Origin of the sequence: Novipirellula artificiosorum, assembly GCF_007860135.1 — a bacterium.
In the GTDB taxonomy this organism is placed as follows: domain Bacteria; phylum Planctomycetota; class Planctomycetia; order Pirellulales; family Pirellulaceae; genus Novipirellula_A; species Novipirellula_A artificiosorum.
On sequence record NZ_SJPV01000001.1, the window covers coordinates 296,939 to 752,235 of the forward strand.

Here is a 455,297-nt window from a genome sequence, read left to right on the forward strand (position 1 = left end):
AAATCATCCCGTCAACTCGGCGCCAAGTTGGCTCGATCGAGTCTCACCGCCCCCATCTCGACCAAAAGTGAACCGCTGGCCGTTGACGCTGCGCACAGCCTCCACACCTTCCGCGAATGTTTACTTTACCTCTCCCTCTGGGCTCACTGTACCCCACATCCTAATCCGGTGATATCTTTTTGGCTCCTGGTCCGAATGTGTTCCATGCGTTGGACAGGTCGTGGCAGCGTTGCATTCCGATCCACAAGGTCCTCGTCGCTTGTCCGATTTTTGCGAAGGTGTAAGCTTGCTGAGGCTCTTGCGCACCTAGGTTTTTTGGCTCATCCGGCGGAAGCGTGCGCAGGAGGTTTTCGAGGCATCTCTCCGGTGTCCCATCATTGCTGGCAGGAGCTATTTTCACTTGTTATCGTGCAGTTGCCGGTAGAATCGTGCAGTTGCCGGTAGAAACGGAGTCGAGCTCTGCAGAGGTGCAACTTGACAAGGGATATCCCGGTCGACGGTGCGCCAAGGGTGCTACCGGTTCCCTGCGGACGACCGACCGTCGGGGACTCTTTTCTAAGAGATCATTGGACACCGGAGCCATACCTCCAAAAAACCTTGAGTCTGGGTTCCGCGCGCTTCGGTCGGATGAGCCGGATTTTTGACCGAGGAGTCCGACAGCCACCGCACCCATGAACCGCACCTCCGTGCAACAGGCTTTCCCATGTTCGCAGCACCAGCGCGAACCGCAAGGCAGCAATCATTCGCAGCGGTTTGTCGAAAGTCCAGAGCGAAATCTCGTCACCTACCCCGCAGATGTATTAGACACCACCCGAGATGCGCGGTACAACGAGCGCTGCGCGGGCAGGGGTAGTTGGACACCGAAACACTGTGTTCGTCACAACTTAAAAACCGGACGACCTCCGCGCAGCGAGGGGGAGGGCCGGCATGGAAACAGTGCTGGAATCGCCGGAAGTCTTGACGACTTTTGCTACAGCCCCAACCCTATCGTTTAATCGGGACAAGGCACTGGGGACTCGCCCAGCCCGAGTCAAACTAGGCAAGCCTGAAAGCCTTTGCGGCCCAACTGACCTCCGTTCGATCCTCGCTAGCGCCGTGGCCGATCCTAACAGCAAGAGACTTGCTCCAATCGTCTCTTTGGCTTGAAGCCACTATTTCAATCACCCTGCTGGTGGGAAACGTGTTGTGCCGGAAGTTTCGCCCAAGAATCTCACTTCGCCCAAAGCTCTGACGCGTCGTAAGAATCAAACCGCGACCATCAATCGCAGACCGATTTTGGGGATTTGGCGACTCGGAAGAGCCATCCATCAAAGTGACTTTTCCGAATTGACGCTGGCCCAGCCAGCCGACGCGTTGGGCAGCCCCCGCTGGGATTACGTGTTGCGGCGCGGCGAAGGCGGCAACGAGATGGAAAGTCTGAGGCAGATTCGGCAGTTCACCACCTGCGCCACTCAAGTCTTCCACCCCAACTTGGTCGCCGTCTTGGATGCATCCGACAGCGGATCGTCTCCCTTTTTGGTGATGCCAAGGCTGGAAGGAACGACGATGCAACACCATCTCGACCATCAACCGCCCAAAGCGTTACCGGTAGGATTGTGGCTCGTTCGTCAAGTCAGCCAGGCTCTCGAGGCGATGCATGTCGCCGGTTGGGTGCACGGCGATGTCAAACCAGAAAATGTCATGGTCGGATCCACCGGGCACGTGACGCTGATCGACCTGGGGTTTGCCGAACGAATCCATTCGGCTCCGAATCGGCTGTTCCGAGGAACGCCTGAATACGCAGCCCCAGAATCCGTATCGGGGCAATCGGTGACGCTCCCCGCATCTGATATCTTTTCGCTCGGACGGATGCTGTGGCGATGGATGACGAAAGTCAACGTTCCGAACGAGTTGCAGCTATCCCCGGTCGCGGAGTTGGTGGAGAAAATGATTGCGGAATCCCCAAACGATCGCCCCACTGCGGCACACATCAGTCGCGAACTGTTACGACTGGAGATCGAAAGCCTGGGATGCCACATCGAACCCGATCGACGGTCACGGCGCGCAGCGTAGCTTTACGCTAACAGGTGTAGCATTACTCTAAGAACTGAGTCGTAAAGCAATCGGCCGCCGAGACCTTTTCCGAGTCGACCACGCCCAGATCGACCATTTGCTTGACAAGCGTTGTCCAGCGTTCCGCGGACATCTGACCGACCGATTCCATGGGCAGCTCGTTCGGTAACGCCAACGCCTTGAGCTCGGCACTGCCGTATTCCAATGCCTCGGCAGTCATGCCGTGCTGGTTTGCTTCCAAGATCGCTGCATTTCCCCTTGTCGGATCCTCCAAGTAGTGAATCCAGCCACGACGAGTCGCTTGCACAAACGCTCGCACTTGATCTGGGGCGCTACGAATCAGATCGCCACGGGTGATCAGCACGCTCGAATAGGGGTTCCACCCCAACTCACTCAGCATCAATTTGCGTACCTTCACGCCTTGTTGCTCGGCAAGCATCGGCTCGGCAAAGGAATACGCTTGGATGGCGATGTTCCGATCGGTCACCAAAGCCGACACGCTGCCGTGATACGGAACCTCGCTCACATGATCGAGCAAGCCTTTGGAACGCATGAAATCGAGGAAAACCCGGCCGGTCTGCCGCTGCAGCGTCTTGCCCGCCAAGTCGGCGAACGTTTTCACGCCACTATCCTCACGAACCAGAATGCAGCGGGGATGATTCTGCATGGCCGCCAAAACGGCGACCACATCGGCCCCCTGAGCTCGAAACAGAACGACATCATCTGCGTTTGCCATCGCGAACTCGACGCGACCGAGCAGCAATTCCGGTGCCACCGGCGTTGCCCGACCGCCACTGCGGATGTCCACTTCCCATCCTGCGTCCGCATAAGTGCCATCGGCCTGCGCTTGGTACAGACCGCCATGTTCCGACTCGGGGTACCAATTCAGCTGGACCGATACTTGGGATGACAAACCTTCGGGGGCCGAAGTCACCTTGGGACCACCACAGCCAACGGCAGCGAGTAAAAAAGCCAAGGCCAGAACCAAGAAACCGCGTTGCTTTCTATCCATGTCACACATCATTCATCGAGCGGAAGCAGCAAACAAAATCCCAACGAAACCAGTCCCTACCGACCACGGTTGACACCGTAACGGCGCAAAACGGTGAAGGCGTTGCCTCCCCCGACTGCGATGACCGCGCCAACTACCGATTACGATAGCCGGTTGTCCAGCGGCGGAGAACCGTGACGGAAACCAAACGAACCGTGCCGAACAGGAACAATCCCAATATGGCTGAAGCAAAAATGGCTGCGATCAGCGCATCGGTCCGCTGAAATGCTTGCCAACCGGTCATCAGCGTCCCCAATCCGTTGTAGCTCGAACCGTTGCCAACAAAAAACTCCGCGACGATCGCTCCAATCACCGCCAATCCGCTGCTCGTCTTCATCCCCACCACCAAGAACGGAACGGCGGAGGGGAACTGTAGCCCAAACAAACGCTTGGTTCTTCCAGCACCGTAAAGTCGAAACAAGTCGCTCAGGTCATGCTGGACCGACAACAAGCCTTCGGTCACGCTGTTGACGATCGGAAAGAAACAGATGATGACCGTCACAAGTACCACCGTGCGAAACTGATACCCGCTCCATGTAATCAACAGCGGGGCGATCGCGACAATCGGAACCGTTTGCAAAAAAACCACATAGGGGAAAAACGCCTTGCGGATCCGATTGGATTGGCTAAACGCGATCGCCATGAGGCAGCCCATCGCAATGGCGGCCCCCAAACCTGCCATCGCAGCGATCGCGGTGACCACGGTCCCTTGCAAAAGAGCGACTCGTTCACCGATGGCCGCAGCAACAACTTGTCTCGGCGAGGGCAACAAAATGGGCGGCAATTCGAAACACCAAATGATGGCTTCCCAAAGCAACAAGCCAACCGCCGCGACACCGACCACCCAGCCCATCTCCCAAGCGGTCTTTTTCCACCCCGCCGGATCGGCGCAAACAACCTTCATGCGTGCTCTCGCAACAGATCGCTCAACTTGCCGTAGATTTCGCCAAACGCCACTTGTCGCCTCAACGATTCGTTTCTCGGCCACGGCAGCGCATTGTCGACCGAGTGTTCGACGCGTCCCTTTCGCATCACGTGGATGGAATGAGCCATCAAGCTGGCTTCACCGATATTGTGAGTCACCATCAACATCGTGAACGCCCGTTGGGCCCACAACGACAACACGAGCTGTCCAAGCTGGTTGCGCAGCATTTCATCGAGTGCTGCAAACGGTTCGTCCATCAGCAGCACACTCGGCCGGGTGACCAGTGCTCGCGCCAACGAGACACGCATTTTCATCCCACCGGATAACTGATGAGGCAAGCGGTCATGGCTGTCGGCCAAGTCGACGCAGCGAAGCACGTCCATCGCCGCATCGCGTCGCTCCACTGCCGACACGCGATGGATCAATTCCAGTGGCAACATCACATTTTCGATTGTCGTTCGCCAAGGCAACAACGACGGCTGTTGGAAGACAAACGCAACCTCTCCGTCGCTGCCCACCGCAGGCGGTTCCAAGTGAACGCTGCCCGACGTGGGGCGTTGTAGCCCCGCGATCAATCGCAGCAGCGTCGTCTTCCCACAACCGCTCGGGCCGATCAGCGCCGTGACCTCGCCGGCGGGAAACTCGATGCTCACATCGTCCACGGCTCGCACACCGCCGCCGAAATCAAGCGAAACATGATCGCAGCGGATCGCGGCAGCTGTCGACGCGATACTCAATCCACCATCGCCTGCTCGGCAGCCTCGGCCAACACTTCGCCTTGTTTCAATTCGAATCGTCGACCCTCGCTTTCCAAAACAACGTATTTGGCGTTCACATCGATCACTTTGCCTTTCACCTTCCCAATTTCGAACTCGTCACCGACCCGCAGTTTCAAAGTCTTGCCGCGAGTCCGGACGTTCATCCAAGCTCGCCAATCTTCGCGACCACGCACCAAACCCGTCAGCACGGTTTGCGTCGCATCGTCAAACTGGTATTCCGGTTCGGGTTCGGGCTCCGGCGGTGGATCCACCACTTTGACCGTCACTTTTTGCTCCGTGGTTCGATTGGGATAGCCACTGTCCACCACGCGGACCAAGACATCAAACTCTCGTTTCTCATCCGACTTGACGGTCAACGTCCCTGTCCGCTCGTCAAGCTTGACCGACTCGATCGGCTGCTCGACGAACTCGAAACTCAGCCGATGCTGCTCCGGATCTTTGAAGGTCAAGGGCAGTGTTGTCTCTTTGCCGATGATCGCTTCGACCGTGCTGTTGCCCGTAAATTCCGGAGCTTTGTTTGGCGGCTCGAAGAAGTTGCGATTCAAAATGCGATTTTGATAGACCGTCAAGTCCGGATCCACTCGCCACGATTGATCCGGAATCGGCTTTGATTCGTCGGACGCTGCCATTAAGGCCAAAGCATCGATGCTCATCTTCAAATCGAGTTGGCCTGGCTTGTCACGAGCCGGGCTGATCGACAACTTGCTGATTCGCTGCAAATAATCCTTCGAGTAGAAGGCGTGCAGCATCTTGACCAATTTCGTCAGATCCGTTCGTCCGTCGACGCTGTACGACAATCGGCGATACAGGTCGCCCACCGGCATCGTTCCGCTCGGATTGACTCTCGGGTCACTCAACTCGCTCTGATGCAACATGTCGAGTAACCAGCTCTGGTAATCGCTGCGAGCTCGTTCAGGGTTTCCCGGCAACGAACGCGACAGGTATTCACCCATTTGCCGGTCCGCATAGGCACCTTGCAGCAGCCGTTCTTCGATTTGAAGCTGCTCATTGCGCAAGGTCTCAATCCGGTTCGAACGCGTACGCACCGCCGTGCGGTACTTCGTGAACCCCCACTGCAACGCGACCAACACAAACAACCCGCCAACGGCGATCGATAAGATTCGTTCTCGCTGAGTCATGCTTGCACCTCCTCGGAAACCGATTCCGACTCGGTCTCGGATGGCGTCTCGGAGGATGCCTCGGTTGCTGGATCGGTTGCTGGATCGGTTGCTGGCTCCATGAGGGGCTCGGAGGCCGCTTCGGTTGGCGGCTCCGATGAAACCTCTGGTGACGGCATTACGGAATCGATCGACTCGGCCGGTGCCGTTTCGGCAGCCTCTTCCGCTGGATTCGGATCCTCTGTGCTCGGCAGCTCCTGCTTTTCGTTCGCCGCTTGAATCCCCTCGTACCGCAAGCGGTGAGCATAATCGGGTGGCATCGAGATCTTTTCGGTAAAGACCCACCGATAGGCATTTCGCCCCTCCTGCTCGCTAGCCCCTTCACCGACAACGCTATGATCGTCGTCTCGGATCGCTTCTTCGAGTTTTTCGATCACGCTCTGGTCGCTCGCCGATCCTGTCAACGTCACGGTACTAACCCCGGTGCGTAAGTCACTCGATGCAACGACCGATTTCAGCATCACTTCATGGGACGGAGGCAGCTTGGCCGCGATCTTTTGTAACTCGTCCAACCAATTTGCATCCGCATCTAAGAATTCATCGACCTTTTCGGTACGAGCGACGCTCCGGATCGCTGCATCGACCTGTTCTTTCATCCCTGCGTTCGCTTGACTGAGCTGCTCGATCTCGCTGTCAAGGCTGCGGAGCTGACGATAGCCGAGGTAGCCCATCAACAGCGCGGCTGCGACGGGGATCCCAATGATGGCTGCGGTTCGCCAACGACTGGGTTTCTCTTCGAGCCGTTGTCGTGGATTCAAAAAATCAATCAGCCGTTCGGGGCAGACTTCGTCGCATGCCAACAATCCGACCAACGGTGCTAACCGACCGACGTGTTCAGGCAGCCGATCTGCGGTTTTGCGATCCACATCGACCAAATCGAACGGATTGACCATTTCCACCGGCGCCCCGGTCGCTTCGGCCAACTGATCCACCTCTCGCTTGTGAACCGACTCACGTCCCCACAGCACGACTTGTTTCGGCGTCCCGCTCGCGCCGCAGGCCATTAAACTGCGTCGGAGCTCACCGACCAGCGCCCGCGGTCGCGCGGTTTCACTTGCGGCGATACGAACCGTCCGCACAAAAATCACGTTGCCGTCTCGCACGACGATGATTTCGGCATCGTCATTCAATAGATCCACCAAGACCGTGTCGCCCTCGCCCACGTTTCGCTTCGCACGACTCAGAAACAAGGCGGCAGCGGCAAGTGGCCGCAGTGCAATTCGCTTAACCTGCAATTCCGCGTCGCTGCAGACCTCCTTGATCTCTGCGAGCTTGTCCGGAGCCACCGCAGCGGCAATCGCTTTGACTCCTTGTTCACTACGAGAAGTGATCAAGTAATCGATCGACGCACTGTCGCCAGCGGAGGCAAAATTGCGAATGGCTTGGAAGCGGACAATATCGGGCAATTCCTCGTCCGGAACGGGCGGCAACTGCAATTCGCGCAGTTCGGCCTTACCACGCCCGATCGCAACCAACGCTTCGTTCTTTTCAAGACCCTGTTCCGAGACGAACGTACGAAGCGTCTTGAAGACGTCCGTCGATTCAAGCGGCAGGACGGCCGCGTGGGTTACGGTGACCTGTGTCCCACTGCAGTTCCCCACAACGATTCGCAGTTCCGCTTCATCCCAGTCGATTGCTAGTTTCTTTGGCATGTTGTTTCAATTTCAAAAGTTGTCATCAAGCATCGCACGTTGCCCCAGTACCGTCAGTTCGAAACCGCGGCCGAGATGGCTGAGGTCTTTCCATGAAACCACCTTCGGATTCACGGTCGTAGCATCAATAATAACTTCGCTGCGGCTCGATATCCCGGATTCTTCGAAATATCCGATCAATTGGGCCCGATAGACATCCCCACCACCGGTCAGCAGGGGGATTAGCATCCGCATTTGGTCGATCGTCAGAATCCCTTCAACCAATGGCCAGGTTGCAAACTCGCGGTTGGGATCGTCGGAATCGGTCTGGCGAGCTTCCAAGATCGCCTGAACCGTCTCTTCTTCCAACGTCGGAATCCCGTAAAGCAGCTCAGCAGGGCATTCATTTAAATTGATTCGTCCGGGCAAGGCTTCCACGTCTTGGGTTGCAATCACGTCCATCAAAATCGGCAAGTAAATTGCCATCGAAATCGGGTCTTCGAAGAAGGGCGAGGCGAAGGTTTGCGCATTGTCACCATTGCCGATCGTCACGGTTGCACCGACAACGTCCAAAACTTGGTTGATCGGATTTCCAGCGCCACCGCTGAGATCGATTTGGTCCATCACGTCCACCGACCACGGTTGCGGCGATCCGGAATCCTCGCCATCCCCCCCGGCCGCATCGGCCATCGCTTCGACCATGGACTTGCCAGCGATACGGTAAGCCACGATGAAACTGGCGTAGGATTCGTCGCCAATTGCATCCAACAACTCATCGTAAAGCGTCTCCATGTCTTCCTGGCTCACATTGACGCGTGGCAACCCGTCACGCGTCTTGTTCCCTTCGGCACCGTACACCGTCAAATACGACGCCCACCCGAGTGCGCCGGGCGTTTCCACGCCGACCCCAAACCGCTGTTGCTCATCCGCGTCAAGCACCCCGTTTCGATTCGAATCGGCGCCAAACAGAAGCGTCGGTGTCACACCCCGAACCAGCAACAATTCCTCGACACTTTGCAGCGATCCGTTGCTGGGCGAATAGGGCGTTGTCAACGTCGTGTAGTATTCCGCTTCGGCGCCGTACGGCCGAACGTCTTCGTCCTCGTCAAGCCAATCCAAAATGGCATCCGCAACATCTTCGGTCATCCCCGGCAGTGCCATCAACAACGAAACGGCGATATTGTCGGTGTCCAACTCGTCACTGGAAAGCGTGTCCTCGTCGGCGCCAGTCAGCGCCAGCGCGGGCATCAGCAAATCCGAGTTCTGCTCGAGCACGATCAACGTGTTGATGTTCAGCCGTGCCGATTCGTTTTGCAACCCGAACCGAATGCCACCGTACATCCCCGTTTCCGTCAACCCAGGCGCGATCACCGAAAAGTTCGAGGGGCTGACGTTGTCGGCCCCTAGCGAGACGTTGATCGCTTGAAACATGGAAGGGTTGTTGTAAACACCGCCATAATCGAGCCGCATCGCGGGCGGCTGCGACAGCATCAACCGGATGGAGTCGATACCGGATTCCACATTGACGCGTGCTTGGACTCGGTCGCCGGCCAAGTAGGCGGCATCGTCATAGGCAATCATCAGTTCAGTGAACGAATAAACCGCCATCGTAGCGATCGCGATCACAACCAAGACGAGCACAAGAAAGAAGCCGCCCCGTTTTCGTGCTACGCTCATAGCCCCACCCCCGTCAAATCTTCTTCGCTCTCTTCGATCGGTCGAGCCATCGGCAGCCGAACAATGTGAGTAAAAACACGCGTCGTATCGACGCTCGACAAATCGCTCGTGTCGGTCAGTGCTGCGGTCGGATCGATCATCGTCATTTGCACCTGCACCGCCATCGGCAATTCACCGTATTCATCGCTGTTCCACTCGATCAACCACATCATTCCGTCCCAGTAGGCAAACTCAATCGATGTAATCTCGGGTGCCAACAGCTCACCGGTTTGATTCAACATTGACATCGAACCACTGTTGATCGCTTCCAACGTGGCGAAGCGGTCGAGGGAACGACGGACCAAACCACCACCGGTCGATTCGGTTGGCGCGGCGGTCGGATCGTTGCTCATGTTATCGAGCGGATCGATCACACCTGCGATGGTGCCAGCCTGCTGCACAAAGTAGGTGACCGTTTTGAGATCGCTGGGGACGTCTTGGAGGTTCCCGACGGTGGCATCCATCATCACCGTGTATTCTTCGAGCCGTGGCAATCGACTTAAGTCGACTTGGATTTGATACTGGTTGCCGATCAAACCCGGCGTCTGCAGCACCGATGCGCCTGACTGCAAATCGGTCAGCCCCGCATCGGCAACCGGCGTGACCTCTTCTTCTTCCTCAAAACCTGTATCGATTCCCGCAGCCGACAGATCTTCCTCGGAGGACGCCCCCCCCGGCTCAGCTCCGCCGACTTCTTGAGTCGCAGTCGATGCGAGCAAGGTTTCGAGTGCCGCCGTATCAATCGGTTTTGGATGCACCGCGGCCCGCAAATCGTCTTCGATCATCTGCATCACCGCAGCCGCCAATTGGACTTGCCGAATGTCCATGTCTTGGACCGTTAACGTGCGAGCGTAGAACTGGATTGCCCCACCCACCAAAATGATCAACACGACCGACAACGATAACGTCAACAGCACTTCAATCAGCGTAAACGCATCGCGGCGGATCATATCCCGCCTCCTTCGCTCGTGTCTGCCTCGGCCGCTGCCGCTGCCTCTTCCGCAGCAGCCTTCTCGGCAGCCTCGGCCTCTTCAAGTCCTAAAGCCGGATCGATCATCCACCGTGTTAACGCATAGGTCACCGAGGCTGCCCCACTCTCCGATGGGTTTGCTTCCACGGTCACACGGACCACCAACAACCCATCCATTGGCGCCGGCAGGACCTCGACCGAGTAGGCGAAGGGTGTGAGGGATCCGGAATCGGTCGATGCGATCGGCGTACTGGGAACGCTCTGTGGCGACACGTCCTGCAACAGCATCTCGCTGAGTTTGGTTTGACACAAAATCCGAGCCACTGCCAAATCACGCGACTCCATCGCGGCATCAATCCCGGTATCCGAAATCGTACTCAGTACCGCTAGCGATCCCCCCAAAATGGCCAACGCGAGCAGAATTTCCAGCAGAGAAAAGCCTCGTTTGCAGCGAGCGCCCACGCGACAATCCCGTTTCCTGCGGAAAACGGCTCTACCGACAACGGCCAATAACCAATCCCTCATGGTGCCGTCACCTCGGTGACCGTCACATCACCGGTAATGCCTCGCACGCGAACGACGATCCGCCCCGCGCTGGGATGCAGCAACGTGATGGCGGCCGTGCTGGTCGTCCCGTCAGGATAAAACAAAATGGGGTTCAGGGTCATATTAGCGGCATCGGCATCTGGCGAGGCCAGTGCTTGCTGCTCCATGCCGATGGACCGCGTCGAGGTAAGGACTGCAATCGATTCGATCGTAACATCCTCGGGCAATTCAATCGTCTTGTCTGCTTCAATTTCCAAAGGCATCGCCACCACGGTCGACTGGTCGGCCCCCATCAGCAATCCAGCCTGCGAATTCGAACCCGCGACTGATTCAATGGCGTCGGATGCCGAAGCATAGGGTTTGGCTGTCAGCGTTGCACCGCCCACTTCGCCTTGGACCATCATCACGCGCCCCTCGCGCATCGAATCGACTCGCAATCGGGTCATTTCGACTCGAAGCTGCTCCGCGGCACGAACCAAGCCACGATCGCCGAGCACCGTACCGATGTGGGGAATCGCCACCGACGCAATCGCCGCAAGAATGGCGAGCGTGAGCAGAAGTTCAAGCAACGTGAAGGCTGTGCGACGAGACAAGGTAGATTTCGCGATCAAGACCCTTCAACGACGATGTCATCATCCGTGTTGACCTGGCCATCAATGCCGCCGCTGCGGATCTCGTAGGTGTTGCCGTTGACCGAATAGACGAGTGGGTTCTCCCAAGCATCGTTGGGAACTTCGTTGATGATCGGAGCGATCCATTTGTCCTTCTTTGCGGAATCACTCGGCCCGTCACGCAACGCTTCGAGCGTTTCGGGGAGCGAGTTCATCCGAATTTGGTACATCTGAATACTGTTTTTGAGTGAATTGAGCTGGGTTTTGGTCGCATTCACGTTCGCTTCCTTTGACGCCCCGCCGATGTTCACCATCACAATCCCGCCAATCACGACCAAGATCGACAGCACCAAGAGCAGTTCGAGTAGGGTAAAACCGACGCTTCGACGCCACAAATTGCGATGGCGCCGTGATCGGATCCGTGGACTCGGCGAGAAAGAAACGTTGCGGCTGCGGCGCTGCGATAGCGAGGGGCAAATGGGCTGCATTGCAAATCTTGACGGGAAAGGGAAGGAAGCGGGTGGCCAAAATCGAGACTACAGTATAGTAACCTCGACGAGGCCGAAAAGTTCCGACAAAACGGCCACCTGCGTACAATCGAGTTTGGCCGGTGGAACCATGCCGTGTCGGAAGGGACCTCTTTTTTGGTCCATCAAGGCAAGCGGATTGCCCTCAAGATGCGTAGAATAGGCAAAAGTGCTCAAAACCCGCATCTTTGCTCACGAATTGACGCGTTGAACAGTAGAATTGGGCCAAGCGGTAAATATGCTGGGTGAATTGACTCTGGTCAGCCCTGCATTGGGGCGTTCCCCGGCTTTTCCTTCGTTCCTCTTATTTCCTGATCGAAAACCCATGGTTGCACGCGACGATTCGGTCATCCGCGGCAGTTTAATTGCCAGTTTGATTTTTTTGGTCCTTTCTCTTGCCTTGAACGCATTCCTTTGGATGACCGTTGACCGGCAATCCCAGGATGTCAGCTTGGCAAAAGAAAGCCTGTCCTCGGCTCAATCTCAATTGAGGACCAAAGAGGACCAGGTCAGTTTGATGAAGGCGATGATGAGTGGTGGAGTCACCGACGAAGAATTCGCCCTACTTGCCGAAAGTGCCAGCGGCGACCCCGAAATGGAAGCGATCGAGCAGCAGTATGTCCAGAACATGTCGCTATTTAGCGCCGATTACGAAGAACGAAGCTACGCGAAACTGCCTGAGTTTTTGATGAACGCGATTCGTTCGCGGAATGACCAATTTCGTGAAGCAACCGAAAGCGTTCAACGGATCCGGGCTCAAGCCGAAAGCGACGTGGACAATGCCCGCAAGGCCCAAGCGGTTGCCGAGCAAAAAGCAGCCGATTTGCAGAAAAAGCTTGATGCGGAAAACCAGTTGTTCACGGAAGACCGCGAACGAATCAACAAGGAAAAAGAAGACACGCGCGATAGCCTGACTCGTATGGACCAAGAATACAACGCTTATCGCAAGACAAAGACCGACGAGATCACGAAGCTGTCGCGAAAGAAGGACTTGCTACAAAACACGATCGATAACCAGAAGCTCGAACTCAACAAGATGCAGAGCCCTCAATTCGAAAGCACTCAGGGTCGCATCCGTTTTGTGCGGAACGATCTGGTAACGATCAACCTTGGATCCGCTGATCAGCTGCGACCGAACGTCACCTTTGGTGTGATCGCAGGGGACGAAACCCGGCTGAAAGATGCCAAAGTCAAAGCCACCATTCAAGTGACGCGAATTTTGGATGACCACTTAGCGGAAGCCCGCGTGGTCGCTCGCCCGGCGATCGAATACCCGATCATCCCCGGGGACCAGATCTATTCACCCTTCTGGGCTCCAGGCCGCAAAGTTAAAATTGCGATCGCTGGCGATATCGACATCGATAATGACAAACGCCCGGATACCGAATCGATCAAAGGCATGATCCAAGCCGCCGGCGCCGAAGTGGTCGCCGAGGTGGCTGCCAACGGCGATGTCAAAGGAAAATTGGACGCGAGTGTTCGATTCTTGGTGCTCGATGATCAAGCGGAAAGCGAAACCGGCGACGAGATCGATGCGGACAAATTGAAGGCGATTGGAGCGATCAAAGCGCGTGCCCGCGAGCTTGGCGTGACGATCATTCCGGCTTGGAAGTTGCAAGCCTACCTGAAAACGATCAACGATTCGTTGACCACGCCGCTCGGATCCGCCACCCGTGGTGAAGATTTCGCGCCGCAATCGAACATCGGGACCAACCAGCGTTATCCGACGGCGCTGCCGGAAATCTACACCCGTCAAGTTGAGGGCATGCAACAAGGCAACGAGATCCTCTCGCCCTAGTGCCCCGGGCTCTCGATGCTTCGCGGTTTCCTGGCTATGATTGGGGCGATCGGTTGAAGGGACACGCACCTCAACCGAGATTCCTCCGCTTGAAGCAGGCACCTCCCCATGACGCTCCCCACCGTTCGATCTGCGTTACTCGCCCTCTTGTTTTCAGCCACCCTGAGCACCGTCGCGACGACGCAAGCGATTGAGCCTTGGGATGAAAACCCATGGCATTGGTCACAGCATGGCCAACCGGTCATGCTGCTTGGCGGCAGCGACGATGACAGTTTGTTTCAATGGCCCGAGCAGACGTTGGTCAAGCAACTTGATCGGATCGCGGCTGCCGGTGGCAATCTGATTCGCAATACGATGAGTGACCGCAGCGACAAAGGCTTTGAACTCTATCCGTTTCGAAAGCTCGCGAACGGCATGTACGACCTGACTCAGTGGAACGACGAGTACTGGGAACGGTTCGAGCGGATGCTCGCTGAAACAAAGCGTCGCAGCATCTTTGTCCAGATCGAAGTATGGGACCGCTTCGACTACACGGATTCAGGAAAAAACTCTCGCGGCTCTTCGCATTGGCAAGACCACCCCTACAACCCTGCCAACAACGTCAATTACAGCTTCGAAGAAAGTGGTTTCGAGAAACGCTATCCGGATCATCCGGGCCAAAACAAGCAACCGTTCTTTTTCACGACGCCAAAACAACGCAACAACAAGGTCGTGCTCGCCGTTCAACAGGCGTTCGTGAACAAGATGCTCGATCACGCGTTGCCCTACGAACATGTCCTTTACTGCATTGACAACGAAACCAACGGGGAAGCCGCCTGGGCAGAGTACTGGGCCGAGTTCATGCACCGCCGTGCTTCCGCAGAGGGCAAACAAATCATGGTCACCGAAATGTGGGACGATTGGGATTTGACGGCCAAGCGACATCGACAAACGTTTGACCGCAGCGACCTGTATGCTTACGTCGATGTCTCGCAGAACAACCACAACAAAGGACAAAAGCACTGGGATAATTTCCTATTCGTGCGAAACTACCTGACAAGCAAACCACGTCCGATGAACACCACGAAAACGTACGGAGCGGACGGCAACAAGTTCAAGCATACCGATCAAGACGCGATTGAACGGTTTTGGAGGCATTTGCTTGCCGGTGCGGCATCGATTCGTTTTCACCGACCTGATTCTGGTCTCGGAATCAACGACAAAGCGGTTGCATGTATCCAAGCAGCCCGAGCGGTCGAATCACTCGTGCCGTTTTGGAGCGTCGATCCGGCAAACGAGTTGCTGACCGACCGATCGGAGAACGAAGCCTACCTTGCCACCAACGCCGATCGCAGCATCGCGGTCGTCTACTTCCCTGCATCCGACGAGGACCGATCGGTACAACTTGACACCCAAACCGAATCAACGAGCGTAGAAATTCGTTGGATCGGAATCGATCGGGATGGCAAACAATACGATCCGACGATCGAATCGGCAGCGTCAAGCCGATTGAAGCTTGTGCCGCCAATCGCCGGCAATATGGTTGCCGTTGTCCGACAACGCTAGCGATCGCGATTTGGCAAGACCTCTTAAAACGATCAAGAAAATCCCTACATCAGTTATCAGCGAAATTCGTGTTATTGCAACACCATCCTAGCGACCAACGGGAACGGGCTAACGGAATTCGAGCGGTAGCTCGCTTCGCTTGCGGTCGCACCGCACTACGAGAGAAACAATGAAACGAACCCTTTTAGCTACCTTCATTCTGGCCGTGGTCTCGAGCGTCATGGCAGCGGACTACACGGTTGCCCCGCAAGTCCGTGGAGAGATTCGCCCTCCGGATCAGCAGTGGCAGCGGAAGATTGAATCGCTTGCCCCCAAAAAGCCAACGGCGCAACCCGAGGGTCCCCGCAAAGTTCTCGTGTTCTCACTGTCAACCGGCTACAAGCATCAGGTCGCACCTCATGTTTCCGCAATCATTAAGATTTTAGGGATCAAGACCGGTGCCTTCGAAGTGACATCGAGTGACGATGTTGAAGTGTTTACCGAGGAACGTCTAGAAGGTTTTGATGCGATTGTCCTCAACAACGTTTGCCCAACGGGGCCAGGACGGGATCTGTTCGTCGACGTGCTCAACGACCCCGATCGGGCCCGCGAGTTGGAAGCGAACCTGTTGAAATGTGTCGAGAAGGGGACGGGCTTGGTGGCGATTCACGGTTCCATCGCCTTTCAAAACAACTCGACCGCAGTCAGCGACATGCTGGGTGGCAGCTTTGACTTTCACCCGAAACGCCAAGGAGTGACGTTGGATCTGGTGGAACCTTCTCATCCCTTGGTTGCAGCCTTTGAAGGGAAGGGCTTCCTCCACGAGGACGAACCGTACCTGTTCAAGAACGCCTACAAACAAAAGAACTTTCGTCCGTTATTGGAAATGGATGTTTCCAAACTGGATGAAAAGACCCGAAGTAATCCATCGGTGGTGAGCGATGTTCGCTATGTGGCTTGGGTCAAGAGGCATGGCAAAGGGCGTGTGTTTTACTGCGGCCCCTCGCATCAGCCGGAAAGTTATGAAACGACCGCCATGCTTCGCTTCCTGCTCGACGGCATCCAATACGCGCTCGGCGACCTGCGCTGTGACGATTCCCCCACAACGAACAGGAATCCGATTGCTGAAAAGGCAAAGTAGGCAAGCCATTCTCAGGGGATACTCCATCGGATCGATGGGAAGGCGCCACTTTGTGAGCGGCAGGGCGTTAGCGTGAAAAACGATCAGTTCCGCCCTGTTTTTGAGCCGACGGCTCATCTCCCCGTCGCACTGGCCCCTTGTGTATCGAAACGAGGTGGAATCCAGACCCACATGGCGATGACGAGCGAGGCAAATAGCGAGTAAAACAGCGTAAAGACCCAAGGCTGCGCATCAAAAAACATCGCATCGTGCAGCCAGTTGGCGATGAAATCGCCCTGCAAAGCGGGGCCGCCCGCCGCGAGACGCATTTGTTGCTCCCAAGTCGTCAACGGGCAGGTGATGCCGGCCCAGGCCTCCAACACGACAACCAAGATCATCGATACGTGGAGACAACGGAACCATCGGTTTCGCACCCATTCCCAATTCCGCCATCCGCCCAAGATCGTCACCGGCACGGCAAGAACCACAAACGTGACGTAAGCAAAATGGATCGCAACAATCAGTTCGGTTAGGATTTGGTAGATCATCTCGCAAGCCCTTGGGTCAGTTTCTTGGCAGCACACTAAGTAAGACGATTCACGGGGCCCCATGGTTTTTTGGAATCAACCGAATTCCTCACACCCATCAAATTTTTCGATTGCCCAAACCATTCGGTACAGAGCGTTTTGATCAAGGAAACGGTTCTCGGATGGCGCGTCCACTGCCGAAATGCTCTAGGGTAGGCAGCTGGAAATTGGCGGCGTTCGCCCACTGCTGCTGGTGATTGACCGACAATACCGCTACGATTTGAAGCTCCCGATCCCTACTCTTCTCTTCTCTTCTCTTCTTTTCAGCGAGATACCCGATGCAAGCCAAAGACGCGATTCGTTCCGCGATGAATTTGAGCAACCTTGTCTACAAGAGCTACCTCAGTGATTTCGAAGATGCGGAGTTGATGTGTCGCCCTGGTCCGGGCTGCAATCATATGGCTTGGCAAACGGGCCATCTGATTGCTTCCGAGGTTTCCCTGCTGTCAACCGTTTTCCCGAAGGATGCGGTTGAGCTACCCCAAGGTTTTGCCGAAGCCCACAGCAAAGAAACCGCCGAGTCCGACGATCCAGCCGCGTTCTTAACGAAACAGGAATACATGTCGTTAATGGAAACGGTTCGCGAACAAACACTTGCGGTATTGGACCGTGCAACCGACGAAGAGTTATCGGCCGCTTCGCCCGAAGCGTTTCGCACGTGGTGCCCGACCGTTGGTGACATGTTTGTCCTGATCGGATCCCACCCCCTGATGCATGCTGGTCAAATCGTCCCAATACGCCGCCAGCTTGGAAAGCCAGTCCTGTTCTAAGATACTCATGATTGAAAATGATGCGGTCATCCTCGGGATGTTGATGGGGATCTTGGGGTTCGTGTTTTGGACGAGCCACCATGAGTCTCGGTTTTGGAGATCGTTCTACTCGGTCTTTCCGATGCTGCTATTGTGCTACTTCTTGCCATCACTCTTAACGCTCTCTGGCATCGTCGACCCGGCAAACTCCCAACTCTACTTTGTCGCCACTCGATTTCTGTTGCCCGCCAGTTTGGTGCTGTTGACGCTCAGTATCGATTTACGTGAAATCGTAAAGCTTGGTCCCAAGGCGATTGTCATGTTTCTGACCGGTACGATCGGAGTCGTCTTGGGAGGGCCAATGGCCATTCTGATCGTCGGAACGTTTGCACCAGAGTGGGTGGGAGGCAGCGATGCTTCGGCGGTTTGGCGAGGTCTTTCGACCGTTGCCGGCAGCTGGATCGGAGGGGGTGCGAATCAAGTTGCGATGAAGGAGATCTTCAAGCCTTCCGATGAATTGTTTAGCGTGATGGTGGCGGTGGATGTGATCGTCGCCGAAGTTTGGATGGCCTTCTTGTTGCTCGGAATCGGCAAATCAAAGTGGATCGACCGGATGCTGAAAGCCGATGCATCGGCGGTCGATCGTTTGACCGAGAAGATGGAAGCATTTTCGCGTTCGACCCTGCGGGTGACGACGACTGTTGACCTGTTCCGGATCCTCGCGTTCGCCTTCGGAGTGACGGCGATCAGCCATCTGCTCGCCGATTCGATCGCCGGATGGGTCACAGCCAACGCACCGACGCTGGACCGTTTCAGCTTGGACTCCAGCTTCTTTTGGTTGATCCTTTTGGCAACGACCGGCGGCGTGCTTTTGTCATTCACGCGGGTGCGGAACCTCGAAGGCGCCGGAGCCTCCCGAATCGGATCGGTGTTTATCTATTTCCTGGTGGCGACGATTGGATTGCAAATGGATATCGCTGCCATCTTCACAAGGCCAGAACTATTTGCCGTCGGCGCGGTATGGATGCTGCTTCACGTCGGTTTGCTGTTTGTCGTTGCATGGTGGATTCGCGCACCTTACTTCTTCTTGGCGGTTGGCAGCAAAGCGAACATTGGCGGTGCGGCGAGTGCACCGGTTGTTGCGGCCGCTTTCCATCCGTCACTCGCGCCGGTGGGTGTCTTGTTGGCAGTCGTTGGATATGCCTTGGGCACCTATGCGGCGTACTTGTGCGCGCTCATGATGCAAGTGGCTGCACCCTCATGATCGGTGTCATTGGGCGATCACGATAAAACCACCCACTTTCCCAAACCGACGGTTGACGATCGCGGAACCATCGGTGGCAACACGAAGCAGCTCCCTCACCTGCCAACCGGTTGCCCGCAGATCAGCCGCCAGTTCCTTTCGACTGAAGCGGTGCATGAACATCTTGTCGAGACCACGATAGGCGTAGACGCTGTCTCCAAACTCATGGTCTGAGTTGAACCATAATCGTGCTCGGCTTGCGACCATCGCTCGGATTCCCCCGGGTTCATACAGCGCCGCCCAGCGGTTGTGGACATGCAGCACGAACTTTCCGCCCGGGCGGACAATGCGTCGGAGACTGCGGAGCATTTCACGGCGGTTTGATCCTCCTTGAATCATCCCCAGCGTGCTGAACATACAAACCGCATGATCAATGGATTGATCAGCGAAACCGTCGATTTGGACCAGGTTGGCCCGCACCGGATGGATTCGGTCGATCAGGCTCTGCTGCTGAGCCTTGGTGACAAGGATTTCCAGCATGCGGTGGCTAAGATCGACACCGATGACGGTGTAGCCACGTGCGGCCAAGGGGAGCGCCGTCCGGCCGCTGCCGCATCCGAGATCGATAATCGACGCATTCTGACCCGATTTCCGAGTCGGAAATTCGGCTGCGACGATTTGTTGATCCAGCCGGCAGAGGGGAGTATCTGCCACAAACGCGTCGTAATGGTCGGCGATCGTCCGCTCATTGACGTAATCCCACGTTCCAGAGGAAACACCGACCGGTCGACGCCATTCAGGCGGCGAAGCTGACTTCGGGGGCTGGTTCAATTGGGGCCTGCGTTTCTATAATCCGCGAATTGAATCGCAACAAGGGTTGGGTTCTTTGATCAGTCAGTTTTATTCGGACGCCGGATCTGCGACATGGCCGGCCTACAATCACCGTGAGGAGAAAGAGGAACAATGGCTATACGAGTTGCAATTAATGGTTTCGGTCGAATCGGACGTATGGTTTTTCGATCGTCGGTCCTTCGTGACGACATCGAGGTGGTAGCAATCAACGACTTGTTGGACGTCGATTACCAAGCTTACATGCTGAAGTACGACAGCGTCCACGGCCGCTTCAAGGGCGACGTCTCGACGAAGGGCGGAAACTTGGTCGTCAATGGCAAAGAAATCCGCATCACAGCAGAGACCGACCCTGCTAAGTTGGCATGGGGCGACGTCGGAGCCGACATCGTTGTCGAATCGACCGGCTTCTTCCTGACACAGGACTCGGCCAAAGGTCACCTTGATGCAGGTGCTAAGAAAGTCGTGATGTCTGCGCCTCCGAAAGATGACACTCCGATGTTCGTGATGGGCGTCAACTGCGAAAGCTATGCTGGACAAAAGTTCGTCTCCAACGCGTCCTGCACGACCAACTGTCTTGCCCCCCTCGCGAAAGTGCTCAACGACAACTTTGGCATCAAGCGTGGTTTGATGACCACGGTGCACGCGGCCACCGCGACACAGAAGACCGTCGACGGACCTTCGAAAAAGGATTGGCGTGGCGGACGCGGTATCCTGGAGAACATTATTCCCTCGAGCACCGGCGCAGCGAAGGCCGTCGGCAAGGTCATTCCTGAACTCAACGGCAAGCTGACCGGGATGGCTTTCCGCGTACCGACTTCGGACGTTTCCGTGGTCGACTTGACCGCAGAATTGGAAAAAGAAGCGAGCTATGAAGACATTTGTAAAGCGATGAAGGCCGCTTCGGAAGGCAAGATGAAGGGCATTCTTGGCTACACCGACGAGAGCGTCGTTTCGACCGACTTCCGTGGCGAGTCTCGTACGTCGGTGTTCGATTCGAACGCGGGAATTCAGCTTGACAAAACGTTTGTCAAAGTGGTTTCTTGGTACGACAACGAATGGGGTTACTCTTGCAAAGTGCTCGATCTTGTCGCCAAAATTGCGGACTAGAACGAGTGATCAGATGTATCACATCAAAGGCTCGGCGGGAACGTCGAGCCTTTTTGGTTTGGTAGCCGCAGCATACGATGGACGAAAGGCAGTAACCAGACTCTTGACCAGCTCAAGCCCAGCAGCAACGCCGTCGTTCGATCGGTTTGGTTGTCGCTCCCCGACCAAGCCACAACGTGGGGCTTGGCACCACATTTCAGAACCAAAGCGAATGAAGTCCTATGGTAAACCTATTTGATTCGATTGATTGGGCCGATATCTTTCGGGTAGAACCCGGAATCGGTTTGGCCATCATTTCAAAAGAGGGAAACATCCTTTATTCCAACGGCGCGATTCTGGCACTCTTTGGGGTTCCCAGTCGTGACCCACAAACTCAATCAGCGCCACGGAATTTGGGCGACATCTTCCACCCCGATTTCGCCCGCGAGCGGATGGAATGGATCAAACAAGTCTTGGAAGAAGGCCGACCGCTTCGAGCAAGGCATATCTATCAAGGCCAACAAATTGTCTCGACCATCTACCCGGTTGGCGAATCGATGGTTCAGAAGTTCCGGGGCACCGTAGAGCAGCCACAAGCCGCTGGCGACGAACCGGCCACGGAAGTCGATTCGGAACATCCCCCAGAAGGGACCGCCGCGGTGCATTACGCTTTGTTTATCTCCAGACGCGATGGACAAGAAGACTCCAGCGAAATTAACACGGTGTCGAGCCAGTACATTGACCTCGGCTGCTTGTCCTCACTGAGCAAGCGAGAGCTCGAAATTTTCATCCTGTTGGGGCATGGCAACAGCGTTCCGGAGGTTGCCAGAATGCTTCACCGCAGCCCGAGAACCGTTGAACGACACAAGACGGAAATTGGGCGAAAGCTCGGTTACTCGTCGCTTGCCGAGATCGCCAGAGCCGTCGGGCACGTAGGACTGACCTACGATCATCTTCAACTGGAACGATTGAAGGCACTGGCCGATCCCGAGTCGAACTAGTGGACCGTCAGCAGTAGATTTTACGGTAGTGGATTTCGCCAGTAATCCGTCACTCAAATGTTCTGAGGGACTTCTGGCGAAGTCCACTACGTCCCAACTCGCAGTTTTAACCTTGACGGTCCACTAGGCTGGCGAACTCTTCAAGCGATCTTTGCCCAATGAATAGCGAAGGGTCTCCGCAAGATCGTTAAAGCGAAACCGGTAGCCCGATTGCTGCAATTTGACGGGAACCACCCGAGTGCTGGCCAGCAACAAGGCGTCCGCCATTTCGCCGAGGGCGATACGAAGCCCGAATGCCGGAGCGGGAAGCAACGCCGGACGGTGCATCACGGAACCAAGCACCTTTGCGAAGTCTCGGTTCTGAACCGGTGTCGGCGAAACAAAATTAACAGGGCCGCTGAGTGAGTCCGTCTGGATGGCGTGGTAGATCCCGCCAAGAACATCGTCCATCGCGATCCAACTCCACCATTGATGACCACTGCCGAGTGATCCACCGGCTAGCTTCGCCGGCAACAACATCTTGGCTAACGCACCACCTTGGCGAGACAAGATCAGACCAAACCGGGCATGGACGACTCGAATCCCTGCATCGACCGCGGGACGGCAAGCCCGCTCCCACTGATCGGCGACGTCCGCGAGAAAGCCCTCCCCATGAGCCGAATGCTCATCAAGAACCTGATCCTGCCGGTCGCCGTAAACGCCTGTTGCCGACGCGCACACCAAAACTCGGGGTTTCTTGGGCAATCTCGCGAGCGATTCACAGAGTTGGCGAGTCTTCAACACCCGACTCTCTCGAATCTCTCGCTTCACCACATCGCTCCACCGTCGGCTGGCAATCGAGGCCCCGGCCAGGTGAACGACCGCATCAACGCCATTGAGCCGACTGGCCTGTTGATCGCTTTGCCAAGCTGCGATGCGATCCTCACTCGGCGAACTTCGCACGATCCGCTGCGTCTCGTGCCCGAACAGACTCAGCAAGCCAAGCAGTTGCGAACCGACCAGCCCATGGCTGCCCGAGATGGCAACCCGCATCGCTTCGCTTGAATAAGCACTGAACAATTCCAAGTCATCGCGAGTGATCCGATGGCGGTACGCGAACATCGATTCGATTTTCTTCAACGCGAAACCACCGCCAAACCATCGGCCAAGCTGCCCGCCGGGCAATCGATAATGGATCGAGTCGGTCAACACGGACTTCGAATCGTTCCCACCGTCGGCATCAAATTGGTGCGAATGGCTCCAGCTCGCAAACGGCCCCGATCGCTGAGTGTCATCAAACCGGTTTGGCGGGTCGTAAAGCGTGTGCTCTGCGACCCAGCGAAGCGGCACACCAAGCAATCGCATCTTGAGGACAACACGACTTCCTACGTCCAAACCCGCGCTACCCTTCTCTACCGATACCGACTCCCAAGGAGGCGTCAATCGCTGCAACGCCCCCGGCCGTTCGTGGTAGGCGAACGCCTGCTGCTTGGAAACGCCAAGCTGAGTCGACGCGCGGTAATGTTGAGAGCCAGCCATCAGCGTCGTAACCTAAACCTCCAACTCAGCGAGCCGGACATCCCCCGCCATGGACCGGAGCTTCTCCATCGCGCGGCGCTCGAGTTGACGAACCCGTTCCTTGCTGATCCCCAAACGATCTGCTAACGATTGAAGCGTATGGACCTTGCGGTGAGACCCGAGCGAGAAGCGAGCTCGGATGATCAGCTTTTCCCGACGATCCAGGTCCTCAAGCATCGCAGCCAAGCGTGACCGCAGTTCGTGCCAACGACCTTCGCTAATGGAGGAACCCCGATCTTCGTCGCTTAGGTCTAAGTTCATGTCTTGCAGTCCACCGATTACCTTCTGACGCTCTTGTTGGTTAAACACAATCGTCCGGTAAGAATTGCGGCGGACGACCTGCGTTGCATAGGTGCTGAACCGAAAGCCTCGATCATAGTCGAATTTCTCCACGGCACGCATCAGTGCCACGATACCATCACTCAGCAATTCATCAAACTGATTGTTGGCGTTAACGAATTTCTTAACGATCGAAAAGACCAACCGTAAGTTCGCCTCGACAATTCGATCCCGATGCCAGTGAGCCATGGCGATCAAACGATCCACCAGCGCCAAACGGGCTCGAGAGGGCCGACTCGGATTGAGAAGACGACGGTGAGCCGCAGCTTGGTGCAGCAGAAAATTCATTCGCTGAAACAACAGGGACTCCTGCTCGGGCGTGAGCAAAGACGCCTCGCATAGTCGCCCGAGGTGGATGGGAAGATCTGCCCCGCTGCGAGTCGCCGTACGGACCCCGACCTCTTTTTGACGCGGCGCCAATTGGAGCGGCGCCGCAAAAATTTCTCTACCAATCTCGGTCTGCGAAAACTCGCTGTTGCTGATGAAGCCAATCTCCTGTCGGAGTTGCATCTTGGTGGCTCGCTTTAAGTCTTCTTTGGAAAGCGATCCATAATCACGAGCCAGCGAGTCGGCTTCGGAACTTGCGGAAACCAATTCGTCCATCTTCATCCATGAAGGCATCCGAGCGGGCAGTGTCGACGCACTGGAATCTTCGAGCACGGACTCGTCACCCTTAGGCTCGCTAGTCAGGGAATCGAGAGTCGCAACGCGGGAGGAGAGGGAAGCTTTCGTCATCGGTATCGCTCTTCGTGTTGATGAAACGAGGGAGGCATTTAGATCAAAACAAGCATTTGAACGTTTTGGACGTCCATATCGTCCATGTCGTTCATGTCGTTATACCGCTCCCGCCTGTTAAAGGCAACCTGCATTATCGACTGCATCGCAAAAAAGTTTTCGATTGGAACCTCCGACACGTTTTCTCTAAAAACATCCGATTTTTTCGATGTTTTTCTACGTTGCTTGAGTTGGCGGGATTAGCCGCTGGACTACAATTCGGCGTCCTCAGCGAAACGATTCAAGACATTTGCAGACCTCGATCGTGGCAACATCGCTCGATTTTGAGACGCAATTCGTCTTTAAATCCGTTCATTTCGTTCACATTTTGCCTTCTCCAGACACGAAAAAAGCCCGTGGCAGCTCGACTTCCCCATTTTTCGCCGAAGCAGATCGCCAATTCGATGCAAGTCAGCGAATCGTCGGTCAAGCGATGGTGTGATCGCGGCGTCATTCCGACCGTTCGCACGATTGGCGGTCACCGTCGGATCACGCTCGATGGATTACAGCAATTTCTGAGAGAGACCGGCCAGACCTTGGTTCATCCCGAAGCGATCGGATTGCCTTCGTTGTGCCAATGTCGCCGGACCGAGATTCCAGGAGCAAAGGATCCAGAGCAGCGTTCGTTTCGTAGTGCCTTGGCCGAGGGCGATGAGCAGACGTGCCGGGCGGTGCTCCGTGCCCGAGTCGCCGGGGGTGCGTCCCGTAGTGAAGCGGCCGAGGATTTGATCGCCGACGCCATGCATGGACTTGGCGAAGCTTGGGATTGCAAAGAAATCGACATTTATCAAGAGCGGAGAGCCTGTGACATTTGCCAGCGATTGATGATGGAGATGCGCAATGAGATTGGTCCCGTGTCCGCGGACGCTCCCGTGGCCGTCGGCGGTTCCCCCGAGGACGATCACTATCAACTTCCAACTGCGATGGTCGAGCTGGCGCTGCGAGAAATTGGCTGGAACGCCATCAACCTGGGAAGCAATTTGCCACTGGATAGTTTTCGACAAGCCGCCCATGATCAGAATGCGAAGCTGGTTTGGCTGAGCGTCTCGGCACTTGAAGATCCAGCCCGGTTCATTGTGGCCGAAAACCGCTTGGCGGGCTCGCTGGGCGAACAGGTTTCGCTGTTTGTTGGAGGACGGGTGATTGACGAGTCGCTGCGTTCGAAACTTCGTTACACCGCATGCTGTGGGAGTGTGCGCGAGCTGGTCCAATTGGCAGGAATGACACAGGCTGGAATTCGCCGCTAGAATAGCGGGAATGTGCGAACAAGACCCCAGTCAAGAACCTAGCGATCAAGCACCAGCAATCGACGATGGGATTCCCACGAATGCGTCGGCCCCTGCTGCCGTCATTGCGGAGATCGTGCCCGCGGTTCAACCCACTCGGACGCAGAAACTTTATGCGAAGGCGGTGTTCTACCCAACGTTGGCTTGGAATTACACGCTTGGTCGCATCCTGGGTGTCCGCCGCTGGTGGGACTATATCGATGCGCATGTGATCGTCGGCGCCTATCCTTTCGCTGGCGACGTTCCGGGACTTGCTGCCGAAGGAGTGAAGGCGGTGGTCAATACGTGCGAAGAGTATCCGGGGCCCTTGGCTGCCTACGAAGCGTTCGGCATCTCGCAGTTCTGGATGCCGACAACGGATTTCACCCACCCGAGTCTCGAAAACGTCAAGCTTGCCGTTGAATTTGTCGAAGAACACACCCACGTGGACGAAACGGTCTACATTCACTGCAAAGCAGGACGGGCTCGCAGCGCAACGGTTGCACTGTGTTGGCTGATGAAGTACCGCGGATTGTCGATCGAACAAGCCCAAGAAAAGCTGCTTCTAGCGCGCCCTCATATCAACCCACACTTGGGCGATCGTCCGGTCGTGAAGCAATTCGCTCAACAATTGGCACAAGAATCAAATGGACGGTGACGGGACCACGGGCGGCGGGATCTTGGGCGGCGGAGTCGACTCAACCGACACCGGGCCGGATCCTGCGACGATGGCGTTGCTTCGCTTGTCGATGCTTCCAGGGCTTGGTCCTCGCACGTTGACCGCACTACTGGAACGATTCGATACCGCAGAACAAGTTCTTTCTGCGGGTGAATCGGATTTGGCCATGGTCCATGGTGTGGGTGCGAAGCTGATCCACACGATCCGTACGGCATCACACCATGTGGACGTCGAGACGCTTGTGACGTGGTGTCACGAAAATGAAGTTACCATCGTTCGCCAGGGGCAAGCGGGATTTCCTCGTTCGCTCGAGCAGATGGTCGACACGCCACCGATTCTGTTCGTTCGGGGCGGGATGGTGCCTCAAGACACGTTAGCGATTTCCATTGTCGGCACACGCCACGGATCCGTGTATGGCCTCAAACAAGCGGAACGATTCGGGTATGCGTTAGCGAAGGCTGGCGTCACGGTGATCAGCGGCATGGCACGAGGGATCGATGCAGCGGCACATCAGGGAGCGCTCCACGCAGCAGGACGCACGATTGCGGTGCTGGGCAGTGGGCTTGGACAAATCTACCCACCCGAGCACAAAACACTTGCCGATTCGATCGCTTCGTCCGGAGCGGTGATCAGCGAGTATGGCCCCGATGCCAAGCCTCGTGCAGGGATGTTCCCACAGCGAAATCGGTTAATCGCCGCGATGGGGGTCGCAACGCTGGTGATTGAAGCGCCCGACCGCAGCGGGGCGTTGATCACCGCTCGATTGGCATGTGAAATGAATCGCGATGTTCTGGCGCTTCCTGGACCTGTCACCAGCCGAACGTCACGCGGGTGCAACCAGTTGATTCGCGACGGGGCTCGTTTGGTCCAGACCGTCGACGATGTCTTGGAGGAACTCGGTCCGATGTTCGAACCCGTGGAATCCGGGGACGGGCTCACCATTCGCAGCGGATCGGAATTGCGGCTGAACGAGCTTGAACGAGACGTGCTCAATGCGATCGACCAAACGAGTACCCCCATCGACCAGGTGATCGCCAAAACACAATTGCCCGCATACCGTGTGATCGCGACCATCAGCGTGCTGGAAATGCGGTCGTTGATTCGCCGGCTCAGCGGCCAATACGTGACCCGAATCTAATCGGCAATCCGCTCTACTGTCCAACCAGCTTTCGGAACGCGGCAGTCAGCTTTCGAGTGATTGGGCCTGGCGTTCCATCACCGATCGTGCGATCGTCGATCTTGACCGCAGGAATCACTTCCGCAGCACTTCCGGTCAAGAAGCATTCATCCGCGACGTAGACATCGTAGCGAGTGATCGCGATTTCACGAACCTCGATCTTTTCTTGTGCGGCAAGTTCCAGCACCACGTCACGCGTGATGCCTTCCAAAATTCCGGCGTCCACCGGGGGCGTGATCAGCACACCGTCTCGGACAAGGAACAGATTGTCGCCGGTGCATTCGGCAACCTCACCTTTGTGGTTCAGCATCAACGCTTCGACGCACCCCGCCTTCAAGCCCTCGATCTTCGCCATGATGTTGTTGAGGTAATTCAACGACTTGATCCGCGGACTGAGGGCGGCCGGGTGATTGCGAATCGTCGAAGCAGTCACCAACTCAAGCCCATCCTGATAGAACTCTTCCGGGTACAACTTGATCGTGTCCGCAATGATAATGATTTGCGGGTGGCTGCAGCGAAAGGGGTCAAGTCCTAGCGGTCCGGCCCCCCGCGTGACGACCAGGCGAATGTAGCCGTTTTCCAAATCGTTCTTGGCAACCGTTGCGTTAACATCCAGGATCATTTGGTCCATGGAGATTGGAATCGTTAAGGCGATCGCTTGAGCAGAGTCCCACAACCGTTTCAGGTGCTCACGTAACCGAAAGACCTTTCCTCCGTAGATTCGCATCCCTTCGAAGACGCCGTCGCCGTACAGCAAGCCGTGATCGAAAACGCTGACCTTCGCGTCATCGCGACCAAAGTACTCACCGTTGATATAGATTTGTTGACTCATCTTTGATCTTTCCAGCAATTCGGGTGGGTGGTCCATGCTCAGTCAATGTCTTGTGCCGTGACCGCCTGGACCACGTCAGCATCGAAATAGTTTATTGCCATTGCAGCGTCCACCACAATGGACTGGGCAGCAATTCCACTGCTTCGAGAGCTGAGCAGAAAAGCGGCGGTGTTGGCGACTTCATCGGTCGTCACGGCGCGGCGACGGGGGATCACTTTTTCGGCAAACAGGTACGAATCGACGTACCCGGGAATTCCCGCCGACGCACTCGTCTTCAATAATCCAGCGGACACGGAATTGAATCGCACCTCACTGAACCGGCTGAACGATTTTGTCAAAAACGCCAACGACGATTCAAGCGCGGCCTTGATGGGCGCCATGAATCCATAACTCTCACTTGCCATCCGCGTGGTGCTGATCCCGATCGTGACCACCGAAGCCTGCTCCGAAAAACGGTCTTTCAAGGCGTTACAAACGCTGATCAAGGAGTAGGCAGAAATGTCAACCGCTTGTAGGAATTGCCGGCGCGTCGTTTCATGAAACGGTCGAATGCCTTCGGGATAATCTGCGAACGCGATCGAGTGCACCAAACCGTCAAGCACAACCTGCTCCGCTGCAAGGTGTCGGGCAAGCGAGTCAATCTGAGCTTGGTCGGCAACATCACACACGATCACGGGCTGGTCTTTCAGCAGTTTTTCTAAGCTTTCCTTTCTCGCTTCACTCCGCACACTGTAGATCACCGCCGCTCCGGCTTGGCGAAGCACCAGTGCGATCCGATAGGCAACACTTTTCTTGTTGGCCACGCCCATCACCAAGATGGTCTTCCCGCGTAGACCCAAAAAATCATGGACCGGTTCGCTTGAATTCGCTGCGTTCATTCTGCGGTACCTGAATCAGCGACGTTGGAATCGGCGACGGCGGGATTTGCGATCGAGCAGGCGAAATCGAGGCGAGTGGCCAGCTTGCCGCCAACGGTCATCTTGCCGGTTAGGAAAAATGCATTGCTGACTCGGTCCTTTAAAACGGCATGAACTTCGACCGTTTCACCGGGCCTGACCATTCGTTTGAATTTGACGTTGTCCATTCGAGTCGCCACCGGCACCGCATGCTCATGCTCGCCGCCTAATGCGGAACCGGCCAACAGAATCGCTCCGGCCTGCAAACAGCATTCGCACTGGATCACACCAGGCACAAGGGGATGGCCCGGGAAGTGCCCTTGGACAAAAAACTCCTCTTCGCGGAACGTTTTTCGGCAAATGATTTCCGAGTCGGTTTGCGAAACAATCTCGTCCAATAGCCGCATGGGACTACGGTGCGGGATACTCTGTTCAATTTTCTCGACAGTCATCTTTGGGGCGCTCGCGGATTTCGACCTGTTTGGCCGGCATTCGACGCGAAAACGCGGTGTTTCGTCAACCCGGCAACCAACTCGACGATCGAGTACGAGAACGAGTACCGGCGGAACGCCTGAGGACGAGTAAGAACGGAAAGGCCATAACTTGCGATGTTTGAAAGTCAACGTGGCGCTGCCCAGCCAACGAGCACCTGGCGAGTTTGAGACTCGTCAGACGCCCCTCCATCAGACGCCCCTCAACCCGTGGACAAATTGTCCAGCGGAATGACCGCGAGCCCGAGATGGTTGTCGCTCGGCTTTCGTTTTCCTCTGTTTTCGCGACAAAAGATTGGCCCCGACCAATTTGAGACAAAAACATTTCAGCCCCCGCTTGGTCGCTGTTTTTTTGCTTTTTCTCGCGTCGATGCATAGCATGCTGTGCTGCCTCGATTGCATCTTTTGGTGTTTTTTTGCCCCGGCGCTGACACGATTTCGCCCCCGCCTGCGTCTAAGGGACGAAACGAACAGGTCACGATCTCTCTTCGTAGTACTTAGAAGTACCGTTCGCGGGGCCGTGCGCCATCACTGCGAGATGGAAGCTCCAGCCACGCACGTGAGCGGATTCGCCCAGACCCTCAGGGTGTGACCAGCGTCATCGGCACGGAGCCAAGCAGTTAACAGGCGAACGATTACGGCACGACAAAAAAGGAAAACAGATGGTTTCCCTCAACTCTCATTATACCGACGAATTCTTTCACGACACCCTAGATCCGTCCAATCGAACCCGTGATGGAAACGGTTTGCATGCCAGCGAAGAATTGGCCGACACGCTCGGTACTTATTTGAAGCAAATGGGCCGCACTCCGCTGCTCAGCGCCGAACAAGAGCTAACGTTAGCAACGGAACTGGAAGCGGCACGTGCATGTTTCCGATCCGAGTTGTTGCGAGTTCGTTTTGTTGCCGAAGAGTCCGTAGCGATTTTGCGTGACATTCTCGACGGCAACGCCAGAGCGGATCGAACGCTGAACTTTTCGGTTTCCGATCAGCAAGCGAAAAAAGGAGTACTGGGACGGCTTGAACCCAATTTGCGCACACTTGAATCGCTGCTGGAGTTGAACCGGCAAGATTTTGAAACCATCCGAGACGACAACGCGTCGATTGGTGTCCGTCGTGATGCACGTCGGCGCTACCTTCGGCGTCGTGAATCGATCGTCGCACTGATCGAAGAACTTGGTTTGCGCCTTCCGCTGTTGGAACAGCATTTCGTCTCCCTCGTTCAGATGTGCGAGCACGCGACCCAACTCCGCAGCCGGCGAGAGAGGATGTCGGCCGAAGAGGCGAAGCAATACGATCAAATCATGCGTCGGACCCAGCACTCTTGCCGGGGCCTCGATCAGCGTCTGGATCAACTTCAACGCTCTCATGCCGCCTACACCGATGCGAAGCAACAACTTGTCGAGGGCAATCTTCGACTGGTGGTTTCGATCGCCAAAAAATATCGTGGCCGCGGCCTGTCCTTTTTGGATCTGATCCAAGAGGGCAATTCGGGATTGATGCGTGCGGTGGAGAAATTTGAGCCGGAGAAGGGATTCAAGTTATCAACGTACGCGACCTGGTGGATTCGACAGGCGATTGGTCGCGCGGTAGCCGAGCAGAGCCGTACGATCCGGATTCCCGTCCATGTCGTCGGCGAAATGAATGAGCTGCAACGGACGATCAGCGAACTCTATCAGCAGCTCAATCATCGCCCCACTCACCGAGAAGTTGCTGATTCCGCTGGCCTGAGCGATGAGCGTTTATCGGTACTCGAACGCTCTTTAGGCGCAAGCTACAGTTTGGACCAATCATCCGACTCCGAAGCCCCTGCGAATTTGCGGGACATGATTCCCGAGCCATGCGACACACCGGTTGGCACCAGCGTCGACGCATCAAGCCTGCAACATCGGCTCGAGGGCATGATGAAGAAACTCGACGAGCGTGAACGCCTCATCGTTCGGATGCGTTTCGGTTTTGACGACTACTCGTCGCGAACGCTTGCGGAGGTCGCCAGTGTATTCAAGATCAGCCGAGAACGCGTACGTCAAATTGAGCGTCGCGCGATACGAAAGCTGCAGCAGGCCGAAGGCGCCGATGCACTCGAAGGCTTTCTTGATTAGGCGACTTACACTCTTAATACGATTTTTCCGGACAACTGTCCGTCGCCGCCCAGCGTCGAGGCTTCTTGCAACCGATGGGATTCGGCGGCTTCGTCCAGCGACAGCGTCTTGGAAATATTGGCGGTCAACTTGTTGGCGGCCATCCATCGATTGAGATCCTCCGCAGCCGCTCGCAGTTCGGTGTGAGTTGCTTTGAACATCGCGAATCCGTGCAGCGAGCATTCCTTGACATAAAAGGGGCCAACCGGAAATTCAGGACGCGCTTCGCGTCCTGCCATGATCACCATCCGACCTCGGGGCGCAAGCATTTCCACTGCGGCATCAAAATCGGGTTGCCGACGAGTTTCCCAAAACACGTTCACCCCCTTGGGGACCTCTCGCCTGACCGCCTCCTGAATCGATTCCTGCTTGTAGTTGATGACGACATCCGCACCGAGCATTCGAGCGATGTGGCATTTCTCGTCGCTCCCTGCCGTCGTGATCACTCTGGCGCCAGCGATTCTCGCGATTTGAACAACCATCGATCCCACCCCGCCGGTACCACCAATCACAAGGATGGTTTCACCCGCTTGCAAATCAGCTTCGCGGAACAGCCCCAAGTGTGCGGTCACGCCAACCAGCGAGGACGCCGCTGCATCATCATACGAGACGTTATCGGGCAACGGGTAGCACCAAGCCGCGTCAACGGCAATTCGCTCGGCAAACGTTCCCTGTCGACCGAGCAAGCCTTGGTTGGTGCACCAAACGCGATCGCCAACGGAGACGCCGGTCACTCGGTTGCCGACCTGTTCGACCACGCCCGCGGCGTCGCAGCCGATGATGTACGGTTTCGGACTGTCAAAGCTGATCACACCGCTGCGGATGTAAGTATCGATCGGATTGACCGCAACGGCATGGACGCGAATCAACACGTCGTGTCCGTTCAATTCAGGCTCCGGCAATTCGCCAAATTGAATCACCGCGGGATCGCCCGTCGATTCGATAAAAGCTGCCTTCATCTGCTGCACCCGCGTCGAAAGAAAAAAGAAACCTGCATCCACCTCAAGAAGCTCGGATGCCTTGATTCTAATCGGTTGGGCCACCTTCGTCGCGAGTGGCTGGTTCCGCTTGCTCGACAGCCTTGGCTGCCTTCTTGGCTGCTCGCTTGGCCAGATGATCAGCGGCCATCTGCTCGATCGACCGCACCTGGTCAGGGCACGTTTTCCCATAGCTCTTTTCGTACAAGGACTCAATGTACTCGGGCAACGGCAGTTTCCAAGGTTGTTGTTTGTGGTTCGCGTAGGACCCAAACTTTTTCGGATTCAGCCCCAACTCACGAGCCATTTGGACATGGGCGTGCGACAGATTAAACTTCTTACGAGCGTCAATCCACGGCAAGAACTTATGCGGAATTCGATTTTTCTTAGCCATACCTACCCCTGATCACGTTGGTCGCTGTCCCGGTGACGAGGACATCACCTCGCTGCAAGGTCGACATCAGAATAACGAAGCCATTGCGGTTGAAGAAGCACCGGCAACCCTTGTTGTCTATCCGAGCAATGTCACGACGAGTATCCTGATCTTCGGGTGTGATTCAACGTTGTATTTTGCCAAGATCCTACTCGGACGTCGTGGCCACCGAAGGGGCCATTGGACCAACTCATAGGAACAAAACGACATGTTTAAACCTTCTTTCGCGAACCTGGCTATCATCGCGGCGATCGCGATGTGTCGATGCGGCGGGCTGGTGGATGCCCATGCAGCCGAGCGTCCCAATATCATTTTCCTCTTCGCCGACGATCTTGGCTGGGGGGACTTAAGCTGTTATGGCCAAGATCGCGTCAAGACGCCGAACCTGGATCGATTGGCTCAGCAAGGCACTCTGTTTACGAACTTTTATGTTGCTGGCTCCGTCTGCTCGCCGAGTCGAACCGGGATCATGACAGGACAGTATCCCGCTCGGCATCGAGTGTTTGGGCATTTCGCCGCCGAGGCTTCGAATGCGAAACGCGAGATGCCCAATGCACTCGATCCAGACATCATGACCTTAACCGATCTGTTGAAGGACGCCGGATACCGGACTGCTCATTTTGGTAAGTGGCACCTGGGGAACGTGTCACCTGAGGAGTACGGGGTGGGTGCGTTTCGGACGGAATCCCATACGAACATCCCGGATCGAGGGCGACTTGATATTTGGAACCCTCCGAATCGCCCCAAGTGCACCGCCGATATCCTCGACGCAGCTTTGGAGTTTATGGATTCGCAACAGGCAACTTCCGAGCCGTTTTTCCTGAATGCCTGGTTCTCGGATCCTCACGCGACGTTGAACCCATCGCTCGAACAGCTCGAACGCGTCAAGCAGTTTGCGCCCAAGGGGGTCGATTTTTACGGTGTCGCTCAAGTCTTCTACGCTTGCGTCGTGGAAATGGACCGACAAATTGGCCGGTTTCTCGACGAGCTCGATGCTCGCGGGCTCAGCGAGAACACACTCGTGATCTTTTCAAGCGACAATGGCCCCGAAGACTTCCAAATCGGCAACTCGGCTCATAGCGGCGTGGGTTGTACGGGACCGTTTCGCGGGCGGAAACGAAGCATCTACGAAGGTGGCATTCGTACGCCATTCTTGCTTCGTTGGCCCGGCAAGGTACCCCCTGGGAAAGTCAACGACACCTCGATCGTCAACGGTATCGATTTGCTGCCCACCCTTGCTGCAATTGCCGAAGCCGATATTCCAGCATCCCTCGAACTTGACGGCGAAAACATGCTCGATGTCTGGTTGGGAAAAGATCGGCAACGCAGTCGCCCCCTTTTTTGGGAGTGGCGCTATCGCGTGTTTGGTCACCCCTACAACCAACCACCGCGGCTGGCGGTTCGCGAGGGTGACTTCAAGCTGCTGATCAACCCTGACCAAAGTCGCGTCGAGCTCTACAACTTGAGACGAGATCCCGGCGAAAGAGACAATATCGCGTCCGAGCACAGGGAAAAGGTCAACCAGTTGCAAGCCATGCTACTGAATTGGAACGAAAGCCTGCCTAAGTCTCCGGTCGAACCGGTCGCCGGAAAAGCAAACTGGCGTTGGCCCCAGTAGGCGGTTCCCCTTTTTTTGAGGTAGCCAGCCGATTAAGGGCGAGCCCTCGACCGAGTGTCTCTCGAAATGCTGCCCCGAGCACAGGACCCAGCTGGGCGACGCCAATCCCGGGATCCGCGGGACAGGATCCCGGGATTGGGAAATTTATCCGGTCTGCACACGCCCACGGCCCGCGGACTATAATGAAGGCCCTTTCGCCAACATTGTCTCCAACTTGGATCTCGAATTTCCAATGAAACGATACGCCATTGCTCCATTGTTGATCATCGCTTCTTTGATCCCTTGCATCAGCTCTGCTCAATTCGAAGGAATGAAGTACCGGATTCCTTCGGATGCAAATAGCTTGGTGCTGATCAATGCCGAAAAGCTGTTCGGATCACCGGTTGCGGATCGAGAACGTTGGGCTGCTCGACGCAAAGCCGCGTTTGAATCGGGAATCTCCGCATTGCCACCCGATGCCACCGAGGTGTTGATGGCAGGGCGTCTTGACCATGAATTTGGCGAGACCGTGTGGGAAATGTCGATGGTGAAATTGCAGGGAGAGCGCAATGTCTCCTCGGTGGCTCAGCGATTCGGCGGCACCATGGATACGATTGACGGCCGATCTGCGGTCCGATTACCGGATGATCATTATGTCGTTCAAATCATGAGCAATCTGCTGGGGTCGTACACGCCTGCGAATCGCCAAGACGTTACGCGCTGGTTGAAGTCGACCAATACCACCTCGGGATCTCCGCTACCGGAATATCTAGAGCAAGCATTCGTATATGCTTCCAAAGTTGGTACTCCGATCGTGATGGCGTTGGACTTGGAAGGCGTCGTTTCGCCCGCCAAAATCAAGGCAGGGTTTGGTCAATTCGAATCCTTGAAAGCTTCGGGAATTTCACCCGATGCATTCGCAAAATTGATGCAAGGTGCCAAAGGGGTTACCTTGGGGATCACCGCCGGAGACGACACCCTTGGCGCGATTCGCGTCGATTTCTCCCAGTCACCGGAGATCCTTGGCAAGGTTGGAAAAGACTTGCTGATCGAGGTTTTGCAAAAGCAAGGCGTCATGATTGAGGATGTTCACGATTGGAGTCCTTCGATCAATGGAAACACCTTTTTGCTTCGCGGCAAGCTTTCCAGCAATGGAGCTCGCCGTGTAATGAGCGTTTTGGCGCTGCCTCCGACCCTCGCCGATTCGATGAACGAAGCGATGTCCCCTGGATCGGATCCCGAAGGGACTGCAAAACGAATCGCGTCACAACAGTATTTCCAGTCGATCACGACGCTTCTAGACGACTTGCATGAGAAGCCAAAACGTGACCACGCACAAACGTTCGGCCAAGCCGCGGTTTGGTATGATCGCTACGCTCGCAAAATCGACCAACTACCGATTCTCAACGTGGACGAGCAATTGCTCGATTTTGGTTTTCAATGTTCGACGGCCCTCCGCAATGCCGAAATGGCGATGAAGGGCGTGGGAATGCGTTCGTCCGTTCGAACGGCCAGCAACAATCCGTCCGTAGGCGCATCCGTCTCGAGCTATGGAGGCGGCTACCGCGGCGGCTACGGATATGGCGGCGGCTATTACGGTCCATCCGCGCCGGTGGTCGGCGTCAATTCGTTCAATGCAACCATGATGGAAAAAGGACGCTCCGATGCGATCATTCGTGGCCAAGAGCGGACCGCAGGAGCAGCATCGGTTCAGCAGATTTGGCAGGCTATTGACCAAGCAACCGCTTCGATCCGCCGCGATATGGTCCAAAAGTACAGCGCGGATTTCTAGCAAAACCCGTTGCGTGATGGAGCACAAGGTTGGGTTCATAGGGCGTGTGGCAGTCAACCTGCCACAGCCGCCCGACCACCTTTCCATATTTCTTGCGAACCTGCGACACTCGAAAAGGGTCTAGTGGACCGTCAAGGTTAGAACTGCGAGTTGGGACGTTGTGGACTTCGCCAGAAGTCCCTAAGAACATTTGAGTTACAGATTTCTGGCGAAATCCACTACCCTAAAATTTGCTTCCTTAGAAGAATCTGTGGGTGAATTTTGACTCTGGCAGCGCGCCAAGGTTGTGATAGAGCCCTGTTTCGTAAGCTTCTTGGGTGCGAAAACCTTAGGATTTTCTGGTAATCCGTTTTCGCTTGTTGTTAAAACCTTCTCCAACGCCGGATGACAACGTCCCTCCGGCTCGAAACCAGTTCAGTAGCAACTCGCGTTTCTTGCGGAGCGTCGTTGCTAAATCCTTCATCGGATCGATTTTGCTTCTCATCGCGCGAGTACACCAAGCATCAAGAAACTTACCTGCCGATGCATGACGTGAAAACGGTCCAGGATACGAATCGCGTGAGGGCCCTTCTTGGCAATCACTTTCAAGTACGCCTGCCACATGTCACTGCAAACAATTGGATGTCTGCTCTCCTTCCTATTGAGGATTTCCCAGTCAAACGGGAGGCAGGCTCTGCTGCGGAGCAACCTACCGAGAGATAACTGGGCCAGGAAGGGAAGAGTTTCCGCTGGGAAAGGGTCGAACGAGCGTGTCTTTCCGGGGTTTCTTTTTGGGCTTCGAGATGGAATGACGCTGAACACCTTCTTTCTGCCCTGAAATGCCTTAAAAAACCGGGGGATCGGAATGAAGATGGCAAAAAGCTACCGACCCATTGCGTGGGAGAGCCAAATGGTTTGGATGAGCCCCTTCCGCCCCTCGACTCGAACTCATTTTTCTTCCAATGGCGCCATTCAAGGCGACAGAACTCACCCAAATCGGATATCTTTTTTGAATGGATGTATCAACAGAATTAACGGATCGGCTGCTCCGTCTACTCAGCACGCCACAATACCGACCCAGCAAACCGAAGCAAATTGCCACGCAATTGAAGCTCGACGCGGACGAAACCAAAGAGCTACGGCGAGTGGTCAAGCAATTGGTTCTCGAAGGCCGCGTCGTTTACGGCTCCAATCACCTCGTCGTTCCCGCGGGTGCCTTCACTGGCGAGCCCGACCTCGTGCGAGGCACTTTCCGGCGTGCGATGGGGGGTGGTTTCGGTTTCGTGCGTCCCGGCGACCATGAAAACGAGAACGAGGTTGCCGAACATCTGTTCGTGCCGCCGGGATCGACACTCGGCGCCCTTGAAGGCGATTTGGTGGAAGTGCGTGTGCGTCCAAGCCGGAAAGGGGGCGAGGAAGCGGTCGTCGTTGAGATCCTTCAACGAGCTCGGAGACAATTCACTGGCACGTTTCGAATGTCTGGGGGCAAGCCTGCGGTCCTGCTCGATGGCACTCCCTACCACCAACCGGTTTCGGTTGGCGATGTTCGCGGTTTACCCATTTCCGACGAGGATAAGGTCTTCGTCGAAATGGTCGAGTTTCCAGACGACCGTGGAAACGGTGGCGAAGCCGTGATCTTGGAGCGGCTTGGAAGCGGCAATAATCCTGAGATCGATACGCTGCTGATCATGCGTCAGTACGGATTGCCGGATACGTTCCCCGAAAAGGTGCTCAACGAAGCACGCCAACAAGCCGACGCGTTCAACGACACATCGGTTCCCGAGCATCGCAAAGACTTAACCGGTTTACTGACGATCACGATCGACCCGTTCGATGCTCGTGACTTTGATGATGCGATTTCGCTGCAGCGGGAAACCGATCGGTGGCGGCTTTGGGTCCATATTGCCGACGTCAGCAGCTTCCTTCCGGTTGGCAGTGAACTCGATGAGGAGGCCAAGAACCGGGCGACGAGCGTTTACCTGCCCGATCGTGTGGTGCCGATGATTCCTGAAATCATCAGCAACCACTTGGCGAGCTTACAGCCCGACCAGATCCGGCTTGTGAAAACGGTCGAGATCGAAATGCTCGACGATTTGACGATCACGCATACCGAAGTTCACAATGCCGCGATCCGCAGCGACAAGCGACTCAACTACGAGCAGGTGGACCAATTCTTGGCCGATCCCCAACGGCATGTCGAATCGTGGGGCGCCCCCATTTGCGATTTGCTTTCGCGTATGCATACGCTTGCGATGAAGATGCGAAAGGCAAGGTTCAAAGCTGGATCGTTATCGCTCGACATGCCTGACACGAAATTGATTTTTGACAAGGCCGGCAAAGTGAAAGGGGCCTACCTCGTCGACAACACCGAAAGCCATCAGCTGATTGAAGAATTCATGTTGGCCGGGAATCAAGCCGTTGCGACCTGGCTTGATGATTTGGAATTGAACTTCTTACATCGCATTCATGAGGCCCCACAACGACGCAAGCTGCGAGCATTGCAGATCTTTGTACGCGATCTTGGACTCGATGTCGGATCGGTGGAAAGCCGTTTTGAAATTCAAAAAGTGCTCGATCTCGTTGCCGGCACACCGCTCGAACAAGCGGTCAATTTCGCTGTACTTAAATCGATGAACAAAGCCGTCTATGGTCCGCAGCGTGAAGGGCACTATGCACTCGACATGCAACACTATTGTCACTTTACCAGCCCGATTCGTCGCTACCCCGACTTGACCGTTCATCGATTGGTTCAAAAACTGCTGGAAGGCAAGAAGACGCCCGACGATCCCTTCCCGATGCTATTGAAGCTTGGCCATCACTGCAGCGACATGGAGCGAAACGCCCAACAGGCAGAACGGGAATTGATTGAATTGAAGCTTCTTCACTTCTTGAAGAAGAAGGTGGGTGAATCACTCGAAGCGGTCATCAGCCGGGTGTTTGCCGACGGTATCGATGCCCGATGCATCAAGCTTCCCGTCGATGGCTTCTTGCCGGTCACGTCGTTACCGCAAGACAACTATCGCTTTGAGCGAACCAGCCAGCAATTGGTCGGTTTCAAAGAAGGAAATCGTTTCCGTCTAGGCGACCAACTGACCGTTCGCATCGCGAAAGTGGATTTGCAGGAACGCCAACTCTTTGTCGATTTGGTGAAAAACCATTCTTCGAGACAAGACGCAGCCGTGAAGAAATCGGCAAAGTCAACCAGCTCAAAGTACAAAACCAAACGCAAGAAGGATCGTCGCGAAAGCAAGAAACGTCGCAAGCGGTAAGCACGCTTGATGCTGACTCGGCAACACGATCACATCGTTCCAACATGGCGATTTATCGCACCAGCCACGGTACTCGGATCGACGCAGACTCGATTCGACGGCTTGTAGCATGGCCTCATAAGAAGGGAAGATTCGCTGCTGGAATTCCTAGCGCCGCGGCGTTAGGATAACACTTCGCTAGTGGGACAACATCTGAAAAGCATGACGAGGTACATCCAACGATGCAGACAAACCCGGGGATCTATTTTTTGAGTCTTTTGTTGACTGCCGTCGCTTCGCTCGGACTGGCTGGCGAACCGACCTGGGTGCGGAGAAGCAGCAACACCGGCGACCTTGCCGCGCCGAATGCGGGCAGCCAGCAAACGTGCTGTGTGGTCGCCGATCTGGATGGTGACGGCATGGACGATTTCGTGGTAGGCGAACGGACCAAGACACCCTCCATCGTTTGGTACAAGAATCGCGGCCAGAGCTGGGACAAGTTCGTGATCGACGATCAGCCCCGGAAGCCGGAAGCGGGCGGTGTCTGCTTTGACATCGACGGCGACGGCGACCAAGACTTGGTATTCGGGCAGGATTCGAGCGGCTCGGAAATCTGGTGGTGGGAGAATCCGTGCCCTGATTTCACGAAGCCATGGCTGCGGCGATTGATCAAGCAAGACGGCGCTCGGCAATACCACGACCAAACCGCAGGCGACTTCGACGGCGACGGAAAAATCGAATTCGTGACTTGGAACCAGCGGGCCAAGCAGTTGTTAATGTTCGAGGTGCCCGAGGATCCTCGATCCGCTGGGCCGTGGCCCAGCACCGTGATTTTTCAGTGGGACCAAGGCCCGCCGGCGGAAGGCTTCCCATCGATCCCGGTCGACATCGACTCGGATGGACAGATCGACATTGTCGGTGGCGGACGGTGGTTCAAGTACCAGGGTGGTGGCAAATTCGATCCGCACGTGATCGACGACAAAATGCGGTTCACTCAGTGTGCCGCCGGGCAATTGGTTGCAGGGGGCCGCCCTGAGGTCGTCTTTTCGCCGGGTGACGCAGACGGCGACGCCAAATGGTACGAATGGAAGGACGGTAAATGGGTGGCCCATTCACTCGGGTTCGTGATTCACGGTCATACCTGTGAAGTCCGCGACGTGAACGGCGATGGCAACCCTGATATCTTCATCGGCGAGATGGGCAGCCCCGGCGCGGGGGACAAGGCCAAGGCCTTCGTCTGGTACGGTGATAGCCAAGGCGAATTCCGCAAGACGATCGTCAGCGAAGGCCAAGGCATCCACGAAGGCCTGCTCTCCGACTTGGACGGCGACGGCGATCTCGACATTCTGATGAAGCCGTACCATCACAACTCGCCACGAATCGATATCCTGCTGAACACGCCGTAAGCCGGCGATGAACTTAGCCAGCAGCGTCACCAAACTCGTGCATTTTGATGTTTTTCGCAGGCCGGGACGTGGCCTGGCAAAGCCAAATTGACGCGACGCGACAAACTTCGCGACCTCATCCAGTCGCTGGTTTCTGCGCGACGCACCGATCCGCCACGAACGAATCGTAGCCTGGACCGACTTGGTGATCGAAAAAGTGCTCTGCCGACGTCGGCAGGTCGCGGAAAGTACCGCAAATCACGGTGTTCTAAACAAGTGAGAGTGCTGGGACTCGAACCCAGGACCAACGGATTAAAAGTCCGTTGCTCTACCGACTGAGCTACACTCTCATGATGTGATTAACGCCTTGGTGGTGACCGAAAAAAACAAACCCGAAGCAACACCGTTGTTGCCCGGGTTGAAATTTTTTGGCCGATCGATACCTATGGAGTATCACCAACCAAGCGGAGCGGACAGGATTCGAACCTGCGGAACCAATTTCTCGGTTCACCGATTTAGCAAACCGGCGCTTTCGACCACTCAGCCACCGCTCCTTCTTTTCCCTGATGCATGTCCCGCGAACGGGCATGACTTGTTTTCGGTTGCTACTCCAGTCGAGCAAGGCAGATTGTGCTGAATTCTCTCCAGAAACGCAACCCACAGTGAAACCTTTTTCATCATCACCCGATTTATGACGTTTGACGCTAGAATGTCCTCGTGACGGGCGTTGAAAAGCCGTGCTTCACCCCTCTTGCGGGAACGTAGTCTGTTTGACCGTTTTTGTGCCGTCCGAGTTCGTGCTACGAGCCCCCAAATCGCCTATGTTTTGCCAAATTACCCGAAAAGCGATGGCAACCGAGTTTGTCATCATGCTGCCCGATGGCGCTAAATCCATGGATGCAGCCGTGCAAGCTGCCGATCTGGTCGAATCGATTGAACGTGATCTCAGCGTCTACCGGCCGGACAGCGAGGTCTCCAAAATCAATCGACTGGCGGCCCAACAGCCCGTCAGAGTCTCGAAACCGACGTTTTCGCTATTGGAGCGAGCCGTCGGGCTGAGCGAACAGACCGAGGGTGCCTTCGATATCACGACCGGCCCGCTGATCGATGCATGGGGGTTCACCAAGCGAAGTGGCCGAAAACCAACGGCGGCGGAGGTTAAGCAGGCGCTCACGCGAGTCGGGTACCAACGGCTGGTACTCGATCGTGAGACATCCTCAGTTCGCTTCGCGACGGCAGGAATGGCGATTAACCTGGGGGCCATCGGAAAAGGCGATGCCCTCGACCGGATGGCACTTGAACTGCAAAGCCATGGGGTCACCGACTTCTTGATCCACGGTGGCAATAGCAGCGTGGTTGCGGTTGGGGACCAAGATCCGGGCAGCTCGAAGGGATGGGCGGTAGGTCTCGCTCATCCGACGAAGCCCCAGCGCCGGCTCGCGGGGCTATGGCTAAAAAACGCGGCGATCGCAACGAGCGGTTCTGGCAAGCAGTTTTTTCATCACCGAGGCCGGCGCTATGGCCATGTGATCGACCCCCGCACCGGATATCCGGCAGGTGATTTGATGTCCTTGACGCTGGCCATGGGCAGCGCGACGGACGTTGACGCCGTCGCGACAGCCTTGTTCGTGGCCGGATCCCAACAGGTTCGCCAGCGATACCAAGAGGACGGGTTCTCGCTGGCCATCATGACTCGTGCTCTGGGGCAGCAAGACTCCGTCGAAGTTGAAACGCTTGGCGATTTTGATTGGATCGAGACCCCTCAAGCCGACGAAACGGGCACTAAAGATGCGAAATCAAGCGAAAATTCTATCTTTCAGCTACCTTCCTAATTGTGCTAGGGTCACACATTCCTACAGCGTTCGCACAGCCCCGTTTCCCCTCTTCCCTCCCTGAATTCCGGATTCATGTTAGGCGAATATCGTGTCAGCCGATGCACGCGGCATTGTCATGCGTTAAACCGCCCGCTCCGCGAGGGGGAATGGTTCTACTCGGTCGTTTTGGAATCGGGTGACGATTTCCTGCGCCAAGATTATTCGGCAGAAAGCTGGCAGGGACCACCCGAAGGAACCGTGGGGTGGTGGAAGAACCGAATGCCCCGAGCAGACGACAAGAAGCTGGTTTTGGCACCACCGGAAGTCCTGATCGACTTGCTACGCCAAATGGGCAACTTTCCCGACAAAATCAAAACACGCTATTTGTTATCGCTGATGTTGATGCGAAAACGACTGCTTCGGCCTTGCCAGTCGATGCAGGAGCCCTCCACCGAAGTGGGCATTGATCCCTCGTCAAGTGATGAACCCTCAAGCGATGAACCCTCAAGTGATGAACCTTCGAGTGATCCGTGCATGCGAATCGAAGTGATTGCCGACGGATCGACCATGGACGTGGTGCGTGCCGAGATCACGCGAGACGAAGCGGAAGCATTGCGAGAGGAGTTGAATGCGTTGCTCTACTGCGAAGCGGAACCCCTTGCAGACGATATCGAACCTAATTAGCCGAACGAATTCCCAAGATCACCACCAACGACAAATTGGCAGGAGGCCAAACGCGGATGCGATCATTGCTGTGGATTGGACTCATCGCCGTTTGCTTTGTCTCCGGTGGAGCCACTTGTTCAAAACGTGACGTCCCGATGCCGTTTCCGCCACCGCCCGCCGTGCTGACGGAAATCCCCTCGGCGGAGGAGTTGGCAACCGTGGTCAATCGCACCGCATCGATCCAAAAATTGTCGACCAACACGGCCACCGTGGAAGTGCTGACGATGCCGAGTATCCCGCGGTTGAGCGCCACAGTGAATCTCGAACGCGAGAAGCGTTTTCGGATGCGCGCATCCGTGCCAATCATGCTAGGCGTTGGGATGGATATGGGCAGCAATGATGAATTGTTCTGGTTCGAAGTCCCCGACGGCATGTCCAAAGTCTTGTACTACGCTCGACATGACCAATATCGTCAACAACTCAACCGTGCGATTTTGCCGGTCGATCCAACTTGGCTCATGGACGCGCTCGGTTTGGCTCAACTCGACCCTGCCAGCGTCGTCGCCGGGCCGGTCTTACGTGACGATGGCAAACTGGAAACTCGATCGATCCTCCAAATGCCCGATGGAATCTACCAGAAAGTCTGCTTCTTCGAGAAATCAGCGGGATACGTGACAGACCAATTCCTGTATGCGCCCGATTTACGACTGATTGCAAAAAGCTCGGCAACAAACCACAGATACTATGATCAGCAGCAGTGCGTGCTTCCGCATCAAGTGGAAATCCATCTCACTCCGGCATTCGGCGAGCCTTTGGCGATGAAGATCGAAATTGGCTCGTACACCATCAATCAATTCTTGACCGATGACCCGCAATTGTTCGTGATGCCACAAAACGCTGCTCAAGCAGTTGACTTAACAACGCTCTCGGCTGGCGTCGCTCCGCAAACGCATGCGACTGAGTACACGGCCGACAACGTCACCGCGATGCCGATGCGTGGGACGCTAAGATAAAAGAAACCGACATTGCCGCGAGTGGCAATGTCGGTTGATAGCTTTCTAGCTGTGATCGACTCGCAGCGCGAGCCTACATCCCCGAAGGCGATGCAACCGGGCCGGCATCGTCGTCGCTGGTCGCAACAGGGATCGCGATTGCTGCTGCGATACCACCCAGCAAGCCAAGGCCTCCAAGGCCGCCGCCACTTCCGCCTGCTGCTCCGCCGCCGCCTCCACCGCTTCCACCACCGCCACCGGCAGCAAAGCCGTGGCCTGAGAAACCGCTTCCGTGAAAGCCCGTGGATACAAAACCGGTCGTCTCGGGCCCAAGGGGTGCCGCGATGGCATCGGTTGGCTGGATCGATCCAGCACCAAACGGATCAACCACTCCGGGAATCATACTCGGTGGAACAAGCGTCACAGGAAGCATTTCCACGACGTCGTTTTTTACCACCGAAACCAGCTGCGTTGTGGGATCGAGGTGAGCGGAGGTTTCGGAAGGATCGAGAACATCAAATGCGAAGGTTGCGTAGCCGGCGGGACCCGCTGCCACGATACCATGGGTTCCCGACCGAACGCCTTTGAATTGAAACTCACCCTTTGCGTTGGTGTACGTCTTGCCCACCGCCAAGCCTTTTTGCATTAACACGACTTCGGTGCCGGCAAGCGAAACCGCCGTATCTTCTTGACGAAGAATGGAAACCAGTTGACCGCGGAGAACGCCGTGATCATCCAACTGGACACGGTAACGAAACGCGACCGAGTCAGCGTCCAGGTGCGATTCGACTTCACCGAGTTGCGTGGGCTCTAACTTAGAAAATCGAGAGACAAACTGATCCATCCACGGTGCCAATTTCTTGACGTTCACTGTTGCCAACGTCATGCGGACAGGATCCCCAAGAGCATCGTCGCTAACGGCGGAACGCACAAAGATGATGGTCGACCCATAGACGTCCGAATTCGATGCAACCACCGCGTAGGGTCCGCTTTGCATGTCGGTCAAACGGACCAGACCTTGAGCATCGGTCTTAAATTTCCTGGCAACGCCACTCCGATCCACCACGGTGACCGATGCCCCTGCGAGCGCAAGCCGGCTCTCGCCTTGTGGCACGTCGAGTTGCAATGGTACCTCACCACTTCGCTGCATCGAAACCGTATTGTCCGCCGGCAATCGCGTGTTCGATTCCGCCATGGCGTTCTGTCCGGTGACGGCTACCAGTATCGCAGCGATAGCTGATACCGTCGTTTTGATTCGTTGACTCACGTTCATTCTGCTCCCCATGTCATTTCGCTGTCCTATCACAGCACCCACCGGTGGCGGGACCTGTGTTGGTTGATCACTGTAGATTGCCACTTGCGAAAAGTATCTTCACAAAGATGGACAAGTCGCTTCGAAAACGTACGACATAACAAACACAATGCAAGAAAAATACGCAAAACGCGCCCCCTGTTTAGAAGGCAGAATCGCTATCACCGCTACGAAGCGGCCGTTGCCTAGCTGGCCCAAGCCTTGCATCGGCACCACAGCAGCGCAAGCGTTCGTCGAAACCAACGCGTTCGATCCTGATTTGGGCCAGGGTGAGAAACCTTCGTCAAAATCAGCATTGCTAGCAATCCGATGATTTCCTCAAGCTTCTTTGGCGAATCCCCCGTGGAGCATGTTTTTGTCGTGTTTTGCCCAAGGCTTGCCGCGTTACTGCGAAAAGATCCTTGACCGAGAGGGGTCCAATGTGGTACTCGCGAAGGAGTCACCCAACGGACCGTGAGCATGCCAGACGAAAAGACGAACAACAAGGAACCAGCGAAGCCAGCGAAAAGTCGCGACAACTTGACGTGGGCGTTGATGGCTGCTGCCGCGACGGCAGCGGCGGTCGGATTCGCGGGGCTGTTCTCGCTATGGTTACGCGGCGGGCCACCGAATGATCTCGAAACGATCCAGGTTGCCGCGAGAGAATATGTCGCTGGGCGAACCGTCTTAGCCGGCGAGTTAGCCAAGACCGTTGAGTTTCCCTCTTCCGAAAACGCCCCCCCCGCGGATGCCGAACCGTCAAGCGACGCCTCTCAGGCAGCCGAAGAAGAAATCGCGGATCTGCGGAAGCTAAGAGACTTCTTCGTTGGGGCGGGACTGGTAGCGCGAGCTCAGCAAACGGACGAACCGAGAAAACGCCGCGAATTGCTATTTGAGGCGGTGCCTCTGCTTGAAAAGGCGTCGAAGTCGGGATTTCCAGTAGGCCGCGAGGTGGAAGGCTCGCGTTTTCTGGGCGAGTCACTTTTCGAACTGGGACGATTTGACGAGGCGGCCATTCATCTCGAACAAGTGGTTCTCCGGGCCCCCACACTGAGACGGGCTCTGGTCCCCCTTTTGGCCACAGCTTATTTAAAGACGACCGAGCCCTCCGCGGCCAAAGCCTTGGCCATCATGAATCGCTATTTGGCCGACGAATCGCTCCGCGAAGAACCCCGCCGGATCGGTGAACGCATTCGGATCGATGCACTCACGCGGCTCGGGCAATATGACGAAGCAGAAAACGCGGTGGCCGAGGCGCTGGAGCAGCTGCCACCGGCGGAAAGCCCGAATCCAACGAAGCATGCAGATGCTCGAGAACAATTCTTACTTGCGAGAGCCATCGTGGCGGTGGAAAAAGCGATCGGCCGTCATGGCAAAGCGCCGATCGACGAATTGGAGGATCGCAGCGCCGTGATTGCGGAATTGACGCAAACCCTGTCGGATTTGAATGATCTACAGCGTGAAACGTCACCGCGCACCTCCGCCCGTGCGCGGATCTGGGCAGCCCGCGCGTTGGCTTGCCAGGGGATGCCCGATCGAGCACTCGCTCAATTGACGATGGTTCGCCAGCAGCGCCCCTTTGCAGCCGAAGCCATTGTCGGCAGCTTGGAGGAAGTCGAGTTATTGGCCAAGCAGGGTCGAGGGACGGAGATGCTGCAAACGACTCGTTTCATGATGCGGGAATTGGGAGACAAAGGCGGCTTTGATCCGGCGCTTGTTTCCTTCGAAGCCTTCCAACGACGGTTCATTGTGGCGCTCGAAAAATTGCGAGATCACGAGGCCTATGCGTCCGCCATCGACATCACGCGGAATATGACCCCCGTCTTCTCGCCCAGCGAAGCGTTGATGCAAGAGGGGATCACCTATCGCGAGTGGGCGGCTAGCACGATTCGGGATGGAACCAACGTCGGTGGCGACGTGTTGCGAACTGCTTCCGAAATCGCGCGCTCGCGATTCCGCGCAGCCGGTGACGCGTTTTCGCGGGCTGCAGAAATTGATTTTGACACCGACCGCTACTTGTCGACGCAATGGGCAGCGATTGATGCCTATCAACAGGGGCGACACTTTGAACGAAGCATTCGCCTGCTGCGGCCGTATCTACGTTATGAAGAACGCCGTCGCCAACCGCGTGGCTTGGTCGCGTTTGGACGAGCATTGCTGGCTGACAACAAACCCAACGAAGCGATTGATTCGCTTGAAACCTGCATTGCGGAATTCCCCCGCGATCCGCTCCGCTACGACGCCCGATTGCTGCTTGCAATGGCTCATTCAGAAATCGGTGACTTGGAAAAGTCGCGGAGCTACTTGATGGACAACTTGCAAGACGGCGAATTGACTCCTCAAAGCCCCGCGTGGCGTGATTCGCTCTTTACACTTGCGGAAATGCTCTACCGAAAAGGCTATGAAAACCATCTTGCCGCTCAGCGTGTCGGTGCCGAAGAGCGAATCGAAAAGCTGAAAGAAAACCAACCCATCCTGGAAGACGCGATTCGCCGCCTCGACGAAGCTGCCGAACGGTATTGGCCGCTGCCGCGAGCGGAGTCGGCAACCTATTTGGCCGCTCGTAGCCATCTGTTGGCCGCAGAATGGCCACGACTCGAATCACAATCAGAAGATGTCCTGGATGCCGCCCGCCGAACTTTGCGAACCAAAGTGGACAACGAATTGCAAGCCGCGCTCGATGGCTTTTCACGGTTAAAAGAAAGTTTGTTGGTTTGCGAGGACGAAGAACGCCTTTCCGATGATTCCAGATCCATGCTGCGCAACTGTTTCATGTCCGAAGCCGACACACTCAAAGAACTCGGGCGTTTGGACGATGCCTCGGTGGCCTACCGAGCCGTTTCCCTTCGCTACATGAATGAACCCACGGCGCTCGAGGCGATCCTCGGCCAAGCCTGTTGCGTGCGGGAGCTCGGTCGTGACCGTGAAGCCGCTCTGCTTGTTCGTCAAGCCGATGTCGTCCTGCAACGAATCCCACCCAAATTCGACGACGACTTCCAAAAGACCACCCGCTATGATCGCGAAGGCTGGCAACAGCTTCTGGCCTGGATGAACGCAGGGATTCAAGATCCTGGTGGCATCCCAGGACAAACCTAAGCCGACATGATCACCTTGAGATAACGATGGAGTAACCGCCATGGATGGAAAGCAATTAGCATCGTTGGTCGATGAGCGCCACAAGATTTTGTGCGACCTCGTCCAACTCAGCCAATCACAGCTTGAAGCGATCGACGCAGGACGAATGAATGAACTGATGCATTTGCTTTCCGCAAAACAACCCCCTCTTGCGAAGCTCGCCAGCGTTTCCCAGCAACTCCACATCGCGATCGGCGATGACCCCGAAATGCGAATGTGGTCTTCGCCACAGCGAAGAAGCGAATGCCGGAAAAAAAATGAACAATGTGAGCAAATGCTAGCCGAATTGATGGAGATGGAATCGTCGTGCGAAACGAAGCTTGTGACCAGCCGTGCGGAAATCGAACAGCGAATTCAACGCAGCGATGGTGTCAAACGGGCCAATCAGAGTTACCGACAATCCGACATCCAACCGAGTTGCGGGGGGCAACTCGATTTGTCGAGTCAATAGAAAAAGGATCGGTCTAGACATCGCGTCGACGGCTTCACTACAAGACAATCCGAATACAAACGCCTGGTCAAAAATTGACGAGGAAACGATAACGCAACCGAGGGAACGAAAGATGAATGTGAACTTCTTTGAATGGCTACGGGACGGTGTCCGGCAATCGGTGTTGCTGGGCGTCAGCGATGCGATTGAACAAATCGGGACTCCAGCGGACAGCGATAACCTACATCCGAATGTCGCCGCGCTGCTGGCCGGAGAAACCGATCAACCCAAATCGACTCGATCCAAGAGCGCCGGTGGGCGGAAACGCCTGGGAAAGTCGCTGAAGGACATGAACTCCACCGCAACGACGTGATCAGCACTCGACCTGCTGAGAAACGCTCGATAAACGACCGTGTTGTGGCTGGCGTTTCCAGCCACTCGCGGATGCCGAAGGTGCATCAACTCACCAAGCGATCCTTCGATCGTCATACAAGGCGATTCAGGTTAGACGAACTGGTGCCGTAGACCGACGCCACTCGTCAGTTGAAATTCTTCAGGGCGAGGGTACAATCGATTCTCCGAAAGGGAGGGAAACTTGCCCAGGGACTCCCTGCGGGCGTAACTCAGTTGGCAGAGTGACAGCTTCCCAAGCTGTTTGTCGCGAGTTCGAATCTCGTCGCCCGCTTCTTGTTTCGGGAATCGCTACACCCGAGACTACACCCTACGCATAAAACTTGGAAGAATCAGGCAACAGACGCTAACGCCAAACAAGTAGCCTTGGCATGGAACACCCAACACAAGGCCTGACCCCGGGAAGCGTGACCCTCGGCCGTGACACGTCGCTCCTCGCGTGCATACTCCAGTTTGCGGTTTCTCGACGCATAGACTTCTTCAGGATGGTGTTTTACTTGCCGCTGTTGGACGATTCGCTTTGCGAAAATCTCGCGGAGCGCAGCCACAGCCCGCTTTAAACGCTTCATTAAATCGGCTGAGGCTTTGGAAACCCGAGTCGAGTGCGACATTTAAGATCGTGTCGTCCGTGGTGACCAGCAGCCGTTGTGCGTGCGAGATGCGGTGCTGGATAATGAATGCCGTCATCGTGGTGCCAAACGTCTTGCGGAACAAAGTCATCGCGTAGTTGGCGTGGATGTCCAAGGCTTCGGCAATCGATTGAGACGTTAACGGCTGTTGATAGTTTCGCGCGATGTAACAGGCGATTTGATCGGCCCGAGTCAACGCGGCCATCGACGTAAGCACTACCCCTTCGGTCATGCCGTGAGCAAATCGTAACAGCCGAGCCTGGACTTCCAAACGTGCGGCACGTTCCAGCACTCGGTCGTCGGTCTTCAGGTCCTGCTCCCAGCGCCGGAATGACATTTCGTCCCAGTTGTTGTGAATGAGATCGACCATGAGTTCCCCTTGCAGGATGCGATTCACAAAACTCAAATCGAGTCCCGCCCGCAGAAATTCGCTCAACGGAAGCGTTACGACGAAATAGGGTGCCTCTCCTTCAACCTCCACGATTTGATGCGGAATCGCGGCCCAGAAAATGCCGAGTCTCCCGGCTTCGATCGTGGTTCGCTGGCCGCCCAGCAGGTAAGTCAGAGAACCGGCCGTGAGCAGGTTCAGTTCGATCTCGTTGTGCCGGTCTGGACGGGACATCCGCGTCGGCGTCCACCGTTCGCAGGCGAAACCATACGGTGAGAAGTCAGGGCGTTGGGTGTCGAATCGCTTCATTGCCTTAGAATATCGTGAATATTGCCACGATGGCAGGGAGACTTGCGGTGCTTTTGTGGATAATCTGGCCCGAGACTTAGCGCGTGACCCGCTGCTGAACCACAACCTATCGAACTCACGGCAAACAGATGGAACGGCAAACGATATGAAATTCCCATCCACCTCAACCATCCTGCTAACCCTTGGTGGACTGCTGGGCCTGCTTTCCGGCGCAGCTGGCGACGAAACTAATCCGGCAAACGTCACTGCCTTTCCGGGCGCGGAGGGATACGGGGCGGTGACGCCTGGAGGCCGCGGCGGCGAGGTGATTGCAGTGACCAATACCAACGGCAGTGGACCCGGCAGTCTTCAAGCGGCCTGCAATGCCCAAGGGCCGCGAATTGTGGTCTTCAAAGTGTCGGGAACCATCGATGGAGATGTGAAAATCAAGAATGATTTCATCACGATTGCCGGCCAGACCGCTCCTGGTGATGGGATCACGATTAAAGGCAATCTCGCCATCGACGCCAATGATGTTGTGATTCGATATATCAGAGTCAGGACCGACCACGATGGCGACGCGCTTGGCGGTCGGTACCGAAAAAACATCATTGTGGACCATGTGTCAGCCAGTTGGAGCAGCGATGAAGTGTTCTCGCTGTACCACAATGAAAACGTCACGATTCAATGGTGCATGATCACCGAAGCCTGCGCGAAGGCAGACGGGTCGCATCGTTTCGGCGGCATCTGGGGAAACCAACACGCCACTTATCACCACAACTTGATTGCACACAATGACAGTCGCAATCCGCGCTGGGCATCGGGTTGTGGGTACAATGACTACCGAAACAACTTGTTGTACAACTGGGGTTATCAAAGCTGCTACGGTGGCGAAGCACATCAAAAAGGCGATCGGCGAAAACCACCTATCGAGTTCTCCGCCATCAACATGATCGCCAACTACTACAAGCCTGGTCCCGCCACGCGAAGCGACGTGAAGGACTGCATCGCGAGTCCTTCGTCCAGAGGCGATGGCGATTACGGTGATTGGCACGTGGCCGATAACTATGTTGATGGTTTTCCTGAAGTCACCGCTGACAACTGGTCGGGCGTAAAAGGCAAGAGCTTTACAAAGCTGGCCTCGCCGTGGCAGGCATTGCCCATTCATCAACAATCCGCCCAGGCTGCGTACACAACTGTCCTCGAGCAATCTGGATGCTCGTTGCCCAAGCGGGATTCGATTGACACTCGCATCATTGAAGAAGTCCGCAACGGCACCGCGACTCATGGCAACAACGGCATCATCACCACGCCGGAGGACGTCGGCGGCTGGCCGGAACTGCGTTCTGCGGAAGCGCCGCTGGATTCAGACGGTGATGGCATGCCCGACGACTGGGAAACGGAATTCGGCTTGGATGCGAACCAGGCAGAGGACAACTCATCCGACAAAGACGGAGACGGATTTACCAACGTCGAGGAATACCTTAACGGGACCGATCCGACTGAGTTCATCGACTACACTAAGTCCGAAAACAACATCAATTCGTTGGAGAACTCAGATGCGAAGTAGAGACGTGGCGCAAGCTACCAGCTTGCGTTATCTGGCGGCGACGATACCGGCAAGCAGGAGGCCTACGCCACTCTTCAATGCACTTTTCGTCGCACTGGCATTGATAGGACTGGCATCGATCGCACTGGCCGATTCGAGCACGCTGAGCGCATCGGACCAACCACGCGTGATTGTCACTAGCGACGGTGAGATCGACGACGAGTGTTCGTTGGTCCGGTTCCTGCTGTACGCGAACGAGTTCGTCGTCGAGGGGATCATCACATCCAGTTCGCAGTATCATGCTCACGGCCACAATTGGGCCGGAGACGACTGGGCGCAACCCTACCTGGAGGCGTATGCCAAAGTCTATCCGAACCTTGTGAAACATGATCCTCGCTACCCGAAACCTGAATTGCTTCAGTCTCGAACGCTGCTCGGGAACGTGAAGTCGGAAGGGGAAATGGACGAGGTCACCCCGGGTTCGCAGAGGATCGTTGAGGTCTTGCTGGATAGTCCGGACACGCGACCTGTTTGGCTTCAAGCCTGGGGTGGGACGAACACGATCGCACGAGCATTAAAGACAATCGAAGAGCAGCATCCGGAAAAAATGGCTGAGGTGGCGAAGAAGATCCGCTTCTATTTCATCTGGGAACAGGACGAGACTTACCAAACTTACATCCGTCCGAACTGGGGCAAGTTCGACATCCCGACGATCATTTCCGACCAGTTCCTCGCCTTCGCGTACGAGAACCAGAGGCAGGCCGTTCCTCAGGAAGTGCAGCATTACTTCTCTGCGTCGTGGATGAACCAACACCTCCGTGACCGTGGTCCGCTGGTCGCCTTGTACAAGGCACACGATGACGGACGTTTTCGGTCCGAAGGGGACTCGCCCGCGTTCCTGCACGTCATTCCGAACGGATTGCGCAGTGAAGAATCACCGGATTGGGGCGGCTGGGGCGGACGTTTTGTCAAAGTCCGCAGCAACACGTGGCTCGACCCCGTGGCCGAGCCTGGCTACGAATATCCCGCGGGCCGCTGGTATACCGGTTCAGCCTGGGGCCGCCAGCGCGTGAAGCAAGAGATCCCCAACGACGAAGTCTTGACCGCCTACTTGAGGCCCCAGTGGCGGTGGATTGATGCGATCCAAAACGACTTTGCAGCCAGGGCTGACTGGTGCGTGAAGGAATTCAAAGACGCCAATCATTCCCCCGTCGTCAGTATTGACGGCGCACTAAGTCGGGAAGTGACACCTGGTGAAGCCGTGAAGCTCTCCGCCTCAGCAACGGATCCTGATGGAGACAGGCTGACGTTCCGCTGGTGGCAATACAGCGAAGCTGACTCTGCAAAGGCGACCGTCACCATCGCCGGAATTGATTCGGCTAACGACGCCAGCTTTGTTGTGCCAGATGAACCGGGCAAACAGGTTCACATCATTCTCGAAGTGACAGACAACGGCACGCCGTCACTCGTCGGCTATCAACGCGTTGTCTGCAATATCAAAGGAAACTGAAATGAGATTGGAACATCTGCGGCAAGTCGTTTTCGCATCGCTTGCCTTTACCCTGTTGCTTGGCATGCCTTGCCAGGTCCGTGCTGATGGGTTTTCGGTCTCGTGCGAGGAGTCTCAGGTCACGATTGAATACGACGGCAACCTTGTCACCAAGTATCACTATCGAGACACAGATGCGAGGAAACCCTTTTTTTGGCCCGTGATCGGTCCCAAGGGTAAGTCGATGACGAGAGCGTTTCCGATGGAAACCGTCGATGGTGAGCAACATGACCATCCACACCATCGTGGTGTTTGGTTCGGTCACCAAGGCGTCGGAGGCGCTGATACCTGGCTCGAAGCGGCCTCAAAGAATTTCAAAGGCGAAAAGCAAGCAGAATTCTTGGCGAGCCTGGGCAGAATCGCACACACCGCGTTTACGGAAATCTCGGCCAGCCAAGATCACGCCGTCATTCGTTCAACGAATGATTACCTGGATTCTACTGGAAAGCAACTCATGGCGGACGAGCGATCGATGGTACTTCATTTTTCCAACGGCCAACTCGTACTCGATTTTGATATTACGCTGCTTGGTAAGTACGGTGATGTCGAGTTAAAGGACATGAAAGACGCCGGGGTAAACGTTCGCGTACCGACGTCCATGTCGCTTACCGATGGCAAGGGGAATATCATCAACAGCGTCGGAGATCGCGACGGTGATACGTGGTCAAAAGCGGCTGATTGGGTCGACTACCACGGCCCCGTAGGCGGCGAAAATGTTGGCGTCGCGTTTCTGAATCATCCTTCAAGCTTCCGTCATCCGACTCGCTGGCATGTTCGTGACTACGGCTTGTTCACGGCCAATGCGTTTGGACCGCACAGCCTCGACGAAAGTGCTGAATCCGGCACGTTCACGCTAAAGGACGGCGAGAAAGTCCAACTACGCCATCGCATTATCTTTCACGAGGGTGACGAAAAGGCAGCCAAAATCGCAGAAGCCTATAAAGCTTACGCCACAGGGCGATAGATCAATGAAATACGCACACCTGACGCTTTTTGCGATCGCTTGCTTTGTCGCGCAGTTTGCGTCCGCGCAGTCAGTTGATGTGCGGCCTCATCGCGTGGCCGAACCACTCCACCTAAGCGAAGTGAAGTGGACGGACGGATTCTGGAAACAGCGTCTGGACACGTGCCGCGTCAAAACTGTCCCGGCGATGTGGGAGATCATGCGGGGGACAAAGTATAAGCCGTATCTGGAACACTTCCGCATCGCTGCTGGTTTGTCGGAAGGCACCTACCATGGCGCGTCCTTTAACGATGGCGATTTCTATAAATGGTTGGAAGCAGTCTGCGCACTGCAGGCAACTGCACCAGATCCTCAATGGGATGTGCGGCTCGACGAAATCATCGAGGTCATCGGGAAGGCACAACGCGCCGATGGATACATCCATACGCCGGTGCTGGTCGCCAATCGCAACGGAGACATGACAGTCAAGCCGTTCGGCGATCGCTTCAACTTCGAGATGTACAACATGGGTCATCTGCTGACGGTCGCTTGTGTGCATCATGAGGTGACCGGCAAGGGCAACCTGCTGAATATCGCTTGCAAGGCAGCCGATTTTCTGGATGACGCGTATCGTAATCCGACGCCCGAACAGGCGGGACACGCGATCTGCCCATCGCACTACATGGGCCTGCTGGACCTGTATCGAGCGACAGGCGAAACCCGCTATCTCAACCTCGTCCAGCGGTTGATTCAGATGCGAGACCAAATTATTGATGGCGGAGATGACAATCAGGACCGGCTGCCATTCGTGCGGCAGAATGAAGCGGTTGGTCATGCGGTCCGGGGGACGTATCTGTACGCCGGAATCGCTGACCTATATGCCGAAACCGGCGACGAACAATTGCTGAAACCACTGATGGCAATCTGGAACAACCTGGTCGAGAAAAAACTGTATATCACCGGGGGTTGCGGTGCGCTGTACGATGGTGCTTCGCCGGACGGCTCGAAAGATCAAGGGTCAATCACGCGAGTTCACCAGGCCTTCGGACGCAACTATCAGCTCCCGAATACGACCGCTCACAACGAAACGTGTGCCAATATCGGCAACACGCTCTGGAACTGGAGGATGTTTGTGATCAGCGGCGACGCCAAGTACATCGATGTGATGGAAATTGCGTTTTACAATTCAGTGCTTTCGGGAGTGAGCCTGGAGGGGACGGATTTCTTCTACACCAACCCGCTGCGAGTTTCGCAAACCGCTCCCGTGGACCTGCGTTGGTCTCGAACGCGAGTTCCCTACGTGACGTCCTTCTGTTGTCCGCCCAATGTCGCGCGCACCATCGCGCAGGTCAGCGGTTATGCCTACGGAAAGTCAGACAACACGATCTGGGTCAATCTGTACGGAAGTAACACGCTCGATACCCAGTTGCATCGTGGAAGCCGTGTACGCCTGGAACAACGGACCGAATATCCGTGGAACGGCAAGGTTCAAATCACCATCACCGAGTGTGACGCCGATCCGATCGAACTCAAGCTGCGGATTCCCGGCTGGGCAAAGTCAGCAACGCTCAAAGTCGACGGCGAGCCTTTCGCAACGGAGTTGGTTCCGGGCACTTACGCTTCCCTCGAACGCACGTGGCAACGGGGAACGGTGATCGAGATGAATCTGCCGATGCCGGTGCAACTGATCGAGTCGCATCCTTTGGCTGAGGAAACTCGCAATCACCTGGCGGTCAAACGAGGCCCGATCGTTTATTGCCTGGAGTCTGTCGATTTGCCCGAGGGAACATCGCTGGCAGACGTGCGAATTCCTGCCGAAGTAAAATTGCAACCTCGGTTTGACGCGGACTGGCTCGATGGTGTCAGCTTGCTCGAAGGAAGCTTCCTGTCAAGCAAGGCCGGAAGCTGGCAGAACCAACTTTACCGCGAATTCAATCGACCTGAGACGTCAACGATTCGAGCAACGCTTGTCCCTTACTATGCATGGTCGAATCGAGGCGCATCCGAGATGTCGGTCTGGCTACCACTCGAATGAATGGACGTGAAATGATGAATCGATTCGCTCGCATCATAGAACTTGCGATGTGCATTCTTGTCGCAGGCGGAACAATGCCGTGGCGTAAGCTTCCAGCTTGCGATGAACCACAAGCAAAAGCACAGTCGCAAGTAGAAACACAGTCGCAAGCTGGAAGCTTACGCCACCGTGTGGTGGTCTCAACCGATATTGGCGGTACGGATCCCGACGACTTTCAGTCGCTGGTGCATTTGCTTGTTTATGCCGATGTGCTTGATATCGAGGGACTGATTTCATCGCCGTATGGCGAAGGCCGCAAGCAAGACATACTGGATGTGATCGATTGCTACGACAAAGACTACGCAAAGCTGAAAAACTATTCTGATAAGTACCCGATGCCTGACGCGTTGCGAGCGATCACGAAACAGGGCGAAATCGAAGTCGCTCCTTATGCTGGCGTTCGATCATCCACCGAAGGTTCGCGGTGGCTGATTGAGTGTGCGGGGCGCGACGATTCGCGACCGCTACACGTCTTGGTCTGGGGCGGCATCGAAGATCTCGCCCAGGCATTGCACGACGCTCCGGACATTCTGCCGAAGCTGCGTGTCTATTACATCGGCGGCCCCAACAAGAAATGGGGACCCAATGCATACCAGTCTATTGCGACACGCTATCCGAAGCTCTGGATCATCGAGTCCAATGCAACTTATCGCGGTTGGTTCACCGGAGGCAATCAGGCCGGCACATGGGGCAACAAAGAGTTTGTGAAACAACATATCGTTGGCCATGGAGCACTCGGGGACTTTTTCAACTCAAAAATGAACACCATCAAGATGGGCGATACGCCGTCGGTGGGCTGGCTACTGCATGGGATGCCAGATGATCCGTCACAACCTGGTTGGGGAGGCCAGTTCGTCCGCGCCTGGACGCGCCCGTACTCGCGATTCGAGCGACTCACGACACCGGAGGATCAGATGGAAGTGTTTGGGGTTCTCGAACTGGTGCTGCCCCTGGGCGATCACGTGCCGGATAAGCCAGAGGCGCAGCTGATGGTTGAGAATCTGGCGATTCCCGGCCACATGCCGGGTGACGGCACGGTGAGATTTCGCTTCTGTCCGAAAGCTGCAAAAACCTATCAGTTCAGACTCAGCAGCAATGTCCCATCGCTGGATGGAAAAACTGGTGGAGTCAAGTCCGTCGCTCCCGAAGCCAAGGCTGCCCAGAATGCAGATCCGAGCTTTCCCAATTGGTGGACCGATCATCCTGCTCCTGAGTTCGCCGAGAGCGAGCACCATGGCGCGAAGTCAGTAAACCGCTGGCGCGAAGATTACCTAGGCGACTTTGCCAATCGTATGTCTCAATGCAAATAAGTGGCGTACGCTCCCAGCTTGCGAACCCAGCCGCCGAACTTAACGATCGCAAGCTGGAAGCTTACGCCACAGAAAAGGAAATGAATCGAATGCACAACCAATGCCTCTACGCTGCTGTGTTGCTCACGATGGTGAATAGTCCCGTTGTCGCACAGGACAACGAGCCAAAACAGAATGGTGAAAACGATAAACCACGCATCATCGTAACCACGGATCTCGGTGCCGATCCCGATGATGAACAATCGATGGTACGTCTGTTGGTCAGTGCCAACGAGTTCGATATCGAAGGCTTGATCGTCTCGACCGGTTGCTGGAAGAAGACGCAAACTGACACTCAAATGCTCGACAAGCTTGTGGACGCTTACGGCAAGTGTGTCGGTAATCTCAGCGTGCATGCCACAGGCTTTCCGTCGGTTGACTATTTGAAATCCATTTCGGTCATGGGTCAAAAAAACTTCGGCATGAGCGACGTTGGCGACGGAAAAGACAGCCCGGGTTCGGACTTGATCATTACCTCAGTCGACAAAGACGATCCGCGTCCTGTGTGGGTTGGTGCATGGGGCGGAGCCAACAATGCCGCCCAAGCGATCTGGAAAGTCCGCGCGAAGCGTTCAACGGACGAGCTATCAAAGTTTCTTTCCAAGCTGCGCGTGTTTGACATCCTTGGTCAAGACGATGCCGGTGCCTGGATCGCGAAGAACTTTCCCGAGGTGCTCTACATTCGCGCCACCGGAGTCTACGGCTGGCAGCCACCGAAGAACGGCGACTATCAACGCAGCGACATTCAAAGCCATGGCCCTTTGGGAGCTGTCTATCCGGATACAAAATGGGCGACCGAAGGCGACACACCTGCGTTTATGCATGTCTATCCCAACGGCCTGAACGATCCCGACCAGATTGACCAGGGCGGATGGGGCGGGCGTTTCGATTTGACGAAGAAAAGCGGCATTCGAAGCATGAAGCCTGTCACGAACGAGGGCGAGTTCGACCCGTACTTTATGTTTGGAAACTCGGCGGAAGGTGCGTCAGCAATTAAACGCTGGAGCACCGGCTATGACAACGACTTCGCAGCCCGCATGGACTGGAGCATTACCAGCAAGTACGAAGATGCCAACCATCATCCTGTCGCGGTTGTCAACGGCGACACTTCGCGACAGGTTCTGCATGTTTCCGCAGCACCTGGTTCGATGGTTGATCTCAGCGCAGTTGGCTCCAGCGATCCGGACGAAGACTCACTTAATTACTTATGGACGTTCTATCAGGAACCAAGTTCATTCAAGGACGACGTGGAAATCCAGGACAATTCCTCTGCTGCTGCCAAGGTGATGATTCCGTCAAACGCGGGTGGCAAGAGTTTGCACATCATTCTTGAACTTCACGACGATGGCAAACCCAATCTTTATGCGTATCGTCGAGTGATTATCCATGTGAAGTAACTCTATCGTGGCGAAAGCTTCCACCCTATCAAGCTGCGAACCATTGATGCATATCCAAATGAACCAAAGAACTTCCAGATACTTCAACTCGTTGAGCGGATTCCTTGTGTCATTGCTTGTCTTTTTCGATGCCGGAAAGTTGGCGGCACAGGAACAGCAGCAACCTGATGACAACCGCCTGCGTGTCATCGTGACTTCCGACTTCCCACCGTTTCCTGTAACCAACAGTGACCCGGATGACGTGCAGTCGATGGTTCGGTTCCTGTTGTACTCCAATGAATTTGATGTCGAGGGACTGATCGCGTCAGCAGGTACGTACGGCATGGTAGCGGAAAAGAAGAACATTCTGGCAGTACTCGATGAATACGACAAAGTCGACGAGAACCTGAGAAAGCATGATCCAAAGTATCCTACTGCTGACGCCATGGACCTCTGTGTGCGATTTACCCTCCGAAGGCAATCGCGGGCCCTGGAGTCATCGAAGGGGATTCGCCGGCATTCCTTTACTTAGTGAGTGCAAATCGCGGCATCAACAACCCGGAAGATCCAACACAACCGAGTTGGGGCGGACAGTACGTTCGCCAGGGATCGACCAGACACTACGTCGATGGCCAAGGCGGTTTGAGTATCTCGAAGTGGAAGCAGGACTTCCAGAAGGAGTTTGCTCAGCGCGCCGATTGGTGCATTGCTCCATAGCTGTGTTGGAAAGGACGCTTTTGGAAAGTTAGCCATCGATGCTTAAACCGTACGACGAAGTAAACCATCCTCCCGTACCAAAACTCGGACACGCCGACCGTCCGCTATACCTCGATCGCGACTCCGAATTTCGCTACGACTACAACGCAATCAGCTACGAACGCCGCAGCGGACATACGTATCACGGCACTTGGGCCGAGTCGGTATTGGAAAAAGATTATCCACGCTGGCGCGACAAGAATAGAGGATCGACACCTTAGTATTTCGTGAATGCTCGCCGATTTCGCGGGAGACTGCTTGCACGAATCGTGAGAGAATTTGCTGTATAAAAGACCTATAACAAGTGGTTTCAAGACCCTGAGCCGTCGGCTCACGAGAACAGACTGTCCCGGTTTTTAGATCACTTCTACTTCGGCCCATTGGGCTCCAACCCAAGCGAGAAACAATGACCCCTTCAGCAACCTTGCAGAACCCGAAGAAAGCCATGACTCACGTAACCCCAAAAACCGTTCGGGCGGTCGCGATGACTGCACCCGGTAAGACCGAGATGCGAACCTATCCGTATCCGACCATGGATCACGATTCTGCGATCTTGAAAGTCGAAATGTCGGGCATCTGTGGAACCGATCGGCACATTTTCAAAGGTGAGGCCACGGAACTTCGAGGCAAGTCGATCTATCCTTATGTCGGAGGTCACGAAGTCATTGGAACCATTGTAGAGATTGGGGACAACGCTGCGCGGACCATGGACTACGACGGCCAACTGCTTGTTCCCGGTGATCGGGTGGCCATTGCCGTGGAGGTGAACTGCGGTGACTGCTGGTATTGCAGAAATCACTACAACAACTGCACATGTGAGAATCAAATCCAGGCCTATGGGCTTCACCCGAACTGCGACACGAAACCGTACCTGCGTGGTGGGTTTGCGGAGTACATGTACATTCGGCCGCGAACTCATTTGTTCAAAGTGCCTGAAGACATGCCGACCGACGTCGCCGTCTTCGTCGAAGAAATGGCAGTGGCCTTTCACGCTCTGGCCCGCGCGAGCGTGCCGTTCGCTCCGGTCAACGAAGGTTTCGGCCCGGGGATGTCCGTAGCCGTGCTGGGCAATGGTCCGCTGGGTATTCTTCACGGCATCATGGCCCGGATTCAAGGAGGCGGGTTGGCGGTTGCGACGGACTTGTCTGATCTGCGACTCGGCGTTGCGAAGAATCTGTATGCCGACGTCACGATCAATGCGTCCAAAGTAGACATGGAAGAGCGCATCGATCGGGTCAAGGAAATGACCGAGGGAGTTGGTCCTGATTTGGTGATCGAGTCGGCCGGTGAACCGGAAGCCTTTCTTGAAGCATTGAGGATGGTCCGCAAAGGAGGGACAGTCATCGAAGTGGGCAACTGGGTCGATCTTGGCAAGACGGTTCCGCTCGATGTCATGCGACACATCAACTCGAAGAACCTGCACATCCACTCGGTCTTTCACTGCGGAACCAACTGGCGCCCCGTGTTGAAGGTCTTGCAACAACAGGCGAATCGTTATAACTTTCCTTCAATGATTACGCACCGCATGAGTCTCGATGAGTTGGTAGACGGATTCGGCACGGTGACGAAGTTCGATGAATGCGTCAAAATTGAGGTCGTGCCGCACAAGGCGTGAGAGGTAGGAAACCAAACGACTGCAGGTGCTCCATGAAACGAACCCGACTACTCAACAGCGAACTCAGCTACGAGATCAGCCGAATTGGACATACGGCGTCGCTCACGTTGTGCGACGCCGGTTTGCCGATTCCTTCTGGAGTCAAACGGATCGATTTGGCGATCGAACGCGGATATCCTTCGTTTCTCAAGACGCTCGACGCCCTGTTGAGCGAGATGATGGTCGAAGAGATTGTGGTCGCCAGTGAGATTCACGAACACAACTCAAAGACCTTTGAGGGCATGTTGGACGTGTTCAAGCGGCACGACATAAAACCTGTCGTCACATCAATTTCGCATGAAGAGTTTAAGCAACTGACTCGCGAAAGCGAAGTAATGGTTCGTACGGGTGAATGCACTCCGTACGCAAATGTTATCCTGAAGTCCGGCGTGGTGTTTTGATTATCGCGAGCGGCGTAAACTTCCAGCTTGCGTTTCGTTGAATTCCGTAAATGGCAAGCTCGAAGCTTACCCTACTTTTACCTAGCTAAAGTGATGAATCGAACTAAACTCGCCTGCCTGCTAATTCTCTCATTCGCCGGTTGCACCAGCAAAATAACCAGCAATGAGTCGTCGTCCGGCAAAGCGGAAGGACCCAAGAGGATCGCTGTGATCATCTCGACACTGAACAATCCGTGGTTCGTCGTCTTAGGAGAAACGGCTCGCGACCGTGCCGTGGAACTTGGCTATGAAGCCAATATGTTCGATTCGCAAAATGACACGGCTAAAGAGGCGGAGCATTTTGACAACGTCATCGCCGCAGGCTACTCGGCTATCCTGTTTAATCCGACCGATGCAGACGGTTCGATTGCCAACGTCAAACGAGCAACGAAAGCCGGCATTCCAGTCTTTTGCATCGATCGCGAGATTAACTCGAGCGACGCCGCGACCGCTCAGTTGTTGTCGGACAACTACTCGGGGTGCGTCGAACTTGGCAAGTATTTTGTCGAGAAGCTCGGCGAGAAGGGAAAATACGTCGAGCTGTTGGGGTTGGTCGGAGACAACAACACCTGGAACCGTTCCAAAGGCTTTCATAGCGTCGTCGATCGGTACGAAGGACTGGAAATGGTCGCCCAACAAAGCGCGGACTTCGATCGCAATAAGGCACTCGAAGTCATGGAATCAATTCTGCAATCGCACGACGACATCAATGCCGTGTTCTGTGGCAATGATGCGATGGCGATGGGGGCCTACCAGGCATTGCTGGCGGCAGGCAAGGCCGAGGGGGTGAAAGTGTTCGGGTATGACGGATCGGAAGATGTCGTCAAGTCGATTAGCGAAGGCAAGATCGCTGCGACCGTGATGCAGTATCCCAAAGTGATGGCCCAAACATCGGCCGAATACGCGCATGAGTACCTGGCTAACGGCCAACGCGATTTTGAACAGAAAATTCCGGTCAACGTCGATCTGGTTTCGCAAGAGAACATCGATGACTTCGCTGGCTACGGGAAAAAGGAGTAGCCGTGTCGCGAACGAGCATGATCAAATGCGGTTTGTCGTTGATGGTTGTATGCCTCGTCTGCTGGTTCTTTCCACTCTTTCATATCCGACCGTTGGATGGCCGTAGGGCAGAGTCCCGCTATCTAGCCGCAACGCCTCGTCAATCAGGTTCTGCCGATCCAGTCGCTTACGTGCGAGAGTTTTGGGACGGACCACTAAAAGCGGGCGACGTTGGCACCGACATCGCTCAACTCTGGAATGCCTTCGATGCCGACGCAACGGGAGCAAGAAGCCAATATGGTCGACAGGCCGGACTTGGTGGAGCATGGTATTTTTGTGTGCGTGGGCAAGGCAACGTCCAGACGGTAGAGAAGGACCGCGTTGTCCTCACAGTCACGGGCAGTTCACGCAACGTCTGTCTCGAACTTGGAGTCGTTGTCGACAACACGGTTCGTGAAGCGATTGGTGTGAAGGCCAGTGGCTTCGCTAACTCACAAGACTTCAACGCAGTCTCGTCGGAGCTGAATCGCCGCGCCGAACAGAGAGTCATTGCATCCAATCGAGCGATCATGAAAGAAGGCGTGGTCGTCGATTTCGTCGGCTGTGCAAAGATTGGCGGCAAATCAGACCTTGATCCGTTGTGCCTGATTCCGATTCAACTTCAGGCTCGCGCCAGTGAAGAAGGCAACGCTGGATTGAACAAAGAAGCCCCTGCTGGAGCAACTCCATGATCCAGTCCGCGGCAAACAGCCAGGTTGTGTTGGCGGGTCAGGGAATCGTCAAACGTTATCCTGGCGTGTTGGCGTTGAATCAAGTCGACTTTGAAGTGCGAGCCGGAGAAGTTCACGGCTTGATCGGCGAAAACGGCGCTGGAAAATCGACGCTGATGCATATCCTGGCGGGGGCGAATCGCGCTGATGAAGGTGTGATCTTGCTGGACGGAGAACCCGTTCAATTCGCCAATCCACGTGAAGCGTCGGATCGCGGTATCGCGTTGGTGCATCAGGAATTGAATCTTGTTCCGCACCTCTCGGTCGCAGAAAACATCTTTCTTGGTCGCGAGCTTGTCTCCAGGGCCGGACTGATTCGCTCGCGGGATCAGAACGTGCAGTGTCGCCAGTTGCTGGCCGATCTGGATGATACGATCGATCCTGGTACGAAAGTTCATCAGTTGCGAGTCGGGCAGCAACAGGTGGTCGAGATTGCCAAAGCGATCAATTCCAACGCACGCGTGATCTTCATGGACGAGCCGACGTCGGCGATCAGCGATCAGGAAGTCGAATCGTTGTTCCGTCTGATCCGGTCGCTGCGGGATTCCGGTGTTTCCATCGTATACGTGTCCCACAAACTGGAGGAACTGCTGAACATCAGCGACCGGATAACCGTCCTGCGTGATGGCCAACTTGTGGAGACAGTAGAGACCGCCGATGCTGATCGGGATTCGATCGTACGACTAATGGTGGGCCGACAAATCGATGATCTCTACATTCATTCGCCCGCTTTGCCCGACCAACCTGAACGTCTGCGCGTTGAATTGCTGTCGCTGGCACGCAGGCACGCGAGGCGCCCGCTGGTGGACGGCGTATCGTTTTCTGTACGTGGCGGCGAAGTGTTCGGCGTCTTCGGTTTGATGGGGGCTGGACGCACGGAGTTGCTGGAATCGATCTTTGGGCTGCATCCCCGCCTCGTTACTGGAGTCATTGCAATCGATGGCGTGAACAGCCTATTCACATCGCCAGAACAGGCATTGCACGGTGGCCTGGGGCTCGTTCCGGAAGACCGCAAGCACAAGGGGCTCATCCCTGGCATGAGCGTCGAACAGAACATCAGTCTGTCGAATCTGGTGGCTATGGAGACCGCCGGATTGCTGAGCGGCCGGCGCGAACGAGATCACGCCCTGTCGTTCGTCGAGCGATTCTCGATTCGGACCCCCAACATCTCGCAGCCCGTGCGCGCCCTGAGTGGTGGCAATCAGCAGAAGGTTGTTTTGTCGAAAGTGCTTTCCAGGAAGCCAGGAGTGTTGATGCTGGACGAGCCCACGCGCGGCATCGACGTTAGCGCGAAACGAGAAATTTATGGACTGATCGATCGGTTAAAGCAACAGGGAATAGCAATCGTCGTCGTTTCTTCGGAGCTGCCGGAAATGTTGGGTATTGCTGATCGAATCATGGTGATGTGCGAAGGTCGCAAGACCGGCGAATTCGAAAGATCCGCAGCGAATGAAGTGACATTGATGCGAGCCGCAGTACCTCAAACAGTAGTGACTATGGCAGCAGCCGGAGACGAGCCGGTCGAATGAATCCCATCAACCTGGCAACAATCGAACATGCGTGACAAAACACAACTCTGGCAAGATGCACGCCGCTTTCAGTCACTGCTCGTCCTGGTCCTGATGATCGTGGCGATGAGCCTGCTGTCGGATCGCTTTCTGACTCAGACAAACGGCCTAAACATCATGCGGCAGATCTCCGTCAACGTCTGCCTTTCGATTGGCATGACCATGGTGATCTTGTCCGGCGGCATCGACCTGTCAGTGGGATCAGTGCTTGCGTTTTCCGGCGCGATCACTGCGGGGCTGATCAAATCGGCGATGCCGCTGCCCTGGCTGGGAGTGGAACTGCAATTCACAACATGGGGAGCGATCGTCGCCGGATTGACCGTGGGTTTGTGTCTGGGCTGGTTCAACGGACAGTTGATCACTCGGCTGAAGATCCCCCCCTTCGTCGCGACGCTTGGCATGCTTAGCATTGCCCGCGGCATGACGATGCTCTGGACCAGAGGCTTTCCGATTACCGGCCTGGGCGACGGATTCGCGACCCTCGGAACACGATCGGTGCTGGGCGTCCCGACGCCCGTATGGATTGCGGGAAGCCTTGTCGGTGTCTTTGTCTTGTTCACGAAGAAGACGCGTTTAGGTCGCTACATTTATGCTGTCGGCGGGAATGAACAGACCGCCAGATTGTCCGGGCTGAGCGTGAATCGCATCAAAGTCGTCGTTTACACACTCGCCGGCGCATTGTCGGCAGTTGCCGGACTGATCATGACCTCGCGACTGGACTCGGCTCAGCCCAACGCGGGAACCGGATACGAATTGGACAGCATCGCCGCCGTCGTCATTGGAGGGACGTCGCTTTCAGGCGGCCGCGGAACCATCCTCGGTACCGTCATCGGTTGCCTGATCATCGGAGTCTTAAACAGCGGACTGGTCCTGTTAAACGTTTCGCCCTTTTGGCAACAAGTCGTCAAAGGCAGTGTGATCCTGGTTGCAGTGGCCATCGATAGAATGCGCGAGTCCAACGACTGAATCCCTCCGTGCACAGACACGAGGCTAGATTTCCCACTCATGTTTCTGTTGGACCTTGTCAACGAAAGGCTGCCCTTCTACAGAACGGGGCGTGCGTTATCCGAAGGAGGCGCATACCAGATGACGTGAAATGGACTAGCTCTGCCGGCCTGAACGAGATCGTGTTCGGAATCTGAAAAGTGGGAGTTTTTGAAAGTCCGGGCAAGCCAGAACATGCAGGCGGCCGACTTCTGTTTCTTGAAGTCTCCTGCGTCCGCGTAACTGAAAAGAAGGCCCGTCGGAGACGAAAAATAGATGGGGACGTATCCGGTTTGGGACAGCCCCGGCACTTTTGAAAGACCGAAGTCAGATCCAAGCGAGGTCCCCATGCGAAGAGAAACTCAGAAACAAAGGATATTTGCATTTTATCCAACTAGGGCCACAACCTGTTGGCAGATAACGAGATGGTTTGTTTGCAGCTCGACTAGCCCACGCCAAAAAATTTCTAACCGTGTCTTGTCGCCCCGACTTGAAACCAAAACAGCTCGTCGCATCGATTTGCGGCGAGCTGTTTTTCGTTTGCTGTGAACGAGATATGCAAACCACGAAGTTCAGGTTAGTCAGAAACAAGCGAAAAACTCGCCACCAATTTCCCGGGTTGTTCAGCAGAGACCACCAAGCTTCGTGACGCGATTCAATTGCAATTAGCAAAAACGGGATCGGATCGCGTGCTTCGATAGCCCAGCGGACTGGCCAAGCTGGAGCTGTACGCCAATGCCCATGCCAATCCTCACGCTTACCATGCTGGGCGCGTCCAAGGTCCTGGGACCTCCGTGAACGCAACCGTCAGCGGTGAGTAGGCCTCCCTTAATCAAGATGCCGTGGCCTCCGCTAACTTGCGTCGGTTGGACCAGCCGACGCGAGTTTATTGCTCCGTTTCGGCGCGCCGGTCTGTTTCACCGATGCGATTTCCGTGATTCGGCAGCGCGCTCCGCTGGCCGACTCTGATCTTTGACAATTTAGTTGTTGCCATGTTGGAGCCGCTGGGGTTGGCGGTCCCGACGGTTTGACGCCTCTGCAACAAACAAACTAGAACGGATTCCCTACACGGGGCAGTGCTGGTGAAGGCACGGCGGCTCCTTGACGAAAGATCACTCGATGAACTTGCTGCCAATTCGACGGTGGTAGGGGGTCAGCCGTGGCATGCCTCCCCTATTTTCGCCACTGCAACTGGCTTCGGTCGTGCGGCGAGTATACAATCGGGAAAGCGTGAATCGCCTCGGCTCCGCAGCTCGGTTCCGCAACAACCTCCACATTAGAACGCAACATGCGACATGAACTTGGTGTCGAGATAGACCGGCCGAGTTCACGTTCAAGGATCTTCACGGGCGGATACGGGTGACCCAAACGGCCAACGTAACCGGCAAGGGCATCTTCAGGTCATTCCTGTTCCTTTTTGGGTGGATGATGAACAAGTCAAGCTGCGAAGCAGGCCAAAAGGAACTCAACCGTTTGAAGCGATTCTATAAATCGATGTTTCCTGACCGCCACCCCGTTAGCCGAGACACCCACGACCGGCTGAAGCTTCGGCGAAGCCAAGTGACCAGGAAGGTTGCCTTGTCCCTTCTTGCTGGGATCTGGCTTTGCCCGACTCCGCTTGTTCAAGCACAATCGGGTTTGCGTGATTCACTTGAGCGCTTGGACAGAAACCAAAACGGAAAAATTGAACCAGCGGAGATCACGCCGCTGGCACGCCCCTATTTGGAACGGATCACTAAGGCGAGGCGAATGTCGCTTGACCGCCCCAACGAGATCGAAAGCCTGCAAGAGGCGGCACGTATCTACTACGCTTTGCAAAACGGTGTTGCGGGCGCACGTGTGATCCCCTCAGACGACAGCACCGTGCGACCGTTCGGCACCGATTCGGATCAACCGATGGTCCCTGAGTTCGGGTTGGCCGAGATCCGGTATCCTTACACTCAGGATGATATTGACGAGGCCAATCGAACGCTGCGCCGATACGATCGAAATGGTGACGACTACATCGATCGCGAGGAAGCGCGCCGGGGCGAGTGGACGCACCGCGATCCCTTTGAGGAAGACTACGATCATGACAATCGACTGAGCCGTTTGGAGCTCGGCCAACGCTATGCACGGCGGCGATTGTTATCAAGTGACTCGGACGAATTGGTCCAGCGTTCAAGAAGAATCGGTAATGGCATCCCCCCGTCGAAACCAGACCCGCTGGAACGACAAGACGCATCTCAGTGGTGGAAAAAAGGTGGAAACGACTTCTGGTTGACCGCCGCTCTCCTCGGCCGTTTTGATTCGAATAAGAATGGGAAACTGGAGTCACAGGAAGCCACATCGCTAGGCATGCCGACCTCTCAGATCGATATCGACCGCGACGGCGATTTGACTCGCGAAGAATTGCATGCGTTTGTGTCCGTGATGCAAGAGGAAGCGGGCGAGGGATCGGAGGGAATCCCTGGTTGGTTCTATGAGCTCGACAAGAATCGAGATCAACAGGTGTCGATGATGGAGTTTTCAACGGAGTGGAGCGATGAAAAGATCCTGGAGTTCCAGCAAATCGACACCAATGGCGATGGGCTGCTGACGACAGCCGAAGTGGTCCAAGCAAAATCAATCGCCGGTGGAACCTACGAGAACCACACAGCCGAAGTCTTGCCGCCTCGAAGAACGATCATTTCAGAGATCGCCGTGAGCGAAGATTATTTGATTGGCGATTTGAATCTGCGGCTGTCCATCACCCATTCCAATGTATCCTTCTTGGATGCCTATCTGACCGGACCGGATGGCCAGTGGATCGAACTATTTACCGAAGTGGGGGGTGGTGATGACAACTTTGAGGAGACGATTTTCGATGACCAATCCCAGTTCCCCATTATCAAGGCCAGACCGCCTTACAAGGGAACCTTCTTGCCCGAGGGAGTCGTTAAACGACAACCCGGCCTGAGTTATTACACGGGCAAGAGCATTCAGGGTGTCTGGCAGTTGGTCATCCGTGGCACGCGAAGTGAACGGTTTGGCATGTTGCATTCGTGGAGTCTGATTGTCAAACCGCAAGCAGACATGATTGACGGGGTCGCCTTAGCCCCTCTAAACGACGGACCTCAACCCACTACCGGGAGAGCTCCGCAAACAGATGGCGTTCGCGAAACGGTCCAAAAAGAGACGACGAAGGCAACGGAACCGCGGCCGCGGCCGACGAGTGAAAAACCCAAACTCGACTATCAAGCGATTGGACAAAAAATGGAAGCCGCTGTGGCGGCTGGCCAGATGACCCCCGAACAAGTTCGTCAAGCCTGGATCGCGATTAAAGGACGTGCTGGAGAAAAGGAAAAAGGAGAAAAAGAAAAAGGCGTGAAGAAAAAAGAGGACGCGAAGAAAGAGTACGGTCTGAAGAAGGAAGGTGGCAATCGTAAATCGGCGAACTCCGAAAAGGCTCGCTGACAGTGGGGTTGTCGCCAAGCTCCCTCACTTTGAGTGGTCCACACCGAAGCGAACGATCACTGCTGCCAAGGCGTTTCCAAACCAAGAGGGAAAGCCTTGCTGGTTTGCTTGCCCACGCTTGAAGAAAGTGGAGCTCGGTGCCTCGGGCCGGCCCGGGGAGCGAAAGAATTTTGCGTTCAGGTCATCAGAATGGTATCGTACCTGTTCCAAGCAAAACGAATCCGTTCTCTGCCGGGACGCAACCTGCTTCCTACCGACACCTCCCCAAGTGGAACCTCCCCATGTCCCAATCGAAATCGACCTCTCGTCGCACCTTCCTCACTCAGACCGCAGCTGCAACGACTTGCATCGCTGCAGCGTCATCTCGCCGTCTTTTTGCGGCGGCGAATGATCGTCTCAACGTCGCCTTTATCGGTGTCGGTGGCCGTGGTGGCGTGAACTTAAAAACCATCGCGGGCGATGCTTCGGTCAACGTGGTCGCACTCTGTGATGTCAATCGCAAAAACCTGGAAAAGGCAGCACAAAATCATCCGAAAGCTCGAACGTATGAGGACTTTCGACTGCTCTACGATGACACGAACGACTATGACGCAGTGGTCGTCTCAACCAGCGAACACACCCATGCCTATGCAACCATGCCGGCGCTGAAGCTTGGCAAACACGTCTATTGTGAAAAACCACTTACGCACAACGTCTACGAAGCAAGAGCGATCACCAAGGCCGCGGCTGACGCGGGGGTCGTCACTCAAATGGGAACCCAAATCCATGCGGGATCGAACTATCACCGCGTCGTGGAGTTGGTTCAGTCGGGTGCCATCGGTAAGGTCCGTGAAGTGCATACTTGGGTCGGACGCGCATGGGGGCTACAGAGCCCAGCCGACGCGAAAGCCAATGGGGATACCGTGTCGGTTCAGCAGCGACCGACCGAGGCGATGACGCCTCCGGATTTTTTGAATTGGGACCTGTGGCTCGGCCCCGCTCAATATCGCCCATTTCATGAAGTCTATTTCCCGGGACCCAAGTGGTATCGATGGTGGGATTTCGGCAACGGAACGATGAGCGATTTAGGGAGTCACTGGAACGACTTGGCCTATTGGGCAATGAAATTTGACGCTCCGAAAACGATCGAAGCGTTTGGCGACGATCCGCACCCCGAGATCGCCCCCGCATCAATGTCGGCAGTTTATCACTACGACGCTCGTGGCAACTTGCCCGCAGCGAAACACTTTTGGTACCAGGGAACTCATAAGCCCGAAATCTGGAAATCAAAGGGGATCCCACAATGGAACAGTGGCACCTTATTCGTGGGGGACAAGGGAATGTTGTTGTCGGATTATGGCAAGCATCTTTTGCTTCCCGAGGATGAGTTCAAGGACTTTGAACCGCCCACGCCATTCGTCCCTGATTCGCCGGGGCATCACCAACAGTGGATTGATGCTTGTCGCGGTGAAGGTCAGACAGGAAGTCCCTTCAGCTACGCGGGGCCATTAACCGAAGCGAATCATCTCGGCAACGTTGCTTTCCGCGTCGGCCGTGCGATCGACTGGGACGCCGCGTCCATGAAGGTGCCCCATGCCGATGCCGATCGTTTTCTAAGGCGAATCGACCCTCGCGATGGATGGTCGCTCTCGTAGCGAAAGGGGCCGATCCCATCGTCCTGCGCTTCCGCGAGGGATGCCCACGCGGGGTCATCGACACGTTTTGCAGGGAACGATTTCTTTCCTTCCGATCGAAGGAGCCCTATAATTTGATGTAGGCCGTTGTGCGAAGTGGTGTCAGCTGCGTTGGAAGGGCCCCGTCGCTGCGAAGCTTCGTTTCATCCAAGCAGTTCCGAGGGTTTCTACGAAAGGACATTCAACGATGAAGCGATTCCAGAAGATCCTGGTTGCCACCGACACTCGGTTCGACAACCAAGCGATGGTCGACGAGGCGGTACAGCTCGCTCGAGGCAATGGGGCATCGCTAAAAATCGTCGACGTCATGCCCGAACTTCCTTGGACCGTTCGGCTCACCATGAAAGATCACGAACATGTGAGTGAGTTGATGCGGGACGAGAAGCAGCAGATGTTGGAAGCGTTGGCGGTTCCTATCCGCGAAAAGGGAGTGGACGTTGAGGTCAAGGTGCTGCAGGGAAAAACATCGGTAGAAATCATTCGCGAGGTGCTACGGGGGCAGCATGATTTGGTCATTCGCTCGGTCAAAGGTGTTCAGAGCCGCCGGGCAGGGTTCTTCGGCACGACAGGGTTGCGATTGCTTCGGAAGTGTCCGTGTCCCGTTTGGCTAGTCAAGCCGGGGATTACAAAGTTCCATCACATCTTGGGCTGTGTTGACACCTCCAGTGCGGACCCGATTGACGCAGAATTGAATGGCGATGTATTTGACCTAGCTAGATCCATTAGCCAGTATCATTCTGGAACCTTTACGATCATTCACGCTTGGACCGTCTGGAATGCACAGTTTCTCAAGCGTCGCATGGATCCGACTGAATTTGAGAACATGGTGAATGGCCATCGGAATCAAGTCACCGGTCAGCTGGAAAAATTCTTGGCAGGTCACAACACTCCTGTTGGCGCCGACGATGTGCAACTGATTCAAGGCGAGGCTCCCGACGTGATCCCGGAATTTGCTCGTAAGAACCATGTCGATCTGATCGTCATGGGAACGGTCGCTCGATCGGGAGTCTCTGGCATGGTCATGGGCAATACAGCAGAGCAGATCCTCGGCCGCATTGAGTGTTCGGTACTCGCGTTAAAACCGTCAACGTTCGGGTGCCCCATTGTGCTAGACGACTAAGGGCTCTTGGCCCCAGGTAAGCTATCATCCTTTCGAATCGACCGACTCGCCTAGCGGGAAAAATCCCTACTCGCCACTTACGGTGAACTTGGCTGCCGCTATTGAGCTCGAGGGGAGTTTGATGCCTAGATTCGATTGACGAATCGCTTTGCAAGAGAACAATTCCCACTTCTAGTTCCCGGTAAGTCCCTGCAGCGGCCAGCGAGAAATCTCGAGGTCGATGCTGTTTGTCCGAGATTTTCTTCGAAACCTAGCGAGCCAAGGAAGCAAAACATGAATGACACACAGTCCACTCTCAGCCAAGAAGAAATCGCCCAAATTGAAGAGCACAAGTACTTCCTGAGCGAGAAAGCCGGCTACGACGTCGGTTGGGAACACGCCGAACAGGAATGGCGAGAAAACTTCTGCAAGCCGTCAAGCGAAGCAACGGATCCCATTGAAAACGCGACTCAGACAAAGGGTCTGGGGAGATTCTTCAAACGATTACTCTCGAGGGAAGCCGTTTGATAGGGGTGGTAACGCGTCCATGAGCAACAGGCACCAACACAGAGAACCATTAGGGGATCTGTGATTCTCTCGATTGTGAATGCTGCTCGAAGCAATCGAGCCACGATGCGGTGAGGGCATGCGCAATGTTTTTCGGATCTGTGTTGCGAAGCTGCTCCGCGGTTTGTCCCCAATAGAAGCTGATCCAGCCGTCAGTAAAGGCTGATGACTTTTCGATGAACTCGACAAGTTCGTCCTGGCTGCACTTCAGCGGAAACATCTCTTCGACGACCAACGGCTTGCCTTGTTCATAGACCCGCAGCGCTTCGATTGCCTTCGACACTTCACCTTTCTCGGGATAGAAATGGACGGCAATGAAGTCGAGCGGCTTGCCAACTTGCGCTGAATGAAAAAGTGGCTTGCCAGCTCCAAAGACATGAACCCAAGGAATGACCCCGACGGTCACAAGGTGTTCCGTGTCCTGATCACGAATCGCCTCGGTCATTTGACGGACCCAGGACTCTGCGATCTCCTCTCGCGTTCGATCGCCCACGTCCAAAGCGATACGTTGCACGAAGAATTTTCCGCCAAGTTCCCCCAACAACCAATCGGTTTCCGGTGACTCGCCCGGCAAGACCGGTTCATTCATCAGGTCATAGCAAAAGACCGCCGGACTCGGCTGACAGGCCTTGGCAACCGCGCGCCAAAATACCGCTTGCGACTTCCACCGATCGGGTTCACTCAGGGCGTCGTACCAGGCGGGAATGTGTTGTTTGTGGTAGCAAGCGAGCCCTGTGATATCAAGGTAAAGCCCGCTTTGTTCAGCAAGTCGAAGCAGTTTTTTCAATTGATCGATCGCTTGCGGATTCGGCTGGTCTGGCTTGTCCATGAAGACGCCGAATTGAAGATGGATCCGAACGCAGTTCGCGCCGAGCGATCGGATTTCGGAAAAATCTTCGACGACGGTCGACCACTCAACATCCCAATATTCCTCCAACAATCTTCCGTCGGCATCATGATCGTAGTTGACCCCCCAAACCACAAACCGTTCATCTGCTGCACCGCGAACAAAGTACGTTCGATCCTCACTGACACGAATTCGCTCCAACGGCTGGTCCGCCGATGCAACACGAATCACTGCAATCACCGTGGTGAGACAACAAACCAAGACAGGTAGCAAATGGAATCGCACGTGAAAATTCATGATCGCGAGCCCCGACAATGCGAGTAGGTGACGATGCCATTTCAAGCTGCCGCGAGCGAGTGAAATCGATCACTTGAACCCTGGCAGCTTGCACACGGTACCGAGCCGCCGGCGAAACGGTACCGGCGACGATGGGTTCTGCTCTTTGCGCCGTCATTCGTTGTTGAAATGCTGCGATCATATCCCGCAACAAGTGTGTGTCCTGCATGCGACAACCCAAAGTGCAAGTGACCAATATAGAGACGAATCGACCGGCGGAATGCCCTAGACGTTTTCGATTGGAGCCCAAATGACCATCTAGCTCGGTTGCATCGATTTCGTTCGAGTTTTTCCGATTGCTTGCTGCTCTAGCAACGCATGTACACTCGATCCACCTTCTTACAGGAAAGCCTTTTGCCCCATGATCTAGCCGTTCGAGAAAGCGGTATCGACCAGCAATGGCCGCTGTGGCTCCCACGCTGCAACATCAAAAAAAAAATCGCTCTCGCAAAGCCCCCCCCCTTCTGGGCCGGCTCATCGTCTATATTGGGTGGTAAGACAACGTTGAGGAAAGAAAAACACCTACACCAGGAGCCCCCCGCAATGACAAAACCCAATTTCTCCGCGCTAGCAACGTCGCTATTGTTTCTTATTCCGTTGGCACCCTGTCAAGCATCTTTGATTGCACATTGGACCGGCGACAACACCGCGAATGATAGCTCTGGAAACCTGCACCATGGAACGCTATCCGGTGATACCAACTACGTAACAGGTGTCGTCGGCCAAGCCTTTTCCTTCGACGGCAATGGTGACTATGTCAGTGTCAATCCGTCCGCTTCGCTCGAACCGAGCACGATCTCCGTAACCGCGTGGCTGAAGATTCCGGATCAATCCCGCTTGCGCATGGTAGCGGATAGCAGTCATGGTTCGGGGAAGGGCTGGGCACTGCAGATTCGCGACACCGGAAGCGTCTCCTTTGCCTATGGCAATGGAAGCGCGTTTCCAGAAGTCATCTCCGTCGATACGGTTGACGATGATGCGTTTCATCATGTTGCCGCGGTCAAAGACGCGACGACGATGACGATCTATATCGATGGCATGTTTGATCACAGCATTTCCTACGTCGGAACGGCGGCCGCGTCGGGGCTTCCCGTTCGGATCGGATCTTGGCTTGGTGGAGGCCGAGACTTACAAGGTCTCGTTGACGACGTTCGGATCTACGACAACGCCTTATCGGCGAGTGAGGTAAGCAGCTTGGCCTCTGCCGTCCCGGAACCGTGCAGTCTTCTCTTTTTTGCATTCGCGAGCGTAGGAATAGCCATCCGTCAAAGGCGGCAACAGCAGGTAGGGAACGATCGCATTCGTCATTCGTGATCGCAGACGGTCCTAAGATTGCCAACCCAATGGCAGATCGGTTTTTGTCGCTTGCAAGATCGTGCGGATCGCCTTGCGAGTGTCGGAATCCAGGTGTGAATATTCATCGGATGGATTCTGGCCGTTGAGAACCGCCCCAAGCTGGTGATAGACCTGGCTTTTTAGGGGTGCAACCAACGAATCAAATGCGGACGAATAGATCAGGTAGCTGCACGGGTACTCCAACAGACGCGTTTTCAGGTTTAAGTCACGAAGTGACCGACCGGAATCATCCGTTGGACCACGACGAACAAATGCTTCGGAAAAACCGGACGTTCCCTTCACGTTCGATGTGAGCAGGGTCTCGCCAACAAACAACATGCCGTCAACGACCTCCTTGGCCGCTTGCGAAATCACGAGATCCAATTCTTGCGTGGCATCGGCAGGAACAGGTGTTGCTGTGTCAGGATTCCCTAAACCGTAAGCCATTTCATGATCGTACTGGGCACGCCGCACCCGGAAGTTCGCTCGTGACATCGTGTTGTGCATTTGGGTTTGATGTTCCAGAACCATCAGCGCCACAATGTCGCTGTAGGGCGTCAGCCAATCGTCGGTTTGAAACCGTCCCTTTAAGTCCAGTAAATTTTCATCCCCGCGATTCGTCAATTCGCCGCTTTGCACGATCGCGTTGCCCATGTGCTTCATTTCGCCAGCCTCACCGCTGACATACCAACCGCCCCATCGCTCTGCGAACGGGCTGGAATGGTCGGTGACAAACGATGCTTCCTGTGCGTCGATACTGCCATCGTATTTCGGCATCACGCTGCGAACGGTATGCCCCGGAACGCCTTGCGTGAGCGTCGTTGCGTGACAGGACAAACATTCATAGTTGGCACGAAGAATGTAAGCCTTTCGCGGCGTCATGTTGACTCGATAGAACGCAGCACCGAGTTGGGGATCGGTCGTCGACATTTCAATCAGCGAACTGCCTCGAACCCAAGCGACATAGGTATCGTCATTGAAGTAAATCGCTCGAGGACTTCTTGGCGAAATGTGTCGAATCTGCAAACTGGTCTTTGAAAAGACCAACACCTGACTGGCGGGGGAGATATCGAGCGCTGCGAGCAGCGAACGCAAGTATTCCGTACCGCTCTCATATTCGAGTTCGACCGATTTCGCCTTCAGCTTTTCGGCAAGATCGCTGATTGCATTGTCGCCATCGGTCTCGCTGTAGAGAATAGGAGGCTCTTCGATATTGAATTGAGCGACGCAAGGAGAGCAACCGACGAAGACCCAGACAAGAACCACGCAGCCGAACGGATTCGCAGCGCGGTACTTCGTTTCATTTCTTCGTCCACCCATCGGCGGACGTCCCATCAGCAGTTTCATGGTTCTCTTTCACAATCGTCATGGTTTCAGGACGATTGTAATCGATCGTCTTTGGCGAAGTACACCTTAGGTCGCTTGTTCAAGCTGGTTGAGACCCTGCCGACGGACTTGGGCCCAATCGGACCTGCTCGGACCTGCTCGGTCAATCGACGAGTTATCGCGAGCGTGCTCCGCAAGCTCCGTGCCACGGCTATTCGTAGCGTTGCTTGAACTCATCCTGTCGCCGTTTGCGTTCTTCCAGTTCTTCGGGCGATAATTTGTTGATGTACCAGCGATGGTTGTCATCGTTGAGCACTTCCTCAAGCTTCGCAGCCAAAGTCTCCGCCGCCGCCACTTTTTCGGGATCATCCGATTCTTTTCCCTTCTCGATGAGTTCTTCGAGTTCAGGAATCATCTTGCTGTAGAAGTGTTTTGCCACTTCATACGTTCCGTGCCAATGCGTGTAGTCCGGCCCCATCATTGCAGCACCATGTCTCGCGCGACGACCTTCATGGTGCCATATTTCAAACCAAGTCCAGTCCAAATCGTTCGAGAATCCAGCAGGTCGCATCAGCGGTTTTGCAAGATTGTAGAGTTCCACACCTGGCTCGGCGAACTTATCGTGATAAAGATCGATCAGGCTGTCGTATTGGACATAGAAGTTGTCGACCCACTGTTGTTCGTGGCAATTCAAACAGACGTTCTGCATGTTCCCCCGACGAGTTTCCCAATTGATATTGGCTCCGGGGAGCCCCATCTTCTTATCGCTGACTTCCGGGCGGACCGAGATCGCGGGACGATTGTTCCAGCTGATTCGCATACCGACATCGTGCGTTACCGCCATGCCTTCCACGGCCGCCTTGTTCTTCGTTGCCGGACGATCCGGCGTGGCACTCATGTGGCAGGTCGCACACGTTGGTGCTTGATGATAATCCTCACCGACCACCCATTTGGACGAATCCATATTCATCTTATCTTTGAACGCTCGGTAAGCGATGCCATGTTTGGACTCGTAAAAAATCTCGATTTGCGGATGATCGGGACCCATGTGACATTTTCCACAATTGTCTGGATTCCGAGCCTGTTCCGCCGAGAAGGAATGGCGACTATGACACGCCGAGCAGGAACCTTCGGAGCCATCGGGATTGATTCGTCCGATCCCCGTATTGGGCCAAGTCGCCGGATCCAGTTTACCACCCGGCAATACTTTGACTTCCGTACCGTGACAGGTCCAACAACCGTTAACCGCCGCAGCACTGATGCCATTCTGGAAGGACGGCGTCACCATCCCGCGATTACCCTCGACCACTTCAGCCAAGGTATTGTCCAGCGATCCCATGATTCGGCCGGCCTTGGAGTGGTGAGAATCCGCAAACTCACCGCCTTCCTTCGTATGGCAACGCGAGCAATCTTTGGGTGACACGATCGTGGCGATCCATTGGCCTTCGTGGTTGAACGCATCCACTTCACCTTCTTCGGCTGCATGACATTCGTAACACCCAACGTTGGCTCGAAAATGTTTGCTGTTCCCCCACTGTTGATAGATCCCGTGATCCGTGTCTTTGTGACACTTGAGGCAGTCCTTAGTGATCGAAGACATTTCCGGCAAACCCCACGCCTGGGAGTAGGCCAACGACGAAAAGCCAAATCCAAATAGCAAGAAAGTGAAAACAGCGTTCCATCGAGTCGCCCGAATCGTAAATCGCTGGTTCATAGTTGCATCACTCCCTCACTAGGTCGTCCCCGAAGATGGGGTGTTTTCAGTAGGTTGGCCAAAACGCTTTTGATAAGTCACTTCGCCCGCCAGCACTGGGACACTGACACGAACAAAGATGGTGTAGATCAATAGTCCAAACGCCCAAATCCCTAAGCAAATCAGGATCTCGTGTGTCGTCGGAACGTATTCGACAATTTCGCCCAGTGGAGTGGGCACGAAGGCGGGAACGATCAGTCCCATTCCTTTTTCGATCCAAATGCCAACGATCGCCAACACGCAGGCAACATTCAGCCAACGCATTCCGCGGGACGCAGGCAGCATCACCAAAATCGTCGCCAACACATTCATGCCGACCGCGGACCAAATCCAAGGCACAAGGGCATCGCGACCGTGCAGCCCAAAGTACAAGTAGCGGGCCGAGGCGACGTGCGCGGAATCGGTATAGAACTCGGTAAACACCTCGCACACTAACAAGAACAGGTTGATAATCAACGCGACTTGAATGATCCGCCGCAGCGTCAACAATGCGTCATTCGCGACTTGATGCCGGGAAAACCGGCGAACGATTTGCAGCGTCAAGATGATAAACGCAGGCCCCGCGGCAAAGGCACTCGCTAAGAACCGTGGTGCGATGATGGCTGAATTCCAAAACGGCCGGCCACCGAGCCCGACGTACAGAAACGCCGTAACCGTATGGATGCTGATCGCCCACACAATCGCAATAAACACAAACGGGATGTAGAAGATCGGCGAGGGTTTTCGGCCACAGTAGGCACAATAAATCAAGTATCCGCAGATGTGCAAGTTCAACAGTAAATAGCCGTTCAACGCGATCACATCCCACGTCAACATCGAAAGCGGGAAATTGAAACGCCAAAGCAAGTGCATGAAGCGATCTGGGCGTCCCAAGTCAACCGTGACGAACAGCAAGCACATGATGATCACCGAAACCGCCAGTAATTCACCAAAGATCACCACATCGTGTAGATGCAGGTTGCGATAAACGTAAACGGGGATAACCAACATCGCAGCCGCAGCGGCCAAGCCCACCAAATAGGTGAAGTTGGCGATGTAGAGCCCCCAAGACACTTGGTCGGTCATCCCCGTCGTGACCAAACCGTTGACGAGTTGGTAACAATAGGCATTCAAACCCACGAGTGCAAAGACGGTAAGAATCGTCATCCAAAGGTGGTAACGCCAGTCGCCAACAAAGCTGAGACGGAAACAATCCCAGAGGAACGTGAGGTATTTCTTCATACGTCACTTGCCTCCGGTTCTGCGCCCACGGACGGGTCATCGATGGAATCGTGATAGCGACTGCCGCGTTCATCGAAGTAGTAGAAGAATCGTGGGATCGTGCCCACATCCTCTTTCAAGACATAGACACGTTTGTGCTTCAGGATGTAAGCCACTTCGCTGTTGGGATCCAACACGTTACCAAACTTCCGCGATCCCGTCGGGCAGACTTCCAAACAGGCGGGCAGCTTTCCGACGCGAGTGCGCTGCAGACAAAACGTACACTTTTCCATCACGCCTTTGTCGCGAGGTCGGTTCGACAGATAGGCCATCTGCGGATTGATCTCGTCATCCGGAATGCGTGGCTCCGCAAAATTGAATCGCCTGGCCCAGTAAGGACATGCCGCTTCGCAATATCGGCAACCGATGCACCAATCGTAGTCGATCACCGTGATCCCATCGGCTTCTTGCCAGGTTGCTTCGACCGGACAAACCTTCACACATGGCGGATCGGCACATTGGTGGCATTGCACTGGCAGGTACCACTTGTCCGGATTTGGAACGGTCTCGGGGTCGTAGTGATGATTCGCTGTCTCGACGTTGATACTGCCTTTTTCCATCTCCAGCACACGAATGTACTGAATCTCAGGTGCACGCGATTGATTGTTTTCATTGACACACGCGTGGACACATTTTCGGCAACCGATGCAACGGCTGATGTTCAGGCCATAGACAAATTCGACGCCGTCAAGAGGCGGTGGATCTACGATCTCCGCTGCGACATGACGCCGGCGCTGAACCTCATCCGCAATCCGTTGCAAGACCTCTTTTTTGTCTTCGTCTGTCATCTCCTTGTAGTGTTTCTGCAGAAATTCTGCGGGCGTCGGCAGGTCCTCGGGATCGAGATCCTTAAGAGGAGAGATTGCTGCGGCAAAGGCAGCCGCACCTGCAAATGCAGCAGCACCGAGCGTCAAGAATCCGCGACGAGTGGAATCGTTCGCGTCCGTCTCGGTCTTAGCAGAGGTGCTTGCAGAGTCCGGAGTTGCCATCGCTTAGTGTCCTCCCTCGCTCTCGCCGTTCCCGGCCCGATCATCGTTTGATTGCTGAGAGATCATGAGCGGGTTGTGGCTATGATCGTCCGATGCAACGTCCTGTGGGCCCATTCGCAACGTGCTCGGCCCCGGTGCGGGCTGCATCCTTTGGAAGGGCGGATGATGCGGGTCATGGCATTCGATACACTTACGCCGTGTCTGCTCGCCTTGCTCGGCATCCCAGTAACCATTGCTACGACCGTGTGAACCGTGCTGCCAATCCCGGTAGACTGGACCGTGACATTTTGCACACACGAGTTGAGGTTGGTCCCAGGGGATTTCATCACCCAGATCGTCAATGAACGCATCACGGTTTTTGGGGTGGTGACAGTTGAAGCAACGCGTGTTGATCCCATGTTGCAACTTGATGTCCGTGTGCTGCGTTAGCGTCCTTAAGGTTTCAGGTGGTGAGGGCAGAACCTTGTGACATTCGCTGCACTTGAACGTGTAGACCCTTGTCTTGAACAGCGGGGCCATGGCGGGAGAGCGCACCGGGGTCGTATCGGTGACCCAATCCGCAACGGCTGCTGGCTCACCGACCGGACTGCGGAACGCAAGCGGTCCCAAGACAAGAAAGGCAGCGGTGGCCAGTAGAACGCCAGCGACCCACAAAGGTTGTGGTTTTTGCCCCCCGCTCTCTCCGCCGCCTGACATAAGAGCTTTCTTTCCTGATGAAAGAATGACGGCACAATCGTGCGGAGAACTGACTCCGAATCCAGAATCACGATCGACCATCTGCTTCTGTTCTTCATCTGCGGCATTTGTCAAAGCTGAACCGAGCGTGCCGATCGTGGGCTGTGAATAAGATGCCAGCCGATCGTAGCCTACGAAAAGTATCGAATCCCGTTTTGAGAGTGCGACCGATGTGTGATTCCCGAAGGACCGTCGTCGGTCTTTTCCTTGCATTTGCCGTTCTCGCAGCCAAGGCGGACCAGCCAAACTCGATACCACATCCGTCCCTCGCAGCAACGCCATCCGAAGCCAAAGTCAGGGCGCGGCTGCTGTTCGAGACGATCAATGGATCACTGCAAGTCATGCATCGCGACTTCTTTGATGATGAGGACACCTTTGCCATCCCATCGCGATCCCTTGAAGACGTCTTTAGCGAGCTGAAGAAAAGTCATCACGTCGAGATCAGGTGGATGACCGTGAACGCGGATGTGTTGAACGTCGATCATGACGCGAAATCCGAATTCGAGAAAGCAGCCGTCAAGGCGTTGTCAAAAGGCGAACCTGCATTCGAGAAAACCGGCGATGGGATCTATCAATACGCGGGAGCCATTCCCTTGCGGTCGGAATGCTTGAAGTGCCACCTACGACGTCGTACCCGTAACGAGCCGCGCACCTCCGCGTTGACGATCACGATTCCAATCAACGAGTGAGGATCCCGCCGCCCTGGAGCTTGGTTTGACCTGAACTCTCTACATTTCAACCTCAAATCCCTTACGTTGCTCGCGGCGGACGAACGCCTGCGCCTGCGGGTCTTCCAAGATCCGCTCCGTGACGGGATCCCAGTCGATCTTTCGCCCCAGCCTCGCCGCGATTCCCGCCAAGTGGCAGGTCGTCAGCGCCCGGTGATGGCTGTGGACATCGGAGATTGGATCCGTGCGGTCTTGGCAACTGACGATGAAGTTGCGGAAGTGATCGGTCAACTCGCGATCCTTGTAGACCTTCTGGAGCGCACCGGCGGGCAGTGGATCCGACTCGAGATCTTCGACCGGTTTACCCGTCAATCGCCCCCGGTTTACGAACAGACGTCCCTTGGTGCCTTCGAACAAAATTCCATTGTCACGATCATGACGCAGTTCGATCTCTTTGCCATCCACAAACTTCGCTCGAATCAAAAACGCGGTCGCCGTGTTGTACATCGAATCATCCAGCGGATGACCGTCCTTGAAGACGACAGGATGCTCGGCCAAGATTGGGTCAACCGACGTCGGCCCCGTTTCGGTTTTCCCCATCGCCCATGTGGCGATGTCACAATGATGTGCCCCCCAGTCGGTCAATTTCCCACCCGAGTATTCGTACCACCAGCGAAACTCATAGTGACATCGAGACCAACTTTTCGTTTCACCGTTGGCTCCCGCTAAATATCGGTAGGCCACAGCAGGGACGGGGCCCTGCCATCGATTCCAATCCAATGTTTTGGGGGGAGCCACGGCCGGCAGCGGTGGACTGGTTGGGCCGCCACCGATTCCGCATGTGGCCTTGCGAACCTCGCCCAATCGTCCCTCTCGAATGAGTGCCGCGGCACGAATGAAGTTGAGATTGCTGCGCTGCTGCGTCCCGACCTGACAAACTTGCCTTGTCTGCTTGCAAACCTCAGACATCAGCTTGCCTTCTTCGATGGTCAGCGTCATCGGCTTTTCGCAGTAGACATCTTTTCCAGCAAGCATCGCCTCGATTGCGATCTTCGCATGCCAATGATCCGGCGTCGAAACGTGCACAATGTCGATATTCGCATCATCAAGGATTGCTCGGTAGTCGGCGACGACCTGGGGGGCAACACCCGTCCATTCTTTGACAATGCCGTTGGCCAGATTTGCCCGATCGGAGTCGGCATCACAGACCACGGTATAGTCACCCAGCCGTCGCATTTCCGGTGCAGATCCATACGGACTGTCAATACCGGTCGCCCTTTGACACCAGCGGCTTCCCGTGCCGACCGCAGCGATGCGAGGCCGCTCGTTTGCACTGCCAAATCCACTGGCACGATTCGTGCGGCTTGCAATGACCGAAGCTCCAGCCCATGCAAGGGTGCTCTTCAAGACCTCGCGACGAGAGAGGAGGGTCGAGGTTGGCTTTCCCATAAATCCTATTCCTTAGCTTGGTCGAGTTTTCGGAGATGGCAATGTAGGGTTGTTGAGGGGTCAGGAGTCAATTGCCGGAACGGGGCTTTTTGGACAAACGCTACGTTCATTCCTCTCTGGGCGCTGCCGAAGCCCAGCGGATGAACCGCCATTTGGAATTGACGGTTTATTCGATGATTCCGTGCGAGACAACCAAAGCAGGTGTCCGGTGCCATCCAGCAGGAGAGCTTAAAATCCAAGGGCCGTGTTCAAGAGCCCGCCGACTTTCGTCCCTAACGCTCGCTCGATGAACACGCGGTCACCGGGACGAAGTGCATAATCGGATTCCGGCCGAACAATACGACCACCTTCTGCCATTTCAACTTCCATCCGGACCCCACCGATCGACTGGGGCGATGATCGGTACAGCGTAACATCGACGCCGCCAATCTTATTCAAGACTCCGGTCTGCGTCAGCAGCGTGCTGACAAAAACCGACTTGCCCTCGGGCGGCAACGGAAGCACTTTGCAGGCGTCCTCGTTTCCACCGACCTGAAACACGATCGCGTTCTCCGCTTGAGCTTGTCGGACCTTTTGGTAGATCGTCTCGGTCATCGTTTCGTCAAACCCGTTGAATTCGCCCCCGGCGCCGCTGGAAACGTACTTGGTCCCATCGGGCGACAAATTAAACCCAGGCAGGTTCAACGTGGTGCACCCAGCAAACGAGATCACCCACAACGATAGCATCAGGCCAAACTGGGGCTTTTGGATCAAGGGATGGACCATGAGAGGACTTTCGGATTGGGGAGCTGTTAAAGTTTGCCGGTTACGGGAGATATTCGGAGAATCGGCTTTTGACTCCAAAAAACATCAGCAAAAAACCAAAAAGTCGCATAATTCGTTGAAGAACCCTCCCTCCGCTGCCGTTTTCCTGCTTCACGCGAAGCCGCTCGATCGCTATATTGCCCCTCCTTCCCTCAAATCAGAATTAGCCAATAACAGCATAGACCACCCCCGGGTGGCGGAGAAAATCGATGGCACGGCAATGTGAAGCGTGCGGTAAAGGCGTCCAAATGGGCAACCGCATCGAGACCAGAGGTAAAGCGAAGTATCTGGGTGGTGTTGGTACCAAAATCACGGGCTGCACCCGCAGAAAGTTCGTTCCGAATCTGCAAAAAGTCCATGTGACCATGCCCAACGGCCGCAACAAGACCATGCGGGTCTGTGTGCAGTGCATTCGCAGTGGTGCGGTCCGCAAAACGGTCCATACCAAGCCTTTCGACGTCAGTGGCGCCAAGAAGTAGCGACGGCGAGCGATGGCATTATCCACCGATGACGTGCGGCGATTGGCTCGATTGGCTCGATTGGAGCTAAGCGACGAGGAAATTGATGCGATTGGCCCCCAGATCACCAAGATTTTGGGGTTCGTCGAACAGTTGTCGGAATTGGATACCGACGATGTCGAGCCGATGACCACCGCGTTGGATGTCGATAATCGTTGGCGACCGGATCAACCGTTGGCGGGGCTGACCAACGACGAAGCGCTTCAAAACGCCCCTGCCCGCGACGAGGACTGCTTTCTTGTTCCCCCGGTTCTTGGAACCGCCGCCACAAAACACTGAACGGCAGCGACGCGCGCCCGTCGATTGGCGGTGATTGCTCTTCCCGCCCTCCATCGTCCTCACATGCGACGTTCCCGTGCAGCACGGTTTCGAAAGCTTACTGCCCCCGTTGGTCGCGATTGCATTGGCCATCCTGACTCGCCGAGTCCTGTTGCCACTTGCCGCAGGCGCCTTCATCGGCGCAGCGATTTTAACCTCCGCCGACGCGGATGCGAATTGGTTGGATTGCGGGTACCTGTTTGCAGCATCCCTCTGGAAGTCCGTTTGGGATTTCGACCATTTGCAAACACTGGCCTTCACGCTGCTGCTTGGGGCCATGGTGGGGGTGATGGAATTCGGAGGCGGCATCCGGGCGCTGATCCTCATGCTGTCGCGGCGAATTCAATCGCGCTGCGGTGCCCAAGTGATGATCGCGCTGAGTGGGCTGGCCATCTTCTTTGACGACTACGCCAACACGCTGCTGATTGGCGGCACGATGCGATCGACCGTCGACCGTTATGGGATCTCTCGGGCCAAGTTGGCGTACTTGGTCGATTCCACCGCCGCCCCCGTTGCCGGTTTGTCGGTCGTCAGCACCTGGACAGCGATCGAAATCAGCTACATGGCCGACGGGCTGCAGGCTGCTGGAATCACCGATCCATCGGCCGCATTCGCTCTCTTCTTAGAATCCATCCCGTACCGATTCTATCCGGTGCTTGCGATTGTGATGGTGCTGTTGGTGTCCGCAACCGGACGTGATTTCGGCCCGATGCGAGCGATTGAACAGCGCCGTTTTGATGAAGGAAACCGCTTACTGACGGATGCGGCTGCGTCCTCTTCCAATGGGGCCTCACCGCGATTGTGGCTCGCGGCTGTCCTTCCGATCTTGTCCTGTCTGACGGCGATCCTGACGGTTTTGATCCTCACCGGACGCCAATCGGCAACGATCACGGAATCGATGACCGGAATCAGAGCGGCGGTGGAAATCCTCGGTAACGGCAACTCCTACCTTGCATTGATCAGCGGCGGCGCGGTCGGTTTGGCTCTCGCTTTGTGCTCCCATCTGGCACTTGCGGACTGTGGACCACGACGGTTGTTCGAAGGGGTCTACCGAGGTGCGATGCAAATGATGCCGGCGATGTTGATTCTTTGGTTGGCTTGGGCACTTAGCGCCATGACACAACAAGACGCGCTCGACACGGGGGGCTATTTGGCCAGCATCTTGTCCGAGCGTCTTGATCCTCGCCTGCTTCCCAGTGCGGTTTTCTTGATCTCCGGTTTTGTCGCATTCTCAACCGGGACCAGCTGGGGCACGATGGCGATCTTGACTCCGTTGTCGATCACGCTGTCGCTGTCGCTGGACCCCACCAGCGACCCAAGCGGCGCCATTTGCCTGGCAACAGCTGGCTCGGTTTTAGCCGGTGCGATTCTTGGTGATCACTGTTCGCCGATTTCTGACACGACGGTACTGTCGAGCCGAAGTAGCGGATGCGATCACTTGCAACACGTTCAGACACAGATGCCCTACGCGATCGTGGTCGCGATCGTTGCGGTGCTGTGTGGTTGCATGCCCGCCGCGATCGGCGTGTCCCCTTGGTTGTTGCTGACAGCAGGCAGCATCGTGCTAGCAATCATTGTTCGGGTCTGGGGGCAAACACCCGAATTGAAGAAATTACCGCCTGAGTTGTAAGAATCGGTTCCGTCTTCTTGGGTGCAGCCCCACAATCGACGCGATTGCTCCATTTACCCCGCTTTGGCATCGATCTTGCATTGTAGTGCGGGGAAACGTTAACAGGCATGATGGATGCCGCACGCATGTGTTTGATAGGATGCCCAACCAATAGGAAGCCGATGAGACTTGAACGGATTGTGCGACACATTTTGATGTCGCTTGCCAGCTTCATTTTTGTAGTGAGCGCCACAGTCGATGCGTTTTCCCAACCGACTGCACCCGGGGCATCGTTTGAGACCCCCCAGACAGAAATGAAGCCAATTGGATCCCCCAGCTCCGTGGACCGCTACCGTGATCCTTCGTCGAGGACCACTGCGGCGCGACCGGCAAGTTATCAAGAAACGGGTTACCAACCGGACCGATCAGCCGTTCGTCAAACGGTGATGCTGCAGCAAATGGACGGCCCCCCCGTGACCGCGCCGGCGTTGCCGCCCCGTTCCGCCGGGCAGATGCCGCCGAGCGGATTCGCTCCGCCGCCGAGCGGCTATTCCGTCGCACCGCCAAGCCAGTCGGCTCCGCCTCAGCTGCCACCTTCCAATGGCCCGTCCATGAACGCCAGTCCGGCGACGTCACCCCCGATGTATGCGGGGCCTCCGATGTACGCAAACCCGACGAATGCCGCCCCAATGGATCCTCGCGGCTCAGCCTCCTTGCCGCCCCAGTCCACTTCCCTGACTCCGGTGCCATCGATCATGGCACCTTCAGCGAGTGACTACGTGCCACTGAATCCACCGCAACTGCAATCGGAATATGCGACGATGAACAACTGCGGTTGCATTTCCGCACCGAGCAGCTATTCGGTCCAAGATTGTGGACTTGGATGCGGTACGCCCGTCAGTTACACGGTGGCCCCCTACCCGACGGCGACCCCAGCAGCAGCCCCCATGACCACCGCCGTTGCGACTCCACCCACGATGCCAGCGGCGACCGCAGCTTCCGCTGCTCCCGTTGGATCACTTTTTACCTTGGGGCAAGAAGCCAACCCGGTACAGGTTGGCCAAGGTTTATGGGGCCAACCCGTCGCCTACGTCCCAGGCCAGGGCGTTCGCAATTGGATGCGATACTTCTTTCCGTAGTCGCAGGCGTTCGATCCGTTGCTGGTCGACTTCCCCCTGAGGCAATGCAAACTTAAGCCTTGCGTCAGTTTGCCATCGCGACGGCGCAATCTGCCGCGCCGTCGGGGCCGATCAATTGCAAGTTGAATGCCTCTTGCAACTTCGCCATCACGTTGGGAGAAATGAACGCGGGGGCTGCCGGTCCGATGCGGACGCCTTGAACGCCCAGCGAAAGCAACGTCAACAAGACGGCGACCGCTTTCTGTTCGAACCAACTGAGCACGATCGTCAAAGGCAGATCGTTCACCGAACAATCGAATGCATCGGCGAGTGCCACAGCCACCGCAATAGCGCCATAGGCATCGTTGCACTGGCCCATGTCCATCAAGCGGGGCAATCCGAGGTGCTCACCATAATCGAAGCCATTGATCCGATACTTGCCACAACCGAGCGTCAAGATAAAGCTATCCTCGGGCGTCGCACGTGCGTAATCGCTATAGTAGTTCCGTCCTGGCTCGGCTCCATCACAGCCGCCAATGACAAAGAAGTGACTGATGTTTCCACCTTTGACGGCTTCAACGATCTCGGCAGCCTTGTCCAAAATCACGGTGCGGTGAAAACCAACCGTCGACTGTTTTTCGATGTTTTCGGGGCAAGGCTCACATTGCTTTGCACACTCAATCACCATCGAAAAATCATCGTCGGGCACTTTTTTGCCTTCGGGGACTGCCGTGACACGCGTGTGGAAGAGCCGATCCTTGTACGTGTCACGCGGCAACAAGATACAATTGGTTGTCGCCAACACCGCCCCCGGAAAGGCTGCAAATTCTGTTTTCTGTTTTTGCCACGGGCCGCCAAAGTGTCCTGCCAGATTGGGATGGTCACCGAGTTCTGGATACATATGTGCCGGCAACATTTCGCCGTGGGTGTAGACGTTGACGTTGCTGCCTTCGACTTGCTTGAGCAAGCGATGTAGGTCGACCATGTCATGGCCGGTGACAAGGATCCCTGGGCCCGCTTTGGTTCCATGATCGACGGTCGTCGGCCGCGGCTTCCCGTAGGTCTCCACATGCCCCTCATCGAGCATTTTCATGACCTTCAAGTTAATCTCGCCACATTTCAGAACCAATTCCAGCATGCTGTCGACATCAAAATTGACGTTCGTGACGGTCGAAAACAATGCTTCTTCGATGAAGGCATTGACTTCTTCGTCGGTTTTCCCCAGTCGGCGTGCATGATGAGCATAGGATGCCATCCCTTTGAGCCCGTAGAGCAGAATCTGTTGAAGTGATTCGACGTCTTTGTCTTTTCCACATACGCCAGGCCTCTCGCCAATCGAACACCCCACCCCCCGGGATGTCTGTTCGCATTGGTTACACAGAAGTGGCTGTTCGACGGGCATTGCAGTCATAGGGATCATTCCACGATTGGAGTAAGATTGGTTTTTTCAACAACGAACAAGACTATCGCCGCATCCGCTCTGCGACGCCTTGACCTAGATCAAGCGAGAACGTTTTTACTATGAATTTATCCAGCGGCCCGCGTCGCGACGAAGAGGTTATCGAGTCCTGTGCCCTGTTTCGTGGGCTCGACGCCGATCAGCGATCGGTCATGACGTCAATGGCGGTGCGACAGCGGTTCAAACAGGGGGCGCAGATCTTCATGCAAGAGCAACCGTGCCCCGGGATCTACATCGTCGATCACGGGTTGGTGCGGGTGTTCCGGCTGGCGCCGAACGGCCAGCAGCACGTCTTGCACCTGTGCGGTCCCAATCAGACCTTCGCAGAAGTCGCTGCGATCGGCGGTTTTGCGCTGCCTGCTTGTGCCGTGACCACGCAACCGACCGGTTGCGTCATGATCCCGACCGATCGACTGCAACAGGAACTCGCCGAGAACCATGATTTGTGCCGCCAATTGTTGACCGGGATGGCGTTTTGGGTCCGACACTTTGTCCAACTTCTCGAAGACATCGCGTTACGTGACGCAATGGGTCGCGTCACGCGATTGCTTTGCGACACGCCCTGCAATCCCAGCGGACTGCTTCGACTGCCCGGAGCGAAGAAGGATCTTGCGAATCATTTGAATCTGACCAGCGAGACCTTCTCGCGAGTGCTGCGACGACTTTGCGAACAAGGCATCCTCGAATTCAATTCCAACCGCTCGATCAGGGTCATCGACGCGGCTGGGCTGGAGCGCTTGGCACGCGAGTAGTCCTCATCCGCCAAATTCATACAGCCGATTGAGTCCACTGGCCGTCAATGAATCGCCACGTTCCGTTGAGGTTTTCATCCTGTAGAGACTGCGGCAAACGCTCGGCACGAACGTTGTCATACGAAGTCAATTTGGCGAATCGAATCAGTGAGGCGGGAATCCCGACCGCGGTGAAACCGGGATGGCCCGTCGCGGGAAAGGGACCACCGTGGTTCATTGCGGGGCTGACGGCAACGCCCGTGGGCATTTTTTCATTCAGCAGTCGCCCTACTTTTGGCGCCAACTCAAATGCAATCCTTCGATAGGCCTCTTCATCACTGCCATCGGTCGAGGAATAAACACATCCGGTCAGATTGCCTTCCAAGCAGCCAATCGCGGCGATCAGTTGGGAAAGGTCCTCGCATACCAGCATCAGCGACGCATTGCCGAAAGCCTCGGTTTGCAAGTCGGCAGCACGCTTGAGAAAGGTATCACCCTCGACTCGTAGCAGCGTGTTGGCGTAAGAGCATCGATCGACCGCAGGTTCGCCACCACCGGTCAAAAGCTCGGCGCCATACTCACATAGCAGCTTGACACTCTTGGACAAACTATTCGATACCGCAGGCGACAACAGGGTGCCGGTACCGGCTGATTCGAACCGCTGCTTGACGGTCGTGATAAAGCGTTCGGTCGGCTCACCGGCAAGCAGCATCACCATTCCCGGATTGGTGCAAAATTGGCCGGTCCCCATCAACACACTGGTGACGAACTCATCCGCGATCTCCTCTCCGCGCTGCTCTAAAGCCGCCGGAGTGATGACAACCGGGTTGACACTCGACAGTTCTAAATAGATTGGTTTACCCGCCCGATCGGCAGCCGCCTTGAGGGTCAAACCGGCCGAACGTGAACCCGTGTAACCGGTTGCCCCCAGCCGCGGATCGGAGACCAATCGCTCACCATCGGCGTGACGCGTTCGGTAGATCAACTGCACCGTAGCGGGCGGCAACCCCGCTTCGTCAGCCGCTTCGAGGGCAAGTTCCGCAAATCGCCGTGTGGTTTCCGGATGCGAACTGTTGGCCTTACCGATGACGGGGTTTCCCGCCGCAATCGCCGCAGCAAAGTCGCCACCCGAAAGACTGTTAAACGCAAACGGAAAATTATTGGGACCAAAGACGCACACCGGTCCGAGCGATTCGTAAACCGATCGGATTCCCGCCTGGGTATCGATCGTGGCATGGGCCCAATCGCCACGTAAGCAGGCAACGGCTGCCGCTCGCAGCTGATTGCTGGTACGTGGCAACTCAACATCCGCCAAGCGAGGGCTGCGGGCCAAACCCGTCTCGGCAAAGGCCGCCTCGACCAGTGTTTCCTTAGCCGCATCGATTCGATCCGCGTAGCCATTCAAGAAAGCGGCGATACTCGATCGAGGCAGTCGACGCAATTCACGGGCTGCACCCGCTGCGGCATCGAGGGCTTCGTCACAGTCGGCCCATTCACTGACAGGAAACGTTGCTTCAAGCGGCCGATTCTGGTTCGGATCCGTGGCGTGGAAGGTTGTCTGATGGACGGCATCACGCCACTGGCCTGCGACCAAAATCGGACGAAGGGCTGAGCTGGTTGTCGACATGACAAGGGGCCTCATGGAAAGCGAATTCTGAATCAAGACGAAAGACTCTCGCCCTCGAAAACGAGGGGGAAAGTAGTCTATCAGAAAACGCCTGGAGGCATCATCCGCCCGTTCTACGACGAGAACCTGCTCTACTTCGAGTAGAAGTTGTACGCTGGATTGTAGGGATTGAAGTCCGCGTCGGTTAAGCCGACATTCACTTTCAGATCCAAATAGGTGTACTCTTCGAGCACCTCCAAGGGACCGCCTGCTTGCCGAGGCCAATCGTAGGCAACGTAGCGGATCGGAACATTCACCGCGTCGTCCATAAACACTTGGGCTTGATGAAACTCTGCGTTCGGTGTTTTGAGTGGCTGCGTGACATGAAGCACGGTACACGTTCGGTCTTTCACGCGAGCATTTTTGCGAAACTCGCAAGTCACGCCTGGCATTTGACGCGCCTGTTCGCCGCGTTCGATCAACTTCACGATCAAGTTCTCAACGCCAATTTCTGTCATCGGATAACGTTGCCCGCGCATCGCGAGCATGCCATCCGGTGGCACCGAGACCGTAGGCAAGAACCTTCCTTTGAAGCCCCCCTCGTGCGCGACGATGTTTCCGTCGTTTTGGTTCTCAACATAGATCACTTCCCGGCCTTTGATCGACGAAGGCTTCAGGAAGCTCAAGTAGACGCTCAGCGGCTGCACGATCTTTCCATTTTGAACCTTCCGGTTGCGAACCTTGGCAAACATGTATTCATGTCCGCCAAGCGAATTCCCCACTCGTTCGCGTTTGACCAAAATCGCCGTGTAATCCTTGATATCCTCTCGGCAAGTCTCCAATCCATCGCGTGCCATCTCGAGAGCACGGTCCAGCGGATGCATCATTTGCTTAGGGGCAACGCTGGCAGCGTTCGCGACACGATGAACCGGCTCGACAAGTTCCGATTGTTCCGCGAAACCCCGTACCGAGGTGGTCGCCGCTGCAGCGGAACCAAGAAACGTAAAGAAATCTCGACGTCGGAGCTTCATAGCATTTTCCATCATGATCGTTTCGGCGTTGTGAAAAGCCGATCGTGCGAAGTGTTGATTGCACGACGGTCGCCTGGGACAATTCTCAGAGACCGCCTTTTGCATTCCTATCGCCGTTTCGATGCCGCCAACATGACTGGGGCACTACGGAACCGTAGCGGTCACGTAATGACTGCAACCCCAAAGACAAGGGCGACCCGAACAACCCTGACAATCCCCACCGCACGATACACCTCCGCTCGGTCGGGGCACCAGGGCAATTCCGAACAATTGCAAGCGACAAGCGAAGGGGAGTTCTTTTCGGGCCTCGATTTCCGCAAAGGGACCCGCGGTCGCCACGGATGGTCCACCACCCCCTTAACCAGCCGACGCTGGGACCGGAGACACAAAACAATCGGCGAGACGCGTCATGGCTTCATCAAAAGTTTCCGTCTGAGCCACTTGAACCACTTCGATTTGCAACGTGGACCCCGACCCATCGGCTGCCTCTGCGAACTGAACCGTGTCGGCCGAAGCTCGGATCTGCTCGGCACGCTCGAGTGCCGCTTCCTCGTCCACCCCTGGAATGCAAACCAGCAAGGTGTTCGCGTCGTCGGCGCCGATGCGGTCCACGCTCAACAGGGTGGCGCGAACGATTTGCAGCAGCGTACGCATCGATCCTGCCGCCGGCTGTCCGTTGACACGCAGCGCCATGATTTGTGTCGACATCCCAATCGCTTTGGATCGCTCTTGAAGCTCACAGAACGCTCCCGCCAATGCAGCTCGCCCCGGCAATCCCGCAAACGCGCCACGATCCGCCGGTGCTGCGGACGGTTTCGCTCCACCTTTCTTTGGCTTGGACCCACTGGTTTTGGGATGGGATTGCGTCTCGGGCTGAGCGGACATTGCCTTTGCAGCCTCAGCATCCGTCGAGGGTTTCGCTTTCAACTCATCGTCGAAACTCGATTTCGCGTTTTTGGGTTTGTCCTGGGGAACTTCTTCCTCGACCGAACTCGCTTTTGATGAATTCCGTCGCGTTTCCCCATCTTTTTGCATTTCTGCATCGTCTGGCCCCCGATCCTCTACCTCCGGGATCAAAAAGGGCTCGGATGCCTGATCCTCGTCGTCCAAACAAATCCGTTCGGGACAAATGCCGTTCATCCAGTGACCACAATCTCGACCGTGGTCTTTGGAGTGGTAGAGCGCCGCATCCGCTCGTTCAATCCACTGGGCAGCCGATTCACCGTCAATTGTCTCGGCCACGCCAATGCTGGCGGTCACGCGTAGCATCTTGCCTTCGAAGTCGATCGTGTGTTGGCTAATCGCAACGCGTGCCGATTCAACGATCTTTTTGCACTCGTCGACGGTGTAGCCGTCAATAATCGCAGCGAATTCTTCGCCACCAAAACGTGCCACAATGCCATACGATTTCAGCCGGGCGTGGAGCATTTGGGCGACCACTTTCAGCACTTCGTCACCCGCGCGGTGTCCGTAATCATCATTGAACTTCTTGAACTTATCGACGTCCAATAACATCAGCGTTCCAGCGCGACCCGGCCCGAGTGCATGACGACGCGTCAAGTGTTCGTCGAACGCACCGCGATTGGAAACACTGGTCAATGCATCGGTCTGTGCCCGTCGCTCGGCGGATTCTAGCTGCTCGGCTTGAGCGTGAATGCGTTTTTGGGCCGAATGCAACTTCGTTTGCATCGTTTCGTTTGCTTCAATCAAGTCATTGACCGCTTCAATCATCGCATCCGCTGTCAACGATTGGTCACTTGACAACACATCACTCACCGCTTTCACGTTGTGTTGGTGCTCATCAACATCGATCGCCATTTTTTGAGCATAGTCGCGAAGCCGATCGGCAACGATCGAAAGCCGTTCCTGTTCCGCTTTGACCTGCTCGAGTTCGGCCGTAACGCGTGACGTTTGCCCCGCAGCGAACTCGTCCGACGAGAGCAACCAGCCAACGCCGTGCATGACCCAGCCGCAGCAGAGGCCGACAGCAGCACAGCTAAACGCAATCGCGAGATCGAGAAACATGGTGACGTCCGAGGATGGGCAGACAAAGGAAGGAGCTATCGGGATATAGCTCGCAAACGCGTCGAGAGACGAACGCTTGTGCCAGAGCTTCAAGCGTGAACCGTCTTATCACAGGCAGGTTGTTCGGAAGGTTCCGGATAGCACGATTCTGCGGCCAATTCTGCGGCCGATTCTGCGAAAATCGCCCCACAAACACCCCTCGCACCCCAGCCGCCCCATCTTTAACTCATCTTTACATTTTCGGTCTTTGCTAGCAAAACGTTTTGGAACGTGAAGCGAACAACAAGGTCCAAGAAAAGCGTTCAGATTCGCATAGGCAAGATCCAAAAAATGTGTGATATTTGTGTAGGCGTGAAAACGCGATCCATTCCTTCGCTGCCAAGTAGACAAACGCGGGGTGTCCCCTTTTTGGATCATCCAGCGATTGTGTTTCACTGCGAAATACATTTGTTCGGATGCAGCATTCTCTTTGGGACACACCGTAATGGAATCTACCTACCCACAACAAATCGCTACAGCGGCCTATGAGGTGCTGTCACGAAGCTCGGTTGCAGAGCTTCGCAACCTGCGAGTCGACGAGAGTGGTAGCGAATTGAAGTTGAGCGGAAGAGTCCGCAGCTTCTACCACAAGCAACTTGCCCAAGAGAGTGTCCGCAACGTTGCCGGCGGACTGCGCGTGATCAACTCGGTTGACGTCAGCCGCTAAAGGGAATGGCAGCAGCAGAAGGGGCCAGCTTTCGGCCCCTCGCCGGGCCACAGGCCCGCATGACCTAAGGCTTAAATGACCTCGAGGCCCGAATGGGACGGCCAATCGTGGCCTCCCCTCTCTCTAACGTCGCCGGCGAGTGACTTTGCGGTGCATGGGATTGAGCTTCTTCGAAGGGCTTTTCACGGGCTGCTCGACTTGGACGACCGGCTTCATCTCCGGTTCATCAATACCGTCGAGATGATCTCGGTTGAGCAATTTGTTGATCCGCTGCTCGATGCTGGTCAACACGTCCCCTTCGCCGGGGACCACAAACGTGAAGGCGATCCCGTCCCGCCCCATCCGTCCGGTGCGTCCCACTCGGTGCACGTAGTCGTCACAATCTTGAGGCACATCAAAGTTAATGATGTGCGAAATCGTGCTGATGTCGATCCCACGGCCCACCACATCGGTCGCGACGAGGATCCGCAATTTTCGATCACGCAGTTGCTGCAACACCCGGTCGCGTTCGCGTTGTGCGAGATCGCCATGCATGCTGCCGCAATCGTGGTAGGTACGGCTAAGTTGACGGTAAAGCCGATCGGTCCCACGTTTGGTTCGACAAAAGATGATCGCTTGTTCGGGATCTTCTCGCTCAAGCAATTTCTCAAGCAGTTCGACTTTCTTGTTCTGGGCAACCGTGAAGTAATGTTGCTCGATCGTATCGACCGCGATGTCCTTGTCACAACAATCAATGACTTCGGGGCGGTCCATGTAGGATTCCGCCAACTTTCGAACCGACGGAGGCAGGGTGGCCGAAAGCAGTAGCGTTTGGCGATCTTTCGAACAGCGGCGGAGGATGCGTTCAATTTGCGGCCGGAAACCAATGTCGAGCATCCGGTCGGCTTCATCGAGCACGACGCACCAAACGTTTTCGGTGCGCAGCGACCGTCGCTGTAGGTGATCATGCAACCGGCCAGGCGTCCCGACAACGATTTGGACGCCATTTTCGAGAGCGCGGAGCTGACGCTTGATATCCTTGCCGCCTGCCAATACAGCCACTTCGGTTGGCAAACCGTGAGCCAGCATCACCGTTTCGCGGCCCACTTGGTCTGCCAATTCACGCGTCGGCACGATAATGATCGCTTGTGGGTCCCGACATTCTTCGAGCGGATCGAGCTGTTCGAGAATCGGGATCGCGAAGGCGGCCGTTTTCCCTGTTCCGGTACGTGCTTGGCCGATCACGTCGTACCCTTCCAAGGCCAGCGGGATCAATTGGGATTGGATCGGCGTCGGCTCTTCAAAGCCCGCTTTTTTCAGCGCGCGTCGCATCACAGGCGATAGGTCAAGATCGTCAAACGAAGCAATCTCGGTCGTAAAGTTGTCTTCCACCTCAGTTTTCATGAGACACAGTGTATCGGAAGAAAGCCTTTTGCACTACGCGGCTGTTCGGTTGCAGCGCCGGGCTTTTCGCAAATGGCGCCGGGCTTTTCGCAAATGGCGCCGGGCTTTTCGCAAATGGCTTTGGCGATAGACTAGCCAAACAAGCCTGTGAGTGCCTTGGCAGAGCTCCTGGCCTCGCCGAAACCCAAGCTGCGCTGCCATAGATCATAGATAGCGATAGCCTCTCCAAAACAAGAACCGAAGGGCCTTTGACAATGAATGCACCCCTTGCCACCACACCGTTGGACCCGTGGCATCGGTCAGCCGGCGCAAAGATGGTCCCTTTTGCGGGCTACGAGATGCCGATTCAGTATTCTTCGATTGTCGCCGAGCACCAAGCGTGTCGCACCGCGGCGGCTTTGTTCGACGTTTCGCACATGGGGCGGCTACGATTTGACGGCGTTGGCAGTGAAGCGTTGCTCGATTCACTGTTGACTCGCCGCGTCTCGGATCTTGAGGTCGGTCGCGTCCGGTACGGTCTCGTTTGCAACGCCGAAGGAGGCGTGCTGGACGATGTGCTCGTTTCTCACCTGGAAACGCCCTCAGGCCAGCGATACCACATGATGGTGGTCAACGCTTCGAACCACGAAAAGATCAAGCAATGGATCACGCCTCACGTTGCCGACTTTCCTGGTGTGACGATGTCCGACCGAACCGAGTTGACGGCGATGATCGCCGTCCAAGGCCCCAAGGCGATCGCGGTTTGCAAGAAACTGTTTGCCTTTGACCCCAACCGGTTGAAGTACTATCACGCAAAAATCACCGAGCAATTCGGAAAACCGGTCATCCTCAGTCGGACGGGCTACACCGGAGAGGACGGTTTCGAGCTGGTTATTCGCGCCGACGACGCAGCACGGGTTTGGGAAAACCTATTACTGGTCGGGCGAGACGAAGGTTTTGCTGCCGCCGGACTTGGAGCACGCGATACGCTTCGAATGGAAGCAGCGATGCCGCTGTACGGTCACGAACTCGGCGAAACGATTGACCCAATTTCGGCCGGATTGTCGTTCGCGTGTAATTTGGAAGGCCGGCAATTCATTGGCGACGAGGCGTTAAGGACGCTAAAATCAGCCGGACCACCGCAGACAAGGATTGGATTATTGCCCGAGGGCAAGCGGCCAGCCCGGGAGGGCTGCGGCGTGCTCGATTCCACCGGCAACCCGATCGGCGTCGTCACCAGCGGTGGACCGTCGCCAACGCTCGGTCGCCCGATTGCGATGGCTTTGGTGAATACCGCTGATGCAATGGGTGCTGATTTCCAAATCGATATTCGCGGAAAAACGGTCGCGGCGGTCGCGACCCCGCTGCCGTTTTACAAACGCCGTTAAGGGAACGCCGCGTTTCCATTTTTTTGGGTTGTGGGACTCACCAGATGCTCGCCACCCTCATCCGTCTTGATGCTCCTGAACTCACCTCGAATTTTTGCGATAGTAAAGCCATGACACGTGATCCCGCCAAATTGTTGTATGCCGAAACCCATGAATGGGCCGATGTTAGCGAGCAGGATGGCGAAAAAATCGCCACCATCGGGTTGTCCGCCTTCGCGATCGAACAACTCAACGACCTGGTCTACATGGACTTGCCCGAGGTTGGCAAGGCGGTCTCGGCCGGTGAGGAATTTGGCGAAGTTGAATCGGTCAAGGCGGTCAGCCCGCTGTACAGCCCGGTCAGCGGCGAAGTGATCGAGGTCCACACGGATTTGCCAGACACGTTGGACCAACTGAATGACGACCCTTACGATTTCGGTTGGATTGTACGAGTGAAAGTCAACGACGCGTCCAACTTGTCCCAATTGATGGATGCAGCCGCCTACGCAAAACAGTGCTCCGAAGCGGGCTAGGGCGGAATCATCCCTTGGACGGACAACTCCTTCCGCTCGCTTCGGCGGGTCCCGCCGAAAACATGGCGATTGACCAAGCGCTTCTCGAAGCGGTCGACGGGGGAACTGCGCCCGTGCTGAGGTTTTACCGGTGGACCGAACCCACCTTATCGCTTGGTTATTTTCAAAAGGCGTCAAATCGCAACCGACATTCGGCCAGTCAAGCCTTGACGATGGTCCGCCGAGCGACCGGTGGCGGAGCGATCGTTCACGATTCCGAATTGACCTACAGCTTCGCTTGGCCCTTGGAGAAAACATCGACGGGCGCCAGAACCGATTTGTATCGCCAAACACATCGAGCGGTCATCGCAGCCCTGTCCGACTTCGGCATCCCGGCATCCCGCTGGGGCGACCTCTCGTCGGCCGCGACCGAACAAGACCCGTTCCTCTGTTTCATGCGGCGCACCGACGAGGATTTGATCGTCAGCGGCTACAAGGTGGTTGGCAGCGCCCAGCGGACCGGTCGCCGAGCCGTGCTGCAGCATGGCAGCATCTTGTTGGCGGCCAGCCCTCACGCCCCAGAACTGCCCGGCGTCAACAATCTGGCAGGGAAATCCATCGATGCTTTGCAGTTAGCCGATCGAGTGGCAAACCGAATCGCGGAGGTTTTTTCGTTAAATTTTGTTTTTTTTCCGTCCGATGAAGCCATCAAACGCCGCGCGATGGTGATTTCGCAAGAGCGGTTCGACAGCCAAAACTGGAATGAAAAACGGTAGATCGTTTCCTGTCTGGCGACCTTATACTCCTAGAGAGTGGCAAATTCGAGTTTCACCTGAGTGGATCCCCGCTTAAGGGTCCGGTATTGCATTAAAACGCCGATAACGGCATTCTCGTAGCCGCGAAAGCATTTAGAATGGACACACACGTTGGACCGATATTTTTTTTTCCTCGGACCGTCGTTGTTGTTTCTGCGTTCCACTGCATTTATTGAATTTCACATCAGGATGCGTTTTTGTTTGCAGAGAGAGATTTCTTTGTTGAGTCCAGTGGTCCGAGCGAGATGGTTTAAGGGTGGTCTATGCAGGTGAAGCTTAAGGTGTTGACGGGAAGTCACGCAGGGAAGGAAATCGCTGTGGCCAGCGAGAAGTTTCTGGTTGGCCGAAGCGATTCTTGCCAATTGCGGCCGAAAAGTGAGTCGGTCAGTCGGAAGCATTGCATCATCGTGCTGAAGGATGGTCGAGTTCTGATTCAAGATCTGAAGAGCCGAAACGGGACCTTTGTTAACGAAAAGCGTTTGCCGGTTGGCAAAGCCAAGGTGCTCAAGCCGGGCGATCATCTGAAGATCGGCAAGCTTGAGTTTGAGCTGCAGATCGAACATGGCTTGCATGCGGCCAAGAAACCCGAGGTCAAAGGGGTCAGCGACGCGGCCGAGCGGACCGTCGAAGCAGGGTCCCATGACAGCCGTTTCGAAGAGGTGGACGTCAGTTCGTGGCTCGACGAAGCCGACCAGATCGATCGTGTTCGCAAGGTTTCCGATCCCGAAACGCGACAGTTGAAATTGGATTCGGCCGAAGAAGAGGGGAAAAGCGGTAGCGATAGCACCGAGCTGTCGGTCGGCGATTCCGGCACCGATGAACACAAACGAAAACCCCCCGAGAAGAAGCAGAAACCAGGCAAGCTTCCTGAGGGGATGAAAAAGATGATGAGGGAAAATTCGCGGGATGCCGCCGATGACGCGTTGAAGCGATTTTTCAGCGGCCGTTAACACGCGGCATTCTTTTCGCGAAAGATTGAAATCGTTGGGTTGATGGAAGACTCTACCGCACTGCTGATCGAACGTTACCGCCAAAACGATCCGACTGCGTTTACACAGTTGGTCTCCCGATACCATTCGCTCGTTTTCGGGGTGTGCATGCGCTGCTTGCGTCATCGCCAAGATGCCGAGGATGTGACGCAAGAAACGTTTTCGCGAGTCGCTCGGTACTTGGACCGCTGGGATACCCGACGCCCGATTGAACCTTGGCTGGCAACCATCGCTGGCAACCGCTGCCGCACCTACTTGTCGCGACACCGCTCACCGATCGTTTCGCCGCTGCCGATCGAACCGGCGGGCACCCATGCCGAACATCAAATCGCCGAACAGACGCTGCGAGAGGAAATTGGGTTAGCACTCAGCCAGCAACCCGCCAACCATCGGATGGCGTTTCGCTTGTTCCACGACCAAGCCATGAATTATGCCGAGATCGCTGAGCGACTTGATTGCCCGATCGGCACGGCGAAAACTTGGGTCCATCGGGCACGTACCGGATTGATGCAACAGTTGGTAGCCCGCGAGGTCCTCGCCGGTGCGCCCAAGCATCGATCCAAGGGCGATTCACCCGGCAAGGAACTATCTCGTAGGAATCACCATCATTCGGAGGGGCCAGAATGAATTGCGACGATTTCATGGAACGACTTCAGCAACGTATCGACGACCGATTGTCGATTGATGAAGATGTGCCGCTGCAGCGGCATGCTCAGCGGTGCGATGTTTGTCGTGGACAACTGTTTGCTTGGCAGCAAATCACGCGAGTGTTGCCAGTGGTGATCTCGCCAACCCGACATCCAGTCGTGACGTTCGCACAACGATTGGCCGTGTCGGTCGCGATGATCGCGGCGGCAGTGATGTTCGCGTTCTTCGTCATGACCTCGCCGCCAGAGCCCATCTCCTTTGCCAAAGCGGCGACGAACCCAGCCAAGGCTCAACCGGCACCCCTCGCAGCAAGCGTCAGGGCGGACCGATCAACGGACGCTGTCCGATCGGAGTTCAACCACAGCACCTTAACGAGTGTCTCGGAGCCTCGCGAAGTCCCATCGGCTTCGAGAAACCCTTGGCTCCAAACGGTCCAAAACCGAAATTGGATCGAGCAAACCATGCCGACGGTGCAATCCTTTGGACGGGGGGTCGCGCCGCTTGGCCGATCCCTGTTGCGTGCGGTCACGATCCTAACAACCAGCGGCCAAGGTCAGCCATCGTGATGAGCCGCTCGACCTACTCGCGTTCTCTACGGAGGGGTGAGGGACGACACGTATTCGGCAAAACCGCTGCCGTCCTGTTCCTTGTTTTCTGCGGATTTGCCGCGGCAGCCCAAGCCGAACAGCTGTTCCAACTTCGCAACGGGTTGACGCTGCGCGGTTCCAAGGCAGAAATCCCAGCCCTCAACGCCAATGCGTTTTCAGCCGCAGGAAACGCGGAAATGAAATCCCGCCCGATCTGGGTGATTAACGATGGGCTGACGCGAATCTACCTGCATGGCAAGGGGATGTCGGCGGCCGACCCTGTCGATGTGCGCGACATGGAAGAACCGATCATGATTTGGCAGCCGACGCCTCTTGGCGGCAATGAGATCGCGGTGGTCGGAACGATCTTGGCAACGTCGCCTTTCAACGAATACGGCCGCCGCGTCATGAAGGTACAAAGCGACGATGGCCCACTTACACTGATTCAAGGAATCACGGAGATCAGTGGACGCTACGCTCGAGTCGATTCTCTAAAGGGCGAAGTTTCTTACATTTGGGACACACGGCTTGCGACCAGCTCGATCGATTCGAACACACTCAAGGCCATCTTCAAGCGTCGGCTCGATTGGGACAATCTCGATGAACGACTGAAGGTTGTTCGTTTCTTCATGGCAGCCGAACGCTATGGCGATGCGGTGGACGTCCTTCGCGAATTGATCGATACGTTTCCTGAAACGGAACACATGAATGCACAAATTGTCACCTTAATTGAGTGGCAAGTGTCGCAGTTGCTCGCCGAGGCCCAACGTCGCGCCGAGGCCGGTCAAGAGCCCTTCGCCCTGCAAATCCTTGAAAAGATCCCCGTGAACCAAGTCGGTGGCGGAACGCGTTTGACGATTCAAGATGCCATAGCCAAGATCCGCGGCGCTCGCGAGCAAGCCGAATCCCTTTCCAAGCAGCTCCAAGACCAAGTCACTCAGCTCAACCAGAGTGAAACACTGCAACCGATCGTTGCGGAGATCCAAGCCGGCTTGTCTGCGGCCACACTTCCGCGATTAAGCGATTACGTTCGCTTAGGGACATCCGAAGTCTTGCCCTTAGAGAATCGTGTCGCCTTGGCTGTAAGTGGATGGCTGCTCGGTAGTGGTTCGGGCGAAGACAATTTGTCCGTTGCGATTTCATTGGTGAAGGTCCGCGACCTTGTGGCCGAGTATTTGGCCTGTGAGGTCCCCGATCGTCGCGATGCCATCTTGAACGAACTACGCAACCTCGAGGGTGCACAACCCGAGTACGTTGACCGCATTTTGCCGCGGCTGCTGCCACCGAAGGATTGGCCCGAAGGCTCCGCCGACGAAAGCGTTCCAGGCATGTACTTGATTGGCAACGACCAAGAACAACTCGACCAACCTCCGACGCCTCGCTATGTGATTCAATTGCCACCCGATTACAACCCGCTGCGAGAATACCCCTGCTTGGTTTCGCTGCATCCGCTGCGTGGTAACCCCGTCGATGAGGTGACTTGGTGGGCAGGCGAGTACAGCGAATCGATGAACGCTCGATTTGGGCACGCGTCGCGCAACGGATTCATTGTGGTTGCCCCCCTTTGGACTCGGCCAGGACAACGTGATTTCGATTACACGCCACGCGAACACGAACGAGTCCTGGTCTCGTTGCGACATGCGATGCGCCGAGCCTCGATCGATTCCGATCGCGTTTTCCTTGCCGGGCGAGGGGAAGGAGGCGCGGCTGCGTGGGACATCGCTTATGCCCATCCCGATCTTTGGGCGGGAATGATTTCGATCAGCGGCGAACCGGGCAAGACCATCACGCACTACCATCCCAACGCGCCCTATGTGCCAATGTATTTGGTGATGGGGGAACGCGACAGCAAGCCGACGCCGTTGGTCCGGCTCGGGCCGATCATGGACAATTATGTCGGCTATCGAACGGACGCCATGGTGGTGATGTATCGCGGACGCGGCAGAGAATTCTTTTACGAAGAAGTGCCTCGGATGTTTGAGTGGATGCGTTTACCGGCGCACCGACGTGCGGAAATGCCCGTGGACATCGAAGCGGTCACGATGCGTCAAAGCGACAACTTCTTTTGGTGGCTGGAAATCGGCCCATTTAAGCCGGGGATTTCCATTGATCCCCAGTTGTGGGACCAAGCCGACCGCTTGCTCGCCGTACCGGTTTCCGCCTCCATCGGCAACGGGAATCAGCTGCGGATTATCCAAGTGCCCAGCGACTACTTCACCCTATGGCTGCGCCCGATGCGAGACTTGGATCTGACCCAACCGATCAAGATTCGCTATCGATCTCGATCGATTCCGTTCGATTTCGACGGCTCCTTGAAAGTGATGCTGGAAGATTCCCGCCGACGAGCCGATCGAAAACGTCCCTTCTGGGCGGCCGTTTCCTTCCCCTAGCCCCGTTGTCGGGCCTGAGAGGGAGTTTTGTTGAGCATGGAGGGGCTCGGTTCGCTTACAATGGAGGGGTATCCATCTCCCACCCCTTCGAGGAGCCCCCCAGACGTGAAACGCCGTGATTTTTTAACCGCCCCTGCGCTACTTGCCGGATCGGCTCTCGCTTTGCATGCATCCACCTCCACCGCAGAGGAAGCAGCATCGGCTTCGGACGGTTCGTCCGGCCAGCCATCAAACTCGGCCACGAGAGTCCATCAATCGGTGATGGGATGGTGCTTTGAGCCGATGGACGCCGTGACGCTGGCCCAACACGGGCGACGAATGGGCCTGGAGGCCATCGAAGGGATTGGCGCGGACCATTACGACGCCGTGACCAAGTTGGGGCTGAAGATTTCTTTGACTGCCAGTCACGGTTTCGCGACGGGCCCCGTGGACCCCAGCAACCACCCAGAAGTCCAACAGAAACTTCGTGCAGGAATCGATTTAGCAGCCAAGTATGGGGCTCCGAACGTCATTACCTTTACCGGAATGGCGAAGAAAGGGATCAATGACGCCGCAGCACGTCGCAATTGTTTGGAATGTTGGAAAGGGGTGCTATCCTATGCGGAGGACAAAGGAGTCGGAATCGTGCTTGAGCATTTGAACACTCGCGATGACTCGCATCCCATGAAGGGGCATCCCGGTTATTGGGGAGACGATCTCCATCAATGTGCTGAGTTGGTGACGGCAATGGATTCGCCAAAATTCAAGTTACTGTTTGACATTTATCACGTGCAGATCATGAACGGAGACCTAATCCGTAACATTCGCGACTATCATCCCATCGTGGGGCACTATCACACGGCGGGAAATCCAGGACGAGGCGAACTGAATGAACACCAAGAGATTAACTACCCGGCTGTCATTCGTGCCATTGTCGACACGGGATACCAAGGCTACATCGCCCAAGAATTCCTTCCCACATCCGACAACCCGATGAAATCATTGGAACAAGCCGTTCAGCTCTGCAACGTGTGATTGTGCTCCAAAGACAATGATGCGAGCTGGATTCTTTTACGCCCATGCAACTCTCTGCCCTCGAAACGAACACACTGGACGTCGAAGACTTTCGACGTCTCGGCGTACGGCCGCAGGAGTGTCGATCGCTGGTCATTCGCCAGGCAGCCGCGCGCCGCAGCCGATCGCTCGCAAGGTTACAATTGACTTCGCCGACGCCAAACACCGAGTTGCAGTTGTCACGTATTGCAACCAGTGCCTATCGGTTGCTCGACCCCCGCAAACGCGTCGACTTCCTCCAGCGAGTACGAGTAGGCCGCGTGCTGGCAACGTCGTTTCCTTGGGGGAATCAGGGCCAGTTCCGAGTCGATTCTGCGGACGCAGCGGCAGCCAACGGTGAAGCGACGGAACCCTATTCGTCCCGTGACGAAGAACCGTTTTTCTTTGAAGTCGAGTACACCCAAGCTTATGCGGATAACCTCGAGGATCGCGTAGCATTCTCCAATTGGGTGCAAAGCCTCGATTCAGAGGACTTGATTCTCGCTGCACCTCGCCGGCACCGAATCGCAACGCTGCGGCGTTCAATCCAACATCCACGGATGATTCTTGCGCTCATCGGACTGGTCCTCGTAACCCTGTACGGTGTCTCCCAGCTCGATTTTCGGCCGGAAACGATCGCGATTCGCCGAGTCGAGTCGGAGCCAAGCCTGACCGAGAACGAGACCGAAACGGAAATGGAAACGGATACAGAACCGACGGTATTGTCCCCATCCGCGCAAGGCACGAATCAAACCGAACCCTCGTCCACATCAGGACCAGCTGAGTCCGGACCAGCAGACGAGCAAGTCGCCTCCGTCGACCCGCCTTCTCAGACCGGTCCTTCGCTGCCGAAGAACCCAATGGCAACGTCCGAGGTCACACCCGCCAGCCCCGAAATTGCGGAACAACCGCTGATGGCTCCGCTAGCTCCGAAGACCGCGTCCCCGCCGGCATTGCCTCCGGCTGCGGCAGTGGAGGAAATGGAATCACAGCTTACCGATTCAGCACCGGTCCTTGCCGATACCCAGCTAGCGTTGACCGATGAATCCAAGTTGACTGAGGAATCTGGCTTTTTACCCGATCCGTTCGCGGCCGTTGCCATGAACGAAATCGGGACGGCCCGATCGCCAGATCATGCCGACATCCCTCGAACCGCCGACAAACAACCGGATGCACCCGTAATTGAGGTGGAGCGTGCTGATTTAAAAACGCTGCTGCCCGAACCGTCGGAGTCCGAGCAAAACCGAGCGATCGCACGATGGAAGCTGGCGATCCCACAAATCGGGACCCCCTTGACGCCGTCCCAGATCCCCCGCGTGATCCAACAGATTGAAACTTCGGTCGCGAGCCTTTCGGATGCGGATGTCGATGCCTACGTGGCACATCGATTGATTGCCCAATATGCGTGGCTCATCGAGACGCCCGACCAAGTCAACGCTCGGCTTCAGAGACTTCCCCCATTGTTTGCCGTTTCGATCGATCGCCTCTTAACGCAAGCTTATTTGGCAGCGGAAAACAACGCCGACATGCTGGAGACACAGCAGCATCTGGCTCGAAATGGACTGGTGCTTGCGGAACACCACCTGACGTTCGAACGGTTTGAAGACTGTGAGAATGTGCTGGCGGTCGCCACACGATTGGCAACGACGTCCGCCAATCGTGAACGGATCCTCGATGTGCAGCAGTTGACGCAGGCACTCGAACAAGCTCAACGAATGCAAACGACGGTGAGCCGATTGGATTTGACGAATCCCGATGCCGAATCGCCATCCGATTTAGGAGTCGCAGGCCGCTACTACTGCCTAATGCTGCGACGGTGGGATGAGGGTTTACCTTGGCTGGTGCATGCGTCGGATACACGACTTGCGAATTTGGCTCGCCAGGAAATGGAAATGACCAACGCGAGTACCGCCACCGATTGGAACGAGTTAGCAGATCGTTGGATACTTGCAGCAGATCGATCGGATGGACGTTCCGCGGATTCCCTTCGGTATCATGTCATTGCCTTAAAACGACGAGCGGCTGGATTGTCCAACGGATTTGAAGAAAAGTTAAATCGGGACCGAGAAATCGAGCAAGCCGAATCGGCGCTGCCGTTTTACTTGCGTCAAGCTTCCGATGGCCAATCGCTTGGCCACGAAAGCCCCGCCTCCCAGCCAGCCGCAACCGACGCTTCGGAAATCCCTCTCTTGGAACCGGCAACTGCCGATGAATCGACGCCACTTTCGGGCTCCCCCAACATCGCCGGCGTTCTCGCCGCGGTGGAGCTGGCGAGCTTGAATTGACCGTCAGCGGCGAGAGACCGCAGGCGAGCGAGACGGCAAACGGCAACACGAATTCGGCTCTTTGCGGATCGGAGTTCGAGCGAATCGCGTTAACTTTGCGATGCCGCTGTCCACGGCCCTATACTGAATTCGTAAGCATCAGGACCAGCACGAAATAAGGATCAATCGCGTATGAATCTCGTCACCGCATCCGCTAAACCGAGCACCTTGAGCGAACTAAGGGAAACGGGTTGGAAATCGAAAACCGTCAAACAGGAAATGCGAGATAACTTTGTGCGCATGCTTGGCAGTGGTGAGGAGTTGTTTCCCGGCATTGTCGGCTACGACGATACGGTGATTCCCGAAATCAATTTGGCCATTCTTGCAGGGCATGACATGCTCTTCCTAGGAGAAAAGGGCCAAGCGAAGAGCCGGATGATGCGAATGCTGACCCGATTCCTCGATGAATGGATTCCCTACATTGATCACCCTGATCTGCCGGTCCACGAAGATCCCGAACGCCCGATCACATCAATCGGCAAGCAGATCGTCGAAAAATACTCTGCCGATGAAATCAAGCTGGGTTGGTGGCATCGAGAGGATCGTTATGCCGAGCGACTCAGCCCCGGAACCAAGTTTGCTGACATCATCGGCGAAATTGATCCAGCCAAGTTGACCGGTGGGGTCAGCATGAGCAGTGAGGAAGCGTTGTCTTTTGGATTGATCCCTCGCATGCATCGAGGGATCTTTGCGATGAATGAACTACCGGAACTTGATGACTTGGTGCAAGTCGGCTTGTTCAACATTCTCGAAGAACGCGACGTACAAATCCGCGGTTATCCGATTCAATTTGATATCGACATCGCCATTCTGTTCTCAGCGAATCCAGCAACCTACAACCGCAGCGGCAAGGTGATTCCGCAGCTGAAAGACCGGATCGGAACGATCGTGCAAACGCACTATCCCAGCGAGCGTGACCAGGGGATTGAGATTTTACAGCAGGAAGTCGGCGGCGATCTTGACGGAGCTTATCCGGTGCAGGTTCCCTACTTCATGTACCAAATCGTCGAAGAAATTACCAATCAAGCGAGACACAGTAAATACATCGATCAGGCTTCGGGGGTCTCCGCTCGTTTTTCAATGGCCAATTTTCGTACCATCGTTGCTGCGGCGCGGCAACGTGGCGTAATCCACAACGAGCGTCCCGCGGTGCCGCGAATCAGCGACCTTGGCCATCTCTACGCAAGCTCGCTCGGGAAGTTGGAATTGGACATGATGGGGACGCATCAAATGAGTGAGCGGCAAGTGCTCGACGCCACCATTGCCCAAGCGATCGAGGTGGTCTTCAAAGAGTATGTCGAGGAGCACGGGTTGGCCGAAATCGCGGAGATCTTTCGCAGTGGTGTTCGAGTGGAAGTGGGGGATATGTTGCCGAGCCGTCAATACGCGGATCGGTTGCAAAGTGTTCCGCCTGCTTGGGACAAAGCCTTCGAGTTAAACGCGAGCGAAAGCGAGGCGGTGCGTGCAAGTTGCGTCGAATTCGTCTTGGCCGGACTGTACAGCTTGGATCGAATCAGCCGGTCTCAGCGTCACGGTAAAATCCAGTACGAATTCTAGGAGTCGTCATCATGGCCTATCGACCCGGAGGCATCATTCATGCCTATCAAAAATACGATCCCGCGAAATTCCCGTCGCCAACGCAAACACCGCCTGACTTGGTGTCACCCGCGTTTGAACAGGCGCTGATGTACGGCAATTATCGCGAATTGTCCGAACAGGATTTGGCGAGAGCCATTCGATTGGACCCCAGCCAAATCGCTGGCATGGGGCCGAGTCTCGACATGCTCCGCGCGATGCTCGAAGAACGTAAACGTCGCATCCTCCAAACCTACGAGGTGACCTCGGTCCAGAAAAAGGCTCGCAAGGCATTCCTGCAATCGACGAAAGGCCTGAAACTGCCCAAGGGAATGGAGAAACTGTTCCGACGAGCCATCGTTCAAGAGCAACCTTACCTGCTTGAGTCGCTCTGGTTCCAAACCGGTGATGACAACAGCGATTCGGCTCGTGGATTGTTAAACGCAACCGAGCGGATGGCGGACAAACACAATCTCGAAGAGCTGGCGTCAAAGTACGAGTTCACTGGGCTAACGTCCCTGTCGATCCCCAAGGCCCTTGAAATCAAGGAGGAACTGGAAAAGATTGACGAGCTACTCAAGCAACTCGAAGAAGCCGCCAAAACGGCGCAAATTGGGATCATCGACATGGAGTTGTTGAACGAGTTTGCCGAAGCCGGGGACATGCAGCAGCTTGAAGAGATGCGTCGCCAGGTGGAAAACCTGCTACGCGAACAAGCCGAACGCCAAGGTCTCGAGCGTGACCCCGATCACAAGGGAGCATTCCGGTTAACGCCGAAGGCGTACAAAATTTTCCAAGGGAAACTGCTGGAACGCATCTTTAGCGAATTGGCGCCGTCGCGGACCGGTCGCCACCAAGGTGAGGTCGTCGGCGAAGGAGCGGTTGAGTTGCAGCGCACCCAACCGTACGAGTTTGGCGACAGCGTTGCAAACATTGATCTGCCCCAAACCGTGATCAATGCGTTATTGCGGCAAGGCGATGAGCGACCGATCCGGTTACACGGTGACGACATCGTTGTCCATCAGACGCGAAATCACCCGAAGTGCGCAACCTGTGTAATCATGGACATGAGTGGCTCAATGCGGTACGACGGCCAATATGTGAATGTCAAACGAATGGCATTAGGATTGCAAGGGCTGATCAACTCCGAATACCCCGGTGATTTCTTGCGGTTCATCGAGATGTACACCTTCGCGAAGCTGACACCGCCGGGAGAGATCATCGATTTGATGCCCAAACCGGTTACGATTCACGATCCTTGGGTGCGGCTCAAAGCGGACATGGGTGACCAAGAAACCAGTGAACATGAGATCCACCCTCATTTCACCAACATCCAACACGCGCTTCAGCTTGCTCGCCAAAACTTGGTCAATACCGACACGCCCAACCGACAAATCGTCCTGATCACCGACGGCTTGCCCACCGCTCATTTCGAACAACAGTGGTTGTACATGTTGTATCCCCCCGACCCGATGACCGAGCAGGCGACGATGCGTGAGGGACGTCTGTGTCAAAAAGAGGGAATCACGATCAACCTTTTCTTGATTCCGAGTTGGTCACAGAGCGAGGAGGACATTCGCTTCGCATATCGGTTGGCCGAAACGACCAAGGGACGCGTGTTTTTCACGAGCGGTCGCGACTTGGACCGGTTCGTGTTATGGGACTACGTGCAAAATCGCCGTGATATCATCTCCTGATCCCGTCGGTGGCTCGCATGCCCCCTGAAAACGGCTCTGCGAGCGTTGGGGGCATGATTTCCCTGGAATCGCCCTTGGTACGCGGCGAAAAAAGGGATATTCTTCGTGAAACACGGCACTTCGACCGTGAAACAGGAAAAACTCCAAGGAAGTGGCCGAAATTGCTGGACCACCTTTGGTGGACACCCCTATGATTCGTTTGTACCCGATTTTGTCAGCCACAACGGTCGACAGGGGAAGGGCCGAATACAAAGGTTATGGCAGATTTCTTATCCGATCCTACAATACAAGTTGGGCTTTCCCTCCTGGTCCTAGCTGTCCTGATTGCTGCCGGGTTTTCTCTCGTGTCAAAGTTTCGCGACTACAACGCTAAGGACCGGGAGATCACCTCCACTACGCTAGCAAATTTGCGAGAAATGCACCGACGGGGTGACATCGACGACCAAGAATACCGAACTATAAAAGCGACGACCCATCGACAACTAGCAAACCGAAACGACGAAAACGCTACGAGCTGCCAAACTCCTTCGGCACAAACAAGCTCGGACACGCATTCGGCGTCTTAGGAAGCTAAACATAAGCTCGGTGGAAATCCTTTTCGACTGATCAGCCCCTTCCAATTCCATGTGGGCGTTCATTCGGGAAACCATATTTACTGTTTAATCATTCAACCACATTTGGCTCGAGTCTTTCGAGGAAACGGATGACCTTTCGGGTGACCGTCGCCTTCTGCAGATCTTTCCTTCGAAAGTGATGTGGAAGGTGAAAGTCACCGAGAAGCATTCGAGCCCGTGGCCCTAACCGTTTGACGCGTTATTGTTTTTGCCTAGCCGGTTTGCCGTCGCTGCGAGAGCCCTCGGGTTCATGAAATTCGCATGCTCAGCCAACGGTCATGCTAACAGCAATAACACAACCAGGAGCCGTGTATGCCCTCGAAGGAAACCCCAAGTTCACGCCGTGGAACCTCATCGAGCAAAAAGAACGCATCGTGTTCGTTTTGTCGAAAGAGCTACCGAGACGTTGGACCGCTCGTTGAAGGCCCAGGTGACGTTTACATCTGTGGTGAGTGCATTGAGTTGTGCCAATCGATTCTCGATCAAGAGCAACGTCGCCGTGGACCGAGCAAAGCGTTGTTCAACGAAATCCCCTCGCCGAAACACATCGTGGAGCACCTTGATCAATATGTCATCGGCCAAGACTCTGCCAAGCGTGTCTTAGCCGTTGCGGTTCACAACCATTACAAGCGATTGACGAGCGAGTGGGAAGGCACGTCCGAAGTCGAAATCGAGAAGAGCAACATCCTGCTCGCTGGGCCTACCGGCAGCGGCAAAACGTTGCTCGCTCGCTCGCTTGCCCGCATGCTGAACGTTCCCTTTGCCATTGGTGACGCGACGACGCTGACCGAAGCGGGGTACGTTGGTGAAGATGTTGAAAACCTGTTGTTGAAGTTGCTTCACGCTGCGGACTTCGACGTCGAAGCGGCTCAGCGAGGCATTCTGTACATCGACGAGGTCGACAAGATCGGGAAGACCAGCGCGAACGTTTCGATCACTCGGGACGTTTCGGGTGAAGGGGTCCAGCAAAGCTTGTTGAAAATGCTCGAGGGAACCGTCGCGAATGTTCCTCCGCAAGGTGGACGCAAGCATCCCGAACAGCAGTACATCCAGATCGACACGAGCAATATTTTGTTCATTGTTGGCGGTACGTTTGTCGGGATTGAAGACATCATTCGCAAACGGATGGGACATCGTACCCTTGGCTTCGGTGGCGGAACGACGCAACGTAGCGAGCTGAGCGACAATGAGTTGCTGAGCAACGTGCAAACCGAAGACATCCTTCAATTCGGATTGATTCCTGAATTGGTGGGACGATTGCCAGTGGTGAGCTACTTGCAGCAGCTGGATGAAGACGGCTTGGTCCGTGTGATGAAGGAACCTAAGAATGCCTTAACCAAACAGTTCCAAGCCTTGTTCCAAATGGAAAACTGCGACTTGAAGTTCACCGATGAGGCACTTCACATGGTCGCGGCTCGAGCCCTCGAAAAAGGCGTCGGAGCTCGTGGATTACGTGGAATCCTCGAGGAGGTAATGCTCGATATCATGTACGATCTTCCCGAACAAGAACGGGGCAGTGTCTACACGATTGACGAGACGATCGTGAGTGGTTCACGAAAACTCTTCCAAATGCCAACGACCAAGAGTGCATAGTGCGGTACGACCGCATACGGAGCGAGCTGCCGCTCGGATCCGTCGTTGAATCGCCAAACGCCAGCGTTGCAGCCTGCTTCGCTGGCGTTTTTCGTTCGTCGCACCCCCTTGGAGAGACAATCTCGGACAATTCACGCTGCGACCTGTACTTCTGTGCCGGCTGAGTTAACTTAGGGGACTTCGTGTCTCGTTTCTCCCTTGTTCACCCAACGCACCGCTCGCTCCTCCACTTATGTCTGCTGTTGCCTCTGCTTCGTCACCGGGCCAGACCACCTCACCTCTTCGCGTGGTTCTTAGCCTCGTGGTGATTTTCCATTTGTTGGCGGTGGTCGTGCCACCCTTGTCCTTCCAAGCCAACGGCCGACTGGGGCGTTCGCCGTCGGTCGAGTCGCTGATGAACCTGGTCCGCGGATATGCACAATTCCTGTACCTTGATCGTGGCTATGCGTTTTTTGCGCCCGATCCCGGCCCGAGCCATTTGATTCAAGCGGCGATCAGCGACGCGCAAGGAAACATGACGGAAACCATCATCCCTCGGCTCGAAGATCAATGGCCGCGATTGCGATATCACCGTCACTTCATGCTGGCCGAGTTTCTCCACGAAATCTATCAGCCACCTGGGCCCCCTGCGGAACTGGCTGAAATCAGCCCGATCGAAGCCCGACTTTGGGAACAATCGCGATCCCGGTACGAGCATGTCCGCCGATCGATCGTCCAACATCTCGAATCCGAAAATCCAGGCCAGCGCGTCGTGATTCGAAGACTCGAACATGTGTTACCTGGATTTGTCGAAATGGCAAACGATCCGATCGAACTCAGCGACCCGCGACTCTATCGTGTGCTCGCCGATCAATCACTCCTGTCGGGGGAAACCAATGAGGCAACCGGCATGTTGCCGGAAGCGATCCCCGCGCCGAGAAACCTTGAACCGGACCCGCCCGCGAAACCAAACGACACGCAACCAGCCCCAACGAATAGCAACTCGGACTTGCTTGAATCGTCGTTGCAGGGGGAACGCTGATGACGCATCCGACACCCTCAGGTTTAGGGAACTTGATGCTTGGTTTTAGGACTTGGCTACGAGTCGGTTTCACGGCGTGGGATCGGTTTTGGTTCTCACCTCGCTACCCCCACGTCCTCGGCCTGCTTCGGATCTGCACCGGGCTGATGTTGCTGTATTCCCATTTGCTGCTCGCGACCGAATTATCCAGCTTTCTTGGCGAGGATGCCTGGATCAACAATACAACCGCCATGCAACTTCACGATGGTGCGTTCGGCGTTTCGGACATGGGGCGTAGTTACCTTTGGCATGTCAGCAACCCCTTGTTACTGTGGCTGCATCATGCGCTGACCCTGCTGGTCACCGGAGCGTTTGCTGCGGGCTTGTTGACTCGAATCACCGCTCCGGCCGCTTGGTTTTTGCAATTGATGTATTTGCATCGATTGACGGGAACCTTGTTCGGACTCGACCAGATCATCACTTATTTGACGATGTACTTAGCGCTGACACCTTCGGGCAGTTGCTTCAGCGTGGATGCGTGGCTACGCCATCGGCTTGCGGGGAAATGTTTAACCCATCGTAAGCTCGATTGGCTCTTTCCCGAAGCCGTACCGAGTCTTGCCGCCAATCTGGGGACTCGACTGTTTCAAATCCATCTTTGCGTGATTTATTTCTTCGGTGGCCTCGCAAAGGCTCGCGGTGAGCTTTGGTGGGATGGCACAGCCACTTGGTTTGCCGCTGCGAACTACGAATACCAATCGATGGACATGACATGGATCAGTCGGTACCCATGGCTCTTCTCAGCCTTGACGCACATCACGCTGTTTTGGGAGATCATGTACTTTGCGCTGGTTTGGCCGCGTTTGACTCGCCCGATCGTTCTGGCATTGGCTGTCGCCGTTCACGGTGGAATTGCGATTTGCTTGGGGATGGTCACGTTTGGCACGATGATGATCGCGGCCAATGTGATTTTCGTGGAACCGAAGTGGCTGTTGCCAAAGTCGGATGAGCGCGGACCCGATGCTTCCGGTTCACGCGACTCGAAGCCGGTCGACGCCCGTTTCCTGGCTCGCGAGCAAGATCGCCGTGAACAGCAGATCGAAGCCGAAAAGGAGAAGCTTCAGATTCGAGAAGCGAAACTGCGTGAACGCGTCGGAAAACTAAAGAAGCGAGAACGCAAGGTGCGACGCGCCGTGGAAAAACTGCGTCCCGATGAAATCGGCGACGAAGGACTCAACGAAGACGATTGAACTCGGCGTTATCCGCGGAAGTAGAGGTAGGCGACGAGAATCGCGACCAGCACCGATGACGAGGCAATCACGTCGATCTTGCTCCAACTTCCACGCGATGCGGATCGTTGATCCGCTGTCATCGTTCCAAAGGTCAAACCGCTGATCCGTTCGTAGTCAGGCTGCTTGGTTGCGTAGCTGACCACGACCATCACGATCCCGCTGACCAACAGAATCAACATGCTGTAGTATTGAAAGAACATGTTGTTCATGATCCAAAGGAACGAACCTTCGGCATAGTTAAAATCTTCAAGCAGTTTCACAGGCGTGTCGATTCCCAAACGGATCAACCCCATTGCGAAGCCGACAATGAGCGCCGCCAGACAACCGGGCCCATTGAGTCGTTTCCAGAAAATCCCCATGAAGAAGACGACGAAAATCGGCGGTGCCAGGTAAGCTTGGACGCCCTGTAAGTAATCGTAGAGGCCTCGACCGCCTTGAATCACGGGGATCCACGCCAACCCAATCAAGACCATGACGGCGGTTGCGACACGGCCAATCCAAACCAGCCGTTGTTGTGAAACGCCAGGACGCAATGCGGAGTAAAAATCCATCGTGAACAGCGTCGCCGAGGCGTTGAACACACCGGCAAGCGAACTCATTAAGGCCGCCAATAAACCCGCGACGACGATTCCACGAACTCCCGCCGGCAATACGGTTGCAACCAACAAAGGAAACGCTTTTTGTGCTTCGTCACGAATGACCTTGCCATCTTCACCGATCAGCACCTGCTGAATGCTTTCCGACGCTCCCGTCTTCGCCAGGGCAAAGCAGATCATTCCGGGGATGATAAAAATAAATACGGGAAGCAGTTTCAACATCGCGGCAAAAATCGAACCGCGGCGTGCTTCGGTCTCGCTCGGAGCCCCCAAGGTCCGCTGGACGATGTACTGGTCGGTACACCAGTACCACAGTCCAATCACGGGGGCACAGAACAACATGCTCAACCAAGGATAATTGTCGTTAAAATACCAGGCCATTCGGCCCTCTTCCTTGACCGGTGCCCACGTCGCTTCGACCCCTTCGGGAACGAGCGGCTTCCACAGGTTGAACATTTCCGATCCGCAAACCTCTCGAAGTTCCCCCCATCCTCCCAAGGCTTTCAAGCCAAAATAGGTGACGAGAATCGAACCGAGAATCAGGATCAGCGTTTGCAAGGCTTCGGTATAAGCAACCGCTCGCAAACCGCCGAGCACCGTGTAGGCTCCGGTCAGCAAGATGACCAAGATCGATCCAATCCAAAAACTATCGAGCGGTCCGAGTCGCATTTCCGGCAACAGCACCGAAAACACAATCCCGCCCGCAAAAATACCGACCGCAATTTTGGTGACGACGTAGGCAACAAGCGAAATCAGCGACAACACCCAACGGCACGACGGACTGTAACGCCGCTCCAAGAACTCGGGCATCGTGAACACTTGGGAGCGCATGTAGAACGGAACCAAGACCCAACCGAGCACCAGCAAACACCACGCATGCAGTTCGTAATGCGCCATCGCCACGCCATCGGTCGTTCCAGATCCAGCCAAGCCGACGAGGTGTTCCGAACCGATATTCGATGCAAAGATCGATGCTCCGACGACCCACCAACTGAGGTTTCGACCGGCCAAGAAGTAGTCGTCCGCGGTGTCTTGGTTCTTAGAAATCACCCACCAAGCTAAGCCGAGTAGGAGTCCAAAATACAAGGCAATCATGACCCAGTCGATCGCTTCCATCATTGTCGTGACCTGTTTGTTGGGGTGGGTTGGAGTGAACCAAACCCATGGAGAGTCTGGTTGTAGGGATGCTGGCCGACCGCGATGCCGCCCTAAGTGGTTCTCAGCTGCTGCTTGAAAGATCTTAGCCGTGTATCGGCGTCGATGAATAGACACTCGACTCCCATGATCTCAGCAAAATCTTCGAAATGTTCGCTCGTCAGCGGTTGGCTGAAGACGGTATGGTGCGGGCCACCGGCATAAATCCATGCTGCCGCCGCGGTCTTCAGATCGGGCCGCGGGTCCCACAGGGCGCTGGCCACTGGCAAGTGCGGCAGCGGGTGCTCGGGTTCGACCGCATCGACTTCATTGACAAGCATTCGGAATCGATCGCCCAGATCCAACATCGCTACATTCACCGCTGGCCCCGCCGGTGTCGTGAACACCAACCGAACCGGGTCGGCTTTACCACCGATCCCGAGCGGGTGGATTTCGCAGGACGGTTTGCCGGCTGCGATCGAAGGACAAATTTCAAGCATGTGGGCCCCGAGCACTCGATGCCCGTCAGGATGGAAGTGGTAGGTGTAGTCTTCCATGAACGAAGTTCCGCCGCTCATGCCATCCGCCATGGTTTTCGCCACGCGCACCAAGGCCGACGTCTTCCAATCACCCTCGCCACCAAAACCGTAGCCCTCCGCCATCAAGCGTTGGACCGGCAAACCAGGGAGTTGAGCGAGCCCATGCAGGTCTTCAAACGTGTCGGTAAAAGCGCAGGCACCCACACTTTCAAGAAACCGTCGCAGCCCGATCTCTACCCTGGCCGCATAGCGAAGCGAATCACGTCGGTCGCCACTCGCGTTTAGCGCCGCAGCGACCTCGTACAGAGAATCATATTGCGAGACCAAGGCATCGACATCGCTCTCTGCGACTTCGGCAATCTGCTCAACCAAGTCGCCGACGCCATAGGTGTTCACTTCGATGCCGAACTGCATTTGTGCTTCAACCTTATCGCCTTCGGTCACAGCAACTTGCCGCATGTTGTCACCAAACCGCACAACTTTCAGACTTCGCATCTCTGCCGCACCGATCGCAGCCCGAGTCCATGCCGCCAATCGGTCTCGCACTTCGCCATCTTGCCAGTGTCCTACGACAACTTTACGAGCGATCCCCATTCGTGTGCAAATGAATCCAAATTCTCGGTCTCCATGTGCCGCCTGATTGAGATTCATGAAATCCATGTCAATCGTTTCCCAAGGCAAGTCACGATTGAATTGGGTGTGCAGATGAGCCATCGGTTTGTCGAGGATCTTCAGCCCAGCAATCCACATTTTCGCCGGTGAGAACGTGTGCATCCAACAGATCAAACCGATACAGTCGGCCGAACGGTTGGCCTCTCGGCAAAGCGTCAAAATCGCATCAGGCGTCGTGACGACCGGTTTGAAGACGACCTTGACCGGCAATCGGTTTGAATCGTTCAGCCCCACAACCACTTGCCGGCTGTTGTCAGCGACTTGCTTGAGCGTTTCTTCGCCATAGAGGTGTTGGCTGCCGGTGACAAACCAAATTTCTTTCGTTTTAAAATCCATGGTCTTCCCTTTCGCGTTGATCAAAGCGTCTCGGAACTCGCGCAGAGTTCCGATAGGTATGCGTGTGAAACCGTCTTAGACTTCAGCTAGGCTTTCTTCTGTCCGTAGTAAGCACCGGGACCATGCTTGCGTTGGTAGTGTTTTTCGAGCACATAGGACTCAAGCTCGATTGCTTGGGCGTTGATCTGAGTGGTCCCCAACGCCATTTGAGCAACTGCTTCAAGGGCGACTGCATTTTCAACCGACTTCCTGGCATTGGATCCCCACGTAAAGGGTCCGTGCCCCGCGACCAAAACCGCTGGCGTCGAGTTCGGGTCCAAATCGGCGAATCGATCCAGGATCACCTTCGCCGTATTGACCTCGTAATCCTCTTCGACTTCCACGGACGTCAACGGCCGAGTCACAGGGACAGGTCCGTAGAAGTGATCGGCATGCGTCGTCCCAAAACAAGGAATCTCGCAGCGTGCTTGGGCAAACATCACCGCATGAGAACTGTGCGTGTGCGTGATGCCACCGATATCCTTGAATTGCCGATAAAGCAACAGGTGCGTGGCAGTGTCCGTCGAAGGATTGTAGTCGCCTTCGATCACGTTCCCTTCGAGGTCGACCACGACCATGTAGGAAGGTTCCATTTCATCGTAGGCCACTCCACTTGGCTTGATCACGACCCGCTGCTTATCCCGGTCGATCCCGCTGACGTTGCCCCAAGTCAGTGTCACAAGTCCCTGTTGGACCAGCTCCAAGTTCGCCACGAAGACTTGCTCTTTTAGTTTTTCAAGCATCAACCGCTCTCCTTTGCAACACGCGTCCGAATGGCGATCAAATCTTTCATCACGTTGCTAAGCTTCGCGTCCGAAGTGGACGTGCCGAAGGCATCGTGAAGCTGCATGTAGAGCTTGTATAGTTCGGCATATGTTTTCACCGCCGCTTTGCGAGGGCGATAAATCGTCGTCTTCGTTCCTGTCATCTTCTTCTGCGCTGCAGGAGCATTCTTGTAGGCTCCGCCGACCACAGCGCCAAAAATGGCGGCACCCAAAGCACACGTTTGAGCCGAGCGACTGATCTTCATGGGGCGATTACAAACATCGGCGTAGATCTGCATCACCATCGGATTCTTTTCCGCGATCCCGCCGCAATTGACCACCTCTTTGACTTCGACACCATACTCTTCAAAGCGATTGATGATCGCAAGTGCGCCGAACGCCGTCGCTTCGACCAACGCGCGATAAATCTCCGCTGCGGTGGTGTGTAGCGTTTGCCCGATTAGCATGCCTGACAACAAGGGATCGACCAAAACCGTTCGATTGCCATTGTTCCAATCGAGCGCCAACAGACCACTTTCGCCTGGCTTCAGCTCCTCAGCCGCGGCCGTCAAGGCGACGTGCGCGTCACCGTCCGCAGCATACTTCGCCGGGACCAATTGCTTGACAAACCAATTAAAGATGTCGCCCACTGCCGATTGACCTGCTTCAAGGCCGTACATGCCCGGAATCACGGAGCCAGGAACGATGCCGCAGACTCCAGGGATATCGGCAAGGGGTTGATCGAGCGGCCAAACGGTAACGTCGCACGTGCTGGTGCCCATGATTTTCACCAACGTTCCCGGCTTTACGCCGGCACCGACCGCACCCATGTGCGCATCGAACGCGCCGACGGCAACGGGGACTCCAGCCGACAGGCCAACTTTCTTGGCGATCTGCTCGGTAAGTCCCCCGACGGTTTCGTCACACGTCGAGGAGTTCGCCGTGTAATGCTCGGCGACCTTTGGCAGATCGGCATCGAGTTTCTTGAGAAACGCATTTTTGGGGAGCCCCCCCCAATCATCGTGGAACATTGCCTTGTGACCGGCAGCACAAATGCCGCGAGGCATCGTGTCGGGATTCATGTTGCCCGTTATGTAACCAGGCACAAAGTCGGCAAGTTCCACCCATGCGTACGCGGCATCGAACACCTCGGGTGATGAACGCTTGCAATGCAAAACTTTGGCCCAGTACCATTCACTCGAATAGATGCCACCACATTTCGTCAAATAGCCGTCCTTCGATCGTTCGGCCTTCGCCGTAATCTCGGCCGCCTCCGCCGCGGAGGTGTGGTCTTTCCATAGCCAAGCCTGAGCCGCAAGGTTTTTCTTGTACTTGCCAGACATGGCCAACGGCATGCCGGTCTTGTCCACCGGGATTGGCGTCGAGCCGGTGGTGTCGATCCCGATGCCGACCACGTTCTCTGCCCGGAATCCACTTTGTTTTTGTTTCTTTGCCATCCGAATCGCGCCCGTCACCGACGCTTCGAACCCATCGATGTAGTCCGCGGGGTTCTGCCTTGCCAAATGCGGATCTTTGCGGTCGAGCAGTATCCCTTGGTCGCCGCTTGGGTATTCATACACGCTTGACGCGATCTCGGTTCCGTCGGCGACGTCGACAACGAGCGCCCGCACGCTGTTGGTTCCGTAGTCAACGCCGATCGCAAATTGCTTTTCAACCGATTTACTCATGCTCGTGATTGTCCTTTATGACAGGCGGGAAAAGGGGCAGAAGCAGCAGTCAGAGAACAAGTTAATGCCACCGCATCGCCTTCACAAGTCAACGCATGCGTAATAAAATATCAGGATTGCGCACCACGATACCGAAAAGCTCAACATCCATGGAACAATCCTTTCTCGCGTACCTACGTGGTCGCTGTCGTTCGTTACCTCAGGTTGCTGTTGGAATCGGTGACGACGCTGCGGTCATCACGCCGGATTCCGGGGCCTTGATCGCCTGTACCGATCAGATCATCGATGGTGTCGACTTTGTTTCGGCCGAGCATGCGCTCGCCGACGCAGGCTACAAAGCGATGGCGATCAATCTGAGTGACATCGCAGCGATGGGCGCTGTTGCAAGATCGGCCCTGGTGACCTTGGCACTGCCGAAACAAAAGGCAACGCAAATCGCAGGTCAGGTCTATGAAGGGATTCTTGAAGCGGCTGAAGAGTTCCAGGTGGCGATCGCGGGTGGTGACTTGTCGACCTATGATGGCCCCTTGTCGATCACCATCACGTTACTTGGGCATGTTCCCGTTGGATCGGCTTGGCTTCGCAGTGGCGCCAAAGAACAAGACGCGGTGCTGGTGACCGGCAATGTCGGAGGTAGCATCCTGGGTCGCCATTTGCGGCCGGTCCCACGCGTCGCGTTGGCGGCAGAACTGCGAGAACTCGTCGAGGTGCATGCAGCGATCGACATCAGCGACGGATTGTCGTTGGATCTCGACCGACTCTGCGCCGCCAGCGGGGTGGGGATTGAATTTGATACCGCATCAATCCCGATTCATGATGACGCGATACTGCTTGCCGAGCAAACCGGCCGCAGCCCCTTCGAACACGCATGGAGCGACGGCGAAGATTTTGAGTTGATCTTGACGATGAGTCAAGCCGATGCCGACCTTGCCCTGCAAAGCAGTTGCGGTTACGAGTTGACTCAGATTGGAAAAACGATCGGACGCACCGGATTGTGGAAACGAGAGGGCACCAAACTGGTTCGCTTATCGCCTCAAGGCTACATGCATTAGGGCGTTACTTCGTCTTCCCGATTCTGCAATTCCCATTGTCGCTGCCGCTCTGCAAACCGTTTCTTTTGCTCGTCCGTCAATTCGTTCACGCAACGAGGACAGTGGACGCCGGGGCGAAAATCGGTGTGCTGTTGGGCTTCGCGATCGACCGGCCACCCACATCCGAAACAGAGAACGTGGTCAGCCACTTCTAAACCGTGCGTGACAGCAACACGCTGGTCGAACACGAAGCAGTCGCCGTTCCATTTGGATGCCTGTTTGGGAATCTTCTCTAAGTATTTCAGGATTCCACCACGAAGATGGTAAACCTTTTGGAAGCCGCGCTGCTTGAGCAGCGCTGTGGACTTTTCGCAGCGGATGCCTCCGGTGCAAAACATCGCGACCTTTGCGTGCTTCGACGGGTCCAAGTGCTCGTCAACAAATCGAGGAAACTCACGAAACGAGCCGGTTTGCGGATTAGTTGCTCCAGAAAAGGTTCCGATCGCGACTTCGTAATCATTGCGAGTATCGATCAGCACCACCTCGGGATCGTCGATCAGTTCGTTCCAATCTTCGGCGTCCACGTAGGTTCCAACGGAATCATTGGGATCAATCCCCTCGACACCAAGCGTGACGATTTCTTTCTTCAATCGCACGCGCGAACGACGGAAAGGAATCTCGTCGCAGAAGGACTGTTTGATATCGACGTCGGCCAAGCGTGGATCGCTGCGTAGAAAACCGATGAATGCCTCCATCCCCTCTGGCGACCCCGCCACCGTCCCGTTGATCCCCTCGATCGCCAATAGCAACGTCCCGCGAACACGCGCAGCCACCATCTGCTCAAGGAGAGGCTCCCTGAGCTGTACAAAATCGGGCAATCGAACAAAACGGTAAAGCGCCGCGACCACGATCGCGGCGGGATCCTTGGCTTCGGGCATGGGGCCTCTACACGAGCATCCGCAACGCAGCCATCGCAGCCGCATAATCGGGTTCGTTCGTAACTTCAGGCACAATTTCCTTGTAAGCCACGTTGCCTTCGGCATCCAGCACAAGCACCGCTCGGGTCAATAGCTTCAGCTCTTCGATGGTCAAACCATAGTCTTTGCCAAAGGCGTGGGTTTGGTAATCGCTGGCCGTCCGCATGTCGACGTCCTCGGCACCACAGAAACGAGCTTGCGCGAACGGTAAATCGCGACTCACCGTGACGGCATTGACTTGATCACCGAGTGATCCAAGTTCCTCGTTGAACCGTTTCGTCTGAATCGCACACACACCCGTGTCCAAACTGGGCACCACGCTGACGATCGAGGGCTTGCCCTTCAATTGGTCGAGCGTCAACGTTTGAATCCCGTTTTCAGCGTAATGAAGCGTGAAGGGAGGGGCCTTGGAACCGACCGCTAAATCGTCTCCCTCCAAGGTCATTGGATTTCCCTTGAACGTAATCACTCCGGATCGTCCCATGGTCGCGTCTCCTGGCAAAATGGTTTATAAAAGTGAGTCTCACCCGGTCATTATGGTAGTGACCAGACAACTCGTGAATGGGTGGCTCCTTTTGGGGGCAACCAACCCGCCTTAATCAAAAATCGAATGAAATTCTCAATCGTTCGGACGTTTCGGTGCCGCGCGGCGGTGGTTCTTTCGCTGCTGCTGCTTTCCGCCCACGGGGTGCATGCCGCGGAAAGTCGGTTTGCTCATTCCGACTCCGACACACGGATGCTGCACCATATCGACCTGTACGATGCAGGCAACAGCAAAATCACACCCGATTCCGACAAGCCCTATTCGCCCTTGATGACATGCGGTCGCTGCCATGACTACGAGGCGATCTCGCATGGATGGCACTTCAATGCCTTCTTAGGCGATTCGCCAGACGGCCGTCGCGGGGAACCTTGGATTTGGACCGAGACACGTTCGGGGACCCAGTTGCCACTCTCTTATCGTGACTGGAAAGGCCTCTTTGATCCCGGCGATCTGGGGGTTTCCCCGTGGGACATGACGCACCAATTCGGTGGCCGAATCCCCGGAGGTGGCGTTGCGGCTGGCAAATCCGTCACGGAATCGACCGCTTCAGAGGAACCCGCCTTGCCGGACGAGGCAGCCGAATCCGATGCCGAACCAGCGAGCGCAGACCGCTGGCCATTGAGCGGCGTGCTCGAAGTCGATTGCATGATCTGCCATGCCAGCCCCAGCGTGTACGACTTCAACGCACGAAGGGATGAGATCGAAGATGAGAATTTTGCCTGGGCTGCGACCGCGGGAATGCGACTCGGTGAGGTGGATGGCAGCGTCTCGCGGATCAAAGACGGCTCGGACCCAGCCGACGAATCGGTCCAAAGCAAGCTCCCCAAAGTGACGTACGACGCTCGGAAATTCTCGCCCGATGGCACCGTGTTCATGGATTTGATCCGCAAGCCGTCGAACAATGCGTGTTATCAATGCCACAGCCAACGAACGGTTGATGAGCACGGAATCGAATCTCGCTGGGTTCACGATCAAGATGTCCATCTGCAATCGGGTATGCAGTGCACCGATTGCCATCGCAATGGAATTGACCATGCGATTGTGAGAGGATTCGAAGGGGAAAGCGAACAATCCGCTGACCCTGAAATGCACATCGTGATGGACACGTTGACCTGTGCCGGGTGCCACTTGGGTCCAGACCACGACGATGAGTCGGTGTCGCTGATCGATACGGAGATCGCTGCTCGGAGTGGTCGCTTGGGTTCGCCGATGCCGTTGCATGAAGGTTTGCCGCCGGTTCACTTTGAAAAGCTTTCCTGCACCGCATGCCATTCGGGGCCGATCCCAACGGACGAAGCTAAGCGGATCATGACGAGCTTTGCGCACGGGCTTGGATCGAAAGATCATCGCACGGGTCAAGAGTTACCCGCCATGGTTGCCCCGGTGTTCGCACAAGGTGAAGATGGCAAGATCTCACCCCACCGAGCCATCTGGCCAGCCTTTTGGGGAACGCTCGCCGAAGGTCAGCTGACCCCTGTCGATCCAGCCAAAGTGTACGACATGACTCGCAAAACACTTCGTGTGCGTCGTGGCTTCGTCGAAGAAATTGTGTTGCCCGAACTGAGCAGCAGCGAACGCAAAGAGGTCCTTGGCGAAGAACGAGCCAAAGTGGACGCAACCGAGTTGACGGACGAAGAAAACGAGAAGCTCGCGTCAGCTCAAAAGAAACTTGGCGAAACCACGTTCAATGAGAAGGTTGCTGCGGCGTTGGAAAGCATCGAAGCGGAACTGGGCATCGAGACCGCCGTGTATGTTTCCAGCGGCTTCGTTTATCAAGCCAGTGAGGACGGCAAGTCGATCGTTAAGCTTGCGGACGATGCGATCAAGAACCGTGAAGCGGTCGAGATGGTTTCTTGGCCACTCGCTCATAACGTTCGGCCGGCCGGTTGGTCGCTCGGTGTTGGTGGCTGTTTGGAATGCCATTCGGAAGGTTCCGCCATCTTTGATTCGACCGTCCAATCCGTGGGTCCCGGACCTGACCAATTGGCCGCAGTCCGCATGTCCGAGGTCCGTGGAACCAACCCGAACCAAGTGCTGCTGTGGAACCAGTTGTTTGGGGGTCGCAAGTTATTCAAGTTCATCATCGCCGCATCGATTGGCGTGTTGTCGATCAGTTTGTTGATTGGCATTGGTGCACTTGCGTCGCGACTGTTTAGTCGTAACCAAACCATCGTCTAGAATGCTTTTCAACCGGTTGCGTCGTTCCGCCAATATGGGTCTGTTTTTTAGCGAAGGATACCATGATCAAACTAATCGAACGACTTTGTCTTGTGGGGCTGATCGCCAGCGTCGTAATCTTGACGTTGACGGCGTTACCTTCACTGGGCGGTTCGCATCTGGGCGGCAATGTTTTATTGGTTCACATGATGAGCAGCGGCGTGCTTGTCTTTGTCTTGCCCATGATCGCCGTCCTTTGGTTGGCCCGCGGACGAGCCATCGGCCCTGCGAGGACCGTCGAAACCGTCGGCTTTTGGGCGATGATCTTGATGGGACTGGTCACGATCGCATCGGTGTTCATCATCATGCTGCCGATCACGTCCACCGAGACCATGCACCAATTGGTCAACGTTCACCGCTACGCTGGATTCGCGACCGTGCCTGCAGTCGTGTTGTTTGTGGCTGGCGTTTTGCGATATCGACGCATGCACTCGATTCGGTCCACGACGCCGGGGTGAAGCCAGGTCCGACGGCGAGTTTCAGGATGGCCTTCGGTCACGCGAAGCAGTGCCGCCGATAGCGCTGCGGCGGCTGACGCATAAGTGGTGGGAACCTCCTCAACGTCGCCAGAAATCTTTTCCGCCAACCGGCAGGCTTGAACATCCGCGTCGAATTCGGTTCGGTAGGCAACCCACCGTAAAATCAGCATGGTGAGGACAATCCCCGCAAGGCTGCCAGCAGCCATCGCATAGGGTGCATCACCTGCGATTCGCGTGATCAGCGTGCCGATCCCCCAAGCAGGCAGAATCGACAACATCCGTAGTGGCATGTGGCGACGTCGCAAATGCGCCGCCTCATGGAGCACCACCATGGCAATTTGATCGCGAGGCAGTTCATCCATCAACCGATCGGACAACAACAAAGTTCGAATCGGCGGTACAAAACCTGTAATCAGCGCGTTGAAGGTCGCACCGCCGGTTTGCCAGCGGACGATTCTTATTCGCTGCAGCCTGGCGGCAAACAGTAGCGACCGAACCCAAGCCTCCGTGGTATCGTCAAGCCGGGACGTCTTGAACAAGCGCGACACCAACCATGGCAACCCAGCACAAACGAACAGCAGCGAAACAACCACCATCAACAAGCCAGCTTGAATTTCCGTAAGGGGCAACCGCGAAACTCCATCCGCTAAACCGAGCAAAATCATGATCGGAATCACCAACCAAGCCATGCTGCTGCGGAACGACCGGACCACCGAACCGATGTGCTCTTTGAGCCCACACTCCGCATAGTCCATCAACACACCGTAACGATGTTCGGCCGACCAACTGGCCGAAACCAACATCACGGCGGGAAGCAGCAACACCAGAGACTGTAGAAACAACGACCCCTCAAGCACGGCGATTCCGTCGAGGCCCCGAGCGATGCCAAACCCACCCAAACACATTACCACCACACCGAGGGCAAGCCAGCGAAAAATATCAAGCTGCTTTTCGAGTAAGCGGGCACCGACAAGAGGGTCGATTCGGTCTGCCTGGACCTGGCGGGCCGTCGTTCGAGCGGCGAGATGGCATAGAATCCACCAAGCAGCGATCATCCCCATCGTGGCAGGAATCGCCCGAGAGTAATCCACCGTCGCTGGTGGAAGTGATCCACAACTGAGCGAGATCACGACCAGCAAGAAGGATTGAAGATGCATGCGAGACCTTTGGCAAAAACCGCTGACGTCCGCCTACGTACGGGGCGGATCCCTCAGTGTAGCATCCGATTGGATCCGATCGGTCTTTGTTTGCTGACAACTCGCCCCGCGGCGGATCCGAGGCAACGGATGCTACGGTTCTGACGATTTTCGGGACTGCTGGCCTGCAATTCGTCCTTTGCTCCACCTTCCTTTTGGGGGCTCGTTCTGCGTTACATCTAGGAATGAGGGTTACCGGTAGTGGATCTTGGCAAAGATCCCCGTGTCTTAGGATCTTTAACAAGATCCACTACCCTAAGATTTAGCGGTGGCAAAGCACTCCAGTGCCTTTCCGCGGCAACACTTCGGGGGTGTCGCGGCCTAAAGTCGTCTGCTTGAGCACGGTGGGGCGTGCTTTTTCGGAAGTAATGCAGGCCTGCGAAAGGGCAAAAATGCTCTAGCGATCCGTCGGCAAAAATTGGTACCACACGTCCTCTCGACGCCGTTTACCATCCCAGGGAACAAGAAAAGCTTGCAATCCAAAGCACTGCACGAACGATCAGCCGAAATGACGATTCCCTCGCATACCCGATGGTTTCGTTCTCTTGCGGTATGGATCGTCGTCGTGGGCATCCTGAGCAGCTCGGGGTGCGTGCGGCGACGCATGACCGTTCGCACCAGCCCCCCCGGAGCGACGATTTCCGTGGATAATCAGGTGATTGGCACGAGTCCAGCCGCCACCAGTTTCGTTTATTATGGTGCACGCGACATCCGGGTCGAAAAGGATGGCTATCGCACCGAAACCATTCGCCGTCGGCTCAATCCACCTTGGTACGAGTGGCCGGTCCTCGATTTTGTTTCCGAAACACTCTGGCCAGGCGAACTTCGCGACGAACGAATCATAGATGTCCAATTGGTGCCCAAAACGCTCGAACCGACACCGAACGTACTTGAGCGCGCCGATGCGCTGCGGACTCAGTCGCAAACCGGAATCGTCACCGGCCCTCGTTAGGGCTGATTCATGAACTGGCGATGTCGCGTCGACCACGGAGTCGGGCCCGCCGTCGCCTTGTTGTTGTTTGCAACCGCGCTGCTCGGAGTGGATCGCTTAGCGTTCCGGGATGTCAGCCATTTCTATACGCCGCTCTACGACTACGTGGCCGAGCGTACGGGGCTCGATTGGATACCACTATGGAATCCACTTGATCAAACCGGAATCCCGTTGATGGGGGAAACCACGACCGCGGTTCTCTACCCGGTACGTTGGTTGGTCTTTGCCTTGCCGCTGCCGACGGAGGTTGCTCTGAGCTGGTACGTCGTCGTTCACCTTGGACTTGCCGTATTAGCTGCGCGCTATGCCGCCGGGCGCTGTGGCGTCACATCGACGTCCGCATCCTTAGCGGGGATTCTGTATGCGTTCTGTGGCAGCGTTTTGTATCTCTACACCAACCCACCCTTTCTTGTCGGTGCCGCTTGGGCCCCGGTGGTGCTCTCGACACTGGTGGTGGGCGGATACGACAGCATGCGCAAGCGTGTCCGCATCGCGAGTGTGGCGATGGCGATGATGATCCTTGGTGGCGATCCCCAAACGGCCCTGCATGTTGTGATCACCGCTACCATCGTTGGGGCCGCACGATGGTCTGCAAAACGGACGCTCTGCAACTTTCGCTTGCTGGTGTTACCGATTTTTCTTAGCTGCGTTGTCGCGGCAACCCTTTCGTTTCCTCAAATCGCAGCCTCCCTCTCTTGGAGCCGTCAAAGCCAGCGAGTCGTCGACGACGACACGGGCCACTGGCTTGCTCCACCCGCTGTCGATTCTCGACGCGAACGAGCGTATCGTTTTTCTCTTCCGCCCTGGCACGTGCTAGAACTACTGACGCCCAATGCCTTTGGATCCATGCTGCCACAGAACCACCGACTCAGCACGCTGATTCCCGGTGACGGCCGAACCTGGACCCCTTCGATCTACATGAGCATGCTGGTGGTGATCGCGGCGATCAGTCGGATGTTATCGCGACGAAAGCCTCAAATCGATTTGTGGACGGGAATCGCGTTTGGCGCTTGCGCTGTCTCGATGGGGCATTTTGGAGTGGTTTGGATCCTCCAAAACATGACGGGAAAAATGATGCATGTCGACAGTGCGGCGGGAGGGTTGTATTGGTGGCTCTATCACTTCTTCCCTGGCTACGATTCGCTAAGGTATCCCGCCAAATGGTTGCCGATCATGGCGATCGCGATTTCGATGCTCACCGCTCGATGGGTCGATGCGTTACAACGGACGGATTGGAAATCGATTCGCAACTCGATGGTGGCGGTTGCCGTTGGACTCGGAATGGGGCTCGCAGCGATCATGGTGCTGCGAATCCGTCCTTCGCTGATCACGTCGCATCTGGCCTCGCTGCCGGCGGACGCTTTCTGGGGGCCACTGGACATCGACGCGGGACTGGCGGACGTCAGCCGCTCGCTAAGCCATTCGCTGTTTTTCCTCGGCTGCATCGCTGCCGTATTTTACGTTTGGTCGAAAGAACGATGGAATCGTCGTCAGTTGATTTTCGGTTTGACCGTCATCATCGCGGTCGACTTAGGAGTATTCGGCAGCAGCATCATCGCGAAAGTCAATCGAAGCGAAGAGTCCCTGTTGCTCACCGGTTCGAAGCCGGAGATTCCGGCGAGGACGTTTGCCATGCGAACACGCTCCGCAGCAGGGTGGCCGCGTCATTGGCGTGACACTCCTAGCGAAGATCGGCTGCTCGAAGTCGAAGCCAGCATGCGGGCAGCATCCTTTGGACGCTGGCACTTGGTGGATCGACAACCGGTCTTCAACAACATGACCTCGATTCGCAGCGTCTCGATGGCCCTGTTCTGGAAAGCAGCGAGCAACGTGACCGAGTCGATGAACTCACTTGAACGCGAACAGTTTTGGAACGCTGTGCGAAACTGGTTGCGGATCAACCGTATCATTCATGTTGCGGATGACGACGTTCAGATAGCACGAGATGGCAAAGCGTACTCGATGACCCGTGTGAGCGACTCGGTCAAGCCGCAGCAACGACCATGGACTCCATTTCAATGGTCACCCAGTCGACGGACGCTCAGCGAACGAAACACAACGCTGCAAGATTTCGAATCGTTGCTGCGTTCACTTGTCAGTCAAAACGATGGCCCGCTGCCCGAGACAATCATTGACGTACGGGTCAGCGAACCGGATCGGGCCAGCGTGTTCGTTAGCTGTGACCAAGCTTGCTTGTTGCAGCGGAGCGTCTACCAAGATGGCAACTGGACCGCGACATTGACGAAGCCCGAAGGGGGGCCGTCGAAACGAGTGATCGTCGAGAAGATCGATTTCCTAAAACAAGGGGTCGAGATCCCGCCGGGGCGATGGCTCGTCATGTTCCGCTACTCGCCGTGGTGGCTCTGGCCCTCGGTATCGATTGCACTCGCCGGCTGGTTTGCAATCGCATGCCAACGCTGGGCCCGCTTCTGAGCTAACTGAAATATTGCGTATCCTATGGCGAGCACCGCGATCCAGAAGATCCCGTTGATCGCGATCGTCGCAATCGCGGACCCCATCGAGTCGACATGCGTCGCCACGATATAAACGAGGAAAGCCATCCCGAGCAATGACCACAGCATGACGGCAACGCCGATCGCCATTTGGACAAAGTTCAATGCCGTGCGAAACATCCCAACCCCTGCCGGGACGCTTGCGCCGGTCACTGCATAAGGATTCGGTGACATCGGAATCGTTGTTTTGGGGAAAGGGAACGAAAAGGGGCCCCTCGAATGAACCCAAGGCCGAGCCCACGTCGGCTCGCAGTATGTCTCGAACCCGAATTATTCACGGATCCCGCTGGAGTTCAAGCTTTCGCGACCAAACACCCGTTTTGGGGCCGTTTCCAAAACACCCTCTCCCTAAACGCATTCTCTCCCTATAATCCGGCTTTGGTTCACCGTTCGCCCCCTTAGCCACTTTCCCAAAACCACTCGATGAGCACTGCCACCGCGTCTTCTTCCGTTTCAGCGAATGCTGGCATTAAAGCCCCGATCCGAATTTACAACACGCTGAGCAAGACAAAAGAGGTATTTCAGCCCCTTCATTCGCCCAAAGTGGGCATCTATTTGTGCGGCCCCACGGTTTATGCCGAATCACACATTGGCCACATGGTTGGTCCGGTCATTTTCGATACGGTCAAACGGTACCTGCGATACTGTGGCTACGAGGTGTCGTTAGTCATCAACATCACCGACGTTGACGACAAATTGATCGCAAAAAGTCGTGAGCGGGGGATCCCGATCAGCCAAATTGCCTGCGAGATGACCGCTGACTACTTGTCGAACTTGAAGGAACTGGGAGTCAACCAGATCGATCACTTGCCTCGAGCGACCGATCACATGCCCCAGATCATTCATTTCATCGAAACGCTGATCGAAAAGGGGTATGCCTACGAAGTCGACGGCGACGTCTTTTTTGACGTCATCAAAGATCCAAACTACGGCCAGCTCTCCAACCGCAGCATCGATGCTCAGCAAGGCGAAGGTGGCGAAGCGGCAGCCAAGAAAAAATCGTCTGGCGACTTTGCCCTGTGGAAAAACGCTCGAGCCGGAGAAATCGCTTGGGAAAGCCCTTGGGGCCAAGGTCGCCCTGGATGGCACATTGAATGTTCTGCGATGAGTCACGAGATTCTTGGCGATACGTTCGACATTCACGGCGGTGGACTCGATTTGATGTTTCCGCATCACGAAAACGAACGGGCCCAAAGCAGTTGTTGCCACGGTGCGCCAATGGTCAAATATTGGATGCACAATGGACTGATGCGTGCAGGTGAAAAGGGGAAAGTCGGTGGCAAGAGTGACCGAGAAGCCTCGGTTGACGAGGCGGGCGAAGGCAAGATCAGCCGCAGCAAGGGCGCCGGTGGTTTGGCCGAATTGATTCGTCGGCATACGGGCGAGCGCATTCGGTTCTTTTTGCTTCGGACCCATTATCGATCGACCATCGTTTACGGCGAAGACGGTCTGCAAGAAGCCGGGACGTCACTCGAGGCGTTTTACCGATTTTTTGAGCGTTTCACCGAAATCACGGGTGAATCGTTTTACGATTTGCAACCTGCAAAGAATCGTGTCGACGGCGAATTTGATCCCAAAAAAGACTCGCTCTTGATCGACATTCATGGTGTTCGCGAGCGATTTCTTGCTGCGATGGACGATGACTTCAACACCGGTGCAGCGATTAGTACGCTGTTTGATTCGTTGCGTCTGCTCAATCGCTTTATCGACGAAAAGAAGCTCAACGCCAACAGCGACAAGCAATGCCCCGAAGTCGCGTCCCTTGCGAAAGCCGGCACCGTGATCCGCGAATTGACCAGCGTCTTAGGGATCTTCGTCAAGGCGGCGCCCAAAACGAGCGATGACGATGGTGACGCGGCACTGCTCGATGAAGTCGTCCAATTGCTGATCCATCTACGTAAAGAGGCGCGTGAACGAAAGGATTACGCTACCGGCGACGCCATCCGTGATCGACTCAGTGCTCTTGGGATCGCTCTGCTCGACAAGAAGGAAGGCACCGCTTGGGAACGTAGCTCGTGAGTGCGATCCGCATTCTCGGGATCGACCCTGGATTGAACACAACCGGATATGGCGTGATCGAGATCCAGGGGCCGCTGATCAAACTGTGCGAAGCGGGAATCGTCCGCAGTCGGGCAAAGCAATCGATCGAGAAGCGGTTGTTGGAGATTCATAGCGGCGTCAAGGAAGTGATCGCTGCATTTGAACCCCAACGAATGGCTCTGGAACAGTTATTTTCCCACTATTCGCGGCCACGAACCGCGATTTTGATGGGGCATGCCCGCGGCGTGATCTGTTTGGCCGCAGGTGAGGCGGGGATTCCCGTCGCTCATTACGAACCGACGCGTGTTAAAAAGGTGCTGACCGGAAATGGTCACGCACCGAAGCACCAGATGCAACAAGCTGTAAAACTGCAGCTTTCACTCGCCACGTTTCCTGAGCCCGCGGACGTGGCCGATGCCTTGGCGATTGCGTTGTGCAGCCACCACATCGGTGACAACACACCCCTCGAAGAACTTTTAGAAAACCGTTAGTGCTATGTCCCCCGCTTCGTCCCCCGTTTGAGGTTCACCGATGTTTTGTGTCACCTGTCCTCCGCCAACGCATTGGATTCACCGAGCGGTTCGCCGAAAAACGTCTTTGGTTTGGTTGATGTTGTGTGTGCTGGTGGCCGGCTGCGGCGGCAGCAGAGACGAATCGGCTCCAACCGGAGCGACATCCGATGCCCAATCCGATCTCGGTCCGACCACCCCGCCGACCAATCCCGCGGCGCAATCGCTGACATCCGAAGCGGTCTCCGAGGCTGATGCGACGACTCAAGCTGGCGTGGCGGTAAATCGGGCTGACAGATCGGCGACGCCTCCGGCAGATTCCGCGTTGGAAACGCCGTTTTCGATCGCCAACGAGCAACAGGCTGCCTCCGCTGCGGACCCTGGCGAGCGACCGCTCCGTCCCGATCTCACGCCGCAACAGCTGCTGAAATACCTAGCCGACGCGGATGGTGACATGCAATTGATTGCCAGCGGGCGTGCGGGAATCACCGATCAACAAGAAGCGCTTGCAAAAATGCGCCGGATCGTTCGCTTGAAACTCGAAGCCTCTCGCCGCCTTCGTGACCATTCCGACTCGGACCCCAGCACTCGCGACGAAGGGACCCGCGGCGAACTGCAATCGCTGTCCCATCTTGCGGGACTCGGTGACTTGCAAGCGGCCATTGAACTCGAAAAGTTGGCGGAAACGAACCTAAAATCCGACGACGCGCGTTTGGTCGCCGACAGCCGTATGGTGCTGATTGGGTTTGCCATCGAATCGCTTCAGAATGGCGAAGCAACCGCTCCGCAGCGGATTGCCACTTTGGTGAACGATCTCGCAAGCTCCGGATCTCCTCCGGATGTCTCCGCGATGATGGTGATGGGCCAAGCTCGCCAGGTTTTGGCCCAGTACGGACATCGTGAGGAAGCGAAACAGATTCGTGACGCGATTATTCGACTCTACGGTGATGCCTCGGATCCTCAGATTGCGAAAATGGCGGCACAACTGGCTGGCAACGTCGAGTACGACCAAATCGATCGACTCCTGCAACAAGCCATTGAGGGTGAAGTCGTTGATCCGGAAACTTGGTCGGCTGCGGTACAAAAACTGGTCATCGAGTCGGCGGACTTGCAGACGGTCCAGTACTTGGCGGGTGCGGCATTGCAATTTGAAGGACTCGAGCAAGAGTCGCTTGCGGCGGCAACCTACCAGAAGTTGGCAGAAAACTTCACCGACGGGGACTCGGCAACCGGACGAGAAGCCAATCTGGCGATCGAGGCCAAGCGAGCCCGCGAGGCCGTGATTGGGACTTCGTTTGCAACCGATGCTCCCTCGGTCGACGGATCCAAATTGTCCGTCGACGATCACCGAGGCAAGTTGGTCTTGATGCCATTTTGGGCCATCGGATTTCCAGAATCATTACAGCTGATTCCGTCGCTGCAAGCGATCGCAGACGAATCCCCCGATCAAATTGCGATCGTGGGTGTGAATTTGGACCGAGCCGAGGCTCCCGTGTCGGAATTTGTGGAGCAGAACCAGCTTGAATTTCCATCGTTTCGCGTCGAGTCTTCCGCCACCGCAGAAGTCGCCAATCCGCTGGCGGCGGAATTTGGCATGGTTTCGGCACCTTTCATCGTGGTGCTCGACGAAGAGGGAACCGTTGCCTCAATCGACTACACACTTGACCAAGTTAAAAAAACGATCTTAGAACTGCGGCAATAGCTTCTGCCGGTAACTAAGATGATGGTGACTTCATTCGCAATTCATTTGTAGGTCTGTCATGCAATTCATCGAAATCACAGGAAAGACATTGCTGGATGTCGTCAACGATGGCGAAATCGATTTAAAGGAACTCCACGATTCCGGGGTCAACGGAGACTCGATTCTGAGGATCAATAAGTTCGGTGAGATTGAACTGCGTGGGCGTCATGGATGGACGCTTGTCGGTGGTCTGATCGGCAATTTCGAAGACCGACTGGTCCTACTGACGGGTCTCGACTGGGCGGAGTGAGGCAACTTTTTCGACCCATGCAGCCAATCGCGACGGTGACAACCCAGCGGTGCGTCCCGCTTCGCAAACATCGCCGCGAACCGCGTACCCGTCGGGCTCAATCGTGGGCGTTTCGAGTGAATCCACCATTTCGATTCGGATCGATCCAGCGATCATCCATCGCATCGATGCGCGTCGCGAGATCTTGCTGAGCTGGCCCAGTCGCGCTCGCGAAACGTGATCGAGGGTCGAAGCGCCATCCTTGTGAAACGTATCGATTAGGCAGCGATGAAACCCTAAATCGGCCGCGAGCTGAAAAATCGCTTCGGGAGGCAAGCAGCCTGCTGCGTCATGATCGGCATAGGCCACCGCGACCAATTCGGCCCCCCCACCACCAGTTGACTGGGACAATCGCTGCCTCGCATCAAGCCAAATTCGCTTGAGTTCCTCGGGGCATACGATCCCACTGGGTCCGATTTTGGCGAAATGAAACTGTCTTGGCAGCAAATCAATCGTGTCAACATAGTCAACCGCTTCGCCTAAGGCGGCCGACATTAGAGGGGGCTTTGCGGAAAGATCCCCCGCGTTAGGGGATCGGCCGGCTGCACTGGCGCTCTGTTGCCAGATCGCCGCGTCCACAGCCGCGAGCGGCCCATGATCCGGTTCCTTGAAGTCAATGATCGTCACACCGGCCGCCACTGCGATCGCATACTCCCTCAAATCGCGAACACTGACTAGCAGATCCGTCACAAGATGACTCATTGGCTTTTCAAACGGGAAAACAGAAGCAAGGTTCGTCAAACCGGATAGGCGATCGGCGGCCGAACGGGTAAAGTCGGTCCCGGGGGGCAGATTCCCATTGGACGCTATCGGTCATTCACTATCAAGAATCGAAGTCACGTTTTGCATTACGACTCCATTACCAACCGAAGCGACCTCGATCAGCTCTGTGAGCAGATTGCCGCAAGTTCGATTGTCGGGTTTGATACCGAGTTTGTCTCGGAGGACAGTTATCGGCCCGAGTTATGCCTCGTTCAAGTGGCGTTGCCCGGCCGTTTGGCGATCATCGACCCCTACCGAGTCGATTCGACGGAACCTTTTTGGGACGTCCTCTCTCAACCGGGACGAATCGTCATCGCGCACGCGGCACGCGAAGAAATTCGATTTTGTTATCGTTTTTCGGGAAAGCCGATCGCCGGGCTGTTCGATACCCAACTTGCCGCAGGCTTTGTTGGTATGGAATACCCCGCTTCGCTAGCGACGTTGGTCCAACGTTTGGCGGGCCGTTCATTGCCCAAGGGCGAAACGCGAACAAATTGGCGTCATCGCCCCCTGTCAAAGGACCAATTGACGTATGCTGCCCACGACGTCGTCGATCTGGAGACGATGTACAACAAGCTTGCCGCGATGGTGAACACGTTACAGCGAGAAACTTGGGTCGAAGAAGAAACCGCGAACCTTCAACAGAAGGTCATCGATGCCGAGACCCGCGAAAATTGGCGACGCGTCAGCGGCTCCGCGGGCCTCAATGCTCGTCAATTGGAGATCGTTCGTCAATTGTGGCTATGGCGTGAGGGCCGTGCTCGCGAAACCGATCGAATTCCAAGGCGGGTCATGCGTGACGATTTGATGATTGAACTGGCGAAACGCGGCTCACCCAACATCGAGAAGATTCGAGGGATTCGAGGGCTGGAACGCCGCGGCTATTCGGGCCATTACGAGGCGATTGCCCAAGCGATCCAGGTGGCATTGGAAACACCGGAAGATCAACTTCCACGGCGAGCGCGGGGAAACCGCAAGTCGGTGTCACCCATGCTGAGCCAGTTTTTGTCGACCTCCATCGCCTGCATTAGCCGCCAACACAAACTCGCCCCACCGATCGTCGGCAACGCAGATGATGTCCGCGAACTGCTCGGCTATGAGCTCGAAAGTCGCAAATCAGATTCACTGCCGGCGCTGCTCGAAGGTTGGCGAGGCGATATTGTTGGCAAGCCCTTCCGAAAATTGTTGTCCGGCGAGCTAGCAATTCGAGTGGCTGATGTCGAGGAGACCCAACCACTCGAATTCATTGAGGTGGACTGAAGCGGTCTTAGCGAGCTTCCACATCGCTGCTGTGGCGGCTCACGCGGTCGCTTTGAGGACTCATGTAGTGAGTCGCTTCTTCGGCAACCAATACGGTGTCACCCGAGCGGATTTCCGTGCGGAAGCGATGATGACCCGCTCGATCCGCTTTCGCGACGACCCGCAAACGAACCTCTTGCCCTGCCGCGATCGCGGGGATCGGATCGAACAAAACCTGCCCGGTCAACAATTCACCACTTTGGCCTTCGATTCGATTCGGCTCGATGCCATGGCTGAACTGAGCGATCGCGCGAACCTCGTTTGCTTCTTTGCTGCCTCGGTTGCGTACGACAATCTCATAAGTCACATCGGTACCAATCGGTGCGGGGGCCGGCGGATCGTTGATGGTCAACACGAGGTCTGCAATCGAATCGACTCGCGTTGCCAGTGCAACACCGGTTCGACCGGCAGCGGTACCTTCGCATTCAAACACAAACTTCTGGTCACCGGTAGCATTCATGTTACAGCGGAATTGGTAGTTCCGGCTGGCTTCGGGTGCCAACGCTTTGATCGTCCAGTTCAAGGAACCGGCTTCGGCCGTTGCTTCGTCGATACCACCCAGGTACTTGACTCCCTTGGGAAGCCGTAATGTCGCCGCGATATTTTCGCTGGTTGCCGATCCCGTATTCTGGACTTGCAAGTTGTACAGGGATTCGGTGTTTTGATACCGAAGTTCGGGGCCAGTCAGAATCGCTTCGAGCTTGGCCGCGGAAACACGAATCGTCTTCTCGGCTTCGGCTCGCAGCTCAAGATCACCCGAGGCGAGCCCGTGAATTTTCAAATCGACCAAATCCTGGGCAGTGAGCTCCACTTCAAACTGGGCTTCTTTCCCCGCTGGGATGTCGCCAATTCGTTGCGTCTGTGGAGTCGCCGAATTTGGCGAAAGGGTAAAGACGACGTTGGGTGCCGTTCCATCGCCTGGGTTCAAGACGCGGACGGTGTACGCCTGCGATTGACCATAGACAACTTCTTCGGGACCATCGATCGTTAAATCCAATCGTGGCTCGTGCACCTTGACGGTCGCGATCGAGTGCTGTGGCACGAGGGTCCAATCAACATCCAAATCGTAGGTGCCACTGCGTTGGGCACGGAGTTGAACAAACATCCGTTCAACCGATCCGGCAGGCAACGAATCGATCCTCCAGACCAACCGCTCCCCCGCGTCTTGGGCTTGATTCTCAATGGCGCCTTGCGAAGCATTGTGTCCTTGCACCTCTGCCCAATCGGGAATCAATGCACGAACCAAAAGCCCATTGGCATCGATGGAACCACGGTTTTCAACGCGAATCTCGTATTGGCGATTCTGGCGAATCATGATTTCGCCTGGCCCATGCGTGACCACACGGATGCCCGGTAATTCCGAAGCCACCGCGTTGTGACCTGGCATCAATTCTCGACCACCGGCCCCGTTTCGCATGTCATTGGACAGGTTGGGTTGTTGGAAGTTATCCGTGGCCAAACCACGCGTGTCATGCAGTTCCACGTCCGCAGCCACGGTGCCGTCAACCGATCGTGTCATCGGATGTGCGGCAGGCTTCGCCGGTACCGTTTGAGGGGATACGGGTTGGCCAAACGTTGCCATTTTTCCACGATTCGATCCGATCCCGCTCGGGGTGTTCAACGCTGGAACGGGAGTGGCAACTGGCTGAGCGACGTATTGCTGCGTGTAAGGCTGAGTGGCAGCGTCGGCACTCACTTTTGAAGCAGCCAATCCTGAACCCACTGGCAACGACGATTGCGAGTCGACGATGTTAGGGCGATTCGCAGGCACAAATTCGCCTGGGCCGAAGGCTGCTGGCGGTGGCCCCGCGCGGTGTGAAACCGTCTGCGATGGCGTAAGGGTGTTGGCCGCGTTTGGCAGTGCAGGCATCTCGATCGGTTGGCTCTTCATGTCCGGTGTCTGGTAGTTCGGCGATGAACTCAAACCAGATTTGGGAGTACTCGAATGAGCGAGCTCTGCCGATGGCGTTGGGGTCGGGGTCGGGGTCGGCACCGGTGTAACGGGAACGCTAGGCTTGGACGCGACGGAATCGGCACTGGATCCTGCACCCGCTCCACGGCGATTGCTTGCGACCGAGGTCGAACCGGAACCGCTGAGCGTGCTGGTCGTTGTCGGGGTTGCTAGCGCCGCCGTCTTCGGCGCGGCACGGTCGGCCGGTGCCGTCGCGGAAATCGAAGCCTTGGCGGTCTCGGGGCTCGCGGCGGAAGCCACCTGCTCCGGCGCCGGTTTTGGTTCCAAAACGAGTTTCTTCTGCGTTGCTTCGGCTACCGTTTCGGCGTCAACCGGAGTGCTGATCACACGACGAGCCACCTTGGGAACCAGTTCCGTCGGTGCCGCGGATTCAGCCACACGTCGAGTGCTGGTTGGCGACTTTGTCGAAGCAACTTCCGATAGATCGAGTGCTTCGAGCGAGCGACGCCCGCTGCGACGGCTACTCGTTTCGCTGGACAAACTCGGACGCGACTGTCGCTGAGCGACGGTCGGGACCGGGACCGTCAATGGCGAACTCGATCCGGTTGACCTTGGAACCGCGACGGGGGAATCGCTGCGAGCGATCGACGGCGGAGTTGGGATTCGCGATGTTGATGTCGACGCACCGTTGCTAGCAACTTCATCGAGTGACAAGGGCTGCGGAACTCGGCCGCGAATGATTCGGGTTTGACGCGACGCGGAACCAGGGTCTTGAATGGGCGTACGTGGCTGGGTCGTTGACGAATTGTGGGCCGAATGATAGGGAATTCCGCTCCAATCGACCGATCCACTCTGCGACGAACTGGAAGCCGAACTGCCAAAGCGGATCTCGTTGCTATTGCTTGATGTGCTCGATTCCGATTTTTTCGAACGATTGAACAACACGCCGAACAATCCGCCGCTGTTGTCATGTTGATGGGGTTGCGGCTGAGATGCCGCTCGAGGCTCGGTCTGTTTGGGCTCGCCAAATCCGAACGCTTGCATTAGCGTGCCAGAGCTTCGAGTGCTTCTCGAGTCGAATTGCTTACCGACCACCTGTTGGATGGTCGCTTCATCGCCACGCGAAGAGTTAACCGGCTGCTGACCCACTGCGTGCTGGACGGTGGACGTCGTCCCCGTCGCCCTCGGATCCGACGACACTTGGCCCGTCGAAAGGGTCGACATCAATAAAGCAAATGGAATCGCGACCAAGGTCGAAGCCAAAAGCATTTTGCGGTTACGTCGCATCATGCGTACATCTCACGTTTTGTCGGAAAGAGAACGATACCGTCTGAATCATCGGCAAGTCCGTCTGTTCGCAATGAGTAAAATTTGACGATTGTGCGGGTCATCCCAGGCAAAGATCGCTTAAATCGAGCTCACAACCTCCTCAGAATAAAATCGCAGGGCAATTAGGAAGTTTGGGAAGGACGCGGAGTCTCGCACTAGCCTGCATCGTCAATTCGAAGGCTCTCTTGAAGCAGCAGTTCCGAGAGCGACGATCCCGGCGGCAGGCTATTGATGCCATGATCGGTGAGTCGGTCGAGCTCTTGGTAGCGAATCTCGACCAATTCTCCGAGTTCCGCGAACAGGGACTCAACCTGTTCCACCACCAACCGGTTGGCATCGTCACTTCCAAATGATTCGCCCTGCTTGATGCGATACGTGATCACCCGATTTTCTAGAACCTTTTCTTTGAAACGGCTGTCCAGCACGGGATCACACGAGATCCGTACGTGATCCAATTCATGAAGCACAAGCCGATCGGACCAAAAGGAATCGTTGGCCGGTCGTTCTCGAAACCAAACGGTATGCTCTCTCGTGATCGCAATGTCACGATAGCGGATGGTGATTCGTGCCGCTTTGCCATCCAGATCGGTTTCAAGACGCCAACGATTGTAGCTACGGAATTGGTACCGCAGCGAATACTCGGTCAAACCCACCATCCGGCGGCCTCGGTTGCCCTTGGCTCGCTCAAAGCTCCGCGTCGACGCATCATCCCGTGGGCCAAAGACAAAGCGAACGTTTGCTCGCTCGATCAACTCGGCGATCGAGGGTGGAGGCTCGGGCAACTGGGTGAGCTCAATCGACTCAAACGATGCGTTCTCCACCGACGTCTCGGCAACGGTTACGGTTGAATCCGCAATCATCCCCCCTAGAGACAGCCACATCACAAGGTGCCAAAGAAGAAGTCGGCGCTTCAATTAAGGCTTCCTCGTCAAGGCAGCGATCGACTGGAAGAACGGCCCCCAAGCGTGCGGGTCAACGATCGAGAGGTGGTACTGCTGTTTTGTCGCTTCAAAATCAAATGTCTTCGGCGGCTCGAAGTCTTGGTTTTCCAGCAATTGCTCCGACGGGAATGCATCCAGCGATGATCCCTCGGGTTCCACCTCATCGCCTGCGGTCCAACGAATGGCGTTACTGACCAGTCGACGATAACTCTGGCTGCCCCAATTCCAATGAAAATGACCACCGGTAAATCCAAACGAGCGGCCACCGTCGGGCCGCGAGTAAGCCCAAGCCAGCGTTTGGGGATCGCCCGCAGCCACGCTTTTGCGGACCGTTGGATTCCCACTGTGGGCGCCGTCTTTTCGACGCATGGTGTCCTCGGGCGCTACGGCGGCGAGGACCGGGAAAACGTTTCCATCTTGATTGAAACGCAAATGGAAATACCACTCGTCGTTTGCGGAAAACGGTTCGACGCCGTGCGTGATCGGGTGGTCGGGAAGTTTTGCGAACGGGGCGACCCAGTGAGGGTTGACGCTGTAGTGGATTTCAAAGTGCCCTCCCAACAATTCGACCCAAGCATCGCCTGCTTCGCCCGGCACCATCTCGACGGCATAGTGCAAACAAACCAAGCCGCAGCCTTGCTTGAGCTTTTCACGAAGCTCGGCGAGGTGTGGGATTGCCAAATGGCGTCCGCCTCCATCACAATAAATTACGATCGAATCCGCTTGGTCGATCAACGCGGGATCGCTCGGCCACCCACGAACCACGGTCACTTCGCACCCATCGGTTGCCTCGGTGATGGTTTCTTCCAAGATCTTTAGACCAGCATAGTGCTCGTGAGCTCCGTAACCGTGCGAGGGACGGCCAGCAAGCATCAAGATCTTCTTGGTCTTCGAATCGGATTCGCCAGCCACCAAGATCGAAAGTGGCAGAGCGAGCAGCAGAAAGGGCAGAAATCGTTGCACGGGCATGGGCGAAAAGTGGGTTTGAAGTGTCAGGGGGGGCCGGCGGCTATCGGATTATTGTAGCCGAAACGATGATGTGTCGACGCCTTTGGCCTACTTCATGTTTTCCAACGACGAGGAAAGGGCATGGACCAAGACCACCACATGTGTGGCAATCGCCGCTTCGTTGCCAATCGCGCCAAGCCCTTCCCCCGTTTTTGCTTTGACGCTAACTCGATCGATCGTGATATCGAGCATTTCAGCAATCGACTGACGCATTGCGTCGATATGAGGTGCCATTCGAGGACGTTCCGCCAAAATCACGCAGTCAACGTTGACAAGATCCATCGAATGGTGACGAACGCGACGGATCGCCTCGTGAACAAAATCGCGACTTTCCCGATCCCGGTTTTCGTCGGCATCATCGGGGAACAGACGCCCGATGTCTGCCTCGCAAACGGTGCCCAACAGCGCGTCGGTGATCGCATGCAACAGCACATCGGCGTCACTGTGTCCGATCGCGTGCACTTCGGCCGGAACATCGATCCCGCCAATCCGCAACGGGCCTCCGTTGCCGAGTCGGTGGGAATCATAGCCAAGTCCGATACGGACAGGGGGAATCGGTGCGTTCATGGTTGAATCTGAAATTTGGCATCTATTGTCATTGACGATGCTTCCTACAATAACCGACGGTCCTCTATTCTGTTATGCACCTGCTTCGCTTCACCGCTCGAATTCTGCATGTCTATCATCGAAGTCCGCCAATTGACCAAGTCCTACCGCGTTTACAAAAAGCGAGAGGGGCTTCGAGAGAGTATGCGCGGACTTTTTCGCCGTGAATACAACGAGGTCGAGGCGGTGCGGGGCATCGATTTAGACGTTGAGCAGGGCGAATTTGTGGCTTTTTTGGGGCCCAATGGAGCCGGCAAGACGACGACGCTGAAATTGCTCAGCGGGGTGATCAACCCCACAAGCGGGACTGCGACGGTGATGGGCTTTGTGCCATGGCATCGCAAAAACGAATACCGCCGTCGGTTCGCCTTAGTGATGGGCCAAAAAAACCAGCTTTGGTGGGACCTCCCTGCACAAGAATCCTACCGCTTGCATCAACAAATCTACGGCCTCGATCATGACCAGTTCGACGCGACGTTGGCGGAACTGACCGATCTGTTGGATGTGACCCGACTGCTCAGCCAACCGGTCCGCGAGCTGTCACTCGGCGAACGGATGAAGATGGAATTGATTGCTGCCATGCTTCACAGCCCCGAAGTCCTGTTCTTGGACGAACCAACGATCGGGCTGGACGTGATCGCTCAGCACAACATCCAGAAGTTTCTACGTTACTATCAGGAGAAACGCAAAATCACGATTCTGTTGACCAGCCACTACATGAAAGACGTTGCAGCTCTGTGTAAACGTGTCGTGATTGTTGCAGGCGGCCGCATCGAATACGACGGATCCTTGGCGGGAATCATCGACAAGTTTTCGGGATCCAAAATTATCACGCTACAATTCGCCAATGCGCATCGCCCCTCGCTGGCTGCGTATGGTGAAGTGCTCGATGAAAATTGGCCCAAAGTCCGCGTCCGAGTGAACCGCGCTGACGTTCCCGGAGTTTTGGCGGAAACACTTCGCGACAATCCCATCGAGGATGTCGCGGTAGAAGATCCCCCGCTGGAAGAAGTCATCGCCGACCTGTTCCGCGAATCAAGCGAGCGGGAGGGAACAGAGTAGTTCGGAATCCCATTACAATGAGATCGGTGCGTTCGATTCCGTCTCAAGCGAAGGACGGAGCTGGATTCAATAGGCAAAACAAATCGCTCCCGACTTCGTTCCTTCCCCCAATCCTTTTCCCAAGGGACCCACCCATGACTGACAAGATCCATCGCCGTGATTTTCAGGTAAAAGCGGCTTCTACCTTCGTGCTTTCCGCCGCAACCGCCGCGGCTTCGGCCCGCGCCGCCGGTGCCAACGAGCGCATCCGTCTCGGGTTCATCGGCGTTGCCAATCGTGGATCGCAATTGATGAAGGCCTTTGCAGAGCATTCGGATTGCCAAATCGTTGCACTTTGCGACGTCGATTCACAAACGCTCACGAAGGCGGCCACAAACGTTGCCCAGACGACCTTTCAGACTGACGACTTTCGTAACCTGATTGACCGAGAAGACGTGGACGCCATCGTGATCGCGACTCCCGATCATTGGCACGCGATTCAAGCCATCTCGGCCTGTGCGGCGAGCAAAGACGTTTACGTGGAAAAGCCACTCTCCGCAACGATCCACGAAGGCCGTGCCATGGTCGATGCGGCCCGCAAGTACAAACGCGTGGTACAGGTAGGGACACACCGTCGAAGCAGTCCTTTGTATGCGGAACTGTCCGAGCGAGTACGAGAGGGGCTGCTGGGGAAGGTCTGCGTGTCGCGTGCTTATCGGCTCAGCAATATGGCACCTTCGGGGATCGGCAAGGAACCCACTTCTTCCCCACCCGAGCATTTGAACTGGGACATGTGGTTGGGACCTCGTGCCAAAAGGCCCTATCAAGCCAACATTGCACCTTACAAATTTCGTTGGTGGCAAGACTACAGCTCTCAGATGGGATGCAAAGACGGAATACTTCGTCGGAGATGAAGAAGCCAATGCGAGATTGCACTACCCGTATCGCAGCCCATGGACATTGCCCAGCTAGAATCGCGTTAACCCTATCACCCGCCCGACGTGCCGTGCCCACGTAGCGAGGGATCGGCCACCGAATACCGGTTGATCCAGATCCCAGGTGATCGATGCTCAGGACGGAAAAGGATCGACAAGGAATGCAGATGGAGAAGAAAACCGGCAATCGTAAGGTCCTTCATGCAGCGGACATTCATCTCGACAGCCCGTTGCGGAAGCTTCAAACCTACGAAGACGCTCCTGTCGACCAAATTCGCGGGGCGTCGCGCCGGGCCTTGGAAAATCTTGTGCAATTGGCAATCCACCAATCCGTTGACCTTGTCGTGATTGCTGGGGACCTTTACGACGGTGATTGGCGAGACCAGAACACGGGACTGTTCTTCGTGGCCCAAGCCGCCAAGCTCACGCAAGCGGGGATTCCCATCGTTGTGATTCGCGGCAACCATGATGCCGCGAATCTGATGACGTCATCGTTGCCACTGCCCAAGAATCCCGATGGCAGCGAGATCATGATGGCAGCGGATAAAGTCGACGCCCGCGTCTTCGAGTCGCTGTCGATTGCCGTTCACGGACGATCCTTTCGCAAGCGAGCCGAAACCAAGGACCTGTCAAAGCAATATCCGAAACCCTTTTCCGGTGTCTTCAACCTTGGGCTACTTCACACCAGTTTGACTGGGGCAGAAGGACATGACAACTATTCACCCTGTAAGCCTCAAGAATTGACCGATAAGGAATACGACTACTGGGCACTCGGTCATGTTCATCTTCGTGGCGAACATGGCATCGACGGCGGCCCACCCATCGTTTTCAGCGGCAACATCCAGGGTCGCCACATTCGTGAGTCGGGCGAAAAGGGCTGCGTGATTGTCGAGATTGATTCGCGAGACCGTTGCACCCCGAACTTCCATGCCCTGGACGTGGTGCGATGGGACGTCTGCCAGATCGATGCCCGGACGATCGACCATCCGGATGACGTGATGGACCAATTTGAACAATGGGTCACGAGGCAAATCACAAGCGCGGAAGGACGTTTGATCGTCTCGCGAGTTGCGGTCAGCGGCCCAACCGCCGTCCACAATGCTTTGCATCAGCGCCGTCATCGTATCGAAGCATCCCTGCGTGCGATCGCAGTCGCACACGGCGGAGGACAGGTGTGGCTGGAAAAACTGCGACTCAAGACGTCAACGCCGACCCATGCATTCGCCTTCGGTGATTTGGATGGGCCGCTTGCGAGTGTCGCGCAAGTGGTCAACGATTTTCGCATGGCCGAGGATCGAGTCGAGACCGTGAAGCAAGAGCTTGCATCACTGCTTTCAAAACTGCCGATAGAACTGCACGGCTACGGCGAAGGGTTTTCCTCAGACTCGATGGGCCAAACCGACGAACTGGTCGCTTCCGCTGCGGCGGAACTCCTTGGGCGGTTGCAGGAAAGTGAGTCGACAAGCGAATGAAAATTGAACGACTCGACCTGATTGCCTTTGGACGGTTTACGGACACTTCGATCGATCTAGCGACAGGAAATTGCCAATTCCATCTGATCTACGGCCCAAATGAGTCCGGAAAATCGACAAGCTTGCGTGCAATCACTTCGTTGCTTTACGGAATGCCTCAGCGTGCGGAAGACCATTTCCTTCATCCCACCACCAAAATGCGGATCGGAGCAAGACTCAGCGGCGACGACGGAGGTGTGCTGGAGTGCATCCGGCGGCGAGGACGCAAATCGACGCTGCGCGATGACAAAGATGATCAACCTATCGACGATGCGGTACTTGCGAAAATGCTCGGTGGAATTGACCGAGAAGCGTTCGAGCATCGGTTCGGACTCTCCCACGATGAATTGGTCAAAGGAGGCGAGGCCATTTTGGCCGGCCAGGGGGATTTGGGCGAGATTCTTTTTGCGGCCGGGGCAGGCGTCAGTCAATTGCGCGCGGTCGGCGAGCAGTTGAACACCTTGGCAACAGCACGTTTCGTCGCCGGGGGAAAGAATGGCACGATCAATCAGCTGATCCGAGAGTTGGCGGAAAAGAAAAAAGAGTTAGAGCAAGTCAAGATCCCCCCGTCGGAGTTCAACGAGCTTCGTGAACAGCTTGATGAAGCCTGCGACCGTGCCGAGAAGTTGCAGGCGTCAGCCAAACAGCAGGCGATCAGGCTTGCCAAAATGAGAGCAATCCAAAAAGCGTTGCCACTGGTTCCACAGTGGCATTCGACGAGAGAATCGCTCCACGACTTGGCCGACGCTCCCCATCTCGACGATGCGTTCGTTGATCGACGTCGATCGTTCGAAACCAAACGCGAGGTTTCCGTGGAGCAGGTAACTTCGCTCAACATGCGATTCAAAGAATTAAAGGAACAACTGCAATCGCTCGGGGAAGATCAGGCTATCCTCCTACATGAAGCAGAAATTGAATCGCTTTTCGAACGGCTTGGGGCAAGAGATGAAGCACGAAAACATCGTGTCGATTTAGAACGAAAACGATTGAACATGGACCGGCGAATGGTCGAGGCGCTGGAGGAATTATCCATCGTCATCGACACGACAAACAAGGACGAGGTAACGGGACAGATCGACAAATCGCTCGCTCACCTCCGTATCGTCGATTCGGTGCGAACCAAGCTCAACGCGTTGGCGCAGAAATATGCAATGATCGTTCGCCAACGCGATGATGCCGACGAACAATCTCGATCTGCGATCAAGAAACTGGCCGAGTTCGAACCCTTTCTCGACCAACACGCGACTCCCCCCGACCCAAATGCAATCAGCCAAGTACTCGAGTCGGTCGGCAGTCCCGATGCAGTCCTCTCCGACATCTCGCAACAAAGGGCGGCGGTCAAGAAAATTCAAAAGCGGTGTGAGCAGCTTTGTCGAAAACTCGAGGGCTTCGAGGGTACGTACGCCATGGCAACGAGCTTGCGGTTGCCGAATGAAGCCGCAATCGATTCGGCTGCGAGCCAACTGAAACAGCGGGAACAATCGCTCGCAAGGATGACCGAACAATGGAACCAATTGAGTGCCCAACAGGAACAAGCGGAGGAGCGTTTGCAGTCCGTTCAGTCACTGGTTGCCCTGCCAACACCCGAACAGTTGACCGACGCTCGTGGCCGGCGAGATCAGGCACTGGTTCAGGCGATCGCCGACCAACAAACGGGGCAACTTGACGCCCAGCTTCTGTTCACGCTTCAGCAGGAAACTCGAAAAGCGGATGAACTGGTGGATGCGATGCGAGTGCATCACGAGCAACTGCACCAGCAAGCAAGCATTCAAGCAGAGCTGCGAAGAATCGAGCGGCAGCGAAAGATCTGTCAAGCGAGCAGGGAGTCTGCCAAAACGGCGTTGGATGAAGCTCAGAACGCTTGGCAAACACTTTGGCAAGCCTGCGGCATTGCCGCCGCAGATCCCGATCGAATGGTCCGATGGATCGCCACGCACACACAATTGGTCGAAGCGGTTTTGACGCTTCATGACGAATCGGAGCAACAGCACCAACTCGAAGAGCGATTGGGCGTGTCGACAAAGCGTTTGAAAGCTGCCATCACAGCCGCTGCGGACGATGCAGAGAAACCATGCGATGGCAGCTTATCGGAGAACGTCTCCAGCCCTGAGGATTTTGCATCGCTCTATGATCAAGCGGCCGCTTTACGCAGTCGGTTGCAGGATACGAAAAAGCGGCATGATGACTGGAATCGCCAAAGAGACATGATTCGAAGCGAATTGCCCACTCTACAGACACGGCTTGAATCTCGCCAAAAAGAGCTCGACCAATGGCATGCCGATTGGTCCGATGCCACCTCGGCGCTGTCGCAAGAGGTCGATCGAACCCCCGCAGTCGTGATCGAAAAGATCGCCCAAATCGATGCGATTTCGGCGCAGCAGCGTGAACGCGATATTTTGTCCGTTCGTATTCGTTCCATCCGTGAGGACAACGAAACGTATCGCGGCGACGTTCAACGACTGGTGGACCAGTTAGAAATCCGATTACCCCATGGCTCTGGCGACGTAAGCGACGTGTTCCCGGTTGTCAAGGAACTGTTTCAGCGGATGCAAACGCAGCGATCTGCGGCCCAACAGAAGTCAACGCTGCAAAAGCAGCTCGACTCCGTATCCAAGCAATTGCAGGATGCGACGCAGCAAGCGAGCGAGACCGCAGTCGCGTTGCAAAAACTCTGCGAAGAGGCACGTTGCGATGCGCCGGAGAAGCTTGTCGAGGTCGAACGACGTTCGAAACAGAGACAGCAGTTGGAGGCATCGCGAAAGAGCCTTGAAGAACAATTGAGGATTCTGGCAAATCATGCGTCCATCGATAAATTTGTCTCTGACGTGCAGTCGGAACAGCCAGAATTGGTCGAGTTTGAATTGGAATCGCTGGATGCCAAACTACAAGCGACACGGGACCAACTCACGCAGACGCAGCAGGAAGTCGGAGTGTTACGGCATCGGTTGCAACAAATCGATGGCAGCGCCCGGGCATCGGAGCTGTCGCAATCGATTCAATTGCTGGCCGGCCAAATGGAACACGAAGTAGAAGAGTACGCTCGAGTCAAAATCGCTGCGATGATGTTGCAGCAATCGATTGAACATTATCGCCAAGAGAATCAAGGTCCTGTGCTCGGACGGGCTGCCAAGATCTTCCGGCGACTGACACTGGACGAATACCAAGGTCTAAAGGTCGACACCGACCCTCGCGGGAATCCCATTTTGTGCGGAACGCGTCCCAACAAAGATCAAGTCGAGGTACCGGCAAACGCCATGAGCACAGGAACGGCCGACGCCTTGTACCTATCGCTTCGACTCGCTTCGATCGACCATCAACTCAGCCGAGGCCAAGCACTCCCGTTGATCATCGACGATTGCCTCGTGCAATTGGACGACGACCGTTCCAAAGCCGCTTTGGAAACCTTTGCCGAATTGTCAAATCGCACCCAAGTGATTTTGTTCACACACCATGAACATGTCGTCGAGTTGGCAAAGGCCTCGTTAGCCCCCAGCGTCTTTGAGGTGCACAGACTGTAGCCTCACCATCAGAAAAACTAGCCCCTCCCACGGAATGGGTGATCGTGCCCAGGCTGGCGGTTTTCTCAGGCATGACAGGGCCTTAAAAGAACCGGGGGACGGCATGAAGATGGAAACAGCTACCCACCCATTCCATGGGAGAGCCGAAAAACTAAGAACCTATCCGAAAAGGTTCTAACGCAGCGAGATTGCGTCTTGCAGTGGCTTGAGAACGCTTGTCACCAAATACTCATCAACCAAGTCGCGCCCCAAACTAACCAAACGGTCGTATTCCGCCGCATAGTTCTCATCGGGGCCAAGGCTATCGTAACGCCGAACGGTCAAATAGACACTGATTTGTTCCTCACCGAAGTCACCGGTACGCACTTGGTAAGCGTTGGTACGCGACTCGAAACTGACGCGACACTGTGTCCGGCAATCCTCATCGAGCGAGAATTGAATCGCCGGTTCATGCGAAAGCACTTTTCCGTAGGGAAGATTGGAAAACTGCTTCAATCCTGGCGCAACGCCAACCACGTCTGCAAGCATCTCGTTGTGGTTGCCTCGATAAGCAAAGTCGAATCCAAACATCACGCTGAGGGATTCACAATCGAGCGGAGACACCGACAATTCGTAGGGAACCAATTCCAAAACGGTCCGATTCAGTTCATCCGCTGCGTCCGCCGACGGCGGATTGACCGCTCCGGAATTGACCCGTTTTGATTCCGTGGAAACCCACCGGTAGGCACCAGCCTCCTTTTCTTCCTCGAGGACGAACTCGTTCTTTTCACGGCCATAAAAATTTTGCAGATTGGGATAGCGACGTCGGATTTGTTCAAAAAAGTGAAGAATTGATTCGCGGCCTTTCGGGAGCTCCATTTCGGTGGTGAGGATCATGTTCATATAGAAGTCGTCGCTAAATGCGCCGTATCCGTTCAATTCGTCACCTCGGGTGGGAAGATGCTGGTCAATTTGTCGACCCCCTCATTTTACGCCGCTGCCTCCCTTTTTTGAACCATCGCAGGCTGGAAATCTGATTTGCGGCTAAGTTCGCCCTCTTAGAGCCCTCGTGCAAAGGGTGGGGCTCAGAGTGGCCCAAATCACTCGCCTCTGGGGCCGTTTCCTGGGTCACGATGCGAGCGTGGCCGGCGGGACCGCAATTCGATTGCTGACGAAATCGCTATACTCGTGCTTCGAATGCTTCGTCCCTGTCCAATCGATCAACCCTCCTTTCGAGCCATCCTCATGATTCAACGTCGTCAATTTCTTCAGCGCGGTATCGTCGCGACCGCAGCCGGTGCCAGCTGGATGTGCAAGCCGCAACGAACCGCATTGCTTGCCGATGAACCCAATCAAGACGCATCATCACACCTACCGATCGGCTCCTGCCGAATTGGACTCCAACAGGCGGTTGCAGCTGGCATCGATGGAGTCGAAGTTCGGGTCGGCAACGCTGCTGAACGACTGGAAATCGCAGATCCGAAAACGATCGCCAAGTACAAGGAAGAGATGCAGCAAACAGGTTTGGTCGTTCGTTCGCTGATGATGGGGCTCCTCAACCAGAATCCTCTGGCGACCGACCCGCGTGGCCCCGCTTGGTTAGAGCAAAGCATCACCGCAGCGAAACAACTTGGTGCACCCGTGATTCTGGTCGCTTTTTTTGGCAAGGGCAATCTGCTAGAGGACGATGGACGTGTCAAGCAGGACGATGTGGCTCGGGTCGTCCAACGTCTCAAGGCGGCCGCGCCCCTTGCGAAAGAAGCGGGTGTGATCTTGGCAATCGAAAACTACTTCGACGGCGAACAGAATGAACGTTTGCTCGATCGCATTGATCATGATTCCGTTCAAGTTTACTACGACGTGTACAACACCGGCACAACCAAGGGACATGACGTGCCGGCGGACATTCACCGTTTGCGCGATCGCATCGCTCAATTTCATTTCAAGAACGGCAATCACTTCTTGGATCACGAAAAAGAGAAGTTTGAACCGATTGCTGCTGCAGTCAACGCGATTGGCTTTCAAGGCTGGGCCGTGCTGGAGACGTCGGACCCCACGGGCGACGCCATCGCAGACACGCGACGAAACGCCGACTTCCTGCGTGGGTTGCTGGGCTGATCGCCGCAGCGATCGCAGCGGCGATGGTGCTACAAGTCAATTCCGGTTTGGCCATCCCAGCGGACAAACCCTTCGATCGCCGCGTACTCAGCGAGCCCAAGCGCGTCATACCGACGGGCGGTTTCCGCGTTGCGAGCTTCGGCACGCTGCCAGAACTCACGCATGTCCCATCCGGGGAACAAAGCACGGTCCTTCTGCGATTCATGCTTGAAGATGGCAATCCTTTTGCGTTCAACTTCGACAGGACTCAGGGGCACCGCCATCTCGATCTGCTCCGGTGCCCACTCTTGCCACGCACCCCGATACAACCATACGGCACAAGCTTCATACCAATCATCGCTTTGGCACTCGATACACGCTTGCAAGATCGCGCTGAGGCATGTTCGGTGGGTTCCATGGGGGTCGGACAAATCACCAGCAGCATAGATTTGGTGGGGCTTGATACGACGAAGGAGGTCGAGGGTGATTTGAATGTCCGCGCGGCCCAAAGGCGACTTTTTGACTCGACCGGTTTGGTAGAACGGCAAGTTCAAAAAGTGCAGTTGCTCATCACAAACACCGCAGCATCGGGCACCTTCACGTGCTTCACTACGGCGGATCAATGCCTTGATTCGCTGAATCTCTTCACTGTCAACTTGGCCGGATCGTTTGTGCCGTAGAAACTCGTCGACGTGATCTTCCAGGTGGTCCAATCCCTCAGCTTGAATCCCGAATTCACGACAAAAATCAGCCGCAAACTCAGCAAATCGAAGCGCATCGTTGTCAAACACCGCAATGTTGCCACTGGTTTGATAGGCGATGTGTACCTCATGTCCCTGATCGACCAATCGGATCAGAGTTCCGCCCATCGAAATCACGTCATCGTCTGGATGTGGCGAAAAGACAAGGATCCGTTTAGGAAAAATGTCATCGCGATGCCCAGGTCGGTCGCCCACCTGTTTCGCATGAGCCGGTTTACCGCCAGGCCATCCGACGATCGTGCTTTGAAGATGCCGAAACACCCGCAGGTTGATGTCGTATGCGTTTCCGTGACTGGCCAACAGATCCTGAAATCCCGCTTCGTTGTAATCGGCTTCGGTCAATTTCAAAATCGCCTTACCCGTTTGAAACGCCAACGCGATCACGGCTCGGCGCGTGGTCATTGCGTCCCATGGAATCGGGCCCGTCAGCCAAGGAGTGGCAAACCGAGTCAACCCAGAAGCTGCTGCTTCGTCCAAGAAGACTTCGATACCGTGGTGACCTTGCAAGAACGATGCCGGAACCGCCGACGTCGCTTCCTGCTCCACGGTACTGCAAATGATGGATGCTTTGCCCTCCCCAAAACCGATCAAGAAAATCTGTTTCGCTTCCAAAATGGTTCCAACGCCCATCGTGATCGCGTGACGGGGAACATTCTCGGCCCCAAAAAAATCGCTCGCTGCATCGATTCGAGTCACGCGGTCCAACGTAATCATCCGAGTTCGGCTGACCCGTTCGCTTCCCGGCTCGTTGCAACCGATGTGTCCAATCCGACTGAGTCCCAAAATCTGCAGATCAATGCCACCCGCGTTAACGATCTTTTCTTCGTAGGCGGCACAGAAAGACGCAACCTCGGACTTGTCGATCGAGCCGTCGGGAAAATGCACGTTCGCCGGATCAATATCGACTTGGTCAATCAGGTATTCTCGTAGAAACCGAGCGTTACTTTGCAATTCATCGGGTTGCATCGGAAAGTACTCGTCCAAACTGAACACAATCACGTTCTCGAACGACAAGTCTTCCTGTTGATGCAAGCGAACCAATTCTTCATAAATGCGTGTGGGCGAGGAACCGGTCGCCAAACCCAACACACACATCGTCCCTTCGAGACTCCGCGAGCGGATCAAGTTGGCAATTTCTGCTGCCGCCGCAATGCTGGCGTCGGACGCTTTGGCGAAGATTCTGCACGGGATCTTTTCTCTCGAACAAGGCAGTGCATCGGTTTCGTTCATCAGAAGGATTGGCCTGGGGTGGACAAACAGAGAGGCATGCAGCAGCCATGACGAGGCGCTGCGTCTGCCAAGTATAACGTTTGCTGGCGATGGCAGGTTCACTCATCCCGTAGCGATTCCGTTCGACAACAGGTGAATCGACTCGAGCACGCTGTGGCACATGACCGGCATCATGATGTTCAATTGGAAATTGCCGCCCGAGGCACCACGGATGGTCATCCACGTGTCATGACCCATCACCCTACCAGTAAGGATCGGTCTACTGCGATCCCCCAACGGCGGCCCTATCGGCTAGAATTACGGCCGACCTTCTTCCCTTCCCTACTTTTTTGATGCTGGTGGTGGCCGCATGATGCGTCATACTCGAATACTCTTCATCCTTGTGTTGCTTGTCGGCGGCTTCGCTGCCGCTGGCTTTGCTTTCGCCGCCGAACCTGCTGCCGGTGGTCTGGCCGACCTCGACAACTCCACCGGACTCGATCTACAACCGATCCTGCTGCTGGCCATCGGCATTGTGTCGGTTTTGGCGATGATCATTGGGTTGAAGCTGAATGCATTCTTGGCATTGATTCTGTCGGCGCTACTTGTCAGCCTGCTGATCGGCTTCACGGGGGATCAATCTGCCGGATCGCGAATGGATGCGGTGACCACCGCGTTCGGCGGATCGGCCAAAAACATCGGTATTGTGATCGCGATGGCTGCCATCATTGGCAAGTGCATGCTCGACAGCGGTGCGGCCGATCGAATTGTCCGCAGTTCGATCCGCGTGACGGGCGAAAAGAAGGCGTCGTTCGGCTTGATGATTAGCAGCTTCATCCTGGCGGTTCCTGTCTTCTTTGACACGGTTTTTTACCTGCTCGTCCCCTTGGCCCGCAGTTTGTTTCGGCGCACCAACAAGCATTACTTGCGCTACTTGATGGCGATCGCCACCGGCGGAGCAATCACCCATACACTGGTGCCGCCGACCCCCGGTCCGTTGTTGGTTTCATCGATCCTTGGTGTCGAAATCGGCATGATGATGTTGGTTGGAACCTTGGTGGCAATCCCCGCTGCGATTGTCGGCATCGTTTTCTCCTACGTCGTCGACAACAAGCGGCCGGTGGTGATGCGTCCGCTTGGGGCCAACGAGAATAAGCACAAACCGTTGATGGAAGATCAACTTCCCTCACTGTGGGTCTCGCTGCTGCCCGTGTTGTTGCCCGTCGTACTGATTGGCGCCGGCACGCTCGCGACGACCCTGGCAGATCGCGAAGACCGTGCTGCGTTGACAACGACCGACATCACTCAATACGAGCAACTGGCGTCGATCCTGGCAAACGCCGAACCCAAAACCCCTGCGGCTCGAGTGATCAAAAGTCAGCGACTTGCACCCGAGGAAGTCGAGCGACTGACCTCGCCTGCCACAACCGATGCAGAGAAGAAAGAAGTCGTTCGATTGATGAACGAAGTGTTGTTGGACAAGGAATTCTACGACGAGAACGCGTTCTTGGGCATTCCGCTTTCCGATATTGCGAAGGCAAAAATTTCCGCAAACCAATTGAGGATGAAACCGGTCGACCGGCGCCGCATGAACCGGGCACTCCTCGAAGATGCTTACCCGGATTTGGTCGCCAAGCACGATTGGAATTCGCCCTCACGCAACGTTGCCCAGGCATTGTCGCTATGGAGCAATCCTGACTTTGCATTGATGCTCGCTGCGATTTGCGCGATGTTGACGCTAAAAATCGTGCGATCGTTGTCATGGCGAGACTTGGCAACCGATATCGAAGAAGCGCTGATGAGCGGCGGCGTGATTATCTTGATCACCGCAGCGGGTGGGGCGTTTGGTGCCATGTTGACCGAAACCAACATCAGCGACGCGATTCAAACAGCATTTCGAAACCAAGGTGGCGCTGGTATCGAGCTGCTGTTACTCGGATGGGGAATCTCCGCAGTCCTCAAGATCGCGCAAGGCAGCAGCACGGTTGCGATGATTATTGGCGCCGGCATGATGTCCGCGATTATCGGAGACGCTAAACCGGATTACAACCTCGTCTACATTGCAACTGCGGTGGGGTCCGGGTCACTGATGGGCAGTTGGATGAACGACAGTGGTTTCTGGGTGTTTACCAAAATGGGCGGATTGACGGAGAGCGAATCGCTGCGAAGTTGGACGCCTCTGTTGGCCGTTCTGTCGGTCACCGGTTTGATCGTGACCATCATGCTAAGCCAAGTCCTGCCGATGCGAGGCGGGATGTGAGTCGTGATGCCCAGCGAGGTGAGACAGCCGACGCTACACTGGGGTGTTTGGCAACAAGCGGCTCGGTGCTGATCACCTGCTCGTTGCTATTTTTCAACGCTTCGATCGTGATGGCACTCCTGAATGCCCTTGAACCGTTGTTTCCCGTCTGGGCCCAAAAGCCAGCAACGTTGCAATTCTTGCTGTTTGCCACCCCCGTGGTGATGGTCGTTGCGGAGTGGATGGCGATTGATTTTGCACGCAATCGTTTTTTTCGAAAGCTGCGTTGAGCAACACACCCGAAAACGGTGTCAGCGGACGACACTGAGGAGAAAGCGTCTCTAGTTCAAATCGATCCGACTGCCGCTACGACTGCTTTCTCTCGCAGCGGCAAGGATCGTGGCGGAACGACAGACGTCATCAAGATCGCTCATGTTCCGTACCAAACTGGTGACCGCACGATAAAACTGCGTGAGCAACTGCTGGCCGACAGGCAATTCGGTTTCAAGCGATTCAAGATGACGCCCCGCATCATCGAACCAGACAAGAGTGGAGGGCAAGTCAATGAAGGCGACTCCACGCTGGCAACAGATCTGCATCGCCGAAGGTGGACGGAAACTGACCGCCTCGTGCCAGGTTGGGCGGATGTAACTGCCACAACTGATTTGAGCTGTGACCCCAGGCAGGTCTTCCCGTGGCGCAAACTGCAAACTCATGCACTCATAATCTGCCGGTACCGTGTGATTGAGCCCCGTCGAAACCACGCATTCCGGTTCACGACCGACCACGTATCGAGTCCAATCAATCAGTTCGACCAACTCTTGGTGCAACGGGTTGTTTGGATCGCACGATGTTTTCTGAGATGCCGTCTCTGGCTGAACGCGCCGATGACAAAAAACTAATCGTGGCAGACCCAACCGCGTTGCAATCAACTCCTTCAGCCGAAGTGTGGCCGGCGCAAAACGCTTGGGTAACTCCGTCATGAACGCAATGCCGCTGCGATCAATGGTTTCACGAATTCGATCGGCATCGGCGGGATCAAAGTCCAAATCGCCTGCCCAATAAATCGCCTTGCCGGCCTGACATGCGGCGAGCATCGGGAGCCACCCGAGCCAAGATCGTTGCAAGACCAAAACGGCATCGATGTCACATCGCGACACCAACGCTTGGTAGCCATCGACGGGGTCCGCCTGGAATTCCGCAGCCGCATTCTCTGCCAGTTTTGACACGGTGCTGTAAATCGCACGCACGTCAAACCGATCTTGCAGCATGCGCAACGCTGGCCGATGACGGTTTTGCCAGCCGTCACCCAAACCAATTAAGCCAATTCGAAGCTTCATCAATGACCCATGGATGCTTGGCCATGCGCCGAATCGGTGCCTGGACAGCTGCAATCACCTCGATTGAGCTATCAAAACGCGATTCCATCAGCAAATCCGCATCACGAAACCTGCCAATCGCAAATTATTTTGGGCTTTCCAGACCGCTCCTCAGCGGGGGTGCAGCAATTTGCCGCACGTCTTTTGGCATGCTCCAAATCGTTCCTTCATAACAGCTTAGCGTCCTCGAAGCAGCAAAACACCCAATCTAAGAACAAAAAGCGGAACCTGGTACAAGATCGATTTTTTAAAAATGGGTTCGGCGACCCTTGTGGTCGATCGATCGGCCCATAGAATCCGACCCAACTCATCCGAGCCGCCTAGGCCAAAAACCTTTGCTAGCTAGTGCAGCTTACGACTCGGATGACCCTGTTTCCCAATCGGTTCCAGCGGTGTCGCTGGGAAGATTGGAGTAGTGTCACTCGGCACTTGCCGCTCGGCAACCAACGCTGGAATAACCTGGCTGGTTGGATGAGGACGAGAGTCGTTGAAGGAGCCGCCGGGTGACATGATAGGAAGTCTTTTCTCACATTTTCGCGGTCCTCCATTTTCATTCGGATGCTTGTTTCCCAGCTTTGGGAAACGACGGAACGAACTTTTCGGTGTGGTGCCGATCCCGCGGAGATGCCTCCATTCGTTGATATCTAGGAGTATTGAATGGTTACGCTGCTGTTAGCTGTGGTTTTGTCGGGCGTCACAAGTGAACACCCAATCCAACAGAAATACGCAACTGCTTACCAGGAGTCACTCAGAGAGAACAAGCCGTTGATGGTCGTGGTGGGTGCACCGTGGTGTCCCGCCTGCAACGTCTTGAAGAATTCAACCATCAAGCCGATGGCTCAAACTGGCGAACTCGACGACGTGTGTGTCGCTGTGATCGATAAAGACCAAGATCCTGAGTTGGTCGAACAACTGACCCGGGGCGAAAAAATGTTGCCTCAGATCATTTTGTTCACTAAAACAGGATCGGGCCAATGGAATCGCAGCCGATTAATGGGTTTCCAGCCCAAACAACCCATTCGGAGCCTGATCCAAAAAGCGATCATGGATCGCCAGGGCTAGTGGATCCCTTGTTGAGGGCTTGTTAGGGGGACATCCGAAAGAGGTCCCCGGTCGTTCGCGGCCGAGGTCTTGGGCTTTGGTTGGGCGAAACCCGAAAATTCGAAAGCGTTGGTACGTGACCCCGTTCACAGCCGACGCTTTTTTTTGTTAGATGCGTTATGTTAGGCGGAAATCGGAGTTGATGCGTTCGCGTGCCCTTCGCAGCCCAAAGTCTGAACGCCAACAACGAACTGTCCCCCGTTCCCTCGTCGTCCACCAACAGAGGCATCGACCAGCATGAGTTTCCCCGCGGACCTGGACCATCTTGTGCGAACCGACGAACCGCTTGCGCCACTGGTTTGGCTTGGTATCGGCGGGCCAGCTCGCTACTTTGCTGAACCGGTCGATCGAGTCGAACTGGCACGGATCTACGAAGCGGCTCATTCGGCAGGTTTGGCCGTGCGTGTGCTCGGCGGCGGAAGCAACGTGCTGGTTCGAGAGGCAGGCTTCGATGGGCTGGTGATTTCCTTGTCGGCCGCGGCGACAAGTGAATTGTCGATTGACGAGAACCGATTGACCGCGGGTGCGGGGGCCAAGCTGTCACACGCCGTGATTAAATCGGTCGGCGCAGGACTTGGCGGACTCGAACATCTGGTCGGAATCCCCGGTACCGTCGGCGGTGCCGTGATGGGAAACGCGTCCAACGGCGGCCGCGATATCGGATCGGTCGTCGATACAATCACCGTCGTCGAAAGTGACGGCTGCACGCGGACCCTCAGCCAGCAAGAAGCGGGTTTCTCCCATCGAAAAACATCGCTGCTGGGGCTCGGTGTGCTGGAAACAACCTTCGTTTTAGAGGCCCGTGATGTCTCGGCGCTTACGAAACGGATGCAGAAGCTGTGGATCAGCCGCAATTCGTCTCGACCGAGCGAGCAGCGACGGATTGCGATGCCGTTTGTCGATCCCGATGGAATGCCAGCAAAAGATCTGCTGCAGAGTTGCGGTTTGGCAGGCGTTCGTGAGGGGGATGTGTCGCTTGATGCAGCCCATCCTCACTATTTGATCGCCCACGATGGCGCGACGAGCGACCAGTGTTTGCGGCTGATCGAACGAGTTCGCGAACAAGTCACGCTGCAGACGGGGATTGACTTGCAGTTGAACCTGCAAATCTGGTAAGAGAGACTCGCAGCGCTAAACATCGCGGCGATCAAGGCCGCGAACAACCAAGGAACGTAGTGCGTCTCGCCCGAGAGCAAGACGACCAGAACTCAGGCGACGGCCACTACGGTTTGACGATGGATTGGAAGGGTAACCAACGTGGCGATGGTATCGGATCGTGATCGTCCTCGCCCCATACGGGACTTGCTGAGGCGTTTGATTGTTGCACCGGCGGCGCTATCGTTCATTTGGCCCGTGTTGCTAATCTTGGGTGGCTATCTGGCGTGGGACCGTTGGGGGGCCGAGCGTATCGCCCAACAGTATTACGGCGTCCAACTCGAAAAGATCCACATCACCGATCCGCCCCCCTATGTCCGCACCGATATCACGGGCACCGTTTATCACGACACCGCGCTCGACCAGCTTTCACTGCTCGATGTTCAAGCCACCGCAAAAATTGCATCGGCGTTCGCAACCAATCCGTGGGTCGGTCGGGTGATCAGCGTCCGCAAACTGCCTGGCGGTGCGGTGGATGTCCATCTTGAATACCGAGAACCGGTTGCGATGGTGCTTGTGACGAATCCCGATCCCAATGATTCCCGAATTCTGTTTTCTCCTGTCGATGGCGACGGTGTGCTTTTACCCGACACCGAGTTTGCTCGCGCCGAGACACTTGACTACATCCTGATCGAAGTTCCCGACGTCTTCCCCAAGGGATTTATCGGTGGCCTGTTTGGCGATTCGCGAGTCGAAGCTGCAGCAAAGCTGGCGGGTGTGCTGGCAAAATACCGCCAACAAGCTCAGATTCACAGCATTGGTATCCGTGGTGAACCGCGTCCCAACGAAGTGCCCAAACTTGAATTGACCACCACCGACCATCGGCGGATCTTTTGGGGCAACCCACCCGGCCTTGAACAGCTTGGTGAACCGACCGTGGAGATGAAACTACGGTTTCTGCTTAGCGGCAAGGAGATCCCCAATTCCGATCTGCGACTTGCCACGATGCAAGAAGAGGACGTTCGCTGAGTCGGTGGACTATTCTCGTTTCGCAACCCGCGCAGCAGGTTGGTTCGAGCGCTCTAAGGTCGGCAGCCCGACATGGGACAGGTGCTCATTCGCAGCGAGCCTCGCCTCCGAATCGAGCCGCGGTGTGATGAACGTCCAGTATTGTTGATCATTCAACAACAACATGGCCAACGAACGGGGAGTGTCTTCGACCAAGGGGCGAAGTGCTCGAAGGGTCGCTTTGATCCGTGCCACCTGTTCGGGATCCAAATCGGTCGACAGCAATTGCTGCAGGACGGGAACCACCGGTGTCCCCCAAGACAAGAGTTGTTGCTGAGCCAGCATTCGGCTGGCTCGGCTGGGCGAACGAAGCTCGGCGACGCACTGATCGATGTCCAAAGTCGTCGGCACCGACCGGTCGGCAAGCCGTGTCATCACGGTTTGTTGAGCTTGATTGCTGATCTCCTCCAACGATGACCCGCACAAGACCCGCTCAATCAACTCACCATAGTGCATGTCGAACAGGGCCGAGTTCTGCAACCGAACATGCAACAGTGTCGACCCCGAATAATGTTCCACGATCTGGCCTCGCTCGATCGTCCAAGCGATGCTGCCAAACTCGGGTTGATCGATCAGACTTCGCTCAGCGGTTCGTGGTCGCCACGACTCGATCCGAACATGGGATGCATGCTCAACACTGAGTGTCAGTTGTTGATCCGAGTGCTTGCAGATGTAATGTAGCGATGGCACGCCACGCTCCGCCGTTACCGAGATGCTTTCAAAGTGGTGTTCCGAGCGGATCTCCTCCGCCCCTTTTCGGTGGCGAGGCGCATCCAGTCCTAATCGTCCTTGGATCAGTTGAAACCGCACAACCCCTCCTTCGGAAAACAGCTTATCGTCCTGGGGCGGGCCTTGAAGGGAAGAAAGACGTTCTTCGTCGGGCGGCCTTTGGGCAAAAGACGCCACGTCCAGAATGGACAAATCGAGAACTACGGCTAGCAATAAACGCCACTTCATCCTTGAACCCTCCTGCTCGGAGTGTATTGGTTGTCAGTAGACGTGCGGGCCGAACCAAGTCGGGCGCGGCCCGACAAGTCCATGCTGTCAGTATCGACAAGAGGTCGCATCAAAATGAAGAGCAGTTTTCCCAGCGGCTGAAAACCACCCGTTGCCCTGGCTTGAGGGAACAACTCAAAGGGTGCCGGCGATTGGGTCCAGCTTGCAAAACGAGTTTGAGCATTTGCGAGGCAAAAAAAAGGCTGCTACCGAGATTTTCGGCAGCAGCCTCGTTCCATGCACGCAGAAGCCCCAAGGGTCTAAACGAACGGGTTGTACTCGCCGGGGACCGGAATCGGGTACTTTCCGTCTGCATCAGGCCTTGCCGATGGCGGCACAGGCGAGTCGATCGTGTAATCGTCGATGCCAGGCGCCAGATCACGTCCCTTGGCTAGCAACTCGTCCCAGGTGACTTCTTTCGCCGAGTAGCAGGCTTCCCGACCAAGAATCGCAGTGAAGGTCGACTTCGCGCCATACTCGCCTTCGTTGTAGATGTCACCACGCATCAACGCTTCGATCAAATCATGCTGTTCTTGTTGGTGACCACCGGGGCTGTTGCCCGTGAACTTGTACGGATTCGCTCCTTCAATCCAACCCGATGGATCGGATGTCCCCTTCGATCCATGAGCGAACTCGGACACCTGATTCCAAGCCCCCTTCAAGTGCCGGCCTTGGCTGAACATCTTGCTGCCGTCTTCGAACGTGTATTCGCAGAACGTGTGGTCGAAAATCTGAGACTTCGTTGGATCGCCGTTCTCACGCTGATCTCGACCGCCCATGCCGTTGCACTTGACCGGATAGGCACCCTTGACCCAGCAACCCACGTCCAAGTTATGGATGTGCTGCTCGCAGATCTGGTCGCCGGACAACCAATTGAAGTGATACCAGTTGTTGGTTTGGAATGCCATTTCAGTTTGGTCCGCATTGCGGTTGCGATACCAAATGCCACCCCCATTCCAGTAGACTCGGGTGGCAATCACATCACCGATTGCACCGTCGTGAATCCGTTTGATCGTCTCGACATAACGAGGTTCGTGGCGACGTTGTAGTCCGATTCCGACCATCAAGTCCTTCTTCTTCGACTCTTCGACCGATGCCAACACGCGACGTACTCCAGGAGCATCCGAAGCAACCGGTTTTTCCATGAAGATGTGCTTGCCTTTATTGACCGCATACTCGAATTGCTGCGGTTTGAATCCAGGAGGCGTTGCGATCACGACCAAGTCGCATTCCACATCAATCGCATTCTTGTAAGCATCGAGCCCCGTGAAGATCTTGTCCGGATCTACGGCAACCTTTTCTTTGTGCTTCTTTCCCAACTGCGAGACGGCGTAATCTGCTTTGTTCTGGAAAGCGTCTGCGACGGCAACCAACTTGGTGTTGCCCTTGGTGTTCATGATCTGATCGGCGGCACCATTGCCACGCCCACCACAACCTACCAATACAAACTTGATCTCATCGCTGCCAGCCGCATGCGCGGTACGGGCGACGTTGGTGGCGATGGCGGCACCGGCTGCCACAGCAGTCGATTGTTTTAAAAACGTACGGCGAGAAGCGTTGTTCTGCATGAGGAAAACTCCTAGAGAGGTAACGAAGGTGGGAAGAATAGGAAATCGCCCTATTCGGGGATTTGAATTATAAGCACTATGATACGGTGTGTCTCGTCACCCGTGGGGCAACGGCGGTATTTTTTGACCTTTGGTCACGAAATGGCAAAAGAGAACCGTCTCGCGACAGCAAGCGAGGGTGACCAAGTGCTGTGGAGCTAATGAAGTGGTATTGAATGCGTCCCCATGACAACCCGAGACGAAACGGGCTCCCCTCTCCACGCGTGCTCGCGGGGAGAGAGGTTGGAGTTCAGGCTTTAGCCGCACGAGCGCAACCCGCAGTCGCCTGAAGGCTAAACTCCAGCGCACACCCCCTCATCCCCAACCCTTCTCCCCCAAAAAGAGGTCGTCCGGTTTTTAAGTTTTGATTGAAAAAGACATACAGGATTTACCTCTCCCTCTGGGCTCGTTGTACCGCGCATCTCGGGTGGTGTCTAATACATCTGCGGGGTAGGTGACGAGATTTCGCTCTGGACTTTCGACAAACCGCTGCGAATGATTGCTGCCTTGCGGTTCGCGCTGGTGCTGCGAACATGGGAAAGCCTGTTGCACGGAGGTGCGGTTCATGGGTGAGGTGGCTCTCGGACTCCTCGGTCAAAAAACCGGCTCATCCGACCGAAGCGCGCGGAACCCAGACTCAAGGTTTTTTGGAGGTATGGCTCCGGTGTCCAATGATCTCTTAGAAAAGAGTCCCCGACGGTCGGTCGTCCGCCGGGAACCGGTAGCACCCTTGGCGCACCGTCGACCGGGATATCCCTTGTCAAGTTGCACACTCGAAACCCTCCGTTGAGTAAGTGGATTGAAGTCTTCGTAACCTCCAATACACCCGCAAAACGCTGAGGGTTTTCGAGTTTTTCTCATTTTTCTAAATTAGGCAGTCGCTTGATTGAGGACTAGGTTGTCACCGCTGGGCGCGATCGCAGACGAATAAAGCGAACCCCGTCAGTGACACCGATGCTGCGCATCCGTTCTTTTCACTATTGTTTGGGAGGGGGGAGCGAGACGGGACACTCTGTTAAGACTGTACCCCTTCACGAATCAATTGAATCAGATCATCGGTGTTCATCTTCGCGGCCCGATCGGTACCATCGAGCACGCCTGCAACCAGCTCGCGTTTGTCGGCGTGCAATTGCAAAATCTGCTCTTCGATGGTCCCTTCTGCGACCAAACGATACACCGTCACCGGTTTTTGCTGACCGATCCGATGTGCCCGGTCCGTCGCTTGATCTTCGACAGCTGGATTCCACCAAGGATCGAGGTGGATCACGTAATCCGCTGCGGTCAGATTCAAGCCGGTCCCGCCCGCCTTGAGCGAGATCAGGAACAACTCTCCTTCACCCTCTTGGAATGCATCCACGCGGCGTTGCCGCTCGGCGGCGGGCGTTGACCCATCGAGATACTGGTATTGAATCCCACGTTCGTCGAGCGATTGGCGAACCACACTGAGGTGCTTCACGAACTGGCTAAAGACTAGCGCGCGATGTTCACCCTCTCGCAATTCCTCTACGAGTTCGAGAAGCAGGTCCAACTTGGCGGATCGTTTTTTCCAACCGGGATCGACCAAACGCGGATGGCAAGCCAATTGGCGCAGTCGCGTGAGCCATGCCAAGGTGCGAATGCGTTGCTGGCCCGCTTGTGAATCGTCGACTCCCTCACCACTTAACTCTGCAATCGCGGCGATGCGAACGTCTTCGTAGCGCTTCCGTTCGGCAGGGCTAAGCTCCGCATGCAACGTAATCTCGGTTCGCGCCGGCAACTCCTTCAACACCTTATCTTTCGTGCGGCGTAAAATAAACGGACGGACCAAACGAGCTAAGGATTCACGTTGGTCGCTATCTTTGTGTCGTTCGATCGGATCCGCAAAACGATTGCGGAATCGGTCCCACGATCCAAGCAGCCCTGGACTGAGTGTACGGAATAGACTCCACAATTCCCCGAGGTGATTCTCGAGCGGCGTACCGGATAATCCAATCCGCCAATCAGCATTGATCTGCCGGATCGCACGCGACGTCTTCGTTTGCGAGTTCTTGATAAACTGAGCTTCGTCAAGCACCAACGTGTTCCAATCTCGCGTCGCAAATTTCTTCGCATCCCGCTGGACCAATTGGTAACTGACAATCACCAGGTCGCCGGGACCTACTGAATCGATCAACTTTTGGCGATCCGAGTCGCGGTACAAATACGACGTCAACGAGGGAGCAAACCGTTCGGTTTCCCGCATCCAATTGTCTCCGACGCTCGTAGGTGCAACCACCAAAGCGGGACCGTCGGAAGCGCGATCAAGCAACACGCCTAACGCTTGCACCGTCTTTCCCAAGCCCATGTCATCCGCCAAGACCGCACCGACACCCCATTTGCTGAGTCTTGCCAGCCAACGGTATCCATCCAATTGATAGTCACGCAGCGTCGCATCAAGCCCAGCCGGTTTTTCTGGCGACCAGCCTGCCAATGATTCCAGTCGCTTGATCGATTCGTGCCACCGCGCCGTCGCTTCGATCGGCACATCGTCACCGAGCAACTCTTGCAATGCTGGCACGGCCGCGTCGGGGATCTTCATGGTGTCACGATCGCTGACCACCGTATCACCGAGTTGCTGAAGTCGTTTACGGAATGCTTCACTGATCTTCGCAAACTCTCGGTCGCCAACGCGAACGAGCGATCGATTCTCTCGCACCGCCGACAGCAGATCCGCCAAAGGAATGTCCTGCCCATCAAGGGTGATCGACCCGGTCAATCCAAACCAATCCCGTTTGTCATCGATTTGGACACGCAATGCGGATGGCGTCAATTCACCTCGGACGCGAATCGATTGTCCTTCGGGCCAGATCATTCGAGGCGTGTTCTCACCCCCTTCATACAAACGCCCCAGCACATCCAGGGCCGTTTCATCCGTCTCGACGACCCAGCGATAGGCTCCTTCACTGCCAAGCTCTGCAAGTCCAAATCTTTCAACGACTTCATCCACAGCTTGCTTTTCCTGAACCAGATCGCGCTCGAGCCGGACAGGCCCCCGTTCGGTCAAGCAGGGCACAATCGCAGGCGGCGACCCTGGAACGTGAACTTCACGAAAACGGTCGTCATGAACGGCCAGCGAAATGTACATCCCGGCACCCGGCCGCGGACGAAGTTCGAAAACCAACTCGCCTTGGATCGGTTCAATCGGACCGGCGAGTTGTGCAGGCAAGTCCACGCGAACCAGCGAATCAACCGCCGCACACCCCACGGCTAATCGACCGGCCGATTCCGCATCCAAAACGACTTCTTCCATATCGCTGCGGAGCAGAAACTGAACAATTCGTGTCGCTCTCGAATCTCGCAGCGAACAAATGATCAGCAGGTGTCGTTTTTTGTCCGCAAGGATCACCAACGGCTCCACGGGACTGCTGTGACCAAGAATCACTTCGCACTTGCGCACGTCCAAATCGAAGCCCGATACGTGAACAACCGGACGAAAATGAGTGGCCGAAGCCGCATGGTCTCCTGGCTCCGGTGCTTCCTCTTCGTCCAAATGTCGTTCGACCGGATCCAGTGACAAACTCAGTTCCGCTGAAAAGACATTCACGGGCTTCGGTTCGCCATCCGCCCACGCGACGTTGGGATGGCCCACCAATTTTTGTAACGCTTGAAACTCGGAGTAATGATCTTCGTCAAAACTGTAGGTTCGTGACGCTACCAAGGCGGCGACTTTCCCATCGATCGGAAAAGTCGAGAAATCGCGTTTCAACAGTTCGAAACCACGCACCTCCTTACCCTTGGTCCACCCCTTTTTGTTCTTGCGAGGCTTTTGTTCGTAGGGCGTGATCGAGATCGGCGCATAGTAACGGGAACGCGAGAAGCCAATCCGCCACTGAACCCGCGTTACCTCGTCTTGACTCGTCGCAAGTTGCCGCGACTCGTCGGCCAATTTGAGAATGTTATCAACCAATTGCCGACCGGCGCTGACGCTATCGACCTCTAAATCCCCAAAGAAATCCAGGATATCGCTGATGCTACGGCGACCGAGTTGTTCCTGCAGCCACCAAGCAATGGACAGCGTGTGGGCACATTGATTGTACGTTCTAAACTGAGGGCAGCCGCACGCCGGCGTCGCCTTCAGCGAAACCGTATCGGGTGAGTAATCAATGTCGTCGTCCTCCTCCGACTCTTCGGCGGCGATGTCGATGCCCGCCACAACCGTCGATTGGCGATTGCCCTTCAATTTGAACTGAAACCGCAGCAGCTTTCCTTCGCGACTGAGTGTCGGCGAATCAATCGTCAACATCGCGGCCCGCTTGTCGAACGATTCGTCATGCTCGTCGACCAAACGTTCCACCGCTTCGGCGACCAGCAGACCGAACGCTGCGATTGCATCGTCGGACATCAAATCCATCATTTGTCTTCCACTGTTTCCGAACCCATCGATCGAGAACCCCAAAGCCATTCCTGCTCAGGTCCCCGGTTCCGCGCCAACGCGACATTCTAACCGCCCTGTGTTTAGAATCCATGGTGTCTTTGCCTATTTCTTTTTGCTGCTAGAGTAGGCAGAATCGTGGTGTGAGTGTTTTCTTCTCCTTTTAATGATCCTTCGGGAGCTATTGATGCCAAAGTTGACGATTCAAGGTGTTGGCGAGTTTGATATTGCTGCGGGAAAAAGACTGGTCAAGGCCCTTGTTGAAGACGCGGGAACCGACCAGTTGCATGCTTGTGGCGGAAAATCCCGTTGCACAACCTGCCGAGTCCGGTTCATCGAAGGGGAACCGGAAAGCATCACCGAAGCGGAGAAAGAGACCTTGAAGGCCAAAAGCGTTGACGAAGCCGGCGTCCGCTTGAGCTGCCAAATCGTCTGTGAAGAAGACATGACGGTGGAACTGATCAGCCGATTCGAAGGCAGCGGCCGTAAGGATCAAGGAACCCCGTGCGCCGACGACATCGAACCGCCACCCGCGTGGATCAAAAAGTAGGCGATGGCAAACCGAACCAATCGGCGAGCACGCGGTCCATCCAGCAGTCTCGGTTGCGGTCGATGAATCCAACGTGGCCTCCCTGCTCGGAGATACAAACCCTTGTTGTTACAGGCCAACTTCGAACCGAGGCTTCGAAGCAATCAATTGGAACGACGGGATCGTCGGCGGCCGCGAGGATCAACGTGGGGACGGGATTGGATTCGGCATGGACGGCTGCGCTCGATTCACGGTAGTAGTCAAGTGCCGTTGCAAACCCACTGAGCGGAGCGGTCAATTGATCATCAAGCTCGCGCAGGGAGCGCGGTCGCCGCTTAAGAATTTGTTGCTGAAAATCGGGACGCTGTCTTACACGCGGTGGAACCCGAGACAACAATTGTCGAACGAAGTAGTAGTTGTAGGGCCACATGATCCGCCGTTGCATATTCTCGCTGCAGCGAAGCAGATCGATGGGGGGCGATACCGCGGCGACTCGAACCAGTCGATCAAACCAGTCGGGACGCGAATCGATGCCCTTGCCAATCCGTCCAAGCGAGCGAAGGAGTTGATTGCCACCGAGGGAAACCGCAATCACGCCCAGCGGACTGCCGGGAGCAAGCTCGGCAATTCGGTCCAGGGCGCAAACCAAATCACCGCCCCGACCGGCGTGGGTGAGTTGCATGGAAAGGTCGAACGCAGCACCGCATCCGCGCATATCAAGACGAAAGACACGAAAGCCTTTTGCAGAAAACTGAGACGCCAACCGAATCATGTAGGGTGCGGCATGGCATCCACACAAACCATGGACCAACAACATCGCCGGATCACCGTCCACCCAGCCAGGGGGACCATTCTCATGCAAGACCACAGCATCACCATCGGGTAGTTCCACGACATGCTGCCGCCCCATCAACACGGGTGCACGGTCCGAAACCACCGCCGCAAGCGTTTGCAGGTGCCCACCTCGGTAAAGACGATGTGGAACAAACGGTGGCGGTTTAAAATCGATCCTCATGGATTTGCCTTCAATGCTCTCCACAAAACACCACGTCACTCGACCGTTTGCCAAATTTGAGTACATTTAGACGAATGCAAACCATACGTTCTTTCATCGCCGTCCCACTCTCTCTTCAAGTCGCAGCCAATGCAGCTCGGTTGGTTGAAAAATTGTCCGAGCCCAATGATGGTATCCGCTGGGTGCCAACCGACAACCTGCATTTGACGTTGAAATTTCTTGGGGAAGTGGATAACACCGAAATCCCGGCCGTCTGTGACGTGATTCGCTCGGTGACGTCAAGTTACGAGCCGTTTGAGTTAGATTTTGCTGGCGTGGGCGGACTGCCAAGTCTTGATCGACCACGAGTGCTTTGCGTCCATGTGACCGACCCCACCGGGGCACTTTGTGACATCGTTGCCAAGTTGGAAAAGAAGTTGGCCGAATTGCGGTTCAAGCCAGAACCGCGTGACTACCGACCTCATCTGACCCTGGGCCGAACCAAAGGCGGATCCCGGCGGGCCAGCAATGAGGTGGTCGCGAAGATGAGCCAGTATGCCGAACAGAAGCTCGGCCAAATGGAAGTCGACGCCGTCGAGTTAATCGCCAGCTTCCTCGAGAAGCGAGGGCCAAGCTATCAGGTGATGGATACGGTCGAGCTTGGGACAGCCTGAACCCTTTTCCGATCAGCTCCCACATCCTTTACAAAAATACTCGAGAGCGGCACATCCGCAGCGTCGCGGCCAATTGCTCGATGCTGCCGCCGGCGTAATACTCAAACTTGACTCGAATGCGATCATTGGCAGCGGCATCAAACGGCGACGCAATCGGCAACACCAGACACTGGTTCGGCCACGTGATCGCTTGCTTGCATTGTATGTTGATCGCTAAAACATTCTGCGTCACGAAACGAATGGCGTTGATGGTGCCAGATCGAGTCACCGTGATCGGTTCATCGACATTGTACTGCATCGGAATCGGCTCGTTGTAGTGGATGGTTGCGTAGGGCGTCAGGGCCGCAAACTGCGTCGTCCGAGGCTGATCCAATGAGGGCGTCTGGAACAGGGGCAGCGGCGCATGGTAGCCTGAAAAATCGAAGGATTGATAAATGGGTTGGGCCATCAAAATCGACGCTTCGGGAATGAAGACGGGCAACTTGGTGCCATGCGTTTGCCGGTAACGGCGTTTGAAGGCTGCGATCACTTGTGCCTGCTTTTCCCGCAACAAGCCAACGTGCAACATCTCACAGACCACCACATCCACGGGATGATCGGGAACGAATTCGGTTGCGTCGGCGCAGATCACCGTGACTTGCTTCCTGCAAGCCATTTTGATCAAGGAGACGGCGGGAACAATCGACGAGTTCCGAATTGCGTTCGACGCAGGTGACGTGTGCACCGCGACGCGCCGCGAAAGAGGACAGAATTCCCGTGCCTCCGCCAAGTTCGACGACATGCATTCCAGGACGGACAAGCAAGTCGATCGCCGCCTTGAAAGCACCGACACGCTCCTCGTCTTGGAGCATGTTGTAGTGATAGAGCAGCGGGATGTATTGACCAAGCACTTGGTCGCCGGTCTGGCTAGCGTTATCTGTTCGCAATCGAGTCGAAGGCTCCGCCTGCATCCCGTTTCCCCCTGAAATCTTTGAATCATCGAGATTGTTCGGTTTGGTTCGCATCTCACGAAGAGTAAAGAGACCCGTCGATCGGCTTCAATAGCATTTGGACTACTTTTGATTGGCATCCCTAAGTAAATTGGGCGGACTTGCCTCTTCCGGCATAAAATCTCTTCAAGGAAATGCTCGTAATGTCACGCCCTCGAATCGCGGAAGCGTCCACAAAAATCGTCGCCACGGTCGGTCCTGCATGTAGCAGCACCGAGAAACTGGCCGAATTGATCGAAGCCGGAGTGGATGTCTTTCGCATCAACACCGCTCATGGCGACCGCCTCCAGCATGAAACGGTCGTTGCCAACATCCGCGCAGCGGGCAAGCAAACCGGTTTCGACCCAGCCATCCTGCTTGATCTGGCAGGCCCGAAAATCCGACTCGGACAACTGATCACGGATCCCTTGACCTGTGACATCGGCGAGACGTTCTCCTTCATCCGAGGTGATGCCTCCACGACGGATCACGAACTCACCAGCACCTACGCCAAACTGGTTGACGAGCTGAGTGTCGGCGACCGTGTGATGTTAGCCGACGGCATGGTATCGATGAAGGTCGAAAACGTGACTCACTATCGAGCGGATTGCTGCGTGACCGCCAGCGGTACGGTGCGCAGCCGACAAGGCATCAACTTACCAGGAGTCAGGTTGTCTGTTTCCGCCATGCGCAAAACCGATGTGGACAACGCCATCTGGGGAGCTCAAAACGGAATCGATTTCATCAGTTTGTCGTTTGTGCGAAAACCGGAAGATGTTCAGAGCCTGAAAAATCTGTTGGTCAGTTACGAATCGCAGGCGTTGGTGATTGCCAAGATCGAAAAACCCGAAGCGCTCGAGCACCTTGATGCGATCGTCGACGTGTCCGATGGCATCATGGTCGCCCGAGGTGATTTGGGCGTCGAAATCGATGTGGCAGAAACCCCCGTCGCCCAGAAACGAATCATTTCGGTTTGCAAGCAAAAAATGAAACCGGTGATCGTGGCCACTCAAATGCTCGAGTCGATGCACGACAGCAGTCGGCCCACGCGAGCGGAGGCAAGTGACGTAGCCAACGCAATACTCGACGGTGCCGATGCTTGCATGCTGAGCGGTGAAACGGCCATTGGGCATTATCCGGTGCAATCGGTTGAAATGATGAATCGAATCATGATCTGCACCGAGCGGGAAATGCTGAAGCATCCTACCCCATGCCACCATCCCAACACACGTGTTCATGCCATCACCACGGCCGTCACCGATGCGGCGACCAATATCGCCGAGTCCATCGATGCGAAGCTGATCGTGATCGTGACCAAAAGTGGCGACACCGCATGGGTCAAGAGCCAAAGCCGCAGTCGCGTGCCGACCTTGGGAGTCAGCGATTCCTCGGCGACACTACGTCGCATGAATCTGTTGTGGGGCATCAAGCCGATCCGATCCGATCAGTTTGAGCATACGACAAAGTTCATTGATGAAATTTGCCAATGGGGGCGGGCAAACATGAATTTGAAGGCGGAGGATCAAGTCGTCTTGGTGACCGGCACTGGAGTGATCAAGAAAGCGCACAACATGCTGATTGTCCACACGGTGGAATGAAAGATTCGCTGCCCATCGAAAGCGTGAACTCCAACGAAGATGGAGTTTCCTTGAATGATGCCGGCAATTTTAAGCTACGTTTTGGCAACCTTGAGATCCGTCCTGACGCTGAACTGCGTCGAGAGACGCCTCCAAATTGCCATCACCGTTACGACTGTTCCATGCCGCACCCAGAGTCTTCCGAGCCGACGCCTACCTTGGGGGGGGCATCCCGTGACCGTGATTCGGTGGAAACACCTCCGACCGAGTCAAAATCGAACCGACCCCGTCGATCGTCGCGGCGCTCGAAAAAGGCTCAAGGGAAGGCCGATAAACTTGACGCTGCAACCATCGGCCCTGCCAAAGTCGATCCTTCAAACGCGTCCGCCCTCAGCCACGCCAGCGAAGCGGGCGTGTTCGCAATCGCCGCCGGGCACGCAGATCGCTATGCCCGTGTCGGCGAACTGGGACGCGGCGGATGGGGCATCGTCGACCGGGCCGTGGACCGCCAACTGGACCGTGAAGTTGCGGTTAAGAAAATCGTTGCGACCAATGCCAATTCGCCTCTCGTAACGGATCGATTTCTTCACGAAGCGAAAATCACGAGCCAATTGCAGCATCCGGGAATCGTCCCCGTTCACGAACTCGGCAGCGACGGCGATGGCAACGCCTACTATGTGATGAAGTTGCTCGAAGGCGGAACGTTGCGTCAGCAAATTCGGCAACGACACGCTGCGACGACGGATCGGTCGAAACCGCTGCGATGCTCGGAACTGCAAGACGTCATCGCGCCGTTGCTGGATCGTTATGTCGATATTTGCAACGCGGTTGCCTACGCTCATACTCGCGGCATCCTTCATCGCGATTTGAAACCAGCGAACGTAATGGTGGGCGCGTATGGTGAAACCATCGTTCTCGATTGGGGACTTGCTCAACAAGTCAACACGGATGGACAAAGAACATCGATCACCGAAACCGACGGAACCATCGTCGGCACTCCGGCGTACATGTCACCCGAACAAGCTCGAGGAGATCTCGCAAGACTTGGTAAGCATTCGGACATCTATTCGCTCGGCGTCATGCTCTATGAAATCATCGCCGGTCGGCATCCCCATGCTGGGCTCAGCGTCAACGAAGTGCTAAACCGAGTTCAAAGCGAACAATACGCTCCGATTCGAACGTGTCAACCCGCAACACCCAAACCCTTAGCGGCCATCGTTGACACGGCGATGGCGGCGTCGCCAAACGCTCGCTACGCATCCGCGGAAAGCCTTGCTGAAGATGTTCGCAGATTCCTCGCTGGCGACCGAGTGTCGGTGCATTGTGAATCGCTGATCGACCGGACCGCGCGTTGGTGTCGTCGGAACCGTTCGCTTGCGGCGTCGATTTCAATCTCCGTCTTCGCACTGCTCATCCTATCCACCTTGTTCGGGCTCATCGTTCACCGTGCCCATCTGTCAGAGCGGACAGCGAGACTGGAAGCGCAATCCGCGCATCGAGTTGCGGTCGACCGGTTGATGGAAGCTCGTGACGCTACCGATGCATGGCTGATTGACCTGAGTGGTTCGCTTGAGTTCTATCCCGGAATGCAACCGCTGAGACAGCAACTCCTCAACCAAGCAGCAGAGCAATATGAACGACTGATTGCATCACCCGTGACGTTCACAGGCAACAACTCAAGCGATCGCCATGGATCCGCTCGCGATCATTTGACGACGACGATCGCCATCCATGAAAGAGCGAAGTGCCATTTGCGACTCGGAGACTTGTATCGACTGACCGATCATTCGGCAGCTTCGCAGTCCCACTACACACAGGCTGCTAAGTTACTTCATAATTTGGCGAAAACAGAGTCTTCCCGTACAGCCCTTCGCAGCGTTGCGTTCTCCGCGGCATTCGCACCCTCTTTGACGGAGAAAATCCGTTTGGATCAAATCAATGCCGTGATCGGACAAACCTCCTTGGCCAGTGGAAACGTATGCATCGGTGAATGGGAAGCTTGTCGCGAATGGTTGCACCATCGGTTGAGGACCGCCGAACATCAGCAAGACGCAATCAAATCGGACTTCATCTGCAAAGTCGCCTCGGCAGCAGCGCGGTTGGAACTGGCGATCCATCGAAGAACCCCAGAAAACGCGAACATCAAATCACTTAACACAGCCGTGTATTGGTCGCGTTGGTTGGCAAATCGGCGCGGCCGACCGAGCGACCAACAGCTATCGCGTACTGCACAAACGGAGTGCGCCTCCGTGCTGGAACAACAACTTCTTGACACGCTGGCCAGCGCAGCATGGACCGTCTTGATTGAGGACATCCAAGATTGGCAGGAAACCCATGCCGGGAGAGTCGACGATCTTCAATTCCTTGCTCATAGTCGCCTTCGACGCGCCGCAACATGGATCCGATTGGAACGAAAGGAACAAGCATGTGCCGATTATCGCCAAGCCATCCTCGAACTTGAAGCTGCATGGCAATTGACCGATAGTGATTCCTTTTTCCGAACCAACTTGGCGACGGCCGAAGGGAACCTCGGACGCTTGCTGCTTGACGGCGAACCGAAACAACAGCAAGAAGCGGAGCGTCTGCTTCAAGGCTCACTGAAAACCTATCAGTCGATGCTACAACAGCAAGCAACCGCAGAACTGCTCGGACGTCTAGCACAGACGCACATCGCAATGGCCAAGCTGCAATGGAATACGGTTCCCAGCGAAGCCCTGCAACACCTTGAAGAGGCCACCTTGGCGTATCAGATCCTGAGGGACCATGACCAGTTGAGCGCTCAGGACCAACGTGATTGGGACCAAATCAGCGAATTGGCGGGCTCGCTCAAGTTGAGTGACGCGCAGCGCCGGCTGCTTGAAAACAGGGCGGAAGGTGCACAAACAAGCACTGCCACCGAGACCCCACCCGATGCTTGAGTGGAATTGGGGACCGAGCTCGGCTCCACTTTCCCGCGATTTTCCTTTTTCATTGACGGATGGCCAGTGCTGCATCCGAGTCTAAATGATGACAGCGGGCGGGTCGATGTGGATACGAGCGTGAGTTGAAATGGGCATGATGCCGTCAGCCAATTAAGAAAGGATTCAAGATGGAATGCGATCGGGCAAGTCTCTGTCCCGAATTGCGATTGACCCTTGCATTGCTCACGCTGCTTGTCGGAAGTCGCCTGCTTTCACCGCCAACCTGTTGCGCGCAGATCGGTCTTGGCATCCAGCTACAAACGCCGGTCGCCCCAATAAATCCTGGGATGGAAGACGCGGCTGCAGATCGCGGGGCAGGGCAGGGCAGGGGGACCGCCGAACAAGCACCCAACGCCCCCTCTCCCTTAGCGTTTGATGAACGAATCAACAAACTCTTCGGGGACGTCGACCAGATCGAAGATCTTCCGGCCGCACGTCGAGGCCTAGCAACCTCACCTGCTGCCGACGCGGTTTTCGCCGCCGAAGCGGTCGGACGAAAGACACGAGACATCGGGGACCTATTGCGTCAGTCGAAATCGGCCCACGGCGTCGCCGTTCAAAATCGAACTCCCATCATCACCGACACGCGAGTCCGCGGTCAGCGAGTTGGACAAGTCCTTGCGTCGGGATCGTATTGGGCACCGGCGAGGATGGACCTTGATACGATGATGAACAAACTCGATTCACGGCTGATCGAGGATGTCATTCTCATCAAAGGTCCCTATGCCGCACGCTATGGCCCCGGGTTTCGATTCGTCGATATGGACTTCATCAAATCACCTCGGTTCGAAAATGGCTCGGAGCTGCACGGCTTGACCAGCGTGACCTACAACACCAATGGCCAACAATGGGCCGGTCGGCAATCGGCTTGGGGCGGCAGCCAAGACTACGGTTATTACGTAAGCTACGGACACCAAACCGGCAATGATTACGAAACCGGCGAAGACGATTTCTACTTGCCCACCAGTTACAAGTCCCGAGACATTTTTGCTGCAATCGGCGTTGATTTGACGTGCAACGAACGCTTGGAATTCAATCTTCTGCGATTGGATCAAACCGATGTCGAGTTCCCCGGATTGGTATTCGACTTGAACTTCCTAGTCACCGATGGCTATGAGGTCACCTACACCAACGAAGCACCCGGTTTCGCGGATCTGTTCGTTGCCGAAGTCTGGTACAACCGGACTCGATTTGAGGGCGACACACTTCGAGCGGGGAAAAATTGGCAGATCCCATCACTTCAAGAAACCCTCGAACCGAGTGACCCGGCACTGTTTGACGGCTACGGGATTACCGACGGTGATGCGCTTTCAGGTGGTTACCGCTTGGAAAGCACTTACTTCACCTGCAATGGGCATTTGACGTTTGGCACCGACATGATCGTCTTGAACCAAGAGCTCAATGACATTGAACCCAACGCGCCCGCCGACGACAACAACTTTCCGATCCCACGTAGCCATAGCGTCGACATCGGGTTGTTTGTCGAGGATGTAGAACAGATTAACGAGTGCTTGACCGTGACAGCCGGGGCTCGACTCGATGGGATCTTTACCGATTCCACTGAGTACGTCGACGGTGTACCGGTCGGGATGTCCGAACTCTATGATGCGGAACTCGATCAAGACTTTGTGCTCGGTGCCGCCTACTTAACGGGTGAGTACAAGCTGCGTCCAGGATGGACGGTCGATGCCGGGATGGGGACGGCGCAGCGTCAACCGACGTTGACGGAAATGTACTCGGAAAGCGCCTTCATTGGTTCCTTACAACGAGGGCTAACGTTCTTGCAAGGTGATCCCGAACTGAATCCCGAGCGCTTGTTTCAACTGGATGTTGGCACCCGTTTCGAGGACCGAGATGTCAGTTTTGGACTGCACGGTTACTATTCGTGGATCAAGGACTACATCACTTACGATCTGTTTGATCCGGCGGGAACAGTCGATGGATTCCAGCAAGGAGCCTCGATGGTCAACACCGACCTTGCAACGATTGCTGGATTTGAAACCTACGGTCAATACGCAGCGTCCGACTACGTCACTTTGTTTGGCATCATGAGCTATGTCGAAGGTCGCGACCATCACCGCACGAATCCAGCCCGCCGCAGCGAATTCATTGATCGGAGTGGCAATTTGGACGTCGAAAGTGAGCCGCTTCCCGGCATTTCGCCCCTCGAAACACGTCTGGGGATTTTGTTGCAAGACCCATCCCCAGAAAAGCGATGGGGCATCGAGTTGATGGCACGGATCGTCGACAACCAAGATCGCGTGGCTGCGACGCTTGAAGAAATCGAAACACCCGGATTCACGATCTACACCTTGCGAACGTATCGCCGAATCGATCAGTGGCTCCTCACCGCTGGTGTCGAGAATCTGACCGATAAGTTTTATCGCGAGCACATCGACTATCGTTCCGGATACGGCGTTTACCGGCCAGGGATCGGCTTCTACGTTGGTTGCGAGGTGGCTTACTAAGGGCGACTGTTACGACTTGCAGATTCGATACCATCGCTACCTCGGTTGCGAGCATGCCTTCAAAGCGATGCCGATTCCGCTAAAAACCTGGCTGCAACACCTTGCGTGACCCACTTTTGCGAAGCAGCGAATGGGTTCGCTTGCGAATAGCCACCTTCAACCCACACCACACCGATGACTTCGCTTCAAGACTTCAACTCACCCCTTACAGGCCCTGCACAAGTCGTTCCCTGCTACGACGGCGAGGAAAACGACGCGACGCTACAACAATCAACGGGCGACTTCCTAGCCGAGGCGACGACGCAGGAATCTTGTTTGGTCCAGATCTACCCGCCCGATGTGGTCGATGGGATGGTCTTGATCGAAGAAGACCTTCTGGAAATCGGACGAGATAGCGATGTCGACATCGTCCTGCCTGATAGCAGCGTGTCACGACGTCATGCCGAAATCCGACGTGAAGGAGCGGGCTACTTCGTTCGTGATCTCGGAAGCACCAATGGCACACTCGTCAATGAACATGCGGTCACCGAGAGACGACTCTGTTCAGGCGATACGATTCGGATCGGCAGTTTTTTGTTTAAGTTCTTGTCGGCGGGCAGCATCGAGTCACAGTATCACGAAACGGTCTACGGCGCATTAACACGCGATGCATTAACAGGGACGTTGAACAAACGCTATCTGATTGAATCGATGCAGCGAGAGATCGCTCGCTCAAACCGGCAACAGCTCTCGCTTTGCGTGTTGATGCTTGACATCGATCATTTCAAGAGCGTGAATGACACCTACGGCCATTTAGCGGGTGACGAAGTCCTTCGCGAATTTGGTGGCCGCGTTTCGTCAGTTTGCCGCGAAGATGACATGCTGGCTCGCTACGGCGGCGAAGAGTTCTGTTTGATGCTCTGTGGCACCGATTGCAAAGAAGGCCGAATCATGGCCGAGCGGTGCCGAGCGATCATTGCGGACACTCCGTTTGCCACATCCGTCGGGCCGCTACCGATTACAGCCAGCTTCGGCTTGGCTTGCCTGAACGCGAGTATTTTGACGCCAAACGCTTTGCTTGAGCAAGCGGACCAATGCTTGTATGACGCCAAACGCGGCGGTCGAAATCGGGTGTGTGGTTAAATCGTTATCCTTCCATCCGCAAGGTCACATCACCGCACAGGCCTAACCCTTCCCCATTCGTCGGCTTGAGTTCAAGCACAAGGCGATTGTGTGATTGAAGCACGGCTGCGATCTCGACTTCCAACGGAGGCTCGCTGATCGCCAACGGACTGCCGTTGAGGGTCAAAGAACTCAGCCGGCCGATCCAGTTAGAAATACAGAGCTTCACCGACGTGTTCTCGACGATCCCAGTCGGGCAATTGAACGTTCGAATGTAGAGGGCTTCCCTCGATTTCACCCCTGTTGAGGCAGGTCCAATGGGTTCCGGAACGTTCACGCGAAAAACGTCCGAAGACCCCTGAAACTGTTTCGTCCACGGATAGCGGAGTCGGATCGAATGCATGGGGTCGACAACCGGACAAGGGGCAAGAAAAAACCCTGATTGGAAATCCAAGCAGGGTTTTGTATCACGTTCAAGTTCCGCTAGCGACGGGTAGCGAGCTAAACCGCTTTTTGCTCTGCTCGGGCGAACAAGGCGTCCACGGCCGCTTGACTGAAGCCGTTGGATCCAGCCGTTTCCATACCCGCAAAGCCAAAGTCATCGTGGTCATCATAGCCGCCGAAGAACTGCAGCGCGGTTCCCGCACGGTTCACCACAAACTCTTCTTTGCTGAGCACGGCACTCAACACTTCGCCATTGTCGACAATCGTCATGATCGCTTTATCTCGAGTGCTGTTCAGCAACACTTCGATGTACTCGACACTGTCGAATCCATCCGCCGCCATCAAGAAGATCTGGTTACCCGAACCGTCGAGCGAAACCACACCCCCACGACGACCGCTGTCGGACGATTCGATCAACGCTTCGTTGTTGCGGAGGTAGCTCGATGCCAAAATATCGACACTGCCGAGCGCCCCGGCGGTTCCATAAACGGCAAGGTTGCCGGGAACAACGCTGGTCGCTGCACCGACGGTCACAGGAACCTCATTGGTACCAGCCAAGAAAACGTTGTCGCTCGAAACACCAAAGGTAAGCACATAGGATCCTTCGGGCACTCCGGTAAACTCATAGGCCCCGTTGGCATCGGTCAACGCCGAAGCGACGACCTCACCCGAAGGCTTTCGAAGCTCAACCAGGACGCCCACCAAACCCCTCTCGTCAGCGTCTTGCTCACCATCGCGAACCGGTTCAACCGCACCCAACGACTCCGTCACTTCCTCAAGGTTTTCGATCTGATCGATGAAGATCGAACCCGAAATCGTTGACGTTCCAATCGGAGCATCGTCGTTATCGACAATGATCGCCGTCGACACGGTTGCCGTGCCGAGCGTCGCCCCATCGGTGGGACTGCTGAGCGTCACCCGGAACGTTTCGTTCGGCTCATCGATCGTGTCTTCGAGAATATTGATGGTGATGGTTTTGCTTGTTTCGCCATCGGCAAAGTCCAACGTATCGGACTTCGCGGTGTAGTCGGCACCGGCGGTTGCACTACCATCGCTGGTCGCATAGGAGACCGATACCGCACCGTCGCTGCCGCCGGTACGCGTGACCGTGAACGAAATCGTTGGTCCTGATTCATCCACCGAGCGGGTCGCTGGCGAAATCGTGAATTCACCTGGCGAGGCGGTTACATCATTATCGATGATCGTCGCCGTCGAGACGACTGCGGTTCCAAGGCTGGCTCCGCCCGTCGGATCGCTGATCGTGACGGTAAAGGTCTCGTTCGGCTCATCGATCGCGTCTTCCAGGATCGGCACGGTAAATGATTTCGAGGTTTCACCATCCGCGAACTCCAACGTTCCGCTGGTCGCGGTGTAGTCAGCACCTGCCGTCGCCGTGCCATTGGCCGTTGCATACTTGACGGTGATGACGCCATCGCTACCACCGGTTCGCGTGACGGTGAAGGTCGCAGTCCCCGAATCCTCATCGACGGTACGGTTGGCGGGCGAAATGGACAGTACACCTGCAACCACAGCCGGCTCATCGTTGTCGGTGATCGTCACCGTGGAAACTTGAGTGGCTCCGAGGGTTGCACCGCCCGTCGGATTGCTGATCGTGACGGTAAAGGTCTCGCTGGATTCATCAACCGTATCGTCGAGAATCGGTACGGTGATCATTTTTGAGGTTTCACCCGCAGCGAAATTCAACGTCCCGCTGGTCGCCGTGTAGTCGGCACCCGCCGTCGCCGTTCCATTGGCGGTGGCGAACGCAACCGTAACGATTCCATCGCTGCCAGCCGTTCGATTCACCGTGAAGGTCACCGTCCCGGCATCTTCGTTCACCGTCGTGGCGGCAGGATCAATCGACAGCACTCCGGGAAGCAAAACCGGCTCGTCATTATCGGTGATCGTCACCGTCGAAACTTGAGTAGCTCCGAGGGTCGCACCACCCGTCGGATTGCTGATCGTGACGGTAAAGGTCTCACTGGATTCATCAACCGTATCGTCGAGAATCGGTACGGTGATCATTTTTGAGGTTTCACCCGCAGCGAAATTCAACGTCCCGCTGGTCGCCGTGTAGTCGGCACCCGCCGTCGCCGTTCCATTGGCCGTGGCGTATGCGACCGTGACAATGCCATCGCTGCCAGCGGTTCGATTCACCGTGAAGGTCACCGTCCCGGCATCTTCGTTCACCGTCGTGGCGGCAGGATCAATCGACAGCACTCCCGGAAGCAAAACCGGCTCGTCATTGTCGGCGATCGTGACCGTCGAAGTCGCAACGGCCCCGAGACTCGCCCCATTGGTGGGATTGCTCAAGGTAACCGAAAACGTCTCGTCGCTTTCGTCAACCGAATCGTCGGTGATTGCAACCGTAAAGATCTTGCTTGTTTCACCGTCGGCAAAGTCTAGCGTCGCGGAAGCAGCCGTGTAGTCTTCTCCTGCCGTCGCCGTCCCATTCATCGTCGCGTAACCGACCGATACTGCACCATCACTGCCCGTCGTTCGATTGACCGTGAACTGAACCGTCCCTGCGTCTTCATCCACGGTCACCGTTGCCGGCGCGATGACGAACACACCTGGTACCGGCGTCGGGTTATCGTTGTCAATGATCGTCGCGGTCGACGTCGTCACGGTGCCCAGCGTGGCTCCGTTGGTAGGAGCAGAGAGAGTCAGCGTAAACGTTTCGTCGTTTTCAACAACCGCGTCATCGGTGATCGCCACCATCACGGTCTTGGTCGTTTCACCAGCGGCAAACGTCACCGATTGATTGACCGCAGTGTAATCCTCGCCTGCTGTCGCCGTCCCGTTGGAGGTTGCGTAGGTGACCGAAACCGATCCATCGCTGCCACCGCTGCGGTTGATCGTAAACGTGGCCGTTCCGGCACCTTCATTCACCGAGATTGCAGCATCGGCGAGAGCCAGCGAACCAGGCACCACGACCGGCTCATCGTCATCAACGATCGTTACCGTTGCGACATCCGTTCCAAGCGTGGCTCCACCACCGGGAACACTCAATGTCACGGTGAAGTCTTGATCCGGCTCATCTTCGCTGTCATTGGTAATGTCAATGACGATCGTTTGCGAGGTCACGCCTTCGGCAAACGTCAGCGTCCCGTTCTTCGCGGTGTAGTCGGAACCCGCTGCTGCGGATCCATCGGCGGTTGCGTAGTTGACGGTGACTTCACCATCGCTGCCGGACGTACGATTGACGGTCAAGGTGACGGTGCCCGCATCTTCGTCGATCGACGCGGATGCCGTGGCAAAACCCAAGACGCCAGGCTGTTGAACGCTGCCGATCGGCAACGCGTTGATGATGAACCGCGCGTCTTCGTCAAGAGTCAATCGGTCTTCGGTAACGATCGATCGAGGTTCGCCACCTCCAGCAAGTTCCGGGGTGCTTGCGGGCTCGACAAACGCAGCCGCTCCATCACCACCGGTCACCACGTCCGCATCAAATGCGGCCAGTCCATTGATCGCCGCTGCAATCGCGTTGTAGCTTCGATTCGCGACGGTCGCCGCTTGCGAGTTGTAAGTAACGGTGATCTCTTTGCTGTTGGTATCGTACGCCGCGGTCGGCGCGACATCGCCAGCACCGCCACCGTTGAATAGAATTCTGACACCGTTGAATTCTTCACCCGCCGTTGTTGCAACGACATTGATCTCCGTGCTCGTGCCGAAGGTGGCCGAAGCCGCGACGAGTCCGTCTTGAGAAGTCGATGGATCCAAGAACCCATAGATCAAAATCGCTTCCGCGTCTTCGCCCATGTTGACGCTAAACTCGAGCCCGTTTACCGCTTCTTTGATGAAGATCGGAATGCTGTAGGAATCGAAGGGATCGTTGAGCGTGTTCTCATCCGCACCGGTCACATCGGGAACAATGCTTGTCGAACCCAGCCCACGAATTTCATTGAACAACTGGTCCGGATCGGACGGATTAAAGACCCCTCGTGCACCGGTGTTGGAGTAGAAACTGCGCTGACCAATCGAACGGCTGGCAAAGTCCAGCGAGTAGTCGATGTTATCCGGAGGATCCGGCAACCCATTGGTCACCGCAAATTCACGCGTGGCGTGAGGAACCTGCGCTTGATCCAATGGGAACGTAAAGGTTCCCGATTGAATACGAGGCTTTAAATTGACATTCAGTTGATCCTGGCCGATTTTGTCAGCACCTTTAAAGCGCACCTGAAGCACAAAATCGTCGGCGGTTCCGCCTGGCGTATTCTCTCCTGGGATCTGAATGATCTCGAAATCATCCGCCGTGAACGCCACTCCATCGGCCGTTTCAACTGTCGGCAGCGCTGCCGCGACCGTGCCCGCCGGATCTGCGACAAAGGCGTCCGCAAGAATATCAATATTGTTCGTACTGACAATATCGCCGTCCGCATCAGTGAGTTCAATCCGCAGCAGCAGTGTGCTGTCGGGGAAAGCTGTTTCAAGCTCGCTACCGACGGACAACTGCTGGGCCTCGCTGATCAATGGCACCACAAAACTGCCGGGATCGGTGATTCCGACGCCACCCACCTTGATGTCCGACACAAGCTGGAACACTCCACGTCGATCCGGCACACCGTTGGTTTCGCCATCGCCACGCAAATCGAGGTAAGAAATCTCGAGATCGAAAACTTGCCCTACCGAAACATCGATCACACGAGTCCCGTCGCCGTTGGTCGTGCTCGAGAGGATGTCGCCGTTGGCATCTCCACCGAGCGCTCGAAGTTGCAACTCGATCACGGGGTCGCCGGCGCCTTCGCCGAGACGGTTGAGCTCGTTGATCACCATCAACGCGTCGGACGCGCTCACTTGGCCATCATCGTTCACGTCAACAAAACCGCTGATCTGTTCACCCTGGACCCCAGCACCTGGCTGACTCAGGTAGTTGATCACCATCAACGCATCAAGCGGCGTGACCTGCTGATTCGCATCGACGTCGGTCGGCATCGAGGCATTGTGATAGCTACTGGCCAGAATATCACCAGCGAGCAACTCACGTCGCTCCAACAGCTCACTAATCAGTCGCCGTTTCTGACCGCTTCGGGAAGATTTTTCGATTCGTCGTTTTTCGGCCTGCGGCCATCCAGAGCGACCAAGCAACTGACGCAGATGTCTCATCTGTTTCTCTCAGCAAGATAAAAGTAGAGATTGGGGGGAAGCCTCGGGTCCGAAAACAATCATGACTCTTACAACTGTTTCGGACATTCGTGTTCGATTAGATCGACCTAGGACGACGAGACCGGATTAAGGACGAATTCTGCCCATCTTACCCACACTCGCTGCATTGTCAACGAAATAGGGTGATTACGCCTTCGCCGTGCGTGCAATCGGCATTTAGACATCGGTTTGTGCCGAATGGTTCCAAAGTTTCGGTGCAAACCGATCACGGTTTAATGAATTTAGTTCGCCTTCGTTTTCCAGTAGATCGTCGCAATTCAACGAATCGAACTCTATTGTGGTTAGCCCATTCCCGTTCACAACCGTTTTTCGCAGTAAGTTTCGTGAGAATTCGGGCCGCAAATCCGCTCCAATGGGGGTATCACTCCACTCCGACATCGCTCGGTCCACAGACATTTGGGGGTTTATTGCGGCAAGCGCACCGACCACGTCGCTTTGCAACGCCCCCGCTGCCTCCCCCTCGTTGGGGAGTGTCAATTCGCTTTGTGCCACTTCGAAAGCAGCTCCACCGCTTCCAAAATCGGTCAGCGCATTGATCACGATCAATGCGTCCAAAGCGGATACCGAACCATCCGAATTCACGTCGATGTATTCGCCCGATGCGGGATCACCGCTCAGTTCCCTGGCTCCGCTCGCAGTCAAATCGTTAATCACGACAAGTGCATCGTTGGCAGTCACTTGTCCATCATGATTCACATCGCCAGGCAAAGCCTGATTGTGCCACGGATTGGAAACCTCACCCGCGGCAGAGGCAACGATGGCCGGTCCCCCCACGCCCGCTTGAAGGAGCAGCGTCGGCTGACCGAACTGCAACAGGGGCTCAGGGAGGGTCAACTCGACCCGATAGTCGCCATCAGCCAAATGATCGAATTGCCAGAGTCCAGATGCATCGGTCGTTACCCAACTCGGTTGCCCAAAACGAAACTCGGCAATTCCAATCGACGTGCCCGCATGGCCAAAGGCTCGAATCGATGCAATGCGACCTTGAGGATCGGCGAAACTCAGCGACACGGTCTGGCCCAAAGCGATCGGGCCAGTCGTCGTTCGCCCGATCAACTCACCCGTCGCATCATACGCTTCGAGACGCCCATAGCTGGGCTCGGAACCCGCAACCAACGTCAATTCGACTTCACCGGTCGGTTGGTCTGGCGTGGCGACAAAAACGGTTTTCTCGTTCCAATGGGGCGTCCACTCCAAATACTGAGCGTTATAGGCCTGGAACAGCTTATTGCCGTTGAAGAGCGCCGAGGAACGCACACCCACGGTCGAATCAAGCCCAACACCATGGGTCGACAAAATCACATCGGGTGAGTTGGCGCTGCTAATCTTGCCATCGGGAAGTTGGTCCGCGACGATCGACTGAGAGGAGATCGGGGTCCCATCGCTGTGCTGGATCCGCGCCGTGACACCGCTTAGCAGCGGCTCGTTGGGGCCGCGAACGCCGTCGTCATTATCGTCACGAAATGCGTAACCGAGGAGTCGCCCGGATGAAACGGCTGGGACAAGATTCGACCCAGTCATCGTGTCGCTGGTCACCGAAGACTGCTGATCGACGACGCGCCACTGAATCTGCGAAAACGGCTCGGTGATTGCCAATTCGAGCTGAAACTCGGCCTCTGGGCGGTTCGGGGATGACGCAATCGTCCAAGGACCGTCATCCAAACGGTATTGCAGTTCGCCAATCCGATTGAGCGTGATGTCGCTTTGCGGCCCCTCCGAGTTCTGGTTGCGAAGCGGAACGGCGGACGCCGTACCCGAGAAATGATAGATCAACGTCGCACTGTCAAAGTACCCCACCGCGTCGAGCGCGAGTGGCACGTCGGCAAGATCAAAAATGCCATCGCTATCGCTATCTTGCCAACCCACCATCGCCAGTGTCGACGCAGGACTGATGTGGCTCTGATAAGCAATGCTCAACGGGACCCCACTCCGCATGATGCTGTCTTCCTGAACAAAACCCTCCGTGGGATTGTTCGCCGCGTTCCAGTTTTGAGCATCGTAATAACCGCGCCGATCGGTCCAGGAACCCCCACCGGGGTATTCGTCGCGAGTCCAGAAAATGTGCCCCATTTCGTGCGTGATCGTCGACGCCGGTCGCGACGAGGGGGTCACCATGAACAAACCACCCGCAAAGGCAAACGCGCCGGAGAAGTAACCGCCCGATGCGAACAATCCGTCGGGATCATCTGACGAGTCGATCACAAAAATCGTGAACGCCCAATCGGTCCCCAGCTTGGACCGTTGATCATGATTGAATTGCTGAACCGCCGTCTGAACCGAATCGCTACCGGGATAGCCCAGCGAATCCATCCACTGAGCAACGGCCAATTCGAAACCCTCGCTATTTCGATCAATCAGCTCATAGGGGGTTTCCACCGGATCAGCGGCGTAGGTGTCGTCGACAACGAAATCCAGCGTGTGAACCGTATTGAAGGTGTCGAGCGTGTCCGCCCACCAATTGACCCCTTCGTCGACCTTTGCCAACATCGCATCGATTTCAGCGGCCGACCAATTCTGAGTTTCCGCATCGCTGCTGCCGTCGGACTCAAAGAAGACGGGGGTCACCGCGACGGAGCCGAGTAGAAACTCGCCCGTGTCCATTTCCGTCATCCCAATCGGCGCAGCGGCCAACAAATTCCGCTGCTCAAGCGATTCAAGCCGCAGCTTGCGTTTTTCGGCCGAACGCCGGCGCGGTTGCGAAGATCGAATTCGAAACATGGACGAAATAGCGAGGCCAACAAGAAGAGGGGATGCGACGACGGATTGCTTCCATTATCGGTGAAAATCGTTCTCGTTCACCCCTTAGACGCAAAAAACCGCCTCTCGTTGCAGCGAAATGAACGGAATCTCCGGATTCTATCAGCCGGGGAGATCCCCTTTCCCAAGTTAGCCAACCTTTTCATTCTGGCTCTTCCACGGAATTGGTGGCTAGCGGTTTGTTATCTTCATGCCGATTCCCAGGTTTATCAAGGCATTTCAGCTGACTCGCTAGGCACGAACCCTGAGCAATACTTGCAAACCGGATCACTCTGCGAGGCGTTCAACAAGTCCCTGGTGAAGGAATGATAGTCGTCGTAGCGAAGCGGTGCTTGGGCCAAGTGAAACACATTCGGTGACTGCCAGGACGAGGCCAGCAACCTGCGAAAACGATCTCGTGTCTGCTGGACTGCAATCGCTTCGACGCATTGAAACGCCAACCGACGGTGTAGGGATAATTCAAGATACACCGCGGCCGAGAAGACGAGCGCGCGATAATCGTCTGCATGGCGATCGATCGCCAAAACACCTCGGCGATGCCGCGTGTCAAAATCAAACCAGTCCGGCGACTTCGGAAATGGGTCCACCCGTGCAGAAGCCACTCGTCGCTGATGTCAATCGCGTCTCGCAAGGGCCGCGGATCCAAGGCAGGCTCGGCTGCATGCCAATGGGGGACAACCGCACAAGCAAATCGCGAGTCGACAAGCGGCCGAAGCATCGCAATGATGGTTTCAACGTCATCGAGAAACGGAGCCGCAACATCGTGAAGGATGATCAACAATGGGGAAGTAGCCATTGCCTACCTTATCGACGTTGCCGGTTCCGATAAAAAGGGGTCTCTCGATCTCGTTGGCGTCCCTGCCATCCATCGTGGAACGATTTCTTTCATTCCATGTTTACATCAATCCATGTTTGCGAAAATCTTGTCGAGTACCGACACGGGATCTTCGTCCGATTTTGCTTCAGCGGTATCTTCAGCGATCGTGTCGACGACCGAATCAAGACTCATCACCGCAGCGGAATCAAACACACTGACCTTGCTCACCGGATTCGCGGCAAGGGGTGCCACCGACTCGGTCGCGATCACTGCGTTTGACTGCGAGGTTGCTTCGGCAACCAAAAGGTCACCGACCGCCGTGGCTCCCGATGCAAACACGCCATTGCCGGCTGGGACATAACTTGTCGCAACTTGTTCGCCCTGCGGCGTGAACGTGTTCCGCATCGAGTTTAACTCATTGATCACGCTGAGTGCGTCCGCAGCCGTGACCACCCCGTTGCTGTTGGTATCAGGGAACGGTGGCAAATCGGTGGGCAGCGGGAACTGATCGAGCGGAATCGACGAGACACCGGCTCGGTTCAAGGCATTGATGATTTGCAGGGCATCAATCGGTGTCACTTCGCCACTGTTGTTGACATCATTACGATTCAGCGGGTTGCGGTAGGGATTGCTCGAGACAAAGATCTCAAAGTCCTCGACTTCACCACTGTCTGCAAACCCACGGGATCCCAACGCACCGTCTTCGCTGATCCGGAATCGAGCAAACGTGCTGCCTGGCTTCGCCGTATCGGGGACGGCGATCGACAGGGAATTCCCCGCACCAACGCCCACCAAGGCTCGTCCGCTGCCAACCGAACCGAATCGTTGCACTTCACTCAGTTCGAATAGCCCATTGGCATTCCAATCGAACCATGCATCCAAGTAGAAGACGCCTGGTGCGGGAATGGCCACATTGCTCGTCGCATCGGCTGGCAGGTTAATGTCAACCAAGAACGTCGTCGTGAAACCGGGCCGCAGGGCGTTGCTGACGCGGACGCCATCATCGAGCCGATCGGCATCGGGAAGCTGTGCATCCGCATCCGGAGTCACGCCACGACCAAGGTACAAGTTTTCGATGACATTGTGCTTCGGTCCGTTGTCTGCATCGAGCGAAAGGTAGGGCGCCGGTGCGTCACCGTAGTCCGCACCTCCACCGACGAAGATGACCAATTCGGTCGTCCCCTCATCGGTATTGCTTTGCAGCAGGTTACCGACATCATCGCGAATGATCGGTTGGACCACCGCACCGCTGCCGGTCACCGTGGCAATGCCGTCAATCACCAATCGATCACCGACGACCGAGATGCTGACGCCGTCCAGCCCAAGACTCTCGATCGCATCGGTGTAGAGCTGAGCGACTTCGTCGCGGGTCGCATCAATCGCAATGACCACCGGTACCGTCGCCTGTTGTCCGGCTGACGCAATTTGCTCGAGTGTCGTATTCGTCAAATCGATCGAGTAGTTTGCATCGCCACCAAGGGTCACGCGACCATCGCCTGCGTTGGCAGGGTCAAGCCCAAGACCTGCGCCGCCGATCGCTCGCACCAAGGCCTCTGCGACACTGTCCAGCGTGGGTGTCCCGTTGACGGTCACCGGAATCGCATCGGGATTATCAAGTCCGCCGCTAAGATTCAATTCGAACGTTCGAGACAAGCTGGCACCACGCCGAATCACGAAGGTCTGACCATCGGTCACCGTATCAGCAACCGCAGCACCCTCGTTGGGAACTCGAAGGCCAAAGCCAACGGAGGTGCCAATCGAAGGACCCGTGATTTCCGTTGTAATCGTGATATCCGCAGTCGTGGTCGAAGCCGTCGCGAACGGTGAATCCGCTCGCAGCTCGACGCGATTGTTGACGACCTGTGACGTCAGGTTCAAGCCTGCTGCCACAATCGCGGTGTTGAGCGCTTCGGCAAGTTGCTGAGTTGAATCGGTCGCCAGCACCGGTACTTGAATACTGGGGAAGACATTCTGGATGCCATCGGTATCGAACTCAAACACGGCCGTTGTCAAACCGTCGCTGACCGTAACCGCTTCACCATTGGCCGCACCCACCAGCGCCGTCGTCATGGTCAAATCAATGTTCGTCACCGTGACCGAGAACACATCCGACAACGGCGTTGCCGTTGCGAGCGTGGAATCGCCCAGCAGTTGCACCCGGTTATCTAACGCGATTGCGTTCAAATTCAACCCCGAAGCGTTGATCGAATCGGCCAGTGCCGTGGCCAATTGCGGGACGCTGGCTGTCTCGGGCACACTCACCGCGATCGCGTTGGCTCCGCCCACGTTGCCGTCGGTATCGAGTTCAAACGTTCTTTCGATCGATCCGTCGAATAGGGTAATCGCCTTGCCATCAATCGCCGCACCGAACAGGTCGGGCGAGACAGTGATGTTGATCCCCGTATCGACTTCAAGCGTTGTGAACGAACCGTCCAGCCCGATCACGGTGGTCAATTGTCCGTCCGTGTAAGTGTCGCCGGTTGCGATTCGCAGTACGGCATCGGTTGAATCGAGCAAGCGAACGACATAGACCGAATCGTCTTGCCAAATACCGGCAAGCGGAGTCAAGCGGATCACATTGTTGGAGGGATCGTAACCGAATGCATAGTCTTCGCCTTCGACGAGCGTTTGACCATCGCGGGTGACCAGCAATGCATCGCCCGTCACGCTCGCGTCATCGATCCCCACGCCTGGCGTCGGGTCGGCGCCCGCGATCCCGTCGATCAATTGAATATCGAACGCAGAATAGATATCGCCAAGGACCGTGACCACTTGGCCACCGTCGAGTCCAATATCGGGTGCCCGCGGTGAAATCAGCACTGCTCGTGGGCCCACCTCATCTGCGCGATCTTCGGCACCACGATCCTTAAAGACGCTCTCGCCGATACCCGGAGGTGTTTCGACAAGTGGATCGTCGACTCGCAATTGTCCGTTCACATCCAATCGAGGCGAGATGATTGGACTCGGTGGTAAACCGATCGCAGATCGCACCGTCGATAGTGAGGAGCGATCCTCGAGTGAGTCGATCGAACTATCGATGATCGGCGCTCCGGCACGCGGGGTGAAGACCAATTGCACCGGATCAACGAACAACTCTTGTGCGTCAGCCAGGACCTGAGGATACAAGCCCGTCGACTCCGCTTGACTGTTCTGAGCGTCCGTGGCATTTCGATAGTAAGTCGTGCCGCCAACCACGGTTTGCAAGCTGGTGCTGTCCACCGACAATGCGGTTTGGGTGTTGGCCACGACATTGTTGAGTAACGTGGGGGCGGCACCTTGCTGGACGACCAACCCTTTGCTTCCGGGGATGTAAATGTCAGCTCCGACCGCTGACAAGGCACCGACGGCGTCAATGTCAGCCCCGACAGGACCGCTCGTTGCCGTGCCTTGGCCAAGGTCGGTCAAACGCACAAATGCAAATCGATCTTGAGCATTGAAACCAAACGCATCCAAATCAATCGTTGAATCGATTCCTGCAATCACGCCGACGTTGATGAAGTTGGTTCCATCGCGACTCACCTCAACCGAAACGCCTTCGATCGCACCCGTTTCAAAGACCACCAAATCGGGTCGAGCATCACCGCTGCCGGTTAGGAAGTTATCGGTAAAGCCAACCGTTAACACGCCACCAGTCCCAAGCGAAACCGTCGTGTCACCATCGACCGGTTCGGCACCGTCGACGGAATCGGGCACGCCGAGCGCACGATCCGGGTTATCAAAACCGGACGTCACATTGGCACCCACCGTGAAACTGGCAACCGAGTCGGCAAAGGAGATGTCACCTTTGTCAAACAGTTGGTCACCATAAACTTCTGGGAACGTGGTCGCAGACCGATTGACGGTGCCCCCCACAATCGTATTGTTCAAAATCCGATCAAATGCAACCGGATCACTCAACGTGCCACCATCGGCACTCAACCCGGTAATGCGAATGCCTGCACCCGAATTGAAGGCCAGCACATTGCTTTGCACCACAACGCCGGGCAACAAGTTGTCGGTATTCAGTTCCACAAGGTTGCGAGGATAGGTCACCACCGAGGGACTCGACGTGACACCCTCAACACCCTGAACGTCTGTTTGGGAAGCACGATTGAGATCGATCCCTGCATCGGAATTGAACGCAAAGCGGCTATTCTCGATGAGGATAATGCCTTGGTCGCTACTTTGGCGATTGCTATCCCCCCTCAGATCGAAGAAATTGGTTTCCGCAAACGTTCCATCCTCGCTCGTGATCACCACGTCCCCATAGACGTTGATTTGGCGATCACCGAGCATATTGATCAGATCCGCTTGCGATTGTTGGAAACCCAGGTTCCCGTTCGCACCTGTTGCGGCAATATCTAAAAGCTGCGTGACATCCGTCGACATCAATGCATTGATGATCGCATTGGCGGCTTCGCGTTCGGTTGCCGAAGCCGCAACACGAATCGCCACGTCCGATGTCGGAGCATTCAAACCATCGCTAACACCCGAGTCATTGAACAAATCAAACTCGAAAGTCAAATCGGCACCAAGACCGGAAACGGTAAACGTTGCACCATCGACGATCGCACTGCCCGCTAGCGCGGTGAGGACGTATCCTTCACTTAATCGATCATTGGTATCGAAGGTGCGGAATCGCGATGCGGAGGCGCTTTGTACGTATTCACTCGCGTCACGAATTTCCAACTGGTAGGCCCCCGTCACCGTGGGCTGAGTCGGTTGGGAGGGGGTCGTGAAGTCGCGTGTCCCGTCGGCGATGAAGGTTTCATCCGTAGCAACGGCCCGCGATGCCGTCACGATTTCGCCACGCTCGGCAAAACCGATGATGAAGTCATCCAAGTAAACACCTTCGAAGGCATTGTCACGTGATCCGGCAAGGTTCCCCTCACCGAACCGATCCCCATAGCGTTCATTCGCATTGACGAACGGTCCGAAATCGTTGACCGTGAATGCCGCCAGGCTAATCGATGAACCCGATGCCGGCACGATCGAAGTGTCCCCTCCGGTATATCGATCTGCGATGGCTTGGCTGGTGGCTGCCGCAACCTCAGTTGCCGAAGCGGTGCGACTCACCCGAATCGGGTGTCCCGCCAGTATTTCTTGTCCACTCGTTGGCATCAAGATCGCCGAGGATGAAGTGATCTCGGCGGCTCCGGGCACTTCAATCATGTTGCCATCGGTCGTGACGTCCAGGCTGAGCAAGAATTGGACCGAGGCGGTGTAGGAATCGATTTGCCCGGTCGAAGCCGTCCCATCAATCCGAGGATCGTAGTTGACGTTCCCCAATCCACTAATACCGATGTAGACCACACCGCCATTGGTCAAAGTCGTTTCGACCGTATCGTTGATGGAATCAACCAACTTAGGCAACTCATCGCCGTTGACGTCAAAGAAACGAATCGCCGCACTCAAACTGGGATTGGTGTCCAAATCCACATCGACGGAAATCGTCGTCCCAGGTGCAACTTCCGCGCGAAGCAAGTCGACATCGTCAAGGTTGGTCGCGTTGCCAAGAAGATCAACGGTACCAAGTCGTCCAGCCCCCACAATCGTCGAGTTACCGCCGACGTAGGGCAACACGGTGGCTTCGAATAACAAGTCGTTTCGTAAATCGCTTACCAACGGATCATCGGACGGATCCGAGAAGTAGAATCCACTGACAACGTTAAACTGCGGCAACGGAACTCCAGCAGCCATCGAGAAAGCTTCGGCAACTTCCATTTGCGACAACTGAGCAATCGGCTTTCCGAGTGCGGTCAAATCCACCGAGACCTGATCGACACCCACGGGCCGCCCCCCGTCATTCAGAACGTACTCGACGCCCGCATAATCGACAACATAAACTTCATTCGGATCGGTATACAACAATGCCAATTCCGCACCCGATGGAACCAAACGGGTCATGTCAATCGTGTCAGCGACTAACGTTGCAATGGTCGCTGCACTGAGATCCTCAAGCATGGTTCCTGTCGGTTGTGCCGACAACAGATCGACTGAGATCTGCCCCGCAGCAACGGGTCGCGTGCCATCATTGAGCACATAATCTTGACCATCGACGCGGATCACTCCAACCGCGGTTGCATTGGCCGCATAAACCTTGGAAAGCTCGCGCCCGGACGGTGTGTAGACCGACGGAGCAAAATCGATGGCGAAGACTTCGCCGTTGACAACAATTTGCGAGTTCTCGACCAGCTGATCCGCTGCAACCGTTCGCATCGTGAGCGTGCCGGTCTGCGTGGTTCCCGCGGTCGCATACTCGATCCGCAAACTCAAGCCCGATTGGCCCGCAAATGCACCGAGCGGGACGCGCGCTTGTCGCCAAGTCCCATCCGCATTGTCAAACAATTGCTGAACATCGGTGTCAATGTCATCGTCATAGATGCCGAAGGGCGCTGGATCATCAAATTCGTCGTCAAAGCTGCCCGCCTCTCGTGCTTCGCTATTACTGGCGACAAGATGCTCGACGCCCTCTTGGTCAACCACATAGACGCGAAGGGAATCACGGTCTTCACGGAACACACCCGGATCCGTGGCGTCTTCATCGACCCCGTCATTCTCAAGGAAATAGTTGAAATACAACGTCGGCAAGTCGTTTGACGAGAACTCGGACAAGTCGATCGTGTTACTTTGAACGACCCCTTTGGCTCCGCCGGGGAAGTTATAGGTATTGGTGACGTCCGCGCCGTCTTGACGCGGGTTCACGATGTTGCCGTTGCCATCAAAGATGACCGGTCGTTCTGCGCCGGAGGTGTAATTGCCGCCAAACGCGAACTGCTCGTAGTTGAACGCCAACGAGTTACTGCCCGTGATTCGGTCCGCACCTGGAATGCGCGTGTCGCTGTGGATTTCGTTGAGCCCATGACCGAGATCAAGGCCACGCGTGCCGGTTGTGTGCCAGAGGCTGTAGTCCAACGTGCTGAAGTCCAATCCCAACGCCCCGCCAACTCCGGTGCTGATCGAGGTTCGCCCTCCGGCAAACACCGGCTGCAGCTCACCACGAGTGTTGAAGGCATGGATCGTGCCATTGAATGTGATCCCGAACAACAATTGATTGAGTTCGCCATCTTGGACGCTGTCCGGTCCGGCTCGCAGCCCTGTGAAGTTCAATCCAATCAAATCGGTCGCAGTCGTCACGTAGCTGCCGACGGTGCGGCTGCCGGGTGCCGTCGCCAATTCGCTGCCATTGACAACGTACAAACCGCCCGTATTGGACACGGCGAATAAGCGATCACCCATCAAGTCGATCCCGGTGACAAAGCCACCGTTCGCCAACCCGCCCGCGGTCAAATTGCCCGTTGGCAAACTGCCCGGACTGTTGACAGGGTCCCCAATGAAACCTCCGATGATCTCGACCGATCGAGGATCGGCGACACCGGGGGTCACGGTCGCGCTGACGCTCGGCAAATCACCTGCCGTATTCGCTTGATCGATCACATCGATGATCCGATTGGCGATCACCGCGGACGTGTCGGTCGGGAAGAGCGGAATGCGATAGTTTCCAGCACCCACGCCCGGCTCGCCACTCAACGACAAACTGGACGAGACGCCCACTTGAACCGAGGCCGCTTCGGCTGTTGGAAGCGACATCTGCGTGCCGGCAGCTGAAATTGGGATACCGCGACCACGAATCGTGTCCGCAAGTCGCTTGGCAACCTCTTCTGGCCCAAGGTTGGTCGAAATCACGACCGGAACGTTGCCGGCGGTGACCAACGCCGGATCGGTGACAAACTCAAAGACCTGCGGAGATTGTCCCGGCAAGGTGATCGAAACACGGTCACCAATCGCGACCGAGCCGAAGTCACTGACGATCAGCGTGTAGCCTTGATCAAATTCGAAGGTGACCGTCTCCGAGACGTTCGTGAGTGTGAAACGGTCTCCATCAAACAAACTTGGTGAGGAAATGCCTTGGGCATCGGTTGCGGTTGCCGCCGTGAAGCCCAATTGTCGTCGCTGGGTGCTTTGTGGGGTCGTGTTGATCTGCCCAATTTCCGTCGGGTCCGTTCCCGCCCCGGCATTGGCCAGCAAGAGATCGAAGGCAGTTCCCGTGGCCACTCCGTCTTCTTCGTTAAATCCGTACAGAATATTGGTCGAGTATTCTAAACCTTGCCGTGCAATCGGACGATTCCCAACAAAGAAACCGGTTTCGCTACCTCGGAAGGCCCCAATCGCAATCGCTTCTACCTCGATTCCATCATTGCTCGTCTGATCAAGAACCTGGGGTCCCGGGGCGGCTTCAATCGCCTGGTCGTGGTACGTGATAATCTCGGCCCCAACACTGAGCGGGGCGCTCAGCGTTGCATCCTCGGTACTGATGCGATAGTAGAACCATGCATCATCCGCCGCGGCACGGTCATCAAAACCGCTGTAGGCAAACAGTTCGCCGTTGCCGCGGAAGGCAACATCGCGGATTTCATCCGTAAAGTTACCGACCGTACCATAGCGATTTCCGGTGAACGGATTCACGAGCACCAAGCTGCTGCCGGTGTTGACATACAACATCATATCGTCGAACGCATAATCCAGCAGGGATTCATTGTCGAACAACAACGGGATCGTCGGTTGGCCAGCCGTGCTGCCGTAATAGCCATCAAAGTTCTGGCCCGCAAGACGTTGGACCGAGTCAATCGGTTCGAGTCGTAGCAACGGGTTATCGGTATTGCGATTGAAGAATTGGTCGAGCGGCTGCGGAACTTGTTGTTGGTTCGAGACCGCAACGAAGTAGGTCCCTTGAGCCAGTTCGCTCGAACCGATGAACGGATCGCCCGTGCCAAAAGAACCTCGCGACAGATCGGACGCGTTGGCGTTACCCAAAGGTTGATCGTCCGCCACGTTGCTGTCCGATCCGACCAAAATCAACTGGCCGGCAGCATTGAACACGTACAGTGCCGTGTTGGCACGAGCCAGTCCATCGGAATAGTCCAGGTCGAACGCGGTCGCCAAGTACATGGCCGCGTTGTCGCGAGTGAGATCATCATAATTGATATCGAATTGGTACCAATCGACATCGGTCAAACCGCTCATCACGCCGCCGATTGATTTTGACAAACTGTCACTCGAAAGCGGACCAAACGTGGACGCAGCTGCGTCTTCGGTCGTCGAAAACAGGCCGACCACTTGGGCACTTCCAAGCGTATCGTTCGGCGCATCCACCTCGTATTCATCACCCGCTAACGGGCTGTGAAGTGGACCACCAATGACCTGAACCCCGTTGACCGCATAACGGACATCACTGTAGCGAATTTGCGTACCCGCATGTTCGTCAACCTCCTGCAACCGCAGTTGCAACTGATAGCCACCCGAGGTCAAACCTCGACGCAAAGAACTGAGTTCTTGGTTCTGCGTTTGACCGGACACAACCAACGATCCGTTGGAACCCGATTCCACACTGCTGCTGCGAACACGAACATGATAGAGATTCCGCTGCCCTGCTTCGCCAGGCAAGATCACCCGCATTCCCGCATCTCGCGGGTTGCTCGAGTAAAGGTCTTGATGGTCGGCTGGGGTTAACGTTGGATCATCGGCAGATAGCTGATTCAACGACCTCGCATTGTCTGCATCGAATCGTCCATCGGAGCCAGTCAGACGATTTTTCGTTCCCATCGATTCCGCCAACGAATCATCGGAAAGAACCAACGTGTTCCCGTTGGCATCAATCAATTCCAACACGGTATCAAGCCGCAAATCGGTACGATCAATATCCATCCAAACCAGCGTACCGGCTTCGCCAATGAACGAATAAACGTCGATGTCGCCCGCAGAGCTGACCGAGCCATCAACGATGAATCCGATTCGTCGGTTCTCATCGCCTGATGCTTTGTTCGGCGCAATTTCCCCCAGGTATTGGGATTGTCCAGGAGTCGGGTTGGTATCCGAAACACCAACATTACGAGGCTCATTCTCACTCGTGCTTGCGACATTGCGATCATCGGCCGCTTCACGAATCGTCACACCATCCCACGATCCGCTGCCATCGACGGTAATCGGCAACTGGACATCAAACGGGTCCGCCGGATCACTAGGGATCCATTCCACAAAACTCGTCACCAGGGCGTTATCTTCGCTTGGGTTCAATGTCCAAGTGAACGCCGTGGCAATATCACCGAGTCCATTAGCGGAGGTTGCATTTGGGAAGAGCGGATCGTTCGGCAGGGCAGGCAAACCCGCATCAATATCGCCGGTAATGGATGGAGTCAAGTTCTCAGCGTTGATTGCCGTCAACAAGCGTGCGGCGTCGTCACCGGTCCATCCATTGAACGTGGCATTCGTCTGATTGATGCCGTCATTTTCATAGATGCCTCCATGACTGAACCCAAAACGACTCTGGTTGTCGATGATGTAGGCTCGGAAATCTTGTTCGCCAGCTGAACCGACACGATACAAGATGTCTTGATTGTTGGCGCCGGCCCCATGACTCATGTAGCTGGTGACCTGCATGCTCTGGACAGCACCCGCGTTGATGTCCTGGCCGTCCGACGTGACAAATTCGACGGTGGTGTACAACACAGCACGGTTATCGAGAATGAAAGAAGTCGCGGTCCACTGGAACTCTCGTGTCTCGCCTTGGAACGGCCCCACCAGGAACGTCCCTTCGCTGACCACCGTGTCGTCGTCGACAAGTGTCGCCGCCCGCGTGATGGTGCTGTTGATCAACCGGAACGGAGCGGGGTCCGCAATCGTCCCCGGGTCAACCTCCACATCCACAAACGTGGTTGCCAAAAACGCGTAGTTCTGCTGAACAAACAGATTGCCCGTCGCTTGCTCGATCCCGGTCGCCGAGATCGTATCGACCTCCGTTCCATCGAGGATCGTGGCTTCAAAGAAGCCAACGAGATTCGGGTCAAGGTCATTGTCAATGAGCGTTGCATTGTTTACCTCGGAATCGGTTCGGTCATACTCGGGTCCCAGTGGCAACCCGGGAGGCAGTGGATCGCCAACCCCTTCGCTGGTCAAAACCGTTGTTCGGATTCCGTCTGCGTTTGTATCGAGTGCAGGTAAACCGTCCGGAGTGAATCCGGCTCCAATCGTATCGTCGACCAATGCGGTCAACACGACGGGGAAATCAGGATGGCCCACAATCTGCAAACTGCCGCCGATGCGATCGGCAATGTCTTGAAACTGCTCTTCCGCAGTCGCCAGGCTACCGCCAGCAACGATGCCGGCCGATTCACCTTGGAACTTCACAACCAGGCTGCCCCGCGCATCACTTTCTAGCCGCATGCCGCCATAGATGTGCTGGTTTGGAATCTCGATCGATTCGCGAACGATGTGAACAACGTCCACGTCATCCAAGACGACCTCCGTCGAAACTGACCCTCCACGAACTTCCACACCGTTGAGTCCAAATGCATCGGAGTCATTACTGGGGTCATCCGGATTTGCCTGCGAACGGTTCCCTTGCAACAAGGGGCCGCTATTGCCTACGGAAGAAATCGCATCCAGCGAGCCCGTCGCGCGGCCAGGATCGATCATTTCCTCAAACGAGAAACTATTCACGTCGAACGAGGCCATCGGGCCGAAGCCCCCCAAGAAATCGGTGTTCACAATCACCGGCTGAGATGCCAACACAAACACCGTCCCACTGGCATTGTCACCACGACCGCCACGATCAGGCTCGTTCGGATTGACGAAACCACGACCGTCTGCATTTTGTTCCATTCGGCTGTTGGCCAATCTCAGGTCGCCTTGGTGAACTTCAATCGTGTTGAAGCTCGCGAACCCACCTGGAATTCGAGCGGTTCCACCGCCACCGGCGATCGTCGCATGGTCGATCGAGGCACTTCCGCCGAACCCAACATAAAGACCGGCCCAATCACCCGGCTGCAACTCGGATCGGCTCGAAGATGCATTGGTATCAAAGGTCCCACCCGCACCGTAACGTGCATCCGACAAACTGGTCATCACCACAGGTCGTTCGGTCGTCCCTTCGGCATAGAAATGACTGCCAAGGGTCACGTCAATTCGTGCACCTTGCATCTTCAATACCGTGCCCGGGTCAAGCTTCAATCCTGGATCGGGGCGTGCGGTACGGCTTTGCGTCAGAGTCGGCAACGAGTCGGTGCCCACGATTGCCGAATCAACGAACGTTGTCGCACTGGCGTTGAGCGTCCCCACCAACAAAAACTGTCCTGGTTGTCCACTCGGCCCCACGATTGCCCGATAGAGACGTCGGCTGGTGTAGCTGGAGGAGGCCGGGAGGGTCGGCAATCCGGACAACCGCATGGCGCCTTCGTTGGTCAACTCATAGCTCGTGGTCGGCTGACTCGGATCGCTTTCCCGGCCACTCGAATCCGCAAACGTGACACGATATTGGTATTCGCCCGCTAACACATTCCCCGTCAACAGATCACCATTGGCATCACGATCGCTGACTCGGATCAACAAACTGTTTGGCGCATTGATGCTCTCAATCGGACCACCGGCGTTACCGACGATCTGCAGATTTTCCGTCAACACATGCACGATATCGGTGTCGTCGAACCGAGCATTCACGGTCAAGGGCTGCAACACCCCACCGGTCCGTGTCGCGACGCGGACAAACAGGCCGTTGATCGTATTGTCGACAACGACGTTCCCGTGGATCTGAGGACCCACACGGGAATAGTCGGGAGTGAAATCAGCGCCACTCAACCGTGCTTCGGTAAACCGCGATTCACGGAAGGTGTCGGGCGTGGCTGCCATGGCGGCATCGGCCGATAACCGAACGCTGCTGTTGATAATGGTCGGCCGTGTAATGGCCATATCGATGGGATTGACGACCACTTGGCGACCGTCAACCGAAACTTGGCCACCGCCGTAACGCAAATCCGCGTACTGCAAGTGGTTCAAGAAGACGCCTTCCTCTTCGAGATTCTGACGCGACTGATCCGCCGAATCAAGATCGCCACGGAAATCGATGCCGCCCCAATCGCCTGGTGACGCGCTGTCCGCGGTGGCAGCATCCAGATCGTCGTTGAAACTGGTAAAGATCACGCTGCCGGGGATCTCGTTGCCGTTGATATCAAGCAGCGGTCGTCCGCTGGCGCCGATCAGCGTCGGCGTACCAAGAATTTGCAGAGAGGCATTGCTGGTATCAACCAGTGGCGCGGTGCTGCCGATGCCAACGCGACTGCGTCGCATCTTGAAGACGGCCCCTGCATCCACCACCAAATTCACGCCTTGGGGCACCACCACCGAATCACCGTCGGGCAACGCGATGCCGCGATTGTCTTTGCCGATTTGGTAGGCAAAATTGTCCGTTACGGTGCTCACATCGCCGTCGGTCCCGCCGTTTCCAACAACCCGAATCGTATCACCCGGCCGAGCCGCCGCGATCGCATCGTCAAGATTCAAATAGGGATTCGGCGTCGCCCGGTTCAGATCGGGATTCGGCGCAGCCTTGTCAACATAAAGCGTCGTATTGGGATCGTTAGGAACGAACCAGAAATTGAACAACCCGCCGGCGTCTCCGTCCAAGTCGCCATCGAGCGCATTGCCGGATGTATCGGTGATGCGATCCGCTGCGGATGCCCGGAACGACAGATTCAACTCGTAAGCCCCTTGGCTCAAGCCGCCGAAACCGCTGCCGGGCGTTGCCGGATCATAACTGTTGTTGCCCGATGCGCTGACACCCACCGCGTAGGTTCCGGCCGCCAGGTCCAATTCGATCAACGAATCACTGCTGAAGTAATCGTCGTTCGCAGCCACTTCGGTAAACGTCCCGGTCACCGGATCGAGTTTGTACAATCGCAGCGCCGTATTCAGCAAACTGGAGGTCGGCAATCGCTCGGCCAAGGTTTCGATGCTGATCGCACCTGGCTGACTAAGGGAAAAGCGATAGACGTCGATGTCATTGCTTTCGGGGCGATACATGTATTGCCCGTTGACGATATCCGCCACGCTGGGGAAGGCCGGCTCGTTATCCGTTCCAGGCGCCAACACCGATGCGGTGCTCTGCGTGACCGGTTGTGGTAGATGGTCTGCATAACCGTAGCCAAGCAGCTGCCCGACCGCCAAGAAGGCCCCACGGAAAAACTCACCCCCCAAGGCATCATCATCGGAATCGTCGAAGTCTTGACCATCAAGCACCGCCAAGTCGTCGAATCCATCAAGGTTCCGGTCGCGGGTCGCCACCACAATCGATTCCGGATTCCCGAGAATCACATCGCCATTCGCGTCCGTCAAGGCCGCGGCACTGTTAACCCGCGCGTCGGCTCCATAAAGCTCGCCAACCGCGATCGAGAAGGACGTATCGCTGGTCAATCCACCTGTCGTTTCAACAAACTGAACCCCGAGGTACTCGCTGAACAACGACAACACTTCGCGGACGCGAGCCTTTTGCTGCTCCGTGATCAAGTTGAAGTACGTGCGTGTTTCGTCGAGGCCCGGCTTGGTCGGATCATCGCCTTGCCAACTGCCGACGAAATCATACTGATACTCGGCGATGCCCGGGTCGGAATCCGCGCCGCGCCGAAGCACGTCGAGCGGAATCGTCCGCGAAAGTCGTGAGGGATCGTCGGGACGCAAGTCTCGCGTCCCCGGAACATCCGAGCCGCCCGGCAACTGCAAGTCGTAGTCAACCGTATTGAGGATCTCGCCGCCCAAATGCGCCGATTGAATCCCCGCGTTCGGGTTCGTACTGATGGTCCATTGGCTGTTCAAGTTGAACGCGCCCGAGAAATTATCGGCGACATCGCCGCCCGTTGTGATCGTGTCGGGAACGAGATGAATCGGCTCGCTCGAACCGACCCGAAGCCGCGCCGCCCCGGCGAGGAATGCTCCCGGTTGAGTTGGATCCGGAACTCGCGAAAGCGCGTGGGGGAACTCCAATCGAACCACTTTGGTCGTCGAATTGTACTTGGCTAAGGAGGGAACCAGTTGGACATCATCGGCCGTCGAAACCGAATCTCGCGTGTAGATCAAGCGATAGAAATCTTCGGTCTCGAGCGTCGAGACATTGATATCGCCACCGTCGACGTGCACTTCGATCACGTTCGCTGCGACATTCAATGTACCATCGGCTTGCCGAGCCACAGGCTGGGGAACCACCGCCAACACTTGCGGACCTTGGTTGACGCGAAACTGCCCCGTGACACTAATCCCGTCGTTAAAGTACTCACCTTCCTCATTGCGAAGCCCCGCAACACCCGCTGCGTTGATATCGATTCGGTAGGTATCGTCTGGAAGCGCTTCGGCAAACCGGAACACGACCTCGTGCGACGAATCCCCGAACCCAACGTAACCAGGCTCGATCACCGAATCGCTTGCCCCCGTCATCACCAAGGGCGAATACGTGGGCGCGCGATTTCCCATCAATGTATCGCCATCGCCAAATTCCAGTGTCCCCGTAACCAGCGACGCCGCCTCGAGGTTGCTGTTGATCGCGGTCAAAAATTCATCAACGGTCGTTTCGAATCCTACCGACGAGTTCACCTGGACCTCGACGGTCGACGCGTCGACCAAGACGAGAGGCAAGGCTTGGCCACCATAATTACGCTGCTTGACGACGATCGTCGTCCCCGTGCCGTTTGCACCGGTCCGGGTCGCCGTCAACCGCACGCGAACCTCGCCGCCCGTGCCGAGATCCGTGACCGCTTGAGCCGAATTGGCACCTGTCAACACAACATCGTGGCTGGTGTCGACCGTCAAGCCAACCTTCGTCAGCGATGCGCCCGTGACTTGCTGCACGGTCACATACTGATTCACCGAAGCGGTGGTGTTCACGGCGCTGACCAAGTCCGCAACGTTGGCAGGCCGTCCCGGAGCACGGTTCAGATCCAAAGTGATCACCGGACTCGCACCGGAGACGTCGACCGACGTGACCACCGGCGTGCCGCTGCTGCCGCGATCCGAACTCTTGTAAACAATCGTGGTCCCGTTGCCCGAGATCCCCGTTGAGGTCGCCCGATACTCGACCAGGACCGTTCCGCCAGTCCCCAAGTCGTTCGTCGCACTTGCGGCCTCGAAGAACCCATCGCTTCCGGCACTGGTGATCGTGATCCCCTGCAGCGAATCCAGATCGAGGTCGGCGCTGCCGTCAAACCGGAAGATCAATTCGCGCGGCGAAACGTTCAACTCAGGAACGCTGCTGGGCAACGAATCGGTCACCAACGTCTCAAAATCACGAAACAAATCGCCCTCGTTGCTCTGAACCCCGACCAATTCGGGGCCAGCCAACAATTGGCGTGATTCCAGTGACTCGGACAACAAGCGACGCTCTTGGCGACGACGCTTACTACGCAAGCGGCCGGTTAAGTTGCGAATGCTTTCTTGGATACCGTCTCGAACGCTCGATTTACGGTTGGTCATCAAACAGCCTCGTGTTCAGTGCCATCGGTCAATGGCAAATTGGGATCTTGGGAATCTGCGTGAATGCTTCTGCCTTCGTCAAAAACTGCCTGCAACGCCACCGCACCGTCTTCCTGGGCTGAACCCACGAATCGTCGACAAATCAAAGAAAAAAGTGCGATTTTGGTAACCAGGGCAACTTAAGAAAAAGAGTTGTTTTGGGGATTATGCAAGCAGAGCCTGCTCTGAATTCTAGTTGTGGATTAGCGTCAAGCAACGAAAATCACCTGTACTACAGGGTTTAGGTCGGTTTGAGCCGATTTTATGCACATGATCGTTTCCCCCCGATTCCTGGCGATATTGGACGAACGAACATTCGTGAAAGTTCCGCTATTGCGTGCTGAATCCCTACGTTGCTAACGTCCCCTACAAACCGCACTCGATCCTTTCGCGAGATCCTCCAAAAGAGGGGGGTCACGGAAACCTAGGGACATGCACCGCAATCGCCACCAGCGCCAGGATGACTTGTCGAATGACTGGACAAACCAACACTCTTCGATCGGCTTGCCGACTTCACGTTCGCTTTGCAATCCTCTCAATCGGGGGGCTTTTGCTCGTTGGTTTTTCCGGTTGCCAGTGGGCTGCTGGCGGTCAAAACGCCCAAGGGGCAAGGCTTTACGAGCAGGGCCAATACACCGGCGCGCTTCAGCAATTCCAAAAAGTCATCGAAACCGACCCCCAGAACGCGGACGGCTACTATAACCTGGCGGCAACAACTCATCGCATAGGGAACCAGCGAGGGCAGGCTGAATTATTGGAGCAGGCGGAATCGCTGTACAACCAATGCCTCGATCACGACCCCAATCACGTGGAATGCCACCGCGGCTTGGCCGTGCTGCTGATGGACACCGGGCGGACGGACCGTTCGTTCGCGTTGATGAAGAATTGGGCGAGCCAGAATCCCAACTACGCCGAGCCTCGTATCGAATTGGCCCGACTGTACGAGGAAGCGGGTGACCCCACCACGGCGCTCAAGTACCTGGAGGATTCCGTTCAAATCGATGCCAACAACGCCCGAGCTTGGCTGGCCCTCGGTCGATTGCGTGAGCAATCAGGTGATTTGCCCCAGGCGTTACGTAACTATCAGCATTCGCTGGCGATCAACAACATGCAGCCCGAAGCGGCCGCCCGCGTTGCGGCAATCAACCAACAACTCAACGCGGTTCCGATGCAGCAGCCCGGCGCTGCGGCCAACGGAACCAGCCAAATTGCTGCCCAACCCTCGGTGGGCTTCGATAGCGGGTTTATCCGAAGGTAGGCTTTCGACACCTGGTTTGTGATCACTTGAGCTTAGGGTTGGCCCGGTAAAAAGGGCTTCGGCAGTTGCGAATGCGAGCCTAAGCGAGGAATACGAACACCTTCGAATCGTCGATACTTTCCATCGGTCTCCAAACTTGCACCGATTCGTCAGGCCTCCCATCTCCCGCCTCCGCTCACGTTGCTTTACATTTGGCAATCTTCTTAGCCTCTCGCACTCCCTCAAACGATCATCATCACCATGAAGTCGATGGATAAAATTGTGTCGCTCTGCAAGCGACGTGGGTTCTTGTTTCAATCCAGCGAGATTTACGGTGGCATCCAGGGATTCTGGGACTACGGCCCGCTGGGGGTCGAGTTGAAGCGCAACCTAAAAGATGCATGGTGGCACGACATGATCAGCGGCCACAATGAGCTGGTCGCTCCGGCCGCCGCGCCGGGTCCTTTCGAAATGGTTGGACTCGACTGCACGATCATCATGCACCCCCAAGTCTGGAAGTGCAGCGGTCACTACGACCTCTTCCACGACCACATGGTCGACTGTCGCGAAACAAAGAAACGCTATCGATTTGATCAGGTCCGCGGCCGGTGGGTCGATTATGCCGACCGAGACCAAAAAATCTTTGTCACCACGATGGCCGACATCGAAACGGAACTCGACGAAGTTCGCCGCCGTGCCATGAAGTTCTTTAAACTTCGCAACAAGGATGCCGACAAGCTGAGCATTGCGAACGAGTCGCTCACCATCGACAAACTCGATTCCACTCAAAACGTCTTGGCCCCCGACGCAAAGACACTCGACACGCTGACCGAACCTCGTGAATTCAACTTGATGTTCAAAACCACCTTGGGAGCCCTCGGTGGCGAAGACGACACCACGTTTTTGCGTCCCGAAACCGCCCAAGGGATCTTCGTCAACTTCAAAAACGTTCTCGACAGCAGTCGGGTGCGGATTCCCTTTGGAATCGGCCAAGTGGGCAAGAGTTTCCGCAACGAGATCACGCCGCGGAATTTCACCTTCCGGTCGCGTGAATTTGAACAAATGGAAATTGAGTTCTTCTGTCACCCCGACGAATCACAGGCTTGGTACCGGTATTGGCGAGATCGCCGGTTGGCTTGGTACACCCAACTGGGGCTCTCGGGTGAATCGTTGATCATGCGAGAACATCACCAAGAAGAGCTGGCGCACTACAGCGTTGGAACGGCGGACATTGAATACGCCTTTCCGTTCTTGCCCGAGGGCGAGTATGGCGAGCTTGAGGGAATTGCCCATCGTGGCGATTTCGATCTTCGCAGCCACATGGAAGGAAAATTGAACCCGGCAACGCAGCCGATGGAGGTGGAACTTGGCGAGGACGGCAAACCGAAACATCGTGGCAGTGGTCGCGACCTGTCCTACCGTGACGAAGTGACCAACAACAAGTTCGTGCCCCATGTCGTCGAACCGTCGGCCGGTGCCGATCGTGGCGCGTTGGCATTCCTTTGTGAAGCCTACACCGAAGACGAAGCGCCAGACGAAAAGGGGAACATGCAAACCCGTACGGTCATGAAATTGCACCCCCGACTCGCTCCGATCAAGGCAGCGGTTTTTCCGCTCGTCAAGAAAGACGGAATGCCCGAAGTCGCTCAAGAGATCTACGGAGAACTCAAGCAACACATGAACGTCTTTTACGACGAGAAGGGTGCCGTTGGACGCCGCTATCGTCGTCAAGACGAAGCGGGCACACCCTTCTGCATCACGGTGGATACGGAATCGCTAAGCGACAAAACGGTCACCATCCGAGATCGCGACTCACTCAAGCAGTGGCGAGTCAAAATCGATGAAGTCGTCAGCGATTTAAGAACACGGGTCAACGCCTAAGGCTTGACTCGCGCCACCGTGGAACCGAGCCCGATTCAACCTCTAAACCGAGCCCGGGTCAACATCGCGATGATCGATCATCGCTTTGCGGTAGCCGAACGCTCTCGCTTGCGCTGTTTGAGCAGAATGGCTTCCATCGCCTCCAACTCGGTGTAGTACATGGCACTGGGATCGATGCCCCGTTCTTCGAGCCAATTCAATCGCTCATGCATCGCCGGTCGTTCCGCCCAGCGTGGCAGAACGACAAGCCAGAACGCCGCGATCAACACCGTAACAACAGCCAACGGAATCGCCCGTTGACTCTGCTTGCCCCATGAAGTTGCCGAGACGGTCATCGGTTAGGGCACCATCTCGGTAATCATGTCGGCGAAGATGACTTTGAACATCAACCAGGCCATGAAGAGCGTCAAACAAAGGTTCAAGGTTTGTCCACAGACGTAAAGAATCAGCGGTTTGCCCCCTTTGAAATAGGGCATCAACTGCCTGAAATTGGTTTCCAAACCGATGCTCACAAACGCCAAACAGAAGAACCAACCGCGGAGCGTCTTCGTGGAACCACCAATCACCGCATCGACCAACTCAGGACCACCCACAAGCGTCGTGTAGAGGACCGAGAACAGAACCGACATCGCGACAAAGCCCAACACGAACTTGGGGAACCGGTACCACACTTCCGACAACCCTGGACGCGGTGCCGATGGGTCCCGTTCGACATAGGTCACCCAATAGATGGCGACAAAGAACGCAGTCACCCCAATGAGAATGTTTTGAATCATCTTCACGGTGGCCGCAACTTCCAATCCACGGTCTCCCAAAACGGCCCCAGCCGCAGCAACCGCTCCGGTGGAATCAATCGTTCCGCCTAGCCAGGCGCCGCCGAGCACTTCATCCATGCCAACCGCCTTGATGATCGCGGGCAAAACCACCATCATCACCACCGTGAACGACAAGGACATCCCGATCGCCAAGGACAATTCCTCTTTTTTCGCCTTGCAAGCAGCCGCAGTTGCAATCGCAGCGGAAACACCGCAAACCGACATGTCGGCCGCAATCACCATGTTGAGCGATTTCGAAGACATCTTGAGCACTTTTTGCCCAAAGATGTAGGTGCTGACAAGCACAATGGGCGTGACCACCCAGGCAACAAAGATGCCCGGCACCCCCAATGCTAACAAACGACTCATCAAGACTTCTGCACCCAACAACACCAAGCCCGTCTTGATGTAAAACTCCGTGATCGCAGCCGGTTTCAAGAACGCCGGAGTGCCAATGGTGTTGCTGATGATCAATCCGACCAGCAATGCCCAGAGCGCGTATTCCAAATTGTAAGCCTTGACCACCGCCTGGCCGGCAAGCACATAAGCCAATACCGCCAGTGCAAAGACAACGGGAAACGCCGTCAAGAAGGCAACGGCCGATTTGCCTCGCAGCTGTGTCGCCAACGCGAACAGGAGCCCAATGATCGCATAGGCGCCGAGTGTTCCTGGAATCGTCGTCGACACCGCGCCGTCCGCATCCGTTTTGTAGAACGCATCGACCGGGGTCGATTTCCAACTCCCCGGTTTGGCAACGTATGGCTTCAACGGATTGGAGACCTTCACCGTTTCGTTTGCTGCGACCTGCTCGGCCAAGTCGCTCGGCTTGCTAACCCAAACGGCGGCAAACGAAACCACCAACAGAATCGCGGCACACCAAATCGCCCACCAATCTTCGCTCGTCCGCATGTCGGTCCAAAGACTCGGCCTTTGCGAAGGGGGCGGTACCACGACAACATCCGAAGGGACAGCCGCCGTATCGTTCGGCTGCGAAACTTCGTCTGGCGAATCATAGGGGTTCTTCTGCATGACCATTCACGGCTTTCACCGAGTCAAAAAAGGGGCTGGGCGGATGAAAATGCTGTGGACCTGTCCGAACAGCAAACCGAGAAACGAACTTGCACCCTTCTCCCCCGGAGGTCGTGCAGTTTTTTAGTTGTAACTGCTGAAGTGTTTAGGTATCCAACCACCCCTGCCCGCGCAGCGGGAGGGGTCGAGCGCAGCGAGGGGGAGGGCCGGTATAGAAACAGTGCTGGAATTTCATGTTGTAATCGCAGCCCGTTTTCCCTCTCCCTCGCTTAGGCTCGACCTCTCCCAGAGGGAGAGGTAAATCTTGTAAGTCTTTTTCAATCAACAACTTAAAAACTGCACGACCTCCCCGGCGCAGAACGTCGTGCAGTTTAGCGTCACCCACCCAGAGGGCATTGGTATCGATACAAGTCTCGCTCATGGATTCTCGCTCCCCTCTCCCCGCGCGCTCGCGGGGAGAGGGGTTGGGGGTGAGGGGTTTTCCGCACACCGATTGCGAACCGACTTTTTGGCTCGATCGCGCTGCTGCCACCCCCTCATCCCCAGCCCTTCTCTCCCAAAAAACCGGGGGAGAAGGGAGCCAGAATCTCGGATGAAATGGAATTTTCAAAGTCACTCCAACTTGCTACGCAGGCAGGTTTCCCATCAGGCCACGCCACAGGGAGGGCGAACAGCGTCAAGCACACTTTGTACAGGCAGGTCTGGGCATCGTCCAGACTAGCTGGACTGCCAGACACGAATCACATCGATCGGATAGATGAGCATGATGATGTTCAGCAGCAAGCTGTCCCGAATCCACAAGACGCTGACCGCTTCGAGCGCAACCACCGCCGCCAAACTCCACTGCCACCGCATTCGTGAAGCGGCCACAGCGCCGAGCACACACATCACATAATCGCTAAGCGAATTGAGGATACTGTCGCCAAAGTAATCCAATGAAATGGTCACCTCGCGATAACGCTCGATCATCATCGGCGTGTTTTCAACAATTTCCCAAACCGCTTCGACAAACGCAATCACTATCAACAACGTCGAACCTCGAAGTTTCTTACCCAACGACAAGTGCAGGATCAGCCAGAGAGCCAACCCATGCTCCAAGTGCGATAGCGAATAGGGATCGAACAAGTGCTGAGAATTATGACTGGACCAGATATCCCAGGACCACGGAGAAAGATCACCTGTCTGGCACCACCACACTCGGCCCAGCAAGGACAGCACGAACATCATCAACAATGCAATCGCGATCAACCAGTAACTCCACCCACGATCGGTGCGTTCTCTTTCACGTTCGTTCATTCAACGGGTCTTCGGGGATAGCGACGTGGATGGAAAGTTGGCCATGGTAGGGACGCCATTGTAAGGACAGGGCGAAGCAAAGAACACAAGGATAGGGAAGGATGCGTTTCGATTCATCCTATCGCCTCGCCATCCCGACCGGGGGGCTACGATTCGCTTTTGAATCGAGTAAAATGTCGTTTCCTGCCTCACTTGCCCCCCCTTCCTTCATGATCGTGCAGCATCCGATGCCCCTTCATCGGAAGTCTCCGATTTGCAATGCGGAACCACACCATGAACCGTCTCCTGTTCACCTTCGCCTTGGGTCTTGCCTCCGTCGCCTCGTCGACCACCGCACACGCTCAAAAAGAACTGTATGTTGCTGCCGAAGTCACGGCACTTGGCGATGGATCCCGGCAGACACCGTTTGCAACGCTGGTCGAAGCCCGAGATGCAATCCGACAAGCGCGAACCTCTGGCGATCTGCAAGCCGACGACACCGTCACCGTGTGGATCGGTCCCGGGATTTATCAGCTCGAGAAGTCGTTCGAATTGAGCGCGGTCGATAGCGGCACCGAAAAGGCGTCGATCGTGTATCGCGCAACGAAGACAGGCACCGCTCGAATCCGCGGCGGGATCACACTCGACCCAAACGCTTTCAAGCCAATCACCGATCCGAAGGTGCGGTCGCGACTCGATGAAAGCATCCGAGATCAGATTCGTGTCTGCGACCTGTCCAAGCAACTCCGCGATCCCATTGATCCCCTCAAGACGTCTTATCGCGGCGTCCCTGAGTCACCTTGGCTGTATTGCAACGATCAACCCATGACGCTTGCTCGTTGGCCCAACGTGGATGCCGCGGACGGCGCCTGGGCAACCTTCTCGACAACCCTTGATACGGGACTTGCCGATCCCGATGCGGAAGATCCTGCAAAACGTAAAGCTCGCGGCGGATCCTTCGTGTTTGAGGACCCGCGTCCCCAACGATGGAACTTGGACGCGGGCGTTTGGTTGCTGGGCTATTGGACACACGATTGGAGCGACGAAGTGATTCGCATCGCATCCTACGAACCCGAGAACCATCAGATCACGCTCGCTGCGCCTCACAATTACGGCATCAATGCGGGAACATGGGGAGCTGCCGAACGTCGTTTCTTTGCGCTCAACGCACTGGAAGAACTCGACGCACCCGGCGAATGGTATCTCGATCGCACCAAAAAGCGTTTGTACTTCTACCCAAACGACGACTTGATCCAGTCCAACATCGTTCTAGCAACGTTGACCCGCCCATTGGTTCAAGCATCCAATCTCAAGCACACGAAGTTCGAAGGGTTGGTTTTCGAGTATGCCCACGCCGACGGCATTGTGCTACACAACACCGAGCATGTTGAGATTACCGGCTGCCGCGCCGCCAACTTGGCCAAATCTGGATTTGTCGTCGACGGCAATCACAACACCATCCGATCTTGCGACCTCTACAACCTCGGCACCAGCGGTTTGTCGCTCCGTGGCGGCGACCGCCGATCGTTGACGCCAGCGGAAAATCTGGCGATCAACAATCACATCCATCATTACGGTCTTTTTCAGCGAACCTATGCACCCGGGATCGGGGTGAGCGGTTGTGGCCAAAGCGTCCAACATAACTGCATTCACGACGCGCCCCACAACGCCGTCTTGTACGGTGGTAACGAACATCGATTCGAGTACAACGAGGTCTATCGCGTGGTGATGGAAACCGGCGATGCAGGTGCGTTCTACACGGGCCGCGATTGGACCAGCCAGGGCAACGTGTTACGACACAATTACATCCACGACCTCGGTGGAGGAGACGCAAAACACGTCAATACGATGGGGGTCTACCTCGACGATTGCGACAGCGGCGACACGATCGAAGGCAACGTCTTCTACCGTGCCGGACGAGCGATCATGATCGGTGGCGGACGAAGCAATCCGGTGCTCAACAACCTGGTCATCGATTGCCCGATCGGACTGCACATCGACGCTCGAGGGATGACGTGGAAACAGTGGAACAATCCCTCCTATTCGAGTTGGCACCTGGAAGCGAAAGCCCAGGCCGTTGGTTACACCCAACCGCCCTGGAGCGACCGCTATCCCAAGTTGGCGGCCATCATGAACGATTCGCCTCGCCAACCGCTCTACAACCCAATCCGCCGCAACGTCTTTGTCGATTGCACCAGCCAAGTCTGCAACTTCGATGGCAATGTCAAGAAACTGCTTGATCAGTTTGAGATCGAAAACAATTTGGTGGTACAAACGGCCGGCGAGTCCAGCGGGGTGGTCGCGACGAAGGAGATCCAAGGCTTTACCCATCTGGCCGGCACCGCAGACGATCCCATCGAGCTGGGGTTCAAGAACGAAGACGCCGAGAACTTCTCGCTGACGAACGATGCTCGGCTGCTCAAAGTACTACCCAGCTTCGAGCCAATCCCCTTCGCAAAGATCGGGCTGTACCGGGACCAGTACCGAGAGCAGACGACACCGACTCCCTCGTCCCGATAAGCCACCGCACTATCAGTCACTGAGACAGATCACTGTCCCATAACTTGGCTGCGATCACCGCATCGGATTCGCCAATCGGTGTCGCATTCAATTCGGCTGGCAATGGGCCCACCCTCAAGATCTCGACGATTCGTGAGACCTCCTTGCCGTAGGTATCTATCGGATCATCCACCTTGCCAACCTTCCGCGCGGTAAACCGGGATCGGGAGAGACCGCTCGCAGCCCGATTCGTTGCAACACGCACGATGCGGCTTGAATGCCGCTAATCACAGCGCCTTCCATCGTCGCCGACCAACCGGTTCGCGTCCAATCGCCGGCAAGGAACAGCCAGGGTAGGGCAGGGCAGGGGGGTAACGGACGAATCGCTTCAACCTCGGGTCGGACCGAAAAAACAGCATGTGGATCGGTAACGATACGATGATGCAGTAGCATGCTTTGCGCCGCAGATGGAAAAACCGCATGAAGTTCTTGCAGAATCTGCTCAAGCATCTCGCCTCTTCGTGCGTTGCTCATTGGATGGACACCACTGACCACGACTTGATAGTAGTGTCGAGGCAGCCGTTGGTTGAAGGGTGGACGAAAAATCCACTGGGCTAAACCACCAACCAAGACCGCGTGCGACTGCGACGTGATCTCGCGATCGAACCAAAGATGAACGCCCGTGATTGGCGACGAGGGAACCTCCGAAAACGGACGGCGATTCGCAACGGCTCGGCGCAACGCATGGGGTTCCAGCAACCGATCCACACCGTGCCAGGGGATGGCGCTGATCACCGAATCGGCCGGGATCACTTCACCGCCGCGTGTCTTGACACCCACCCATCCCGAAGGCTCAGCCAACAGCGTCTCGACTGCCACTTGAACTCGAACTTCGACCCCGAGTTGTGCGACCTCGCTAACAAGATCGTGACCCAAGAGTTGCGAAAGGGGACGCTGTGGAATCAGCACGTCGGACGCCCCCCGTGCGGCGGCAAATCCATCGACGAACACTTTCCGGGCGGCAGCCATCGACACATGACCACAGTGATCACCCAACGCACTTGCCAAGAACACATTCCAGAACTTGTCGATCGTTTCGTTCGACTGGCCCTGCGACTCCAACCAACGGCGTGCTGTGAACGGGACGAAGCGATCCTCGGCAGTACGAAGCAATCGCAGCATCGCCCGTCGAACCTCTCTCCTTTGAGCCTTGTTTAAATAACGCAGATGTTGGATCGTGTTTGCCAAATGCAAGGGCGCGGGCAGATAGCGTGAAGGAGCAAAATCGCTGGCAGGAAAATTTGGATGATAAAAACGAAGCCGGTCGTAACGTTTCATTGCACCGGAGATCCCACAGCGATCCAGCAACCCGATCAAGTTCGTGCAGCATCCCATCGCCACGTGCTGGCAATAATCGATCGTTTCGCCGCTGGCCGGATCGGTGAACGACCCAGCACGTCCCCCTATGGATCGTTTCGCTTCAAGCAACGTGATGCGAAAACGGCCGGCATGATGGCGAGCCAAGGTCTCGGCCGCCGATAATCCAGCCAGCCCGGCACCGATGATCACCACGTGATGCCGAAAATCTTGGTCGGTCATCCCCCCGACACCTCGGTCGGTGGAACGGCCAACCGGCGGAAACGCGAAACGAAAAAGTGCTGCGAAACCAAACCCAATCGGTCCCCAGCCGAAAGCTTGATGCGCCGCAGTGCGACCGCCCCCGGATCTTGCTCAATCCGAGACAGCAAGCGGCGATACGTGCGCCACATCATGCTGAACATCGGCCGCCCATCTTCGTGAAGCGAATCCCAAACGTTCCACCCCGAATCAAATAAGCGTTTGGAGCGTGCGATTTCATCTTGAATCAAACACCGAAGTCGGTCGTCACCACGAGGATGGAGCAGATCGTCTTCACACAGCCCATGTTGCTCATAATGTTGACGCGGCAAATAGATTCGACCGCGTTTCGCATCCTCGGCTACATCACGCAGGACATTCGTCATTTGAAACGCTAAACCACAATCGACCGCCGATTCAAGCGGCAGTGGTGAATCGAACTCCCAAATGTGCAAACACGCCAACCCGACCGCAGAAGCAACGAGGTAACAATAATGCTCGAGTTGTTCATAGGTATCGAACCGTGTCTTCTGTTGGTCGGCTAACACACCATCAATGATCTCCAACAAATACCGTGTTGGGATGCCATAGCGATCCGAGGCGTCTCGCAGTGCGGGCAAGATCTCATTTGCTTTTTGTGGCAACACCTTCGTCCACTGCGACCCCTTGGCCTCCGGCAAATCTGGAAGGGCAATCTGATGATGCGGTGAGTCGCTGATCAGATTCAACGCCGTGGTGTGTCGCCACCAAGCGAGCCAGCGCGTCCGCAGCGCCGCCGGTTCCCCGCAATCGCCGACGTCATCGGTCACGCGAGCAAATGCGTAGAGCGCATACATCGCATCGCGTTTGGAGCGTGGCAGCAACCAAAACGATCGATAAAAATTGCTTCCACTGCGGCGGGTCATCCGTCGCGAGTATCGGTAGCTGGCGGCAAGAGAAATTTCCGATTTCATGCCATGATGATACCCGCTGGGCCACAAAAATGCTTGAGCAAGGAATTTGCTCTGGGCGTCACGTCCATTCAACTCCAGATCGCCCGCATCACCAGCCGAAGCTGCGTCCAAGGGCTGACGGTGGGCCGCTTCCGCAGCACATCAAACTCTGCTTTTTCAATCGCAGCAAGGGTTTCTCGCCCCCCACCGATGAACAGTCTTAGATTGCGGGCAAACCATGTCGGCACATGATCCACTAAGGCTTCGCCGGAATCGAAACAAGCGGCCGCTCGCGCACACTCACTTTCCAGCAATCGGCGCAACGCTGGCGAGGTGGTCGACGCAGCCAAATCCGCTTCCGCCACACCGAATCTTGCCATTTGATCCTCGGGCAGATAGACCCGCCCGATCGCAAAATCGCGTCCCACGTCCTGACAGAAGTTCGCCAATTGCAGACCCCTGCAAATCTGGTCGGCCTCATCCCTGCGATCGTCCGCGTCCTCCTGGTCGCAACCGGCCAAACGAAGCACGATCCGGCCAACGGGGTTGGCACTGCGGTTACAGTAATCGAGCAGTTCCTCGCTATTGGCATAACGCGTTTTGCTTTGATCTTGCTGGAAGGCGCTGAGTAAATCGTCAAATGGCTTTTTGGGCAAGTCGAACCTGCGAATCGTGTCACCGAGTGCCGGAAAAATCCCCGCGGGCGGATTCCCGGCAAAGGTTGCGTCGAGCGCCGATTGAAACGCCGTCAATTCCGCAGCCGCAGCCAGCACCGACGGCGACTGATCCGCCAAATCATCCGCGGTTCGGCAAAACGCATAGACGTTGTAGAATGGTTGACGGAGCCACCGAGGCAACAGCACGCTGGCCACGAGAAAGTTCTCGCGGTTGGATCGTGCAATCTGCCGACATCGACGTTCGGATTCGGAAATCGGGTCCGCAGTTAACATCTTTCCTTCACGAAGATCACCTGATGAAAATCATTTTAGCGGCACCACGAGGCTTCTGTGCTGGCGTTCATATGGCGATTGACTCGCTCGATTTGACGCTAAAGAAGTTTGGCTCGCCCGTCTACGTTTACCATGAAATCGTCCACAATCAGTATGTTGTGAACCTGTTTCGCGACAAAGGGGCCGTGTTTGTCGACGCCATCGACGAAGTCCCCGAGGGCAGCGTGCTGCTGTTTTCCGCCCATGGTGTCTCGCCTCAAATCCGCGAAGCGGCAAAACAGCGAAAACTCCATGCGATCGACGCCACCTGTCCTTTGGTCACAAAAGTTCATCTGGAAGCCATCAAATACGCCAAAGCAGGATACACGATCTTGTTGATCGGCCATGAAGGACACGACGAGGTGATCGGCACCATGGGAGAAGCCCCCGAAGCAATCCTGTTGGTCGAAGAGGAGCAAGACGTCGATACGTTGGTCGTGAAAGACGAAACAAAACTGGCGTACCTAACCCAAACGACCCTGAGCGTCGATGATGCGAGTCGGATCATTCGCAAACTGCGGGGACGGTTTCCGACCATCGAAAGCCCCCCCAAAGATGACATTTGCTATGCGACCCAAAACCGCCAAGAAGCCGTCCGCCTGCTGTCGGATCAAGCCGATGTGGTGGTCGTGCTGGGCAGCCAGAACAGCAGCAACAGTCAGCGGCTTCGCGAATTGGCGGCGAACAACAACGGCAAGCCAGCGTATTTGGTAGACGGGCCGCACGATTTGAGCATGGAGCAGTTTGCCGATGCGGAAACGGTTCTGATCACCGCTGGAGCCAGCGCCCCAGAATCGGTCGTTCAAGAAACGATTGATTGGCTGGTCGATCGATTCGGCGCAACCGTCGAGCTGCAACAAATTCGCGAAGAATCCGTGCATTTCCCACTTCCGAAGCCTCTGCGTCCCTTTGCCAAGGAATCGCAAGGGACCTAATCTATTGCGACGAATCTATTGCGACGAACTCGGAGCACTCGGCCAGTGCACCAATCGTCGTCCTTTCCCCCACTTGCTGCCAAAAATGGAGTCCCGCAGTCATGAGCACCAAAGAACAGCGTCGCCAGAAGAAACTGGTCAAGAAAAAAACCAAAGAGGTAGCCAAACGCAAACAGCAGGCTCGCCAAAAGGCGGTCATGCAGTCACTGGCGGGTCAGATGAGGGTAGCCGGTGGAGGCACGCTTGATCGCTGTTTCCTCAGCGAAGATCTGTTTGCCGACAACAACCGGATCGGCAGCGTCTTGATCAGTCGCTTCATGCCCGATGGACGCGTCGCCTGTGCCCGCATCTTGGTCGACGCCTTTTGCTTGGGCGTCAAGAACGTCGATGGATTCGTCACCTTTCCAGCGAACCTGTCGGAATTCATCGAAAGAGTCGAGCAAGCCGAAACGCTCCGACGCTGCCAACCGGCGATGGCAAAAAAGTTCGTGGAAGAAGCGATTGCCTATGCGGCGAAGTTCGGTATCGAACCGCACGCCGATTACCGAAAGGTGGAATCGATTTGGAGCGGCATCGACGCGAGCGAGTGCGATGAAACCTTCCAATTTGGTGACGAAAAGGGAAAGCCGCGGTACATCAGCGGGCCATTCGATTCAAGCGTGTTCCAGCAGCGCATCCTCGACAAACTGCGCACCCATGCAGGGGAGGGCAACTACGAGTTTGTCATGATGGTCGGCGATCACCACGCGTTCTCCACCGCCGAAGAGATGAGTTGGATGGAAGACCCCGAATTGGACGCCGACATCGACGAAGACGTCATCGACGGCCGGGTGATTGAGTCGCGTCCCTAAGCTCCTTCCTGCGGGTCACTTGCGATCGCAATTTGCTTGAACAGCGCGTCGGTTGTTTCGTCGTGACCTTGAACCATGATGGTCCCCGCTTCGGTCCGTTTTCCCTTTCGTGGATTTTCGTTCGCTTCGCGGTCGTCCTGCCAATTGCTGACTTGAACGCCATTGACCCAGGCCGCGAACTTGTCGCCCTGTGCGGCCAAGACGACGGTGGCCCATTGGTCCGGTTCTGCCGCGATCACTCTTGCATCTTGGCGGCGAAAAATACCGCCCGTACCACAATCCGCCGGCGACAACGGCATGTCGTCGATCATTGCGTTGCTGAGCTGACACTCGTAACCCATCATTTGGTCACCGGGAATGCAACGAAAGAAGATCCCCGAATTGATTTCGGGCTGTGGCAATTTGTATTCGGCGAGCAGTACAAAATCATCATACGATGAGTGGGTTTCAATCTGGCCGCTGCCCCCTTGGACATGCATGGCACCCTCATCGGTCACCGTAAACTCGGCATCCATTTCAGGATAACGGGTCCACTGTGAAAGCTGTTCATCCAACAGCGATTGGAATCCCAAAGGACGCAGCCGGACGTCGCGAAAAGCAACACGCCCCTTGTTGTGCTGAAGTCCGATTCGCCCCGCAGGCAATCCCGTTGGATCGGTGTAGTCGGTAACGATGGTCCCATCAAGGGAGACTTGAACTTGGTTGCCTTCGACACGCATCGTCATTCGACGCCATGATCCATAGGATTGTTTCGGAGCATCGTCGCCAACCTTTTCCCGCTCGACCAAACTTGCCGTTGGAAACGGATTCTCGTCATTCGCGATGTTCACTTCATAGCATTCTTGGCCGACGGCTTCGACCTGCAGCGGTGTCCGCAAAAACACCCCGCTATTGGTCTCCTCGTCCGCATTGAACTCGAGCGTGAGTTCAAAGTCTTTCCATGGAATCGAAGTACACATCAAGCAGACATCGCCCCGATCGACCACGATGGATTGGTCTTCGATTCGCCAGTTGGCGTTGCCGGCGATTTCCCACCCGAACAACGTATGGCCATCAAATAGCCGGATCCAACCCTCCCCCGCGTCCGCTGAGTCAAGTCGCGCCGCTAACAACTCGTCGGCTGTCGCCTCGTAAGTTTGCGGCTCGAAAACCAAGTCGGCAAGTTCGGCGGAATCGGATGGAGCTCGTTCGGCTTGATCCACAGAGGAGTCGGATTTTGAACCGCAACCGACACAGTACAGCAGCAAGCACGTCAGTGAACAGGTCGTAAAAAGCTTATTCATATCCATAGCGTTGAAAATAAGTTGCCCATCGCGAACGAATCAGTTCGTCTGCTGCGGGATCGAGTTGGTGTTGATTGGTTTGATACTCTTTATGTTCCGTTTCAACCCATTGACGAATCGTTGGCTCCACGGAATCAAAATCGCTGAGATGCAACGTCTCATAAATCGTCCGTAAACTCTTCACAGGGCTGGCGACTAAGTCCTCGTAGCGTAGGTCGATCAAACGGTCTGGAGCGATCGATTCACGCTGGCAATGAAACGCATCATACATGCGTTCAAAGCACTCGATCACGTAAGGTTCGATTTGTTCGTGGTGCGGTTTCTGCAAACCCTGTACTTCATCGAGGCTTTTCCACAATCGACAGGTCGATGGAAACAAGGAACGCGGGTCACGAGTCATGTGAATGAACTTGGCTTCCGGAAACTCGCGAGCTAAATGAGCGATCCGCCCGGTGTGCGTGGGGCTCTTGATTACCAAAGGACGGCCCGTTGCAACGCTGACATTCAATAGGAATCGACGGAGCGTTTTGAGCCAATCATCGACCGCGGCTTCCTCAACCCCTTCGAAGTTAAGGTAATTCAGATCGACAGGGCCTTCATTGGGAAACGCGATTCGCCGATAGGGGCTCGGCAAACCAAGCGTCAACAGCGCGAACTCGTCCTCTTGGGGGCGATCCCAACCCGCCGCCATATTGTCCATCGGCCGCTTGCCGGGCAGTAACCAACTGGCAAAACGGCGAAAAAACCATTCGGTCGCTAAAAAATGTGACGGTGCAAAGCACTGATAGGTGGAGGGGCTGCTGAGCCGTTCGTCGCGGACCATCAATTCATGCAGCAGCGTCGTTCCGCTCCGCCAATGGCCAATGATAAAAACGGGCGTGCCCTGAAGCTCGGCATCACGTTGGCGGCGTCCAAAAAAAAGCCGCTGGATGCCCGCCAAGACCGTATTGAACAGCGTGGCCATCGAAACGCCCACCGCCAGCGTCCAGCGACTGGGATGAACTCGAAAATGGCCTTCCCGCAGCAGACCCCACCACGCCATCGGACGCATTCCGTGCCAAAATCGAGGCGAATAGAAGGGATATTGGTGGTACGGCCGCGGCGCAGGGACGGTGTCGGATCCGCGCACGGATGCTTCGCCCAACTCAACAGCTGGGTGGCGGGGACGATTCGCTCGATCGTTCGGAGAGAGATCGGTCAAGGCGTCCAATACCTAATAAAATGAGGGAAACAATGGGAACCAAACGGATGCTAACACTGTAATTGTTATACGGTGGCGACGGCAGTCCCAACGCTGCGGTTTATCCGAATCAGCCTGTCCACCTCACCAATCCCCTCAATTTGGCTACAATCCTCCTGCGTTTGTCTCTCATTTCCGTCCTCTCCCCTGTTTTGAACCCTTGAACGCTTCACCCGAGAAACCGCCCACCCCCAAAGAACTGTCGATCGCAGATCTGCAGCGTCATATTCGTGAGATGTACTACCAAAAAGACATCACCCGAGGCGTTGATGGCACGTTCATGTGGTTGATGGAGGAGATCGGCGAGTTGGCTTCGGCGCTGCGTGGGGACGACCGAGAGAACTTGGCCGAGGAATTCGCTGACGTGATCGCCTGGTTGGCGACGATTGCGAATGTCGCGGAAGTGGATCTGAATGCGGCATTGGTGGCAAAATATGGATCCGGTTGCCCCGGATGTAACCGACTGGTCTGCGAATGTCCCAACTCGGAAAAACCGTGATTTTTTGCACCTCTTCCCTGGTCTGCCCTCCGAACAAGTGACCTGTACGGGCCCACGACCTGTACGGGCCCACGACCTGAACGGGCCCGTGACCTGAACGGGCCCGCGACCTTATCGCCGAACCGGCAAGATAGAAAACGTCCTCATGATTCAACCCTTCGCGTCTCGATGGCTATTGTTTGTCTGCGGGATCAGCTTGGCATGCTGTTTTTGCAAGAGTGCGTCCGCGCAAGTTCAATCCACGGACGCAATCACGGTTGGCATCGAAGGCCATTTCCGTGTGGGGTGCTGGACGGGAATCCACGGTGAATCCGACCAGCCGGAGATTCTTCAGGTTGTCACCGAGGACGGTGATGGCGTCACCGTTGCTTATGTCCAACCAACCAGCCGCCCCAAAGGGTCATCATGGTCGTACGCGATTCCCGGCAGCGAAGAGGCCCCGTTGGGGATCGAATTTTCGGACGGTCAACGTATCACGACGCGGTTTCCGACCCTCGGATCTCCATCGCGGGGTCCTTCCCAAGTTCCGCTCGGGATGCCTTGGGTGATCTCGATCGGCGATCCGCTTGGCGTTGATCAAATGGGAGCCAATGCGTTGTTGCGTCGGGATGCAACGATTGCCGTTTCCATTCCAAAGTCTGCTGCGGGGCTGCCGGATTCGGAACTCGGCTACGACGGCGTCGACTTGATCATGATCGGAGGCTCTGGGACGAAACTGTTGGCCGCGATGAGCCCGTCGCAGCGAACCGCAATGGAAACATGGATGGTTCGTGGGGGTCGTGTCTTGTTGATGCTTGGGAAATCGTTACCGGAACTTCAACAAGCCGCACCTTGGCTGTTGGATTTGATTCCGGCGGCGAAAGGAACGATTGAAAACGATTGGACGACTGTCCAGATCGATCCGTCAGCCATCGAAACCTTCACGGCAACACAAACGCCGCTCCAACCCTTTGCCGGAGCGAAGCTGCCCAAAGGTGTCGGCGACAGCATCATTAACGGCCGAACAACACGCCGAGTGAGCACGCCGGTGGCGGCGGAATATGTCGTCGGCCTAGGAAAGATCACCGCCCTGGCTGCGGATTTGGATCAAGCACCGTTTGTCGATTGGCCCCAGCGGCTCGATTTGATCACTCAGCTTACTGGCAAGCGATTGTCTTCGGAGGTGATGCCGACGTCGGCTCTGAATCGCTCTACCGCCTACGACGACTTGGCCGGCCAGATGCGGGCGACCCTCGATCACTTTCCAACACAGCGACGGTTTCGTTTCTCGATCGTTTCCCTGATCTTATTGGGGCTGATTACACTTGTCGGGCCGCTGGACTATTTCGTCGTCAACCGATTACTTGGCAAACCGCTGCTAGGCTGGCTCACGTTCCCCGCAATGGCGATCGGGATTGCAGCCTTCTTGATCCTACAAGCAAACCCAATGACCGAATCCACGACCACAGCCCTCGGTGGTGATGCGATCTCGGATTCGCCCAGGATCCCTGTCAACCGAATCGAATGGGTTGATCTTGATTCGAAAAATCAACTCGGACGTTCTTTTGCCTGGGCATCGATCTATTCGCACGATGCAAATCTTCTCGACATCACGAGCGCAGCGGGCCCTTCGTTGGGCCAATTGTCCAAGAGCGTCTCTGCGATGTTGACGATTCCGTACGGGTTCCCTGGGCGATCCTTCGGAGCGATCCAGGTCACCGGCGAAAACGAACGACTGCCAACCTATCAGGTTTCGCTTGTCTCCGAGGCGGGGACGACCAGCAGTGAGATACGAGGCGTGCCGCTCGCGCCACGCAGCAGCAAGTCGATCGCGAGCCAGATCCGTTTCACGCCGAATATCGCAGACGATCTGGTAATGCATCGCCGTGGAGGAAGTGAATTGCTCGAAGGTGAATTAGAAAACCCGCTGCCAGTCGATTTGCTCAACGGCATCTTGATCTACCGCAACTGGGCTTACTTGCTGCCAACGCGATTCCCCGCCGGCGGGCGAATTGAATCGATCGATTCCCTTCGTCAAAAGAACTTTCGTTGGCAGTTGTCGCGGCAAAAAGCCCTGGAAAGCTCAACCGAGACGCAAGCATGGGACGCTGCGTTGACCGACGACCCCGAACGGATCGCGGAGATACTGATGTTCCATGAAGTGGTCGGCGGCGCTCAATACACGACTCTAAAAGATCAAGTTTTGACTCCGTTAGACCTCAGCCATGTCTTGACGGACGAACGCTGCATCTTGATCGGCCGACTGGCTAGCCCGTTGACGCAGCTAGCGACATCCAATCATGGATCCACCGCGGAGTTGGCCGAGCAAACACTGACTCTTGTGCGGATCATTATCCCAGTGGAAAGCAAGCGGCGATATTAGCGTTTGATGCCTTCCCACCCCTTCCCATTTGAAACAAGCGACAAAAAAACTGGTGATTAAGACAGTTGATTTAACCAAGAAGTACGGTGATGCTTTTGCCATCAAAGGCATTGACTTGGACCTCCAGGCTGGCGACCTATTTGGCTTCATCGGCCCCAATGGTGCCGGCAAGACCACGACCATGCGAATCATCGCAACGCTGCTGGAACCTTCTTGGGGCGAAGCCTATGTATGCGACCACAGCGTCCACACACACCCCAAAGAAATCCGCCGTTTGGTCGGATACATGCCCGACTTTTTCGGTGTCTACGATGATATGACCGTCGTCGAATACCTGGAATTCTTCGCGGCAGCTTACCGAATCAACGGTAAACAGCGTGAGAACCGAGTCAACGAAATGCTGGATGTCGTCGACTTGGATTTCAAACGGGATGCCTTTGCCAATACGCTCTCACGAGGCCAAACGCAGCGACTCGGGCTGGCACGTACGCTGCTTCACGATCCTCAGGTGCTTCTGCTTGATGAGCCGCTATCCGGATTGGACCCACGCGCTCGGATTGAGATGCGAAATCTGCTTCGCAAACTTGGCGAAATGGGAAAGACGATTATCGTCAGCAGCCATATCCTGCCCGAGTTGGCGGACGTCTGTAACAAGGTGGGGATCATTGATCGTGGCGAGCTCAAACAGAACGCGATGGTTACCGAGATCATCAAGATGGTCCGCGAGCATACAGTGCTGGTCATTCAAACCGCCAACCGCGAACAGCTCGACAAAGTGGCACCGTTGCTCGACGGTCACGAGAAAGTGCAAGGAACCGAACCCGGCGATGATTCCATTCGCGTGGTTTTAAAGGCAGGCGTGGAAGAATACAGCGACTTGCCGCGACAGTTGATCGAAAACGGCATCGATCTGCGCCGGTTCAGCGAGGAACAACTCGATTTAGAATCCGCCTTCATGGCGCTGACTCAAGGCACCAGCCGGCGGATGTGAACCCTCAACCGAACGAGGAAACGCCCGCGATCGTGGCGGCGTCTCGGTTCGTTGCTCCCAACGCGATTGCCGTTTGCCTCTGCTCTCTTGCTCGATGGACCGGGTCGAGACGACGGAACGTGGTCGGTGAATCACCATTTCCGCTGGAAATAACCAAAAAAGCGGATGTGACTCCAAGATTTGAGGACAGGATGTTGGGCGTTGGTTCGCAGAACAGTATAATTGCGGACATCCTATCAACCTAAATGGCAACCGTAGCGGATGTCCGTTGGGTGTGAACCACCTTTGTCTTGCATTTTTCTCGAGGGAGATCAAATCCATGGTCCAAGTGAATCGTCGACAGATTTTGGGAGCCGGTGCGGCTGCAGCGACCGTCCTTGGAAGCTCCGCGCAGGCCGTCCCCCTCGACTCCGCGGACGTTCCGCCCCCGCCACAGATTCAACTTGGCAATACTGGGATTACGATGTCGCGTATCGGCCAAGGGACCGGAGTCCACGGCGGCAAGCGACAATCGGACCAAACACGGATGGGATTCGATGACTTGGTTGCGCTGTTCCATCATTCTTACGAACGTGGGATCACCTTCTTCGATCTTGCCGACCTGTACGGAACCCATGTCTATTTTCGCGAGGCGCTGCGGACCATCCCGCGCGAAAAGGTGACGATCATGTCAAAGATGTGGTGGCGCTATGACGGGCCTGAAAACGCAACCAAAGCACCGCATCGTAAGGAGATCGTGCGCAGCACCTTGGAAAGATTCCGCCATGAAATCGATACGGACTATCTTGACATCGTGCTGTTGCACTGCGAAACGACCCGCAACTGGGACGAGCAACTTAAGCCTTACATGGATGAATTGGCCGCCGCAAAAGAGAAAAAACAAGTTCGCGCCGTGGGCGTTTCTTGTCACGACTTCGGCGCGTTGGAGACGGCTGCCGAGTGCCCCTGGGTCGATGTCGTGCTTGCACGCATCAATCGCAAAGGTGGCAAGGCCGCCAAGATGGACGGGACAACCGAGGAAGTATCGGCTCTGCTACAAAAAATGAAAGACAACGGCAAAGCCGTTCTCGGTATGAAAATCTTTGGCGAAGGCACACTTGTCGATCAAAAAGAGGAGTGCATCCAGTTCGCTCAGGGACTCACAGCGATCGACGCGATGACGATCGGGTTCCAAAAGAAAGAGGAAATCGACGAAGTGCTGCAGTTGATCCACAAGTATCCTGCCCAACAAGCTTAACGTCAGGCAAACATAACGTCGGGCAAATGGCGACGACGCGCCGGAAGGCTGCGAGTCATTTCGACTGGCAACCTTCCCGGACAACCCACGACGGGCAACGTCCAGCCGCTAGACGGAGTCGGCTGTCGGATGGACATAGGGCGCGCGATACACCCGCGCCAAACGTTGGTTCGCTTCGACATCGTCGACGACTTTACCTTGCTCGGCATCCCAAGTCAGACTGCGACCGATTCGCATCGACAGGTTCGCCATGATGCAGCAGGCACTGGAAATGTGCCCCTGTTCAATATCCGCGACCGGACGCGTTTTCTGTTGCCGTGCGGCCAGAAAATTCTTCATATGCCGGCGCGTTGCCGGCGCGGCAAAGACTTCCGTTTCCTTGTGCTGAAGGTCCTCGGGATACTGGTCACTCTCGTCCACCCAATCGCCATGGACCGATTCCCCTCCATTCTTGGGGATGAAATCATAATTGCGAACACTGAGCTTCAAGGTTCCTTTGTCCCCATACAGCGTGGCACCCCACGGGTATTCCGGATCAGGGTTGGCGCCCCAATTGCGTTGGTTCCACACGATCTGGGTTTCGCCAAAATCGAACAGCGCCGTCTGAGTGTCGTGCAACCCGCCGCCCGGAACCGGTTGACGAATTAACCTGCCACCGGATGCCGAGATGCTCTTGGGCCACCCCAAGCCAAGGAAGTAACGAACGGTGTCAAAAAAGTGAACACAAAGGTCGCCCGTTTGACCGTTACTGAATTCGATACAATCGCGCCACGATCGCGGATGGATGCCTGGATTGTAATCTCGCCACGAAGCCGGGCCCACGTATTGCTCCCAATCCAGGTTCGATGGCGGCGCTTGGACGGGCGGAAAATCACGACGGCCGCCAAAGTAACTATGAATATCGACATAGGCAATTTTGCCCAGCAGCCCCGACTCGATGAATCGATCCCGTGCTTCGAGCAGATGGGGTGTGCTGCGTCGCTGCAGCCCCACCTGGACCGTCCGATCATACTTACGAGCGGCCGCAACCATGGCTTGGCCTTCGACAACATCGAAACTGATCGGCTTTTGCACGTAAACGTCTGCTCCCGATTTGCAGGCTTCAATCATCGGCAAACAATGCCAATGGTCTGGCGTTCCGACCAACACAATCTCGGGTTTTTGCTGACTTAACAACTCGCGATAGTCACCGAACACCGCTGGCTTCTTGCCGGAGGGTTGACGGCCCGACACCAGCTCGGCTGCCTCATTGACCAATTGTCGATCAACATCGCACAAGCCAACGACATCGACGGGGGCGACTTGCATCAGATGAAACAGGTCGGTTTTTCCGTACCAGCCGGTACCAATCAAACCCACCCGAAGCGGCGTATCCGTAGCAGCAGCAAATGCCTTCGTTTGGATGGCTGCCGCTGTCAGCCCAGCAGCTTTACAAAAATCTCGTCGACGCATGAAGTAGGCTCCGCAAGAATCGGGGAAGGGGGGACGTAGGAGAGCGACGTCCTTCCATTGTAACGGCCGGAGGCAGCGGAATGTGGATCACCCTTCAGCGATTTTCGCCTGAAAACGCCAGCCTCAGCCTGACTTCGCCATGCGCATCACCAACTGCTCAAGCAAAAACCGATCGCGACCCTCAGCGCTGTGAGTTCCCTTCAAACGCAGATCGGCATCGAGCAGCCATGGCAACAACTGTTTTCCACGAGCGCGGCCGAGTCCTCGCAGCTGCTTCTTGGCTTGCTGAATTTCCGACGGGCGGTTGATGCCGGCGGCAGCTAAGGCATCCTCCAACTGGACCGACCGTCCTTCCCGTTCACGATGTTCGACCACCGCGGTCGCCATCCCAAGCCGACGAAGCGACCATGCGATCTGCGGCAATAACGCGATCGGACGCTGGCCACCACTCATCAATTTGTCGAGCTGACGCATCGCTTCGGCGGCATCACCCGAGGCGATCGCGTCGGTGATTTGCCAAACCGTTTTGCCTTGCCATCCCGCTACAACATCGCGAACAAGGGGCTCATCGATCACCTCGCCGGGGCCCCGATAAAGTGCCAGTTTTGCAATCTCGGTCTCCAGCATCCCGATCTCATCACCGATCATTTCGACCAATGCATCCGCGGCGTCCGCAGCCAGCACGGCTTGGTGGCGTTTGGCCACATAGCCACACAAGAACTTTCGGCGGGTCGTCGCTGTGATGCCCAACTTCTTATCGCTCGTCGACGTGCATGCGACCACCAAATGATCACCGGCAATCGCTTTGTAGAGCCGCGTGTTGGAAGCCAACGACGACAAATCCAACAAGAAACGATTCGAAGTCCCCGGTTTCGAGACATACTTTTCGAGTTCGGGGCGATGGTTGGAAACAAACTTGTCGGCATCGCGAACAATGATCGACCGTTTTCCATCGAAATCAAACAACGATGCCGTTGCCAAATCGTCTCGCAAATCCGCCCAGCGAACCACATCCCCATCAAACGATGTCACGTCACCATCGGCGCTTAACGCCGCAAGGACCCACGACCGAAGCGTGGTGTCCGAACCGTAAACGGCCGCAACCGCGGGAAGCTCGGCGGGTGGTTTCGAAAGTAGGTCGAAGGCAGTTTGGATGGCCATAGCAGAAACAACGAACGGCGAAGTGCAGGCGACAAAGACACCAAAAAGACTATCGCGATCCGCGACACCTATCTAGCCCGGTTAGCCAGCGAGTCTCGCCCGGTTAGCCAACGAGTGCGGGTGTTCTGCACGAGCCGCTCTACTTAAACGTCGCTCGGGGGCGTCCCGCGGTTTGTTCGTTCTCCGCTGGCGGAGCAAAACCGCTGATCGGCTGGAATCCGCGAATTCTGGCTCGGGGGGCCAAACCTTGAGCATCAATCGGGCGATCCAGCACATAGGACCCCATATTCCCGGCACCGTCGGTTGCATCAATTCGCAAATACAATTGTCGCGGCAACCTCGGGTCCGCAGGCCAGACATGATCACCCTGATTGCGAAGGCCCGCGGCGATCGTCGTCCAAGGCCCATCCACGCGATCGCTGAAGGACAACGTGATCGGACGAGCCATCAAGTTCGCATCTGCACATTCATAACGAATCACGAGCGAACCGACACGGTCACCTTCGCCATACTGGGCGCCAGTGATTCGAACCTGCGGTGCACTCTTATCGACCACGACAACGATATCGGGGTCCTCACCCGCAAGTGGCCGAGGACTCGCAAGCCCGGTGGAGCTGACGACGACGATACAGAAACCAAACACACCTTCCTCTTTGGTTTCGATATCGAAGGGACTCAGTTTATCAGGGTCTTGACCCCATAGCTTCCAAGTTTGCCCACCATCGGTGCTGCCGTAAAGCTCCACCGAATCGACACCACGACTGCCGACAGCCTCCAATTCATACTCGAGACTAAAACGATTGGAATTGCTGTAGCGTGTCGGAACGCGCTCGGCGAACAGGGTGGGATCAAGCGATTTGGGCGGCGATGACGCAGGGCGATTTGCACCGTAGCGAGTACGGGGATCAGGCGACGGAGAAGATTCCGGTAAACGCGTGGCTGGTGTCACATAAGGCGAACGGGAAACAGGCGGGGCAGGACGAATCGGCCTCGCGTTGTCCAGCGGCCGCATCGCTTCGGCTGCCGATTGAGGCCTCGCCGCCTGCGTGCTCGGCACTGCAGATGCCGTTGGGTTCAGGGAAGGAACCACATACGGAGCGGTCGATGGTTCAGCGGATGCCGATGCATTCGGTATCGCCACCGGAGGCAACGGAGACGCCAACGCATTGGGCGAAAACGATGGCGTTTGATAGCCAGGCGACACTTGCGGTGGATTCAATCCAAAACCGTTGCCAACCTGTTCCGCTGTGGCGGGTGGCGGCAGCTCGACCGCAGAGCTGGATGCCGTGTAGCGGGGAACCGCCGAAAATTGATAACTCGGTGGCGTCGGCGGAACGGTCCCCGGTCGCTGAGCATTCGCCGGGACACGGGAGAAGTCGGCCAGATTCGTACCGCGAAGGCGGCTCAACGGATTAGCAGCCACATGAGGAACATTGTAGTCGGCCGTGCGATAGAGGCTTGTTTCGCTCTCCTCCACGGCGGAGGTTTTGTACCGATCGAGCTTGATCACCGGACTGGTCGACGTGTCATTGGGGTCCGATAAGGCGGGCCGAACATACAAATCGGATCCCGTATGGATTCGATATTGGACCGGGGTCGCGACGATCCCCGCCGAGTTGGTGCTGCCAACTCGGCCGCGTGATCGCTCTACCCGAATCGCGAACGTCGGCATGGCGGTGACCGCCATCCGAGGCCGCTGCAATTGCTTGGTCGCGGTCGCGTGGTTGCCAGCGGAATCGACGGCTCGGACATGCACCGACAATTGTCGCCAATCATGATCGGGAAGGAACGAAAAACGCTCGGCGGTTTCACCCGGTTTGGGTGCCCAATCTTGCCACTGACTGTCGACATCGGTTGCATAATAAACTCGCGTTTCGGTGATCGCGGTCAAATCGCGAATCGACAATCGGCAGGCGATCGTTCCATCGGCCTCGGCGTCTGCCTGCAAATCGATCACTGGCTTGGTCGTGTCGACCAAGACTCTCAGCTGAGCGTCGACCGATCCGCCAACGGCAACGTCGTCATCGGCCGCCTGCGGCAACTCAATGGTTTCGGTTGCGAACCAGAATTCGCCATCGTCCTTGCAAACAAAGGCAAATTCGCGGATGCTACTGGGCTTGGTATCGGCGAGCTGCCACGGCTGGTTAGGTCCTCGACGAACGTACAATCGGACCGAGGTCGTCGTGGACGGTGTGGCGTTGACGTTGAAGGGAATTCGGAACGTTCGGGTGCCAAGCACAACGCTGGGGCTTTTTTTCGGTTCGTCAGCGGTTGCCAAGGATAGCGAAAGTAGCATCAACGCAAGCATTGCCAAGTTGGGCGCGGCGGCAACGGAAATCGCTTTTTTGGCGATACACATTTTGTCGATCAAGCCCCAAACAAAAGAAATACGGAAGTCTGCACTACGTCCTTCTCGGCTTCGACCTGTCCCCAAGCGGATCTTGAAGCTATTACCCCCGCGACAGGAAACCATGACTCAAAGCTCTTATCATTACGACGTTCTTGTCATTGGTGCCGGTCATGCGGGCACCGAAGCGGCTGCCGCGGCCGCTCGTCTTGGTGCCAAAACGGCACTACTGACCTCCAACCTCGACACGGTTGGCCAAATGTCGTGCAACCCCGCAATCGGAGGAGTCGCCAAGGGGCAAATTGTTCGCGAAGTCGATGCCTTGGGCGGATTGATGGGCCATGCGATCGACGCCACCGGCATCCAATTCCGTCTCTTGAATTGTCGCAAAGGCCCGGCCATGCATAGCCCCCGCGCTCAGGCCGACAAGAAGGCCTACCAGGCTTACATCAAACACCAAATCGAACAACAACAGAACTTGGATCTCCGCCAAGAAACGGTGATCGACCTGTTGACTGAAAACGTTGAAGGACAGACTCGCGTTCGCGGCGTTTCGGTCGTCGGCGATGCTTTGTTTGTTGCACCCACCGTCATCCTCACAACCGGAACGTTTCTCAAAGCGATCATGCACACCGGCGAGGCCCAAACCGCCGGGGGCAGGGCAGGGGAGGGAACCACCAGCGGAATCAGCGGCGCGCTGGCTCGACTTGGCTTTGAAGTCGAACGTTTCAAAACGGGGACGCCAGCCCGACTCAATGCCAAGTCGATTGACTATCGCAATCTGGAGCGACAACCGGGCGACGAGAAGCCGCAACCGTTTTCGTTCCTGACGGAATCACTCGACAGCTCCGATCAACTTCCTTGTCACATCGCCCACACCAACCACGCCGTCCATGAATTGATCCGCGCCAACTTAAAACGCGCGCCGATGTACAGCGGCCAAATCAATTCCACCGGCCCGAGGTATTGTCCGTCGATCGAGGATAAGGTTGTTCGCTTCGCCGATAAAACCTCGCACCAGTTGTTCCTCGAACCCGAAGGTCGCAACACCGGCGAAGTGTACGTCAACGGTATCTCGACCAGTCTACCGCGTGATGTTCAGGATCAGATGTTTGCGATGATCGAGGGGCTTCAGCACGCGCAGATCATGCGTTACGGTTACGCCGTCGAGTACGATTTTTGCCCCCCGACACAGCTTTGGGCCTCGATGGAATCAAAGCGAGTCGCAGGCCTCTTCTTGGCTGGACAAATCAACGGGACCACCGGTTATGAAGAGGCCGCCGGTCAGGGGTTGATCGCCGGACTGAACGCCGCGAGAAAAGTCGCTGGCAAAGAAGCCTGGGTCCCCACGCGAGACCAAGCTTACATCGGCGTCCTGGTCGATGATCTGGTCACCGCCGGCACCGACGAACCCTACCGCATGTTCACCAGCCGGGCCGAATACCGGTTGCTGCTTCGTCAAGACAATGCGGACCGCCGGCTGACCGGGGTCGCGGATGAACTCGGCTTGATTGACGCCGCGCGGCGCGAACGCTTCCAAACCAAACTGGATCAAATGGCACGAGCCAATCAATTGCTCAAAGCGGCACGATGCGACAAGATTCCCGGCGATGTATTTCTTCGTCGCAGCGAAGTCGATTGGGATGAAATGTGCCGACGCGTCGAAGGCCTCGGTCGGATTGACGCCGAAGCGGCCCAGCAAGTGCTGTACGACACCAAGTACGAAGGCTACGTCACCCGGCAAAAGATGGAGGTAGAAAAGCAGCATCGTTTGGCCAGCAAACGAATTCCAGCAACGTTCGACTACGACGCCATCGGTCCTTTGCGACACGAAGCACGCGAAAAACTCAATCGAGTCCGGCCGCTCAATCTGGACCAAGCCAAGCGTATCAGTGGTGTCACCCCCGCTGACCTAGCACTGGTCCTCACGCGTCTGGAAGGCAAAAAAAGCAACCTTGATCAGCGGATTACCAAACCTCAGGAATGAAAGTTTGATCCTCAAGAGGTGGACGAAGGTAGCCACCTTCAATGGGACGCGGTGGAAGCTTCGGCGGAGTCGGTGTCAAGTCTTTATAAGGAATCATGCTGAGCAAATGCGTGATACAATTGAGCCGAGCCGTTTTCTTAACATCCGCCTTGACCACGTACCACGGTGCTTGCTTGATGTCCGTGTGAGCGAACATCGTATCTTTCGCCTTGGAATACTCGATCCAGCGAGAACGGGATTCGACGTCCATAGGACTCAGCTTCCAACTCCGCGTTGGATCCTTCATTCGCTTCTGAAACCGCACCTCCTGTTCTTCATCACTTACCGAGAACCAATACTTGATCACGGTAATCCCAGAGCGAACCAACATGCGTTCAAATTCGGGGCATGAGCGAAGAAATTCATGGTATTCCGGGTCCGTGCAAAAACCCATGACGTGTTCGACGCCGGCTCGGTTGTACCAACTGCGGTCCATCAACACGAGTTCACCTGCCGTGGGCAGATGGGCAACGTAACGTTGAAAATACCAACTCGTCTTCTCTCTTTCGGTGGGTCGCCCTAACGCGACCACGCGACAGATTCGCGGGTTCAGACACTGAGTGATTCGCTTGATCACGCCACCCTTTCCGGCAGCATCACGTCCCTCGAAGATCACGACTACCCTCAAACCTTCGTGCTTGATCCACTCTTGCATCTTCACGAGTTCAACATGCAAGTGGGCAAGTTCTCTGTTGTAGGTTTTGTTGTCAATTCGATGTTTCTTCGCCTTCACGTCCCCCGAGCCGTTTACAAACGAACCGGCACCGGTATGTTCGACGTGCTTCTTTTTCTTGTCATTCGATTTCATAAGAGTGCCGTTGGAGTTGGGCAACAACCGGAACCACGCAAATCGACCCGTTGGTTGCATCCCAGAACGAATCGCCAAAGTTACTATTGTACAGATTAAAACGTCAGCTTGCGTGCTGCGAGCAGCGAATCGTGGAGCGGTCAACAGGGGGTGGCTACCGACTCAATCATGAAACGTGACCTGAGTTTCCGATGCGATACCACTTGCGGCACGAACCTGAAGCGTGGCCGCTCCGGACTTCCCAGGAATGCTACGTAAGACGGCGACAGCCTTTCCGTAGAACAGCGGATGCGTCGAGTCGGTAAAAGAATCGGCCCCATCGAATCACCGTTGGCAACGCCGGCAATGGCCCAGTCATGTGGCAAATCAACACGCTGCCAAGCTGAGTCATCGAAGTCGGTTTCAAACGCTCCGTCCTGGTCGCCTTTGGCAAACCGTCAACCAAAATTGAAACCACTGGACCAAGCAACGCTTGGCGACAAACGCAGGGCAAGTCAAAAAAGCCGAGTCAGGGCTTGAAGCGAGAGTGGTTTCATCATGCTGACCGACCGCTGGGATGACAGCAAGGGGTCCGCCATCGTTGTACTCTTTGTCGGATATCGCTACGCTCCAGCTTTCTAGCACAGCAGCTTGGCGAACACACGCAGCAACAGGATGACAACCTCGATGAATTCCGATGCCACAACACAGCGATCGGTATTGATTCGGTTGTCCGTGATGATGTTCTTGCAGTTCTTCGCAATGGGAGCTTGGTATGTCTCCGCCACCGGATTCATGCTTCGCGGAGACATCCAAATGGACGGACTCGTCTTTGCGGTTTACTCGGTTGGGCCGCTCGCGGCGATCTTCTCTCCCTTCTTTGTGGGGCTGATCGCCGACCGCTTCCTTCCCACACAGATCGCGCTGGCGATTCTATTTGTCATCAGTGGTCTGCTGCTGTTGGTCGCACCCTCGATGGCGTCCCCCTTTAGCGTCACGCCCGCTCCGGACCAACATTGGCTTCTGGAACGACTCACGATCCTGTGGCAGTCCTTACGCCATCCGTTTGTGCTCACGCTACTGGTGCATATGCTCTGCTTCATGCCGACGATTGCTTTGACAGCGAGCATATCATTTCAACACTTAGGCAATCGCGAGAAGGAATTTCCGATCGTTCGCGTGTTGGGAACGGTGGGCTGGATCTGCGGCAATGTGGCAATCAGCCTGTTGCCAGGAAAGGACGCATCCGCGTTGCAGTTTGGGTTGGCCGGAGGATCGGCATGCGGGCTTGGGCTTTACTGCTTCACCCTGCCGCATTCGCCTCCACCAAGAGCCGGAAAACGTGTTACGTTTGGTGAGATTATTGGGCTCGACTCATTGAAGTTGTTTCGCAGCCCCGCGTTTGCTCTCTTCATGGTCGCCGCATTCTTGCTGAGCATTCCCCAAGTCGGCTATGCCGCATTCGCTCGATCCTTTGTCGAAGCATCGGGCGTCACTCCGTTTGGAAGCGCGACCTTCGCGCTGGCTTTTGGCCAAGCGAGTGAAATCTTCTTTATGCTCGTGATGCCGCTTTGTTTTGCTCGACTGGGGATCAAATGGATGATGTCGATCGGCATGACCGCGTGGGTCGTCCGCTATGCTTTGTTTGCGATCGCCGCAGAGAGTCACAGTGTCTGGATGATTTTTGGCGGCATCGTGTTACATGGCATCTGCTTTGGATTCTTCTTTGTGACGGGAATGATCTACGTCGATCGAAAAGCCCCTCCCGCAATTCGAAACCAAGCCCAAGGCTTCTTTGTCTTGGTCACTCAGGGACTCGGCATGTTTGTCGGAGCGCAGGTGTTCGGTGGATTGGAGGTTTATGCCATGCGCGATGGTACGATGGATTGGAAAACGCTGTGGATGGCCCCGGCTTTGTTTTCCGCTGCCGTCACCGTCGGATTCATCCTGCTGTTTTGGGACAGGCCCACTCGAAAAACGGAATCCGCGTGACATCGAAAAAGAAGGGTGCGTTCCCCGCGACGATTATTTGATCTCAAACGCGATGTTTGACTGACCGTACTTTTTGCCTTCGATATCTTCCATGGTGAGTTGCAAACGGTATTTGCCCTCCGCCAAGTTCTGAGGCAGGTGCATTTGATAGGCGATGAAGTAATCACGCAGGTAGTTTGCCGAAATCTGTTGGTCGGCTGGCAACAATTGGCTCGCGACCTTTTGGTTTTCGGAGTTCAAGACGTCGTAACTTCCTTGCAGATGGGTTTGAAATCCATTCTCCACTTTCTTGGCGACAAAGTTCTCCACTTCGCAGTACAAAATGACCTGCTGCCCTGGCTGGAACTGCGTGGTTGGGAACGGTTTGGTTTGCCCGTACGCCATGATCTCGGTACAGAATGCCAGCGATCGCACTTCAAGCGAATCCGTCGCGGCGGCGAGGTACTTCGTCGCTTCACGAAGCTGGGGCAATGCAGAACTAAAACGTCGGCTTTGAACGGGATGCCCTTCGGGATCCACCATGGTCCAAAGGCCCAAGAGTTGATGCCTCAGGTATTCCTGTTCCTTGTCGGTCATCCCTTCGATTCTCTCGACGGCCGCATCGGGATTGCCAGCTAACACCATCAAATGCCTCGCGGTAATCAATCGTCGAGCATGCTCGGCATCCGACTCGCCGTCAACGGGCATCGCAATTCGTTTCAGCAACGCTTCATAAAGCGTTTTGTCCGACAACGAATCAATACTCGCAGCGGCTTCCGTTGCCGTCGGTGACTGCATCGACGCGGTCGAGACCATCCGAGGATCGTCCTGGCGGCGCGTGGCCGACACCGGTTTGATCGCCTCGGGTTTGGATTCTAGTTTCGTGTCCGTGATGGTGGTCACAACAACTTCTTCGAGATCCGAGGCAGCGTTCTGTGCGGCGATGGCTTCGGCTGTGTCTTCGGCGAAGACATCCTTGGTGGGTGTTTCTTCGGCTGGCATCGCGAGTCGTTTCAATGGCGCGCTGGCCGGTTCGTTTTTCGCGGGCGGCAGCTGGTGTTCGTGCTTCAGTGACTTGGCGAGGGCTTGATCGAGTGGCGCCGGTTGCGCCGTCGATTCCACATGATGATTCGCTAAGGCGTTCCATTGACGCAGCGCCAGCTCTTTGACCTCCGGTGACATCCCCTCAAGCTGCTCCAACAGTTCCTGTTTCGACATTCCTTCTGCAGCGTCGGCCCTTGCTTCGGCCGCGTTCGCTTGCTTGGTCGATACAGGCAGCTTTTGGGTTCGCGCAAGGGGTGCTTCGTCGGTGTGGGAAACCTGCCGAATCAGCGATTCCTCCTCGGGATCTGTCGCTTCCGCACTACCAAACACCGACCCCGCTCTCGGTTTCGCGGTCGCCAAACGCTGGCGTGGGGCTTCGACGTCGGATAACTCTGCACTTTCGTGCCGGGTTACTTGGAACAAACTACCAATCGTCCGTGGTGAACGACAACCCACAACACCGATGACCACTGAAATCAGCGCCAACGAAATCCGTTTCGAGGGGCGAGAGAGCATCATTGCCTCGCAAATATCCGTAATCAGTTCAAAAACAGGAAGGACAGACAGCGACCGTACAAAATGGCCCCACACCGAGACAACGCCAAAGTGGGCGAAAAAAACCCCTTTGCGAGTGAATCGGTGATCGGCGTGATTCGGTCATCATCGCGCAGTGCGAAGAAACCCCAGCAAACCGCGGGAACCAGCCGCCCAGCAAGCTTCTCGTGCAGGATAATCGCAGCCATCCAGATCAGGACAAGCCGCCCCATCGGATAGCCCCGAATTGGAATCCCAATCGACGTAGCGATCAAAGGACCCGTTGTTATCGCGAGGATGCCAAGAATCCAAGGAAGCGATTGACGATCCCAATTGCGGATCGCGAGATAGTTTCTGCATTGAGGGCAAGAGCCGAACGGAAATGCAAAGCGAAGGAATTCGACTTGGGTTCTGCAAATCGGACACAGCTGCCGTTGATCCTCGCTTGTGGTCGCCGGCGGTGAATACGGATTCATTTTGCGAAGTCCGCTTGCATGGGGTCTGGGTGCCGGTCAACCGGATCACGGCCACGATCACGCGGGGCGGGACGTGTGATCAACCACTTGATAACCGCGAGCATCGTTTTGTTCCGTCTTTCTACGGCCAGCGGCTTGACGACCGAGGACGCTCGCGCGAGATCTATCGTACCAAGCCTGTGCCACCCGAAAAGCCATCGCCCCGCCGCGAGAAAGGGCGAACCACAGAGAACACGGAGAAAGCACAGAGCATCTGCTCTGTGTTCCTCTGTGCCTCTGTGCCTCTGTGTTTCAATTGTCCGCGCAACCCGTTGCCAGAGAGAACGTCCATGTTTACTAAGAGTGATAAAGGGGCCGCGGTTTCTTTATTCGACCTCAAAATGGACTGACGCTAAAGCGACTCCTGTCCTGCCTTGATTCCTTACCGAAACGCGCCCGCCCCCGCAATTGCGAGCAACGGTCCCTTCCATACTCCTCCAGTAAAAACTCGCGCCAATTCAGAGTCAGTAAAACTGAGCACAAACCAGGCGAGGCCGCGTGTTGACAACGCACGCTCGCAATATGCTAACCTGTTAGATCCTAATGAAGGACTCATTATCTTTAGCCGGGTTTTCCTATGAACAAGCGTCTGTTTTTCTGGTCATTGACCTCTGCACTAGCCGGTTTTTTGTTCGGTTTTGACACCGTTGTGATTTCAGGGGCCGAAAAACCGATCCAGGCACTTTGGGAGTTGAGCAGCGTCGAGCATGGTCTGGCCATGAGTATGGCGCTTTGGGGTACGGTGGTCGGCTCGCTGATCGGCGGCTGGCCAACGGACAGATTCGGACGCACCAAGACGCTGTTGTGGATCGGAATCCTTTACGTCGTGTCGGCCGTTTGGTCGGCAATGGCAACGGATGTTTACTCATTCATGATCGCCCGCTTTATCGGTGGTCTCGGCGTAGGCATCTCTACGGTTGCCGCACCCTTGTACATCTCTGAAATTTCTCCACCAGCCATGCGTGGTCGTTTGGCGGGGATGTTTCAATTCAACATCGTGCTCGGCATTCTGATCGCGTTCTTGTCCAATGCGTTGCTCGGCAACGTGGGCGAGAATGCATGGCGATGGATGATGGGCGTCGAGGCCTTTCCCGCGATCGTCTACTCGTTGTTGTGTTTCACGTTGCCCGAGAGTCCTCGTTGGCTGATCGGCCGCGGCGATCGAGAAACGGGATTGGAGGTTCTTCGAACCATCAACTCCGATGCATCCGAAGCCGACGTGCTTGCGTTGGCCGATGAGATTGTCGCAGCGGCGACGTCAAGCGAGAGAGTCACCCATGGATTCTGGTCATGGAAGTTGCGAACGCCCATCATGCTCGCATTTCTGGTTGCGTTTTTTAACCAGCTTTCTGGGATCAATGCGATTCTATACTTTGCGCCTCGGATCTTCGGCTTGACCGGCTTGGATCAACAGGCCGCCTTGCTTCAATCGGTAGGCATCGGGCTGACCAATCTTATCTTTACGTTCGTCGGCTTGTATCTGATCGATCGACTCGGACGAAAAACCCTGCTTTTCATCGGCGCGATTGGATACATCGTCTCACTTGGCTTGTGCTCCTATACCTTTTTTGCGAATGCCTCAGAATTCAAAGTCGCTTCCACTGCGATCGAAGTCGTTGGTGTGATTGAGAAGATCGAGCAATCGCCCACGCCCGATTCCTACGCCGAGGATCTTTCGGAAGCCAAAACTGCATTTGCAGCCTCGGTAACCGATGATTACCGAGGCGAACCGATCACGATTCGTGAGGAAGCCTCCGTGGCTGAGTGGAAGACCATCGCTCAACAAGCGGTCACCGATGCGTCGGAAGCGTCCAACCCGGCGGGGATGATTGTGTTGTTATGCATCTTTGGTTTCATCGCCGCACATGCCGTCGGTCAAGGTGCCGTTATTTGGGTCCTGATTTCAGAAATCTTCCCGAACAAGTATCGCGCCGCAGGCCAATCGCTCGGAAGTTTTACGCATTGGATTTTTGCCGCGATGCTGACACTTGTCTTTCCCTGGATGGTCACCTACTTCGCACCCGGTTACGTGTTCGGCTTTTTCTGCTTCATGATGGTCTTGGAACTGTTCTGGGTGATCTTTTTGGTCCCCGAAACCAAGGGCGTTCCGTTGGAACAAATACAACGCCAACTGGGCGTGGAGTAGCTCGCGGACGTTGGCTGTTCATCCGCTTCCTGTAGCCACGGCTTTCCAGCAGTGGCCGACTACGAAAAAATCCCGAACATTCAAGAGGAATGTCCGGGAATTTTAAAACACGAAAGGATTGTTAGAGACTACTTTTCTGCGGGAATCAAAACGCTGTCGATCACGTGGATGACGCCGTTCTTGCAAACAATGTCTGTCTTCAAAACTTTGGCGTCATTAATCTTGACCCCATCGCTGCTCGCGGTGATATTCACCTTCTGACCTTGAACCGTCTTGGCCTCGTCCAACTTAACAACGTCGGCAGCCATCGCCTTCGCCGCGACGACGTGATAGGTCAAGATCGCAATCAGCTTCTGCTTGTTTTCTGGTTTCAACAGCGTCTCAACCGTTCCCTTCGGAAGCTTTTCAAACGCTTCGTTGGTTGGCGCCAAAACGGTGAACGGCCCGTCACCGCTCAGCGTGTCCACGAGCCCTGCTGCCTTCACAGCGGCCACGAGCGTGCTGAACGCTTCGTTACCTGCAGCAACTTCGACAATCGTCTTTTCCTGAGTCTTCACTGCTTCCTCTGCGACGCAAACTGCGGGAGCCACGACTGCAACAGCAACACCTGCAACTAAACTAAACAAACTTCTCATCTTATTTTCTCTCTCGAAAGTGGGTCGAACGTCTGGGTGACAAGTACGGGATTGCTTGCGAAACGCACAAGCGAAGGAGGATGGGTAAGTGCCCCGTGTCACGTGGCGATCAACGTATTTTTTTGGAATATCTGTTACGCGGAAAGCTTTAGCGTTTCCGATACGCAAACTCTGCTGCCGGCTAGCAGGTGCATTCTTTGCACGACGAGATGTTAGCGGGCCGTCAAGCGGCATTCGCAAAAAAATTTCGCAAGAAACTCAGGGCTCAATCGGCCGCATGACTCCGTGCAGTAGCTGAATCACTAGCCAGCGGAGCGCGGTCACGCTTCGGCCGTCGGTTCGCTAAGATGATTGATCAGTTCAACGAATTGATCTTGAGGAATTCCGAGGGTGGTCGACAACTGCGCCAACTGCTTCTGATGCCCAGGTTGCAAATCGTCACCGGCCGACATCGTGTGGAACGCCAACTTGACCACAAGTGCCTTTCCGTGTGGCGACAGGGTTTCCGCGATCTTACCGACATACGTGTTCAAATCGGCGGCGGACTCGGTGGCCATGGCGATTTCGTTGTCGAGCGTTTCCGCGGGAATCGGAAGCCCCGCGATCTCCATATACTGTTTCTTGATCTCGGCTCGTTCGGCGTCGTCCACAATGTCATCCGCAAGTGCCGCCATCACCATCACGCGAAGCAAATGCTGATTGGTCTGTTGCTGCTCTTGCTCGGGGTCGTACGCCAGGATCTCTTCTGCAAACGTACCACCACAAGAGGAGCACTCGACAAAACGCCCCGCGACGTTCAGTGGGATCAACGGGATGAAGTAAAGGGTAAAGAAGTTCCTCACTTGCTTGAGGCTACCGCTTCGCATCGTCGAACACTGCGGACAATGAAATTGAGTCGCTTCAACCGTCGACGTCAATCCGCGTGAGCCCCAAATGATCATCAGTGGTTTCCCGAAATAGCAGAACCGTAACCAACAGGCAATGCCTCATTGTGTACCTTGGTCCGTGCTGCTGCAAGCTACTGGTTGTCGATCATTTTCAGACGCTTCAGCCATGCTTCGCAAAGGCCCGGCCACAGAGATGCGCCTTCAACATTGCGTGCCAAACCGAGCCCATGACGACCTTCAGCAAACAGGTGCATTTCCACCTGCACTCCTTTGTCAACACATGCCCGGTAATACTGCAAGCTGTTCTCGACGGGCACGGACTGGTCCTCGGCCGTATGGAACAAGAAGGTTGGCGGCGTATCGGCCGTGACTTGAGTTGGATTGTCAAGCGATGCCAATAGACGTGGGTCGGGATCGCTGCCAAGCAAGTTTCGTTGACTGCCGAGGTGCGTATATGGCGTGCCGAGGGAGAGGACACCATAGCAGAGAATACTGAAGTTTGGCCGCGAAGATACTTTTGCGATCGGGTCATCGGATTGGTCGTTGACTTGCGCAAAATGCGTCGAAACGGTCGACGCAAGGTGACCGCCAGCGGAAAAACCAATCACACCGATTTGATTCGGGTTCAAATTCAATTCGTTCGCTCGCGCCCGTAGCGTTTGAATCGCACGCTGGGCATCAAGCATCGGAGCCGGGTGACCATAACCCTCACCCCCATTACCGGCGCCGCGAAGCCGATACGTACAGATCGCGGAACTCATTCCCATCGATCGGAACCACTCGGCAATCTCATCCCCTTCGTGTCCCATCGCGTGCCTCCCGTATCCGCCACCGGGCAAAATGACGACACTCGCGACTGGGGTTTCCGATTCAGCCAACGTAAAAATCAATTCGGGGACATCACCTTTCTCGGTAAATCGAGCCCCTGGAACGCCAGCGGGCCAAAGCGGTTCCGACATTTGGGCCGGCGTGTCGGCAGCGGCAACATGGACGAAGGTCATCGCGAAAACCAATGCAGCAGACGTAAGGAAACAAGACGAAAATAGGTGGGGCAGGGCAGGGCAGGACATTGGAAGCCTCATGATGGGAAAACTGGCAAGCAGATGACCGCCATTGTAGCGGATTGTCTGGGCGGTACGATGGAAGTGAAAAGAAGAGGAAAGTTGTCACCGAACGATTGGCGAATGCTGAAAGCCCCCTTCTCTCGCGTCTCCACACTCTTGCAGCCTAAAACGTGCCTTCTCACTCCTCCAACTCGCTGACCGTGCCTCACCATGCCGCCGGGTTGTCGTGGCGTTTCTCGACTTGGTGGGTCATTCTGCGAACGGCGCTCGAAGAACGCCTCGTTTACCGAGGCGACTTCGCACTCGGTACACTGATGCGATTCCTACCGATCCTTACCCAAATTTTCTTGTGGTTCGCCATCTTTGACGCAATCAATGCTCAACAGGGCAACACCCGCGAATCGAGCACGGCACAGATCGGTGGTTTTGGATTTCGCGACATGGTCGCCTACTACTTGTTGACCATGGTCGCGCGTGCATTTTCGAGCATGCCGGGCTTGGCGTCGGGCATTGCCCAGCAAATTCGTGATGGAGAGATCAAGCGATATTTGATTCAACCGATCGATTTGATCGGATTTCTGTTGCTGACACGCATTGCTCATAAGCTTGCGTATTACGCGATTGCGGTCGGGCCCTTCGCTTTGGTCTTCTTTCTGTGCCGCGATTACTTCGTGACGGGTTGGCCGAGTGCCTCGGTAATGATCGCCTTTGTCGCATCACTCTTGATGAGCTTTTTGATTGGGTTCTTTCTCGAAGCAGCTATTGGGATGATTGGGTTCTGGTTCCTCGAAGTCTCCTCTCTTCTATTCATCTACATGCTGTTCAGTTTCTTTTTGTCCGGTCATATGTTTCCGCTTACGCTACTTCCCGAGGGCATTGGAAGTATCGTCCAATTCCTACCTTTCAAGTACCTCGCCTACTTCCCGGCCGCGGTCTTCTTAGGAAAAATCCCGTCGGAACAACTGCCAATGGAAATGGCGATTCAATTCTCCTGGCTGGTCTTCTTTCTCATCGTCTGCCGCCTTGCCTACGCTCGAGGCGTCCGGCGTTACAGCGGATTTGGGGGCTAAGGCAATGGACGATCCCGCGACAAAAGAAAGTAAACCGGTTGGCCCCAATTACTGGAAAGTCTTCCTGACGTTCGCCAGCAACAGTCTGGTACGGGACATGACGTTCCGTGTCAACTTTTTCTTACAATGCGTCAGCAGCATTGGCTGGACGCTGATGAACGTCGGCTTTTACCTGATCATTTTTCAATACACCGGCTCGATCGGGGAAGACACGGGTTGGGATCGTGACAAATTCTTTGTCTTTCTGGCAACCACCTGGTTTGTCAACTCGTTGGTGCAAGCGTTCTTTATGCCGAACGCGCAAGAGTTTAGCGAATTGATTCGCACGGGAGGGCTCGACTTTGCACTGCTGAAACCCATCGACACTCAATTCTTGATTTCGTTTCGCCGAATCGATTGGAGTGCGTTATCGAACTTCGTTGCCGGCATCGTGATTGCTGCGATTGCGCTCTATTCCTTAGCCACTCGCGAGGTCAATCCGATGATCCCCTCGCTGATTTCTGTGCTGCTGTATTTTGTGTTTGTTGTTTGCGGTGTGCTGATTATGTATAGCCTGATGATCTCACTGAGCGCGACAAGCATTTGGCTGGGAAGGAACCAAACGCTCTACAATTTCTGGTTCTACATTACCAACTTCAGCCGTTATCCGATGGAGATTTACGACCGCGGTTGGGGTAAACCGTTGTACGGGTTCTTCACTTTCGTGATTCCGGTGCTGCTGGTCGTGAATGTACCAGCTCGGCTACTGGCTCGGCCGATCGATCCGCGAACCGACTGGGAATGGATGCTGGTTGGTTGGGCGTTGGTGGCAACCCTCGTAAGCCTCGCGACAAGCCGGTGGATCTTTAAGAAGGCGCTGCTGAGTTACCGGAGTGCCAGCTCGTAGTGGCGGTGAGTTTTTTGAAGCGAGCAAGCGATCGCTCGCTTCGCCTGCGATCACACCGTACTAGGAATCAAGTCCCAGCACATCGAACATGTTGTACATGCCCTTGGGCCGCCCGACCAACCACTTGGCTGCACAGATCGCACCGGAGGCGTAGCAATCACGATTGCTCGCAGCCACGTTCAGTTCGATCTTTTCACCGATCATCCCAAACACGATCGAGTGTTCGCCGGGATTATCACCAACGCGAACCGCATGGTAGCCGATCTCGCTACGAGTCCTTTCACCGGTATGCCCTTCGCGGCCGTGGACGTGCCTCGTATTCGGCCCAAGTTTCTTACCGATCAATTCACCGAACTTTAAAGCAGTCCCACTCGGTGCATCGGTCTTGAAACGATGATGCCGTTCGATGATTTCGACGTCCAAGCCGCCAATCACATCATCGAGTGTTTCGGCCACTTGTTCGGCCAATTTCATGGTCAGATTGACCGCCAAGGACATGCTCGGTGCACACACGACCGGAATCAACTTGGACGCGGCATCGAGCTTTGCCTTTTGTTCATCGCTCAACCCCGTGGTTGCAACGACAAGAGGCGTGGTCGCTTCCACGCATTCCTCGATACAGCGATCAATCGCCTCGGGCAAAGAGAAGTCGATCACCACATCAACCTCTTCCGGCCATTGGCTCAATAGCTCAACGCCAATCGGGGCAAAGCCAGCCACGACGCCAGCATCTTCCCCCAGATGAGGGTTGCTTTGGTGATCGATCGCAGCGACGATCTTCAGCGAGGTGTCTTCGGAGGCGAGGGCAACAACACGACGCCCCATGCGGCCAGCCGCGCCGTGAACGGCGATTTTGATTGGTGTAGTCATACCCGTCAATGTAACGCGGAAACAGGTGGTTGTGCAGATCGGAAGCAAAAATTGTTGGAGTTCAGCCCCGTCGGCTCATCACGATGATGGGGCAATCGGTGCGATCCGCCAGGGCTCGGGTAAAGTCGCCAAACAGTTTCTTCCGTCGACCGACTCGTTGGACCCCCAAAATCAATACATCGGCTTCGTCACAGCGATGTGCGACGGCCGCGATCGCGTCGCTGCTGAGGACAACGTCCACCTGAGATCCTTCACATAAATCTCCGGCCAATCGTTGCAGGTCCCGTTCGGCGCGACGCACCTCGTCCGATGGAGTGCTTGCCGACATCACACGCAAAAACGTGACCTCCAACATCCGCGATCGTTGCATGCTTCCTAGCAGCAACGCCAACAGATGCTCGTGGCCTCCGCGTCCCGCAATCGGAACCAACACTCGTCGCACCTCTGCGAATTTCCAATCCTTTCGCGAACGCAGGATCACCACATTCGCATCCAGCTCTCCTAGCAAGGATTCAAGGTGAGATGCTTGGGCGACATCGTTGATCTTGCTCAACCCTAAGAGTACCGATTCGCAGCGATGAAGCTTTGCCACCCGTGCGATCTCGCGCATCGGATCCGCCGAGATGGTGGTCAGTGACTCGATGTGGACGCCGCAATTTGCCGAAGCGTGCAAAATTTCTCGCATCACCTCCTGGGATCGAACAATCGGCTGGTCATCCAATTGAGGCGTCCAGTCCTGGGGAGGCACGACAATCGTCTGAGTTAACACCCGGCCGATATCGGCCGGCACCAACGCGTCCGCCAGCGAAATCATTGCCAAGGCGTTTTGAGGATTCGCGATCGGGACGAGCACCAGCGGTGTGCGCCCACGAAGCGTGTGCAGTTCGGGGTTGATCGCGGTGTTGGACGCATCCAGAACACTTGCACGCGTCCGAAACAGAGCAATGAACATCACGCCACCCAGACCCAACCAAAAAATCGTGATCATCCCAGCCGAGGGAACCGCGATCCCTTGGAAAACCGCTAAAGCGAGACAGCAAGCACCGCCGAGCACAGGAACCGATGGGTACATCGGGGTCCGAAAGGGGGGTGGTCGACGATGGCTGCGACGGCGAACCAAGAATGCAATCAGGTGTCCGATCGCAAACGTGATCAAGAAGATGAGACTCGACGCTGCACCGGCGGCACTGACATCGGGCAACACGATCAGGATCAACGAAACCAATCCGGCGGTGACTCCGATCGCACGGATCGGAGTTTTGTGAGGGCCGCTCAGGCTTGCAATTTGAGAGGGTAGCGTTCGGTCAACGGCCATCGCTCGAGCGATCCGTGATGCGGCAAACAAGTTGGCTTCCAGTGCCGAAAACATCGACAGCACCGCGGCAACGATAACCAACCAATATCCGCTAGGCCCCATGAAGTTCTCAGCCGCCACCGCAATCACCCCCTCCGGGTTGGCTACGGCTGCTTCGCGGATCGATTGCCCCGGTGGGGTCCCCACTGCGGTAATGACAAGCAGCAGCGGGACATAGATGGCCACCGCGATCAGCAGCGATAGAATCATTGCCCGCGGAATCGTTTTTGTCGGTTCACGCACTTCCCCACCAACGGCCGCGATCAAATCAAACCCTTGAAGTGCGATGAACGTGTAACCCATCGCCTGGACCAGTCCACCAATTCCGGAAGTAAAAAACGGATCAAATGCAGTGGATAGCTCAGCAGGCGACTGCCGCGCCACCGCAACGACGCCTGCCAAGATCAGCAGTCCGAACACAAACACCTTGCCGACGTTGACGAAATGTCCGCCCCCCGCAGAGCGTAGCATCAAGGAAGCAGACAACAGAACAGTTGTGGCAATCGCACCGACGGTCTTGACCGCAGGATGGACGAGCCAGTCGGGAACCTCGCCGCAGCATGCCTGCCAAAGGTCGGTCACCATCACGAGCGAGAAGTGAGAAAACCCGATGGCATACAACACGGCTGCGACAACCGAGGCGAACCAAACGACCCAGCCGACTGCAAAGGCGGCTTCGACCGACATTGCCTTTTTAGCGAACGTATACGTTCCACCCGACTGCGGGAATTTTGAAGCCAACTCTGCCAAACTTAGCGCCGTCAGCAGGGCGATGATACCATTGACAGCGAACGCAACCACAGCGGCCGGACCCGTCGTCGCAAACGCCGTTCCAGCCAAAGCCAGAATACCGCCGCCAACGATCGCGCCCACGCCCACGCCGGTGGCACCAAGAAGCGTCAAATGCCGAGAATGTGAATCCATCAAGTCAACAATTCCCTACGGTCCGTCGTTCAAATCAGGCAGGTTCACCAACATCATCAATCGGGCTGATCGCATGTAGTCGAGATCGACCCGATGGAGTCGTTCGACACGCGTTTCGGGGTCCAGTTCGCTACCGATCCATGACGCATTGATCTCAGTCATAGCACCGAATTGTGCTTGTTCGCTTTCCGGCAATCGCTGGAAGAGAATATCGATGTCCTCGGCCGCAATCGTTTTCTTCAGGGCGTTGTCTGCTGACGTAAGGCTGTTAAAGCTCGCTCGGCGCAGTCTACTGGGAATCCATCTGAGCGTCCAGGATGGAAAATGCTTCTGGTTTTACCTGGAATCAATCAATCCATCCGCTTGCGTTTCCCACCGCGGAAAGACCCTCATCGAAGTCGGCAAGCTCAGAAAACGCTCGGCTTCGCCGCCTTCCTTCGTGCATTGGCTCGTTCAATGATCCGCTCTTTCTCGCGGACGCAAGCGACCGACCAGCAACCGATCTCCTGACGGCTTCGGAAGCAACCGCTACAAATCTGTGACCCGTTGAGCTGACATTGGCCGACACACGGCGAACGTCGTCCAACTTCTTCACTTTTTTCGAACGAAGGGTTCATGACAATCCATCCTACGGATCCAATCCCAAGACAAGCCCCTGCAGCGTGGGCCCCTGCAGCGTGGACTCGTCCAAGTCCAACAGCGATTTGCCTAAATCACGCATTACCAAATCGATTTGATCCACAGAGGCCCTATCAAGAGGCTCCCTCGGATAGACGCCGACGCTTGATTGGCCTGTGGATTCTCGGCTGCTGGAGTGACGAAGACCCTCAGATGATAGGAAAGTGTCAAGTGACGGCTCTGGGGTGGTAGGCAAAGACCAGCCCGTCGCGATCCGTTCTGATTCGGCGTGTGGGTGGATGACCGAATCGTTCAGCCGATTGATAACGATCAATGCATCTTGGGCGGTCAATTCACCGTCACCACTGACATCCAAGTAATTGCCATCGAAATCGTCTAGGGAAGTGAGGGTCGGTAAATCCGTGCCACTTTGAATCTGCAATTGGTTGATGATTGCTAAGGCGTCCGATGCGGTGACTTCGCCATTGTGGTTCACGTCAAGGTAGTCTCGAACGTTTTGCCATGGTGATGCCGACTCGATCATCATCTCCGTTTCCCCTTGCCCAATCACCTGCATGAACGCTCCATTCACCATCCTTGGCGACAACAAAGTCCAAGCGGAATCGATGATTACGGGACGCGACATCGCATGGATCACGGTGGTCACCTGCGGACCCAGCGACACGAGTGTCGCGCGTGAGTCGATCACGATGGATCCCGAGGGCCGCTCGGCAACCACCATCACTTCGAAACCGCGGACGGAATCACCGAAAAAATCCGCCAGGTTCAAATCATCGAAAGTGGGTAGGATCGTCAGCGAATCAAAGCCTTCACCTCCGTCGACCTCAATCATTCCAACCGAGGGCATCTCGGTTGTGTCATCACCGCCGGCAAGGTTCAATCGAACCGGCAGCTGACCGAAGTCATCGGCGGGTACGACCAAATGCTGGTCGCGATCGTCACCCGTCCACTGAAACGCACCATCCGCCTCGGTGAGCGAAAACAGGTAGCCTGAATCCACGTCACGCAGATGCGGCATCCCCTTTGGACCCGACAATTCAATTGTGGCGACCGCGTATTCTTCAACATGCACCTTGACCAAGCCTGTCTCGGCCGCTGCATAAGCGGGGTCCGATTCCCCGCTAACAATTTCAAATCGGACGCCGACTTGTTCGTTCTCTTCAATCAAGAAGTCGGGCACGCCCGCGAAGGAAACCTTTTGAGGGATGTTCCAGTTTTCACTCGTGAAGATCATTTGCGTCTCACTCACGGTGAAATGCCCCTCCGCTTCCGGCACGATTCCAACGACCACTTCCGATGAAGGTTGGACCGTCAAACGCACTTCGACAAAATCGGTCGTCCCCGATTCGCTGACGTTCGTCGTTCCTGCGGACTGGGAAAGACGAAGACCGGCCGATTGGAAATCGTTGTCAATCACATGAATCGTGTCTCCGACCGACTGATGACTGCCCGCGTTCCCTTCGACCATCACCAACGTGTCGTCATCAAACATCGAATCGTCGACAACCGTGAAAGTGAAACCCGCAGTTTGATCACTCGCTGGGATCGTAACGCTTGTCGGAAGCCGTAAAGCGGCGGGATGATCGGCGGACAAATCAACGACCAACGGCTCCGACACGTTGGCATCATTTCGGTGCACGATTCCACGGATCACGGTCGCAGCGGAGGAGGCCATTTGGATGTTATCGACGGCAAAATAGGCCGGTGTGTTCATTCCGAAGGGCCCGCTATCGGAACTGCTGAGCGAAAACATCAAATGGTCCGCAGCAGCGATACTCGACAAATCAATTTCCGTCCACGCATCGACAATGTAATCGAGCGAGTTGTCAGCAAACCGGAAATCCGCAAGATAGAATTCCATCTCACCGATGGATTGATCTGCTTCGTCCATGCCGTGAATCGTCAGCAACATCCAATCAGGATCGTTGCCGGTTTCCCCACCAAACTTCTTTGCGAACTGATCTCCATTGAGCATCGACAGAGCCGCGTAGGTGGTGTTGGTCACCGTCAACGAATCGAACAAAAGGCCATCCGTCGTGTCGGCGTGATGAATCGTTGGCGAGATGCCACCCGTCGTACCGATTGCGTACGTGTCTGACCCGTTCGCTCCGCTGCCTGGCAAGGCACTGTACTGGTTCGCGTACCCAACGGTCGTGGCGTCGGTCGTATTCGAGTAGGCCCACCCTGACCAGGACGCCCATTCCGGATTGTAATCGTTGTTGAAAACCAGCCCGGAGGAAGCAAAAGACCCGGCGCCGTCTGAACCGTTGTAGGCGGTTTCCGGAGTCAATCCCTGGCCGAGTCGTTCCAAATCTGCCAGAGGCGATCCCTCGGATTCGTTGCCTGACGGTGTCAGGAACGTCAGCGTCACGGTGGGCTCATCGTCATCGGCAATCCGCACCTCGGTTGTCGCGACAAGCTCGACGGCGCTTGCGCGGAAGGTGACGCTCTGATCCCCATCGACTTTCCAATCGTCATAGACGCGAACGGGCACTTGGATCGACGCTTGTCCGGCAGGAATCGTGACGGTTGGCGGAACATTCGCGAGCGTGGGGGCGCTGCTCCAAAGCGTCACGTCGATCGCTTCGGTCAACTCCATCTTTTCTCGCGTCACCGTAATCGAAGCGGGATCGGCAACGGCGCCCGGAGCGACGACAACATCGTCGATCGCAAAGTAGGCGGGCGTGTTCATGCCATAGTCGCCATTGTCCGACGAGGTGAGCGAAAACCGTAACTCCGTCGCCGCGCCCAACGACGAAACGTCGACCGTCACCCAATCTTGCACCACGTAATCAAGGCTATTGTCGTCGAAGCGGTAGTCGGCCAAATAGAACTCAACGGTGCCAACGGAGGATCCTTGTTCGTTCAACCCTTCGATCGTGAGCAAGAACCAATCTTGATCATTGCCGGATTCACCTCCGAACTTTTTGGCGAACATGTCACCCTCGATCATCGACAGTGCTGCGTAGGTCGTGTTGGTGACGTCGATCTCGGCAAAGCCGGTGCCGAAACTTGGGTCTCGCGAGATCGCCGGTGGATCGATCCCGTAAACCGAAGCGACCGCATACGTATCCGATCCACCTGTTCCGCTGCCGGGAAACGCGCTGTATTGGTTCAAGTACCCCGCAGTGGTTGTATCGATGGTGTTCGAATAAGACCATCCCGACCAAGAGCCGAAGTCCGGGTTGTAGTCGTTGTTGTAGGTCACCTGACCGGAAACAAACTCCGCTGCACCGTCTGCGCCATTGTAGAACGACGCCTGGCCCAAACGAGCACCAAGATCCTCAAACGAGCTAGTCGGAAACGCGTCCGATTCGGAAAACGAAGGCTTGCTTGGCGACAGTGCTATCGACGCAGTGTCGTTATCAACGACATCAACGGCAATTCCCGCGGGGACGAACCCCGTTGCAGAAACCGTGAACTGGACCACCGTCACACCGTGGTCGATTTCGTCGTCGACTCCTTCAATCGCGAACGTTGCAGAACGGGTCCCCGCAGGCAGGGTCACCGTCGCCGGAGCCGAAGCGATGGAGGGAAGATTGCTTTCAATTTGAACGGTAATCGCATTCCCCGCGTTGATCGCGTCACGAGAAATCGTTGCCGTGACCGACTGGGATTCGTGAACCGATGCGGTGTCCATCGCCAAATGGAGTTCGGGGATGTCATCATCGACGATCGTTAACGTTCGAGTGGTCTGCAGTTCGGCGCCGGCTGCGGCAGTCACCGTGACGACCGTATCGCCCGACGCCGAGGCATTGTCAACGACGCTGATATTGAAATCAACGGACGCCTTCCCAGCCGGGATGGTGACAGAGGAAGGAATCACAACGGATGGGCTACCGGATTGCAGTGAAACCACCTGTGCCACGTCCAAACTCGTCCCTGCACGGGTGACTCGTCCCTGGGTCGCACCGATTCCGGCCTGCTCGTCGACGTAATAATCTGCAAAATCGATGGCCAATCCAGGCTCGACCATCACCACTTCATCGACCGCGAAAAAGGCGGGCGTGTTCATCCCGTAAATACCAACATCCGACGAGGTGAGGGTGAATTGCAGCGAGGTTGCTTGGTTCAGCGATGACACGTCAAGGGTCTGCCAAGTGTCGACCACGTAATCTAAGTTTGAGTCGGCGAAGCGGTAGTCGGCAAGGTAGAACTCCACCGTCCCGACACTCGCATCGGCGTCGTCCTTTCCTTCAATCGTCAACAAGAACCAATCAGCGTCGTTGCCGCTGACGCCGCCGAATTTCTCAGCGAACGAATCACCGTCTCGCATCGATAGTGCAGCGTAGGTGGTGTTGGTAACGTCGATCGAGCTAACGGTCCCTGCATCAGTCGGTAACGTGAGGGTGGGTGGCTGGTAGAAGTCGGATTGATCGACGAATCCCACTGCATAAGTCGATGAACCGTTGGCCCCACTGCCTGTGAAGGCGCTGAAGGGATTCAGGTAGCCGGCGGTGGTGGTGTTGGTCCCGTTGGAATAAGCAAAACCATTCCACGCACCCGAGTCAAGCGATATCGCGTTGTTCAGCGATGCACCGCCCGAGTGAAACTGGCCTACGGTGGTTCGTTCATCATAGGCACCCGTGATGGTCGTCCCGTTGGGGTCGGGCCCGTTCCAATGACCGTTCGGTGTGAGCGATCCGCCGACATCCTCGAAGTCGATCTTTGATGTCGACAGGGGGACTTGATTGATCACACCGACAGCATCAAGATCAAACCCGGCACTGCCAATCGTGGGATACGGATCATAGATCGCGTCCCCACTGGTATCGGTTGTTGAACCGTCACCAACGATATCGATGATCCGCACATGGGTCACCGCCGACACATCCAACCGCGAGGAGGCGTTCTTTAGCAGTTCGAGGTCCAAGGGCGTGCCGAAACCTTGGCGATACTTACCGGCCAAACCATTGATCTGCGTTGGATCCGTGGAATCGTAGGAACCCACGGGTTCGGCGGTTCGAGAATCGTTGGGGAAGCGAAAGAAGTCCACGCCGTTGGAAGAAACCTCAACGAATCCGAGTTCCAGGAACGTGTCGGTCAATGCGTTTTCAAACACGGCAAAATCGGCACCGAGTCCATTGCGGATCGGCTTTTCAAATCGCAAGGTGATTTCTCCTCCGCGACCGAGTGCAACGATCCCCGCACTGGTCCCCTCGGCCTGCCCGAGTGCCTCGCCCGGCGTTTGCCAACTCGCACCCACTTCCGTTCCGGGCCGATAGTCTTCCCAGCCGGTTGCCCAGCCAATGATCGCTGGATCGCTCATCGAAATCGCTGTGCTACCTGGCTGGCCAGCCGCAGGAGCGTAGGGTCCCCCAGCAAGCAACCGACGATCCTCGAGCTGTTCCGTGAGCAGGCGGCGACGAAGGCGATTCGGACGAGATCTACGTGGGAGGTTGTTCATCGTTGTAGGGGGGGTAAAGAAGGATTGTCGTAAATGCCGGATCGCTGCTACCAAGGTTCGGTAACCACTTCCTTGCCAGCTCGGGTGCAAATGGATGCCAGCACTTTCAGGTCCATGCTGTCGGTCAAGAACCTTGCGGAGCCATCGGCAAACAAACCATTCACGCCCTGTGGGTGGAACGAACGCATGTCGTTTTCGAATTTGGGGGCATGGTTGATTTGAAAGGCTTGATCAAACAGGTTCTTACCGTTGATCCACTGGCCATCGGGAAAGGCTGCATCTTCGGAGACCGCGATGGTGGTCGACGAGCCGTCCAAAATGTCACGAAAACCGATCGCTCGATCATGAATCATCACACCGGACGGTGGATCGTTGCGGCTCACGATTCGTTCGCCATAAATGCCCCCATAATCGGTGACGCCTCGGCCCTTAAGCAGATAGTTTGATCTTGGCGTCGAGGGGCAGATGTAAGTGTCGATCACCGATGCCGCGATGTCCACGTTCTTTGGATCGTCATAGGGGACGCCAAAGTCGATGCCTTCCCATACCGATGTCTGCTCGATCTGAGGCAAGACGAATGCGGACCAGGCGAATTCCTTGCCTCTGGGCCACAAGGGACGAGGCTGGACCACTCCCGTGGGAAACTTGTTGAAGGCGGCATGATAGTTGTGTAGCCCAATGCCGATTTGGTGCAGGCGGTTTTGGCATTGCATTCGTCTCGCGGCTTCGCGAGCGGCTTGCACCGCCGGAAGCAAAAGGCCGACCAAGGTTCCAATGATGGCAATCACGACAAGCAATTCCACCAAAGTGAAACCAGCACGGCGTCGGAAGTGACGAAATCGGATCGTGGCAGAACGGATCGCAAGCATTGACTTACCGCCAGAAAAACCAAACGAATGCATGCAGCTCCAACCGATGGCGCAGCAAAACGAACGTGATCCGATCGACGACCAAAGCCCTTTGTGCCGCCAAACCAGAATCGTGATGCTAACCTCACCCAAGAAGGTTTGCGCAGAAGGTGTGACAGCCGGGGTCACCCCTTACACAGCATCCGGTGAGGTCGGTAGGTCTTCTGACTACGTGATGCATGTCATCGATTCCGCCTTCTCATTCCCGAACCCGCCGCAAGGACGTGAACCTGAACAATGGCATGAAAGAGTGAATCGATGGCTTGCTGCAGTCGCCCGAAACCGTTTTCACGACTCCTGACAACACAACAACATCCACTACAGCGGCCGGGCCGTCTCGGATTCTCACCGAAGTTCCCTGTTTCCGCAAAACCAAAGTTCCATTGGTTGCTGCGGCACCGCTCACCGTCCCCAGACTCTATCTTTGCAGACGTTTTGTGTCAAACCTGGGCGATTCAACGAGCGGTTTAACCCAGGAAGGGCTGGAATCGAAGATCAGCCGGCTCCTAAAGGCTTCATTCCAGCCGTCGATTTCGAGTCCGCTATGCGTATCCGGTGATTAGCGACCTCGAGGTCGCGGGCTGGTTTGCATTTCCAACCCCGGATGCGCTATCCGCGATCTGGGGCGAATGGCTGAAATACCTGCGGCATGAAATAGGACCCAAGCCGCCAGTCATATGTTGACGTCCCCAGCAGGAGAGTGATGCTGGATAACTCGCGTTCATCGCGAAAATCCCGACATCAAACCTCTGCCCACCGACCTGGATCCGGAGCCGGGTAGCGGCCATCGGATGCCAATTGCACGGGAGCCTCACTTTCAAACGTCAGCTCGTCAACGTCTTCAGCAAATCGAAAATTGGAATGGAGCACTTCGTCCCACGTGATGGTTCGCCCACAATGGATCGCCGCTCGTCCCATAATCGTTGCCAAGTTCGCATAGATCGAACGCTGCGTCTCATTGTGGGGCTGATCATGACGGATGGCGGTTAACAATGCATCCCATTCGGCGACGTAGGGCGAACGAGGTTCTTCGGGGGCTTCCCATGCGATGCAGTCGTCCCCGATGCGATGATCTTGGTACGTTCGCGTGGTTGCCCGGTGGATGTTCCCCGAAAACTGGCCCGCCTTCTTCGTTCCGTGAACGTAGGTCGCAAAATCGTCCTCGCAACCTCCGATGAACCGGGCGGTAACTAATGCGGTGGCGCCATCCGCGAAACGGTATTCAACGCAATAGGAATCAAAGCATTGCCCGAATTCGTCGTTGTAAGGCGAAACGCCTCCAACGCCACGAGCGGCAACTGGCCACTGATCCTTGAGCCAGCAGCATTCGTCGATCTGATGAATCATAAACTCGCTCAGCAAACCGGCGGATGCCCATTGAAAGTAATAGCGGTTTCGGATTTGGTACTCGACTTCGGATTGTGACGACGGACGCGGGTACAGCTTTCCAACGCCTCCCATCCGAGAGGCGTTTATCAACATCAGGTCCCCCAATTCGCCGTCACGTATTTTCTGGATCAATGCTTGTCGGTTCACGCTATGGCGACACATCAAACCGGTCGCGATCTTCACGTTCTTGTTGCTGGCCTGTTCACCGATCCGTAGCATCCGCTGACAACCGGCCGGATCGGGCGCGAATGATTTTTCCATGAAAACATGGACGCCTTTACTGACCGCATACTCCATGTGCGCGGCGCGACAGTAGGCATAGCCCGTCAACAGCGCAACATCGCCTGGTTTGAGGCAATCGATCGCCTGTTTGTAGGCGTCAAAACCCGCAAATTGCCGTTCCGGAGGGACGTCGATTTGAGTGCCACACTGGCGCTTCAGCGTTTTCTCTGCGAGCGTCATCTTCGCGGCAAATAAATCCGCCATCGCTACCAATTTCACTGGGCCCACGCCAGCAACGGATAACGCATCCACCACCGCGCCGCTGCCCCGCCCGCCGCAGCCAATCAGGGCCAGTTGAATCGTACCGTCTTCCGAGGCGTGGACCCGAGTTGTCGCCGCAGCGGCAAAGGTCGTGGCGATTGCAAGGGTGGAACCAGCCTTGATGGCACTGCGACGAGAGCAGCCAGGCCGAGGGATTTCATCAGTCGTCGATTTTGCAGGTGGGCGTTGTGCATTCATGTCACACTCGTTCGTCGGTAGGAGGGGGAGGAAGGCAACGCAGCGAGCGTTGGGAACCGATCCGGTCACCCTCCCATTCTCGAGGCTGTCGCGTTCCAAGTCAAATCGGTCGACGGCGTGGACCGTTCAGCAGGGTTCCAATGGGCGTATAGCGGACAAACCATTGATAGCTTGCTAACAGGAGGGTGCTGCTGACGAGACAGACGAGCGAGAATTTAAGCCAGGGGGGAACGGGCCATTCCCGTACGAAATACTGCAGGTAGATGATCAGCGGGATATGGACGAGGTAGAGCCAATAGGATGAGTCCGAGATGTAACGCATGGTCTTGCTTGAAGTCGAACAGAATCGACGAAACAGCCCCATCAGCCCAAAACACATCAGCCAGGCGTAACTGACTTCGCACAGGACTTGCAGCGCATGGCCCACTTCTTCGGGCAGACTTCGCGCGGCCAGCGAGGCCGGATAGATGAGGACCATCGCCATGGGAAGCGTGATCCACCACCGTCGACCAACGAATCCTTCTCGGTCATGGCTCTCGAAATACAACGCTCCAAAGCCAAAGAAGATCGCATAGTACGCCAACACCGTGGGAATCGGCAAAATTCCCAGCGAGGTGTCAGGGCCAAACATGTTGCCGGGCTGATTCATCAAGGACTGCGGAATCGCGGTGAGCGGAATCAACCCGAGGTAGCGTAACCGCGAAATCGCAATCCCGCTCGGTAACGTTCCGATGCCAGTGACACGGGCGATGCTGACAACGAAGGCGAACCCGAGGACCAGCCAACAGAGAAACCACAAAAACCAGAGGTGCCCAAGAATGGGAAAGTACAACAAAAAGGCTTTGAGTTGCCCGAGGCCGCTGCCTTGCGCTGGTTCCGTGCCGGCTTGGGATGCGGTGGTCTTGCCAGCAAGCATCATGGAGGCTTCGTCCGATTGATTTCGGTCATCGATCAACTTGGCAATACGGCTCCGCCCTTGGTCCACCTCCGCCTCGGTCACGTCCACTTTTAGCATTCCTGCAACAAATGCGGTCACCGCCCAAGGTGCTTGTAACGAATCGATGCATCGTTCGCCGCGTTGGTTGCGAGCGTTAACATCGGCCCCAGCTTCGATGAGCTGTTTCGTCGTCTGGTAATGGCCAAAGAGAATCGACACGTGCAGAGCGGTTGATCCATCTTCGGTCTTGGCATTCACGTCCCGGCCTTTTTGAATCCACGACTCGATTGCATCGCTATCTCCGCGGCTTGCCGCCAACACGAACCCGTCCGCGTCGACCGGGTCGTTTGTCTTGGAGCCGGTTGCCGCATCTTCCGTCGCGGACTGCGAAACTTGATACCCCACATAGATCGAAACGATCCATATCGTTGGAATGATCGTAAGCAAGCCAATCACCATCGGGACAACGATTCGCTTGAAGCGGTGTGCGAGCAACGCTTGCATGCCTCTTTTGCGCCACAGCATTGCGGTAAAGAACCCGCTAATGAGAAAAAACAGCGGCATCCGAAAACCGTGGATCATGGACAGAATCACGCCAAACGCAGAGCTGGTTCGCGTATCTTGGATGACCCAGGCGCCCTGCCAAGGTAGAAAGGACATGGCTCCGTGCAGTACGATACCCAGCAGCATTGCAACGGCACGAAGCGCGTCCAGGTCATGACGACGGTCGCCGGCCAGAGACGTTGGATCGGTCATTTGTACTTCCTGTGCTGTGCTGCAATCGGTAACCAAGCGGAGTCTCGCGGTTCGCAAAGGGGCGTCCGGCTTCAGTATGGTCGAACCCGTCGGATCGGTCTGTCGCGGTTGTGTTACAACTTCGTAACGTTTTGTATCGTAACTTATTGACTTGACTTGGCCGCGCAGTGGTGGATGTTGAAGTGATGTCTGATTCCATTTTGATCGTGATTCCCGCCCGGTTGGCGTCGACTCGGTTGCCAGAGAAATTGCTTCGTCGTGTCGATGGGAAATCGGTGCTGCAGCACACGTGGGAAGCCGCTTCGCGCGCAACGGTGGCTGAGCAGATCGTGGTTGCGGTGGACGATCCAAAATTGGCCGACGAAGTCCAAGGTTTCGGGGGTCGATTCGTCATGACGAGTGTGGACTGCGCCAGTGGCACGGACCGAATCGCAGAAGTCGCAGCCGAGTTCCCCGATTTTAGCGTCTTTGTCAACGTCCAGGGGGATGAACCCGAGATTGATCCGGCGGCGATCGATCTGGTCGGATCGACGTTGATCAAGAATCCAACGGCTGATATGGCGACCGTTGGAACGCCGATTCGCGAGCAGCGCTCGCTCGATGATGCCGGCTGCGTCAAAATTGTTCTGGCCAGCGGGAAGGCTCTGGCCAGCGGCAACAGGGAACGGTGGCCAGGGCAGGGCAGGGCGATCTACTTCAGCCGTTCGGCCGTGCCCCACCTGCGAGGCGGCGTGACGCCAGAATCACTTGCGGCGGAACCACCGCTTTTTTGGCATCATCTCGGCCTGTACGCCTATCGACGCGATTTTTTGCAATGGTTTTCGCGGCAGCCACCCGGTGTGCTTGAGCAAGCCGAGCGACTCGAACAGTTGCGCGCGATCGAGGCCGGCAAGCAAATCGTGGTCGCTCGAGTCGAATCGGCCGTGCCAGGGATCGACACCGAGGAAGATCTGGATGCGTTTGCGGCGCGGAGCGCTTCGGCAAAAAAAACAACGTAGGGCGGCACGGCCGCAGCAAAGCTGCTTTTTTTGAACGTCCGGACCTACCCGTTTTTCATCGAGTTCATTATCATCCCGTTCCATGACAAAACATATCTTTGTAACCGGCGGCGTTGTAAGTTCTCTCGGAAAAGGACTGACGAGCGCGTCGATCGGAATGCTCTTGGAGCAGCGTGGTTTGCGGGTCCGAATGCAAAAATTGGACCCCTACATTAACGTCGACCCGGGCACGATGAGCCCTTACCAGCATGGTGAGGTTTACGTGCTCGATGACGGCAGCGAAACGGACCTTGACCTGGGCCATTACGAACGGTTCACCTCGGGCAAATTGTCGCGGGATTGCAACTACACGACGGGCCAAATCTATCTTTCTGTGATTGAAAAGGAACGCAAGGGCCAATTCTTGGGCAAAACCGTCCAGGTCATTCCGCACATCACCAACGAAATCAAATCGGTGATTAAGCGGATGGGCGGCGATGATGTGGATGTGGTCATCACCGAAATCGGCGGGACCGTCGGCGACATTGAGAGTTTGCCGTTTCTGGAAGCCATTCGGCAGTTTTCGCTCGATGTTGGCCGCGAGAATTGTCTCTACATGCATCTGACGTTGGTTCCCTACTTGAAAGCGGCCGACGAGCTGAAGACGAAACCCACCCAGCACTCCGTTGGGCAACTTCGCGAGATCGGAATCCAGCCCGACGTGCTGGTTTGTCGTTGTGAGCATTCAATCAGCCGCGACGATCGCGAAAAGATCGCGCTATTCTGTAATGTCCCCGTGGAAGCGGTCATCGAAGAAAAGGACAAGGACTTTTCGATCTATGAAGTACCAATCTCTTTGGTGGACAACAAACTGGATGAGCTGATCGTCAAGAAGCTTGGTTTGCCTGCATCGACACTCGACATCACCCCTTGGACCGACTTGCTGCATCGGTTGCGTAACCCTCGCCATGAGATTTCGATTGCGGTGGTAGGGAAGTATGCCGAGCACAAGGACGCCTACAAGTCGATCTACGAAGCAATCGATCATGCGGGGATGCACCATCAAGCTCAAATTCGTATCGGCCGGATCCAAAGTGCGGACATCGAACGCGAAGGAGCCGAACGATTGCTGAGCGGTTACCATGGCATTTTGGTGCCGGGTGGATTCGGCGAACGTGGCATCGAAGGCAAGGTGCAAGCGATCCGTTTTGCTCGCGAGCGAGGCATTCCGTTTTTTGGAATTTGCCTTGGAATGCAGTGTGCCGTGATCGAATACGGTCGTGGCGTGGTCAAGCTCGAAAACGCCCACTCCAGCGAGTTTGACAAAGACACCCATCATCCCGTGATCTGCCTGCTTGACGAACAGCAAAACGTTACGCAGATGGGTGGCACCATGCGGCTCGGTAGCCAACCGACAAAACTGGATCGACACAGCTTATCGGGAAGAGCTTACGAAGCCGATGAGGTGGCAGAGCGTCATCGGCACCGCTACGAATTCAACAACAAGTATCGCCAACAGTTTGAGGCGAACGGAATGCGGTTTGCCGGAACCAGCCCCGATGGTGGGTTGGTCGAAATTATCGAGGTGCCCGAGCATCCTTGGTTCGTCGCGGTGCAGTTTCATCCGGAATTCAAGAGCAAGCCGCTCAAGGCCCATCCGCTGTTTGCTGGATTTGTTGAAGCAGCGATTCAGCGCCGCATCACGAAGATTGAAAATGAAGAGAAGCAAACGATCAGTCAACGCTGAGTCCAACGTACGAGGTGAGCAAGATGAATGAAGACCAAGATCCAGCCGAAGAACCTAAAATCATTGTCGATAGCGACTGGAAAGAGCAAGTTGCCAAAGAGAAAGAGCAGGCTGCGATGGCGGATGCCGAGCCGTCAAGCAAGTCAGCAGAGACCATCGAGCCTGAGACTCCCGTGACAACGGCGGAGCAGGATTCCAGGGAAGCTCCGAGCTCCGGTGAGGCGCCGCCTCCCGCTTCGTTCGAAGTGCTCGTTTCGATGCTGTTCACGCAAGCCATGATGATGCTCGGTCAAATGCCAGATCCGACCACCGGCAAAGCAAATGTCAATAAACCCTTCGCGAAACACTACATCGATACCCTCGACATGCTCAGTGAAAAGACGAAAGGAAATTTGACGGACAGCGAATCAAAGATGCTCTCCGAAGCACTGCATGCGATGCGAATGATGTACGTCAATGTGAAGAGTGAATGACGTACGTCGAGGTGAAAAGCGAAGGGATCTGAGCCAATCCGCCCGTTGTCAAATTTCGCCTTCCTGACTACCACTATGGTATGCCAACTCAGCCAAGCCGCCGCCGATTCCGTGCCTATCGCCTAAAAGTTCGCGACCGAAACGCGAACCCCAAGCAGCGTGACACGCGTCCCTATCACGGTTCTTCGGGGCCCAGTGCGAAGAAACTGGGGACGCGAGAACGTGGTTTTTGGGAGTTGTTTCGCGAATTTTTTCGGCTCACGGCCAACCACCGTGGCCAGCTCTCCACCGCAATCGTGCTGTTGACCATCGGGATCGGTTTGCGGCTGATCCCCCCCGTTGGAACAAAATTGGCGATTGATTCGGCCCTGACCAATCCGCCGAAGCCGCTTCCCAGCTGGCTGGCCAACGTTGGTTTACCGACCGAGCCCTTTTCGCTACTGATTGCGATCGCCGTTTTGGTAACGGTCGTCACGATCACGGGGACGGTCGTCAGTCTGACCAGTCGTTGGATCGCGACCAAAACGGTCAACCAGGCTCAAGTGGGGATCCGTCGGCGCGTGTTTGAACACGCGGTGAGATTGCCGCTTCAAAACGTTTACGACATGAAAAGCGGTGGCGTGGCCAGCCTGATCCGCGAGGATGCGGGAGGTGTGGCGGACTTGATCTTCAGCATGATCTACAATCCGTGGCGAGCGATTGTCCAATTCGTTGGGTCGCTGGTGATTTTAATGCTGGTCGATTGGCGATTGATGGTGGGAGGACTGCTATTGATGCCGGTGGTTTGGGCGACGCATCGAACCTGGATCAACCGTATTCGTCCACTCTACAAAGACATCCGTACCCAACGGCAACGAATTGATGCAGGAGCCACCGAGACGTTTGGCGGGATTCGTGTGGTTCGCACCTTCGCGCGCAGCCGCAGCGAATCATCACGTTTCGTACGCGAAGGCAGCTATTTGGTACGCCAGCAGCTTTTCACTTGGTGGTGGACGCGAATCATCGAAACGATTTGGGAAGTGATTATCCCGCTGGCATCCACGGTCCTGTTGCTTTACGGCGGTTACCAAATCATCCACCAGCAACTGACGCTGGGCGATTTGATGATGTTCTTGGTTTACTTGACGATGCTACTTGATCCGCTGGCGACGCTCGCTGGCAGCGCGGTGGGTTTCCAAAACAACCTGGCGGGACTCGATCGCGTGCTGGATGTCTTGGACGTTGACGAAGAATTGCCGAGTCGTCCCGGTGCGATCATGCTCGCGAAGACGAACGTGGCAGGAGCCATGTCGATCGAGGGCATGTCGTTTTCCTATCCTGGTTCGGAGACGGTCGTGCTGCACGACATTGATCTCGACGTTGCTGCGGGAGAGACCGTTGCCCTTGTCGGACGAAGTGGCGCGGGCAAGACGACGATGACCAACTTGATCGCTCGGTTCTACGACCCGGATAGCGGCACGATTTCGATCGACGGACGCGATTTGAAAGACATCAAGCTGGGGAGCTACCGTAAAATCCTCGGAATGGTCGAGCAAGATGTCTTCATGTTCGATGGAACCATTCGCGAGAACATCGCGTATGCACGGCGAAATGCCACGCAAGACGAAATCGTTGCGGCTGCCGAAGCGGCTGCAGCCGACGAATTCATCCGTGCGTTACCCTTGGGGTACGATTCGGTGATCGGTGAACGCGGCGTAAAACTTTCGGGCGGCCAACGTCAACGACTCGCCATCGCGCGTGCCATTCTTGCGGACCCAAGAATCCTGATTCTCGATGAAGCGACCAGTAATTTGGATAGCGAATCGGAGCGATTGATTCAAAACAGCCTGGCGGAACTGTTAAAGGATCGCACCGCGTTTGTGATCGCGCATCGGTTGAGCACGATCGTCAACGCCGACAAAATCGTGGTCCTCGAAGACGGCCGGATCACCGATATCGGCACGCATGAGGAATTGCTCGAACGAGCTGGTCACTACCGCGACATGATCCATCTTCAAATGCACGAAGCAGTGCCCAGCTAAAGTGGTGCTCGCTTCGCACGACCAGCGGCGATTTTCTCCAACACGTCGCTCGTCAACATCCATGCGTGGGGTGGCCAAACGACGGTTTGGATTTTGAGCGTGGCTATCGTTGGTAAATCGGCAAGTAGCCGTGGTCGAGCTGCAGCATGATCAAGTTGCATGCCGTCACATAGACCGGATGGATTTGGCCTTCCCAATAACCATCGGGGCGTTGTTCGCTGACGATCCGGTTGTAGAGCCGATCGCGAAACGCATCCCAAAGCTCGTCGCCTTGTCGGTAAACGACTTGGCTGTAATACAGGTACGTGTAGTGCCAATGGCCGAAGGCGCGCGTCGAGTCGCTGATGTCATGCAAGGATTCCTTGGCGTATTCCAGCATTTCGGGGACGTGAGTGCTGTCATAGTCACCCGCGTTGTAGAGGGCCGCCAAAGCCGCGGCCGTGATCGCCGGCCGACTGCTTCCCTTTTGACGACTGCTGTAGCTGATGCCACCGTCGGGATTCTTGCATTCGTAGATGTACTGCTTCGCACGATCGATCACTTCGCTGCCAACGGGGATTCCGGCATTACGGCAACCTCGAAGACCTTGCACTTGCGTGATCGTGGTCGATCCTTCGTCGAAATCGTTCCCTTCGCGAGCCGAAACATAGCCCCAACCGCCCGCCGCCGTTTGAGCACTGCCACTGAATTCAACCGCCTTCGTCAAGACTTCGACGAGTTCTTGGCGCCGATCGAGTAGCCCCTCTTCACCAAGCACCTGGGACAACATCAGCATCGAGAAGCCATGGCCGTAGGTGTAACGCGGGTCGATCTGCGGATCGCCGATCAGCCCATTGTTGCGGCTCTTGCTGATCAAGTAATCGGCTGCATGGGCGATCTCTTTTGCATAAGGCCCTTGGGTGGTGGTGCTGCCATTGGCAATCAGAGCCGTGCCAGCGAGCGCAGCCAAAGCGGTGGGGTAACCAGGTGTGTTCCACTGGCCGCGCGAGGACTGCGTTCGGCTCAGCCAGTTCAGTCCCTTGGTGATCGCCTCCTCCCAACGGGGCTCCCGTGCGGCCCATGCCGAGCGTGCGGACGAAACCGCGGTACCGCCAACCGACAGGATCGTTGCGCTGCGGAGCCAGTCACGACGAGAGAGCTTAGGTTTCATAGGGGTTTGCTTTAGGCAATTGGGGCAGGCTTCGCCGTAACGGACGATAGCCGATCGAGACGATCTTCACACACTGGCTTCATTCTACCGCATTCGACCAATCCGGCGAACATCTTCTTTACAACAACGAGCGATGGATCCCCGTTTTTCGCTGGCAAACGGGACAAAAAAAGGTGCTGCGCTGAGCTTGGATGATTCGACGGATCTCTCCTTCGCAGCATCGGTGGCAAGCTTTTCCGGCACGATCATAGACCCCATGATGGGACTGGTAGCTCCCTTCGCCGTTGATCGCATTGCGGTAGGTGCCGTCGCGGAGCGTGCTGCCTTCGTAGCGAATCGCATCGTCGAGCACTTGGTGTGTTTCCGCGGTGATCCGCTGCCACTGGGCCCGTGAGAGGCGATCACAACGCGTTCGCGGATCGACGCCGGATCGAAACAGGATTTCTGCTGCATAGATATTGCCAACCCCGGCGATTGCCGCTTGATCGAGCAGGGCGACCTTGATGACGCGTTTGCTTTGACACAGCCGCGACCGCAACTCGTCCACCGTGATGATCAGCGCGTCGACGCCAAGCTTGGCATCAATGGTTGTCTCGATTTCCTCAGCGGTCATTAAACGAACCGTACCGAGGCCCCGTCGGTCCCAAAACAGGAGCTGATCGTTTGCCCCACCGCTAAGCGTGATTCGCAGCCGCAAATGCTCGGTCGAGGGTGGATCGGCCAACAGCACAATTCCTGTCATTCGCGGTTCGATGACGATCGTTTGTCCCTGCTCGATGTGGATCATGACCCGTTTTCCGCGGCGGCCAACATCGACGATTCGCTTGCCGCGAAGCCGTCGATCGAAAGCATCGATGCGGGGCGTCAGCAAAATGGGTCTGCGGCTGCAGGGGGGACGCGTTGCCGATTCGATCCGGCTGCCGACAATCGGCAAGATACCGCGTCGCATCGTTTCGACCTCGGGCAGTTCAGGCACTGGGGTTCCTCATTGACCATCGTTTGACGGGGAGCGACAATTCAGTTGCCTGATTACTATTGATCAAAACCGATCGAAGTGGAAGTCAGCAGAGACTTCCGCCGACCGCTTCCTTCACCGAAACTTTCGCGATTTGTCGCGACCCCTGCGAGCCCCCCTCCATGAGTACCGCTGCCGAATCTTCTCACGCATCCGCTTCCGTTCCCGACGATCGCGGACGATTCGGTGATTTTGGCGGACGTTTCGTCCCCGAAACGCTGACTCGGGCCCTCGATCAATTGTCCGAAGAATACGATCGAGCCAAAAAAGACCCGGAATTTCAGCGAGAGCTCGCCGGGCTGCTCAAAACCTTCGTTGGCCGCCCCAATCCGCTGTACCACGCCAAGCGATTGTCGGATTCCGTTGGCGGCGCGCAGATTTGGCTCAAACGTGAAGACCTCAACCACACCGGTGCTCATAAGATCAACAATACCCTCGGGCAAGCTTTGTTGACGCTGCGGATGGGCAAGACTCGGGTCATTGCGGAAACCGGCGCGGGCCAGCATGGTGTGGCGAGCGCTACGGCATGCGCTCATTTCGGGTTGCCGTGTACGGTCTACATGGGCAGCGAAGACATTCGCCGCCAAAAACCAAATGTCTTCAGCATGAAGCTGCTGGGTGCTGAAATTTGTCCCGTCGAAAGTGGGTCAAAAACACTGCGAGATGCCGTCAATGAGGCGATGAGAGACTGGATGGCCTCGGTCGAAAACACGCACTACATTATCGGAAGTGTGATAGGCCCTCATCCGTTTCCCATGATGGTTCGCGATTTTCAAGCGGTAATTGGTCGCGAAACGCGTGAACAGTGTCAGGAGACGTTCGATCGCTTACCCGATTGCGTGGTCGCTTGTGTGGGCGGTGGTAGCAACGCAGCGGGGATGTTTTACCCGTTTGTCGAAGATGACGCGGTGCGGATGGTGGGTGTGGAAGCAGGTGGTCGAGGGAACACACCGGGGGACCATGCATCGCCCTTGTCGTTCGGAAGTCCTGGAGTGCTTCATGGCAGTTATAGCTATGTGATGCAAGATGACGATGGTCAAACTTGCGACGTGCACTCGATGAGTGCGGGATTGGACTACCCCGGCGTGGGGCCAGAGCATAGTTATTGGAAATCGACCGGCCGAGTCGAGTACCTCGAATGTGGTGACGACGGGGCGATGCAAGCATTTGATCGGTTGGCACGTACTGAGGGAATCATTGCGGCGCTCGAATCCAGCCACGCGGTCGCCAAGGGGATCACGCTTGCCGCAGAAATGAAACCGGATCAACATTTGGTTGTTTGTCTGTCGGGCCGAGGCGACAAGGATGCGATGGAAATCGCCCGGCTTCGAGGCGAGTCGTGGTAGAATAGAAGAACACAATTCAATAGACTTCCCTACCTTCGATCCCACCGAGAATGAATCATGACGAAATTGACTTGGCTTTCCCACAGCAGTTGGTTAATTGAAACGGACGTCCACAAGATTTTGCTCGACCCCTTTTTCAAAGATAACCCTGCTGCGACCGTGACGTCAAAGGACTTCAAAAACGTCAGCCACATTCTGATCTCGCATGGCCACTTCGATCATGTCGCGGACGCAGCGTCGATCGCGAAACAGAGTGGAGCGATGATCATCGCGCCGTTTGAGATTGCACAATGGTTCACCGAGACACAACATGTGAAGAGCACCTTCGGCATGAATCTCGGTGGCTCCGCCGAATTCCCGTTTGGCTCGGTAAAGATGATTCCGGCGCTGCACAGCAGCCAATTGCCCGATGGATCCTACGGTGGCAATCCCGCGGGATTCCTACTGTCGGTCGACAGCAAACGGATCTATTTCGCTTGCGACACCGCACTGTTCACAGACATGCGTCTGTACGCCCATCAAGTGGACTTGGCGATTGTGCCGATCGGGGATGTCTACACGATGGGGATCGATGACAGCATCCGAGCGATCAAGTTGATTGAACCGGCTGCGGTGATGCCAACGCACTACAACACGTGGCCACCGATTGAACAGGATGCGGAAGAATGGGCAAGCCGTGTCACCGGAGAAACTTCGGCGACGCCGATCGTGCTACGGGTCAACAGCAGTTTCGTCTTGTAGGCCCGCGTCTATTCTCGAAACAGCCAATGCAAATCAAGTTTGGCATCGGGCAGGCATTGAATTGGATGACTGCAGGGGGTTCTCCTTGGAAGTCACGTCAACGCTAAGGTAGCCCGAATCACTCTTTCTCGCGAACTTGGACCTCATCACCGACCACTCGGACTTCAAAGCAATCGACCTTGGTTCGTGGATTATCGGTCCAGGTGCCGTCGCGGATGCAAAACCGCCATGCGTGCCAAGGGCAGGTGACCGTATTGTCCTCGGGGTCGACGTAGCCCTCGGCCAGCGATGCGCCCATGTGCGGACACAGATCGTCGATCGCATACCACTCTTCTCCGCGGCGGAACACGGCAACCATGCGTCCGTCGTAGGGAACCGCCAAACCTTGGCCGTCTTCAAAATCGCTGACTTTCCCGACCGTTTCAAACTCGCTCATCTTTTTACCTATTCTGTTGCTATCTTATCCTGTTTTTCAGGTGATCCTCTGACCAGCGTGCTCTCGTTCGGTTCCCACCTGACCCTGCTCGACTCACGTCCCTTGCCAGGAACCCCCGTTAGCGACCACACTTTAGCGTCCTGAGACAATTTGCCCCAGCACTCCTCTTTCGAAAGACTTTTCCTCGATGATCCATCATGCCCGTCGACGACTGCTTGAATCTCGTGTTTGGCCGCATGTTCAGACGCCGGCCCAATACGCGGGGGGCGAACGAAACATCGTGGTCAAGGACCACAGCACGCTGCGTGGAAAGATCTGTGTCGGATTTCCCGATGCCTACACGATCGGGATGAGTCATCATGGGCTGCAAGTACTGTATTCCCTGATCAATCGCCGCGAGGACCTGTGTGCCGAACGCGTGTTCATGCCCTGGCCCGATATGGAACAGCAACTTCGCGAGCATGACATTCCGCTCTGCTCCCTCGAGACGTTTACGGCACTGTCCGATTTCGACGTGGTTGGATTGAGCTTGCAGTACGAGATCAGTTCCCCGAACGTGCTCACCATGATTGACCTCGGCGGCATCCCACTTGAATCGGAAGCGCGCACCATGGCCGATCCCTTGTTGCTGGCGGGTGGCCCGTGTTGCCAGAACCCGGAACCGATGGCCGATTATTTCGACGTGATGGTCACCGGAGACGGCGAACCGGCGTTACCGGTGATCTGTGATTTGTGGCTCGATCTGCGTGATCGCTACCGTGGCGAAGACGGCACGTTCGTTAGCGGCGAAGAAGGAAGACAGCAACGCAGCGAAGCCCTCGCGGAAATTGCCAAGGCGTTGCCCTACGCTTACGTACCGCGATTCTATCTCCCTGAATACACCGACAACCGCGTCACGGCATTGGTTCGCACACGCCAGGATGTTCCCGAAACGATTGCCCCAAGTGTGATCAGCGATCTGGATGGAATCCCCATTCCCACGTCGCCGATCGTGCCTTACATCGAATGCGTGCACGATCGAATCGCGGTCGAAATCATGCGAGGTTGCCCACACTTGTGCCGATTTTGCCAAAGCACCGTGATCAAACGCCCTCTGCGAATCCGCGAGGTCGAAACGATCGTCGACGGCGCATTGGAAAGTTACCGGAACACCGGCTTCAACGAGATCAGCATCCTGTCGCTTTCGAGCAGCGACTACCCGCACTTTGAACCGCTCGTCCACCGGCTACATGAAGTCTTCAAGCCACTTGGCGTGAACATTAGCGTTCCAAGTTTGCGTGTCAACGACCAACTACGGAGCTTGCCTCAGTTGATTGGCACCGCTCGCCGAAGTTCACTCACACTTGCACCCGAGGTTGCCCGCGATGACATGCGAGAACAGATTCGCAAGAAGATCAAGAATAGCGACCTGATTGAGGGATGCCGCGCCGCGTTTGAAAACAACTTCGATTCAGTGAAATTGTATTTCATGTGCGGATTGCCTGGAGAACGACCGGTCGATTTGGATGGCATCATAGATTTGGCAGAAGAGATTGCGAAAGTCGGGAAGGAAGTCAAAGGTCGCTTTCCGAAAGTCACCGCCAGCGTGTCAAACTTTGTACCCAAGGCACACACGCCGTACCAATGGAATGGAATGCAAACGCGAGATTATTTCCGTTGGGCGCACAAGTACTTGCGTAGCCGCTGCCGGATCCGAAGTGTCAGCGTCAAGTGTCACAACATCGAAACCAGTCTTCTCGAAGGCGTCCTGAGTCGTGGCGATCGACGAACAGGAAAAGCGATCCGGCTGGCATGGGAACGAGGCGCCAGAATGGATGGTTGGACCGAATACCTCGATCCACAGCGGTGGTGGCAGGCGCTTGAGGATGCGGGGATCGATATCGACCGCCAGGTCCATCAAAACTATGAATTGATGGACAAGCTTCCCTGGGATCACGTCAATGTGAAATTTGGACGCGCGTACCTGGAAAAAGAGCAGGGCAGGGCATCGGTTCAATTGGCTGCCATGGCCGACGCGGTTTGATCGTTTCAACCGCGAAGTGCCGTGGATGCAAGGTTCGTGAGTTGAAAACGATTCTTCGAGATCGTTTTGTCTGTCGATAGCACCTTCCCGATGAATTCAAAGACCTCGCCCGTTCTTTCAACCAGTTTGACTTCGATCGTCAGTTGATCGCCTGGCCGAGCGAAGCCGCGGTAGCGGGCCTGCTTGACTTTGACCAACACGCCGAGCGCGAACTCGTTCGCATGGGGATCGTGTGTGTTGAATGTCGCCATCGGGTTGTACTCGGCGGCGATCAGAATCCCCGCCGACTGGGTCGTCATCTCTTGCATCATCGCCCCTGGCACGATCGGGGCACCAGGGAAGTGACCTGCAAAGAAGAATTCGTCACCTGTCACGCGTTTCTCCGCAACCAGGGTGTTGTCGGTGATCGAAAGGATGCGGTCCACCATCAAGTACGGCGAACGGTGATGCAGGTAGTCTTCGACATGGTCGAATCGGTGTTGGTGGTCAGTCATGGTTTCGACAGAATTTCCGAGGAATCGGTTGACGCGGCCAAGCGGCCCCCTCAAAGAAGCATAGTGGCTAGGCCACCCCACTGAACGCCGGCCCACATCCGTTATCACTCGCCGTGATGTTATTTTGGTAAAACACTAACGACCAACGGGAAGTGGGTATCCATCACTCACAGCGGCAGCTCGCTTCGTTTGCGTCGTGCCGCACTACGGACACTTGCCCGTAATCTGCACATGGTTCCTGCTGCCTCCGAGCGCGGCTACAATCGGCATTTGCGGATGGGGATCCACGGTATCCGATCGCGGATGGCATGCTCGCACCGAGCGGCGTTGGCGAGTTGCCGCTCGCGGTCAACATGGCCGTACGTTTCAAGGAATTCGCCTGATCGCTGATCTGGGGTCCAAGCACTGAACACCATTCTCGAAATCGAGCAGGTCACCAAACGCTACGGTGCCGTCACTGCGTTGAGTGAGGTTTCGCTCCGTGTTGCGTCGGGAGTGACGGGGTTGCTCGGGCCCAATGGGAGCGGCAAAAGCACGCTCATCAAGGCGCTCTTGGGGCTCTTGAAAACACAATCAGGGCACGGCCAGGTACTCGGTTACGCGTGGCCGAAGCAGGTGCGATCGATTCGTGATTCGGTTGGTTTTCTTCCCGAAGACGATTGCTATATCGCCGGGTTGGTCGGCGTCGAATCGGTTGCGTTGATGGCCCGTTTGTCTGGTTTATCGGGAACGGAGGGGCTTCGCCGAGCCCATGAAATCATGGATTTTTGCGATTTTGGTGAAGAGCGTTATCGCGAAGTGGAATCCTACTCGACAGGCATGCGACAGAAACTGAAGTTCGCCCAGTCGTTGGTTCACGATCCCCCGCTGTTGATCTTGGACGAGCCGACAACGGGCCTCGATCCCGATCAACGCGCGGCAATGCTAAGCCGGATCCGAACGCTGGCAAGCCGCCATGGCAAGTCGGTGATCCTATCGACCCACATTTTGCCTGACGTGCGAGCCGTCTGCGACAATGTCATCATCTTGGTCGAGGGGACCGTTCGCGTCGTGGATTCGTTGGCGAATCTCAGCCGACCGGTTGCGCCAACGATTCATATTCACACTCTCGGCAACCACGATGACTTCGTTGCTCGCATCGCCGCTGCGGGCTTTGCCGTCAGCACGGAAAGCGAAGGGGGGATCCGGGTCGAAGGGATTGATGATCGTGAGATGCCTCGTTTGTGGGGCTGGGCCGCGGAAACCCATACGTCCATTCGTGGTCTGGAACCGGCGCTGAATTCGCTCGACAAGATCTTTATGGACGTTGCCTTGGGGCGTTCGGCTTCGACGATTGAATCCGAGCCGCATGCGATTCGTGAGGATGCTGATGCCAGTCAATGATTTGGGGTATCGGGCGTGGAGCGGCAAGCGGGTACCACCGTTTTTGCGTCCCGTCGTCGTCGCCAAAAGCGGTATTGCATTGGTGTGGCGTCGACGGTGGCTGCGAACCATGCTGATGTTGGCGTGGTTGCCCGTGATTTTTCCTGCATTGGGAATCTTTGCATTTGAGTATTCCTCGACGGATCCACAGATGGGCCGCATGATCACGACGCTCGTGCGAGGCCCGTTTCAACAACCGGATCTGGCGCAAATGATCGCGACGGATCGAGATGGAGCGAGGCATGCGGTATGGTCCACCTTGATCCTGGCGTTTTTTCGTTACCCGCAATTGTTTGCGATGGTGCTGCTGATTGGCTTGATTGCGCCCATGCTTGTTTCCTATGACTTACGAACCAAGGCCTACCTGCTCTACTTCTCGCGTCCGCTCTCACCGCTGGAATACATCCTCGGAAAATCGTCAGTCATTTGGTTTTTGTTGATGATGATTGCGACCGTTCCTGCATTGGTGCTGTACTTAGTCGGCGTCCTACTTTCGCCCGACCTTTCGGTGATTGGGCAAACGTGGGACATCCCACTGCGGATCGTTGCGGCATCGGCCGTGTTGATGATTCCGACGACCGCTTTGGCCCTTTGCTACTCGTCGCTGACGGCAGAAAGTCGGTATGCAACCTTTGGATGGTTTGCAACCTGGACAATGGGATTCGTCTCCTATCAAATTTTGACCTTTGCTCCGATGGTGGATGGGCCACCCGAGGGCCGTCGGGCGCCTCGACCGATCGATTGGGAATCACTTGGTATCGATCTGGACCGATACCGTTTGTTGTCCCCCTACCACACCCTCGGCAAAGTACAAGCGTGGGTTTTTGATTTGGATCCAACACCAGGACGCGTGATGCCAGCCATCGTGGTGTTGATGGGGATCACGATCATCGGTTTTTGGATTGTCCGTCGACGTTTGATTCGGAGGTTGAGCGTCTGAGTGATGATTGAGCTGCAAAATACCACCAAGTTGTATGGACGCGTGATTGGCGTCAACGATTTGACGTTGGCATTGCCGGCGGGAGCCTTTGGTCTCGTCGGACCGAACGGTTCGGGAAAGACGACATTGATCAACTTGCTGATCGGCCAATTGCGTCCTACCCTGGGTACCGTGCGCATCTTTGGTGAAGATCCTTGGCGACAGCGCGACTTGATTCGCCGTGTGGGTCTCTGTCCGGCGACGGACATTTTGTATCCGAATGTTTCCGCGTTGGAATGGGTTCAATACTTGGTTCGGCTGCACGGTTTTTCGCTACCAGAAAGCAAACGCTTGGCCGAAATTGCCTTGCACCGTGTCGGCATGACCGCTGCGATGCACCGCGTGATTGGCAGCTACTCTCTGGGCATGCGGCAACGGACGAAGATCGCTCAAGCGATTGCCCACGAACCCGAATTCTTGATCCTGGATGAACCCTACAATGGCCTTGATCCCGTCGGCCGTTATGAAATGACGGAGCTATTGAAAACATGGACCGCTGAGGGGCGCGGGCTGCTGTTTGCCAGCCATGTGTTGCAAGAAATTGAAGCCGTGACGAGTTCGTTCTTGTTGATCTATGGAGGTCGCGTGTTAGCAACCGGGACGGCGAAAGACATCGAGTCGATCCTGGCTGAGACACCTCAAGAGATTCGCGTGATTGGCAGGGACGCTCCGCAGTTGATCCATCGGCTTGCAGAAATGCCCTGGGTCGATTCCTTGCAACTCTTGTCGGAGCGAACGGAATTGAAGGTGGCGCTGCGAGAGCCAGTACACTTCTACGAGCAGGTTGCCGGGTGGATTAGCGAAGATGGGTTAAGGATTGACCGCATCACCACCGCGGATGGGAACCTGGCTGCGATCTTTTCTTCGCTCCTGAAACATCATCGGGGTGAGCTTTCATGAGGGCCAGTCTACCCCTTGATGTGATGTGGTTCGAACTCAGGCGATCGTTCTCGGCGGGCCGCTTGGCGATGTGGTTGGTCTTGGTCGCATTTCCGATTGCCATCATCGCGACGTTGCGCACGTTTGTGCCCATGGATCCGATCGAACGCTGGGGCATCACACTCTATTTTCTCGTTCCCGAAGTTGCCTGCCTGCTGGGGCTGCTGTTGTGGGCAACACCAGCGGTCAGTACCGAACTGGAAGGACAAACGTGGATTTATTTGACGATGCGTCGTTCCGGCCGAACCATGGTGGTGTTCGGTAAGTACTTGACTGCGGTGATGTGGTCGGTGTCGGCTGCAATCGTGTCGATCACGGTTTGCAGTTTGATCCTTAGCCCAAGTGGTGGCTTTCGGATGTGGGCGGTCATGTCAACGTTGTCGGTGCTGTCCTGCTTTTCGCATGCGGCGCTTTACGTCTTGATCGGCGTGTTGTTTTACAAACGAACGATGGTGACCGCGGTGTTCTACACGATCGTGATTGAATACGGAGTCTCCTATATTCCAGCGTTGGTCAACAAGTTGACGATCAATTACCGGTTACGTGGTTTGTTGGCGGATTGGATGAGTTGGGACCAAGCTCGCAGCCGTGCCGAAAGCGTACTGGGTGCCGAATCTCCGTTGACTCACTTGATCGTGCTGTTCGTGATGACGATCCTATTCTTGGCGGTCGCCATTTTCCTGGCAAACCGGACCGAGTTCCCAACACAACAAGAAGGCTGATGACGCTGTGACAATTGAAGTGGTTTGGCCATCTACAAGGGTGGCGGCAATGGGGATTTCCTTGGTTTGCTTGTTCTTCGTGGGGTGTCGTGAATCGGACCCCCCACCGAAGCAAACGCCCGCCGCGGAAACGAAGCCGGATCCGTTGGCGGAGGCTTCCGCGTTGATCCAACAAGGAAAATTGGATCAAGCCGAGCGAATCTTACTGCGACTGCAAGTCCAAGATCCGAACGATTTGGCAACGGGCACGTTGTTGGTGACGCTGCTGAACGAGCGAAACGATTTGGTCACTGCAGCAGGCGTATTGGATGACTTGGCGGAGGCGAATCCGAAGCAAAGCCCAAGATTGCTTGCTCAGGCCGCCGAGTTGATTTTCGAATCGGGTGACGACTTGGCTGCATTCAAGAGGTTTCAAGCGATTTTAGATTCGGACCCGACGTTTGCAGCGGTCCGCAGACGGTTTGCCGCATGCTTAAACCAACGTGGATTTCGCGCCGAGGCAAATCAACAACTTCGCACCTTGGGAGAAACGAGTCCGTTGTCGCTTGCGGAGCTGCGGGCATTGTGTTTTCCTCACCGCGTTTGGTTTGATGTCGCCCAGAAACCCGACATCCACGATGCGCGACAAATTCGCGCGCTCGGTGTCTTGAATGCTGCTCGTGCACTGCGTTCGCAAGGCGATGTGCGTGAGTGTTTGGAACTACTCGATTGCCGTGACGACCTTTGGCAGCGGACTCCTGCCAGCGAGACCCTATATGGTTGGACGCTAGCCAATTCCCAGCAAAACGAGCGGCTTGCTCAATGGCTCGCCCTTTCCAGCACCGAGTGGAAGAACTATTGCGAGTACTGGCTCGCTGTGGCCCAATTGGCGATGCAAGATCAGCCGACTGCCGCAGCGGAGTGCTTTGCTCGAGCCATCATGATCGAGCCGAACAGCTTGGAAGCTCATCAAGGAATGGTTCAAGCACTTGAACTCGCAAACAAACAAGAAGCGGCAGACGCCTTCCGCGAACGAGTGCGATTGGTTCAGCACAATCAGCAATTGATGCGGCGAATTGTAGGGGCAAAACAAATCGAGCAACTCGATTATACCGAAATGGCCAACATTCTCGCACACATGGGACGTCCGCTTGAATCGGTGTTGTGGCAAGAGTTGTTGTTTTCGCGAATCGCACCGATGTCGCAACAAATGCGCACGCTTCAGCAGTACAAAAGCAAGCTGATGGTGGCGAATCCCTCAGGGATCGATGCTTCATCGCTACTCTGTGGAACCGAACTGCACACCCAAACGGAATACGACGATTTGCTTGTTGCGATCCGCGAGAAGGTTGAGGGCGGGATGGCGGCAAACAAGCGTCCGAGTGAAAACGACGGCAAACCCATTGCTAATCCCTTACCACCCGTGTTTGCAAACGTCGCGATGCTAAAGGGAATTCATTTTGCTTACCAAAATGCGACGAAGCCCGTGGAACGTCACTTCCAGATCTTTCAGGCCTACGGTTCCGGTGTTGCCTGTTTGGATTACGATGCGGATGGCCGTGTGGATTTCTACTTTGGACAAGCCGCTACGACGCCGCCCAACGAATTGTCGCCGATTGGCAACGGATTGTTCCGAAACGTTGGCGATCAATTCAAAAATGTGATCGAACCCGCTGCTGCGGACGACCGGCATTACAGTACGGGCGTCACCGCAGGCGATTGGAATCAAGATGGATGGATGGATATCGCGATTGCCAACTTGGGGCCGAACCGATTGCTGATCAATCAAGGCGACGGAACCTTCCAAGTCCAACGAGGAGACGCGTTATGGGACCAGTTCGATTACACCACCAGCCTCGCGATTGCGGATATTACCGGTGATCACCTTCCCGATTTGGTCACGGTGAACTATATCGATGATCAAGCCATTTACTTACCGATCGAATACGATGCGGCCGGCAAGCCCGTACGTTTGCCCGGGCCGCTGCATTTTCGACCGGGACTTGATCGATTGTTTGTTTCACAAGTGGATGGCACCATGCGTAGTGAGTCGTTTGGCAAAGACGAAACGGCGATCGCAAGCTCTGGCTTAGGCTTGCTGATTACCGATATGGATGGATCGGGGAAAAACCAAGTTTTTGTTGCCAACGATCAACGGGCAAACCAATGGTGGATCCCCAAACAGAACGACTCCGATTCGCGTGCGTGGTCGGATGTTGCGGTTGCACGTGGCGTTGCCTATGGCCAAGGCGGAATGCCGATGGCTTGCATGGGCATCGCGACTGCCGATTTTGACCGGAATGGATTGATGGACATGCACATCACCAACTTTGAAAATCAGTGGTCGAACCTCTACATGCAGAGCAGTTCTGGCATGTTCTCGGATCAAGTTGTTACTTATGGTCTCGAAACGCCAACGTTTAAGATGCTGGGTTTTGGGACCCAAGCGATTGACTACGACAACAACACCACGTCGGATATCGTGATCGGCAACGGTCACATCGAAGATTTTCGCGAGCGTGGAATTCGTTTTGATATGCCATCGCAAATTCTGTCGCGCAGCGGACATCAATTCGTGGAGGCCGAGGTTTCAGGGGATGACGAATATTGGAAAGCGGGGCATTTGTCGCGTGGGATGGCACAATGCGATTTCAACCGTGACGGCCGAGTGGACGTGGTCGTTACCGACCTAAAGGAAAACGTCGCGTTGCTTGAAAACCGCACCAAAACGCCCAACCATTTCCTGCAACTCGAGTTGAGGGGCGTCCTTTCGGAACGCGATGCAATTGGCTCACGCGTGACCGTGCGGGCTGCGGAGCAGACCCAGACGACCACGGTGCAAACCGGAGACGGATACCTTTCAAAAAATGAGAGCGTGCTGTTTTTTGGCCTCGGTGACGCTACCTCGATCGAAGAAATCGAAGTGCAATGGCCGAGTGGAACCTCGCAAACCTTCACGGCAGCGCCGATCGATTGCCGACTCTTGATCATCGAGAACGAGCCAAACGTCTGGGTGCAGTAGCCATTTCCCTTCAACACGGACTACTTTGAATCCACCAATCCTTGCAGCGTAAACTGTGATTGCATCAAAGCGTTCGATCGCCGTCCGGCGGGTTGGCTGTCGCTTGGTTTTTGCATGAATTTGGGGAAATGAACGTTGGAAAACATGGCGGTGTTCGGCTTCTTGCCCGCATCGTCCAACGCTTCCTGCATCGTCTGGCCTCGCTTGGTCATCAACATACCTGGCACGTTGGTTTGGCTCGTTGACCACAGCGTCTTGCCATTCCAATCCAACTTGACCGATGACGTGTATTGATTGACGATATACGCCCCGGCTGCAATGTAACTGACCGCCTCTTGCTTGGGCCCGCTGATTGATCCAACGATTTTGATCGGGGACGTTGGGGCGACTTCATACCCTGCTTGGGCCGCCGATTGTTCGAGCCCCGTTCGAGCCACCTGTTGGTGTTCGCTGCGGATGGCCGAAACGTCGATCGCTACCGCGACGCCGGGATGCAGCAGGAACAGACGGGGGTCGTTGAGAGCGGTTTCGAGCATCTGCTCAGCAGCGGGGTGGGGGAATTTCCCTGGTGCTAACAGCCCTCCGTTGCCGGAGTGAATCGCAATGAAGGAGGTGCCCCCAATCGTTTCGATTTGTCCGGCATCACGGTATTCGCAGACTTGAATCTTGCTCCGCAAATCGACCAGCAGTCGTTTGTCGAGCAAAACGAAGTCCTCGTCGGGATAACTCAAAGCTCGCGTGGCGACAGGCCCACCCGGCAACGAGAATTCAAACAACCACTGTCCTGATTCAACATCCATGACGCGGATATCCGAGATCGACGTGAATAGAATTCGTTTTCCGCTTGGGCTCCATGCGACTCGACACCATCCGGTTTGCGTGTTCTGCGGTAGCGCGGTGCTGCCAAAAATCTCAGCCGTTTCGGGATTGAGCACCATCAGTGTTTTCTCATCAAACAGCGCAAGCAGCTTTCGATCAACGGACAACTGCATGGCAAAGTTCCGCTCGCTGAGCCGCGAGTGCCAGAGCGGAGTCCGATGCGCCAAATCCCACAAAACGACGTGTCCTTTATCGCTGATCGTCAGCACACGACGGCTATCGAGTACTTCCGCAGCGAGGACTTCTGCGTCTTCGCGACCACGGTCCCGATCCTTAGCGTACGGAACCCAGCTCGCTGAACGCACGATTCTCTTGCCGTCGAATCGCCACAGTTGCAACTCGGTCTTCTTTTCATACCCACCACGATCATCGCTGCATCCCACCATCAGCACCGACGAGCCATTGTCCAACAATGCAAGCGGACGCATGTGGGCTTCGACCGGGTCGGTATGGATGGCTCGTCCTGAAACAAGATCGACCAATGAGAGACGCGTTTGTGCTTTGGGGACGGCGAACGAAACGGAATAGCCGACCGCTGCCCGTCTGCAGCGAGTATTGATCGCCAGTGGGTGGACATTTTCGTGAAAGCTGGTTTTCTTTAGAAGTGGCGTCCGTTTGGGTTCGAAGTCCAAAGGACCGACCGATTCCGGCACCTGCCATTGCACGCCCGCCAGGGGTACAAACAATTCCGCGCTATCCCAATCGACCGATTGAGGTGTTGCCCACAATGCGTCACCGATTCCATCGACGGTTTGCTCGGCACTCCGATCGCGAGCGGAGCTGGCACTCGAATCCTCCACCATCACAAAGGGGTTTTCGCTTCCCTCTAAGAACTCTTGGTCTGCTTTGCTGAGGCGGCTGACCGGTATTTTGAGGGTCTTGCCAGCGGCATCGCGAATCATCGCATTGCCATCGACGACTTCGACCAGCGTCCCGGTGATCTTGAAACGACCGGTGGAATCGGCCCACTGTCGGGGCGAGTCTTGGGCGATCGCGACCGCTGGCAGCACCACCAGCAGGACCATGGCAAGCGAGGCCCGAAAATCCTTGGCTCTTCCGCAGAATCTGTGGGTCATCGAATACAGGCTGGAGGTTTTGAGAGGCATGGCAGGGCAAATAGAAATGGGGATGCGGATGAGTTTGCATCAACTCAAGTTTGACAGGCTAAAACAAATCACCCGTCATTGTAGAATCGCTTCGATCGTGCATACAAGCGATACGTGAGTCGCATCTTGACGGACTTTTTTACGATCGCGGTTGATGACCATCACTTCTTGTGACGCACAACGGGCTGGGTGACTGCAGCAACCGGCTCAATATGAACGTGAACATCACGGACGCGTGGCATTTCCATTAACAGGTGATCTTTCACATGATGACCAATCCGATGGCCTTGCCCGACCGTCATTTCGCCGTCGACTTGGACATGGATTTCGATAAAAAACTCGAGTCCGCTTTTTCGAATGCGCAGTTTTTCCACTTTTGCGACTCCCATCACATGTTCGGCGATACCGCGCGCCCGGCAAAGCGTTTCCTCATCGGCTTGTTGATCCATCATTTCTCTAGCCGTGCTCATGAAGATACGAATACCGGTGACGATCAAGAGAGCGCATACGCAAAGGGCCGCGATGGGATCGACATACGGTCCAACCGATCCCAGATAGGGGGCGGCCAACAAGGATAGCGCCACGGCTGCCGATCCGAGTGCATCGCTGCGGTGGTCGAGTGCGGTTGCTCGCAGGGCGGACGAATCCAGTTGCCGGGCGACTCGGTGCGTGTACCAATAAATCGCCTCCTTTGCGATCGCGCACGTTGCCGCGATGATTCCGGCGATCACACTCGGTGTTTGCAAATCGCCCGAGAATCGTTTCACCGTCTCGATTCCCAATACGGCGGCACTGAATGCGACCAACAACGCGACGCATAACCCTGCGATCGATTCGGCTTTGGTGTGCCCGTAGGGATGATCGTCATCCTCTTCGAGTTGGGCCACTCGGAGCGCACCACGCACAGCCAGTCCGCTGGCGACGTCACCAATCGAATTGACCGCATCGGCGATCAGAGCCGCCGAACCGGTGAGAATGCCGCCAGTCGCTTTCACGAACACCAAGCCGAAGTTCACGCCCATTCCCCAACCGGCAGCGCGAGTTGCATCCACATAGACTCGCTGGCGAATTGCAAGGGTTGCTTCGTCACGAGGAGGGCTGATCGACAAGGGCAAGAACTCAAGAGAAGACGGAGATGGGTTGTTAGACGCAACCTACCAAGGCGATCCAAGGATCGTCAACCAAGCGTCGGAACTCAGGCTCCACGCGGCGAGATCTTGGTTCGTCTTCGCCCCCTTCGAGGAAGCTCCATCCGCGATACCGACGCCGTCACCTGCTTTTTCCCGTTTCCTGGATCTCTCGCGTCTGCCTTCTTCTTCTGTGACCTATGTTTGGGCACTGTCTAGACCTCCCCATGCATGTGATTGCGAACAACATGACCCACGACAAGGCCACACAAAACGCACCATCCGAACAATCCGGACTGCCGACGATTTGGTTTGCCGCCACGACGCTGCTGGGAGCGTTCCTGGTCTTCCAGGTGCAGCCTGTCATCAGCAAATGTGTTTTGCCGTGGTTTGGCGGTACGCCCGCCGTCTGGACGACCTGCATGCTTTTTTTTCAGGTGTTGCTGTTCTTGGGTTACCTCTACGCTCATCTGCTGAAAACCTATGGTTCCCCGTCGCTTCAAGGCGTCATCCACTTGACCCTGCTCTGCGCCGCGGCACTCTGCCTACCAATTGAACCTTCGGATATTTGGAAGCCGACAGGCTCCGAATCGCCAACCAGTTACTTGCTGTGGATGCTGCTCTGTCACGTCGGATTACCCTACTTTGTACTTTCGAGTACGGGGCCACTGATTCAGGCGTGGCTTAGCTACCAAGATTCGAGCGATCGGGTGTATCGATTGTATGCGCTCTCGAACGCCGGCTCACTGGTCGCTTTGTTGAGTTACCCGTTCTTGGTCGAACCCTTTCTGTCCGTTTCCAATCAATCGGTCGTTTGGTCCTTGACCTTCTGTGGGTTCGTACTCGTTCAAGGTGTCGTTGCGATGCGTCTGTTTCGTGTGGCGTCAAAACGTCCTTCCGCAGCGGAATCCACCTTAGCCGATGATCCGATCGATCCTGCAAGCGTGCAATCCTTGGATCGATTCCTTTGGCTGGCACTGCCTGCACTTGCTTCCATCGTGCTGTTGGTCGTGACCAATCACGTTTGCCAAGATGTTGCGGTGATCCCCTTCTTATGGGTGCTGCCCCTCAGTTTGTACTTGATCAGTTTCATTGTTTGCTTTGATTCGCCGAGTTGGTACAAGCCAAAATGGATCGCAACGTTCACGATGGTTGCGATCATCGCGATCCAAGCCAAAGGTTTGCTTCCGGGTTCCGTGCAATTGATCGCCGAAGCTTCGTGTTACATGATCTTGCTACTGGGTGTGTGTTTGTTGTGTCACGGTGAAGTGGCGAGAATCAAACCCCCAGCAAGGTTTTTAACGCAGTACTACACGTTGTTGTCCGCAGGTGGCGCATTGGGTGGGTTCATTGTCGCGATCGGCTGCCCGATGCTATTCCGCAGTTTTGCGGAATTGCCCCTTTGTTTGTCGATCGTTTCGGCCTTCACGTTCATGATCTTTGTCGCTTGCCGTGGATGGCGGGTGACCCATTATGACTGGTCGGCAGCGAGAAAAGCTAAACTGGCGGTGCTGCTTTTGATGGTCATGCCGCTGCTCAGCGTCGCGTTGGCTAGCCATGACAAGACGATCGCTTCCGATCGTAATTTCTTTGGCGTTTTGCGAGTGATCGAAGACAACCAAGGTATCCGATTGGTGCACGGCAGCACGATTCACGGCATGCAGCGGCATGGTGAAGATGCTGGCGAGCCAACGACCTACTACGGAAACAGCAGCGGCGTCGGTCGCGTGATCCATGCGTTGCAGGAGGAAAAGCCTTCGGTCAAGATGGGAGTGATCGGACTTGGCTGTGGCGTGCTAGCAACCTATGGCCGAAAAGCGGACCACTTTGACATGGTTGAGATCAACCCAGCGGTGCTGCGGATCGCGAACGAGCATTTTAGCTTCATGCGGCACTGTCCCTCGACGATCCGGCATCACTTGGGCGACGGACGTTTGGTAATGGAACGGATGACGGAAGCTCGGTTTGATTTGCTCGTACTCGATGCGTTTAGCAGCGACGCGATTCCCGCTCACTTGTTGACCACCGAAGCGTTGAGTCTTTATCGCAACCGGCTGGCGAGCGATGGGATCTTGGCGATTCATGTCTCCAACAACCATCTGGACCTCGTCCCCCTGGTTCACCGCTTGAGTGCAAACGCTTCATGGGAAAGTCGCGTCGTCCGGGCTGCTGGGGACGAGACGATCGGGACAAAGCACTCGACCTGGATGATCATCGCAGCTCCGAGCCACAAGATTTGGCAACACGATTCGCTCGCCGATGCGGAAACAGCGACTGCGGACCAACTGGATCATGCTCCGCTGTGGACCGACCAGCATCACAATTTGGTGAGCGTGTTGAGATTGTGGTAAGAAAACGACGAATTTGGCTAAAGTTGTCGATAAACCGCACTTGATCGCGGTTTCACGACTCTGCTACTCTCTCGATCGTCCTTGCTTTCGGGGAAATGTCGGTTCGTGAGCGAGAATTGGGCTGGAGTTGCGGCTTAGCGGTGGACGATGAAATCAATGTTTCCGCCCGCTACGCGCTGAAAAAGTCTCTTTTTCGCTGTATGGATTGCATCCTGGGACAAGGATTGCGGCGCTGACGACCGATGCGGAAATGGTCAAAATCGAAGGTTTTCATGGATGAAGGCACTCGAAACGACTCGGTCAATCACCGCGCTTTTGCATCTATCAAACGTACCACGGCGACTCACGTTCCGTTGAGTTACGGTGGTTTGATAGAAGTCACTCGTCCCACATGGGAGCAATCAGATTATGCAGATTTATGGCCCTTTTCGTCTTTCCGCCGCTCAGAATGCAGGTGGAGTGCAACGGTCACAACCTCAGCCGCCTCAACAGCTGACCCCCCAAAAGAACTCCTCCCCGGTCGATCAACTCGACCTGAGTAGTGCCGCTTCGGGGGTCAATCGACTCGACGGAGCGATCGCGGGAGGGGGCGAGATCCGCATCGACCGGGTTGCCGAGATTCGGCGACAGATCGCAGATGGCAGCTACGAGACCCCGGAAAAGCTGGAAGCCGCCCTCGATCGCATGCTCGATCAGTTTGCTTAACACAAGCAGCACGCCCAATTGGAAACGTTTGGGAGGTCGCAGCGACTTCCCGCTGCAAAATGGGCAGTCCCGCTCTGTGAAGTCGCCGTGACATTTTGTTACCGATCGTGATTGCTGTATCCTAGGGGTATCCTAGCCGCAACACTTTGCCCTCGATTCATCCTTCGTGTCCAATTCTCCCTCACTTCCGCCCGTTGCTGTTGCACTCACTCCTCAAGAACGTTTTGAGGAGTACTTGCAAACGCGCGGGCTGAGACAGACAAGTCAGCGAAAGTTCTTGGTGGATGAGATTTTCAGCCACCACGAGCATTTTGATGCGGACGAGTTGATGGAACGGCTGCCACGCAAGGGCGAGAAAAACTATGTCAGTAGCGCAACGGTTTATCGAACCTTGCGAGAATTCGTTGATGCTGGACTCTTAAAAAGCTTCCAGCTCGAAGGACGCACGGTTTATGAACACGATTACGGCTACCCTCAACACGACCATCTGTACTGCACGGTTTGTCGCGAGCTGTTCGAATTCCAAAGCGAAGCCTTAACGAATCTGCGAGACGAGGTAGCCGCCGAGCAGGGGTTCCGAATTTCGGGCCACCGAATGATCATCCATGGCGTCTGCCGTGAATGCAGTAAGAACCGGCGAAAGAAGCGAAAACAGGACCTGGTGTAGCCGCTCGACTTCACGCGTTCGGCTGTATTGCGAGTTCGGCCGTTTCTATACGTCAGCACGCATCAAACCGCTGTGTGCAAGGTCCGTGAACCCCAACACCAACGCGACCCTCATTCGACCGGCGGAGTCGAACCCTGCCCGTCGCGCAGCTGCTTCACGATTGCCGCAAACACCTGTTCATTAGCATCGAAGTCACGGCTTTCCGCTTGGAACTGAATCACAAACCGCTCCCCGGCAAGTCGCGTCACCAGTGTGCGAGCCAAAATAAGCAGATCCAGATAGTAAAACCGCATCTCGACGGCGAGTCCTTCATCAAAAAATGGCTCCACGGGGAGCTTTTCGGACTCCATTTCGCCATAGTCCGCACGGATCACGGCGGCGATTTTGTCGATGATTTCGTCGTCACCATGCGGTCGTTCGTCCTTCAAAATCGAACAAAATCCGCCGCGGGGTAACTGCAGCGTGACTCCTTCGTCTTGGTCGTCGTCATCGACCATCGCCTCCCAATTGTCAGGATAGAGAAAATGGAGACCAAAATGTTCAAAAGTCGCTGGCATCGATCCGAAAGAACTTTCTCAAGTGGGGGTTCTGCGTTGCTATGGGGAGGAAAAACTTGCTAGAAACAATCCATGAAGCCGTTTTTCACCTGTATCATACTCATCCTCGCGGTTCTGGCATCGGCCGGTTGCCGATCGATTCGCCGAATTGGTGAGAGCCGACAATCCATCGCCGCGCGGCGCTTGTCGGGCCAAGGCTTCAGCGCAATGCACAACGATCAGTGGGGCGATGCAGAAACGCTGTTCGCCAGTGCTTTGGAGGTGTCCAGCACGGACGACCGAGCCCATTGGGGGCTTGCCGAATCGCTGTGGCAGCGGAACGAGGCAGATTTAGCGATCCGGCATATGGAACAAGCCGTCCGCTTAAGCGCTGGCGATCCGAAACGAGTGCAGCGACTGGGGCGAATGTACTTGGAGGTCGGACGACTGGAAGAAGCTCAGCAGCAGAGCTTGACTGCATTGGCGACCAATCGCGGATCGGCCGAAGTGTGGGCGCTTCGCGGCGACTGCTTGCGGGCAGCCGGCCAGTTGCCCCGCGCGCTCGCCGCCTATCACCGAGCGCTCGCGATTCAGCCAGACTTTCCCGAAGTGCAGTTGCAAGCGGCGGAGATCTATCATCAAGAAAAACGCTATGGCCGCCTGCTCGCGACACTCGATCGGTTGCAAGACGGGCTCGGACCCGATGCGACGCCCCCCCGAGCCGATGTGTTGCAAGGGATTGCGATGCGACAAGTCGGTCGTTTTGATGAGGCGCAAAAAAGCTTGGTGCGCGCGGTGCAAAAGAACCCCAGCGATGCGACTCCCCACCTCGAACTGGCGTCACTGCTGCTTGAACAGGGGGATACCGAGCAGGCGAAACAGGAGCTGGCGATCGCCCTGAGCGTCGATCCCCACTCGCTGGACAACAACGGATGGGCGGATCACTTCCGACGTCAGCAGGAACGACTTGCCCGAGAACAACAAATCGTGGGGGATGCGGAACAACTTCGCTAGACGTGGTTGTCCAGATGACAGCCCGAAACGAGAGGGTGCGGTTCTAATGACGATTCGGATTAGGCACCTGTGGGTCCATTCACTAGCGGTCAGTTTTTGGATGAATTTGAATTCAATTTCCGGGCGTCTGGCCGATCTATAGCGTACGCTTTCATCGGAACCTACCGCTTATCCAGCAGCTAAGAGTCTCTTGATGTCGCTAACGAATCTTCCGGGTCACACCCCAAGCGGGGTGGCAAATCACTTCGCCGTCTCCGCTGAAATCCCCGCCACGAGTGCCTCCGAGACGTTTGTCGATCGCCGAAGCTCGGCAGAATCATCGCGTGGAGAACGTCGCCAATTTGGTAGCTCACACAAAGGGCTGTCGGAGCCCGGTCGCGAATTAGCCTTAGCAATCGACCAATACAAGGTGGAACATCACCGTCGCTACATCACCTGCGACGAGATGCTCAAGGTGCTGCTGTCACTCGGCTATTCGCGTTGAGCTGCAGACGCCGCCCCACTACTTCGCCAAGGGGCTGGCATCCGGACCTTTGTCCAAATTCTTGCTCTCCATCGCTTTGGGCTGTTTGGTGAGCAGGAATCGATCCAATTCGAATCCGTCTTCACGCATCGAGAACATGATCGTGTGCAGACCTGGTTCTTCCACGTCCAACCAGATTTGGCCCAACACACCTGTGTGAACCTTGGTGGTCCGCTGGCGTGAATCCCACTGCCACAGCCCGTGCTGTCCGGTGAACTGCATCCGAGCACCGGATTCGGGCCATTGGCCATCGATCCCCACATGCAACCCGTTATCCTCAGAGCCGGTACAACAAATCCGCGCCCAAACATAATAGCGGCCGGGCTCCGTGAAGATGACGGGATAATACAGCACGCTGCATTGCCCCGGCACATTCGTAAAACTGACACCGTTGACCAGCCGATCGGCATGAGTCACTCGTGTATCGGGCAAGAGCTCCAAGTACGCTCCGCCGACTGCGCCCGCTGCATGATTGGGATCCGGATCCGGTGTGATACCGGGCGTCGAGTCGATGGTAGTTCGATACCATTTTCGCGCGACCTCGCGATCAACGGCATCATAATCCTCGGCCTCCACCACCAAGATCCCATCGGTTTGTTGATGCACCTTGCGGGCATTGGTTGGATCGTAGTTGAAGGCGAACTCGGGAATAGACGGAGTGGATTCCTTCGCCGCGGGAGTAGCGTCTTTCAGCTTCCCAGGTTCGGCGATCGCGATGCCGGTCCAGCGTCCACGCGAGAATGCAAAGCCATCATCTTCGGCGATCTTCTTGTTGGAAGCGGCATCAAAGACGATGCGAATCTTATTGCCCGCCTGGAGTGTAACGTTTGGGAAAACCTTGACGACTTTTTCATAGTCCTCGCGAGCCACTGGGTTTTGAATCTGGCCGACCTTTTTGTCGTTGACGTACAACTCGTAGGTTGATTCACCATCGGTCTCGGTCATCGTCATCAGCGCGATGTCAAATTCCCCTGGGTTGCCCTCGTATTGCATTTCTGCTGCCGACTTCTTGCCCGGGAATTGTGCCGCGTTAATGGCGATCGCCTTGCGAGCTTTGTCGACATAGTTTGGAACGAATCCGTCGAACGGCCCGAGGTTGAAGTCCTCGATTGCCGAAAAGACGGTGGCACCCTCGAGATTGACCTTTTCCGGTGCTTCTGGCATGCCGAGGTCGTACTTTAAATCCCTCTGTTTCGTTTTCAGTAGCATCACCACATCTTGTTTCACCGAAGCTTGGAGCGTGGTCAACGGCTTTCCATCGATCGTCCCCAACGATTCGGTCTCCCCTGTCTTCGCAATCAACTTCGTCACGCTGAACTTGGCCTGAGGCAAATCCAATTGCGTCTTTCCACCCTGTTTGACAAAGACGACGACGCATCCATCTCCGGCGAGTGCCCAATCACCTGACCGAGTCAGAGTCGGTTGCATCTTCGAGAGCGGAATGTCATTCCCGGTCAAGAAATCGAGTGCAATCTTGCATTGGTCCCAGAACAAATCACGACTGCGCCAATCTTCACAGGTCAAATCCGAGTGTGGATGCTTGTAACCAAAGTACCATTCGGTACCGCAACCGCCTGCCATAAAGGTTCCCCACAACCCATTGATGCGGGCGTTGTCATGACCAGGGTCTTCCTCGTCCGTAACAAGAGCGTGGGTGGCATCCCCGGGTTCATCACAGGCCACGACCCAAGGTTTGCCGGCGGCTTGAGATTGCAAAACCCACTTCTTGACATCGCCGTAGACTTGCGTGAAAGCGGGATTGCTGGTTTGCAGCGACAGCCCTGTCAATTCTGACTTGTCACCTAAGAGCGGACCGTACACGCTGTCTTTTGCACCGGGGAACGTGTGCAGAACCCGCAGGTGATTGTAAGGGTCAATCCGTTTGACATAGGCATTTTGAGCTTGGTGCTGTTCGGTGGATTGCGTGTTTTCTTCACCAAAATTCCAATTCAGTGCCAAGTGGTAGCCGAACCGCGCAACCAGTTCACGGAAGTAGAGTCGGCGTTCTGGGCCGAGATCACCATTGTCCATCAATTTGCAGTTTTCGGCCTCGGACGTCTTGAAGTGCAAGAACATGCCTTTTTGATCGCCGTATTGCAACACACGATCCCATTGGGCGGTTTTGGAAACATCCATTCGCAGCCGCTCGATGCTGGTGGTCCAAGCCTTGTCCGGCGTTTTCTTACCGTGGTTCGCTTCGTAGTCAGCCAAGTCCTTTTTGACAAGGTGCATGAAGATGTTTTCGTCGTCGCCGGCGACATTGAACGTCAAGAACGAAAAGACATTCATCCCTTTGCCGGACAAGTAATTGATCGCACCGAGTAGCCCCTTTCCTTTGTCACGATTCGGTCCCCAAAGCAATCCGTCCGCGTCCGTGTTGTAATCCTTCAAGTGGGGGCTCCATGACTTGCGTCGTTTTCCCACGTTGGGAGTCGCATCGAAATCATCGTAGGCCAATAGATTTTCCGGTGCATCAGCGCCCACCTTCAAGAAGATCTCGCCCGTTTCCGCAAACCGCTGATAACGTTCGCCTACATATTGCAAGCGGCCTTTGGAATAGAGTCCGTTTCCCGGCCCATCCGCCGGGCCAATTTGGAACGTCCCTTTGACGCCGTCCATGAAGCCGCCGCTTTCTCCCACCGGCTGATCAGCCAATGCGACACCGGCACCTTGAAGGAAGGTTGCTTGATAGGACCATGGGCCTGATTCATCGGCCGAGAAATGGACTTGCCATTGGCTGCCCGAATCGGCACCGGAAATCGCCGCGTTGCCATCGGCTGCAAAAAAACCGGGAACCACATATTTCTGTCCGCTCGGTCCGGTAAAGGCAACGTCCAGACGGTAGTCCGTAAAGGGGTTAGGGGTTGCGCGTTCATCGGTCTCGGGGCCGGTGAAGGTCAAGGTCACCTTGTGCCACTTGGCCAGTTTTCCAGAAACCGTGGCCTCGGCACCGATCGAATCGGGCGGTTGCACCACGGATCCGATCAGGACGAGAGCGATTAACCCCAAAACACGTTTACTTGCAGTAGAATACATTGTTGAATCTCTTTGGAAAAAGGGAGCTTGGTTCTCTTAAATCTCATGCCCCACGGAATTGGCAGGTCGCTATTCTAGCAGGGAGATGGGTCATCGTGGGGGTGGTGTCCTCGACTACTTAATCAGCGGTTGCAGCAATTGGCGTCGAGTGACCACGTTTCGCATCTCGCCCTGTTCGTCGACCAGCACGGCGACGTCACTTTTGGCGTCGTAGAGTCGAAGCAGGATACGCAAATGCCGATCGGTGACTCGGCCTCGGATCACCGGTTTGATCTCCAACACGGGGTCAACGGCACAAAGGTCGGCATACCGTAAAAAACCGACGATTCGGCCGCCTCGCTTGACCAACAAAATCGGATGATTACTCCGTCGAGCGCGGTACTTCGCTGTCACCAGATCGACAGGTGCGTCGACGATTGCCAATCGTTGCAGAGGGACCCCAAACGATATCGCTGGCTGGTTGCCGACTTCGAACAGATTCTGCGCCAAAGCCCGTTGGCCTGCTGACAAAATACCCGCGGCGTGTCCATCACGAAGCACTTGATCGAGCTCCCCACGTGCCATCACCAATCGCACTCGGAAAGGCGTTTCCCCCGTGATCATTCGCAATGCATTGCCGAGAAGCCCGAGGATCAACGTGATAGGTGCGAACAAAACGGTGGCCAACAACAGGGCAGGGCGGGTCGCTTTTAACAATCGATAGGGAGCGTGAAAGAAAAGGTACTTCGGCAACAACTCACCAAGCACAAACACGATCGGCGTCAACAAAATGGGGCCAGCAAGTTCGGCGACCGAATGGTGCCCGAACCAGGCAACGGTTGCCATCACGATGGCGAACGAAACCAAGTAGTTTGCGACGTTGTTCCCCACCAACATGGTTGCAACAAAGATCGCCGGATGATTGAGCAGCCAAACGATCGCTCGCGCCATCCGTGAACCGCTCAACCCGTCGAGCACAAGTCGTGTCCGTGAAACACGGTAAAGACCGGTTTCACTGCCGCTGAAAAACGCGCTGAGCATCAAGCCTATCAAAAAGAACACGACAGCAATCATCATTGCGACAACTCCGCCAGCGGTTCGGCGGTGGGGGGCAACCCGACTTCGATCCAAACACCATTCTCGGTTTCTTCGACAACCCGTAACCGATATCGGTCGAGCATCGCTTCGTCGCCAACTCTCGGCAATCGTTCGTTATGGCGCTGGATCAACCCCGCCACCGTGGTCACACCTTCTTCTCGTGTTTCAATCCCTAGATGTTTCGATAACGCCCTGGCACTGACCGATCCAAACACACGGTAATACGCGGGTGCAAGCTCTTGTATCGATGCTTCGCCAAGTGTTTCGTCCTCAAGGTCTCGTCGAGCTGCGAAAACGCGTCTTAGAATGTCGTCCATGGTCACCGCACCCAGTGCTTCACCAAATTCATTCACGACGACCGCGACGCTGCGGTCTTCATCCTTCAATTGGTCAAGCACCTGGGAAATCCGAGCGGACCAAGGAGCATAAATCACCGGCTCCATCGCTCCGGCCATGTCATCCATTTGGCTCGGACGCAACAACCGCAAGGGAATCACGCCCGTGATCGTATCCCCCTCGCAGTCGGTGACCATCATGTAACCGCCGGGGGGGCTTTCGGACGGAAGCGATGTGCCGATTTCACTGACCTTGCAGAGCATCAATTTGCTGCGCAGTCGCATCCATTCGCCGACTCGCGTTTCCGCCATTTCAACCAGTCCTTGAAGCACCAGCCGTTCTCGCTGCAATAAGGCAGCGTCGTCGGTTCCAAGTTCAATGGCTCGTTCGATATCCGCCAAGTCGATTTCGGGTTCGGGGCGAAACGACGGCCACAGCAAGCGACTGGCCGCGAGATTGGTCGTCTTGACCAACGGCAGCACGGGGCTGACGATCGTGACCGCCAAGTTCATGGGAGCGGCAACGACCAGACAGATACGATACGGCGAGAGAACCGCAATGCTCTTGGGCAACATCTCGCTAAGGAAGATAATCACCATCAAACTTCCGAAGCTGAACCCCACGGCGACCGAGGGACCCGCGGTTGGATCCACGCGAAGTTTTCCGCCCAAGATCGATGCGATGGCAAAGTACGTCATGTTGATCAGCAGATTCCAGAACAGAATCGCCGACAGCAACCGATCGGAATCGGACAAAAGCGATATCGCAATTCGGCCAGCGATACCGGAACGTTTCAGTCGCTTACGCTCGCGATGGGGAAGTGAAAAAAAAGCTGCCTCGCTTCCGCTGAACAGGCCACTCAGCAGAATACAGATCATCATGGCCAACAGCCAAATCCATGCGTCCAGCAGCGTGCTCAAGCGGAATCTCCTCCAGCCCCACGATCACGTTCGAGTGATACCTCAAACTCGCTCAATGCAGGAATCATCATGGCAGCCGTCGTAAATCCATAGCCAACCACCAATGGAAAAACAACAAACAGATGATCGGTTTGCAGTAAAAACTGTGTGATGGCGTAAAACGTAATCAAAGGCAACAAAAAGGAAGCGGCAAAGATTGCAGAAGACGGATTGCGCCATCCCAGTGAAGCAAACAGGGCTGCTCCACCACCAAGAATCATGACCAAGAACGGAGCCAACTGCAATTGAAATGCCCCACGAAAGCTGACCATGATCGTCATGCAGATCGCAATCCCAACGCACAAGAAGAAAACCGTTCCCAGACTGGCCAAGGTTGCCGTTCGCCCAGCAACGTAATTCAACCCCGAGTGAATTCCAAGCATGGTGACGAAGACATACAGCATGATCGCTCCAACAAACAGATAGGTCGCATTCTCCACCGTGATCACGCCCGTCGCTGCCATGTAGATCACCAACAACAGGGGCAAAAGGATCATCTCTTTGGCAACATACAGCACGCCTAGCAATTTGCCGAAGACAAACTCGCTTGGCGAGATATCCGTCACCAGCAACAAATCGAGCGCCAAGCCGTCGCGTTCGCCCGTCACCGCGTTGACGGCGAGCGCATTGACCAACACAAGGCTGACAATTCCAAGGATAGCAAGTGGCAACGTTGCCGAAGGAAGGGCGCGGCCAACGCGACCAGCGGGTTCCAACGCCACACCGCTTTGAACTTGCGCGTAAATCGCCGCGGCGATCAACAGGAACAGCAAGGCAAAGGCAACTCGGATGACGACCACTTTTCGACCATAGGCCCAAGTGCAGACTTCACGCCACAAAATAGGATTTTTCCACACCTGTTTTGCAGGACGGACTTTCCAACTCGCCGGCTCGGCAACCTGCGAAACTTCCTCCGACCTCTCAGGTTCAGGGGCTTTCAATCGTACCTCACGCGACGGATTCCAAACCCGGACCTTGGCAACACCAAACGTCAAAACAGCAAGCGACAAGAGCACGGAAACCAAAACGAAAAGGCTGGCGCCAATCGCCGTCTCATTCGATAGACTCGCCAGCGGCGAGGAGGCAGCAAACAGAGTGCGTGGGGCACTCAGCGCCAAGCTAACCGTTTTAGGAAAGACCCCGCTCATGGCGACCAACTCGCCAACGGCAAGCATCATCAACAACAGCAGCACGGTCAACGCAATCGCCTGGAATGTTTTTTCTCGCCATAGCCCGACCACCGTTCCAACCGATCCGGCCAGCACGATGGCTGCCGCCGTGACGACAAAAACGCTGATCACTTGACCAGGAGAAACGCCCCCGAGGAGCGGGAGGACCAGAAACAAGGGCAGGGCACAAACCAACAGCGACAAGGGCCCCAGCAAACTGGCCATCAATTTGCCGATCACGACTTCAAAGCCGCTGAGTCGCGTCATCAGTAAGAGGATCAGGGTCCGTCGGTCTTTTTCCTGAGCGACGCTGCTCGCCGCCCCGACGGCCGCCAAGCTGCTGAGGACCAGCAATTGAAGGGGCGAGAGGACTGCAAACATCCAACCACCGAAACGTGCCGAATCGGAGGTTGTCAGCAACGAACGCGATCCGTCGAGTACCAAATATCCCGTGCACAGTAGTAGAAACAGAACCAAGACATAGAGGCTTCGAGCGAGATAGGTTTTCGGTCGTTTGGGAACGACCATCGCCTCGCGGTTAAAAACGGGTCCGAGCATAGGAATTCAAGCTGATTTTCAATGAAAAGAAGGGGCCGAAGTCTGCCAACACCTTAGCAAACCGTGGGCAAACAGGCAGCTACCCCGCGAACGAGGCAGGGACGGGGATGAACCGATTTATCGGAACAATCGTCCTAAACGGCAAAAAATGTTGCCTGGCATGAACTTTCACTGCCGCAGTGCACTCGCAACGACGTCTCTACGAGCTGCAGCGAACTATGGTTTTGGTGAGAGAGGATCCTATGGATTTTTGGGCAGGATCCCGGATAGAAGCAGCGAATCACTGGGCCAGTCACCATGACAAAAGCAACTCGTTTGAGCGGAATCATCGCATTCTTGAGCGATGAAGATGCTGCAACCGCGATCGAATACGCCGTCATGCTCGCTTTGATCATTGGCGTTTGCGCTGGCTCGGTTTCTTTTCTGGCCACTCAGACCAAAGACAGCTTCGATACGTCCGGAGCCGCCATCAATGGCGCGATCGGCAGCTAATCCCATGAAATGGAAATCGCTCTCATCGATGTCGACGCGGAAATACGTGGTCGCGGACCCGCACGTCCAAGGGGCGATCCTGCGCCGCGTCGTTCTCTATGCGTTGGCGGCTGTGTTGTATTACTGCGTCGTGCTCTTCTTTTCGGTCTACGCATCCGACCGAGATGGCACTCAGGCTGATCGCTGGATTGCATTGCTTGACAACGCGATCACATGGCTTCCTGGACTGTGCGTTCTCGGTCCCATCGCTGCCTACGATTTGCTGAGCACCACCAACCGCTTCGCGGGTCCGGTTTGTCGATTGCGTCGCGAAATGAAGTTGCTGATTGACGACCAAAGCCCGGCTCCCTTGCGGTTTCGCGACAAGGACCATTGGTGTGAGATGGCTGATCTGTTTAACGAGCTTCGTGAGGAAATGCTTGAACTTCGCGAACATGCGAAACAAAACGCAGCCGATCGATCCGCAGCGAGCGCAGAAGACTTGGCGGAAGTGCTGATCTAGGGCATTTTCAGGAAGGACGCCAGGGAAAAGGGGTCAGGAACCCATAGTGCGAAGCACCCTTCGGGCCATTTGGCCATTCGTTCCTGACCCCTTTTCCGATTCAAGCTTCGGCGACTCCATGGAGTCACCGCATCTCACGTCGCTCTTGACGGTTCCTTGTGTCATAATCGGGCAGTCTACCTCGACATGCTTTTCGCGAACCATGGGTCTGTCTGAATGCAGTTGCTTGAAAAATCGTTCCGCAAAGATCGTTGCATCCTTGGGCTGGAAGCAACAGGCCTTGAAGAGGCGATCCACAAAATCACTGCGGAGCTGATCCGGCGAGAGCTGATTGATGAGACACAGCGAGACGGGATCAGCCATCAACTTCTCGAACGGGAACGGACCTCGGCGACGGCAATTGGCCGCGCGGTCGCAGTACCTCACGCTTACAGTGACGTGCTGAAGGAACCCTTGGTTATCTTTGCACGCTTGAATCACCCGATCAACGTCGGAGCCATGGACGGTGTCCCGGTCTCTTACATTTTCATGTTGATCGGCCCCGAAGACGCAGCGAAGCAGCACATCGATACGCTTGCGGCCATTGCTCGATTCATGAGCGACTCGGAAGCGCGATTTGAATTGCGACATGCAAAAGGACCGGCTGGGCTCGCCGAAGCGTTCCGGCACTACCAAACTCGGAACGAACCCGTAACCCTGGTCGGCGAAACGGATCGCTTTCGAGGACTCCGCTGGACCGGGCGTTTTGCTGGTGGAATGATCGATGATCTCCGCCGTCGAGCTCCCCGATACATGTCGGATATTCGCGATGGATTACACACCAAGAGTATCGCATCGACGATGTTTTTGTTCTTCGCTTGCTTGGCACCCACGGTCACGTTTGGGGGAGTCATCGGCGTCGGGACGAACGGCCAGATCGGGGCGGTCGAGACGATTCTTGCCACGGCGATCGGAGGTGCCCTCTATGCGCTCGTCGCCGGACAGCCGCTCAATATCCTCGGGACGACCGGTCCGCTGCTGGTCTTCATCACAACGCTCTATCAGCTCTGCTACCAACTTGAACTGCCGTTCTTACCAACCTATGCCTGTGTCAGTTTGTGGGCAGGCGGCTTGACGATTCTGTTTGCGGTGACAGACGCCAGTTTTCTGATGCGGTTTTTCACGCGGTTTACCGATGAGATCTTTGCAGCCCTGATCTCGATGATCTTTATCTATGAGGCGATCTCGTCGCTGGTCCGGGAATCTCAAGATATCAACGACCTTGAAAACCCATCGCACGCACTGCTGACGTTGCTGCTGGCACTCGGCACCCTGTACCTTGCGATGAACTTACAAGCGTTTCGACGCAGCCGGTTCCTGGTTCCTTGGATGCGAGAATGGCTCGGTGATTTTGGTCCGACGATTGCCTTGGTTGCAATGAGTGTGATTGCGTTTTGGCTAAGCAACGTCAATCTCGCTCGCTTGGACATTCCGGATCAGTTCGCGCCCTCGCTTCACGGTGGCCGCGCTTGGCTGGTGAATCCGATGGACGCGCCACGGTGGGTCTGGTGGGCGTCTGCCATTCCTGGGCTGCTTGGTGCGGTGCTGATCTATCTCGACCAGAACATCACCGCTCGGTTGGTGAATAGCCCAGACCATCGGCTTCGCAAAGGTCCAGCGTACCATTGGGATCTGGGCGTGATCGGAGTGATGGCCGCGGTGTTCAGCCTGTTTGGTCTCCCTTGGCTGGTCGCTGCAACCGTTCGCTCTTTGAATCATGTTCGTAGCCTCGCGGATGTCGAAGAAGTCGTTTTGCCAGGGGGCGAGCGCCGTGACAAAATCATTCATGTTCGCGAAACGCGGATCACTGGATTTGCGATTCACATCGGGATCGGATGTTCGCTGATCGCGCTGTCGCTGTTGAAACTCGTTCCGATGGCGGTGCTCTACGGCATGTTCTTGTTCATGGGCTTGGTCTCGATGCGTGGCAATCAATTCCTCGAGCGTTTAACCTTGTTGCCGATGGAACGTAGTTTGTATCCACAAACGCACTACATTCGCCGGGTCCCGGCATTGACCATTCATCTCTATACCGCGTTGCAACTGGTTTGCCTGGCGGCGTTGTGGATTACCAAGAGCACGGCCATTGCGATCGTCTTTCCCTTGTTCATTGCGTTACTGGTTCCGATCCGGATTCTGGCCAACCGTTTCTTCAAGCCAGAGTACCTCGCGGCCCTTGACGCCGCCGAAACGCCGAGTGAATCGAGTAGCAGTTTGCCGGGCTAACCGAGTGCGTCGATGCCGTGATCGGGCGGCGACTCACCTTTTGCTAAGGGATCGGATAGGATGAAAGGGACTTGATCCGAGACGTCCCGATCGCCCTTTTCCTGAGCAATATCGTCAAGAGTAGATCCATGAACCCTCTATTACTTCTACGAGCTGTTTTCGTCGCGTTTTTCCTTGGGTCGGTTGGCTTCGATCTCGCTGTGTCGAGATCTTTCGCGGAGGAACAAAGCGAAGAGCCAATTGAGATCACGGGGAAGGTCCTGACAGCCAAGGGTGAGGCAGCCGTCGGCGCAACGATCCGCCTCACCATGCGTCAATCCATGCTTGACGAGTCGTGTACTGCGGACGACGAAGGCAACTTTGCGATTGTCGCGAGCGTTCAACGCAAGCTGTTGCCCAGCCTGTGGATCCGATCCGAGAGCTTCGACGGACAACAACTCGGATTTGATTCCCTGCCATCCGATGGCCAGCAGGTCAACACGCAGGGACTGGAGATTCAACTTGGCGATACGAAAACGGGTCGCGTGTCGGTTGTCGACAGCGATGGCAATCCCGTCGAAAACGCTTCCTTTGCGGTTCAGCTTGGGTACCCAACAACGTTGACGGAAATGGCAACCGACGCAACCGGCATGATCACCTTTCGCTACCCCGAAGCGTCCCGAATCGAAGCCATCGTCGCCTGGAAAAAGGACTTCGGATTGGACTATCGCGTCTATCGATTGCCGCGGGCTCAACGTGCAGATGCATTGGCAGATGTGCCAGAGTTTCCGACCGATGAGGGGGAAACACTCTCGCTTGACGGCGCCACGCCGTTTCGTATCCGCGCTGTCGATGATGCGGGACATCCGATTTCGGCAATCCGCTTTTACCCCTGGCTGTTGCAAAAAGATCCCCAAGGCGAACATTTGAATCTGAGCTACTTCGCGGATGAGTTCAGCGAAACAACAGACGAGGATGGCGAGGTTGAATTCCAATGGATGCCCGCTTGGCAAAAGTCTGCGGTAACGGTTTGGCCGATGTCGGAGGAGTTCGTTCACACACGAGGCAGCTATGACCCGATGAGCGGCCAGGGATTGTTAGAAATGAAACTTGACCGCCTCGTCCCCCTGCGCGGCCAGGTGACCAATGGGGAAGGCAACCCGGTTGCGGGGATTACGGTCGCGGTTGCCGGCAAAGGCTATTCAATGGACAGCGTCCGAAGGACGACGACAACCGATGAGCTGGGGAACTACGAGCTGCTTGTTCCACCCGAGATGATCTATTTGGTGGTCGTCAAAGATGATCAATGGGCCTCGAGCCCGCAGGATGGGTTTGCCGTTCGTGCGAACCAGCCGGTCGAAAACAAGAACTTTGAACTGCGTAAAGCGACTCGCGTGTTCGGCAAGCTGACGGAGACAGGAACCGGCGAACCGATCCCAACGCAGCGAATCTATGTGTACCAATATGGCGCCGACCTCCCCTCGCTTGAGGGCGTTGAACTCGCCAACCCGGAAAAGAGCCGCTATTGGGTCCAGCCGATGCAGGTCTATAGCACGATGACCGATGAAAAAGGAGCGTTCGAATTCTCACTGGGTAACGGCAGCTTTGACATCCGTCCGCCGCAACAGGGAAAAGCTGAGAAGTTTGAAATTGACGGTGAACCAGAACTGCAGTGGAACCTAGCAACAGTGCTCCCCCAAGAAGTGGAGCTGACCGGCATCGTTGTCAAGGACGAGGATGAGAAACCGGTGGGTTCCGCAAACCTTGAAGGAGTGCCACAGGACTTTGGAAGCAGCGATTGGCGAGCAACCACAACGGAGAACGGAACGTTCCGCGTGATGCGAAAGAAGGAATCAACCTATGTGCATGTCCGAAACCCCGGCAGAACACTTGCTGCGATTGCGATCGTGAAGCCGGAAGATCGAGAGGTTGAGATTCGGGTCAAACCAACGGGTACGGTCCGCGGGAGACTTTTGTCGCCGGAAACCCAGGAACCTTGGCCGGGTCAAAAGTTGGCCTATGGCATTGATGTCCCTGATGAGGGCAACCGGACTTGGAGCACCCGTTTCGGCGGCAGCGTTGTGACGGACGAAAAAGGGAATTTTGAAATCAAAGGATTGGTCGGCGGATTGGATTATTCGGTGAACCTCGGAACAACGGATGAGGGGAGGTATCACACGTTGCCGAACTTTGCTGTTGAGCCCGGAGAGTCCAAAGACCTGGGTGATGTTCAGGCACCTCCACCGCCGCGACCGTACGTTCCACCCACCTTGGAAGAACGAATCGCGAAAGCGTTTGAAGTCGAGGGGACGCCGACCGAGCGATACGCTAAGGCGCTTCGATCGATCAAGCTGGTCAAGCAACACCTACTGATTGTGTTCGGTAAGCCAGAGGATCCCCGTATTCATCGACTGATGGAAATTCGCTATCAAGACAAGGACTTCTACAGCGTACGCGACGAGTTTCGCTTCATGGCGATTCCAACCGATCAGGAACGATTGGAAACGGCTCGGACGTTGGCGAAACAGATTGGCGAACCGATCATAGGTGACCGAGGTAACTTTTTCCTGGTCTTATTTAATTCCGACGCGGAAAAGGTGGACCAAACCGAGGGAAGCGAGCTTTGCGTGGCCGACGAACTCTCGAAAGAGAAGTTGATCGATTGGTTACGCAGTCATCAGACGGAAATGCCAGACGCTCGCACGGTACTTGACAATGCACTGAAACAGGCAAAGGAGCACGACAAACGAGTGATCGTTCAAGAAACGGCAACGTGGTGTGGACCTTGTCACATGTTGTCGCGATTCCTCGAAGACAACCGCGTTTGGGAAACAGACTATATTCTGGTAAAGATGGATCACCGCTTACCCGGTGCCCGAGACGTGATGAAAGAGATCCGCGATGGAGCTGATGGAGGCATTCCTTGGTACGCGATTCTTGATGCGTCGGGCACGAAGCTTGTTACATCGAATGAACCCGATGACGGACAGAACATCGGTTACCCTTCGAGCAAAACCGGACAAGCCCACTTCGCCAACATGCTTAACCAAACGCGACAACGTATGAGTGAAGAGCAAGTCAAACAGTTGGTCAGCAAATTGTCACGTGACGACAATCCGTAAGGGTGGCTGCTGTTCCGACGAATCACAGAACGACCCCAAGAAACGATCGGTTGTTTTGTCTCATGGGTTCCGTTGGGTTGAAACAAGAAAAATGTGGTTGCGGATGCCATCGGCGGTCTCGATGGCTCGGACAAAGGCGATGTCGCGACCATCGGGGGAATAGACGACCGCTTCGCCACGCGGCGGGCTGTCGGTTGGCTTTGTCGGTTCGCGAGTCAACGGCACGACGCCGCCGCTTTCCACGTCGACCTCGCAAACTCGGTCCCCAATCACACACGCAATCGCTCGACCATCGTTTCGAAACGTGAACGCAGACTGAACGGGTTGGTCACCGTCGGTCAGTTGGCAAAGCGATTCGCCACATGGATCGACGAGCCACAATTGGTTCTTACCCAAGTCGTCTTTCATCAAGAACGCAATCTTGCATCCATCGGGACTGCTTCGTGGCCAATGCCGAACGTCACCCAGGCCGGGATAGCGACGGTTGCCCGTGTAGGTGAGTCGGCGCTGCGTCGTTCCACGGGGCGGGGCAGGGCGGGTCGTCGGTGTGCCACAAACGAGTTCGTCATCGGACAGACCCACATCGTTGGCAACATCAACGACAAACAACTCCGACAACTTAGCGCCCGACGCATCGACGGTATCACCGATAAATGCCAATGCTCGGCTCTGACGCGACCCCTCTTTTCGGAGATAACCATGGGTACCAATCCATGCGTCGCTATAAGCACGGCTGATTTCGTCACTTCCAGACGTGGGTGTGTCGGTTGTCCGTGTGACGAGTACGCTAAACATTGCGCCGTCGTGATTGCGAGGATGCGACTTTGGCACCGAAACCGAACGCGTTGGCAGCGAGACACCGACGTTTCGCTGATTCAACTGCGACAGCTTTCGGTGCTCCGCATGGGCGAGGACATGATCCTCGTACGTGAAACTGACGCAAGCACCGTCACCACTAAAAACATGCAGGTGCGTCCCACCGCGCAGGGCGCCGGGAGTGAACGGAGCGACCAAATCACGGGCGTCAAGATTCTTGGCAGCTTTCGTCGAGGGTTGGACCAAGACACCACGACGATGGCAAGCGGCATACTGCCAGTCCGGCGTCGGATTTTCAGGGCCGTGAATGAAAACGATTTCGTCGCGTACAGGGTTCGCCGTCACCACACCAACGTTGGCACCGCGATTCGCAGCGAAAACGAGTTCGGTTTCTCCGGATTCGACACAGACCCGCTCAATCCGATTCCCATCGAATTGGGCACCCGATCGATCACTGCGAACATCGTAATAAATCCATCTGCCGTCGTGCGACCAGACAGCGGCATTGGTCAAGAGATGATTGGTCGATCCAGATGTGAGTTGTCGCGGATTGGTCATTTTTGCATCGCGCGGCGAGCATGCATTTGATCAAGCGTTTGCTGAAGTTCCTTCGTTAGCCTTGCCGTGAGAGCGGGTTTCGCATCGCTTAAGTCACGCTGCTCGGCAAGGTCATCGTTCAGATCGTACAGTTCACTTCGTTGATCTTCGTCAAAATAGATGATCTTCAAATCTCCTCGACGCATTGCCGATTGAGGACGGGTCTTGCTGACCGCAAAATCATCGACACCAATCGTATCAATCGCCTTGGCAAAACCCGATTCGGGATGATAGTAGGGAAAATGCCAAACCAAGTTGCGGCTGGGTAGCAAGTCCGCGTTCTCAAACAAGGGTCGAAGGTTGATTCCGTCGAGTCCGCGATGTTCCCCGGACGTTCCTCCTGCAATGTCAACGAACGTTGGCAACAGATCATACCCAATCACGGGCGTATCACACTGTGATGCGGCAGCAACTTTGCCTGGCCACCGCACGAGCATCGGAACACGAATGCCGCCCTCGTAGAGATTCCATTTGGAACCGCGGAGCGGGGCGTTGCTGGTGAATTCGGGATGGCCACCGTTGTCCGATAGAAACACAACGAGCGTGTTGCTGCGCTGCCCTGAGTCATCGATGGCTTGTAGCAACCTACCGACATGATGATCAAACGTTTCGAGGAATGCGGCGTACTCAAGCCGCTGGTTCCGCTTGGGGGCATCCGCCGGGATTCGGCTTTCATACTCGTCGACCAACCATCGACATCGATTCTTGACGGGCGTGTGAACGTAGAACGACGACGCAAACAGGAAGTACGGCCGGTGGTGTTTGGATGCGACGAAATCGATGGTTTTTTGCACGAGCGTATCCGCTGCGAACAGCCCCTCCGCGGTTGGCTCGGGATGCTCCTTTTCGGCTTGGGTCCATCCATAGGGATGAGCACCAAAGTCTTCAACCGCCACGTCGAAACCCTGCTTGGAAGGAGCAAACTCGGGATGCCAGGCTTGATAAACACCGTTGTAGTGTTGGCTGACGTGCCATTTCCCGAAAAATGCGGTTTGGTAACCCAACGGCCCAAGCGTTTCAGCGATCGTGGTTTCCGACAATGGCAAGTTCAACGTAAACGGTGGTGATTGCAGTGGATAGTTCTCGCCAAGTTCTTGTTGGCCAGGATTATTCTTGGTCACAAACTCGAAACCAACTCGCGGCACCGCTTTCCCCGTCAAGATACTCGCACGCGCCGCCGAACAGATCGGGGCGGGCGAGTAAGCGTCCGTGAACCGCATGCCCTCTTTAGCCAGACGGTCGATGTTGGGGGTCCGGTGATAGGAATGACCGTAACACCCCAGGTCGGACCAAGCTAAATCATCGGCCAAAATGAAAACGATGTTCGGCTGCGGAGACGCACCAAGACAAAACGACGGCGTGGCAAACAAAGCGAGCCAGAGGAAGGGATAGAATCGTTTCATGGTTGCTCCAAGATCATGGTTGCTTCAAGAATCGAAGACACGGCTCATTGCTACGGAAGCATGGACGACTGGGGAACCGCGCCACGATCCAAAACCGGCAAGCCACGCCAGACACAAAAGACGTTCTCACCCTGTTTCAGATTTTGAAAGGGCCCGGGCCGTGCATGGCCGTTGGGGGCAATGGGACTTCCCCAGTAATCCTCGTCGATGGACGGGTGATCGTTGCTGCCAACCTGATCAGGGTTCAAGGGAACGAACAAGGTCAACTCGTGCGTTTGTGGCTTGTAAGAGACCGAAATCCCCTGCGTCAGCACACTGTGCTGGTCGTTCGCTAGCCCATGGCTTTGCCAAAATGCCTGCCATTGATCAAAGGTCAACTTCGCTTTCTTGCCATCATCGATCGATGCTTCCCCCGTGGAGAGGTGCCCCAAGTCTTGGTCGACCAAAGCGATGAACTCCGCTGGGTTCCAAGGTGACGGCTTGTCACTGGCACTATTGACGATAAAAGCCCGTTGGTCGGCACTGGCATCGTAAACGTTGTGATCCAACCGTTGAGGCCCACTGAGATGCGATGGGTAATTGATGTCCATTATCACACGGTGGTTGACAAACAGGTTGTTGAAGAGCGAGTGGTGATAGGTTCGTGTTCGCGATGTCACTTGGTAAATGTAGGCTCCCTGACCATTGCGGCTTTCCGTGGGACTGTTTGCGAACAGATTGTGGATCACGGTCGATCCCGATGCATCGTGAACATAAAACTGGTTTAGCGTGTTTCCGATCACAATGTTATGGTCGACGAAGGCGGAATCCCAATCCTGGTCGCTCATCTCCAAGAAGATCCCTTTAACGCCGTTGTTGACAATTAGATTTCGAGAGATTCTCGTGCCAGGAAAGCGATTGTCGAGCCAGACACCGTCGTTCAGTGGGTTGTTAGCGATGTAGTTTCGTTCGATCCGTCCGTCACGAATGTCATGGCACTTGATGCCGGCATGTTCGTAACGTTTGTTTCCAATGAAACCGAGTGTATTGTTCCGCATGATCACGTTATCACAAACCACCATCTCGATGCTGCCCGAACCAATCAGCCCGGCCGCGCCATTGTCGACCAAGTAATTGGCTTCGATTCGATTGCTTGTGCCGAGTGAGTCTTGGTCCGTTTCGATTTCGGGGGCGGGTTCATTGCTGCCGCCCTTGAATCCCACATCGATGGCCACCGTGTTGGCGTAGCGAATCATGTTGTTTCGGACGATCCAATGGTGCCCACCGCGAAGGCCCAACGCTCCGGATTGGGCCCAAATGGGCGTGCTCCAAAAATTGGTTGGATAGTTGTTCCCACAATGTTCGAGCACAAACCCTTCGACAACGATGTGCCCGAGTCCGAGCCGATGCGGCGCGAAAATTCGACGTCGAGTCGTGATTTCTACCACGGATTGTGACGGGATCCGGTCGCCGAAATGAACGTAGATGCGACCCGAGTCCGAGTCGAACGTCCAGCTGTCCGCTTGAAGTTCCACCTCATCGAGAAATGGCTTTTGCTCAAAGAGTTCATCGCCGACAATGATTTGGCCACAGTTGTAGACTAGCTTTGGGTCGCCATAGCCAAAACGATCTTTTTCGGGCTTGCCGTTACGATTGTAGGGAGTCGACGCCATCTCGACACGAAAGGGGTTTGCGCTATCGAGGTAGACATCGTCGGTAAACACCGACTCCTCCGGTACGGCAAAGTAAACGCCATCGGCGTGCTCGGTCCACGTTGGCTGCCAGAGGTCCGAACCCTTGATCAAGACACGCCCCCACTGCTCAGCTCGATAGGTGATCGGTTTACCCGGTTGGCCACCGCGTGGTGGTGAGACCCGTTCGCGATAGATTCCCGCGCGGACCAAAACCGTGTCTCCCGGCATCGCCATCTCGGCTGCGCGGCTGATGGTCCGTACCGGCGCAGATGCGGTCCCTTTCGCATCGTCGGAACCGGTCGTTGCAACGACGAAGGTGTTGGCCAAACAGGGCGAGAGCATGGGCACAAACGAGGCGATGCAAAGGCCGATGCACAGCGAGCGAATCATGGCAAACTCAATAAGAAACTGGCTATCTAAGAAACTGGCTATCGGAGGGTACCGTTGCGGGTGTGGCTTCATTTGGGGGCGATGCGTATCGCTTGCCCACCTTGCGAAGACATTTCAACACGAAGCACGGACGAAGCATCGACGGGGGTGCGTACGATTTGGACCTTCGTCCGGGTGTCGATGGACGGATTGTCGACATAACGGTGCGCAACATAGGAGTGGCCGGAGGCAAGAAAATCCAGCGGAACAATTAGCGTGCGTTCCGTGCCGCTATTCATCGCGCCGATAAACCACTGCTCACCCTTGCGCCGAGCGATCAAGGCGTAGCGACCGATCTCGCCCTGCAGCACGCGAGTCTCATCCCAGGTGGTTGGCAACGCATCAAAAAACTCCAATTCCGGTTCATCCGTAATAAACTTCTCGGCTCGATCCTCATCGGCTGCTGCGGGACGGTCGTACCAATACAAATACTGCCACGGACTGTAGATACAGACGGCCTTGGCAAGTTGGTAGGCGTGAGTGGCATTCTTGTCGACGCGGGACGAGAAATAGCAGACCGTGTTGTCCGCAGGCCCACACAGCATGCGGCTGTAGAGAAGCGTCAATGTGTTGCGATTCGTAGGTGAAGTCTCATCGCCCGCGATGCCCTCGGCGGTCATCAGGTTCGGATACGTCCGCTCGAACCCGGTGGGACGATACTCGTCGTGAACATCGACCATCAATTGATGATCCGCTGCTTTGCGAATCGCATCGTGCAACCAGGTGGTCCATTTTTGCGAGCCGACATTCACGAACCCATACTTCACTCCCGCGATACCCCACGATTGGTAGAGCGGCAAGATTTCATCAAGCTGCTTTTCCAACGCCCGTCGGTTGACATACAAAATCACACCGATCTCGTGCTGTTTTGCGTAGGCAATCACTTCTTGTAACGCCAAGGGTCCCGCGGAACGCTTGGGGTCAACGGTCACGGTGGTTGCATCGGACGCATCGTCGTACTCGTGGCCGTACCATCCGGCATCGAAATGGATGTACTGCAAACCTCGCTTGACTGCAAAATCAACCAGGGCCTTGCCGCCATCGGTCGTCAACGTGACCTCTCGAATGACTTTCCCTGGCTTGATCCACGAAGGTTCCGCGATCGCACAGGGTTCATTCAGGTTCAATACAAGACAGTTGTTTTCGATCAACTCACCCGGTCGGCTCGCGACCATCACAAAACGCCATGGTGTCGATAGGGGAAGCTTCGCCTGAACTTGCCCGTCGAGATGACTGACCAATCCAAATGGCGACCCCTTCAACGGTGCGAACTTCATTCGGGCGAAATCGACGAGCCCGGCTTCACCGATCGCAACATACCGGTCCTCATCTGCCTGGATCGTCAGCGGCCGTTCACAGCCCGGTTTGACTTCACTCAGCCGCGCTTCCTCATAGTCGGCTTGCGCACGGTAAGCGACCCATGTCTTGTGATCGGCCGGAAACTGAAACTCACTCCATTCCGCCTCAATCGTTACCTGATCCAAACCCGATTGCTGAGGTAGGGTGTAGCGAAACGCTAACCCCTCATTGAATGCGCGGAAGGTCACTTGAAGGGTACAGGGTCGCTGACCGAGTGCTTGCAGCTGCAAGCTGACTTCGTTGTAGTGATTACGAACCATGCTTCGTTCGCCACAGATCGGCGTCCACGTTTGGTCAAACGATCCGGTATGCACGTCAACAACTCGAACGCCGTCGGCGCCGGACATCCCCTCTACGTCCAGACCGAGTTGGGAATCGGTAAGCACCGGGCGACCCTTCCACGTTGCGCGATAGGTCAGCAGTTTCTTGATGCCTCCATCGGAATTCACGTCGATCTCGGCCACCAGCAGCCCGTCGGGGGATCGCAACTCTATCGCGTTTGCGTTCGCGTGACAGGCGATCACTAGCATCCCCAAAAAAAGGAAGTGTAAGGACGTTTTGGAGAAAGCATCTGAGTTCATGGTGTGACTCCTTCGCTCACCCATTTCGGGGAGCAAAGCAAAGAGGGGAAAGAGGCGGGAAGGGGGGGCTGACAAATCGATGTTAAGACGTGTCGAAAAGATGGGCGCGAGTTCTGGGCCCTCCCCCTCGCTGCGCTCGACCCCTCCCGCAAGCGGGAGGGGTGGTTTACTTCTCCCTTTGGGAGAGGTCGAGCGGAGCGAGGGAGAGGGTTTCTTGGCACCCGATTGACTTGCTCCATACGACCACTTTCGAATCGTTGATACTTTCCATCGGTCTCCAAACTTGCACCGATTCGTCAGGCCAGGGCAGGGGGGGCAAAGCTACAGTATAACCGCCACAAATCGTGACGGAAGCACCACTTTTCACTAAGCAATGCGAGGGAAAAAATGCGTTACGGTAGCCGCTGTTTCACTGTCTCGATCGCAGCATCGATGATGGCGTAGGGATTCTGCGACAAAGTGCTTTGCTCGATATTGTGCATTTCCATGACGCTGCGCAGCTGCTGTAATCGATCGAGCGTTTCCGACGTTGGCTCAACCTTTTCGGCATAGTAGGGCAATGCGGTCGCCCAAATCCCCTCCTCCTGGCCCGATGCGACCGAATCCACCTTGCCCAATGCGAAAACGGGGATCCATGGCATGCCGCCTCCCCCCATACCACCCATACCCATCCCCATGCCCATGCCGCCCTGGAGTGTTCCTTGCTCCGAGCCATCGACGACGGGAACTCGCATCGCTTCGAGTTCGATTTCAATCTGCCGCAGCAACGTTTCGGGCGCCTTTTCCGTCAGTAGATGGAAGACGCGCTGGCTTCGGTCGGTTTCGTTGCGGAAACGGTTGTACTGGTCAGACAACAGCATCGAAGCCAACACAACCCAATCTTGATAGTCTTCATCCGATGCAGCGATTTGCGAAGCAGCAATCAGTTCAAGATCGCTCAAGGGACGCGATTGCCAAATGGCGTAGGGGTTCGATTCCATGACGGCGATGCGGCGTCCCTTTGAATCGTGAATCTCTCTCCAAGCGGCCCACGTGGGCTGGATCCGCTGATGCATGTAGGTTTCCAGCCAGGGATCGCCAACGATCGACTGATTCCGAAGAATCGTCAATGCCAAACCCGCTTCCACGCCATACTCATCCGCCGCGCTGTCCAAGGCCGACTCGCCGTCAAAGGACTGGACAGCCTCTCGCAGATGCTTTGCCAACCCATCGAGGAACTCGTTTCCGGCCGCCGTTTCCCCCTGCTGGCGAATCCAATCGGCTGCTGCAACCGATTTTTCCGGATAGCGTGTTTCCTGCTGCACTCCCTCAAAAAAGTCTTTCAGCAGCCAAAGGCAGGCGATCCGACTCTTTCGGTTACCACCGGCGAGTTCTCGATCGATCGCGACCAATCCCGGTTCTGGAAGATAGTTGGGAAAAACGTCGAGCAAAGACCTCATGTACTCCATCGAGGGTTCCCCCTCAAACGATCGCTGAAACGAACTCGCCGATGACATTCCGCCCAATCGTCGCGCCGTTTCAATCGTCGCCACCGCGTCTTCAAGACGATCGCTGTTCTCTCGCGAGAGTGTTTCGATGGCGACCATGGCTTCGCCCAGCGATTTTGCATCTTGTTCCCGTGTAAGCACCTTCCTCCATGCGTCATGGTCTTTGCCTTGGTAAATCGGGCCTTGGTCAATCGAGTTGCTCGGTGGCGAAATTTGAGTGGTGCCGAGGGCCTGTTGCACCGCCACTTCCGAGATCGTCCCGCGACCAATCGTGACGACATCATCGCTCAAGACTAAAGCGTCTCCCCCGCCCTCGATTTCGACTCGGTACGTTCCCTTCCGAAGCACGGTGCGTGTGTCGGCCTTCTTTTGGACACTCAACGTTTCGACTACCTCGTCGTCTTGCTTGATCAACACCGTCAGCCCATCCTGCTCGCTATGAATCACCAACTCGCCACGGTCGGTTTGGACTTTGATCACCAGCGCCGCCAGCAAGAGTGAGCCCGCGACAATCCCGCCGAACCACCCGCCGAACAGGCCTTTGCCGAATCGTTTGCTTGGGGGCTGTGATGCCTGATCGACGACGGACGGGACGAAGCTGGCCGGTGGACCGTCGTCCCCATCGGGTTTTCGCAATGCTTCACGTAGCACTTGTTTCAATGAGTGTGGATGACTCCGCTCCCTCAAACGCTCTGCCACATGACTGGCGTTTTCGGGACGTTGGTCTCGTTCAAGCGACAACATCTCCCTCACCAACTCGACAATTTCCGGTGGCGTCTCTTCACGAATCGCATCGAGCGGTTTTGGCGGTGTGCTGGTGATCGCCAAGACATGGGAACCGACGCCGCGAGTTCGTGAATGAGGCGGGTGGCCGGCGATCAATCGATACAACGTCGCGCCGAGCGAATAGAGATCCGCTCGCGAATCGACATCGCGGCTGTCCATCAATTGCTCGGGGGCCATGTAGCCCATCGTGCCCATCAAATGCCCGACGGTCGTCAGCCGATCGTCGAGCGTGAGAGGATCGTCGCCGGCGAGCACCAGTCCGAGGTCCAGCAGTTTGATTTGCCCGGATCGCGTCAACATCAGGTTCGAGGGTTTGATGTCGCGATGAACGAGACCAAGCTCATGAACATGAGCCAAGCCGAGCGCCGCTTGGCGAACGATTTCACAAGCGTCGGCAATCGGCAATTGCCCGACACGATGTGCGATTCGCCCGACATCCATTCCGTCCAGGTATTCCATCACCAAATAGTGCCAACCCTCTTGATGTCCTGCATCGGTCGCACGAACCACATTCGGATGTTCAAGCGCTGCGATGGTCGTCATTTCTCGCTCAAAACGATCAAGCCAACCGGGTTGGTTGACGCGTTCACGCGGCAGCAATTTGACCGCAACTTGACGCTTCAATCGTTGGTGTTCGGCCAAATAAACAGTCCCCATCCCACCGATGCCAAGGGTCCGCAGTAACCGATAGGGCCCAAGCGTTTCGCAGGGCAGGGGAGTGGTGAAGGAAAGGTTGCTCTTAGGCCGTTCCATCATACGGTTGAGTGCGACTTGGCAAGCCGATTCGGCCTGGAACGGGTCGGAAACGATTCCCGCTCCGCGATTCTCCGCAAGGTTTTCCAATTGCTCAACGGCCATCCGGCACGCGTCGCAGCGGTCCAGGTGTGAGATGGCGGAATCGAACTGCTCCTTTGGCAGTTGTCCCAACAGGACTCGGCGAAGATCCTCGTTTGCTAAGCAGTTCTGTTTCATGGCAATCATCCTGGGCTCCATACATTATGCGCAGAAAAGTGGGTGTCTCACTGGATAGCGGCACCTTGTGGGCGACTTACCGTCATTTGCTGACTTAATCTCGCACTGAGCGGCAAGGCGTTAGCCGCCGGTTATGCCCATGAAACACCGGCGGCTAGCGCCTCGCCGCTCATGAAGTGGCGTTGTCCAGCTAACAGACACAACGGAGTGATTGGACAGTGGTTGCAGTTCAGGAAGTTGGACGCGTCCGGCTTAGGAATCCCACTCCATGCACATGGTGAATGACGACCACAATTTTTCGCCTGCTCTTAACCCCATGGAATCCCACTCTGATTCCGGCTAGAGCCTGAATTCCAGCAAACCCTCCATTTCTTCTTGTAGACGCTGTAACACCCGAGCTCGCGCCTTGTAGACAGCCCATTTGCTGACCCCCATTTCCTCGGCGACGTCGATCGGTTCACGTCCCTCGATGGTTGTCTCCCAAAACATTTTCCAGGAACGGGGCTCAAAACCGTCGCGAAGCAGCTCGAGCGTTCGCCGGCGAGCGATCGCGGCGTCGGACTGCTGGTGACTCGGCGGCTCGTCACCCTCGGTGATCTCAGGAGATGGAACCTGCTGCATCGCGAGCTGAGCGTCGGTGCCGCCAGCCGCTTCCACCTGCCCTTGATTCCTCGCTCGGTCACGCAATTTGTTTCGCGTGATCGTCCATAACCAGCCACGAAAGGTCGCTTGATCACGCTGGTCATCAAAACGATGGATCGCGTTTGCGACGGCAGCAAAGGTTTCTTGCATCACGTCCGCGGCGTCGGCCGATTGGCAACCACAACGACGTGCCCAGCCGTAGACGATGGGACCGTAAACCTGAGCCAACCGCCGCCAAGCGGCTGGGTCTCCGCCGCGCGCTCGTTCGAGCATGCAAGCCGAGGTGGACGGTTCATGGGAGGAGCCGTGTGATGTCATAAAGGGTATTCTACGGTTGGTCGATGCCGCGATGTTGGAAGTCCCGCGTCGCTCACTCTTCCAAGAACCGCCACAGTGTGATCAGCGCGGCGATGATCGAGGTTGCGACGATCATCTGAAACAAGGAAAACTGCATCGGTTGTGGCGGCGTGTTGCGATCGGACAGGTCATGTTCTGCTAGGCTGGGCCAAGTCCATGACGCCACCATCATCGCCGCAGCGGCGACCATCGACAACACACCGCCATACAGCAACTTCTTCACGGGCGGCATCCACCACCAGCGCAACGAAAAGATTGCCAACACGCAGAGAAAGCTCTGCCCCCACGCTGCCGCTTTCAGAGTTTGGCCTTGACGAATCAGCAGCACCATGCGAACAAGCACGAACAGCCCCCCTGGGAAGACGAACGCAAAGAGGGCCCATCCATCATCGTCATTGTGGAAGAAAATGCCCCAGAGTGCGGTGAGGTAGATTCCGAAAAGGATCGGTAACGCGATCAGGATACGGCTGAGATTTTTCGGTCGGAACCCAACCATCGCTGCAAAGACGACGAAGGTCGTGAAGCCAAAAAAGTAGGGCCATAGAAAGAAGGTCGAATAAACCAGGCTTCCCTGGCTGACCTCTTCTTGAACCAAGGCGATCGGCCGAACCACCTGGTCTTGACAGCCGATCGAATGCGGCAGAAGCATACAACCAACCAACGAGAGAGCGGTGAGCAGATTGGACAGGGCAGTGGGAGAGACCAACGCCAGCCAAAGATTCGGTCGATCGCGTGGCCTTTCCTGCAATGGGGAAGCGGGAGTCGGATTTGAGGAAGTCAATCTTTTTCCGATCGAAGGTGTAAGGCTGCGACGACCGGGCGATGATCCGATGCGACCGGTTCGTCAATCACGTTCACTTCAACCATTTTCCAACGCGTGACCGGTGACGCAAAGATAAAGTCGATTTCAATTTTGGGGTCCGACGATGAAAAGGTAAATCGATCTTCGCGTGGTTTGGCTGCTTCGATCGACGCTTGCGCAAGCAACCGGAGTGTCCGCGAGCCGGGCTGATCGTTGAAGTCGCCAAACAAGAGGTATGGCATCGACACTTGGTCGAGATACTCGCGCAACCGCTGAGCTTGTGCGAAACGAAACCGGTCGTCAGCGACCCAGTCAAAATGGACATTCACCAGCAGCAGCGACTCGCCCGACGGCAAGCTTACTTCCACTGCCAACGCCACTCGCGGTTCATTGCCGATTGGCAGCGTGATCGATTCGGAATGCTTGATGGGGTACTTTGACAAGACCGCCAAGCCATACCGACCTCCTTGGAAATCCATGAAGGAGCCGAATGCAGGATACATCGCCAGTTGCTTTCCAAGTTCGGCGGCTTGATCCACACCGCCGCTGCGCTGCGCACGATCATCGACTTCTTGTAATCCGATGAAGTCGGCTTGCAGATTTTTTAACACCGCCGCCGTGCGGTCGAGATCGACTTTCCCATCGTTTCCCTGGCCATGCTTGATGTTGTAACTAACAATTCGCGTCACTGTCGCATCTTCGTTACCATCCGCGATCGACACGGCAGGGCAGAGGAGCGCCAGAAATGCAACCAAGACGGCAGCGAGATGGGGACCATCGAGAGGGGACTTCATGATTCGGCCAGGGAGCGCGGGTTAAGGTAATTCCGTCGGACGGCTGACCGGGGAAGTGCTGCGCGTCGGCGCAGCCTTGATGGAAGGGTTCACTTGAAAATGCGAGAGGGTGCTTTGCAACAAACTCAGCTGATCCTGAATCCACGGCTGCTCGTATCGCAACTCTTCTGCCATCAACCGTGCCGCTTCGCCCGAGATTTCTTGTGTTGCTTTGGTATCGAGGAACAAGCACCTTGTGCGTCGGGCAAGCACGTCCTCGACCGTTCTCGCCATCTCGTGGCGAACCGCCCAAACCACGTCGACAGCACGAATCGATAGCGACGGGTGCAACGGTTTTGCGAGTTCGGGGGATGCTGCAACAAGCTTCTCCATCGCGGCAAGGTCCGACCCGTAAAACGAGCGTGGCACAGTGTGATCACTTGGTGATCCCGCATGACCGTGAATCGGCAGCGTCTTCGTCGCGCAGGGACCTGCATCGAGGTTCGCATCTTTGATGACCCGGTCCAAGCAATCCTCGGCCATTTTTCGAACCGTTGTCCATTTCCCGCCGGTGATGGTGGTCAGCCCCGATCCGGAGACGCGAATCACATGATCTCGCGAAAGCGACGCCGTGCGTGAGGATTTGTCTCCTTTGACCAGTGGCCGAATGCCGGTAAAGACGCTCAACACATCTGCGGCGGTCGGTGGTTGCTCCAAATAGGCAGCGGACAGTTCGAGTAAGAAATTGATTTCCGATTGCTGGGCGACCGGTTCAAGCGTCACCTCATCGATGGGCGTGTCGGTCGTGCCGACGATCGCATGGTCGTGCCAAGGAATGATGAACAACACTCGACCATCAGGGGTTTTGGGCACCATCATTGCGGTGTCGCCCGAAAAAAACTTGCGAGGCAAGACCAGATGCGCGCCTTGACTGGCTGCGAGCATCGGTTTACATGCTGGATCATCCATTTGCCGGACCGCATCGCAAAACGGACCGGCAGCGTTGACGATCGCCTTCGAGCGGATTTCAAGCGTTTCGCCTGTTTCTTGATCGATCGCTCGGACTCGGTCGATTCGATGGGTTGGATCGTGAAGCAGCCCATCGACGGCAACGTAGTTGAGCAAGCACCCACCATGTTCGTGAGCGGTTTGAACCATGTTGATGAGCAGCCGGGTGTCATCAAATTGACCATCGTGATAGATCACACCACCAGAAACGATTCCGCGTTGCAGCGCCGGAATTTGACGTAAGGATTCCTTGGCCGAGACATTCCTTGCCTTGCCGAAGGTGTCGCTCCAGGCCAACAGGTCATAAAGCTTGAGCCCCACGCCGTAGAAAAACCGTTGCCATAGATTGCGGCACGGAATCAAAAACGGCAAGTCATGCACAAGATGGGGGGCGTTTTTGCGCAGCAGGCTGCGTTCATGAAGCGCATCACGAACGAGGGTGATGTTGCCTTGACGCAGGTAGCGCACGCCGCCGTGTACCAGCTTGGTGGAACGACTCGACGTCCCTTTTCCGAAGTCGGATTGTTCAAGCAGTAGCACATCGAGATTTCGCGTTGCCGCGTCCATGGCAACACCAACGCCGGTTGCGCCACCACCGATGACGATCAGGTCCCAAGGCGTGGTGCGGTTTCGTATTCGATCCAGTAGCGCGTCGCGATTCATCACGTTTTCATTTTGTGAAGCGGGCTATGTCTTATCCGAAGCGGGTGGTTTGCGCGAAGCAGACTGGGTATCCGTTGGTCCATCGTCCCCCAAGTTGGGAACCAGCCGGTTTCTTCTGCCGGAACTCCTCCTCTACACCTCCCATGACCGCGAACGCTCGAGAGCATCGTTCCATCGGCCTCTGCGGTGCTGGGATTCCGTAGCGGACATCGTGGGTTCAAAAACTCGATCGGTTTGCCAGACCTTGGCCAGTTCGGATCGATCGCTCCAGAACCCGCTTGCCAAGCCCGCTAAGTAGGCGGCTCCCAGTGCGGTCGTTTCGATGATTTTGGGTCGAACGACGGGGACCTGCAGGATGTCGGCTTGGAACTGCATCAACAGATTGTTTGCCGCAGCACCGCCATCGACTCGAAGTTGAGCGATCGGCCGAGTTGCATCCTCGATCATCGCATCGGCGACATCCGCGACTTGAAAAGCGATGCCTTCCAGCGCTGCGCGCGCGATATGGGCCCGCGTCGTACCGCGGCTCAGCCCCACGATCGTGCCGCGTGCGTAGGCATCCCAATGGGGCGCACCGAGCCCCGCTAACGCCGGAACGAGATAAACGCCGTCGGTGTCGGCTACGCTTGATGCCAAAGCCTCGATTTCCGACGACGAATCAATGATTCCCAGGCCATCACGCAGCCATTGAACGATCGCACCCGCGATAAAGATGCTGCCTTCCAATGCATATTGACGCTCCGAACCGGTGGTACAGGCAACACTCGTCAACAGTTTGCATCGGGAATGCAGCGGTCGCTCGCCAACATTCATCAACATGAAGCATCCGGTGCCGTAGGTGTTTTTGGCCATCCCCACCTCGGTGCAATTCTGTCCGAACAGCGCCGCTTGCTGGTCGCCGGCTGCACCTCCAATCAAAATCGATCCACCGAGCAAGCTGGCATCCGTTTCCCCATACAGGTGACTCGACGGAAAGATCTCAGGAAGCACGGGCTTGGGGATTTGAAAGAGATCCAAAAGCTCATCGTCCCACTGGCACGATTCGATGTTCATCAACATCGTCCGTGAAGCATTGCTGACATCGATTGCGTGAAGCTTTCCGCCCGTCAAATTCCAGAACAGCCAACTGTCGATGGTTCCGAAGGCCAGCTCTCCGTGTTCCGCTCGCTTTCTCACACCGGGGACGTTTTCAAGCAGCCATTGGAGTTTGGTTGCGCAAAAATAGGAATCAATCAGCAATCCAGTTTTCTGCTGCACCCGAGCGGTATGTCCGGCATCACGCAGCGCGTCGCAATGCGCTGCGGTGCGTCGGTCTTGCCAAACGATCGCAGGGTGAACGGGCTGACCGGTGCTTCGATCCCAGAGCACGGTGGTCTCACGCTGGTTCGCAATGCCAATCGCTGCGACATCCGCCGCCGCGACCCCACAATGGATCATCGCTTCGCGAGCAACGGCCAATTGGGTTTCCCAAATCTCGTTCGGATCGTGCTCGACCCAACCGGATGCAGGGTAATACTGAGTGAACTCGCGTTGGGCGGTGCCACGAATGGATCCTGAACGATCAAACACGATGGCACGAGAACTTGTCGTTCCCTGATCCAAGGATAATAGAACGCTCATGGTAGTCATCCAAGCGAGAAGAGCCAAAGTCAATTGATGTCCAACACTTCCGTGTCGAACAACAATCCTCTCTAGCGGTCTTTCATTTCAACATAGTCACGGCATTGTGGACCAACGTAAATTTGACGCGGTCGATAAATCCTGCTGTCGGTGTCGCGAACCTCTTTCCACTGTGCCATCCATCCCGGCATCCGTCCCATCGCAAACATGACGGTGTACATATTCAAGGGGATGCCGATCGTCCTGAGCAGGATTCCGGAATAGAAGTCAACATTGGGATATAATTTCCGACTCACGAAGTAGTCATCACTCAGAGCGATCTCTTCCAGCTGTTTGGCAACATCAAGAAGCGGATCGGCCCGACCATGTTTGGAGACAATCTTGGTGACTTGATCCCGAAGAATGTTGGCTCGCGGATCATAGCTCTTGTAGACCCCGTGGCCAAAACCGTAAAGCTTTTCTTCTTTGCGTTTGACACGCTCGATCAAGTCCTTAATCTTTTCGCCCGATTCGTGAATTTTCTTTAGTTGCTGCATCACGGCCACATTGGCCCCACCGTGCAGCGGCCCCCACAAAGCGCACACGCCTGCAGCGCACGACGCGAACAGATTGGCACCCGACGAGCCAACCATGCGGACCGTCGCCGTCGAGCAGTTCTGTTCATGATCGGCGTGCAGAATCAAGAACAGCGACAAGGCTCGAACGATCTCATCGGATTGCTCGTGGCGGTTCGACGGCAGCGAGAACATCAGGTGCAAGAAGTTCCGACAGTAGCTGAGCTTGGGATCCGGATACATCAAGGGTTTTCCCATCGATGTCTTGTAGGCATAGGCAGCCACCGTGCGGATTTTCGAGAGCAAGCGAGCGGCCGCGTTTTCAAACCCGACTTCGTCCTCCATCTCCATCACATCGCTGCTGTAGCATGACAACGTGTTGATCATCGATGAGAGAATCGCCATCGGATGGCCACTCGGAGGATATCCAAGGAAGGAATTGCGCATCCCTTCATGAATCATTTGATGTTCGGTCAACAACTCGCGAAAACGTGTAAGATGCTCGTCCGAGGGCAGTTCCCCGTACATCAACAGCAGTGCGGTTTCGATGAACGTCGACTTTTCGGCGAGTTGTTCGATTGGGATGCCTCGATAGCGAAGAATCCCATTCTCGCCGTCGATGTACGTGATCGCCGACTTCACGCTGCCGGTGTTTCGATACCCTTCGTCGACCGTGATCACACCCGTCTCATCGCGAAGCTTTGAAATATCGAAGCCTCGTTCATTCTCCGTTCCAACGACTGCGGGTAGCGAGATCTTTCGGTCACCAAGATCCAGTTCGTACGACTGTGGGGAATGGCTATCATGGTTCATGCGTGTTTCCTCAGCTTCAATGACTCTAAAAACCGCCTTCACTCTTTCTCAACCGTGATCGTACACGATGCGGCGCGTCGGCACAATTTTTAACGATTACTTTTTACGTTTGCTTTTCCGGTGTTCGCATTGCAAGGTGCCCAAAGCCGACACAAAGACGCCTCAATGCGGAGCGAGGGTGCGGTGCGCGGCTGCGAGCGGTATCGAGGTCGCCCGCGGAGCTGGCAGGCAGGGCTTGCAATCGCGGAGACGCAATTTAGGCTACCCAGGGAAAGCTTAGACCCAAGAAAACGACCCAGAAGGCCCCCGCGTGGACGACTACAGCCAGTACGCCGGATTGATCTTTGATTGCGACGGAACCCTTACCGATTCAATGCCGCTGCATTATGAAGCGTGGCTTGAAGCGCTCTCGCCATGCGGCATTTCTTTTTCGAAAGAAAAGTTCTATTCCATGGGGGGGATGCGAAGCGAAAAAATCGTCGAAGTTTTGGCGGCGGAACAATCGATCGAGGCGGACCCGGATCAAGTTACCGCGGTGAAAGAGGCCGCCTTTGCTCGGCGAATCCCCAACATCGAAGCTCGTGAAGACATCTGTCAACTTGCTAAAAAGTACCACGGCAGCATCCCCATCTCGGTCGCCAGCGGTGGTGACAAAGAGGGAATCAAGGCACAGCTTCAGCAGATCGATATGCTGAAGTACTTCGAGGTGATCGTCACAGCAGAGGACACGGCAAAGCACAAACCGGAACCCGATGTGTTCCTCAAGACCGCCGAACTTCTCGGGGTTCCAGCCTCGGGATGTCTGGTTTTCGAGGATTCACCGCTGGGGCTTGAAGCCGCTCGGCGAGCCTCGATGGATTGCATCGACGTTCGTGATGGCAGCTTTCACCGAGCCTCGTAGGACGGTGCTTATCGCAGTGCCTTGTCACTGATGTCCTTACGGCACCAGGCTCCTTCCCAACGGATTTCCTTAACGGCGGTGTACGCTTTCAGTTTTGCGTTGCTAATCGAGTCGCCGATCGCAGTCACGCCCAAGACACGACCACCGGCGTTGACAACACGATCCTGGTCCATGGCCGTACCGGCGTGGAAGACTTTGACATCGGGCAGTGCCGCTGCGCGGTCAAGCCCGCGAATCGTTCGTCCTTTTTCGTAGCTGCCGGGATAGCCTTCGCTCGCCATCACGACACAAATACTCGGCCGCTCGTCCCACTCGAGCGGCTCCAATTCGGCAAGTCGCCCGTCGATCGTCGCTTCGATGATATCGACCAAGTCGGTCTTCAATCGCATCAATAGCGGTTGGCATTCCGGGTCGCCGAAACGGACGTTGAATTCCAAGACCTTCGGGCCGGCCGAAGTCAGCATCATGCCGGCATACAGAACACCCTTGAACGGTCGCCTGGCGCGCTTCATGGCATGGACAACGGGCACCAACACATCGGATTGAACTTTCTCCATCATCGCTTCATCGACGATGGGCGTTGGACAATAGGCTCCCATGCCTCCGGTGTTCGGTCCTGTGTCGCCGTCATGAGCAGGTTTGTGGTCCTGCGCAGCCGGCAAGGTGACGATGGTTTCACCATCGGTGATCGCTAACACACTGGCCTCTTGCCCAAACAACCGCTCCTCAATAATCAATTCCTTGCCCGCTTCACCAAATTCACGTTGGTGGGCGATTCGGTCGATTGCCTCCAATGCTTCGCTACGCGTGTCACAGACGATGACTCCCTTGCCAGCCGCCAACCCGTCCGCCTTGATCACAACGTTGACCGGATCATTGGGCTCGCTGTATCGGTCTTTGATGTAGCGTGCCGCATCATCGGCGTTACGATAGGATCGATAGTCCGCCGTGGGGATGTCGGCAGAGTGCAGCAGGTTTTTGCAAAAAACCTTACTCCCCTCCAGTTCGGCGGCGGCTTTGCTCGGGCCGAAGACTCTCAAGCCAGCGTCTTGCATGAAATCGACCAATCCGAGCACAAGCGGCACTTCGGGCCCGACAACGGTGATGTCGATCGATTCCTGTTTGGCGAACTGGATGATTCCGGCAATGTCGTCCGCCTGGATCGGGACGTTGACCGCGTCGATTGCCGTCCCTGCGTTGCCCGGAGCGACGTAAACCTGAGCAACACGGGGACTTTGAGCGATCTTCCACGCGAGCGCATGTTCACGCCCACCACTGCCAACAACTAGAATTTTCATCAAACAACCTACATCAGTTTTCGGGCGAGTTTATCGACTCAGGATCCGTCAAAGCGGACAATCTAAAGGCTAAGCGAGATGGCTAACACCGCCCCTCACGCGAATCCTGTCTGGCAAGTCCAGGCGTCCATGAGGTGAGGCAGCATCGTTGCCCCCCAAAGCTCCACAGCGGAGAATTCCGAACGCTTATCGGCCCTTAGTGGTAGACAAGCTTCCAAAGACGAGTAGAATCTGGAGTGTCCAGCCGAAGACTGCGGTTCTTTCATCCTGATTTCTGCCCCACCTCCCAGGGATGGCACATTCTTCGCCAATGACTAATTTTTCTATGGGCGGCGACTGGAGAGATCCACCACTCTCATTCTCAGTCGTCGCCTTCTTCGTTTCCCCCCCGTCGAAAACACCCTACAATGGGTTTTCGTCAACAGGCGTTCCCCTTGCCCCTCTGAGAATTTGATACAGGAGATTTGTCTTGAAAATTTGCACCTCTCGATTCCTTGGTCTTTTTATCCTTGTCGCAGCGCTTCCGTCGCTCCTTGACGCTGCCGATTTGAAGATGCGTTTCGAGTATGCAGGCGTACCCAAGGATCCGGCACTGCTCCAAGTCAATAAGGATGTTGAGTATTGCGGGAAGCACATGCTCAAAAACGAGCGACTGCTTGTGAATCCGGACAATAAAGGAGTGAAGGACGTTGTGGTGTATGTCTACACCGGGCGCGGCGGTTCAAAGTTGGACGATGTGCCTGCTGCGAATACCAAGCATGTTTTGGCGAACGACAAGTGCCGCTTCGAACCCCATATCGTGCTCGCGCAAACCGGTGATACGCTGGAAATCACGAATCCCGATCCGGTTGGGCACAATGCCAACCTCAACTTTTTCAAGAATGCAGCTCAAAACTTTCTGATCCCAGCGGGTGGGTCCAAGACCGTTGACTTGAAGGAAGAAGAACCTGCTCCGATTCCAGTCGATTGCAACATTCACCCTTGGATGCGAGCCTACGTGGTGGTGTTGGAGCATCCGTTTGTTGCCAAGAGTGACGAAAATGGTGAACTCGTCATCAAAGGACTGCCCGAAGGCGAAGAGCTAACGTTTCGCGTTTATCACGAAGCGGGTCGGATTGATGAAGTGACGGTCAATGGCAAGGTAGAAACGTGGTCGCGAAGCCGATTCGACCAAGAAATCAAAGCAGGCGAAAACGACATGGGCACGGTCGTGATTCCCGTCGGCGCGCTCAGCTACGACTGATTGCTTCTGAACAGATCGTTTCAGGAACTTCCCCGCCTTGATGAAATGGGAAGTTCCCGTCACACCCCACCGTCACACCCCAATGGAGTGGGAGTGGTGCGACAATTCGACCTCGTTTACGAAGCCCTACCTTTTGCGGTTTAATAGGCACATACTCGCCATCATCCTTCCTCGCCCGTGCCATGTATCGCTTTCGTTTCCACGTTGTGTCGCTCATCCTTGTCGTCCTCTGCGGTGGTTGCGACTCTAAAATCGATCGGTTCGATCCCAACCGCCTCTATGCGATGACACTTGAACGTAGCCGATCGATGCCGATGGATGCGGCGTTGTCCGATACGTCGACCGCAATTGACGATCTTTTTGGCACGCCTGACGAACCTCGTTGGCCAGTCGATTTGCTTGAAGAGTCGGTTGCCGGGCTTGTCGATTCCAAGCGACTCAGCCAAGCGGCTGGCCCGGTATTGAGCCTGCAAGACGGGACGCAGCACGGTTTGTATCGCGAGCATTGTGCCGTGTGTCACGGACTTTCGGGCAACGGCAATGGGCCTGCTTCGTTGGTCCAAGACCCTTACCCGCGAGATTTTCGCCACGGCGTCTTCAAATGGAAATCAACGGAGCGAAACGCCCCCCCCACTCGTGACGATTTGGCCGAGCGCATTCGTCTTGGGATTGCAGGCACCGCGATGCCAGCGTATCCGCTGCTGAGCAACAAGGAACTCGATTGCATTGTCGACTATGTGATTTACCTGTCGATCCGAGGCGAGGTCGAACGTGAGTTATTGGCGGCGGCCGTTGACGAAATGGGCTACGAAGAAGAACCACCCGAGGAGGAATTGCGGTTAAGGGTCCCTTCCGCCGAAGCGGACGAGTCGCTGACCGAGGGCGAAGAAGTGACGCTAGAAATCCTTGGGGACATCGTCGGCCAATGGGCGGAGGCAGACGAGTTTGTCCTTGATGTTCCTGCACCACCCCACGGGAAACCGACGGCATCCGATTTGGCGAAATCGATCGAGCGTGGCCGCGAACTCTTTCATGGTCAAATTGCCAATTGTGTTGGATGTCACGACGAAAATGGGATTGGCCAAACGATCACGCTCGACTACGACGATTGGTCGAAAGAGTATTCCTCTCGAATTGGGTTGACCCCCTCGGATGCCGAGGACATGAAACCGTTTCGTGATGCGGGCGCCATGATGCCGCGACGCATCATCCCTCGCACACTCAAAGATGGAGTCTTCCACGGTGGCGGTGATGCGGAAACCTTGTACCGCCGCATCGTCGTCGGCATCGCGGGAACTCCGATGCCAGGAATCGATGTGGTCGAAACCGAAAGCAACCGTGGTTTGACCGAAAACCAGGTTTGGGATTTGGTGCGGTATGTTCAGTCGTTTGCAACACAAAGCAGCGAGGAACAGCGATGAATCGGGACAACTATCGTTCGATCGGCGCGATCCTTGGCATCACGATCGGGATCCTTGCCATGTTCTCCCTTCGTTTGGATGGACTATTGGCCGGGTTTGTTTTCGGTGCCGGAGGTGCCGTGCTCGGAGGGATGCTCGGCGAGCGAATTTTTGCATGGCGAAAGACGCGAGGGCCTGATGGGCACTGAATTGGCACGAGACAAACAGCTTGACGCTGCTAGCACTTCATCGCGAACCGTTCACCGCTTGGCAGTGTTGACGGTGGTGTTGATCTGGCCCCTGATTTGGGTCGGCGGCTTGGTAACGACCTACGATGCCGGAATGGCTGTCCCCGATTGGCCAAACACCTTCGGCTACAATTTGTTTCTCTACCCCTACAAAACGTGGCTGCTGGGACCGTTCGACTTGTTCATCGAGCATGGTCACCGACTGCTCGGAGCCTTGGTGGGATTCACAGCCATCGGGCTAGTGGTTTCCGCGGCGATGACGGAAAACCGTCGCTGGGTCAAGATCTTGTCGGTCGTGATTCTGCTCTTGGTGATCATCCAAGGCGGGCTCGGTGGCATTCGTGTGATGCTCAGCGACCGTGTGTTTGCGATGATCCATGGCAGCACGGCGCCGCTTGTTTTCGCGATCGCAGTCGCGGGTGCGGTCGTGACGAGTCGTTGGTGGCGGAAATACGCCAGCGACAGCGAGCAGGGCGACTCCGCTGCGGCGAGCTTCGACCTTCCGAAGGTGCCGATCGGGGCGATTGCGGTTACCGTGATCTTGCTGGTGACTTGTTACATCCAGCTTGTGGTGGGGGCGAAAATCCGCCATCTGCAGCCGACGGATTCATCCACCTGGTTTCTGTATCTCGTCTGGATTCATGTGATTTCGGCCTTCGTGATCTGGATCTTGACTGCCGTCGTGTGGCAACGGCTGCGGGGGTGCGGCGATTTGTCGCTCTCACGTAATGGGACCCTTTTGGTTGGATTGACCGCGATCCAGGTTTTGCTGGGAATTGTCACCTGGGTCGTCAATTACGGTTGGCCATCCTTCCTAAAGTGGTTTCCAGGGGCGTCAGGGCATCTCGTTGAGTCGAAAAACTATGTCGATGCCTGGCTGGTTACGGCGCATGTTGCGACCGGTCCGCTGATTCTTGCGATGTCAACGGTGGTTTTCTTGCGTATACTGCGAGTCCGTTACCTGAGCCGGCACTCTTCTCACTAACAGTTCTGCCCATGTCGACTGATGCCTTCCTCGCTGATCCCGCTGCCGCTGCGCCGGCTTTGCGCTCTGCGTCGGCTTCACGCGATGCGATGGTAGGGAACCCAGAAGAAGACGACCGGGATCGCAAGCCTTCCACGCTTGTTGGCGAAGCAGGGCAGGGCAGTCGGGACCGCAGCGTATCATCAAAGCATCCAGCCTTGGTCCAATCGTCGACATCGATCAAGGCGCCCCTCTCGATCAAGGCAGTCGCTTCGGACTATGTCCAGCTGACCAAACCGCGGATCGTGACGATGATTTTGGTCACCACGGTCGCTTCGTCCGCGATCGCCGCGGGCGGTATGATCCCAACCCTTGATTTGGCCTGGCTGTTGGCAGGCACCGGGATGGTTGCCGCCAGCGCGGGTGCGGCAAACCAAATCTGGGAACGAGTGATTGATTGCAACATGCTGCGAACCGCCACCCGACCGTTGCCCGATCGGCGGATATCGGTTTCGGCGGCGACAATCTACACCGCAATCTTGGGTCTCTTCGGCACGGCCATTCTTTGGTTTCGCTTCGGTCCCGAACCTGCCGCGGCTGGTGCAGCGACGTGGCTGCTTTACGTTCTCGTTTACACACCGATGAAGACACGCACCTCACACAACACGTCGGTGGGCGCGGTAGCCGGTGCATTGCCGGTGTTGATCGGTTACACCGCTGCGGGCGGCAGCGTGACGGATTGGACCGGTTGGCTGTTGTTTGGCATTTTGGCCGCTTGGCAGTATCCACATTTCATGGCAATTGCTTGGCTCTACCGACGACAGTATGCCGAGGCCGGTTTTTGTATGTCGACGACGGTCGACCCCAGTGGTAGGTCCGCGGGCTGGCAAAGCATTGCGGGCGCCATCGCGATCCTCGTTTGCGGTGTGGCACTTTGTCTTATCCCCGAGGGGGTGCTCGGTGGAATGATGGCGTCACTCGCGATTGTGGCCGCGTGTCTTCCGATGCTCAAAGCGTCCCTCCGTTTTGCCACGTCGCCCGATGACCAAATTGCCCGAAAGCTACTACGCAGTTCGCTTCTGGTGCTGCCGGCGGTGCTGCTTGTTGTTACCGTGCGAGTCTTAGCGTGAGTAGTAATCTGAAACAACCCGTGCCTGAAACGGAGGATCACGTCCAGGCATCGGAACCGGTTTGTGTTGCGAGTGGTCTTCGTCACACCTATGTCGATCATGAAGCCCTCAAGGGGGTCGATCTCAAAACCCACGCGGGTGAGATCGTGACGCTGCTCGGCCCAAACGGGAGTGGCAAAACGACATTGTTTCGCTTGTTATCGACGCTGATGCCGATTCAACATGGCACGGTTCGCATTGCTGGCTACGACAGCTACACGAACCCGTTAGCGGTACGCCGCCAATTAGGGATCGTGTTTCAAGCCCCCAGCTTGGATAACAAATTGACGGTTGATGAGAACATCGCCTGTCAAGGTGCTCTGTACGGCATGACCGGCAAGGTGCTTGAACGACGACGAGATGAACTGCTCGAACAACTGAAAATCACGAATCGCCGCAAGGATTATTGCGAAACGCTATCAGGTGGCTTGAAACGGCGAGTCGAGTTGGTCAAGGGCATGCTTCACGAGCCAAAGCTGTTGTTGCTTGACGAGCCGAGCACCGGTTTGGATCCTGGCGCAAGATTGGATCTTTGGGCGGCCGTTCGTGAGATGGCGGACGAGGGCACCTCCGTGCTGCTGACCACGCATCTCCTTGAAGAAGCCGACAAGGCCGATCGCGTTGTGATCCTGCACAATGGGCAGCAGGTCGAGGAAGGCACGCCTTCTCAATTGCGATCAAAACTTGGCAAGGGAGTGGTCACGATTGAAGCGGAGGATGTTGCCGCTGCCGAGCGGGTTCTACGCAATGAACTTGGGCTCGATCCGCAGCGGCTGCATCACCAGTTGCGATTGCAAAGTGACACGCCCGCCGAATTGGTGCCTTTGATTTCCGATCGATTAGGGCACCTCCTGCAAGCGATTACGATTGGGCGGCCGAGTCTGGAAGATGTATTCATTGCCAAGACAGGACACAAGTTTCACTAAGCAACGCGAGGCTAGGCCATTCGTTGCAATTCAAGCTGCCTCAAGGCGGGACGCCAACAAACCAAAATGAGCACGATCACGACAAGCGATCCGACGCCTGGTTCCACGACCGCGTCAGCTGGTTTTGCTGCCGCATGGATGCTCGCACGTCGAGAATGGACTCGTTTCTTTCGTCAACGAAACCGCGTGACGGCAGCGATCGTTCAACCCTTGCTGTTTTGGCTGCTGTTTGGCACCGGGCTACGAGGTTCCTTTACCGGAGCGGGCGATCAAAGCTTTATCGAGTTCTTTTTACCGGGAACCGTGGGGTTGATCCTGTTGTTCACCGCCATTTTTGCGACGATCTCGGTGATCGAAGATCGTCGTGAAGGCTTCATGCAATCGGTTCTGGTTTCCCCCGTGGGGCGTTGGCCTGTGCTCGCGGGTAAAGTTCTGGGTGGGAGTGCAATTGCTTGGGTCCAAGCGTTGTTCTTTCTTTTGCTCGTCTACGTCTTCGGTGCGGCAACGGTGGGATGGACGATTGTGCCTCTGATGCTTTTATTGGCAATCGTCGCGGCTGGCATGTGTTCGCTCGGCATGATCGTGGCGTGGCCGATGGACTCGACGCAAGGGTTTCATGCGATCATGATGCTCGGGCTCATGCCGATGTGGCTGTTAAGCGGATCGTTCTTTCCGATCCCTGCCTGGAGCGATTCGAGCTTCGGACAGATGATTCTGGGCGGGATCATGCGAATCAATCCGCTCAGCTATGCCATGGTTGAGATGCGACGATTGATCTACCCGGAAGTCGATTTTTCGGCGGCCGGATTTGCGCCGTCAAGCATGGTGTGCTGGAGCGTGACACTGCTCGCGACCATCGTGATCAGCATCCTTGCCTGGCGGCTGGTACGAGGTAGTCGAAGCGTGGATGTTTTGGTCTAGTGAACTTGACTACAATGTGGTTTCCATTTCTCGCGACCCCATCGGACACCTCAATTTCGATTTCTATTCCTTAGCACGAAAAAAATCATCATGCGAACCACCATCAACATCGTCTTGATCCTTCTGGCTGCGGTCATGGTCGGCCTTGGGATTCGAACCATGAAGAGCGCTGCGGATCATGGTGAGTCTTCGGAGCCGATTGAGGTTTTTAGCAATAGCGTTTCGCCGACCGACTTTGTCGAGGACGACTCGGACAGCGTCAATGCGATTCCGAGTCACCCACCGGAAGATGAGGCATGGTTGAGCCGGTTCGAATTGATCGAGCGCAGTGGCGAGAAGGTGAGCAGTGAAGAACTCCTCGGTCAGCCCTACGTCGTCAGCTTCTTCTACAGCACCTGTCCAAGCATTTGCATTCGGCAAAACCAGAAGTTGAAGGAGTTGCAGGACGAGTTTGAAGGGCAGGGCGTTCGCTTTGTCGCGATTTCGGTGGATCCGGAAACGGACACGCCGGAACAGCTTCGTGAGTATGCGGCAAGGTTTGGGGCCGACGAGAAGCAATGGCTGTTCATGACCGGTGATTTGACTTACATCCGCCGCATCGGTGCGGAAATCTATCGCTTACCTGTTGATAAGCAGTTTCATTCGGAACGATTCGTGTTGGTGGATTCGAAGGGCGAAATTGAGGGCTTTTACAGCTGGCCTGAGAAACCGCAATTCGAAAAGCTGAAACAGACCATTCGCGAAATGATTGAGTTTAGCTCGCAGGAGGATTCCTAGCGTGTCTTGGCAGTTCCTAGCCGATAACCTCCCTCACGCGACCGCGTCGCTCAATGCGATCGCAATCGTGTTGCTGGCGATGGGACTGGTGAAAATACGCCAGGGCAGGGCACGTGTTCATAAGAAACTGATGCTCTCGGCACTGATGGTCAGTGCATTATTCTTGGCGTTGTACTTGCTGCATAAAGTTGCTCTGTATGAAACCACCGGTGAACCGAACAAGCGGTTTCCGACGGACCCTGCGGTGGCGACCGATGCCGCCCGCTATACCTACTTTGCCATTCTCGGTACGCATCTGATCCTCGCGATGGCGGTCCCCTTCTTGGCGTTGCGTGCCGTCTATCTGGCGATGAAAGGACGGATCGTCGCTCACAAACGACTGGTGAAGTACGCCTATCCTGTCTGGATGTACGTCTCGGTGACCGGTGTGTTGGTTTATCTGATGCTGTATCAGATCTACGCCGTCTGAAATGACGGCACCCGCCGTGGTGTCCGAAGCGGTCTCGACAACACAATTGATCTTTCACTTTGCTATTGGCCCCCATCTGGATTTCTGTGAAACTCACGCGGAATCATGCTGCTTTGGGAGATGCAAATGTGTGCTTTGAATCGATGGATTGTCGTGACCACTCTGGTGCTCGTTCGCTCTGCGGTGGGGCTACCGGACGACTTGCCGACGAGGCAGCCGGAATCGAAATCACCAGCAAGCGTCGTTTCGTTCGACGGCAATCGGTCGTTTTCCGCTTCCGAACTACGGGATTCGCTCAACCGTGATTCATCGTTCCTGCTCGCCTGCCATCCACTGGGTGATCCGGACGCCTTGGCATCGGTGATCGAGCAGCGGCTGACGGCTGGCTATCGCACGTCGGGGTTCGCGGAGGTAGCGATTCGCTGCCAGCGTGACGTCTCGGGCGAAACATGGAACGTCGCAATCGACGAAGGAAAGCAATATCGATGTGGTCGTGTCCTAATACGAGGCGCGCAGCAGATGGACGTTTCCAAATTGCGACAACGATTGACTGAGCCCTATCCCAATGAGGATACGTTCGCATCGTTCGTTGTGGTCAACGGCGAAACCCAAACGCGTTGGGTTGACGAAAAGGGTAAGCAGGCCGACTTGGAAGACCCCGTGTGGAAGATCGGTGAACCGGTCAAGCTTGACAAGGAACGGGCACTCAGCCGTGCCTGCCAGACCGCGATCTCCGATCTCGGCTTTTCGGGTTCACTCAATACGGTAAGCATCCAATGTGATCCCGATACCGAAACGGCAAGCATGATCGTTGACATCATCAACGAGGGTGAGCCGACACGCATCGCCGAAATCGATATCGATGGACTTTATGAGTATTCGCCTGCCTCCGTAGCAAAGTACTTAGGCGTCAAATCGGGCGATGCGGTTAACCGCGAGATCATGCAGGAGTTCACCCGTCGACTTTGGCAAAGTGGTCGTTTCAAAAATCAGAATGTCCGATTTGAGATGGCTTCGGGATCAACCCTAAGCGTCCGTGTCGAGGAAATCGCGGGGGTGCCCGGATTGGACCAAGCGTTGAGTGAGAATGCCAAGGTGTTTTTGAGAGCAGGCCAATGGGTGGCCGAAGCGATCGCACGCGGTGACGACATGGAAATCGTCTCTTCGCTTCAGGGCTACTCGTTTCGATTGATTCAGTCAACGCAAGGCTTGCTGGCCGAGGCGAAGGGGCCGAGTCACGAGAAGTTGTCTCTATTGGTGGACGCCGAGCAACTCTTATTTAACCACTCGAGCCATCCCCAAATGCTTCGCTTCTCTCCCGCAGCCGCCGGTGGGTATATCAAGTACGGGCTCAGTATCGGTGCGGCATCCGATTCAACCCAATACCAGAGTCTTAACTTCAATGGTTCGATCGGAGGTCCGTTGGAAGCTGGCGATAGCCCCCTGCAATTCGTTTGTTCAAACAGCCCCTCGGACTGGTTGCCGTTCGCTTTCAAGGAAGACTCGGATTTTCAAATGCGTGATGGCCAGCTTGTTACCCAACACGAAGCCGTCACGCTCGCAATCGATGTCGATTCGGGAAGGATTGACCAATGGACCTCCGAGATGGGGGCAACGCGATTTGTTTCGGGAGCTTTTGAAGCGGCCCGACAATCACTGTTGGAGCAGGTCGCAACGAAACCGAATGCGTTCGATTCGTTGCGGCCGTTGAGTTCATCGCTTAGCTACCTATTGAGCGAACCGGTTGTCGACTTTTCGCTAACGCTTGCGGCACATCAAGAAGAACCGATCACGCCGATCGATCCCGAGTTGGTTTCGGCGATTCGAAAATTGGTCGAGGGTGGTGTGCTGGGCATCGGCGATGCGTTTGTGGTGTCGCTGCAACAGCAGAACCGATCCAAACGTTTTGTGATTCCCAATGACGAAAAGCCGCCGAAGGATTGGAAACAGATTGCTTTGCGATGGGTGGGCCAAGGAATCGTTCGCTATGCGCCCGATCTGTTCGCAGAAGAAACCTGGCCGATGCAATTGGCTCGGCAAACCGGTTTCATCGCGATGGGGTCGACCGAGCACACGCAAGAACTGCTGGCGAGGTTGTTGCGTGACGAAAACAACGGTCCGCTGTGCTATGCATCGGCCGCGATCTTGTTGTCCTATGTCAGTCAAGATGCAGCAAAGGTCTTTGCGAAACGATCGCTCGACGTGATGAACCTCGACGCGTTCCAAAGAGATTTTGAGACGCTTCAAGCTGCGACGCCTGTGTCGGCTGCGGCGAAGATGATGTCGAGCCTGCAACGGTTGAATTCCTCAGAAGTCGAGGCCCTGGGTCGGTGCTGCAAGGATGATTCCAAGCGAGATTGGCTACACTTGTTGTACGAGTTCTCGCAGTTACAGGCTACCGATGAAGCCTCGTTCGTCTACCAAATGGCCGAAGAGCCACTGCGAGAATCGATGCGGCGGACGTTGGAACGCTAAGCGGGCTCATTCCGCAACTTCGTCGTAGATCGGCAAGTGACGGTAATAGACTTCGAGATTCAGCAAGTTCATCGTCGTCACATAGAGCCGGCCGCCGTAGAGACTCCAACGATCTTCGACCGGCAATCGTGGATCCCAGCTGCCGGCTCGGGGTCCCTGTTTGATCTGGCTTTCGAGCAGAAGTGGATTCAAATAGCGGTTCCATCGTTCCCAGTACTTACCACCCATGTGGAACATGACCTGCGTGGCATAATACCAATAGTACGCGTCTCGCTTCGACAGACGCGTCGCGACAACTCGCCCCGATCCATCGTCCATTTGAGGTGGGTTTTCTAGCAAGTAATCAGCGGCCGACTGCATCGATGGGTTGTCACGACGCCAACCCGAATACATTCGCATCAAAATACCAACGGCCGTCATGGTCGGTGTCGGCTCTCGACCGTGCCGTTGCGCGGGGGTGTTGGCGGCAAAAGGATTGTAACGATAGCGGTCTTGTCGCACTGCGTTTTGTTGAGCCAAGTCGAGCCACCGATCGATGCTTGCATATGACTTGGGCGGCACTTCCAAGCCTGACAATTCGCCACTTTTGAGCGCCATCATCATCCATCCCGAAACACTGGTGTCGCTCTCGACCTGGGCGACATAACGCCAACCACCGAGGCGGACGTTTTGTGTTTTTCCGATGTAGTCCAGTGACATTTGAGCCGCCGCTTGCAGTTCCTCATCTTGCGTCATGCCATAGGCTTCGCACAAAGCGAGCGCCGCGATCCCATGGCTATAGAAAGCAACGTCTTGATTCTTGGCGGCATCGCGGCTGAGGCATAAATCGCCATTCGTCCTCTGGTTTGTGATCAGAAACTGTAACGCCCGGCTGACGGTGTCGGCATATTGGTGTTGCCGATGCGTGTAGCCCGCGCCTTGAAATGCCAGGAGCGCCAATCCAGTCGCCGCAGCATCACTTTGCTTGAACACTTCCTCACCATGTCCGCTGAGCGACCAGCTGCCGTCTTCGTTCTGGGTCTCGGCCAAGTAGGCTAAGCCCAATTCAATGGCCTCCTCCGTCGCGGGCCCGACGAGCCCAGCCGGCGTCGGAGCGGCTCCCCCTTGAGTGCGCATGATCCGTCGGCTGAAGGACTCGACCGCCGCAATCTTGGATCCCGCCGGTGTGACCGGTCCCCCGATGTCGCGTCGTTCTCGACGTCGGTGCGTCATTTCGAGCGCGCCGAGATCGGGCAAATCGGATGTCGGGATGACGCCCGCAAAAGCCTCGGGGCGGTTGGCAAGTCCTGCGATCGATTCGGGGGACATCACGTCGAGGCTGGGGCCTAACGCGATCTCTGGGGCGATCAGCGACGCAATGCTGCTGGCCGATGCGCGTCGCTGTTGACGGTTCCGTTCACCTCGCTCGCTACGTTCCGCTCGATCGTTCATGCGATCCAACGCACCGGTTTCAAGCGATGGAGTCTCTTGACCAGCCGCTTGAGAAGCGATCTCACGTGAAAGCGTCGGCACACCCGCTGGAGTGAATTCATCTCGATCTCTCGTCGCCACCGCTGAGGGACGTGGCTGAAGCGACGGCGCCGCTACGATATCGGGGACGCCCGACAGCGCCGACAAATCTCGCCGCTGTAGCTCGCCCCGGTTGACCGAATTCTGCTCGGTCGATGGCACTCCGATGCCATCGGGGAAGGTGGCATCCGCCAATTGAGCTCCTTGCGTCGTGCCTTGGCGACGGATTGAGACATCCACCGGCGAGAGCATTTGATTGGCGGCTTCATCGATCGAAGCAATCGCCACGGTTTGCGGCGCAGGACTGGCTCCGGCCGGCTCGATCGATCGCAACTGCAACCGTGCACGGCTTTGCCGGGTCAAACCCAAATCGCCCACCGTCGGCATCAAATCGCTGCGGCGGCGAACCGTTGCTGCGGAGGAGGACGACGTCGATTGGCGCGGTTCGTTCTGCGAAATCGCATCGGCAGGCTGAGGCAATGTCGAGCGTGAAGCCGAAGGACTCCGTGCCGTTGCAGCGGTGTTGCGAGGCACCGCCATCGCTTGCACGGGATCCGGCACCGTCAGTTCTGGAACCTTTGGCAACGTTGCTTTCGGTGCCGCTTGTTTCTCGCTCGACAATTCTCGCCGCGCAAGCTTGGCCGGCGAGTCAGCCGGCTTCGGTTCGGCAAGCTCAGGCAGGGGACGCTTCCGCAAGAACTTCTGCATCGGCCGGTCATCAGGCTGCACCGGCCGCGGCATTTCCAATGCGGTCGCCGAATGTTCCAGCGGCGGCAATTGACGAAGCTCATCGGGGATCACGCGCGAAGCGGTTTCCGCATCAACCGGTTGGGACCAATCCGGTGCAGCGGCGGTTTCGGTAGGAGTCTGAAAAAGATACTCCGGCACCGTTTTACGGACCGGCGATCGTTCGGGTTTCACGCCCGTAAACGCTTCGGGGAAAAAACGGCTGAAGACCACCACGTTGACCGCGAGGATCAATAGGAGCAGGTGAATCAAGACGCTGAAGAGAAACCCGACTTGGATCGACTTTTGAACAAAACGAGACGCCAACCCGCGGAAGGCAAGCGACAAGGACAAGGCGACCAGCGGAACCGCAACCGCGTAAGTCCATCCATTGTAAAGCCAACGAGGATCGTCAAAACGAAGCCGCGTGACAATCAGGTAGACCACAAGCAACGACAATCCCGCCAGCCAAGCGTCGAGCGGCCACATCGGAGCCTTCGATTCCGGTGGCCTCGATGCGGCGCGACGGCCGCGCGGCGAGAGGGGTCTTCGTCGGTTCACTCTTCGGGACCTTCGGTTGTGGTCACCGAGTAGTCACTCACACCCGTTTGATTGCAAATATCCATGACGCTCACCACCGGTTGGAACGAGGTCGCTTGGTCGGCTCGAATGACCACCGTTTGATTGGTCGGGTTTTCAGCAACCGCCTTTTCCAACAAACTTTGCAATTCGCTGAAGGAAGTCAACTGCCCGCCAAGGTAAGTGTTGCCTTCGGAATCAATGTCGACGACCACTTCGCGAGGCTTACCGGTCATCGGCACCGCACTCGTTGCGATCGGTAACTCAATATCGAGTCGCCGTTCCTGTTCTTCGAATTCGCTCGTCACCAAGAAAAAGATCAACAGCAAAAACACGACATCAATCAGCGGCGTCAAACTGAGCGTTCCGGCAACGGCGGATCGTTTTATCTCAATAGCCATACCGTTTAAGACCTTTTACCGGCTCGTGCCTTCGATCCGACCGGTGGCGGCGTTGGCGATTTTTTTTCACCGCTCCCCTCCCGACGATCACGATCAAAAGGCCGCAAATTCCCATCGGGATCCAATCGACGGCGGCCAACAAACGCTGCCATATGCGGTGCCACGTCGAACGCCAATTCTTCGACACGATGAAACAGCTTTGCCAGTCGATTTTCGAGGTATTGAGCCAAAATGGCGGCCGGAATTGCCACGATCAATCCAGCTAACGTGGTCACCAGCGCCGTGTAGATGCCTTCGGAAAGCTGCTCGCTACGGCTACGATCCGGAGTCAATGTGGTCGATTCATGAAAGGCAACAATCATTCCCCACACGGTGCCCAGCAGCCCCATCAACGGCGTTGCGGCGGCGGCCAAATGCAACCATCGGATGGGCGCCGCATGTTGGTCCGCTTCTCGTTGGATCGTTTCGTTCGCCGCATTTTCTATCTCGCCAACCGGTTGTCCCGTCCGCAGTAGCATCCCACGGACGACCGTCGCAGCCGGCGAGGGAGCATCGGCACACGCTTGAAATGCGATGCTTGGGCTAAATCCCTCCGGCCTCTCCGCCAACATCTCCAACTCCTCGACCAAGTCCGCGGGGATGATCTTTTTTGATCTCAATGAAATCATCCGTTCCGCTGCGAGTGCCACGACCCATAAACTCATGATCCCAATTGGAATCATGAACCGACCGCCGCGATTGATTAACGACAACAAATCAATGTGCATCGCTTCATCCGCAACGGATCCGACATCTTCGCTTACGTCATCGTCGTTCATCACCGTGGCAATCTCGGCCGCCTCGATCGGGACGATCCCACCATCTTGGCCAACCGCAACACCGGCACCGAGCAAAAACAACGCCAACGAAGCGGTGGCGATCCCGAGTACGGTACAGTCGATCCATTGCGGCTTGGGATTCATCAAATTCACTTCTGGTCCAATGTCTCGAGGCGAGATTTTGATTTTTCAGCAAGCTCGTGCTGTGGATGTTTGGTCGCAACGTATTGAAAGAACCCGGTTGCATACTCTCGTGCTTTGTTCTTCGCTTCGGCGGTCCGGGCCTGTTGCATCAGCAACTCACTGCAGCGACCAGCCTCGAAGCCACTTTTTGCCTGCCAATTCTTGATCGAATCGGACGCCTTTTCCGCTCCAAAGCCAAACATGACACGTTGAAATTCCGGGATAGCCAAATCAAGACGTTTATTCGCAAAATGGATTTCGCCCATCATGAACCGTGCTCGCGCAGCAACTTCATTACGATAATTGTCCGCAACTTCTGCGAACATCTGCAGCGACTTTTCGTCGTCTCCGGCTTGTTGATAGGCAAACCCCGTCTCATAAAAGACCTGCGCCAGATACGCGGTCGACGGGAACCGAGTCCTCAATTCATCGTACCACTCGATCGCTTCGTCCCACTTCTTCAACTGTGCGGCAGACTGACCACCATGCAGCAGAACCAATTCCCTTGCTTGACGATCGGCAGTGTCCGAAAGTGTCTTGGCGGAATCGTCGTTTTCTCGAATCTGCTTGCGAGCAAACTGGTAAGCGACAAGCGCCTGCTCGTAATCCGCTCGATTGAACCGACATTCGCCAACCATCATCAACGCATCGAGTGCCAAACTACCCTCCTGGTGGCGGCTTGCTTGCAACTGAAAGGCTTTCTCCGCTTGCTCCAGTTCACCCGCTTTGAAATGCGACCAGCCTAACCGATACATCGCTTTTTCCGACAACTCGACATCGGAACCGGAATCGGCAGCCAACGCAAAGTATTTCGAAGCTTCGCTCCAATCCTTGGCCTCGTAATGATGTTGCCCCACAAAATAGGCCGCTTCACAGGTAAGCGTCGTGTCCGACGATTGGTCGATCAGCGTGGTAAACGTGTTCACTGCATCGATTTGCTTTCCTGATTCGCGAAAAGACCACCCCAATTCGTAAAGCACTTTATCAATCGATGGATAATCCGGAACCTGCGATACAAGTCGCTCCAATCGCTCAGCCGCCTGCGCGGGCTTGTTTTCTTTTTGGTCAACGAGGGCCAATTCATACAGGACATTGCCGAGAGGATTCCCCGTCGGCTTGGTCTGTAGGTATGCGTTAAGATCCTCTCTCGCCGATTCAAGTTGGCCCAGATTTCGTCGGCAAATCCCACGAGCCAACAGGGCTTCCGAACGAGTCTCGGGAAATGCTTCGTCTTGAAGCAATGCATCCAGCGATTCGGCTGCCGTTTGATATTGCGATTGTTCCATCTTCAATCTTGCCCGACTGTACAGCGCGTAGGGCAGCAAACCACGATCGGCATTCGACGCCACGATTCGGTCATACAGCTGAACCGCCGCTTCACGATCTCCATTGCGAGTCGCCAATTGAGCTAGCTTGTAACGGGCTTGATCTGCCATTGGCCCCTCAGGGTTCTTGTCGACAATCGCTTGCCACGTCTTCTCTGCCGCAGCCTCGTCTTCTGCCAACAGGGATGCTTGGCCCGCCATCAACCACGCCTCTTCCGCACGGGGCCAAGTCGGATCCACCTCGTAACTCGCACGAAACGCCTTCGCCGCTTCCGCCGGTTGATCGACCATCAGGTAAGCTTCACCCAGTAGCCATTGGGCTTCGGCTTGCTGAGACTTCTGAGCAAGCGTGTCCCTGTCTTTCCTCAGTCGTTCGATGGTTTCCTGAGGACGTCCGGCAAGGTTGAGAGCGAAAGCAGCCCGCAGCGTCCACAGTGGACGTTGCAGCTCGTCACCGGCCTGCGGATCTTTCATGAGCGTTTGATACATTGTCGCCGCTTCATCTGCCTTGCCGGTCATCAACAAACTTTCCGCTGCCACAAAACGGACATCGGGCACAAGCGTATCCTCGCGGAATCGCTCGAGGAACTCTTGAGCCAGGTCCCTGGCACGCGGAGGATCGTTTAATTGCAATGCCGAGAAGGCAGCGTTGTATAGCGCCCGCGGTGCGACCGCGGCATCCGGCGATTCCCGATAAGCCGATTCGAACGCTTCAAGCGACTGAGACAGGGTGCTTGGGTCCATCGACAACGCTTCGGCAAAATCCAGTTTCAATTCCACAGCGAACCTCCCCGTCGCAGTTCGAGCGATTTGTTCTTCGGCAACCTTTCTCGCACTGGCGGCATCGTTCTTTGACAAGTGGATTCGAGCAAGCCAATGAGCGGCTTCGGTGGAAGCTTCCGGATTCTTTTGCTCCAACACACGCTCAAATCGTTTGGCCGCTGCATCAAGATCGCCACTACGATACGTGCTTTGCGCTGACGCCAACGTCGCATTGGCTGCATTGGGCGAATCGGGGTATTCGCGAAGCAGCTGCTCGTACTTCTTCGCAGCCTCCGCTGGGCGGTCGGCTTGCACCAACGCATACGCTTGCCGAAAAATCGCATAGGACAAATCGTCTGCGTCTTGGGTCGACTTCATCGCTTCGTCAAACGCTGCAATCGCCTTATCGTACTGCTGTTTCAAGATCCAGGTGTCGCCGAGGCGAAGGTGAACATCGGTCACCAAGTCATCTTTCTCGCAGTTGCTCAGCAATTGGCGATAAGATGCGACCGCATTGTCAAACTGATCGAGTTCTTCATAGGCAACACCGCGAGCGTACAAGGCATCACATCGCAGCGGAGACTCTTTGGCGTTGGGAAGCGCCAAAAGTTGATCGTAAAGCTGAATGGACTTCTTCGCATCACCGAGTCCGTAAGCGGCTTCGCCCGAGTAGAACAAGGCGCGATCCAAAAAGGGACTTTCCGGAAACTCCTTGCGAAGCAACTGATAAGTCTCGATCGTTTGTCGCAGTCGATCCCGATCGCGGTCGGGAGCGTCACCCGCCGCCGAATAGAGGCACCACCCCAGATTCGCAAGACTCTCTTCACGTAGCTCGTAGTCCGAATCCTTCAACGCTCGAAAAAAGGATCTCGCCGCTGCCACGTAGTCGGGAGCATCCTTCTGCATGTAGCAGACGCCAAGGTAATGAGCAGCCTTGGACGCCATCGGATCCTCCGCGTGCTTGTTCAGAAAACCGTTCCAACCGTCGATCGCCAAATCGATGGCCCCGTTGGTCTGAAAATTGGCCGCATCCGCATAGGCTGCAATCGCCTCGTCACTCGACTTATCCGCCGTGTACCCATAGGGACAGCAAATCGAAAACCCCAGCAGCGCAACGAGGTACCCTACGAAAACGGGAAGTCGTCCAAGATCCGCCCCGCGCGATGAGGTGGAACGCTGGAAAAACAGAGTCGAGGTGAACAGGCTGTAGACGACCTGTGATTGAAACACGAGCAAAACCCCCGTAAAGCAGTGCGAATCAATTCGGTGTGACGATAGAACGTGATCTCAAAGGGGGGCGGGGCCTCGGATGTGTGGCCAAAAGCAAAGCGTCACCCCCTTTCTGAAATACGATGGAACCTTATGAATGATTGAACCTTGTAAACATTTAACCCTGCAAAACGGCGACTCGTAAACGACCAATTCTAGCGACCTGGCCAGAGGGACGATAGTTTCACGCATGCGGTCGTTACGATGCGTAAACACACCGTATTGCTAAAAAAGTCGTTAATTCACAGACTTTTCCTGACCAAACAGGTCAACCGAATGCTCGGTCCGTCCGTAGGGAACGCTGGTCACCCGTGTTGACGGTTGAAACCGGGACCATCAATCTGACGACAAATTCCTTTTCTGAATAGATGGATCAACGGTGGATGCACTGAATTGCCTTGTCACGGGCGGTGCCGGCTTTATTGGGTCGCACTTGACGGAAAAATTGCTCGAACAGGGGCACCGCGTGACGGTCGTCGATGATCTGTCGACCGGACAAAAGGAAAATCTGCAAAACGTGCTGCAAAACCCACGGCTGGAGTATATCGAAGACACCGTCGAAGACGAAGCCTTGGTGCACAAAGTCGTCGACCAAGCCGACCGCGTCTACCACCTTGCTGCCGCCGTCGGCGTCGCGCTGATCGCCAAACAGCCGATTCAGACCATTGAGCGCAATATCTATCCGACGCAGCTGATTTTGAATCGACTTGGCCAGCGGGCCGAACGGGGGGAGCGGATCCCGTGCTTTATCGCCAGCACCAGCGAAGTCTACGGAAAAAACACGAAAGAAATCTACGCGGAGGAAGATGATCTGGTTTTCGGGGCCACCACGAAGCCGCGTTGGAGCTACGGGGTTTCCAAAGCGATCGACGAATTCTTGGCGCTCGCGTTCTATAAAGAAAAGGGATTGCCCGCAGTGGTCGGCCGCTTCTTCAACGTCGTCGGGCCGCGTCAAAGCGGAGCCTACGGTATGGTGCTGCCCCGATTCGTTGAAGCCGCAATCCACAACAACCCGTTGGTCGTCCACGATGATGGACACCAAGTCCGTTGTTTCGCTCACGTTGACGATGTCGTCCGCGGGGTGATCCAATTGATCGAAAAACCCGAGACGGCGGGCCGCGTCTATAACATCGGCAGTGATGAACCGGTTTCGATTTTGGAACTGGCTCATCGCGTGATGAGCCGCGTCCAATCGCAGTCTGAAATCACATTCCAAAGTTACGCCGATGCCTATGATGAATCGTTCGAGGACATCCGGCGACGCGTTCCTGATTTGACCCGGATTCGCGAAGCGATTGGTTACCACGCAACCAAAAACCTCGATGACATTATCGATGCGGTAGCGGACTACCAGAGATCGGAAACGATGGAGTAAGGCTCGCCTACGTGGCAAGTTGGCGTGAACTTGCAGCGATCACTTCGCCCGATACTCTGGCTCCCTTCTCCCCCGATTTTCGGGGGAGAAGGGCCGGGGATGAGGGGGCAGCAGGCGCACATGACAGTTGAAACAGCGATAAACCTGCACGACTTCTGTCGATAACAATACTCTCTGGATGGGGGACGCTCACTAAAGTGTGAAGCCCAACGAGGAAACCTCTTCCATCCGTTGCCGTAATCGCCGCAGCACCCGCGACTTGGCTTGATAGACGCTCGCGCGCGACAATCCCGTCCTCTCGGCGACTTCCGCTGCGGACTTGTCCTCGATCGTGATGAGCCAAAACGCCTTCCAGGTACTCGATTCAAATTCCATGCGCACCTGGTCGAGCAGATGTCGGACGAGTGCAGTTTGAACATTTTCCTGTGTGATGGTCGAATCAACCGAAGGGCGAGACAAACTATCAAGGCTTTGCGACGTTCCAACGAGCACTCGGTATCGGGTACGGCCATCGATTCCAAGACATCATTGACGGCCTGTCACACACAATTCTTGTCGTCGAAACCAAGAACTCGGTTCCCTGGACCAAGCCCGAAGACTTGACGCAGCCGATTGCTGAACCCTTCGACCGCCAACCGCTGCGAATCTTGATGGCCGACGGCAGCGTGCGTTCGATGAGCCCGGTTGATCCCGAGAAACTCAAGAAGATGATCACTCGCAACGGCGGCGAGCCGATCGAGTAGAATGGTGCCCATCGTTGGGCATGCCGTTCAAACCGGTGCCCCGTTCATTGGCTACTACGATCACGGCAAAGAGGCATCGCCATGCGTTTCGGGCTGTACACACTGACCCTTTTCTTATCCACGATTTCGCTTGCATCCGCGGTTGAACGACCGAACGTGCTGCTGGTCGTTACGGATGAACATAACTTCCGAACGCTGGGGTGCTATCGCGAGCAACTGTCCGCGGACCAAGCCGAGATGTGGGGGCCGGGAAGTATCGTCGAAACGCCGAACATCGATCGCATCGCTGACGAGGGAGTGCTGTTTACCCGTGCCTACGCCACCGCACCGGTTTGCACGCCCAGTCGAGCGGCGATGTTCACCGGGCGTTTCCCGCACAATACCGGCGCTCCACAAAACAACATGCCACTTCGGACCGAGGTTCCGACCTTAGCCAAAATCCTATCGAGTAACGGGTACCGTTCCAGCTACATCGGCAAGTGGCATCTCGGTGGGCCGGGAAAACCCGAGTGGGCACCGAATGTCGATGGTGGCTTCGAGAACACCGCATTCATGTTCAATCGTGGCCATTGGAAGAAACTGGCTTTGACCGACGGAGTCCCCTCGGTCGGCAGTCGCAACAACAAGGGGGCCCCCGACTATGGCGTTGAGGAGGCGGACGACAAAACGTTCACGACCGACTATTTGACCGATCGCGCGATCGAGTCGATCCGTCATCCTTCGGACGAACCGTTCTTGTTGGTCGTCAGCTACCCGGATCCCCACGGCCCCAACACCGTGCGAGCCCCTTATGATTCGATGTACGACCACCTGCGTTTCTTACCACCACGAACCTACCAGCAAAAAGATTCACCGAAACCCAACTGGCTCGGTGGGGGCCCCAACCATCCTGTCTTTCGTGGTGAGCAGATGAGCAAGTACTTTGGGATGGTCAAGTGCATCGACGACAACTTCGGGCGATTGCTGGAATCGCTCAAACAACAAGGTCAATTGGATTCGACCTTAATCGTGTTCACGTCCGATCACGGGGACCTTTGCTATGAACATGATCGGCTGAACAAAGGGAACCCGTACGAAGGTTCGGCCCGTGTGCCGCTGCTGATTCGCTATCCGGATCGGATCACGGCGAAGACGGTTTACGAAGGTCCCGCCGGCACCGTCGATCTGACGCCAACCATCCTAACACTTGCTGGCATTTCCACCGATGCGGCATTCGAAGGTCGAAGTTTGACCTCGCGAATCGCAAAGAACGCGCGATCAACCATAAACCTACCGCCTGAAGTAACCTTTCTGCGAAATGCTGGCACCTCGCCGAGTTGGCTGGCTGTGGTCGATGGGCGGTACAAGTTGATCGTCAGCACCAAGGACCGCCCGTGGCTGTTCGACCTTCAAGAAGATCCGGATGAACTTCTCAACTACTATGGCCGTCCGGGAACCGAAGACATTGTCAAACAGTTGGGGACGCGGTTGATGGATTACGCTCAGCGGACGCAGGATCCGTTTGCGACCGAGGACAAGATCGCCAATTCGATCGAACGCTGCGTTGTCCCTTTGATAGCAAACCCGCGCTGACCTCACATCTTCTCTGGACTCGGCTGTCCTGATTTCAGTACTCTCGGCCGGTGAAGCGAAAGCGTCGCTTTTTGTCGTCTGAGAAGGTCTTTTTGTGCAGTCATTGCTACTTCGTTATCGCGATCTTGTCCTGCCAATCGGTATTATCGGTTGTTTGGTGGTGATCCTGATTCCATTGCCAGCAATCCTGATGGATCTGTTTTTGGCGATGAACATCACGGTCGGCGTGATCATTTTGTTGACGACGGTTTATGTCAGCACACCTCAAGAATTCAGCGTATTTCCCTCGCTGTTGTTGGCGACAACGTTAGCCCGATTGGTTTTGAATATCGCCACGACGCGATTGATTCTGACCGGTGCGGATTCGCTGGGGATGAATGCGGCGGGTGGGGTGATCAAAAGCTTCGGCGATTTCGTCGCGGGCGACCGGATCGAAGTCGGCATCATTATCTTTGTCATCATTGTCTTGATCCAGTTCATTGTGATCACCAAAGGTGCAACGCGAATCAGTGAAGTCGCTGCTCGATTCGCATTGGATGGAATGCCGGGGCGTCAAATGGCGATCGATGCCGACTTGAACGCGGGCATGATTGACGAAAAAGAGGCTCAGAAACGTCGTGAAGAAGTCAGCTCGCAGGCAGATTTTTACGGGGCGATGGATGGTGCCAGCAAATTTGTTCGTGGCGATGCCATTGCGGGCATTGTGATCACGATTGTCAACGTCATTGGTGGCCTGTACATCGGGGTGGTTCAAGCGGGAATGACCCTCAGCGAAGCGGGAGCGTTGTTCACGAAGCTCACCATCGGCGACGGCTTGGTCAGCCAAGTCCCCGCACTCTTGATCTCGCTTGCCGCTGGCTTGCTGGTAACGCGAAGCACTCAAAAAACAAATCTACCGGTCGAGTTCCTGCAGCAGCTTTTTGGCAACACAAAGGCCTTGGCGGTTGCCGGATGCTTCTTGCTGCTCTTGATCGTCACCAATTTGCCGACCATTCCAATGTTTACCCTGGGTGCAAGCTGCATTGGTTTGGCCGTTGTGATGAACCGGCAACAGAACAAGGACAGCGCCGCGAAGGACACTCGCGAAACGGCCGAGAAGGCCGCCGCAGCGGCGCCGCCGCAGAAGCGAGTGGAAGACTTTTTGACGGTGGACCCGATGGAAATGACGATCGGGTTGGGGCTGCTGAGTCTCGCAGATCCGTCGCGCGGTGGCGATTTGATGCAGCGTATCACTGGCGTTCGTCATTCGATCGCGTCGGACATTGGTATTGTGTTGCCGAAGGTTCGCGTTCGGGACGAAATGAGTTTGGATCAACACGAATACGAAATCCGCATCGCTGGAAATACCGTTGCCCGTGCCACCGCTCGCCCTGACAAGTTGTTGGCGATCGATAGCGGCCAAACGACGGGAGTGATTGAAGGAGAACCGACCCATGACCCGACGTTCAACGAACCGGCGGTCTGGATCGACTCGATGCGACGAGAACAAGCGGCGATTTATGGTTACACGACGGTCGAACCGGGGGCGGTGCTAGCCACCCATCTACAGGAGATCGCGCGGCGGCATGCTGACGAACTACTGTCACGCGATGCAACCAAACACCTGATTGATGAATTGAAAGAAGTATCGCCCACCGTCGTGGATGAATTGATTCCCGGTGCCATGAAGGTCAGCGAAGTGCAGCAGGTGCTGCAAATGTTGCTGCGTGAGGATGTGCCGATTCGGCAATTGAGCATCATTCTTGAGACGCTGGGGGATTTTGCTCCGCGCACGAAGGACCCCATTTGGCTTTGCGAATACGTCCGCCATCGCTTGGCACGAACGATCAGCACACGATATCGAGACGAACACAATCGATTGCATGTGCTTGCTCTTGATCCGGCGATGGAAGACCGAATCGCGGCCGGAATCGAACAAAACGAACGAGGTCTTTTTGTCAGAATGAGCCCGCAAGCGGTAGACCTCACTTGCGAGAAGATTCAAGAAGGCGTTAAGAAGTTAATCACAGCGGGGTATCCGCCCGTGGTTTTAGTCAGTCCAAGGATTCGTCCGGGGCTGCGTCAGATCACATCGGCTTCGATGCCCCGATTAAGAGTGTTGTCATACAACGAGATTACACAGGACACCAACATTGAGTCGTATGGAGTGATCAGTGACCAGTAAGTGATGGAGTTCCTGCTTTCGCCGGTTCCCTTTGACGAAGTCCATTTCCACCGCGACGTGACTTGAAATCATGCATATTCGCACTTTCCGAGCAGCCAGTCTTCAAGACGCTTTAGAGACCATCCGCCATCAAATGGGCGCGGACGCTTCAGTGCTGCACACGCGGCAAGTCCGCGATGGATGGATGGGCTGGCTAGGCCGTACCTATGTCGAAGTGACCGCTGGACTTCGCGATGGGGACGAATCGGCAGAACCTGGCCCAACCTTTGATGAGGACGCCGACGAACTGACCGATTGCGCCGCGCTGCCAATCCGTAGCGTCTATTTGAAGAACGAAGCCTCTTTACCTGGACCGCTCGAGTCCTATCGCGATCAGCTGATGGAATTTGGTGTGGCACCACGAACGGCGGATCGATGGTTGCAGGCGACCGAAAGCTTCACGGCCGGTTTGGGGGATTCCATTGGCGAACCGTGGATGGAGCATTTACAACGTTCCATCACGCGTGAACTGCGGATCGGAGGTCCGATTCGCACTCAGCCAGGCGCAAAACATATTGTCGCACTGGTCGGTCCCACGGGCGTTGGCAAAACCACTACGATCGCAAAGTTAGCCGCTGGGTTCCGTATTCAAGAACGTCGACGCGTCGGTTTGGTGACGATTGACACCTTTCGGATTGCAGCGGTGCAACAATTAGAGGCTTACGCCGAGATCATGGACTTGCCGATGGAGGTCGTCGAAAAGCCCTCCCAAATGCAGCCTGCAATCGAGCGACTGGGAGACGTCGATTTGGTCCTGGTCGATACGGCAGGACGAAGTCCATCGAGTGACGCTCGAATCGACCAGCTTGTCGAATTGCTTCGGACGGCCCAGCCAGATGAGACGCATTTAGTCATGGCGGCCACCAGCAGCGCCTCGACCATTCGTTCGGTGTTGAAAGGTTTCGCCCCCGCGCATCCAACCGCGGCCATCTTAACCAAGTTAGATGAGGCGAGCAGCACCGCAGGGGTGTTGTCAGCGATCACCGCATCGGACGACTTTGCCGGGATCCCGCTGAGCTATTTGACCCATGGCCAACAAGTCCCCGATGATATTCAAGTGGCAGAGGCCGAGCCGTTGCTGAAGAGATTATTGCCCGGCACCTTGACTCGAGAACAAATGGACGCGGCATAAGGGCAGGGCAGGGGAGAGCGATGATCTTGCCACCGCTACCTGATACGAACAAAACAAACACGTTGAATCCCATTATTGTCAAAAAGAAAATTCAGGTTCATCCAACCGATGTCCGATACAGATACAGAGGCAACTCGCAGCGATCGAAAGGGTCCTTGAATCCATTTTTTTAATGCGTGTTGCACTGCTTTAACCGATCAAAGCAGGATGAGAAGAAAAGAACAAGTTCCGTTTTCCCTATGCTTTCACAGGATTGTTTGAACATTGACACGAAGCTTCGCATTATGCCTTGGTGCTCTTGCAATGGCTTTGGTGGTCGTACGAGGGGCCCTGTTCGGCGAGTTGGCCGATCAAGTTGCCAGCGAGGCGATCATGGCACTGTTGGTGTTCACCGCAATCGGTTGGATCGCAGGATGGATCGCAGATTACTTGGTTCGCGACGCAGTGGAGGTCTCCTTTCGACGCCGAGTCGATTGGTACCGCCAAGGGGTTGCTGAATCGGTCAGATTAGAGAACAAGCCGTCTGAGGAATCATGAACATGGATGTTCAACAAACGTTCCTCAGGTGGTCTCCATGACGGTCTTGGCTTTTGTCGGCACGGATGCCAACGAAGCCAAACCGTCCTGGATTTAATAAAGTGTCGATGGAATGAGGCCAGTGCAGATTCGCTCGGGTGTCATCGATCGTCCACAAAGCGGACTCGCATGAAGTGAGCCCTATACATTTTTTGGTCACGGAGGATTGGATGGCAGCCACAGTCACAACCGACGAAGAAATCCTGCAAGTCTGGAAAGATTTTAAGCAGATCACCAAGGACTCGCCGGACTACGAAGACTTACGCAATCGGTTGGTTGAGCGGTACATGCCGTTGGTTCGCTACAACGGCGAACGGATCTGGCAGCGATTGCCGGATGGCGTCGAACTGGACGACCTGATCAGCGCCGGCATTTTCGGTCTGATGGACGCCATTGACGCCTTCGACATGGAACGTGGCGTTAAATTCGAAACCTATTGCGTGCCGCGAATCCGCGGTGCAATGTTGGACGAACTGCGTACGATGGACTGGGTTCCCCGACTCGTCCGCAGCAAGGCAAGTAAGTTAGCCGTCGCCAAAAAGGAACTCGAAACGAGGCACGGTCGAGCTCCGACGAACCAAGAGCTTTCCGAAAAGATGGAAATCTCACTCGCCGAACTCGAAAAGATGCAGACCGATGCAAACGCGGTCGGCGTCGTGTCGCTGAACAAGAAGTGGTACGAAACGGACAGCTACAAAGATGTCCGCGAGATCGACATTCTTGAAGACAAGAAGGGCGAGGATCCAACGATCCGAGTGCAAAAAAACGACTTGATGCGGTTGGTCACCAAGGGACTCAATCGAAACGAACGCTTGATCATCATTCTTTATTACTACGAAGAATTGACGATGAAAGAGATCGGCGCGACGTTGGATTTGTCGGAATCACGAGTCAGCCAAATGCACACGTCGATTGTCAACCGTTTGCAACAACAACTGGCACCCCGGCGCGTTGAGTTCGGGACCTAGTCGGTATCCGGCGACGCCGTTTCCCGAGTCATTCCATCGATGAAAGCAGAGGCGATTCCATGATCGGGATCGCCTTTTTTCGTAAGCTCTGGTCGGGTCCTCAGCGTTCCGCTGCTGCACTACAATGCAGCAGCCGGATGCATGACTTCGTTCTTTGAATCTAGGGTTCGGGCTGTAGCGTTAAATCTGGACAATCCACGAGCTGGACAGCGACAATTTGTGAGCGGCGAGGCGCTCAGCCTGAGATTGATTCGGCAAACGACGGTAAATCGCCCACGAAGTGGCGCTGTCCAGCCTAGAAAGTAAAAACCAACGCGAAACAGGGACGACGACCAGTGCGAATCTGCCATATTATCACTCGAATGATCATTGGTGGCGCACAGGAAAACACACTGCTGAACTGCTTGGACCTGATGCGTGACTATGGTGATGACGTATTGCTCATCACAGGACCGGAGGTCGGACCCGAGGGTGACTTGCTGAGCGAGGGCAGGGCAGGGGACCTTCGAATTGCCAAACTCGATCACCTTCTTCGTGCGATCAACCCGATCCATGACATCAAAGCACGATCCGAGTTACGGCAAACGATCCGCGAATTTGGCCCCGATGTGGTTCACACCCACAGTGCCAAAGGCGGCATCTTAGGCCGAGCGGTTGCATGGGGCGAAGACGTTCCCGTGGTGGTCCACAGCGTGCACGGGGCGCCATTCCATCCCTATCAATCCGCGATCACGCGAAGCATTTATCGAAACTGCGAGCGCTGGGCCGCAAAACGCTGCCATCATCTGATCAGCGTTGCCGATGCCATGACCGATTTAATGGTCAACGCCGGAGTGGCGCCGCGAGAGAAATTCACGACGATCTACAGCGGCATGGATGTCGAACCGTTCTTGAACGCGGAACAGCACCGCCAGCGCATTCGGAATCGGTTCGGTTGGAATGACAACCATGTTGTGATCGGAAAGATTGCGAGGCTCTTTCACTTGAAGGGGCACGACGATTTGATCTCGGCTGCCGTCGACGTGGTGCGGCGGGTTCCCGAGGTTCGATTCCTGTTGGTGGGTGATGGAATTCTGCGTGAGACGTTGACAGCCCGAATGGAGTCACTTGGACTTGGAGAGCATTTTCGATTTTCGGGCCTCGTGCCACCCAGTGAGGTTCCGGCGATGATCGGGGCGATGGACGCATTGGTACACACCTCCTACCGCGAGGGCTTAGCTCGAGCATTACCACAAGCCTTGATCGCTGGTCGGCCGGTCGTCAGTTATGACATCGACGGGGCCCGCGAAGTGGTGGTCTCGGACGAGACGGGTTACCTGGTTCCAGCGGGGAACCTTGGCCAATTGGCGGACGCACTCTCGAAATTGGCCTCCGATTCGTCGCTGCGGCAACGGATGGGGAGGACCGGGCAGAGCCGTTATACCGAGCGGTTCCGGCATCAAACGATGACGCAGCAAATCCGCGATCTGTATGTCAAACTGTCCGACCTTTCAGGATCGGGCAAAATTCAACTATGATAGGGGCCTGGACCTGGCAAGCGCAACGTCCGGCTCCCTTTTCGTCTTGACCTCTGACTGATTGACTGATGACAAAAACTCGCGACTTTCTTGGCCCGTACCGGTTGGCCCGCCTGATTCGTGCCGGCAGCACATGTGATGTCTGGGAAGCGATCGACGAAAATGACCAACAGCGATACGCGCTGAAGTTGCTCAAACCGTCGGCTCGCGACAACCGCTCGGAAATCGCTTTGCTGAAACATGAATACGCGGTCGCTTCCGATCTGCACAGTCCACGAATCATCAAGGTCTATGATTATCGAGTGGAAGCGGGAACACCCTTTATCGCGATGGAATTGTTCAGCGAACTGAACATGAAACAAGCACTTCGCCGAGGCCCCGATTCCTTGGCGTACATTCTCGACAAGGTCGTCTCGCAGGCAGCCGAAGGTCTGTATTTCATGCACACCAAGAACTGGCTGCACCTGGATATCAAGCCCGACAACTTTTTGGTGAGCCGTGATGGGGAGACCAAACTGATCGACTTCACGATTGCCGAGAAAAAGAAGACAGGGCTCAGCAAACTGTTCCATAGCAGTTCCAAGATGGCGAAGGGGACACGCAGCTACATGTCGCCCGAACAGATTCGTTCGAAATTATGCGACGAGCGTTCGGACGTATACAGCTTTGGGTGCGTGTTGTTTGAAGCATGCACGGGCAAGCCACCTTTCACAGGAGACACGCCGAACGATTTGCTGAACAAGCACTTGACCGCATCGATCCCCAGCCCGATCGTCTACAACGATAACGTGAGCAAAGACTTCGCCGACTTGATTCGTCATATGATGGCGAAGAAACCCGATAGTCGCCCGTCGTCGATGTGGGAGTTCTTGAAAAAGTTTCGCACGATCGAGCTATTCAAGAAGCGGCCGCGCATTCCTGAGGTGAGTGTCTTCGACAGCATGCCAGGCATCCGTGGCGCCGAAGACATGCTTCGCAAAGGGCCGAGCTTGGAAGTCCAGACGGATGACGTTACCAAGCCAGCAAAAACCGATGACGAGCAAGCCCAGAAAAAGGAAGACGACAAAGCATGAGCGCAGGACCAGGACTCGAATTCGAGAACGAAATTGCCGAGCTTGAAAGCCAGATTGCGACGTTTGAGCGACAAACCGAGCGAAGTGACGAAATCGACAAAGAGATTCGGTCACTGCGGCTGCAATTGATCGATACGCTTCGTCAAGTTTACGGCTCACTCGATGCATGGCAGACCGTGCAAGTGTCGCGCCACAAAAATCGACCGTACACTCGCGACTACTTGAACCTAGCGTTCGACGAATTTGTCGAACTCTACGGCGACAAGCACTTTGGCGACGACCGGGCCATGCTGTCGGGTTTCGCCAAACTCGATCGCTTCAAAGTCATGGTGCTGGGTCATCAAAAAGGTCGAACGTTCAAAGAACGGGCCGCCTGCCACTTCGGCTGTGCTCACCCGGAGGGCTACCGCAAAGCCATGACCAAAATGCGGCTCGCAGAAAAGTACCAGTTGCCACTGATTTGCTTTATCGACACGCCCGGCGCCTATCCCGGGATCGGCGCCGAAGAACGTGGTCAGGCTCAAGTGATCGCCGAAAGCATGTTCATGATGAGCCGTCTGAAAACACCGATTATTTGCATTGTGATTGGTGAAGGCGGTTCTGGCGGTGCGCTTGGCATTGGGCTCGGCGATCGCGTCGCGATGCTTCAGCACGCTTACTACAGCGTGATTAGCCCAGAAGGCTGTGCGGGCATTTTGTGGAAAAGTCACGAGCATGCTCCCAAAGCGGCCGCCGCGCTACGGTTCACCAGCAGCGACTTGTCTCGGTTCGGCGTGGTCGATGATGTGATCGAAGAACCGCTCGGCGGCGCCCACCGTGATCACCACCAAATGGCCTCACGATTGAAGAGCTATCTGTCACGAACGCTGTCGGATTTAGAGACGCGATCGATCGAACAATTGGTCAACGAACGCTACGAAAAGTTCCGCCGCATCGGCGTCTTCCTGGAAGACCCTTCCAGCTCCATGACGCCATCGCCGGTCACGAACGAAGCTTGATCGGAGCGGCAGGACACGGCACTTTTCGACCGCCCCGCAACGTCCGATAATGCCCCTTATGTTGTATTAAGGATACGGTTTTCTCCGTGCAGGGCGCATTTCGCCTGTTGTGACTCTCCCATCACAGGCTGTAGCAAGGAACTCCTGCTCTCGCCAAGCTTACCGCTGGTACGTACCGCCCCAGGGTTGCTGGGCTTGGCGAGGTTGCGATTGATCTTGCAGAGCACCCGTTGCCGGTTCGCTCCAGAACGATTCGGGTAAAAAATCGCCGACTTGTTCTTGGGCGATCTGACTGCTGATTCGCTCGATCACGCCTTGGTCGCCGCCGGCTTCCGTCGCGTTGAATTTCTCTTCAAATCGATCCAAGTACGGCTGGACGACTTGCTGGATCTCTGGCGGGATCACCGATTCGCTACGTGTGAGCACGCCGGCGATGTAGTTACCACTTTTGCTTTCGACGATTCTCTCGCGCGCCGATGGACCCATCAACGTTACGGCAAAGAGCGTAATCAAGATGCAATACAGCGATCCTTTGGCCAGACCAAACAAAGCCCCGACCTGACGATCGAACTCTTTCAGCTTCAATCGATCGATCGATCCGCTGACCATCCGAAACGCCACCCAAACCACCAACGACGTACCGATAAACAGAATCAGCATCGCCAAGAAACGGTTCCACGGCGGCTCGGCCTGAATCGATTCGCTGAACGGCTCGCGAAAGTGATACGCGACCAGATAGCTAACCACGATGGAGGCAATCGAGGCCAATTGCCAAGCAAACCCTTTGACAGCACCGAACAGCATCGCGCCGACGAGCACCACCAACATCACGATGTCGTAAATTTCCACTTGAGCGCTTCCATGCAAAAAAGAGAAACAGGAGAGGGCGGTTTGCTAGCAAAAAAGGCAGCAAGTCGATCCAGTCTCCGCCATCCGAATGCCCCGAGTGCGTGTACACCCGGTTTGCGGTTGGCAGTGTAGCGAAAGCCTTGGGACAAGCGAAGATCAATCGATGTGGCGATGGCTCCGTAGAATTCCGTATCAATAGACTGACGCACCGTCTTTCGATTGCACTCCCCTGCCCTTTGCTTTCAATACCCAATTCAAGTGGCTGATTTCAAATCACACATCACCGGCAGCACGATGGTAGGCATCGCTTACGGCTATTGGGGCGTGACGAGCCAAGGGATGCCACTCGAGAGCAGTTTGTTGGCAGGGGGGCTTTGCAGCGTCAGCGGGATGCTGCCCGACTTGGATAGTGACTCGGGCATCCCTCTCCGCGAGACAAGCATGTTTTGCGCGGCAATCGTTCCGATGTTGATGATCGACCGATTTCGCGACTTGGAACTGTCCCACGAAGCCATGGCGCTTGCGGCCATGCTGATCTACATCGGCATCCGATTCATTCTTGTCGAGTTCTTCAAACGCTACACGGTCCATCGCGGCATGTGGCACAGTATTCCGGCTGCCGCGAGCGCTGGGTTGCTGGCGTATCTGGTGATGCCGTGCCCAAGCGAAGCGATCCGGGTCTACAAGAGCATGGCGGTCGTAACAGGCTTTGTCGTGCATTTGTGCATGGATGAGATTTGGAGCATTGATTTCAAACGGGGTCGCTTTCGATTGAAAAAGTCTTTCGGAACAGCGCTCAAGTTTGTTGGCAACAAGCCACTGGCCAACCTATCGGTCTATGCCAAGTTGTTTCTACTGATCTATCTGGCATGGGGGGACCAGGGGATCCTACAACGAATTCGGCAACGCGCCCGCTTGGACCAACCCTACATCGCCGAACCGCGTCCTGACCCATTGCCATGGGACAAGTGGTTACATCGGAGATAACGCAGCCGACAGACTGACATCCACCACTCGGCCAAGACCACGAAAAGGGGTGCGGTATGGCGCTGAAGCCTCAACGCCATCACGATCAGACCTCCTGCTGCTGCGGCAAGCGATCGATGACCAGTGTGACGGGGCCATCATTGGTCAAACTGACTTGCATGTCAGCGGCAAAGATTCCTTGCTCCACACGAATCCCCCTGTCTCGCAAACAGGCCATGTAGAATTGATAGACTTCATTGGCGACCTTGGGTTCCGCCGCGTCGGTAAACCCAGGACGACGACCTCGCCGGCAATCACCCAGCAGCGTGAATTGGCTAATCGCCAACACCGAACCACCGGTATCGGTCAGCGCCCGATTCATCTTGCCCTGTTCATCGGGAAAGATCCGCAATTGCGATGTCTTCTCGGCCAACCACTTTGCTTCGGGCTCACCATCGCCATGACCGACGCCGACGAGCACCATCACGCCCTGGTCGATTTTCCCGACCACCCTGCCCTGCACTTCGACCCGAGCCTGTGAGACTCGTTGAATGACAATCCGCATGTACGCGTTCCCCGTGCGAGTGTTCCCATTTGTTTCACCGCGTAGAATCTTAGTCGAATCGGCCTAACCAGGGCAATTCACTTCTCGAACGTCGGCAAGCAATTGCAGCGGCGATTTGATTCGGCGTACAATGTCGTTAGCGCTTGGGTCCAACTAGGCACAAGGCACCCAACTTCTCATACGCCGTTTTGTTGATCCATTCATGCCCTACCTCTTTACGTGTCCCCACTGCCAAACGAAGACGCTTGTGGAAGATCGCTACAGCGGTCTGACGGGGGAATGCGTCACTTGCGGTGAACCGATTCAGTTGCCCGATTTTGCCAAACAACCCGCCTCGCTTGCGGGGAAGCTGAATGAACGGAAGCAGCTTGGGTCGCTGGTCGCGGCGGGGGTTGTCTTAGTGTTGCTACTCTGCATGCTTTACGCGGTGGTTCGACATGGCGGTCAAACGGTGGCTCAATTACAAACCAATCGAGCTCGCACCGCGTCGGTCCGCAACCTCGAAAAGATTGCGGCTGCACTGAATGCTTATGCGGCCGATCATGGAACCTACCCACCGCCTTATACGAAGAACCGATCGGGTCAACCCTCTCAATCGTGGCGGGTGTTGATCTTGCCGTATCTCGGAGAGGACGACCTCTATGAATTGCTGAACCTCGGTGTCGACTGGGACAATCCCATGAACACGAATGTGGCCTACACAAACATTCCAGCGATGTATGCGCATCCCGACAACGGATCGCGTCAGAGGTTCTCCGAGAGTGCTTATTACCTCGTCACCGGACCGGGCACCCTTTTTCCACCCACCGGACCGCTCAGCCCGGGCAACCTTGTCGACGATCCCGCCAAGACCATCTTGGTGGTTGAAGCTTCGCCTTCCATGACCATGGGCCTTTGGACCGAACCGATCGATGTCGATGTGACCATGATCCAAGGAATTGGAGGGACCATCAGCGACATTGGCGGTTTGCTTGACGATGGGGTGGCCGTCGCAACGGTGGATGAACGAGGTCATTTCGTTGCCGACACGATGCCGCTGTCGACCCTACGTGCTCTCTTCTCGCCTCGCGGCGGAGAGCCTTTGGCGGATGACACGCTCGATTAGGACGTTTGCCACCCCTTAATACTTGCGAGGTCGAACGGAAGCTTGAACACGACCTGGAAGACCTTGGATTCGGAGGAACCCTTCTGCGTCGTCTTGATTGTACGAACCGCCACCTTCCATCGTTGCGATTTCCGCGTCGTACAAACTGTTTGGACTGGTGCGTGAATCGACGATGATGTTGCCCTTGTACAATTTCAACGTCACTTCGCCTGTGACCGGTTTCTGGGCTTCGCGAATGAACGCCATCAAGGCATCCATCTTGGGCGCGTACCAGAAACCGTAGTAGACCATCTCGGCCACTTCCGGAGCCATTCGGTCACGCAAGTGCATCAGATCGCGGTCCATGGTCAGTTGCTCGACATTCATCACCGCATCATACAGCACGGTCATGCCAGGCGATTCGTACACACCACGGCTTTTCATGCCGACGAACCGATTCTCGACCATGTCAATCCGACCGACGCCGTTGCGTCCAGCGATCGTGTTGAGCGACTCGACCATCTCCAACGCACTGACCTGCTTGCCGTTGAGCGACACGGGAACCCCCGATTCGATGCCAATCGTCACCGATTCTTCCTTGTCAGGTGCCTCTTGTGGGCTGACGCCCATGCCAAAATCAACCAGTTCGACACCGTTGACATTCAATTCTTCGAGTTGCCCTGCTTCGTAGCTGATGTGCAAAACGTTCTCATCGCTACTGTAGGGCTTCGACGATGACGCTTTGACGGGAATGTTCTTCTCGGCGCAATAGGCAATCAACTCGGTCCGTCCCGGGAATGCGTTGCGAAATTCCTCGATTCGCCACGGGGCAATCGTCTCGACGTTCGGGTCAAGCGCTTCGGCTGCCAATTGGAACCGACATTGGTCGTTGCCCTTGCCTGTGGCACCGTGCGCGTACGCGGTGGCGCCCACTTCTCGAGCCACTTCCAGACAAACCTTGCTGATCAGTGGTCGGGCAATCGAGGTGCCAAGCAAGTAAATCTGTTCGTATTTCGCTTGCCAGGCGAGCACGGGAAAGGCGAAGTCGCGACACAACTCTTCGCGGACGTCGACAATCCTGGCGGACTTCGCCCCGCAATCGCGGGCCTTCTTCATGGTCGCTTCACGGTCTTCGCAGGGTTGGCCCAGATCCACGTAAACCGCATGGACCTCGTAGCCTTTATCCTGCAGCCAACCAAGAATCACCGAAGTATCTAATCCACCCGAGTAAGCAAGTACGCAGCTTTTCATTATGATGTTAACTACCAACAATAAGAGGCTTGAAACAATTGGCCATGACTCGAAGTAGGATTGTGCTTGGACGCAGCCAGATGGCCCGACTCCAACAAAGCGACTTCAAACGAATGGCTGTAATTTGAATTTCGATTCCCCAAAACCGCAACCGCCCATGCCCCATCTGCCACCTGCCTTACGAGAAATTATTGCCCAAGTCGCGACCGGGACCCTGTCCGTGGCCGATGCGATCGCGGCATTGGAAGTCACCGGCACGGAAAACGGTCCCGAGCAGATGCAACCGATCGTGGGGGCAACCGTCGATTTGGGGCGTCAGCAACGGTGTGGTTTTGGTGAAGTGATCTTTGGTGAAGGAAAAAACCCCGACCTTATCGGGCGAATCATCGATACACAAATCGCCGCAGGCCAAACCGCGTTGGTGACACGACTTGATCCCGCCGCCGCTGAGAGTCTTCGATCTCGCTTTCCAACGGGACACCACCATCCGATCGCGAAGACTTTTCGTGTCCCCTGCCCTGCCCCAGAAAATTTTTCAGATCTTCCGTTTCGAGTCGCGGTGATTACCGCAGGCAGCACCGATGCGCCGGTCGGTGAAGAAGCGATCGAGACCTTGGCCTGGATGAGAATTCCTGCCGAGCGGTTCGAAGACATTGGCGTTGCTGGACCACAGCGGTTGTTGGCCGCCGTGCCTCGGCTGCGAAAAGCCTCTGCCGTGGTCGTGGTTGCTGGAATGGAAGGTGCCTTACCAGCAGCGGTCGCAGGCCATCTCTCCTGCCCGATCTTTGCGGTCCCCACCAGCGTCGGCTACGGAGCGACACTTGGCGGATTAACGCCACTACTGGGGATGCTCAGCAGTTGTGCTGCCAACGTCGCGGTCGTGAACATTGATGCCGGATTCAAAGGTGGTTACCTAGCCGGAATCGTCGTGCGACAATTGCAGCAGTCGTTCGCGGAAGCCCAGCGAAGCTGCCACCCCCCCGCTCCAAAGTAAGCACGATGACCCCTCCCCTGCCCTTCCCACCGCGCGACTCGGGTGCCCACAAAGGTGACTTTGGCCGGGTCTTGCTGATCGGTGGATCTCGCGGCATGGCGGGCTCGATTTCACTCTCGGCCATCGCTGCGCTGCACTCCGGGTCCGGACTGGTTTCGGTCGCGGTACCCGATCGATGCCTTGAAACCGTGGCTTCGTTTCATCCTTGTTTGATGACGATCCCGCTAAAAGACGACGCCCGAGGCCAGTTTTGCAGCGCCGCGATTTGCGAATTGACCGAGCGGATTGGACCGTTTGATGCGATCGGTTGTGGACCGGGGATGACGGTCTGCGAAGGAGCGATGGAGATCGTCAAGCTGTTGCTTCGCCAGCGGAATTGCAAGCGTGTCCTCGATGCCGATGCAATCAACTGCCTGGCGAAGATGCAGTGGGCGACGGCCCCCGCATCCGACGCGGGACCGCTCGTGTTAACGCCTCACGGGGGAGAATTGCAGCGACTGACCGGCGTCAATGCCAAAGATCGCGAAGCTCAAGTTGACGCCGCTCAATCGCTCGCGGCCCACCACGGCGTGACCATCGTGGTCAAAGGTGGACCGACGGTTGTCGTCGATGGCGACCGACGTTGGACCAACGACACCGGCAATCCAGGGATGGCGACCGGGGGAACGGGCGACGTGTTGACCGGAACGATCACGTCGCTGCTCGGACAGGGGATGACGCCTTGGGACGCAGCGAGATTGGGAGTCTGGCTGCATGGCGCCGCTGGCGATGCCGCAGCCAAAAGACAGGGCCAAACGGGCATGACGGCTTTGGATCTGCTGCAATCCCTTGCCCCGCTGACAGCCGTCTTCGAAAACCGAGCGATTTGAGTCATAATGGGCCGTTCGAAGAGAAGACACCTGCCCTGCCCTACCCCGTATGTTTGCACAACGACTGTGACCAAAATCGTACCGCTTGGCGAGATTTCCGATGCGGTGCGTCGTGGAGTGATCTCGATCGGAAATTTCGACGGTGTCCACAAAGGGCATGCGGTGCTGCTCCGCGAAGCGCGGCGTGTCGCTGATCGAGTTGGCGGTCCCGTGGTTGCCGTGGTCCTTGATCCTCATCCGGCCGCGATTCTGAGACCGAACTCCATTCCCGAGAAGCTGACGTGGATCGAACGTCGTGCCGAATTGCTTGGGCATCAAGGAGCTGATTTCTTGGTCGTGATTCCCATTGATCCGACTTTTTTAAACTTGTCGGCAGCCGAGTTCTTTCGTTCAATCGTTGTTGACGGGCTCACTGCGCGCGGCATGGCCGAAGGCCCCAATTTCTTTTTTGGCCGTGACCGCGAAGGCAACATCGAGACACTCGAAAAGCTGTGTCGCAAAAACAAGATCGAATTGTCGATTGCACATCCGTCTCGCGACGCCGATCTGATGATCAGCAGCACGCGCATTCGAGAGCGAATTGCTGCCGGTGACATTGAAACCGCCAGCGCGCTGCTCGGTCATCCCCACCGTATTCGTGGCAAGGTCGTGCACGGGGCAGCTCGCGGCAAAACGATCGGTTTCCCCACCGCCAACTTGAGTGAAATCGATGTCTTAATACCTGCACCGGGTGTTTATGGTGGCTTTGCAAATGTTGATTCTCTCTCTCAAGGAACGCAGCGATTCGCGGCTGCAATCCACATTGGACCGAACCCAACGTTCGAAGATTCCGACAAGGGGAAGGTCGAAATCCATTTGCTTGATTACACTGGTGACCTTTATGACCAGCCATTGATCGTTGACTTTGTCATTCGAGTGCGTGACATTGCCCGCTTCGATTCGCAGCAACAACTTGTCGCACAACTGAATCGCGACATCAAATCAATCCGAAACTCCCTTACCCCGTCCGAAAGAAAAACCTAATGGGTGTCCAATGGAAAGCCTTTGTCGACCAAATCAGCCACTACGAATCGTTTGTCCTTGTTAGCCATATTCGCCCCGACTGTGATGCGCTCGGCAGCGAACTTGGAATGGCCGAAGTGCTGCGCACGATCGGTAAGAAAGTCCGCATCATCAATGCGCACCGCACTCCCGCCGCATTGCAATTTCTCGACCCCGCCAGCAATATCGAGGTGCTTGGCGATCACGTTGAAGCCGAAGACATCTCTGCCGATTGCATCATGATTCTTGATACGAGTGCATGGGCTCAACTCGGCGATATGGGCGATGTGATTCGTGCTTCACGAGCGGACAAGATCATCGTCGATCATCACGTCGGCGAAGATGACATCGGAGCAACGATGTACAAGGACTATCAGGCCGAAGCAACGGGGCATCTTGTCGTTCAAGCCGCAGATGCTTTGGGGGTTACCCTCACGCGAAGCATGTCCGTCCCATTGTTCGCCGCAATCGCGACCGATACCGGGTGGTTTCGCTTTGGCAGTGTCACGCCAGAGACTTATCGCATTGTGGCCAGACTGGTCGACGCGGGAGTGGTCCCAAGCGAGATCTACAGCGATCTGTACGAGCGTGACACGCTGGGACGTTTGCGGCTTCGCGGACTGATTCTGTCGCGAACCCAATCGGAGGTCGACGGCGCCCTGATGCACACGCATGTCGAAAAAGAGGATTTTACAAAAGTCGGTGCCGAACCGAATGACACCGAAGACGCCATCAATTTGACGCTCGCCGTCCAAGGGACCAAGGCAGCGGTGATCTTTGTCGGTCAGATCCGTGGAGGCTTCAAATTGAGTTTTCGAAGTCGGTGTGCCATGGATTGCAACGAAATCGCCCAGCAATTCGGTGGCGGCGGCCACAAGGCTGCGGCTGGAGCCTTTCAGGAAGGAACACTCGACGATGTCAGGGCACGCGTGTTGCCGGTCGTCATCGAAGCCGTCCGCAAAGCGACCCGGTAAGCTCGCACCAGAAGGGTCTGAGGATCGTCCGAGAAGGAAACGTCGCTGATTTACTTCAGAAAAAATCCGTTAATGGACCAGCCATCCTTCTCCGTTTTCATGAAGTTACCGCCGTTAGGCAGATGCTTTTCAATCGTTGCGAACGGTGGCAACTTCGCCGTGTTCAGTTCAGCGGGATCGACTTGGTTCTCTTCCTCAAACACACGGCGGATCAAGGTGGCCAGAATCGAATCGCTGTCTCGCAGCTTGCCCTGCCGCAACAGCTCATACTTGACTCGCATCGACAGTTTGGTTCGACCGATCCGAGCGATCGAAACCTCGTCAGCCCCCAACTCCTTCAGTGCCTCCGTCACCTCTTGGACGTCGGCCAAACTCGCAAACCCTCCCTGCTTGCCCTCAACGATCCGCTGAATGGTTTCCAGCAGCAGTTCGGGATGGCTAGAGAACATCAGGTAGGGATGTTGCGAACCAGCGGCCTTACCGACCATCGCGATGGCGAAGTGATCTAACAGAGGCGCAGGTTCGTCCAGCACTTCTTCATCCCCAAACCCGAGGTCGCCGAAGATCTCTTCTTCAAAGGTCTCGGTGGAATCCCCTCGCTGCATGCGCCAAATCTCAACTCCAGGAATCTCGGTCATCTCGGCCGCCTCGGGCTCGACTTCCATCACGTTGTGGACGGCTTTCTTGATTGCCTCGGCATCGTTCAGCCGGATCGCGACCAACATCCGCTCAGAACTGACGTCGGCTGGCATCGTGTTGTCGGTAATCAAGAGGATCTCATGATCAAGCGAAGGCAGCACCTTATTGAGAATGTCAATCTGCGGCCCAGACGTATCATCGCGGACGCCCTCGATCGTTTGCATAAAAATCTCGTCATCAAATGCTTCGTTCACCAGCGTTTCCGATGCCAAGAATGCTGCCTCAATGTTCAACCGGATCCGACCGACCGTGGCGGCCCCCTTATCGATCCAAGTGGGAATTTCCCCCAAGTCTTCATTCACAAAACTGAGCATTCTGGCCGCCTTCTCATACTTACTCGGCTCCGAGGTGGTGGGGGGCGCGAGCACGAAACCCCGATGCAACAAGTCGTATTTCGAGCCAGCGATTGCAACGATTCCCCCGGCTGCTTTCACGGCGTCAAAACCTTGGTTTTCGAGCAGTTTGAGAATATCGATGCGTGTCCCCCGATCCACTTCCAAGGCGTTACGCACAATCCGCCCCATTTGGAAAGGATGAGCAAACCACTCGATTGCGACCGTGCTGCCGCCCTGGGAAAAAGGTCCCTGAATCGCTCGACTCGATCGCGTCAGCACGTCGCGGAACTCCGGCAACTCACTAATCGTCGTGATCTCGGACTCACCCGCTATCCCATCAAGAAGATCCATGACCACCGTGTCTCGGTCCGCAGCAATGATGCGTGTGTCGTCGAGTGTGATCGCAATTTGTTCAACCTTGATCTGGCCGGGTTTCTGCTTCGGTTTGTAAACACGAATCGTCTGTCCGCGATGTTCCGTATCGTTCCGCGTCGCACCATTGGCCTTCAAGTCTTCATCGATCTTTTGGATCGCGTCATCCGCTTCCGCTCGCTTCCCACGAATGTCTGCGAGGACCACCATCGAAAAGGGACGCCGTTTGTCTTTTTCAAACGGCAACCAAGCGGCAACCGCTTCTCCCGTGGCAATGTGGTAAAGGTCGTCGGGTTTCAAGCCCACCCGATTGTCCATGACATCGAAGTAGCTCTTGGCTCGCTCACGCTGAGCCTCGATAAACGGTTGCATCGCAGGATCATCAATCAAGTCGCCCAGGTGCGTCTTGCGCCAGGCAACACAAAAGTCGGGAACGTTTGGAATCCGAACCAGGCCCGCGACCGAATCGGGAAGCAAGCGAATCGCCGGCGTGTACTTAGGAGGCGTCTTCGCTTCCTCCGTCGTTGGCGAATCGCTCTCCGCAACCGTAGCATCTGGCTCGACGCCGGACTCCTGAGCCGTCAACGAGGACGGCGTCGCGTTGTGAAGGAGCAATCCGGCCAAGACAAGGACGTGAAGTCGACAGGAAAGGAGCGTGTTGACGAGGCGGTACATTCAAAATCCGGTGGTGCGGGAATCCGGGAATCGGTAACGTTTGGCACGAAGGGGGCGTTTGGCGGACTCCTTCGATGGGAGTGCGATAGAGCGTGCCACAATGGGCTCCAGGGCGCTGCCCGATCGTCTCGATCGCGATCCATGCCCCGCGGTTGCGTCCACGGGGCACGATTTGCCAGTCGTCCGCCAAACAGTATGTTATCGAACTCGATATGGTCCCGAAACGCCGTGTAGCTAAGATCCAATGACAGAATCGCACCTTCGTCCCTACCAAAACCCGTTAATTGAACGATATGCGTCCACCGAAATGGCCCATTTGTGGGGGCCCGAACGGCGTATTTCGACTTGGAGAACCCTCTGGATCGCATTGGCCGAGAGCGAGCGGGAGCTGGGTTTGCCGATTTCGGATCAACAAATCGAGCAGTTACGGGAGTTCCGGACCACCCTCAACCTCGACGTGGCCGCCAAATTCGAGCGAATTCGCCGTCATGACGTGATGGCACATGTGGAAGCGTATGGCGAGCAGTGTCCCGACGCGAAACCGATCATCCACTTGGGTGCAACAAGCTGTTTCGTGACCGACAATGCCGACCTGATTCTGATTCGCGAGGGATTGCGACTTGTCGCCCGCCGATTGGCGGCAACGATTCTTTGCCTGAGCGAGTTCGCCCAATCGCAGCGTGCCCTGCCCTGCCTCGGGTTTACCCATCTTCAACCCGCGCAACCCACCACCGTAGGCAAACGCTGCTGCTTGTGGATCTATGACCTCGTTTTGGACCTCCATGAGGTTGAACATCGGATCGAAACGCTTTGTGCGCGAAGCGCCAAGGGAACCACCGGGACGCAAGCGAGTTTTCTGCAACTCTTCGACGGAGATCATGCCAAGGTCCGCCAGCTTGAATCGCTTGTGGCCAAGAAGATCGGATTCGATCGGACCTACGCCGTCACCGGACAAACGTACCCGCGAAAAGTTGACAGCCAGATCCTCGATGCGATTTCGGGGATTGCCCAAAGTCTCCACAAAACCGCCACCGACCTGCGGCTGCTTGCCAATCGAAAGGAAATCGAGGAGCCGTACGAAGAGAAACAAATTGGCAGTTCCGCGATGGCCTACAAACGCAATCCCATGCGTAGCGAGCGGATCTGTTCGTTGGCTCGGTTCGTGATGAGCATGCAGAGTAGCCCTGCAATGACCGCGGCGACGCAGTGGATGGAACGAACGCTTGACGATAGTGCCAACCGTCGGCTTGTGATCCCGCAATCGTTCTTGGCGATCGATGCCTCACTCGTCCTAATGCAAAACGTCGCCGATGGATTGCTGGTCTACCCGAAGACGATTGAGAAGAATCTGTTAGCGGAGTTACCGTTTATGGCGACCGAGAATATCATGATGAAGGGGGTGGCTGCGGGAGGAGACCGACAAGAACTTCACGAACGCATCCGAATCCATAGTGTTGAAGCCGCACGGCGAGTCAAGGTGGAAGGTGAAGCGAATGACTTGATGAATCGACTGCGCGGCGACGATGCGTTCGCCAAAGTCGACCTCGATGCCGCGACCAATCCGCTTGATTTTGTCGGTCGCGCACCGGAGCAAGTCGACGAGTTCATGGCCGAACAGATTGATCCGATTCGCCGTCAATACGGAGATTCGAGCGATTTGAGTGTCGAGGTAACGGTCTGATCCTAAGTCCCCGACGCCTCTTTCGGCTGATGGGTTTCAAAGGTGGTCCGGCGGCTTTGTTTGAGCTTCCGCACCGCTTCGACCGCCCGATCGTACAAGACCCGTTGTGATTGGAAGGACGCTTTCTCTTTTCCCTCCGGCTTACCACGCTTGTACTGACCGGTCGGCAACATCCGCCAACAATTGGTGTTGTCCCTGAAGTACGTGCGCAGCGTCGACAAGAGCTTCTCGCGACAGCGCTGGTCGATCACGGGAACCAACAGCTCGACACGTCGATCTAAGTTGCGTGGCATCCAATCCGCGCTGCTGATAAACAAATCGTCATCCCCCCCGTGGCGGAAATAGATGATCCGAGCATGCTCAAGGAATCGGTCGACAATCGAGATCACTTCAATTGTCTCGCTCAATCCTTTCACGCCAGGTCTCAAGCAGCAAACGCCGCGAATGTTCAATCGGATACGCACCCCCGCCTGGCTTGCACGATACAACGCATCGATCACCTGCGTGTCAACCAAGGCGTTGAGTTTTGCAACAATCTCTGCTTTCTGCCCTTCGAGACAACGCCGAGTTTCCGCCTCGATCAAGTTCAAAATCCGCTTGCGAAGCGTCATCGGTGCGGCGGCCAACAACTGCAACTGCTGCGGCTGACTCGCGCCAGTCACGGCATTAAAAAAGGTCGTCGCATCGGCCCCGAGCGTGTCATTGCATGTCAAGATCGACACGTCACTATAAATTTTGGCAGTCGCTTCGTTGTAGTTGCCGGTTCCAAAATGCATGTAGCGAACAATCCCTTGCGGTTCACGGCGAACAATGATGCACACCTTCGCATGAGTCTTCAAACCACGAATGCCGTAGATCACCTGGACCCCCGCTTGCTCCATCTCGCGAGCCCATTCAATATTTCTCGCTTCATCGAACCGGGCTTTCAGCTCCACGATCACCGAAACGTACTTGCCACGCTCGGCTGCCCGCATCAATGCCGCTACGATCGGGCTTCGCTTGCTCGTCCGATACAACACCTGCTTGATTGCTAACACATCGGGATCCGCGACCGCCTCTTCGATCAACCGCACGACCGGATCAAAACGTTCGTAAGGGTGGACCAATAGCAAGTCACCCTTGGCGATGGTGCTGAACATGGGATCTGCGGGATCAATGTCTGGATTTGCTTGTGGAAGCCAGGGTTGATCTCGCAGTGAATCATAACCTTCAAGACCATGCAGCGTGAACAGATAGCTCAAATCCATTGGGCCATCGATAGGATAGAGGTCCAAGTTGGTCAACTGCATCATCTCGGACAGGAACGCGACGACCGAGTCACTTGCTTCGGCATGGTACTCCAACCGAATCACGCGGGACAAACGCCGGCTTTCCAGGATTTCCTCCATCCCGTCGACCAAATCGGCGGCACCGTCTTCCTGCAATTCGATGTCCGCGTTGCGCGTGATTCGAAACGCAACGCATTCCATGACCTCTCGTCCCGGGAAAAAATCATCGACAAAGTAGGAAACCAAATCCTCCAGCAAGATGTAGCCGTGTCCACGATCCATCGGAACGGGGATCAAGCGAGGAACCGTCCGGCCAAGCGGGATCACCGCATATTGCCATGGATCCGCCTCAGCCACTGCTGCGGCGGCGTCCTCAACACCGAAACGTTCAAAGTCCTGGTCATTGAGGCGTTTGACCGGTTTGGGTTCGGCACGAAGCCGAACACACAAATGGACGCCGAGCCCTTGCAGCAACGGGAACGGTCGATCGTGGGTGATCGTCTGTGGCGACAGCACAGCGCTAACGTCGGATTCAAAACGTCGCTGAGCGACCTCGCGAATGCGATCGCTACAATCGTCGAGTTTCACCCGGCAAACGTCCGCTTCGGCCAATTGCGGCTCGAGCACATCACGGAGAATGGCGTATTGTCGTTGCACCAAGTCCTTACAGCAACTCGACACCGCATTGACTTGCTGCGATACGGTCAACCCCGCCGCATCACGCACCATCGCATTGCGATCAAATTGCAATTTCAACCCGCCAATGCGAACCATGACGAACTCGTCCAGATTCGATCCCGTGATCGCCAAAAACTTGGCACGCTCCAACAGAGGCAGCGAAGCATCGGCGGCTTGATCGAGAACGCGCTCATTGAAGGCAAGCCAACCAAGTTCGCGGTTGATGAACCGGTCCTCGGGCAGTGGCAAATCGATCGAACGCGTTTTCTTTTTTGTTGCGGAGCTCTTTTTCGGCACGGCAATGCTTGATGGGGTGAAAAGGGGCTTGGCGATCGTGAAGTTCCATTGTGAGCCCGACCCACTTTCGAGTCGGGCCCGCTTTCGAGCCTGGCCCGCGGCGAGCCAAAGCCGCGGCAACGCCGTTTAAGACGATATCGCCGCGGCCGCTCAGGGCTGTTGCGGATTGTCGAGCGGCTTCGCGATTCCTGCAACGGGTGTTTGCCCTTCCGACTCAGTTCCCATCAAAATTCGTACAGCCTTCGGGTAGAAATCCTTGCCGTAACTCAGTTCTCCACCTTGATGGCCCACCGCACCCACCATCGCAGCCAAAACCAATAAACCCACTTTCCATAGCTTCCTCAGCGAATCGCTCTCGCGCCACCAGCCGACCATCGCGACAACGATCAAGACGATTGACCCCAACGCCACGACCATCCCGCTCCAACGATGCCAAAACACTTCGGAGTCAAAATCGATTCGATCCCAGTTGCCATACCCCTGTTCGCTCGCGAAGGACCACCCCATCATCGTCGCAATGACCGCCGAAATGCCACCAAGTAACAAGCAGGCGAGCGGGATCTGAGTACCGATCTCTGGCCATTTGATCCCCAGTACAACAAACAACGCCCCCACCATCAACAACGCCACGGGAAAGTGGATCGTCGCTGGGTGGAAGTATCCTTGAAAGGCCCAGATCCGCTGAGGCAAACTGCGGCTCCTCGGCCCAATCGGAGGCTCGACTGCATCGGCCACCCCGACGGCAACGACGGCGTCCTCCGGCCAATCGGCTCCCTCACCAATCCATGTTCGGATCAATGCCAATTCCGATGGTTGCAGCGGCCCACCGTGAGACGTCGGAGGCATCAGCATGTCTTCATCGTCCGTCGTCAAATAGTCGACATACAACGTACTCGATTCAATGTCTTCCGGTTCGATGTATTGCAAGAGGAGCTCCCCATCGTCGACGCGCAAGTCGTTTTTGGCTTCATCCGGTCCGTGGCACTCCAAGCAATGGGCACGCAAGATCGGAGCAATGTCGCGCTGAAACTGGACAATGCGTCCCTCCGAATCGATCGCCGTTCGGGATGGACTTGCCGCTGGGGGGGATGCCGTCTCATTCGGGGAAGCCGATCGCGTCGCCTCGGACTCCTGCGGCACGGCCCAACAAGCCCTCGGGCTCGTCGAGACGATGCCCAACATTAAAACGGTCAGCACGGCAAGCGATTTGCAACGAAGATCCATGATAGCCTCCACAGTCATGCAGGAGCGGTGGATGCCAATGACCGGCATACCGCTGGGTAATAGGTGAGAAAATGTTGTGGGTGAGAAAATGTCGTAGGTGAGAAAATGTCGGGCAGCGAAGCGGCCATCAGCGAGCGGCTGCTCGGCAGCAACCCGTCGCAAAGAACAAGCATTAGATCGACATTCCGTCAAAGGCTTTGGTCAATCCAAGCGTCTTCAGTTCAGCTTTCACGTCCTCTTTGGTGGGTTTTTCGAGGGTCTCTGCAACCTCATCGGCAAGCAATTGTGCGAAGCTGGCGCGGGCAACCGGCAACAGCGACTGAATGTCGGCTTCACCCAGCTCCACCCCTCGCTCCGATTTCAACCGTTCGCGGAGCGATTGTCCCGGTTGCTTTGGTTTGGTCGTGGCACAATGCAGAACGGAAAACAAGGGTCGCTGCGGGTCGATATGTTCTTTGCGTTCCAGCGAACGCCATGCCCGTTCCAGCAACCCGGTTCTCCAGAGCGAGAGCCACTGCTCATTGTCGCTGAGGACCGAGTCGATGTCAGTCGTCGGACGTTCGCTGACCGTCAAATCGCTGATTCTCGCTTTGGCCGTCGTGCGAATCGCACGGATCAAAAAATCTCGCAGTCGCCCCTTTTTGTGTTCGCCGAAACCAACCGAGACAAGATGGGCAATCAGAATCTTCAAACACTCGTCCGCTCGTTCGGAAGAGCCCAAGACGGCAATCAACTGCTTACGAACCACGATCAGGTAGCGCAACACAAAACCTGCGGCGCTGTTCGCACTTGTCCATGGATTCGAAGACCGAACGAGGTTGACCGAAGTCGTTCGGTTGCCGGTCGGCGGAGTGTCGTTAGCCATGAGATTAGTTTAACCCGAACTGCTACCCCAGGTCACCAGAGGACCCTTCAGAACGGCCTTTCCAACCAAAAAACCGCCAACGCGGCTGACAAGTTGACATTTCTGCGTTTTCGCTTGTTACGCATCGGTTTCACTCGCTACCGGCTTGCCAAGCCACATCGTTACACGCCATTCTAAGCGGATCCCATTCGTTCGTGGCTCTCGCACCGCTCGATCGCCCCGTTCCTCAAACGTGAAGCATTTTTCCAGTGATTCGGACTCCTATCTCAGAACTGGCCGATGGCCAAACCGTCGAACAATCTTTTCGCGCTGCCGATAAACAACTACGCGTGAATCGCCAAGGAGGCAAATACATCATCCTCAAGCTCGCGGATCGTTCGGGAACCCTTTCTGGGATGCTCTGGAACGCCGACGAGCGCGTGTTTGACTCCTTCGATCGTGGCGACTACGTCTTTTGTATCGGCCGGACTCAGATTCATAACGGTGCACTACAAATGATCGTGACCGAGGTCCAACGCATGGACCCGGCTGAGGTGGAACGGTCCGAATTCGAACGATTTGATGCCGATGAGTCACAGCGGCTGCGATCGCAGCTCGTCGAGTTGCTCGGTGGCCTAAACAACGTTCATCTGCGGCAACTCGGCGAAGCCTTCCTCGGCGACGACGAATTCATGTCGCGATTGATCGTCGGAGCCGCCGCGGTCACCAATCACCATGCCTACCCTGGCGGGCTCCTTCGCCATACGGTGGATTTGATGGAATTGGCTCAATTGGTCGGCCCTCGCTACCCGCAAATCGATACCGAGTTGCTGATCTTCGGTGCATTTCTGCATGACCTCGGCAAACTCGAAGAGTTGTCTTGCGAAGGCGAAGCCAGCTACACCGATCGTGGCCAATTGGTCGGACACATTGTCATCGGAGTCCAAATGCTTGACGAGAAGATCCGAACCGTCGAATCAGCGAACGAAGCGTTTCCCGTTGAATTGCGATTGCAACTCGAACATTTGATCGTCAGCCATCATGGGCATTACGAATTCGGCAGCCCCAAGTTGCCGGTGACCCTCGAAGCCCTGACGCTGCATCACCTCGACAATCTCGATGCCAAGATCGAATCGTACACCACCGTCATCGAGTCGGATGTCGCGGCCGACGGCAATTGGACAAACTACAATCCGGCCATTGGCCGAAAGCTGTGGAAGAAACGTGACTAAACAACCCAATCGTCCCGCGGTGGTTTTGCTTTCCGGCGGCCTCGACAGCGCAACGTGTTTGGCGGTTGCAAAGTCACAAGGCTTTGCTGCTCACGCGATCAGTTTTCGCTACGGCCAACGGCACACCGACGAACTCGATTGTGCCATCCGAGTCGCCCAATCGCTTGCTGCGACCTCGCATCGCATTGTCGATATCAACTTGGCCCAATTTGGTGGCTCGGCACTGACGGATGCGTCGATCGAGGTGCCAAAGCACGAATCGGTCGACACGCTTGGCGAAACCATCCCGGTGACCTACGTTCCAGCACGCAACACCGTGTTTCTGTCATTGGCACTTGCGTTTGCCGAAACGATTGGATCCAACGACCTCTTCATCGGAGTCAACGCGCTCGACTACAGCGGCTATCCCGATTGTCGCCCTTCCTTCATTGCGGCATTCGAAGCGATGGCAAACTTGGCGACGAAAGCCGGCGTCGAAGGCCATCGATTGACAATCCACACGCCATTGATCGACAAGACGAAGGCACAAACCATCGCTACGGGCTTGTCGCTGGGTGTCGACTATTCGCAAACCCTGTCCTGCTACGACCCCGGCGAACAAGGGAAACCGTGCGGCCACTGCGATGCATGCCTGTTGAGACAAAAGGGGTTTCGCGAAAACGGACTCGACGATCCGTCAAGCCAGCCCGAGTGATTCACAACCCCAAGGTCGAACCCGAGAAAAATCCCCCGTTTTCTGCAGAAGCCCCCGCCTCGCAGAGGCTCTTGGTAGACAATAGAGTCTGACCACCCCCATTGCCTCACGGAGAAATTACGATGCGATCCGAGCTCTTGCTATGCGTGTTTTGTGGCGGCTGCGTGCTAAACGCGGTGTCGGCTTCGGCACAAAACACGGAAACCTCCACCGTGCGGATTGGAACCTACGACAACCGGTCGATCGCCGTGGCCTACGCGGCATCGCCCTACAACCCGATCGCGGAAAAGATGGTTGAACTTGACTCCGCTCGAAAAAGTGGTGACGAAGAGACCATCAGTCGATTGAATGCTTGGGGAAAGAAACAGCAACGCATGCTGCACTTCCAGGGATTCGCCCAGGTACCCGTCGGGAACCTGCTCGCGCCCGTGAAGGACCAATTGGCTAAGTTCGCCAAGGAGCACAAGCTCGCCGCGATCGTCATGAAATGTGATTACGTGGGACCAGAAATCGAAACCGTTGACGTAACCGAGGACTTGGTTGAATTCTTCCAACCCGATGAACGAGTTCGTCAAATGGCTCGCAAGATCCGCGATGCCGAGCCTGTGGAATTGACCGAGGTTGCCGATCTGCCCGCGGGCAAATGAATCAAACCCAACCGCAAACACGTGTTTCGATCTCGCGTACCAAGCCAACCGGGTCGGTCAAGGTGCTCGCCAAGAATCGACGTCGCAGCTCAGCTCGCAGTTCGCGCAGTCTGCTCAGATCATTGAGCATTTGCACCGCGATTTCAACATACTCCTCCGCGTCCCCTGCGACGAGTTCCGGCATCCCCAAGCGGATCATCATCGCAGAGGTTGCACGGTGAGCATAGAATTCACCGCAACATGACACGATCGGTGTCCCGACCGACAAACATTCCAGCGAAGTCATCGTTCCTTGATAGGGAAACGCGTCGAGGGCCAAATCAACCGACATCATCGTCTGCAAGTGCGTCTCAAGTGTCTCGGCTCGTGTTTGGAACCTCAACTGACGCGGCAAGACGCCGCACGAGGCAAACTCACGTCGATAGCGGTCTTGGACCGAACGGATGGAATATCGATCCCCATACTTGAAGAGGACACTCGCTTGGGGAGCCTTTTTCAGAATCGTCGCATACGCGGCGATCGCGGTGGGCGAAATCTTCGCGATGTTGTTGAAGACGCCAAGCAGCGGCGCGCCGCGAGACGCGACGGATACGTTTGCCACTTCCGGATAGGGACGCCAAGCCAAATGTGCATGGTCAAGCCAAATGAGTTGTTCACCGTAAAGTGACTCGGCGGTGCCGGGAGGATCGGCAAAACGATCCGTAAGGTGATAATCGATCGTTTGAAGCGCCGTGGTGTTGGGATAGCCCAAGAACGATACTTGGACCGGGGCCACCCGCTTCGATAACACTCGCAAACGATTGCCGCCACCGGTATAGCCACCCAATTCAATCAAGACATCGAGTTGATCCTGTCGAATCGCCTGGGCAACCGCTTCGTCTTCCATGGCTTGAATGAGTACAAACCGATCGACCGCTTGCTCGGTCGCTTTTGTGATTTCATCGAATTGTTCACTGTCGTGATAGACCGTGACATGAAAAAGGTCGCGGTCATGGGATTCGAGGATCGGTAAAATGATTTTGCCAACCGGATGCGTATAGAAATCTGCCGCCAAATAGCCAATGCGGATCTTCTCGTTTACCGCTCTCTGGCGTTTCGCAAGCGGAACGGGACGTTCCGTAAAGCGAATCCCCAATCGAAAGTGCTCTTTCGAAATCTCGGCTGCCGTGTAGCGATCGGAATAGTTCATGTACAAAAGACAATTTGCGGCCGCAACCGAGTCCCCACGATCCAGCCGCAGCAATTCGCGGCAATACGTCAAGGATTCATCAATTTCGCCGATCAATGCCGACAAGGCAGAGAGCTGAAACAAGTTATCGCGATGACTCGGACGCAGTTCCAGCACGCGCCGTCGGAGCGGAAGCGAATCCACTTTGCGCCCCGCCTTTTCCAATGTGGTACAGGCCACCAACAACAGATGGCTCTCCGAGTCGGATGACAACCGTTGCTCGGCATCACAGCACAAGGCCAACAACAAATCGACCGCTTCGTCGACACAACCGATCCACCGCAGCGCTTCGGCGAGCCGCAGTTGGCTGGCCATGTCCACTGGATCGTCTTGGACCGCCGACCGCCACCGAACCACCTCCGCATCCCAATCCTTGGCTTTGGTTTTCCTCTCCTTTTTCTGTTCGGGTTCGCTGTTACCCTCTGCCAAAACCCGGCGACGAAGCGGTTCGGGGATGGGATAGCCAAGCATGTCAAGCGTGGCATGAAAATCTTCATTCTTCCGTAGGTCCGCCCAAATCTTTCGACTTACCGGACTGCGCTCGTTGAAACGAATCTCCTTGCGTTCAACACGTACCGAATCACCCGTCATGTTCGTGTACTGGTGCCATTTCTGTTGCCAGTCCGGGTCGTAGGCGATCGCAAGCGTTCGGCAGACATCGGCCAGTGTCGCTTGTGGATCTTCGAGAAAATCTTCGTAGCGAAACCAAGGCATCTGCTGGACCGATTCGGCAAAGGCTCGCGTGCCGCGCCAAAAAGCCGCCTCATCCCAGGCATCGCCAAGCGCCTTCATTTCTCTGCACTGAAGATACTGATCAAGCGGATGCCGCACGGTCGCACAACGCTTTTCCTGTTCCGTGATCACGTCCTCCCACGAAAACCGAAGCCTCGGTTTTGAAACAAAGGGGAAACCCACAAAATCCAGATGCGACCAGTCGCGAACCACCAGACTTAACCGTCGCTTTTCGGCGCGGCCCGCAATCATCGCCAACGCCTTCGCAAACCCGTCCACCTCGTCGCTTTCGAGTTCGCGAATCTCAGCCGCGTCCACCAAGCCATACCACTCGGCCGCCTGGCGTAGCGGATGAAAATGGCGCGTCCCCAGCGGGTGAATCTCGCTCAGAAAACAGACCCCCTTCATCGAAGCCAAGCAACGTGAGATCAGCGTCCCGCCCGAACCGGCAAGGTGATGCAGAAGAGGCATGGCGGGTCGATTTCAGTAGGGCGCGTTCTCTTGGTCTATTTCAATTCGTTGCCGCCAGTCGGTGGCTGCGGTTTGGACTCGTTGGCGTGATTCGCCCCCTGCAATTCTTCCACCTTCTCCGTGCCGATCGTTCCAACGGGATGCTGATCAAGCCACTCCACCAATTCGGTGTATTCCTTGACCAAGTCACTCGCAATAAAATAGACGTCCATGCTGGGGGCCGCGAGCTTCCGCTTCTTGTAGTAGTCCAGCTTTTGAATCGCGATCTCACGCACCGTTTTTCCGTCCCGATCCGGGATATCGGGACTTGCTCCTGCTTTCAGGATCTTGAGCACCGCGGCCACCCTGCTGTGTTTAACACCCTCATGACATGCGGTTTCCCTTAACCTATGACGTCGATCCAGTTCAACGCCCGCCGCGAGCAAAGCATCAAGTGCCTCCATTGAGTTCATTCCTGGCGGCGAAAAGTAGGAATGGAGCAAAGTCTGACCATCGGCGTCCAGGTCAAACGGGTCATTGCATTGAGGGAACGCAGCTAAGAAGTAATCGCTTTTGCGGTGTCGCAGTGCCAAACGCAAAACGGTATCTCCAGGAAGGAAGGGCATAAAGTGGACAGTACGCAGTCCATCTCGACAGTCGCTCGCTAGTTTCTTATCGACGTCAGCGCCGTGTTGAACGAGAACTTTAAAGATCGGCAGATCGCCAACAATATAGGCCCACATCAGTGGTGTCACACCAAACTTCCCCGCCTGATTCAGATCGAATCCCTCCTTAAGCATCTTCTCGATCTTAGACGTATCCCGCCTAGAGATAGCTTCACAAAAATCAAGTTGCTTACCGGGTCCAAAGAACATACTGGCCTGAAACCCTTCCACTTTTGCAATCGTGCCCCACTCTTCGGGAAAACGCAAACGGGCCCCTCCTTGTCCTGAATGCCCGCGACGCTCCGACGGCGACTCCACCGCCATTGAAGCTGGGAATTTAAAAAGAACAATTGCATACAGGACTATCCAGCAGACGCTACATCTTTTCATTGTGTAGGAACCTTTGTTTTGGGCACAAGAACGGACGTCGGTCGGTTGGCAGGTACCAGAAAGAACGACATTGCGCAGCAGTGACTATCTGCCGAAATAGACATCCCATTGACTGCTGTGAAGTAAACCATAGTAAATGGAGGGAAAGCGATGAGACTCAACAAGCTTGCCAAATGCGTCGGTCGCACCGTCTGCCGTTGCGTAAAAAATCGCTGCCACAAGGTCTTGTAGCGTCTTCTCATCAATTGGGTCGGAGAGGTCGAGGCCTGATATCGCTTGCCCCAAGGTCTCAACTAAACGAAGCTCATTGGGCGACAGCTCGTAGAGTCCCTCCAAGGTAACGGGAATTCCAACCGCAGTGGGTGCGAAGCTGGCACGTCTTTGCAGGAATGTCAACACATCGGGTGCATGCCATCGACCCTCGGAATCCGCGCCAATCCAATTGACGTTATAAGCTGTGATCTTCTCACCATCGGAGTCGTAGGCGGCCAGCGCATTATCAGAAAAATCCTCTGGAAATCCCACGCTGCCACCTATTTCCTCAAACGTATGTCGCTGAACTCCAGATGCATTGAACGTGTCGGCATGGATGCCAGATCCTAGGGCTGCCGCGCTCGCCAGCCCTCCCCCAAGTGACTGGCCTGTGGTGATAAAGCCGTCCAATTCATGAACCTGTGATAACAAGTAGGTCAACCAAATCGAATGGTAGTGTTGAGCCTCACCTGAGACCAGCAATTGGGTAAGGTTTGTTAGCCAATCTCGCAAATCCTCCGTGCCCGCAAATGAAAGAACATATCGCCCCGAAACATGGTCCCGGTACAAGGCTACTTGAAGACCTGGCACCCCGATCGGTGGGCTCCCTATGGCTGGTACTTTTGAGAAGAGTGTTCCTAGAACGTAGTCGATATCCTTTTGCTTTAGGTCCTTCTCGATGAGTTCCCTGACCTCCTCTTCCGTCAATCGTTTCATCACGTATTCGGTTGCGTCGATTGGCAAGGCGCCCCCGGGACCGGCGCTTCCTGGCTTGGGATCTTTGTAGCCATAGACAAGTTGTGCCGCGAAGGCGCTGCGCAGTTCGGGCTTGGATTGAACCGTCGGGTAGAACGAGTTGGGCTCGACCACCATCCACTTGACGTCATCGTAGAGATTGTCAACGCCATAGCCAATCAAATGGGCTCGTAACCGTGTGTCTGGCTTGCCATAGTCGTCGACTCCCAAATGCGAAACCGAGCCAACGAGCGAGTAGTGATCCTTCCGAACACTCGTGGCTTCGAGATACAACTCAATCTCTCCTGTCGCACCGTCATAACCTAATTCGCTCAGTCTGTAGATTCGGTTCATCGATACCCGGTTGCCGCCATCTGCAACGTCGTCCGGGTTGGGCCCAAACATCGATTTGTCGGTGTTCCAGACTCGAATGGTTCCCGATTCCGGCCCCGCATCGATCTCTTCGAAGCTGAGGCTGTAGGATACTGGGGCGAGTCCAACCGGAAGCGTGATTCGAACGGGCGTGAACTGTGCCGCCCCCACCTGCAGCATTTTGCCAATGCCATAGTCGTTCGCTTCAAGGTACTCTTCCCATTCCGATCCTTCTGGGAATGCGAAACCGTCGTTGTTATCGCTGTCAATGTCCACATCGATTCCGCCCACGTTGACCGCCACTTCGCCGCCGAAGACCAAGCCGGTGTCGGCGTCGGCACCCAAGGAAGCATTGTCACGCCAATCGAGCGTGATGGTGGTGGAAAACAGCGAAATGCCTTCGACCCATACCGTTTCTTGACCCGCATAGGCCACGCCGCCACCCCATTCGCGCATCCGATCATCCTGGCCGCTTTCAAACGGAAGGATCAATGCCGCTTTGTCCGCCGACGTCCAGACCCGAATGCTCTGCAGATCGTAGCGAAACTCAAACCTACCGTCGGTAGCATTCATGGATTCGGAAAGCAGAGCCTCGAGGGACAATTCTCGAAGATCAGGATCGACAAAACCACGATCGAAAAGGTCATCGCTACCATCTTGATTGTCGTCATTGTTGTTCAAAGTGACGTCAAGCTTGTCAAAGGCGTAGCCAATCTCACCTGTATCATCATCTTTCAGCGTGAGCTCTACGGGATAAATTGAATCCAATCCCGACTCCAACTCTTTCTTGGCTTCCAGAGTCGTTACGAATGGCCACATTGCCTCATAAGAGAAGAGACCAGTCTCGGTCGTGCCTTGTTCTCCCCATTTCACCTCGAGGCTGTGAGAATCAAAATGACCTGGATCGACGAAGTCGGCCCTAACAATCCCCTCATCGTTGCCCTGATCGCTTCTGCCAAACGAAAGGGTTGGTCTCGAGTCAAATCGCGGGATCACATTCAGAACCGTCGCAGAGGCTGTTTGGGTTTCACCAAAATCAAACTCGAGATTGATCGTGTCTTGCGGCGTGTGATTTGCGTTGTACCAAGGCCCATCGTCGCAAATAAAGAACCAGGAGGAAAAGATCTCGCTGTGACCGGCTGGGTCCAAAGACGGCCTACGGAAGTAATCGAGATCATAGAACACGGTTTCTCCGTTATCGTCAAAGTTACCGTCAAAGTTGGTGTCGGCCCGAAGGATCAGATCGGGGGGTGGCAGCAGTTGGCCATTTTTTCGAGGCCCGTCGATCTCAACGGTGACTTCCAACGATTCGCCTTCATGGACCCGATCGCCCTGCGGACTGCTGACTCCGCCACTGTAAGCGCCAAAGGTGTAACCCTTGATGTAGAACTTCGTAGCCGACGTCTGCCCGCCTGACACCGAGCTATCACTCCCACCGGTGTCACCGCCTGACGTGTAACCACCGCCCGTGTTGGCGCCCGTGCTACCGTCGATCGCAACGCCTGTTCCGGTCCCGAAAGAAGTCGGTGAGATCGCTTGGGTTCCGCCACCCGAACTCCCGCCTGCATCCGATCCACTGCCCGAACCGGTATCACCACCACTCGTGTCACCACCGACTCCGGTCCCAGCCCCCGTAACCTCTCCCGTGTCTCCGCTTGACGCACCACCTGACTCACCCCCGGAATCTCCCTCCGACGCACCCCAACTGGATCCATCGATCGATCCGTCGCCGGAATCGTCACCCGAGACCCCCGAACTTCCATCCCAACTACTTCCATCCCAACTACTTCCATCCCAACTACTTCCATCCCAGCTACTTCCATCCCAGCTACTTCCATCCCAGCTGCTTCCATCCCAGCCGCTTCCGTCCCAGGTGCTTCCGTCCCAGGTGCCTTGGTCCCAGGTGCCAGAACCCGCACCGGAATCACCTCCACAACCATCCCCCGAACCTTCGTCCCAAATGCCACCCGAGTCGGCGCCCGAGGCACCTTCCGAACTGCCGTTCCAAGTCCCCGTACCGGAGCCTTCATTCCAGATACCGCCGGAGTCTCCGCCAGAGTTACCGTCCGAACTGGATTCGGACTCACCGCCGGTGACCACACAATAGTCGAGCCGACAATCGAAGGCTGAGGCCGCCTGAGCAGCCGCTGTCGCTGCTTGCGCCGCACGATCCGCTTCGATCGCTGCAATCGCCGCATCGAAATCGTTTCCATCCAGTTGGTTGTCTTGATTGAGATCAGCCGCTGGAATTTGCGAGAGACTCCATCCGGCCTCGATCGCATTGGCGATCCGTAGCGCATCCGCGGGTGTCAGCTCGCCATCATTGTTGAGATCGGGAAGCCCCGCCCCGGCAATCTCCGCTGCAATCGTTGCTCCGGCCGTGTATTGCAAGGAAGCATCTGCAAACGAATCACCGGCCAACAATTCCCTTGCGTGCAGATGCTCCATTCGCAATTGTCTTTGCGGCCGCAGTTGCCGCCAAAGCGGTTCGCCCATCCGGTAAGAAACTGCATCCTGCGGTAGGACAGCTCCCAGAGACCGCAAGGACATGGTGACTCGTTTCCATGTTGCGTGAGATTCAGGCATCGAACGCTCCACAAAGAGAAGAGGAGATGGCTTGTGCGATTGCCCCAGCCGTGAATTTACGAGTCCCCGGTCAGACGTCAAGAAAAAAACAGAGCGTTCGTTGCAATTTTCAAAAAACTATCATTTGGCAGCGTTCACCTAACGTTCCTGAACACTCGCGACGCATCTTATTGCTTTCCTTCATTTTCTCCGACGCATCCGACAGATTTCTTCCAGCGGGTGAAAGCCATCGGTCAGCCGTGGAGACGCAAATAACGCACACCCTCCCACCAGAGGTAACAAATACTTCTACTGACAATGGGGTCCAGCTGGACAGCGCCACTTTATGAGCGGCAACCAGGATCCATCACGGAGCGTCCCGGGCCTTGAACTCGATGCAATCGAGCGATTCGATCGGGATCTTGCATTCATCGAACAGATCATGAACACCCATCACTTCCCGGTCGGTGATTCGAACGGAGTGAAGTGTGAGGCTACAACCGCCCGAAAAAATCACGTTCACTTGCCTCGACTGTTTTTGACTGTCTCGGGTCACAACGAGTGGGGCGTTAGGAACAGGAATCCGTTCGATCCTGGCAATCGTCTGGCGTGCGATCTGCTTCTCAGCGGAAAGCACTCGAATCCGAAGCTTTTCCGAGTCCAGAGAGACAAATTCTCCACGCAGCACATCTCCCGAAATGGAAAAGCAGAGCACCGATGAAGGATCTTCGTTGCTCAAACCAACGCCATGCAATAGGCGTTGCTGCTCGTCTCGGCTCAAGGCCGCAGCAGGCAGGGCCATCTGAAAGAAAACACTTTGGATCGATGCGTTTTCGACGAAGGTTGCTGCCGTCTGCGGAGAGCGAAAGGTTACCCCCTCGTCATCCATCTGCTCGATGCTTCCAGCAAGGAAGTCTCCTCCAACCAGCGAAAGCCCCTGCGAGGGTGTTTCCTTTTCGATGCGATTTCGAACGAGGCGATTGAGATAATCGATCGATTCGATACGACGCAGCTTGTCCAAGTCGTAGCTGTCACTCCCCTGCGATTCACTGTCTCGGAATCGAATCGGCGCCGAGGTCGAATCCGCTTCGATTTGTCCTTGGACCTCCGTGCCATCATGAAAGGTCAAACGAAGAATAGGTGATTCAGCCTCCGCGTGCGTGCCCACAAACCCCAGTAGGATTGCGAGGGTGAGCAACAGCAATGTCGAACCTGTTTTTGCGATCGTCAAACCTCTACCTCTCATAGATGGGCAACAGCCGATAGTTCACCGCTAAGGCCAAGAGCGACAGCGACGTGGAGTTGGCGGTACCGAGATCCCCTCGAAAGCTGCCGTCGTCATTCTGCTGCCGCTGAAGGGTGCGGATCAAGCCTTGGTTCCATTCTCCCCAAGCAGCCGTGTCCGCCTGAAACAGAGCCTGTGCTTGATAGTAGCGAGCATACTCCATCCATCCTGAGCGCTGACTCAAATGGTTTCGCACATATTTCTCGGTTGCCTGGTACTGGGGCAAGTCCTTACGACGCGAGATAGAAAAGACAAGGCACGTGATGGCAGACCGCGAGATCGACTCGCCAAAACCATCGAGGCCTCCCGCGTAGGCAACGGCGCCATCGTCGGAAGTCATGCCGATGAAATAGTCAATGACTCGATTGATCGCCTCGTCGGGAACTTCGATACCTGCATTGCGAGCTGCGAGCAATCCCATCAACACCGCTCCGCTCACCGATGTGTCTGCATCCTTGGCCCCGGGCGAATACCGCCATCCTCCGCGTGTATTGTTTTTCTGAGAGGTGATCGCGCAGCGGACGCCCAGTTCCAACGCTTGTCCAATCCCGGTCCGATCCGCCTGACTCGCTCCTTGCCACAGTTGGTTCTCATCGACACTGCCATAGGCCTCGGCCAAGGCAAGCAGCGCGAACCCGTGGTGGTACATACTGCTGCCCATGTAGCCGCTCTCGGAGTCTTGAGTTGCGAGGATATTCCGGACCGCCTTGCCAACTGCGATGTGGTATTTACCAAAATTGGGATCTTCACCAGACGAGAGCAACGACAGCAGCCCCAACGCTGTGGTCCCCGCCCCAGGTTCTCCGCCGTCGTTCCAATCACCGCTGTCGGACTGGGTTCGAACCAAGAAACTCAACCCACGGTCCATCATTTCCCGGACGTCACGAGAAACTTCGTTGCCTTCGAATGTTTGCCCCAAGCAGGATACCGATGGTAATAAAGCCAGGATAAATAGCAGGAGCCTTACAGCTGTCGAATCTTGTCTTCTCATTGACTCTCCTCCACGCGACGGAAGTACTCCTCCAATCCAGCTCGAAACTCTTCGGGCAGCACCTGACCTGTCTTCCCGGTTGTTTGCAAGGTCTCTGACTCACGCAGCTGTTCGTTCTCGTTCACCCCAAGGCCTAACAGCGCCAATGCCGCCTCGGCACCACTCCCCTGCCCTCCCCCGCTCGGATCGGATCCCGCCTCGCCGCCACCCTGCGGGTCCACTCGTTTTGACCGCAGCAGCAATTCGATCGCTTCGGATTCTGCGGCGATGGCTTCATCAGCCGTGTTGGGAGATTGCAAGATACTTGCGGCCTCGTTCATCGTCTGTGCGACCATCAACATCAAATTGATATCGTTCTCGTATCGAAGTGCTCCGTCAGGAATCGATTCCAACTCCGAGACGACCGACTCGATTCGCACTCGCAGTTCGGTTTGCGTTTGGCCCAAGCGCACCGCTTCGGTCTGATACTCGATCGCTTGCAACGCCGATTTCGCTTGTTCAGTCGTTCGGGTTTCGTCTCGCAAGTTGACTTCTTGTTCCAAGATTCGCAGCACCTCCAAAATCACACTCGGCGGCAAAGAGGCGTTCTCTTTGGGACCGGGATCGGACTCACCCTGGGGAGACTCCACCAATTCATCGGCCCAGCGGTCCAAGGTGTGGCACCAATAATCCGCTTGAGCAATCGATAGACCTGGTTCGGTTGTGATGCGAGATTGAAGTCGATCAAGTGCTGGCAAGACCTCTTCGCGATCCATTTCGTCGAGCACGATTCCAAACAAGACCATTTGCTTCCGTTTGTAAAACGCTCGCATGTCATCGATCGTTGTCGAGAGTTGCTCACCAAGATCCGTTTGCAAGCGACCAATCATTGCCAGATACTCACGGTCTGTGGAATTCTGATGCAGATCCTTTCCAAATAGTTGTTCGATTCGATCGGCAAGCCGGTTGGCGATCGATTCTTGGATCCGCGATGCCGCCTTTAACCGTTTCACAAAGGTACTTCCTTCGAGTTTGACCAGCGTCGCGTTCATCTCTTTTGAGAGTTTCTTGAACTCCGTCAACAGCTCGTTTTGTTCGTCGATGGCTTCCTCAAGCAGCGAGGGTTCTGATTCGCCGCTGTCTGAGGAAGCTTTCGATATCGCCACGGTGGTTGCGGCAAGCCCCAGTCGGTTTTTCGAATCGCTCTCGTCTGTGGTGAGATCAACGTTTCCGTCGCTCGATGGGCTGCGCAATCGCTGCGAAGATTCCTGGTCAACAACACTTGGAAATTCGCTGTCTTTCGTTTCTTTGTCAAGTTCGGATGGCGACAAAGACGTGGGTTCCGAATTCGACTTCAACCGGTTTTCACCGACCAGGCTCGCGTCGCTTTGCTGTTGAACGTCCGACGCCATCGCACGGGATGCTTTCTCCAACAGATCCGCGACCGTCGGCATCCGCTGGGTCGATATCTCTTGAAGCGTTTGAATCATTTCAGCCATGCTTTGGATCGATTCAGCGCCGACCTCCGCGTTGCGTGCAGCCTGACTCAGCAAGGTCTTTCCTGCCTTGGTCAATTCGCTCAAACGTCTCGCGTTCGCTGTTTCGGCAGCCGCCTGTTCCCTTAGCGCGTCTTGCAGTGCCCTGTCAATCGCCCCCTCTCGGGTCTGTTCCCGCAACTCCTTATTCCGCTGATGCAAGCTCATTTCGCGGTCGCGGACATCCAGAGCCGATTGCTGCCAAACCAATAACCGACCGGCGATCCATTTAGCGTGTTGTGACGGATTCAAGATGGTCAACCGATAGGGAACGCTGTAGGAGCGTTCGCGGTCCAACCGATAATCTTCTGCCCACAATCTCAGCTCTACCGCACGGGCGGGAAGTCCGAGCGACTTCGCCGTGAACGTCACCGGAACCTGCAGCGACGACGCATCGGGAGCTCCAGACGCAATCGTTCGTTCGTCCAAGTACGGGGTGTTGGGCTGCTGATCACTCGCTTGCCAAACGACGCCAATGCGTTTGACGCCAAAATCGTCGCTGGCGATTGCTTCGATGTGAAAGGGTTCGCTATCAAGCAAGACCGTATCGCTTGGCCACTTGCTGGCGACGACCGAGGGAGGTTGATCCGCAACCGATTGGATCGAGAGAGAAAACGGTTGGCGTCCAGAAAGCCCCAAGGTGTCTCGCCATTGAATTGACTTTTCAACCGGCTCATCGCCAACAGTGAATGGATCGGATGCAATCACCGCATCGCTCACTCGAGTCGTGACTTCGTCAATCGACGCCGCCGAAAGAGACCGCGACGCCGTCGCATGGAGAGACACTTCGCTGCCACCGACAACACTCAAGATTCCACTGCGCAGGTCCTTCTCGATCGGCTCGGGTAACTGCAAATAGGGAGGCAACCGGACCGTTGCAGAAACGGTCGTCAATTCGGGTCGCAATGTAGGATGAAGTTCAATCGATTGTTTGTAGTCGCCGATGGCCAAGTGCATCACCGTGGTGTCGAGCGTTGCCGGAAGCTCGAACGCGTAACGATTGCCCACACGCGTACTGGACGCGATGGCTGACGAACCCTCCGAAAGTGTCGCGCTGGCCGGTTTCCAATGGCTTTGGTCGTCCAGACGAATCGTCCGAGTGGATCGTTCACCATGCGGCACGATCCACGTGGATGCAATGGGCTGCACCCAGGTAAAGGTGTAACGAGGAATCGATCGCCATGGGGCCAGCATGCGGGCCCATGCGTTACGGGCTGCGGGCCGAGCCACCAAGAAGGCGGTGGCAACCAAGACGGTCGCGAGAACAAGCCAAACCCCGTAGATGCCCGTTCGTGAGGGAGGGGCCGCATTGTTTAGGTCGACGTTCGCCGCCGCCGCCGCGACCTGGTTCATCGCCGCTGCACAAAGCCTCGGCGACCTGGCTTGTTCGGTTTCACTTTGAGTCAATTCGATTACGCCAAGCAATCGGTCACCAATATCGGCTTGGCGGCGTCGCAGCAATTCGGCAAGCTGATCAAATCGCCGATGCTGCCAGACCCAGCGGTGCATCGCCCAGGGAACGGACAAGCAGACCACGAGAACCACCAACCCAATCGCGAGACGGATCGTCGCAGGCGTGTCCCCTAACCGGTCAGCCACAAACACGGTCAAGAAGGCCGCCAAGACGACGAGGACGGCCAAACAGACCGCCTCGGTCATTTTGGTCCACCAAACCTGCCTTCGAAATGCAGTCAATTGGTCCCGCAAGCCCGGTGGGACGCTCAGTCGGACGGGCGTTTTGGGGGAGGGCATGTGCTGGGAGTGAGGGTTCGAGGTTGACGTTTTCGAGCCGCTGGCGGATGCTAGTGTGTCGAGGCGATATTTCGTTGCGATTTTCGCTGCGTGAATCTAACCTGAACTGTGCGGCGAAAGGAGCCCATGTACCCCATTGTCGAAACCAGGGAACTTGCCACGGACGTCAAATTGTTCCGTATTCTTGCCCCTCGCGTAGCCAAGAAACGCAAGGCGGGCCAGTTCGTGATTGTCCGGATTGACGAACATGGTGAACGAATCCCACTTACCATCGCTGACTCGGACGACCAAGGCAATATCACGATTATCGTCCAAGGCGTCGGGAAAACAACCAAGTGGCTCAATACGCTGAGAACGGGCGATTCCCTTCTTGATGTCGTCGGTCCCTTGGGCGAAGAATCCGAGATCGGCGACTTTGGGACGGTTGTTGTGATTGGGGGCGGGGTCGGAACGGCGATTGCCTACCCCACGGCCGTGGCCATGAAACAAGCGGGCAGCCGCGTGATCAGCATCCTCGGCGCTCGCAACAAAGAATTGCTGATCCTCGAAGACGAACTTCGAGCGACCAGTGATGAATTATGCATCATGACCGATGACGGCAGCTACGGCGAAAAGGGCTTCGTCACCCAGAAACTTCAACAGCTGATCGACCGCGGCGAGCCCATCGCTCGCGTGTTGGCGATCGGCCCCATCCCGATGATGAAAGCGGTTGCCGAAGTCACTCGTGATCTCGGAATCAAAACGATCGTTAGCCTCAACCCCATCATGGTCGACGGAACCGGCATGTGTGGCGGATGCCGAGTTTTGGTCGGTGGCAAGAGCAAATTTGCTTGCGTGGATGGGCCCGAGTTCGATGCGCACGAGGTCGACTTTGACATCTTGATACAACGCAACAGCTTGTACAAAACTCAAGAAAAGAAATCGCTCGAACGCTTCGAAGCCGACAAGTGCGAGAACAAGAAGTCAAAATCCGCATGCCGGTTGGAACACGATCATCCCGAGGTCGGTCCAAAAGTGGGAACGTAACCGACCGTCAACGTCGGTGCTCTGACCGTCCAGAAGGCTGCTTGCGAATTCCTGCTGGCACGCATCCGCTGACGCTTTCACCTCCCTGATCACTCTTTCCACACCCCAATCACTTTTCCAATCCATGGCCGAACCGCTACCTCCCAAAGAACGTGTCAAAATTCCTCGCCAAGGGATGCCCGAACAAGACGCGCACCAGCGTGCTCGCAACTTCAAAGAAGTCAATCTCGGTTTGGAAGTCGTCGCAGCGGAATCGGAAGCCCAACGATGCTTGTCCTGCGCCGATCCCAAGTGCGTTCAAGGATGCCCGGTTGGCGTCAAGATTCGTGACTTCGTTGAACTGGTCCTCGATGGCGAATACCTCAAGGCGGCAGCAAAAATCCGAGAAGACAATGTGTTGCCGGCGGTGACCGGTCGCGTCTGCCCTCAGGAGAAACAATGCGAAGGCGCGTGCATCATGGGCAGGCGATTCAGTTCGCTTGCGATCGGCAATCTGGAACGCTTCGTCGCCGACTATGAACTGCAAACCGGTGAGGTTGGATTGCCCGAGCGAGCTCCGGCCACGGGCAAAAAGGTCGCCATCGTCGGTAGCGGACCGGCGGGGCTCAGCTGTGCCGGTGATCTCGCTCTCAACGGCCACGATGTCACTGTCTTCGAAGCACTGCATGAGATTGGCGGCGTCCTGGTTTATGGTATCCCAGAGTTTCGATTGCCGAAAGCGATTGTCCGGGGCGAAATCGAAAACATGAAGAAGATGGGAATCGATTTTCAAACGAATGTCGTGATTGGAAAATCGGTCACGATCGATGAGTTATTCCAAGAAGAAGACTTCGACGCCGTGTTTATCGCTACCGGAGCTGGCTTGCCGCAGTTCTTGAACATTCCTGGTGAGCATCTTGGCGGGGTCTACTCAGCCAATGAGTTCTTGACGCGAGTCAATTTAATGAAGGCGTATGACGAAGAGAACTATGACGAACCCGTTTACAAGTGTCGCGATCGAAACGTCGCGGTCATCGGCGGCGGCAATACCGCCATGGACTCTGTGCGATCCGCGATGCGTCTCGGTGCCGAGCACGCCTACATTGTCTACCGACGCGGTGAAGAAGAAATGCCTGCCCGAGCCGAGGAGGTTCATCATGCGAAGGACGAAGGCGTCGAGTTCTTAAACCTGCACAATCCCACCGAATTCATCGGCGATGAACAAGGTATCTTGAAGGCGGTCAAGCTGATCAAGATGGAACTGGGTGAACCCGATGAATCGGGACGTCGCCGCCCTCAGCCAATCGAAGGCAGTGAGTTCGAAATGCCGCTCGACGTCGCCATCATCGCCGTCGGCACCGGAGCCAATCCCTTGGTTCAATCGACCACTCCCGACATGGCCACCAACAAATGGGGGTACATCATCGCCGATGAAAACACGCTCCGGACCACGAAGCGAGGCGTCTTCGCAGGTGGTGATATCGTCAGCGGAGCGGCGACCGTCATCCTGGCGATGGGTGCGGGGCGAACCGCAGCCAAGTCGATCAACGAGTATTTGGCAACCGGCGAATGGTAACAAACAGGATCCGGCTGGCACGATCGAAACGGGGCGTGGATGCGGAGCAGACTTCCATCCCTTATACTAGATGCTTCATGCGAACTTCAAACTGCCCCGCCCTGCCCCACCCTGCTTTGCTAGGAATACCATCATGCTGAGTCGATTCTTTTCGCTTGCTCTGATCGTCTGTGGACTCGTCCCCTGTGCCTCCGCAGAAGGTCCAGACGTTTTGTTCGACGGGAAAACGCTCGATCGATTTGACGTGATTGGCTGTGAAGCCACGGTGAAAGACGGTGCGATTTTCCTCCAAGCCGGCAATGGACTGATCCAAACAAAGAATCGTTATCAGGATTTTGTGTTCGATTTCGAATGGAAAGCACTCGACGAAAAGATGTGGGACTCGGGTGTCTACTTTCGCTACGACTCCGTCCCAGCGGGTCGGCCCTGGCCTGCAAACTATCAGGTGAACCTTCGCAAAGGGCAAGAAGGAAACCTGGGTGGATTCGATTCTGGCACGAATTCCGTTGCCACGAAACCAGGCCAGTGGAATCGATTCGAGTTGACGGTGCGCGGCGACAACGCATCGCTGAAAGTCAACGGGAAGCCGTCGTGGTCGGTCGATGGAATCACACAGCCCGAAGGTTACATCGCCCTCCAAGCAGAAGTCCCTGGGGGAGGCCAGTTCTTGTTTCGCAAGGTCCGCGTGACCAAGCTTGATGCGGAATCGGGCGGACAATAGAGGTCATCGAACGTACGACGTCGTGGTCGACTCACTATCGCACACACTTGGCGATCATTTTTTGATCGCAAGTCGCACGCGTGCTGCGATTTCGGCTCGCAGATCTTCGGACAGCGGGCCTGCTTTGGCGGCGGCGATATTCTCTGTCAAGTGTTGGTCATTGCACGTTCCCACGATAGTCGTGGTAACACCGGGGTGCGAAAGCGTGTAACGCAAAATCAGCTGAGCACGAGACATCCCCGTCGGCAAAACTTGATCCAGTTTCGCTTGCGACCAAACGTCATTCAAAGCCGGACGTTGGATTTCCGCATCGGGGCCACCTTGGGCAACACCGCCACGCACGATCACCGCAGCACCGATCTCCGCCGCTTGCTGGATGCAATCACCATGCTCAGGGGCCAAGCACGAATACGGAATTTGAAAGGTGTCAAAGACCTCAAGCTCGATCAGCGATTTCAGCTCCGGCAATTTGCTGGAAACACCGATGCATTTCACCAAGCCTTGATCGCGAAAGGATGCCAACTGGTCGATCAAACCTTGGCGAACCAGCGTGTCGGCATCACCACCATGAAACTGCAAGACGTCGATGTAGTCGGTCCTCATTCGTTCGAGTGAGGTATGCAGATTCCGTTTGATGACCTCTTTATCCCAAACGTGATCGATCTGAAGGTGATCCTCGTGCTGGGTGTAGACGCAGCCACATTTGGTGGCCAGCACATACTCACTGCGTCGCGAACGGAGATAGCGCCCGATACGCTCTTCACAGATTCCGTAATCCGGCGAGGTATCGATAAAGTTAATACCGCTGTCGAGCACGAGGTTCAAAAAACGTTCAGCATCGGATTCATCGACCACCCGAACGCCCCACGTACGCGGGCCGCGCAACCCCATGCTGCCGTAGCCAAGCTGAGTAACGTGAAGGCCGGTGTGACCAAGCGGTCGAGTGGGAAGCATGATCGTCATGGCGTTTCGTGTTCATCCATCGAGCGGACGTAGCGTGTGATGTTTGTGGGCACGTCGGGATCCTTCAACGTCGTGAACGCTTCGTGCCAATCGCTGTCGGTATGCGAATTCTTCCAAGCACGGACATAGTCGATGCGGAAGGTGCTCGGCAAGTCCTTATCCTCGGGCATGCCAAGCCAATCCCCCATGGTTTCTGAATCGAAGATCAGTCTGAGCGGAGCGTGCCAATGCGTATTCTTCATCCGCCGCACCGGCACACCGTCGACGTAGTAAACCAATTGCTCGGCATCCCACAACAGCCCAAAAACGTGGAAGTCGTCGGCAAATTGAAATGGCGCGGTCCAGGTGCCACCCTCATTCCAATGCCGTCGTCCATCCGCAGGAGTTTCAAAGATATGCGCGTTCATGTGGTAAGCGTTCTCGTGGCCGATCGCTTTGCCGCCAAGCTCGAAGACGTCGATTTCCGATCGATATCGTTTCCCTGTTTTTCGGTCTCTCATTTGGCTGGCAAACCAAAACGAGCTTGAACCGCCAGAGTTCATCGCTTGCGAACGAACCTCAAAGTAGCCGTACCGGACCAACGCCTTTGAGACCACACTCGCCGATGAATAGCTATGAAACGCCTCGTCGGGTCCGTGAAAGCGTTCCCGTGGCAGCGTGTCATCCCGCCGCATCACAAGCTGCAAGTTTCCGTCTTTAACATGGACGTTTTGACCTTCGCCGAGAAATCGCGACGGAGCGCGACCGTACCAGGTTGGGTTATGGTCCCACCACTGTTCGCTTCGCAGCGCAGCGCCCGAAAACTCGTCCCACAACGGCTCGAACTTCGTCCAATTCGCAGCGTTCTTTTGGTCGGACAGTGGCATCTCGTCGCTGATTCGATCCACTGGGGGCGTCAACGGTCCCGTCAACGTCCAGTTCTCCGTGGGCGCAGAAGCTTCATTCTCAAGCCGAGGTGGCGCCGCCGAAGCACGAGTCAGCACAAATGGAGACACAAGAAGGAGGCAAGCAAACAGAGCGGAACCATACAGCGGTGTCGATAGCATCGTCATTTTCTCGGTGGGTTGTTGAGCGTGCAACAAAGGGTAGGTGGGGACAACGATTATAACGAAGCCGTCGCTCCCCACCAGCACGTGACTTCGACTTAGCAGCCGTGCACTTTAAAGGTCCTTTGGCCCAGCGGTCAAACACAAGTGCTCGAAGAAGTCGAATTGAACCAGATGCTCGTGATCGAAGAACCAAGTGGGCGCTAAGGTCGTCCAAGCGAAAAGGCTTCGGCGCTACCTTCGACGATCAGGTAGTCATCGCCACCGAAGAGATTCCCAAAGAGTTCGCGTTTCCCCGAGGGCCACTGAACCACCACGTCTTTGGCTTCGTTTGAAGGCCCGAGTCCGAAGCGAAGACACCGCTCGTTGGAACCGTGGTAGCCGTTGCCGCCAAGAAGTTGTGCAACCAGCGGTTTTCCCGCAACCTCGATCGTAACCGTTGCACCAATCGCATCGGGTTGCCCGGACGTACTCTTCAGGAACAGCGTGATCGATGAGTTGTCGGTTTCGGACTCATTGATCAATAGCGACACCGGATCGAAAAGATGAGTGACCGAAGCGTCCACGAGCCCATCTCGATTGATATCAACGTTGATCAGGCTTCGCCCGAGCCGCTCCGTCGAAAAATACTCACCCAAGGAGGAGGCATCCAGTCGATTCCAACGACCGCTCGTCGATCGATGAAAGAGATGCATCGGCATGCGATAGGCATCGCCATTTTTGCGATAGTCATCGATGTGGCCATTGGCAAGCATCAATTCCAGCGTCCCATCGTTATCGGCGTCGAACCACTGTGTCCCAAACGCCAACATGTCCATCGAAGGATCCGCCAACCCGACTCGCGACGAAAGATCCACCCACATCCCGGGACTGACCTGTTCATAGTACGTGTTGTATTCGCCGAGAAAATGGGTCAGAAACAAGTCGAAATCTCCGTCCGCATCGGGGTCACCGACAGCAATTCCCATCGAGGCCTGTGACAACGATTGACGGTTCACCGCCAGCCCTCGAATCACCGCCTGCTCTCGCAATCGAAACTCGGAATCGGCCGACTTGGTTGACGACCAGAAATGATTGGCGGTCATGTCGTTGCCGACATAGACATCGATTCCCGGGATCTCGTCGAGTTGCCCGACGACAAGTCCAAGACCGTGGCCATATTCATGCTTGCCAAGCCAATCGCTGGTGACCTCGGTAAAATGCCCTTCGGAATCGCCTCGCCAAACGCGATCCGCCTGAGCGGGGAACGACGTTGGCATGCACGAGTAGGGCAAGTGGTCGTCCTTATCAAGACAAGGAACCGTGATGGCATCGTTCCCGCTGCAATAGCCAACTTCGAACAGGTCGACAAAACCATCTTGGTCAATATCTGCAAATGCTACCGACGTGGTCCACGTGCTGCCACGCAGTCCCACTTCCTCTGTCACGTCGGTGAAGGTGCCGTCGCCATTGTTTTGGAACAAACGGTTTCTTCCAATGCTTGCGGCTAGCAAATCTGGAAAGCCATCGCTATTGACGTCTGCAACCGCCACCCCCTGAGAGTACCCGGTGTCGCCGACGCCAGCCCAGGGCGTCACCTCCTGGAAACGTCCTGCTCGATTGCGAAACAACCGGTTCGGCAGCGAGTCGTTTTGCATCGGCGTGCCGTCTTGGTTGGTGTAGTAAAGGTCGGACCATCCATCCAAATCAAAATCGATCGCAGCCGAAGCGCCTCCGCCACTTTGGTAGATCCAAAGCCCCGATTCTCCACGGTCCGCTTTGCCGATCTCACAGGTGTGATTCAATCCACGATCCGTTGCCTGATCCGAAAACCGGATCATGGAATGGAACTGCTTCCCTTTGGATTGCGAGGCAAGACTTCGCTGCGCGTTCCAATCGAGTTTCGGCAAGCTACCAAGATCCATTTTTCTCGCGATCAGAGAATCGGGATCTTGCCAAGGGGTTTTCGCCGACATTCCGCCTCGAATCTCGGCATAGACCTCTGCAAGGGTGGGATCCCGCTCGGCCGTCATACGCGACGCCGCGCGCAACCAAGCTGCCGCTTCCCAGCTGCGACCGAGTCCGTGCAATTGCTTTGCCACTTGAACCGTAATCTTCTGCGAGTTGTACTGCTTGGGGTTCAACAAATCGACCGTATCCCGCATCGAGGTGATCTGGCCGGCTCGCTCCGCCACGACGCGTGAAGGTTTCTGCATGCCCAACTCGGCCAATCCCGCCGCTAACCGATTCAACGCTTCGCCGTTGTTCTCGTCCAGCAGCGCCGCTTGCCAATACGCACGGGTCGCCTGCTCAATGTTGCCATGGTTTTCCGACCAGATCCCAGCGGCGATCCAGTACTGGGGTTGTTGTTCCATCTGTTCCGGCAGCGACGCCATCCACTCGGCCATCGCCGCCTCGTCGCCGAGTTCCGCGAGCGCACGACCATAGTGCGCATAAGCCGCCTGAAACTCCGGATACTTCTCGACGACCGGCTCAAGCAACTCAGCGACGGTCTTCCAATTCGCTTGATAGGCTTCGCCTCGAGCGGTTGCGAACTGAGGGCGTAGGTCGTCGGGATAGTGCTGTTGCGCGTATTCAATGATCGCCTTGTCATTTTGCGGCCGAGTCATATCCGACAGCATGACCAATTCATTGACGCCCCCATGGGATCGCATGACCAGCCACTGCAAATGGGGTCCCGCCTCGCGTTGCAGGCCTAGCGAGGCATACAACCCAGCGAGGTTGGTCCGGATCGCCGGATCCTTTGGATGGAACTTAACCGCCGACTCGAGTACCTTTAGCGCATCATAAGGTCGCCCTAGCGTCATCCACGTGTGACCCAATTTATCCAATCGTGTGTTGGACGGAATCGAGGAAAAATCGATCGCCTCTTGGTAGAAACTGACGGCGGCATCCAGGTCCCGCGTGGCAACGGCGTGATCACCCGCCAATTCCAAAAGACTGGCGTCCTCGGGCTCGATCATCAAGGCCTTTCGAATCCACTGTTCCGCCGAAGCGACGTCGCCACGGCGCAGCGCCTCGCTTGCCGATCGCTTCATCGCATCACTGCTGAGGATCACTTTGTGCGGCTTGGTGACCGGAGCCGATGCCACCGAAGGCGGCTCCTCCTCGGCACCGTCCCGCTGACAACCCACGATGCACACCACCGCCACGACGTAGCCCAGCAGCAGAAATCGTGTCAGTGCAGCAAACCCAAATCGTGAATTGACCAGGGCGATTTGGGCGCAGCGAGAACAACGCGGGTGTCCGTCCAGCGATTGATCACGCATAAATCCCATGGACCTTCCGCGAATGGAGTCTCGACGTCTTACTCACTTGCTTCTCGATCTTCACTTGACGCGGCCCGGCTGTGGATCGATTTGCGTGGCACTTTCCGGCATCGGCTTTCTCCTGGTTCGAAAACAGGCTATAGCGATCGACAAGGGTTTCCGCGATCACAAGTTCACTCCCCCCGGCAAGCCCTCGGACTGCCTTTTGACGAAACTCTGGGACATCAAGCAGTTGCAACAAGAGCGAAAAAACCAAGGGATCCTTCCCGCTGATCAGTGCATCGATTGCGCTACGTCGCACCGCGAGCTCCACCTCCGCATTGGTTGCAATTTCACGCAGTTTTGGAAAGAGGGATGCGTCGCCAAACTTGACGGTGAGGAATTGTGCTTGGCTGCGCACCGCGGCATCCGTGCTGGCCGCCAACGATTCATAGACCGCCGGCCACTGCGGAGGCATCTTCAAACGGCCTTGTGTTTTGATCGCGGTTGTGATTTCTACGAGCATCCCTTTCTGGGCGTCGAGGTTGTCCACCTCACCCAGCGCAATCAAAAGGGTGTTGATCGCCGTCGGATCGGCAGCGGCGCGTCGATAAATGTACTGACGCACGATCGGAATCTCGGATTGCATGGCCAAAGCCAACGAGCGGGTCGTGTCATCCCGCACCAAAGGTTCCGTCGCGTACCAAAGCATCAGCGGCAGATTGTGGTCCGCCACGTCGACGGCATGACTCAGCAGGTGTTCCAGAATTGTCCAGCGGTCATCGAGCGGTAGACGCTGCAGCAAACTGGCGAGTGCCAAGCGAACGACGGGCGACGGATCGGAAGCAGCCAAGTCGGCAAGCGCATCGAGATCGTCCGCTTTCCCATCGGGTGCATCGAGCTGAACCGCCCATGCCCGCAAGTATTCCGATTCATCCCCTTGTTCTTGGCGAAGACGATCACGATGGACGGGCGATAAAAGACCGCATGCCTGCAAGGTCCAAATCGCTCTCAAACGAAGCGGCACCGCAGCATCGCTAAAGGCGATTTGCTCCAGCGATGCGGTCAACGACGAGCGGTCCTGCAACTTGCTTGATCGCTGTTGCAGAATCTTCCGAGCCATCCGCGCGAACCACTCATGCTTATGCAAATGAAGTGCGACAAGTGAATCGTTCGATTCCTTCGATAGATCGACTGGGCGGGTCTTCGCTTCGCCATAGCTGATCCGATAAACACGACCATTGGTCCGATCCCAACTCTCTTGATCGGCACGGTGACATGCGTTCTTGTCGTACCAATCGATCAGGTAGACCGTGCCGTCCAGAGCGTATTTTAGATTGATGCCACGGAACCATTGGTCATTGGCAAACAGAAAATCGTGGCCGTGCGAAGCGAGATAGCCACTGCCTCTGCGATGAAGGATGTCGTTATTGATCCGATTGCCATGAATATTGTCCATCAAAATGGAACCTCGATACGAATCGGGCCAATTGTCGCCCAAGTAAATCATGGCTCCACAATGAGCATGCCCTCCACCAGCGGCTGCGGTATCGTCATGCCGCGCCGCGTCATTGCGTCCGCCCCACCATGCATGATCGCTAATCTTGCCAACGTAGTGAGCGCTATCCGGCCGATCATCGCCATCTCGATCGGGAAGGAACATCAAGTAAGGAGCGGCACCCACCCAGACGCCACCGAACCCAAGCTCCATGCCGCTGACCAAATTCAATCCTTCGACGAATACCTTGCGAGCATCGAACAAGCCGTCTTGGTCGGTGTCTTCGAGGATTACGATTCGATCTTCGCCCTGGCCTTGGGGAGCCCGAACCGGATACGTGTGGGCCTCGGCAATCCGAAGCCGCCCGCGAGCATCAAAGGCCATTGCGATCGGCTGGTGCACCATCGGTTCCCCAGCAGCCAGTTGTACCTGAAAGCCGTCCGGAACCGTCATCGCTGCCGCGGCGGCTTGGGGCAACAGGCCTGCATTTTCGGGGAGCCCCGCTGACGTTGGCTTGGCAACCGCGTCGGGCTCGATTGCAACGGCCGACAAAAGGGAAAATGCGCCCCAAAAAACGCTGAGAAGAAGCAATCTGACAAGCTGCATGAGTGAGCCTATTCGAAGAAGCGATGAGTCAACCAGCGGGTGCTGGTTGATTATAACTCAACGCATCGCAATCGGCACATTGGCTAGGACAACCAGCTGGGCATCTCACCGACCGCAGGCAAGTCGATCGTTTTGACTCGCGTGACCGCGTCGATGCTCTCGATTTCCGCCAACGCTTCGGCGGGTACCTCACCATCGAGACTCAACACGCCAATCGAAGGCCCACCGGGCGCGTTGCCTTCGCGACCGACAGCCATTTGAGCGATGTTGACCCCATGGCTGCCGAAGATCGTTCCGACGCGGCCGATGATGCCCGGGACGTCGTTGTGGGCGAAAACCAACAGTTTGCCATCCAGAAACGACTCCAGCCGGTATCCATCAAGCATGATCAATCGTGGCATGTTCTGGCCCAACACCGCACCGCCTGCGGTTACCGTTCGACCACCACCGGATACCTTGACCGTGATGCTCGAAGAAAACGCGCCTTTTTCGTGGCGTTTTTCTTCGCTCAACTCGATTCCTCTCTCGCGAACGAGCATTTCCGAATTCACGATGTTCGCATCGTCGACAATTCGCTCAAGCAGACCGGCACAGAGTGCATTGTTCACAACGCGAGTGTCCTTCGACGCGATCTCACCACGATACGTGATCGACACCTGATCGATTCCGCCACCGTGCCATTGGGCCGCCAGCAATCCAATTCGATGAGCCACATTCAAGTAGCCGCGAAGCTCTTCGAGGGTTTTGGGGTCGAGCGAGGCGACATTGACGCTATGGCGAATCTCACCGGTCTTCAAGTACTTGATCAACAAGTGGATGCCTTCGACCGCAACCTGAGTTTGCGCTTCCTCGGTACTCGCACCGAGGTGCGGGGTGCAGACGACATTGGGCATGCCGAAGAGTGGATTGTCGGTGCAGGGTTCCTTCTCGTAGACATCCAGCGCCACGCCTCCAAGTTTTCCACTGTTCAGTCCTTCGACGAGAGCATTGATGTCGTAGATGCCACCGCGAGCGGCGTTGACCACGCGAAGTCCTGGTTTGACCTTTTCGAGTTGGGCGTGACCGATCAACCCTTTGGTTTCAGGCGTCAGCGGTGTGTGAACGGTCAGGTAGTCGATTTGTGGCAACATCTCATCGACCGTCGCGACTCGATTGACCCCAATCGCAGCTGCCTGTTCATCGGTCAAGAACGGGTCGAACGCGATGACATTCATCTCGAACGCGATCGCCCGCGATGCGATTTCGCGGCCGATTCGTCCCATACCGACGATGCCCAGCGTCTTGCCGGCGACTTGTTTGCCCATGAACTTTTTGCGGTCCCAACGTCCTTCGACCAGACTCTGGCTTGCTGCGGGGATGTTACGGCTGAGCGCTAACATCAAAGCAAAGGCATGTTCGGCCGTGCTGACCGTGTTTCCAGCCGGCGTGTTCATCACGACGATGCCACGACGAGTCGAAGCGGCTTTGTCAATGTTGTCCGTTCCCACTCCGGCGCGAACCAGCGCACGCATGCGGGTGTTACCTTCAAGAGATTCGGCGGTGATCTTTACGCCGCTACGTAAAATGGCGCCATCGAATTCGTTCAACGCCGAACGAAGGGCTTCGCCCGACAATCCGGTACGAACTTCGTATTCGATGTTCGCTTCCGCTTCGAGGATGTCGATGCCTTCTTGGGCGATGTCGTCAAGAACAAGGATACGGTGCATGGTTTCGGTTTGGATAGAAATGACGGTGGATGTTGAAAGGCCTGCCCCTCGGGGCAATGCGAAAAAAATCATTGCTGCAAATGTTCGTCGTCAGCAATCAAGAACTAACCGTTCTTGCTGGCAAAATCGGTCATAAAACTCGCCAAGGCTTCGACCCCCTCACGAGGCATTGCGTTATAGATGCTGGCACGAATACCACCGATGCTGCGGTGGCCTTTTAGCGAAGCCAACTCGTTCGCCGCGGCTTCCTTCACGAATTTGCCAAGCAACTCATCGCTCGGCAAATTAAACGTCACATTCATCTTCGACCGATACTCCGCTTTGGCGTGGCCTAAGTAGAACTCGCGATGGGAATCGATCACATCGTACAACCTTTTGGCTTTCTGCTCGTTGATCTTCTGCATCGCTTCGAGCCCACCGATGTCATCGGCCAACCAACGGGCAACTTTGCCGAGTGCCCACACGGCGAAGGTCGGTGGCGTGTTCCACATCGAATCGTTGTCGGCATGGTTCTTATAGGTCATGTAGCCCGCCAAATCGGCCGGCGCATGATCCAACAGGTCGCGGCGAATGATCACCACCGTCACTCCCGCAGGTCCAGCGTTCTTTTGAGCACAAGCGTACAAGATGCCGTACTTGTTGATTTCAAGCGGCCGCGACAGCAGATCGCTGGATGCGTCACAGACCAAGGGTACGCCTGCCGGACAGGCGGGTTCTTCACCGAACTGGACCCCTTGGATCGTTTCGTTGCTGCAGTGATAGAGATACGCCGCATCCTCGCGAACCTTGTAATCACTTGGACTTGGTACGTGATCGTAATTCGAATCCTTCGCATCGTAGATCACTTCAACGTTGCCTTCTTTCTTGGCTTCGCCAAGCGCCTTCTTGGCCCATGATCCGGTAACGAGGTATTGAGCGGTCTTGCCATTGCCGCGGATCAGGTTGGCCGGAATCATCGAGAACTGCAAAGCGGCGCCGCCTTGCAGAAAAAGCACCGCATAATCGTCACTGATGCCATACAGAGCTCGAATCGTGCCTTCCGCATCGTGTAAAATATCGGTGAACACTTGACCGCGGTGACTCAGTTCCATTAGCGAGGCACCGGCACCGGGCAAGCAGAGCAATTCTTCCTGCAACTGTTTCAGTACCGGAGCGGGCATCGCAGCTGGGCCAGCCGAGAAATTAAAGACGCGGCCGGTGATTGCATTGGAATCGGTCGCTGTAGCATTCATCGTTTGCGTGCTTTCCTTCGTAAGTTTTCGCCCAGCCAAACGGGAAAACGATCGGCGGAGCGCTGGAATGTGAGAGATGGATGAAGAGGATTCTATGCTTCGGGGATTAAGTACGAAAGGTTGCCTGAAATGAATCGTTCTTGGCAAAACGGATCACTTGCAGACCGAACCATTGCAATGGCCGCCAAACTGCTGGAAAAAGCGATTCAGCTCCAGACCCCCCAAGAGCGGAGGCAACAGTCGGAATTCGACCGGATGGTCAGTAATCCGGAAGATAAGGCGACGCTCGTCGAAATGACCGACCAGGCCTTCCGCACCCACTCGCCCGCCCGCGTCGCCGACCAATTGACCCACTTATTGGACGTCCAAGGCATCCCCCGATTTTTTAGTCCCATCGAACAAGCGATGTTGCGCGGATTCCAATCGTTCGGCGAATACTTGCCGGGCGTGGCGGTACCAATGGTCAAAGAGAAGATGCGGCGAGAAACGGCGAACGTCATCCTGCCGGCCGAACCCGACCTGCTCGCCGAACACCTGCAAGCCCGTCAAAGCCACGGTGTTCAAATGAACGTCAACCTGCTCGGTGAAGCCATCTTGGGCGAAGCCGAAGCGAGGCGACGGATCGAGCAGTGCTACAAAGCACTGCGGATGCCCGAGTTGGAGTGCTTGTCGATCAAGATTTCGACCCTCTACAGCCAAATCTCGCCGCTTGCCCGCGATCATTCGATCGCGAAGGTTTCCGATCGATTGGAATCACTTTACCGTATCGCGATGAGCGAAAGTGACCCCGAAGCCGGCATCGAGAAGTTCGTCTACCTTGACATGGAGGAATATCGCGACCTGTATCTGACGGCCGATATTTTGTGTGACACGCTCGACCGCGAAGGGATGGACTCTGTGCATGCCGGTATCGCGTTGCAGGCCTATATCCCCGATTCATTGGGGGTCTTGCAACGGCTGATCGCTTGGTCGAAAACTCGTGTGGCGTCCGGCAGTCAACCGATTACGATTCGCTTGGTTAAAGGCGCCAATTTGGAAATGGAGCGAGTCGATGCATCGATCCGAGGCATTCCAAGCGCGACCTACTGCGTCAAACACGAAACCGATGCGAACTTCAAACGAATGCTGCGTCTATTGATCGACGCGGCATCCGCCGGCAGCCTTCGTGTCGGAGTCGCGTCCCATAACCTGTTTGATGTCGCGCTCGCTCTGATTTGGGCTGACGAACAAAATGCGATGGCAAACGTGCAGTTTGAGATGCTCGAAGGAATGGCGAACCATCAGCGCCGCGCCATCTCTGCCGAGGACATCGACATGGTCCTCTACGCACCCGCCTGTTTTCGTGATGGGTTCCTCAACGCGATCGGCTACCTGATCCGACGACTTGATGAGAACACGGGGCCCGAGAATTTCTTACGACATACCTATCGGCTGACGCCCGATAGCGACGATTTCCGAATGCTGAGCGATGGCTTTCGCAAATCGCTCGAGGCGATGGAAACGGTCAGTGGTGAACCGAGGCGAGCCGGTTTGGTTCGAGGCGTGGGACAAGACGTTTCGTCGAAGAACTTGCTCGGAGGCAACCCAAAAGCCGAACTCGAACGGTTCGTGAATGAGCCGGATACGGATTGGTCGTTGCCTGGGAATGCAGAGTGGATCGAAGCGGTGATGAAGACCAAGAAGGGCCAGTGCGTCGATTTACCGCAGACGAACATTTCTAAGCAAGCGGACGTTGCGACTTGCTTTGACCCGTCTCAGCCCGACGTCCCCGTTTGCCGCTACGTTCCTGCAACGATTCCCGAGGTCCACGCAGCCGTGGACCGAGCCGTCAACGACGAATCAGACTGGGCCAACACGACGATCGAACATCGACACGCGTTGCTCCAGCAAACCGCCCAAAATCTGCGAGATCGGCGTGGCGAACTGATCGCGGTGATGGTCGCCGATGGTGGAAAAACCGTAAGCGAAGCCGATCCCGAAGTGAGCGAAGCGATTGATTTTTGCGAATTCTACCCGCTCTCGGTCAACATTTGGCGGAACCACCCCACCATTCGTTTGCGTCCTCGCGGTGTCGTAGCCGTTGTGTCGCCATGGAATTTCCCCTTGGCGATTCCGTGCGGGGGGATCGCCGCGTCGCTGGCTGCTGGGAATCGCGTGATCCTGAAGCCGGCCTCGCAAACCGTCTTGACCGCATGGGAATTGTGTCGAGCGTTTTGGGACGCCGGGGTTCCCGAATCCGTCCTGCAGTGCGTGCCGTGCAGCGGTCAGACGGCTGAGGCGGGATTGATCAAGAATCCAAGCATCGACACCGTCATTTTGACCGGCGGCACGACCACCGCCAAGCGGATGTTGACGGCTCGCCCCGACTTGCACTTGCTGGCCGAAACCGGCGGAAAAAACGCCACGATCGTGACCGCCATGGCGGATCGTGAGTTGGCCGTCAAACATGTCGTTCAATCGGCGTTTGGACACAGCGGACAAAAGTGTAGCGCCACCTCGCTGCTGCTGCTCGAGGACGAAGTGTTCCATGACAAACGTTTTCGCGACCTGTTGGCCGACGCCGTCGAGAGCATTCGCGTCGGTTCAAGTTGGGACTTGTCGACTCGGATGGGGCCGCTGATCACGAAGCCTCGAGCCGAGCTCAACCGTGGGCTGAAATCGCTGGAAGAGGACGAGTCCTGGCTCGTCGTTCCCGAGCACGTCGTCGCCAACCCGAACCTGTACCGGCCTGGCGTGAAATGGAACATTCGCCCCGGCAGCTTCACCCATTTGACAGAACTGTTCGGACCCGTCCTTGGCGTGATGCGGTTTTCGCGACTCGAGGAGGCGATCGCCATCATCCGTTCCACCGGCTATGGTCTGACAAGCGGCATCGAAAGTCTTGACGAGCGCGAAATCGAATTGTGGCGAGAAACGATCCACGCCGGCAATCTCTACATCAACCGACCAACGACCGGCGCCATCGTGCTGCGGCAACCGTTTGGCGGAGTCGGCCTGAGCGCTTATGGTCCCGGTGTCAAAGCGGGAGGCCCGCACTACGTGTTGGCTCTCATGAATGTCGAGAATCGCTCAGAGACTCATCCGTCCAACCTTCCCACGGCGTCGAATCCGTTTTGCCAATGGCTCGATCATTCGGAGGCGGTCGATTTGCTTGACGCCGAATCACTCGTCGCGATTCGTATGGCCTGCCAATCGCAGTTGCTTGCGAACGAGCAAGAGTTTGCGCAACAGCACGATACCTTCAAACTTGTCGGTCAGGACAACCTACGACGATACCGTAGCACCGACGCGATGAACCTTCGTTTTGATGCAAACGACTCACTGCGAGATGCCCTCATCAGCGTGTCCGCCGCGATCGCCGTGAACACGCAACTCACCTTGTCACTCGATCCGACTGTCGCAGCGGAAGTGACGTCGACCTTCAACTCGGTTGCCGACGTCTTTCCAGGACTGATTCATCCCGTCGAGGAAACGCAAACGGAATTGGCCCTTCGCATGGCGGACGGAAACGTCGGCCGCTTGAGACGGTTAGGCTCGTCGACGTCGCCGGAGATCGACAAAGCGAGTGCCGAAGACTTCGTGACCGTCGTACGTGAACCGGTTGTCATCGACGGGCGCATTGAATGCTTACGTTACTTGGACGAACAATCCATTTCGCATGACTACCACCGCTACGGCAACCTCGGCCGACGCAGCATCGATTGAGTCAAAAACAGACTGTGCACGTTGGAGTCTTAGGCTTTAGCCGATTCAGCAAGGATCCAGCACGCAATCGGCGAAAGCCTACCACTCCAACGAATCATCCGGGTTAGGGCTCGAACCCAAATTCTCGCAGCCAGCGTTCCACTTCCTCCTGCGGCATCCCCCCACTGGGCTTGCCACTGCCCTGCCCTGCCCTCTCTTCGCTAGCCGATTCAACGACGATCGCGAGCTGCGGCTTTCCCTCGAGCAACGCGTCGAGCCACGGCTGCGAATCGAAAGCAATCGCGCCGCGCCGTTTGGCAGCATTCTGAATTCGATGATCCGCCGACACAATCGCCAATTGTTTCGGCGCCGTATGCTGCGTGATCAACTCCTCAATCAGATCGTCCGCTTCCACTTGCTCCACGGCGAATCGAACCTCCATGCCGCCGACCGTGTATTGGTGGGCTCGGTTTCGCGGTGGACAGCGAGCATCGAAGACAACACAAGTCCGTTGCCGAACGGATTCTGGCAAATGTTCGCACAGTCGTCGGATCAACCGCTTTCGTTCAACCTGCAACCAATCGGCATCAGGCGAGCGCCCTGGTCCGGCAACGGGCGCAATGACATTGTATCCGTCGACGATCAGCAACAGGGACATCTTGAATTCGGTGGAGCAGAAGGCGAAAACAGGTAAAAACGCATTCTCGCATCTTTCTGCTGCGGTGCATCCCCCTTGCCGACCCGCGGCCAAAGTCAGTCAATTTCGCTGAGGATTCGCGTCGGCGGTCCCGCATTAAAACGATAAACCGAGTAGCCCAAGAATCCGAGCACGCACAGCGTCAACAAGACCGCACCCATCCACTTTAACGATCCATCGTTTCGAAATCGAGCGAGTGATGGCAGCGATCGGCTGCTGGCGGACTTGCTGCTTCGGCGCGGTTCGGCCCGCCTCTGCTTCATTGCAGCCGACCTTTGATCCCTTTGCTTGGCTGCGGGTCTCTCCTTCGCGATCGGCTCATCGGGTTCGACGAGCGTATCAACCAACTGCGCATCTTCGGCAAGTTCGGCCGCTGCCGCCCGCATCGCTTGACTGCGAATGCGTGAATAACGTTCGTCACGCGCGGCCGCATCTGCGGACTCCAATAGCCCTGCTACGTCTAACTCCTGCCAGGCGTCGCCTTGAAGCATCGAAGTGGACGGTGTTTTTTCATGCCCCCGGTCGTCTTCGTCCGTCGCCGCAGCAACGGACCTGCGCTGGAGCGACACCTCAAAAGCAACCTTGCCGCAGCGAAGCGAGTCGGCGTCGGTCAACTCGATCCACTGCCCTGGTGCGATTCGTTGGCCATTGATTCGGGTGCCGCTCGCGCTATTCAGATCGAGCACTCGCAGTTCGGTCTCGGTATGATGCAGCAAGCAGTGCCGGCGACTGACGGATCGGCTTTTCGGCCGAATCTGACATTCCGCGTGACGCCCAATCATGTAGTAACCGAGTTGCATCGACGCGGTGACACCGGCTTGGCTGCCGGCTGCAAGGACCAGCTGAACGATCATGGTGTCGACAACCCGGTCTTCATTCGAGGTTGCTGATTTAGTTGGTAACAATGATAAACTGCCCACCTTGACTGTCCTCCATTTTCTTTATTTTCTGAGGTACGATGTCTTTCGGGGAACTCGCAAGCGTAAAAATCGACATCCCGACGACGACCAACAAAGCGGTCACGGCGACAGCGAGTCCGACGCCTAGCAAAAGCATCTGTTTGGAATCCGAAGAGGCCCCCGCCTTCGCCTTCAAAGAACCACCACTGCGGTCCGACAAACGATTGGGCGTTGGTTGATACGCCATCACCACCTTGCTGATGTCGATTGGCGGTAAGCTGCCAAAGTCGAGCTCCTCCACTTCGGCTGCCACCGTTACCTGACCATCGGACGAAAGAGAGGTATCGTCAATGGTGGCTTGATACAACGACTCGTCGACGACCCGCTCCCCTGCCGGTGCGATTCGTTCAAACTGCTGCCGCGAAGGTGTCCCCATTCCCAACCGACTCGACAAGCGATCAAGTTGAGCTTGCAAATCGACCGCTGATTTGGGTCGATCTTCAGGACGTTTTGCCAACATACGGCTGACCAACTCGGCAATCGCTGCCGGACAATCCTGTCGCAAAGAGCGGACATCGGGTGGAGTCGCTGTTTGGTGCTTGGCCAATCGTTGAGCCACACTTTCACCGGTGAAGGGAGGTCGCCCCGTCAGCAAATAGAACCACGTGCAGCCCAGCGAGTAGATGTCGGCTCTTGCATCGACGTTCTTGCTATTGACCGCTTGTTCCGGGGCGACGAAATCTGCGGTTCCTATCAATCGACCGCTGCCGAGTTCGTCGTCGACTCCCATCCATCCGATCCGGGCCAAGCCCATGTCGCTGATCTTCACGACACCGTCGCTACGCAACAGCAAATTCGAGGGTTTGATATCACGATGAATGATCCCACGGTCATGAGCGTGAGCAAGTCCGCCGGTGGCTTGCCGAATCACGTCGAGCGCCAACGGAATGCTCATCACTCCGTCTCGAGTGACGGCATGTTGCAAGTCCACACCATCAATGTACTCCATGACGATAAAAACCTTGCCACCTGCTTGAGAGAAGTCATAGGCGCGAACGATGTTCAAATGATCAAGCTGGGCGGAGGCTCGCGCTTCCTCTTTAAATCGTTCAATACGTCGTTTGTCTCGGAGCGATTCGGGAGGCAAGATTTTCAGAGCCATCAATCGCTTCATCACATGATGTTCGCCCAGATAAACAACCCCCATGCCTCCTTTGCCCAGAGGTCGCAGCAACCGGTAGCTACCGAGATAGAAGCCACGGCACTTGCCAGCAAGAAGCTTATTCGCTTGCCAACGCGTTAGCAGTTCGGCACCCACCAACCCATCGGCCAATCGCTCCGCTGTGAAGGTCGCATTCTCGGCCATCATCGAAGCAACCACCTTCTTGATGTCCTCGATCTGAACCAAGCTTGCAGAAAGACAACGACGCACGAGCGACCGCGTCGGTTCATCGAGCGTGGGTTGAGCGGCAGTGATCACGTTTCCATTCATGATTGAGGGATCGGGCAAACGAGTGAACAAGGGACTCGAAGCAGACGGCTGAATACTCCATGTTTTAACGACCCGACAAGCCAAGCCGATGAAGAAACGGTGAAGACGGCGCGCAGTTGTTGTTTGTCCGAAAGCGAAAACGATGCAAGGGGCGTTTCACCACCCAACGGTGAGAGTGCTCATGAATGCTTCTTGAAATCTTCACAAGGACCGCGTCGTTCGGCAGCAGCCTGCAGGTGCACTACGAACGTCCGGGTGGGCGATTTACCGAAATTTGCCCAGTTAATCTTGGACTGAGCGGCAAGGCGCTAGCCGCTCATGAAGTGGCGCGGTCCAGCTAAGCAAACGGCCGATAATCGACTCGCTGCAGAAACAATCCTTGCGGCGGCGCGGTAGGGCCGGCCGCGTCACGATCTCGTGCGGCCAGCACGTCGGCAATCCATGAAGGATCGTGCTTACCTTTGCCGACCTCGATCAGGGTCCCAACAATGTTGCGAACCATGTTGTAGAGAAAACCATCGGCTTCGATTTCGATCACAATCCGCTCTCCGTGGTGAAGGGAAGTGGACTCACGCAGCAGATCACACGCACGAACCGTCCGGACCGTCGTCTTACGAGGACTTCGTGAGCCTTGAAAACTGCTGAAGTCGTGTTGACCGACAAAGGATTCGCAGGCAGCCGCAATCGCATCGAGATGGATGTCGCCATGAATCTGCCAGCAGTAGCGATAATCGAAAACACTTCGCGTACCACCGATCTGTAACTGATAGCGATAGCGTTTACCAACAGCATCCGCGATCGCATGAAAATCATCGGGAGCATCGACACACTCGAGCACGACGATGGTCGGTGGCAAATGGACATTCATCGCATTCGCCAGGTCCGCCGCGGTCGCTCGCCAATTGGGTGTACGGAAGCTGGCGACCTGAGCGAGCGCATGAACTCCTGAATCGGTCCGACCGCTGCCCGTTACCGCCACGCGCTGACCCGTCAACTTCACCAATGCCCGTTCGAGCATGCCTTGGATGGTCGTTCGCCGTGGCTGAATTTGCCAACCGGCGAAATCAACTCCGTCATAGGCGACAGTGATCTTGAACGTGCGCACGATCGTTGGGGTTCAATGTTGCGGTGTTTTCAAAAAAATTGCCAAGGGAGCTCGCTTCGCCTGCGGCCGTGCCGCACTACGATCGTTTCATTAAGAGCTCTGCGATTTGAACCGCGTTCGTCGCAGCACCTTTACGCAGATTATCGCTAACACACCAAAAAGCGATCCCGCTCGAGCTGCTGATGTCTTTGCGAATCCGACCCACAAACACATCGTCCTTGCCGTCGCAATCGCGTGGCATCGGGTACCGTTTGTTCGACAAATCGTCGACGACCGTGATGCCGTCAAATGCTTGAAACAAATTTGTTGCCTCTTCAACGGACAACGGTTTTTCCGTTTCCACTAAAATCGACTCACTATGTCCCGTGGCAACCGGCACTCGCACACAGGTCGGGCAAACCTGGATCTGATTGTCACCAAAGATTTTCTGAGTTTCGTACACCATCTTCATTTCTTCGCTGGTGTAGCCTTCGTACTTCTCCGATCCGATCTGAGGAATCAGGTTAAAACCAATCGGGTGCTGGAACGTTTTTGGCGGATGTGTCTTCCCGACAAGCGCACTGCGGACACTGTCGTTCAATTCCTCGCTTCCTGGCAAACCCGCACCGCTGGTTGCTTGGTACGTACTGACGACCACGCGTTTCACTCTCGCAGCACGATGCAGGGGAGCGAGTGCGACGACCATTTGCGTCGTGCTACAGTTGGGACTTGCCAAAATGCCTTCGTGCTTTTCAGCCGCTTCGGGATTCACTTCGGGGATGATCAAGGGAACCTTAGGATCCATCCGCCAATACCCACTTTCGTCCACGACGATCGCACCTTCTTGGACCGCATAGGGCACAAATTCGGCTGCAATTTCATCGGGCGTGCTGCCGATGACCAAATCGACATTCTTGAACGCCCCCGGGGCAAGCAACTCGACTTGGATCACCTCGCCGTTGTAGCGGACCTCCTTGCCCACCGAACGCTCCGAGGCGAGGAGTTTGAGCTTTTTGAACGGCAGATTGCGTTTCTGCAATTGCTCGAGAACGATTCGTCCAACGGCACCGGTAGCACCAACGACTGCGAGAGTCTCGTACACAGAAGTTATTCCGAAAGAATGTGTTGAAATGAAAAGTGAAGCATGGAGTTCAGGAGAACACCCGAACTACTTCTTCAATTCTTTGATCGCTGCGGGGAGCTCTGGATCCACCAGCCCCCAGCCGCCACGACCGCCCATGATGCGGGATTCTACATCGTCAACCACTTCTTCGGCATTGGGTTCCCAAAACTTTTTGATCAGCTCCGTGTCGAGCGGTTGATAAGAGCGGACGATGCGGAAGCCCACACCACGACCGTCCTCACTGGTGAACCACCACGGACTGCGCGGGAAGTTGGGGTCGTCTTCCTTCCAAGGAGCATCATCGGAGGCCATTCGCGCCGCACTTCGCAATTGCTCAGCATCCATCAAGAAGCTGCCGCCACGCACCACACACTCGGACGACGTGCTCGGCCAATTGACGACGTCAATCGCACGAAGCGGCGCTTTATCGGCAAAGGCTTGATACCCATCTGGGGTGTGCTGGTTGATCGTCCACTCCGCAGCGTTCCCATGCATGTCGTACAGCCCAAACGGGTTTGGCTCCTTACTTGCCACCGCACCAAGGCCGTCGTCGGCGTTGTCAAAAAACCACGCGTAGTCGTCAATCTCGTCGACCGAGTCGCCCCAACTGTAGGCCGTTGTGGTTCCACCGCGTGCCGCGTATTCCCACTCGGCTTCTGTCGGCAATCGCAACTGTTGGCCGCTGACACGGCTGAGCCATTTGCTGAACTGCTGGGCAGAGTACTGTGTGATCGTCACCGCTGGTTGATCGTCGTCCTCGCCATATTCGTAGGTGAAGCTCGGGTCGTACAATTCGGTCGGCGCCGTGATTGCATCGACTTTGTTGGAATCATCCACCGGCCGAACTCCACTGGCTTCGAACTCCTTGAAGATCGAATAAAGCTTCATGTACTCGCGATACTGCCCCCAAGTGGTTTCGGTTTTGGCCACCCACATCGGATCCACGTTGACCTCGATCTGCGGGCCTTCATCGTCATTTCGATCCGCTTCGTCTTCGGGGCTACCCAGCTTGAACGTCCCAGCGGGGACCGGCACCATGTCGATCGTGACGTCGGTACCGGGAATGACCAAGCTGTAAGGGACCATGAACCCGCCTTCGACTTCGACAGCGGCGCCTTCGGCGGGCTTTTCCTTGGCGATTCCGATCGAAGCCGCATCGGGGGCGTCCGCCCAAACGGTCGACGCGGTCCAGGAAACACAGAGAGCAAAACCAAGACTGAAGGAAACAGCCGGTCGGTTGTGGAGGTACATCATGCGAAATGCTTGGGGTGGGGAGTTCTGAATCAGGTTGGGGTTTCTGCGATTGCGTTGGAACCAACACGCAACGACGTGAACTCCAACAAGGATTGTCAGCCCCTATGGTAGCCAGAGATGCTTTTCATGCAATTGGCGAAAAACACCCTCCCGTAGCGGCATTTGGAAGCAGCGGGCTGCAAATTGCGGCGAGCGTTCAGAATCCGGGGCGAGTTCCGAGGCGAACGGGCAACGTCATCTTCTGGTCATCACGGTAAATCTCGAGTTCGACGACCGTGTTGGCCACCGAATCGCCGATCATCCGCATCAAATGGCCGACATCCGCGACCGCTTGACGGTTCACGCGGAGAATCAAATCGCCTGCTTTCAACCCCGCCACCGATGCCGGTGACTCCCCGTCGGTCACCGTGCTGATCACCGCTCCCCGCACCCGCGCGTCGTCCCCGATCAATTGGTTGTCGGCAACATCGGTCAATCCAACGCCCAACCATCCGCGTTCGACCTTTCCCGTTGCCTTTAAACGCTCGTAAACTTGATGCACCACGTTGCTGGGGATCGAAAAGCTGACCCCCTGGTACGTTTCGCCGACGATCGCAGTATTGATTCCCACCAAACGGCCACGGGCATCGACCAACGGACCACCACTATTGCCTGGATTCACCGCCACATCACTCTGCATGAAATCTTGGTACTGGGTACTGGCACGGACCATGCGATGCTTGCCGCTCAAAATCCCAAACGTCACGGTACGGTCAAGCCCAAAGGGGCTGCCGACCGCCCAAACCGGCGAACCGACGCGACATCGATCGCTGTCGCCCCAAGCAATGGGCATCAACCGATCCGCTTGAATCTTCAATACCGCAACATCGGTCAAAGCATCGGTTCCGACAACCGTCGCAGGGGTCCGACGACCATCACTCAGCGTCACGGTGATCCCTTCGCCATCCGCAATGACATGTCGATTGGTCACCAAGTAACCCGCCTCGTCAATAATCACACCACTGCCTTGGTCCGCAACCATCGATGCGTCCGAACGCGTGAATCTTGCGACCGCTGAATGATGCGTGTCAAGCTTTCGAGCCACTTCAATGTGAACCACACTGGGGCCGACTGCTGCCGTGACCATCTGATAGGCTTGGCTCAAACTATCGAGCGATACGTTTTTCAGCCCTTCGTTCCCCGTATCGTATTCGGCACGAAGCTCGCCACGATGCCATGCATAGCGAATCTCTTCGACAATCTGAGGCACCGCAAAACGAGCAGCGGCCAACATCACCGCCATCGTCGCTAACAACATCAAACTTTGAACAATGGGATCAGGCTGACGCGTTCTTTGGGGCGGTTCCGCAGGCCCGTCGCTCTCCTCGCTCGAAACCTCCGCCTCGATCGCCCTGTTCGCGTCTGCGGATCGCGTGTCTTCTTGACCCACGAACGATTCCACGACGGGTGGAGCCACGATCGCGTGGACCAATCGTTGCTCACTCTCGCCGTGCTCATCAGCATCGGCCGAGTCAAAACGCAGTTCTCGAAACTCGTTGACGTAGTTGCTGTCGTCCAGCGGATCATCAACCGAGTCCGGGCGATCATTTGAGAACTTCAAAACGCAAACTCCAAACGCATCGAAACGGGGTACCGTGGTGCGGTTCCATTGTAGAGCGTTGGCATCCCAAGGGTGAAATGTTTTTGCCCCCTATCGCCTCAGAAAAAGGGTGACCATTCGGCATAATCGCTTCCTTGAGACTGCCTTGCTTCGACTTTGACACTTTCTCATTCGTTCCAGGTTGCCAATTCTAAGGCAGAAAAGAACACCGCAATGTAAACACACGTATACACGTGGAGCAAAAAATGGAAATTCGTTGTATGCTGTGTTCGCCCATTTTCTGAACACCCTTTCCCAGACAAAGATCCCCATCAGCGCGAACCATGTCTCACCCCGCACACGAAACCATTTATCAGTCGCTTCAATCGATCGAATTGATCGATCCTCACACCCACATTAACCCGCACGCTCCTGCTTCTCGGACCTTGGCGGACCTGCTTGGCTATCACTATTACACAGAATTGTCCCATTCGGCGGGCATGCCCAAGGACCAGATTGAGGAAACGGGGATCGCCCCAAAGGAATTGGTTCGCCGGTTGGTTGAGAATCTGCAGCCCATTGAGAACACGTCTCAATACCGATGGCTGATCGCGATCTGCCAAAAGTTCTTTGATTTTCCGTTCGATCGCATCGACACGTCCAACTGGGAAGAACTCTACGACCGATCCGAACAAGTGATGTCAGCGGCCGATTGGTCGCAAACCGTGCTCAAACAAAGTAACGTTCGATCCGTCTTTTTGACGAACGACTTCGATGACGAATTGGCTGGCTTCGATACCGAAACCTACATCCCTTGCCTCCGAACGGACGATCTGGTTTTCAAATTCCATCAACGGGAAACCCGTGATCGACTGGAACGTTCAAGTGGCGTTTCGCTAACGGGATCGCTCAGCAGTTTACGCAAAGCACTTCGGCAACGGTTTGAACATTTCACCGCCAACGGCGCTCGCGCTTGTGCGATTTCGTTACCTCCAAGCTTTGAACCGATCATCGTGAATGAGGGCCGAGCGACGAACTCCCTTTCCGCCATGCTCCAGCAAAGCGAGTCAGCCGATGAGTCACAGAAGTCTGCGTTCTCGCGCACCGCATTTTGGATGATCGCCGAATTATGTGACGAGTTTCAGTTACCGTTCGATTTGATGATCGGCGTCAATCGAGGTGTCTATGCGGACGGTGTCTACCAGGGCCAAGACCTTTATGACAGTCGCGTTTCGCTGATCCAATATCGCCAATTGTTCAACACCTTTAAGGACGTCACGTTCCCCATCTCGGTGCTGGCAAGCGTGACGAACCAGGAATTGGTTAGTTATGCATGGATTTTCCCCAACGTGATCACGAACGGTCATTGGTGGTACAGCAACACACCTTCGTTCATCCAACGAGATGCCTTGGCGCGTTTGGAAGCGGTGCCGGCGACCAAACAGATCGGATACTACAGCGACGCCTATAAGTTGGAGTTCGTCTGGCCCAAGTTCGACATGTATCGACAAGTGTTGGCCGACGTTCTGGCAGAACATTTTGTCGGTCGCAACGGATGGAGCGAAGAACGCGCCATCGAGCTCGGCTACCGCATCCTGCGAGGCAACGTCGAAGAGATTTTTCTGAAACGTCCCATGACTCCAATGGCCATCGAAATCCACGATGCTGCCGAACTCGATCCGCTGCCCAGCGAAGACGAAATCCAAATCGTCGAAGTCGCCGATGTGGAACTCGTCGACGATTCACCAGAAAACACGCCTCCCGACGCGACGGCGATCGATGCACAAGCCGATGCAGAGCCGCTCGCGCTCGGAGAATCGCTTGGCGAGACGGGCGACGACGATGCTCGCATCACGCCGCTCCGCGATGAGGGGACCTTCGAACCCAGTGAGGAGACGCTGCAACTTCATCCCGATCCAATCACCGGCGAACTGCGTATGCAAACGTCCGACGAATCGGACGATGAGACGCGTCTCTTGGACGATTTCGGGAAAGAAAAGTAGCCGCGGTCGCACCGCACTACCTCCGTTATCGCTGAATTTGATGTTATTTGGTAACGATTCCAGCGACCAACGGGAGCGGGCTAACGGAATTCGAGCGGTAGCTCGCTTCGCTTGCGGTCGCACCGCCCTACCTCCGTTATCGCTGAATTTGATGTTATTTGGTAACGATTCCAGCGACCAACGGGAGCGGGCTAATGGAATTCGAGCGGTAGCTCGCTTCGCTCGCGGTCGCACCGCCCTACGTTTTTTCGCCGATGATTCGGTTGATTGCGTTTAACATCGCCAAAATCGTGCTTTCGACGCTGTCGGTACTGACACCCACACCGCGATAACTACGGCCTTTGTGTTCGACTTCTAAGTTGACTTCGCCAATCGCGTCGCGGCCGAGCGTGGCGCTGCGCACCGAGAAGTCTTTGCAGATCAGTTCGATTCCCGTGATTTTTTCGACCGCCCAAAAAGCGGCATCGATGGGCCCATCGCCCTGCTCCACTTTCTCGGTGTGCTCGGTGTCACCATGTCGAAGCGTGACCTGTACCGAAGGTGTGCGTCCCGTGCCGCTGGTGACTTGATACTCCTCCAATGCCCATTCCTGGTCCATTGCACCACTGATTTGATTCTGAACTAAGGCGATGATGTCGCCGTCGTAGATTTCTTTCTTCTTATCAGCAAGATGTTTGAATTGCTCAAAAACCGACTGCAACTGCTCGCTCGTCAAGGTGAACCCGAGCGTCCTCGCTCGGTCGGCCAATGCAGCGCGGCCACTATGTTTCCCCAACACCAAATCCGTTTTTGCAAAACCGACTTCCTCCGGCAACATAATCTCGTAGGTGCTGCGCTCTTTCAGCATGCCATCTTGGTGAATCCCCGATTCATGCGCGAAGGCATTGCGTCCCACAATCGCCTTGTTGCGTTGAACCTGCAAACCGGTCGTCTTGCTCACCAAACGGCTGGTCGGAACCAACCGCTTGGTCACAATTCGGGTTTCACAATGGTAATAATCACGCCGTGTCTGTAAGGCCATCACCACTTCTTCGAGTCCCGCGTTGCCGGCACGTTCGCCAATTCCATTGATCGTGCATTCGATCTGGCCCGCACCTGCCGCCACAGCCGACAAACTGTTGGCGACCGCCATACCAAGATCGTTGTGACAATGCGTGCTTAAGATCGCCTTGTCCATGTTCGGAACGCGCTGCCGCAGCATGGTGAAGCGTTCAAAAATTTCATTCGGAGTCGTGTAGCCAACGGTGTCGGGCACATTGATGGTTGTCGCCCCCGCTTCGATTGCGGCCTCGACAACTCGGCACAGAAAATCATGCTCGGTTCGACAACCGTCTTCGGGGGAAAACTCAACGTCATCGCAGTACTTTGCCGCTCGGCGAACCCCCGCCACCGCTCGTTCGACAATCTCATCCGGTGTCATCCGAAGTTTGAACTCACGATGAATCGCACTGGTCGCCAAGAAGACATGGATCCGAGCCTGGGGCGCATGCTTGACCGCTTCCCAGGCCGCGTCGATGTCTTTGTCACTGCAACGAGCCAAGCCACAAATCGTCGAGCCGCGGACCGTCATCGCGATTTGCTTCACCGATTCAAAATCACCGGGCGACGCGATCGGGAATCCGGCTTCAATGACGTCCACCCCCAGCTCGGTCAGGGCCTGAGCGACCTCCAACTTTTCGGCCAAGTTCATGCTCGCACCCGGCGATTGCTCGCCGTCGCGCAAGGTCGTATCGAAGATACGGATCCTCCGTGACTCGGGTACGGTGGTCGCCGGTTCCTTGGCGTTTTCGTTCTCTTGGCTGGACTGTGGCATCGCTTGATACCCCTTTCGAAAAATAAGTTGGTGAACACAAACCATAAAAAAACCCGAGTCGCTTGGCGACTCGGGTTGCATGTCTTTTTCGTAATTGACCGCTTTTTGCGGACCAAACAGACCCTCATCCCCCACCGTCGCAACGGAGTAATCGCGAATTCGCTAGGAGATTTCGAGGGTTGTTCATCGGCGTCATCTTAAAGCAGACCCTCTTACCGAGTCAACGGTTCGGGCATTTTCGTTCCCAAATCGAATTTCCCACCCGTTTGCCTCATCGCGAGTCGATCAGCGGTTCGATGACCTTGTAAACACCATGTGCCAAACTTTGCCGGTTATGCCGATCGCTTGGTAATTGGCAGCATTTAGGCGGCCTTGGGAACGCTTTTACCCTGAAGCTGGTAAACGTACCGTAGCACTTCCGCGACGGCTTGATACTGCTCTGCCGGAATCGATTCGCCGATTTCGACCGTTTTATAGAGAACTTGTGCCAACGGTTTTCGCTCAACCACCGGAATGCTATTTTCGAGTGCGAGTCGACGGATTTTCTGGGCGACCGTGCCCGCTCCCTTGGCCAAAACAATCGGCGCCGGCATGGTCATCGGGTCGTACTGGATCGCAATCGCAAGCTCGGTGGGATTCGTCACCACCACATCCGCCTTCGGCACTTCCGAGCTGATTCGCTGCATCATCATTTGTCGTTGTACCTGACGACGTCGTGCCGCGACCTGAGGATCTCCTTCGGTCTCCTTCATCTCGTCTCGCATCTCCTGATCGGTCATCATCAAGTCCTGCTCGAACTTCCATTTCTGAAACGCGTATTCCAAGATCGCCAAAACAAAAAGTGCCCCTCCAATCCAAACGCAAATGCCAATCAGAGAGCGAAATAACGTGCTGGCGATCTGTGGAACCGACATGGCCGCCAGCCCGAGAATCGGATTTTGGTAGTGCCGAATACCATAGTAGGCAACGGCGATAATGACGCCCACTTTGAAAAGCCCGAAACCGATCCGAGCGAGCCCTTGCGTCGAGAGGATTCGCTTGGCTCCCGACATGGGGCTGATGTTGCTTAACTTGGGAAGGACCTTTTGGGGTGATAGCACGATGCCAGTTTGAGTCACATTGATCAAGATGGCCGCCACCATCATAGCGATCAACATCGGCACCGCTGCAATCCCGAACCGAGCCGCAAAGTTGAGCAGCCAGTTGGAGGCGCCGTTGGTTTCCAAGGGAGCGAGTCGCGCGGTCGAAAGTGCATCGGCGATCGCGCCGGCAAGCGTTTCACATGCGGGGCCACCAAGCATCCACAGCGACGCCAGCGCCGACAACAGCAGTGCGGCACTGGTCAGGTCTTGGCTACGTACAACCTGTCCCTCTTCCCGGGCCTGCCGGCGCCGTTTCTCGGTTGCTGAGTGCTTCTTGTCGCCACTGCTATCTGCCATGCTTCATTCACCACAACCTGCTAATGCGTTCTGCAGCGGCGATCAATTCGTCTTGAAAGATCAAGCCCGCCGATCCGATGGTCAGGGTCGTGACCACCAACAATGCCAATGCATTGATACTCAATCCAACCGCCAACACGTTAATTTGAGGTAACGTTCGGCTGATCAGCCCGGTCAACAAGTTGCTCATCAAGAGTGCCGCGACAACTGGCGCCGCCACCCGTACACCCGCAGTCATCCCGGCCGACAACTGATCAAGGATTAACGTCATCATCGAATCGGTAAAGACCACATTCCCAGCCGGGATCGCTTCAAAACTGTCGACCAAGATCCCCAAAATGATGCGGTGACCGCCAACCGCCAACATGACGGCGGTGACAAGCAGCCCAATCATCTTTGCCAACGTCGGCATGCTGCTGTGCGTGGTCGGATCCACCGAATGACCCAACTGCATTCCGCCCGTGCTGCTGATCATTTCTCCCGCCAACTGAAGCCCGGTCACAATCAACTGAATGGTCGAACCAATCAGCAACCCGATCACACCTTCGCGAGCAATGGCAATCGCCAACTCGATCAAATTGTCAATGCGAGGCAAGGATTCGGGCGCGACATTCGCCGCAACCGGTGGAAGCAAAAGCAACGTCATCGCAATCGCAAGCAGCGCCCGGACTCGGCGGGGTACCCCCGCACTGATCGCCGGCATCGACATCAACAGCGTGCTTAACCGCGTCAGCACAAGCACTCCAAGCACCAAGTGGTCAATCGCCCACTGGACCAACGTCTGGAAATCCGCTGGCTGCATTACGGCGAACCTGCGTTTTCAAAAACCACTCGCGTGAACTCGACCATGCGATTGATCAGCCAAGGCATACAAGCAATCATGATCGCCGCCATCGACAACAATTTCGGTACAAACGCGACGGTTTGATCTTGCACCTGCGTCAGCGCCTGCAGCAGTCCGATCGCCAATCCCGCAGCCATCCCCACCAGCAGCAGCGGTGCAGCAATGATCACCGCTGAAATCAACGTTTGACGGCACAGGTCCACGGCGGTGGATGCATCGATCATAAAAGTCTACCTCTAACCCAATGTTCCAAAACTATTCATTAACATCTCGACCACTAACCGCCATCCGTCCACGAGAACGAACAAGAGCAGCTTGAACGGTAACGAGATCACCGCTGGTGGCAACATCAACATCCCCATCGAAATCGTGACCGAGGCGACAACCAGATCGACAATCAAGAACGGTAAGTAAATCTGAAAGCCCATCAAGAAAGCGGTTTTCAGTTCACTTAAGATGAAGGCGGGCAACAAGACACGAAGGGGGACATCCTCAAAGGTACTCGGCAACGGAGCATCGGGATCCATGTAGGTGTAGAACAGATGGACGTCTTCATGGTTGCCGGCGACATCGATTTGGTTCGACATGAATTCGCGAATCGGAATCGAGCCCGCATCGTAGGCCTCCTCCATCGACATTTCGACGTCTGGATCCGTGTAGGGCTTGATCGCGTCGTCATACACACGCGTCCAAACAGGCGTCATCACGAACAGCGTCATGAATAACGCAATACTGGTCATCACTTGGCTTGGTGGCAACGATTGCAAACCAATCGCTTGACGCAGTAATCCGAGCACGATGATGATGCGAACGTAACAGGTGGTCATCAGCAACACGGCCGGCGCCATGCTGAGCACGGTCAGCAGCAAAAGGACCTTCAAACTGCTCGTCAAGCCCTCGGGGCTGGTCCATTGCTCGGGGCCCCCGCCAAGCACGTCGAGTGTTTGAACAGGGATGCTCAGCGGTTCTTGCTGCACAAGAGAAGGCGCAGTCGAACCACCAGCTTGTTGTGCAGCAGCCTGGGGGGCATCAGCCATCCCGGCGCTCAGCAGTATCAGCAAGAGGGCAAGCAGACGTTTCAAGCCTCGGGTCGCTCCATCAACGCGGGGGCACTGTCGGTCAGAACACGCCTCGGACTTTAGGAAAAGTTTGGCATTGAATGAAAGATGGATTTGGTTCTTCGATGCCCAGAAAGGAGGCATTGCGAGGAAGATTCCCAGCCATCTCTGTTAGCTAGCAATGCGGTCCAAGCAAACTCCCTTGGCGATTTCATCCGGCGAAGGTCCCATTCCGTCGACCCACAAGGAAACACGCAAACGGTGTTCGCATCCTACCCATTAGTGGACATCGTGTTCCCCGAGAAGTAACCTAGTGGTGCATCCACTCGTATTCCGAATCAGCTTGAATTGCGAGTAGGCGTTCGAAGTAGGGCCGGTTCCTACCGGCCAAATCACCTGAGAGTGTGGCCGGTAGGAAACGGCCCTTCCCGAAAATTGAGCTGCGGCGGAATACTAGGGAAAAATGAGCGAGCGTCATTACCTTCGAACCTCTCCCCCCCTCCTCACCATGTCCATCAAAAATCGAACCCGCCTCCTGTTTTGCAGCTGCCTGAGTGCTGCCTTTTTCTTTCTCGCGAGCCCAACCTCACTGCATGCTCAAGGGTTCGGCCAGGCAACGCGGCTCAGCGATTGGCGTTTTCAGCTGGGCGACGTCCCCTATGGCGGCCGCGAACACCTCGATCATTCTGCTTGGCGAGAGGTCACCGTGCCTCACGACTGGAGCGTTGAACATGCGGCCAGGCCCGACTTGGCCAGCTGCACGGGGTACCTTCCCGGCGGTATCGCATGGTACCGCACCGACTTGGATCTTTCCGATCGAACGCAGATCGAGAACCAAGGCAAACGGTTCTACCTTTACTTTGGAGGCGTCTACAACAACAGCGAAGTCTTCATCAATGGAAAGTGGCTGAGCAAACGGCCCAATGGATATGTTTCTTACATGGTTGATCTGACCCCCTACGTGAAACCCGACGGAAAGAACGTGGTGGCCGTTCGCGTTGATCATAGCCAAAGTGCCGACTCGCGATGGTACACCGGGTCCGGCATCTATCGTGACGTATTTCTGGTCACCGCGAACCCGGTTCATATCGGCTTATGGGGCATTTATTACACCGCTTCGGTGACGGGCGATTTGGAAACCGGCCAAACGGCAACAATCGACGTGGAAACCAAGATTGAAAATCACACGGGGGCGTCGGTCACGGTCCAAGTTGCTCACGAGCTTCGCGATCCGTCCGGACAAACCGTCGCCACATCAAGCCAAACGATCGAGGTGGAGGCCGGCGACGATTCTCAGCAGCAGTTGACGGTCAAGAACCCGCAACTCTGGGAGATCGCCTCGCCCGATCTGTATCAGTTGCATACCAGCGTCCTGAGCGACGGCACGAAGATCGATGAAAGCACCACCTCGGTTGGCATTCGCAGCTTGACCTTCGATCCCGACAAAGGTTTCGCACTGAACGGGAAATGGACCAAGATCAAGGGCGTCTGTTTACATCATGATGCTGGCGTGCTTGGAGCCGCGGTTCCCAAACAAGTTTGGCGCGATCGGCTGCTGCGACTCAAAGAGATTGGCTGTAATGGGATTCGGACCAGCCACAATCCCCAGGCAACGGACCTGTACGATCTGTGCGACGAACTGGGGATGCTGGTGATGGACGAGGCTTTCGATGAATGGGAGTACCCAAAGAAGAAGTGGATCGAAGGATGGAACGTCGGTACCCCCGGTTTCCAAGGATCGGCGGACTATTTTCGAACCTGGGGTAAGCAGGACCTCGAGTCGATGGTCCGGCGTGATCGCAACCATCCCTCGGTGATCATGTGGAGCATTGGTAACGAAGTCGATTACCCGAACGATCCCTATAGCCACCCCGTTTTGAGTGAGGAAGGCATCGGCCAGCCGCATATCGCCGGCTATCAGGAAAGTCAACCGCATGCCGATCGGCTTGGCGAGATTGCCAAAGAACTCGCCGCGGTCGTGCGCAGCTTGGATACATCGCGTCCCGTGACCGCAGCACTCGCCGGAGCGGTCATGTCCAACGAAACCGCATACCCCGATGCACTTGACGTGGTTGGCTACAACTACACCGAAGACCGTTACGTCATGGATCACCAAAAGTACCCGCAGCGTGTGCTGTACGGCAGCGAGACCTCAAGCCGGCTCGATGCGTGGAAAGTGGTTGAGGATAACCCTTTCGTTTTTGGCCAGTTCATCTGGACCGGCATCGACTACCTTGGCGAAGCCCATCGTTGGCCGTCGCGTGGGTTCACCACGGGATTGATTGATCTCAGCAACCAAATCAAACCCAACGGTCACTTCCGCAAATCGGTCTGGTGCGACGAACCGATGGCGTTCTTGGTCACACAGCGGCTGCGAGAATCGCGGTCAGAGCGGCGACGTGGTTCCGGTCCGCTTTCACCACACTGGAACTGCCAAAACGACCAAAGCGTTCGTGTGATTTGCTATACCAATGGTGACGCCGCGGAGTTGTTTCTCAATGGCCAGTCGCTTGGGGACCGACAACCGCTTGACCCAAAAACTCGCACCATCGAGTGGACGGTCCCCTATCAGCCGGGGCGTTTAGAAGTGGTTGTCGATCGTAACGGTGAATCAATTGCGAAGCATCATTTGCAGACATCCGGTTTGCCGTATGCCGTCCGAGTCGACCATGTCTCGGGTACGCTTAAGGGTCGCCACGACGTTGCTCTGGCCTACTTAAAAATCGTCGATTCAGAGGGCAATTTCGTCTATCTGTCGGACAACGAGATCACTTGCACGGTGCGAGGCAGTGGCAAGCTGATCGGTTTGGAGAACGGATCCAATAACGTGACGGAGGACTATACGGACCACCAACACCGCTGTAAGAACGGCCGTTTATTAGCCTACATCCAAGCAACCGAAGACACCGGCGAGATCCGCGTCGAATTCCATTCACCGCTGCTTGAATCCGAAACGCTCGATTTGACGATCGCAGAGTAAGCCGAATTGGGGTTCGATTACACTGGTCTCGATACAAGTCGCGATCATGGATTCTGGCTCCTCCGAAAAACGACAACTAAAAACCGGCACGACCTCTCGGATTAGGGTGGCAGCTGATCCGGCATCGGTGGTGGAAGACTTCCCTGCCCACGTACCCAACCAATCAGCTTGTACCCGGCTTGTTGCCATCGCCGGAAAAACCAACGACTAATTTGGTACGTTACGATCCCAGCAATCGCGTTGTTGAACAAAGTCTCTTTCCACATGTCAACGAAGATATCTTGGCCAGGATTGTACAACGTCAAATTAATGAGTTGGAGCATCGATTCAAAACCAACGGCGGCAAACAGAAGCAAGATCCCCCGTCTTCGGCCGCTATCGCACATCGAACAAGCAGCGCCCCACAGCACCATCAGACTCGTCGCTATCGAGCCGATATAGCTTAGGAACAACCACAAATCATTACCGGGGTATTGGATCATCATGGCGGAATCGAAAGTCGATTCGTAGATCCGCCGCATGGCTTGATAAAGCGCAAGCACAATCGCAACCAACAGTGTCGTGAGAAACAGCCCCTTGATACTCCAGCCCTTGATCGAGGCAAAGGTCGCTTCGGCTGCCAAGTCCAACTGGGACCGATCCACCAACTGAAACTGCCAAAATTGCGACGGAATACACATCCCAATCAAGTACATCGGAATGATCAACGAGCCAAATGCCGCCCAAACGACCAGAGTCAGAGGCGAAGACTGAACAACGTGTACAACTCCCATCTGAGTCAGCAGGCCAACAATCGATAGAACGGTGAAAAAGCCTATCAGACGAACCAAGTGTGCCTTGGGCGATCGATTGGGAATCCGCCAATGCCACCAAACCGCAACTTGAAGTGCAATTGCGGTTGAAATCCCTTCCTGCGTCTTATCGAAACACTGCAATGCCGTCTGCAGGTTACCCGAATAGCCATACCAGCCGGTTAGAAACACCGCGCCGACGATTGCGGTGGCAACCGCGACGAGAAACCAAACGCCAGTGGCGATGGCCGCGGTCACAAAGAAAATTCGTCGCCGATCGCCTGTTGCTGGCGTCGTGAGCTCGGTAAGTGATTCGATTGTCATGGGGTTCATCCTAATCGATCGGCTAGACCGATTGATTCATGCGAGTGCAGTTCCACCACAAGAAGGTGTCCAATTCGGTAACCGGAGGGTGTATCGACCTGACAAACTTCGATGGTCTTTCCAAGAAACAATCGAACAAAGCGGGCTGCGCGTCGCGTACCATGGTTCAAGCCCTTCTTGGGATGGTCACAGAGTTCAAGAACTCACAGCCACTTTGGCCCGCTCGCGTTGGAGGCCCAAATCGTATCGTGTTCTTTCAATTCCAGCGTAACCGGTAATGCAATGGCCAAGTGCGATCAGGGCTACCGCTGCGAAGTCTGCGGGAAAGATGTGACCGCAATCGTCGACAGCGATCTGTATCTTCGTTTCGTGATTGGCGAACTCGATCCCGAGATCCTCCACACGACCGCGGAGCGACACATTCGCTGCAATCCGGTGCTGGCCCAGTTTATTGATCACGCCGAATTCGATCCCTTGGTGGTCGACGGGGTGATGGGACGAGCCAACCTTGACAAGGAGTTTGTCCGCGAGCGGACCGACTTAGTGACCCGCGGATTCGAACGACTACGAGAGATCGCTATCGATGAACGCGATCGAGATGTAACGACTTACCCCTTGGCGGAAGTGATCGCGCGGTATCGAGAAGCGTGAGCCAAACCGGACAGGACCTTTGGCGAAGTCTTCCGCTCGAAAGGGGCTCTGTCATGGGTAACCGCCCGTTGAGGCAGCGGTTGCAGACCATTTTCTGCTAAGATTCTGGTTTCTTATCCCGTTTCCGCTTCCGAAAGAGTCGATTCAGCGTGCAAAGTAACCTTTTCAAGCAAGGCTTTATGAGCCTCGTGGCGTCGCAGTTTTTCGGTGCCATGAACGACAATGTGCTCAAGGGCGTTTTGACATTCATGGTGATTGACGGCGCCTGGGCAGGCCAACTCGGCGCCGGAGGGCAAGGGATCGTTGGGATCTGTTTCACGATTCCGTTTATCGTGCTTTCGGGTTACGCCGGCCAGATTGCCGACCGCTACTCCAAACGGTCCGTGACCCTGTGGGTGAAGATCGCCGAAATTCCGATTGCGATTCTGGCGGGAATTGGTTTCTTTACGGGAAACCTCTGGCTGACCCTTTTCGCGCTCATTGCACTGACTTGCCAGAGCTCCTTTTTTGGGCCCGCAAAATACGGCATGATTCCAGAACTCGTGGAAGGTTCGGACTTGAGCCGCGCGAACGGTACGATCAATATGATGACGAACGTCGCAGTGATCGTCGGCACGCTGTTAGCCGGTGCGGTCGCGGATGGATATAGCCCGCAGAACGGTTCACCAGGCATGCTTTGGATGCCAATCGTCGCGCTCACGGCGATCGCCATTGCAGGGCTGATTGCCGCTCGGTTCTTGACGCCGCTGCATCCAGGGGATCGCGACCTCAAATTTGATTTCAACCCCTTTACGACCTACGTCATGGCGATTCGCGAGATGGCGAAGACCCGACTCTTGATGGTGATGATGGCCTGGGGGTACTTCTACCTGCTCGCCGGAATCGCACTGTTCATCGTGCCCGAATACACGGTGGTGCTGGGGATCAACCGAAGTGAAGCAAGCGTTTTGATGGGGGTGCTTGGAGTTGCGATCGGCATCGGATGCGCCGTTGCAGGCCTGATTTCCGGGCACCATATCGAGCCACGACTGATTCCGATCGGAGCCGCGGGGTTGGTGGTCTTCTTTGCCTTGCTAGGCCTCGTCCCTCCGTCGCTTCCCGACATGGCACCGATGGTACGGGTTGCCTTCAGCAACGTTTCATTTTTCATTCTGGGTGCGGGGTTCTTCGCTGGCTTCTACATCATCCCGCTGCAAGCCTTGCTTCAAAAGCTGTCACCGGATGACGAGCGAGGACGTTTCTTGGGAACGGCGAATGCCGTTTCGTTTGCTTTCTTAACCTTGGCAGCCTTATTTTATTGGGCCATTCGGCCTGTCTTTGGTAACGCACCGCAAAACATCTTCTGGGTCAGTAGCGTGCTGATGGCAGCCGGTGCTGCCTTCTTCTTGTGGAAATTGCGTGGAACCGGCTTGGTGATCGGAAGCAAAGCGGATACCGACACGCCGAAGCCCACTAGCCTGGAAGCCGACGAAACGGGGAACCCTTACCAGCCACCGATTCAAAACGAATAGCACTGAGTCGAGCGTGCCCCACGCATTCCAGCTTCACCCTTGGGATCGAAAACCCGATTTCCGTCGATCGTTCCTTCGCCGGCCACTGCGATATTTTTCAGTTTTTCGCCAACAATGAGTCCTCGGTTCCAACGGTTCTTTTTCCAATCGTCCGAAGTAAATCCTCGGTAGGCATCTTCGTTCGCCAGGCCGACGGAAAGTGGTTATTGCAAGAGTACCAATCGATGGGACAAGCGGCAACGTTCGAGTCGATCGCCGTTGTGGTTCCGCTGACCGACATCTACCGCAACATCAAGTTTAACGATCCTCTTTCCAGAGAGAGTCTCCGTCCCACTCAGTAGATCATTTCGCGAACACGGAATTCGCCGCCGATCACAAGGTATTCGTGCTCGCCTCGTAAAATACTGTTCGGCAAGAGATCGCTAAAAAATATTATTTTCGAAATCGGTGCTTCAACTTCCCAAACTCGCGAGCCGAATTCCCAGGCGCACTCGCGATCCGTGGTAAACGAACTGAGATTATTGAGTCGCACACAACTGCGGCGGTCACCCTCTTGGCGAATGACGTCATATTCGCCCGCGTCGTAGGTACCGCGGTACAGTTTCAAATGCTCCGCATCGCGATAACGAAGGCGCAGTTCATATTGGCAGAACTCGTACAACAAATCGAACTGGGAATGGATCGAATTGGTACACGCCATACCTTTCATTCGGTCGACCGCGAATCGGTAATCGTCGTCGTCGCTGGTTCCAAGCAATCGGCCTCGATGATAGGTGGGCTGAAGTCCAAATCGACTGCGGACCCAATCTTTCAAGACGGCCCCTTCAATGGAATTGGAGTCAACTCCCCAGCCATTGAAAAAGCGAATGTAGCTATTTCGCAGTCCGCGACGTGTGCTTCCCGAGTGCTGTTTCCACTCATGAAGTCGAAACTTAACGTTCATGAACTCGTCTAAGATTCGGCCACGATCGTGTGGCTGCTCGACATCCGCAATCTTCTTAAAAAAAACCGCGTTCGCTTCACGCACTCCCGACAAACTCAAGGGCACCGGATGCTCGTTGTATTCTTCCGACGCAATCACCCATGGCGGTAGGTTGCAGAGGTTGACGACGGAATGCTGCGGCGTCGAAACTGGCATGACCGAATTACCCGATGCTGTAAAGGAGAGCCGAGGGCGGATTATAGCCGGTGCAATCGTGGAAAATCCATTGACCTAGAAAGCTGTGCCAATTTGCCGCACCAAGTTAGCGACAAGCGGCTTTGAGGATCCATGAGAAACAATCACGACATCGAGACCACTGTCGTGGTGCTTCTGACAGGCTCGCTCAAGCGCGTCAACGATCCATTGCTCCGGATTGCCGAAGGCGCCACCACCGAGCAGTGTCAAAAACAGCCGACTGCATCCGTAATGCTCTGCGTTCAGGATGCCAGCACAAAAAGTCGCTTCGTAGGCTGCCTCGAGGATCAGCCGAGCGAAATCGGCCCATTCGGCAGCTTCCTGGCGTCCGTAGGCGACCGGCAACGCGGAACAAAGGGCCTGAGAAACCCGGTGACCTGCACCCGGTAACGTGACAGCAGCGTTCCATTGCAATCCGATTCGCAGCGAACCCCGATACCGATCAAGTTGACATTCATCGGCTGCTTGAAGTTGCCGCGTGATCTCATTCAGCCCCCAATCGGTCGGCAACATGTAACCGTTCTCCATCGTCCAAAGCGATCCCTCGCGATTCCCAAGTCGCAGTCCAAGGTCCGCAGCACAGTCGATTTGATGATTTGCGGATTGCCCTGTCTCGTTACCGACAATTGCAAAGTAGTTGCGATAGATGGCTGCAGCACCACATGAGATCGCACAGGCAGGGCCCTGGGTCCAGTCGCGTTCGTAGATTCCGACACCGCGTTCCGGCGTCACCGAAGGGCTGGCCATCTCCAGCAGATTAAACTGGGATGCGACCTGAAACATCGCGTGTGCGTTCGCCGAATTCGCATGCAAATCGCGAGCGTTCGCGACCACTTCGGACAGTCTTAGTTTGCCGGTTGGGCGCCTCACTTGATCGACTCGCTGACGCAATTCCTCAAGCGTTGGCGTCTCGAGCATACCGAAAGCCATCCGTTTGCCGTCGAGTCGCACAATGCAATCGCCATCTACCCTCAATTGCGAACGAACCTGGTCCGGCGATGCCTCGCGGAAGCCGGTCAGTTCATCAAACCAAGTCATCTCGTGATCCCGAATGGTTCTATCGTCAACACAACTTAGAAATCGACGCGAATCAAATCGCCGAAATCATCGAGCAGCTCATACTTTTTTTCCCAAGGAGTGTACATCATTCCTCGGGCACCTTGGGTTCCTTTGACGATCTTGAACCAAAGGCGAACCTGCTCAAGATCATCCGCATCATAGTAACAGGACGCCAAAGTGCGAAAGCCTTGCCCGGAGAAGAACTTCATGCTTTCTTCTCGTGGTTCGTTGCCCCAAACGGCAAGGATCAAATCCTCTGGGACATGATTCCATGAACCATTAAAGTCGCCGTTGACGAGGTGATAATCCGCATGGGCGTTGTGGTTGGGGTCGAGCATATCCGACCAAACATAGATCTCAACGCCTGGCATGTGTCGCCTTAAGATTTCCGTGATCTTGGTTAGACATTCGCCCAGCAACTCAGCCATGTCACGCCCCCCGCACGCCTGGCAAGTTCCGCCCATGCGGATTTCGTCAGCATTGAGGAACACCCGCTTTGGATGCAGGCGTTCGGCTAGCAACTTCGCTTCCTGCTCATAGATTTCGTAAAGCCTCGGTTCGGCCATGCAGATCGTGACCTGCGACGCGTTGATCACTTGCGAGTGATACCAGCTCACCTGGAGCGTTTCCCCGAGCTTGATCCGAGACTCCGCAGGAATTCGGATGGAGGGCACGGGCCCGTCGGCGCGGTAAGGATTCAATTGGGGATCCTCGATGCGTTGAAAGTCCTCGCCTTCCACAAACTCAACCGTACCGTCTTCACACTTAACCGAAACCGGCGTTCCGGGACGACGCAACACATTAAGCGGTCCAATTTCCTCAATGGCCCAATCGTCCACCCACAACTTACCTGCAATGCCGCCCCACATGCCCGCGTAGACTCGTACGGAATCATGATCCAAACTATTGAAGACCAACGTCAGTTTCTGCCAATCCCCCGTCGAGGAAAGCTGGAATTTTCTCGGTGCAATCGGGCGGTCGCCAACGAGGACTTGGACCATGAAGCTGTTCGTTGGTTTCAAATTCTCGGTCCTAACCCAGACACTCAGACGATAACAACGGTGGGGATGCAATTGGACCTGCTGCATCACGCGTCCGTGCCCATGGGGGTTTGCTGTGAAGTTTTCCAAACGCAGCGACGCGTCACCGGAATGCTTTACCGCCGTGTCAACAAAACTCACTTCGCCTGGTGCATCGTGGAACTGCCACCCTGCAAAACGGTTTCCCTGATACGCTTCGAAGTCGGCATTGCGGAATGCGACGTCGGGATCGGCAACAAGTTCGGCGGTCCCCTCTCGGACCATGAAGGGAGCATCGACCACCGGCACCCCTTCCGCGAGATTACGATCATGGACCAGCGCCGAACCTCCATAGCCAATCGAAAAAATGGCGGGTATCAACTCAAGTTCATGACGGTCGCATACAGCCTCAATTTGCTGAAGGCGCCGGAAGTAGCTGGGCGACTTCGTACTCAGCGAATCGAGCCCAAGTGACATGACCGCACCATTGATCCCGTGCTCGGCGGCAGTCTCGAGAACTTTTGTCATCTCGTCGACATCCGAGTCGCGGCTGAGGTTCCAGCCAAACATCCAAACGAACCGGTCAGGAAGCGACTGCGCACGGCTCGATGAGGGAGCAAGCCAAACAAAAAACAGTAACAGGAAGGGGATGATTGGCGACCGAGCGAGATTGCCGCAAATCGAGTGATGGAAGATCGCCATGGCAAAGCCTCTTAAAGTTCACCTTTCCGCGCAACGTCGAAACCACGACGGGTCAAACACATCGCTGATCACGTCTTCCTGGTGCGGTTGACAACAGGCGGAAGCCGGACCCGCGAGAACAGGCATATCGGCGATTTGCTCTGCATCGCGGGTTACTCCACAGCAGGCAGCTCGACGAGTTGCTTCCCCTTACTCATCTGGCGAATATCCTCGGTGATCTTCATGGAACAGTATTTCGGCCCGCACATGCTACAGAAATGGGCACTCTTGAACGTATCTTGCGGCAAGGTTTCATCGTGATAGCGACGTGCCGTTTCGGGATCAAGCGAGAGACGAAACTGTTCGTTCCAATCAAACTCAAAGCGTGCTTTGGACAATGCGTCATCTCGATCCTGGGCACCTTTGCGACCCCGTGCGACGTCGGCGGAATGGGCGGCAATCTTGTAGGCGATACATCCCTGCTTGACGTCTTCTTCGTTGGGCAACCCAAGGTGCTCCTTCGGCGTGACGTAACACAGCATCGCGGCACCATACATCCCCGCCATTGCGGCTCCGATACCACTGGTGATGTGGTCGTACCCAGGTGCAATGTCTGTCACCAGAGGGCCGAGGACATAGAATGGCGCACCATTGCAAATCTCGATTTGCTTTTCAATGTTCATTTGGATCTGGTCCATCGGGATATGCCCGGGACCCTCGACCATGACTTGCGTACCGTTTTCTTGTCCGCGTTTGGTGAGTTCACCGAGCACGTCAAGTTCCGCAAACTGAGCAGCGTCCGAGGCATCTGCAATCGATCCTGGACGCATCCCGTCGCCCAGCGACCAGGTGACGTCGTACTCCTTCATGATGTCACACAAATCGTCGAACGCTTCGTAAAGCGGGTTCTGCTTGTTGTGCGTCATCATCCATTTCGCAATCAGCGAACCACCCCGGCTCACGATTCCGGTGACGCGACTGACCGTTAGATGCAAATGTTCAAGCTTAACCCCACAGTGGACAGTCATGTAATCCACGCCCTGCTTGGCTTGGTGCTCGACCATATCCAAGAAGTGCTGCGCGGTCATGTCTTCAATGTTACCGCCAAGCTCTTCGAGCATTTGATAGATCGGAACGGTTCCAATGGGAACGGTGCTCTTCTCAATGATTCGACGGCGGATCTCGTCGATGTCTTTCCCCGTCGACAGATCCATCACGGTGTCTGCACCAAAGTGGACCGCAGTGTGAAGCTTCTCGAGTTCTTCACCGGGATTGCTGGTCACAGCACTGTTGCCGATGTTTGCATTGATTTTGCATTTCGCAGCGATACCGATACACATCGGCTCTAGCGCGCCCGAGGCGTGGACTTTGTTCGCTGGGATGACCATGCGGCCAGCAGCAACTTCGTCACGAATCGTCTCGACGGGGATCTCTTCCCGCTTCGCACAGAACTCCATTTCGGGAGTGATTTCGCCTGCGCGTGCCGCCAATAACTGTGTCTTGCTCATCTTTTATGCTCCATCGGACACACCGCCAGGAATTTCCTGACAGCAAGTCCCAGTGAAAAACGGAAAATTGGTGCATCAGTTATACGACGCAAAATGGGTTTGGAGTAGACGGGCAGCATCCATCGAGTCATCGTCCTCAGCGCCGATTCGCGTTTCACGAACGGGCACAAGTCGTCTGATTTGGCGAGATACCATCAAAGTAGGAAGCTGCTGAACCATTCTTCAAGTCAAATTGAGCCCCAAATCTACCTGAGCGTACGGTTCTCGTCTGCCAACTCTCACTCCCCGAAACTCAAAGCGTCTTCAGATACTCCAGCACTGCCCACTTTTCCTGTTCGGTCAGCTGATCGGGGTAGTCGTGACCGGCACTACTTTTCCCGAAACGTCGGGTATCAAAATAAGTGCGGCGAATCGCAACGTCCGGTTCGGTCAGTGGCACTTTTTCAACGACTTCAATTTCCAGTCCGACATGGGCTTGATCCATCTGCTGCGAAATCGGTCGCCAGACTTGGGGGCGCTGGGCCGGATGCAAAACGTGCCAAAGCGTCGGAACACTACCGTTGTGAAAGTACGGCGCGCTCGCCCAGACACCATCGAGCGGTGGTGCGACGTAACCGTCCGGATCGACAACCGTCGCCTGGCGCTGCAACGGACCTCTCTGGGCAAACCAACTTGCAGCATACTTCGCTCGCCCTTCGCTCGGCAGCGCAGTCAAGCGGACGGGATCGGTCCCGATCTCGGAAAGCGGTATTCGACGATTTGGATACTCACCCTGATCCCCATACGTCCCATGGCATTCCGCACAGCTTTGATCAAACAAATGCTTTCCACGGAGAGACAATTTCTCGTCGACACGCCCCTGATACTTCGGCGGTCGCAGGGACGCCATGTAAGCAAAGACATCTCGGAACTCATCCTCGTGTTCACGGAAGTACTCAGGACCGTTTTCGGGCACGAGCATGAACTGCATCAATCCGCGATGCCCTTTTTCTGCAAATCCGTCGATGTAGAGATACGGTCGTTTATGAAAATACCACCATGGAGGTGCGTCCATGTCATGGTGCGTGAATTTCTCCGGCAACCGGTCGATCACGTTTAACGCTTCGTCGCGAAATTGCATCAGCCCCATTCCGAAAACGACCGCGTTGGTGGTGCCATGCGTGGTCCCCAACGGCACCACGAGCGAGCCGATATCCATGCGAGTCAGTGGTTCACCGAGGCGGAATTTGGTTCGCCGGATTTCCTCACTGAGCGTTTGCAAGCCAAACCGGTTATTCGGAGCCCCCGGCGTCGGGTCACCGTAGACACTTCCGCCGTGACAGGCAAAACAGTTCATCGTCCAGCGACCCTCGGCATCGACAACGTACTGAAGCGGCTTCCCCGAATCGTCGTCCGGTCGAGGGGTTAGCCCGTAACGATCAAAAGCCATTTTTCGGCGCTGTTGCGTCGTTGCATTTTCCGCTTCTCGACATAGCGGTTCAGGCCACGCCTGCCAAACTTCATCGAAGACGTGCTGATCAAAATCGCTCGGTAAGACGGGCGTTTCGGTAAGCAGTCGGTAGCCTCGCGCGGCGGCACCGCCCTGCTCTGCCCTGACCATTGCCAGCGGAAGACAGGTGAGAACCATCAAAGCCGTCAGTCTATTTCGATACGTCATGCTGGTATTTTACGCCAGTGACAATCGGGGCAAGACTTGGGCGCATTCCCGTTCCGCGACAAATCACTCCATCAGGCCGCCGTGACAGCGGACTGAACGGGAAATCAATCGAGTGAAAAACCGATTTTTACGGTGACTTGCCAGTTATCAACTTTGCCGTCGATAATATTTCCACGCGTTTCGGTCACTTCAAACCAAGCGAGCCCACGGATGCTCTGTGAAGCTTGTTTGATCGCGCTTTCGACAGCTTCTTCGATCGAGATGGTGGAGGTACCGGTGATTTCGATTTTCTTGTAAATACGATTGGGCATGGCCTAGTCCTGTTCGACGGTGAAAATGGGGTCAGAAAACACACCCTTAATGTAGCGCGTTGCCACCCTGTTTGCCATACCACACCAACAAAACCGCCATGCGACAAACTGCCCTAGTGATTGCTCAGTTTTTCCTTTCGGCTGCAATCGTCCTATCCGCGAACTGGCATCCACCGGACGGGTTGCCCGTCGCACTTTCGCTGCCAGGCGTTGGCATTGCCGTCTGGGCTTGGGTAACCATCGGGCTGCGAAATATCCGCATTCACCCATCGCCTACTGATCGAACCCAGCTTGCCACGTCCGGCCCCTATCATTTCATTCGGCACCCGATGTATGCGGGTGTCTTGTGGATGACCGGCGCCCTGCTGTGGAGCAATCCGCAATGGTGGCGTGCCCTCGCTTGGGGCGTCTTATGGTTGGTGCTTTTTGGAAAAGCAACGATGGAAGAGCAAGCGATGGCTGAACAGTTCCCAGATTATGAAAATCTGCAAAAGCGAACGGGCATGCTGTGGCCACGGTTGGGTTCTCGAAAATGATTCATCCGCAGGATCCGCGAGTAAGATGGATCCGAAAAAGGATCATTGATGCGAAGGAGGGTCCCTTACCTCGAGGAACGTGCGAAAAATAAGTGGCGTAAGCTTCTCCGATACCAAAGTTGTTTTTCGATCGACCCTCGCCACGGCGCGGCCCTGGGCTTGGGAAGACAACGCCGTTGGCGTCAGGACATTCCTCAAGATCAAAACGTGGTAGTGGTCTGCGGTGCGTTCCGCCCGGAGAAGCCGGACGGAAGCCAACATAAACCGTTGATGACAAACGCCTCGTTGCTCCGCTTCAAACCCGCCTCTTGCGTTTGCGTCCTATTTCCATGATGCCAACCGAACCAGCCATCAAAACCGTGATCGACGAAGGTTCGGGCACTGCGGTAACATCGAACGAAATGCTTTGAAATCCGTACGAATCTTCGGCGGTAAAAACAAGAGTGGAACCTGACGCGAGATCAATTCGACCAGAGGGCGTCCAGGTATCCGTGCCCCCGTTGAAATCGGCAAGGCCATCAACGAGGACAAAGCTGGAACCACCAATGGTCACCAATGCCGAGTCCGAGGCTCCACCCGCCCCAATGAAATTAACGTCGTTCAGTGCAACAACTAAGTCGGAAAACGAAACAGTAAACGTCAACGTTTCGCCCGCATCGAGTTCGCTTGCCTCGTCGCCATCGCCCGCTGTTACCCCAGCTGAATCGACACCCGCTGTCGTCTTGTTCGCATTAAACGAGGATCCGGATGCCCCTGTGATGGTTGAACTCGTTGCCACGGACAACGTCAGTCCGGATAGCGTGGTCGAACCAGAAGCTTCGAGATCGTCAGCCGGCTCGTTGAGAACGTCCGCATCATCCAGCAGCAGGAACGGGACAACCGCCGCGTCTGAACTGCTTGCGACGATCACTGCACCGCAAAAAGCGAGGAAACGAAGTTGGAACATGGGGGAGTACCTCCAGAAGACGGGCAAAGAGCATACTTTTGTCCATACATGAACAACGACCTTCCCGAATCGTAAAGAAATCGCCACCACAATTCAACTTTTTCGCTATTTTTCGGCTCCTGTTGGTACATCGGGCGAGTGAGCAACGGCCACGTTGCCGTAGTTTCGCAGCTGAACCTGTTCATCCACGTGACGTGCCAAGGCCGACACCGGATGACGGGTAAGCAGCAAGTTGGGAAAGCCACCTTCCTTTGTGACTTCAACCCATTTGCGGTGATTGCTGAGGACGACTCCCAGATCGCGACGAACGGCATAGGGCCCGTCGACCACGAAACGCAAATACTCGCCTTGTTCAAGACGCCGCGGAGAATCGAGGGATGCCGTCTCAATCAATCCAGGGTCAAGCCAAATCATTCCGTCACTGGCCACCGCTTCGTTGACAAAGCGAATCGCGTCTCGCCAATTCTCACCGCGGTACACAAGCCATTGACCCCGCCATGCCTTTGCCAACGTCCCTTGGCCTGACATCACCATCGTCAACAAACCGACCGCCACAAGTAGCAATGCCGAATCACGAAGCCGGGGACCGAACAAAACCAACAAACCACGCACTCCCTGCGTTGTCCCTGCACCAAACACCCAAGCGATCAACGGCAAACATGCGACAAGGTATCGGCGATGCCAAATCGCAGCGACATGCCAATAGGAGACACACCAAAACAGCACGGTGCTGATCACCACAACCAAGGCGAACGCCCAGACCAACGAAGCATCGGAGCCAGGCTCTATTTGCTTTCGCGGACCACAACACCGAGTCAAGCTAGAGAAACCAAGCAATGTCAACGGAGCAATCAACGTGGCGTTCCAGGGCCAAAGGGAGAAGATCTCCGAAACCGACACTGCGGTCGCAAAACGGCTCCATAGTTGTCGGTTCTGCCATGTTTGCTGAATCCCGCTCGTAAAGAGCGATGCGGCGAGCAGCCCCCCCACCACGACCAACATCGCGTCACTTCGTTGCAGCTTCAACGTTGCTCGCCAATCGACCAGTGACCAACGAACCATGACCAGTAAAGGCAACCAGACGAGCACGCCAAGCGATGTGATTTGAAACGCTGCGGCCACGCCGATGGACAACCACAAAGCCACCCAATCCCTGCCGCGCCGGCCAAGGGACGGTGGCTGTCCCCATAGCCTTGCCGTCAACAAACATGCGATGGCCGCAAGGCAAATGACTGCCGCATACGGCCTCAACTCGGTACCAAAGAAGATCGAGTTGGATTCCACCGCCAAAAGCAGTCCTGCAAAAACCCCCGGCCAGACCACCTTGTAAGCTCGCTGCATGCCAAGAAACAAAAAGACGCAGCCGAGCGAAACCGCAATGACACTCGTCAACCGCATCATCACTTCGCTGGTCCCGAAAACCCGACTCCAAACCCAAAGCAGTTGAAAGTAAAGCGGTTGCTGATGCCCATCGCTGGCCCGCTCTGCGACCAGCATGAACGAGTCACTGACTGTCCAGGCGGTGTGCAACTCATCAACCCAGTAGCTTTCCGCGGTCGGAGCAAGACGGAGCATCAGACTAAAGCAACCGATTGCGATGGCGATCAGCACACAGCGCCGCGAACCTCTCATGCCAACGTCGCGATCACTTGGCATGCACGATCGATTTTCTCGGCTCCGACGTCAAGATGCGTCACCAACCGAATCGCCTGAGGGCCAATTGCGAAACAACGAATCCCACGCTCCGCAAGCTTACCAACCACCTGCTCGGCTGTCCCTCGCTCTGGAGCGATTTCAATCGCGACAATGTTGGTGTCGATGTGGCCACCACGGATCGAAAAACCCGGCAAGCTCGTGAAAGCATCGCCAAGTTGTTTCGCATGCTTGTGATCTTCGACCAATCGCTCGCGATGATGTTCAAGAGCATAAACAGCCCCAGCGGCGATGATACCGGCTTGACGCATCGCACCACCATACAATTTTCTCGCGCGGCGAGCTTCACGAACAAAATCGTTGCTACCGGCAAGCACCGAACCGACCGGCGCCCCTAACCCCTTACTGAAACAAACGCTCACGGAATCGAATGGCTCCGCCAATTCAGCCTCACTGATCCCCGTTGCCACTGACGCATTCCAAAGCCGAGCGCCATCGAGATGGGTTGCCAGACCGCTTTGTTTTGCCCAATGACAGGAATCGACGATGCCGGCTTGAGGCAGAATACGTCCCCCAAGCCGGTTGTGCGTGTTTTCCAGACAGAGCAGTCGGGTACGGACGCAGTGGTCGTTTTCGGCGTTGACTCTTCCACAAAGGTGCTCCCGCTTGAGCAAACCATCCTGGCCTTGAATCGTTTTTGCGACCAGTCCGGAAAGTGCCGCGAATGCCCCCTGCTCATAGAAATAGAGATGGCAGTCCTGTTCGCAAATGAACTCGCTACCCCGATCACAGTGGACACGAAGAGCGATTTGGTTGGTCATCGACCCGCTTGGCATGTAGACAGCGGCCTGTTTCCCCAACAATTCCGCAGTCCTTTCTTCCAGTCGCTGGACCGTCGGATCGACATCGATCACGGCATCACCGAGAACGGCTTCCGCAATCGCCTTTCGCATCGCAGGTGTGGGCTGAGTGACCGTGTCGCTACGTAAGTCAATTTCTTCGGGCATTGTCAACAATTCGTCCTGTTCGAGGCTAAACAAAACGCATTGTATCGGCTTATGATGTGGGCGTAACGAGGCCACCCCAAACCATGCCTAAAACACCCCAGTCTCCATTGAATATTCAACGCGTCGACGCACGAAGCGGCTCCGCCGAAATTTTGCGTCAATTACGAGAAAAACTCAGCCCTTCGGGGGATGTCGTCAGTCCTCGCGGCCGTGCGCTTACCGAGCAGGTGTTTGGCAAGCCGCTGACGCCGGTCGAAGTGGTTCAAACGATCTGCCATGATGTGCAAACCGAAGGCACCCCTGCCCTGCTCCGCTACCTGCGCTCGCTCGACAACGCCGATTTGTGCGCGGACCAGCTCCGCGTTCCGGCCGATGACTTGGCCCAAGCTCATGCCGGTGCCGATCCCGAGTTGATCGGATCGATCCGCCGGATTCGCGACAACGTCGCCGAATTCCAGACAGCGATCCTGCACCAAGACGTCACGATCGAGCCAAAACCAGGCGTACGTCTGACTCAGCGTTACGTACCGCTTCGCCGCATCGGCGTCTGTGTGCCTGGGGGGGCAGCCGCCTATCCGTCCACCGTCTTGATGACGGTCGTCCCCGCTCAAATCGCCGGCGTCAAGGAAATCGCGGTGGTCGCACCGCCAACGACGTTCGGTGCGTACAACACCGACATGTTAGCAACGTGCCACGAACTTGGCGTCACCGAAGTCTATCGGATGGGCGGAGCCCAAGCGGTTGCTGCGTTGGCCTACGGATGTGATTGCGTTCCCGCAGTGGACAAAATCGTTGGCCCGGGCAACCTCTTCGTGGCTCTGGCGAAGAAACTTGTTTTCGGCACCGTGGACATCGATTCGTTTGCAGGCCCAAGTGAAGTGATCATCGTGGCCGATGCGACCGCGCGAGCGGACTTCATCGCGGCCGACTTGTTGGCTCAAGCGGAGCATTCCCCTGGTTCCGCAATCCTCATCACTTGGGAAGAGTCGCTGATTGATTCGGTCTATCAAGAACTTGTCAAGCAAGTCGCGAGATTGGAGCGAAACGACTTGACGCTCGAGAGTCTGGAAGCATTCGGGGCATTGATCTTGGTTCGCGATGAGCAACAAGCGTGTGCCTTGACTGACGAGTTCGCTCCAGAGCACCTGCATATCGAGACAGCGAACCCGCGAGACCAAATCGCAAAGATCCGCAATAGTGGAGCTGCATTTCTCGGTCACCACACACCGGTCGCACTCGGTGATTACGCGGCGGGACCCAGCCACGTGTTGCCCACCGGCGGAACGTGTACATGGGCCGCAGGCCTCTCAAGCAACAGCTTCCTGCGGAGCGGCAGTGTCACCGAGTTTGACGAACCTGCGCTACAAGAAATCGCTCCTGATGTCGAACGGCTTGCCGAAAAAGAAGGGCTCACGGCACACGCCCGCAGCGTTTCGATTCGGCGTTAATTCCCGGGTCTCCGGAAGCTAAGAAACGAGCGTATTCTAGGACAATTGTCCTACACTCTACCAACAGGAGCTTGCGGCATGCTGCGATCGTGGAACGGTTTTCGCCGATTCGCTGAAACCGCGATATGCACCCAAGAGAATCTCGCTTTGCGAAAGGTTTTTCAGATAAATTGAGCATTCTGCTGCATCCGTTGTTTGGATGCCTCGTTTCGCTAGGATTCGATAATGAACCACATGAAGCTGCCATTGATCGCCGTACTCTTCGCGTTAACCAGTTACCCTGCGGTCGCGAGCGAACCATGGGTCCAAGCCATTCCACACGAATTGACCGGCAAGGTTCAAATCGGCGATCAGTCGTTGCTGGGATGCTTGTCGATGCCAAGGCGATCGCGGCGATTCCCGATATGAAGTAGATGGTGTCACGTGAGCTGATGGGCGTTGAGGGATTGAACGCGGAACAAACCGAAGCGATCAAGGATTTGATCGATGAAGACTACCTGTTCTACTGGCTGATGCAGCGAGCGAAGAATACAGCGTCAACGGATGACAGGCTGGATCTGTTTGGCGAAGCGATGGTGCTAGTCGAGAAGCAGTCGGGCGATGACGCATTGTGCAACATCGGTCGACTGGCGATCGAGCTGCTGAAGATCGGCGAGCAGGAAACGGCCGAGCAGTTGCTGGTCGATGCCTACCGCGACCACAGCAAACTGCAACGCATTTTGGACGAAGGCAAACGCGAAAAGACCGCCGGCGTGGCCAGGATTTACCTGCCGGTCTACGCGATGGTCCAGCCCGAGCGAGCGATGGAACTGATTCGCTTGACCGCGTTCCCCGACGAAGGCAGACTTCTTTTTAGATCTGGCCAGAAATTCAAGCGCGAATCGGGAAACGAAGGCACGTTTGGCTCGTCAGGCACTGGAGATTCTCAAGCAAGGCGATGAGCGGCGCGGCGGCTTGGTCGCGGGGCATTGGTTGCTTCAGCACGCCGACGAAGTAGCGGCGTGGGATCCTCGTTTGGCCGAAGACTATCGGTTCGAGGCGTTTTGGGTAGAAAAGGAATCGAACTTGATTACTCCCTTTCCACACGTGTCGAAGGTGGCACAGTATTTTGCGTCGACGGATGCCGAGGTCGCTCACGCCTTGATCGAACCCTGTTTCGACGATTGGTCGTGGCTGTTCGGACAGCGGGATAGTGAAGTGATGTTCTCGAACAATAATCCATTGCATGCCGCTGCGGCAATCGACCACCCGTGGACGATTGCGCTCGTAGACGATCTATTTAAGCGACATTTGAGTGACAGGCCGTCGCGAAAATTGCAGACGGTCAGCGGCGTGATTCGTTCGCTGACGAAAGAAGACTAGGGCGGCGAACGCTGGAAAAACTTTGCCTTGTGTATCTACACGTGATTGCCAACAACCACTTTGATCCTTTCGGGATCAATCGACTGCCGCGCCAACAACCACGACTGCAACCCTAACAACGAAATAGAACACCCCGTGTCCGACAACGTTATTTTCCGCCCTGCCCTTTCGCAGATGCTTCCCTATACGCCGGGTGAACAACCGGCTCCGGGTAAGACCGTCAAACTGAATACAAACGAGAATCCGTATCCCCCGAATCCAACCGTCGTCGCTGCGATCCAAAATGCTGCAACAGGTGCGCTCAACCGATACCCTGATCCTGTTGCAACCGCTTTCCGCCGAGCAGCGGCCGAGGCATTGGGCCTTCCGGGGCCAGAGTGGATTTTGGCGGGCAACGGCAGCGATGAAATTCTTACGATTCTCGTACGAGGCTTTGTTGGTGAGAATCAAAAATTGCGTCTGCCCTACCCCAGCTATATTCTGTATCGCACTTTAGCTGACATCCAAGGAGCGACGTGGGAACAAGTCGCGTTTGAGGACGGATGGAAATTGCCGGCCGCGTTTGGAAACACGCCCGACGATGTTCGTTTGGTGTTTCTGCCCAACCCGAACAGCCCAAGCGGCACGGTGCTGTCACTTGAAGAGGTCGAATCCCTTGCGGCCCAGATGACTTGTCCGTTGGTCGTTGATGAGGCTTACGCCGATTTTTCCGGTGCCAACTGCATTGATCTGGTCAAAAAACACGAGAATATTCTCGTCACACGAACGCTCAGCAAGTCTTATGGATTGGCGGGCTTGCGCTTCGGATTTTTGATTGCCCAGCCTCATGTTGTTTCAGAATTGGCAAAGATCAAGGATAGCTACAACTGCGACATGCTTTCGATTGCCGCGGCAACCGCAGCGATTTCCGACAAGACATGGCTTGGAGACGTGGTCGCGAAGATGAATGCGACGCGCGACCGGATGACGGATCGCTTGACGCAAATGGGCTTCGATGTCACTCCGTCCTACGCCAATTTCGTGTGGTGCACTCACCCAAGTGGTCAACATCATGCGATGTACGAATTCCTGAAGAACAACCAAATCCTCGTCCGATACATGCAATTCCCCGATTGGGGCGATGGACTTCGGATCTCGGTCGGTACCGATGACCAAATCGACGCTTTGTTCATGCTGCTGGAAAGTCACCTAAAGAACCTATGACACGCACCGCATCGATCGCTCGCAAGACGGGTGAAACCGACATCAAACTGACCCTCAACCTCGACGGCGACGGATCCGGTACGCGATCATCCGGCATCGGATTCCTCGACCACATGCTTGACCTACTGGCCAAGCACGCAATGATCGATCTCGATGTCAAAGCAATCGGTGACTTGCACGTCGATGATCACCACACCGCCGAAGACATCGGCATTGCACTTGGTCAAGCCGTGCATGAAGCACTCGGCAATCGTGCAGGCATTCGACGCTACGGTCACTTCACGTTGCCGATGGACGAGTGTTTGGTCACCGCAGCGGTGGACCTCGGTGGACGCTATGCCTTCGAGTACCAGGCTCCCATTGCAGCGGCGAAGATTGGCACGTTCGACAGTGAACTGGTCGAACACTTTTGGCAGTCGTTCGCTGCAAATTCGCACAGCAACCTGCACGTCGTGCTGCATCACGGTCGCAACGCCCACCACATCGCCGAAGGCGTTTTCAAAGCCACGGCCCGAGCCATCCGAATGGCCGCCGAAAGCGATCCACGCAGCGACGCGATCCCGAGCACCAAGGGTGTGCTGTAAGGAAGCGACAGTAAAGCCCCCCGGGAGCACGTAGGCTGAACAAGAAAGTCGGACGTAGGTGTTGTCTAGCTGGACAGCGCACGTGATCCGCAGGGCTTCACGAACCATCAAGTGTTTTGTCAGCGTTTAACTAATGGGTTGGCCGTCGTGGACGAAGCCATGAGTCCTCTCGATCTGTTGCTATAATGGGGGCCAGTTGAGCCAGTTTGCGAAAAACAAGAGGTTTCCCGATGTCAAACGTATTGGATATCCCAGAGGTGCGAGCCGCGGCGGTTCGATTGACGCCGGCTCAGTACCATCGACTTTATGAAATGGGAGTCCTTCCTGAAAAAACCGAGTTGTTATCCGGAATCGTGATAGAGAAAATGCCTAAATCTCCACTTCACACCTGGATGGTCCTTTTTCTTCAAAAATGGCTCATCGCTACCGTTGGCAATGGTTTTCAAGTTCGTAAGGAAGACCCACTCACCTTATATGATTCCGAGCCCGAACCCGACATTTCGGTCGTTGCGGGAACGCCGGACGATTTTCGGCTCCAACATCCATCATCAGCGAAGTTGGTCATTGAAGTGGCTTTGAACAGCGAAGGGATGGATCGTCAAAAAGCCGAGATCTATGCAGCTGCGGGAATCGAGGAGTATTGGATGGTTCTGCCCAGCAGCAAGGCAATCGAAGTTTTTCGCGATTGTTCGGACGGCCGATATCAATCCTGTATCCGCTTCGACGAAGCATCGACCTTGTCACCTCTGCTGGCGCCCCATTCGCCGCTGCCGATCGGCGAGTTGTTTGCGAACACGACGGCTTGATGTTTCGAGGAGCGTGTCTAACCAATCAACTTCAATAGTGTCTCGCGAACTTGCTGTGGGTTGGCGTTGGGGTTCTTCTTTTTGGCTTGCCCGATCAACGAACCCACCGCCTGGACCTTCCCGCTACGAACGTCTGCGACCACCGCCGGATTCGCATCAAGCAGTTCTTGGCACAACGCATCAATCTCACTGTTGTCGACCTGTTCGATTCCCAGCGACTGGATTGCTTGGTCAACTGTCGACTCATGGTCAAGCAAGTAGTTGAAAACGTCACGAGCTCTTGTGTTGTCCAGTTGCCCCTTTACAACGAGCTTCAGCAATTCACCGAGCCCGACGCTCGTGACGGGAAACGCATCGATCGAGAGTTCACGATCCTTTAGTGTTCTCATCACGTCTTGCTGGATCCATGAACTCGATCGCTTGGCATCGCCCGAAACCTCGGCGACTCGTTCAAAGTAGGCGATCATTGCGGGACCTTGGTTCACGATCACGTCGGCATCGTAAGGCTTCAAGTCGTGTTGACTTTGCAAACGCAAGTAGGTTGCACGTGGCAATTCGCCGAGCGACTGCCGCAACGCTTCGACTCGTTCGGACGGAATTCGGACGGGCAACAAATCGGGATCGGGGAAATAACGGTAATCGGCCGACTCTTCCTTTTCTCGTTGGACAAACGTCCGCTGGTTGACATCATCCCAACCTCGAGTCGTTTTGGGGTTGTCTTCGATCGTCAATCCATCGTTTTCCCAATCAGCGTACTGACGTTCCACTTCATATTCCAACGCCCGTTCGACCGCGCGGAAGCTGTTCATGTTCTTCACTTCGACAATCGGCGTGGCAACTTTCTTGCCGTCAACATCGATGTGTAGATTGACGTTGGCATCGACCCGTAAACTACCCTCCTGCATCTCGCAATCGGAAACGTCCAGATGAGTGAGGATCAACTTGAGTTGCGTGAGGTACTCCTTCACTTCCGCGGCCGACCGCAGATCGGGTTGACTGACAATTTCCAACAGTGGCGTACCGCAACGATTGAGATCGATCCGCGTATCGCTCTTGCCAGCGACCTCGTCGTGCATGCTCTTGCCCGCATCTTCTTCCAAATGAGCGCGGATGATCCCAATGTGACGCGTGCCATCGGGATCTGCCGGATCCGTGATCTCCAAATAGCCATCGGCACAAATGGGTAAATCGAACTGGCTGATTTGATATCCCTTCGGCAGATCGGGATAGAAATACTGTTTGCGGTCCCATTTGGTCATTGGTGGGATCGAACAATGGATGGCCAATCCCGCCCGAATGGCAAGTTCAATCGCGTGTTCGTTCATGACCGGCAGCGCCCCGGGGAGCCCGAGGCAGACGGGACAAACCTGCGTGTTCGGTGGCGCACCAAACGCAGCGCTACATCCACAGAACAGCTTGGTTTGCGTTTTTAATTGAACGTGGACCTCGAGTCCAATGATGGTCGTGACTTCGTGTGCTGTCATGGTCGTTTGGTGTGGTAGTCGGTTACAGATTGGAACGCTCCGGCCGCAAACAGGAGTCGTGATTCCTCCAGCACAGGAGCTTGCAACTGGATGCCAATGGGAAGTCCATGCTCATCGAAACCACCCGGCAGCGAGATTGCCGGAAGGCCCGCTAGGTTTGCACCGACGGTAAACAAGTCGCACAAGTACATCTGGATCGGATCATCCACCTTCTCGCCGATTCGAAACGCCGAAGAGGGGGTGACGGGACCAAGCAACAGATCGCACTGCGTGAACGCAGCGTCAAAATCGCCCTTAATCAAGCGGCGAACTTTTAGGGCCTGGTTGTAATATTTGTCCGCGTAGCCTTCGCTCAACGCATACATGCCAACCATGATGCGACGTTTGACTTCCGCCCCAAATCCCTCTTCGCGGCTTCGACAGTAGGCGGAGACCAATGGTCCCTGTTCACTGTTGCTGTCGATCGACTCGGTGCGATGGCCGTAGTGGGCTCCTTCGTAGCGAGACAAGTTACTGCTGGCTTCACACGGAGCGATGACATAATAGGTGGGCACCCAATACTCGCTGTGGGGCAAATTCACTTCAACCAATTCCGCACCACAACTGCGGAACACATCACCGGCGTGATGAACCGCCGCCAGAATGGCGTGATCGACCGCTTTGTTTTCCGAAGATTCTCGGAGGATACCGATCTTCAATCCACGCAGGTCGGTCGTTTGCAGGATCTCACTGTAGTTGGGAACGCCTTGGTTGAGTGACGTTGAATCCCGCGGTTCAAACCCGGCGATCGACTCGAGCAAGAGCGCAACGTCGTCAACCGACCACGCGATTGGGCCGACTTGATCGAGGCTGCTGGCAAATGCGACCAATCCATATCGGCTCACTCGACCATAAGTCGGCTTGAGTCCTGTCACACCACAAAATGCTGCCGGTTGGCGGATCGACCCCCCGGTATCGCTGCCGAGACTCAACGGAACGTTGCCCGCAGCGACACACGCCGCCGCCCCGCCGCTACTGCCCCCCGGTGTACGATCGGTGTCCCAAGGGTTGCGCGTGACACCAAATGCACTGGTCTCCGTACTCGCGCCCATCGCGAATTCGTCCATATTCGTTTTGCCAATCAGAACCGCATCCGCTTCGCGAAGCTTGTGGATCACGGTGGCATCATAAGGTGGCTGAAAGCCTTTCAGCATCCGCGAAGAACAGGTCGTCGGCATGTCGGCGGTACACAGCACATCCTTGACCGCGACGGGAATCCCGGCCAACGGACCAAGAGCTTCGCCCGCCAAACGTTTTGCATCCACACGCCGCGCCGCGTCGACCGCCAATTCTGCGGCAACGTGCGTGAACGCATTGATTTGAGGGTCGGAGTGTTGGATGGCCGCGAGTGCTTGTTCAGTAATTTCGACGGCGGTCAGATCACCGCTTTCTTGCATTCGCAGCAATTCCTTCGCGGAATCGAGCATGGTGGACACGCAGGGTGCGAGTAGGGAACGATCATGGACAGCCCCAATTATTGAAGATTGCCCGCCCATCGCCTACCGGGCATGAATCCAGCGACCAACGGGAGCGGGCCAAAGCCACGACGAGCGGCCGTGCCGCCCTAAGGGATCCGCAACGAAATCGTTGCGACACAGCCGATCGGACCACCCGCAAGTGTGATGTCGGCATGGTGCAACTTGGCGATTCGGTAGGCTCGGCAGAGCCCGAGTCCTAAGCCTCGTCCCGCTTCGCGACCACTAAAGTAGGGATCGAATGCATGCTCGCGAGCGTGACCCAATAGTCCCGGCCCGCTGTCAGCAACATGAATCAGCGCAGATTCGTTGTCGCGGACGACGGAAACCACGATCGTTCCCTCCGCCCCAATCGCCTCGATCGAATTTCGCAACAAGACTCGCAACGCCTCTCCAACCATCTCACCGTCGATGTTCGCCGAGAATGCATCCGACGAGGTTTCGGTTTCGAGCCGGATCGAAAGCTGCTTTGCTTCGTCGACAAACTCCGAGGCGACTTCAGCGATCAATTCATTCAAGTCCCATTGGGCAATCCGAGGTTCGGGTGGATTCGCATAGAACATCAAATCGGCGATCATCTCGTGAGCTCGATAGACTTGATCGACGATCTTCTGCAACACTTGCCGTCTGCGTGGTTCGACTTCGTCACGCTGCAATTGCTGAGCTCGCGATGAAATATTTGCCAGCGGATTGTTGATCTCGTGGCTCAAGCCATAAGCAAGTTGTTTTAGCGCGGCGAGCTTGCTTTTGTGCAATCGTCGATCAAACGAACGTTCGATGCACTCCAGATGCTGCATTCGGCGGGCAAGTTGTTGTAGCATGTCCGGCGAGCTCTCACCGTCGGGCCGATTGATTCGCCAATCATCCCATGAGACTCGCGCCCATTGCTGTCGCCAAACCTCAGGCACCGCTGGCCCAGTCACCTCTAACCATCGATGGGCTTCGTCGATCCAACGACTCGGTGGCAACGTTTTGTGGTATCCGTGAAGCTCACTCCAACGGTGTTGCATCGGACGTGAAATCTCAGGAGCACCAAGAAACGCATCACCACCGGCCAGCAGACCGCAAGCGTTTTCCGCGAGCCAACTCGCCAGTTCCGTCAACGTCGCATCGCGTCCCGGGTACGAAATCGCTGCAAACAAAAACAGCGGCGGGTCCTCGCGGAAGCACGAAACCGTTCTAGCGACCGTCGATGACGTCGCATCGGTTCGACTTGTGGCACCACGATGCTCGCTGCGCAACAGCAGACCCGCGAGCGTTTCCGTGGCGTCATGCGATCTCGGTAGCCACCATCGGTATGATCCGAAGCGCAGGCATGGAAGCAAACGCATCGCAATCATCCTTTGGGCAGCAAGGGTGCTCAGTGGACCTAACCAACGACACCACGTTCAATTTCAAGCAACTCACACGACCGGTTGATCAACTCTTCGACTGCAAACGGTTTTTGCATAAAATCGTTTGCACCAGCCGCCTTCAAGCCGTCAACCTTGTTGTGCTCGACCATCCCCGATATGCACAAAATCTTGACCATATCCAAGGACGGATCGCTGCGGACACGTTGGCAAACTTCCTTGCCGTTGATGTCGGGAAGCATCACATCAAGAATGACCAAGTCGGGACGAAACTCTTTGACACCCATTCCAGCGTCAAACCCATTGTTCGCCGTGCGAATGTCAAACCGACCGTCGCGCTCAAAACCGTCACTGATCAATTCAACCAAGTCTTGGTCATCGTCAACAATCAGCAGCTTCTTCTTACCACTTTCAAGTGCATCGGTCGGAATCCCGTTGTCCCGCATGAACAAATAAAGCTGTTCACGAGGAATTCGGCGGAACTTGCTGCCAGGGACACGAAACCCCTTCAGCGACCCGTTGTCGAAACACCGGATAATTGTCTGCTGGCTGACCTTACAAATCTTGGCCGCTTCGCCTGTTGTAAAAACCGTTTTATTGGTCATGGCGGAAACCATCCTCCCTGCATGACTAGCCGTTACCAAATGGATACTGTGCCCTTCGCAGAAACACCCACGTCAAAAACAACGCAGGCCTCTCCGCTCACGACAGACGTTGAGGTGAAAAATGCTAGCAAAACCTGCTAGTGAGATTTTACTGGCTTGGGTCGGATGGTAGCTCATGCGATCCGATGCACTGGCTTCTCCAACCATTCACCGCCGGTCTTGTCTTAGCAAACTTCCCGTTCTACCGCACTAGCACATTTTACTGAAAAACTGCGCGAAGAACGCAAGCGGCAAGAAACTCCGAGTCTCCCTGCTTTGCCAAGCTTGCCTCACTGACGAATTCTATCGAATCCACACCGTAGGTCAAGATCGGTTTATTCCTCTTAAACCGCCTATCCACTAACAGCCGATGGCCTATCGCCCGAAAGAGTGTTGGTTTTCCTTCGATCATGAAATCGCGGCCATTCACATCCAAGCGATCCTTTTGCCTCGGACTCGTTTGCAGCCGTGATCAGGTCAAACCGGCCATCTTGCGACCGATCCAAAACAGCGCCGCCAACCCGATCATGACCAGAACCGTCGCCGGGTGACTCCATAATCGAACGCGACGAACTTCCGCTGGCGGATCAGGCATCGCCAGAAGGGTGTCTGCGAACGATGCGATCTCGTCGACCCGCAGCACCCGCCCCCGGGTGAGCTTGGCAAGTTCCTCGAGCACCTCAGGTCGGGCAGGTTTTCCAATCCGCTCGACGTCGGCAAGCTGCACGAAAACGCTTGTTTCGAGCGTCTCGCTGGTCTCCTTGCACCACAATTTCATCTTGTGAGAGCCAGCCTCACTCGGTGTGTAGTTACCGGCATAGACTCCCCAGATCGGATCCACCAGGTTCAATTGCACGCTTTCTGCTTTTCCCGAAGGGGCAATTGTCTCGATCGAGACATCGCCATCGCTGAGCGGTGCTCGCTGGTCGTCGAGAACCGTCGCCGTCAGCGAGAGCGTCTGTCCCACGTGAGGCTGCTCTGGTGAATAAAACAACCGTATTGATTTGCCTTTGGCCATGTTTCGCTGGTACGCCATCCAACGCACCACTTGCCCCCAAAATCGATAGTGATACAGATCCTCGACACCGCTTCGCCAACGCCACACGCTGTCGAAGCCGACAAAGAGGACTTTGCCATTGCCAAAACTTTGCGTCACCATCAGGGGGATTCGGCCATGTTCGTTCGAAGCATCACGATCGACCGCCAACACATCGCTTCCTTGTTTCGCTCGAATCACGGGGGCATGCCATTGGAAACCGGGCAGACGATCCCAAACTTGACGATTGTCGTCTTCGTCATCAGCCAACCGCGTCAACAAACTACGTCGTCCAGACTCCGTTAACGCTAAGGCATGGGCGAGTTCACTACCTTGGCCGCTGGGACGTGAGCGGTCCAAATCGACAGGCAACAGGTCGCCGATTGGCGTATCGACAAGTGACAACGTATGCCCCGCAATCCCAGGAACGACAACCAAACCGCTGGCATGTTGCTCGACCAACCCCCGTACTTGCTCGGTTTGCGATAGAGTCAATTGATCCTTGCCGACCCCCACATCGCCAAGAAAAACAACATCGTATTGCGTTAACTCACCAAGATCCTCAGGAAACGATTGGATGTAATCCCGATTGCCGCCACCTCGTTTGCTGAGTCCTGGATGGAACAACAAACACGACACCTCCACGGCCGGATCTCGCGACAATGCGTTTCTCAGAAAACGGTATTCCCAGCGAGGCTGCGATTCCACAATCAACACGTTGAGCTTTTCCTCGCGCACCGTCAGTGATGCCGAAAGCTCGTTGTTGTCCAAAATCCGCTCCTCCCCAGCCGCAGCAAGTGACAACGTCAATGATTGCGAACCGAGACTGCGTGGCGTCCAGACGATGGCCTCGTTCGTTCGGCTCATCGGCTCGATCATGAACTCCTTTTTAAGCACGTCTCCATCGGAATCGGTGAGTGACACGACAGCCAAATGATCTCGCGACAACGAGCTTTCCAACGTCAGCGGAATGCGTAGCGGTTTACCGACTGCGGCGAACGCAGGGACGTCAAACCGAAGCAATTGCAAATCGGGCATACGGTCAACGCTACCGACCGGCACCACAAAAATCGGCACCCCACGAGCACGTAGTTCCGCGGCCGCTTCAACGGGCGGCGGACCCGTGTTCCAGTCACCGTCGGACGCTAACACAATCGCACGCAGGTTCGGGTATTGCTTTTCGCTCGACGAAAGCACTTGGTGCAGATCGGTCGCATGACCAGCGCCCTCGCTTGCAAACGGGACCCTAACGACATCGCCTCGACGAGAAAGCTCACTCCAAGTGGATTCATCCAAAACCGGTGCAACGGCTTGCTCGCGTGTCCCCACCGTCTTGGTTCCCGTTTCGATATCCCGAGTCATCATGCTTGCGGATTGATCGACGAGAACCGCGAAAGTCGGCTTCACTTCCGAAGGAAGCTCCTCAAGTAACTCGGGTTGATTGAGGAGAAACACCGCGAATCCCACCAACAACAAACGCAACAACTCAAGCGAAACCACCTGCCTGCGAAACCGGGCTCGGCGACAAGCCATCCAGCCGAGCATCAGCGTCATCGCCATCGCGGCAATGGACACGGCAACGACCGCATGAGTGGAACCGATCGAGAGCGTCGACCCCATCACGCGACTCCGCCTTTCCGACGGTTTGCCCGCAAACCGGCAAGCCGCTCCAAGGGTGAATCAAGAACAGGTCGCCGGCTTGGAAGGCAGAGGATCGCTTCGAACAACAAGGCGACGATCATGCCAATCAAGAACAGCCTCCAGACCTCGTTCACGACACCACCGAAGCGGCCGTTCGCGTGATCCACTCGCTCAAACTCCATGCCGGCGAACAAGTCGGCCAACGCAGCATCATCGATGACCCCCGTTCGATCTTCGGCAGCCGGACGATTGACTGCCACCACTGCCCTGCCCTGCTCCGATCCGATCTCATAGACTCCGGCGTGAGCCGGATATTCACTCGACAGCGATTTGGGATTCCCTGCGATCGGTTGCCACGATTCCGTCCCTGGCTGTCCGCTGACTGCATCCCGTTGCGTCGCTGCACGCATCGAATCAAGTCCTTGCTGCAAAGCACGCTGGATCATCGCATAGAGCACGACCCCGTTTTCCTGCAGAGACGAATGCTGCATATCGGGCGAAGCCGTGCAAAAGTAGGCCGCGCCCTTCTCGGTCGCTGTACGCGCCAGCAGCGGATCCCCGCCGGACAACGTTGCTAAGGAAGTCACTTCGCCATCGAGGGTCGCATGCCCAAGCACTCGCAACTCGGCAAGCGGTAATTCGGTACCGGATTGCGTGTCGGCCAACAAGTCTTGAGTCTTCACCCAGTGTTCCACCATCACGCTTCCTGGGGCATCGATCCAACCACTCCAGCGAACCCCCATGAAGGACTCCGCGTTCGGTTGGCCGACACCACGGCCCCATCTCGATGAAGGAAAAAAAAGGACTTGGCCTCCTCGCTTGACAAAGTCTTCAACAACTTGGCGTGCCGTTCCGGTTGGCAACTCGCTCTGCCAAATCAACAAGCCAACATCGTTCGCTTGCAGTGATACGACTTGCTGTGCATCCATCCGCTGGACCGAAACCGGAGTCTTCACGTCGGGGGAAACGGCCGCTGCGGCTTCAAGGGCCTGCGATACCGAAGCCGCCTCACTGACAATGACAACTCGTCGATCCGGAGGCTCGCCCAAAACAAAAAAAGCTTCGTTGTCGGCAAGGTTGGAATCGGCGGGGATCGACACCCGACCCCAAGCGGTTGTCGTTGCTGGAGCCATGGGGATTCGATAATCATGGAACTCCGCGTTCCCCTCGGTCAACGGAATCTCAGCGCGAGTCCTTGCTCCATTCATTTCGAATGTCACAGGAACAAGCTCCGATGCTTGGCGACTTGTTCCCGTTGATACCAAACTCAAGGACAAACGCACGGAGGTTCCTTGATCATCCACAACTTGCTGGACCTTCGTGACTCGCACCGACCGATTGACCGACACCGGCTCCGGAAACGCCAAGAGATGGACTCGCACCGATTGGGACTGCTGTCCCAAGGTTCGTTTCAAGGCACCCCAGTTGCCGCTTTCGGGTTGCCAATCTGAGGATCGAAGATCGCTACAGATCCAGATGTCGGTGCGACCAAACTGCTCGCGTCGAACAAGATCCACAGCGAGTTTCAACATCGCAGGTACGTCCGAAGTCGCCGCAGATCCCTGCATCCATGGCGAATCCAGCAGGGCATCGACACTGGAAAAACGTTTTGGCAAGTCACGGGGACCGTTGATCATGAACAGGTCGGCTGCACCAAGTTTACGCAGCGCGTCGGCGACCTGCTCGGAAGCCAGTCCAAGCTTCGTGGTTCCGCCCGGACCCAATTGCTGCATGCTGGGCGACCGGTCCAGAATAACAATCGTCGCGTCGACACGATCACCAAACGACCAGCCGAGCAATCCGCTCGACAAAGGGCGTGAAGCGGCCAGGATCATGCTGCCAATCGCAAGCGATCGCAACGCGAGAATCAGCCAACGACGAAGCCTGGCATGCCCACGGTTCGTCTGAGCCGCTTGCAGCAAAAACATCATCGCCGCCCACGGCTTGGTTTGATACCTCCATTGGTTGACCAAATGAATCAAGATCGGCAACAGCACGAGCGGCAGAGCCGCCAGCATCCAGGGTTGCAAGAAATTCATCGCGTCCCTCGCGCATTCATGCGACCCACGAGAAAACTGGTCAGCACTTGCTCGTAGGGCTCCGTTAGCGACACCACTCGGTAATCGACCTCGGTTTCAAGGGTCACTCGCTTCATCTCCTCCAAGTATTCTTGCATCGCTTGTCGGTAGGGACCTGCGATGTCACTGGGTTCGGCAAAGATCGTCTCTTCGTTTTCCATATCGACAAATCGAGTGGGTCGTTCGATCGGAAAATCGATCTCCTCGGGATCCAAAAGATGGAACGCGGCAACGTCATGTTTTCGAAACCTCAAATGCTCAAAGCTGTCTCGCAAGGATTCCGGCGAGGTGAACAAGTCGGATAAAACCACGATCAGGGCATGTTGACGCACGGTTTCGGCCAACTCGTGTAACACGCTCACCAACTGTGTTTCCCCTTCTGCTTGCGCGGCTTCGAGCGAGTCAAACAACGTCGACAAATGGGCAGGGTTTCGGCGTGCGGGCAGATGACTCACGACACGGTTGGTCACACAAGCAAGCCCGACTGCATCGCCCTGTTCAATCGCCAAGTAACCAAGCGTCGCGGCGAACTGCTTCGCATAATCGAGCTTGCTATACTCACCACTTCCGAACGCCATCGATCCGCTGGTGTCGAGCACGAAGACCAAACGCAAGTTCGTATCGGCCTCGAACTCCTTGACAAAAAACCGATCGGAGCGCCCGTAGGTCCGCCAATCGAGTCGACGCAGATCGTCACCGGGAACGTACTTGCGATACTCGGCAAACTCGACACTTGAACCGCGATGAGGACTTGCGTGCCGACCCGAAATACTACCCTGCATGGCTTTCCGAGCAACCAGCGGCATTCCATGAAGACGCGCAACCACGTCAGGGTCGAGAAAATCACGTTTTTTTGCATCGCTACTCATCAGCAAAATCATAGTCCGTTTTCGACCACCGCACAGCACAGTGTGGCAAATGCCTTCAAGAAGAAGTCGATCGGCCTCGAGGCGAGCGATGACGGATGATCTAGCAGTAGCGAATCAGGGTTCGATGCCGATGTCCCGACCGTCTTCGATACTGCCTTCGTCATCAATCATGTCCCTGCCGACCGAATAGATCGCGATCGTGTCGCCCACCCCTTTCCACTTCATCTGCGATCCATCATACGGATCGGTCGTAACGGCCTCAGGCAAATCAAGCTCGGTCAAAGTCGTCCCAATTTCACCGCCCGCGTCTTGCCAAGCGGCCAGAATTCGAACGGTCCGCGAAAGTGCTTGTTTGCGGCGCAGTGACACTAAACCCTGCTGCAGCGCGGACCAACTTGACCCGGCGAAAATGCTTGCCGAGGTCGGCTGGTCCGGGGCGATGCCCGTCGGCTTTTCCGAGAACGACTGAAATTCGCTGACGACGTCCAAATACGCAGCAAGTTCTCCGAGCATCAGCATGAACCGACTCCCTGGGAAGGAGTCAAACGACGAAATCCCAAACGCGCGTTCGGTATCGAGCGTCATCTCGTAATTGGCGAGCAGTTTGGATTCATTCGAACAAGCCTGCAGTAGCATCTCGCGGGCCGCTGGCGAGGCATCGCCTGCATACAGACATCTGCCCGACAACTGAATGCCTTGCATATAGAGGGCGGTCCCAACCAAGTGGTTCAACAACAGGGGCTGCCGGGCGACGTGATCGCTCCATCGCAAAATGGCGATCGCGTCCTCGACGGCGTCATCGGTCTTACCATCGGCTAACGACATCAATCCATGCCCATACAAGGCCCGGGTGATCGTGCGTGGTGAAATCTCTTGATCAATCAGTTGGTCCATAAACGGCGAAGGACCGTGTGAATAGTCGAGATCAGGTTGATACGCCGGCAATCGAGATGCCTTGCGTAAGGCTTCGTTGAGCTCAGAGAATTCCTGAACGATGCTTTTTGCTACGAGCATACTTCCCTCATCGAACTGGTCGTCCGTTACGCTGTCGCGAGTAGCTTCGGCAAGTTGTCGGTCAAAACTTCGAAGCTCATCGGCATATCGCTCCACTGCCTTCGCCGCATTGAGTTCCTCCCCGACTTCCGAGGGTTGCAGGTCTTGAATGGAGATCGGTTTTCCGACTTCACGCAAGGGTGCTAAACGTGCCTCGACTCTGCGTGAGGCTCGCCAATTCAGCAACGCGACCATCAGGATGACGACGGAAATGACTGAGAGGAGGACGATCGCCATCCACTTGAGGAACTTTCTTAGACGCTTCACTGAATAACTCCGCGTTGAGGTTTTGCAAGATGGCGAGATGCTGACGAAAGAATGCTTGAGGTGTCATCGGCGGTTCCTTTTCGGCAAACGCCGCGTCCGTGGCCGCACGTTGAGCTTGCGAAACGGAATCACGATGGCCGCCATACAACTTGTCCGCCGATCGTTCGACGATCACGAACACGAGCAGGCTGATGGCCAGTAGACATGGGGCTGCAAAAGTGGCCGTCCGATCCAATGTCGCCAACCAACGACGATCGTCCGCCTTCGCTGTAAGCACTCGTGCTTGTGCATCCGATTCTCGTTGGCGTTCAATCGCATCGAGTACCGTCGTGCGCAGTCCTGCGGGTGCTTTCGGCGGGGCCAGTTGCAGCAGCGTTTGTTCAATTTGTTCCTGTTCGTTCATCCGATCTGCTCCTGGATGACCAACCGCATTTTTGCAAGCGATCGCCGGTAGCGGCTTGCACAGGTCCCGCTGGGGAGACGAAGAATTTTGGAGATTTGTGTGAAAGTCAATTGAGCGTAAACCTTTAACTCGATTAGTTCTTGTTCCTCTTCCGACAACGTTTTCAGAGCATGACGAATCAGCTCCGTATCATCGTCATCGGAATGGACAACACTCTCCGCAAGTGGCTCGTCAGTCGCCGTTTCCGCCATTCGTTTCTGTTTGTGGCTCAGCCATCGATTCGTTTCATTGCGAATCACCGTGAAGACGAACGCCTTCAGGTCATCGACCTCGCGCAGCCGTTCACGAGACCGATACAGACGGACGAATCCTTCCTGGAAAATTTCAGCAGCCGCGTCGGGGTCACCCGCAAGAACGGTCACATATTGAAACAGTCCATCCGCAGTCGCGTCGTACAATTCGGCCCATGCCGATGGCTCGTCATCGGCCAATCGCGACGGCAATCCGCTCATGATTGTTTTTTCGTTGGCATTCGACCTTTTCCGTTGTGAACAAGCGACTCAAGGGTGAAAGCATGCTGTCAGCAGTAAAGACCCGGCATGGTATCAGGTTTATGCACCTTGACGAAAAACACTTTGCGAATCACCCATCATTGGGGCGTTCAAAACCCCAAGCGGTTTGATCCCACATCGCTGCGTCGATACGAAGTCCAGTGAACGTGCAGCGATCACTTCGCCCAATATTCTGGCTCCCTTCTCCCCCGATTTTCGGGGGAGAAGGGCTGGGGATGAGGGGGTGGCAGCAGGGTGATCGAGCCAAAAAGTCGTTCCGCAATCGGTGTGCGGAAAGCCCCTCACCCCCCTACCCCTCTCCCCGCCCGCGGAGGTCGTGCAGTTTTTAAGTTGTTGATTGAAAAAGACTTACAAGATTTACCTCTCCCTCTGGGCTCGTTGTACCACATAACTCCTGCGTTTTGCATGCATTGACGGGTTGGTTTTGTGTGCAACTCCACTGGACTTTTTGCTGGACGCCGCGAATTATCCTCAATTGAGGATCCGCGTTGGTGCTGCGGTTCATGGCAAATTTCTTCCACGGAGGTACTTTGATGTCAACGGTTGCTCATCTTTCGGGAGAACTCAATGGCTGTCAGTTCGGGGACGAGCGGCTCACGAAACGAATCAAGAAGATGGCCGATGTCCTCAGCCACAGTCCCAATATGAGCATTCCGGCAGCCTTCAAGAGTAAGGCTGATATCGAGGGCTGCTATCGCTTTTTCAACAACGACAACGTCACTCCTGAAAAGATCCTTCAGCCACACATCGAGGCAACGTATCAACGAATCAATCAAGTCGACTATGTCTTGCTGGTCCAGGACACTACCGAGATCGACTTGACGCGGCCAGAACAACAAGTCGATGGAGCAGGGCCAATGGACTGCGAGAGTCGCCGTGGAGCTTTCTATCACCCGATGATTGCCTTCGATGTTGCGGGAGTTGCCTTAGGAATCGTGGGGCAAAAAAGTTGGACACGTGAAGCGATCAGCAAAGAATCCAAGTCGGAGAAAAACAAAAAGCGAAAACAAGTTCCCATTGAAGAAAAAGAAAGTGTTCGTTGGCTTGAAGGAGTCCACTGTAGCGAGCGTACCGCCTTGGCTTGTCCAGAGACGACTTGCGTGTGCGTTGGCGACAGCGAATCGGACATTTACGATGTCTTTGCCGCCGTCGCCCAAAGCGAAGTTCCCAATGTGCATTTACTGATTCGGGCAGGTCAAAATCGAAACACTTCCGAGCAGCAAGACTGGTGCGAACAAGTTCGCCAAACACCGAAAATTGCCGATCAAACGTGCAATGTCCGAGCACGCAGAGCGAAGATACAGAAGGGTAAATCAAAGCGAACTCGTTCACGCATTGCGCGCGTTGCTGAACTAGAGATTCGAAAAGCGAGTATCCAACTCTGTCGCCCGCCCCATGCTGCCAAGCATTTACCTAAATCGCTTACGGTCAATGTGGTACTCTGTGAAGAGAGAAATCCGCCCGATGGTGAAGACCCGATAAGCTGGATGTTGGTGACGACTCTACCCATCGAGACGAACGAAGATGTCCAGCGAATCATTCAGTCGTACTGCGTCCGATGGCAAATTGAAGTCTATTTTAGAACCCTCAAATCGGGTTGTCGTATTGAGCGGCGTCGATTCGAGGCAATCGATCGAGTGTTGAACTGCTTGGCCTTTTACAGTGTGGTGGCTTGGCGATTGATGTATCTTTGTCATCTTGGACGGGAGTGCCCTGAGCTGGACTGTGAAGTTCTCTTTGAACCGAGTGAATGGAAAAGCGTGTATGTAATTCTAGGTCGCAAACTGCCAAAGAAAGGTTGCCCGAATCTCAACGAAGTGATCCGCGCGATCGCGAGCTTAGGCGGCTTCATCGATCGACCAAAGAACGATCCTGGGACGCAAACGCTTTGGGTTGGAATCCAGAGATCCTACGACCTGTCCAACGCATGGAACGCTTTTGGGCCAGGTGCAAAAAATTTTTCAAGCGT

342 protein-coding genes, 3 tRNA genes, 1 pseudogene and 1 riboswitch are annotated in these 455,297 nt (G+C 55.7%); of the genes and pseudogenes, 175 read left to right on the forward strand and 171 right to left on the reverse strand.

All coding sequences use genetic code 11. The annotated features are described in order from the left end of the window. Positions 1-1,185: 1,185 nt before the first annotated feature. A complete protein-coding gene (locus Poly41_RS00900; RefSeq protein WP_231615306.1) occupies positions 1,186-2,052 on the forward strand; it encodes a protein kinase domain-containing protein in 867 nt (288 codons plus the stop codon). Positions 2,053-2,074: 22 nt separating this feature from the next. Here Poly41_RS00900 and Poly41_RS00905 read toward each other — a convergent pair whose 3' ends face one another. From Poly41_RS00905 to Poly41_RS00950, 10 genes are all read right to left on the reverse strand, one after another. Then, the gene (locus tag Poly41_RS00905; RefSeq protein WP_231615307.1) at positions 2,075-3,064 is read right to left on the reverse strand and encodes an ABC transporter substrate-binding protein; all 990 of its coding nucleotides are present in this window, start codon (positions 3,062-3,064) and stop codon (positions 2,075-2,077) included. Between the two features lie 133 nt (positions 3,065-3,197). Then, positions 3,198-4,007 (reverse strand): ABC transporter permease, encoded by an 810-nt coding sequence (locus Poly41_RS00910; RefSeq protein ID WP_197230979.1) that lies wholly within the window; start codon positions 4,005-4,007, stop codon positions 3,198-3,200. Next, complete coding sequence (locus tag Poly41_RS00915; protein WP_146524054.1) at positions 4,004-4,765, reverse strand: ABC transporter ATP-binding protein; 762 nt, start codon at positions 4,763-4,765, stop codon at positions 4,004-4,006. The genes Poly41_RS00910 and Poly41_RS00915 overlap by 4 nt, the downstream gene beginning before the upstream one ends. Then, positions 4,762-5,946, reverse strand: a complete 1,185-nt coding sequence (locus Poly41_RS00920; RefSeq protein ID WP_146524055.1) for a cadherin repeat domain-containing protein — start codon at positions 5,944-5,946, stop codon at positions 4,762-4,764. Before Poly41_RS00920 ends, Poly41_RS00915 begins: the two co-directional genes overlap by 4 nt. After that, complete coding sequence (gene pilM / locus Poly41_RS00925) at positions 5,943-7,637, reverse strand: type IV pilus biogenesis protein PilM (RefSeq protein WP_146524056.1); 1,695 nt, start codon at positions 7,635-7,637, stop codon at positions 5,943-5,945. The genes Poly41_RS00920 and pilM overlap by 4 nt, the downstream gene beginning before the upstream one ends. Before the next feature lie 12 nt (positions 7,638-7,649). Beyond that, complete coding sequence (locus tag Poly41_RS00930) at positions 7,650-9,293, reverse strand: type II secretion system minor pseudopilin (RefSeq protein WP_146524057.1); 1,644 nt, start codon at positions 9,291-9,293, stop codon at positions 7,650-7,652. After that, the gene (locus Poly41_RS00935; RefSeq protein ID WP_146524058.1) at positions 9,290-10,282 is read right to left on the reverse strand and encodes a prepilin-type cleavage/methylation domain-containing protein; all 993 of its coding nucleotides are present in this window, start codon (positions 10,280-10,282) and stop codon (positions 9,290-9,292) included. The genes Poly41_RS00930 and Poly41_RS00935 overlap by 4 nt, the downstream gene beginning before the upstream one ends. Next, positions 10,279-10,827, reverse strand: a complete 549-nt coding sequence (locus Poly41_RS00940; RefSeq protein WP_146524059.1) for a prepilin-type N-terminal cleavage/methylation domain-containing protein — start codon at positions 10,825-10,827, stop codon at positions 10,279-10,281. The genes Poly41_RS00935 and Poly41_RS00940 overlap by 4 nt, the downstream gene beginning before the upstream one ends. Next, the gene (locus Poly41_RS00945; RefSeq protein ID WP_197230980.1) at positions 10,824-11,441 is read right to left on the reverse strand and encodes a prepilin-type N-terminal cleavage/methylation domain-containing protein; all 618 of its coding nucleotides are present in this window, start codon (positions 11,439-11,441) and stop codon (positions 10,824-10,826) included. Before Poly41_RS00945 ends, Poly41_RS00940 begins: the two co-directional genes overlap by 4 nt. A 14-nt stretch (positions 11,442-11,455) precedes the next feature. Next, positions 11,456-11,947 carry a type II secretion system protein GspG gene (locus Poly41_RS00950; RefSeq protein ID WP_146524061.1) on the reverse strand — a complete coding sequence of 164 codons (492 nt, stop codon included), beginning with the start codon at positions 11,945-11,947 and terminating at the stop codon, positions 11,456-11,458. Between the two features lie 364 nt (positions 11,948-12,311). Here Poly41_RS00950 and Poly41_RS00955 point away from each other — a divergent pair, with 364 nt between their 5' ends. The 3 genes from Poly41_RS00955 to Poly41_RS00965 all read left to right on the forward strand — a co-directional run bounded on the left by Poly41_RS00955 (position 12,312) and on the right by Poly41_RS00965 (position 16,449). Next, positions 12,312-13,784, forward strand: a complete 1,473-nt coding sequence (locus tag Poly41_RS00955; RefSeq protein WP_146524062.1) for a hypothetical protein — start codon at positions 12,312-12,314, stop codon at positions 13,782-13,784. Positions 13,785-13,892: 108 nt separating this feature from the next. Then, on the forward strand, positions 13,893-15,329 hold the full coding sequence (locus Poly41_RS00960; RefSeq protein WP_146524063.1) for a DUF6298 domain-containing protein: 1,437 nt from the start codon (positions 13,893-13,895) through the stop codon (positions 15,327-15,329). A 169-nt stretch (positions 15,330-15,498) separates the two neighbouring features. Next, positions 15,499-16,449, forward strand: coding sequence for a ThuA domain-containing protein (locus tag Poly41_RS00965; RefSeq protein WP_146524064.1), 951 nt, complete (start codon positions 15,499-15,501; stop codon positions 16,447-16,449). A 113-nt stretch (positions 16,450-16,562) separates the two neighbouring features. Here Poly41_RS00965 and Poly41_RS00970 read toward each other — a convergent pair whose 3' ends face one another. Beyond that, positions 16,563-16,976: a DUF2784 domain-containing protein gene (locus Poly41_RS00970; RefSeq protein ID WP_197230981.1), complete on the reverse strand. Its 414-nt coding sequence runs from the start codon at positions 16,974-16,976 to the stop codon at positions 16,563-16,565. Between the two features lie 317 nt (positions 16,977-17,293). Between Poly41_RS00970 and Poly41_RS00975 the strand changes: the two genes are divergently transcribed. Then, complete coding sequence (locus tag Poly41_RS00975; RefSeq protein ID WP_146524066.1) at positions 17,294-17,785, forward strand: DinB family protein; 492 nt, start codon at positions 17,294-17,296, stop codon at positions 17,783-17,785. 7 nt (positions 17,786-17,792) lie between these two features. Then, positions 17,793-19,028 carry a DUF819 family protein gene (locus Poly41_RS00980; RefSeq protein ID WP_146524067.1) on the forward strand — a complete coding sequence of 412 codons (1,236 nt, stop codon included), beginning with the start codon at positions 17,793-17,795 and terminating at the stop codon, positions 19,026-19,028. Between the two features lie 6 nt (positions 19,029-19,034). Here Poly41_RS00980 and Poly41_RS00985 read toward each other — a convergent pair whose 3' ends face one another. Beyond that, complete coding sequence (locus Poly41_RS00985) at positions 19,035-19,838, reverse strand: class I SAM-dependent methyltransferase (RefSeq protein ID WP_146524068.1); 804 nt, start codon at positions 19,836-19,838, stop codon at positions 19,035-19,037. A gap of 132 nt (positions 19,839-19,970) precedes the next feature. Between Poly41_RS00985 and gap the strand changes: the two genes are divergently transcribed. Together gap and Poly41_RS00995 are read left to right on the forward strand one after the other, a co-directional pair. Continuing rightward, positions 19,971-20,966 (forward strand): type I glyceraldehyde-3-phosphate dehydrogenase, encoded by a 996-nt coding sequence (gap, locus tag Poly41_RS00990; protein ID WP_146524069.1) that lies wholly within the window; start codon positions 19,971-19,973, stop codon positions 20,964-20,966. A gap of 221 nt (positions 20,967-21,187) precedes the next feature. Further along, on the forward strand, positions 21,188-21,946 hold the full coding sequence (locus Poly41_RS00995) for a LuxR C-terminal-related transcriptional regulator (protein ID WP_231615308.1): 759 nt from the start codon (positions 21,188-21,190) through the stop codon (positions 21,944-21,946). Between the two features lie 123 nt (positions 21,947-22,069). Here Poly41_RS00995 and Poly41_RS01000 read toward each other — a convergent pair whose 3' ends face one another. Together Poly41_RS01000 and Poly41_RS01005 are read right to left on the reverse strand one after the other, a co-directional pair. Continuing rightward, entirely contained in the window at positions 22,070-23,464 is a 1,395-nt protein-coding gene (locus tag Poly41_RS01000; RefSeq protein WP_146524070.1) for a TIGR01777 family oxidoreductase, read from the reverse strand. 12 nt (positions 23,465-23,476) lie between these two features. After that, positions 23,477-24,577, reverse strand: coding sequence for a sigma-70 family RNA polymerase sigma factor (locus Poly41_RS01005; protein ID WP_146524071.1), 1,101 nt, complete (start codon positions 24,575-24,577; stop codon positions 23,477-23,479). Between the two features lie 395 nt (positions 24,578-24,972). Here Poly41_RS01005 and Poly41_RS01010 point away from each other — a divergent pair, with 395 nt between their 5' ends. Genes Poly41_RS01010 through dprA form a run of 3 tightly spaced genes read left to right on the forward strand, consistent with a single transcriptional unit; the run spans position 24,973 to position 27,698 of the window. Next, positions 24,973-25,863, forward strand: a complete 891-nt coding sequence (locus Poly41_RS01010; protein WP_146524072.1) for a MerR family transcriptional regulator — start codon at positions 24,973-24,975, stop codon at positions 25,861-25,863. A gap of 10 nt (positions 25,864-25,873) precedes the next feature. Then, complete coding sequence (locus Poly41_RS01015; protein ID WP_146524073.1) at positions 25,874-26,539, forward strand: dual specificity protein phosphatase family protein; 666 nt, start codon at positions 25,874-25,876, stop codon at positions 26,537-26,539. Beyond that, the gene (gene dprA / locus Poly41_RS01020; protein WP_146524074.1) at positions 26,529-27,698 is read left to right on the forward strand and encodes a DNA-processing protein DprA; all 1,170 of its coding nucleotides are present in this window, start codon (positions 26,529-26,531) and stop codon (positions 27,696-27,698) included. Before Poly41_RS01015 ends, dprA begins: the two co-directional genes overlap by 11 nt. A 13-nt stretch (positions 27,699-27,711) precedes the next feature. Here dprA and ilvE read toward each other — a convergent pair whose 3' ends face one another. Genes ilvE through Poly41_RS01035 form a run of 3 tightly spaced genes read right to left on the reverse strand, consistent with a single transcriptional unit; the run spans position 27,712 to position 29,917 of the window. Next, on the reverse strand, positions 27,712-28,569 hold the full coding sequence (gene ilvE, locus Poly41_RS01025) for a branched-chain-amino-acid transaminase (RefSeq protein WP_146524075.1): 858 nt from the start codon (positions 28,567-28,569) through the stop codon (positions 27,712-27,714). 38 nt (positions 28,570-28,607) lie between these two features. Continuing rightward, complete coding sequence (locus Poly41_RS01030) at positions 28,608-29,447, reverse strand: enoyl-ACP reductase FabI (protein ID WP_146524076.1); 840 nt, start codon at positions 29,445-29,447, stop codon at positions 28,608-28,610. Beyond that, entirely contained in the window at positions 29,444-29,917 is a 474-nt protein-coding gene (locus Poly41_RS01035) for a 3-hydroxyacyl-ACP dehydratase FabZ family protein (protein ID WP_146524077.1), read from the reverse strand. Before Poly41_RS01035 ends, Poly41_RS01030 begins: the two co-directional genes overlap by 4 nt. A gap of 701 nt (positions 29,918-30,618) precedes the next feature. Between Poly41_RS01035 and Poly41_RS01040 the strand changes: the two genes are divergently transcribed. Continuing rightward, positions 30,619-32,058, forward strand: coding sequence for an RNA polymerase sigma factor RpoD/SigA (locus Poly41_RS01040; RefSeq protein ID WP_146524078.1), 1,440 nt, complete (start codon positions 30,619-30,621; stop codon positions 32,056-32,058). A 5-nt stretch (positions 32,059-32,063) separates the two neighbouring features. On the opposite strand, the gene Poly41_RS01045 is transcribed toward Poly41_RS01040, so the two are convergent. Beyond that, on the reverse strand, positions 32,064-33,056 hold the full coding sequence (locus tag Poly41_RS01045) for an NADPH:quinone reductase (protein ID WP_146524079.1): 993 nt from the start codon (positions 33,054-33,056) through the stop codon (positions 32,064-32,066). A 67-nt stretch (positions 33,057-33,123) separates the two neighbouring features. Further along, complete coding sequence (locus tag Poly41_RS01050; protein WP_197230982.1) at positions 33,124-33,468, reverse strand: hypothetical protein; 345 nt, start codon at positions 33,466-33,468, stop codon at positions 33,124-33,126. A gap of 247 nt (positions 33,469-33,715) precedes the next feature. Here Poly41_RS01050 and Poly41_RS01055 point away from each other — a divergent pair, with 247 nt between their 5' ends. Both Poly41_RS01055 and Poly41_RS01060 read left to right on the forward strand, forming a co-directional pair. Then, positions 33,716-35,125: a sulfatase family protein gene (locus Poly41_RS01055; RefSeq protein WP_146524080.1), complete on the forward strand. Its 1,410-nt coding sequence runs from the start codon at positions 33,716-33,718 to the stop codon at positions 35,123-35,125. 232 nt (positions 35,126-35,357) lie between these two features. After that, positions 35,358-36,896: a hypothetical protein gene (locus Poly41_RS01060; protein WP_146524081.1), complete on the forward strand. Its 1,539-nt coding sequence runs from the start codon at positions 35,358-35,360 to the stop codon at positions 36,894-36,896. 328 nt (positions 36,897-37,224) lie between these two features. Here Poly41_RS01060 and Poly41_RS34725 read toward each other — a convergent pair whose 3' ends face one another. Beyond that, entirely contained in the window at positions 37,225-37,380 is a 156-nt protein-coding gene (locus Poly41_RS34725) for a transposase (protein ID WP_231615309.1), read from the reverse strand. Then, complete coding sequence (locus Poly41_RS35585) at positions 37,377-37,697, reverse strand: transposase (protein ID WP_390621389.1); 321 nt, start codon at positions 37,695-37,697, stop codon at positions 37,377-37,379. The genes Poly41_RS34725 and Poly41_RS35585 overlap by 4 nt, the downstream gene beginning before the upstream one ends. 191 nt (positions 37,698-37,888) lie before the next feature. Here Poly41_RS35585 and Poly41_RS01070 point away from each other — a divergent pair, with 191 nt between their 5' ends. Together Poly41_RS01070 and Poly41_RS01075 are read left to right on the forward strand one after the other, a co-directional pair. Beyond that, positions 37,889-40,144, forward strand: coding sequence for a ribonuclease R family protein (locus Poly41_RS01070; protein WP_146524083.1), 2,256 nt, complete (start codon positions 37,889-37,891; stop codon positions 40,142-40,144). Positions 40,145-40,365: 221 nt separating this feature from the next. Beyond that, positions 40,366-41,529, forward strand: a complete 1,164-nt coding sequence (locus Poly41_RS01075) for an FG-GAP repeat domain-containing protein (RefSeq protein WP_146524084.1) — start codon at positions 40,366-40,368, stop codon at positions 41,527-41,529. Between the two features lie 256 nt (positions 41,530-41,785). On the opposite strand, the gene Poly41_RS01080 is transcribed toward Poly41_RS01075, so the two are convergent. Together Poly41_RS01080 and Poly41_RS01085 are read right to left on the reverse strand one after the other, a co-directional pair. Continuing rightward, positions 41,786-41,858: transfer RNA gene (locus Poly41_RS01080), tRNA-Lys, on the reverse strand. Positions 41,859-41,973: 115 nt separating this feature from the next. Continuing rightward, positions 41,974-42,062 (reverse strand) — tRNA-Ser (locus tag Poly41_RS01085). Between the two features lie 294 nt (positions 42,063-42,356). Between Poly41_RS01085 and Poly41_RS01090 the strand changes: the two genes are divergently transcribed. From Poly41_RS01090 to Poly41_RS01100, 3 genes are all read left to right on the forward strand, one after another. Continuing rightward, the gene (locus tag Poly41_RS01090) at positions 42,357-43,340 is read left to right on the forward strand and encodes an FAD:protein FMN transferase (protein WP_231615310.1); all 984 of its coding nucleotides are present in this window, start codon (positions 42,357-42,359) and stop codon (positions 43,338-43,340) included. A gap of 75 nt (positions 43,341-43,415) precedes the next feature. Then, entirely contained in the window at positions 43,416-44,006 is a 591-nt protein-coding gene (locus Poly41_RS01095) for a hypothetical protein (protein ID WP_146524086.1), read from the forward strand. A gap of 56 nt (positions 44,007-44,062) precedes the next feature. Beyond that, positions 44,063-45,001 (forward strand): hypothetical protein, encoded by a 939-nt coding sequence (locus Poly41_RS01100; RefSeq protein ID WP_146524087.1) that lies wholly within the window; start codon positions 44,063-44,065, stop codon positions 44,999-45,001. Positions 45,002-45,074: 73 nt separating this feature from the next. Here the strand turns inward: Poly41_RS01100 and Poly41_RS33785 are convergent, their stop codons facing one another. Beyond that, positions 45,075-46,247: a hypothetical protein gene (locus Poly41_RS33785; protein WP_197230983.1), complete on the reverse strand. Its 1,173-nt coding sequence runs from the start codon at positions 46,245-46,247 to the stop codon at positions 45,075-45,077. Between the two features lie 504 nt (positions 46,248-46,751). On the opposite strand from Poly41_RS33785, the gene Poly41_RS01110 reads away from it, so the two are divergent. The 4 genes from Poly41_RS01110 to Poly41_RS01125 all read left to right on the forward strand — a co-directional run bounded on the left by Poly41_RS01110 (position 46,752) and on the right by Poly41_RS01125 (position 50,521). Next, complete coding sequence (locus Poly41_RS01110) at positions 46,752-49,367, forward strand: tetratricopeptide repeat protein (RefSeq protein WP_146524088.1); 2,616 nt, start codon at positions 46,752-46,754, stop codon at positions 49,365-49,367. Positions 49,368-49,407: 40 nt separating this feature from the next. After that, positions 49,408-49,857 (forward strand): flagellar export chaperone FlgN, encoded by a 450-nt coding sequence (locus Poly41_RS01115; RefSeq protein WP_146524089.1) that lies wholly within the window; start codon positions 49,408-49,410, stop codon positions 49,855-49,857. A 112-nt stretch (positions 49,858-49,969) separates the two neighbouring features. Beyond that, a complete protein-coding gene (locus Poly41_RS01120) occupies positions 49,970-50,209 on the forward strand; it encodes a hypothetical protein (RefSeq protein ID WP_146524090.1) in 240 nt (79 codons plus the stop codon). A gap of 239 nt (positions 50,210-50,448) precedes the next feature. After that, positions 50,449-50,521, forward strand: a tRNA-Gly gene (locus tag Poly41_RS01125). A gap of 206 nt (positions 50,522-50,727) precedes the next feature. Here the strand turns inward: Poly41_RS01125 and Poly41_RS01130 are convergent. Next, positions 50,728-51,573 (reverse strand): helix-turn-helix domain-containing protein, encoded by an 846-nt coding sequence (locus tag Poly41_RS01130; protein WP_146524091.1) that lies wholly within the window; start codon positions 51,571-51,573, stop codon positions 50,728-50,730. Positions 51,574-51,718: 145 nt separating this feature from the next. On the opposite strand from Poly41_RS01130, the gene Poly41_RS01135 reads away from it, so the two are divergent. From Poly41_RS01135 to Poly41_RS01220, 19 genes are all read left to right on the forward strand, one after another. Further along, a complete protein-coding gene (locus Poly41_RS01135) occupies positions 51,719-53,122 on the forward strand; it encodes a pectate lyase family protein (RefSeq protein WP_231615311.1) in 1,404 nt (467 codons plus the stop codon). Then, positions 53,112-54,611 carry a DUF1593 domain-containing protein gene (locus Poly41_RS01140; RefSeq protein WP_146524092.1) on the forward strand — a complete coding sequence of 500 codons (1,500 nt, stop codon included), beginning with the start codon at positions 53,112-53,114 and terminating at the stop codon, positions 54,609-54,611. The genes Poly41_RS01135 and Poly41_RS01140 overlap by 11 nt, the downstream gene beginning before the upstream one ends. A gap of 1 nt (position 54,612) precedes the next feature. Further along, positions 54,613-55,614, forward strand: coding sequence for a DUF6807 domain-containing protein (locus tag Poly41_RS01145; RefSeq protein ID WP_146524093.1), 1,002 nt, complete (start codon positions 54,613-54,615; stop codon positions 55,612-55,614). Positions 55,615-55,618: 4 nt separating this feature from the next. Then, on the forward strand, positions 55,619-57,628 hold the full coding sequence (locus Poly41_RS01150) for an aceric acid hydrolase (protein ID WP_146524094.1): 2,010 nt from the start codon (positions 55,619-55,621) through the stop codon (positions 57,626-57,628). An 11-nt stretch (positions 57,629-57,639) separates the two neighbouring features. Then, positions 57,640-58,977, forward strand: a complete 1,338-nt coding sequence (locus Poly41_RS01155; RefSeq protein WP_231615312.1) for a nucleoside hydrolase-like domain-containing protein — start codon at positions 57,640-57,642, stop codon at positions 58,975-58,977. An 80-nt stretch (positions 58,978-59,057) separates the two neighbouring features. Next, a complete protein-coding gene (locus Poly41_RS01160) occupies positions 59,058-60,413 on the forward strand; it encodes a nucleoside hydrolase-like domain-containing protein (RefSeq protein WP_231615313.1) in 1,356 nt (451 codons plus the stop codon). A gap of 58 nt (positions 60,414-60,471) precedes the next feature. Next, entirely contained in the window at positions 60,472-60,924 is a 453-nt protein-coding gene (locus Poly41_RS01165; protein ID WP_231615314.1) for a nucleoside hydrolase-like domain-containing protein, read from the forward strand. Then, a complete protein-coding gene (locus Poly41_RS35590) occupies positions 60,891-61,109 on the forward strand; it encodes a nucleoside hydrolase-like domain-containing protein (protein ID WP_390621399.1) in 219 nt (72 codons plus the stop codon). The genes Poly41_RS01165 and Poly41_RS35590 overlap by 34 nt, the downstream gene beginning before the upstream one ends. A gap of 38 nt (positions 61,110-61,147) precedes the next feature. Next, positions 61,148-61,369 carry a pectate lyase gene (locus Poly41_RS01170; protein ID WP_146524095.1) on the forward strand — a complete coding sequence of 74 codons (222 nt, stop codon included), beginning with the start codon at positions 61,148-61,150 and terminating at the stop codon, positions 61,367-61,369. A 224-nt stretch (positions 61,370-61,593) separates the two neighbouring features. Then, positions 61,594-62,763, forward strand: a complete 1,170-nt coding sequence (locus Poly41_RS01175) for a zinc-dependent alcohol dehydrogenase (RefSeq protein ID WP_146524096.1) — start codon at positions 61,594-61,596, stop codon at positions 62,761-62,763. Between the two features lie 32 nt (positions 62,764-62,795). After that, on the forward strand, positions 62,796-63,203 hold the full coding sequence (gene rbsD, locus Poly41_RS01180; RefSeq protein ID WP_146524097.1) for a D-ribose pyranase: 408 nt from the start codon (positions 62,796-62,798) through the stop codon (positions 63,201-63,203). Between the two features lie 93 nt (positions 63,204-63,296). Continuing rightward, a complete protein-coding gene (locus tag Poly41_RS01185) occupies positions 63,297-64,262 on the forward strand; it encodes a D-ribose ABC transporter substrate-binding protein (protein WP_146524098.1) in 966 nt (321 codons plus the stop codon). 2 nt (positions 64,263-64,264) lie between these two features. After that, a complete protein-coding gene (locus Poly41_RS01190) occupies positions 64,265-64,972 on the forward strand; it encodes a DUF2291 family protein (RefSeq protein WP_146524099.1) in 708 nt (235 codons plus the stop codon). Next, positions 64,969-66,540: a sugar ABC transporter ATP-binding protein gene (locus Poly41_RS01195; RefSeq protein ID WP_146524100.1), complete on the forward strand. Its 1,572-nt coding sequence runs from the start codon at positions 64,969-64,971 to the stop codon at positions 66,538-66,540. The genes Poly41_RS01190 and Poly41_RS01195 overlap by 4 nt, the downstream gene beginning before the upstream one ends. Before the next feature lie 27 nt (positions 66,541-66,567). Further along, on the forward strand, positions 66,568-67,545 hold the full coding sequence (locus Poly41_RS01200) for an ABC transporter permease (RefSeq protein WP_146524101.1): 978 nt from the start codon (positions 66,568-66,570) through the stop codon (positions 67,543-67,545). A 1,443-nt stretch (positions 67,546-68,988) separates the two neighbouring features. Next, a complete protein-coding gene (locus Poly41_RS01205; RefSeq protein WP_231615315.1) occupies positions 68,989-70,998 on the forward strand; it encodes a proprotein convertase P-domain-containing protein in 2,010 nt (669 codons plus the stop codon). A gap of 281 nt (positions 70,999-71,279) precedes the next feature. Continuing rightward, positions 71,280-72,632 (forward strand): Gfo/Idh/MocA family protein, encoded by a 1,353-nt coding sequence (locus Poly41_RS01210; protein WP_146524102.1) that lies wholly within the window; start codon positions 71,280-71,282, stop codon positions 72,630-72,632. 226 nt (positions 72,633-72,858) lie between these two features. Then, entirely contained in the window at positions 72,859-73,791 is a 933-nt protein-coding gene (locus Poly41_RS01215; RefSeq protein WP_146524103.1) for a universal stress protein, read from the forward strand. A gap of 273 nt (positions 73,792-74,064) precedes the next feature. Then, positions 74,065-74,298, forward strand: coding sequence for a hypothetical protein (locus tag Poly41_RS01220; RefSeq protein ID WP_146524104.1), 234 nt, complete (start codon positions 74,065-74,067; stop codon positions 74,296-74,298). 49 nt (positions 74,299-74,347) lie between these two features. On the opposite strand, the gene Poly41_RS01225 is transcribed toward Poly41_RS01220, so the two are convergent. Continuing rightward, on the reverse strand, positions 74,348-75,481 hold the full coding sequence (locus Poly41_RS01225; protein ID WP_146524105.1) for a cellulase family glycosylhydrolase: 1,134 nt from the start codon (positions 75,479-75,481) through the stop codon (positions 74,348-74,350). Between the two features lie 582 nt (positions 75,482-76,063). Here Poly41_RS01225 and Poly41_RS01230 point away from each other — a divergent pair. Then, positions 76,064-76,834 carry a LamG domain-containing protein gene (locus tag Poly41_RS01230; RefSeq protein ID WP_197230984.1) on the forward strand — a complete coding sequence of 257 codons (771 nt, stop codon included), beginning with the start codon at positions 76,064-76,066 and terminating at the stop codon, positions 76,832-76,834. Between the two features lie 12 nt (positions 76,835-76,846). Here Poly41_RS01230 and Poly41_RS01235 read toward each other — a convergent pair whose 3' ends face one another. The 5 genes from Poly41_RS01235 to Poly41_RS01255 form a co-directional block, all read right to left on the reverse strand. After that, positions 76,847-78,202, reverse strand: a complete 1,356-nt coding sequence (locus tag Poly41_RS01235) for a hypothetical protein (protein WP_231615316.1) — start codon at positions 78,200-78,202, stop codon at positions 76,847-76,849. Between the two features lie 190 nt (positions 78,203-78,392). Beyond that, positions 78,393-79,895, reverse strand: a complete 1,503-nt coding sequence (locus tag Poly41_RS01240) for a multiheme c-type cytochrome (RefSeq protein ID WP_146524107.1) — start codon at positions 79,893-79,895, stop codon at positions 78,393-78,395. Positions 79,896-79,913: 18 nt separating this feature from the next. After that, the gene (dsrP, locus tag Poly41_RS01245) at positions 79,914-81,155 is read right to left on the reverse strand and encodes a sulfate reduction electron transfer complex DsrMKJOP subunit DsrP (protein ID WP_146524108.1); all 1,242 of its coding nucleotides are present in this window, start codon (positions 81,153-81,155) and stop codon (positions 79,914-79,916) included. After that, positions 81,152-82,183: a 4Fe-4S dicluster domain-containing protein gene (locus Poly41_RS01250; RefSeq protein WP_146524109.1), complete on the reverse strand. Its 1,032-nt coding sequence runs from the start codon at positions 82,181-82,183 to the stop codon at positions 81,152-81,154. The genes dsrP and Poly41_RS01250 overlap by 4 nt, the downstream gene beginning before the upstream one ends. Before the next feature lie 3 nt (positions 82,184-82,186). Further along, entirely contained in the window at positions 82,187-82,993 is an 807-nt protein-coding gene (locus tag Poly41_RS01255; protein WP_146524110.1) for a hypothetical protein, read from the reverse strand. Between the two features lie 95 nt (positions 82,994-83,088). Between Poly41_RS01255 and Poly41_RS01260 the strand changes: the two genes are divergently transcribed. After that, positions 83,089-83,607, forward strand: a complete 519-nt coding sequence (locus Poly41_RS01260; protein WP_197230985.1) for a c-type heme family protein — start codon at positions 83,089-83,091, stop codon at positions 83,605-83,607. Between the two features lie 39 nt (positions 83,608-83,646). Here the strand turns inward: Poly41_RS01260 and Poly41_RS01265 are convergent, their stop codons facing one another. Further along, positions 83,647-85,035: a Gfo/Idh/MocA family protein gene (locus Poly41_RS01265; protein ID WP_146524112.1), complete on the reverse strand. Its 1,389-nt coding sequence runs from the start codon at positions 85,033-85,035 to the stop codon at positions 83,647-83,649. Positions 85,036-85,263: 228 nt separating this feature from the next. Beyond that, a complete protein-coding gene (locus Poly41_RS01270; RefSeq protein WP_146524113.1) occupies positions 85,264-85,800 on the reverse strand; it encodes a hypothetical protein in 537 nt (178 codons plus the stop codon). Here Poly41_RS01270 and Poly41_RS01275 point away from each other — a divergent pair. From Poly41_RS01275 to Poly41_RS01295, 5 genes are all read left to right on the forward strand, one after another. Beyond that, entirely contained in the window at positions 85,799-86,065 is a 267-nt protein-coding gene (locus Poly41_RS01275) for a hypothetical protein (protein ID WP_146524114.1), read from the forward strand. The two genes, Poly41_RS01270 and Poly41_RS01275, sit on opposite strands and share 2 nt — an antisense overlap. Then, the gene (rpmB, locus tag Poly41_RS01280) at positions 86,049-86,318 is read left to right on the forward strand and encodes a 50S ribosomal protein L28 (protein WP_146524115.1); all 270 of its coding nucleotides are present in this window, start codon (positions 86,049-86,051) and stop codon (positions 86,316-86,318) included. Before Poly41_RS01275 ends, rpmB begins: the two co-directional genes overlap by 17 nt. 12 nt (positions 86,319-86,330) lie before the next feature. Continuing rightward, positions 86,331-86,636 carry an Asp-tRNA(Asn)/Glu-tRNA(Gln) amidotransferase subunit GatC gene (gene gatC / locus Poly41_RS01285; RefSeq protein WP_146524116.1) on the forward strand — a complete coding sequence of 102 codons (306 nt, stop codon included), beginning with the start codon at positions 86,331-86,333 and terminating at the stop codon, positions 86,634-86,636. A gap of 76 nt (positions 86,637-86,712) precedes the next feature. After that, positions 86,713-88,305, forward strand: coding sequence for a Na+/H+ antiporter NhaC family protein (locus Poly41_RS01290; protein ID WP_146524117.1), 1,593 nt, complete (start codon positions 86,713-86,715; stop codon positions 88,303-88,305). A 161-nt stretch (positions 88,306-88,466) separates the two neighbouring features. Beyond that, entirely contained in the window at positions 88,467-89,423 is a 957-nt protein-coding gene (locus Poly41_RS01295; protein ID WP_146524118.1) for a hypothetical protein, read from the forward strand. A 64-nt stretch (positions 89,424-89,487) separates the two neighbouring features. Here Poly41_RS01295 and hcp read toward each other — a convergent pair whose 3' ends face one another. After that, positions 89,488-90,813, reverse strand: coding sequence for a hydroxylamine reductase (gene hcp, locus Poly41_RS01300; protein WP_197230986.1), 1,326 nt, complete (start codon positions 90,811-90,813; stop codon positions 89,488-89,490). 110 nt (positions 90,814-90,923) lie between these two features. Here hcp and Poly41_RS01305 point away from each other — a divergent pair, with 110 nt between their 5' ends. Further along, the gene (locus Poly41_RS01305) at positions 90,924-91,613 is read left to right on the forward strand and encodes a Crp/Fnr family transcriptional regulator (RefSeq protein WP_146524119.1); all 690 of its coding nucleotides are present in this window, start codon (positions 90,924-90,926) and stop codon (positions 91,611-91,613) included. 16 nt (positions 91,614-91,629) lie between these two features. Here Poly41_RS01305 and Poly41_RS01310 read toward each other — a convergent pair whose 3' ends face one another. From Poly41_RS01310 to Poly41_RS01320, 3 genes are all read right to left on the reverse strand, one after another. Then, positions 91,630-93,219, reverse strand: coding sequence for an aldehyde dehydrogenase (NADP(+)) (locus tag Poly41_RS01310; protein ID WP_146524120.1), 1,590 nt, complete (start codon positions 93,217-93,219; stop codon positions 91,630-91,632). A 131-nt stretch (positions 93,220-93,350) separates the two neighbouring features. Further along, entirely contained in the window at positions 93,351-94,229 is an 879-nt protein-coding gene (locus tag Poly41_RS01315; protein WP_197230987.1) for a DUF1571 domain-containing protein, read from the reverse strand. Positions 94,230-94,586: 357 nt separating this feature from the next. Beyond that, positions 94,587-96,254, reverse strand: coding sequence for a GGDEF domain-containing protein (locus Poly41_RS01320; RefSeq protein ID WP_146524122.1), 1,668 nt, complete (start codon positions 96,252-96,254; stop codon positions 94,587-94,589). Between the two features lie 484 nt (positions 96,255-96,738). Here Poly41_RS01320 and Poly41_RS01325 point away from each other — a divergent pair, with 484 nt between their 5' ends. Further along, positions 96,739-96,960 carry a BON domain-containing protein gene (locus tag Poly41_RS01325; protein ID WP_146524123.1) on the forward strand — a complete coding sequence of 74 codons (222 nt, stop codon included), beginning with the start codon at positions 96,739-96,741 and terminating at the stop codon, positions 96,958-96,960. Positions 96,961-97,083: 123 nt separating this feature from the next. Here Poly41_RS01325 and Poly41_RS01330 read toward each other — a convergent pair whose 3' ends face one another. Continuing rightward, positions 97,084-98,343: a DEAD/DEAH box helicase gene (locus tag Poly41_RS01330; RefSeq protein WP_146524124.1), complete on the reverse strand. Its 1,260-nt coding sequence runs from the start codon at positions 98,341-98,343 to the stop codon at positions 97,084-97,086. 254 nt (positions 98,344-98,597) lie between these two features. Here Poly41_RS01330 and gcvT point away from each other — a divergent pair, with 254 nt between their 5' ends. The 14 genes from gcvT to Poly41_RS01400 all read left to right on the forward strand — a co-directional run bounded on the left by gcvT (position 98,598) and on the right by Poly41_RS01400 (position 116,715). Further along, a complete protein-coding gene (gcvT, locus tag Poly41_RS01335; RefSeq protein WP_146524125.1) occupies positions 98,598-99,710 on the forward strand; it encodes a glycine cleavage system aminomethyltransferase GcvT in 1,113 nt (370 codons plus the stop codon). A 110-nt stretch (positions 99,711-99,820) separates the two neighbouring features. After that, on the forward strand, positions 99,821-100,222 hold the full coding sequence (gcvH, locus tag Poly41_RS01340) for a glycine cleavage system protein GcvH (protein ID WP_146524126.1): 402 nt from the start codon (positions 99,821-99,823) through the stop codon (positions 100,220-100,222). Between the two features lie 14 nt (positions 100,223-100,236). Further along, positions 100,237-100,977, forward strand: coding sequence for a lipoate--protein ligase family protein (locus tag Poly41_RS01345; RefSeq protein ID WP_146524127.1), 741 nt, complete (start codon positions 100,237-100,239; stop codon positions 100,975-100,977). A 302-nt stretch (positions 100,978-101,279) separates the two neighbouring features. Beyond that, positions 101,280-101,966: an FHA domain-containing protein gene (locus Poly41_RS01350; RefSeq protein WP_146524128.1), complete on the forward strand. Its 687-nt coding sequence runs from the start codon at positions 101,280-101,282 to the stop codon at positions 101,964-101,966. Positions 101,967-102,008: 42 nt separating this feature from the next. After that, a complete protein-coding gene (locus Poly41_RS01355; RefSeq protein WP_146524129.1) occupies positions 102,009-102,632 on the forward strand; it encodes an RNA polymerase sigma factor in 624 nt (207 codons plus the stop codon). After that, positions 102,629-103,219, forward strand: coding sequence for an anti-sigma factor family protein (locus Poly41_RS01360; RefSeq protein WP_146524130.1), 591 nt, complete (start codon positions 102,629-102,631; stop codon positions 103,217-103,219). The genes Poly41_RS01355 and Poly41_RS01360 overlap by 4 nt, the downstream gene beginning before the upstream one ends. After that, positions 103,219-105,630, forward strand: a complete 2,412-nt coding sequence (locus tag Poly41_RS01365; RefSeq protein WP_146524131.1) for an alpha/beta hydrolase — start codon at positions 103,219-103,221, stop codon at positions 105,628-105,630. Before Poly41_RS01360 ends, Poly41_RS01365 begins: the two co-directional genes overlap by 1 nt. A 105-nt stretch (positions 105,631-105,735) precedes the next feature. Next, entirely contained in the window at positions 105,736-106,644 is a 909-nt protein-coding gene (locus Poly41_RS01370; protein ID WP_231615317.1) for a TIM barrel protein, read from the forward strand. 44 nt (positions 106,645-106,688) lie between these two features. Continuing rightward, positions 106,689-108,947, forward strand: a complete 2,259-nt coding sequence (locus Poly41_RS01375) for a hypothetical protein (RefSeq protein WP_146524132.1) — start codon at positions 106,689-106,691, stop codon at positions 108,945-108,947. Between the two features lie 171 nt (positions 108,948-109,118). Beyond that, positions 109,119-110,543 (forward strand): magnesium chelatase, encoded by a 1,425-nt coding sequence (locus tag Poly41_RS01380; RefSeq protein ID WP_146524133.1) that lies wholly within the window; start codon positions 109,119-109,121, stop codon positions 110,541-110,543. A gap of 11 nt (positions 110,544-110,554) precedes the next feature. Next, the gene (locus tag Poly41_RS01385) at positions 110,555-112,258 is read left to right on the forward strand and encodes a vWA domain-containing protein (RefSeq protein WP_146524134.1); all 1,704 of its coding nucleotides are present in this window, start codon (positions 110,555-110,557) and stop codon (positions 112,256-112,258) included. 926 nt (positions 112,259-113,184) lie between these two features. Then, complete coding sequence (gene clpX / locus Poly41_RS01390; RefSeq protein ID WP_146524135.1) at positions 113,185-114,465, forward strand: ATP-dependent Clp protease ATP-binding subunit ClpX; 1,281 nt, start codon at positions 113,185-113,187, stop codon at positions 114,463-114,465. Between the two features lie 232 nt (positions 114,466-114,697). Next, complete coding sequence (locus Poly41_RS01395; RefSeq protein WP_146524136.1) at positions 114,698-115,486, forward strand: hypothetical protein; 789 nt, start codon at positions 114,698-114,700, stop codon at positions 115,484-115,486. Then, the gene (locus tag Poly41_RS01400; protein WP_231615318.1) at positions 115,486-116,715 is read left to right on the forward strand and encodes an HTTM domain-containing protein; all 1,230 of its coding nucleotides are present in this window, start codon (positions 115,486-115,488) and stop codon (positions 116,713-116,715) included. The genes Poly41_RS01395 and Poly41_RS01400 overlap by 1 nt, the downstream gene beginning before the upstream one ends. Before the next feature lie 8 nt (positions 116,716-116,723). Here the strand turns inward: Poly41_RS01400 and Poly41_RS01405 are convergent, their stop codons facing one another. The 4 genes from Poly41_RS01405 to Poly41_RS01420 all read right to left on the reverse strand — a co-directional run bounded on the left by Poly41_RS01405 (position 116,724) and on the right by Poly41_RS01420 (position 122,525). Then, positions 116,724-118,472 (reverse strand): sodium:solute symporter, encoded by a 1,749-nt coding sequence (locus tag Poly41_RS01405; protein ID WP_197230988.1) that lies wholly within the window; start codon positions 118,470-118,472, stop codon positions 116,724-116,726. An 89-nt stretch (positions 118,473-118,561) separates the two neighbouring features. Then, on the reverse strand, positions 118,562-120,034 hold the full coding sequence (gene araA / locus Poly41_RS01410) for an L-arabinose isomerase (RefSeq protein ID WP_146524137.1): 1,473 nt from the start codon (positions 120,032-120,034) through the stop codon (positions 118,562-118,564). An 86-nt stretch (positions 120,035-120,120) separates the two neighbouring features. Next, complete coding sequence (locus Poly41_RS01415; protein WP_146524138.1) at positions 120,121-120,816, reverse strand: L-ribulose-5-phosphate 4-epimerase; 696 nt, start codon at positions 120,814-120,816, stop codon at positions 120,121-120,123. Then, complete coding sequence (locus Poly41_RS01420) at positions 120,816-122,525, reverse strand: ribulokinase (RefSeq protein ID WP_146524139.1); 1,710 nt, start codon at positions 122,523-122,525, stop codon at positions 120,816-120,818. Before Poly41_RS01420 ends, Poly41_RS01415 begins: the two co-directional genes overlap by 1 nt. Before the next feature lie 149 nt (positions 122,526-122,674). Between Poly41_RS01420 and Poly41_RS01425 the strand changes: the two genes are divergently transcribed. Then, positions 122,675-123,577 carry a thiamine-phosphate kinase gene (locus Poly41_RS01425; RefSeq protein WP_146524140.1) on the forward strand — a complete coding sequence of 301 codons (903 nt, stop codon included), beginning with the start codon at positions 122,675-122,677 and terminating at the stop codon, positions 123,575-123,577. Here Poly41_RS01425 and trhO read toward each other — a convergent pair. Then, positions 123,574-124,494, reverse strand: a complete 921-nt coding sequence (trhO, locus tag Poly41_RS01430) for an oxygen-dependent tRNA uridine(34) hydroxylase TrhO (protein WP_146524141.1) — start codon at positions 124,492-124,494, stop codon at positions 123,574-123,576. The two genes, Poly41_RS01425 and trhO, sit on opposite strands and share 4 nt — an antisense overlap. A gap of 7 nt (positions 124,495-124,501) precedes the next feature. After that, positions 124,502-125,017 (reverse strand): thiol peroxidase, encoded by a 516-nt coding sequence (gene tpx / locus Poly41_RS01435; protein ID WP_146524142.1) that lies wholly within the window; start codon positions 125,015-125,017, stop codon positions 124,502-124,504. Positions 125,018-125,143: 126 nt separating this feature from the next. Here tpx and Poly41_RS01440 point away from each other — a divergent pair, with 126 nt between their 5' ends. Together Poly41_RS01440 and Poly41_RS01445 are read left to right on the forward strand one after the other, a co-directional pair. Continuing rightward, the gene (locus Poly41_RS01440) at positions 125,144-127,255 is read left to right on the forward strand and encodes a hypothetical protein (RefSeq protein ID WP_197230989.1); all 2,112 of its coding nucleotides are present in this window, start codon (positions 125,144-125,146) and stop codon (positions 127,253-127,255) included. 62 nt (positions 127,256-127,317) lie between these two features. Continuing rightward, entirely contained in the window at positions 127,318-127,752 is a 435-nt protein-coding gene (locus tag Poly41_RS01445) for a hypothetical protein (RefSeq protein ID WP_146524143.1), read from the forward strand. Here Poly41_RS01445 and Poly41_RS01450 read toward each other — a convergent pair. After that, a complete protein-coding gene (locus Poly41_RS01450; RefSeq protein WP_146524144.1) occupies positions 127,653-128,930 on the reverse strand; it encodes a M48 family metalloprotease in 1,278 nt (425 codons plus the stop codon). The two genes, Poly41_RS01445 and Poly41_RS01450, sit on opposite strands and share 100 nt — an antisense overlap. 547 nt (positions 128,931-129,477) lie before the next feature. On the opposite strand from Poly41_RS01450, the gene Poly41_RS01455 reads away from it, so the two are divergent. After that, positions 129,478-129,921, forward strand: a complete 444-nt coding sequence (locus Poly41_RS01455) for a PEGA domain-containing protein (RefSeq protein WP_146524145.1) — start codon at positions 129,478-129,480, stop codon at positions 129,919-129,921. Positions 129,922-129,930: 9 nt separating this feature from the next. Next, entirely contained in the window at positions 129,931-132,393 is a 2,463-nt protein-coding gene (locus Poly41_RS01460) for a hypothetical protein (protein WP_146524146.1), read from the forward strand. On the opposite strand, the gene Poly41_RS01465 is transcribed toward Poly41_RS01460, so the two are convergent. Continuing rightward, a complete protein-coding gene (locus tag Poly41_RS01465; protein WP_146524147.1) occupies positions 132,306-132,647 on the reverse strand; it encodes a hypothetical protein in 342 nt (113 codons plus the stop codon). The two genes, Poly41_RS01460 and Poly41_RS01465, sit on opposite strands and share 88 nt — an antisense overlap. A 249-nt stretch (positions 132,648-132,896) precedes the next feature. Here Poly41_RS01465 and cysS point away from each other — a divergent pair, with 249 nt between their 5' ends. Genes cysS through Poly41_RS01485 form a run of 4 tightly spaced genes read left to right on the forward strand, consistent with a single transcriptional unit; the run spans position 132,897 to position 137,013 of the window. Continuing rightward, positions 132,897-134,492: a cysteine--tRNA ligase gene (cysS, locus tag Poly41_RS01470; protein WP_146524148.1), complete on the forward strand. Its 1,596-nt coding sequence runs from the start codon at positions 132,897-132,899 to the stop codon at positions 134,490-134,492. Next, a complete protein-coding gene (gene ruvC / locus Poly41_RS01475; RefSeq protein WP_197230990.1) occupies positions 134,489-135,004 on the forward strand; it encodes a crossover junction endodeoxyribonuclease RuvC in 516 nt (171 codons plus the stop codon). Before cysS ends, ruvC begins: the two co-directional genes overlap by 4 nt. 40 nt (positions 135,005-135,044) lie before the next feature. Continuing rightward, positions 135,045-136,724 carry a TlpA family protein disulfide reductase gene (locus Poly41_RS01480; protein ID WP_146524149.1) on the forward strand — a complete coding sequence of 560 codons (1,680 nt, stop codon included), beginning with the start codon at positions 135,045-135,047 and terminating at the stop codon, positions 136,722-136,724. A gap of 58 nt (positions 136,725-136,782) precedes the next feature. After that, positions 136,783-137,013 (forward strand): hypothetical protein, encoded by a 231-nt coding sequence (locus Poly41_RS01485; protein WP_146524150.1) that lies wholly within the window; start codon positions 136,783-136,785, stop codon positions 137,011-137,013. Here the strand turns inward: Poly41_RS01485 and Poly41_RS01490 are convergent. Further along, the gene (locus Poly41_RS01490; protein WP_146524151.1) at positions 136,984-137,754 is read right to left on the reverse strand and encodes a (5-formylfuran-3-yl)methyl phosphate synthase; all 771 of its coding nucleotides are present in this window, start codon (positions 137,752-137,754) and stop codon (positions 136,984-136,986) included. The two genes, Poly41_RS01485 and Poly41_RS01490, sit on opposite strands and share 30 nt — an antisense overlap. Before the next feature lie 141 nt (positions 137,755-137,895). Between Poly41_RS01490 and Poly41_RS01495 the strand changes: the two genes are divergently transcribed. After that, positions 137,896-139,074 (forward strand): ribonuclease D, encoded by a 1,179-nt coding sequence (locus Poly41_RS01495; protein ID WP_146524152.1) that lies wholly within the window; start codon positions 137,896-137,898, stop codon positions 139,072-139,074. Between the two features lie 7 nt (positions 139,075-139,081). On the opposite strand, the gene Poly41_RS01500 is transcribed toward Poly41_RS01495, so the two are convergent. The 4 genes from Poly41_RS01500 to ispF all read right to left on the reverse strand — a co-directional run bounded on the left by Poly41_RS01500 (position 139,082) and on the right by ispF (position 144,870). Then, entirely contained in the window at positions 139,082-142,315 is a 3,234-nt protein-coding gene (locus tag Poly41_RS01500) for a COG1361 family protein (protein ID WP_146524153.1), read from the reverse strand. 194 nt (positions 142,316-142,509) lie between these two features. After that, entirely contained in the window at positions 142,510-143,235 is a 726-nt protein-coding gene (locus Poly41_RS01505; RefSeq protein ID WP_146524154.1) for a hypothetical protein, read from the reverse strand. 33 nt (positions 143,236-143,268) lie between these two features. Next, on the reverse strand, positions 143,269-144,258 hold the full coding sequence (locus Poly41_RS01510) for a ThuA domain-containing protein (RefSeq protein WP_231615319.1): 990 nt from the start codon (positions 144,256-144,258) through the stop codon (positions 143,269-143,271). Positions 144,259-144,351: 93 nt separating this feature from the next. Continuing rightward, positions 144,352-144,870 carry a 2-C-methyl-D-erythritol 2,4-cyclodiphosphate synthase gene (ispF, locus tag Poly41_RS01515; protein WP_146524156.1) on the reverse strand — a complete coding sequence of 173 codons (519 nt, stop codon included), beginning with the start codon at positions 144,868-144,870 and terminating at the stop codon, positions 144,352-144,354. Between the two features lie 108 nt (positions 144,871-144,978). Between ispF and Poly41_RS01520 the strand changes: the two genes are divergently transcribed. The 4 genes from Poly41_RS01520 to Poly41_RS01535 all read left to right on the forward strand — a co-directional run bounded on the left by Poly41_RS01520 (position 144,979) and on the right by Poly41_RS01535 (position 151,914). After that, on the forward strand, positions 144,979-145,971 hold the full coding sequence (locus Poly41_RS01520) for an ABC transporter ATP-binding protein (RefSeq protein WP_146524157.1): 993 nt from the start codon (positions 144,979-144,981) through the stop codon (positions 145,969-145,971). Positions 145,972-146,105: 134 nt separating this feature from the next. Next, positions 146,106-146,864, forward strand: a complete 759-nt coding sequence (locus Poly41_RS01525; protein WP_146524158.1) for a Gfo/Idh/MocA family oxidoreductase — start codon at positions 146,106-146,108, stop codon at positions 146,862-146,864. A 188-nt stretch (positions 146,865-147,052) separates the two neighbouring features. Then, positions 147,053-148,357: a metallophosphoesterase family protein gene (locus Poly41_RS01530; RefSeq protein WP_146524159.1), complete on the forward strand. Its 1,305-nt coding sequence runs from the start codon at positions 147,053-147,055 to the stop codon at positions 148,355-148,357. Further along, on the forward strand, positions 148,354-151,914 hold the full coding sequence (locus Poly41_RS01535) for a YhaN family protein (RefSeq protein ID WP_146524160.1): 3,561 nt from the start codon (positions 148,354-148,356) through the stop codon (positions 151,912-151,914). Before Poly41_RS01530 ends, Poly41_RS01535 begins: the two co-directional genes overlap by 4 nt. A gap of 174 nt (positions 151,915-152,088) precedes the next feature. Here Poly41_RS01535 and Poly41_RS01540 read toward each other — a convergent pair whose 3' ends face one another. Beyond that, a complete protein-coding gene (locus Poly41_RS01540) occupies positions 152,089-152,832 on the reverse strand; it encodes a hypothetical protein (protein ID WP_146524161.1) in 744 nt (247 codons plus the stop codon). Between the two features lie 306 nt (positions 152,833-153,138). Here Poly41_RS01540 and Poly41_RS01545 point away from each other — a divergent pair, with 306 nt between their 5' ends. Then, positions 153,139-154,011, forward strand: coding sequence for a sugar phosphate isomerase/epimerase family protein (locus Poly41_RS01545; protein ID WP_197230991.1), 873 nt, complete (start codon positions 153,139-153,141; stop codon positions 154,009-154,011). Positions 154,012-154,040: 29 nt separating this feature from the next. Here Poly41_RS01545 and Poly41_RS01550 read toward each other — a convergent pair whose 3' ends face one another. Both Poly41_RS01550 and Poly41_RS35375 read right to left on the reverse strand, forming a co-directional pair. Further along, positions 154,041-155,981 carry a 6-phosphogluconolactonase gene (locus tag Poly41_RS01550; protein ID WP_146524163.1) on the reverse strand — a complete coding sequence of 647 codons (1,941 nt, stop codon included), beginning with the start codon at positions 155,979-155,981 and terminating at the stop codon, positions 154,041-154,043. Between the two features lie 102 nt (positions 155,982-156,083). Then, positions 156,084-156,218 (reverse strand): hypothetical protein, encoded by a 135-nt coding sequence (locus Poly41_RS35375; RefSeq protein ID WP_261344879.1) that lies wholly within the window; start codon positions 156,216-156,218, stop codon positions 156,084-156,086. Between the two features lie 112 nt (positions 156,219-156,330). Between Poly41_RS35375 and Poly41_RS01555 the strand changes: the two genes are divergently transcribed. Beyond that, positions 156,331-158,220 carry a GntP family permease gene (locus tag Poly41_RS01555; protein WP_231615320.1) on the forward strand — a complete coding sequence of 630 codons (1,890 nt, stop codon included), beginning with the start codon at positions 156,331-156,333 and terminating at the stop codon, positions 158,218-158,220. Continuing rightward, on the forward strand, positions 158,217-158,489 hold the full coding sequence (locus tag Poly41_RS01560; protein WP_146524164.1) for a hypothetical protein: 273 nt from the start codon (positions 158,217-158,219) through the stop codon (positions 158,487-158,489). Before Poly41_RS01555 ends, Poly41_RS01560 begins: the two co-directional genes overlap by 4 nt. A 51-nt stretch (positions 158,490-158,540) precedes the next feature. Here Poly41_RS01560 and Poly41_RS01565 read toward each other — a convergent pair whose 3' ends face one another. Beyond that, positions 158,541-159,539, reverse strand: a complete 999-nt coding sequence (locus Poly41_RS01565; RefSeq protein WP_146524165.1) for a Gfo/Idh/MocA family protein — start codon at positions 159,537-159,539, stop codon at positions 158,541-158,543. A gap of 696 nt (positions 159,540-160,235) precedes the next feature. Between Poly41_RS01565 and Poly41_RS01570 the strand changes: the two genes are divergently transcribed. From Poly41_RS01570 to Poly41_RS01580, 3 genes are all read left to right on the forward strand, one after another. Continuing rightward, positions 160,236-160,640: a thioredoxin family protein gene (locus Poly41_RS01570; RefSeq protein WP_146524166.1), complete on the forward strand. Its 405-nt coding sequence runs from the start codon at positions 160,236-160,238 to the stop codon at positions 160,638-160,640. Between the two features lie 276 nt (positions 160,641-160,916). Further along, positions 160,917-161,795 (forward strand): UDP-N-acetylmuramate dehydrogenase, encoded by an 879-nt coding sequence (locus Poly41_RS01575; protein ID WP_197230992.1) that lies wholly within the window; start codon positions 160,917-160,919, stop codon positions 161,793-161,795. Between the two features lie 147 nt (positions 161,796-161,942). After that, positions 161,943-162,803: a cell division protein FtsQ/DivIB gene (locus Poly41_RS01580; protein WP_231615426.1), complete on the forward strand. Its 861-nt coding sequence runs from the start codon at positions 161,943-161,945 to the stop codon at positions 162,801-162,803. A 9-nt stretch (positions 162,804-162,812) separates the two neighbouring features. Here Poly41_RS01580 and Poly41_RS01585 read toward each other — a convergent pair whose 3' ends face one another. The 3 genes from Poly41_RS01585 to Poly41_RS01595 all read right to left on the reverse strand — a co-directional run bounded on the left by Poly41_RS01585 (position 162,813) and on the right by Poly41_RS01595 (position 169,805). Further along, on the reverse strand, positions 162,813-163,799 hold the full coding sequence (locus tag Poly41_RS01585; protein WP_146524168.1) for a hypothetical protein: 987 nt from the start codon (positions 163,797-163,799) through the stop codon (positions 162,813-162,815). 299 nt (positions 163,800-164,098) lie between these two features. Continuing rightward, the gene (locus Poly41_RS01590) at positions 164,099-165,406 is read right to left on the reverse strand and encodes a Gfo/Idh/MocA family protein (protein ID WP_146524169.1); all 1,308 of its coding nucleotides are present in this window, start codon (positions 165,404-165,406) and stop codon (positions 164,099-164,101) included. Positions 165,407-166,460: 1,054 nt separating this feature from the next. Beyond that, a complete protein-coding gene (locus Poly41_RS01595; protein ID WP_231615321.1) occupies positions 166,461-169,805 on the reverse strand; it encodes a DEAD/DEAH box helicase in 3,345 nt (1,114 codons plus the stop codon). Positions 169,806-170,022: 217 nt separating this feature from the next. On the opposite strand from Poly41_RS01595, the gene Poly41_RS01600 reads away from it, so the two are divergent. After that, positions 170,023-170,385 (forward strand): 2Fe-2S iron-sulfur cluster-binding protein, encoded by a 363-nt coding sequence (locus tag Poly41_RS01600; RefSeq protein ID WP_146524170.1) that lies wholly within the window; start codon positions 170,023-170,025, stop codon positions 170,383-170,385. Here the strand turns inward: Poly41_RS01600 and Poly41_RS01605 are convergent. Continuing rightward, on the reverse strand, positions 170,375-171,379 hold the full coding sequence (locus tag Poly41_RS01605; RefSeq protein WP_197230993.1) for a YheT family hydrolase: 1,005 nt from the start codon (positions 171,377-171,379) through the stop codon (positions 170,375-170,377). The two genes, Poly41_RS01600 and Poly41_RS01605, sit on opposite strands and share 11 nt — an antisense overlap. 74 nt (positions 171,380-171,453) lie before the next feature. On the opposite strand from Poly41_RS01605, the gene thpR reads away from it, so the two are divergent. Further along, positions 171,454-172,032, forward strand: a complete 579-nt coding sequence (gene thpR / locus Poly41_RS01610; RefSeq protein ID WP_146524172.1) for an RNA 2',3'-cyclic phosphodiesterase — start codon at positions 171,454-171,456, stop codon at positions 172,030-172,032. Between the two features lie 28 nt (positions 172,033-172,060). Here thpR and Poly41_RS01615 read toward each other — a convergent pair whose 3' ends face one another. Together Poly41_RS01615 and Poly41_RS34730 are read right to left on the reverse strand one after the other, a co-directional pair. Further along, positions 172,061-172,663: an SAM-dependent methyltransferase gene (locus Poly41_RS01615; protein ID WP_231615322.1), complete on the reverse strand. Its 603-nt coding sequence runs from the start codon at positions 172,661-172,663 to the stop codon at positions 172,061-172,063. Continuing rightward, positions 172,602-173,036, reverse strand: a complete 435-nt coding sequence (locus Poly41_RS34730) for an SAM-dependent methyltransferase (RefSeq protein ID WP_231615323.1) — start codon at positions 173,034-173,036, stop codon at positions 172,602-172,604. The genes Poly41_RS01615 and Poly41_RS34730 overlap by 62 nt, the downstream gene beginning before the upstream one ends. A 128-nt stretch (positions 173,037-173,164) precedes the next feature. Between Poly41_RS34730 and pyk the strand changes: the two genes are divergently transcribed. The 4 genes from pyk (at position 173,165) to Poly41_RS01635 (ending at position 181,127) form a co-directional block, all read left to right on the forward strand. Then, positions 173,165-174,598 (forward strand): pyruvate kinase, encoded by a 1,434-nt coding sequence (gene pyk, locus Poly41_RS01620; protein WP_146524173.1) that lies wholly within the window; start codon positions 173,165-173,167, stop codon positions 174,596-174,598. 23 nt (positions 174,599-174,621) lie between these two features. Further along, positions 174,622-177,495: a serine/threonine-protein kinase gene (locus Poly41_RS01625; protein WP_231615324.1), complete on the forward strand. Its 2,874-nt coding sequence runs from the start codon at positions 174,622-174,624 to the stop codon at positions 177,493-177,495. A 170-nt stretch (positions 177,496-177,665) separates the two neighbouring features. Next, positions 177,666-180,005, forward strand: a complete 2,340-nt coding sequence (locus Poly41_RS01630; RefSeq protein ID WP_231615325.1) for a TonB-dependent receptor — start codon at positions 177,666-177,668, stop codon at positions 180,003-180,005. A gap of 174 nt (positions 180,006-180,179) precedes the next feature. Next, positions 180,180-181,127: a GGDEF domain-containing protein gene (locus Poly41_RS01635; protein WP_146524175.1), complete on the forward strand. Its 948-nt coding sequence runs from the start codon at positions 180,180-180,182 to the stop codon at positions 181,125-181,127. Between the two features lie 4 nt (positions 181,128-181,131). Here the strand turns inward: Poly41_RS01635 and Poly41_RS01640 are convergent, their stop codons facing one another. The 5 genes from Poly41_RS01640 to Poly41_RS01660 all read right to left on the reverse strand — a co-directional run bounded on the left by Poly41_RS01640 (position 181,132) and on the right by Poly41_RS01660 (position 206,556). Beyond that, complete coding sequence (locus Poly41_RS01640; protein WP_146524176.1) at positions 181,132-181,509, reverse strand: hypothetical protein; 378 nt, start codon at positions 181,507-181,509, stop codon at positions 181,132-181,134. A gap of 98 nt (positions 181,510-181,607) precedes the next feature. After that, positions 181,608-186,656, reverse strand: coding sequence for a Calx-beta domain-containing protein (locus Poly41_RS01645; RefSeq protein ID WP_146524177.1), 5,049 nt, complete (start codon positions 186,654-186,656; stop codon positions 181,608-181,610). A gap of 216 nt (positions 186,657-186,872) precedes the next feature. Beyond that, the gene (locus Poly41_RS01650) at positions 186,873-189,434 is read right to left on the reverse strand and encodes a dockerin type I domain-containing protein (RefSeq protein ID WP_146524178.1); all 2,562 of its coding nucleotides are present in this window, start codon (positions 189,432-189,434) and stop codon (positions 186,873-186,875) included. A gap of 322 nt (positions 189,435-189,756) precedes the next feature. Next, positions 189,757-190,269 carry a polysaccharide deacetylase family protein gene (locus Poly41_RS01655; RefSeq protein ID WP_146524179.1) on the reverse strand — a complete coding sequence of 171 codons (513 nt, stop codon included), beginning with the start codon at positions 190,267-190,269 and terminating at the stop codon, positions 189,757-189,759. Between the two features lie 105 nt (positions 190,270-190,374). Then, positions 190,375-206,556 carry a beta strand repeat-containing protein gene (locus Poly41_RS01660; protein ID WP_146524180.1) on the reverse strand — a complete coding sequence of 5,394 codons (16,182 nt, stop codon included), beginning with the start codon at positions 206,554-206,556 and terminating at the stop codon, positions 190,375-190,377. Positions 206,557-207,067: 511 nt separating this feature from the next. On the opposite strand from Poly41_RS01660, the gene Poly41_RS01665 reads away from it, so the two are divergent. Together Poly41_RS01665 and Poly41_RS01670 are read left to right on the forward strand one after the other, a co-directional pair. After that, positions 207,068-207,853 carry a tetratricopeptide repeat protein gene (locus Poly41_RS01665; protein ID WP_146524181.1) on the forward strand — a complete coding sequence of 262 codons (786 nt, stop codon included), beginning with the start codon at positions 207,068-207,070 and terminating at the stop codon, positions 207,851-207,853. A 249-nt stretch (positions 207,854-208,102) separates the two neighbouring features. Further along, positions 208,103-209,713 carry a glycine--tRNA ligase gene (locus tag Poly41_RS01670; RefSeq protein WP_146524922.1) on the forward strand — a complete coding sequence of 537 codons (1,611 nt, stop codon included), beginning with the start codon at positions 208,103-208,105 and terminating at the stop codon, positions 209,711-209,713. A 77-nt stretch (positions 209,714-209,790) separates the two neighbouring features. Here the strand turns inward: Poly41_RS01670 and Poly41_RS01675 are convergent, their stop codons facing one another. The 3 genes from Poly41_RS01675 to Poly41_RS01685 all read right to left on the reverse strand — a co-directional run bounded on the left by Poly41_RS01675 (position 209,791) and on the right by Poly41_RS01685 (position 212,853). After that, a complete protein-coding gene (locus Poly41_RS01675) occupies positions 209,791-210,048 on the reverse strand; it encodes a hypothetical protein (RefSeq protein WP_146524182.1) in 258 nt (85 codons plus the stop codon). Positions 210,049-210,051: 3 nt separating this feature from the next. After that, on the reverse strand, positions 210,052-211,563 hold the full coding sequence (locus Poly41_RS01680; protein ID WP_390621395.1) for a YeiH family protein: 1,512 nt from the start codon (positions 211,561-211,563) through the stop codon (positions 210,052-210,054). Positions 211,564-212,274: 711 nt separating this feature from the next. Further along, entirely contained in the window at positions 212,275-212,853 is a 579-nt protein-coding gene (locus Poly41_RS01685) for a DUF2585 family protein (RefSeq protein ID WP_146524183.1), read from the reverse strand. Positions 212,854-213,126: 273 nt separating this feature from the next. Here Poly41_RS01685 and Poly41_RS01690 point away from each other — a divergent pair, with 273 nt between their 5' ends. Then, positions 213,127-215,352, forward strand: a complete 2,226-nt coding sequence (locus tag Poly41_RS01690) for a right-handed parallel beta-helix repeat-containing protein (RefSeq protein WP_197230996.1) — start codon at positions 213,127-213,129, stop codon at positions 215,350-215,352. A gap of 16 nt (positions 215,353-215,368) precedes the next feature. On the opposite strand, the gene Poly41_RS33790 is transcribed toward Poly41_RS01690, so the two are convergent. From Poly41_RS33790 to hpnC, 4 genes are all read right to left on the reverse strand, one after another. After that, positions 215,369-215,524, reverse strand: a complete 156-nt coding sequence (locus Poly41_RS33790; protein ID WP_197230997.1) for a hypothetical protein — start codon at positions 215,522-215,524, stop codon at positions 215,369-215,371. Beyond that, positions 215,509-216,930, reverse strand: coding sequence for a hydroxysqualene dehydroxylase HpnE (hpnE, locus tag Poly41_RS01695; protein WP_146524185.1), 1,422 nt, complete (start codon positions 216,928-216,930; stop codon positions 215,509-215,511). Before hpnE ends, Poly41_RS33790 begins: the two co-directional genes overlap by 16 nt. Then, positions 216,927-217,901, reverse strand: a complete 975-nt coding sequence (locus tag Poly41_RS01700; RefSeq protein ID WP_146524186.1) for a phytoene/squalene synthase family protein — start codon at positions 217,899-217,901, stop codon at positions 216,927-216,929. The genes hpnE and Poly41_RS01700 overlap by 4 nt, the downstream gene beginning before the upstream one ends. A gap of 68 nt (positions 217,902-217,969) precedes the next feature. Beyond that, positions 217,970-218,830: a squalene synthase HpnC gene (gene hpnC / locus Poly41_RS01705; RefSeq protein WP_146524187.1), complete on the reverse strand. Its 861-nt coding sequence runs from the start codon at positions 218,828-218,830 to the stop codon at positions 217,970-217,972. Between the two features lie 23 nt (positions 218,831-218,853). Between hpnC and ispH the strand changes: the two genes are divergently transcribed. Further along, positions 218,854-219,804 (forward strand): 4-hydroxy-3-methylbut-2-enyl diphosphate reductase, encoded by a 951-nt coding sequence (ispH, locus tag Poly41_RS01710; protein ID WP_146524188.1) that lies wholly within the window; start codon positions 218,854-218,856, stop codon positions 219,802-219,804. A 101-nt stretch (positions 219,805-219,905) separates the two neighbouring features. After that, positions 219,906-220,655 carry a hypothetical protein gene (locus Poly41_RS01715; RefSeq protein WP_146524189.1) on the forward strand — a complete coding sequence of 250 codons (750 nt, stop codon included), beginning with the start codon at positions 219,906-219,908 and terminating at the stop codon, positions 220,653-220,655. On the opposite strand, the gene Poly41_RS01720 is transcribed toward Poly41_RS01715, so the two are convergent. Next, positions 220,652-221,938 (reverse strand): 3-keto-disaccharide hydrolase, encoded by a 1,287-nt coding sequence (locus Poly41_RS01720; RefSeq protein ID WP_231615326.1) that lies wholly within the window; start codon positions 221,936-221,938, stop codon positions 220,652-220,654. The genes Poly41_RS01715 and Poly41_RS01720 overlap by 4 nt on opposite strands. Then, the gene (locus Poly41_RS01725; RefSeq protein WP_231615327.1) at positions 221,931-223,139 is read right to left on the reverse strand and encodes a sulfotransferase family protein; all 1,209 of its coding nucleotides are present in this window, start codon (positions 223,137-223,139) and stop codon (positions 221,931-221,933) included. Before Poly41_RS01725 ends, Poly41_RS01720 begins: the two co-directional genes overlap by 8 nt. Before the next feature lie 274 nt (positions 223,140-223,413). Between Poly41_RS01725 and Poly41_RS01730 the strand changes: the two genes are divergently transcribed. From Poly41_RS01730 to Poly41_RS01745, 4 genes are all read left to right on the forward strand, one after another. Continuing rightward, positions 223,414-223,677, forward strand: coding sequence for a MazG nucleotide pyrophosphohydrolase domain-containing protein (locus tag Poly41_RS01730; RefSeq protein ID WP_146524925.1), 264 nt, complete (start codon positions 223,414-223,416; stop codon positions 223,675-223,677). Positions 223,678-223,822: 145 nt separating this feature from the next. Beyond that, positions 223,823-226,039 (forward strand): hypothetical protein, encoded by a 2,217-nt coding sequence (locus tag Poly41_RS01735; protein ID WP_146524191.1) that lies wholly within the window; start codon positions 223,823-223,825, stop codon positions 226,037-226,039. Positions 226,040-226,091: 52 nt separating this feature from the next. Continuing rightward, on the forward strand, positions 226,092-227,030 hold the full coding sequence (locus tag Poly41_RS01740) for an ABC transporter ATP-binding protein (protein ID WP_146524192.1): 939 nt from the start codon (positions 226,092-226,094) through the stop codon (positions 227,028-227,030). 319 nt (positions 227,031-227,349) lie between these two features. Further along, a complete protein-coding gene (locus Poly41_RS01745; RefSeq protein WP_146524193.1) occupies positions 227,350-228,267 on the forward strand; it encodes an aldo/keto reductase in 918 nt (305 codons plus the stop codon). A gap of 108 nt (positions 228,268-228,375) precedes the next feature. On the opposite strand, the gene Poly41_RS01750 is transcribed toward Poly41_RS01745, so the two are convergent. The 3 genes from Poly41_RS01750 to Poly41_RS01760 form a co-directional block, all read right to left on the reverse strand. Beyond that, entirely contained in the window at positions 228,376-229,719 is a 1,344-nt protein-coding gene (locus Poly41_RS01750; protein ID WP_146524194.1) for a Gfo/Idh/MocA family protein, read from the reverse strand. Positions 229,720-229,842: 123 nt separating this feature from the next. Further along, the gene (holA, locus tag Poly41_RS01755) at positions 229,843-230,880 is read right to left on the reverse strand and encodes a DNA polymerase III subunit delta (RefSeq protein ID WP_146524195.1); all 1,038 of its coding nucleotides are present in this window, start codon (positions 230,878-230,880) and stop codon (positions 229,843-229,845) included. Positions 230,881-231,019: 139 nt separating this feature from the next. Then, positions 231,020-233,239, reverse strand: coding sequence for a hypothetical protein (locus tag Poly41_RS01760; RefSeq protein ID WP_146524196.1), 2,220 nt, complete (start codon positions 233,237-233,239; stop codon positions 231,020-231,022). Positions 233,240-233,351: 112 nt separating this feature from the next. Between Poly41_RS01760 and mnmG the strand changes: the two genes are divergently transcribed. Further along, on the forward strand, positions 233,352-235,214 hold the full coding sequence (gene mnmG, locus Poly41_RS01765; protein WP_146524197.1) for a tRNA uridine-5-carboxymethylaminomethyl(34) synthesis enzyme MnmG: 1,863 nt from the start codon (positions 233,352-233,354) through the stop codon (positions 235,212-235,214). Here the strand turns inward: mnmG and ppk2 are convergent. Then, the gene (gene ppk2 / locus Poly41_RS01770; RefSeq protein WP_146524198.1) at positions 235,195-236,061 is read right to left on the reverse strand and encodes a polyphosphate kinase 2; all 867 of its coding nucleotides are present in this window, start codon (positions 236,059-236,061) and stop codon (positions 235,195-235,197) included. The genes mnmG and ppk2 overlap by 20 nt on opposite strands. A gap of 666 nt (positions 236,062-236,727) precedes the next feature. Here ppk2 and Poly41_RS01775 point away from each other — a divergent pair. Further along, positions 236,728-238,032: an MFS transporter gene (locus Poly41_RS01775; protein WP_197230998.1), complete on the forward strand. Its 1,305-nt coding sequence runs from the start codon at positions 236,728-236,730 to the stop codon at positions 238,030-238,032. A 33-nt stretch (positions 238,033-238,065) separates the two neighbouring features. On the opposite strand, the gene Poly41_RS01780 is transcribed toward Poly41_RS01775, so the two are convergent. Continuing rightward, complete coding sequence (locus Poly41_RS01780) at positions 238,066-239,574, reverse strand: hypothetical protein (protein ID WP_146524200.1); 1,509 nt, start codon at positions 239,572-239,574, stop codon at positions 238,066-238,068. A 20-nt stretch (positions 239,575-239,594) separates the two neighbouring features. Beyond that, positions 239,595-240,065, reverse strand: a complete 471-nt coding sequence (locus tag Poly41_RS01785; protein ID WP_197230999.1) for a hypothetical protein — start codon at positions 240,063-240,065, stop codon at positions 239,595-239,597. A 616-nt stretch (positions 240,066-240,681) separates the two neighbouring features. On the opposite strand from Poly41_RS01785, the gene Poly41_RS01790 reads away from it, so the two are divergent. Further along, positions 240,682-242,250: a sugar porter family MFS transporter gene (locus Poly41_RS01790; RefSeq protein WP_146524201.1), complete on the forward strand. Its 1,569-nt coding sequence runs from the start codon at positions 240,682-240,684 to the stop codon at positions 242,248-242,250. A 128-nt stretch (positions 242,251-242,378) separates the two neighbouring features. On the opposite strand, the gene Poly41_RS01795 is transcribed toward Poly41_RS01790, so the two are convergent. The 3 genes from Poly41_RS01795 to Poly41_RS01805 all read right to left on the reverse strand — a co-directional run bounded on the left by Poly41_RS01795 (position 242,379) and on the right by Poly41_RS01805 (position 244,842). Then, complete coding sequence (locus tag Poly41_RS01795; protein ID WP_390621400.1) at positions 242,379-242,876, reverse strand: fasciclin domain-containing protein; 498 nt, start codon at positions 242,874-242,876, stop codon at positions 242,379-242,381. Between the two features lie 329 nt (positions 242,877-243,205). Then, positions 243,206-243,826: a zinc-ribbon domain-containing protein gene (locus tag Poly41_RS01800; protein ID WP_146524203.1), complete on the reverse strand. Its 621-nt coding sequence runs from the start codon at positions 243,824-243,826 to the stop codon at positions 243,206-243,208. Positions 243,827-243,903: 77 nt separating this feature from the next. Continuing rightward, positions 243,904-244,842, reverse strand: a complete 939-nt coding sequence (locus Poly41_RS01805) for an alpha/beta hydrolase (protein WP_231615328.1) — start codon at positions 244,840-244,842, stop codon at positions 243,904-243,906. 188 nt (positions 244,843-245,030) lie between these two features. Here Poly41_RS01805 and Poly41_RS01810 point away from each other — a divergent pair, with 188 nt between their 5' ends. Beyond that, positions 245,031-245,906 carry an ABC transporter permease gene (locus Poly41_RS01810; protein ID WP_390621401.1) on the forward strand — a complete coding sequence of 292 codons (876 nt, stop codon included), beginning with the start codon at positions 245,031-245,033 and terminating at the stop codon, positions 245,904-245,906. 4 nt (positions 245,907-245,910) lie between these two features. Next, positions 245,911-246,792, forward strand: coding sequence for an ABC transporter permease (locus Poly41_RS01815; protein WP_146524204.1), 882 nt, complete (start codon positions 245,911-245,913; stop codon positions 246,790-246,792). 60 nt (positions 246,793-246,852) lie between these two features. Here the strand turns inward: Poly41_RS01815 and dapB are convergent, their stop codons facing one another. The 8 genes from dapB to Poly41_RS01850 form a co-directional block, all read right to left on the reverse strand. Next, the gene (gene dapB / locus Poly41_RS01820) at positions 246,853-247,662 is read right to left on the reverse strand and encodes a 4-hydroxy-tetrahydrodipicolinate reductase (protein ID WP_146524205.1); all 810 of its coding nucleotides are present in this window, start codon (positions 247,660-247,662) and stop codon (positions 246,853-246,855) included. A 61-nt stretch (positions 247,663-247,723) separates the two neighbouring features. Then, positions 247,724-249,940 carry an amino acid permease gene (locus tag Poly41_RS01825; RefSeq protein ID WP_146524206.1) on the reverse strand — a complete coding sequence of 739 codons (2,217 nt, stop codon included), beginning with the start codon at positions 249,938-249,940 and terminating at the stop codon, positions 247,724-247,726. 15 nt (positions 249,941-249,955) lie between these two features. Next, on the reverse strand, positions 249,956-250,102 hold the full coding sequence (locus Poly41_RS33795; protein ID WP_197231000.1) for a hypothetical protein: 147 nt from the start codon (positions 250,100-250,102) through the stop codon (positions 249,956-249,958). A 245-nt stretch (positions 250,103-250,347) separates the two neighbouring features. Then, positions 250,348-250,557 carry a DUF1289 domain-containing protein gene (locus Poly41_RS01830; protein WP_146524207.1) on the reverse strand — a complete coding sequence of 70 codons (210 nt, stop codon included), beginning with the start codon at positions 250,555-250,557 and terminating at the stop codon, positions 250,348-250,350. A gap of 11 nt (positions 250,558-250,568) precedes the next feature. Beyond that, positions 250,569-255,986 carry a DUF4465 domain-containing protein gene (locus Poly41_RS01835; protein ID WP_146524208.1) on the reverse strand — a complete coding sequence of 1,806 codons (5,418 nt, stop codon included), beginning with the start codon at positions 255,984-255,986 and terminating at the stop codon, positions 250,569-250,571. 47 nt (positions 255,987-256,033) lie between these two features. Beyond that, positions 256,034-256,888: a DUF1559 domain-containing protein gene (locus Poly41_RS01840; protein WP_231615329.1), complete on the reverse strand. Its 855-nt coding sequence runs from the start codon at positions 256,886-256,888 to the stop codon at positions 256,034-256,036. Between the two features lie 143 nt (positions 256,889-257,031). Then, a riboswitch (cobalamin riboswitch) is annotated at positions 257,032-257,310 on the reverse strand. A 325-nt stretch (positions 257,311-257,635) separates the two neighbouring features. Next, positions 257,636-259,024 (reverse strand): Gfo/Idh/MocA family protein, encoded by a 1,389-nt coding sequence (locus tag Poly41_RS01845; RefSeq protein ID WP_146524209.1) that lies wholly within the window; start codon positions 259,022-259,024, stop codon positions 257,636-257,638. Between the two features lie 100 nt (positions 259,025-259,124). Then, positions 259,125-260,717: an acyltransferase family protein gene (locus Poly41_RS01850; protein ID WP_146524210.1), complete on the reverse strand. Its 1,593-nt coding sequence runs from the start codon at positions 260,715-260,717 to the stop codon at positions 259,125-259,127. A 185-nt stretch (positions 260,718-260,902) separates the two neighbouring features. On the opposite strand from Poly41_RS01850, the gene kdsB reads away from it, so the two are divergent. The 4 genes from kdsB to Poly41_RS01870 all read left to right on the forward strand — a co-directional run bounded on the left by kdsB (position 260,903) and on the right by Poly41_RS01870 (position 265,935). Next, a complete protein-coding gene (gene kdsB, locus Poly41_RS01855; RefSeq protein ID WP_197231001.1) occupies positions 260,903-261,715 on the forward strand; it encodes a 3-deoxy-manno-octulosonate cytidylyltransferase in 813 nt (270 codons plus the stop codon). Between the two features lie 82 nt (positions 261,716-261,797). Then, positions 261,798-263,441 (forward strand): CTP synthase, encoded by a 1,644-nt coding sequence (locus tag Poly41_RS01860; RefSeq protein ID WP_146524211.1) that lies wholly within the window; start codon positions 261,798-261,800, stop codon positions 263,439-263,441. Positions 263,442-263,464: 23 nt separating this feature from the next. Then, positions 263,465-263,914 (forward strand): DUF1844 domain-containing protein, encoded by a 450-nt coding sequence (locus Poly41_RS01865; protein ID WP_146524212.1) that lies wholly within the window; start codon positions 263,465-263,467, stop codon positions 263,912-263,914. An 80-nt stretch (positions 263,915-263,994) separates the two neighbouring features. Next, complete coding sequence (locus tag Poly41_RS01870) at positions 263,995-265,935, forward strand: ABC transporter ATP-binding protein (protein ID WP_146524213.1); 1,941 nt, start codon at positions 263,995-263,997, stop codon at positions 265,933-265,935. A 103-nt stretch (positions 265,936-266,038) separates the two neighbouring features. Here Poly41_RS01870 and Poly41_RS01875 read toward each other — a convergent pair whose 3' ends face one another. Then, positions 266,039-267,085 (reverse strand): prenyltransferase/squalene oxidase repeat-containing protein, encoded by a 1,047-nt coding sequence (locus Poly41_RS01875; protein WP_146524214.1) that lies wholly within the window; start codon positions 267,083-267,085, stop codon positions 266,039-266,041. 118 nt (positions 267,086-267,203) lie between these two features. Then, entirely contained in the window at positions 267,204-268,061 is an 858-nt protein-coding gene (mutM, locus tag Poly41_RS01880) for a bifunctional DNA-formamidopyrimidine glycosylase/DNA-(apurinic or apyrimidinic site) lyase (protein ID WP_146524215.1), read from the reverse strand. A 161-nt stretch (positions 268,062-268,222) separates the two neighbouring features. Here mutM and trpB point away from each other — a divergent pair, with 161 nt between their 5' ends. Both trpB and Poly41_RS01890 read left to right on the forward strand, forming a co-directional pair. Then, positions 268,223-269,446 carry a tryptophan synthase subunit beta gene (gene trpB / locus Poly41_RS01885; RefSeq protein ID WP_146524216.1) on the forward strand — a complete coding sequence of 408 codons (1,224 nt, stop codon included), beginning with the start codon at positions 268,223-268,225 and terminating at the stop codon, positions 269,444-269,446. A gap of 57 nt (positions 269,447-269,503) precedes the next feature. Beyond that, positions 269,504-270,187: a metal-dependent hydrolase gene (locus Poly41_RS01890; RefSeq protein ID WP_146524217.1), complete on the forward strand. Its 684-nt coding sequence runs from the start codon at positions 269,504-269,506 to the stop codon at positions 270,185-270,187. 118 nt (positions 270,188-270,305) lie between these two features. Here Poly41_RS01890 and nirD read toward each other — a convergent pair whose 3' ends face one another. Next, on the reverse strand, positions 270,306-270,623 hold the full coding sequence (gene nirD, locus Poly41_RS01895; protein ID WP_146524218.1) for a nitrite reductase small subunit NirD: 318 nt from the start codon (positions 270,621-270,623) through the stop codon (positions 270,306-270,308). Between the two features lie 187 nt (positions 270,624-270,810). On the opposite strand from nirD, the gene Poly41_RS01900 reads away from it, so the two are divergent. Next, positions 270,811-272,646 (forward strand): TIGR03960 family B12-binding radical SAM protein, encoded by a 1,836-nt coding sequence (locus Poly41_RS01900; RefSeq protein ID WP_146524219.1) that lies wholly within the window; start codon positions 270,811-270,813, stop codon positions 272,644-272,646. A gap of 5 nt (positions 272,647-272,651) precedes the next feature. On the opposite strand, the gene Poly41_RS01905 is transcribed toward Poly41_RS01900, so the two are convergent. Continuing rightward, entirely contained in the window at positions 272,652-273,140 is a 489-nt protein-coding gene (locus Poly41_RS01905; protein WP_146524220.1) for a 3-hydroxyacyl-ACP dehydratase FabZ family protein, read from the reverse strand. A gap of 462 nt (positions 273,141-273,602) precedes the next feature. Between Poly41_RS01905 and Poly41_RS01910 the strand changes: the two genes are divergently transcribed. Genes Poly41_RS01910 through Poly41_RS01930 form a run of 5 tightly spaced genes read left to right on the forward strand, consistent with a single transcriptional unit; the run spans position 273,603 to position 280,203 of the window. Continuing rightward, the gene (locus tag Poly41_RS01910; protein WP_231615330.1) at positions 273,603-274,523 is read left to right on the forward strand and encodes an ABC transporter ATP-binding protein; all 921 of its coding nucleotides are present in this window, start codon (positions 273,603-273,605) and stop codon (positions 274,521-274,523) included. Then, complete coding sequence (locus Poly41_RS01915) at positions 274,510-275,502, forward strand: ABC transporter permease subunit (RefSeq protein ID WP_146524222.1); 993 nt, start codon at positions 274,510-274,512, stop codon at positions 275,500-275,502. The genes Poly41_RS01910 and Poly41_RS01915 overlap by 14 nt, the downstream gene beginning before the upstream one ends. A gap of 3 nt (positions 275,503-275,505) precedes the next feature. Beyond that, positions 275,506-276,441 (forward strand): ABC transporter ATP-binding protein, encoded by a 936-nt coding sequence (locus Poly41_RS01920; RefSeq protein ID WP_146524223.1) that lies wholly within the window; start codon positions 275,506-275,508, stop codon positions 276,439-276,441. Continuing rightward, on the forward strand, positions 276,438-277,202 hold the full coding sequence (locus tag Poly41_RS01925) for a hypothetical protein (RefSeq protein WP_146524224.1): 765 nt from the start codon (positions 276,438-276,440) through the stop codon (positions 277,200-277,202). Before Poly41_RS01920 ends, Poly41_RS01925 begins: the two co-directional genes overlap by 4 nt. A 49-nt stretch (positions 277,203-277,251) precedes the next feature. After that, the gene (locus Poly41_RS01930; protein WP_146524225.1) at positions 277,252-280,203 is read left to right on the forward strand and encodes an FG-GAP-like repeat-containing protein; all 2,952 of its coding nucleotides are present in this window, start codon (positions 277,252-277,254) and stop codon (positions 280,201-280,203) included. A 20-nt stretch (positions 280,204-280,223) separates the two neighbouring features. On the opposite strand, the gene Poly41_RS01935 is transcribed toward Poly41_RS01930, so the two are convergent. Together Poly41_RS01935 and Poly41_RS01940 are read right to left on the reverse strand one after the other, a co-directional pair. Beyond that, complete coding sequence (locus tag Poly41_RS01935; RefSeq protein WP_197231002.1) at positions 280,224-282,158, reverse strand: SHD1 domain-containing protein; 1,935 nt, start codon at positions 282,156-282,158, stop codon at positions 280,224-280,226. A gap of 191 nt (positions 282,159-282,349) precedes the next feature. Continuing rightward, complete coding sequence (locus Poly41_RS01940; RefSeq protein ID WP_146524227.1) at positions 282,350-283,297, reverse strand: cation diffusion facilitator family transporter; 948 nt, start codon at positions 283,295-283,297, stop codon at positions 282,350-282,352. 245 nt (positions 283,298-283,542) lie between these two features. Here Poly41_RS01940 and Poly41_RS01945 point away from each other — a divergent pair, with 245 nt between their 5' ends. From Poly41_RS01945 to Poly41_RS01955, 3 genes are all read left to right on the forward strand, one after another. Continuing rightward, positions 283,543-285,666 carry a spermidine synthase gene (locus tag Poly41_RS01945; RefSeq protein ID WP_146524228.1) on the forward strand — a complete coding sequence of 708 codons (2,124 nt, stop codon included), beginning with the start codon at positions 283,543-283,545 and terminating at the stop codon, positions 285,664-285,666. Positions 285,667-286,125: 459 nt separating this feature from the next. Next, complete coding sequence (locus Poly41_RS01950) at positions 286,126-286,371, forward strand: flagellar biosynthesis anti-sigma factor FlgM (RefSeq protein ID WP_231615331.1); 246 nt, start codon at positions 286,126-286,128, stop codon at positions 286,369-286,371. Positions 286,372-286,537: 166 nt separating this feature from the next. Beyond that, positions 286,538-287,038 (forward strand): Fur family transcriptional regulator, encoded by a 501-nt coding sequence (locus Poly41_RS01955; protein ID WP_146524230.1) that lies wholly within the window; start codon positions 286,538-286,540, stop codon positions 287,036-287,038. A gap of 110 nt (positions 287,039-287,148) precedes the next feature. Here Poly41_RS01955 and Poly41_RS01960 read toward each other — a convergent pair whose 3' ends face one another. Then, positions 287,149-287,595, reverse strand: coding sequence for a hypothetical protein (locus tag Poly41_RS01960; RefSeq protein WP_146524231.1), 447 nt, complete (start codon positions 287,593-287,595; stop codon positions 287,149-287,151). 72 nt (positions 287,596-287,667) lie between these two features. Between Poly41_RS01960 and Poly41_RS01965 the strand changes: the two genes are divergently transcribed. Further along, entirely contained in the window at positions 287,668-288,588 is a 921-nt protein-coding gene (locus Poly41_RS01965; protein ID WP_231615332.1) for a tetratricopeptide repeat protein, read from the forward strand. A gap of 193 nt (positions 288,589-288,781) precedes the next feature. Continuing rightward, positions 288,782-289,072 (forward strand): hypothetical protein, encoded by a 291-nt coding sequence (locus tag Poly41_RS34735; RefSeq protein WP_231615333.1) that lies wholly within the window; start codon positions 288,782-288,784, stop codon positions 289,070-289,072. 18 nt (positions 289,073-289,090) lie between these two features. Here Poly41_RS34735 and Poly41_RS01975 read toward each other — a convergent pair whose 3' ends face one another. The 4 genes from Poly41_RS01975 to Poly41_RS01990 all read right to left on the reverse strand — a co-directional run bounded on the left by Poly41_RS01975 (position 289,091) and on the right by Poly41_RS01990 (position 296,246). Continuing rightward, positions 289,091-292,147 (reverse strand): DUF5060 domain-containing protein, encoded by a 3,057-nt coding sequence (locus Poly41_RS01975; protein WP_146524232.1) that lies wholly within the window; start codon positions 292,145-292,147, stop codon positions 289,091-289,093. A 114-nt stretch (positions 292,148-292,261) separates the two neighbouring features. Then, a complete protein-coding gene (locus Poly41_RS01980) occupies positions 292,262-293,203 on the reverse strand; it encodes a CNNM domain-containing protein (RefSeq protein ID WP_146524233.1) in 942 nt (313 codons plus the stop codon). Continuing rightward, entirely contained in the window at positions 293,200-294,480 is a 1,281-nt protein-coding gene (locus tag Poly41_RS01985; protein ID WP_231615334.1) for a CNNM domain-containing protein, read from the reverse strand. The genes Poly41_RS01980 and Poly41_RS01985 overlap by 4 nt, the downstream gene beginning before the upstream one ends. Next, on the reverse strand, positions 294,477-296,246 hold the full coding sequence (locus tag Poly41_RS01990) for an ABC transporter permease (RefSeq protein ID WP_146524234.1): 1,770 nt from the start codon (positions 296,244-296,246) through the stop codon (positions 294,477-294,479). The genes Poly41_RS01985 and Poly41_RS01990 overlap by 4 nt, the downstream gene beginning before the upstream one ends. A 297-nt stretch (positions 296,247-296,543) precedes the next feature. On the opposite strand from Poly41_RS01990, the gene Poly41_RS01995 reads away from it, so the two are divergent. From Poly41_RS01995 to Poly41_RS02010, 4 genes are all read left to right on the forward strand, one after another. Continuing rightward, complete coding sequence (locus tag Poly41_RS01995) at positions 296,544-296,738, forward strand: Flp family type IVb pilin (RefSeq protein WP_146524235.1); 195 nt, start codon at positions 296,544-296,546, stop codon at positions 296,736-296,738. Positions 296,739-296,742: 4 nt separating this feature from the next. After that, a complete protein-coding gene (locus Poly41_RS02000; protein ID WP_146524236.1) occupies positions 296,743-297,240 on the forward strand; it encodes a hypothetical protein in 498 nt (165 codons plus the stop codon). A 216-nt stretch (positions 297,241-297,456) separates the two neighbouring features. Next, positions 297,457-299,505 carry a PTS sugar transporter subunit IIA gene (locus Poly41_RS02005; protein WP_146524237.1) on the forward strand — a complete coding sequence of 683 codons (2,049 nt, stop codon included), beginning with the start codon at positions 297,457-297,459 and terminating at the stop codon, positions 299,503-299,505. A 128-nt stretch (positions 299,506-299,633) separates the two neighbouring features. After that, on the forward strand, positions 299,634-302,606 hold the full coding sequence (locus Poly41_RS02010) for a carboxypeptidase regulatory-like domain-containing protein (RefSeq protein ID WP_146524238.1): 2,973 nt from the start codon (positions 299,634-299,636) through the stop codon (positions 302,604-302,606). 60 nt (positions 302,607-302,666) lie between these two features. Here the strand turns inward: Poly41_RS02010 and Poly41_RS02015 are convergent, their stop codons facing one another. The 11 genes from Poly41_RS02015 to Poly41_RS02065 form a co-directional block, all read right to left on the reverse strand. Next, the gene (locus Poly41_RS02015; RefSeq protein ID WP_146524239.1) at positions 302,667-303,980 is read right to left on the reverse strand and encodes a DUF3748 domain-containing protein; all 1,314 of its coding nucleotides are present in this window, start codon (positions 303,978-303,980) and stop codon (positions 302,667-302,669) included. Beyond that, positions 303,977-305,422, reverse strand: a complete 1,446-nt coding sequence (locus Poly41_RS02020; RefSeq protein WP_146524240.1) for a sulfatase — start codon at positions 305,420-305,422, stop codon at positions 303,977-303,979. The genes Poly41_RS02015 and Poly41_RS02020 overlap by 4 nt, the downstream gene beginning before the upstream one ends. A gap of 50 nt (positions 305,423-305,472) precedes the next feature. Further along, positions 305,473-307,485 carry a right-handed parallel beta-helix repeat-containing protein gene (locus Poly41_RS02025; protein ID WP_146524241.1) on the reverse strand — a complete coding sequence of 671 codons (2,013 nt, stop codon included), beginning with the start codon at positions 307,483-307,485 and terminating at the stop codon, positions 305,473-305,475. 68 nt (positions 307,486-307,553) lie between these two features. After that, positions 307,554-309,464, reverse strand: coding sequence for a glycoside hydrolase family 97 protein (locus Poly41_RS02030; RefSeq protein WP_146524242.1), 1,911 nt, complete (start codon positions 309,462-309,464; stop codon positions 307,554-307,556). 392 nt (positions 309,465-309,856) lie between these two features. Beyond that, positions 309,857-312,709, reverse strand: coding sequence for a serine/threonine protein kinase (locus Poly41_RS02035; protein ID WP_197231003.1), 2,853 nt, complete (start codon positions 312,707-312,709; stop codon positions 309,857-309,859). A gap of 339 nt (positions 312,710-313,048) precedes the next feature. Beyond that, positions 313,049-313,669, reverse strand: coding sequence for an RNA polymerase sigma factor (locus Poly41_RS02040; protein WP_146524244.1), 621 nt, complete (start codon positions 313,667-313,669; stop codon positions 313,049-313,051). Positions 313,670-313,721: 52 nt separating this feature from the next. Continuing rightward, complete coding sequence (locus Poly41_RS02045; protein WP_146524245.1) at positions 313,722-314,357, reverse strand: hypothetical protein; 636 nt, start codon at positions 314,355-314,357, stop codon at positions 313,722-313,724. Positions 314,358-314,485: 128 nt separating this feature from the next. Beyond that, positions 314,486-315,304, reverse strand: coding sequence for an endonuclease/exonuclease/phosphatase family protein (locus Poly41_RS02050; RefSeq protein WP_146524246.1), 819 nt, complete (start codon positions 315,302-315,304; stop codon positions 314,486-314,488). Positions 315,305-315,325: 21 nt separating this feature from the next. After that, positions 315,326-316,954, reverse strand: a complete 1,629-nt coding sequence (locus Poly41_RS02055) for a glycerol-3-phosphate dehydrogenase/oxidase (protein WP_146524247.1) — start codon at positions 316,952-316,954, stop codon at positions 315,326-315,328. A gap of 132 nt (positions 316,955-317,086) precedes the next feature. Next, positions 317,087-318,574 (reverse strand): glycerol kinase GlpK, encoded by a 1,488-nt coding sequence (gene glpK, locus Poly41_RS02060; RefSeq protein WP_146524248.1) that lies wholly within the window; start codon positions 318,572-318,574, stop codon positions 317,087-317,089. A gap of 71 nt (positions 318,575-318,645) precedes the next feature. Then, positions 318,646-319,941 (reverse strand): citrate synthase, encoded by a 1,296-nt coding sequence (locus Poly41_RS02065; protein ID WP_146524249.1) that lies wholly within the window; start codon positions 319,939-319,941, stop codon positions 318,646-318,648. A gap of 310 nt (positions 319,942-320,251) precedes the next feature. Here Poly41_RS02065 and Poly41_RS02070 point away from each other — a divergent pair, with 310 nt between their 5' ends. Next, complete coding sequence (locus Poly41_RS02070) at positions 320,252-320,842, forward strand: HAD family hydrolase (RefSeq protein WP_146524250.1); 591 nt, start codon at positions 320,252-320,254, stop codon at positions 320,840-320,842. 8 nt (positions 320,843-320,850) lie between these two features. On the opposite strand, the gene purD is transcribed toward Poly41_RS02070, so the two are convergent. After that, positions 320,851-322,140, reverse strand: a complete 1,290-nt coding sequence (gene purD / locus Poly41_RS02075; protein ID WP_146524251.1) for a phosphoribosylamine--glycine ligase — start codon at positions 322,138-322,140, stop codon at positions 320,851-320,853. A gap of 553 nt (positions 322,141-322,693) precedes the next feature. Between purD and Poly41_RS02080 the strand changes: the two genes are divergently transcribed. The 10 genes from Poly41_RS02080 (at position 322,694) to Poly41_RS02125 (ending at position 332,732) form a co-directional block, all read left to right on the forward strand. Beyond that, entirely contained in the window at positions 322,694-323,383 is a 690-nt protein-coding gene (locus Poly41_RS02080; protein ID WP_390621402.1) for a methylamine utilization protein, read from the forward strand. Between the two features lie 284 nt (positions 323,384-323,667). Next, on the forward strand, positions 323,668-324,804 hold the full coding sequence (locus Poly41_RS02085; protein WP_231615336.1) for a cytochrome c: 1,137 nt from the start codon (positions 323,668-323,670) through the stop codon (positions 324,802-324,804). Next, a complete protein-coding gene (locus tag Poly41_RS02090; RefSeq protein ID WP_146524253.1) occupies positions 324,801-324,992 on the forward strand; it encodes a hypothetical protein in 192 nt (63 codons plus the stop codon). Before Poly41_RS02085 ends, Poly41_RS02090 begins: the two co-directional genes overlap by 4 nt. Beyond that, positions 324,982-326,016 (forward strand): COX15/CtaA family protein, encoded by a 1,035-nt coding sequence (locus Poly41_RS02095; RefSeq protein WP_146524254.1) that lies wholly within the window; start codon positions 324,982-324,984, stop codon positions 326,014-326,016. The genes Poly41_RS02090 and Poly41_RS02095 overlap by 11 nt, the downstream gene beginning before the upstream one ends. Positions 326,017-326,027: 11 nt before the next feature. Then, a complete protein-coding gene (gene cyoE, locus Poly41_RS02100; RefSeq protein WP_146524255.1) occupies positions 326,028-327,125 on the forward strand; it encodes a heme o synthase in 1,098 nt (365 codons plus the stop codon). Beyond that, complete coding sequence (locus Poly41_RS02105; RefSeq protein WP_146524256.1) at positions 327,122-328,090, forward strand: ABC transporter ATP-binding protein; 969 nt, start codon at positions 327,122-327,124, stop codon at positions 328,088-328,090. The genes cyoE and Poly41_RS02105 overlap by 4 nt, the downstream gene beginning before the upstream one ends. Positions 328,091-328,156: 66 nt before the next feature. Further along, positions 328,157-329,011 (forward strand): ABC transporter permease, encoded by an 855-nt coding sequence (locus tag Poly41_RS02110; RefSeq protein ID WP_146524257.1) that lies wholly within the window; start codon positions 328,157-328,159, stop codon positions 329,009-329,011. A gap of 90 nt (positions 329,012-329,101) precedes the next feature. Next, a complete protein-coding gene (locus Poly41_RS02115; RefSeq protein WP_146524258.1) occupies positions 329,102-329,788 on the forward strand; it encodes an SCO family protein in 687 nt (228 codons plus the stop codon). A 1-nt stretch (position 329,789) separates the two neighbouring features. Continuing rightward, positions 329,790-330,257, forward strand: coding sequence for a DUF420 domain-containing protein (locus Poly41_RS02120; RefSeq protein ID WP_146524259.1), 468 nt, complete (start codon positions 329,790-329,792; stop codon positions 330,255-330,257). A gap of 126 nt (positions 330,258-330,383) precedes the next feature. Then, positions 330,384-332,732, forward strand: coding sequence for a BamA/TamA family outer membrane protein (locus Poly41_RS02125; protein ID WP_146524260.1), 2,349 nt, complete (start codon positions 330,384-330,386; stop codon positions 332,730-332,732). Between the two features lie 6 nt (positions 332,733-332,738). Here the strand turns inward: Poly41_RS02125 and Poly41_RS02130 are convergent, their stop codons facing one another. From Poly41_RS02130 to Poly41_RS02145, 4 genes are read right to left on the reverse strand one after another with little or no spacing between them, the layout of a single operon-like run. Then, positions 332,739-335,528: a hypothetical protein gene (locus Poly41_RS02130; RefSeq protein ID WP_231615337.1), complete on the reverse strand. Its 2,790-nt coding sequence runs from the start codon at positions 335,526-335,528 to the stop codon at positions 332,739-332,741. Continuing rightward, positions 335,525-335,947 (reverse strand): ExbD/TolR family protein, encoded by a 423-nt coding sequence (locus tag Poly41_RS02135; protein ID WP_146524261.1) that lies wholly within the window; start codon positions 335,945-335,947, stop codon positions 335,525-335,527. The genes Poly41_RS02130 and Poly41_RS02135 overlap by 4 nt, the downstream gene beginning before the upstream one ends. A gap of 5 nt (positions 335,948-335,952) precedes the next feature. Continuing rightward, positions 335,953-336,909, reverse strand: coding sequence for a MotA/TolQ/ExbB proton channel family protein (locus Poly41_RS02140; RefSeq protein ID WP_146524262.1), 957 nt, complete (start codon positions 336,907-336,909; stop codon positions 335,953-335,955). A gap of 5 nt (positions 336,910-336,914) precedes the next feature. Next, entirely contained in the window at positions 336,915-340,265 is a 3,351-nt protein-coding gene (locus Poly41_RS02145; RefSeq protein ID WP_231615338.1) for a tetratricopeptide repeat protein, read from the reverse strand. A 418-nt stretch (positions 340,266-340,683) separates the two neighbouring features. On the opposite strand from Poly41_RS02145, the gene Poly41_RS02150 reads away from it, so the two are divergent. Beyond that, positions 340,684-341,679, forward strand: a complete 996-nt coding sequence (locus Poly41_RS02150) for an NAD-dependent epimerase/dehydratase family protein (RefSeq protein WP_231615339.1) — start codon at positions 340,684-340,686, stop codon at positions 341,677-341,679. 192 nt (positions 341,680-341,871) lie between these two features. Here the strand turns inward: Poly41_RS02150 and Poly41_RS02155 are convergent, their stop codons facing one another. After that, on the reverse strand, positions 341,872-342,138 hold the full coding sequence (locus Poly41_RS02155) for an RNA polymerase sigma factor (RefSeq protein WP_146524264.1): 267 nt from the start codon (positions 342,136-342,138) through the stop codon (positions 341,872-341,874). A 140-nt stretch (positions 342,139-342,278) separates the two neighbouring features. On the opposite strand from Poly41_RS02155, the gene Poly41_RS34745 reads away from it, so the two are divergent. From Poly41_RS34745 to Poly41_RS02200, 9 genes are all read left to right on the forward strand, one after another. After that, the gene (locus Poly41_RS34745) at positions 342,279-342,422 is read left to right on the forward strand and encodes a hypothetical protein (protein ID WP_231615340.1); all 144 of its coding nucleotides are present in this window, start codon (positions 342,279-342,281) and stop codon (positions 342,420-342,422) included. Between the two features lie 81 nt (positions 342,423-342,503). Continuing rightward, positions 342,504-343,994, forward strand: a complete 1,491-nt coding sequence (locus Poly41_RS02165; protein WP_146524265.1) for a sulfatase family protein — start codon at positions 342,504-342,506, stop codon at positions 343,992-343,994. A gap of 94 nt (positions 343,995-344,088) precedes the next feature. Beyond that, positions 344,089-346,158: a flagellar biosynthesis protein FlhA gene (flhA, locus tag Poly41_RS02170; RefSeq protein WP_146524266.1), complete on the forward strand. Its 2,070-nt coding sequence runs from the start codon at positions 344,089-344,091 to the stop codon at positions 346,156-346,158. Between the two features lie 70 nt (positions 346,159-346,228). After that, complete coding sequence (locus tag Poly41_RS02175) at positions 346,229-347,329, forward strand: flagellar biosynthesis protein FlhF (protein WP_146524267.1); 1,101 nt, start codon at positions 346,229-346,231, stop codon at positions 347,327-347,329. A gap of 264 nt (positions 347,330-347,593) precedes the next feature. Beyond that, positions 347,594-347,866 carry a hypothetical protein gene (locus Poly41_RS02180; RefSeq protein WP_231615341.1) on the forward strand — a complete coding sequence of 91 codons (273 nt, stop codon included), beginning with the start codon at positions 347,594-347,596 and terminating at the stop codon, positions 347,864-347,866. Positions 347,867-348,075: 209 nt separating this feature from the next. Further along, complete coding sequence (locus Poly41_RS02185) at positions 348,076-348,873, forward strand: FliA/WhiG family RNA polymerase sigma factor (protein ID WP_146524268.1); 798 nt, start codon at positions 348,076-348,078, stop codon at positions 348,871-348,873. Between the two features lie 362 nt (positions 348,874-349,235). Then, positions 349,236-350,390: a glycosyltransferase family 4 protein gene (locus Poly41_RS02190; RefSeq protein ID WP_197231004.1), complete on the forward strand. Its 1,155-nt coding sequence runs from the start codon at positions 349,236-349,238 to the stop codon at positions 350,388-350,390. 68 nt (positions 350,391-350,458) lie between these two features. After that, a complete protein-coding gene (locus tag Poly41_RS02195; RefSeq protein ID WP_146524270.1) occupies positions 350,459-351,463 on the forward strand; it encodes a serine/threonine-protein kinase in 1,005 nt (334 codons plus the stop codon). Next, positions 351,460-352,461 (forward strand): acetyl-CoA carboxylase carboxyltransferase subunit alpha, encoded by a 1,002-nt coding sequence (locus tag Poly41_RS02200; RefSeq protein ID WP_146524271.1) that lies wholly within the window; start codon positions 351,460-351,462, stop codon positions 352,459-352,461. The genes Poly41_RS02195 and Poly41_RS02200 overlap by 4 nt, the downstream gene beginning before the upstream one ends. Positions 352,462-352,620: 159 nt before the next feature. Here the strand turns inward: Poly41_RS02200 and Poly41_RS02205 are convergent, their stop codons facing one another. Continuing rightward, the gene (locus tag Poly41_RS02205; protein ID WP_146524272.1) at positions 352,621-353,310 is read right to left on the reverse strand and encodes a CvpA family protein; all 690 of its coding nucleotides are present in this window, start codon (positions 353,308-353,310) and stop codon (positions 352,621-352,623) included. Positions 353,311-353,568: 258 nt separating this feature from the next. Here Poly41_RS02205 and Poly41_RS02210 point away from each other — a divergent pair, with 258 nt between their 5' ends. Then, positions 353,569-354,297 (forward strand): metal-dependent hydrolase, encoded by a 729-nt coding sequence (locus tag Poly41_RS02210; RefSeq protein ID WP_146524273.1) that lies wholly within the window; start codon positions 353,569-353,571, stop codon positions 354,295-354,297. A gap of 85 nt (positions 354,298-354,382) precedes the next feature. On the opposite strand, the gene dtd is transcribed toward Poly41_RS02210, so the two are convergent. Beyond that, positions 354,383-354,841 carry a D-aminoacyl-tRNA deacylase gene (dtd, locus tag Poly41_RS02215; RefSeq protein WP_146524274.1) on the reverse strand — a complete coding sequence of 153 codons (459 nt, stop codon included), beginning with the start codon at positions 354,839-354,841 and terminating at the stop codon, positions 354,383-354,385. A 202-nt stretch (positions 354,842-355,043) separates the two neighbouring features. Here dtd and Poly41_RS02220 point away from each other — a divergent pair, with 202 nt between their 5' ends. Next, positions 355,044-355,946, forward strand: coding sequence for a DUF1559 family PulG-like putative transporter (locus Poly41_RS02220; protein WP_146524275.1), 903 nt, complete (start codon positions 355,044-355,046; stop codon positions 355,944-355,946). Positions 355,947-355,961: 15 nt separating this feature from the next. Here Poly41_RS02220 and Poly41_RS02225 read toward each other — a convergent pair whose 3' ends face one another. Next, positions 355,962-357,176 carry an argininosuccinate synthase gene (locus Poly41_RS02225; protein ID WP_146524276.1) on the reverse strand — a complete coding sequence of 405 codons (1,215 nt, stop codon included), beginning with the start codon at positions 357,174-357,176 and terminating at the stop codon, positions 355,962-355,964. 157 nt (positions 357,177-357,333) lie between these two features. Here Poly41_RS02225 and larB point away from each other — a divergent pair, with 157 nt between their 5' ends. The 4 genes from larB to Poly41_RS02245 all read left to right on the forward strand — a co-directional run bounded on the left by larB (position 357,334) and on the right by Poly41_RS02245 (position 361,054). Then, the gene (gene larB / locus Poly41_RS02230; protein ID WP_146524277.1) at positions 357,334-358,170 is read left to right on the forward strand and encodes a nickel pincer cofactor biosynthesis protein LarB; all 837 of its coding nucleotides are present in this window, start codon (positions 357,334-357,336) and stop codon (positions 358,168-358,170) included. Positions 358,171-358,175: 5 nt separating this feature from the next. After that, positions 358,176-359,039 carry an NAD(P)H-hydrate dehydratase gene (locus tag Poly41_RS02235; RefSeq protein WP_146524278.1) on the forward strand — a complete coding sequence of 288 codons (864 nt, stop codon included), beginning with the start codon at positions 358,176-358,178 and terminating at the stop codon, positions 359,037-359,039. Between the two features lie 66 nt (positions 359,040-359,105). Then, the gene (ribF, locus tag Poly41_RS02240; RefSeq protein ID WP_146524279.1) at positions 359,106-360,062 is read left to right on the forward strand and encodes a riboflavin biosynthesis protein RibF; all 957 of its coding nucleotides are present in this window, start codon (positions 359,106-359,108) and stop codon (positions 360,060-360,062) included. Beyond that, positions 360,062-361,054 carry a DHH family phosphoesterase gene (locus Poly41_RS02245; protein ID WP_146524280.1) on the forward strand — a complete coding sequence of 331 codons (993 nt, stop codon included), beginning with the start codon at positions 360,062-360,064 and terminating at the stop codon, positions 361,052-361,054. The genes ribF and Poly41_RS02245 overlap by 1 nt, the downstream gene beginning before the upstream one ends. A 50-nt stretch (positions 361,055-361,104) precedes the next feature. Here the strand turns inward: Poly41_RS02245 and Poly41_RS02250 are convergent, their stop codons facing one another. Continuing rightward, entirely contained in the window at positions 361,105-363,135 is a 2,031-nt protein-coding gene (locus tag Poly41_RS02250) for a membrane or secreted protein (RefSeq protein ID WP_146524281.1), read from the reverse strand. Positions 363,136-363,379: 244 nt separating this feature from the next. On the opposite strand from Poly41_RS02250, the gene purB reads away from it, so the two are divergent. Continuing rightward, entirely contained in the window at positions 363,380-364,816 is a 1,437-nt protein-coding gene (gene purB / locus Poly41_RS02255; RefSeq protein WP_146524282.1) for an adenylosuccinate lyase, read from the forward strand. A gap of 2 nt (positions 364,817-364,818) precedes the next feature. Here purB and ppk1 read toward each other — a convergent pair whose 3' ends face one another. The 3 genes from ppk1 to Poly41_RS02270 form a co-directional block, all read right to left on the reverse strand. Next, positions 364,819-367,059: a polyphosphate kinase 1 gene (gene ppk1, locus Poly41_RS02260; RefSeq protein ID WP_261344880.1), complete on the reverse strand. Its 2,241-nt coding sequence runs from the start codon at positions 367,057-367,059 to the stop codon at positions 364,819-364,821. A gap of 150 nt (positions 367,060-367,209) precedes the next feature. Beyond that, complete coding sequence (locus tag Poly41_RS02265) at positions 367,210-368,283, reverse strand: c-type cytochrome domain-containing protein (RefSeq protein ID WP_231615342.1); 1,074 nt, start codon at positions 368,281-368,283, stop codon at positions 367,210-367,212. Positions 368,284-368,455: 172 nt separating this feature from the next. Beyond that, positions 368,456-369,148 (reverse strand): hypothetical protein, encoded by a 693-nt coding sequence (locus Poly41_RS02270; RefSeq protein ID WP_146524283.1) that lies wholly within the window; start codon positions 369,146-369,148, stop codon positions 368,456-368,458. A gap of 248 nt (positions 369,149-369,396) precedes the next feature. Between Poly41_RS02270 and Poly41_RS02275 the strand changes: the two genes are divergently transcribed. The 3 genes from Poly41_RS02275 (at position 369,397) to Poly41_RS02285 (ending at position 371,700) form a co-directional block, all read left to right on the forward strand. Continuing rightward, the gene (locus Poly41_RS02275; RefSeq protein ID WP_197231005.1) at positions 369,397-370,359 is read left to right on the forward strand and encodes a 3'-5' exoribonuclease YhaM family protein; all 963 of its coding nucleotides are present in this window, start codon (positions 369,397-369,399) and stop codon (positions 370,357-370,359) included. Beyond that, a complete protein-coding gene (gene queC / locus Poly41_RS02280; protein WP_231615343.1) occupies positions 370,352-371,053 on the forward strand; it encodes a 7-cyano-7-deazaguanine synthase QueC in 702 nt (233 codons plus the stop codon). The genes Poly41_RS02275 and queC overlap by 8 nt, the downstream gene beginning before the upstream one ends. A 122-nt stretch (positions 371,054-371,175) precedes the next feature. After that, complete coding sequence (locus Poly41_RS02285) at positions 371,176-371,700, forward strand: hypothetical protein (RefSeq protein ID WP_146524285.1); 525 nt, start codon at positions 371,176-371,178, stop codon at positions 371,698-371,700. Between the two features lies 1 nt (position 371,701). Here the strand turns inward: Poly41_RS02285 and Poly41_RS02290 are convergent, their stop codons facing one another. The 6 genes from Poly41_RS02290 to Poly41_RS02315 all read right to left on the reverse strand — a co-directional run bounded on the left by Poly41_RS02290 (position 371,702) and on the right by Poly41_RS02315 (position 384,631). Continuing rightward, positions 371,702-374,131, reverse strand: a complete 2,430-nt coding sequence (locus Poly41_RS02290) for an O-linked N-acetylglucosamine transferase, SPINDLY family protein (RefSeq protein WP_146524286.1) — start codon at positions 374,129-374,131, stop codon at positions 371,702-371,704. 35 nt (positions 374,132-374,166) lie between these two features. After that, positions 374,167-375,042, reverse strand: a complete 876-nt coding sequence (locus tag Poly41_RS02295) for an ankyrin repeat domain-containing protein (protein ID WP_197231006.1) — start codon at positions 375,040-375,042, stop codon at positions 374,167-374,169. Positions 375,043-375,249: 207 nt separating this feature from the next. Next, positions 375,250-379,110, reverse strand: a complete 3,861-nt coding sequence (locus Poly41_RS02300; protein ID WP_146524288.1) for a dockerin type I domain-containing protein — start codon at positions 379,108-379,110, stop codon at positions 375,250-375,252. Between the two features lie 346 nt (positions 379,111-379,456). After that, positions 379,457-380,320 carry a hypothetical protein gene (locus Poly41_RS02305; protein ID WP_146524289.1) on the reverse strand — a complete coding sequence of 288 codons (864 nt, stop codon included), beginning with the start codon at positions 380,318-380,320 and terminating at the stop codon, positions 379,457-379,459. Positions 380,321-380,324: 4 nt separating this feature from the next. Beyond that, positions 380,325-381,365, reverse strand: coding sequence for a prenyltransferase/squalene oxidase repeat-containing protein (locus Poly41_RS02310; RefSeq protein WP_231615344.1), 1,041 nt, complete (start codon positions 381,363-381,365; stop codon positions 380,325-380,327). Beyond that, on the reverse strand, positions 381,362-384,631 hold the full coding sequence (locus tag Poly41_RS02315) for a hypothetical protein (protein WP_146524290.1): 3,270 nt from the start codon (positions 384,629-384,631) through the stop codon (positions 381,362-381,364). Before Poly41_RS02315 ends, Poly41_RS02310 begins: the two co-directional genes overlap by 4 nt. A 126-nt stretch (positions 384,632-384,757) precedes the next feature. Here Poly41_RS02315 and Poly41_RS02320 point away from each other — a divergent pair, with 126 nt between their 5' ends. From Poly41_RS02320 to Poly41_RS02330, 3 genes are all read left to right on the forward strand, one after another. After that, on the forward strand, positions 384,758-385,657 hold the full coding sequence (locus Poly41_RS02320) for a sulfide/dihydroorotate dehydrogenase-like FAD/NAD-binding protein (protein WP_146524291.1): 900 nt from the start codon (positions 384,758-384,760) through the stop codon (positions 385,655-385,657). 124 nt (positions 385,658-385,781) lie between these two features. Next, the gene (gene gltA / locus Poly41_RS02325) at positions 385,782-387,212 is read left to right on the forward strand and encodes an NADPH-dependent glutamate synthase (protein ID WP_146524292.1); all 1,431 of its coding nucleotides are present in this window, start codon (positions 385,782-385,784) and stop codon (positions 387,210-387,212) included. Between the two features lie 133 nt (positions 387,213-387,345). Further along, positions 387,346-387,933: a 3-keto-disaccharide hydrolase gene (locus Poly41_RS02330; protein WP_197231007.1), complete on the forward strand. Its 588-nt coding sequence runs from the start codon at positions 387,346-387,348 to the stop codon at positions 387,931-387,933. Positions 387,934-387,987: 54 nt separating this feature from the next. Here Poly41_RS02330 and Poly41_RS02335 read toward each other — a convergent pair whose 3' ends face one another. After that, the gene (locus Poly41_RS02335; protein WP_197231008.1) at positions 387,988-388,896 is read right to left on the reverse strand and encodes an aldo/keto reductase; all 909 of its coding nucleotides are present in this window, start codon (positions 388,894-388,896) and stop codon (positions 387,988-387,990) included. Continuing rightward, on the reverse strand, positions 388,893-389,948 hold the full coding sequence (locus Poly41_RS02340; RefSeq protein ID WP_146524294.1) for a family 16 glycosylhydrolase: 1,056 nt from the start codon (positions 389,946-389,948) through the stop codon (positions 388,893-388,895). The genes Poly41_RS02335 and Poly41_RS02340 overlap by 4 nt, the downstream gene beginning before the upstream one ends. A gap of 111 nt (positions 389,949-390,059) precedes the next feature. Between Poly41_RS02340 and Poly41_RS35595 the strand changes: the two are divergent. After that, positions 390,060-390,149, forward strand: a pseudogene (locus tag Poly41_RS35595) (hypothetical protein); the annotation flags it as partial. On the opposite strand, the gene Poly41_RS02350 reads toward Poly41_RS35595, so the two are convergent. The 4 genes from Poly41_RS02350 to serC all read right to left on the reverse strand — a co-directional run bounded on the left by Poly41_RS02350 (position 390,146) and on the right by serC (position 398,232). Next, a complete protein-coding gene (locus Poly41_RS02350) occupies positions 390,146-393,220 on the reverse strand; it encodes a CRTAC1 family protein (RefSeq protein ID WP_146524295.1) in 3,075 nt (1,024 codons plus the stop codon). The pseudogene Poly41_RS35595 and the gene Poly41_RS02350 sit on opposite strands and share 4 nt — an antisense overlap. Then, positions 393,204-395,294 carry a DUF7133 domain-containing protein gene (locus tag Poly41_RS02355; protein WP_146524296.1) on the reverse strand — a complete coding sequence of 697 codons (2,091 nt, stop codon included), beginning with the start codon at positions 395,292-395,294 and terminating at the stop codon, positions 393,204-393,206. Before Poly41_RS02355 ends, Poly41_RS02350 begins: the two co-directional genes overlap by 17 nt. An 83-nt stretch (positions 395,295-395,377) precedes the next feature. Further along, positions 395,378-397,000, reverse strand: coding sequence for a phosphoglycerate dehydrogenase (serA, locus tag Poly41_RS02360; protein ID WP_146524297.1), 1,623 nt, complete (start codon positions 396,998-397,000; stop codon positions 395,378-395,380). Between the two features lie 104 nt (positions 397,001-397,104). Next, positions 397,105-398,232: a 3-phosphoserine/phosphohydroxythreonine transaminase gene (serC, locus tag Poly41_RS02365; protein WP_146524298.1), complete on the reverse strand. Its 1,128-nt coding sequence runs from the start codon at positions 398,230-398,232 to the stop codon at positions 397,105-397,107. A gap of 129 nt (positions 398,233-398,361) precedes the next feature. On the opposite strand from serC, the gene Poly41_RS02370 reads away from it, so the two are divergent. Beyond that, on the forward strand, positions 398,362-401,937 hold the full coding sequence (locus tag Poly41_RS02370; RefSeq protein ID WP_146524299.1) for a bifunctional proline dehydrogenase/L-glutamate gamma-semialdehyde dehydrogenase: 3,576 nt from the start codon (positions 398,362-398,364) through the stop codon (positions 401,935-401,937). 103 nt (positions 401,938-402,040) lie between these two features. Here the strand turns inward: Poly41_RS02370 and Poly41_RS02375 are convergent, their stop codons facing one another. The 7 genes from Poly41_RS02375 to Poly41_RS02405 all read right to left on the reverse strand — a co-directional run bounded on the left by Poly41_RS02375 (position 402,041) and on the right by Poly41_RS02405 (position 409,987). Then, positions 402,041-402,574 carry an NYN domain-containing protein gene (locus Poly41_RS02375; RefSeq protein ID WP_146524300.1) on the reverse strand — a complete coding sequence of 178 codons (534 nt, stop codon included), beginning with the start codon at positions 402,572-402,574 and terminating at the stop codon, positions 402,041-402,043. A gap of 95 nt (positions 402,575-402,669) precedes the next feature. Beyond that, positions 402,670-403,467 carry an FHA domain-containing protein gene (locus Poly41_RS02380; RefSeq protein ID WP_146524301.1) on the reverse strand — a complete coding sequence of 266 codons (798 nt, stop codon included), beginning with the start codon at positions 403,465-403,467 and terminating at the stop codon, positions 402,670-402,672. Positions 403,468-403,504: 37 nt separating this feature from the next. Then, positions 403,505-404,992 carry a serine/threonine protein kinase gene (locus tag Poly41_RS02385; protein WP_231615345.1) on the reverse strand — a complete coding sequence of 496 codons (1,488 nt, stop codon included), beginning with the start codon at positions 404,990-404,992 and terminating at the stop codon, positions 403,505-403,507. 349 nt (positions 404,993-405,341) lie between these two features. Beyond that, positions 405,342-406,109 (reverse strand): tRNA pseudouridine(38-40) synthase TruA, encoded by a 768-nt coding sequence (gene truA, locus Poly41_RS02390; RefSeq protein WP_231615346.1) that lies wholly within the window; start codon positions 406,107-406,109, stop codon positions 405,342-405,344. A 76-nt stretch (positions 406,110-406,185) separates the two neighbouring features. Further along, the gene (locus tag Poly41_RS02395) at positions 406,186-407,190 is read right to left on the reverse strand and encodes an aspartate-semialdehyde dehydrogenase (RefSeq protein ID WP_146524302.1); all 1,005 of its coding nucleotides are present in this window, start codon (positions 407,188-407,190) and stop codon (positions 406,186-406,188) included. A 66-nt stretch (positions 407,191-407,256) separates the two neighbouring features. Then, positions 407,257-408,465 carry a formylglycine-generating enzyme family protein gene (locus Poly41_RS02400; protein ID WP_146524303.1) on the reverse strand — a complete coding sequence of 403 codons (1,209 nt, stop codon included), beginning with the start codon at positions 408,463-408,465 and terminating at the stop codon, positions 407,257-407,259. Between the two features lie 196 nt (positions 408,466-408,661). Next, positions 408,662-409,987, reverse strand: a complete 1,326-nt coding sequence (locus Poly41_RS02405; RefSeq protein WP_390621403.1) for a S1C family serine protease — start codon at positions 409,985-409,987, stop codon at positions 408,662-408,664. Between the two features lie 401 nt (positions 409,988-410,388). Here Poly41_RS02405 and Poly41_RS02410 point away from each other — a divergent pair, with 401 nt between their 5' ends. Beyond that, positions 410,389-412,047, forward strand: a complete 1,659-nt coding sequence (locus tag Poly41_RS02410) for a glucuronate isomerase (protein WP_146524305.1) — start codon at positions 410,389-410,391, stop codon at positions 412,045-412,047. 238 nt (positions 412,048-412,285) lie between these two features. On the opposite strand, the gene Poly41_RS02415 is transcribed toward Poly41_RS02410, so the two are convergent. The 5 genes from Poly41_RS02415 to fliP form a co-directional block, all read right to left on the reverse strand. Further along, positions 412,286-413,860 carry a 2-isopropylmalate synthase gene (locus Poly41_RS02415; RefSeq protein WP_146524306.1) on the reverse strand — a complete coding sequence of 525 codons (1,575 nt, stop codon included), beginning with the start codon at positions 413,858-413,860 and terminating at the stop codon, positions 412,286-412,288. Positions 413,861-414,222: 362 nt separating this feature from the next. After that, positions 414,223-415,299, reverse strand: coding sequence for a flagellar biosynthesis protein FlhB (gene flhB / locus Poly41_RS02420; protein WP_146524307.1), 1,077 nt, complete (start codon positions 415,297-415,299; stop codon positions 414,223-414,225). Between the two features lie 7 nt (positions 415,300-415,306). Further along, a complete protein-coding gene (locus Poly41_RS02425) occupies positions 415,307-416,101 on the reverse strand; it encodes a flagellar biosynthetic protein FliR (protein ID WP_146524308.1) in 795 nt (264 codons plus the stop codon). Beyond that, positions 416,101-416,367, reverse strand: coding sequence for a flagellar biosynthetic protein FliQ (locus Poly41_RS02430; RefSeq protein WP_146524309.1), 267 nt, complete (start codon positions 416,365-416,367; stop codon positions 416,101-416,103). The genes Poly41_RS02425 and Poly41_RS02430 overlap by 1 nt, the downstream gene beginning before the upstream one ends. Before the next feature lie 12 nt (positions 416,368-416,379). Further along, positions 416,380-417,225: a flagellar type III secretion system pore protein FliP gene (fliP, locus tag Poly41_RS02435; protein WP_231615347.1), complete on the reverse strand. Its 846-nt coding sequence runs from the start codon at positions 417,223-417,225 to the stop codon at positions 416,380-416,382. A gap of 484 nt (positions 417,226-417,709) precedes the next feature. On the opposite strand from fliP, the gene Poly41_RS02440 reads away from it, so the two are divergent. Continuing rightward, positions 417,710-420,181, forward strand: coding sequence for a glycoside hydrolase family 2 TIM barrel-domain containing protein (locus Poly41_RS02440; RefSeq protein ID WP_146524310.1), 2,472 nt, complete (start codon positions 417,710-417,712; stop codon positions 420,179-420,181). A gap of 101 nt (positions 420,182-420,282) precedes the next feature. On the opposite strand, the gene Poly41_RS02445 is transcribed toward Poly41_RS02440, so the two are convergent. Further along, the gene (locus Poly41_RS02445; RefSeq protein WP_146524311.1) at positions 420,283-421,296 is read right to left on the reverse strand and encodes a hypothetical protein; all 1,014 of its coding nucleotides are present in this window, start codon (positions 421,294-421,296) and stop codon (positions 420,283-420,285) included. 282 nt (positions 421,297-421,578) lie between these two features. Here Poly41_RS02445 and Poly41_RS02450 point away from each other — a divergent pair, with 282 nt between their 5' ends. Beyond that, positions 421,579-421,947: a hypothetical protein gene (locus Poly41_RS02450; RefSeq protein WP_146524312.1), complete on the forward strand. Its 369-nt coding sequence runs from the start codon at positions 421,579-421,581 to the stop codon at positions 421,945-421,947. Positions 421,948-422,096: 149 nt separating this feature from the next. Beyond that, positions 422,097-423,458, forward strand: a complete 1,362-nt coding sequence (locus tag Poly41_RS02455) for an MFS transporter (protein WP_146524313.1) — start codon at positions 422,097-422,099, stop codon at positions 423,456-423,458. Between the two features lie 334 nt (positions 423,459-423,792). On the opposite strand, the gene Poly41_RS02460 is transcribed toward Poly41_RS02455, so the two are convergent. From Poly41_RS02460 to Poly41_RS02485, 6 genes are all read right to left on the reverse strand, one after another. Beyond that, complete coding sequence (locus Poly41_RS02460; protein ID WP_146524314.1) at positions 423,793-424,596, reverse strand: NAD(+)--dinitrogen-reductase ADP-D-ribosyltransferase; 804 nt, start codon at positions 424,594-424,596, stop codon at positions 423,793-423,795. A 75-nt stretch (positions 424,597-424,671) separates the two neighbouring features. Continuing rightward, on the reverse strand, positions 424,672-425,673 hold the full coding sequence (locus Poly41_RS02465) for a hypothetical protein (RefSeq protein ID WP_146524315.1): 1,002 nt from the start codon (positions 425,671-425,673) through the stop codon (positions 424,672-424,674). Between the two features lie 35 nt (positions 425,674-425,708). Next, a complete protein-coding gene (locus Poly41_RS02470) occupies positions 425,709-427,415 on the reverse strand; it encodes a hypothetical protein (protein ID WP_146524316.1) in 1,707 nt (568 codons plus the stop codon). Between the two features lie 152 nt (positions 427,416-427,567). Then, positions 427,568-428,902 (reverse strand): phosphomethylpyrimidine synthase ThiC, encoded by a 1,335-nt coding sequence (gene thiC, locus Poly41_RS02475; RefSeq protein WP_146524317.1) that lies wholly within the window; start codon positions 428,900-428,902, stop codon positions 427,568-427,570. A 292-nt stretch (positions 428,903-429,194) separates the two neighbouring features. Continuing rightward, the gene (locus Poly41_RS02480) at positions 429,195-430,502 is read right to left on the reverse strand and encodes a c-type cytochrome (protein WP_231615432.1); all 1,308 of its coding nucleotides are present in this window, start codon (positions 430,500-430,502) and stop codon (positions 429,195-429,197) included. A 161-nt stretch (positions 430,503-430,663) separates the two neighbouring features. Then, positions 430,664-430,870 carry a dodecin gene (locus tag Poly41_RS02485; RefSeq protein ID WP_146524319.1) on the reverse strand — a complete coding sequence of 69 codons (207 nt, stop codon included), beginning with the start codon at positions 430,868-430,870 and terminating at the stop codon, positions 430,664-430,666. A gap of 98 nt (positions 430,871-430,968) precedes the next feature. Between Poly41_RS02485 and Poly41_RS02490 the strand changes: the two genes are divergently transcribed. Then, entirely contained in the window at positions 430,969-431,406 is a 438-nt protein-coding gene (locus Poly41_RS02490) for a methyltransferase family protein (RefSeq protein WP_146524320.1), read from the forward strand. A 295-nt stretch (positions 431,407-431,701) separates the two neighbouring features. On the opposite strand, the gene Poly41_RS02495 is transcribed toward Poly41_RS02490, so the two are convergent. The 3 genes from Poly41_RS02495 to Poly41_RS02505 all read right to left on the reverse strand — a co-directional run bounded on the left by Poly41_RS02495 (position 431,702) and on the right by Poly41_RS02505 (position 435,012). Then, positions 431,702-432,352 (reverse strand): hypothetical protein, encoded by a 651-nt coding sequence (locus Poly41_RS02495; RefSeq protein WP_146524321.1) that lies wholly within the window; start codon positions 432,350-432,352, stop codon positions 431,702-431,704. Between the two features lie 105 nt (positions 432,353-432,457). Then, complete coding sequence (locus Poly41_RS02500) at positions 432,458-434,008, reverse strand: glycosyltransferase family 39 protein (RefSeq protein WP_146524322.1); 1,551 nt, start codon at positions 434,006-434,008, stop codon at positions 432,458-432,460. Next, positions 433,981-435,012: a GntG family PLP-dependent aldolase gene (locus Poly41_RS02505; protein ID WP_197231009.1), complete on the reverse strand. Its 1,032-nt coding sequence runs from the start codon at positions 435,010-435,012 to the stop codon at positions 433,981-433,983. The genes Poly41_RS02500 and Poly41_RS02505 overlap by 28 nt, the downstream gene beginning before the upstream one ends. A gap of 83 nt (positions 435,013-435,095) precedes the next feature. Between Poly41_RS02505 and hisD the strand changes: the two genes are divergently transcribed. The 7 genes from hisD (at position 435,096) to Poly41_RS02540 (ending at position 440,415) form a co-directional block, all read left to right on the forward strand. After that, positions 435,096-436,460, forward strand: coding sequence for a histidinol dehydrogenase (gene hisD, locus Poly41_RS02510; protein ID WP_146524324.1), 1,365 nt, complete (start codon positions 435,096-435,098; stop codon positions 436,458-436,460). A 225-nt stretch (positions 436,461-436,685) separates the two neighbouring features. Further along, positions 436,686-436,868 carry a hypothetical protein gene (locus Poly41_RS02515; protein WP_146524325.1) on the forward strand — a complete coding sequence of 61 codons (183 nt, stop codon included), beginning with the start codon at positions 436,686-436,688 and terminating at the stop codon, positions 436,866-436,868. A 5-nt stretch (positions 436,869-436,873) separates the two neighbouring features. After that, positions 436,874-437,401 (forward strand): hypothetical protein, encoded by a 528-nt coding sequence (locus tag Poly41_RS02520; RefSeq protein ID WP_146524326.1) that lies wholly within the window; start codon positions 436,874-436,876, stop codon positions 437,399-437,401. After that, positions 437,361-437,822 carry a hypothetical protein gene (locus tag Poly41_RS02525; protein WP_146524327.1) on the forward strand — a complete coding sequence of 154 codons (462 nt, stop codon included), beginning with the start codon at positions 437,361-437,363 and terminating at the stop codon, positions 437,820-437,822. Before Poly41_RS02520 ends, Poly41_RS02525 begins: the two co-directional genes overlap by 41 nt. A gap of 135 nt (positions 437,823-437,957) precedes the next feature. Beyond that, positions 437,958-439,025: a histidinol-phosphate transaminase gene (gene hisC / locus Poly41_RS02530; RefSeq protein WP_146524328.1), complete on the forward strand. Its 1,068-nt coding sequence runs from the start codon at positions 437,958-437,960 to the stop codon at positions 439,023-439,025. After that, positions 439,022-439,609: an imidazoleglycerol-phosphate dehydratase HisB gene (gene hisB, locus Poly41_RS02535; protein WP_146524329.1), complete on the forward strand. Its 588-nt coding sequence runs from the start codon at positions 439,022-439,024 to the stop codon at positions 439,607-439,609. The genes hisC and hisB overlap by 4 nt, the downstream gene beginning before the upstream one ends. Before the next feature lie 230 nt (positions 439,610-439,839). Beyond that, positions 439,840-440,415: a Uma2 family endonuclease gene (locus Poly41_RS02540; protein WP_146524330.1), complete on the forward strand. Its 576-nt coding sequence runs from the start codon at positions 439,840-439,842 to the stop codon at positions 440,413-440,415. A 17-nt stretch (positions 440,416-440,432) separates the two neighbouring features. Here the strand turns inward: Poly41_RS02540 and gatB are convergent, their stop codons facing one another. From gatB to Poly41_RS02590, 10 genes are all read right to left on the reverse strand, one after another. Beyond that, positions 440,433-441,899 (reverse strand): Asp-tRNA(Asn)/Glu-tRNA(Gln) amidotransferase subunit GatB, encoded by a 1,467-nt coding sequence (gatB, locus tag Poly41_RS02545; protein ID WP_146524331.1) that lies wholly within the window; start codon positions 441,897-441,899, stop codon positions 440,433-440,435. Continuing rightward, positions 441,896-443,365: an Asp-tRNA(Asn)/Glu-tRNA(Gln) amidotransferase subunit GatA gene (gene gatA, locus Poly41_RS02550; protein WP_146524332.1), complete on the reverse strand. Its 1,470-nt coding sequence runs from the start codon at positions 443,363-443,365 to the stop codon at positions 441,896-441,898. Before gatA ends, gatB begins: the two co-directional genes overlap by 4 nt. Positions 443,366-443,502: 137 nt before the next feature. Further along, entirely contained in the window at positions 443,503-444,744 is a 1,242-nt protein-coding gene (locus Poly41_RS02555; RefSeq protein ID WP_197231010.1) for a sensor histidine kinase, read from the reverse strand. Positions 444,745-444,782: 38 nt separating this feature from the next. Beyond that, positions 444,783-445,370, reverse strand: coding sequence for a response regulator (locus Poly41_RS02560; protein ID WP_197231011.1), 588 nt, complete (start codon positions 445,368-445,370; stop codon positions 444,783-444,785). A 511-nt stretch (positions 445,371-445,881) separates the two neighbouring features. Next, the gene (locus Poly41_RS02565; RefSeq protein WP_146524335.1) at positions 445,882-448,065 is read right to left on the reverse strand and encodes a vWA domain-containing protein; all 2,184 of its coding nucleotides are present in this window, start codon (positions 448,063-448,065) and stop codon (positions 445,882-445,884) included. Next, the gene (locus Poly41_RS02570) at positions 448,065-450,125 is read right to left on the reverse strand and encodes a BatA domain-containing protein (protein WP_146524336.1); all 2,061 of its coding nucleotides are present in this window, start codon (positions 450,123-450,125) and stop codon (positions 448,065-448,067) included. The genes Poly41_RS02565 and Poly41_RS02570 overlap by 1 nt, the downstream gene beginning before the upstream one ends. Further along, the gene (locus Poly41_RS02575; protein WP_146524337.1) at positions 450,122-451,033 is read right to left on the reverse strand and encodes a DUF58 domain-containing protein; all 912 of its coding nucleotides are present in this window, start codon (positions 451,031-451,033) and stop codon (positions 450,122-450,124) included. The genes Poly41_RS02570 and Poly41_RS02575 overlap by 4 nt, the downstream gene beginning before the upstream one ends. A gap of 114 nt (positions 451,034-451,147) precedes the next feature. Continuing rightward, positions 451,148-452,323 carry a hypothetical protein gene (locus Poly41_RS02580; RefSeq protein ID WP_197231012.1) on the reverse strand — a complete coding sequence of 392 codons (1,176 nt, stop codon included), beginning with the start codon at positions 452,321-452,323 and terminating at the stop codon, positions 451,148-451,150. Beyond that, positions 452,217-452,756 carry a hypothetical protein gene (locus tag Poly41_RS02585; protein ID WP_146524339.1) on the reverse strand — a complete coding sequence of 180 codons (540 nt, stop codon included), beginning with the start codon at positions 452,754-452,756 and terminating at the stop codon, positions 452,217-452,219. The genes Poly41_RS02580 and Poly41_RS02585 overlap by 107 nt, the downstream gene beginning before the upstream one ends. Further along, positions 452,753-453,268: an RNA polymerase sigma factor gene (locus Poly41_RS02590; protein WP_146524340.1), complete on the reverse strand. Its 516-nt coding sequence runs from the start codon at positions 453,266-453,268 to the stop codon at positions 452,753-452,755. Before Poly41_RS02590 ends, Poly41_RS02585 begins: the two co-directional genes overlap by 4 nt. Positions 453,269-453,861: 593 nt before the next feature. Here Poly41_RS02590 and Poly41_RS02595 point away from each other — a divergent pair. Beyond that, a partial coding sequence (locus tag Poly41_RS02595; protein ID WP_197231013.1) for an IS4 family transposase occupies positions 453,862-455,297 on the forward strand: 1,436 nt, incomplete at its 3' end.

Excerpts from the sequence above, each read along its gene's own strand:
- rbsD (WP_146524097.1), top strand. The coding sequence starts at position 62,796 with ATGAAACGAACCCGACTACTCAACAGCGAACTCAGCTACGAGATCAGC.
- Poly41_RS01275 (WP_146524114.1), top strand. The coding sequence starts at position 85,799 with ATGAGAGGACTTTCGGATTGGGGAGCTGTTAAAGTTTGCCGGTTACGG.
- Poly41_RS01140 (WP_146524092.1), top strand. The coding sequence starts at position 53,112 with ATGCGAAGTAGAGACGTGGCGCAAGCTACCAGCTTGCGTTATCTGGCG.
- Poly41_RS01415 (WP_146524138.1), bottom strand. The coding sequence starts at position 120,816 with ATGCTTGAAAAACTAAAAGAGCAAGTCTTCGTGGCGAACTTGGAGCTG.
- Poly41_RS01200 (WP_146524101.1), top strand. The coding sequence starts at position 66,568 with ATGCGTGACAAAACACAACTCTGGCAAGATGCACGCCGCTTTCAGTCA.
- Poly41_RS02225 (WP_146524276.1), bottom strand. The coding sequence starts at position 357,176 with ATGAAAAGCTGCGTACTTGCTTACTCGGGTGGATTAGATACTTCGGTG.
- Poly41_RS00965 (WP_146524064.1), top strand. The coding sequence starts at position 15,499 with ATGAAACGAACCCTTTTAGCTACCTTCATTCTGGCCGTGGTCTCGAGC.
- Poly41_RS01875 (WP_146524214.1), bottom strand. The coding sequence starts at position 267,085 with ATGAAACCTAAGCTCTCTCGTCGTGACTGGCTCCGCAGCGCAACGATC.
- Poly41_RS02465 (WP_146524315.1), bottom strand. The coding sequence starts at position 425,673 with ATGACTTGGTTTGATGAACTGACCGGCTTCCGCGAGGCATCGCCGGAC.
- Poly41_RS01835 (WP_146524208.1), bottom strand. The coding sequence starts at position 255,986 with ATGAACAACCTCCCACGTAGATCTCGTCCGAATCGCCTTCGTCGCCGC.
- Poly41_RS02520 (WP_146524326.1), top strand. The coding sequence starts at position 436,874 with ATGGTGTCACGTGAGCTGATGGGCGTTGAGGGATTGAACGCGGAACAA.
- gcvT (WP_146524125.1), top strand. The coding sequence starts at position 98,598 with ATGAATGCACCCCTTGCCACCACACCGTTGGACCCGTGGCATCGGTCA.
- Poly41_RS01555 (WP_231615320.1), top strand. The coding sequence starts at position 156,331 with ATGATGCGTCATACTCGAATACTCTTCATCCTTGTGTTGCTTGTCGGC.
- Poly41_RS01425 (WP_146524140.1), top strand. The coding sequence starts at position 122,675 with ATGGAACAATCCTTTCTCGCGTACCTACGTGGTCGCTGTCGTTCGTTA.
- Poly41_RS02480 (WP_231615432.1), bottom strand. The coding sequence starts at position 430,502 with ATGGTCAGGGCAGAGCAGGGCGGTGCCGCCGCGCGAGGCTACCGACTG.
- Poly41_RS01700 (WP_146524186.1), bottom strand. The coding sequence starts at position 217,901 with ATGAAATCGGAAATTTCTCTTGCCGCCAGCTACCGATACTCGCGACGG.
- Poly41_RS02570 (WP_146524336.1), bottom strand. The coding sequence starts at position 450,125 with ATGAATTTCTTGCAACCCTGGATGCTGGCGGCTCTGCCGCTCGTGCTG.
- Poly41_RS02450 (WP_146524312.1), top strand. The coding sequence starts at position 421,579 with ATGGCCAAGTGCGATCAGGGCTACCGCTGCGAAGTCTGCGGGAAAGAT.
- ispH (WP_146524188.1), top strand. The coding sequence starts at position 218,854 with ATGAAAATCATTTTAGCGGCACCACGAGGCTTCTGTGCTGGCGTTCAT.
- Poly41_RS01595 (WP_231615321.1), bottom strand. The coding sequence starts at position 169,805 with ATGTCCGACGATGCAATCGCAGCGTTCGGTCTGCTGGTCGCCGAAGCG.
- Poly41_RS02140 (WP_146524262.1), bottom strand. The coding sequence starts at position 336,909 with ATGAATCCCAAGCCGCAATGGATCGACTGTACCGTACTCGGGATCGCC.
- Poly41_RS00995 (WP_231615308.1), top strand. The coding sequence starts at position 21,188 with ATGGTAAACCTATTTGATTCGATTGATTGGGCCGATATCTTTCGGGTA.
- Poly41_RS01585 (WP_146524168.1), bottom strand. The coding sequence starts at position 163,799 with ATGAAGTGGCGTTTATTGCTAGCCGTAGTTCTCGATTTGTCCATTCTG.
- Poly41_RS02055 (WP_146524247.1), bottom strand. The coding sequence starts at position 316,954 with ATGAATCGCGACGCGCTACTGGATCGAATACGAAACCGCACCACGCCT.
- Poly41_RS01265 (WP_146524112.1), bottom strand. The coding sequence starts at position 85,035 with ATGGGAAAGCCAACCTCGACCCTCCTCTCTCGTCGCGAGGTCTTGAAG.
- Poly41_RS01375 (WP_146524132.1), top strand. The coding sequence starts at position 106,689 with ATGCAACTCTCTGCCCTCGAAACGAACACACTGGACGTCGAAGACTTT.
- Poly41_RS02375 (WP_146524300.1), bottom strand. The coding sequence starts at position 402,574 with ATGTCCCTGTTGCTGATCGTCGACGGATACAATGTCATTGCGCCCGTT.
- Poly41_RS01450 (WP_146524144.1), bottom strand. The coding sequence starts at position 128,930 with ATGCATCTTCAATCCTTCTTGCTGGTCGTGATCTCGCTCAGTTGTGGA.
- Poly41_RS01900 (WP_146524219.1), top strand. The coding sequence starts at position 270,811 with ATGATCCATCATGCCCGTCGACGACTGCTTGAATCTCGTGTTTGGCCG.
- Poly41_RS01040 (WP_146524078.1), top strand. The coding sequence starts at position 30,619 with ATGGTTTCCCTCAACTCTCATTATACCGACGAATTCTTTCACGACACC.
- Poly41_RS01015 (WP_146524073.1), top strand. The coding sequence starts at position 25,874 with ATGTGCGAACAAGACCCCAGTCAAGAACCTAGCGATCAAGCACCAGCA.
- Poly41_RS01745 (WP_146524193.1), top strand. The coding sequence starts at position 227,350 with ATGGTCCAAGTGAATCGTCGACAGATTTTGGGAGCCGGTGCGGCTGCA.
- Poly41_RS01155 (WP_231615312.1), top strand. The coding sequence starts at position 57,640 with ATGATGAATCGATTCGCTCGCATCATAGAACTTGCGATGTGCATTCTT.
- Poly41_RS02220 (WP_146524275.1), top strand. The coding sequence starts at position 355,044 with ATGCCCTACCTCTTTACGTGTCCCCACTGCCAAACGAAGACGCTTGTG.
- Poly41_RS02460 (WP_146524314.1), bottom strand. The coding sequence starts at position 424,596 with ATGCCAGTTTCGACGCCGCAGCATTCCGTCGTCAACCTCTGCAACCTA.
- Poly41_RS01805 (WP_231615328.1), bottom strand. The coding sequence starts at position 244,842 with ATGTCCTGCCCTGCCCTGCCCCACCTATTTTCGTCTTGTTTCCTTACG.
- Poly41_RS01505 (WP_146524154.1), bottom strand. The coding sequence starts at position 143,235 with ATGTGGCTGTCTCTAGGGGGGATGATTGCGGATTCAACCGTAACCGTT.
- dapB (WP_146524205.1), bottom strand. The coding sequence starts at position 247,662 with ATGACTACACCAATCAAAATCGCCGTTCACGGCGCGGCTGGCCGCATG.
- Poly41_RS02425 (WP_146524308.1), bottom strand. The coding sequence starts at position 416,101 with ATGCAGCCAGCGGATTTCCAGACGTTGGTCCAGTGGGCGATTGACCAC.
- Poly41_RS01440 (WP_197230989.1), top strand. The coding sequence starts at position 125,144 with ATGAAATTCTCAATCGTTCGGACGTTTCGGTGCCGCGCGGCGGTGGTT.
- Poly41_RS02320 (WP_146524291.1), top strand. The coding sequence starts at position 384,758 with ATGTACCCCATTGTCGAAACCAGGGAACTTGCCACGGACGTCAAATTG.
- gltA (WP_146524292.1), top strand. The coding sequence starts at position 385,782 with ATGGCCGAACCGCTACCTCCCAAAGAACGTGTCAAAATTCCTCGCCAA.
- Poly41_RS02135 (WP_146524261.1), bottom strand. The coding sequence starts at position 335,947 with ATGGCTATTGAGATAAAACGATCCGCCGTTGCCGGAACGCTCAGTTTG.
- Poly41_RS01800 (WP_146524203.1), bottom strand. The coding sequence starts at position 243,826 with ATGATCATTTGGGGCTCACGCGGATTGACGTCGACGGTTGAAGCGACT.
- Poly41_RS02330 (WP_197231007.1), top strand. The coding sequence starts at position 387,346 with ATGCTGAGTCGATTCTTTTCGCTTGCTCTGATCGTCTGTGGACTCGTC.
- hisD (WP_146524324.1), top strand. The coding sequence starts at position 435,096 with ATGCCTAAAACACCCCAGTCTCCATTGAATATTCAACGCGTCGACGCA.
- Poly41_RS00905 (WP_231615307.1), bottom strand. The coding sequence starts at position 3,064 with ATGGATAGAAAGCAACGCGGTTTCTTGGTTCTGGCCTTGGCTTTTTTA.
- Poly41_RS01825 (WP_146524206.1), bottom strand. The coding sequence starts at position 249,940 with ATGGATTCACATTCTCGGCATTTGACGCTTCTTGGTGCCACCGGCGTG.
- Poly41_RS01035 (WP_146524077.1), bottom strand. The coding sequence starts at position 29,917 with ATGACTGTCGAGAAAATTGAACAGAGTATCCCGCACCGTAGTCCCATG.
- Poly41_RS01845 (WP_146524209.1), bottom strand. The coding sequence starts at position 259,024 with ATGAATGCACAACGCCCACCTGCAAAATCGACGACTGATGAAATCCCT.
- Poly41_RS01785 (WP_197230999.1), bottom strand. The coding sequence starts at position 240,065 with ATGAATCCGTATTCACCGCCGGCGACCACAAGCGAGGATCAACGGCAG.
- dtd (WP_146524274.1), bottom strand. The coding sequence starts at position 354,841 with ATGCGGATTGTCATTCAACGAGTCTCACAGGCTCGGGTCGAAGTGCAG.
- Poly41_RS01160 (WP_231615313.1), top strand. The coding sequence starts at position 59,058 with ATGAATCGAATGCACAACCAATGCCTCTACGCTGCTGTGTTGCTCACG.
- cyoE (WP_146524255.1), top strand. The coding sequence starts at position 326,028 with ATGTCGACTGATGCCTTCCTCGCTGATCCCGCTGCCGCTGCGCCGGCT.
- Poly41_RS01635 (WP_146524175.1), top strand. The coding sequence starts at position 180,180 with ATGACTTCGCTTCAAGACTTCAACTCACCCCTTACAGGCCCTGCACAA.
- gatB (WP_146524331.1), bottom strand. The coding sequence starts at position 441,899 with ATGACAGCACACGAAGTCACGACCATCATTGGACTCGAGGTCCACGTT.
- Poly41_RS01915 (WP_146524222.1), top strand. The coding sequence starts at position 274,510 with ATGCCAGTCAATGATTTGGGGTATCGGGCGTGGAGCGGCAAGCGGGTA.
- Poly41_RS35375 (WP_261344879.1), bottom strand. The coding sequence starts at position 156,218 with ATGGGTCATGACACGTGGATGACCATCCGTGGTGCCTCGGGCGGCAAT.
- Poly41_RS02315 (WP_146524290.1), bottom strand. The coding sequence starts at position 384,631 with ATGCCCTCCCCCAAAACGCCCGTCCGACTGAGCGTCCCACCGGGCTTG.
- gatC (WP_146524116.1), top strand. The coding sequence starts at position 86,331 with ATGGCATTATCCACCGATGACGTGCGGCGATTGGCTCGATTGGCTCGA.
- Poly41_RS01000 (WP_146524070.1), bottom strand. The coding sequence starts at position 23,464 with ATGGCTGGCTCTCAACATTACCGCGCGTCGACTCAGCTTGGCGTTTCC.
- Poly41_RS01850 (WP_146524210.1), bottom strand. The coding sequence starts at position 260,717 with ATGACCGATCCAACGTCTCTGGCCGGCGACCGTCGTCATGACCTGGAC.
- Poly41_RS01380 (WP_146524133.1), top strand. The coding sequence starts at position 109,119 with ATGAATCTCGTCACCGCATCCGCTAAACCGAGCACCTTGAGCGAACTA.
- Poly41_RS01935 (WP_197231002.1), bottom strand. The coding sequence starts at position 282,158 with ATGACCCACAGATTCTGCGGAAGAGCCAAGGATTTTCGGGCCTCGCTT.
- Poly41_RS01365 (WP_146524131.1), top strand. The coding sequence starts at position 103,219 with ATGAGCCGCTCGACCTACTCGCGTTCTCTACGGAGGGGTGAGGGACGA.
- Poly41_RS01075 (WP_146524084.1), top strand. The coding sequence starts at position 40,366 with ATGCAGACAAACCCGGGGATCTATTTTTTGAGTCTTTTGTTGACTGCC.
- Poly41_RS02410 (WP_146524305.1), top strand. The coding sequence starts at position 410,389 with ATGTCTCACCCCGCACACGAAACCATTTATCAGTCGCTTCAATCGATC.
- Poly41_RS02340 (WP_146524294.1), bottom strand. The coding sequence starts at position 389,948 with ATGACGATGCTATCGACACCGCTGTATGGTTCCGCTCTGTTTGCTTGC.
- Poly41_RS02115 (WP_146524258.1), top strand. The coding sequence starts at position 329,102 with ATGCGAACCACCATCAACATCGTCTTGATCCTTCTGGCTGCGGTCATG.
- Poly41_RS34730 (WP_231615323.1), bottom strand. The coding sequence starts at position 173,036 with ATGCGAACCAAACCGAACAATCTCGATGATTCAAAGATTTCAGGGGGA.
- holA (WP_146524195.1), bottom strand. The coding sequence starts at position 230,880 with ATGGCCATCCAAACTGCCTTCGACCTACTTTCGAAACCACCCGCCGAG.
- Poly41_RS01110 (WP_146524088.1), top strand. The coding sequence starts at position 46,752 with ATGCCAGACGAAAAGACGAACAACAAGGAACCAGCGAAGCCAGCGAAA.
- Poly41_RS01170 (WP_146524095.1), top strand. The coding sequence starts at position 61,148 with ATGCTTAAACCGTACGACGAAGTAAACCATCCTCCCGTACCAAAACTC.
- Poly41_RS34725 (WP_231615309.1), bottom strand. The coding sequence starts at position 37,380 with ATGAGAAGCAAAATCGATCCGATGAAGGATTTAGCAACGACGCTCCGC.
- Poly41_RS01305 (WP_146524119.1), top strand. The coding sequence starts at position 90,924 with ATGAATTTATCCAGCGGCCCGCGTCGCGACGAAGAGGTTATCGAGTCC.
- Poly41_RS00975 (WP_146524066.1), top strand. The coding sequence starts at position 17,294 with ATGCAAGCCAAAGACGCGATTCGTTCCGCGATGAATTTGAGCAACCTT.
- flhB (WP_146524307.1), bottom strand. The coding sequence starts at position 415,299 with ATGGCAGATAGCAGTGGCGACAAGAAGCACTCAGCAACCGAGAAACGG.
- Poly41_RS01905 (WP_146524220.1), bottom strand. The coding sequence starts at position 273,140 with ATGACTGACCACCAACACCGATTCGACCATGTCGAAGACTACCTGCAT.
- Poly41_RS01135 (WP_231615311.1), top strand. The coding sequence starts at position 51,719 with ATGAAATTCCCATCCACCTCAACCATCCTGCTAACCCTTGGTGGACTG.
- Poly41_RS01230 (WP_197230984.1), top strand. The coding sequence starts at position 76,064 with ATGACAAAACCCAATTTCTCCGCGCTAGCAACGTCGCTATTGTTTCTT.
- Poly41_RS00920 (WP_146524055.1), bottom strand. The coding sequence starts at position 5,946 with ATGACTCAGCGAGAACGAATCTTATCGATCGCCGTTGGCGGGTTGTTT.
- Poly41_RS01605 (WP_197230993.1), bottom strand. The coding sequence starts at position 171,379 with ATGAGGATCGATTTTAAACCGCCACCGTTTGTTCCACATCGTCTTTAC.
- gcvH (WP_146524126.1), top strand. The coding sequence starts at position 99,821 with ATGACACGTGATCCCGCCAAATTGTTGTATGCCGAAACCCATGAATGG.
- Poly41_RS02560 (WP_197231011.1), bottom strand. The coding sequence starts at position 445,370 with ATGACCAATAAAACGGTTTTTACAACAGGCGAAGCGGCCAAGATTTGT.
- Poly41_RS01045 (WP_146524079.1), bottom strand. The coding sequence starts at position 33,056 with ATGAAGGCAGCTTTTATCGAATCGACGGGCGATCCCGCGGTGATTCAA.
- Poly41_RS01570 (WP_146524166.1), top strand. The coding sequence starts at position 160,236 with ATGGTTACGCTGCTGTTAGCTGTGGTTTTGTCGGGCGTCACAAGTGAA.
- Poly41_RS02370 (WP_146524299.1), top strand. The coding sequence starts at position 398,362 with ATGAATCGTTCTTGGCAAAACGGATCACTTGCAGACCGAACCATTGCA.
- Poly41_RS01165 (WP_231615314.1), top strand. The coding sequence starts at position 60,472 with ATGAACCAAAGAACTTCCAGATACTTCAACTCGTTGAGCGGATTCCTT.
- Poly41_RS00980 (WP_146524067.1), top strand. The coding sequence starts at position 17,793 with ATGATTGAAAATGATGCGGTCATCCTCGGGATGTTGATGGGGATCTTG.
- purD (WP_146524251.1), bottom strand. The coding sequence starts at position 322,140 with ATGAAAATTCTAGTTGTTGGCAGTGGTGGGCGTGAACATGCGCTCGCG.
- Poly41_RS01485 (WP_146524150.1), top strand. The coding sequence starts at position 136,783 with ATGCAATTCATCGAAATCACAGGAAAGACATTGCTGGATGTCGTCAAC.
- Poly41_RS01975 (WP_146524232.1), bottom strand. The coding sequence starts at position 292,147 with ATGTATTCTACTGCAAGTAAACGTGTTTTGGGGTTAATCGCTCTCGTC.
- Poly41_RS02045 (WP_146524245.1), bottom strand. The coding sequence starts at position 314,357 with ATGCTTCTGCCGCATTCGATCGGCTGTCAAGACCAGGTGGTTCGGCCG.
- Poly41_RS01120 (WP_146524090.1), top strand. The coding sequence starts at position 49,970 with ATGAATGTGAACTTCTTTGAATGGCTACGGGACGGTGTCCGGCAATCG.
- Poly41_RS02430 (WP_146524309.1), bottom strand. The coding sequence starts at position 416,367 with ATGATCGATGCATCCACCGCCGTGGACCTGTGCCGTCAAACGTTGATT.
- Poly41_RS01115 (WP_146524089.1), top strand. The coding sequence starts at position 49,408 with ATGGATGGAAAGCAATTAGCATCGTTGGTCGATGAGCGCCACAAGATT.
- Poly41_RS01730 (WP_146524925.1), top strand. The coding sequence starts at position 223,414 with ATGTACTACCAAAAAGACATCACCCGAGGCGTTGATGGCACGTTCATG.
- hpnC (WP_146524187.1), bottom strand. The coding sequence starts at position 218,830 with ATGTTAACTGCGGACCCGATTTCCGAATCCGAACGTCGATGTCGGCAG.
- Poly41_RS02005 (WP_146524237.1), top strand. The coding sequence starts at position 297,457 with ATGCAGTTGCTTGAAAAATCGTTCCGCAAAGATCGTTGCATCCTTGGG.
- Poly41_RS02335 (WP_197231008.1), bottom strand. The coding sequence starts at position 388,896 with ATGACGATCATGCTTCCCACTCGACCGCTTGGTCACACCGGCCTTCAC.
- Poly41_RS01090 (WP_231615310.1), top strand. The coding sequence starts at position 42,357 with ATGGCAACCGAGTTTGTCATCATGCTGCCCGATGGCGCTAAATCCATG.
- Poly41_RS01520 (WP_146524157.1), top strand. The coding sequence starts at position 144,979 with ATGTCTATCATCGAAGTCCGCCAATTGACCAAGTCCTACCGCGTTTAC.
- Poly41_RS02195 (WP_146524270.1), top strand. The coding sequence starts at position 350,459 with ATGACAAAAACTCGCGACTTTCTTGGCCCGTACCGGTTGGCCCGCCTG.
- Poly41_RS01645 (WP_146524177.1), bottom strand. The coding sequence starts at position 186,656 with ATGAGACATCTGCGTCAGTTGCTTGGTCGCTCTGGATGGCCGCAGGCC.
- Poly41_RS01145 (WP_146524093.1), top strand. The coding sequence starts at position 54,613 with ATGAGATTGGAACATCTGCGGCAAGTCGTTTTCGCATCGCTTGCCTTT.
- dsrP (WP_146524108.1), bottom strand. The coding sequence starts at position 81,155 with ATGAAGAAATACCTCACGTTCCTCTGGGATTGTTTCCGTCTCAGCTTT.
- Poly41_RS01315 (WP_197230987.1), bottom strand. The coding sequence starts at position 94,229 with ATGAAGCTCCGACGTCGAGATTTCTTTACGTTTCTTGGTTCCGCTGCA.
- Poly41_RS01930 (WP_146524225.1), top strand. The coding sequence starts at position 277,252 with ATGGGGATTTCCTTGGTTTGCTTGTTCTTCGTGGGGTGTCGTGAATCG.
- Poly41_RS01330 (WP_146524124.1), bottom strand. The coding sequence starts at position 98,343 with ATGAAAACTGAGGTGGAAGACAACTTTACGACCGAGATTGCTTCGTTT.
- Poly41_RS33795 (WP_197231000.1), bottom strand. The coding sequence starts at position 250,102 with ATGACTGAGATCAATGCGTCATGGATCGGTAGCGAACTGGACCCCGAA.
- Poly41_RS02500 (WP_146524322.1), bottom strand. The coding sequence starts at position 434,008 with ATGCCAAGTGATCGCGACGTTGGCATGAGAGGTTCGCGGCGCTGTGTG.
- Poly41_RS01320 (WP_146524122.1), bottom strand. The coding sequence starts at position 96,254 with ATGTTTCTCGATCTCGCGATTGCGTTTAGCTGTGCTGCTGTCGGCCTC.
- larB (WP_146524277.1), top strand. The coding sequence starts at position 357,334 with ATGCCCCATCTGCCACCTGCCTTACGAGAAATTATTGCCCAAGTCGCG.
- Poly41_RS01545 (WP_197230991.1), top strand. The coding sequence starts at position 153,139 with ATGATTCAACGTCGTCAATTTCTTCAGCGCGGTATCGTCGCGACCGCA.
- Poly41_RS01830 (WP_146524207.1), bottom strand. The coding sequence starts at position 250,557 with ATGAACCCTTCGTTCGAAAAAAGTGAAGAAGTTGGACGACGTTCGCCG.
- Poly41_RS01670 (WP_146524922.1), top strand. The coding sequence starts at position 208,103 with ATGGATAAAATTGTGTCGCTCTGCAAGCGACGTGGGTTCTTGTTTCAA.
- purB (WP_146524282.1), top strand. The coding sequence starts at position 363,380 with ATGACAGAATCGCACCTTCGTCCCTACCAAAACCCGTTAATTGAACGA.
- Poly41_RS02035 (WP_197231003.1), bottom strand. The coding sequence starts at position 312,709 with ATGAAACAGAACTGCTTAGCAAACGAGGATCTTCGCCGAGTCCTGTTG.
- Poly41_RS02250 (WP_146524281.1), bottom strand. The coding sequence starts at position 363,135 with ATGTACCGCCTCGTCAACACGCTCCTTTCCTGTCGACTTCACGTCCTT.
- Poly41_RS01530 (WP_146524159.1), top strand. The coding sequence starts at position 147,053 with ATGGAGAAGAAAACCGGCAATCGTAAGGTCCTTCATGCAGCGGACATT.
- Poly41_RS01465 (WP_146524147.1), bottom strand. The coding sequence starts at position 132,647 with ATGTCACCGAATCCTTATGCAGTGACCGGCGCAAGCGTCCCGGCAGGG.
- Poly41_RS01195 (WP_146524100.1), top strand. The coding sequence starts at position 64,969 with ATGATCCAGTCCGCGGCAAACAGCCAGGTTGTGTTGGCGGGTCAGGGA.
- Poly41_RS01460 (WP_146524146.1), top strand. The coding sequence starts at position 129,931 with ATGAACTGGCGATGTCGCGTCGACCACGGAGTCGGGCCCGCCGTCGCC.
- hisB (WP_146524329.1), top strand. The coding sequence starts at position 439,022 with ATGACACGCACCGCATCGATCGCTCGCAAGACGGGTGAAACCGACATC.
- Poly41_RS01960 (WP_146524231.1), bottom strand. The coding sequence starts at position 287,595 with ATGCCAGCGACTTTTGAACATTTTGGTCTCCATTTTCTCTATCCTGAC.
- Poly41_RS02310 (WP_231615344.1), bottom strand. The coding sequence starts at position 381,365 with ATGAGAAGACAAGATTCGACAGCTGTAAGGCTCCTGCTATTTATCCTG.
- Poly41_RS01130 (WP_146524091.1), bottom strand. The coding sequence starts at position 51,573 with ATGAAGCGATTCGACACCCAACGCCCTGACTTCTCACCGTATGGTTTC.
- Poly41_RS01205 (WP_231615315.1), top strand. The coding sequence starts at position 68,989 with ATGATGAACAAGTCAAGCTGCGAAGCAGGCCAAAAGGAACTCAACCGT.
- thpR (WP_146524172.1), top strand. The coding sequence starts at position 171,454 with ATGCAAACCATACGTTCTTTCATCGCCGTCCCACTCTCTCTTCAAGTC.
- Poly41_RS01350 (WP_146524128.1), top strand. The coding sequence starts at position 101,280 with ATGCAGGTGAAGCTTAAGGTGTTGACGGGAAGTCACGCAGGGAAGGAA.
- Poly41_RS01660 (WP_146524180.1), bottom strand. The coding sequence starts at position 206,556 with ATGACCAACCGTAAATCGAGCGTTCGAGACGGTATCCAAGAAAGCATT.
- Poly41_RS00955 (WP_146524062.1), top strand. The coding sequence starts at position 12,312 with ATGGTTGCACGCGACGATTCGGTCATCCGCGGCAGTTTAATTGCCAGT.
- Poly41_RS01395 (WP_146524136.1), top strand. The coding sequence starts at position 114,698 with ATGTCTGCTGTTGCCTCTGCTTCGTCACCGGGCCAGACCACCTCACCT.
- Poly41_RS01720 (WP_231615326.1), bottom strand. The coding sequence starts at position 221,938 with ATGAATAAGCTTTTTACGACCTGTTCACTGACGTGCTTGCTGCTGTAC.
- Poly41_RS01630 (WP_231615325.1), top strand. The coding sequence starts at position 177,666 with ATGGAATGCGATCGGGCAAGTCTCTGTCCCGAATTGCGATTGACCCTT.
- Poly41_RS01995 (WP_146524235.1), top strand. The coding sequence starts at position 296,544 with ATGACAAAAGCAACTCGTTTGAGCGGAATCATCGCATTCTTGAGCGAT.
- Poly41_RS01220 (WP_146524104.1), top strand. The coding sequence starts at position 74,065 with ATGAATGACACACAGTCCACTCTCAGCCAAGAAGAAATCGCCCAAATT.
- Poly41_RS00910 (WP_197230979.1), bottom strand. The coding sequence starts at position 4,007 with ATGAAGGTTGTTTGCGCCGATCCGGCGGGGTGGAAAAAGACCGCTTGG.
- Poly41_RS00940 (WP_146524059.1), bottom strand. The coding sequence starts at position 10,827 with ATGAGGGATTGGTTATTGGCCGTTGTCGGTAGAGCCGTTTTCCGCAGG.
- Poly41_RS02090 (WP_146524253.1), top strand. The coding sequence starts at position 324,801 with ATGAATCGGGACAACTATCGTTCGATCGGCGCGATCCTTGGCATCACG.
- clpX (WP_146524135.1), top strand. The coding sequence starts at position 113,185 with ATGCCCTCGAAGGAAACCCCAAGTTCACGCCGTGGAACCTCATCGAGC.
- Poly41_RS01600 (WP_146524170.1), top strand. The coding sequence starts at position 170,023 with ATGCCAAAGTTGACGATTCAAGGTGTTGGCGAGTTTGATATTGCTGCG.
- Poly41_RS02355 (WP_146524296.1), bottom strand. The coding sequence starts at position 395,294 with ATGCAGCTTGTCAGATTGCTTCTTCTCAGCGTTTTTTGGGGCGCATTT.
- nirD (WP_146524218.1), bottom strand. The coding sequence starts at position 270,623 with ATGAGCGAGTTTGAAACGGTCGGGAAAGTCAGCGATTTTGAAGACGGC.
- hpnE (WP_146524185.1), bottom strand. The coding sequence starts at position 216,930 with ATGACCGACCAAGATTTTCGGCATCACGTGGTGATCATCGGTGCCGGG.
- Poly41_RS01870 (WP_146524213.1), top strand. The coding sequence starts at position 263,995 with ATGCCAACTCAGCCAAGCCGCCGCCGATTCCGTGCCTATCGCCTAAAA.
- Poly41_RS02065 (WP_146524249.1), bottom strand. The coding sequence starts at position 319,941 with ATGAACCATGATAGCCATTCCCCACAGTCGTACGAACTGGATCTTGGT.
- ppk2 (WP_146524198.1), bottom strand. The coding sequence starts at position 236,061 with ATGAAATCGAATGACAAGAAAAAGAAGCACGTCGAACATACCGGTGCC.
- Poly41_RS02505 (WP_197231009.1), bottom strand. The coding sequence starts at position 435,012 with ATGCCCGAAGAAATTGACTTACGTAGCGACACGGTCACTCAGCCCACA.
- serA (WP_146524297.1), bottom strand. The coding sequence starts at position 397,000 with ATGCACCGTATCCTTGTTCTTGACGACATCGCCCAAGAAGGCATCGAC.
- Poly41_RS02110 (WP_146524257.1), top strand. The coding sequence starts at position 328,157 with ATGAGCACGATCACGACAAGCGATCCGACGCCTGGTTCCACGACCGCG.
- Poly41_RS02185 (WP_146524268.1), top strand. The coding sequence starts at position 348,076 with ATGGCAGCCACAGTCACAACCGACGAAGAAATCCTGCAAGTCTGGAAA.
- Poly41_RS02050 (WP_146524246.1), bottom strand. The coding sequence starts at position 315,304 with ATGAAGTCCCCTCTCGATGGTCCCCATCTCGCTGCCGTCTTGGTTGCA.
- Poly41_RS02565 (WP_146524335.1), bottom strand. The coding sequence starts at position 448,065 with ATGGGGTCGACGCTCTCGATCGGTTCCACTCATGCGGTCGTTGCCGTG.
- Poly41_RS02495 (WP_146524321.1), bottom strand. The coding sequence starts at position 432,352 with ATGTTCCAACTTCGTTTCCTCGCTTTTTGCGGTGCAGTGATCGTCGCA.
- Poly41_RS01310 (WP_146524120.1), bottom strand. The coding sequence starts at position 93,219 with ATGTCGACAACCAGCTCAGCCCTTCGTCCGATTTTGGTCGCAGGCCAG.
- Poly41_RS02555 (WP_197231010.1), bottom strand. The coding sequence starts at position 444,744 with ATGCGTTTGCTTCCATGCCTGCGCTTCGGATCATACCGATGGTGGCTA.
- Poly41_RS01865 (WP_146524212.1), top strand. The coding sequence starts at position 263,465 with ATGAATGAAGACCAAGATCCAGCCGAAGAACCTAAAATCATTGTCGAT.
- Poly41_RS02490 (WP_146524320.1), top strand. The coding sequence starts at position 430,969 with ATGCGACAAACTGCCCTAGTGATTGCTCAGTTTTTCCTTTCGGCTGCA.
- Poly41_RS01580 (WP_231615426.1), top strand. The coding sequence starts at position 161,943 with ATGGTATCGGATCGTGATCGTCCTCGCCCCATACGGGACTTGCTGAGG.
- Poly41_RS02575 (WP_146524337.1), bottom strand. The coding sequence starts at position 451,033 with ATGAGTAGCGATGCAAAAAAACGTGATTTTCTCGACCCTGACGTGGTT.
- rpmB (WP_146524115.1), top strand. The coding sequence starts at position 86,049 with ATGGCACGGCAATGTGAAGCGTGCGGTAAAGGCGTCCAAATGGGCAAC.
- Poly41_RS02270 (WP_146524283.1), bottom strand. The coding sequence starts at position 369,148 with ATGGCTAACGACACTCCGCCGACCGGCAACCGAACGACTTCGGTCAAC.
- Poly41_RS02440 (WP_146524310.1), top strand. The coding sequence starts at position 417,710 with ATGTCCATCAAAAATCGAACCCGCCTCCTGTTTTGCAGCTGCCTGAGT.
- Poly41_RS01175 (WP_146524096.1), top strand. The coding sequence starts at position 61,594 with ATGACTCACGTAACCCCAAAAACCGTTCGGGCGGTCGCGATGACTGCA.
- Poly41_RS01325 (WP_146524123.1), top strand. The coding sequence starts at position 96,739 with ATGGAATCTACCTACCCACAACAAATCGCTACAGCGGCCTATGAGGTG.
- Poly41_RS01500 (WP_146524153.1), bottom strand. The coding sequence starts at position 142,315 with ATGATGCGACGTAACCGCAAAATGCTTTTGGCTTCGACCTTGGTCGCG.
- Poly41_RS01780 (WP_146524200.1), bottom strand. The coding sequence starts at position 239,574 with ATGATGCTCTCTCGCCCCTCGAAACGGATTTCGTTGGCGCTGATTTCA.
- Poly41_RS01420 (WP_146524139.1), bottom strand. The coding sequence starts at position 122,525 with ATGAGTAAATCGGTTGAAAAGCAATTTGCGATCGGCGTTGACTACGGA.
- Poly41_RS01400 (WP_231615318.1), top strand. The coding sequence starts at position 115,486 with ATGACGCATCCGACACCCTCAGGTTTAGGGAACTTGATGCTTGGTTTT.
- mnmG (WP_146524197.1), top strand. The coding sequence starts at position 233,352 with ATGACTCAAAGCTCTTATCATTACGACGTTCTTGTCATTGGTGCCGGT.
- dprA (WP_146524074.1), top strand. The coding sequence starts at position 26,529 with ATGGACGGTGACGGGACCACGGGCGGCGGGATCTTGGGCGGCGGAGTC.
- pilM (WP_146524056.1), bottom strand. The coding sequence starts at position 7,637 with ATGCCAAAGAAACTAGCAATCGACTGGGATGAAGCGGAACTGCGAATC.
- Poly41_RS02165 (WP_146524265.1), top strand. The coding sequence starts at position 342,504 with ATGCGTTTCGGGCTGTACACACTGACCCTTTTCTTATCCACGATTTCG.
- Poly41_RS01445 (WP_146524143.1), top strand. The coding sequence starts at position 127,318 with ATGATCAAACTAATCGAACGACTTTGTCTTGTGGGGCTGATCGCCAGC.
- Poly41_RS01945 (WP_146524228.1), top strand. The coding sequence starts at position 283,543 with ATGCATGTGATTGCGAACAACATGACCCACGACAAGGCCACACAAAAC.
- Poly41_RS01715 (WP_146524189.1), top strand. The coding sequence starts at position 219,906 with ATGAGCACCAAAGAACAGCGTCGCCAGAAGAAACTGGTCAAGAAAAAA.
- Poly41_RS01550 (WP_146524163.1), bottom strand. The coding sequence starts at position 155,981 with ATGAACGAAACCGATGCACTGCCTTGTTCGAGAGAAAAGATCCCGTGC.
- Poly41_RS01360 (WP_146524130.1), top strand. The coding sequence starts at position 102,629 with ATGAATTGCGACGATTTCATGGAACGACTTCAGCAACGTATCGACGAC.
- Poly41_RS01815 (WP_146524204.1), top strand. The coding sequence starts at position 245,911 with ATGGACGATCCCGCGACAAAAGAAAGTAAACCGGTTGGCCCCAATTAC.
- Poly41_RS34735 (WP_231615333.1), top strand. The coding sequence starts at position 288,782 with ATGTCGCTAACGAATCTTCCGGGTCACACCCCAAGCGGGGTGGCAAAT.
- ispF (WP_146524156.1), bottom strand. The coding sequence starts at position 144,870 with ATGAACGCACCGATTCCCCCTGTCCGTATCGGACTTGGCTATGATTCC.
- Poly41_RS02350 (WP_146524295.1), bottom strand. The coding sequence starts at position 393,220 with ATGGGATTTATGCGTGATCAATCGCTGGACGGACACCCGCGTTGTTCT.
- Poly41_RS00950 (WP_146524061.1), bottom strand. The coding sequence starts at position 11,947 with ATGCAGCCCATTTGCCCCTCGCTATCGCAGCGCCGCAGCCGCAACGTT.
- Poly41_RS02020 (WP_146524240.1), bottom strand. The coding sequence starts at position 305,422 with ATGAAACGATTCTATCCCTTCCTCTGGCTCGCTTTGTTTGCCACGCCG.
- Poly41_RS01240 (WP_146524107.1), bottom strand. The coding sequence starts at position 79,895 with ATGAACCAGCGATTTACGATTCGGGCGACTCGATGGAACGCTGTTTTC.
- Poly41_RS01355 (WP_146524129.1), top strand. The coding sequence starts at position 102,009 with ATGGAAGACTCTACCGCACTGCTGATCGAACGTTACCGCCAAAACGAT.
- cysS (WP_146524148.1), top strand. The coding sequence starts at position 132,897 with ATGAGCACTGCCACCGCGTCTTCTTCCGTTTCAGCGAATGCTGGCATT.
- Poly41_RS02590 (WP_146524340.1), bottom strand. The coding sequence starts at position 453,268 with ATGAGCGGATTGCCGTCGCGATTGGCCGATGACGAGCCATCGGCATGG.
- Poly41_RS01150 (WP_146524094.1), top strand. The coding sequence starts at position 55,619 with ATGAAATACGCACACCTGACGCTTTTTGCGATCGCTTGCTTTGTCGCG.
- Poly41_RS01980 (WP_146524233.1), bottom strand. The coding sequence starts at position 293,203 with ATGATGATTGCTGTCGTGTTCTTTTTGATAGGCTTGATGCTCAGCGCG.
- Poly41_RS02085 (WP_231615336.1), top strand. The coding sequence starts at position 323,668 with ATGACACTTGAACGTAGCCGATCGATGCCGATGGATGCGGCGTTGTCC.
- glpK (WP_146524248.1), bottom strand. The coding sequence starts at position 318,574 with ATGAGCGTTCTATTATCCTTGGATCAGGGAACGACAAGTTCTCGTGCC.
- Poly41_RS01925 (WP_146524224.1), top strand. The coding sequence starts at position 276,438 with ATGAGGGCCAGTCTACCCCTTGATGTGATGTGGTTCGAACTCAGGCGA.
- Poly41_RS02025 (WP_146524241.1), bottom strand. The coding sequence starts at position 307,485 with ATGATTCGCTCGCTGTGCATCGGCCTTTGCATCGCCTCGTTTGTGCCC.
- Poly41_RS01565 (WP_146524165.1), bottom strand. The coding sequence starts at position 159,539 with ATGAAGCTTCGAATTGGCTTAATTGGTTTGGGTGACGGCTGGCAAAAC.
- Poly41_RS01070 (WP_146524083.1), top strand. The coding sequence starts at position 37,889 with ATGGATGTATCAACAGAATTAACGGATCGGCTGCTCCGTCTACTCAGC.
- Poly41_RS01215 (WP_146524103.1), top strand. The coding sequence starts at position 72,859 with ATGAAGCGATTCCAGAAGATCCTGGTTGCCACCGACACTCGGTTCGAC.
- Poly41_RS01055 (WP_146524080.1), top strand. The coding sequence starts at position 33,716 with ATGTTTAAACCTTCTTTCGCGAACCTGGCTATCATCGCGGCGATCGCG.
- Poly41_RS02080 (WP_390621402.1), top strand. The coding sequence starts at position 322,694 with ATGCGTTTCGAGTATGCAGGCGTACCCAAGGATCCGGCACTGCTCCAA.
- Poly41_RS01225 (WP_146524105.1), bottom strand. The coding sequence starts at position 75,481 with ATGAATTTTCACGTGCGATTCCATTTGCTACCTGTCTTGGTTTGTTGT.
- Poly41_RS01050 (WP_197230982.1), bottom strand. The coding sequence starts at position 33,468 with ATGGCTAAGAAAAATCGAATTCCGCATAAGTTCTTGCCGTGGATTGAC.
- Poly41_RS02190 (WP_197231004.1), top strand. The coding sequence starts at position 349,236 with ATGATCATTGGTGGCGCACAGGAAAACACACTGCTGAACTGCTTGGAC.
- Poly41_RS01480 (WP_146524149.1), top strand. The coding sequence starts at position 135,045 with ATGTTTTGTGTCACCTGTCCTCCGCCAACGCATTGGATTCACCGAGCG.
- Poly41_RS01860 (WP_146524211.1), top strand. The coding sequence starts at position 261,798 with ATGACAAAACATATCTTTGTAACCGGCGGCGTTGTAAGTTCTCTCGGA.
- Poly41_RS02290 (WP_146524286.1), bottom strand. The coding sequence starts at position 374,131 with ATGCCTCTTCTGCATCACCTTGCCGGTTCGGGCGGGACGCTGATCTCA.
- Poly41_RS01760 (WP_146524196.1), bottom strand. The coding sequence starts at position 233,239 with ATGTGTATCGCCAAAAAAGCGATTTCCGTTGCCGCCGCGCCCAACTTG.
- Poly41_RS01295 (WP_146524118.1), top strand. The coding sequence starts at position 88,467 with ATGAGACTTGAACGGATTGTGCGACACATTTTGATGTCGCTTGCCAGC.
- tpx (WP_146524142.1), bottom strand. The coding sequence starts at position 125,017 with ATGGGACGATCCGGAGTGATTACGTTCAAGGGAAATCCAATGACCTTG.
- Poly41_RS01270 (WP_146524113.1), bottom strand. The coding sequence starts at position 85,800 with ATGGTCCATCCCTTGATCCAAAAGCCCCAGTTTGGCCTGATGCTATCG.
- Poly41_RS01665 (WP_146524181.1), top strand. The coding sequence starts at position 207,068 with ATGACTGGACAAACCAACACTCTTCGATCGGCTTGCCGACTTCACGTT.
- Poly41_RS00935 (WP_146524058.1), bottom strand. The coding sequence starts at position 10,282 with ATGATCCGCCGCGATGCGTTTACGCTGATTGAAGTGCTGTTGACGTTA.
- Poly41_RS02470 (WP_146524316.1), bottom strand. The coding sequence starts at position 427,415 with ATGGCGATCTTCCATCACTCGATTTGCGGCAATCTCGCTCGGTCGCCA.
- serC (WP_146524298.1), bottom strand. The coding sequence starts at position 398,232 with ATGAATGCTACAGCGACCGATTCCAATGCAATCACCGGCCGCGTCTTT.
- Poly41_RS01525 (WP_146524158.1), top strand. The coding sequence starts at position 146,106 with ATGACTGACAAGATCCATCGCCGTGATTTTCAGGTAAAAGCGGCTTCT.
- Poly41_RS01250 (WP_146524109.1), bottom strand. The coding sequence starts at position 82,183 with ATGGCAACTCCGGACTCTGCAAGCACCTCTGCTAAGACCGAGACGGAC.
- Poly41_RS01405 (WP_197230988.1), bottom strand. The coding sequence starts at position 118,472 with ATGATGGAAGCGATCGACTGGGTCATGATTGCCTTGTATTTTGGACTC.
- Poly41_RS01095 (WP_146524086.1), top strand. The coding sequence starts at position 43,416 with ATGTTAGGCGAATATCGTGTCAGCCGATGCACGCGGCATTGTCATGCG.
- Poly41_RS01650 (WP_146524178.1), bottom strand. The coding sequence starts at position 189,434 with ATGTTTCGAATTCGATCTTCGCAACCGCGCCGGCGTTCGGCCGAAAAA.
- Poly41_RS02585 (WP_146524339.1), bottom strand. The coding sequence starts at position 452,756 with ATGAACGAACAGGAACAAATTGAACAAACGCTGCTGCAACTGGCCCCG.
- Poly41_RS01775 (WP_197230998.1), top strand. The coding sequence starts at position 236,728 with ATGAATTCCGATGCCACAACACAGCGATCGGTATTGATTCGGTTGTCC.
- Poly41_RS02515 (WP_146524325.1), top strand. The coding sequence starts at position 436,686 with ATGAACCACATGAAGCTGCCATTGATCGCCGTACTCTTCGCGTTAACC.
- Poly41_RS01675 (WP_146524182.1), bottom strand. The coding sequence starts at position 210,048 with ATGACCGTCTCGGCAACTTCATGGGGCAAGCAGAGTCAACGGGCGATT.
- Poly41_RS02400 (WP_146524303.1), bottom strand. The coding sequence starts at position 408,465 with ATGATGTACCTCCACAACCGACCGGCTGTTTCCTTCAGTCTTGGTTTT.
- Poly41_RS01260 (WP_197230985.1), top strand. The coding sequence starts at position 83,089 with ATGTGTGATTCCCGAAGGACCGTCGTCGGTCTTTTCCTTGCATTTGCC.
- Poly41_RS01535 (WP_146524160.1), top strand. The coding sequence starts at position 148,354 with ATGAAAATTGAACGACTCGACCTGATTGCCTTTGGACGGTTTACGGAC.
- Poly41_RS02015 (WP_146524239.1), bottom strand. The coding sequence starts at position 303,980 with ATGACCAATCCGCGACAACTCACATCTGGATCGACCAATCATCTCTTG.
- Poly41_RS02415 (WP_146524306.1), bottom strand. The coding sequence starts at position 413,860 with ATGCCACAGTCCAGCCAAGAGAACGAAAACGCCAAGGAACCGGCGACC.
- Poly41_RS01690 (WP_197230996.1), top strand. The coding sequence starts at position 213,127 with ATGAACCGTCTCCTGTTCACCTTCGCCTTGGGTCTTGCCTCCGTCGCC.
- Poly41_RS01990 (WP_146524234.1), bottom strand. The coding sequence starts at position 296,246 with ATGCTCGGACCCGTTTTTAACCGCGAGGCGATGGTCGTTCCCAAACGA.
- Poly41_RS01655 (WP_146524179.1), bottom strand. The coding sequence starts at position 190,269 with ATGGCTACTTCCCCATTGTTGATCATCCTTCACGATGTTGCGGCTCCG.
- Poly41_RS02380 (WP_146524301.1), bottom strand. The coding sequence starts at position 403,467 with ATGATCGTTCAGCTGGTCCTTGCAGCCGGCAGCCAAGCCGGTGTCACC.
- Poly41_RS02040 (WP_146524244.1), bottom strand. The coding sequence starts at position 313,669 with ATGACATCACACGGCTCCTCCCATGAACCGTCCACCTCGGCTTGCATG.
- Poly41_RS02580 (WP_197231012.1), bottom strand. The coding sequence starts at position 452,323 with ATGGCGATCGTCCTCCTCTCAGTCATTTCCGTCGTCATCCTGATGGTC.
- trpB (WP_146524216.1), top strand. The coding sequence starts at position 268,223 with ATGAGTACCGCTGCCGAATCTTCTCACGCATCCGCTTCCGTTCCCGAC.
- Poly41_RS00930 (WP_146524057.1), bottom strand. The coding sequence starts at position 9,293 with ATGAGCGTAGCACGAAAACGGGGCGGCTTCTTTCTTGTGCTCGTCTTG.
- Poly41_RS01965 (WP_231615332.1), top strand. The coding sequence starts at position 287,668 with ATGAAGCCGTTTTTCACCTGTATCATACTCATCCTCGCGGTTCTGGCA.
- gap (WP_146524069.1), top strand. The coding sequence starts at position 19,971 with ATGGCTATACGAGTTGCAATTAATGGTTTCGGTCGAATCGGACGTATG.
- Poly41_RS01685 (WP_146524183.1), bottom strand. The coding sequence starts at position 212,853 with ATGAACGAACGTGAAAGAGAACGCACCGATCGTGGGTGGAGTTACTGG.
- Poly41_RS01100 (WP_146524087.1), top strand. The coding sequence starts at position 44,063 with ATGCGATCATTGCTGTGGATTGGACTCATCGCCGTTTGCTTTGTCTCC.
- hcp (WP_197230986.1), bottom strand. The coding sequence starts at position 90,813 with ATGACTGCAATGCCCGTCGAACAGCCACTTCTGTGTAACCAATGCGAA.
- thiC (WP_146524317.1), bottom strand. The coding sequence starts at position 428,902 with ATGAGCAAGACACAGTTATTGGCGGCACGCGCAGGCGAAATCACTCCC.
- Poly41_RS02285 (WP_146524285.1), top strand. The coding sequence starts at position 371,176 with ATGCGATCCGAGCTCTTGCTATGCGTGTTTTGTGGCGGCTGCGTGCTA.
- Poly41_RS01735 (WP_146524191.1), top strand. The coding sequence starts at position 223,823 with ATGATTCAACCCTTCGCGTCTCGATGGCTATTGTTTGTCTGCGGGATC.
- Poly41_RS02010 (WP_146524238.1), top strand. The coding sequence starts at position 299,634 with ATGAACCCTCTATTACTTCTACGAGCTGTTTTCGTCGCGTTTTTCCTT.
- araA (WP_146524137.1), bottom strand. The coding sequence starts at position 120,034 with ATGGATTTTAAAACGAAAGAAATTTGGTTTGTCACCGGCAGCCAACAC.
- Poly41_RS00960 (WP_146524063.1), top strand. The coding sequence starts at position 13,893 with ATGACGCTCCCCACCGTTCGATCTGCGTTACTCGCCCTCTTGTTTTCA.
- Poly41_RS02485 (WP_146524319.1), bottom strand. The coding sequence starts at position 430,870 with ATGCCCAATCGTATTTACAAGAAAATCGAAATCACCGGTACCTCCACC.
- Poly41_RS02540 (WP_146524330.1), top strand. The coding sequence starts at position 439,840 with ATGTCAAACGTATTGGATATCCCAGAGGTGCGAGCCGCGGCGGTTCGA.
- Poly41_RS01185 (WP_146524098.1), top strand. The coding sequence starts at position 63,297 with ATGAATCGAACTAAACTCGCCTGCCTGCTAATTCTCTCATTCGCCGGT.
- Poly41_RS01575 (WP_197230992.1), top strand. The coding sequence starts at position 160,917 with ATGAGTTTCCCCGCGGACCTGGACCATCTTGTGCGAACCGACGAACCG.
- Poly41_RS02445 (WP_146524311.1), bottom strand. The coding sequence starts at position 421,296 with ATGACAATCGAATCACTTACCGAGCTCACGACGCCAGCAACAGGCGAT.
- ilvE (WP_146524075.1), bottom strand. The coding sequence starts at position 28,569 with ATGAGTCAACAAATCTATATCAACGGTGAGTACTTTGGTCGCGATGAC.
- Poly41_RS02175 (WP_146524267.1), top strand. The coding sequence starts at position 346,229 with ATGCATATTCGCACTTTCCGAGCAGCCAGTCTTCAAGACGCTTTAGAG.
- Poly41_RS01890 (WP_146524217.1), top strand. The coding sequence starts at position 269,504 with ATGACGAAATTGACTTGGCTTTCCCACAGCAGTTGGTTAATTGAAACG.
- Poly41_RS01750 (WP_146524194.1), bottom strand. The coding sequence starts at position 229,719 with ATGCGTCGACGAGATTTTTGTAAAGCTGCTGGGCTGACAGCGGCAGCC.
- Poly41_RS01490 (WP_146524151.1), bottom strand. The coding sequence starts at position 137,754 with ATGAGTCATCTTGTGACGGATCTGCTAGTCAGTGTTCGCGATTTGAGG.
- Poly41_RS02095 (WP_146524254.1), top strand. The coding sequence starts at position 324,982 with ATGGGCACTGAATTGGCACGAGACAAACAGCTTGACGCTGCTAGCACT.
- Poly41_RS01640 (WP_146524176.1), bottom strand. The coding sequence starts at position 181,509 with ATGCATTCGATCCGACTCCGCTATCCGTGGACGAAACAGTTTCAGGGG.
- Poly41_RS01790 (WP_146524201.1), top strand. The coding sequence starts at position 240,682 with ATGAACAAGCGTCTGTTTTTCTGGTCATTGACCTCTGCACTAGCCGGT.
- Poly41_RS01385 (WP_146524134.1), top strand. The coding sequence starts at position 110,555 with ATGGCCTATCGACCCGGAGGCATCATTCATGCCTATCAAAAATACGAT.
- Poly41_RS02125 (WP_146524260.1), top strand. The coding sequence starts at position 330,384 with ATGTGTGCTTTGAATCGATGGATTGTCGTGACCACTCTGGTGCTCGTT.
- Poly41_RS01210 (WP_146524102.1), top strand. The coding sequence starts at position 71,280 with ATGTCCCAATCGAAATCGACCTCTCGTCGCACCTTCCTCACTCAGACC.
- Poly41_RS01060 (WP_146524081.1), top strand. The coding sequence starts at position 35,358 with ATGAAACGATACGCCATTGCTCCATTGTTGATCATCGCTTCTTTGATC.
- Poly41_RS01680 (WP_390621395.1), bottom strand. The coding sequence starts at position 211,563 with ATGGTCATGCAGAAGAACCCCTATGATTCGCCAGACGAAGTTTCGCAG.
- Poly41_RS02000 (WP_146524236.1), top strand. The coding sequence starts at position 296,743 with ATGAAATGGAAATCGCTCTCATCGATGTCGACGCGGAAATACGTGGTC.
- Poly41_RS00970 (WP_197230981.1), bottom strand. The coding sequence starts at position 16,976 with ATGATCTACCAAATCCTAACCGAACTGATTGTTGCGATCCATTTTGCT.
- Poly41_RS02245 (WP_146524280.1), top strand. The coding sequence starts at position 360,062 with ATGGGTGTCCAATGGAAAGCCTTTGTCGACCAAATCAGCCACTACGAA.
- Poly41_RS01030 (WP_146524076.1), bottom strand. The coding sequence starts at position 29,447 with ATGAACGCAGCGAATTCAAGCGAACCGGTCCATGATTTTTTGGGTCTA.
- Poly41_RS02300 (WP_146524288.1), bottom strand. The coding sequence starts at position 379,110 with ATGCCTGAATCTCACGCAACATGGAAACGAGTCACCATGTCCTTGCGG.
- Poly41_RS01840 (WP_231615329.1), bottom strand. The coding sequence starts at position 256,888 with ATGCATTCGTTTGGTTTTTCTGGCGGTAAGTCAATGCTTGCGATCCGT.
- Poly41_RS01005 (WP_146524071.1), bottom strand. The coding sequence starts at position 24,577 with ATGACGAAAGCTTCCCTCTCCTCCCGCGTTGCGACTCTCGATTCCCTG.
- Poly41_RS01235 (WP_231615316.1), bottom strand. The coding sequence starts at position 78,202 with ATGAAACTGCTGATGGGACGTCCGCCGATGGGTGGACGAAGAAATGAA.
- gatA (WP_146524332.1), bottom strand. The coding sequence starts at position 443,365 with ATGCTCGATTCCGCGAAGGAATTGCTGCGAATGCAAGAAAGCGGTGAT.
- Poly41_RS01455 (WP_146524145.1), top strand. The coding sequence starts at position 129,478 with ATGACGATTCCCTCGCATACCCGATGGTTTCGTTCTCTTGCGGTATGG.
- pyk (WP_146524173.1), top strand. The coding sequence starts at position 173,165 with ATGTCACGCCCTCGAATCGCGGAAGCGTCCACAAAAATCGTCGCCACG.
- Poly41_RS01920 (WP_146524223.1), top strand. The coding sequence starts at position 275,506 with ATGATTGAGCTGCAAAATACCACCAAGTTGTATGGACGCGTGATTGGC.
- trhO (WP_146524141.1), bottom strand. The coding sequence starts at position 124,494 with ATGCCCGAAGCCAAGGATCCCGCCGCGATCGTGGTCGCGGCGCTTTAC.
- Poly41_RS01590 (WP_146524169.1), bottom strand. The coding sequence starts at position 165,406 with ATGCAGAACAACGCTTCTCGCCGTACGTTTTTAAAACAATCGACTGCT.
- Poly41_RS02235 (WP_146524278.1), top strand. The coding sequence starts at position 358,176 with ATGACCCCTCCCCTGCCCTTCCCACCGCGCGACTCGGGTGCCCACAAA.
- Poly41_RS02030 (WP_146524242.1), bottom strand. The coding sequence starts at position 309,464 with ATGAACTCAGATGCTTTCTCCAAAACGTCCTTACACTTCCTTTTTTTG.
- Poly41_RS02265 (WP_231615342.1), bottom strand. The coding sequence starts at position 368,283 with ATGGATCTTCGTTGCAAATCGCTTGCCGTGCTGACCGTTTTAATGTTG.
- kdsB (WP_197231001.1), top strand. The coding sequence starts at position 260,903 with ATGTCTGATTCCATTTTGATCGTGATTCCCGCCCGGTTGGCGTCGACT.
- Poly41_RS02200 (WP_146524271.1), top strand. The coding sequence starts at position 351,460 with ATGAGCGCAGGACCAGGACTCGAATTCGAGAACGAAATTGCCGAGCTT.